At 66.4% G+C, this 433,425-nt stretch carries 463 protein-coding genes, 8 tRNA genes and 7 pseudogenes (2 of these 478 running past the window's edge); 286 read left to right on the top strand and 192 right to left on the bottom strand.

The genetic code is table 11. From position 1 onward, the window contains the following. The 5 genes in view from ACZ5KW_RS10125 to ACZ5KW_RS10105 are tightly spaced (at most 1 nt apart) and all read left to right on the top strand, a layout consistent with a single transcriptional unit that may run on beyond the window. Nucleotides 1-197, top strand: the 3' portion of a protein-coding gene (locus ACZ5KW_RS10125; RefSeq protein ID WP_343777742.1) for a hypothetical protein. 115 nt of this gene lie to the left of the window's left edge; 197 of the gene's 312 nt are visible here — the last part of the coding sequence; the start codon falls outside the window, past its left edge; the stop codon is at nt 195-197. Then, nucleotides 197-358 (top strand): hypothetical protein, encoded by a 162-nt coding sequence (locus ACZ5KW_RS10120; RefSeq protein ID WP_343777741.1) that lies wholly within the window; start codon nt 197-199, stop codon nt 356-358. The genes ACZ5KW_RS10125 and ACZ5KW_RS10120 overlap by 1 nt, the downstream gene beginning before the upstream one ends. After that, nucleotides 355-879 carry a hypothetical protein gene (locus tag ACZ5KW_RS10115; RefSeq protein ID WP_343777739.1) on the top strand — a complete coding sequence of 175 codons (525 nt, stop codon included), beginning with the start codon at nt 355-357 and terminating at the stop codon, nt 877-879. The genes ACZ5KW_RS10120 and ACZ5KW_RS10115 overlap by 4 nt, the downstream gene beginning before the upstream one ends. Further along, nucleotides 876-2,480 (top strand): phage terminase large subunit family protein, encoded by a 1,605-nt coding sequence (locus tag ACZ5KW_RS10110; RefSeq protein ID WP_343777737.1) that lies wholly within the window; start codon nt 876-878, stop codon nt 2,478-2,480. Before ACZ5KW_RS10115 ends, ACZ5KW_RS10110 begins: the two co-directional genes overlap by 4 nt. A gap of 1 nt (nt 2,481) precedes the next feature. After that, nucleotides 2,482-4,362 carry a phage portal protein gene (locus tag ACZ5KW_RS10105; protein WP_343777736.1) on the top strand — a complete coding sequence of 627 codons (1,881 nt, stop codon included), beginning with the start codon at nt 2,482-2,484 and terminating at the stop codon, nt 4,360-4,362. Between the two features lie 38 nt (nt 4,363-4,400). On the opposite strand, the gene ACZ5KW_RS10100 is transcribed toward ACZ5KW_RS10105, so the two are convergent. After that, nucleotides 4,401-4,592, bottom strand: coding sequence for a hypothetical protein (locus ACZ5KW_RS10100; protein ID WP_343777734.1), 192 nt, complete (start codon nt 4,590-4,592; stop codon nt 4,401-4,403). Between the two features lie 251 nt (nt 4,593-4,843). On the opposite strand from ACZ5KW_RS10100, the gene ACZ5KW_RS10095 reads away from it, so the two are divergent. The 4 genes from ACZ5KW_RS10095 to ACZ5KW_RS10080 are packed head-to-tail and all read left to right on the top strand — an operon-like array spanning nt 4,844 to nt 8,219. After that, nucleotides 4,844-6,109, top strand: coding sequence for an XkdF-like putative serine protease domain-containing protein (locus ACZ5KW_RS10095; protein ID WP_343777732.1), 1,266 nt, complete (start codon nt 4,844-4,846; stop codon nt 6,107-6,109). Further along, nucleotides 6,109-7,077, top strand: coding sequence for a phage major capsid family protein (locus ACZ5KW_RS10090; RefSeq protein ID WP_343777730.1), 969 nt, complete (start codon nt 6,109-6,111; stop codon nt 7,075-7,077). Before ACZ5KW_RS10095 ends, ACZ5KW_RS10090 begins: the two co-directional genes overlap by 1 nt. A 5-nt stretch (nt 7,078-7,082) precedes the next feature. Beyond that, nucleotides 7,083-7,469 carry a hypothetical protein gene (locus ACZ5KW_RS10085; protein ID WP_343777729.1) on the top strand — a complete coding sequence of 129 codons (387 nt, stop codon included), beginning with the start codon at nt 7,083-7,085 and terminating at the stop codon, nt 7,467-7,469. Nucleotides 7,470-7,472: 3 nt separating this feature from the next. Then, nucleotides 7,473-8,219 carry a hypothetical protein gene (locus ACZ5KW_RS10080; protein ID WP_343777727.1) on the top strand — a complete coding sequence of 249 codons (747 nt, stop codon included), beginning with the start codon at nt 7,473-7,475 and terminating at the stop codon, nt 8,217-8,219. A 9-nt stretch (nt 8,220-8,228) separates the two neighbouring features. Here ACZ5KW_RS10080 and ACZ5KW_RS10075 read toward each other — a convergent pair whose 3' ends face one another. Continuing rightward, entirely contained in the window at nt 8,229-8,399 is a 171-nt protein-coding gene (locus ACZ5KW_RS10075) for a hypothetical protein (RefSeq protein ID WP_343777726.1), read from the bottom strand. Nucleotides 8,400-8,454: 55 nt separating this feature from the next. Here ACZ5KW_RS10075 and ACZ5KW_RS10070 point away from each other — a divergent pair, with 55 nt between their 5' ends. The 10 genes from ACZ5KW_RS10070 (at nt 8,455) to ACZ5KW_RS10025 (ending at nt 19,132) form a co-directional block, all read left to right on the top strand. After that, on the top strand, nt 8,455-8,718 hold the full coding sequence (locus ACZ5KW_RS10070) for a hypothetical protein (RefSeq protein WP_343777724.1): 264 nt from the start codon (nt 8,455-8,457) through the stop codon (nt 8,716-8,718). Then, the gene (locus ACZ5KW_RS10065) at nt 8,718-9,179 is read left to right on the top strand and encodes a hypothetical protein (RefSeq protein WP_343777722.1); all 462 of its coding nucleotides are present in this window, start codon (nt 8,718-8,720) and stop codon (nt 9,177-9,179) included. The genes ACZ5KW_RS10070 and ACZ5KW_RS10065 overlap by 1 nt, the downstream gene beginning before the upstream one ends. Further along, entirely contained in the window at nt 9,176-9,697 is a 522-nt protein-coding gene (locus ACZ5KW_RS10060; RefSeq protein ID WP_343777721.1) for a hypothetical protein, read from the top strand. Before ACZ5KW_RS10065 ends, ACZ5KW_RS10060 begins: the two co-directional genes overlap by 4 nt. A 49-nt stretch (nt 9,698-9,746) precedes the next feature. After that, nucleotides 9,747-10,706 carry a phage tail tube protein gene (locus tag ACZ5KW_RS10055; RefSeq protein WP_343777719.1) on the top strand — a complete coding sequence of 320 codons (960 nt, stop codon included), beginning with the start codon at nt 9,747-9,749 and terminating at the stop codon, nt 10,704-10,706. Next, the gene (locus ACZ5KW_RS10050) at nt 10,706-11,251 is read left to right on the top strand and encodes a hypothetical protein (protein ID WP_343777717.1); all 546 of its coding nucleotides are present in this window, start codon (nt 10,706-10,708) and stop codon (nt 11,249-11,251) included. Before ACZ5KW_RS10055 ends, ACZ5KW_RS10050 begins: the two co-directional genes overlap by 1 nt. A 111-nt stretch (nt 11,252-11,362) precedes the next feature. Then, nucleotides 11,363-12,556, top strand: a complete 1,194-nt coding sequence (locus ACZ5KW_RS10045) for an MSCRAMM family adhesin (protein ID WP_343777716.1) — start codon at nt 11,363-11,365, stop codon at nt 12,554-12,556. Between the two features lie 241 nt (nt 12,557-12,797). Then, nucleotides 12,798-13,463: a hypothetical protein gene (locus ACZ5KW_RS10040; RefSeq protein WP_343777714.1), complete on the top strand. Its 666-nt coding sequence runs from the start codon at nt 12,798-12,800 to the stop codon at nt 13,461-13,463. Further along, a complete protein-coding gene (locus ACZ5KW_RS10035) occupies nt 13,460-14,644 on the top strand; it encodes a hypothetical protein (RefSeq protein WP_343777712.1) in 1,185 nt (394 codons plus the stop codon). The genes ACZ5KW_RS10040 and ACZ5KW_RS10035 overlap by 4 nt, the downstream gene beginning before the upstream one ends. After that, nucleotides 14,645-16,360 (top strand): fibronectin type III domain-containing protein, encoded by a 1,716-nt coding sequence (locus tag ACZ5KW_RS10030; protein WP_343777711.1) that lies wholly within the window; start codon nt 14,645-14,647, stop codon nt 16,358-16,360. Continuing rightward, a complete protein-coding gene (locus ACZ5KW_RS10025; RefSeq protein WP_343777709.1) occupies nt 16,361-19,132 on the top strand; it encodes a fibronectin type III domain-containing protein in 2,772 nt (923 codons plus the stop codon). On the opposite strand, the gene ACZ5KW_RS10020 is transcribed toward ACZ5KW_RS10025, so the two are convergent. Next, nucleotides 19,129-19,425: a hypothetical protein gene (locus ACZ5KW_RS10020; protein ID WP_343777706.1), complete on the bottom strand. Its 297-nt coding sequence runs from the start codon at nt 19,423-19,425 to the stop codon at nt 19,129-19,131. The genes ACZ5KW_RS10025 and ACZ5KW_RS10020 overlap by 4 nt on opposite strands. A gap of 267 nt (nt 19,426-19,692) precedes the next feature. Between ACZ5KW_RS10020 and ACZ5KW_RS10015 the strand changes: the two genes are divergently transcribed. Then, nucleotides 19,693-20,370 (top strand): hypothetical protein, encoded by a 678-nt coding sequence (locus ACZ5KW_RS10015; protein ID WP_343777704.1) that lies wholly within the window; start codon nt 19,693-19,695, stop codon nt 20,368-20,370. A 446-nt stretch (nt 20,371-20,816) separates the two neighbouring features. Here ACZ5KW_RS10015 and ACZ5KW_RS10010 read toward each other — a convergent pair whose 3' ends face one another. The 4 genes from ACZ5KW_RS10010 to ACZ5KW_RS09995 form a co-directional block, all read right to left on the bottom strand. Continuing rightward, nucleotides 20,817-20,972, bottom strand: coding sequence for a hypothetical protein (locus tag ACZ5KW_RS10010; protein ID WP_343777703.1), 156 nt, complete (start codon nt 20,970-20,972; stop codon nt 20,817-20,819). A gap of 12 nt (nt 20,973-20,984) precedes the next feature. Next, nucleotides 20,985-21,332 carry a hypothetical protein gene (locus ACZ5KW_RS10005; RefSeq protein WP_343777702.1) on the bottom strand — a complete coding sequence of 116 codons (348 nt, stop codon included), beginning with the start codon at nt 21,330-21,332 and terminating at the stop codon, nt 20,985-20,987. A 688-nt stretch (nt 21,333-22,020) separates the two neighbouring features. Beyond that, on the bottom strand, nt 22,021-22,281 hold the full coding sequence (locus ACZ5KW_RS10000) for a hypothetical protein (RefSeq protein WP_343777701.1): 261 nt from the start codon (nt 22,279-22,281) through the stop codon (nt 22,021-22,023). Continuing rightward, a complete protein-coding gene (locus ACZ5KW_RS09995; RefSeq protein WP_343777700.1) occupies nt 22,274-22,663 on the bottom strand; it encodes a helix-turn-helix transcriptional regulator in 390 nt (129 codons plus the stop codon). Before ACZ5KW_RS09995 ends, ACZ5KW_RS10000 begins: the two co-directional genes overlap by 8 nt. Before the next feature lie 280 nt (nt 22,664-22,943). Between ACZ5KW_RS09995 and ACZ5KW_RS09990 the strand changes: the two genes are divergently transcribed. The 15 genes from ACZ5KW_RS09990 to ACZ5KW_RS09920 all read left to right on the top strand — a co-directional run bounded on the left by ACZ5KW_RS09990 (nt 22,944) and on the right by ACZ5KW_RS09920 (nt 30,260). Continuing rightward, on the top strand, nt 22,944-23,243 hold the full coding sequence (locus tag ACZ5KW_RS09990) for a hypothetical protein (RefSeq protein ID WP_343777698.1): 300 nt from the start codon (nt 22,944-22,946) through the stop codon (nt 23,241-23,243). Then, a complete protein-coding gene (locus ACZ5KW_RS09985) occupies nt 23,243-23,719 on the top strand; it encodes a hypothetical protein (protein WP_343777697.1) in 477 nt (158 codons plus the stop codon). Before ACZ5KW_RS09990 ends, ACZ5KW_RS09985 begins: the two co-directional genes overlap by 1 nt. Further along, nucleotides 23,719-23,901, top strand: coding sequence for a hypothetical protein (locus ACZ5KW_RS09980; protein ID WP_343777696.1), 183 nt, complete (start codon nt 23,719-23,721; stop codon nt 23,899-23,901). Before ACZ5KW_RS09985 ends, ACZ5KW_RS09980 begins: the two co-directional genes overlap by 1 nt. Beyond that, complete coding sequence (locus tag ACZ5KW_RS09975) at nt 23,894-24,286, top strand: hypothetical protein (RefSeq protein ID WP_343777695.1); 393 nt, start codon at nt 23,894-23,896, stop codon at nt 24,284-24,286. The genes ACZ5KW_RS09980 and ACZ5KW_RS09975 overlap by 8 nt, the downstream gene beginning before the upstream one ends. Further along, nucleotides 24,279-24,653 carry a hypothetical protein gene (locus ACZ5KW_RS09970; protein ID WP_343777693.1) on the top strand — a complete coding sequence of 125 codons (375 nt, stop codon included), beginning with the start codon at nt 24,279-24,281 and terminating at the stop codon, nt 24,651-24,653. Before ACZ5KW_RS09975 ends, ACZ5KW_RS09970 begins: the two co-directional genes overlap by 8 nt. Beyond that, nucleotides 24,650-25,036, top strand: coding sequence for a hypothetical protein (locus ACZ5KW_RS09965; RefSeq protein WP_343777691.1), 387 nt, complete (start codon nt 24,650-24,652; stop codon nt 25,034-25,036). The genes ACZ5KW_RS09970 and ACZ5KW_RS09965 overlap by 4 nt, the downstream gene beginning before the upstream one ends. Continuing rightward, nucleotides 25,029-25,334 (top strand): SNF2/RAD54 family helicase, encoded by a 306-nt coding sequence (locus ACZ5KW_RS09960; RefSeq protein ID WP_343777690.1) that lies wholly within the window; start codon nt 25,029-25,031, stop codon nt 25,332-25,334. Before ACZ5KW_RS09965 ends, ACZ5KW_RS09960 begins: the two co-directional genes overlap by 8 nt. After that, nucleotides 25,324-25,548 (top strand): hypothetical protein, encoded by a 225-nt coding sequence (locus tag ACZ5KW_RS09955; protein WP_343777686.1) that lies wholly within the window; start codon nt 25,324-25,326, stop codon nt 25,546-25,548. The genes ACZ5KW_RS09960 and ACZ5KW_RS09955 overlap by 11 nt, the downstream gene beginning before the upstream one ends. A gap of 186 nt (nt 25,549-25,734) precedes the next feature. Next, complete coding sequence (locus tag ACZ5KW_RS09950; RefSeq protein ID WP_343777684.1) at nt 25,735-25,980, top strand: hypothetical protein; 246 nt, start codon at nt 25,735-25,737, stop codon at nt 25,978-25,980. Nucleotides 25,981-26,034: 54 nt separating this feature from the next. Next, nucleotides 26,035-26,808, top strand: a complete 774-nt coding sequence (locus ACZ5KW_RS09945) for a DUF7847 domain-containing protein (RefSeq protein ID WP_343777682.1) — start codon at nt 26,035-26,037, stop codon at nt 26,806-26,808. Nucleotides 26,809-26,915: 107 nt separating this feature from the next. Next, nucleotides 26,916-27,980, top strand: a complete 1,065-nt coding sequence (locus ACZ5KW_RS09940; protein WP_343777680.1) for a Cdc6/Cdc18 family protein — start codon at nt 26,916-26,918, stop codon at nt 27,978-27,980. 85 nt (nt 27,981-28,065) lie between these two features. Continuing rightward, nucleotides 28,066-29,097 carry a DUF8098 family protein gene (locus tag ACZ5KW_RS09935; RefSeq protein ID WP_343777678.1) on the top strand — a complete coding sequence of 344 codons (1,032 nt, stop codon included), beginning with the start codon at nt 28,066-28,068 and terminating at the stop codon, nt 29,095-29,097. Nucleotides 29,098-29,099: 2 nt separating this feature from the next. Then, entirely contained in the window at nt 29,100-29,729 is a 630-nt protein-coding gene (locus ACZ5KW_RS09930) for a DUF8169 family protein (protein WP_343777676.1), read from the top strand. A gap of 73 nt (nt 29,730-29,802) precedes the next feature. Next, on the top strand, nt 29,803-30,057 hold the full coding sequence (locus ACZ5KW_RS09925) for a hypothetical protein (protein WP_343777674.1): 255 nt from the start codon (nt 29,803-29,805) through the stop codon (nt 30,055-30,057). Beyond that, on the top strand, nt 30,057-30,260 hold the full coding sequence (locus tag ACZ5KW_RS09920) for a hypothetical protein (RefSeq protein ID WP_343777673.1): 204 nt from the start codon (nt 30,057-30,059) through the stop codon (nt 30,258-30,260). Before ACZ5KW_RS09925 ends, ACZ5KW_RS09920 begins: the two co-directional genes overlap by 1 nt. A 2-nt stretch (nt 30,261-30,262) precedes the next feature. On the opposite strand, the gene ACZ5KW_RS09915 is transcribed toward ACZ5KW_RS09920, so the two are convergent. Next, on the bottom strand, nt 30,263-30,499 hold the full coding sequence (locus ACZ5KW_RS09915; protein WP_343777899.1) for an ArsR family transcriptional regulator: 237 nt from the start codon (nt 30,497-30,499) through the stop codon (nt 30,263-30,265). 261 nt (nt 30,500-30,760) lie between these two features. Here ACZ5KW_RS09915 and ACZ5KW_RS09910 point away from each other — a divergent pair, with 261 nt between their 5' ends. The 10 genes from ACZ5KW_RS09910 to ACZ5KW_RS09865 all read left to right on the top strand — a co-directional run bounded on the left by ACZ5KW_RS09910 (nt 30,761) and on the right by ACZ5KW_RS09865 (nt 34,531). Further along, nucleotides 30,761-31,129, top strand: coding sequence for a PadR family transcriptional regulator (locus ACZ5KW_RS09910; RefSeq protein ID WP_343777672.1), 369 nt, complete (start codon nt 30,761-30,763; stop codon nt 31,127-31,129). Continuing rightward, nucleotides 31,129-31,866, top strand: coding sequence for a hypothetical protein (locus ACZ5KW_RS09905; RefSeq protein WP_343777671.1), 738 nt, complete (start codon nt 31,129-31,131; stop codon nt 31,864-31,866). Before ACZ5KW_RS09910 ends, ACZ5KW_RS09905 begins: the two co-directional genes overlap by 1 nt. Next, nucleotides 31,856-32,068 carry a hypothetical protein gene (locus tag ACZ5KW_RS09900; RefSeq protein ID WP_343777670.1) on the top strand — a complete coding sequence of 71 codons (213 nt, stop codon included), beginning with the start codon at nt 31,856-31,858 and terminating at the stop codon, nt 32,066-32,068. Before ACZ5KW_RS09905 ends, ACZ5KW_RS09900 begins: the two co-directional genes overlap by 11 nt. Before the next feature lie 2 nt (nt 32,069-32,070). Next, nucleotides 32,071-32,784 (top strand): helix-hairpin-helix domain-containing protein, encoded by a 714-nt coding sequence (locus ACZ5KW_RS09895; protein WP_343777668.1) that lies wholly within the window; start codon nt 32,071-32,073, stop codon nt 32,782-32,784. Then, on the top strand, nt 32,781-32,918 hold the full coding sequence (locus ACZ5KW_RS09890; protein WP_343777666.1) for a hypothetical protein: 138 nt from the start codon (nt 32,781-32,783) through the stop codon (nt 32,916-32,918). The genes ACZ5KW_RS09895 and ACZ5KW_RS09890 overlap by 4 nt, the downstream gene beginning before the upstream one ends. Further along, entirely contained in the window at nt 32,908-33,039 is a 132-nt protein-coding gene (locus tag ACZ5KW_RS09885; protein WP_343777664.1) for a hypothetical protein, read from the top strand. The genes ACZ5KW_RS09890 and ACZ5KW_RS09885 overlap by 11 nt, the downstream gene beginning before the upstream one ends. Further along, complete coding sequence (locus ACZ5KW_RS09880) at nt 33,039-33,185, top strand: hypothetical protein (RefSeq protein ID WP_343777662.1); 147 nt, start codon at nt 33,039-33,041, stop codon at nt 33,183-33,185. Before ACZ5KW_RS09885 ends, ACZ5KW_RS09880 begins: the two co-directional genes overlap by 1 nt. Then, the gene (locus ACZ5KW_RS09875) at nt 33,182-33,934 is read left to right on the top strand and encodes a hypothetical protein (protein ID WP_343777660.1); all 753 of its coding nucleotides are present in this window, start codon (nt 33,182-33,184) and stop codon (nt 33,932-33,934) included. The genes ACZ5KW_RS09880 and ACZ5KW_RS09875 overlap by 4 nt, the downstream gene beginning before the upstream one ends. Before the next feature lie 85 nt (nt 33,935-34,019). Then, the gene (locus ACZ5KW_RS09870; RefSeq protein WP_343777659.1) at nt 34,020-34,361 is read left to right on the top strand and encodes a hypothetical protein; all 342 of its coding nucleotides are present in this window, start codon (nt 34,020-34,022) and stop codon (nt 34,359-34,361) included. Beyond that, nucleotides 34,358-34,531, top strand: a complete 174-nt coding sequence (locus tag ACZ5KW_RS09865; RefSeq protein ID WP_343777658.1) for a hypothetical protein — start codon at nt 34,358-34,360, stop codon at nt 34,529-34,531. The genes ACZ5KW_RS09870 and ACZ5KW_RS09865 overlap by 4 nt, the downstream gene beginning before the upstream one ends. 1 nt (nt 34,532) lies before the next feature. Here ACZ5KW_RS09865 and ACZ5KW_RS09860 read toward each other — a convergent pair whose 3' ends face one another. Next, the gene (locus ACZ5KW_RS09860; RefSeq protein ID WP_343777657.1) at nt 34,533-35,753 is read right to left on the bottom strand and encodes a tyrosine-type recombinase/integrase; all 1,221 of its coding nucleotides are present in this window, start codon (nt 35,751-35,753) and stop codon (nt 34,533-34,535) included. A 158-nt stretch (nt 35,754-35,911) separates the two neighbouring features. Between ACZ5KW_RS09860 and ACZ5KW_RS09855 the strand changes: the two genes are divergently transcribed. Continuing rightward, nucleotides 35,912-36,220, top strand: coding sequence for a MazG-like family protein (locus ACZ5KW_RS09855; RefSeq protein WP_343777656.1), 309 nt, complete (start codon nt 35,912-35,914; stop codon nt 36,218-36,220). Between the two features lie 63 nt (nt 36,221-36,283). After that, the gene (locus ACZ5KW_RS09850) at nt 36,284-36,487 is read left to right on the top strand and encodes a hypothetical protein (RefSeq protein ID WP_343777655.1); all 204 of its coding nucleotides are present in this window, start codon (nt 36,284-36,286) and stop codon (nt 36,485-36,487) included. Nucleotides 36,488-36,515: 28 nt separating this feature from the next. On the opposite strand, the gene ACZ5KW_RS09845 is transcribed toward ACZ5KW_RS09850, so the two are convergent. Next, the gene (locus tag ACZ5KW_RS09845) at nt 36,516-36,938 is read right to left on the bottom strand and encodes a universal stress protein (protein WP_343777654.1); all 423 of its coding nucleotides are present in this window, start codon (nt 36,936-36,938) and stop codon (nt 36,516-36,518) included. A gap of 71 nt (nt 36,939-37,009) precedes the next feature. Next, a complete protein-coding gene (locus tag ACZ5KW_RS09840; RefSeq protein ID WP_343777651.1) occupies nt 37,010-37,534 on the bottom strand; it encodes a CinA family protein in 525 nt (174 codons plus the stop codon). Between the two features lie 59 nt (nt 37,535-37,593). Between ACZ5KW_RS09840 and ACZ5KW_RS09835 the strand changes: the two genes are divergently transcribed. Further along, nucleotides 37,594-38,166 carry a transcriptional regulator FilR1 domain-containing protein gene (locus ACZ5KW_RS09835; RefSeq protein ID WP_343777650.1) on the top strand — a complete coding sequence of 191 codons (573 nt, stop codon included), beginning with the start codon at nt 37,594-37,596 and terminating at the stop codon, nt 38,164-38,166. 84 nt (nt 38,167-38,250) lie between these two features. Further along, on the top strand, nt 38,251-38,511 hold the full coding sequence (locus ACZ5KW_RS09830) for a hypothetical protein (RefSeq protein WP_343777648.1): 261 nt from the start codon (nt 38,251-38,253) through the stop codon (nt 38,509-38,511). 52 nt (nt 38,512-38,563) lie between these two features. Here ACZ5KW_RS09830 and ACZ5KW_RS09825 read toward each other — a convergent pair whose 3' ends face one another. The 4 genes from ACZ5KW_RS09825 to ACZ5KW_RS09810 all read right to left on the bottom strand — a co-directional run bounded on the left by ACZ5KW_RS09825 (nt 38,564) and on the right by ACZ5KW_RS09810 (nt 42,239). Then, nucleotides 38,564-39,205, bottom strand: a complete 642-nt coding sequence (locus tag ACZ5KW_RS09825; protein WP_343777646.1) for a thymidine kinase — start codon at nt 39,203-39,205, stop codon at nt 38,564-38,566. 56 nt (nt 39,206-39,261) lie between these two features. Beyond that, nucleotides 39,262-39,717, bottom strand: coding sequence for a hypothetical protein (locus tag ACZ5KW_RS09820; protein ID WP_343777644.1), 456 nt, complete (start codon nt 39,715-39,717; stop codon nt 39,262-39,264). Between the two features lie 104 nt (nt 39,718-39,821). Next, nucleotides 39,822-40,886, bottom strand: a complete 1,065-nt coding sequence (locus ACZ5KW_RS09815) for an amidohydrolase family protein (RefSeq protein ID WP_343777642.1) — start codon at nt 40,884-40,886, stop codon at nt 39,822-39,824. A gap of 72 nt (nt 40,887-40,958) precedes the next feature. Beyond that, nucleotides 40,959-42,239, bottom strand: coding sequence for an HD domain-containing protein (locus ACZ5KW_RS09810; RefSeq protein WP_343777640.1), 1,281 nt, complete (start codon nt 42,237-42,239; stop codon nt 40,959-40,961). 117 nt (nt 42,240-42,356) lie between these two features. On the opposite strand from ACZ5KW_RS09810, the gene ACZ5KW_RS09805 reads away from it, so the two are divergent. Continuing rightward, nucleotides 42,357-42,761, top strand: coding sequence for a universal stress protein (locus ACZ5KW_RS09805; RefSeq protein ID WP_343777638.1), 405 nt, complete (start codon nt 42,357-42,359; stop codon nt 42,759-42,761). Nucleotides 42,762-42,801: 40 nt separating this feature from the next. Here ACZ5KW_RS09805 and ACZ5KW_RS09800 read toward each other — a convergent pair whose 3' ends face one another. The 3 genes from ACZ5KW_RS09800 to ACZ5KW_RS09790 all read right to left on the bottom strand — a co-directional run bounded on the left by ACZ5KW_RS09800 (nt 42,802) and on the right by ACZ5KW_RS09790 (nt 46,108). Beyond that, the gene (locus ACZ5KW_RS09800; RefSeq protein WP_343777636.1) at nt 42,802-44,001 is read right to left on the bottom strand and encodes an HD domain-containing protein; all 1,200 of its coding nucleotides are present in this window, start codon (nt 43,999-44,001) and stop codon (nt 42,802-42,804) included. Nucleotides 44,002-44,113: 112 nt separating this feature from the next. After that, nucleotides 44,114-44,665 carry a helix-turn-helix domain-containing protein gene (locus ACZ5KW_RS09795; protein ID WP_343777634.1) on the bottom strand — a complete coding sequence of 184 codons (552 nt, stop codon included), beginning with the start codon at nt 44,663-44,665 and terminating at the stop codon, nt 44,114-44,116. An 81-nt stretch (nt 44,666-44,746) separates the two neighbouring features. After that, nucleotides 44,747-46,108: a phosphoribosylamine--glycine ligase gene (locus ACZ5KW_RS09790; protein ID WP_343777632.1), complete on the bottom strand. Its 1,362-nt coding sequence runs from the start codon at nt 46,106-46,108 to the stop codon at nt 44,747-44,749. 145 nt (nt 46,109-46,253) lie between these two features. Here ACZ5KW_RS09790 and ACZ5KW_RS09785 point away from each other — a divergent pair, with 145 nt between their 5' ends. Beyond that, nucleotides 46,254-47,060 carry an alpha/beta fold hydrolase gene (locus ACZ5KW_RS09785; protein ID WP_343777630.1) on the top strand — a complete coding sequence of 269 codons (807 nt, stop codon included), beginning with the start codon at nt 46,254-46,256 and terminating at the stop codon, nt 47,058-47,060. A 1-nt stretch (nt 47,061) separates the two neighbouring features. Then, on the top strand, nt 47,062-48,666 hold the full coding sequence (locus ACZ5KW_RS09780) for an AMP-binding protein (RefSeq protein WP_343777628.1): 1,605 nt from the start codon (nt 47,062-47,064) through the stop codon (nt 48,664-48,666). Nucleotides 48,667-48,768: 102 nt separating this feature from the next. Here ACZ5KW_RS09780 and ACZ5KW_RS09775 read toward each other — a convergent pair whose 3' ends face one another. Next, the gene (locus ACZ5KW_RS09775; RefSeq protein WP_371153062.1) at nt 48,769-49,407 is read right to left on the bottom strand and encodes an IS6 family transposase; all 639 of its coding nucleotides are present in this window, start codon (nt 49,405-49,407) and stop codon (nt 48,769-48,771) included. Between the two features lie 92 nt (nt 49,408-49,499). On the opposite strand from ACZ5KW_RS09775, the gene ACZ5KW_RS09770 reads away from it, so the two are divergent. The 7 genes from ACZ5KW_RS09770 to ACZ5KW_RS09740 all read left to right on the top strand — a co-directional run bounded on the left by ACZ5KW_RS09770 (nt 49,500) and on the right by ACZ5KW_RS09740 (nt 57,066). Further along, nucleotides 49,500-50,201 carry a helix-turn-helix domain-containing protein gene (locus tag ACZ5KW_RS09770; RefSeq protein ID WP_343777394.1) on the top strand — a complete coding sequence of 234 codons (702 nt, stop codon included), beginning with the start codon at nt 49,500-49,502 and terminating at the stop codon, nt 50,199-50,201. Nucleotides 50,202-50,337: 136 nt separating this feature from the next. Next, the gene (locus ACZ5KW_RS09765) at nt 50,338-51,774 is read left to right on the top strand and encodes an ABC transporter substrate-binding protein (protein WP_343777395.1); all 1,437 of its coding nucleotides are present in this window, start codon (nt 50,338-50,340) and stop codon (nt 51,772-51,774) included. Then, nucleotides 51,774-52,676: an ABC transporter ATP-binding protein gene (locus ACZ5KW_RS09760; protein ID WP_343777396.1), complete on the top strand. Its 903-nt coding sequence runs from the start codon at nt 51,774-51,776 to the stop codon at nt 52,674-52,676. The genes ACZ5KW_RS09765 and ACZ5KW_RS09760 overlap by 1 nt, the downstream gene beginning before the upstream one ends. Continuing rightward, nucleotides 52,673-53,371, top strand: a complete 699-nt coding sequence (locus tag ACZ5KW_RS09755) for an ABC transporter ATP-binding protein (protein WP_343777398.1) — start codon at nt 52,673-52,675, stop codon at nt 53,369-53,371. The genes ACZ5KW_RS09760 and ACZ5KW_RS09755 overlap by 4 nt, the downstream gene beginning before the upstream one ends. Further along, nucleotides 53,368-54,420, top strand: a complete 1,053-nt coding sequence (locus ACZ5KW_RS09750; protein WP_343777400.1) for a branched-chain amino acid ABC transporter permease — start codon at nt 53,368-53,370, stop codon at nt 54,418-54,420. The genes ACZ5KW_RS09755 and ACZ5KW_RS09750 overlap by 4 nt, the downstream gene beginning before the upstream one ends. Then, a complete protein-coding gene (locus tag ACZ5KW_RS09745) occupies nt 54,410-55,777 on the top strand; it encodes a branched-chain amino acid ABC transporter permease (protein WP_343777402.1) in 1,368 nt (455 codons plus the stop codon). The genes ACZ5KW_RS09750 and ACZ5KW_RS09745 overlap by 11 nt, the downstream gene beginning before the upstream one ends. 188 nt (nt 55,778-55,965) lie before the next feature. Further along, nucleotides 55,966-57,066, top strand: a complete 1,101-nt coding sequence (locus ACZ5KW_RS09740) for a 3-oxoacyl-[acyl-carrier-protein] synthase III C-terminal domain-containing protein (RefSeq protein ID WP_343777404.1) — start codon at nt 55,966-55,968, stop codon at nt 57,064-57,066. 28 nt (nt 57,067-57,094) lie between these two features. Here the strand turns inward: ACZ5KW_RS09740 and ACZ5KW_RS09735 are convergent, their stop codons facing one another. From ACZ5KW_RS09735 to ACZ5KW_RS09720, 4 genes are all read right to left on the bottom strand, one after another. Beyond that, on the bottom strand, nt 57,095-57,502 hold the full coding sequence (locus tag ACZ5KW_RS09735) for a MaoC family dehydratase (protein WP_343777406.1): 408 nt from the start codon (nt 57,500-57,502) through the stop codon (nt 57,095-57,097). A gap of 90 nt (nt 57,503-57,592) precedes the next feature. Next, nucleotides 57,593-58,825, bottom strand: coding sequence for an FAD-dependent oxidoreductase (locus tag ACZ5KW_RS09730; RefSeq protein ID WP_343777408.1), 1,233 nt, complete (start codon nt 58,823-58,825; stop codon nt 57,593-57,595). A gap of 174 nt (nt 58,826-58,999) precedes the next feature. After that, nucleotides 59,000-59,233, bottom strand: coding sequence for a YgaP family membrane protein (locus tag ACZ5KW_RS09725; protein ID WP_343777410.1), 234 nt, complete (start codon nt 59,231-59,233; stop codon nt 59,000-59,002). A 121-nt stretch (nt 59,234-59,354) separates the two neighbouring features. Then, complete coding sequence (locus ACZ5KW_RS09720) at nt 59,355-60,983, bottom strand: deoxyribodipyrimidine photo-lyase/cryptochrome family protein (protein ID WP_343777616.1); 1,629 nt, start codon at nt 60,981-60,983, stop codon at nt 59,355-59,357. A 123-nt stretch (nt 60,984-61,106) separates the two neighbouring features. Here ACZ5KW_RS09720 and ACZ5KW_RS09715 point away from each other — a divergent pair, with 123 nt between their 5' ends. Beyond that, on the top strand, nt 61,107-63,026 hold the full coding sequence (locus tag ACZ5KW_RS09715; protein ID WP_343777414.1) for a S9 family peptidase: 1,920 nt from the start codon (nt 61,107-61,109) through the stop codon (nt 63,024-63,026). A gap of 211 nt (nt 63,027-63,237) precedes the next feature. After that, nucleotides 63,238-64,443, top strand: coding sequence for an inorganic phosphate transporter (locus tag ACZ5KW_RS09710; RefSeq protein WP_343777617.1), 1,206 nt, complete (start codon nt 63,238-63,240; stop codon nt 64,441-64,443). 9 nt (nt 64,444-64,452) lie between these two features. Here ACZ5KW_RS09710 and ACZ5KW_RS09705 read toward each other — a convergent pair whose 3' ends face one another. The 7 genes from ACZ5KW_RS09705 to ACZ5KW_RS09675 all read right to left on the bottom strand — a co-directional run bounded on the left by ACZ5KW_RS09705 (nt 64,453) and on the right by ACZ5KW_RS09675 (nt 71,443). Further along, nucleotides 64,453-64,884, bottom strand: coding sequence for a universal stress protein (locus ACZ5KW_RS09705; protein ID WP_343777416.1), 432 nt, complete (start codon nt 64,882-64,884; stop codon nt 64,453-64,455). Nucleotides 64,885-64,960: 76 nt separating this feature from the next. Further along, nucleotides 64,961-65,833 carry a sulfurtransferase gene (locus tag ACZ5KW_RS09700; RefSeq protein ID WP_343777418.1) on the bottom strand — a complete coding sequence of 291 codons (873 nt, stop codon included), beginning with the start codon at nt 65,831-65,833 and terminating at the stop codon, nt 64,961-64,963. 139 nt (nt 65,834-65,972) lie between these two features. After that, entirely contained in the window at nt 65,973-66,398 is a 426-nt protein-coding gene (locus ACZ5KW_RS09695; protein WP_343777420.1) for a universal stress protein, read from the bottom strand. A gap of 133 nt (nt 66,399-66,531) precedes the next feature. Then, entirely contained in the window at nt 66,532-67,512 is a 981-nt protein-coding gene (locus tag ACZ5KW_RS09690) for a Gfo/Idh/MocA family protein (protein ID WP_343777423.1), read from the bottom strand. 94 nt (nt 67,513-67,606) lie between these two features. Beyond that, nucleotides 67,607-68,146: a GNAT family N-acetyltransferase gene (locus ACZ5KW_RS09685; protein ID WP_343777425.1), complete on the bottom strand. Its 540-nt coding sequence runs from the start codon at nt 68,144-68,146 to the stop codon at nt 67,607-67,609. Then, complete coding sequence (locus tag ACZ5KW_RS09680; RefSeq protein ID WP_343777427.1) at nt 68,143-69,459, bottom strand: ornithine cyclodeaminase family domain; 1,317 nt, start codon at nt 69,457-69,459, stop codon at nt 68,143-68,145. The genes ACZ5KW_RS09685 and ACZ5KW_RS09680 overlap by 4 nt, the downstream gene beginning before the upstream one ends. Nucleotides 69,460-69,541: 82 nt before the next feature. Continuing rightward, nucleotides 69,542-71,443: a site-2 protease family protein gene (locus ACZ5KW_RS09675; protein WP_343777429.1), complete on the bottom strand. Its 1,902-nt coding sequence runs from the start codon at nt 71,441-71,443 to the stop codon at nt 69,542-69,544. A gap of 116 nt (nt 71,444-71,559) precedes the next feature. Here ACZ5KW_RS09675 and ACZ5KW_RS09670 point away from each other — a divergent pair, with 116 nt between their 5' ends. Both ACZ5KW_RS09670 and ACZ5KW_RS09665 read left to right on the top strand, forming a co-directional pair. Continuing rightward, nucleotides 71,560-72,117: a DoxX family protein gene (locus ACZ5KW_RS09670; protein WP_371153051.1), complete on the top strand. Its 558-nt coding sequence runs from the start codon at nt 71,560-71,562 to the stop codon at nt 72,115-72,117. Between the two features lie 128 nt (nt 72,118-72,245). Beyond that, nucleotides 72,246-72,485, top strand: coding sequence for a hypothetical protein (locus ACZ5KW_RS09665; protein WP_343777431.1), 240 nt, complete (start codon nt 72,246-72,248; stop codon nt 72,483-72,485). 71 nt (nt 72,486-72,556) lie between these two features. Here ACZ5KW_RS09665 and ACZ5KW_RS09660 read toward each other — a convergent pair whose 3' ends face one another. The 3 genes from ACZ5KW_RS09660 to ACZ5KW_RS09650 form a co-directional block, all read right to left on the bottom strand. Next, nucleotides 72,557-74,221: a methyl-accepting chemotaxis protein gene (locus tag ACZ5KW_RS09660; protein WP_343777621.1), complete on the bottom strand. Its 1,665-nt coding sequence runs from the start codon at nt 74,219-74,221 to the stop codon at nt 72,557-72,559. A gap of 160 nt (nt 74,222-74,381) precedes the next feature. Then, complete coding sequence (locus tag ACZ5KW_RS09655; RefSeq protein WP_343777432.1) at nt 74,382-75,365, bottom strand: 5,10-methylenetetrahydromethanopterin reductase; 984 nt, start codon at nt 75,363-75,365, stop codon at nt 74,382-74,384. A 2-nt stretch (nt 75,366-75,367) separates the two neighbouring features. After that, complete coding sequence (locus tag ACZ5KW_RS09650; protein ID WP_343777434.1) at nt 75,368-76,123, bottom strand: coenzyme F420-0:L-glutamate ligase; 756 nt, start codon at nt 76,121-76,123, stop codon at nt 75,368-75,370. Nucleotides 76,124-76,562: 439 nt separating this feature from the next. Here ACZ5KW_RS09650 and ACZ5KW_RS09645 point away from each other — a divergent pair, with 439 nt between their 5' ends. The 3 genes from ACZ5KW_RS09645 to ACZ5KW_RS09635 all read left to right on the top strand — a co-directional run bounded on the left by ACZ5KW_RS09645 (nt 76,563) and on the right by ACZ5KW_RS09635 (nt 78,886). Beyond that, nucleotides 76,563-77,066, top strand: coding sequence for a DUF367 family protein (locus tag ACZ5KW_RS09645; protein WP_343777436.1), 504 nt, complete (start codon nt 76,563-76,565; stop codon nt 77,064-77,066). Between the two features lie 145 nt (nt 77,067-77,211). Further along, on the top strand, nt 77,212-77,685 hold the full coding sequence (locus ACZ5KW_RS09640; protein WP_343777437.1) for a redoxin domain-containing protein: 474 nt from the start codon (nt 77,212-77,214) through the stop codon (nt 77,683-77,685). A 553-nt stretch (nt 77,686-78,238) separates the two neighbouring features. Beyond that, complete coding sequence (locus ACZ5KW_RS09635; RefSeq protein ID WP_343777438.1) at nt 78,239-78,886, top strand: DUF389 domain-containing protein; 648 nt, start codon at nt 78,239-78,241, stop codon at nt 78,884-78,886. Nucleotides 78,887-79,348: 462 nt separating this feature from the next. Here the strand turns inward: ACZ5KW_RS09635 and ACZ5KW_RS09630 are convergent, their stop codons facing one another. From ACZ5KW_RS09630 to ACZ5KW_RS09620, 3 genes are all read right to left on the bottom strand, one after another. Further along, nucleotides 79,349-79,528, bottom strand: a complete 180-nt coding sequence (locus ACZ5KW_RS09630; RefSeq protein ID WP_464388566.1) for a hypothetical protein — start codon at nt 79,526-79,528, stop codon at nt 79,349-79,351. A gap of 298 nt (nt 79,529-79,826) precedes the next feature. After that, nucleotides 79,827-80,096 carry a HalOD1 output domain-containing protein gene (locus ACZ5KW_RS09625; RefSeq protein ID WP_209486728.1) on the bottom strand — a complete coding sequence of 90 codons (270 nt, stop codon included), beginning with the start codon at nt 80,094-80,096 and terminating at the stop codon, nt 79,827-79,829. A gap of 529 nt (nt 80,097-80,625) precedes the next feature. Next, nucleotides 80,626-80,988, bottom strand: a complete 363-nt coding sequence (locus ACZ5KW_RS09620; RefSeq protein WP_343777441.1) for a DUF5518 domain-containing protein — start codon at nt 80,986-80,988, stop codon at nt 80,626-80,628. Nucleotides 80,989-81,126: 138 nt separating this feature from the next. On the opposite strand from ACZ5KW_RS09620, the gene ACZ5KW_RS09615 reads away from it, so the two are divergent. From ACZ5KW_RS09615 to ACZ5KW_RS09600, 4 genes are all read left to right on the top strand, one after another. Further along, nucleotides 81,127-83,496 (top strand): heavy metal translocating P-type ATPase, encoded by a 2,370-nt coding sequence (locus ACZ5KW_RS09615; protein WP_343777442.1) that lies wholly within the window; start codon nt 81,127-81,129, stop codon nt 83,494-83,496. Between the two features lie 62 nt (nt 83,497-83,558). Beyond that, nucleotides 83,559-84,551, top strand: a complete 993-nt coding sequence (locus ACZ5KW_RS09610; RefSeq protein ID WP_343777444.1) for a hypothetical protein — start codon at nt 83,559-83,561, stop codon at nt 84,549-84,551. Nucleotides 84,552-84,620: 69 nt separating this feature from the next. Beyond that, complete coding sequence (locus tag ACZ5KW_RS09605; protein WP_343777445.1) at nt 84,621-84,920, top strand: hypothetical protein; 300 nt, start codon at nt 84,621-84,623, stop codon at nt 84,918-84,920. Between the two features lie 151 nt (nt 84,921-85,071). Next, nucleotides 85,072-85,248: a hypothetical protein gene (locus ACZ5KW_RS09600; RefSeq protein ID WP_343777447.1), complete on the top strand. Its 177-nt coding sequence runs from the start codon at nt 85,072-85,074 to the stop codon at nt 85,246-85,248. Nucleotides 85,249-85,359: 111 nt separating this feature from the next. Here ACZ5KW_RS09600 and ACZ5KW_RS09595 read toward each other — a convergent pair whose 3' ends face one another. Next, on the bottom strand, nt 85,360-86,427 hold the full coding sequence (locus tag ACZ5KW_RS09595) for a type II glyceraldehyde-3-phosphate dehydrogenase (RefSeq protein WP_343777448.1): 1,068 nt from the start codon (nt 86,425-86,427) through the stop codon (nt 85,360-85,362). Nucleotides 86,428-86,611: 184 nt separating this feature from the next. Between ACZ5KW_RS09595 and ACZ5KW_RS09590 the strand changes: the two genes are divergently transcribed. Further along, the gene (locus tag ACZ5KW_RS09590) at nt 86,612-87,562 is read left to right on the top strand and encodes an aminopeptidase (protein WP_343777450.1); all 951 of its coding nucleotides are present in this window, start codon (nt 86,612-86,614) and stop codon (nt 87,560-87,562) included. A gap of 26 nt (nt 87,563-87,588) precedes the next feature. Here the strand turns inward: ACZ5KW_RS09590 and ACZ5KW_RS09585 are convergent, their stop codons facing one another. Together ACZ5KW_RS09585 and ACZ5KW_RS09580 are read right to left on the bottom strand one after the other, a co-directional pair. Then, nucleotides 87,589-88,290 (bottom strand): HU family DNA-binding protein, encoded by a 702-nt coding sequence (locus ACZ5KW_RS09585; protein ID WP_371153050.1) that lies wholly within the window; start codon nt 88,288-88,290, stop codon nt 87,589-87,591. Between the two features lie 137 nt (nt 88,291-88,427). Continuing rightward, nucleotides 88,428-89,315, bottom strand: coding sequence for an HVO_0234 family beta-propeller protein (locus ACZ5KW_RS09580; RefSeq protein WP_343777451.1), 888 nt, complete (start codon nt 89,313-89,315; stop codon nt 88,428-88,430). Nucleotides 89,316-89,399: 84 nt separating this feature from the next. Between ACZ5KW_RS09580 and ACZ5KW_RS09575 the strand changes: the two genes are divergently transcribed. The 3 genes from ACZ5KW_RS09575 (at nt 89,400) to ACZ5KW_RS09565 (ending at nt 92,042) form a co-directional block, all read left to right on the top strand. Continuing rightward, nucleotides 89,400-90,383, top strand: coding sequence for a nucleoside recognition protein (locus ACZ5KW_RS09575; protein WP_343777453.1), 984 nt, complete (start codon nt 89,400-89,402; stop codon nt 90,381-90,383). Nucleotides 90,384-90,497: 114 nt separating this feature from the next. Continuing rightward, nucleotides 90,498-90,662 carry a DUF7838 family putative zinc beta-ribbon protein gene (locus ACZ5KW_RS09570; protein WP_343777455.1) on the top strand — a complete coding sequence of 55 codons (165 nt, stop codon included), beginning with the start codon at nt 90,498-90,500 and terminating at the stop codon, nt 90,660-90,662. Nucleotides 90,663-90,779: 117 nt separating this feature from the next. Then, a complete protein-coding gene (locus tag ACZ5KW_RS09565) occupies nt 90,780-92,042 on the top strand; it encodes a CaiB/BaiF CoA transferase family protein (RefSeq protein WP_343777457.1) in 1,263 nt (420 codons plus the stop codon). Between the two features lie 135 nt (nt 92,043-92,177). Here the strand turns inward: ACZ5KW_RS09565 and aceA are convergent, their stop codons facing one another. From aceA to ACZ5KW_RS09550, 3 genes are read right to left on the bottom strand one after another with little or no spacing between them, the layout of a single operon-like run. Continuing rightward, nucleotides 92,178-93,215 (bottom strand): isocitrate lyase, encoded by a 1,038-nt coding sequence (gene aceA, locus ACZ5KW_RS09560; RefSeq protein WP_343777459.1) that lies wholly within the window; start codon nt 93,213-93,215, stop codon nt 92,178-92,180. Between the two features lie 4 nt (nt 93,216-93,219). Next, entirely contained in the window at nt 93,220-93,462 is a 243-nt protein-coding gene (locus ACZ5KW_RS09555) for a hypothetical protein (protein WP_343777461.1), read from the bottom strand. Further along, complete coding sequence (locus ACZ5KW_RS09550; protein ID WP_343777463.1) at nt 93,459-93,836, bottom strand: hypothetical protein; 378 nt, start codon at nt 93,834-93,836, stop codon at nt 93,459-93,461. The genes ACZ5KW_RS09555 and ACZ5KW_RS09550 overlap by 4 nt, the downstream gene beginning before the upstream one ends. A 275-nt stretch (nt 93,837-94,111) precedes the next feature. On the opposite strand from ACZ5KW_RS09550, the gene thiL reads away from it, so the two are divergent. Then, on the top strand, nt 94,112-95,026 hold the full coding sequence (gene thiL, locus ACZ5KW_RS09545; protein WP_343777465.1) for a thiamine-phosphate kinase: 915 nt from the start codon (nt 94,112-94,114) through the stop codon (nt 95,024-95,026). Nucleotides 95,027-95,488: 462 nt separating this feature from the next. On the opposite strand, the gene ACZ5KW_RS09540 is transcribed toward thiL, so the two are convergent. Both ACZ5KW_RS09540 and gpmI read right to left on the bottom strand, forming a co-directional pair. After that, nucleotides 95,489-96,631: a thiolase family protein gene (locus ACZ5KW_RS09540; RefSeq protein ID WP_343777466.1), complete on the bottom strand. Its 1,143-nt coding sequence runs from the start codon at nt 96,629-96,631 to the stop codon at nt 95,489-95,491. Nucleotides 96,632-96,694: 63 nt separating this feature from the next. Continuing rightward, a complete protein-coding gene (gene gpmI, locus ACZ5KW_RS09535) occupies nt 96,695-98,218 on the bottom strand; it encodes a 2,3-bisphosphoglycerate-independent phosphoglycerate mutase (protein ID WP_343777467.1) in 1,524 nt (507 codons plus the stop codon). 127 nt (nt 98,219-98,345) lie between these two features. On the opposite strand from gpmI, the gene ACZ5KW_RS09530 reads away from it, so the two are divergent. The 5 genes from ACZ5KW_RS09530 to ACZ5KW_RS09510 all read left to right on the top strand — a co-directional run bounded on the left by ACZ5KW_RS09530 (nt 98,346) and on the right by ACZ5KW_RS09510 (nt 102,460). Beyond that, complete coding sequence (locus tag ACZ5KW_RS09530; RefSeq protein WP_343777468.1) at nt 98,346-99,005, top strand: ArsR/SmtB family transcription factor; 660 nt, start codon at nt 98,346-98,348, stop codon at nt 99,003-99,005. A 98-nt stretch (nt 99,006-99,103) separates the two neighbouring features. Further along, the gene (locus tag ACZ5KW_RS09525) at nt 99,104-100,024 is read left to right on the top strand and encodes a DMT family transporter (RefSeq protein ID WP_343777469.1); all 921 of its coding nucleotides are present in this window, start codon (nt 99,104-99,106) and stop codon (nt 100,022-100,024) included. A 73-nt stretch (nt 100,025-100,097) separates the two neighbouring features. Next, on the top strand, nt 100,098-101,027 hold the full coding sequence (locus ACZ5KW_RS09520) for an alpha/beta hydrolase (protein ID WP_343777471.1): 930 nt from the start codon (nt 100,098-100,100) through the stop codon (nt 101,025-101,027). 125 nt (nt 101,028-101,152) lie between these two features. After that, on the top strand, nt 101,153-101,746 hold the full coding sequence (locus ACZ5KW_RS09515; protein ID WP_343777472.1) for a GNAT family N-acetyltransferase: 594 nt from the start codon (nt 101,153-101,155) through the stop codon (nt 101,744-101,746). Between the two features lie 111 nt (nt 101,747-101,857). Continuing rightward, a complete protein-coding gene (locus ACZ5KW_RS09510) occupies nt 101,858-102,460 on the top strand; it encodes a DUF7978 family protein (RefSeq protein WP_343777474.1) in 603 nt (200 codons plus the stop codon). A 31-nt stretch (nt 102,461-102,491) separates the two neighbouring features. Here ACZ5KW_RS09510 and ACZ5KW_RS09505 read toward each other — a convergent pair whose 3' ends face one another. Both ACZ5KW_RS09505 and ACZ5KW_RS09500 read right to left on the bottom strand, forming a co-directional pair. After that, complete coding sequence (locus ACZ5KW_RS09505; RefSeq protein ID WP_343777476.1) at nt 102,492-102,944, bottom strand: RNA-binding domain-containing protein; 453 nt, start codon at nt 102,942-102,944, stop codon at nt 102,492-102,494. Next, complete coding sequence (locus ACZ5KW_RS09500; RefSeq protein WP_343777477.1) at nt 102,941-103,564, bottom strand: AAA family ATPase; 624 nt, start codon at nt 103,562-103,564, stop codon at nt 102,941-102,943. The genes ACZ5KW_RS09505 and ACZ5KW_RS09500 overlap by 4 nt, the downstream gene beginning before the upstream one ends. 100 nt (nt 103,565-103,664) lie before the next feature. Between ACZ5KW_RS09500 and ACZ5KW_RS09495 the strand changes: the two genes are divergently transcribed. Next, nucleotides 103,665-103,739: transfer RNA gene (locus ACZ5KW_RS09495), tRNA-Arg, on the top strand. Nucleotides 103,740-104,463: 724 nt separating this feature from the next. Here ACZ5KW_RS09495 and moaA read toward each other — a convergent pair. The 7 genes from moaA to ACZ5KW_RS09460 form a co-directional block, all read right to left on the bottom strand. After that, a complete protein-coding gene (gene moaA / locus ACZ5KW_RS09490; protein ID WP_343777479.1) occupies nt 104,464-105,468 on the bottom strand; it encodes a GTP 3',8-cyclase MoaA in 1,005 nt (334 codons plus the stop codon). Nucleotides 105,469-105,620: 152 nt separating this feature from the next. Continuing rightward, nucleotides 105,621-106,388, bottom strand: a complete 768-nt coding sequence (locus tag ACZ5KW_RS09485) for an MBL fold metallo-hydrolase (RefSeq protein WP_343777480.1) — start codon at nt 106,386-106,388, stop codon at nt 105,621-105,623. A gap of 66 nt (nt 106,389-106,454) precedes the next feature. Further along, on the bottom strand, nt 106,455-106,880 hold the full coding sequence (locus tag ACZ5KW_RS09480; protein ID WP_343777481.1) for a universal stress protein: 426 nt from the start codon (nt 106,878-106,880) through the stop codon (nt 106,455-106,457). Nucleotides 106,881-106,965: 85 nt separating this feature from the next. Beyond that, the gene (locus tag ACZ5KW_RS09475; protein WP_343777483.1) at nt 106,966-107,523 is read right to left on the bottom strand and encodes a hypothetical protein; all 558 of its coding nucleotides are present in this window, start codon (nt 107,521-107,523) and stop codon (nt 106,966-106,968) included. A 131-nt stretch (nt 107,524-107,654) separates the two neighbouring features. Further along, nucleotides 107,655-108,533 carry a bisanhydrobacterioruberin hydratase gene (gene cruF / locus ACZ5KW_RS09470; protein WP_343777485.1) on the bottom strand — a complete coding sequence of 293 codons (879 nt, stop codon included), beginning with the start codon at nt 108,531-108,533 and terminating at the stop codon, nt 107,655-107,657. Continuing rightward, complete coding sequence (locus ACZ5KW_RS09465; RefSeq protein WP_343777487.1) at nt 108,530-109,444, bottom strand: prenyltransferase; 915 nt, start codon at nt 109,442-109,444, stop codon at nt 108,530-108,532. Before ACZ5KW_RS09465 ends, cruF begins: the two co-directional genes overlap by 4 nt. Further along, nucleotides 109,441-110,943, bottom strand: coding sequence for a phytoene desaturase family protein (locus tag ACZ5KW_RS09460; protein WP_343777488.1), 1,503 nt, complete (start codon nt 110,941-110,943; stop codon nt 109,441-109,443). The genes ACZ5KW_RS09465 and ACZ5KW_RS09460 overlap by 4 nt, the downstream gene beginning before the upstream one ends. A 157-nt stretch (nt 110,944-111,100) precedes the next feature. On the opposite strand from ACZ5KW_RS09460, the gene ACZ5KW_RS09455 reads away from it, so the two are divergent. After that, entirely contained in the window at nt 111,101-111,892 is a 792-nt protein-coding gene (locus ACZ5KW_RS09455; RefSeq protein ID WP_343777489.1) for an SDR family oxidoreductase, read from the top strand. Between the two features lie 36 nt (nt 111,893-111,928). Here the strand turns inward: ACZ5KW_RS09455 and thiM are convergent, their stop codons facing one another. Beyond that, nucleotides 111,929-112,792, bottom strand: a complete 864-nt coding sequence (thiM, locus tag ACZ5KW_RS09450) for a hydroxyethylthiazole kinase (protein WP_343777490.1) — start codon at nt 112,790-112,792, stop codon at nt 111,929-111,931. Then, nucleotides 112,785-113,420 (bottom strand): thiamine phosphate synthase, encoded by a 636-nt coding sequence (gene thiE / locus ACZ5KW_RS09445; RefSeq protein WP_343777491.1) that lies wholly within the window; start codon nt 113,418-113,420, stop codon nt 112,785-112,787. Before thiE ends, thiM begins: the two co-directional genes overlap by 8 nt. 102 nt (nt 113,421-113,522) lie before the next feature. Between thiE and ACZ5KW_RS09440 the strand changes: the two genes are divergently transcribed. Further along, a complete protein-coding gene (locus tag ACZ5KW_RS09440; RefSeq protein ID WP_343777493.1) occupies nt 113,523-114,974 on the top strand; it encodes an MATE family efflux transporter in 1,452 nt (483 codons plus the stop codon). 81 nt (nt 114,975-115,055) lie between these two features. On the opposite strand, the gene ACZ5KW_RS09435 is transcribed toward ACZ5KW_RS09440, so the two are convergent. Further along, complete coding sequence (locus ACZ5KW_RS09435) at nt 115,056-115,916, bottom strand: mechanosensitive ion channel family protein (protein ID WP_343777495.1); 861 nt, start codon at nt 115,914-115,916, stop codon at nt 115,056-115,058. Nucleotides 115,917-116,014: 98 nt separating this feature from the next. After that, nucleotides 116,015-117,178 carry a 7,8-didemethyl-8-hydroxy-5-deazariboflavin synthase subunit CofG gene (cofG, locus tag ACZ5KW_RS09430; protein ID WP_343777496.1) on the bottom strand — a complete coding sequence of 388 codons (1,164 nt, stop codon included), beginning with the start codon at nt 117,176-117,178 and terminating at the stop codon, nt 116,015-116,017. Between the two features lie 194 nt (nt 117,179-117,372). Between cofG and ACZ5KW_RS09425 the strand changes: the two genes are divergently transcribed. Then, the gene (locus ACZ5KW_RS09425) at nt 117,373-117,768 is read left to right on the top strand and encodes a hypothetical protein (RefSeq protein ID WP_343777497.1); all 396 of its coding nucleotides are present in this window, start codon (nt 117,373-117,375) and stop codon (nt 117,766-117,768) included. Between the two features lie 44 nt (nt 117,769-117,812). Here ACZ5KW_RS09425 and cofC read toward each other — a convergent pair whose 3' ends face one another. From cofC to ACZ5KW_RS09400, 5 genes are all read right to left on the bottom strand, one after another. Then, nucleotides 117,813-118,460, bottom strand: coding sequence for a 2-phospho-L-lactate guanylyltransferase (gene cofC, locus ACZ5KW_RS09420; RefSeq protein ID WP_343777498.1), 648 nt, complete (start codon nt 118,458-118,460; stop codon nt 117,813-117,815). A 15-nt stretch (nt 118,461-118,475) separates the two neighbouring features. Further along, nucleotides 118,476-119,654, bottom strand: a complete 1,179-nt coding sequence (locus ACZ5KW_RS09415) for a tubulin/FtsZ family protein (protein ID WP_172863972.1) — start codon at nt 119,652-119,654, stop codon at nt 118,476-118,478. Between the two features lie 109 nt (nt 119,655-119,763). Further along, entirely contained in the window at nt 119,764-120,660 is an 897-nt protein-coding gene (locus ACZ5KW_RS09410; protein ID WP_343777500.1) for a complex I NDUFA9 subunit family protein, read from the bottom strand. A gap of 97 nt (nt 120,661-120,757) precedes the next feature. Next, nucleotides 120,758-121,621: a universal stress protein gene (locus ACZ5KW_RS09405; RefSeq protein ID WP_343777502.1), complete on the bottom strand. Its 864-nt coding sequence runs from the start codon at nt 121,619-121,621 to the stop codon at nt 120,758-120,760. Nucleotides 121,622-121,674: 53 nt separating this feature from the next. Further along, the gene (locus ACZ5KW_RS09400) at nt 121,675-123,051 is read right to left on the bottom strand and encodes a hemolysin family protein (protein ID WP_343777503.1); all 1,377 of its coding nucleotides are present in this window, start codon (nt 123,049-123,051) and stop codon (nt 121,675-121,677) included. Between the two features lie 180 nt (nt 123,052-123,231). On the opposite strand from ACZ5KW_RS09400, the gene tmk reads away from it, so the two are divergent. Beyond that, nucleotides 123,232-123,825, top strand: coding sequence for a dTMP kinase (gene tmk / locus ACZ5KW_RS09395; protein ID WP_343777505.1), 594 nt, complete (start codon nt 123,232-123,234; stop codon nt 123,823-123,825). 36 nt (nt 123,826-123,861) lie between these two features. On the opposite strand, the gene ACZ5KW_RS09390 is transcribed toward tmk, so the two are convergent. After that, nucleotides 123,862-124,185, bottom strand: a complete 324-nt coding sequence (locus ACZ5KW_RS09390) for a hypothetical protein (protein ID WP_343777507.1) — start codon at nt 124,183-124,185, stop codon at nt 123,862-123,864. Nucleotides 124,186-124,265: 80 nt separating this feature from the next. Next, nucleotides 124,266-124,844, bottom strand: a complete 579-nt coding sequence (locus ACZ5KW_RS09385; protein WP_343777509.1) for a DUF5813 family protein — start codon at nt 124,842-124,844, stop codon at nt 124,266-124,268. Between the two features lie 114 nt (nt 124,845-124,958). On the opposite strand from ACZ5KW_RS09385, the gene ACZ5KW_RS09380 reads away from it, so the two are divergent. The 3 genes from ACZ5KW_RS09380 (at nt 124,959) to pyrF (ending at nt 128,264) form a co-directional block, all read left to right on the top strand. Further along, nucleotides 124,959-126,275 carry a carboxylate--amine ligase gene (locus tag ACZ5KW_RS09380; RefSeq protein WP_343777510.1) on the top strand — a complete coding sequence of 439 codons (1,317 nt, stop codon included), beginning with the start codon at nt 124,959-124,961 and terminating at the stop codon, nt 126,273-126,275. Nucleotides 126,276-126,473: 198 nt separating this feature from the next. Then, nucleotides 126,474-127,361, top strand: a complete 888-nt coding sequence (locus tag ACZ5KW_RS09375) for an ABC transporter substrate-binding protein (RefSeq protein ID WP_343777511.1) — start codon at nt 126,474-126,476, stop codon at nt 127,359-127,361. Between the two features lie 72 nt (nt 127,362-127,433). Continuing rightward, entirely contained in the window at nt 127,434-128,264 is an 831-nt protein-coding gene (gene pyrF / locus ACZ5KW_RS09370; protein WP_343777512.1) for an orotidine-5'-phosphate decarboxylase, read from the top strand. Between the two features lie 34 nt (nt 128,265-128,298). On the opposite strand, the gene ACZ5KW_RS09365 is transcribed toward pyrF, so the two are convergent. Beyond that, nucleotides 128,299-128,439, bottom strand: a complete 141-nt coding sequence (locus ACZ5KW_RS09365; protein ID WP_343777513.1) for a hypothetical protein — start codon at nt 128,437-128,439, stop codon at nt 128,299-128,301. 50 nt (nt 128,440-128,489) lie between these two features. Here ACZ5KW_RS09365 and trmY point away from each other — a divergent pair, with 50 nt between their 5' ends. The 6 genes from trmY (at nt 128,490) to ACZ5KW_RS09335 (ending at nt 133,952) form a co-directional block, all read left to right on the top strand. Beyond that, nucleotides 128,490-129,104: a tRNA (pseudouridine(54)-N(1))-methyltransferase TrmY gene (gene trmY / locus ACZ5KW_RS09360; protein ID WP_343777514.1), complete on the top strand. Its 615-nt coding sequence runs from the start codon at nt 128,490-128,492 to the stop codon at nt 129,102-129,104. An 11-nt stretch (nt 129,105-129,115) separates the two neighbouring features. After that, on the top strand, nt 129,116-129,565 hold the full coding sequence (locus ACZ5KW_RS09355; RefSeq protein ID WP_343777515.1) for a CHY zinc finger protein: 450 nt from the start codon (nt 129,116-129,118) through the stop codon (nt 129,563-129,565). A gap of 105 nt (nt 129,566-129,670) precedes the next feature. Further along, nucleotides 129,671-129,743, top strand: a tRNA-Pro gene (locus ACZ5KW_RS09350). A gap of 329 nt (nt 129,744-130,072) precedes the next feature. Beyond that, entirely contained in the window at nt 130,073-131,977 is a 1,905-nt protein-coding gene (locus tag ACZ5KW_RS09345; RefSeq protein ID WP_343777516.1) for an ABC transporter ATP-binding protein, read from the top strand. A gap of 358 nt (nt 131,978-132,335) precedes the next feature. Further along, nucleotides 132,336-133,115, top strand: coding sequence for a DUF429 domain-containing protein (locus tag ACZ5KW_RS09340; RefSeq protein WP_343777518.1), 780 nt, complete (start codon nt 132,336-132,338; stop codon nt 133,113-133,115). 135 nt (nt 133,116-133,250) lie between these two features. Beyond that, nucleotides 133,251-133,952 carry a TVP38/TMEM64 family protein gene (locus ACZ5KW_RS09335; protein ID WP_343777520.1) on the top strand — a complete coding sequence of 234 codons (702 nt, stop codon included), beginning with the start codon at nt 133,251-133,253 and terminating at the stop codon, nt 133,950-133,952. A gap of 198 nt (nt 133,953-134,150) precedes the next feature. Here ACZ5KW_RS09335 and ACZ5KW_RS09330 read toward each other — a convergent pair whose 3' ends face one another. Then, the gene (locus ACZ5KW_RS09330) at nt 134,151-134,711 is read right to left on the bottom strand and encodes a DUF2703 domain-containing protein (RefSeq protein ID WP_343777523.1); all 561 of its coding nucleotides are present in this window, start codon (nt 134,709-134,711) and stop codon (nt 134,151-134,153) included. A 139-nt stretch (nt 134,712-134,850) separates the two neighbouring features. Between ACZ5KW_RS09330 and ACZ5KW_RS09325 the strand changes: the two genes are divergently transcribed. Next, nucleotides 134,851-135,264 (top strand): winged helix-turn-helix transcriptional regulator, encoded by a 414-nt coding sequence (locus tag ACZ5KW_RS09325; RefSeq protein ID WP_343777524.1) that lies wholly within the window; start codon nt 134,851-134,853, stop codon nt 135,262-135,264. Nucleotides 135,265-135,289: 25 nt separating this feature from the next. Here ACZ5KW_RS09325 and ACZ5KW_RS09320 read toward each other — a convergent pair whose 3' ends face one another. Both ACZ5KW_RS09320 and ACZ5KW_RS09315 read right to left on the bottom strand, forming a co-directional pair. Then, entirely contained in the window at nt 135,290-135,712 is a 423-nt protein-coding gene (locus ACZ5KW_RS09320) for a GtrA family protein (RefSeq protein ID WP_343777526.1), read from the bottom strand. Continuing rightward, nucleotides 135,712-137,301, bottom strand: a complete 1,590-nt coding sequence (locus tag ACZ5KW_RS09315; RefSeq protein ID WP_343777527.1) for a sulfatase — start codon at nt 137,299-137,301, stop codon at nt 135,712-135,714. Before ACZ5KW_RS09315 ends, ACZ5KW_RS09320 begins: the two co-directional genes overlap by 1 nt. A gap of 159 nt (nt 137,302-137,460) precedes the next feature. On the opposite strand from ACZ5KW_RS09315, the gene ACZ5KW_RS09310 reads away from it, so the two are divergent. Both ACZ5KW_RS09310 and ACZ5KW_RS09305 read left to right on the top strand, forming a co-directional pair. Beyond that, entirely contained in the window at nt 137,461-138,414 is a 954-nt protein-coding gene (locus ACZ5KW_RS09310; protein ID WP_343777529.1) for an alpha/beta fold hydrolase, read from the top strand. Nucleotides 138,415-138,519: 105 nt separating this feature from the next. After that, nucleotides 138,520-138,795 (top strand): DUF7553 family protein, encoded by a 276-nt coding sequence (locus ACZ5KW_RS09305; RefSeq protein ID WP_343777531.1) that lies wholly within the window; start codon nt 138,520-138,522, stop codon nt 138,793-138,795. Nucleotides 138,796-138,843: 48 nt separating this feature from the next. On the opposite strand, the gene ACZ5KW_RS09300 is transcribed toward ACZ5KW_RS09305, so the two are convergent. Then, nucleotides 138,844-139,383 (bottom strand): hypothetical protein, encoded by a 540-nt coding sequence (locus ACZ5KW_RS09300; RefSeq protein ID WP_343777532.1) that lies wholly within the window; start codon nt 139,381-139,383, stop codon nt 138,844-138,846. A gap of 44 nt (nt 139,384-139,427) precedes the next feature. Here ACZ5KW_RS09300 and ACZ5KW_RS09295 point away from each other — a divergent pair, with 44 nt between their 5' ends. The 7 genes from ACZ5KW_RS09295 (at nt 139,428) to ACZ5KW_RS09265 (ending at nt 146,463) form a co-directional block, all read left to right on the top strand. Further along, nucleotides 139,428-139,856: a hypothetical protein gene (locus ACZ5KW_RS09295; protein WP_343777534.1), complete on the top strand. Its 429-nt coding sequence runs from the start codon at nt 139,428-139,430 to the stop codon at nt 139,854-139,856. A gap of 130 nt (nt 139,857-139,986) precedes the next feature. Further along, nucleotides 139,987-140,061: transfer RNA gene (locus tag ACZ5KW_RS09290), tRNA-Val, on the top strand. Between the two features lie 417 nt (nt 140,062-140,478). Further along, nucleotides 140,479-141,168 (top strand): P-loop NTPase family protein, encoded by a 690-nt coding sequence (locus ACZ5KW_RS09285; protein WP_343777536.1) that lies wholly within the window; start codon nt 140,479-140,481, stop codon nt 141,166-141,168. Continuing rightward, entirely contained in the window at nt 141,168-141,449 is a 282-nt protein-coding gene (locus ACZ5KW_RS09280; RefSeq protein ID WP_343777537.1) for a DUF8156 family protein, read from the top strand. Before ACZ5KW_RS09285 ends, ACZ5KW_RS09280 begins: the two co-directional genes overlap by 1 nt. Then, entirely contained in the window at nt 141,433-143,640 is a 2,208-nt protein-coding gene (locus ACZ5KW_RS09275) for a type B DNA-directed DNA polymerase (RefSeq protein ID WP_343777538.1), read from the top strand. Before ACZ5KW_RS09280 ends, ACZ5KW_RS09275 begins: the two co-directional genes overlap by 17 nt. Nucleotides 143,641-145,417: 1,777 nt before the next feature. Next, complete coding sequence (locus tag ACZ5KW_RS09270) at nt 145,418-145,747, top strand: hypothetical protein (protein ID WP_343777539.1); 330 nt, start codon at nt 145,418-145,420, stop codon at nt 145,745-145,747. 80 nt (nt 145,748-145,827) lie between these two features. Further along, nucleotides 145,828-146,463 carry an SOUL family heme-binding protein gene (locus tag ACZ5KW_RS09265; protein WP_343777541.1) on the top strand — a complete coding sequence of 212 codons (636 nt, stop codon included), beginning with the start codon at nt 145,828-145,830 and terminating at the stop codon, nt 146,461-146,463. Between the two features lie 73 nt (nt 146,464-146,536). Here ACZ5KW_RS09265 and ACZ5KW_RS09260 read toward each other — a convergent pair whose 3' ends face one another. Continuing rightward, nucleotides 146,537-146,899, bottom strand: coding sequence for a DUF6141 family protein (locus ACZ5KW_RS09260; protein ID WP_343777543.1), 363 nt, complete (start codon nt 146,897-146,899; stop codon nt 146,537-146,539). A gap of 263 nt (nt 146,900-147,162) precedes the next feature. On the opposite strand from ACZ5KW_RS09260, the gene ACZ5KW_RS09255 reads away from it, so the two are divergent. After that, nucleotides 147,163-147,555, top strand: a complete 393-nt coding sequence (locus tag ACZ5KW_RS09255; protein WP_343777545.1) for a hypothetical protein — start codon at nt 147,163-147,165, stop codon at nt 147,553-147,555. Continuing rightward, nucleotides 147,552-148,439, top strand: coding sequence for an SDR family NAD(P)-dependent oxidoreductase (locus ACZ5KW_RS09250; protein ID WP_343777547.1), 888 nt, complete (start codon nt 147,552-147,554; stop codon nt 148,437-148,439). Before ACZ5KW_RS09255 ends, ACZ5KW_RS09250 begins: the two co-directional genes overlap by 4 nt. Nucleotides 148,440-148,546: 107 nt before the next feature. Here ACZ5KW_RS09250 and ACZ5KW_RS09245 read toward each other — a convergent pair whose 3' ends face one another. Next, nucleotides 148,547-148,735 carry a ribbon-helix-helix domain-containing protein gene (locus ACZ5KW_RS09245; protein WP_094557920.1) on the bottom strand — a complete coding sequence of 63 codons (189 nt, stop codon included), beginning with the start codon at nt 148,733-148,735 and terminating at the stop codon, nt 148,547-148,549. A 242-nt stretch (nt 148,736-148,977) separates the two neighbouring features. Between ACZ5KW_RS09245 and ACZ5KW_RS09240 the strand changes: the two genes are divergently transcribed. Continuing rightward, entirely contained in the window at nt 148,978-149,304 is a 327-nt protein-coding gene (locus ACZ5KW_RS09240; protein WP_343777548.1) for a hypothetical protein, read from the top strand. A gap of 370 nt (nt 149,305-149,674) precedes the next feature. Here the strand turns inward: ACZ5KW_RS09240 and ACZ5KW_RS09235 are convergent, their stop codons facing one another. After that, on the bottom strand, nt 149,675-150,133 hold the full coding sequence (locus ACZ5KW_RS09235) for a hypothetical protein (protein ID WP_343777550.1): 459 nt from the start codon (nt 150,131-150,133) through the stop codon (nt 149,675-149,677). Nucleotides 150,134-150,136: 3 nt separating this feature from the next. After that, nucleotides 150,137-150,676: a DUF7342 family protein gene (locus ACZ5KW_RS09230; RefSeq protein WP_343777551.1), complete on the bottom strand. Its 540-nt coding sequence runs from the start codon at nt 150,674-150,676 to the stop codon at nt 150,137-150,139. 151 nt (nt 150,677-150,827) lie between these two features. Here ACZ5KW_RS09230 and ACZ5KW_RS09225 point away from each other — a divergent pair, with 151 nt between their 5' ends. The 9 genes from ACZ5KW_RS09225 (at nt 150,828) to ACZ5KW_RS09185 (ending at nt 158,218) form a co-directional block, all read left to right on the top strand. Then, nucleotides 150,828-151,112, top strand: a complete 285-nt coding sequence (locus tag ACZ5KW_RS09225) for a hypothetical protein (RefSeq protein ID WP_343777552.1) — start codon at nt 150,828-150,830, stop codon at nt 151,110-151,112. Nucleotides 151,113-151,646: 534 nt separating this feature from the next. Next, entirely contained in the window at nt 151,647-151,799 is a 153-nt protein-coding gene (locus ACZ5KW_RS09220) for a DUF7837 family putative zinc-binding protein (protein ID WP_343777553.1), read from the top strand. 55 nt (nt 151,800-151,854) lie between these two features. Then, entirely contained in the window at nt 151,855-152,268 is a 414-nt protein-coding gene (locus tag ACZ5KW_RS09215) for a TRAM domain-containing protein (RefSeq protein WP_343777554.1), read from the top strand. A gap of 465 nt (nt 152,269-152,733) precedes the next feature. Then, the gene (locus ACZ5KW_RS09210; RefSeq protein WP_343777555.1) at nt 152,734-153,465 is read left to right on the top strand and encodes a hypothetical protein; all 732 of its coding nucleotides are present in this window, start codon (nt 152,734-152,736) and stop codon (nt 153,463-153,465) included. A 438-nt stretch (nt 153,466-153,903) separates the two neighbouring features. Then, the gene (locus ACZ5KW_RS09205) at nt 153,904-154,899 is read left to right on the top strand and encodes a M48 family metalloprotease (RefSeq protein ID WP_343777556.1); all 996 of its coding nucleotides are present in this window, start codon (nt 153,904-153,906) and stop codon (nt 154,897-154,899) included. A 393-nt stretch (nt 154,900-155,292) separates the two neighbouring features. Continuing rightward, nucleotides 155,293-155,580: an amphi-Trp domain-containing protein gene (locus tag ACZ5KW_RS09200; RefSeq protein WP_343777557.1), complete on the top strand. Its 288-nt coding sequence runs from the start codon at nt 155,293-155,295 to the stop codon at nt 155,578-155,580. A 368-nt stretch (nt 155,581-155,948) separates the two neighbouring features. After that, a complete protein-coding gene (locus ACZ5KW_RS09195; RefSeq protein WP_343777558.1) occupies nt 155,949-156,650 on the top strand; it encodes a hypothetical protein in 702 nt (233 codons plus the stop codon). Next, the gene (locus ACZ5KW_RS09190; protein ID WP_343777559.1) at nt 156,647-157,300 is read left to right on the top strand and encodes a DUF2238 domain-containing protein; all 654 of its coding nucleotides are present in this window, start codon (nt 156,647-156,649) and stop codon (nt 157,298-157,300) included. The genes ACZ5KW_RS09195 and ACZ5KW_RS09190 overlap by 4 nt, the downstream gene beginning before the upstream one ends. Nucleotides 157,301-157,648: 348 nt before the next feature. After that, the gene (locus ACZ5KW_RS09185) at nt 157,649-158,218 is read left to right on the top strand and encodes a hypothetical protein (protein ID WP_343777560.1); all 570 of its coding nucleotides are present in this window, start codon (nt 157,649-157,651) and stop codon (nt 158,216-158,218) included. A 377-nt stretch (nt 158,219-158,595) separates the two neighbouring features. On the opposite strand, the gene ACZ5KW_RS09180 is transcribed toward ACZ5KW_RS09185, so the two are convergent. Together ACZ5KW_RS09180 and ACZ5KW_RS09175 are read right to left on the bottom strand one after the other, a co-directional pair. Next, entirely contained in the window at nt 158,596-159,081 is a 486-nt protein-coding gene (locus tag ACZ5KW_RS09180; protein WP_464388565.1) for a hypothetical protein, read from the bottom strand. 285 nt (nt 159,082-159,366) lie between these two features. Then, a pseudogene (locus ACZ5KW_RS09175) lies at nt 159,367-159,498 on the bottom strand (7-cyano-7-deazaguanine synthase); the annotation flags it as partial. A gap of 101 nt (nt 159,499-159,599) precedes the next feature. Between ACZ5KW_RS09175 and ACZ5KW_RS09170 the strand changes: the two are divergent. Together ACZ5KW_RS09170 and ACZ5KW_RS09165 are read left to right on the top strand one after the other, a co-directional pair. After that, entirely contained in the window at nt 159,600-160,169 is a 570-nt protein-coding gene (locus ACZ5KW_RS09170; protein WP_343777563.1) for a DUF7342 family protein, read from the top strand. After that, a complete protein-coding gene (locus tag ACZ5KW_RS09165) occupies nt 160,162-160,599 on the top strand; it encodes a toxin-antitoxin system TumE family protein (protein ID WP_343777565.1) in 438 nt (145 codons plus the stop codon). Before ACZ5KW_RS09170 ends, ACZ5KW_RS09165 begins: the two co-directional genes overlap by 8 nt. 14 nt (nt 160,600-160,613) lie before the next feature. On the opposite strand, the gene queC is transcribed toward ACZ5KW_RS09165, so the two are convergent. The 4 genes and pseudogenes from queC to ACZ5KW_RS09145 all read right to left on the bottom strand — a co-directional run bounded on the left by queC (nt 160,614) and on the right by ACZ5KW_RS09145 (nt 164,510). Further along, entirely contained in the window at nt 160,614-161,303 is a 690-nt protein-coding gene (gene queC, locus ACZ5KW_RS09160) for a 7-cyano-7-deazaguanine synthase QueC (RefSeq protein ID WP_343777566.1), read from the bottom strand. A 94-nt stretch (nt 161,304-161,397) separates the two neighbouring features. Then, a complete protein-coding gene (locus ACZ5KW_RS09155) occupies nt 161,398-162,174 on the bottom strand; it encodes a 7-carboxy-7-deazaguanine synthase QueE (RefSeq protein WP_343777568.1) in 777 nt (258 codons plus the stop codon). Then, nucleotides 162,174-162,422 (bottom strand): annotated as a pseudogene (locus tag ACZ5KW_RS09150) (6-carboxytetrahydropterin synthase); the annotation flags it as partial. The pseudogene ACZ5KW_RS09150 and the gene ACZ5KW_RS09155, both read right to left, overlap by 1 nt. 201 nt (nt 162,423-162,623) lie before the next feature. Beyond that, a complete protein-coding gene (locus ACZ5KW_RS09145) occupies nt 162,624-164,510 on the bottom strand; it encodes a hypothetical protein (protein ID WP_343777570.1) in 1,887 nt (628 codons plus the stop codon). A gap of 497 nt (nt 164,511-165,007) precedes the next feature. Between ACZ5KW_RS09145 and ACZ5KW_RS09140 the strand changes: the two genes are divergently transcribed. After that, entirely contained in the window at nt 165,008-165,490 is a 483-nt protein-coding gene (locus tag ACZ5KW_RS09140) for a hypothetical protein (RefSeq protein WP_343777572.1), read from the top strand. Nucleotides 165,491-166,019: 529 nt separating this feature from the next. After that, nucleotides 166,020-166,433, top strand: coding sequence for a hypothetical protein (locus ACZ5KW_RS09135; protein ID WP_343777574.1), 414 nt, complete (start codon nt 166,020-166,022; stop codon nt 166,431-166,433). An 85-nt stretch (nt 166,434-166,518) separates the two neighbouring features. Here ACZ5KW_RS09135 and ACZ5KW_RS09130 read toward each other — a convergent pair whose 3' ends face one another. The 6 genes and pseudogenes from ACZ5KW_RS09130 to ACZ5KW_RS09105 all read right to left on the bottom strand — a co-directional run bounded on the left by ACZ5KW_RS09130 (nt 166,519) and on the right by ACZ5KW_RS09105 (nt 170,802). After that, nucleotides 166,519-166,674 carry a hypothetical protein gene (locus ACZ5KW_RS09130; protein ID WP_343777575.1) on the bottom strand — a complete coding sequence of 52 codons (156 nt, stop codon included), beginning with the start codon at nt 166,672-166,674 and terminating at the stop codon, nt 166,519-166,521. A 161-nt stretch (nt 166,675-166,835) separates the two neighbouring features. Further along, on the bottom strand, nt 166,836-167,999 hold the full coding sequence (locus tag ACZ5KW_RS09125) for a CRISPR-associated protein Cas4 (protein ID WP_343777577.1): 1,164 nt from the start codon (nt 167,997-167,999) through the stop codon (nt 166,836-166,838). A 71-nt stretch (nt 168,000-168,070) separates the two neighbouring features. Next, complete coding sequence (locus ACZ5KW_RS09120) at nt 168,071-169,075, bottom strand: Cdc6/Cdc18 family protein (protein ID WP_343777578.1); 1,005 nt, start codon at nt 169,073-169,075, stop codon at nt 168,071-168,073. Between the two features lie 145 nt (nt 169,076-169,220). After that, complete coding sequence (locus tag ACZ5KW_RS09115) at nt 169,221-169,394, bottom strand: hypothetical protein (RefSeq protein WP_343777580.1); 174 nt, start codon at nt 169,392-169,394, stop codon at nt 169,221-169,223. A gap of 348 nt (nt 169,395-169,742) precedes the next feature. Beyond that, nucleotides 169,743-169,967, bottom strand: a pseudogene (locus tag ACZ5KW_RS09110) (6-pyruvoyl trahydropterin synthase family protein); the annotation flags it as partial. A gap of 232 nt (nt 169,968-170,199) precedes the next feature. Next, nucleotides 170,200-170,802, bottom strand: a complete 603-nt coding sequence (locus ACZ5KW_RS09105; protein ID WP_343777582.1) for a metalloprotease family protein — start codon at nt 170,800-170,802, stop codon at nt 170,200-170,202. 242 nt (nt 170,803-171,044) lie between these two features. Here ACZ5KW_RS09105 and ACZ5KW_RS09100 point away from each other — a divergent pair, with 242 nt between their 5' ends. Beyond that, on the top strand, nt 171,045-172,283 hold the full coding sequence (locus tag ACZ5KW_RS09100) for a hypothetical protein (protein WP_343777584.1): 1,239 nt from the start codon (nt 171,045-171,047) through the stop codon (nt 172,281-172,283). A 3-nt stretch (nt 172,284-172,286) separates the two neighbouring features. Here the strand turns inward: ACZ5KW_RS09100 and ACZ5KW_RS09095 are convergent, their stop codons facing one another. Then, complete coding sequence (locus tag ACZ5KW_RS09095) at nt 172,287-173,156, bottom strand: DNA adenine methylase (RefSeq protein WP_343777585.1); 870 nt, start codon at nt 173,154-173,156, stop codon at nt 172,287-172,289. A gap of 188 nt (nt 173,157-173,344) precedes the next feature. Here ACZ5KW_RS09095 and ACZ5KW_RS09090 point away from each other — a divergent pair, with 188 nt between their 5' ends. Together ACZ5KW_RS09090 and ACZ5KW_RS09085 are read left to right on the top strand one after the other, a co-directional pair. After that, nucleotides 173,345-176,515, top strand: a complete 3,171-nt coding sequence (locus tag ACZ5KW_RS09090) for an AAA family ATPase (protein WP_343777586.1) — start codon at nt 173,345-173,347, stop codon at nt 176,513-176,515. Then, nucleotides 176,512-177,870, top strand: a complete 1,359-nt coding sequence (locus ACZ5KW_RS09085) for a hypothetical protein (protein ID WP_343777587.1) — start codon at nt 176,512-176,514, stop codon at nt 177,868-177,870. Before ACZ5KW_RS09090 ends, ACZ5KW_RS09085 begins: the two co-directional genes overlap by 4 nt. 49 nt (nt 177,871-177,919) lie before the next feature. Here ACZ5KW_RS09085 and ACZ5KW_RS09080 read toward each other — a convergent pair whose 3' ends face one another. Further along, the gene (locus ACZ5KW_RS09080; protein ID WP_343777588.1) at nt 177,920-178,957 is read right to left on the bottom strand and encodes a DUF7961 domain-containing protein; all 1,038 of its coding nucleotides are present in this window, start codon (nt 178,955-178,957) and stop codon (nt 177,920-177,922) included. Nucleotides 178,958-179,639: 682 nt separating this feature from the next. Continuing rightward, the gene (locus ACZ5KW_RS09075; RefSeq protein WP_343777589.1) at nt 179,640-179,870 is read right to left on the bottom strand and encodes a helix-turn-helix domain-containing protein; all 231 of its coding nucleotides are present in this window, start codon (nt 179,868-179,870) and stop codon (nt 179,640-179,642) included. A gap of 177 nt (nt 179,871-180,047) precedes the next feature. Here ACZ5KW_RS09075 and ACZ5KW_RS09070 point away from each other — a divergent pair, with 177 nt between their 5' ends. The 7 genes from ACZ5KW_RS09070 to ACZ5KW_RS09040 all read left to right on the top strand — a co-directional run bounded on the left by ACZ5KW_RS09070 (nt 180,048) and on the right by ACZ5KW_RS09040 (nt 186,634). Next, on the top strand, nt 180,048-180,644 hold the full coding sequence (locus ACZ5KW_RS09070; RefSeq protein ID WP_343777590.1) for a hypothetical protein: 597 nt from the start codon (nt 180,048-180,050) through the stop codon (nt 180,642-180,644). Continuing rightward, nucleotides 180,644-181,561, top strand: coding sequence for a hypothetical protein (locus tag ACZ5KW_RS09065; protein ID WP_343777592.1), 918 nt, complete (start codon nt 180,644-180,646; stop codon nt 181,559-181,561). Before ACZ5KW_RS09070 ends, ACZ5KW_RS09065 begins: the two co-directional genes overlap by 1 nt. Beyond that, the gene (locus tag ACZ5KW_RS09060) at nt 181,561-182,379 is read left to right on the top strand and encodes a DUF8168 family protein (RefSeq protein ID WP_343777594.1); all 819 of its coding nucleotides are present in this window, start codon (nt 181,561-181,563) and stop codon (nt 182,377-182,379) included. The genes ACZ5KW_RS09065 and ACZ5KW_RS09060 overlap by 1 nt, the downstream gene beginning before the upstream one ends. 442 nt (nt 182,380-182,821) lie before the next feature. After that, entirely contained in the window at nt 182,822-183,766 is a 945-nt protein-coding gene (locus tag ACZ5KW_RS09055; protein WP_343777596.1) for a hypothetical protein, read from the top strand. Continuing rightward, nucleotides 183,766-184,425 carry a hypothetical protein gene (locus ACZ5KW_RS09050; RefSeq protein WP_343777598.1) on the top strand — a complete coding sequence of 220 codons (660 nt, stop codon included), beginning with the start codon at nt 183,766-183,768 and terminating at the stop codon, nt 184,423-184,425. Before ACZ5KW_RS09055 ends, ACZ5KW_RS09050 begins: the two co-directional genes overlap by 1 nt. Before the next feature lie 126 nt (nt 184,426-184,551). Continuing rightward, complete coding sequence (locus ACZ5KW_RS09045; RefSeq protein ID WP_343777600.1) at nt 184,552-185,646, top strand: HNH endonuclease; 1,095 nt, start codon at nt 184,552-184,554, stop codon at nt 185,644-185,646. Between the two features lie 268 nt (nt 185,647-185,914). Beyond that, on the top strand, nt 185,915-186,634 hold the full coding sequence (locus ACZ5KW_RS09040; RefSeq protein ID WP_343777602.1) for a GNAT family N-acetyltransferase: 720 nt from the start codon (nt 185,915-185,917) through the stop codon (nt 186,632-186,634). Nucleotides 186,635-186,919: 285 nt separating this feature from the next. Here the strand turns inward: ACZ5KW_RS09040 and ACZ5KW_RS09035 are convergent, their stop codons facing one another. Beyond that, nucleotides 186,920-187,303, bottom strand: coding sequence for a DUF7718 family protein (locus ACZ5KW_RS09035; RefSeq protein ID WP_343777604.1), 384 nt, complete (start codon nt 187,301-187,303; stop codon nt 186,920-186,922). A gap of 209 nt (nt 187,304-187,512) precedes the next feature. Between ACZ5KW_RS09035 and ACZ5KW_RS09030 the strand changes: the two genes are divergently transcribed. Continuing rightward, nucleotides 187,513-187,938, top strand: coding sequence for an HVO_A0114 family putative DNA-binding protein (locus tag ACZ5KW_RS09030; RefSeq protein ID WP_343777606.1), 426 nt, complete (start codon nt 187,513-187,515; stop codon nt 187,936-187,938). Between the two features lie 57 nt (nt 187,939-187,995). On the opposite strand, the gene ACZ5KW_RS09025 is transcribed toward ACZ5KW_RS09030, so the two are convergent. The 4 genes from ACZ5KW_RS09025 to ACZ5KW_RS09010 form a co-directional block, all read right to left on the bottom strand. Beyond that, complete coding sequence (locus ACZ5KW_RS09025) at nt 187,996-189,903, bottom strand: PKD domain-containing protein (RefSeq protein ID WP_343777608.1); 1,908 nt, start codon at nt 189,901-189,903, stop codon at nt 187,996-187,998. Nucleotides 189,904-190,901: 998 nt separating this feature from the next. After that, complete coding sequence (locus ACZ5KW_RS09020; protein ID WP_343777610.1) at nt 190,902-191,174, bottom strand: hypothetical protein; 273 nt, start codon at nt 191,172-191,174, stop codon at nt 190,902-190,904. Nucleotides 191,175-191,394: 220 nt separating this feature from the next. Further along, nucleotides 191,395-192,192, bottom strand: a complete 798-nt coding sequence (locus ACZ5KW_RS09015; protein WP_343777612.1) for a glycoside hydrolase family 16 protein — start codon at nt 192,190-192,192, stop codon at nt 191,395-191,397. A 132-nt stretch (nt 192,193-192,324) separates the two neighbouring features. Beyond that, nucleotides 192,325-193,533, bottom strand: coding sequence for a glycosyltransferase family 2 protein (locus ACZ5KW_RS09010; protein WP_371153046.1), 1,209 nt, complete (start codon nt 193,531-193,533; stop codon nt 192,325-192,327). Here ACZ5KW_RS09010 and ACZ5KW_RS09005 point away from each other — a divergent pair. The 3 genes from ACZ5KW_RS09005 to ACZ5KW_RS08995 all read left to right on the top strand — a co-directional run bounded on the left by ACZ5KW_RS09005 (nt 193,526) and on the right by ACZ5KW_RS08995 (nt 196,422). Further along, nucleotides 193,526-194,356, top strand: coding sequence for an IS5 family transposase (locus ACZ5KW_RS09005; protein ID WP_464388554.1), 831 nt, complete (start codon nt 193,526-193,528; stop codon nt 194,354-194,356). The genes ACZ5KW_RS09010 and ACZ5KW_RS09005 overlap by 8 nt on opposite strands. Before the next feature lie 440 nt (nt 194,357-194,796). Next, nucleotides 194,797-196,170: an exodeoxyribonuclease VII large subunit gene (xseA, locus tag ACZ5KW_RS09000; RefSeq protein ID WP_343780518.1), complete on the top strand. Its 1,374-nt coding sequence runs from the start codon at nt 194,797-194,799 to the stop codon at nt 196,168-196,170. 33 nt (nt 196,171-196,203) lie between these two features. Then, nucleotides 196,204-196,422, top strand: coding sequence for an exodeoxyribonuclease VII small subunit (locus ACZ5KW_RS08995; protein ID WP_142986973.1), 219 nt, complete (start codon nt 196,204-196,206; stop codon nt 196,420-196,422). Nucleotides 196,423-197,240: 818 nt separating this feature from the next. On the opposite strand, the gene ACZ5KW_RS08990 is transcribed toward ACZ5KW_RS08995, so the two are convergent. Continuing rightward, on the bottom strand, nt 197,241-197,615 hold the full coding sequence (locus ACZ5KW_RS08990) for a hypothetical protein (RefSeq protein WP_343780517.1): 375 nt from the start codon (nt 197,613-197,615) through the stop codon (nt 197,241-197,243). Between the two features lie 135 nt (nt 197,616-197,750). Here ACZ5KW_RS08990 and ACZ5KW_RS08985 point away from each other — a divergent pair, with 135 nt between their 5' ends. Beyond that, nucleotides 197,751-198,110 (top strand): hypothetical protein, encoded by a 360-nt coding sequence (locus ACZ5KW_RS08985; RefSeq protein ID WP_343780516.1) that lies wholly within the window; start codon nt 197,751-197,753, stop codon nt 198,108-198,110. A 233-nt stretch (nt 198,111-198,343) separates the two neighbouring features. On the opposite strand, the gene ACZ5KW_RS08980 is transcribed toward ACZ5KW_RS08985, so the two are convergent. After that, entirely contained in the window at nt 198,344-198,520 is a 177-nt protein-coding gene (locus tag ACZ5KW_RS08980; RefSeq protein WP_343780515.1) for a hypothetical protein, read from the bottom strand. Between the two features lie 397 nt (nt 198,521-198,917). Here ACZ5KW_RS08980 and ACZ5KW_RS08975 point away from each other — a divergent pair, with 397 nt between their 5' ends. From ACZ5KW_RS08975 to ACZ5KW_RS08965, 3 genes are all read left to right on the top strand, one after another. Further along, complete coding sequence (locus ACZ5KW_RS08975; protein ID WP_343780514.1) at nt 198,918-199,763, top strand: hypothetical protein; 846 nt, start codon at nt 198,918-198,920, stop codon at nt 199,761-199,763. 80 nt (nt 199,764-199,843) lie between these two features. Then, nucleotides 199,844-201,262, top strand: coding sequence for a lamin tail domain-containing protein (locus ACZ5KW_RS08970; RefSeq protein ID WP_343780513.1), 1,419 nt, complete (start codon nt 199,844-199,846; stop codon nt 201,260-201,262). Further along, a complete protein-coding gene (locus ACZ5KW_RS08965) occupies nt 201,262-201,558 on the top strand; it encodes a DUF3006 domain-containing protein (protein ID WP_343780512.1) in 297 nt (98 codons plus the stop codon). Before ACZ5KW_RS08970 ends, ACZ5KW_RS08965 begins: the two co-directional genes overlap by 1 nt. 222 nt (nt 201,559-201,780) lie before the next feature. Here ACZ5KW_RS08965 and ACZ5KW_RS08960 read toward each other — a convergent pair whose 3' ends face one another. Beyond that, nucleotides 201,781-202,098 (bottom strand): hypothetical protein, encoded by a 318-nt coding sequence (locus ACZ5KW_RS08960; protein WP_149799343.1) that lies wholly within the window; start codon nt 202,096-202,098, stop codon nt 201,781-201,783. A gap of 210 nt (nt 202,099-202,308) precedes the next feature. Here ACZ5KW_RS08960 and ACZ5KW_RS08955 point away from each other — a divergent pair, with 210 nt between their 5' ends. From ACZ5KW_RS08955 to ACZ5KW_RS08940, 4 genes and pseudogenes are all read left to right on the top strand, one after another. Next, on the top strand, nt 202,309-202,614 hold the full coding sequence (locus ACZ5KW_RS08955; RefSeq protein WP_343780511.1) for a toxin-antitoxin system TumE family protein: 306 nt from the start codon (nt 202,309-202,311) through the stop codon (nt 202,612-202,614). A 23-nt stretch (nt 202,615-202,637) separates the two neighbouring features. After that, nucleotides 202,638-203,042 (top strand): HVO_A0114 family putative DNA-binding protein, encoded by a 405-nt coding sequence (locus tag ACZ5KW_RS08950; RefSeq protein ID WP_343780510.1) that lies wholly within the window; start codon nt 202,638-202,640, stop codon nt 203,040-203,042. Between the two features lie 294 nt (nt 203,043-203,336). Further along, nucleotides 203,337-203,959 (top strand): annotated as a pseudogene (locus tag ACZ5KW_RS08945) (peptide-methionine (S)-S-oxide reductase MsrA). A gap of 220 nt (nt 203,960-204,179) precedes the next feature. After that, a complete protein-coding gene (locus ACZ5KW_RS08940; protein ID WP_343780509.1) occupies nt 204,180-205,322 on the top strand; it encodes an FAD binding domain-containing protein in 1,143 nt (380 codons plus the stop codon). Between the two features lie 166 nt (nt 205,323-205,488). Here ACZ5KW_RS08940 and ACZ5KW_RS08935 read toward each other — a convergent pair whose 3' ends face one another. Next, nucleotides 205,489-205,704 carry a hypothetical protein gene (locus ACZ5KW_RS08935; RefSeq protein WP_343780508.1) on the bottom strand — a complete coding sequence of 72 codons (216 nt, stop codon included), beginning with the start codon at nt 205,702-205,704 and terminating at the stop codon, nt 205,489-205,491. Nucleotides 205,705-205,905: 201 nt separating this feature from the next. Here ACZ5KW_RS08935 and ACZ5KW_RS08930 point away from each other — a divergent pair, with 201 nt between their 5' ends. Further along, nucleotides 205,906-206,814 carry an ADP-ribosylglycohydrolase family protein gene (locus tag ACZ5KW_RS08930; RefSeq protein WP_343780507.1) on the top strand — a complete coding sequence of 303 codons (909 nt, stop codon included), beginning with the start codon at nt 205,906-205,908 and terminating at the stop codon, nt 206,812-206,814. Between the two features lie 322 nt (nt 206,815-207,136). Here ACZ5KW_RS08930 and ACZ5KW_RS08925 read toward each other — a convergent pair whose 3' ends face one another. Then, nucleotides 207,137-208,000, bottom strand: a complete 864-nt coding sequence (locus tag ACZ5KW_RS08925) for a hypothetical protein (protein ID WP_343780506.1) — start codon at nt 207,998-208,000, stop codon at nt 207,137-207,139. A gap of 82 nt (nt 208,001-208,082) precedes the next feature. Between ACZ5KW_RS08925 and ACZ5KW_RS08920 the strand changes: the two genes are divergently transcribed. The 3 genes from ACZ5KW_RS08920 (at nt 208,083) to ACZ5KW_RS08910 (ending at nt 212,862) form a co-directional block, all read left to right on the top strand. Continuing rightward, entirely contained in the window at nt 208,083-209,159 is a 1,077-nt protein-coding gene (locus tag ACZ5KW_RS08920) for a hypothetical protein (protein ID WP_343780505.1), read from the top strand. Further along, entirely contained in the window at nt 209,156-209,704 is a 549-nt protein-coding gene (locus tag ACZ5KW_RS08915) for a hypothetical protein (protein WP_343780504.1), read from the top strand. The genes ACZ5KW_RS08920 and ACZ5KW_RS08915 overlap by 4 nt, the downstream gene beginning before the upstream one ends. Before the next feature lie 1,628 nt (nt 209,705-211,332). Next, on the top strand, nt 211,333-212,862 hold the full coding sequence (locus ACZ5KW_RS08910) for a tyrosine-type recombinase/integrase (RefSeq protein ID WP_343780503.1): 1,530 nt from the start codon (nt 211,333-211,335) through the stop codon (nt 212,860-212,862). 82 nt (nt 212,863-212,944) lie between these two features. Here ACZ5KW_RS08910 and ACZ5KW_RS08905 read toward each other — a convergent pair whose 3' ends face one another. The 3 genes from ACZ5KW_RS08905 to ACZ5KW_RS08895 form a co-directional block, all read right to left on the bottom strand. Next, on the bottom strand, nt 212,945-213,577 hold the full coding sequence (locus ACZ5KW_RS08905; protein WP_343780502.1) for an HhH-GPD family protein: 633 nt from the start codon (nt 213,575-213,577) through the stop codon (nt 212,945-212,947). Between the two features lie 63 nt (nt 213,578-213,640). Next, on the bottom strand, nt 213,641-214,636 hold the full coding sequence (locus ACZ5KW_RS08900; RefSeq protein WP_343780501.1) for a tyrosine-type recombinase/integrase: 996 nt from the start codon (nt 214,634-214,636) through the stop codon (nt 213,641-213,643). 135 nt (nt 214,637-214,771) lie between these two features. Continuing rightward, a complete protein-coding gene (locus ACZ5KW_RS08895; RefSeq protein ID WP_343780500.1) occupies nt 214,772-215,581 on the bottom strand; it encodes a DUF7537 family lipoprotein in 810 nt (269 codons plus the stop codon). Nucleotides 215,582-215,957: 376 nt separating this feature from the next. Between ACZ5KW_RS08895 and ACZ5KW_RS08890 the strand changes: the two genes are divergently transcribed. After that, on the top strand, nt 215,958-216,875 hold the full coding sequence (locus ACZ5KW_RS08890) for an NAD-dependent epimerase/dehydratase family protein (RefSeq protein WP_343780499.1): 918 nt from the start codon (nt 215,958-215,960) through the stop codon (nt 216,873-216,875). A 409-nt stretch (nt 216,876-217,284) separates the two neighbouring features. On the opposite strand, the gene ACZ5KW_RS08885 is transcribed toward ACZ5KW_RS08890, so the two are convergent. Then, nucleotides 217,285-218,022 (bottom strand): hypothetical protein, encoded by a 738-nt coding sequence (locus ACZ5KW_RS08885; RefSeq protein ID WP_343780498.1) that lies wholly within the window; start codon nt 218,020-218,022, stop codon nt 217,285-217,287. A 599-nt stretch (nt 218,023-218,621) separates the two neighbouring features. Here ACZ5KW_RS08885 and ACZ5KW_RS08880 point away from each other — a divergent pair. The 5 genes from ACZ5KW_RS08880 to ACZ5KW_RS08860 all read left to right on the top strand — a co-directional run bounded on the left by ACZ5KW_RS08880 (nt 218,622) and on the right by ACZ5KW_RS08860 (nt 224,510). Further along, the gene (locus tag ACZ5KW_RS08880) at nt 218,622-219,644 is read left to right on the top strand and encodes an NAD-dependent epimerase/dehydratase family protein (protein ID WP_343780497.1); all 1,023 of its coding nucleotides are present in this window, start codon (nt 218,622-218,624) and stop codon (nt 219,642-219,644) included. Beyond that, complete coding sequence (locus tag ACZ5KW_RS08875) at nt 219,641-220,660, top strand: NAD-dependent epimerase/dehydratase family protein (RefSeq protein ID WP_343780496.1); 1,020 nt, start codon at nt 219,641-219,643, stop codon at nt 220,658-220,660. Before ACZ5KW_RS08880 ends, ACZ5KW_RS08875 begins: the two co-directional genes overlap by 4 nt. Then, entirely contained in the window at nt 220,661-221,920 is a 1,260-nt protein-coding gene (locus ACZ5KW_RS08870) for a glycosyltransferase family 4 protein (RefSeq protein WP_343780495.1), read from the top strand. It begins immediately after the preceding gene. Nucleotides 221,921-221,940: 20 nt separating this feature from the next. Then, complete coding sequence (locus ACZ5KW_RS08865) at nt 221,941-223,266, top strand: sulfatase (RefSeq protein WP_464388587.1); 1,326 nt, start codon at nt 221,941-221,943, stop codon at nt 223,264-223,266. 248 nt (nt 223,267-223,514) lie between these two features. Beyond that, nucleotides 223,515-224,510 carry a DUF1616 domain-containing protein gene (locus ACZ5KW_RS08860; RefSeq protein WP_343780493.1) on the top strand — a complete coding sequence of 332 codons (996 nt, stop codon included), beginning with the start codon at nt 223,515-223,517 and terminating at the stop codon, nt 224,508-224,510. Between the two features lie 50 nt (nt 224,511-224,560). Here ACZ5KW_RS08860 and ACZ5KW_RS08855 read toward each other — a convergent pair whose 3' ends face one another. From ACZ5KW_RS08855 to ACZ5KW_RS08840, 4 genes are all read right to left on the bottom strand, one after another. Then, nucleotides 224,561-225,523 (bottom strand): alkaline phosphatase family protein, encoded by a 963-nt coding sequence (locus ACZ5KW_RS08855; RefSeq protein ID WP_343780492.1) that lies wholly within the window; start codon nt 225,521-225,523, stop codon nt 224,561-224,563. A 159-nt stretch (nt 225,524-225,682) separates the two neighbouring features. Then, on the bottom strand, nt 225,683-226,825 hold the full coding sequence (locus ACZ5KW_RS08850; RefSeq protein WP_343780490.1) for a hypothetical protein: 1,143 nt from the start codon (nt 226,823-226,825) through the stop codon (nt 225,683-225,685). Between the two features lie 338 nt (nt 226,826-227,163). Further along, nucleotides 227,164-229,140 carry a hypothetical protein gene (locus tag ACZ5KW_RS08845; RefSeq protein ID WP_343780489.1) on the bottom strand — a complete coding sequence of 659 codons (1,977 nt, stop codon included), beginning with the start codon at nt 229,138-229,140 and terminating at the stop codon, nt 227,164-227,166. Nucleotides 229,141-229,342: 202 nt separating this feature from the next. Then, nucleotides 229,343-229,939 (bottom strand): acyltransferase, encoded by a 597-nt coding sequence (locus tag ACZ5KW_RS08840; protein ID WP_343780488.1) that lies wholly within the window; start codon nt 229,937-229,939, stop codon nt 229,343-229,345. 140 nt (nt 229,940-230,079) lie between these two features. Here ACZ5KW_RS08840 and ACZ5KW_RS08835 point away from each other — a divergent pair, with 140 nt between their 5' ends. The 3 genes from ACZ5KW_RS08835 (at nt 230,080) to ACZ5KW_RS08825 (ending at nt 234,316) form a co-directional block, all read left to right on the top strand. Then, the gene (locus ACZ5KW_RS08835; RefSeq protein ID WP_343780487.1) at nt 230,080-231,363 is read left to right on the top strand and encodes a glycosyl hydrolase; all 1,284 of its coding nucleotides are present in this window, start codon (nt 230,080-230,082) and stop codon (nt 231,361-231,363) included. Between the two features lie 114 nt (nt 231,364-231,477). After that, nucleotides 231,478-232,938: an oligosaccharide flippase family protein gene (locus tag ACZ5KW_RS08830; protein WP_343780486.1), complete on the top strand. Its 1,461-nt coding sequence runs from the start codon at nt 231,478-231,480 to the stop codon at nt 232,936-232,938. 241 nt (nt 232,939-233,179) lie between these two features. Then, entirely contained in the window at nt 233,180-234,316 is a 1,137-nt protein-coding gene (locus ACZ5KW_RS08825) for a glycosyltransferase family 4 protein (RefSeq protein ID WP_343780485.1), read from the top strand. 39 nt (nt 234,317-234,355) lie between these two features. Here the strand turns inward: ACZ5KW_RS08825 and ACZ5KW_RS08820 are convergent, their stop codons facing one another. Both ACZ5KW_RS08820 and ACZ5KW_RS08815 read right to left on the bottom strand, forming a co-directional pair. After that, nucleotides 234,356-235,327 (bottom strand): glycosyltransferase family 2 protein, encoded by a 972-nt coding sequence (locus tag ACZ5KW_RS08820; RefSeq protein WP_343780484.1) that lies wholly within the window; start codon nt 235,325-235,327, stop codon nt 234,356-234,358. Between the two features lie 84 nt (nt 235,328-235,411). Next, entirely contained in the window at nt 235,412-235,618 is a 207-nt protein-coding gene (locus ACZ5KW_RS08815; RefSeq protein WP_464388586.1) for a hypothetical protein, read from the bottom strand. Nucleotides 235,619-235,931: 313 nt separating this feature from the next. On the opposite strand from ACZ5KW_RS08815, the gene ACZ5KW_RS08810 reads away from it, so the two are divergent. The 5 genes from ACZ5KW_RS08810 (at nt 235,932) to ACZ5KW_RS08790 (ending at nt 242,226) form a co-directional block, all read left to right on the top strand. Continuing rightward, on the top strand, nt 235,932-237,008 hold the full coding sequence (locus ACZ5KW_RS08810; RefSeq protein WP_343780483.1) for a glucose-1-phosphate thymidylyltransferase: 1,077 nt from the start codon (nt 235,932-235,934) through the stop codon (nt 237,006-237,008). Between the two features lie 656 nt (nt 237,009-237,664). Next, nucleotides 237,665-238,930: a glycosyltransferase family 2 protein gene (locus tag ACZ5KW_RS08805; protein WP_343780481.1), complete on the top strand. Its 1,266-nt coding sequence runs from the start codon at nt 237,665-237,667 to the stop codon at nt 238,928-238,930. 22 nt (nt 238,931-238,952) lie between these two features. Further along, complete coding sequence (locus ACZ5KW_RS08800) at nt 238,953-239,552, top strand: metal-dependent hydrolase (protein WP_343780479.1); 600 nt, start codon at nt 238,953-238,955, stop codon at nt 239,550-239,552. A gap of 192 nt (nt 239,553-239,744) precedes the next feature. Continuing rightward, the gene (locus ACZ5KW_RS08795; RefSeq protein ID WP_343780478.1) at nt 239,745-240,998 is read left to right on the top strand and encodes a protoporphyrinogen/coproporphyrinogen oxidase; all 1,254 of its coding nucleotides are present in this window, start codon (nt 239,745-239,747) and stop codon (nt 240,996-240,998) included. Nucleotides 240,999-241,197: 199 nt separating this feature from the next. Further along, nucleotides 241,198-242,226, top strand: a complete 1,029-nt coding sequence (locus ACZ5KW_RS08790) for an NAD-dependent epimerase/dehydratase family protein (RefSeq protein WP_343780477.1) — start codon at nt 241,198-241,200, stop codon at nt 242,224-242,226. A gap of 255 nt (nt 242,227-242,481) precedes the next feature. On the opposite strand, the gene ACZ5KW_RS08785 is transcribed toward ACZ5KW_RS08790, so the two are convergent. Continuing rightward, nucleotides 242,482-242,937 (bottom strand): NUDIX domain-containing protein, encoded by a 456-nt coding sequence (locus ACZ5KW_RS08785; protein WP_343780476.1) that lies wholly within the window; start codon nt 242,935-242,937, stop codon nt 242,482-242,484. Between the two features lie 145 nt (nt 242,938-243,082). Then, nucleotides 243,083-243,634 (bottom strand): metal-dependent hydrolase, encoded by a 552-nt coding sequence (locus ACZ5KW_RS08780; RefSeq protein ID WP_343780475.1) that lies wholly within the window; start codon nt 243,632-243,634, stop codon nt 243,083-243,085. Nucleotides 243,635-243,938: 304 nt separating this feature from the next. Here ACZ5KW_RS08780 and ACZ5KW_RS08775 point away from each other — a divergent pair, with 304 nt between their 5' ends. Both ACZ5KW_RS08775 and ACZ5KW_RS08770 read left to right on the top strand, forming a co-directional pair. After that, entirely contained in the window at nt 243,939-244,658 is a 720-nt protein-coding gene (locus ACZ5KW_RS08775; RefSeq protein WP_343780474.1) for an SDR family NAD(P)-dependent oxidoreductase, read from the top strand. A 125-nt stretch (nt 244,659-244,783) separates the two neighbouring features. Next, nucleotides 244,784-244,954, top strand: coding sequence for a hypothetical protein (locus ACZ5KW_RS08770; RefSeq protein ID WP_343780473.1), 171 nt, complete (start codon nt 244,784-244,786; stop codon nt 244,952-244,954). 31 nt (nt 244,955-244,985) lie between these two features. Here the strand turns inward: ACZ5KW_RS08770 and ACZ5KW_RS08765 are convergent, their stop codons facing one another. Then, nucleotides 244,986-245,483, bottom strand: coding sequence for a cupin domain-containing protein (locus tag ACZ5KW_RS08765; protein ID WP_343780472.1), 498 nt, complete (start codon nt 245,481-245,483; stop codon nt 244,986-244,988). A gap of 82 nt (nt 245,484-245,565) precedes the next feature. Continuing rightward, complete coding sequence (locus ACZ5KW_RS08760; protein ID WP_343780470.1) at nt 245,566-245,922, bottom strand: DsrE family protein; 357 nt, start codon at nt 245,920-245,922, stop codon at nt 245,566-245,568. Between the two features lie 144 nt (nt 245,923-246,066). Here ACZ5KW_RS08760 and ACZ5KW_RS08755 point away from each other — a divergent pair, with 144 nt between their 5' ends. Next, a complete protein-coding gene (locus ACZ5KW_RS08755) occupies nt 246,067-246,852 on the top strand; it encodes a TSUP family transporter (RefSeq protein ID WP_343780469.1) in 786 nt (261 codons plus the stop codon). Nucleotides 246,853-246,885: 33 nt separating this feature from the next. Here ACZ5KW_RS08755 and ACZ5KW_RS08750 read toward each other — a convergent pair whose 3' ends face one another. Next, nucleotides 246,886-247,617, bottom strand: a complete 732-nt coding sequence (locus tag ACZ5KW_RS08750; RefSeq protein ID WP_343780468.1) for a DUF547 domain-containing protein — start codon at nt 247,615-247,617, stop codon at nt 246,886-246,888. A gap of 100 nt (nt 247,618-247,717) precedes the next feature. On the opposite strand from ACZ5KW_RS08750, the gene ACZ5KW_RS08745 reads away from it, so the two are divergent. The 4 genes from ACZ5KW_RS08745 (at nt 247,718) to ACZ5KW_RS08730 (ending at nt 251,459) form a co-directional block, all read left to right on the top strand. Further along, complete coding sequence (locus tag ACZ5KW_RS08745) at nt 247,718-248,236, top strand: peroxiredoxin family protein (RefSeq protein ID WP_343780467.1); 519 nt, start codon at nt 247,718-247,720, stop codon at nt 248,234-248,236. 3 nt (nt 248,237-248,239) lie between these two features. Continuing rightward, nucleotides 248,240-249,202, top strand: coding sequence for a prenyltransferase (locus ACZ5KW_RS08740; RefSeq protein WP_343780466.1), 963 nt, complete (start codon nt 248,240-248,242; stop codon nt 249,200-249,202). Between the two features lie 236 nt (nt 249,203-249,438). After that, nucleotides 249,439-250,422 (top strand): S49 family peptidase, encoded by a 984-nt coding sequence (locus tag ACZ5KW_RS08735; RefSeq protein ID WP_343780464.1) that lies wholly within the window; start codon nt 249,439-249,441, stop codon nt 250,420-250,422. Then, a complete protein-coding gene (locus ACZ5KW_RS08730; RefSeq protein ID WP_343780463.1) occupies nt 250,419-251,459 on the top strand; it encodes a hypothetical protein in 1,041 nt (346 codons plus the stop codon). Before ACZ5KW_RS08735 ends, ACZ5KW_RS08730 begins: the two co-directional genes overlap by 4 nt. Nucleotides 251,460-251,529: 70 nt before the next feature. On the opposite strand, the gene ACZ5KW_RS08725 is transcribed toward ACZ5KW_RS08730, so the two are convergent. After that, nucleotides 251,530-252,273, bottom strand: a complete 744-nt coding sequence (locus ACZ5KW_RS08725) for a competence/damage-inducible protein A (RefSeq protein WP_343780462.1) — start codon at nt 252,271-252,273, stop codon at nt 251,530-251,532. 899 nt (nt 252,274-253,172) lie between these two features. On the opposite strand from ACZ5KW_RS08725, the gene ACZ5KW_RS08720 reads away from it, so the two are divergent. Both ACZ5KW_RS08720 and ACZ5KW_RS08715 read left to right on the top strand, forming a co-directional pair. After that, nucleotides 253,173-255,647 carry a penicillin acylase family protein gene (locus tag ACZ5KW_RS08720; RefSeq protein WP_343780461.1) on the top strand — a complete coding sequence of 825 codons (2,475 nt, stop codon included), beginning with the start codon at nt 253,173-253,175 and terminating at the stop codon, nt 255,645-255,647. After that, nucleotides 255,644-255,982 (top strand): hypothetical protein, encoded by a 339-nt coding sequence (locus ACZ5KW_RS08715; protein WP_343780460.1) that lies wholly within the window; start codon nt 255,644-255,646, stop codon nt 255,980-255,982. Before ACZ5KW_RS08720 ends, ACZ5KW_RS08715 begins: the two co-directional genes overlap by 4 nt. Nucleotides 255,983-256,003: 21 nt before the next feature. On the opposite strand, the gene ACZ5KW_RS08710 is transcribed toward ACZ5KW_RS08715, so the two are convergent. Next, a complete protein-coding gene (locus ACZ5KW_RS08710; RefSeq protein WP_343780459.1) occupies nt 256,004-256,369 on the bottom strand; it encodes a cupin domain-containing protein in 366 nt (121 codons plus the stop codon). Between the two features lie 142 nt (nt 256,370-256,511). Between ACZ5KW_RS08710 and ACZ5KW_RS08705 the strand changes: the two genes are divergently transcribed. From ACZ5KW_RS08705 to ACZ5KW_RS08680, 6 genes are all read left to right on the top strand, one after another. Further along, nucleotides 256,512-257,453: a DUF7260 family protein gene (locus tag ACZ5KW_RS08705; protein WP_343780458.1), complete on the top strand. Its 942-nt coding sequence runs from the start codon at nt 256,512-256,514 to the stop codon at nt 257,451-257,453. An 87-nt stretch (nt 257,454-257,540) separates the two neighbouring features. Next, nucleotides 257,541-258,617 carry a ring-cleaving dioxygenase gene (locus ACZ5KW_RS08700; RefSeq protein WP_343780457.1) on the top strand — a complete coding sequence of 359 codons (1,077 nt, stop codon included), beginning with the start codon at nt 257,541-257,543 and terminating at the stop codon, nt 258,615-258,617. A gap of 40 nt (nt 258,618-258,657) precedes the next feature. Then, nucleotides 258,658-259,518: a TatD family hydrolase gene (locus ACZ5KW_RS08695; protein ID WP_343780456.1), complete on the top strand. Its 861-nt coding sequence runs from the start codon at nt 258,658-258,660 to the stop codon at nt 259,516-259,518. Then, nucleotides 259,515-260,636 carry an SDR family oxidoreductase gene (locus ACZ5KW_RS08690; protein WP_343780455.1) on the top strand — a complete coding sequence of 374 codons (1,122 nt, stop codon included), beginning with the start codon at nt 259,515-259,517 and terminating at the stop codon, nt 260,634-260,636. Before ACZ5KW_RS08695 ends, ACZ5KW_RS08690 begins: the two co-directional genes overlap by 4 nt. A gap of 122 nt (nt 260,637-260,758) precedes the next feature. After that, nucleotides 260,759-261,340 (top strand): DUF2150 family protein, encoded by a 582-nt coding sequence (locus tag ACZ5KW_RS08685; RefSeq protein WP_343780454.1) that lies wholly within the window; start codon nt 260,759-260,761, stop codon nt 261,338-261,340. Nucleotides 261,341-261,413: 73 nt separating this feature from the next. Continuing rightward, nucleotides 261,414-261,896 carry a DUF456 domain-containing protein gene (locus ACZ5KW_RS08680; protein ID WP_343780453.1) on the top strand — a complete coding sequence of 161 codons (483 nt, stop codon included), beginning with the start codon at nt 261,414-261,416 and terminating at the stop codon, nt 261,894-261,896. Nucleotides 261,897-261,930: 34 nt separating this feature from the next. Here ACZ5KW_RS08680 and ACZ5KW_RS08675 read toward each other — a convergent pair whose 3' ends face one another. The 4 genes from ACZ5KW_RS08675 to ACZ5KW_RS08660 form a co-directional block, all read right to left on the bottom strand. After that, nucleotides 261,931-262,740 carry a DUF63 family protein gene (locus ACZ5KW_RS08675; RefSeq protein WP_343780452.1) on the bottom strand — a complete coding sequence of 270 codons (810 nt, stop codon included), beginning with the start codon at nt 262,738-262,740 and terminating at the stop codon, nt 261,931-261,933. Then, on the bottom strand, nt 262,740-263,189 hold the full coding sequence (locus ACZ5KW_RS08670; protein ID WP_343780450.1) for a universal stress protein: 450 nt from the start codon (nt 263,187-263,189) through the stop codon (nt 262,740-262,742). Before ACZ5KW_RS08670 ends, ACZ5KW_RS08675 begins: the two co-directional genes overlap by 1 nt. 109 nt (nt 263,190-263,298) lie before the next feature. Next, nucleotides 263,299-264,219: a DNA adenine methylase gene (locus ACZ5KW_RS08665; protein WP_343780449.1), complete on the bottom strand. Its 921-nt coding sequence runs from the start codon at nt 264,217-264,219 to the stop codon at nt 263,299-263,301. A gap of 150 nt (nt 264,220-264,369) precedes the next feature. Then, a complete protein-coding gene (locus ACZ5KW_RS08660) occupies nt 264,370-264,663 on the bottom strand; it encodes a DUF7344 domain-containing protein (protein ID WP_343780448.1) in 294 nt (97 codons plus the stop codon). Nucleotides 264,664-264,962: 299 nt separating this feature from the next. On the opposite strand from ACZ5KW_RS08660, the gene ACZ5KW_RS08655 reads away from it, so the two are divergent. Further along, the gene (locus tag ACZ5KW_RS08655; protein WP_343780446.1) at nt 264,963-265,250 is read left to right on the top strand and encodes a hypothetical protein; all 288 of its coding nucleotides are present in this window, start codon (nt 264,963-264,965) and stop codon (nt 265,248-265,250) included. A 90-nt stretch (nt 265,251-265,340) separates the two neighbouring features. On the opposite strand, the gene ACZ5KW_RS08650 is transcribed toward ACZ5KW_RS08655, so the two are convergent. Next, nucleotides 265,341-266,402 (bottom strand): NAD(P)/FAD-dependent oxidoreductase, encoded by a 1,062-nt coding sequence (locus tag ACZ5KW_RS08650; protein WP_343780444.1) that lies wholly within the window; start codon nt 266,400-266,402, stop codon nt 265,341-265,343. A 230-nt stretch (nt 266,403-266,632) separates the two neighbouring features. On the opposite strand from ACZ5KW_RS08650, the gene ACZ5KW_RS08645 reads away from it, so the two are divergent. Continuing rightward, nucleotides 266,633-268,075, top strand: coding sequence for an OFA family MFS transporter (locus ACZ5KW_RS08645; RefSeq protein WP_343780442.1), 1,443 nt, complete (start codon nt 266,633-266,635; stop codon nt 268,073-268,075). Between the two features lie 38 nt (nt 268,076-268,113). Here ACZ5KW_RS08645 and ACZ5KW_RS08640 read toward each other — a convergent pair whose 3' ends face one another. Then, nucleotides 268,114-268,518, bottom strand: a complete 405-nt coding sequence (locus ACZ5KW_RS08640) for a hypothetical protein (RefSeq protein WP_343780440.1) — start codon at nt 268,516-268,518, stop codon at nt 268,114-268,116. Further along, complete coding sequence (locus ACZ5KW_RS08635; protein WP_343780438.1) at nt 268,515-269,123, bottom strand: class I SAM-dependent methyltransferase; 609 nt, start codon at nt 269,121-269,123, stop codon at nt 268,515-268,517. The genes ACZ5KW_RS08640 and ACZ5KW_RS08635 overlap by 4 nt, the downstream gene beginning before the upstream one ends. Before the next feature lie 94 nt (nt 269,124-269,217). Here ACZ5KW_RS08635 and ACZ5KW_RS08630 point away from each other — a divergent pair, with 94 nt between their 5' ends. Together ACZ5KW_RS08630 and ACZ5KW_RS08625 are read left to right on the top strand one after the other, a co-directional pair. Continuing rightward, on the top strand, nt 269,218-270,015 hold the full coding sequence (locus tag ACZ5KW_RS08630) for a pirin family protein (protein ID WP_343780436.1): 798 nt from the start codon (nt 269,218-269,220) through the stop codon (nt 270,013-270,015). Between the two features lie 104 nt (nt 270,016-270,119). Further along, a complete protein-coding gene (locus tag ACZ5KW_RS08625; RefSeq protein WP_343780434.1) occupies nt 270,120-270,650 on the top strand; it encodes a DUF7979 domain-containing protein in 531 nt (176 codons plus the stop codon). On the opposite strand, the gene ACZ5KW_RS08620 is transcribed toward ACZ5KW_RS08625, so the two are convergent. Next, nucleotides 270,637-271,683 carry a succinylglutamate desuccinylase/aspartoacylase family protein gene (locus tag ACZ5KW_RS08620; protein WP_343780432.1) on the bottom strand — a complete coding sequence of 349 codons (1,047 nt, stop codon included), beginning with the start codon at nt 271,681-271,683 and terminating at the stop codon, nt 270,637-270,639. The two genes, ACZ5KW_RS08625 and ACZ5KW_RS08620, sit on opposite strands and share 14 nt — an antisense overlap. A gap of 105 nt (nt 271,684-271,788) precedes the next feature. On the opposite strand from ACZ5KW_RS08620, the gene ACZ5KW_RS08615 reads away from it, so the two are divergent. From ACZ5KW_RS08615 to ACZ5KW_RS08605, 3 genes are all read left to right on the top strand, one after another. Further along, a complete protein-coding gene (locus tag ACZ5KW_RS08615) occupies nt 271,789-273,141 on the top strand; it encodes a putative ATP-dependent zinc protease (protein WP_343780430.1) in 1,353 nt (450 codons plus the stop codon). 78 nt (nt 273,142-273,219) lie between these two features. Beyond that, a complete protein-coding gene (locus tag ACZ5KW_RS08610; RefSeq protein ID WP_343780429.1) occupies nt 273,220-273,666 on the top strand; it encodes a ribbon-helix-helix domain-containing protein in 447 nt (148 codons plus the stop codon). 76 nt (nt 273,667-273,742) lie between these two features. Beyond that, a complete protein-coding gene (locus tag ACZ5KW_RS08605; protein ID WP_343780427.1) occupies nt 273,743-274,126 on the top strand; it encodes a hypothetical protein in 384 nt (127 codons plus the stop codon). A gap of 14 nt (nt 274,127-274,140) precedes the next feature. On the opposite strand, the gene ACZ5KW_RS08600 is transcribed toward ACZ5KW_RS08605, so the two are convergent. After that, nucleotides 274,141-274,737 carry a DNA-3-methyladenine glycosylase family protein gene (locus ACZ5KW_RS08600; protein WP_343780425.1) on the bottom strand — a complete coding sequence of 199 codons (597 nt, stop codon included), beginning with the start codon at nt 274,735-274,737 and terminating at the stop codon, nt 274,141-274,143. 131 nt (nt 274,738-274,868) lie between these two features. On the opposite strand from ACZ5KW_RS08600, the gene ACZ5KW_RS08595 reads away from it, so the two are divergent. Beyond that, nucleotides 274,869-276,845 carry a 3-hydroxyacyl-CoA dehydrogenase/enoyl-CoA hydratase family protein gene (locus ACZ5KW_RS08595; protein ID WP_343780424.1) on the top strand — a complete coding sequence of 659 codons (1,977 nt, stop codon included), beginning with the start codon at nt 274,869-274,871 and terminating at the stop codon, nt 276,843-276,845. Between the two features lie 29 nt (nt 276,846-276,874). Here the strand turns inward: ACZ5KW_RS08595 and ACZ5KW_RS08590 are convergent, their stop codons facing one another. From ACZ5KW_RS08590 to ACZ5KW_RS08580, 3 genes are all read right to left on the bottom strand, one after another. Further along, nucleotides 276,875-277,087, bottom strand: coding sequence for a hypothetical protein (locus ACZ5KW_RS08590; RefSeq protein WP_343780423.1), 213 nt, complete (start codon nt 277,085-277,087; stop codon nt 276,875-276,877). A gap of 57 nt (nt 277,088-277,144) precedes the next feature. After that, nucleotides 277,145-278,191, bottom strand: coding sequence for an aspartate-semialdehyde dehydrogenase (gene asd / locus ACZ5KW_RS08585; RefSeq protein WP_343780421.1), 1,047 nt, complete (start codon nt 278,189-278,191; stop codon nt 277,145-277,147). Between the two features lie 356 nt (nt 278,192-278,547). After that, a complete protein-coding gene (locus ACZ5KW_RS08580; protein ID WP_343780420.1) occupies nt 278,548-279,201 on the bottom strand; it encodes a hypothetical protein in 654 nt (217 codons plus the stop codon). Nucleotides 279,202-279,332: 131 nt separating this feature from the next. On the opposite strand from ACZ5KW_RS08580, the gene ACZ5KW_RS08575 reads away from it, so the two are divergent. Beyond that, complete coding sequence (locus tag ACZ5KW_RS08575) at nt 279,333-280,067, top strand: MBL fold metallo-hydrolase (protein WP_343780419.1); 735 nt, start codon at nt 279,333-279,335, stop codon at nt 280,065-280,067. 63 nt (nt 280,068-280,130) lie between these two features. Then, nucleotides 280,131-280,841, top strand: coding sequence for a GIY-YIG domain-containing protein (locus ACZ5KW_RS08570; protein ID WP_343780418.1), 711 nt, complete (start codon nt 280,131-280,133; stop codon nt 280,839-280,841). A 131-nt stretch (nt 280,842-280,972) separates the two neighbouring features. Here ACZ5KW_RS08570 and ACZ5KW_RS08565 read toward each other — a convergent pair. Continuing rightward, a tRNA-His gene (locus ACZ5KW_RS08565) sits at nt 280,973-281,045 on the bottom strand. A 165-nt stretch (nt 281,046-281,210) separates the two neighbouring features. On the opposite strand from ACZ5KW_RS08565, the gene ACZ5KW_RS08560 reads away from it, so the two are divergent. The 5 genes from ACZ5KW_RS08560 (at nt 281,211) to ACZ5KW_RS08540 (ending at nt 285,360) form a co-directional block, all read left to right on the top strand. After that, nucleotides 281,211-281,666, top strand: a complete 456-nt coding sequence (locus tag ACZ5KW_RS08560; RefSeq protein ID WP_343780417.1) for a DUF5814 domain-containing protein — start codon at nt 281,211-281,213, stop codon at nt 281,664-281,666. 135 nt (nt 281,667-281,801) lie between these two features. Beyond that, nucleotides 281,802-282,641, top strand: a complete 840-nt coding sequence (locus ACZ5KW_RS08555; RefSeq protein ID WP_371152595.1) for a COX15/CtaA family protein — start codon at nt 281,802-281,804, stop codon at nt 282,639-282,641. A gap of 266 nt (nt 282,642-282,907) precedes the next feature. Further along, nucleotides 282,908-283,732 carry a basic amino acid ABC transporter substrate-binding protein gene (locus ACZ5KW_RS08550; RefSeq protein ID WP_343780415.1) on the top strand — a complete coding sequence of 275 codons (825 nt, stop codon included), beginning with the start codon at nt 282,908-282,910 and terminating at the stop codon, nt 283,730-283,732. 69 nt (nt 283,733-283,801) lie between these two features. Further along, nucleotides 283,802-284,635, top strand: a complete 834-nt coding sequence (locus ACZ5KW_RS08545; protein WP_343780527.1) for an amino acid ABC transporter permease — start codon at nt 283,802-283,804, stop codon at nt 284,633-284,635. Continuing rightward, a complete protein-coding gene (locus ACZ5KW_RS08540; RefSeq protein WP_343780414.1) occupies nt 284,632-285,360 on the top strand; it encodes an amino acid ABC transporter ATP-binding protein in 729 nt (242 codons plus the stop codon). Before ACZ5KW_RS08545 ends, ACZ5KW_RS08540 begins: the two co-directional genes overlap by 4 nt. A gap of 19 nt (nt 285,361-285,379) precedes the next feature. Here the strand turns inward: ACZ5KW_RS08540 and ACZ5KW_RS08535 are convergent, their stop codons facing one another. Beyond that, nucleotides 285,380-286,447: an alcohol dehydrogenase catalytic domain-containing protein gene (locus ACZ5KW_RS08535; RefSeq protein WP_343780413.1), complete on the bottom strand. Its 1,068-nt coding sequence runs from the start codon at nt 286,445-286,447 to the stop codon at nt 285,380-285,382. A gap of 211 nt (nt 286,448-286,658) precedes the next feature. Here ACZ5KW_RS08535 and ACZ5KW_RS08530 point away from each other — a divergent pair, with 211 nt between their 5' ends. After that, nucleotides 286,659-287,789, top strand: a complete 1,131-nt coding sequence (locus ACZ5KW_RS08530) for a sensor histidine kinase (RefSeq protein ID WP_371152599.1) — start codon at nt 286,659-286,661, stop codon at nt 287,787-287,789. 143 nt (nt 287,790-287,932) lie between these two features. On the opposite strand, the gene ACZ5KW_RS08525 is transcribed toward ACZ5KW_RS08530, so the two are convergent. From ACZ5KW_RS08525 to ACZ5KW_RS08495, 7 genes are all read right to left on the bottom strand, one after another. After that, complete coding sequence (locus tag ACZ5KW_RS08525; RefSeq protein ID WP_343780410.1) at nt 287,933-289,417, bottom strand: replication factor C large subunit; 1,485 nt, start codon at nt 289,415-289,417, stop codon at nt 287,933-287,935. Nucleotides 289,418-289,563: 146 nt separating this feature from the next. Beyond that, nucleotides 289,564-289,634: transfer RNA gene (locus ACZ5KW_RS08520), tRNA-Pro, on the bottom strand. Between the two features lie 46 nt (nt 289,635-289,680). After that, nucleotides 289,681-290,901, bottom strand: a complete 1,221-nt coding sequence (locus tag ACZ5KW_RS08515) for a succinylglutamate desuccinylase/aspartoacylase family protein (RefSeq protein WP_343780409.1) — start codon at nt 290,899-290,901, stop codon at nt 289,681-289,683. 22 nt (nt 290,902-290,923) lie between these two features. Continuing rightward, nucleotides 290,924-291,907 carry an RNA-guided pseudouridylation complex pseudouridine synthase subunit Cbf5 gene (locus ACZ5KW_RS08510; protein WP_343780407.1) on the bottom strand — a complete coding sequence of 328 codons (984 nt, stop codon included), beginning with the start codon at nt 291,905-291,907 and terminating at the stop codon, nt 290,924-290,926. A gap of 22 nt (nt 291,908-291,929) precedes the next feature. Beyond that, nucleotides 291,930-292,508, bottom strand: a complete 579-nt coding sequence (cmk, locus tag ACZ5KW_RS08505) for a (d)CMP kinase (RefSeq protein WP_343780406.1) — start codon at nt 292,506-292,508, stop codon at nt 291,930-291,932. 81 nt (nt 292,509-292,589) lie between these two features. After that, nucleotides 292,590-292,940, bottom strand: a complete 351-nt coding sequence (locus ACZ5KW_RS08500) for a hypothetical protein (protein WP_343780405.1) — start codon at nt 292,938-292,940, stop codon at nt 292,590-292,592. After that, nucleotides 292,930-293,970 (bottom strand): zinc-binding dehydrogenase, encoded by a 1,041-nt coding sequence (locus ACZ5KW_RS08495; protein ID WP_343780404.1) that lies wholly within the window; start codon nt 293,968-293,970, stop codon nt 292,930-292,932. The genes ACZ5KW_RS08500 and ACZ5KW_RS08495 overlap by 11 nt, the downstream gene beginning before the upstream one ends. 265 nt (nt 293,971-294,235) lie before the next feature. Between ACZ5KW_RS08495 and ACZ5KW_RS08490 the strand changes: the two genes are divergently transcribed. The 13 genes from ACZ5KW_RS08490 to rpsB all read left to right on the top strand — a co-directional run bounded on the left by ACZ5KW_RS08490 (nt 294,236) and on the right by rpsB (nt 300,467). After that, nucleotides 294,236-294,321: transfer RNA gene (locus ACZ5KW_RS08490), tRNA-Ser, on the top strand. A 56-nt stretch (nt 294,322-294,377) separates the two neighbouring features. Further along, nucleotides 294,378-294,902 (top strand): 30S ribosomal protein S13, encoded by a 525-nt coding sequence (locus ACZ5KW_RS08485; RefSeq protein ID WP_343780403.1) that lies wholly within the window; start codon nt 294,378-294,380, stop codon nt 294,900-294,902. After that, nucleotides 294,899-295,426, top strand: a complete 528-nt coding sequence (locus tag ACZ5KW_RS08480; protein WP_343780402.1) for a 30S ribosomal protein S4 — start codon at nt 294,899-294,901, stop codon at nt 295,424-295,426. The genes ACZ5KW_RS08485 and ACZ5KW_RS08480 overlap by 4 nt, the downstream gene beginning before the upstream one ends. 6 nt (nt 295,427-295,432) lie before the next feature. After that, nucleotides 295,433-295,825: a 30S ribosomal protein S11 gene (locus ACZ5KW_RS08475; protein WP_004595254.1), complete on the top strand. Its 393-nt coding sequence runs from the start codon at nt 295,433-295,435 to the stop codon at nt 295,823-295,825. Nucleotide 295,826: 1 nt separating this feature from the next. Further along, nucleotides 295,827-296,579: a DNA-directed RNA polymerase subunit D gene (locus tag ACZ5KW_RS08470; RefSeq protein ID WP_343780400.1), complete on the top strand. Its 753-nt coding sequence runs from the start codon at nt 295,827-295,829 to the stop codon at nt 296,577-296,579. 149 nt (nt 296,580-296,728) lie between these two features. Then, nucleotides 296,729-296,813 (top strand) — tRNA-Leu (locus ACZ5KW_RS08465). A 39-nt stretch (nt 296,814-296,852) separates the two neighbouring features. Next, a complete protein-coding gene (locus ACZ5KW_RS08460; RefSeq protein WP_343780398.1) occupies nt 296,853-297,206 on the top strand; it encodes a 50S ribosomal protein L18e in 354 nt (117 codons plus the stop codon). Continuing rightward, nucleotides 297,203-297,652, top strand: a complete 450-nt coding sequence (locus ACZ5KW_RS08455; protein WP_343780397.1) for a 50S ribosomal protein L13 — start codon at nt 297,203-297,205, stop codon at nt 297,650-297,652. Before ACZ5KW_RS08460 ends, ACZ5KW_RS08455 begins: the two co-directional genes overlap by 4 nt. Beyond that, nucleotides 297,646-298,044 (top strand): 30S ribosomal protein S9, encoded by a 399-nt coding sequence (locus ACZ5KW_RS08450; RefSeq protein ID WP_343780396.1) that lies wholly within the window; start codon nt 297,646-297,648, stop codon nt 298,042-298,044. Before ACZ5KW_RS08455 ends, ACZ5KW_RS08450 begins: the two co-directional genes overlap by 7 nt. A 12-nt stretch (nt 298,045-298,056) precedes the next feature. After that, a complete protein-coding gene (locus ACZ5KW_RS08445; RefSeq protein ID WP_006628058.1) occupies nt 298,057-298,251 on the top strand; it encodes a DNA-directed RNA polymerase subunit N in 195 nt (64 codons plus the stop codon). 2 nt (nt 298,252-298,253) lie between these two features. Next, complete coding sequence (locus ACZ5KW_RS08440) at nt 298,254-298,433, top strand: DNA-directed RNA polymerase subunit K (RefSeq protein ID WP_343780395.1); 180 nt, start codon at nt 298,254-298,256, stop codon at nt 298,431-298,433. Beyond that, nucleotides 298,433-299,635 (top strand): phosphopyruvate hydratase, encoded by a 1,203-nt coding sequence (gene eno, locus ACZ5KW_RS08435; protein ID WP_343780394.1) that lies wholly within the window; start codon nt 298,433-298,435, stop codon nt 299,633-299,635. Before ACZ5KW_RS08440 ends, eno begins: the two co-directional genes overlap by 1 nt. A 16-nt stretch (nt 299,636-299,651) precedes the next feature. Then, entirely contained in the window at nt 299,652-300,467 is an 816-nt protein-coding gene (rpsB, locus tag ACZ5KW_RS08430) for a 30S ribosomal protein S2 (protein WP_343780392.1), read from the top strand. Between the two features lie 114 nt (nt 300,468-300,581). On the opposite strand, the gene ACZ5KW_RS08425 is transcribed toward rpsB, so the two are convergent. After that, on the bottom strand, nt 300,582-300,932 hold the full coding sequence (locus tag ACZ5KW_RS08425; protein WP_343780391.1) for a DUF4870 domain-containing protein: 351 nt from the start codon (nt 300,930-300,932) through the stop codon (nt 300,582-300,584). Nucleotides 300,933-301,039: 107 nt separating this feature from the next. On the opposite strand from ACZ5KW_RS08425, the gene mvk reads away from it, so the two are divergent. From mvk to ACZ5KW_RS08405, 4 genes are all read left to right on the top strand, one after another. Further along, the gene (gene mvk, locus ACZ5KW_RS08420) at nt 301,040-302,056 is read left to right on the top strand and encodes a mevalonate kinase (protein WP_343780390.1); all 1,017 of its coding nucleotides are present in this window, start codon (nt 301,040-301,042) and stop codon (nt 302,054-302,056) included. Then, nucleotides 302,053-302,847, top strand: a complete 795-nt coding sequence (locus tag ACZ5KW_RS08415; RefSeq protein ID WP_343780389.1) for an isopentenyl phosphate kinase — start codon at nt 302,053-302,055, stop codon at nt 302,845-302,847. Before mvk ends, ACZ5KW_RS08415 begins: the two co-directional genes overlap by 4 nt. 136 nt (nt 302,848-302,983) lie before the next feature. Next, entirely contained in the window at nt 302,984-304,027 is a 1,044-nt protein-coding gene (locus ACZ5KW_RS08410) for an Mrp/NBP35 family ATP-binding protein (RefSeq protein ID WP_343780388.1), read from the top strand. Beyond that, a complete protein-coding gene (locus ACZ5KW_RS08405; RefSeq protein WP_343780386.1) occupies nt 304,024-304,377 on the top strand; it encodes a hypothetical protein in 354 nt (117 codons plus the stop codon). The genes ACZ5KW_RS08410 and ACZ5KW_RS08405 overlap by 4 nt, the downstream gene beginning before the upstream one ends. Before the next feature lie 38 nt (nt 304,378-304,415). On the opposite strand, the gene ACZ5KW_RS08400 is transcribed toward ACZ5KW_RS08405, so the two are convergent. Beyond that, the gene (locus ACZ5KW_RS08400) at nt 304,416-306,308 is read right to left on the bottom strand and encodes an aldehyde ferredoxin oxidoreductase family protein (RefSeq protein ID WP_343780385.1); all 1,893 of its coding nucleotides are present in this window, start codon (nt 306,306-306,308) and stop codon (nt 304,416-304,418) included. Nucleotides 306,309-306,414: 106 nt separating this feature from the next. Here ACZ5KW_RS08400 and yqeC point away from each other — a divergent pair, with 106 nt between their 5' ends. Continuing rightward, nucleotides 306,415-307,146, top strand: coding sequence for a selenium cofactor biosynthesis protein YqeC (gene yqeC / locus ACZ5KW_RS08395; RefSeq protein ID WP_343780383.1), 732 nt, complete (start codon nt 306,415-306,417; stop codon nt 307,144-307,146). A 5-nt stretch (nt 307,147-307,151) separates the two neighbouring features. Here the strand turns inward: yqeC and ACZ5KW_RS08390 are convergent, their stop codons facing one another. After that, nucleotides 307,152-307,745, bottom strand: a complete 594-nt coding sequence (locus ACZ5KW_RS08390; protein ID WP_343780381.1) for a hypothetical protein — start codon at nt 307,743-307,745, stop codon at nt 307,152-307,154. A 90-nt stretch (nt 307,746-307,835) separates the two neighbouring features. Here ACZ5KW_RS08390 and ACZ5KW_RS08385 point away from each other — a divergent pair, with 90 nt between their 5' ends. Beyond that, on the top strand, nt 307,836-309,008 hold the full coding sequence (locus tag ACZ5KW_RS08385; protein WP_343780380.1) for a CobW family GTP-binding protein: 1,173 nt from the start codon (nt 307,836-307,838) through the stop codon (nt 309,006-309,008). 12 nt (nt 309,009-309,020) lie between these two features. Here ACZ5KW_RS08385 and ACZ5KW_RS08380 read toward each other — a convergent pair whose 3' ends face one another. Continuing rightward, the gene (locus ACZ5KW_RS08380; RefSeq protein WP_343780379.1) at nt 309,021-309,173 is read right to left on the bottom strand and encodes a hypothetical protein; all 153 of its coding nucleotides are present in this window, start codon (nt 309,171-309,173) and stop codon (nt 309,021-309,023) included. A gap of 139 nt (nt 309,174-309,312) precedes the next feature. Between ACZ5KW_RS08380 and ACZ5KW_RS08375 the strand changes: the two genes are divergently transcribed. Further along, nucleotides 309,313-309,480, top strand: coding sequence for a hypothetical protein (locus ACZ5KW_RS08375; protein WP_343780378.1), 168 nt, complete (start codon nt 309,313-309,315; stop codon nt 309,478-309,480). A 53-nt stretch (nt 309,481-309,533) separates the two neighbouring features. Here the strand turns inward: ACZ5KW_RS08375 and ACZ5KW_RS08370 are convergent, their stop codons facing one another. Continuing rightward, nucleotides 309,534-310,703, bottom strand: coding sequence for a glutathione-independent formaldehyde dehydrogenase (locus ACZ5KW_RS08370; RefSeq protein WP_343780376.1), 1,170 nt, complete (start codon nt 310,701-310,703; stop codon nt 309,534-309,536). A gap of 207 nt (nt 310,704-310,910) precedes the next feature. Here ACZ5KW_RS08370 and fdhF point away from each other — a divergent pair, with 207 nt between their 5' ends. After that, nucleotides 310,911-313,052 carry a formate dehydrogenase subunit alpha gene (fdhF, locus tag ACZ5KW_RS08365; protein ID WP_343780375.1) on the top strand — a complete coding sequence of 714 codons (2,142 nt, stop codon included), beginning with the start codon at nt 310,911-310,913 and terminating at the stop codon, nt 313,050-313,052. Between the two features lie 14 nt (nt 313,053-313,066). On the opposite strand, the gene ACZ5KW_RS08360 is transcribed toward fdhF, so the two are convergent. Both ACZ5KW_RS08360 and ACZ5KW_RS08355 read right to left on the bottom strand, forming a co-directional pair. Next, the gene (locus tag ACZ5KW_RS08360; protein ID WP_343780373.1) at nt 313,067-313,528 is read right to left on the bottom strand and encodes a hypothetical protein; all 462 of its coding nucleotides are present in this window, start codon (nt 313,526-313,528) and stop codon (nt 313,067-313,069) included. Nucleotides 313,529-313,589: 61 nt separating this feature from the next. Beyond that, a complete protein-coding gene (locus ACZ5KW_RS08355) occupies nt 313,590-316,079 on the bottom strand; it encodes a methyl-accepting chemotaxis protein (protein WP_343780372.1) in 2,490 nt (829 codons plus the stop codon). A gap of 142 nt (nt 316,080-316,221) precedes the next feature. On the opposite strand from ACZ5KW_RS08355, the gene ACZ5KW_RS08350 reads away from it, so the two are divergent. Continuing rightward, entirely contained in the window at nt 316,222-316,539 is a 318-nt protein-coding gene (locus tag ACZ5KW_RS08350; RefSeq protein ID WP_343780370.1) for a DUF5785 family protein, read from the top strand. A 196-nt stretch (nt 316,540-316,735) separates the two neighbouring features. Here the strand turns inward: ACZ5KW_RS08350 and ACZ5KW_RS08345 are convergent, their stop codons facing one another. Continuing rightward, nucleotides 316,736-317,500, bottom strand: a complete 765-nt coding sequence (locus tag ACZ5KW_RS08345) for a hypothetical protein (RefSeq protein WP_343780369.1) — start codon at nt 317,498-317,500, stop codon at nt 316,736-316,738. A 677-nt stretch (nt 317,501-318,177) separates the two neighbouring features. Between ACZ5KW_RS08345 and ACZ5KW_RS08340 the strand changes: the two genes are divergently transcribed. Next, the gene (locus ACZ5KW_RS08340; RefSeq protein ID WP_343780368.1) at nt 318,178-319,248 is read left to right on the top strand and encodes a DUF1611 domain-containing protein; all 1,071 of its coding nucleotides are present in this window, start codon (nt 318,178-318,180) and stop codon (nt 319,246-319,248) included. Continuing rightward, on the top strand, nt 319,245-320,306 hold the full coding sequence (locus ACZ5KW_RS08335) for a dipeptide epimerase (protein ID WP_343780367.1): 1,062 nt from the start codon (nt 319,245-319,247) through the stop codon (nt 320,304-320,306). Before ACZ5KW_RS08340 ends, ACZ5KW_RS08335 begins: the two co-directional genes overlap by 4 nt. A 40-nt stretch (nt 320,307-320,346) precedes the next feature. On the opposite strand, the gene ACZ5KW_RS08330 is transcribed toward ACZ5KW_RS08335, so the two are convergent. Then, nucleotides 320,347-321,234 (bottom strand): PspA/IM30 family protein, encoded by an 888-nt coding sequence (locus ACZ5KW_RS08330; RefSeq protein WP_343780366.1) that lies wholly within the window; start codon nt 321,232-321,234, stop codon nt 320,347-320,349. Nucleotides 321,235-321,345: 111 nt separating this feature from the next. Here ACZ5KW_RS08330 and ACZ5KW_RS08325 point away from each other — a divergent pair, with 111 nt between their 5' ends. Continuing rightward, nucleotides 321,346-322,317, top strand: a complete 972-nt coding sequence (locus tag ACZ5KW_RS08325) for a sugar phosphate isomerase/epimerase family protein (protein WP_343780364.1) — start codon at nt 321,346-321,348, stop codon at nt 322,315-322,317. Nucleotides 322,318-322,561: 244 nt separating this feature from the next. Continuing rightward, complete coding sequence (locus ACZ5KW_RS08320) at nt 322,562-323,695, top strand: Gfo/Idh/MocA family protein (protein WP_343780363.1); 1,134 nt, start codon at nt 322,562-322,564, stop codon at nt 323,693-323,695. Between the two features lie 57 nt (nt 323,696-323,752). Here ACZ5KW_RS08320 and ACZ5KW_RS08315 read toward each other — a convergent pair whose 3' ends face one another. Further along, complete coding sequence (locus ACZ5KW_RS08315) at nt 323,753-324,220, bottom strand: type IV pilin domain-containing protein (protein ID WP_343780362.1); 468 nt, start codon at nt 324,218-324,220, stop codon at nt 323,753-323,755. 148 nt (nt 324,221-324,368) lie between these two features. Here ACZ5KW_RS08315 and ACZ5KW_RS08310 point away from each other — a divergent pair, with 148 nt between their 5' ends. From ACZ5KW_RS08310 to ACZ5KW_RS08300, 3 genes are all read left to right on the top strand, one after another. Further along, entirely contained in the window at nt 324,369-324,980 is a 612-nt protein-coding gene (locus ACZ5KW_RS08310; RefSeq protein WP_343780361.1) for a YIP1 family protein, read from the top strand. 74 nt (nt 324,981-325,054) lie between these two features. After that, a complete protein-coding gene (locus tag ACZ5KW_RS08305; RefSeq protein ID WP_343780360.1) occupies nt 325,055-327,265 on the top strand; it encodes a DHH family phosphoesterase in 2,211 nt (736 codons plus the stop codon). A gap of 152 nt (nt 327,266-327,417) precedes the next feature. Continuing rightward, entirely contained in the window at nt 327,418-327,999 is a 582-nt protein-coding gene (locus ACZ5KW_RS08300) for a DoxX family protein (protein ID WP_343780359.1), read from the top strand. An 81-nt stretch (nt 328,000-328,080) separates the two neighbouring features. Here the strand turns inward: ACZ5KW_RS08300 and fer are convergent, their stop codons facing one another. After that, complete coding sequence (gene fer / locus ACZ5KW_RS08295; protein WP_343780358.1) at nt 328,081-328,740, bottom strand: ferredoxin Fer; 660 nt, start codon at nt 328,738-328,740, stop codon at nt 328,081-328,083. A 139-nt stretch (nt 328,741-328,879) separates the two neighbouring features. Here fer and fen point away from each other — a divergent pair, with 139 nt between their 5' ends. The 4 genes from fen to gcvPB all read left to right on the top strand — a co-directional run bounded on the left by fen (nt 328,880) and on the right by gcvPB (nt 333,422). Beyond that, nucleotides 328,880-329,857 carry a flap endonuclease-1 gene (gene fen / locus ACZ5KW_RS08290; RefSeq protein ID WP_343780357.1) on the top strand — a complete coding sequence of 326 codons (978 nt, stop codon included), beginning with the start codon at nt 328,880-328,882 and terminating at the stop codon, nt 329,855-329,857. A gap of 279 nt (nt 329,858-330,136) precedes the next feature. After that, on the top strand, nt 330,137-330,517 hold the full coding sequence (gcvH, locus tag ACZ5KW_RS08285) for a glycine cleavage system protein GcvH (protein WP_343780356.1): 381 nt from the start codon (nt 330,137-330,139) through the stop codon (nt 330,515-330,517). 145 nt (nt 330,518-330,662) lie between these two features. Then, nucleotides 330,663-331,991: an aminomethyl-transferring glycine dehydrogenase subunit GcvPA gene (gene gcvPA / locus ACZ5KW_RS08280; RefSeq protein ID WP_343780354.1), complete on the top strand. Its 1,329-nt coding sequence runs from the start codon at nt 330,663-330,665 to the stop codon at nt 331,989-331,991. Continuing rightward, nucleotides 331,992-333,422, top strand: coding sequence for an aminomethyl-transferring glycine dehydrogenase subunit GcvPB (gene gcvPB / locus ACZ5KW_RS08275; protein WP_343780353.1), 1,431 nt, complete (start codon nt 331,992-331,994; stop codon nt 333,420-333,422). It begins immediately after the preceding gene. A gap of 93 nt (nt 333,423-333,515) precedes the next feature. Here gcvPB and ACZ5KW_RS08270 read toward each other — a convergent pair whose 3' ends face one another. After that, on the bottom strand, nt 333,516-334,295 hold the full coding sequence (locus ACZ5KW_RS08270) for a helix-turn-helix domain-containing protein (protein WP_343780352.1): 780 nt from the start codon (nt 334,293-334,295) through the stop codon (nt 333,516-333,518). Nucleotides 334,296-334,520: 225 nt separating this feature from the next. Here ACZ5KW_RS08270 and ACZ5KW_RS08265 point away from each other — a divergent pair, with 225 nt between their 5' ends. The 5 genes from ACZ5KW_RS08265 to ACZ5KW_RS08245 all read left to right on the top strand — a co-directional run bounded on the left by ACZ5KW_RS08265 (nt 334,521) and on the right by ACZ5KW_RS08245 (nt 339,083). Next, nucleotides 334,521-335,753 carry a threonine synthase gene (locus ACZ5KW_RS08265; protein WP_343780350.1) on the top strand — a complete coding sequence of 411 codons (1,233 nt, stop codon included), beginning with the start codon at nt 334,521-334,523 and terminating at the stop codon, nt 335,751-335,753. Nucleotides 335,754-335,812: 59 nt separating this feature from the next. Further along, nucleotides 335,813-336,736 (top strand): decarboxylating 6-phosphogluconate dehydrogenase, encoded by a 924-nt coding sequence (locus tag ACZ5KW_RS08260; RefSeq protein WP_343780349.1) that lies wholly within the window; start codon nt 335,813-335,815, stop codon nt 336,734-336,736. 134 nt (nt 336,737-336,870) lie between these two features. Beyond that, nucleotides 336,871-337,659: a helix-turn-helix transcriptional regulator gene (locus tag ACZ5KW_RS08255; protein ID WP_343780348.1), complete on the top strand. Its 789-nt coding sequence runs from the start codon at nt 336,871-336,873 to the stop codon at nt 337,657-337,659. 82 nt (nt 337,660-337,741) lie between these two features. Next, nucleotides 337,742-338,086 carry a DUF5802 family protein gene (locus ACZ5KW_RS08250; RefSeq protein WP_343780526.1) on the top strand — a complete coding sequence of 115 codons (345 nt, stop codon included), beginning with the start codon at nt 337,742-337,744 and terminating at the stop codon, nt 338,084-338,086. Nucleotides 338,087-338,309: 223 nt separating this feature from the next. Then, the gene (locus ACZ5KW_RS08245) at nt 338,310-339,083 is read left to right on the top strand and encodes a TSUP family transporter (protein WP_343780347.1); all 774 of its coding nucleotides are present in this window, start codon (nt 338,310-338,312) and stop codon (nt 339,081-339,083) included. 36 nt (nt 339,084-339,119) lie between these two features. Here the strand turns inward: ACZ5KW_RS08245 and ACZ5KW_RS08240 are convergent, their stop codons facing one another. Beyond that, the gene (locus ACZ5KW_RS08240; RefSeq protein ID WP_086215401.1) at nt 339,120-339,650 is read right to left on the bottom strand and encodes a PH domain-containing protein; all 531 of its coding nucleotides are present in this window, start codon (nt 339,648-339,650) and stop codon (nt 339,120-339,122) included. Further along, nucleotides 339,647-340,300 (bottom strand): PH domain-containing protein, encoded by a 654-nt coding sequence (locus ACZ5KW_RS08235; protein WP_004595300.1) that lies wholly within the window; start codon nt 340,298-340,300, stop codon nt 339,647-339,649. The genes ACZ5KW_RS08240 and ACZ5KW_RS08235 overlap by 4 nt, the downstream gene beginning before the upstream one ends. Nucleotides 340,301-340,505: 205 nt before the next feature. On the opposite strand from ACZ5KW_RS08235, the gene ACZ5KW_RS08230 reads away from it, so the two are divergent. Beyond that, entirely contained in the window at nt 340,506-341,405 is a 900-nt protein-coding gene (locus ACZ5KW_RS08230; RefSeq protein WP_343780345.1) for a Vms1/Ankzf1 family peptidyl-tRNA hydrolase, read from the top strand. A 316-nt stretch (nt 341,406-341,721) separates the two neighbouring features. Then, complete coding sequence (locus tag ACZ5KW_RS08225; protein ID WP_371152392.1) at nt 341,722-343,911, top strand: PGF-CTERM sorting domain-containing protein; 2,190 nt, start codon at nt 341,722-341,724, stop codon at nt 343,909-343,911. An 88-nt stretch (nt 343,912-343,999) separates the two neighbouring features. Here the strand turns inward: ACZ5KW_RS08225 and ACZ5KW_RS08220 are convergent, their stop codons facing one another. The 5 genes from ACZ5KW_RS08220 to ACZ5KW_RS08200 all read right to left on the bottom strand — a co-directional run bounded on the left by ACZ5KW_RS08220 (nt 344,000) and on the right by ACZ5KW_RS08200 (nt 346,091). Continuing rightward, nucleotides 344,000-344,410 (bottom strand): rhodanese-like domain-containing protein, encoded by a 411-nt coding sequence (locus tag ACZ5KW_RS08220; RefSeq protein ID WP_343780344.1) that lies wholly within the window; start codon nt 344,408-344,410, stop codon nt 344,000-344,002. Next, nucleotides 344,410-344,736 (bottom strand): cupin domain-containing protein, encoded by a 327-nt coding sequence (locus ACZ5KW_RS08215; RefSeq protein WP_343780343.1) that lies wholly within the window; start codon nt 344,734-344,736, stop codon nt 344,410-344,412. The genes ACZ5KW_RS08220 and ACZ5KW_RS08215 overlap by 1 nt, the downstream gene beginning before the upstream one ends. Before the next feature lie 44 nt (nt 344,737-344,780). After that, on the bottom strand, nt 344,781-345,314 hold the full coding sequence (locus tag ACZ5KW_RS08210) for a cob(I)yrinic acid a,c-diamide adenosyltransferase (protein ID WP_343780342.1): 534 nt from the start codon (nt 345,312-345,314) through the stop codon (nt 344,781-344,783). After that, nucleotides 345,311-345,550 (bottom strand): glutaredoxin family protein, encoded by a 240-nt coding sequence (locus ACZ5KW_RS08205; protein ID WP_343780341.1) that lies wholly within the window; start codon nt 345,548-345,550, stop codon nt 345,311-345,313. The genes ACZ5KW_RS08210 and ACZ5KW_RS08205 overlap by 4 nt, the downstream gene beginning before the upstream one ends. 142 nt (nt 345,551-345,692) lie before the next feature. Further along, entirely contained in the window at nt 345,693-346,091 is a 399-nt protein-coding gene (locus ACZ5KW_RS08200; protein ID WP_343780340.1) for an acyl-CoA thioesterase, read from the bottom strand. A gap of 110 nt (nt 346,092-346,201) precedes the next feature. On the opposite strand from ACZ5KW_RS08200, the gene ACZ5KW_RS08195 reads away from it, so the two are divergent. Next, complete coding sequence (locus ACZ5KW_RS08195) at nt 346,202-346,693, top strand: Lrp/AsnC family transcriptional regulator (protein ID WP_343780338.1); 492 nt, start codon at nt 346,202-346,204, stop codon at nt 346,691-346,693. Between the two features lie 20 nt (nt 346,694-346,713). Here the strand turns inward: ACZ5KW_RS08195 and ACZ5KW_RS08190 are convergent, their stop codons facing one another. Beyond that, nucleotides 346,714-347,730 carry an amidohydrolase family protein gene (locus tag ACZ5KW_RS08190; RefSeq protein WP_343780336.1) on the bottom strand — a complete coding sequence of 339 codons (1,017 nt, stop codon included), beginning with the start codon at nt 347,728-347,730 and terminating at the stop codon, nt 346,714-346,716. A 297-nt stretch (nt 347,731-348,027) separates the two neighbouring features. Here ACZ5KW_RS08190 and ACZ5KW_RS08185 point away from each other — a divergent pair, with 297 nt between their 5' ends. The 5 genes from ACZ5KW_RS08185 (at nt 348,028) to ACZ5KW_RS08165 (ending at nt 354,256) form a co-directional block, all read left to right on the top strand. Continuing rightward, nucleotides 348,028-349,509, top strand: coding sequence for a proton-conducting transporter transmembrane domain-containing protein (locus ACZ5KW_RS08185; protein ID WP_343780334.1), 1,482 nt, complete (start codon nt 348,028-348,030; stop codon nt 349,507-349,509). After that, the gene (locus tag ACZ5KW_RS08180) at nt 349,499-351,943 is read left to right on the top strand and encodes a DUF2309 domain-containing protein (RefSeq protein ID WP_343780332.1); all 2,445 of its coding nucleotides are present in this window, start codon (nt 349,499-349,501) and stop codon (nt 351,941-351,943) included. The genes ACZ5KW_RS08185 and ACZ5KW_RS08180 overlap by 11 nt, the downstream gene beginning before the upstream one ends. A gap of 147 nt (nt 351,944-352,090) precedes the next feature. Further along, complete coding sequence (locus tag ACZ5KW_RS08175; RefSeq protein WP_343780330.1) at nt 352,091-352,702, top strand: peptide-methionine (S)-S-oxide reductase MsrA; 612 nt, start codon at nt 352,091-352,093, stop codon at nt 352,700-352,702. Between the two features lie 172 nt (nt 352,703-352,874). Next, complete coding sequence (locus tag ACZ5KW_RS08170; RefSeq protein ID WP_343780329.1) at nt 352,875-353,825, top strand: carbohydrate kinase family protein; 951 nt, start codon at nt 352,875-352,877, stop codon at nt 353,823-353,825. A gap of 263 nt (nt 353,826-354,088) precedes the next feature. Continuing rightward, nucleotides 354,089-354,256: a hypothetical protein gene (locus ACZ5KW_RS08165; RefSeq protein ID WP_343780328.1), complete on the top strand. Its 168-nt coding sequence runs from the start codon at nt 354,089-354,091 to the stop codon at nt 354,254-354,256. Between the two features lie 75 nt (nt 354,257-354,331). On the opposite strand, the gene ACZ5KW_RS08160 is transcribed toward ACZ5KW_RS08165, so the two are convergent. From ACZ5KW_RS08160 to ACZ5KW_RS08150, 3 genes are all read right to left on the bottom strand, one after another. Further along, nucleotides 354,332-354,550: a YgaP family membrane protein gene (locus ACZ5KW_RS08160; RefSeq protein ID WP_343780327.1), complete on the bottom strand. Its 219-nt coding sequence runs from the start codon at nt 354,548-354,550 to the stop codon at nt 354,332-354,334. A 71-nt stretch (nt 354,551-354,621) separates the two neighbouring features. Continuing rightward, nucleotides 354,622-356,067 (bottom strand): sensor histidine kinase, encoded by a 1,446-nt coding sequence (locus tag ACZ5KW_RS08155; protein WP_343780326.1) that lies wholly within the window; start codon nt 356,065-356,067, stop codon nt 354,622-354,624. Nucleotides 356,068-356,214: 147 nt separating this feature from the next. Continuing rightward, nucleotides 356,215-357,771: an MATE family efflux transporter gene (locus ACZ5KW_RS08150; protein ID WP_343780324.1), complete on the bottom strand. Its 1,557-nt coding sequence runs from the start codon at nt 357,769-357,771 to the stop codon at nt 356,215-356,217. Between the two features lie 161 nt (nt 357,772-357,932). Here ACZ5KW_RS08150 and ACZ5KW_RS08145 point away from each other — a divergent pair, with 161 nt between their 5' ends. Together ACZ5KW_RS08145 and ACZ5KW_RS08140 are read left to right on the top strand one after the other, a co-directional pair. Next, a complete protein-coding gene (locus tag ACZ5KW_RS08145) occupies nt 357,933-358,190 on the top strand; it encodes a hypothetical protein (RefSeq protein ID WP_343780323.1) in 258 nt (85 codons plus the stop codon). Between the two features lie 196 nt (nt 358,191-358,386). Beyond that, a complete protein-coding gene (locus ACZ5KW_RS08140; protein WP_343780322.1) occupies nt 358,387-360,072 on the top strand; it encodes a histidine kinase N-terminal 7TM domain-containing protein in 1,686 nt (561 codons plus the stop codon). 117 nt (nt 360,073-360,189) lie between these two features. On the opposite strand, the gene phoU is transcribed toward ACZ5KW_RS08140, so the two are convergent. Beyond that, entirely contained in the window at nt 360,190-360,864 is a 675-nt protein-coding gene (phoU, locus tag ACZ5KW_RS08135; RefSeq protein WP_343780321.1) for a phosphate signaling complex protein PhoU, read from the bottom strand. Between the two features lie 167 nt (nt 360,865-361,031). Between phoU and ACZ5KW_RS08130 the strand changes: the two genes are divergently transcribed. The 3 genes from ACZ5KW_RS08130 (at nt 361,032) to ACZ5KW_RS08120 (ending at nt 363,410) form a co-directional block, all read left to right on the top strand. Then, entirely contained in the window at nt 361,032-361,166 is a 135-nt protein-coding gene (locus ACZ5KW_RS08130) for a hypothetical protein (protein ID WP_343780319.1), read from the top strand. Between the two features lie 94 nt (nt 361,167-361,260). Next, nucleotides 361,261-362,046, top strand: a complete 786-nt coding sequence (locus ACZ5KW_RS08125; RefSeq protein ID WP_343780317.1) for a carbonic anhydrase — start codon at nt 361,261-361,263, stop codon at nt 362,044-362,046. A 107-nt stretch (nt 362,047-362,153) separates the two neighbouring features. After that, nucleotides 362,154-363,410 (top strand): outer membrane protein assembly factor BamB family protein, encoded by a 1,257-nt coding sequence (locus ACZ5KW_RS08120; RefSeq protein ID WP_343780316.1) that lies wholly within the window; start codon nt 362,154-362,156, stop codon nt 363,408-363,410. Nucleotides 363,411-363,580: 170 nt separating this feature from the next. On the opposite strand, the gene ndk is transcribed toward ACZ5KW_RS08120, so the two are convergent. Genes ndk through rpl7ae form a run of 4 tightly spaced genes read right to left on the bottom strand, consistent with a single transcriptional unit; the run spans nt 363,581 to nt 364,848 of the window. Continuing rightward, nucleotides 363,581-364,060, bottom strand: coding sequence for a nucleoside-diphosphate kinase (gene ndk / locus ACZ5KW_RS08115; protein ID WP_343780315.1), 480 nt, complete (start codon nt 364,058-364,060; stop codon nt 363,581-363,583). Beyond that, a complete protein-coding gene (locus ACZ5KW_RS08110) occupies nt 364,057-364,251 on the bottom strand; it encodes a 50S ribosomal protein L24e (RefSeq protein ID WP_343780314.1) in 195 nt (64 codons plus the stop codon). Before ACZ5KW_RS08110 ends, ndk begins: the two co-directional genes overlap by 4 nt. Before the next feature lie 3 nt (nt 364,252-364,254). After that, complete coding sequence (locus ACZ5KW_RS08105) at nt 364,255-364,479, bottom strand: 30S ribosomal protein S28e (protein ID WP_343780312.1); 225 nt, start codon at nt 364,477-364,479, stop codon at nt 364,255-364,257. Between the two features lie 6 nt (nt 364,480-364,485). Then, nucleotides 364,486-364,848, bottom strand: coding sequence for a 50S ribosomal protein L7Ae (rpl7ae, locus tag ACZ5KW_RS08100; RefSeq protein ID WP_343780311.1), 363 nt, complete (start codon nt 364,846-364,848; stop codon nt 364,486-364,488). Nucleotides 364,849-365,121: 273 nt separating this feature from the next. Between rpl7ae and ACZ5KW_RS08095 the strand changes: the two genes are divergently transcribed. After that, nucleotides 365,122-366,555, top strand: a complete 1,434-nt coding sequence (locus tag ACZ5KW_RS08095) for a bifunctional metallophosphatase/5'-nucleotidase (protein WP_343780310.1) — start codon at nt 365,122-365,124, stop codon at nt 366,553-366,555. A gap of 29 nt (nt 366,556-366,584) precedes the next feature. Here the strand turns inward: ACZ5KW_RS08095 and ACZ5KW_RS08090 are convergent, their stop codons facing one another. The 4 genes from ACZ5KW_RS08090 to ACZ5KW_RS08075 form a co-directional block, all read right to left on the bottom strand. After that, a complete protein-coding gene (locus ACZ5KW_RS08090; protein ID WP_343780309.1) occupies nt 366,585-367,478 on the bottom strand; it encodes a bifunctional methylenetetrahydrofolate dehydrogenase/methenyltetrahydrofolate cyclohydrolase in 894 nt (297 codons plus the stop codon). Nucleotides 367,479-367,571: 93 nt separating this feature from the next. Then, nucleotides 367,572-368,348: an aldo/keto reductase gene (locus tag ACZ5KW_RS08085; protein WP_343780308.1), complete on the bottom strand. Its 777-nt coding sequence runs from the start codon at nt 368,346-368,348 to the stop codon at nt 367,572-367,574. A 98-nt stretch (nt 368,349-368,446) separates the two neighbouring features. Beyond that, on the bottom strand, nt 368,447-369,130 hold the full coding sequence (locus ACZ5KW_RS08080; RefSeq protein WP_343780307.1) for an HAD family hydrolase: 684 nt from the start codon (nt 369,128-369,130) through the stop codon (nt 368,447-368,449). A gap of 34 nt (nt 369,131-369,164) precedes the next feature. Continuing rightward, nucleotides 369,165-369,305, bottom strand: a complete 141-nt coding sequence (locus tag ACZ5KW_RS08075; protein ID WP_343780306.1) for a hypothetical protein — start codon at nt 369,303-369,305, stop codon at nt 369,165-369,167. Between the two features lie 126 nt (nt 369,306-369,431). On the opposite strand from ACZ5KW_RS08075, the gene ACZ5KW_RS08070 reads away from it, so the two are divergent. Continuing rightward, nucleotides 369,432-370,571 (top strand): CBS domain-containing protein, encoded by a 1,140-nt coding sequence (locus tag ACZ5KW_RS08070; protein WP_343780305.1) that lies wholly within the window; start codon nt 369,432-369,434, stop codon nt 370,569-370,571. Between the two features lie 151 nt (nt 370,572-370,722). Here ACZ5KW_RS08070 and radB read toward each other — a convergent pair whose 3' ends face one another. Both radB and ACZ5KW_RS08060 read right to left on the bottom strand, forming a co-directional pair. Further along, the gene (gene radB, locus ACZ5KW_RS08065; RefSeq protein WP_343780303.1) at nt 370,723-371,430 is read right to left on the bottom strand and encodes a DNA repair and recombination protein RadB; all 708 of its coding nucleotides are present in this window, start codon (nt 371,428-371,430) and stop codon (nt 370,723-370,725) included. A 240-nt stretch (nt 371,431-371,670) separates the two neighbouring features. Beyond that, entirely contained in the window at nt 371,671-371,877 is a 207-nt protein-coding gene (locus ACZ5KW_RS08060; protein WP_004595330.1) for a cold-shock protein, read from the bottom strand. Nucleotides 371,878-372,084: 207 nt separating this feature from the next. Here ACZ5KW_RS08060 and ACZ5KW_RS08055 point away from each other — a divergent pair, with 207 nt between their 5' ends. The 4 genes from ACZ5KW_RS08055 (at nt 372,085) to ACZ5KW_RS08040 (ending at nt 374,812) form a co-directional block, all read left to right on the top strand. Next, nucleotides 372,085-372,780, top strand: a complete 696-nt coding sequence (locus tag ACZ5KW_RS08055; protein WP_343780301.1) for an SCO family protein — start codon at nt 372,085-372,087, stop codon at nt 372,778-372,780. Next, nucleotides 372,777-373,322, top strand: coding sequence for a TlpA family protein disulfide reductase (locus ACZ5KW_RS08050; RefSeq protein WP_343780299.1), 546 nt, complete (start codon nt 372,777-372,779; stop codon nt 373,320-373,322). Before ACZ5KW_RS08055 ends, ACZ5KW_RS08050 begins: the two co-directional genes overlap by 4 nt. A gap of 36 nt (nt 373,323-373,358) precedes the next feature. Continuing rightward, nucleotides 373,359-374,024, top strand: a complete 666-nt coding sequence (locus tag ACZ5KW_RS08045) for a cytochrome c biogenesis protein CcdA (RefSeq protein ID WP_343780298.1) — start codon at nt 373,359-373,361, stop codon at nt 374,022-374,024. Between the two features lie 134 nt (nt 374,025-374,158). Beyond that, complete coding sequence (locus ACZ5KW_RS08040) at nt 374,159-374,812, top strand: AIM24 family protein (protein WP_343780296.1); 654 nt, start codon at nt 374,159-374,161, stop codon at nt 374,810-374,812. 225 nt (nt 374,813-375,037) lie between these two features. Here ACZ5KW_RS08040 and ACZ5KW_RS08035 read toward each other — a convergent pair. Next, nucleotides 375,038-376,393 (bottom strand): annotated as a pseudogene (locus tag ACZ5KW_RS08035) (sodium-dependent transporter). 162 nt (nt 376,394-376,555) lie between these two features. Here ACZ5KW_RS08035 and ACZ5KW_RS08030 point away from each other — a divergent pair. Continuing rightward, a complete protein-coding gene (locus ACZ5KW_RS08030) occupies nt 376,556-377,944 on the top strand; it encodes an NAD(P)/FAD-dependent oxidoreductase (RefSeq protein WP_343780295.1) in 1,389 nt (462 codons plus the stop codon). A gap of 42 nt (nt 377,945-377,986) precedes the next feature. On the opposite strand, the gene ACZ5KW_RS08025 is transcribed toward ACZ5KW_RS08030, so the two are convergent. Continuing rightward, the gene (locus tag ACZ5KW_RS08025) at nt 377,987-379,108 is read right to left on the bottom strand and encodes a M24 family metallopeptidase (protein ID WP_343780294.1); all 1,122 of its coding nucleotides are present in this window, start codon (nt 379,106-379,108) and stop codon (nt 377,987-377,989) included. A 217-nt stretch (nt 379,109-379,325) separates the two neighbouring features. On the opposite strand from ACZ5KW_RS08025, the gene ACZ5KW_RS08020 reads away from it, so the two are divergent. From ACZ5KW_RS08020 to ACZ5KW_RS07965, 12 genes and pseudogenes are all read left to right on the top strand, one after another. Continuing rightward, a tRNA-Val gene (locus ACZ5KW_RS08020) sits at nt 379,326-379,400 on the top strand. Nucleotides 379,401-379,802: 402 nt separating this feature from the next. Then, entirely contained in the window at nt 379,803-381,242 is a 1,440-nt protein-coding gene (locus tag ACZ5KW_RS08015) for a lamin tail domain-containing protein (protein WP_343780293.1), read from the top strand. Further along, nucleotides 381,239-381,529 (top strand): annotated as a pseudogene (locus tag ACZ5KW_RS08010) (DUF3006 family protein); the annotation flags it as partial. The gene ACZ5KW_RS08015 and the pseudogene ACZ5KW_RS08010, both read left to right, overlap by 4 nt. Nucleotides 381,530-381,595: 66 nt before the next feature. Then, nucleotides 381,596-381,874 (top strand): annotated as a pseudogene (locus tag ACZ5KW_RS08005) (helix-turn-helix transcriptional regulator); the annotation flags it as partial. A gap of 64 nt (nt 381,875-381,938) precedes the next feature. Beyond that, on the top strand, nt 381,939-382,613 hold the full coding sequence (locus tag ACZ5KW_RS08000; RefSeq protein WP_343780291.1) for a P-loop nucleotide/nucleoside kinase family protein: 675 nt from the start codon (nt 381,939-381,941) through the stop codon (nt 382,611-382,613). Between the two features lie 87 nt (nt 382,614-382,700). Continuing rightward, nucleotides 382,701-382,985: a translation initiation factor eIF-1A gene (locus tag ACZ5KW_RS07995; RefSeq protein ID WP_137688795.1), complete on the top strand. Its 285-nt coding sequence runs from the start codon at nt 382,701-382,703 to the stop codon at nt 382,983-382,985. 163 nt (nt 382,986-383,148) lie between these two features. Next, a complete protein-coding gene (gene trxA, locus ACZ5KW_RS07990) occupies nt 383,149-383,490 on the top strand; it encodes a thioredoxin (RefSeq protein WP_343780290.1) in 342 nt (113 codons plus the stop codon). Nucleotides 383,491-383,612: 122 nt separating this feature from the next. After that, nucleotides 383,613-384,755: an aminotransferase class V-fold PLP-dependent enzyme gene (locus tag ACZ5KW_RS07985; RefSeq protein ID WP_343780289.1), complete on the top strand. Its 1,143-nt coding sequence runs from the start codon at nt 383,613-383,615 to the stop codon at nt 384,753-384,755. A 94-nt stretch (nt 384,756-384,849) separates the two neighbouring features. Beyond that, nucleotides 384,850-385,407 carry a class I SAM-dependent methyltransferase gene (locus ACZ5KW_RS07980; protein ID WP_343780287.1) on the top strand — a complete coding sequence of 186 codons (558 nt, stop codon included), beginning with the start codon at nt 384,850-384,852 and terminating at the stop codon, nt 385,405-385,407. Nucleotides 385,408-385,674: 267 nt separating this feature from the next. Next, nucleotides 385,675-386,778 (top strand): DoxX family protein, encoded by a 1,104-nt coding sequence (locus tag ACZ5KW_RS07975; protein ID WP_343780286.1) that lies wholly within the window; start codon nt 385,675-385,677, stop codon nt 386,776-386,778. Nucleotides 386,779-386,870: 92 nt separating this feature from the next. Beyond that, on the top strand, nt 386,871-388,157 hold the full coding sequence (locus ACZ5KW_RS07970) for a glucose-6-phosphate isomerase (protein ID WP_343780285.1): 1,287 nt from the start codon (nt 386,871-386,873) through the stop codon (nt 388,155-388,157). A gap of 79 nt (nt 388,158-388,236) precedes the next feature. Continuing rightward, nucleotides 388,237-388,971, top strand: coding sequence for a CPBP family intramembrane glutamic endopeptidase (locus ACZ5KW_RS07965; protein WP_343780284.1), 735 nt, complete (start codon nt 388,237-388,239; stop codon nt 388,969-388,971). 48 nt (nt 388,972-389,019) lie between these two features. Here the strand turns inward: ACZ5KW_RS07965 and ACZ5KW_RS07960 are convergent, their stop codons facing one another. Together ACZ5KW_RS07960 and ACZ5KW_RS07955 are read right to left on the bottom strand one after the other, a co-directional pair. Beyond that, complete coding sequence (locus ACZ5KW_RS07960) at nt 389,020-389,892, bottom strand: mechanosensitive ion channel family protein (RefSeq protein ID WP_343780283.1); 873 nt, start codon at nt 389,890-389,892, stop codon at nt 389,020-389,022. Nucleotides 389,893-389,952: 60 nt separating this feature from the next. Further along, complete coding sequence (locus ACZ5KW_RS07955; RefSeq protein ID WP_343780281.1) at nt 389,953-391,233, bottom strand: DNA double-strand break repair nuclease NurA; 1,281 nt, start codon at nt 391,231-391,233, stop codon at nt 389,953-389,955. Between the two features lie 268 nt (nt 391,234-391,501). Here ACZ5KW_RS07955 and ACZ5KW_RS07950 point away from each other — a divergent pair, with 268 nt between their 5' ends. Next, the gene (locus ACZ5KW_RS07950; RefSeq protein ID WP_371152416.1) at nt 391,502-393,409 is read left to right on the top strand and encodes a methyl-accepting chemotaxis protein; all 1,908 of its coding nucleotides are present in this window, start codon (nt 391,502-391,504) and stop codon (nt 393,407-393,409) included. A gap of 132 nt (nt 393,410-393,541) precedes the next feature. Here ACZ5KW_RS07950 and ACZ5KW_RS07945 read toward each other — a convergent pair whose 3' ends face one another. Further along, the gene (locus ACZ5KW_RS07945; protein WP_343780280.1) at nt 393,542-393,976 is read right to left on the bottom strand and encodes a hypothetical protein; all 435 of its coding nucleotides are present in this window, start codon (nt 393,974-393,976) and stop codon (nt 393,542-393,544) included. Nucleotide 393,977: 1 nt separating this feature from the next. After that, nucleotides 393,978-394,508: a DUF2240 family protein gene (locus ACZ5KW_RS07940; RefSeq protein WP_343780279.1), complete on the bottom strand. Its 531-nt coding sequence runs from the start codon at nt 394,506-394,508 to the stop codon at nt 393,978-393,980. Between the two features lie 120 nt (nt 394,509-394,628). Between ACZ5KW_RS07940 and ACZ5KW_RS07935 the strand changes: the two genes are divergently transcribed. After that, on the top strand, nt 394,629-395,513 hold the full coding sequence (locus tag ACZ5KW_RS07935) for an aldo/keto reductase (RefSeq protein ID WP_343780277.1): 885 nt from the start codon (nt 394,629-394,631) through the stop codon (nt 395,511-395,513). Nucleotides 395,514-395,522: 9 nt separating this feature from the next. After that, nucleotides 395,523-396,266 (top strand): class I SAM-dependent methyltransferase, encoded by a 744-nt coding sequence (locus ACZ5KW_RS07930; protein WP_343780276.1) that lies wholly within the window; start codon nt 395,523-395,525, stop codon nt 396,264-396,266. Nucleotides 396,267-396,285: 19 nt separating this feature from the next. On the opposite strand, the gene arcD is transcribed toward ACZ5KW_RS07930, so the two are convergent. After that, complete coding sequence (gene arcD / locus ACZ5KW_RS07925; RefSeq protein WP_343780275.1) at nt 396,286-397,749, bottom strand: arginine/ornithine antiporter ArcD; 1,464 nt, start codon at nt 397,747-397,749, stop codon at nt 396,286-396,288. Between the two features lie 221 nt (nt 397,750-397,970). On the opposite strand from arcD, the gene ACZ5KW_RS07920 reads away from it, so the two are divergent. Beyond that, entirely contained in the window at nt 397,971-398,954 is a 984-nt protein-coding gene (locus tag ACZ5KW_RS07920; RefSeq protein WP_343780274.1) for an NOG1 family protein, read from the top strand. Between the two features lie 56 nt (nt 398,955-399,010). Here ACZ5KW_RS07920 and ACZ5KW_RS07915 read toward each other — a convergent pair whose 3' ends face one another. From ACZ5KW_RS07915 to ACZ5KW_RS07905, 3 genes are all read right to left on the bottom strand, one after another. Next, nucleotides 399,011-399,754 carry an SIMPL domain-containing protein gene (locus tag ACZ5KW_RS07915; protein WP_343780273.1) on the bottom strand — a complete coding sequence of 248 codons (744 nt, stop codon included), beginning with the start codon at nt 399,752-399,754 and terminating at the stop codon, nt 399,011-399,013. Between the two features lie 59 nt (nt 399,755-399,813). Then, complete coding sequence (locus tag ACZ5KW_RS07910; protein WP_371152601.1) at nt 399,814-401,931, bottom strand: formate/nitrite transporter family protein; 2,118 nt, start codon at nt 401,929-401,931, stop codon at nt 399,814-399,816. A 196-nt stretch (nt 401,932-402,127) separates the two neighbouring features. Continuing rightward, nucleotides 402,128-403,402 carry a TIGR00341 family protein gene (locus ACZ5KW_RS07905; protein WP_343780524.1) on the bottom strand — a complete coding sequence of 425 codons (1,275 nt, stop codon included), beginning with the start codon at nt 403,400-403,402 and terminating at the stop codon, nt 402,128-402,130. A 217-nt stretch (nt 403,403-403,619) separates the two neighbouring features. On the opposite strand from ACZ5KW_RS07905, the gene ACZ5KW_RS07900 reads away from it, so the two are divergent. The 3 genes from ACZ5KW_RS07900 to ACZ5KW_RS07890 all read left to right on the top strand — a co-directional run bounded on the left by ACZ5KW_RS07900 (nt 403,620) and on the right by ACZ5KW_RS07890 (nt 405,348). Continuing rightward, a complete protein-coding gene (locus tag ACZ5KW_RS07900; RefSeq protein WP_343780270.1) occupies nt 403,620-403,868 on the top strand; it encodes a hypothetical protein in 249 nt (82 codons plus the stop codon). Nucleotides 403,869-403,982: 114 nt separating this feature from the next. After that, nucleotides 403,983-404,864: a homoserine kinase gene (locus ACZ5KW_RS07895; RefSeq protein WP_343780268.1), complete on the top strand. Its 882-nt coding sequence runs from the start codon at nt 403,983-403,985 to the stop codon at nt 404,862-404,864. A gap of 67 nt (nt 404,865-404,931) precedes the next feature. Further along, complete coding sequence (locus ACZ5KW_RS07890; RefSeq protein WP_343780266.1) at nt 404,932-405,348, top strand: thiol-disulfide oxidoreductase DCC family protein; 417 nt, start codon at nt 404,932-404,934, stop codon at nt 405,346-405,348. 24 nt (nt 405,349-405,372) lie between these two features. On the opposite strand, the gene ACZ5KW_RS07885 is transcribed toward ACZ5KW_RS07890, so the two are convergent. From ACZ5KW_RS07885 to ACZ5KW_RS07875, 3 genes are all read right to left on the bottom strand, one after another. Further along, nucleotides 405,373-405,912: a dihydrofolate reductase gene (locus ACZ5KW_RS07885; protein ID WP_343780262.1), complete on the bottom strand. Its 540-nt coding sequence runs from the start codon at nt 405,910-405,912 to the stop codon at nt 405,373-405,375. Next, a complete protein-coding gene (thyA, locus tag ACZ5KW_RS07880; protein ID WP_343780260.1) occupies nt 405,912-406,940 on the bottom strand; it encodes a thymidylate synthase in 1,029 nt (342 codons plus the stop codon). The genes ACZ5KW_RS07885 and thyA overlap by 1 nt, the downstream gene beginning before the upstream one ends. Before the next feature lie 105 nt (nt 406,941-407,045). After that, complete coding sequence (locus ACZ5KW_RS07875; RefSeq protein WP_343780523.1) at nt 407,046-407,642, bottom strand: metal-dependent hydrolase; 597 nt, start codon at nt 407,640-407,642, stop codon at nt 407,046-407,048. A gap of 91 nt (nt 407,643-407,733) precedes the next feature. On the opposite strand from ACZ5KW_RS07875, the gene ACZ5KW_RS07870 reads away from it, so the two are divergent. The 5 genes from ACZ5KW_RS07870 to ACZ5KW_RS07850 all read left to right on the top strand — a co-directional run bounded on the left by ACZ5KW_RS07870 (nt 407,734) and on the right by ACZ5KW_RS07850 (nt 413,215). Further along, nucleotides 407,734-408,816 carry a pyridoxal-phosphate-dependent aminotransferase family protein gene (locus ACZ5KW_RS07870; protein ID WP_343780258.1) on the top strand — a complete coding sequence of 361 codons (1,083 nt, stop codon included), beginning with the start codon at nt 407,734-407,736 and terminating at the stop codon, nt 408,814-408,816. A gap of 149 nt (nt 408,817-408,965) precedes the next feature. Next, complete coding sequence (locus ACZ5KW_RS07865) at nt 408,966-409,325, top strand: transcriptional regulator (protein WP_343780256.1); 360 nt, start codon at nt 408,966-408,968, stop codon at nt 409,323-409,325. Nucleotides 409,326-409,520: 195 nt separating this feature from the next. Next, nucleotides 409,521-410,507, top strand: a complete 987-nt coding sequence (locus ACZ5KW_RS07860) for an aldo/keto reductase (RefSeq protein ID WP_343780253.1) — start codon at nt 409,521-409,523, stop codon at nt 410,505-410,507. A gap of 91 nt (nt 410,508-410,598) precedes the next feature. Further along, a complete protein-coding gene (locus ACZ5KW_RS07855; RefSeq protein ID WP_371152424.1) occupies nt 410,599-412,218 on the top strand; it encodes a lipopolysaccharide biosynthesis protein in 1,620 nt (539 codons plus the stop codon). Between the two features lie 55 nt (nt 412,219-412,273). Beyond that, entirely contained in the window at nt 412,274-413,215 is a 942-nt protein-coding gene (locus ACZ5KW_RS07850) for a M14 family metallopeptidase (RefSeq protein ID WP_343780251.1), read from the top strand. 41 nt (nt 413,216-413,256) lie between these two features. Here ACZ5KW_RS07850 and ACZ5KW_RS07845 read toward each other — a convergent pair whose 3' ends face one another. From ACZ5KW_RS07845 to pan2, 3 genes are all read right to left on the bottom strand, one after another. Beyond that, nucleotides 413,257-413,634 carry a DUF5811 family protein gene (locus ACZ5KW_RS07845; protein ID WP_006628157.1) on the bottom strand — a complete coding sequence of 126 codons (378 nt, stop codon included), beginning with the start codon at nt 413,632-413,634 and terminating at the stop codon, nt 413,257-413,259. 70 nt (nt 413,635-413,704) lie between these two features. Next, complete coding sequence (locus tag ACZ5KW_RS07840) at nt 413,705-414,250, bottom strand: pyruvoyl-dependent arginine decarboxylase (RefSeq protein WP_343780249.1); 546 nt, start codon at nt 414,248-414,250, stop codon at nt 413,705-413,707. A gap of 139 nt (nt 414,251-414,389) precedes the next feature. Further along, complete coding sequence (pan2, locus tag ACZ5KW_RS07835; protein ID WP_343780248.1) at nt 414,390-415,613, bottom strand: proteasome-activating nucleotidase Pan2; 1,224 nt, start codon at nt 415,611-415,613, stop codon at nt 414,390-414,392. 296 nt (nt 415,614-415,909) lie between these two features. Here pan2 and ACZ5KW_RS07830 point away from each other — a divergent pair, with 296 nt between their 5' ends. After that, complete coding sequence (locus tag ACZ5KW_RS07830; RefSeq protein WP_343780246.1) at nt 415,910-416,467, top strand: response regulator; 558 nt, start codon at nt 415,910-415,912, stop codon at nt 416,465-416,467. Between the two features lie 24 nt (nt 416,468-416,491). Here ACZ5KW_RS07830 and ACZ5KW_RS07825 read toward each other — a convergent pair whose 3' ends face one another. Further along, nucleotides 416,492-416,776, bottom strand: coding sequence for an amphi-Trp domain-containing protein (locus ACZ5KW_RS07825; RefSeq protein WP_343780244.1), 285 nt, complete (start codon nt 416,774-416,776; stop codon nt 416,492-416,494). 199 nt (nt 416,777-416,975) lie between these two features. Here ACZ5KW_RS07825 and ACZ5KW_RS07820 point away from each other — a divergent pair, with 199 nt between their 5' ends. Next, nucleotides 416,976-417,371, top strand: a complete 396-nt coding sequence (locus tag ACZ5KW_RS07820) for a hypothetical protein (RefSeq protein ID WP_343780242.1) — start codon at nt 416,976-416,978, stop codon at nt 417,369-417,371. Between the two features lie 55 nt (nt 417,372-417,426). Here the strand turns inward: ACZ5KW_RS07820 and ACZ5KW_RS07815 are convergent, their stop codons facing one another. Then, nucleotides 417,427-418,506: an aminopeptidase gene (locus tag ACZ5KW_RS07815; RefSeq protein ID WP_343780240.1), complete on the bottom strand. Its 1,080-nt coding sequence runs from the start codon at nt 418,504-418,506 to the stop codon at nt 417,427-417,429. Between the two features lie 152 nt (nt 418,507-418,658). On the opposite strand from ACZ5KW_RS07815, the gene ACZ5KW_RS07810 reads away from it, so the two are divergent. Further along, nucleotides 418,659-419,645 carry a M48 family metallopeptidase gene (locus ACZ5KW_RS07810; RefSeq protein ID WP_343780238.1) on the top strand — a complete coding sequence of 329 codons (987 nt, stop codon included), beginning with the start codon at nt 418,659-418,661 and terminating at the stop codon, nt 419,643-419,645. Between the two features lie 27 nt (nt 419,646-419,672). Here ACZ5KW_RS07810 and ACZ5KW_RS07805 read toward each other — a convergent pair whose 3' ends face one another. Continuing rightward, nucleotides 419,673-420,980: an acetamidase/formamidase family protein gene (locus ACZ5KW_RS07805; RefSeq protein WP_343780236.1), complete on the bottom strand. Its 1,308-nt coding sequence runs from the start codon at nt 420,978-420,980 to the stop codon at nt 419,673-419,675. 295 nt (nt 420,981-421,275) lie between these two features. On the opposite strand from ACZ5KW_RS07805, the gene nadA reads away from it, so the two are divergent. From nadA to nadC, 3 genes are read left to right on the top strand one after another with little or no spacing between them, the layout of a single operon-like run. Beyond that, nucleotides 421,276-422,406: a quinolinate synthase NadA gene (nadA, locus tag ACZ5KW_RS07800; RefSeq protein WP_343780234.1), complete on the top strand. Its 1,131-nt coding sequence runs from the start codon at nt 421,276-421,278 to the stop codon at nt 422,404-422,406. 1 nt (nt 422,407) lies between these two features. After that, entirely contained in the window at nt 422,408-423,955 is a 1,548-nt protein-coding gene (locus ACZ5KW_RS07795) for an L-aspartate oxidase (protein ID WP_343780233.1), read from the top strand. Continuing rightward, nucleotides 423,955-424,779 (top strand): carboxylating nicotinate-nucleotide diphosphorylase, encoded by an 825-nt coding sequence (nadC, locus tag ACZ5KW_RS07790; protein WP_343780232.1) that lies wholly within the window; start codon nt 423,955-423,957, stop codon nt 424,777-424,779. The genes ACZ5KW_RS07795 and nadC overlap by 1 nt, the downstream gene beginning before the upstream one ends. On the opposite strand, the gene ACZ5KW_RS07785 is transcribed toward nadC, so the two are convergent. Continuing rightward, nucleotides 424,776-425,918, bottom strand: coding sequence for a sensor histidine kinase (locus tag ACZ5KW_RS07785; RefSeq protein WP_343780230.1), 1,143 nt, complete (start codon nt 425,916-425,918; stop codon nt 424,776-424,778). The genes nadC and ACZ5KW_RS07785 overlap by 4 nt on opposite strands. A 309-nt stretch (nt 425,919-426,227) precedes the next feature. Between ACZ5KW_RS07785 and ACZ5KW_RS07780 the strand changes: the two genes are divergently transcribed. The 3 genes from ACZ5KW_RS07780 to ACZ5KW_RS07770 all read left to right on the top strand — a co-directional run bounded on the left by ACZ5KW_RS07780 (nt 426,228) and on the right by ACZ5KW_RS07770 (nt 429,157). Then, nucleotides 426,228-427,190, top strand: a complete 963-nt coding sequence (locus tag ACZ5KW_RS07780; protein WP_343780227.1) for an HFX_2341 family transcriptional regulator — start codon at nt 426,228-426,230, stop codon at nt 427,188-427,190. Nucleotides 427,191-427,286: 96 nt separating this feature from the next. Further along, entirely contained in the window at nt 427,287-428,708 is a 1,422-nt protein-coding gene (gene cofH / locus ACZ5KW_RS07775; RefSeq protein WP_343780225.1) for a 7,8-didemethyl-8-hydroxy-5-deazariboflavin synthase subunit CofH, read from the top strand. Between the two features lie 137 nt (nt 428,709-428,845). Beyond that, complete coding sequence (locus ACZ5KW_RS07770) at nt 428,846-429,157, top strand: DUF2250 domain-containing protein (protein ID WP_343780223.1); 312 nt, start codon at nt 428,846-428,848, stop codon at nt 429,155-429,157. A gap of 35 nt (nt 429,158-429,192) precedes the next feature. Here the strand turns inward: ACZ5KW_RS07770 and hmgA are convergent, their stop codons facing one another. Both hmgA and ACZ5KW_RS07760 read right to left on the bottom strand, forming a co-directional pair. Further along, entirely contained in the window at nt 429,193-430,416 is a 1,224-nt protein-coding gene (gene hmgA / locus ACZ5KW_RS07765) for a hydroxymethylglutaryl-CoA reductase (NADPH) (protein ID WP_343780222.1), read from the bottom strand. Nucleotides 430,417-430,499: 83 nt separating this feature from the next. After that, entirely contained in the window at nt 430,500-430,973 is a 474-nt protein-coding gene (locus ACZ5KW_RS07760; RefSeq protein ID WP_343780219.1) for a GNAT family N-acetyltransferase, read from the bottom strand. A gap of 178 nt (nt 430,974-431,151) precedes the next feature. On the opposite strand from ACZ5KW_RS07760, the gene ACZ5KW_RS07755 reads away from it, so the two are divergent. From ACZ5KW_RS07755 to ACZ5KW_RS07740, 4 genes are all read left to right on the top strand, one after another. Then, the gene (locus ACZ5KW_RS07755; RefSeq protein WP_343780217.1) at nt 431,152-431,973 is read left to right on the top strand and encodes a DUF502 domain-containing protein; all 822 of its coding nucleotides are present in this window, start codon (nt 431,152-431,154) and stop codon (nt 431,971-431,973) included. Beyond that, nucleotides 431,970-432,422, top strand: a complete 453-nt coding sequence (locus tag ACZ5KW_RS07750; RefSeq protein WP_343780215.1) for an archease — start codon at nt 431,970-431,972, stop codon at nt 432,420-432,422. The genes ACZ5KW_RS07755 and ACZ5KW_RS07750 overlap by 4 nt, the downstream gene beginning before the upstream one ends. Nucleotides 432,423-432,487: 65 nt before the next feature. Next, nucleotides 432,488-433,030 carry a hypothetical protein gene (locus ACZ5KW_RS07745; protein WP_343780214.1) on the top strand — a complete coding sequence of 181 codons (543 nt, stop codon included), beginning with the start codon at nt 432,488-432,490 and terminating at the stop codon, nt 433,028-433,030. Nucleotides 433,031-433,108: 78 nt separating this feature from the next. Then, on the top strand, nt 433,109-433,425 hold the 5' portion of the coding sequence (locus ACZ5KW_RS07740) for an RtcB family protein (protein ID WP_343780211.1). Its footprint extends 1,192 nt past the window's final position; only the first 317 of its 1,509 coding nucleotides appear in the window; its start codon is at nt 433,109-433,111; its stop codon lies beyond the right edge, outside the window.

The following is a 433,425-nucleotide window of genomic DNA, read 5'->3' as shown; positions in this document are numbered from 1 at the left end:
TCATCCGGGCGATCGTCGTCAACGTCGGCCTCATCGCCGGCTGGATCTACGCGCTGTACCTCGGCGGCGATCCGACGGTGATCACGCTCTTCGCGCTCTCCGTGGTCGGCGCGTACAACGGGCTCGAGCTCGGCGACTACCTTGCGCTCCTCCAGGCGTACAACGAGATCCAGACCGAGTCCGACACCGAGGACTGATGGCTACCTGCGACCGGTGCGGCGACCCGGTCGAGAACAAAGACAACCGGGGCTGGTTCCGCGACCACTGCTGGGAGTGTATCGAGACTATCGCCGACGAGGAGACGCCCCACCGCGAGACGTGCGACGACCCTGACTGCCTGACCTGTACGACACCATGACCGACGACACCGAGCTGTGCGGCGCCGACACCACCGACGACCAGCCGTGCCAGAACCCTGCTGGCGACGACGGCTCCTGCTGGATCCCCACCCACGGCTCGGATGACGACGACGTCGAGAACCCCCAGGGACGCGACTTCGCCATCGGCGAGGACGACCACGAGGCCATCCTCGAGGCGGCCCGTGAGGGGAAGTCGGAGCGCGGCTGTGCCCGTGCGGCCGGCGTCTCGTCGTGGGCGCAACTCGATCGCTACCTGGAAGCGCACCCGGATTTCCGGAGCAGCTTCGAGCGCGCCCGCGCACGAGGCGAGTCAGAACTCATCGAAGGCGGCCTTCGCGACGAGGACGTCGACTCGTCGATGGCGAAGTTCCTCCTCGCGAGCTCGTTCGACTACAAGAAGACGGAGAAGCGCGAGGTCGAGGCCGACGTCAACCAGACGACGACGCACGAGCTCGGCGAGGCGGACAAGGAGATCGCCCTCGAGGCGATCCGCGAACTCCAGGAGCGTGAGTCGGCATGAGCGCCACCGACGACATCATCGCTGACATCGTCACCGGCGACGACCCGGCGGGCAAGCGCGAGTTCCTGAACCCGTTCGATCCCGAGACGCCGACGACGCTCCTCGACGCCGCGAACGAGATGTGCCGTGGCTACATGCGGGCCGAGCGTGACGACTACCACCTCCTCGGCGAGCACCACGGTGAGTGGCTGCGCCTCCTCGACCAGGAACGGAAACTCGTCCTCAACTGCCACCGGGACGGGCTGAAGACGACGACCGTCCTCTGCTACATCCTCCTCCGCCTGGAGTACGACCCTGGGTTCCGCGTCATCTGGGCGATGAACAACAAAGGGATGACGAAGAAGAAGACGGACCTCGAACTCAACCGGTTCGTCGAGCGGAACCCATGGCTGACGAACCTCCAAGAGGGGCGCCGCCCGACCGACACGATCGACCTGAAGGAGTTCGGCAACGGGTCGACGCTTGTCGCGACGTGGCTCGACGGCGGAATCGACGGCGACCGCGCGCACCTCCTCGTCCTCGACGACCTCATCAAGGCTCGCGGGGACGGCTCTCCTGAAGACGTCCGCGAGTGGATCGAAGGGTCCGCGGCCCCCGGTGTGAAGGACGACGGCCGGACCGTGCTCATCGGGACGCGGAAGCGGCAGAACGACCAGTACCAGCACTACCGCTCGCTGTCGGCCTACTCGGTCGCCGAGTTCCCGGCTGTCCTCGAATACTGGGAGCAGGGCAACGCGACCGACGACGACCTCGACGTCCGCAGGCCGCCCGAGAAGTACTACTCCGAGGTCACTGACCCGTGGAACCCCGACGAGACGATCCACGTGCTGTGGCCCGAGGCCCGTGGCCCGCAGTGGCTCGCCGAGAAGCGTTCGGAGATGGCGGACTTCCGCTTCTGGCGGGAGTACTGCCTCACCTTCATCGGTGGCTCGGGGAACCTCATCCAGTCCGGCGACGTCGATCTGGACGTCGACCAGGGCGGGTGCTCGATCCGTGGGCGCGAGCCGCCGCGGAAGTACCGCGCCGGGGGCGGCGAGGCGATCGTCGTCGGCCACGACCCGGCCCAGAGCCCCACCGGCGACGACGCGGCCTTCGTCGTCCAGCTGCTCCGGCGGTCCGGTGAGCGCGTGCTCCTCGACACGCACGCCGAGCAAGGCATGTCGCCGTCGGCGATCAAGGCACGCCTCCAGGAGTACGACCGCCGGTACGATCCTGCGCTCATCGTCATCGAGGACAACGGGATGCAGCAGTACGTCGTCAACGACGCCATCGAGTTCTCGCCAGAGCTCCGCGCGAAGGTCACCGGGATCTCGACGTCGGGGAAAAAGCACTCGTGGGAGAACGGCATCCCGCGGCTGCGGAACCTCGTCGAGAACGGTGGCATCCAGTTCTACCGCGGGCACGACGCCACCGAAGACTGGATCCAGGCGGCGCTCTCACTCGAGCTCGACGACGGTCGCCTCTCCGGCCACACCCCCGACCTCATCGCGGCGTGGTACATGGCCGAGCAGGGCCTGCGCCGGTTCGAGTACGGGCAGGATGACACCGACGACGTCGACGGCGACGGCGAGGACGACACCAACGGAGTGAGCTACCTCTAGCATGACTGACGACACTACCGACGACGTCGACGACCAAGTCGCCCTGTCTGTCGACACGCTGGGCAACCAGTCGACGATGGACAAGGCTGAGGAGACGACGCAGCTGGACGAGCGGCACATCGCCACCGATGTCGGACGCGGCATCCAGCCGCCGTACAACCCCGAGACGCTGGCGGCGTTCCAAGAGCTCAACGAAACGCACCAGGCGTGTATCCGCAAGAAGGCACGGTACGAGGCGGGCTACGGGTTCGACATCACCCCGCACCCGAGCGCGGATTCGCCCAACGAGGACGGCGAGGCGTACCAGAGCGTTCGCGACTTCTGGTACGGCTCCGACTCGCGGTGGCAAATCGGCCCGGAGGGCACGGCGATGTCGACGCCCGAAGAAGTACTCGAACTCGGACGCCAGGACTACCACGGCATTGGGTGGACGTCGCTGGAGATCCTCGTCGAGGGAGACGGCACGCCGATCGGCCTCGCACACGTCCCGGCGGCGACTGTCCGAGTCCGGAAGACGACGGTTGAGGAGCGTGAGGACGCCGACGACATCATCGAGAGCGGCCACGGCTACGTCCAGATCCGCCAGGGCCGACGTCGGTACTTCGGCGAGGCTGGCGACCGGTATGGCGACGACCCGACGTTCGTCGACAAGGAGACGGGCGAGGTTGCGAGCGACGCTGGCGACCTCCCGAACGGGCCGGCAAACGAGCTCATCTTCATCCCGAATCCCAGCCCACTGAGTCTGTACTACGGCGTCCCGGACTGGGTCGCCGCGATGCAGACGATGGGCGCCGACCAGGCGGCGAAGGAGTGGAACCACGACGTCTTCGACAACCTCGGTATCCCGTACTACGCCATCCAGGTGACGGGCGGGACACTCACCGAGGATTCCAAGGAGGAGCTCCGCGGGCTGATGGACAATCTCAAGGGCAGTCGGTACCGGACAGCCATCCTCGAGGTCGACGAGTTTGAGTTCGAGGAGGACAACCCGCTCCAGGGCGGCGACCCGAAGGACGTCGAGATCGAACTCCAGCCCATCGGCTCGCGGGAGGATCTCGACATGGAGTTCCAGGCATTCCGCGAGCGGAACGAGCACGAGATCGCGAAGGTCCACGAGGTGCCGCCGATCCTCATCAACGTGACGTCGACGTCGAACCGGGCCAACTCCAAGGAGCAGGTCCGAGAATTCGCGACCGACGTCATCGCGCCGGAGCAGGCGAAGTTCGAGTCCCGGCTCTACACCATCCTCCACCAGCAGGCGCTTGGCGTCGACGACTGGACGATCGACTTCGAGCTCCACGGCGCCGACCAGCCGCAGGAGGAGGCACAGATGGCCGAACAGCGCGTCCGGGCGATGCGCCTCGCCGGCGTCGGCACCGTCAACGAGGCCCGGGAGGAGCTCGGGCTGGAGCCGTTCGACGACGAGCGCGGCGAGATGACGCTCTCCGAGTTCGAGGCCCAGTTCGACGCCAGCGGCACCGACGGCGATAAGTCAGAGGCAATGCGAGCGAAGGCGGCGCCGCCAGAGGATAACAAGATCGGGGAGCGGGCGAGCGTCGACATCGATGTCGACAAGGACCCGATCGAGCAGACGACGTTCAACAGTTCGAACCTCGACGAGGGGCTCTACGACTTCGGCGAACGAGAGCTGTTCCTCTCGTTCAAGCGACCGGATGGCCAGAACTCACTGTACGTGTACGTCGACGTCCCGGTGACCGTGTGGAACGACCTCGTTAATGCGCCGTCGGCGGGGTCGTACCACTACGCGAACATCCGGCTGGAGTACGGCTATCTCGAGATCACCAACAACCACGAGCGGCTGCCTGAGGGGCCGACGCCCGACCCAGGTGACGTCCCCGACGACGTCCCCAGCGAGATCTAAATCTCAATCACCCACTCCGAGAAAGGTGTGCGGGCAAATTACTCTGGGTAAACAGCGTGTACCTTATCAGGAGAATAGTATGCGGTTGTCTTTGAATCCGTATCCTCCTCAATGACTTCAGCACTTACCCATCCATTCTCGTGAATCTCGACCTCAGAGTGCGGATGCTTGTTCGGACCCTCATCCCAGTCGTCATCCTCAAACACGATGATCGCTTTGCGGAACTTCATTCCGTTCAATAAACACTCGTGATTTGATAAATAACTACTGACGAACTGCCGATGACCGTTAGCGTGGGAGCGCCCGACTCCCCACGCAAGCGAGGTACGACCGGGAGCGATTCTACGAGAACGACACCATGAGCGACAAGAACACAGAGCGCGGCGAGAAGCGCGGCGTCCTCGGAACCGGTCGTGCCAAGGAGCTCGACAAGACGAAGGACGCCGACGCTGACGCCGCCGACGACGATGAGGGCTGACAGATGCCCTCGGTGAAGCAGGCGGGAGGCACGGCGTTCGAGAAGGACGTCGAGTTCGTCACCAAGGATGACGAGGACGACGAGCAGGTCGCGGCCGGTATCGTGATGGTCCCGGACAAGGCCGACCTCCAGAACGACTTCGTCCGCGAGGACACGCTCCGGTCGTTCGCCGACCAGTTCGGCACCTTCTACGAGGCAGGCCAGGCCGGCGGCGGCGTGATGCACGCAGTCTTCCCGGACTCGTGGATGGACCTCCAGCGCAACGAGGTCCTCGACGAGGCCGAGGAGATCGGCGGCGAGACCGTCGACGCCGGCGCCTGGGTCCAGGAGTGGGCCATCGAAGATGAGGAGCTCTGGGGCCTCATTCAAGACGACATCATCTCGGGCTACTCGATCGGCGCCGTCCAGGTCGACTGGGGCGGCCCGTACGAGCAGGACGACCTCGACGACGTCGAGGTCCCCGAAGAGCTGGGCGATGAGTCCATCTACGAGCTCGTCGACGGCCTCATCCGCGAGGTGTCTGCGGTCGACATCCCCGCGGTCCCCGACGCGCAGATCCTTCAAGCGCAGGCGAAGGCAGCCAGCGCTGCGGAGAAGCGCCTCGACGACTACCTCGGCGACCCCGACGGCTTCATGGAAGAGGCGCTCGCCCGCGGGCACTCCGAGGAAGCCGCCGAGCGCCTGTGGCAACTTCTCAGCCGGGCGGTCGAGGTAGAAGGGTCCAACCAGCCGGGGACGAAGAGCCGGCTGACCGAGGCCGCGAAGACGCTCGTCGACATCCTCACCCTGAGTGGTGGGACGAACGGCCGCCCCGACGCGAAGGCGGTCGGTGGCGACGACGTCGACGACGAACAGGACAACAAGGACGCTGCCGGTGGCGACTCACCGGCCGATGACGACGGCGGCTCGAAGTCCGCCGACGACACTGACACCATGAGTGACGACACCAACGACGACCCGTTCGACGACGCCCCCGAGTGGGCGAAGGAGCTGCGGAACGGACAGCAGGAGAACAGCAAGCGGATCGACGAGGCCCTCGAGGAGAAGGACGTCGACCCCGGTGACGACGACCCCTTTGAGGACGCCCCGGAGTGGGCGAAGCGCCTCAAGGAGAACCAGGACAAGAACGCCGAGCGCATCGACGCGATCTCGAAGCAGACTGGCACCACCGAGAGCCAGCAGCTCGGCGGGACGGAGAAGGGCGGCGACGAGAACGGCGGCAAGAACAGCGGCTTCACCCTCGACCCGCGGAAGGCGGGTGGTAACTGATGAGTTCTACTGACACCAACGGCACGATCGACCGGACCCGGGAGAAGAACGAAAGCGCGGCTGCGAAGTTCGACACGACCGATGTCGCCGGCGGTGTGCTGCCTCGCGACCTTTTTGAACAGTTCTACCAGGCTGTTCAGGACACCGCCACGATGCTCGAGGACGGCCGCACCGAGGACCTCCCGCGCCAGAAGATGGCGATCCCGAAGATCTCGGTCGGCGAGCGACAGCGCCGCGGCGCTGACGAAGGCCAGGGCGACGCCGGCAACGCGACGGTCGACACCTCGCAGGTCCTGATGGACGTCGAGAAGGCAACCATCTCGTACGACCTGACGCGCGAGGCCGTCGACGACACCGTCGACAACGTCGACGAGATCATCCTCGACATGCTGGCGCGACAGTTCGCCATCGACACGCAGGACCTCGCGATCAACGGCGACGAGGCGTCTGCCGACGCCTTCCTGAACCAGAACGACGGCTGGCTGAAGATCCTCCAGAACGACGCCGACGTCAACACCTACGACCACACGGACGGAGCTGGCGACCCCGTCGCGGTGAACACGGCACTGTTCAACCAGTCGATTCTGGCGATGCCGAACAAGTACCTGCGCTCGGGGCGGACCGATCCGCGGTTCTACATGAACCTCGACCAGCTCCAGAACTACCACAACGACCTCGCCGAGCGGAACGACCCGCTGGGCGCGGCCGTCCTGATGGGCGACAGCGACGCCACGCCGTTCGACTACGACGTCGTCGGCGTCGCCAACTGGCCCAAGGACACCGCGGTGTTCACTCACCCGGAGAACTTCATCTACGGCCTCTACGACGACGTCGAGATCCGCGTGCTGACGGACACGGACAAGGTCGCGGAGAACGACCTGTTCGCCCGCTACTTCATGCGAGTTCGTGACGACTTCGCCGTCGAGGCGCCCGAGGCGGCCGTCGTGATCACCGGCATCGCGGAGTGATCTGAATGCCGTACGTTCACTACAACGGTGGTGGCCGCTACCGCACGAGCGGTCACCTCTTCGAGGAAGGTGACGTCGTCGAGGTCGAGGAGGACCTCGCCGACTACCTCTGCGAGAAAGACGAGTTCGCTCGCGTGGAGGGCGACGAGACGATCGACGAGCCCGAGATCGCCAGCGAGGACACCGTCGACACGCTCGACGAATCCGAAGAGTCGGCCGAGAGCGAGGGCTTCGACGTCGACGAGTGGACCCACGAGCATCACTACCAAGAGCGCGCGGAGCAGGTTCGCGCCGGCGAGCACGACGAGCACCTGGACGCGATCGCCGAGGCGGAGTCGGCGACGACCGTCCAAGACGCTGTCGGCGAGCGTCGCGCCGAGCTGGAGGCGTAACTGATGAGCGAGGTCGGCTACTGTACGCTCGAGGATGTCCGCCGAGCCCTGCGGAAGGCCGACCTCCCGGGCGACATCCCACAGGACCAGCGGATCGCCGTCGACGCGATCACGGCGGAGACCGAGCCGCTGGAGAAGTCGCTCAAGCGACACTGGTACGCCGCCGACGGGGCCGACATCCTCACCGAGGCCGACGCTGTCACGATCCCGACGGCGCCGAAGACACGGGACGACGAGTACGACTTCCCGACCGGCGCCGCCCAGCTCGTCGGTGAGCCTGCCACGCCGAAGACGTCGCAGGGCGACTACGCGAAGATCGACCTCGACCGACGCGACGCTGAGTCGATCGCAGCGCTCCACGTCCGGACCGAGGACGGCACCTACGAGGACTGGGTGGCGAGCGACGACTACACCGAAGGGTCGTGGCCGCCGTCGGGGGAGGACTACTACCTGCGTGTCAACAACGGCGGCTGGTCGCGGCTCTACCTCGACACGACGAACTTCCTCAAGGAGGACGATGACGACGAGTACGTCCTCGACGCCTGGGCGAACGCGGTCTACGCGGAGTTCAGCTACGGACACGAGGGCATCCCGAGCAACGTTCGACGAGCGGTCGCGTTGCGCGCCGGCGCCGAGCTCGCCGAGGAAGCCGTCATCGAGATCCCGAGCAACGCGAGCGTGTACAATATCGAGACGAAGGCCGACGCGATGCGAGAGAAGGCCGACGAGCTGCTCGAAGTGTACCGATGAGTGACCGACTCAGAACGTCGGCCGCGACAGCAAGATTGCTATTGCTACCACCGTGGCGGCTGCAACTAAGCCCAGAAACCCGGCGACTTCAGGCCTCGCGGCAACCAGTCTGTCGAGGACGGCGAGTACAGTCACACCCACGAGCACGGCGCCACCGATCTCCTCCAAATCCTCGTTCATACACGAAATACGGGTGCTACTCTGAAAAAGAGTACGCCGAATCATGATTACAATCATGACTAGCAACACTACCGACGACGTCGACGACGGCGCGGTCACCACCGAGACCGACTACCGGTGGCGCTGGCTGTCGACGATCTGGGTGCTCGTCTACGGGCTCGGCTTCCCGGCCTGGGCGCTCACCGTCGGCACCGACGTCGGCGCCGCGCTGCTCAGCGCGCTCATCCTCGCGTGGGGTGGCACGGTCGTGTACGTCATCGGCCCCGAGAACGTCCGGGCGTTCCGCGAGCTCCGGAGCGGCACCAGCGAGGGCGACTGATGAGCTGGGAAGACGCTGCCGCCGAGGCCGCGCTCGACGAGGCCGCTGCGCAGTACCTCGGCAACGACGGGTTCATCTCGGGCGCCATCGAGGCAGCTCACGAGCGCCTTCGCGAGTACGCCCGCGAGTTCGACTACCGCATCGAGTCAGTCATCGACTCGCTCCAGGGCCCGGAGATCATCGAACAGTCCGACCGGCACTTCACGATCCGGTTCGGCTGGGACCACGAGGCGGCACCCTACCTCGAGTGGGGGACGTCCGACCACACGATCGAGGGCGACCCGATCCTCTCGTTCATCTGGGAGGATCGCCACAACCCGCCCGACTGGGTCGCCGAGGAGTACGAGCGTGAGGGTGGCGGCTACCGCGTGTTCCTCCCGGAGGTCGAGGTCGCCGGCGTTCGCGAGACGCGCTTCGCCCGACACGCACTCGACTGGCTACGGCGCGAGGTGGCGTCGTGACGGCGCCCGAGACGCAGTGGGTGTTCGACACCATCGCGTCGATCACGGATGGCACGCCGCTCGCCTGGGGTGCCGTGGCCGACGTCCCCGACGGCGCCGTGCCTATCCGTCGCGTCGACCGCAACGAGTCGGACATCTACGACGGCGCCGGCATCCGGAAGCGGAAGGGCGACCTCAAGAAGTCGAACTACATCAGCGCCGCGCTCGTCGACGACGACGAGTCGCACGGCGGGTTCGGCGACGAGTACAACGCCGAGGCGATCGTCTCGCTGCGCGTCGAGGGGCTGACCTGTCGCGAACACGGACACGTCGACCCGGACGGCGAGGACGGCATCGACTTCACCACCTTCTACCGGTTGGTGCGGGACGCGCTCCAGGCAGCGGACGAGCATCCGGCGGTCGCTGGGCGCGGCTACCACACCGTGTTTCTGGAGAACGGGACGAACCGGAGTCGCGACTACGCCGACTTCTACGACTACCGCGTCGACGTCCGCTTGACGGGCTTCGCAGACAGCTGATCCACCATGACACTCACAACCAACACGACTGACGGAGGCGGAGGTACAGATGACCAGCGGCGGTAACGTCGACGTCGCGTTCGTCCACGAGCCGGTCGGCGACTACGGCGGCTCGCCGTCGGACTCGCAGTACAAGACACCAGGGCGGAACGGGACGATCGACACGCTGGAGTTCGACAACGACGAGACCCGGCAGCGCAACTGGAGCAACGAGACGGAGGAGACGGTTGAGGGCGTCTTCGACGGCGCGTTCTCGCTGTCGTTCGAGGCGGTCGACCCGTGGTTCCTCAACCAGGTGTTCGGTCAGCCACCGACCGCCGGCGGCGAGTCGTCGGAACCCTACAGCTATACGTGGGAGTTCGTTCAGGGCGAGATGCAGTCGGCGCGATGGTACGTCGGCGCCGACCTCGTCAACGGCTTCGCGGAACGTGCGCTCTCGGGTGTCGTCTTCAACCAGATGGAGCTCGACATCTCCATCGGCGACCCTGTGGGCGTCTCCCTGACTGGCTTCTATGCCAGCGAGACACCGAACACGTCGTTCACGCCCGGCACGCAGCCGAAGGTGGACGGGACGCCGCTCATCTTCCACGGCGGGTCGATCAATATCCCGACGTCGACGGAGATCGCCCGGCCGCAGTCGGCGACGCTGTCGGTCTCGAACGGCGCCCGCCCGCAGCGCGAGTGGGTACGCGAGCCTGTCGCCGCTGTGATCGGCAACCCCGAGCCGACGCTGAACCTCAACTCGGTCGTCATGGACAGCGACCTGCTGGAGCTCGGGCTCGGCTCTGCTGACGGCCCGGCGACGACGGTCGACGGAGCGGCCGACGGCGAGCTCGCGTTCGAGTCTCCCGGTGCGAACGCCCTGCGCTTCCCGATGGAGGGGATCACCCACTCCACCTACTCGTGGGAGAGCATCGGAAACGCCGAGGAGGACCTCACCGACGGCAACGACCTCACCATCGACCGGCTGACAGCGGTCGCCGAGGCCGCGGCCGCGGAGGCCAAGTGATGCCCCGCGACGTCATCGAGCTCGACCTGGAAGAGGAGGCCGACCGCCTCGGCGACCGGCTCGACTCCATCGCGGAGGCCGAGGTCGCCGGCGAGATCACGTCGACGGAGGCCAAGCAGCTCGCCGGCGAGGTCGAACAGCAGATGTTCGCCCTTGAGGAGGCGCTCGACGAGTACGGCCCCGACGCGACGTGGTCGATCCGCGCGTTCACGCCCGGGGAGAAGGCGGAACTCACCGGCCTGATCAGTCGTGCGAAGGACCAGGCCGAGCGCGCCGGTCGCGACGTCGACGTCGAGGCGATGCTCGACAACTACTGGGCCGGCGCCGGCCTCGTCGAGGCACCGTTCCTCGACGCCGGTGCCGAACTTCAGGACCGCATCGCAGCCGTCCGGGACACCCCGTCGCCGTACCTCGCGGAGTGGATTTCCAACCGCGTCACCGAGGAGAACACCTTGGGAAACGGGCATCGGAAGAGCTACTCCGAGCGTGTCGCGGCCAAGAAGGGGGACGCGCCGGACGAACCTACCTCGGACGAGCCATCCTGATGTACTGCGGGTTCTCGCCCGCACAGTTCGACGAGTTCAGCTGGGAGGATGTCGAGCTTCTCATGACCGCGTTCCCCTACCTCCAGAACCCGCCCATCGAGGTGACCGACGGTGACTGAGTTCGAGACGCAGAACACCGTCGAGGTCATCATCGACGACCGGTCGCTCACCGAGGCCAAGGCCGACGTCGAGGAGGCGCTGTCGTCGGTCCCGATGGACGTCCAGGCGAGCGTCAGCGGCGGCGGGGGCGGCTCCGGAGGCGGCGGGGCGGCAGACGAGTGGCGCGAGCAGCACTCGCTCTCTCGTGAACGGAACAGGCTCCTCGAGGAGCTGGTCGACGCCCAAGAAGAGGGCAACTTCGACCGGGCTGCTCGCAGCGCTGGCGGCCTGCTCGGTGGCGGGGCGGCCATCCTCGGCGCTGGGGCCCTGCTCGGCGTGGGCGCGCTCTCGAGCGTGCTCTCGAGCTTCTCGTGGCCGGAGCTCCCCAAGCTGGAGCCGCCGGGCTGGCTGCCGCCGCGTGTTCCCGAGCCGGACTGGCACCCGCTCGATGTCGTCGAACCCGACCCAGTGCCGATCGAGCAGCCGGATCCGCTGCCCGTCGAGCAGCCTGATCCGGTGCCGATCGCGGACCCGACGTCGGCGCCGGCGAGCGACCCGCAGCCCGGCGGGACGTCGAGCCCGGACGGCGCGCCGGCGCCTCCTGACGACATCCAGCAGATCCAGGATGGGCCGCCACGGGCAGGCCCGACCACGTCTCCAGGGCTGTCAACCAAGCCCGCAGCTGACGAGGTCAGTAGTTCAATCGGCCTGCCAGAAGCCCTGCTTGGAGGAGCGTCTGCTGCTGCTGGGTTTGCTGGCATCAAGGCTATCCAAAATATTGGTGGCTCGGCAGCCGGTTCAGCGGCTTCCGGAGGCGCGTTCCTCACGCCCGAAAGCGTAGGAGTTACTGATCCAGGTGCGCTGAACCAACGGCGACAGGCAATAAATCAGCGAACGCCGGACTGGGCAAACCTCTCTGAAATTCCGGAAGACAAGTTCTCCGGATCTGTGTTCTCAGCAGAGGGACGTCAGGCCCAGGGGAAAGCTCTCCAAGACGCGGCGAGTCGTATCGAGGAGGCAATCGGTAGTCTCCTCGACGGGAACACCACCGACGACGACAACCCCCAACAGCGAAACGACATCCGCGTCGAGTCCAACGTCACTGTCGACGGGGCGACGCGTCAGGAGATCGAGCGTGCTGCCGAAGAGGCGAAGCGCGAGGCGCTCCGCAAGTTCAACCAAGAGATCAGCGGTCGCGTACGCTGATGGACTCTGACCTTCGAATTTGCGTCACATAGAGTGTCAGGATAAGAATTAATCCCCCCGCAATACCCAGCATCAGGTCTCCGCGAGAGTACGCAGTAACGCCAGCAACGATGGAGCCGAAAAGCCCCATCGTTTCTACGACCCACTCTCGCGGGTGTTTCCCGATCGCCATATCGGCGACGTCGTAGCGCGCTGATAAAGAGGTTCGCCCAGCGGACCGCGTCGATTCCATTCATATCCCATGACCGACCTACCAGTAGCCGACCGTATCGCCTCGATCTCGATCGAGGGCGACCCCGACGGCACCGGACGTCGCACCGCTCGCTTCGAGATGTTCACCGGCGGCGAGGAGGGCCTCAGCGTGAGCCAAGAGCAGCGCACCGAGATCAGGGCGACGCCCGGGTCGGCGCTGCTCGCGCTCGTCGACGGGACGATAGATGAGTTCGTCGACGCGCCGATCAACAAGGACCTCTTCATCAACCTCGGGAGCTCGCAGTTCGCCGTCACCATCGACTTCAACTCCTGGGAGGGCGCGACCGGCCCGAACGATAACCCGCTCCAGTGGGGCGACACGGGCGATCCCAGCAACTTCGAGAAGAGCGACGCCACGGGCGAACACCCGACGCGACAGATCGCGTGCCTCTTCTGGTGGCTGCGGAACACGCGTGTCTCCTCCGTGAGTGGTGAGCTCTTCCCCGGCGCCGGTATCTTCGGTGACGGCCCGGCGACGCTCCGGTTCGGACAGCATCGCGAGGGCGGCGTGTACGACCCGCTCCAGGTCGTTTTCGAGAACCCCGGCGCCGACTTCCCGGGGCAGTCGATGTCCACCTTCTCGGGATCGATCACCTGCGTCGAGGCGATCGACGCCGGCGACCCGATCGACGCCGTCGCGAGGGATACCCGATGACTCGCCGCTACTACCGCAGCGAGATCTCGGAGAGCAGCATCGCGAGCAACCGCCTCGACGCTTCCCGGGCGCGCCTCTCCCGGCAGGGCGTGCTCGGTGGGAGTGGGCGCGTGGAGCGCCTCTCCGGCGAAGCCTCGGACATCCGCCTCGACGTCGACTACCGGGGCAAGTACGCCGAGCGCATGGCCCGAGAGCTCCGAGAGATCCTCTCGTCGAACGACATCGAGGCCGCACCGTTCGCCGCGGTCGAGGAGTCCCAGCCCTCGGACGCGTACTACACGGCGGAGCTCGTCGACGACGAACCGGCGATGCCGCAGGCCGCCGGCGCGATCTCTGTCGGAGCGAACCTCACAAAGAAGGGCACGCAGAAGGAGCAGACGATCACCGTGGAGACGTCGCCGAGCCAGCCCGACCCGGGCCACCCGTTCGGGAACGACACCGACGCGATCGTCGGCATCCCGGCTGACGCCCGGCGCGTCCGCATCGTCGACTCGACGTCCCAGCCGACGCAGCGCGAGCGCCCGACGCCGGTCGCGACGGTCGAAGCGAAGCACGGCGCCGTCGATCAGTACGATGCGACTGCCGAGGCGATCGACGACCCGGTCTACCTCTACGACCTCGACTACCAGCTCCAGGGCGACGTCGACGCCGGCGTGTGGGACACGTACGGGCACGACTCCATTCTCGACGCCGACGACGTCGTCGCGTGGGGGCGCGTGTTCTCGACGAGTCACGACTTCGCCGGCGCCATCGTCATCGAGAACGGCCTGCTCCGCCTCACCATCGACGAGCCGACCACCGCCGACGCCACGGCCGCCCTCGAGACCGAGACGTACGACGCCGGCGCCGACACCTGGACCGCCGTCGACCTGCCCTCCTACGACGCGGACCTCGCGACCGACTGGCAGCCCGCCGACGTCGACCTGATGGACATCGGGCAGGCACGCGTCGCCGCACAGATCGAGTTCGAGGCCGTCGCCGGGACCAACGCCGGCGACGTCTATGCCGTCGACGTCGAGCTGGAGCGCGGCCGCGAGTCGCTGGAGGTGTGGATCCCCGGGAGCGTGAGTGAGGCAATCCCCCCTGATTTGGAGGCACTGCTCGACCCGATCGCGTCGACGAGCGTCGTGGATACTGGCGTCGAGCAGGGGCTTGTTGCGAGGGAGGAGGTGAGACTGTAGATGGCGTCGCAGACGTTCACCGCCGACGGGACGTTCACGGTTCCGTCGAACGTCAACGAAGTCACAATTGAATGCCGGGGGGGTCAGGGGAACGGACCATTTGGTTTCCTTCGCGGAACCGGCGGTGTTGTGAAAGGAACGCTAAACGTCTCTCCGGGAAATACGCTTTACGTTCGTATAAACGACGACGGCGGACTGGGTGCGGGAGGGGGCGGTGACGGCGGCGGTTCAGCAGACGTTCGTTTTGGTGGGACGGGACTTAACGACAGAATAGCAGTCGGCGCCGGTGCGGGGGCACAGGGCGGCGGGGGTCAGGCCGCTTCCGGCGGCGACGGGGGGGCTGATACGGGTCAGGACGGAGGGGCGGCAAACAACGCTTCGGAAACGGCAGGCAGCGGTGGGACGCAAACCTCTGGTGGCGGCGGCGGCTTCAACGCCGAGAGTGGTAGTTTCGGTTCGGGTGGCGACGGGTACATAGAGGGCGGAGGAGGCGGCGGCGGGTGGTACGGCGGTGGCGGCGGGTCCGAAAACTCCGGCGACGGCGGAGGCGGTGGCGGTGGGAGCAACTACGACGACGGGCTGACTACCGTCCAGACGAACCAGCGCGGCGGTTCGACCAGCCAAGAAGTCATAATATCGTACACACAGGCCCCCGAACCGCCAAACAATCTGACGCAGTCTGTCACCGGCGACGACACGATCGACCTGACATGGACCGAAAACACGTCGGCGGGCGACCCCGCAGACTACGACATACAGGTCAGCGAGGACGGCGGCTCGTACACGCAGGTCGCGAACGTAAGTAGTGCGACGATGACATATTCCTACTCCGCGTCGCCGTCGACGAACAGCCACCGCTTCCGCGTCCGGGCGAATAACAGCGCTGGCGCGTCGGACTGGTCCTACACCGACACCGTCTACACAGACCCGCGCTCGTTAACCGTCGACGCCGTCAGGGAGTCCGAGATTGACCTCTCGTGGACCGGCGTGCGAGACGCGGTCGAGTACGAGGTGCTGCGCGCCGAGTCGAGCGGGAGCGTCGTCTCGGACTATGCGCCGGTCGGGACCGCGGCTGGCGTCTCGTACACCGATGCCGGGCTGGAGAACGGCGAGGCGTACTACTACCGCGTTCGGGCGGTCTACTCGGGAACGGACTCGCAGCCGACGAATGAGGACTCCGGTACCACGACACTCCCAGATCCGACGCTGGACGCGATCGACGACACCGTTCTGCGGGAGTTGACTCTCGAGTACACGCTCCCCGACAACTCGACGGATGGTACGATGACCATCGAACGATCGGACGACGGCGGCTCGACGTGGTCGACGATCGCGACGGTGTCCGATCTCGCGTTGACATTGTACACGGACGCCGGGCTGCCCGACGGCGAGCAGTACACCTACCGACTCACTCGTTCCACCGACCACGCGAGCGCGCAGTCCGGCACCGCCACGGCCGTTACGGTCCTGCCCGCACCAACCAACCTCGCGCACCCTGCTGTGGGGGACGCTACTGTCGAGTACGCGTGGAGTGCGACCCACAACAACGGCTCAACGCGCGTTGAGTACCGCGAGGCGGGTGCGTCCGCATGGCAGACGTACGCGACGGTTAGCAATACCACGGAGTCGGAGACCGTCGACGGTCTGCTGAACGGGGAGGCGTACGAGAGCCGCGTCGTCGCGCAGACCACCCACGCCGAGACGGAGGACCAATAGATGCCATCGACGTTCACCACCACGCTACCCGACGAGGACCAGCCCAACCTAGGCAACGGCGTCGAGGACGAGGTCGCCGTCGACCGCGAGAGCGCCACGACGAACAACGGCTCCGTCCGCATCCAGATTCGCGAGACGGGGCAGTCGTCGTGGGACTCAAACGCGACCGGGTTCGGCGAGTTCGTCGGGGCGTTCGACACGCTCACGATGGAGTTCGTCGGGCGCGAGGACGGCGAGGAGTACGAAATCAGAGCACGGACCGAGACCGAACACCGCACGGGTGCGTGGACGTCGACGGTCTCGATAGTGACGATCTTCCCGGGGGCGACTGCGCTCGTCGCGACAGCCGCCGCCGAGACCACGATCGAGCTCTCATGGACTGACAACGCCGACAACGAGTCCGGCCAGGAGGTTATCCGCGAGCGGCGCGGCCCGGACGGCGACTGGTGGCCAGAGCGCGTCATCGACGACGCCGGCGTCGATGCCGAAACCTACGTGGACGACACGGTCCAGCCGGACACGGAATATCGCTACCGGGTCCGGCCGTTTACAGAGCACGCGAGTGCGGAGAGCGAGGCGGACACGGCGTCGACGCCCGACATCGGCCTCTCCCGCGTCCGTGCCCCGACGTCGGGGCCGTACGTCCAGATCGAAACACCGGAGCGAACGGCCCCGCTCACGCCGACGGTCGTCGACTACGACTGGTCGCCCGACGTCAATCAGCGCCCCTTGGTCGAGATCACGGTGCCCGAGTCCGACCGCTGGGAGTCGCTGAAGGGCCAACCGATGTGGGTGTGGATCGACGGGACGCAACTCCCGATCGACACGCTGGAGGGGACACGGACGGTCACCGGTGACGGCGGCTCGCGCACCGTCCTCGAGGGAACGGGGGCGTCGCAACTCGACGAGTACACCGACGACATCCAGTACGACGAGAAGGAGAATCACCTTGCCGGCGAGGAGCTGATCGACGTCCACACCGAGTACGCGAGCAACGTCGACGACCCGGCGACCGACACGCGCTCGGACGTGTTGATGCTCGCGGGGTCCGGGAGCTCGCTCGAGGACGACCTCCTGAACCCCCTCGCGCCCTCCGATCCGATCAAAGTGACGCAGCTCGACGGCATCTCTCGGCACCAGACAGGATGGTTCGTCGAGGCGGAGGACACAGACACGAACGCCACGATCTACCTCGCCGATCAGGAGGGCAACGACGGCGCGTGGTCGGGCAACCAGGCTATCCGGCTCGAAGTCCCCGGCGACGGCTACGAGTTCACGTTCCGGAACGACCACGAGATCCCCACGGGACAGCTCCAGTTCTCGCAGCTGGAGGCCGTGATCAACGGAGGCAACCCGGCGTTCGACATCACGCTTGACGGCGCCACCGTGGAATCGTACCCGTCGGATGCCCTCGCTGCGTCGGCTGATAAGTTCGACCTCGACTGGCGAAACGTGTCCAATCTCAACCCGGACAGCGCGCTCGCGCCGGGACTTCACACGGTGACCATCTCGGTCACCGCCTCGGGGTCGGACTCGGTCTACGTCGACTGCGCCCACGTCGCCGACGACCGCGACTCGTTCCTGTTTGACGACACGCCGCAGGATGAGATCCTCCAGGGGCCGGGCGAGTACCCGGGGACGGTGGACGTTGTCTTCGACGACATCGCGAGCGTCGAGCAGGTCATCGCCGGCACGCTCTCGGTCCAGATGTCGAACACCGAGAGCGGTCAGGCCGTCGCGATCTCGAACGACCAGGGTGACAACTGGATCGAGGCGCAGAACGCTGAGTCCGTCGCTGGTGACTTCGCGTCTGCCACGCAGCAGATCCGCGCTCGCGTGACGCTGTCAGGGTACAGTTCGGACCCGACGACGTCGCCGGCGCAGAACGACGCCGGGCAGTCCGTCGACGAGATCGAACTTCGGGCCGACCTCGAAGACACGCCGGTCCTTTTCGACAAGCAGTATCGGGACCGCCTCGAGAACGTGCTCGCGTCGATCGCCGACGACGGCCGGATGGTGTGGGAGGCGCGGCGTGACCCCAACGCCGACCCGCACGATCCGACCGGCATCATCATCGAGTGGACGCAGATCGGTCAGCGGACGCGGGACTCGGCGGCGCCGGCGACGAGGCTGGAGAAGCGCACCACCATCGAAGACGCCTACGAGCGCGTGGTCGTATTCGGACGGTCGAAGGGGCGAGAGGGCGAGGAGTTCTCGCAGGGAGAGAGCAGCTCGCTCACCGGGCTCGGCGATCCCTGGATCGTGCCGGACTCCGAGCGCATCTACGACTTGGATGACGACACTGTCTACGAGCGCGGCGAGGACTACCGGATGGAGTGGGACGTCGGTGGCATCGCCATCCTCGACGGTGGCGACATGTCGAAGGGAACTACGTACGGCGCCGACTACGAGTTCCGCTACCGCGGCGAGGCGACGACGCCCACGGTCGACCCCTCGGAGGCGCGGACGGTTGAGCGGAAGATCCCCGGGGCGACCTCAGACCGAGAGTGCGACCAGCTGGCGCTCTCCATCCTGAAGGACGTCCAAGAGGCGCAAGTCGAGGCGACGCTCACACTCGTCGAGCCGGCGCCGGACGTGCCGCTCGTCGAGGCGATCTCGCATCCCCGGCTGCCTGAAGGCGCCCAGGAGATCCGTGGAGTCGAGCGGTCGTCGACGTCGGAGCGCGAATACCGGTTGGAGAACCGGCGGACGGCTGGGGAGATCGTCGACGACCTTCGCGACGACTACGAGGCGCTCGCTGATTCTGTCTAATCCTCGTCGTGATCACGGCGATACGAGTATTTTTGATACTGTAATTTCACAACAAAGCCACATACGAAAGCGAAGAGGACAATGCCCGCCTCAAATAGGTACTCTCCCCGAATTAGGTTAACGTGTTCCTCAAGACCTACGACAGTGACTCCGAACGCGACGGTCGTACCTATTAGTATACTGGTGAATGTTATCACAAAATCGGCCAGCGTAATAGCCCAGTATGGGGGGAGCAGGAGAACTTTCTCATCTGTGTTTTTGAGCCAATCAGGCTTGCTAGACGAGTTTGACATTCATTAGTTTACATAGCTCCGTAATTTTAATAAGTTGTCATATATCGCGGTGGGCAGACCAGAAACTGCTACGCGCCCGAAATCACGAGTTCTACTCGTCACCTAAACCTTAGACGCAATCGCGGAAAGAGGCGGGGCTGTCAGAGGAGTGGTGGGAGGTTGTGGGTATGGTCCCGCCTCCAGCAGGGACGTTCTGTCCCTATCGCCGTTCCATCGTTCGATTATTGAATACGTTTTGATCTTCTCGCATTCCGGCAATCAGTGACAATGCTACACCACGTGTTCAACACCCTGAGACGCATCGCTGCCGACCCCATCGCGACTGCCGACCTCTGGGGACCGATCGTCGTTCCGCTCGTCGCGCTCGTACTGCTGCTCGCTGCGCGGCGGTACCTCGGCCGGTGGCCCGACCTCTGGCGCTTCCGACGTCGAGTGTTGCCGATCGTGGACCGGCTCGCCGACGGCGACCTCGACGAGGAGCTCAACGTCGTCGACGACCACGTCGACGTCGACCTGGAGGCCGCGGCCGACGCGCTTCCCGAGAAGACAGGGCTCCAGCTCAACACCCGGACACTCGTCGGGACGATCGACGCGGCGCCGGCCGAGGTTCGTAAGGAGCTCCGGTCGATGGAGCGCGTCTGGCCGGCGACGCTCGCGTCGATCCAGTACGACGTCGTCGACGGTGAGCGCGTGTGGGAAGTCGGCTCCTACGCTTACCGGCCGCAGGGCTTCCTCGGCGTCTGGCATTACCACGTCCGGCTCACGCCGACGGCTGACGGGGGGACGAGGCTGTGGGCACACTACGAGCGGTCGCCCTGGCGACAGCCCGTGCGGCACTACCGCGGCGACGGGTGGGATGCTGACCGCGGTGTGAGGGAGATCGTGTCGCTGTTCGCGAGCGATGAGCGGTTCGACCCAAGAAGCCAAGCGATAGGCACTCTGTAATCTCAACCTGATTCGCAAACGGTTCTTTAGGGCCTCTCGATGCTTCTAACCCCTGTTTTTTGCTGATGGAAAGGTTAATGGGATACAGTATCCTAAATTCAGCCGGAGACCATGACAGACGAAGGTGCGTCTCCATAAGCGGTCAGGCTAACAGCCTGATCAAAAAAGGGAACACTCGTCGAGGTTACTCGACGTAGTTCGTGACGACAACCGTCATCAGAACAGCACCTTCCGCATGGCCCGCCAAGACCAAGACGGTGCAACAGATGACGGTTGTCGCTTTTGTGGCTTCGCTCATGGTTGAGCGGCTTCAGGGTGGTTTCTATAGCGCAGTGAAGCCCTGCGCTCGCAGCCGTAACGGCCACTTGAGACCGCTCTGACACGACCTCTAACCCCGCTTGGCCGCCTTTACATATGAACCTCCGGTTCGGGGTGGACGTGGGACATTACCGCTCCCACCAGTCGCCGATCTCTTGCGCTTCGATGTCGACACTCGAGGAGACGCCACACGAGCAGTGGATGCCGACGGTACCGGGATGGGTTGTGATCGGCCCCTTCGTCTCGCCGCAGCCCGGGCACTCGACGTCGAAGGTCTCGGTCATAGAGCTCTCTAATCACGCCGGGATAACAAATGAGTCCCTTCTTGGTCGGCCTCCATGGCTGTAGTCCATCCACTCCGGCATCGCGAGTGTGTGGCAGTAACTGAGAGCTCTGCGCACTTCCTCATCGTCGACACCGACTTGTTGATACACGACCTCTGCGAGACGCGCATCAACTGATATTGCCTCCCAGTATTCTGTCTTGAAGATTGTCTCAACCGCAGGATCGTCACGCACTATCTCGAGTTCGTGCTGAAGGTTGGCCCAAGGCACGTCGATGGCACTTTCATCATCGACGTGGATGTGGTTGACATCGCGGAGCTGCTGGCGAACTATTTCTGGGGGTTGTGGTACCGGACGCATAACCTCACAAGGAGGTTAGAATAATAAAGTGTTCACCAACCATATGTCCTGTCTCAAGACTGTGTTAAATACAAAAAGACAGAAATGTGATATTCATTGTTTGAATCTCTAATGACTCTACAGACTTCTTCGCGTATAGCCACCACATCATGTGATTATTCTCAATCGGATAGAGAAAAACATTCTATAGCACTGTGTCATAGTGGTGAAGAATTGGGAATCATGGCTGACCGCAGCCTCCGGCACGAGGGTTTATAATAGCAAATCTGGCATCGGCTCACTTGTCGCCGGAATCAACCGGCGAAGTAAGCTATGAACGTCGAAAAAGCGGTAGATCTGTTCGGGACAGCAGTCGTGACTATCATCAGTGTTTGGACATTGCTCCAGATACTGGTGATCTTGTACTGAGCGCAGTGAAATAAGCCGGAGGAGGGGGGGTCAACGCCCCCAGTGGCCTTAGTAGAGAATCGCCGCCACCTGGACTACGACCCAGACGGCAACGATAATTACGATGGCTATTCGAAACGCCTCGATTAGTGTTTCAGCATTCATATCGACCACTCGCCGGCTCTTCAACCGACGACGAGAATAGAGGGGTACTGAAAACGCATATAAACCCCAGCGCCGGGGCCTGGAGCATCCGATTCTCCTTGTCCCAACAACGCGGCTTTCAGAGAGATGCCGCAGGCTACGCGTCGCCCTGCTCGAAGTCGTCGGCGAGCTCACGCGTCTCCTCGACGATCGACTGCTCGACCTCGGCCTCGGGCACCTCGATCGCGGCCTCGATCGTCGGCACGGTCACCTCGGGGACGTCGACGTCGATCGAGTAGGGGATCGCGAGCTGGTGTGGCGCGAGGTCCGCCGGCTCGGTCTTCCGCTGGCGCTGCTCACCCGAACGCCAGTCGAGGATGAGGTACCCCTCGAACGTCTCTGTCTCGGCGTCAGGCATCGTTCCCCTCGTCGATTTCATCGAGCCTCCTCTCAAGCTCCGACTCGATCCGCTGCTTGAGGTCTCGGAGGTTCTCAACATCTCTGTCGGCAGAACCCTGCTCGGCCTTTTTGACCTCCTTCTCAATACCAGAGATCATCTCACGGGCACCCTCGATGTCTCGAGGATCCTCTACCAGCTCGTAGAGCCCCGGTGCGACCTTCTCTACGTGGCCGTGTTCGACGAGCCGCTTCAGCCGCTCGCTCGCGTATGTCCGGGAAACGTCCAGTTCCTCAGCCGCGTACTGTGGGGTCACCCGGCCCCCGCGGAGGACGTCAAGAACGGCGTTATCGGTATCATTGAGATCAGCGGGCGTTAGCACACCTGTGACTGACGTAGCCATATCCCTACAATGTAGCGATAGCAGTAAGTAACTTACGGCAAGACGCACCGTATTATAGACTACAATACGTTAACTATAAGTGGACAGCGAATAGAGTATGAGGTAGGAAGCACGGGAGTGGTCGCCTCAGAAGGTGGCCCGGGGTGTTGGAGCACCCCTGACCGTGCTGTCCACTAACGACAGCATGTCCGCAAACACAACCCAATCCCAAAACGGTAGCGCTCCGGACTTTCACGACCTGGAAGGCCCGCGAGCGATCTCGGAGGCAGCGATCAGCCAGATGAACCAGCCTGACGTCGAGCCCGCCGACGGCGAGGTCCGCTGCTACGCCGTCGCTCGCGTCAACGGCGTCATCGACTACAACGACGACGACCTCGGCTTCGCGACCGGCGCCACGGTCCTGTACATGAGCGCCGACGCACAGGTCGCGTACGAACGCCGGTACTACGTCGACGAGGGCGAGTGGGCCGACATCGACGCGGTCGACACCGCCGCCGTCGACGGCCACCCCGAGCCGACCGTCGCGATGGTCTCGCGCTTCGGCGACGTCCTCCAGCGGCACCAGGAGGTGAGCGCCTGATGTCGCGCCTCAGTCGCACTGCTCGCAAGGAGCTTTCGAAGCACCAGTCGCCCTACGTGTCGGGCTTCGACTCGCTGCTCGGCGACGTTGTCCACGACCACTTCGCCGAAGACGAGCAGCTGAACGCGCTTGCCGCCGCCTGCGCCGACGCCGAGGAGGCGCTAGAGATCCGCGAAGAGAGCCTCGACGAGTCGGACCCAGTCTCGACCGCCATGGAGACGTCGGTCGGCAAGCTCATTTGGGCGATCGAGAAGCGTGCTCGCGAGCGCGTGGCCGAGCTCTGCGAGGAGGTCGCGACCGAGGCCGACGCAGCGTGGCTCGACATCCACGACGAAGAAGAAGTCCGAGCGGCCCACGCCGAGGCTCGGGAGTGGCTCTCGGTGAACACGAACGCGGCCGAGCGCGCCGGCGTGGACTACGGCGACGCACTGCCTGATGTCGACGAGCTGCTCGAGGCCGAGGAGGTGAGCGCGTGATGCGGAAACCGGACTTCAACGGATCGTCGAAGGAGCTCCCGAGTGAATCGGATCACCTCGACGAGTCTGTGTACTGCGTGAACTGTGGGAATATCTTCGTCTGGGCGCCCGATCGCGACTGCCCGACGTGTACGGTCGCGAAGATGCTCGACGAGGCAGAGGGGGTGACCACCGATGCCTGAGGGCGCTGTCGACGCCGACTTCGACGACGCCGAGCCTTCGTACGAGGAGCGCGTCGCCGACGCACTCGCGAACGTCCGGACCGAGCCCGTTTCGGGCGGCGTCGCGATCGACATCGTCACCCGGCAGGCCGTGTTCGTCCGCCAGCAGAAGTACGACGACCTCGAGGCGCACTACGAGGCCGAAGGGTACGACCTCGCGACGTACAAGATGCACGCGTACCTGCCCGGGATCGACGTCGAAAACGCCGTCTACGAGTGCGTGTACGTCGACGGCAACCCGCAGAACGCGCACAAGCCCGGGAAGACCTACGACTTCCCCAGCGCGCGGCTGATGCATCTACCCGTCGAGCAGGCGTGGGGCGACATGGAGGTCGGCGATGTCTAAGGCCGACGCTGTCGACGCCACCACCGGCCCTGGAACGTTCGACCAGCGGGCGGCGAAGGCGCTCACCGAGAGTATGACCGTCCTCGACGAGCGGCTCGAGCAGGACCTCCGCGACGAGGAGTTCCTCGTCGTTACGCCGACCGGGACGTACACCGTCGACGCGATCGCGGAGACGTGCGACTGCCCGGACGCGCTCCACCGGGGCGCCCGCTGTAAGCACCAGCGCCGTGTCGACTACGCCCGCGGCGCCGTGCCGATCCCGGGCTGGGTCGACCGGTCGGCGATCGACGAGCAGCTGGGCCAGCACCTCGCAGCGAGCCCGCGCATCGCCACGGCCGACGGTCGGACGGAGGTGTTGGAGGCGTGACGGAAGACGAGATGGGTCACGCCTCGTCGGTCGCCGAGCAGCTTCGGCAGGCTGAGGAGGACGACGACATCCCCGCGTCGAGCGCCGACCGGAGTTCAATCCGGCTCGCCGTCGACGGTGAGCTGCTGAACATCAACAACCCGATCGACTACCTCGTGATGCTACTTTTGGAGGGCAAGCGGTACGACGGCGCGTGGGACGGCGACCAGGAGGCCGTCGCGAAGTACGCGATCGCCACGTGGTGTCAGGAGATCGGCTGGGCACCGGATCTCACCGGCTACGAGCCCGGAGAGGTGGTCGGCCTTGGCGATGAGATCCCGTACCTCGACGCAGCGTTCTACGACCACGCCGTCGACGACGTCCAGGAGGACGACGATGCCTAACCTCGTCGAGCGCGCAGGTGTCGTCGAGGCCGGCCAGACGTGGCGCTGCGACGAGTCCCGGGCCGACCCTGAGGACGTGCCCGAGCCGCACGACGTCCCACTGTGGGAGCCGCAGCCGCGCTTCACCACCGTGGTCGACCGCGTGGAAGACGACTACGTCGAGCTCACCGTCTCGACCGGGAACTCCCACCCGCGGACGCCGGCGTTCGGCGCCGAGATGGTGTCGACGGTCGAGGCGCTGACGAGCGATCCGCGGTGGTCACTGGTTGAGGATCGGGAGGTGGACGATGTCGAATGAGGGCCTCCCGACGATCGCCTACGAGACCGAATCGGGTGAGCGTCGGCGCGTCCGCTACGAGCGCGTTCCGGGAGAACCGTGGCACGCCGAGCGGCACGTCGACCGGTGGGATGACGAGGAGGGTGAGTGGGCGCCCTGTGGCGGCGAGGCGCTGTCCGAGCTGGTGATCGACGACGAGCATCGTGCCGCGGTGACCGTCACGGAGGGGCCCTGAGATGCGCGGCCTTCGAACTCTCGCGGCGGACATCCTCGAGGAGGCTGCCCGTAGTCGGCGAGCCTCCAGTCGGTCGAGCGCAGCGGTCGGGCGCATTCTCCGACACCTTGGCGCCGCGAAGGTGTTCGAGCGCGCTGCCGGGTGGCTTCGCGTCGACGACCAGGAAGAGAGCGCGGAGGGCTCGCGATGAGCCTGCGCTCGTTCGCTGACCGGGAGACACACTTCCGCATCGTTCCCTCGGGTAGTCCGCCGAGCGTCGACGGGCTCGCGATTACCGAGCCGAAGTTCATCGAGTGTACCGAGTGCGAGGCTCGCGTCCGTATCGACGGTCCCGACGGCCACCAGACGACGATCGACAACCTGCCGCACGACCGCGACTGCCCGCAGCGTGACGTCGTCTCGCAGTACTACCGAGACCAGTTCGTTCGGTAGCTCACGCGCTTATTTCGGTTATTTTATTAGACGACCGTAGGATCGTTCGCAGGTATGGCCCTCCAACTTAGCCATGCGGTTAGCGACGGTATTCGGCGTATCTTCACCCGGACTGGTGGAGTCCTCTTCCTCGGGCTCCTTGCCATCCAGATCGGAACACAAACAATGGTTAATACAGCGATCCTCGGATTTCTTCCTCCTGAGGTAGCAACCGAATTTCGCAGCAACGTCGGGCTCGTACTTCCGATCTCAGGCGAGATCGCACTTGCGGCGCTGGGCGTACTTGTTCTCCTGAGTTCGGCGTATTTCGTCGTCTTGTCACGGACGTTTGCGCAACCGCTCAGCGAGGCCGGGTCGTTCCCCGCTTCGGTGACGAAGCGACTCGGCCGCGCCTCCGTTATCGCACTGGTCGGCGGAGTACTCGTCACAATTATGGTCATGATTGGATCGGTTTTCTTCCTGATCCCAGGGCTGTTCTTGGCCGCCTCGTTCCTGTTTTTCATCTTCGTTGTCGCTGTCGAAGATGAAGGCGTGATCAGCTCCCTGAAGCGAAGTTGGGGGTTAGCTCGTGGCTCTCGACTTCAGCTCGGTGTCCTCGTGTTTGCGTCCGCGCTGTTCGGTGGGGTTATCGGCGCCATCGCGCCCCTGTTAACCCTCGCTGGCCTCTCGGTTGCGGCCGATCTCGTCATTGTCGTCTTCTCGGCAGTGTTTTTCCTCCCCTACTACGCGATCATCGCCGCGGCATACCTCCAGTTGCGTGATGGACAGTCCCGATCAGATAAGCCGACAACTGGCCCTGTTGATGCCTCACAGACACAGAAGCTCTAACTGATAGCACCGCGGCACCAGGTGTATCGACCGGTGGGACACTTTCAGTTCCACCCCGGAAGCGAGGCCCCGCTTTATTACCCCACTCCGCGTCAGCAGTCACCAGTATGATACGTCGTCCGGAAGTCTTCGACGACGAGACCCCGCCACCCGACCTCCGGCATCGCGAGGCGCATGTCCAGGAGCTCATCCGGCTCCTCCACCGAGCGCGCTCCGACCACGATCAGGGCGCGTTGCTGGCGGGTCCGAGTGGTGTCGGGAAGACAGCGCTCGGGCGAACCGTCCTCGAGGAGTTCGCTCGCGAGTTCGGCACGCGCTGGGCGTGGATCCAAGCGCTCGGCACGACCACGGGCGAGCTCTTCCGCATGGCTATCCGCGGCGCCGGCGGGACCGTCGCCGACAACGCGCCGAACGATGAGCTCTCGGATCGACTCCGGGAGACGCTCGGGAGCGATGAGCTCTTCCTCCTGCTCGACGAGGCCGACGACGTCGCCGGGACAGATGCGGTCGGCCAGCTGACCGCCGTCCCCGGTGTCGAGGTCGTGGTGATCTGCCACGAGCCAGACGATTGGCTCGCTCGTGCCGACTCGGGCGTCCGCCAGTACCTCCACGGCGGGCGGATCGAACTCGACCGATTCGGCGTCGACGAACTCGCGGACATCCTTCGCGACCGGGCGCGTGTCGGGCTCGTCGACAACGTGGTCACACGCGCGCAGCTGGAGACGATCGCCGACGACGTCGCCGGCGTCGCTCGCGAGGGCATCCAGACGCTGTGCGCGGCCGCCGAGATCGCGGTCGAACGCGAACACGGACGTATACACGACGCCGATGTCGACGACGCCTACGAGCGCGCTCGGTCGAGCATCCGGGAAGCAAACCTTCACTCACTCCCATTCCACCATCGCGTCCTCTACGAACTGATTCGCGACGCTGGCGAGATTACCGGTCGCGAGCTAAACCAGCGATACGAGGCGGTCGAGGAGCGCGTGTACGCGAACCGAGAGCGGACGCCCATCAGCCGTCGCGACCGACGAAACAAACTCGACAAGCTCCGCGCGTACGACCTTGTCGAGCGGGAGCGGCTTGATCACCGATGGTTGTACTCTGCCGTCGATTCATCCCTCGAATCATGTCATACCATTACTTCAATTCCTCCAGTTAACCAAGCTTAGTGGTCCGGATACAGATCGTAAACAACACTGGTTGATTTGTCTTCCAGAAGTACTTTGATTCTTGGAGCAAGAGATTTGGTAAGTGATGAGTGCGGCTGAGCGTGAGGAGATCGATAAGATTCTGGAAGGCCTCGCGCTAGCCGTAGCTGAGTCTGACTCAATTGAACATGAGAAGGCAACCAACTTCGGCGAGGTGAAAATCCAGAAGTTGGTCTATATGGCCGCTGACGAATTTGATATTCCTATCACCTATAGCTGGTATCTTGCTGGTGCTAAGTGTAAAAGTCCGGACGTGTCTGCGACAAATTACGAAGGGAAATATGAGACAGTCTCTCCGGACACAATCGACAATGCCCAGTTTATCGACAGCCAGCGGTCGTACTCGGCTGAAGCCGATGTGCGGAAATATGCTGGATACTTCAAGAGAGAGTTCAACCTCGCACAGGATGTCCTTTTTGAGAGCCGCACGTCGTTCTTGGGCGATTTCTACGAGGAGTACTCACCCACGAGATTTGCTCAGGTCTACAAGCACAGTCTGTCGTTGAGAACGCTTCTCAGAAAAACCATCTCTCAGCTACAGGAATACGTCGAATCTAGTGGCGGCGGGACTGCTCAGGCAGGCCTATCTGCATTTGGTCAGGAACAGAGAATTAGTGCGCCAGATCACTACGCTGAGGTCCAGAAAATAGTCTCTGAGATTCACCTCTCGATGGGTGCTGACGAGGATCTAAAAGAGACGATTCCGTATTTCCGTCAGTTCACAGATGTTCTTGAGGATATGTATCTCCAACTGTCAAAACTTGATGTTCGTGATCTGACTGAGGAACACCTTTCAGCGTTCAAGGATGCCCAGAATACCCACTACTATGATGCTTGGAAGGTACCTGGTCTCGTTATTTCTCAGGAGACAGCTATGGGCCCAGAGGCTGATGAACTCCGCTTAGAGAGGGCAAGGGAGTTAGAACGTCATCTTAATGAGTACGACGAGGAGATCGCGAATTTCAGGGAGCGTGTCGTTGAGCGCGGGCTACTACCCGATCACACTGGTTTCCCTGACCACGATGGCACACTCGATGACTCTTTAAATCAGCTAGAGCGGGAGTATATCTCTGACTAATAATGTCGCTCAACGGGTCCTCAATTCCACCAGACATATTCTTTGACACATCCGTACTAGTCGATTTTGTCCTTCCTGATGGCGACAGAGGCTCTAGAGACCTAATTATGAACGAGGAGTTACAAGTCATAATTAGCTCCAAGGTTGAGTCAGAATTTAACGAAGTCCCCGAGCGAAAAGCGAAGCTGTATGCTGATGTCGTTGATTACCTCATCTCAGGCGGTGAGCTAGAAGAATTCGACGAAGCCGATCTCAGCTCTAACGATCGAGGTACTTTTGATGATATCCAAGATGCGTTCGAGGATGTTGATCGTACAACGGTACTAAGCAGGTTGCGTGAACGGCAGAGAGAGATCAGCAAACGGAAAGAGTTCATCGAGAATCGTATTGATCAAATAACTCCACGATCCAATAATTTGGAGCTGTTGTTCTCCTTATCATCAGCGATTGGCAATGAGGATGATTGCCAAGTTGTAGCTGATGCCTCAAATTGGTCGGAGAACGGAGGAAGCGGTTATCTGACGACTCTTGACTATAACCACCTCATCAACTATGACGACGAAATTAACTCAGCAATATCAGAACACCAACCAGGGGGAGAACTGATAATCAGACCCCCGTCGGCAGAGTAGCGGGCTAGGCCTCGGACTAATAGCCCCGGAAGTACGGCCCCCTTTTACCGTTCATCCACCCGTCGGCTGAGGTATGCCCTCACAGGCTACCCGCACACGGACGACGGTCGACATCACCGAACTCGGCTTCGACGCTGACGACGTCGACGTCTCGGTCGCGGTCGACGAGCACGACGACGGGACGATCGTCGAGGTCGAACACGACAGCGAGGCGTGGACGCTCACCTTCAACGAGTACGGTGAGCTTCAGAACACACCGAGTCGGTCGCCGCCGCGGTGGCTCGGCCCGGCGATCAAGAAGGCGGCCCCCGGACTGCGGGTGTGCTGATGCCCGTCGAGATCGACCGGTCGGGGCCTGGTCGGTGGCGCTACACCTGTCCGCGCGGTCACATCCGGTGGAAGCATCGAGAGGAGAGCTTCTGGTGTGTCCCCTGCGATCGGACGCCGGAGTACGAGAGCGGTCGCTACTACACGATCATCGACCAGAAGAACCGTATCGAGCTCCCGTTCGAGGAGGTGCGTGTCGCGTGAGGCTACTCGACCGGCTCGAGCTCGGCCGCGTCGAGCTCCTCGTCCAGGTAGGCACGGCCGTCATCGGTGAGACGGTAGAGGCCGCGCGAGATCCGCTCAACAAGTCCGTAGCGGCGGAGGACAGAGAACCGATCACCGGCGTAATCGCTCACGGCGACCCCGAAGTCGTCGACCGCACGCGGAGTAAGGTTGCCCTCATCCCGCATCAACTCCAGGATCTGATCGTCGACCGGCTTCATCCAGTCCGCGCGCTGTCGCACACACGCGGTTCGAGTACTGACCCCCATATCTCTAGCGGTGTGGGTGTTGATACACTCTACTCCGGTTTAACTATTCCCGTAAGTAGAGTATAATCTCCCTATTAGGGAGAAACTATTTGTAATGGGTGGCCTAATCACAGGTTGACCTGGCCTTCGCGGGAGCAAAACCCGCCGGCGCTGGAACGCCGACGGCCGGGTCCCCCAGCGAGCCCCTCTCACGAGGGGATTAACGGAAGACCCATGAGTAGTTCAGACACGGGGCCTATTCAAGATGGCTCCAACGACGCAGGACGTATCGACGCCGACCACGAGACACGCGAGCAGCTGCGCGAGTTCGCAGCCCTGACCGCGTTCCAGCGGGACATCCTCCAGACCTTAGCCAACGAGGAGGACCAGGAGGCGTACGGACTCCGTATCAAGCGCCAACTCGAGGCGCTGTATGGGACGGAGGTTAACCACGGCCGGCTGTACCCGAACCTCGATACGCTCGTCGAGGCGGACCTCGTCGCGAAGAGCGCCCTCGACAAGCGGACGAACAACTACGCACTGACCGACGCGGCGGTGGAGATCCTCAACGAGTGGCAGTCGTGGGGGCAGGGTGAGCGCTGATGCGCGCGACCATCCTCGGGCTCGCCCGCGACGAGATCGCCGACCCGACGATCGAAGGTCACGTCGAGCAGAGTACGTACCCGGCGATCGACGCGACGGCGTACGAACGTCTCGACGGCACCACGGTCTACGCCGGCGATGCCGCCAACAAGATCGACACCGAGCGCGAAGACATCTACGTCACCGAAACTGGGATCGTCACCGAGACGGCCGAAGGTCGCGAGGACGTCTACTGCGAGTGGATCGCCGACCTCACCGAGGGATGGGTCGGCGTCAACCGCTCGGACGGCGACTGGCTGTTCGACACGCTCGGCATCGCGAAAGGGACGATCATCCACCGCGCCGAGATCGACGTCGACGGCTTCGCCGAGTACGTGAGCGACTACCCGAAGGCGAACGCGTGGAACACCACGCAGACGCGGAGCCTCGACGCTGACGACGACGCCGAGGAGTCGACTATCAAGTACCACGACGCTGCCCACCTCGCGGACACGGGCGGGAGCCGGGCGACGACGATGCTCGGCTTCGAGTACTGGTGGGACGGCGAGTACGTCCGCGGCGTCGTCTCCGAGACCGGCTACGTCGCGCTGTTCGACGGCGGCGACATGGCCGGGATGTACGCGGCGTTCATCAACTCGGAGATCCTCCCGTTCGCGAGCCTGCCCGAGGAGTTCCAAGGCACGCTCGGCGACGCTCACGAGACCGAAGACCAAGAGGTGAGCGCCGATGCCGAGTGAGGGCCACGTCCTCCCGAACGGCGCGGAGATCCACTTCACCGACGAGCGCGACCCGCACTCTGCCGACCGGGTCGAGTTCCTGCCCGGCGGCCACGTGAAGGCAGTCTACAAGAGTCAGTATCAGCTCGAAGTGTACCCGCCGCACGTCATCGAGGGCGTGTACACGTTCACGAAGCACCTCGAAGATGAGGACTGGTGGTGACGATGGCGAGTGAGGACCTCAACGCGAGGACCGACGTCGTCACCCTCGCTGACCACGTCGACGGGCTCGGCGAGTCGGTCGCTCGGCGCCTTGACGACAACGGCATCGAGACCGTCGCAGACATCCTCATCACCGAGAGGAAGACGCTCACGGACATCCCGTACGTCTCCGAGACGCGCGTCGACCTGCTCCAGGAGACGGCCGAGCGCGTCGCGGGCGACGACGTCGAGCCGCGCGAGGTCGACTTCAACGCGACCGAGAGTGTGGTGAGCGAGGCCGACGAACACGAGGAGGACCCGCTCGCGAGCGACCCTGTCGCGGATGCCCTCGATGTTGGGCTCGGCGAGAAGGTCGAACTCGTCACCGAGGATGGCAACTCCTGGTCGAAGCCGTGGTGTGTCGTCGACGTCGACGACCCTGTGTCCTGGACGGCGCCGCTGGGCGAAGACTTCGAGACCCGAACGATCACGGTTCGGACGAGCCCGCAGTCGGGCAAGCAGTACGACCTCCTCGTCACCGGTGATGAGGTGTGGATGGCCGGAGAGTACAACGGCCGCCCGTACCGGCGCCTCTGGCGTGTCGCACAGGTGAACCCTGTCGGGCGCATTGCGGAGGCGAGCTACTACCAGCTCGTCGGCCAGCAGCAAGAGCAGGAAACTCGGCCCGAGGGCGACGACACGTGGCGGCAGTACCAGAACCGAGGGGAGACCGCGTGAGCGCCACGCAGTTCCGCGTCGTCGACCACGTCGAGCGCGAGACCGCCGAGCTCCTGGAGCGCAACGGGGACGCGATCCTCGCACACGACGACGGGACGACCTACGTCCTCGAGGAGGTGGACGATGCCGAGTGACGAGGTGCTCGGCTACATCGAAGTGACGCCGGCCATGCTCGTCGTTTACGCGCTGTTGGTCGTCGCACTGGTCACCGTCGCAATCGCCTTCGGTGCGTACCTCGGCGGGGTGGTCCTCTGATGGCCGACGTTGCTGGAGACGACGGAGAAACTGATCGCTCGTGTCAGGGTTGCGGTGACGACATGGACGACGTTGGCGACGGCGATCACGTCTGGTGGCGGTGTCCCGGCTGCGGCTACGAACGGGGTGAGCATCTCGCATCATGAGCCGCGATCAAGTCGGAGACAGAGTCGCACGCACCGACGGCGGCACCACCGCCGATCAGGTCCTCGAAGACAACGGGGTCGGGCAGAAGAACGATTACGAAGGTAAGGCCTACGGCGGTAGCGAGGCCGCTCTCGACGCCATCGAGCAGTACGTCGCCGAGCATGTGGCCGACAAGCGGATCGTCTCGTCGCGCTCCATCGCGAACAGCGCGACCGACGTCCGCATCCAGGAGATCGGCAAGACGCTCGGCGCGCACCTGCGCGGAGACACACCCGACGGGTTCCTCGCAGACCTCGAGGTCTCGAAGTGGCGCGACACCTCGCCCGTGAAGTGGGTGTTCACCCGTGTCGCTGGCGAGGCCGACACGCGTCGGTCGCGACAGCTCCAGAAGCCCAACCTCGTCCGCGAGATCACGCGAGAAACTGACGCCGACGGCACTCGGTACGAGATGGTCAATCGTGACGGCGTCCGGTGGGAGCGAGCCAACACGACGGTTGGCTGGATGCGCGACGTGCTCGCCGCGGTCTGCGAGACTGTCGACTACCAGCCGACGGCCGTCGACGAGCGCGAGGACCTCGACCGGCGCGAGTGGATCGAGCAGCTCACGCGGGGCGGGACGACGGATGTCCTCGAACGCGCGCTTGACATCGACGCGCCGGGCGTCCGTAGAGACTGGAACAAGGAGACGCTCCAGACGATCCACGACGTGATCGTCGCCGGGCGCGACCCGAGCGAGGTGGGGCGATGAGCGAGCCGCACGTGTGGGCTTTCCGATGGCTCACGCTGGGGCTCGCCGGCGCCCTCGCAGTGGTTCTCACGTTCGAGGTGGTGCTGTGAGCTCGAAGTACGCGGCCGACCCGACCGACCACGCCAATCGGATGCTGCGGATCCGCGGGTCCGGGCCGACTGCCAGTGTGATCGGCTCGTGGAACCGCGGGCTTCGCGTCGAGGTGCCGGACGCGGCGCCAGTCCCGCGCCACGACGAGGCGCGGTACGACGCGCAGTCGGCGGTCGTCGTCTTCCGCCGCGAGGACACGCTGACGACGTGCTACGGGCTCGCGCCGGCGCACATCACCAATATCCACGGCGTGGCCATCGCGGCCGCCGTCGACGCACAGTACGGGACCGACTACCGGTCCGGAATCGAGGCGGAGAACCTGGAGGAAGCCCGATGAGCACGACCACAGCAGAAGATGGTACCGACCTGAGCGCGGGCGACGCGCCGATCGAGGTGATCCGAGAGCTTCAGCCGGAACTAGAGCGGCTTGCCGAGACGGAGCTTCCGATCGCACCGCACGCGAAGAACGCACTCGACCGACTCGAGGAGGCTGAGGCCGATGCCTGAGTCACTCGTCGTCGGCCATCAGATGCTTGACCGGTGCCGTGATCCGTCGGTTGACCGTCCGGAGGTCCTCGGCGACCTGCGGGTCGTCAGTCTCGACCCCGGACTCGAACATGGCCTCGTCGACCTCCTCGACGCGCTCGGCGGCCTCGGGCGAGAGCGCCTGGTGACACCAGACGCACCACTCCTTGTCCCGGGGCGTCTCCCGGTCACACCGCGGGCAGGTGAGCGGCGCGTGGTCGTCACCGTCGGGGTCCTCCTCGACGTCGAGTCCATGCATCGACGCGTAGGCGCGCTCGTTCGACTCCTCGCCGAACCGAGCCATGTAGCGCTGGGTCGCCTCGGAGCCGCGCTTCCGGCCCTGTCGGTCCTCGATCCGCGACTGGCTCATGCCCTGGAGGACGAGCCACCGCGTGTTAGACCGACGGAAGTTGGTCGGGGTGACCTCCTTCGAGAGGTCGATCCGCTTCTTCGGCTCCTTGAAGTTGCTCAGGTAGCTGGTGTAGCTCTGGGGCTCGGGCTTCGAAAGGTGCGACCACATCGGGGCGTCAGGGTCGTCACCGGCGGGGTGGTCGTTCAGCCACTTGTTGATGTACGGGACGGAGACGACCAGGTGGACGACGCGTTCGCCCTCCTTGCCGTCGACGTGGACGGCGAGCGAGTGTTCGCCGTCGACGATGTCGCCGATGGTGAGCGACTGGAGCTCGCCGCCGCGGAGCCCCGCCTCGAACTGGAGCATGATACACGCCGCGTCCCGGGTGTTCCGGCAGGCGTCGACCATCGGTTTGACGTCCTCCTCGAACAAGAGGAGGTCGCGCTCGCTCGGCGTCGGGTCGTAGGTGCTCGAGGTACCGGTCGGGATCCACGCGACGCTCTCGGGCGACTCGTCGAGGCGACGGACGCGCTTCGCGAAGACACGGACAGCGCTCCGGTAGTCCCGGTTCGTCTCCTCGTTGTCGTACTGCCGGTTGATCCAGCGGACGACAGTCTCGGCCGCGTCGCGATCGTGGGCGGCCTCGGCGAGCTGGTCGGTCGCCTCGGCCATCCGCGTACAGTGCCGGAGGAGCTTGAGGTGTCGGTAGTCGGAGTACTCGCTCTTCATCAAGTCCAGCTGGTCGGAGAAGGTGAGCAGCGCCTCGGCGTCCTCGTCAGTGACGTCGCGTTCGCGCTCGCGAATCCGCTTTCGGAGCCCTTCGACCGCGTCCCGGGGATCCTGCGTCGACATACACGCTGGTGGAGCGGAGGGATTGTAAACATAATTCCCACATCCCTGCCCTGGCTCTCTGACCCGTCTCGTCTCTTTCCGTCTGGCCGGGGCGTTTACGACGGCGTGAACTCACTGATCCGCCACGCATTTACCGTGCCGTAGAGCAGTCGCCCGCGATGGACGAACAACGAACCGTCGCCGCGTTCGTCGACGACCACGACCTCGACGCCCCGCCGGAGTACCGCCTCCTCGACGTCGTCTCCGAACTCGGCGAAGTGGCGAAAGACGCCGCGGAGTCGACCGGCTACGGCGCGCACCCGGACCGGATCGCCGTCAGCGACGACGAACTCGGAGACGCGCTCTTCGCGCTCTTCGCGCTCGCCGACTCGCTCGACGTCGACGCCGGGGAGGCACTGGACGAGTCGCTCGCGAAGTACGAAGAGCGGATCGAGGCGTCGGGAGCGCCGGACTCGGGCGAGGACTGACCTGCGCGGCGCCGGGCGCCGGTCAGAGATCCGTTTATGTACGTCCCGCGCGGACTCGGGCGCATGGACTCGTCGGACACCGCGCTGCTTGGCGTGGCCGGAATCGTCGGTGCGCTCGCGTTCGCGATAGTGTTCGCCGGCGGCTACCTCTTCGGCCTCGACGGGTCGGTCGCCCGGCCGATCCGACTGCTCGCGGTCGAGCCGCTGACGTGGATCGTCCTCGCCGCGCTGGTCGTCGCCGTCATCGGCAACGCCTACATCGAGTGAGGAACGCGGAGGCCGCGTCGGCCGAGCCTCACCGCACGACCGTGACCGGCACGGGCGAGCGATCGAACACCGTTTTCGCCACGTTCCCGACGAGCAGCCGGTCCGCGAGCGACCCGCTGTGCGTGCCGAGGACGACCGCGTCGAACTCCTCGGCGTGATCGAGGATGCCCCGAGCGGGCCGGCCGACCTCGACGACCGTCTCGACGGTCACGTCGTGCTCGGCGGCGATCTCGCGGGCCCGCTCGAACACGGGTGCGGCCGCCTTACGCATCTCCTCGTCCGAGTCGTCGGACAGCGCGAGCCCGACCGCCGCTCCCATCATCGGCGACGGACCGCCGACGACGTGGATCACGGTCAGGGCCGCGTCGTCTCCGTGCGCGTCGAGCGCGTAGCGCAGCGCTCGCTCCGCGAGGTCGGAGTCGTCCATCGCCACCAGGACGCGGTCGATCATGCCCTCGCTACGCGGAGGCGAGTGATAACACCTCGCACACTTCGAGCGCCGTTCCGCGACCCGGTTCGCGCTCAGTCCGTCGACGCCGCGTCGTCGACGCGCTCGATGGCACGGACGAGGGCGTCAAGCGCGGTCTCGGCCGCACCGCGCTTCACCGCGTCGCGGTCGCCGTCGAGCACGACTCGCTCGGTCCGGACGAATGAGTCCCCGGTGCCCCACGGAGCGGCGTGGGCGACGCCGACGTAGACCAGCCCGACGGGTTTCTCGTCGGTCCCGCCCGTCGGTCCGGCGATACCGGTCGTCGCGACAGCCCAGTCCGTGTCCCCTCGGTCGCGCGCGCCGGCCGCCATCTCGCTGACCACCGGGTCGCTCACGGCGCCGTGCGCGTCGAGCGACTCGCGAGAGACGCCGAGCAGCTCGCGTTTGGCGTCGTAAGTGTACGTCACGAACCCGCGGTCGAAGTAGGCGCTGGCGCCCGGCACGTCGGTCACTCGCGACCCGACCAGCCCGCCAGTGAGCGACTCCGCGGTCGCGAGCGTCTCGTCGCGGTCGCCGAGGAGCCCCGACAGGCGCTCGGCGGGAGGCGTCTCGTCCATACGCCGTCTGCGAGCGGCACGTCCCTGACGTTTACGCCCGGCCCCCTCCAACGGCGACCGTGACCGACGACACGCGGTCGCCCGCGGCGGCCCTCCGATCGCTCGTGGCGAGCGCCGTCGACGCGGACCTCGCTGCCCTCGACGGTCAGACGGAGGTCGTCGAGCGCGCGAACGAGACGGCGAGCGGCGACGCGGTCGCTCCGGTCGACGCGGACCTCACTGAGCGACTGGCCGAGGTCGTCGGCGACGCCGAAGCGGTCGTCGCCGTCGTTCCGCGACTCGACGCCGGTCTCGCCCGACGGCTGAGCGGGGTCGTCGAGGCCGCGGACGGCGACGGAGACGCCCCCAGAGACCTCCGCGTCGTGTTCACCGACGCCGCGAGCGACCGCCTTTCGGGGCCGGCCGGTCCGGTCGTGCGGCGGCTCCTCGTCGAGCGCGGGATCGAGGCGTACCGTCACGACGGGGAGTCGCCCGTGACGGTCGCCCTCGCCGACGACCGGGCGGTCGTCGGGCTAGTCGACGGAGACGGGATCGCCGCGCTGCTGTGGTCCGACGCGCCGGCGGTCCGCGAGTGGGCGGCCGCCACCTGTGGCCGCTACCTCGACGCCGCGGAGCCGGTGGGCGACGACTGAGACCGGTTCCCGGGGTCGAACCGAGCGGCGTCGACGGGGCGGACTCCCCGGTCCGCTTTTGAGGGTCGCCGTCGAAGGGCCGACATGAAAGCGCTACTGCTGTTGGTGGCCGGAATCGGCGGACTGATCGAGGCCGTCGCGCCGCGTCGCGCCGTCGCCCTCTGGACGCGCGCGCTCTACCGAAACGCCGGCGAGGCGGAGCCTCGGGACTGGGTGTACGCGGCCGCGAAGGCGGAAGGGGCGCTCGTCGCGGCGGGCGCGCTCGTCGGGTTGTTCCGACTCGCGACCGCGAGCGACGAGGAGTCGGAAGCCGACGAGGCGGACGCGACGGAGACTCCGGCCTAGCGGGCGTTACGGACGAGAGGCGGAATCGTGAGAAGAGGGAGTCGGCGGGCGGTCAGTCGTTCGCGGGGTCCGGGTCCGGACGCTCGAACGGTCGCTCTTCTTCGGGCCTGTCTCCGGTCAGGAGGACGTGACAGTCCCGACACCGGGCCTCGTAGGACTCCTCGGCGCCGACGAGGATCGTCGGGTCGTCGACGTGCGCGGGCTCGCCCTCGATGAGTCGTTGGTTCCGGGAGGCGGGCTCCCCACAGACCGAGCAGATGGCCTGAAGCTTGTCGACGTACTCGGCGGTCGCCATGAGCTGGGGGAGCGGCTCGAACGGCTCGCCGCGGAAGGTCTGGTCGGTGCCCGAGACGATCACCCGGCTACCGCGGTCCGCGAGCTCGTTACACACCTCGACGAGGGCGTCGGAGAAGAAGTTCGCCTCGTCGACCGCGACGACCTCGGCCGGGTCGTCGTCGAGCACCTCGAAGGGTCCGTCGCCCTCGTTGTCGACCACTGTCGCCTCCCACTGCCGCCCCGTGTGGCTCCCGATCGTCGTCTCGCCGTAGCGGTCGTCGACTGCGGGCGTGTAGACGGCGACGGACTGACCGGCGATCTCCGACCGCCGGAGGCGGCGGAGCAGCTCTTCGGTTTTGCCGGAGAACATCGACCCCGAAATGACCTCGATCCAGCCGGATCGAGTGATGGCGTGCATACTCCATTGGGCCGCAGCCAGCGACTAAACCGTTTCTCTCCAGCCGCGAGCGCGAGCTAGACCCCGGTCGCGACGGCGACGATGACGGCCGCGACGAGGACGTACGTCGCCGCCGAAATCGCCCAGTCGCGCCGGATCGTCCCGAGCCGCTGACGCGGGAGGCCCGAGGCGCGGGGGAGCGGGACGAACGCGAAGAAGCCGACCATCAGCGCGAGCTGTGCGACGCCGGCGACCGCGACGGCCGCGAGGGAACCGAGGCCGAGCAGCGATCCGGTCGCGGCGACCAGTCCGACGAACAGCAGGCCCGAACCGCCGCCGGCGACGTAGTGGACCCACGTCGCCAGCCGCTCCGGGGCGTCGTCGACCGGCGTGTCCGTGAGCACGCCCGCGGCGACCTTCGGGGCCGTCGTCCCCTCGGGGAGCCGAGGCATCACCCGATCCATCGCGAGCGTCGCGACGAGGCCGACGATCGGTCCCAGCGCGACTCCGGCGAGCAGCGAGAGCGTCGTCATCGGTCGGTCGTACGCTCGGAGGCCATTTCATCCCGTCGGCGTGGCGCGAAATCGGGCGGAGAGCGGAGCGAGCGAGGAGTCGCGGCGGAAGGCCGGAGCGCGACTCAGTCGTCGCGGGGGACGACCGACTCGCCGCCGATGACGACCCGCGAGACGTCGGCCTGTCCGGCGCGCCTGACGACGGCGCGGACGAGGTCTCGCGCCCCGCTGAGGTTGTCGGAGTCGCCGTCTAAGACGAGCAGGTCGGCGTCGGCCCCGGGCTCGACCACGCCGCGGTTCGCGCCGGCTATCTCCGCCCCGTTGACCGTCGCCATGCGCAGTATCGCTCGGGCGGGGAGATCGGAGAGCTTCGCCGCGAACTCCATCTCGCGGAACATCGACGGCGAGTCTGTCATCACGTTGTCGGTGCCGAGCGCGACGGTCGTCCGCTCGGAGAGTTCGCGGATCGACGGAACGCCGACGTTCGTCACGAGGTTCGAGCGGGGACAGACGACGACCGGCGTCTCCCGGTCGGCGAGCCGTTCGAGGTGGATCGGTTCGGCGTGGACCATGTGGACGAGGAAGTCGGGGTCGAGGTCCATCGCGGCGTTGATGTCGTCGGCGTCGCGCTCGCCGGCGTGGATGCCGAACAGCTTGCCGGCGTCGCGCGCCTCCGTCCGGACCGCGTCGAAGTCGGCGTCGCGGGCGCCGGACGCACCGTACCCGTCCGCGACGGAGAGCACGTCCGGGTCGTCGCGGCCGAACACGACCGCGTCGATCGCGCGCTCGTCGAACTCCACTCCCTCGCCCGCGAGCGCGTCGCGGAGCGCGGAGACGCCCTCGACGCCGCCCTCGCGGAACTCGAGGAACGTGCCCGTCCCCGTCGACTCCATGTACCGGAGGGTACGGGCCATCGCGGCCACCTTCTCGTCGTGGTCCGCCGCTCGGAGGAGCCGGTGTTTCAGTCCGTCCGGCGGCGCGACGAGGTCGTCGAGCGAGAGCCCCTCGCCCGCCTCCTTGGCGATGGAGTCGCCGATGTGCGTGTGCGCGTTGACGAACGCGGGAAGGATCACGTCGTCGCCGTCGACGGCCGTCTCTTCGATCCGGAGGATCTCGCCGTCCGCGACGACGACCCGGCCCTCGACCGGCTCGAAGTCGGGACCGACCAGAATGGTCCCTTCGAGATGCATGTCTGAGGCTCGCCAGCCGGGGTTAAAATCTCACGGGAACGCGTCGACGACGGCGCTCCGTCCGGGTGGCCGTCAGAACTCGTCGAGGGTCGTCGGCATCGCGCCGCGCACTTCGGTCACGAGACCGTCGGGATCGAGCCCGAGCACGTCCGCCGCGGCTCGGCCGACGCGATCGGTCGCGGGGGCGGGCGCGTACACGCCGAGGCGCCACTGGTTCCGCTGGGCGGTCCGAAGCGCGGAGACGAGCGGGGACTGCCGTTCGAGGCGGCGGATCTGTCCGTTGACGGTGACGCGCGCGGTCGACTCGCGCATCGTCGGCTCGGGCGGCACGTCGAGGATCACGTGGTCGCGCGCGACGCCCGCCTCCTCGGCTATCTCGCGTTCGAGCGCGGTCTCGGCCGCACGGTCCGCGTCGTGGACGCGCTCGGGCACGTCCCCGTACTCGGCCCACACCGCCAGCTTGTACAGGTCGCGCTCGTCGTACCGGCGGGAGAGCTCGGCGGTCTCCCCGCAGTCCCGGAGCGCCGCGAGGAAGTCGTGGTCGTCCATGCGCCGCAGCTCCGACGCCGTCGTCGCGGTCGCGTCGAGGAGGTCGACCGCGCCCCGGCGCAACATCGCCTTCGAGATGCGCGCGACGTGGTGCGTGTAGACGACGGGATTCATCAGCGCGCGGGCGAGCAGCAGGCTCTCAGCGGTCTGGACGTTCCCCTCGTCTAGGACCAGTTGGAGGGCGCGCTCCGACGAGCCGTCGACCTCGACCCCGTCCGCGGCGTCGTCCCCGTTCGAGCCCGGGTCGACGAACGCCAGTTCGCGGACGAACCGCTCCGTGTCGATGGTCCCGTACGGGACGCCGGTGTGGTAGGCGTCGCGCACGAGGTAGTCCATGCGATCCACGTCGAGCTCGCCGGAGATCAGCGGGCCGTAGGTCCCCTCGCCGGCGACGAGCCGCGCGATCCGGTTCGGGTCGAGGTCGTGGTCGCGTAACACCTCGCCGACCGCGCCGGTCGCGAGCAGCTCGTCTACGTCGTCGTGGTACTTCCCGGTCAGTCGGTGCGTGAGCGATTCGAGGTTGTGGCTGAAGGGGCCGTGCCCCACGTCGTGGAGCATCGCGGCCGCCTCGATGCGGTCGGCGCGTTTCCCCTCGATCCCGAGGTGGTCGAGCGCGCGGCTCGCGAGGTGGTAGACGCCGAGGCTGTGCTCGAACCGAGTGTGGTTCGCGGAGGGGTAGACGAGCTGGACCGTACCGAGCTGTTTGACGTGGCGGAGGCGCTGGACGGCGGGGGTGTCGACGAGGTCCGCGGCGACACCGTCGATCTCGATGTGGTCGTGGACGGTGTCCTTGACCGTGATCATGCGTGCGCCTTCGGCGTCACGAGATAAAAGGCTGTGAGTCGAGCGCGCCGAAGCCTCGGTCTCGCGGCCCGCGAACCGGTGCTGCGATTTATACCTCGGCTCCGCGAACCGTCGGGTATGTACGACGTGTTAGTCGGAATCGGACTCGACGACGAGCCGCGGGCGATCGCACAGGCCGAGGCCCTCATCGATCTCCCGGCCGCCGCCGAGCAGGTCAGAGCACACCTCTGTCACGTGTTCCGAGACAATCCGGAAGGCGCGTCGGTCCACCAGCTCGGGACGGTGCGGCGCGCCCGCGAGCTCTTAGAGGACGCGGGCGTCACCTGCGTCCATTACGAGGCCAGCGGCGACCCCGCCGACGAACTGATCGCCGCGGCGGCCGACGTCGACGCCGACGCGATCTGCGTGTCCGGCCGGAAGCGCAGCCCGGCCGGGAAGGCCGTCTTCGGCAGCACGACGCAGGCGCTCGTGTTGAACGCTGACCGGCCGGTGTTGACCGTGCCGGGACCGGACGGAGAGTAACTCGGAGCGGCCGCGAGGGCGACGCGGACGACCCCGGCGATCAGGCGGACGGCCGGCCCAGGGCCCGGAGTCCGAGGACGTCTCGCGCCGCGCTCGCGACGGCGTCGACGTGGGGTTCCGGGCAGTAGACCCCGAGCGTCCAGCGACGGCGCTCCGCTGCTCGGAGGCCGGTGACGAGCTCGGAGGCGTCCTCTAACCGCTGCGGGACGCCGTCGACGACGACGGTCGACCCCGACTCCTTGAGCGTCGGCCGCGAGGGGATGTCGACGATCACCGCGTCGCGGTCGACGCCGACGGCGTCGGCGATCTCGCGTTCGGCCGCGCGCTCCTCCGCGCGCCCCGCGTCGACCGTCCCGGTCGGCACGTCGCCGATACCGGCCCAGACGGCGCGCTTGTAGAGGTCTCGCCGCTCGATGCGCTCGCCGAGCGCCGGGATCCGCTCGCGGAGTTCGACGAGGAGGTCGTGGTCCGCCATCCGACGGAACGCCTCGGCGTCCGTCTCCGTGCGGTCGAGGTAGCGCTCGCAGGCGCGCTCCAGCATGGCGCCCGCGACCCGAGAGACGTGGTGGCGGTAGACGACCGCGTTCATCAGCGAGCGGGCGACGAGCAGGCTCTCGGCGGTCGCGACGTTCCCCTCCTCCAGGACGAGGTCGGCCGCGCCGCTCCCCGCCTCGTCGACGAGCCGGAGCTCGTTCACGAGCCGACCGGTGTCGACGGTGCCGTACGGGACGCCGGTGTGGTGGGCGTCGCGCACGAGGTAGTCCATGCGGTCCACGTCGAGTTCGCCGGAGACGAGCGGGCCGAGCGCCCCCTTCCCGTCGATCAGCGACGCGACGCGCTCGGGATCGAGCCCGTTGCGCTCCAGCACCTGGCACACCTCGCGGTCGGCGTCGGTGAGCAGCCACCCGACGTCGTCGTGGTCGCGCCCGGTGGCGCGCCGGATGATCCCCTCGGTCTGGTGGCCGTAGGGGCCGTGTCCCACGTCGTGGAGCATCGCCGCGGCGCGGACGTGCGCGGCGGTGTCGTCGTCGACTCCGAGCCCGTCTATCGCGCTGCGCGCGAGGTGGTAGACGCCGAGGCTGTGTTCGAACCTGGTGTGGTTCGCGGAGGGGTAGACGAGCCGCACCGTGGACAGCTGTTTGATGTGTCGCAGCCGCTGGAAGGCGGGCGTGTCCACGAGCTCGGCGGCGAGGTCGCCCAGCCGGACGTGGCCGTGGACGCTGTCCTTGATGGCCTTCATTGCCGGACCCTCGTCGCCCGACGGATTGGTCGTTTCGACTCGCCGGACCCGTCGAGCGGACGCTCGGTTCGACGGTCACGCGCTCGCCCCGGCCGCGCGCGCCGGGTCGAAGTCACTCGTCGACGAGGGTGACCCCGAACCGCTCTTCGAGCGCGCGGACGACGGACCCGCCAACGTTGGCGGTCGCGGCCCGGCCGTCCTCGACCGCGTGGAGGTCGTCCTCGTCGACCTCCAACTCGGCCGCCACCTCCTCGACCGTCAGCCCGGCGTCCTGCCGCGCCTCGGTGACGACGTCGCCGTAGCCGGAGACGAGGTAGGGGAGGCGGTCGGCCTCGTAGTTCGTTCCCTCCTCCTCCCAGTGCTTCGAGTCGCCGGTCGCGGAGTCGTACATCTCCGCCTGCTTGCGTGCGAGCTCCTTCTTGCGGCTCTCGGTCGGGCTCGACCCGGAACCGGCGCCACCGGGGCTGCCGCCCGTGTTTCCGCCGCGAGCGTCGCCCCCGCTCGGGGCGTTCCCGGCGTCGTCGTGGGGCCGGCAGTTCGAACACACGAGCAGCTTCGCGCCGGCGACCGTCGCCTTCTGGAGCTGCGCGGTCTCGCGACCGCAGAGCTCGCACGCGTCGCCGTCGTCGCCGCCGCCGCCGCCGCCCGTCGAATACTTCGGCATACTCGGAGTAGTGGTCCGGGCCGTTAAAAAGTCGTGGAGGGCGTGCTCGGTGTCGCAGACGCGATCGCTCCGTCCCGATCGTCAGGGACCGAGGTACCCCCACGCCTGGAGGCGGTCGCCGTCGCCGTCGACCCAGCGCTCGCCGATGTCGTCGCGGTAGTACATGTTCGGCATCACGACGTCGTCGATGCGACCGTACGCCTGCTCGCGCGCCGCCCCCATCGTCTCGCCTTTCCCGGTGACGACGATGGGCATCCCGCTCTCGCCCGCGACGCGCCACTGCCCGTCGACCTGCTTCGTGTCCTCCAGATGAATTCCGTCAGGGGCGACCCCCGACGACGTCACGCGCTCGCCGCTCGCGTGGCTCCCCTCCCGGCTCTCCGTCTGGAAGACGACCGCCGCGTTCCGCGAGTTCTCGTCGTACGTCTTCTCGTCGTCGAACGGGAACGGCGGGAGGACGACTCTGACGGCGATCTGGTAGCCGCCGTGGACCGTCGGGTCGGGGTCGTTCCCGTGGGCGAGGTCGTAGAAGAACTCCGCCGTCGACGACTCGATCGACTCCTCTTGGAGGGCGATGGTCGGGTACCCGAACCGCGGCGTGAACTCCAAGGGATAGATGCCGCTCTCGTTGACGATACAGTTGATGTCGATGCTTCCGACGTAGCCCTCGTCGGCGAGCCAGCCCTCGATCTTTCCGAAGGTCTCTTTGAACAGTTTGTTCTGGCCCGCCCAGAACATCGAGGTCCCCATCTCGCCGGTCGAGGGGCCGATGTTGCCCGGGAATAATTTCTTATGCTCAAAATTAAAGTTGACCCGGTCAATGAACTCGTTCCCGTTGAAGAACCCGCAGATGGCGATTTCGACGCCCGCTACTTTGCGCTGTAGCTGGAAGCCCTTCATCCGGTGACCCCACGCTTTCTTGTACGCCCTCAACACGTCTACGACGTCGCTTCCGTCGTCCTCGTTTCCAACGTACAGTAAGCGCTTGACGTTCTGGACTTCGCCGAGCGGTTTGATGACATACGGGGCGGGGTTCTCCTGGACGTGTTGTATCCCTGCGTCGAAACTGTCGAAGATATGGTGTTCGACAGTGTTCACGCCGTGTTCTTCGAGGACCTCCATCGCGTAGCCGCGGTCCTCTTCGAGGTGATCGGTGTTCGGCGTCCCGCCGACGACGGCTTTCCCTTTCCCACGGAGCTCCTCGGCGAGTTCACCCGTGCCGACGTCGGAACCGACCCAGATATCGTCGAAGATGATGACGTCCGCCCAATCCACTTCTGCGCGCCAGTCGTCCGTCTTGGGGACGAACCCGTCGCCGATCTCCTGGTCGCTCTCGGCCTCGATGTAGTATCTCACCTCGTGGCCTTCGCGGTGAACTTGCCAGGCCAGATCGGTGATAAGTGCGGCGTCGGCGGAGACGAAGAGGAAGTTCGCGGTGTCCATGCCCTGGCCGTCACGAGGGAGGAACTTGAGTGTGCGTGCCGGCCGGGAGATCGGACCCGTCCGGCGGTCCGATACCCCCGCGACCCCCGGCACGGTTGAAAAGTTAACACCCGGGTTGATGGAGGGCGGCGTGGTCTCTCTGTTCATGCCAACTGTGACACGCGACGGCGTGACGATCGATTACGCCGTCGACGGGGACCCGGCGGGGCCGACGGTACTACTGCTCGAAGGGCTCGGGTACGGCCGGTGGATGTGGCGGTGGCTCACCGACGCGCTGGCCGACGACTACGAGGTTCTCAGGCCGGACAACCGCGGCACCGGCGACTCGGACGTGCCGGACGGCCCCTACACCGCGTCCGAGATGGCGGCGGACGCGAGCGCGGTCCTCGACGACCACGGGATCGACGCGGTCCACGTCTGCGGCGCGTCGATGGGCGGGATGATCGCGCAGGAGCTCGCGCTGGCCGACGACCGGGTCGCCTCGCTGACGCTACTGTGTACCTCTCCGGGCGGGGATGACGCGGCGCAGACGCCCCCGGAGGTCCAAGAGCACATCTTCTCCCCTCCGGAAGATGTCGGTCCGCGGGAGCGGATTCGGTACCTGATGGAGCCGGCCGTCTCCGAGGGGTTCTACGAGCGCGAACCGGACCTCGTCGACCGCATCGTCGACTGGCGGCTGGCCGGCGACGCGACGCCGACGGGCCGGGAGGCGCAGGCGGGCGCGGTGGCGGCGTTCGACGCGACCGACCGGCTCGGCGAACTAAGCGTGCCGACGCTCGTCCTCCACGGCACGGCGGACCGCGTTCTCCCGGTCGAGAACGCCGCGCTGCTCGCCGAGCACCTCCCGCATGCGACGGTCGAGCGGATCGAGGACGGGCCGCACCTCTTCTTCATCGAGGAGCGCGAGCGCGTCAACGACCGCGTCCGGACGTTCCTCGGCGAGGTCGCCTGAGATGGCGACCGAGAACGACCCGCGGGCCGACGGCCGCGACGACGGTTCCGACGCCGAATCCGACCGGCGACCGCACCCGCACGGCGACCGCGGCTACGAGTGGGTGGGATCGCTGTCCGCCCGGCGCGCCGAGCTCTCCCCGGATCGCGTCGCCGTCACCGACACCGCGGCGAACGCCGAGTACACCTACGCCGAGTTGGACGAACGCGCCAACCGGACCGCGCGGTTCCTCCGGGACGCCGGAGTGGAGGCCGGCGATCGGGTCGCCGTCGTCTCGCGGAACCGCGTCGAACTGGTCGACCTGTTCTTCGCGACGGGCAAGGTCGGTGCCGTGTTGGCGCCCCTCTCCCATCGACTCGCGGAGCGCGACCTCGCCGCCGTGTTGGGGACCGCCGGTCCCGAGTTGCTCCTCGTCGAGACGCCGTTCGAGGGCGACGTCGTCGACGCGTTGGAGCGGGCCGACGTGGAGCCGGCGGTCCGAGCGATCCCGACGGACGGCGACGACGCGTGGCGGCCGTACACCCAGGACCTCCCCGCGGACGGTTCGCCCGTCGAGACCGCGGACGTCTCGCTAGCCGACCCGCACCTCCTCTTACACACCGGGGGCTCGACGGGGACGCCGAAAGAGACCGTGATCAGCCACGGCGCGATCCGGTGGAACGCGTTCAACACGATCACCGCGTGGGGGCTCCGCGCGGACGACGTGACGCCGATGGTGTTCCCGATGTTCCACACCGGCGGGTGGAACGTCATCACGCTGCCGGTCTTCCAGATTGGCGGTCGCATCCTGTTGAGTCCCGAGGTCGACCCGGAGCGGGTCCTGCGCGACATCGAGCGCGAGTCCGCGACGACGCTCGTCGCGGTCCCCGCGGTGTTGCGGATGATGGCTCGCCACGACGACTGGGACGACACCGACCTCTCCTCGCTCCGGTTCGTGAAGAGCGGCGGCGGCCCCTGCCGCGAGAGCGTCATCGCGGCGTGGCGCGACCGCGGCGTGGAGATATCACAGGGGTACGGACTCACCGAGTGCGGGCCGAACAACTTCGCGATGCCCGACGACTTCCCGCCGGAGAAGACCGGCAGCGTCGGCGTCCCGGCGCTCGCGGTCGACGCGCGCGTCGTCGACGCGGACGGCCCCGTTCCCGACGGGGCGGTCGGCGAACTCGAACTCGCGGGCCCGGCAGCGGCCGACCGCTACTGGAACGAGCCCGAAGAGACGGCGGCGACCTTCGGCGACTGGGTGTCGACCGGCGACCTCGCGCGCGTCGACGAGGACGGCTACTACCACATCGAGGGGCGCAAGAAGAACATGTTCGTCTCCGGCGGCGAGAACGTCTACCCGCCCCGCGTCGAGGACGCGCTCACCGATCACCCCGATATCGAGGAGGCGGTCGTGATCGGCGTCCCGAGCGAGCGGTGGGGGACGGTCGGGAAGGCGATCCTCGTCGGCGACGAGTCGCTCACGCTCGACGAGGTCGAGTCGCACCTCGCCTCGCGCGTCGCCCGCTACGCGGTCCCGAAGCAGCTGGCGTTCGTCGACGAGATGCCCACCTCGGGGCCCTCGAAGATCGACCGCACGGCGCTGAAAACGCGGTTCGGCGAGTAGGCGAGGGCCCGCGAAACCGCCCGACTCCTGACGAACGAAGGCGGGAATCGGTCGCCGCGGTCCGGGGGGATGCCCCCGAGACGCCGTTATTCCACGGTCGCGTTAAGTTTGGCGTGAATTGTGGTAGACGGCGAAGGCTTCGAGCCAGTTTTGAGCTGTCTCTAACGCGACATTGCTGAAACTATTCGCAAACGATGATGTTCGGCGTTCTATTTCCCAAAAGACACGTTCGATGACATTCCGATTTCCATGTTGAATGACTTGAAATCGATAGCCGTCTTCAGCGAGAACTGATCCGAGATAGTCTGCGTCATCGACGAGAAATTCCACGCTATCGAGCTGATAGCGCCGGTGGAGCTCGGTGAGAAACCATCGCGTCGTCTGTTTATTTGCGGTCGGATAGAGACTCACGTGAAGGATCGCGTTCGTCTGCGGATCAACCGCGCCGTACAGCCAGAACTGCTGGCCGTGGAGGCGGATCATCTTTTCGTCAACCGCGAGTTGATCCTCGGAGACGGTCGAGATCGGCTGTAGTTCGGCCTTATGAACCCAGTTATGGATCGCGACGTGACTCCGCTTGATCCCAAACAGTTCAAGATGCTTACTTACCTCTCGCAGTGACATACCGGCCAAGTGACAGCGGATCCCTACTTCAATCGCCCATCGCGGCGTTCGATCTCGCTCCACAAACGACAAGTCTATCCACGCGATACGTTCGCTGAGGCGCTCGGTTTCGGCCATAGACACTCTGAAGTCGAGCGCCTCATCCTCTAACTTAACGCGACGTATTCCACAGGAACAACCATTATATACGCACAGAATAAGGAGGGGGCATGCTCGACGTCACGATGGATATGGAGCAGTTCGACTGCCCGTTCATCGACACCTCCGCCGACCACGACGTCTCCTTCTCGGCCATGCACTGGCAGTTGGACACGGCCGCCGAGCAGTTGGAGACGCGGCTGCTCGTGGAGTCGCCGGACCGGTACGAGCTCGGCGAGGGGCTCTCCGCCCTTCGCGACCACGAGAACATGGCCGAGTACCGCCTGTTCTCCAAGAAGGACGGGACCGCCGTCATCCGCACCGTCATCGAGGAGACGAACGCCATGTCGACGATAACCGACCACGGCGGCTACATCACCGGCCCGTTCCGGATCGCCGACGGCTCCGAGCGCTGGCAGGTCGGGTTCGACGACGAGGAGACGACGGAGGACGCGCTCCACGAACTGGAGAAGGGCAACGAGTTCGTCGTCGAGGACCGGTCGCAGCTCTCGATGGAGGCGCTGTTCGACACGATGCGGAACGCGAACGCGGCGTCGACGATGCTGGACGCGTGCCGCGACCTGACCGACGTGGAGCGCGACACCATCGAGACGGCGGCCGACGCCGGCTACTTCGAGTCCCCCCGGGAGGCGACCCTGTCGACGCTGGCCGACGAGTTCGACGTCTCCACCGCGGCCGTCTCGAAGAACATGCGCCGCGGCGAGAAGAAGCTGCTCCGGAGCGTCGTCGCCGCGCTGGAGCGGCTGGAGTGACGCGGCGAGCGATCTTCCGTCGCCGAGCCGGAATGTGAGGATTCAGCGGCGAACGCCGGCCTGATCCGGAACTTTCGCGTGGCTTGTTAACATCTTAACTCGGCCCTTCATTGTGGTGGTCGTTCTCAGTTCATGTATGCGAGACGACCACACACGGCGATCGTACCTGCGACGAACCAGCGCCGCGGTCGGCGCGGCCGGACTCACCGGGCTCGCCGGCTGTTCCGGCGGCGGAGACGGGGGAGACGGAGAAGACGGCGGAGACGGATCGGACGGCGGAGACGGATCGGACGGCTCCGATGGGTCGGACGGCGGCGACGGCGGCGACCTCTCCGGCGAGACGGTCCGGATCGGGGCGCTCCAACCGACCTCCGGCGACCTCCAGTACTACGGACAGATCAGCCTTCGCGGGTTCTACTCAGGGCTGGCGTACAAACACGACCTCGACCCGATCCAGGGGGCCACGCCGGGGACGTACACGGTCGAACCCGACGGCGGCCCGACCTACGAGATCATCGTCAAGGACACCGGCTTCAGTCCAGACACGGCACAGAGCGTCGCGACCGACCTCGTATTAGAAGAAGATATCGACGTCCTGTTCGGAGGCACTTCCTCCGACAGCGCGCGCCGCCTCATCGACACCGTCGTCGACGAGACGGACGTGCCCTACCTGATCGGCCCCGCGGCCGACGCCGGCATCACGGTGAGCGACGAGTTCTGTCACCCGATGGCGTTCCGCGCGAGCGAACACACCGCGATGGACGCGCGGGCGGGCGGCACGTACGTCGCCGAGAACTTCGACATCGACACGGTCGCGGTGTTCGCGTCCGACAACGCGTTCGGGCAGAGCGTCGCGAGCAACTACACCGAGGTCTTAGAGAGCCAGGGCGTCGACGTCCTCGAACCGCGGTTCGTCCAGGTCGGCTACTCGGAGTTCGACGGGCTCTTCGAACAGGCGATCTCGGACGGCGCGACGGGCGTCGTCGGCGGCTTCACGGCGTCGACGCTGCCCCAGTTCCTCACCTCGGCCATCTCCTACGACGTCCAGGTGTTCGGCGGGTTCGCCGCCCTGCTGACGACGAAGCTCATCGGCGGGACCATCCAGTCTGCGCTGGGCGAGGGCTTCACCGAGCAGGACATCAAGGACGCCGGTCTCGGACCGTTCACCAGCCGCTACCACTGGAACCAGTACGAGAACCCGATCAACGAGGAGTTCCGGCAGATGCACATCGACGCGTACGGCATCGTTCCGGACCTGTTCAGCTCCGGCACCTTCACCGCCGCCTCGGCGCTCTCGCAGGCCGTCTCGGAGTCGAGGTCCACGGAGGGAGGCGACATCGCCGACGCGCTGCGCGGGATGACCGTCACGGACACGCCGAAGGGCGCGGACGGGTACACGTTCCAAGAGCACAACAACCAGGCGGCCTCGCAGATGACGGTCGCGTGGCCGGTGCCGACGAGCGACGAGTACGCCGACACCTGGGACGCGCCGATCATGCCCGGTGAGCCCCTCGAACGGCTCGACGCCGAGGACGTGATGGTCCCCGAAGCGGACGCCAGCTGCTCGCTGTAATGCTGCTGGAGACCGAGGGGCTCACGAAGCGCTTCGGCGGCATCACCGCCGTCGACGGCGTCGACTTCGCGCTTGAGGCCGGCGAGCTCTGCTCGATCATCGGTCCGAACGGCGCGGGGAAGACGACGTTCTTCAACCTGCTCACGGGCGTGTTGGAGCCCTCCGACGGACGCATCCGGTTCGATCCGCCGAGCGGCGGCGGGGGCCCGGACGGCGGAGCGACGGACGGGACCGGCTCGGCGCTCGACATCACCGCGGCCTCGCCGAACGAGACGGCGCTCGCGGGGATCCACCGGTCGTACCAGATCACGAACCTGTTCCCGACGCTGACGGTGCTGGAGAACGTTCGGATCGCCGCCCAGGCCGGCCGCGGCAACGACTCGTGGAAGCTGTGGCGCAACGTCACCGAGTTCGACGACCACTACGCGGAGGCGACCGCGATCCTCGAACGTATCGGCTTGGCGGGGACGGGAGAGACCGTCACGCAGAACCTGAGCCACGGCGAGAAGCGCAGCCTCGAGATCGGCGTCGCGCTCGCCGGGGACCCGGACCTCCTCCTCCTCGACGAGCCGACCGCCGGCGTGTCGAGCGACGGGGTCGACGAGGTCGTCGCCCTGATCGAGGACGTGGCCGAGGACCACTCGGTGATGCTCATCGAACACAACATGGAGGTGGTGATGGACATCTCCGACCGGATCGCCGTGCTTCACCGCGGAGCGCTGATCGCCGACGGACCGCCCGAAGACGTTCGCGGCGACGAGGCCGTCCAGGAGGCGTACCTCGGCGGGTACGGCCGCGAGGGATCGGCCGACGAGCGCGCGTCGGGAGCCGCGGACGCGGACGAGACCGGCGACGCCGCCGCCGACGGGGGACGACGCGTACGTAGGGGTGAAAAGCGGTGACGATGCTCGAACTCGACGGGGTCCACACCTACTACGGCGAGAGCCATATCCTCCAAGGCCTCTCCCTGTCGGTCGACGAGGGCGAGATCGTCGCCCTGGTCGGGCGGAACGGAGTGGGCAAGACGACGACGCTCCGGACCGCGCTCGGACTGACGCCGCCCCGCGAGGGGACGGTCCGGTTCGACGGCGAGGACGTGACGGGGATGGAACCACACGAGATCGCCGCCCGCGGGATGGGCTGGGTGCCCGAGGAGCGGCGCGTGTTCTCACACCTCACCGTAGAGGAGAACCTCCGCATCGCAGCGCACTCGGCGACCGATACCGGCGCCCGGATCGCCGAGGCCTACGACCTGTTCCCGGCGCTCGAACGCTTCAGCGACAAGGACGCGGGCGACCTGAGCGGCGGGCAACAGCAGATGCTCGCCATCGCCCGCGGCATGCTCGGCGACAACGACCTCCTCTTGGTCGACGAGCCGAGCGAGGGGCTCGCGCCGCAGATCGTCGAGGACGTGGTCGAGGCGCTGCGGGCGGCCTCCGCCGAGACGACGATGGTCCTAGTCGAGCAGAACTTCCGACTGGCGATGGATCTGGCCGACCGGTTCTACCTCGTCGACCACGGCGTCGTCGTCGAGGAGGGGGACACCGAGGGCGTCACGAGCGACGACGAGCGCGTCCGGAGGTACCTCACCGCATGATCCTCGAATCGCTCGCCCCCGTCCTCGCGCAGGTCGCACCGCTCGTCGACCCGAGCGTCCCGCTCGCGACCGGCGGCGCGGTCGGCGGGCTCCAGACGGCGGCCCGCGTGCTGGTCGAGGGTATCGGGAAGGCGGCGGTGTACTTCACCATCGCCGTCGGGCTGACGCTCGTCTTCGGACTGATGGGCGTGCTCAACTTCGCGCACGGAGCGATCGCGATGGTCGGCGCGTACCTCGGCGGACTCGTCTTGGTCCTCGTCGTCGGGGCGAACACCGGGTCGCTCGCCACCATCCTCGTGTTCTTCGTCGCGATGGCGCTCGTGTTCGCGATCACCACCGCGGCCGGCAGCGCGATGGAGGTCGGGCTGATCCGACCGATCTACGACCGCACGCCGACCTACCAGATACTGCTGACGTTCGGCGTCTCGCTCATCATCGAGGAGTTCGCTCGGATCGTCTTGACGCTCCGCGGGATCCAGCCGAACCCGCAGTGGCAGGCGCCGATGGGCACCACGCCGGACGTGCTCCTCGGCCGGACGGAGCTGCTCGGGATCGGCGTCAGGCGACTGTACCTCTTCGAGGTCGCGATCGGCGCGGTCGTCGCGGTCGCGGTCTGGGCGTTCCTGACGAAGACGCTGTACGGGCTCTACATCCGCGCCGGCAGCGAGGACACCGAGATGGTCCAGGCGCTCGGCATCGACGTGCGGCAGGCCTTCACCGTCGTGTTCGGCGTCGGGACCGGCCTCGCCGCGGTCGGCGGCGTCCTGCTGATGTGGGACCCGATCTGGGGGCCGAGCGTCCTGTTGAGCATCGACGTGCTGCTGTACGCGTTCGTGGTCGTCATCATCGGGGGGCTCGGGAGCTTCACCGGGACGCTCGTCGCGGCGGGGATCGTCGGGATCGCCGACTCGGTGACGACGTGGCTGTTCACCACCGGGATCGTCACCTTTCCCGGCCTCTCCGAGGTGACCATCTTCCTCCTGCTCGTGGTGATGCTCATCATCCGCCCGCAAGGGCTCTACGGCGTCGAAGAGGTGGGTGGCCATTAGTGACCCCGACTCCGCCGCCGGGGAGAACGCCGACCCCGAGGCGAGCGCCGACCCCGAGGCGAGCGCCGACCCCGAGGCGAGCGCCGGCACGCAAACGAGCGCCGACGCCGGATCCCACCGCGACGCGCCCGGCCTCCGCGAGTACCTCCGGGACCACGTCGTTCACGCGGGCGTCATACTCGGCTTCCTGGTGTACCCGCTGATTTACGAGGCGCTGCTCGCGACCCCGGCCGCGCCGTTCGCCGAGGCGTTCCTCCCGGCGATCACGTTCATGATCGTCGTGTTGTACATGGGGTTGTTCGCGATGAGCTTCGACTTCATCAGCGGCTACACGGGGTACCTCTCCTTCGGTCACGCCGCCTTCTTCGGCACCGGCGCGTACTTCGTCGTGCTCGCCGCGAACGGGCAGGTGCCGGGCGTCCCCGGTGGGACCCCGTTCATGATCACCCTGCTCCTCGGCGCCGTGTTGGCCGGGGTGCTCGCGCTCGTCATCGGGTCGGTGTCCTTCCGGCTCACGGGCGTCTACTTCGCGATGATCACCCTCGGATTCTCGCAGGTGATCTACGAGCTGATCCGGTCGTGGGGGTACGTCTCGACGAACCCGACGGAGGGCGCGACCGTCAGCGGCGACGCGCTCGCGATCGGCGTCCCCTTCGTCGACGCGCTCAGCCTCGAGGTCGGACGGCTCACGGGCGAGAGCGTCGAGAACCTGCTGGGACTCGGAATCGACCTGTCGACGACGGTGGTCTCGTACTACGCGCTCGGGATCGTCGTCGTCGTCTGCTACTTCGCGATGCAGCGGATCATTCACTCGCCGTTCGGCCGCGTGATGATCGCGATCCGCGAGAACGAGGAGCGCGCCCGCGCCGTCGGCTACGCGACCTACCGGTTCAAGCTGGCCGCGTTCGCCATCAGCGGGTTCTTCGGCGCCGTCGCGGGCGGCATCTTCGCCGCCTTCTCGCGGTCGGTCGCCCCGGACGGGACGTTCTACTTCCTCGTCACGGCCGACGCGCTGATCACGACGATCGTCGGCGGGTTCGGCACCCTCGCGGGGCCGGTCTTCGGGACCCTGTTCAATCAGGGGTTAGAGGACGTGCTCTCCACCGAGAGCGGCGGGATAGCGACGCTGCTCCGCGAAGGGCTCCCGGCGAGCGTCCTCGAAGCCGACCTCTTCGGAGTCAGCGTGGAGCTGTTCGTCAACACCGCGGTGGACGGACGCGCCCCGCTGTACCTCGGGATCATCTTCGTGCTGTTCGTGCTGTTCGTCCCGAACGGCATCCTCGGGACGCTGCGCGACCGGCTCGGCGGTACCGTCGGGAAGCGGCTCCCGAAACACCTGCGACGCTACTTCCGGTAGCTCGCAGGGCCGCGGTTCGCGGTCCGAACGCACGCGGGCGGTCCGAACGCACGCGGGCGGTCCGAACGCACGCGGAAGATCTGAACGCACGCAGGCGGTCCGAACGACCCACTACATCTGAACACACGCCACATGACCGAAATCACGCGACGAGACGACTGGAACCGACCGCGACCCCGAGGGCGACGATGACCGTCGGGATCACCGGACTCGGGACGTACGTCCCGGACGAGACGATCACCGGGACCGAGATAGCCGCCGAGAGCGGCATCCCGGAGGAGGTGGTCGTCGAGAAGATGGGCGTCCGCGAGAAGCACGTCTGTCCGCCCGACGGCGACCACGCGACCGACATGTCGGTGAAGGCGGCCGAGGCCGCGCTCGCGGACGCGGACGTCGACCCGACCGACCTCGACCTCGTCTGTTACCACGGCTCGGAGTACAAAGACCACGTCGTGTGGTCGGCGGCGGCGGCGATCACCGACCGCCTCGGGGCGACGAACGCGTACGCCACGGAGAGCTACACGCTGTGTGCGGGCGCACCGATCGCGCTCCGGCAGGCGCGGGCGCAGTTGGAAGCCGAGCCGATAGACGCGGCGCTGCTCGTCGCCGCCAGCCGCGAGGAGGACCTCGTCGACTACGGCAACGAGGACAGCTCCTTCATGTTCAACTTCGGCAGCGGCGCGAGCGCGTTCGTCGTCGAGGCGGCGTCGGAGGACGAGCGGGACGGCACCGACGGCGACAACAGCAACGACCGCGGCGACGACGGCGAGACCGGCGACGGCGACCCCTTCGGCGGTCGCGCGCGGGCTATCGTCGAGTCGAGCGCGGCCGAGACCGACGGGTCGTTCGCCGACGACGTGGTGATGCCCGCCGGCGGGTCGAAGCGACCGCCCAGCGAGGAGACCGTGCGGGAAGGCCTCCACGCCCTCGACGTTCCGGACCCCGACGGGATGAAAAAGCGGCTCGGTCCCGTCTCGCTGCCGGCGTACCTCTCGGTCGCCGACGCGGCGCTCGACCGCTCCGGGTTCGACCGCGGCGACCTCGATTACGTCGCGCTCACGCACATGAAGCGGTCGTTCCACGAGCGCGTCCTCGACGAACTCGGCCTCGACCCCGCGAGCGACGGCTACTACCTCGACGAGTACGGGCACGTCCAGAGCGTCGACCAAGCGCTGGCGCTGTCGCGCGGCGTCGAGACCGACCGCCTCGAACCCGGCGACCTCGTCTGCCTCCTCGCGGCCGGTACCGGGTACACCTGGTCCGCGACCGTCCTCCGCTGGCGGGGATAGCGGCCGCGGCCGAGCGCGGCGCGACCGGCTACGAGGACTCGTGCGGCACCGACAGCACCGTCGCCTCGCCGGAGAGGACGCGTTCGTCGCGCTCCGGGACGGTCGCGGTCGTCTCGACCGCGAGCCGGTCGCCGCCGAGGTCGTCGATGACGCTGACGCTCGCCTCGATCGTCTCGCCGGGGAACACCGGCTTCTCGAAGGAAATCTCCTGCGCGAGGTAGACGATGTCTCCGGAGAGCCCCGCGAGCGCGCCGGAGACGACCGCCGCCGAGAGCATTCCGTGCGCGACGCGACCGCCGAACATCGTCTCGGCGGCGTAGTCGTCGTCGAGGTGGATCGGGTTCCCGTCGCCCGAGAGCTCCGCGAACGCCTCGATCGTCTCCTCGCTCACCGATACCTCGTTGGTCGCCGTCTCGCCGACCGTCGCGACTGGCATACCGATCGGTCTCGCCGTCGGTCCCTCAACCCCGTGGTTCAACCTCGAACCCGCGCCGCCGCTCCGCGAGATCCGGGCGATCCGGTCCGATCAGTCGTCCGCCGGCGCACCCACGACGTCGGAGTCCGTGGGGTTCGCGCCGCCGTAGGCCGCGACGAGCTCGTCCAGTCGCTCGGGGTCGTCGGCGTGAGCGAGCGGTTCGCTCGCGGTCTCGCAGGCGGCGTCGACCCCCAACCGCTCGCAGACGCGGTCGGCGGTCGTCTCGGCCATCTGCCGGTAGGTGGTCAGCTTCCCGCCCACGACGCTGTAGAGCCCGGCCGCGTCGTCGCGCTCGTGGTCGAGCAGCGTGAAGCCGCGCGAGATGCCTCGTCGGTTCGAGCCGGACTCGTCGGGCGCGTAGAGGGGGCGGACGCCCCACCACGTCCGGACGGTCGGCGCGTCCGCGACGTCGGGGAGCATCGCGGCGCACTCCTCGACCGACCGCTCGACCTCCCAGTCGGCGGTCTCGTAGTCGTCGGGGTCGGAGACGGGGACGCTCGTCGTGCCCAACACGACCTCGCCGTCGTGGGGGACGACGATGTCGCCGTCGTCGGGGTCGCGACACCGGTTCAACACCGGCGCCAGCCCGTCGTACTCGACCGAGACCATCACGCCGCGGCTCGGCGCCATCCCGACCGGGACGCCCGCCATGTCGGCGATGGCGTCGGCCCACGCGCCGGTCGCGTTGACGACGACCTCCGGGGACAGCGTCGCGTCCACCGAGCCCCCGACGCGCACGGCGTCGACGGCGCCGTCAGTGACGGTCACGTCCTCGACCGGCGCGTTCGGGTGGACGGTCGCACCGTGTCGCTCCGCGTCGGCGGCGTTGGCGGCCACCAGCCGCGACGGGTAGATGACGCCGTCGGGGACCGAGAACGCCTCCGCGACCTCGTCCGCGAGCCCCGGGACGCGCTCGCGGACGGCGTCCCCGTCCAGCCGTTCCGTCTCGATCCCGATCTCCTCGCAGGCCGCGAGTTTCTCCGCGAAGTAGTCCGGGTCGTCGCCGTCGAGCCGGACGAACAGTCCGCCGGTGTCGCGGACGCAGGCGCCGGCGATCTCCTTGAGCGTGCGGCTCTCCTCGATACACTCGCTCGCGCCCTCCGGGTCGGCCTCGGCGTACCGCGCCCCGCTGTGGAGGAGGCCGTGCGAGCGGCCGGAGGTGCCGCTCCCGAGCCCGCCGCGGTCGACGAGCGTCACGTCGACCCCGCGGATCGCGAGGTCTCTGGCGACGCCCGTCCCGGTCGCTCCGCCGCCGACCACGAGGACCGTCGGGTCGTCGCTCACGCGAGCGTCACCCCGGTCGCGTCGGTGGCGTCGTTCGTCGCGAGTCGCCGTCGGCCGGAACCGATGCTAACCATGTGAACGGTACGCACTGCGATCACTTGAGACTGCCGTCGAGGCGGCCGAGAAAGGTATTTCGGAGCGGGCTACCGCCGAAATTCGTTTCGGTGGCGGCGATCAGACGGAGCGGCCGGCGTCCGCGGGACAGGTGTCGACGCCGAGCAGCGAGTACACGGGGCAGGTGTTCATCGCGGCGGTCGCCAACATGAGGAGCGCGACGACGCCCAACACGGGGGCGGCGAGGGCGGGGAGCGGCGCGGCGCCCGCGAGCGTCGCTATCGAGGCGGCACCGGCCACGGCCCCGACGAGCGTTCTGGCGCGCTTGTCCATCGAACCGACGTTTTGGTTCATACGTCACAATACGCCACACAACCGTATGAACCTTTCTGCGATTTCCTCGGTCCGACCGCGCTCGCGACGGTTTCGAACCGGCGAGTCACCCGAAGTCAACGAGTCACCCGAAGTCAACGAGTCACCCGAAGTCGGCGAGGTCCGTCTGCGTCGCCGTGGCCGCGTCGGCCTCCTCGGGGTCTCGCGCGTCGCCGTGGTCGGCAGCGATGGTGCGAGCGGCCCCCAGCCCTCCCGAGAGCGACGCTCGGCGGGCTATCTCCTCGTCGGCGAGGCGAGCGGCGGCCGCGCCGTGAACGGCGCCGTACCGGTCCCGGAACTCGCTGCGGGCCGCTTCGTAGTCGACGACCGGGTACGGGTACGCCTCGCCGATCCGGACGCCGGTCTCGCGTTGGACCGCCAGCGGCGTCTTCTCGGGCGCGTCGAGATGGGCGGCCGGGAGCGGGTCGAGTTCGGGGACCCACCGCGTGACGAACTCCCCGTCCGGGTCCTGATCGCGGACCTGCTTGCGGGGATCGTACAATCGCAGACCGGGACGACCGACCAGCCCGCACTGCGACTGCCACTGGGTGTAGTTGATCGCGGCGTCGCCGTCGATCAGGTGTTCGAAGAAGTGGTCGGCGCCGATCCGCCACGGCTGCTGGAGGACGTGGAAGTAGACGCTCGCGCAGAGCGCCCGCATCCTGAAGTTGAGCCACCCGGTCTCCCGGAGACAGCGCATGCTCGCGTCGACCATCGGGAATCCGGTCTCGCCGCGCTTCCACGCCGCGACCAGTTCGGGATCGTGGCGGTCGCGGTTGAACCCGCGGTAGACGGGATTGACGGCCTCGTCGAGCCACCCCGGCCAGTCGAGCAGCTTCTGGGTGTAGTGGCGGTTCCAGAACAGCCGCGAGACGAACATCGACTTCCCGCGGCCGTCGGGCGCGCGCTCGTCGACGTGCCGGTGGACCTCCCGGACCGAGAGGCAGCCGAACCGCAGATAGGGGGAAAGGCCGCTCGTCCCCTCCCGGGCGTCGACGGGCGAGGAGATCGATCCCGGGTAGCCGGCGATCCGCTCGGTGAACGCGTCGAGCTTCTCGCGCGCCGGACCGCGGCCACCGGTCGGGACGCGCGTCTTCGTCGAGTCGACGCCGTACGCGCCAGCGACGCGGTCGGGGTCGACCCCGGTCTCCACGCGCTCGACCGCGACGGATCGGGGGTCCCAATCGAACGGCTCGCTCGCGAACCACGACTCGACGCGATCGCTCCACCCGTCTCGGGGGCGGTCGGCGTCCCGGACGAGTCCGTCGCCCGCGACGAAGCGGACGCCGAGCTCCTCGCGAGCCCGGTCGTCGCGACGCCGTCCGTACCGGCCGGTCGCGGTCGCGCCCGCGACCACGTCCCACCCGGCGTCGACGAACCGACCCAGCACGTCGAGCGGATCGCCGTGGGCGTACGTCAGTCCCGCGCCGCCGACGTCGCGGTACTGTCGGTCGAGGTCGCGCAGGCAGTCGTGGAGGAACTCGATCCGGGCGTCACAGGCCGCGCCGCGCTCGTCGTGGAAGCCCGGGTCGAAGACGAAAACGGGCAGCACGCGGTCGGACGCCGCCGCGGCCGCCGCGAGCGCCGGATTGTCGGCGATCCGCAGGTCCGTCCGATGCCAGACGACGGTCCCCGGGCCCGTCTCCGCGGCGCCGTCGGACGGGACGGCGAGCGACCGGACCGCGGCCGCGTCGGGAGCCGTCGAGAGCGAGGCGTCGTCGGCCGGAGCCATCTCGACCGATCGTTCGGCCTCCCGGCGCATGGGCCTGTCGGCCCGCCCCGGCTCGGCACGAACGCGATGGCGACCTCGCGACCGGCAAACGTTGAAGAGGATTCCGACACGCCGTTTATGCGGATGTCAGACTCAGACGAGACCGACGTGCTCCGCGAGCTCGCGAAGCTGCCGACGATCGCGAGCCCCCGCGTGTCCCCGGACGGAGAGACCGTCGCCCTCTACTACGACGTGACCGGCCGCAACGAGCTTCACCTCTGTGACCCGGAGGACGGGTCCTTAGAGCAGCTCAGCGACGGCGACGTTCCCCGGTCGGTCCGCGCCGGCTTCGAGTGGGATCCGAGCGGCGACCGACTCTACTATCACCGCGACGAGGGCGGCGACGAACAGCACGACGTCTGGGCGATGTCGCTCGACGGCGAGAGCGTTCCCGTCGTCGAGATGGAGGGGCAGATCCGGCTCAACGACGTGGGCGAGGACGGTGAGACCCTCCTGCTCGGCTCCAGCCGCGACGGCCAGATGAACCTCTACCGCCACGACCTACCGAGCGGCGAGACGACGAAGGTCACCGACTACGAGCGCGCGGTGGCCGCCGGCGCGCTGTCGCCCGACGGCGACCGGATCGCGTACGCGACCAACGAGACGGACGCCTACGAGAACACCGACGTGTACGTCGCCGACGTCGACGGGTCGAACGCCCGGAACCTCGGGATCGGCGACGTGGGCGCGGAGGCGGTCCCGGTCGACTGGGGTCCGGACGGGGAGCGGCTCCTCGTCGCCGACAACACGACCGACCTCGGTCGGAGCGGCATCGTCGACCTGAGCGGGGACGGTGCCGGGACGGACGACGCCGGGAACGCGGTCGACGTGACCTGGTTCGGCGGCGACGAGTTCGAGGAGTCCCCGAGCCACTTCCTCGAAGGGGGCGACCGGTTCGTCGCGAGCCGGACCCGCGGGGCCGTCACCGTTCCCGTCGTCTACGACGCCGAGACGGGCGACGGCCGCGAACTCGACTTCTCGGCCGGCGTCGCCAACGTGACGGACGGTCGGCTCGCCGACGACCGCCTGCTCGCGTACCGCACCACGTCGAGCCGGCGGCCCGAACTGGTCGCGTACGACCTCGACGCGGACGCCACTGAGACCCTGTTCGACGCGGAGTACGGCCCGTTCGACCCGGACGACTTCGTCGAGCCCGAAACGGTCTCGTTCGCCTCCGACGGCGTGCCCGAGACCCCGGCGCGCGCGGTCGAGCACGACCCCTACGAGGAGTTCGAAATCGAGGGGCTGCTGTTCGACTCCGGCCGACGCCCGTCGCCGCTGATCGTCAACCCGCACGGCGGGCCGCGGCACCACGACAGCCGGCGGTTCAGCTACCGCGTCCAGTTCCTGCTCTCGCGCGGCTACTCCGTGCTTCAGGTGAACTACCGCGGCTCCACGGGGCGCGGCCGCGAGTTCGTCGAGGAGCTGTACGACGACTGGGGCGGCGCCGAGCAGGGCGACGTGGCGACCGGCGTCGAACACGTCCTCGGCGAGTACGACTGGCTCGACGAGGACCGCGTCGCCGTCTACGGCGGTTCCTACGGCGGTTACTCCGCCAACTGGCAGATGGTCCAGTACCCGGACCTGTACGCCGCGGGGATCACGTGGGTCGGCGTCAGCGACCTGTTCGACATGTACGAGAACACGATGCCGCACTTCCGCACGGAGCTCATGGTGAAGAACCTCGGCGAGCCGGACGACAACGAGGCGACCTACCGCGAGCGCAGTCCCGTGACCTACGTCGAGAACGTCGCCGCGCCGCTCCTGATCGTCCACGGCGTGAACGACCCGCGCGTGCCGGTCTCGCAGGCGCGCATCCTCCGCGACGCGCTCGACGACGCCGGCTCCGTCGAGGGCGACGACTACGAGTACGAGGAGCTCGGCGAGGAGGGCCACGGCTCGGGCGACATCGACCAGAAGATCCGGTCGCTCGAACTCATCGACGACTTCCTCGACCGCCGGATCGGCGCGGAGCGGACCGCGGTCGCCTCGCTGGACGACTAGCGGGGCGCGGACGGTTCGCTGCCGTCGGGGCCGACCGCGCGGTTCGGCCCCGGGACCGCATGCTGCCGGTCGAGTCGAGCTGTTTCTCGTACCGCGCGAGGGGGGCCTCCGAGCGACCCGGATGGCGCCCGTCCGACGGGGCTTATTTACCCGGCGCCGTCGTCGGGGGGAGTAACATGGCTCGACTGCTCGTCGAGGGAGGCGCGTGAGCGTGGCCGGCGTCGGCTTCTGGGCCCTCGTCGCGCTGGCGACGCTGACCAGCCTCGCCACGGCGTGGGCGCTCGGGGCGAACAGCAACTCGCCGCCGTTCGCCCCGGCGATCGGCGCCAACGCCATCTCGACGATGCGGGCCGCCTTCCTCATCGGGATCCTCGCCGCCCTCGGCGCGCTCACGCAGGGCGGAGCGATCTCGGAGACGGTCGGCGCGGGCCTGATCGACGGCGTGCAGATAACGTCGCTGGCGGCGACGGCGGGGCTGCTCACCGCGACCGGGTTCATGGCCTTCGGCGTCTCCACCGGCTACCCGGTTCCGGCGGCGTTCGCGACGACGGGCGCGATGGTCGGCGTCGGGCTCTCGCTCGGGGGCGACCCCGCCATCGACACCTACCGCCGTATCGCGCTGTTCTGGGCGCTCGTGCCGCCCGTCTCCGGCGGGCTCGCGTACGTCACCGCCACCCTCCTCCGGCGCGACGACATCCCGGAGACGGTCGGCGTCCCGCTGCTCGCGGCCGTCGTCGGGGGGATCGTGGCCAACGTCCAGCTGGGTGTCATCCCCTCGCCGCCGGACGCGACCCAGAGCTCTCTCGCGGGGTTCATCGCTCGACGGGTCGACGCGCCGACGGTCGTCGGGATCGACCCCGTGACGGCGCTCGTCACGCTGCTCGCGGCCGCGGCGTGGTTCGTCGCCGTTCGGCGGCGGACACAGGCGTCCGCCGAGGGCGGTATCCGGACGTTCCTCCTCGTCCTCGGGAGCGTCGTCGCCTTCTCCAGCGGCGGCAGCCAGGTCGGGCTGGCGACCGGCCCGCTCGAGAACCTATACGGCGTCGAGCTCGGGCTGCCCGGCATCGTGCTGCTCTCGCTCGGCGCCGCCGGCATCCTCGCGGGGGCGTGGATGGGCGCACCGAAGCTGCTCCAGGCGACCTCGCGCGAGTACGCGCAGCTCGGCGCCCGGCGGTCGATCGCCGCGCTGGTCCCCGGGTTCATCATCGCGCAGCTGGCCATCGGACTCGGGATCCCCATCTCGTTTAACAACATCATCATCTCCGGGGTCATCGGGGGCGGGCTCGCCGGCGGCTCCGCGGGCGTCTCTCGGCGCAAGATCGGTGTCACGATCCTCTTTTGGGGGATCACGCTCGTGGCCTCGATCGCGATCGGGTACGGGCTCTACGCGGCCTTCGCCGCGGTGCTCGGCGGGTGAAGAGGGGCCTCAGCGCACGACCGTCACGGTCACGGGCGCCTCGCCGACCACGTTCGTCGCCACGGTGCCGAGCAGCCGTCTCGCGACGCGGCCGCGCTCACCGCCGTGTCCGCCCATGACGACGCGGTCGACATCGTGGGCGTCGACGTACTCTACGATCGTCTCCGCCGGGTCGCCCGTCCGCACCGCCGTCTCGACGCGGCGATCGCTCTCCGCGGCTCGATCGGTCGCTCGGTCGACGATGCGGTCGGCCCGCTCGCGCGCGCTCTCGCGACGGCTCTCGTCGGCGGCGAGGATCCCGCCCTCGCTCATCGGCGCGTCGAGCGGCGTCACTACGTTCAGGACGGTCACTCGACAGTCGAAGAGTTCGAGCGCGTCGTCGAGCGCGTCGGCGGCCAGTGGCGATCCGTCGAGGGGAACGAGGACGTGAGACGCCGCCATACGACGCCTTGCCTCCCCAGATACATATCGCCGGTGATCGGTCGCGCGGTGCGGGGAAGGGCGACCGGGGGGCCGCTTACTCTCCCGTCTCGATCGGCGCGCCGACGAGGTTCCCCCACTCGGTCCACGAGCCGTCGTAGTTACGGACGTCGTCGTAGCCGAGCAGTTCATGCAGGAGGAACCACTCGATCGACGAGCGCTCGCCGACGCGGCAGTAGGTGATCGTCGACTCGTCGCCGTCGACGCCGGCGTCGCTGTACAGCTCGCGGAGCTCGTCCGCGCTCTTGAACGTGCCGTCCTCGTTCAGCGTGGTGCCGATCGGCACGTTGCTCGCGCCGGGAATGTGGCCGCCGCGCTGGGCCGTCTCGTTGAGGCCTTCGGGGGCGATGACCTCGCCGGAGAACTCCTCGGGGGAGCGGACGTCGACCATCGGGATCCCCTCCTCGATCGCCTTGTCGATGTCGTCCTTGTAGGCGCGGACGCTCTCGAAGGGACCGCGAGCGACGTAGTCGCGGGGCGTGAAGTCGGGCTCCTCCGTCGAGAGCGGGTAGTCGTTCTCGACCCAGTACCCCTTCCCGCCGTCGATCACGCGGACGTCGCCGTGACCGTAGTACTTGTAGATCCAGTAGCCGAACAGCGCGAACCAGTTGGGGACGCGACCGCCGCCGTAGACGACGACCGTCGTGTCGGCGTCGATGCCGCCCTCACCGTTCCGGGCCGCGAAGTCCTCCTTCGAGACGATGTCGCGCTCGGTCTCGTCGGTGAACACCGCGTCCCACTCGAAGTTGAGCGCGCCGGGGATGTGACCCTCTTCGTAGGGCGTGTACTCCGACTCGTCGGTGACGGTCGGGTTGTTGATCTCGACGAGCCGCAGGTCCGAGTCGTCGCTCTGGAAGTCGTCCAGGTGGTCTTCGACCCAATCCGCCGTGACGAGTACGTCTCCTGGCATCACTCCGTATAGGGCCCAACGCCGCTTTGAACGTCCGATAATGGCGGTTCTTTCCGGCGCCTGTGACAGCCGGATCGGCGGGGAAAAACACGGAAATCGGTCGTCTCGCGGCCCCTCAGTAGTTTTCTTCGACTGACAGCTACCGGATCACCGTCACGGGCACGTCGGCCTTGTCGACGACGCTCTTCGCGACGCTGCCGACCACCTGCTCTCGCTCCTCGCTCAGTCCGCGGTGGCCGACGTAGATCGCGTCGACCGCCGATTCGGCCGCGTACTCGGTGATCGCGTCGGCCGGGCGGCCGGTGAGGAGCTGCGTCTCCACGTCGACCGACTCGTCGCCGACCGCCTCCTCGGCGATGCTGCGGGCGCTCTCTAAGACGGCCTCGCCGGCCTCGACCGCGGCGTCCTCGCCCGGGAGGACGATGGTGCCGTCGACCAGCTCCGAGTCCGGCGTCAACACGTGGGCGATCTCGAGCGTCTCGTAGAACGCGACCGCCTGTCGCGCCGCGTACCGGACGGCGTCGTCGCTCTCCGTCGATCCGTCGGTCGCAACGAGGTAGCTCATGCGCGGAGATCGGTCCGATGGACACATAATTCCTGTCGGGCGTTCCCGGTTCGCGACTCCGCGACGGCGGTCGGCCGATACGGGGTCTCGGCCTCGCTCTCGTCGCCGTTGCGTCCCCGTCTACGCCTCGCCGCTACCCGCCGTCTCCCGGACGGACGGCGTCGCATTCCGACGCATGGACCGCGTCGAGGACCTCCTGGACGCGCGTCGCCTCCGCGAACGAGACGAGGTCGCCCCCGTCGCCCTCGACGGCCTCCGCGAACTCGGTCAGGAGCGCACTCACGGTGTCGCCGCGCTCGTCGACGAGCGTCGCCTCGCTCTCGCGGCCGCGGTCGCGGGTCAAGCGGTACCACTCCGTGAGCGACAGCGAGCCCCCGTCGCCGACGACCGTGACGACGTTCTCCTCGTCGCCCTCGTGGTCGCAGAGCAGGTCGATCGACCCGCGGACGCCCCCGGCCCGGAAGCTCCCCACCACGTCGTCCTCGTAGGCGTCGGGCCCCGAGTACCCCACGTCGGCGGAGACGGTCTCGACGGGACCGAACAGCTCCTGCACGCCGAACAGGAAGTGCGTCCCCACCTCGCGGAGCGGCCCGCCCTGCTCGCGCGACTCCAGCCACGCCACGTCCTGCCACTCGCGGGGCCACTGCGGGAAGCGGAACCGGAGTTCGACCCGACGCGGGTCGCCGATCGCGCCCGACTCGACCAGTTCCCGCAGGCGGACGAAGCCGGGCGTGTAGCGGAACGGCAGGTTCACCGCCGTGACGCGGTCCGTCTCCGCTTCGAGCGAGGCGAGCGCTCGCCCCGTCTCAGCGTCGGCCGCGATGGGCTTCTCGCAGATCACGTGTCTGTCGGCGGCGAGCGCGTCCGCGACAACCTCGCGGTGCGCGAGCGGCGGGACGCCGACGTAGACGGCGTCGAGCCCGTCGAGATCGACGAGCGTCTGGTGGTCCGTCGTCGTGGTCGTCCGCTCGGTGCCGTGCTCGGTCGCGAGCGCCTCGGCGCGGTCCGCGTCGAGGTCGCAGGCCGCCGCCAGTTCGAACCGGGCGTGGTCGTCGATCGCTGCGGCGAGTCGGTTCCCGATCACGCCGCAGCCGACGATACCGATGTCCATCACGGGCGTCGGGAGCGGTTCGACGCGCTTGTAGCTTCGGAAGCCAGAGCGGTGTCGCCGTCGCGGGTGCGGTCGCGGGCGCCGACTGGACGCCGCTTCAGTCGTCGCCGAGCGGCCGCGCCACCATCTCGCCCCACGACTCGAACCCGTGGCGGTCGTAGAACCCCTTGGCGCGCCCGTTCGCGGGGTCGACGTCGAGGACGATCCGATCGAGCGGGAGGTCCTGATCCCTCGCGAGCGCGACGGCGGCGTCCATCAGGTCGTCGGCGACGCCGGTACCGCGGTAGCCTGGAGCGACGTACAGCTCGTTCAGGACCGCCGCGTCCCAGATCATCGACAGGCGCTCGGGGAGGACGAAGACGTACCCGACGACGGCGCCGCCGTCGTCCCTCCCGCTGTCTGGCCCCTCGGGACTCTCGTCGACGGCGACGGTCACGCAGCGCTCGTCGTCGGCGACGCAGCGGTCGACCCACCCGAGCCACCGCTCGCGGTAGTCGTCGGTCAGTTTGCCCTCGTAGGCGGCCGCCTTCCCGTCGCCGCCGGTGTTCTCGCCGAGGCCGCGCTCGAAGGCCGTCTTCAGCTCGGACAACGCGTCGGCGTCGCGCTCGGGGTCGTACGGGCGGACTTCGGCGCTCATTCGCCCCTCACCCCGCGCCCCTCGTCGTCGCCCTCCAGGACGAACTCCGCGAGCGTCGGGACGAACGTCCCGATGTCGGTGACCATCCCGACCGCCTGCGCCGAGCCCCGGTCGAGCAGCTGGGTGACGGTGGCGGGGTTGATGTCGACGCAGACGGTCTTCGTCGTCGACGGGAGGCAGTTCCCGACCGCGACCGAGTGGAGCAGCGTCGCGAGCATGATCACGATGTCGGCGTCGTGGGCCTGCTCGCGGATCGCGTTCTGGGCCTCGACCGCGTCGGTGATCGTGTCAGGGAGCGGGCCGTCGTCGCGGATCGAGCCCGCGAGGACGGTGTCCACGTCGCGCTCGACGCACTGGTACATCACGCCCTCAGTGACGATTCCCTCCTCGACGGCGGCCTCGATCCCGCCCGCGCGGATGATCTCCGAGATGGTCCAGATGTGGTGTTTGTGTCCCTTCCGCGGGTGTTCGAGCGTCTCCACGTTCATGCCGAGCGACGTGCCGTAGATGGAGCGTTCGAGGTCGTGCGTGGCGAAGCCGTTGCCCGCCGAGAGCGCGTCGACGTAGCCCGCCGCGACCAGGTCGGCGAGCGCGTCCCCCGCCCCGGAGTGGATCACGGCCGGCCCCGCGACGACCATCACGTTCCCGCCGTCCTCTTTCACCGCGCGCAACTCCTCGGCGACCTGCCGGATCGTCGACTCCGACGGTCGCTCGGCGGAGACGCCGCCCTGCATGAACCCGAACGCGCCGCCGCCGCTTCGCGGTCGCTCCGGGGGGTTCACGCGGATTCCGGACTGGTCGGTCGCGATCAGGTCTCCCTCCGTGACCGCGTTGAGCGTCTTCGTGTAGGCGCGGGGGGCGGCCGCGGAGCCCGCGTCGGCCGAGGCCTCCGCTCGGCTCCCCTCGCCGGCGTCCGCTGCCGGCTCGGGTTCGACCACCAGCGCGCAGTCCATCTCGATCCGCTCGACGTCGATCCACTCGCCGTCGTACAGCACCTCGGTCGGGTGGTTCGTGGTGGAGTAGAAGTTCGGCGGGACGACCTTGTCTTCGGGCGCTGCGACGAGTTCCACGTCGGACGGACTCTCCAACACCGCGCCGTTCTGGTGGAGCTCGTGGAGGATGGCCCGCAGGGTCTCGGCGTCGTCCGCGGAGACGGTCAGCCGGCAGTACGACTCCTCGGTCTCGTGTTTCCCCACGTCGAACTGCTCGACGTCGAACGAGCCGCCGAGGTCCATCACCGCGCCGAAGCAGCGCTGCATCGCGCCGCTGTCGATGATGTGGCCCTCGAGTTCGACGGTCCGCGAGTGCGTCATACTGAGGGGTCACGCCCGCCGGGGAAACCCGTTTCCCTCGGATCCGCGCGGCGGGGCGCGTCCGGCGAACTCCGAACGCGGCTCAGATCAGCCCGAGCGCGGAGAGGATCTGGTTCCCGAAGATCATTGCGATCAGTCCGGCCAACATCACGAGCCCGGAGGAAACCGTGATCGTCCGAACCGCGGCGTGCCGGTCGTCGATCGGGACGCGGCTGATCACCGCCTCGGCGACCATCCGGAGGATGCGGCCGCCGTCGAGCGGGAACGCCGGGAGGCAGTTGAAAAGCGCCAGCTGGATGTTGATCCACCCCGTCCAGAAGAGGAGGTTGGCGAGCAGGAACGTCCCGCCGCCGAGCACCGCGAGCGGTCCCTCGACGACGAAGAAGTTGGTCACGTTGCCGGTGAAGCCCGCGAAGTTGAACGGGAGCCCGAACAGGCTGCCGAGCGGGAGGATCAGCGCGACGAAGACGAGCCCGAGGGGCGAGTCGATGACGCCGCCGACCGGGAGGCCGCTCTCGGCCGCCTCGCCGCCCTCGCCGCCGAGCAGTTCGAGGTACGTGCCCGCCGGGTACTGGGTGAGGCCCACGTCGTCGAGCGCGAGTCCGCTCGTTCCGGGGAAGACGCTGACCCCGATGAACCCGCCGTCGCGGGTCGGGTGCGCGTCGAGTTCGACGTCGTACGTCTCGCGCTCGCCGTCCGCGTCGTACACCGTGACGGGGACGGTCTCGTCCGGCTCGCGCTCGCCGAGGACGGCCGAGAGCGCCTCGTTGTCGACGACGCGCTCGCCGTCGACCGAGACGATCGTCAGCGGCTCGCCGAGGGCCGCGCCCTCGGCGTGGAGCGGGCCGCCCTCCTGAACGCCGACGACGTACGCGCCGACGACCACGTCGGGGACGGTGACCGCGGCCTCGCCGCCGGCCGTTTCGACGCCCGAGGCGTTCTCCGCGCCGGGCGCGTCCCGCACCGATTCGAGGACGCTCTCGTTGCCGGTCACCGTCACGGCCGCGCGCTCGTCGTCGCCGACCGCGTCGAAGAACGCCGACTCGGTGGCGACCGGCTCGCCGTTCACGGCCGCGATCGTCACGGGCGACCCCGCGATCGTCACGCCGAGGGGGTTGCCGCCGGCGGACCCGACGACCTGTAGCTCGCGATCGACCGTCACGGTCGAGCGGGCGTCGCCGTCGTCGACCGTGAGCGCGACCGACTCCCCGGCGTCGGCGATCGCCGTCTCGAACGCGTCCGCCGTCTCGACCGGCGTCCCCGCCACCTCGACGACCCGATCGCCCTGCGAGATGTCGGCCGCGGCCGCCGGCGAGGCGGGATTCACTTCGCCGACCGCGTAGCCCGGCGCGGGTGAGATGGCCCCGACGACGGGACCGAACAGGAGCGCGAAGACGACGACCGTGAGCAGGGTGTTCGCGGTGACGCCGGCCGCGAACATCCGGGCGCGGGCGCCGCGAGAGGCCTCCTGCGTCGCCTCCTCGTCGGGCTCGACGAAGGCGCCCACGGGGAGCAAAGCGAAGAAGACGAGCCCCATCGACTCGATGTCGATGTTCTCGACCCGGCAGAGGAGCCCGTGGGCTCCCTCGTGGATCACCATCGCCACCGCGAGCCCGGCGATGATCTCGGGGGCGACCGACAGCGGGAGGAAGTCGTTGACGCCGGGGATGATGAGGAAGTTCTGCGGCTGCTGGATCGCGGAGGGCTGGGCGTTCGTGAACGCCGACAGCGCCGACGAGATGATGAGTACGAACGATCCGACCATCGCCACCAGGGCCCCGCCGAGTCCGAGGTTAGCGACCGCACGCCAGAACCGCTTCGGCGCCGCGAGCCGACCGAGGAAGGCGCGACCGCGGAGGGTCCGGAGGGTCAACACCGGCCCCGATACCTTGACCGCGTCCGGGAGGATCCCCCTGTTCCGCAGCCACATCGCGACTCCGGAGTACGCGAGGATCCCAGTTAGCACCCAGAACAACGTGTTCATTACGTCCCCGTTACGCTCGGCCGTGCCTAAGGGGTTCGGTTCCCGAAACCTCGGAGGGCGTGTCGCGGCCGTGCGCCGGGGAGGACTGATACGTGTCCGGAGCGTCGGTCGAAGCGATGACCGATCGACGGGAGCCGCCCTCCGAGGACGCGTCGACCGCACAGCCGCCGAGCGATCCGTCGGACTCCGACGAGTCCGACAACACAGACGGGGTCACCGGGGCCGGCGAAGTCGACGAGCCCGGCGGCTCCGGGCGGTCGCTCGCGCCGCTCATGGGCGCGACGTACGTCGTCGCCGGGATCGCGCACTTCCTCGCGCCGAAGCGCTTCGCCGCCGCGATCCCGCCGTCGTTCCCGCGGCCGGTCGCGCTCGTGTACCTCTCCGGAATCGCCGAGATACTCCTCGGGATCGGCGTCTCGCTGCGACGGACGCGGCGCCCGTCGGCGTGGGGGATCGCGGCCCTCCTGGTGGCCGTGTTCCCGGCCAACGTCCACCTCGCTCGCGGCGACGTGTTAGACGACCTCGTCTCGGACCGGTTCGCGGGCGTGGCGCGGCTCGCGGCGTGGGTCAGGCTCCCGTTCCAGGGAGTCCTGATCGCCTGGGCCCTGCGGTACACCGGTTCGGGCGAGCGACGGGCAGGAGAACCCGAAGCCGGCGAACGGCCCGCGGACTGACGGCTCACCGCGAACGGCCGATCGAGCCGCAAGGGTCGTCCCAATGTTGACGCTCTCACGGCGGTTCCCGCGGCCGAGGTGCCGACCGCGAACTCAACACCCAAGTATCCCCGGTCCAATCGTGGCGTATGATCGCGCTCATCGACTTCGTCGCTCGGCTCGTCGGCGACATCGGCCGGTTCCTCGACATCTTCCTGAACGACCTCATCCTCGGCGCGGGCGACCCGCTGTCGGCCCTGCTCGTCGTCGTCGGACAGGTGCTGCTCGTCAGCGCCGTCGCCGTGCTGGGCTACGCGGCAGTCGGCGCGCTCTTCAACGAAATCGGCGTTACGCTCCCCTCGCTCGGCGGTCGCGGCCGCTCGGAGTAGCGAAACTGCCCGGCCGTTCGAAGAGGCCTTCGGCCGTTCGACGCACGATCCAACCGTTCGACGAACCGCTCTCAGTCGTCGTCGGCGCCAGTCGCCGACCGCGCGCTGGCACCGGTCGCCGGGGCGGTAGTGCCGTCCGCGCGCTCTCCGCCCTCGTCCGGCACCTCGAACTCGTTCAGCCGCGCCGATAGCTCGTCCGACTGTTCCGAGAGGATGTGAGCCTGCTCCGTCACCTCGGAGACGGTCGCGGTCTGTTCCTCGGCCGCGGCAGCGACGGTCTCCGACTCGGTGGCGGTCTGTCTGCTCACCGACGCGACCTCGTCGACCATGTCGACGACTTCCTGGGTCGTACGCGCCTGATCGTCGGTCGCGTCGCTGATCTCTTGGACGGTCTCGTCGACGGTCGTCACGTCCTCGACGACCCCCTCGAACTCCCGCAGCGTCGACTCGATCGTCTCGACGCCCTCGGCGACCTGCGCCTCCATCGCCTCGGCGTCGGCCGCGGTCTCGGCCGAGGCCGCCTGAACCTCCTCGATGCGGCCGGATATCTCCGCCGCGGACTCGCGCGTCTCCTCGGCCAGCGACTTCACCTCGTCGGCGACGACGGCGAACCCGTCGCCGGAGCCGTCCGCACGCGCGGCCTCGATGGACGCGTTCAGGGCGAGCAGGTTGGTCTCCTCGGCCACCTCGTCGATCACGGCCGCGATCTCGTCGATCTCGCCGACGCGCTCCGCGAGGTCCGTCACCGCGGCCGCCGTCTCCGCGATCCGCGTCTCGAGCGTCTCGAGCTCCGCGATCGCCTCGGCGGCCTCCTCGCGTCCGGACCGGCCGCGTTCGGCCGCGTCGCGGGCGGTCTCGGCCGCGTCGTCGGCGGAGGCCGCGATCTCCTCGACCGTCGCCGAGAGCGTGTTCATCTCGCCGGCGATCGCCTCCAGTTCGTCAGTCTGTTCGGCAGCGCCGTCCGATATCTCCTGAACGGACGCCGCGACCTCTCCGCTCGCGTCGTCGACCTCGTCCATGCTCGCGCGCACGTCGTTCGCGGTGCCGGCCACGTCGGCCGTGAACGCGCCGACATCGGCGAGCGTCTCGCCGAGCGTCTCGACGAGTCGGTTGTAGTTGGCGACGAGTTCGGCGTACCGCTCCTCGTCGGTCGCCAGCGCCTCGTCATCGATCGTCGCCGTCAGGTCGCCGCCTTGCGCGCGCTCGGCGGCGTCGGCGAAGGCGTCGACGAGCGACTCCAGTTCGGTGGTGTAGGCGGCGAGGTTCTCGGCCATCTCGTCGAGCGACTCGCCGAAGGACCCGGGGACGTCCTCGTCGAGCGCCGGGTCGTCGAACTCCTGTGCCGCGAGCGCCTCCGCCTGCGCCGAGACGGTGGAGAGGTAGCCGTGGACCTCGTCGAACGCGCCGACGAGGCTTCCGATCTCGTCTGGCTGGGTCGGGTCGAGCGCGTCCGCGTCGGCGGACGACCGACCGGTTCGATCGATCTCACCCGCCGCGATCGCCTCCGTCTCTCTCTCTAACGCCTGTATCGGGGCGACGAAGTCACGGCGGACGATGAGCAAGGTGTTGTAGATGGCGACGACGGCGCCGAGAAACAGGGCCCCGGAGACGACGTAGGCGGCGGTTCCGGAGACGAGGAACTGGGTGAGGAAGATACCGACGGTGACGAGGAACTGGATCCCGACCGCCGTGACGACTTTCCGCTCGATCGACTCGGTGACGCCGAGTGCGTCCATCGTCCGCCAGAGGAGGGCGTCGTACCGTCCGCGTATCCCCGGACGGCGCTGTCGTGTCGTGGACATGTCCGGGTCTCGACCGGAGCGGGTTATGAAACCCCGGTCGCCGCTATCACGATCGATTCTCGATTCCCGGACCGTGAAAACCCGACCGACGGGATCAGAAGGCGTCGCCGACCGCCTCGGCCGCGAGGTCGACGGCGGCTTCGAGGTCGGGTCCGAGCGGCGAGCCGACGACGAGCCCGTCGGCGTGCTCGGCGACGGCGGCGGCGCGCTCGCGGACGGCCTCTTGGGTGCCGGCCATACAGAAGGCGTCGATCATCGCCGGCGTCACGCGCTCGAAGGCGTCGCTGAACTCGCCCGCCGAGACCGACTCGCCGATCGCTTCGGCCGCGTCGGGATCGATCCCGTGTCGCTTCAGGACGGGCGGCGCCGCGCCCGCGGTGATGAACGCGACCGGCGGCCGGGCGGCCTCGCGGGCGGCCGCCTCGTCGTCGGCGACCGACACCGCCGCGTAGGCGATCAGGTCGAACTCGCCCCGGTGGTCCGGGCGGTCGTCGAGGCCGTCGTCGACCTGTTCGCGGGCCCACTCGAGGTCTTTCGGGTGCGAGCCGTTGTACAGGAGCCCGTCCGCGTGTTTCGCGGCCATCCGGCACATGTGCGGGCCCTCGCCGCCGACGTGGACCGGGATCGAGGCGCCCTGCGGCGGCTCGTAGTTGAGGCCGGCGTCGGTGGCGTCGAAGGCGCCCTCGTGGTCGACGCGCTCGCCGGCCCACAGCCGCTGTGCGGTCTTGAACGCCTCCAGCACGGGCCGGAGCCCGCGCTCGTCGGCGAGGCCGAGGTTCGCCAGCGTCGAGGGGTCGCCCGGGCCGAGCCCGAAGACGGCGCGTCCTTCCGACAGCTCGTCGAGGGTCGCGACCTTCGAGGCGAGCGTCACGGGGTGGGTCTCGTAGGGGTTGGCGACGCCCGGGCCGAGCCGGATCGAGTCGGTCGCGGTCGCGAGCCGGGAGAGGAACGCCCACGGGTCGCGGTTGTTGTAGTGACACGTCGAGTAGACGGTGTCGTAGCCGGCCTCCTCGGCGCGGACGCCGAGGTCGACGAGGCGGTGCAGATCGTGTTCCGGGGTGAGTTCGATTCCGAGCATGGTTACTCCTGAAAGTCCCACTCTCGCAGGGCCTGTCGGACGAAGTCGCCGTCGACCTCGCGGAAGTGGTTGTCCGAGCCCTCGTGGTCGCCGAAGGACCAGTCGCGGACCACGACGACGGGGGTGCCGCCCGCTCCCTCGCCGGCGACGAGGTTGGCGGCCGACGCGAGCTCGTCGATCACGTTCTGGACGGTGACGCCCATCTCGCGGCCGTCGCGGTCGCGCTCGCCGCGCCAGTCGCGGCTGGCGGGCATGCCGGCCCAGCCGATCGCGACGCCGCGCTGGCCGTGCCTGAACGGACGGCCGCAGGTGTCGCTGACGACGACGCGGTCGGCCGCGACTCCCTCGCGGATTCGCTCCGCGCTCTCCGAGGGGCGTTCGGGGAGCAACAGCAGGTCGCCGTCCGGGACGTTCGATCGGTCGATACCGGCGTTGACGCCGATGTGACCGAAGCGAGTCGCCGTGAGGAGGAACGGCGCCTCCATGATCAGCTCCGTCGACTCCTCGATGACGGCCTGCGCGAACCGGGGGTCCTTCTCCTCGTCCGCGATCCCGGCGAGGCGCTCCGCGACCTCGTTCGCACGGGGGCCGGGCGGGAAGTCGTCGAGGTCGAAGACGCGCCCCTCCGCCTTCGAGACGACGGTGCTGGCGACGACGACGACGTCGTCCTCACGGAGGTCGACGCGCTCGTCGATCATGGCCGCCAGATCGTCTCCGTCCCTGATTTCCGGGAGGTCCGGAACGGCGAACAACTCCATACTAATCACTGCGCGGCGACGATGAAAAACCCCGCCGGTACCGGGCCGGTTTGACGCTATCGAGGCGCGCGTCGGGGCTACCTGGACGGCACGACAGCCGCAGGATCCGTCGTCCAACAGTAATAGCAGATAATAAGTGTACACTCACTGGAACAGTTCGCGAATTTCCGTTCATATATTAGGATTTACTCCGAATACGTACTGTTTTAGCCTAGGGTTCATATGCGCTGATGACTGACCGGCACTCGCAATGAGCGAACCACCGACTGAAGACGAATCGGCACCCATCGGAACGCGGACGCGCGTTCCGTCGCGAGACGACGACGACCCGATCGTGACGCAGACTCGCGCCCCGTGACCGGGCGCGCGCGGCGGCTCCGCCCGTTTTTTCGCCGGCTCCGTTCGTACACCTTATAACCGACTCAGCCAATGGCGTACCGTGGACCTCCACGTCCGGTACGAGGGCGACGACGACCCCGACAAGTGTACGGCCCGGAAGCTCGCGCGCTTCGACCTCGCGGAGCTACACCGCTCCGACCGCGCTACGCCGTACGGCGTCGTTCTCAACCCGCACGCGGACCGAGCCCTCTCGCCGGCCGACGCCGACCGCGCCGCGGAGAGCGCCCTGGTCGCGCTCGACTGCTCGTGGGAGTCGGCGGGCGAGAAGATGTTCAGCCTCCCCGGCGAACACCGCGCGCTCCCCTACCTCGTCGCCGCCAACCCCGTAAATTTCGGTCGCCCGATGCGGCTCACGACCGTCGAGGCGTTCGCCGCCGCGCTCGTCATCCTCGGCGAGCGGGACCACGCCGAGCGCGTCCTCTCGAAGTTCACGTGGGGCGAGACGTTCCTCGAACTCAACGCGGAGCCGCTCCGCCGGTACGCCGACTGCGAGGACTCCTCTGAGATCGTCGCGATCCAGCAGGAGTACCTCGACCGAGAGTAGCCCGCGAGCGTCGCGGCGGTCGACCCCGGCGTCGAGCGCGTGCCGCGAGGCGCCGCCGGGCGGGGCTACCGAGCCCGCCGGCAGAAACCGGCACCGAACGTGGTCGCGGCAAGTCTTTTGCCTCGTTCGGCCCTACCGTTTAGTGATGGTTTCCGAAGGCGACACCGCACCCACGTTCACCGCGACAGTCGGCACGAGCGACCACGAGCCGTTCGACCTCGACGAGCAGGTCGGGGACGGCCCGGTCGTGCTCGCGTTCTTCCCCGGCGCGTTCACGCCGCCGTGTACGAACGAGATGATCGCGTTCCAGGAGCGCGCCGCCGCGTTCGACGACGCCGGTGCGACCCTGTTCGGGATCAGCGCCGACTCGCCGTTCTCGCTCGGCGCGTTCCGCGAGGAGCACGGGATCGAGTTCAACCTCGTGAGCGACATGGGCGGCGACGCGATCCGGGCGTACGGCCTCGAAATGGACATCGCCGACCTCGGTCTCCACGGCATCGCGAACCGCGCCGTGTTCGTGGTCGACGACGACGGCGCGGTCGTCTACAGTTGGGTCGCCGACGACCCCACGAACGAGCCCGACTACGAAGCGGTCCTCGACGCGGTCGAAAGCGCTTAAAACGAGAAGCCCCTATTGAAATCCTTAGTATCTGATAGGATCGGCTTGCGAGATACAGAGGGTGGATACAGCAGATCCGTAAGAAGAGGCTACAGCGTTGATGGTATGATTCGTGGCTAATAGTAATAACCCGTGACCCTGTTACTCCATTACATGGCCGAATGTGCTCGATGCGACTGTGATGCGGACGATCTCCAAAGCATCTCGCCAGATGTTATCTCGAAAGAACTGATCGACTCAATCGATCACGGCGAAGAAGACTTTGCCGGGGAGGGTGGTATAAAAGTTTGCGCCGAGTGTATGGCTGAATTGAAAGGAGACTGAAACCGAAGCGGTATCATTACTGATGATTCCAGCACGATCTAGATCACAAGATTCGCGCCCTCCATCTCGGACAAGCGCTCTCGACTATCGTTTCTCTGTCGAAAGCAGCGTGACCGGTACAGAGAGTAGATGGGGGGCATAAGAGTGGAATACTACGGACGGAGTTCGATTAGTAGACACTCTCGCATCGTCGCAATTGTTTCACCCGGCACGCCCGCATTTCTTCGAAATGTCTTCTAGAGTCTCACTTGCCGAAAAGTGCGAGAACAAGTACGAACAGGTCGCCCTTGATACGTCGTATCTTGTTTTGATGTCGATGTCCGGGGTGCTTGCTGGCGTGGCTCTGCTCACCAACTCGATTCCGATACTCATTGGCGCGATGGTCATTGCCCCGGCATTAACGCCGTTGGAACTCGTTTCTGCTGGCATTGCTGCCAACCGGTGGAAACGAGCCGGATTTGGGACTTGGGTCGCGTTCGTCGGTCTGTTGGCTGCGACTGTGGGGGCTATCGTGACGACGTTGGCACTGAACATGACAGGCGTTCTCCCACCTGCGGAGAACCTCATTGAGAAACCACTACTTGAGGAGCGCATTACAGCCGGCTGGTACAGCGTCGTTGCTGCTGCCGCAGCGGGTATCGCAGCGGGTGTAACGACCGACAAAGAACGGCAAGACACGCTCGTCGGCGTCGTCGCTGCCCTCGCACTCGTTCCGGCCGCTGCTGCTGGGGGAATAACATTGCTGTCACGAGCACCTGTTAAGGCCAGTGGCGGCCTGCTCTTACTCGGCCTCAATGCAGGCATGGTTGTCATAACTGGGACGGTGACACTCTGGCTCGGCGCCCGTGGCGATCGGAAATCGGACACAGGCAAATAGGCATGCAACGTATCTCTCGCCTGTTTCACTCGTCCATGCCGAATCGAACGAACTCCTCTTGGAAACTCATCCGCTGTGCTGAGCGATTTCGGTAGCAAGCGGTAGACCATCTCTTGCGAGATACGCGCTCTGTATCTCGCACGTCGTTACTGACAGAAACTGAGGAGATTACAAGCGCGTTGATAGAAACAGGGCGCGAATGGGGGTGTGAACCGAGGCTAATCTTCGGCAAATACCAATCGCTCAGTATAGGGGACTCACATATCGAGTAGCGCACCAACCTGTTCACATCGTGTCAGAAACCGTGTGCGAGCTACAGAGCGTAAAGTCAGCACGGCTCTCATCTTCACTCCCGACTCTCTCGAATGAATCGGCTACTAACTGGGTGTGCGAAATGAGCAGTAGTCTGAGAGTCTGCATTCGAAAAGGATTCATGGTTTTCTCCTGAGATATCGTGTATTCTCAAGTGCTCTCCGTACTCTCAATGTAATTGTTGATAACCATCGGGAGAACTGCTGCGATAAGTACTAAGACACTCGTCGACACAAGTAACGGGGCATCTAACCCATCATCAGCAAATACGGCAAGGATAATTCCTATAACAGCACATATAAACACAATTTTATTTTTGCGGGAAACCATATCAGATTAGATCATTCCCGTTTCACTATATTCTTGCGATATAACTATAATAGCGGTAGAATAGACAAAGAATCAGACACCAACACTGCTCAGGTAAATCCGCTATATTGACCGAATCGCAACCCGTGCTCCAGTCTGCTTCGGCTGACCAATATGCGCCCTGTATTCAGCAGCTCTCAGACGAGCTCTCTGTTCTCTGTCAGAACCGAAGTGCAAGACTCAAAGGATGAGTACAGCACAAAGACCGTCGTTGTTTCGCACCAAACCCGCTGAACCAACTCTTCGCGGAGCGTGTAACTTAGCGGTGTGATTCGATTTTGATGCGGGGGTTTCCATCTCTGTCGGCGATGATCGTCGCGGTCGTCCCGTCGGCCTCGAACTGGATGGTCATATCGAGATTCCGTTCCTGAAAGAGGCCATCGAGGGCGTCCGTGTTGATGTCGTCACTGATGAGCCATTCTTGTTCAAGCACATCCTCATCGTGCGCTTGAGCGACCGCCGTGACGACGGCTGTGCTGAGCTGTTCGGTCTCGTCGGGCTCGTAGTAGAACTCTTGGGTGTTCCTCATGTATACATACTGGAAAGCCGAAGGAAAGCACTTTGTTACCAAGATATGTCCAGATAGGTACTTGTAGTCGCCAATTCATACAGGCCTCTGAGGTCGCTGTATCAGCGATTACGACTCCTGCCGATCAAAATACCATCAGTGCCAGATACGCGCCCTGTACTCAGCACGGCTCCAAGAACATATCACCTGCTAAGGATTTCAACAGAGCCGACGAGAGTAAACGAGCGACTCCTGATCGGATGGCACCAAGTACTGGATTTTTTGATTTCTATAAACTGCTGACCGACACGACCGTCGACCCACCGGCCGCTCGTTACGACGACCCTGACGCTGTGACCGAGACTGCCGATGCCCCGGCCGCCGCTTCGAGTCCCGCCCTAAACGGCACCGCCCCGCACCTCACGCCTCCCCAACCTCGTCGCTGGCGCCCTCCGCGATGCTCCGGGAGCCAGCGACTCCCTCGCACGCGCTCCTCGCGGCCGCCGGGGGCGACCGCTCGGAGGCGCGCGCCGCCCGGAAAATCTCCCGACTATTCGCCAAGTACGCCGCCGATGGCGCCCGCGAGCGCCGAGTCGATAGCGAACAGGAGCGTGAGGAACAGGCCGACGACGAACACGCCCGCGCCGCCGATCAGCCCCCCGAGCGGACCGGCGGCGAGCGAGAGCAGCCCGCCGAACGCGGCGAGCAACAGCGTGACGACGACCCCGCTCACTGACCCCGCGAGCAGTCCGTGCCAGAAGCCGGAGAGCAGTCCGCCCCCGGCGACGTAGCCGGCGACGAACCCGCCGACGAGTCCGGCGGCCGCGTGGCCGAGGCCCGGGGCGGCCGTCGCCAGCACCCCGGCGATGAGCATCACGACGAATCCGTAGCCGACGGCGCGCCAGTCTGTCATGCGCCGCGGTAACTGACCCGCGGATAAATACTCGCGGGATTATTTGTTATTTGTGAATATATTTTTAATAACTGTTCACATAACAGGCCCGTAGAATGGTAGCCGAATTAATAACGGTGCGGTGACTACGGAGAACCAATGAGCGATTCACGAGAGCCGAGCGGTCCGGACGGCGGACCGACCGACGACTCCGGGGGCGCACAGCTCCGGCTGTCGGTGCCTGACATGGACTGCTCCTCGTGCGCGGGGAAAGTCGAGGGCGCGCTCGACCGCGACGGCGTCCTGTCGGTGGACACGCGCCCGACCACGGGCGTCGTGGTCGTCACCTACGACCCGAACCGGACGGACGTCGAGACGCTGACGGCCGCCGTCGAGGGCGCCGGCTACGCGGTCGCGGACGCAGAGTCCGACGGCGTCGCCGACGACCTGTTCACGAGCCCGCGAGCGATCGCGACCGCGGTCGGGGCCGTCTTCCTCGCGGTCGGGCTCGCGCTCGAGTGGCTGCTGCCGGGACTCGACCCGACGTTCGGGACGCTAGGCGGCGCCGGCTTCCTCGGGCCGTGGGCCGTGACCGGCGCGTCGGTCGCGTACCTGCTCGCGATCGCGGCCGCCGGGCCGCCGATCCTCCGGAACGGCTACTACTCGCTGCGGGGCCTGAGCCTCGACATCGACCTGCTGATGAGCGTGGGCGTCGTCGCCGCGCTGCTCGTGGACCTCCCCTTCGAGGCGGCGACGCTCGCGGTGCTGTTCTCGGTCGCGGAGCTGCTCGAACGCTACTCGATCGACCGGGCGCGCACCTCCCTCCGCGAGCTGATGGAGCTGTCCCCCGACGAGGCGGTCGTGATCCGCGACGGGGTCGAGGAGACGGTCCCCGCCGCGAGCGTCGCGACGGGCGAGCGGCTGGCCGTGCGTCCCGGCGAGCGCGTCCCCCTCGACGGAATCGTCCGCGAGGGGTCCGGGGCGGTCGACGAGTCGCCGATCACCGGCGAGTCCGTCCCCGCGGAGAAGGAGCCCGGCGACGAGGTGTACGCGGGGTCCATCAACGAGGCCGGCTACCTCGAAATCGAGTCGACGGCGCCAGCCGAGGAGTCGACCATCGCCCGGGTCGTCGAACTCGTCGAGGCCGCCGGCGGCGAGGAGACGCGCGCCGAGCGCTTCGTCGACCGCTTCGCCGGCGTCTACACCCCGATCGTCGTGGTCGCCGCGATCGCCACCGCGACGCTCGGGCCGGTCCTCGTCGGCGGAGGCGCCGAGACCTGGTTCGTCCGCGGGCTCACGCTCCTCGTGATCGCGTGTCCGTGCGCCTTCGTCATCTCGACGCCCGTCAGCGTCGTCTCGGGCGTGACCGCGGCCGCGCGAAACGGCGTCCTGATCAAGGGCGGCGAACACCTGGAGACGGCGGGCGACGTCGACGCCGTCGCGCTCGACAAGACCGGGACGCTCACGACGGGCGAACTGTCAGTCACCGACGTGGTCCCGCTCGGCGGCCGCGACGCCGACGACGTGCTGGCGTGTGCGACCGCCATCGAGCGCCGGAGCGAACACCCGGTCGGCGAAGCGATCGTGGCGCGCGGAGAGGCGGACGCGGCGACCGACCGGGAGCCGACGGAAGTCTCCGGCTTCGAGGCGCTGACCGGCGAGGGCGTCCGCGCCGACCTCGACGGCGAGACCCACTACGCCGGCAAGCCGTCGCTGTTCGCCGACCTCGGCTTCGACCTGAGCCACGCGCACGTCCGCTCGGACGGCGGTGTCGTTCGGGAGCGGGACGGCGAGTCGAACGGCTCCGTGGAGCCCGAACCCTGCGACCACGGGCAGTACCTCGACTTGGCGAGCGAGACGATTCCCGAGCTTCAGGCGGCGGGGAAGACGGTCGTGCTCGTCGGGACGGAGTCGGAACTGGAGGGCGTCATCGCGGTCGCGGACACGGTCCGGCCGGAGGCGGCGTGGGTCGTCGATCGGCTCCACGACCTCGGGATCGAGCGCGTCGCGATGCTTACCGGCGACAACGAGCGCACCGCCCGGGCGATCGGTGAGTCGGTCGGCGTCGACGAGGTCCGCGCCGAGTTGCTCCCCGAGGAGAAGGTCGAAGCGGTGCGCGAGATCGGGGGCGAGACCGACGGCGGCGTGGCCATGGTCGGCGACGGGATCAACGACGCGCCCGCCCTCGCGGCCGCCGACGTGGGGATCGCGATGGGCGCCGCCGGCACCGACACCGCCATCGAGACGGCGGACGTGGCGCTGATGGCCGACGACCTCACGCGACTGCCGTACGTGATCGACCTCTCCGGCCGCGCGAACGCGACGATCCGGACGAACATCTGGGCGTCGCTCGGCGTGAAGGCCGTCCTCGCGGCGGGCGCGCCGCTCGGCTACGTGAGCGTCGCGATGGCGGTGGTCGTCGGCGACATGGGAATGAGCCTCGGCGTCACCGGCAACGCGCTGCGACTCGGGAGCGTCGAGCCCGCGGAGCCGCCGCAGTCGGAAGCGCCGCCCGGGACCGAGTCGTAGCCGAGTTGCCGACCTCGACGGTGGTCAGCTTTAATCCCGTGTCGAGTGTATCGAAGGTCGAGATGCCCTCCGAAAGCGGTTCCGCGGCCGAGACCACCGATACGGTAGAACGGCCCGACTCGACGGGAACGACCGAGCCGACGGCGGGCGCGCGGACGGCGTCCGAATCGGAGCCGGCCTCCGACCCGATCGAGTGGGGGCCGGTCCGCCACGACCGGCTCGGGTCCGTCGCCCTCGGCGTGAGTCTCGTCGTTGCGGTCGGGCTTCTCGCAGTGGTCGCGGTCGTCGCCGTCGCCGTGGCCGGTGCGGCGCGGACCGCGGTGACCGGTGGCGGCGCGGTCGCCGGCGGAGAACTGTGGGTGCTGGGCGTGCTGCTCCTCGTCGGCGGACCGTTCTCCCTCGTGTACCTCCTCATCGCACGCGACCGATCGGACGGACGGACCCGCGAGAAGCTCCGGTCGGCGCTCGGCGACTACTCGTTCTCGCGGGAATCGATCCGCCTTCCCTGGGTCGTCGCGGGCGCCGCCCCGTTCGGGGCGCTCTGGGTGTGGGGACCCCCGCCGACCGACGTCGGAGTGTTCTATCTGTTCCCGCTGATCTGGTTCCTGCCGATGCTCGCCGGGTCGAGGGGAACGTCGATTCGGCTCGACCCGGCGGAGCGCGTCGTCGAGCGCACGAATCACACGCACGACCGCTCCCAGACCGACGACCTCGGGTCGGTGGTCCGGACGCGGCGGATCGACCTCCCTTGGTTGACCGTGTTCCTGCTCGCCTACCGAGGGAACGCGTGGTACCGGTCGACGCCGTGGCTGTTCGCGCCGTCCGAGAAGGCGGACGCGGTGGAGTCGGCGCTCGACGCGGTGCTGGCGGCGAGCGACGGCCCGGACCGCGCGAGCGTCCCCGAGCGGGTCACCCTCGCGGTGGTTGGGTCGTTCTCGCTCGTGGTCGGCCTCCTCATGGCCGTCGCCGGCGGCGAGGGGGCCGGCGGCGTCGCGCTCGCACTGCTCACGGCGCCGTTCTCGATCCTGTTCCTCGCGCTCGCCGCGCGGCTGTGAACCTGGCGCGACACCGGACGTGCCACCCCCTACCACGCGACTCATATACCCGCGTCCCGAAGGGAGAGTATGGACAGACAGCGCCTGGAACGCGCGCTCGAAGACGAGTTCGGCGGGACCGAGGCGGATCGGCGCGCCGTCTCGCGAGCGGCCCGCGACCTCGTCGACTCCGAGCGACCCTCCGAGGACCGCGGTCACGGCCTCACGGTGGCCGGCGTGGTCGAACACCTGGGTGACGCCCCCGACGGCTCCTCGCTGGTCGAGCGGTGGAACTGGTGGATGGGGGCGCTCGACACCGCCTACGGCGGCTACGACTACTTCACGGTGCGGTTCGTCGAGGACGACGAGGCGACCGGCCTCCACCGATAAGCGACCGTCCGTCGGCGAGAGACGGCGCGCCGTCTCACCTCGGTCCCGTCCTCGAACTCCTGACCTCACGGTAACGAAGCTCTGCCGTCCACTTTCAGTTTCACTCCGCGCATGGCTCGCTTATAGGGGAGTTCAGGCCCGACTCCGTTGTATGAGCGCAGTCACTGCCGACCGACCGCGGTACGCGACGCCGACGCGCGTGGACGTCACCGAGTGCCGAACCGGCCGCCTCCCGGAGCGGATCCGTGCGAACCGCGTCGACGGGAGCGAGGTCCACCTCGAGCGTCGCGGGGGCAAGACGTTCCTCGTGACGCGGCCGGCCGAGTGATCGCGGGTTCGAGTCGATGACGCGATCGGCCCTCGATTTCGCAGGGAACCTCCCGAGCGGCGGCCATCCGGGCGCGAGACTCGCCTGAGCTGAAACTCGCGGTCGCGACCGTCAGTCGTCGGCGGCCAGCTCCGCGGCCTCCGGACCGATGTCGTCGAGTCGGCTGTCGAGGCCCACGCCGAGCGACTCGTTCGTGCGCGCGACGGACTCGGCCGCCTCGACGTCGGTCGTCATCGCGCGGATCGCGTCCACGTTCTCCGGCACGACGTCCGCCTCCTGGTGGACGTTCTGGAACAGGTACAGGTCGCGACCGGTGACGCTTATCGACTCCTCCCAGACGCAGTTCTCCCAGAGGTCGCCGCGCGGGCGTCCCGCGTCGTCGGCGTAGGCCTTCAGCGCGCCGGCACCGTCGATCCCGGCGCCTTCGGGGACGAGGAAGATGCGTCCCTCGTCGGCGAGCAGGTCGCGGACGGCCGCCGGGTCGGGCTCGGTCGCGAGCGTGACGTTGACGCTGTGAGTGTGCATCTCAGTGACCGGGGCCTTCAGCGCCGCGGTGTCGACGGTCACGTCGGGCAGGATCTCGTTCACGTCCGGCCCGTGGTGGGAGGGGACCGCGGCCGGATCGGGGACGATGTCGTTTATCGGGCCGCGGTCCGTCTCGCCCGGGTCGCCGCCCCGACGCACGAGGGTGACGCGGGCCTTCTCGATCCCGTACGCCTCGTCGAGCGGCGCGAACAGCCGCGAGAGCGCGGTCGTGTTACACGAGACGACGCGGACGGTGTCGGCGCCGCGGGCAGCCTCGAACCGACCGCGGGCGTTGAACGAGGCCTCGGCGACCGCGGCGTCCTCGCCACCCTGGAACACGGCCGGCGTGTCGTGGGCCTCGTAGACCGGTGCGTTCCGTTCGCCGACGCCCGACGGCGCGCAGTCGACGACCACGTCGACCGCGTCGAGCAGGTCGCCGAGCGTTCCGGCGAGGTCGATACCGGCGCCCGCGAAGGCGTCGACCCGGTCCGGCACCGCCGCGTACAGGTCGTAGCCCCGCCGGGCCGCGGCCTCGACGCCGTAGTCGGGCGACGCCTTCGTCACGCCGACGAGCTTCATGTCGGGCTGGGCCGCGACCGCGTCCGCGACCCGCTTCCCGATCGTACCGTACCCGTTGACGCCCACGCGTATCATATCCCTCCGTCCCTCAGGGACCACTATAATGTTTTCGCTAAAATTAGTTTGAAATTAACTACCCCACGAGTAACCGATCGGTTAATTCGAGGGCGATCGACACCGGACGTAAATAATTCAATTACGGAATAGAGTAAAAACGCGGATGACAAGGCCTAACGCCCGTCCGTTCGGAGACGGCGACATGACAGCCGACCTCTCCGGCGCCGCGGCGACCGCGATCGAACAGTGCCTGAACGTCGCCCCCGACGAGTCGGTCGTCGTGGTCACCGACGACGCGCGCGAGCCGATCGGCGAGGCGCTCTACGCGGCCGCGACGGCCGTCACCGACGACACGACGGTGCTGCGGTACCCGCCCGCGGACCAACACGGGACGGAGCCGCCGGCCCCCGTCGCGGCGGCGATGGCGGAGGCCGACGTCTTCCTCGCGCCGACGACGAAGAGCCTGAGCCACACGCGGGCCCGCGGCGCCGCCTGTGACGCCGGCGCGCGCGGCGCGACGCTCCCGGGCATCACCGAGGACGTGTTCACCACCGGGCTCGACGCGGACTACGCCGCCATCGACGCCGCCTGCGACGACGTGCTCGCGCAGGTCGGCGACGCCGAGGAGGTCCGCGTCACCGCGCCCGCCGGCACCGACATCACGTTCGGGATCGGCGACCGCGAGTGGCTCGCCGACACCGGGATGGTCCGCGACCCCGGCGACTTCTCGAACCTGCCCGCGGGCGAGGTGTTCGTCGCCCCCGCGACCGCGACCGGGACGTTCGTCGTCGACGGGACGATGATGCCCCACGGGCTGCTCGACGAGGGACAGGAACTGGCCTTCGAGGTCGAGGACGGGACGGTCACGTCGATCTCCGACGACGAGATCCGCGCCGACGTGGAGGCGGCCGCCGAGGAGGTCGGCGACGCGGCCTACAACCTCGCGGAGCTCGGCATCGGCACCAACGTCGGGGTCGACGAACTGGTCGGCTCGGTCCTCTTAGACGAGAAGGCGGGCGGCACCGTTCACATCGCGATCGGCGACAACGCCGGGATCGGCGGCGAGACGGACGCGCCGCTCCACCTCGACGGCATCATCCGGAACCCGACCGTCTACGCCGACGGCGAGCCGATCGACCTGCCGAACGCGTAGGCGGTTCGGACCGAATCGAACTCCCGTTAATTGACCGCTTTGGACAGCTCGGCGCCGGCCTTGAACTTCACGACGTTCTTGGCGGCGATCTGGATCTCCTTGCCGGTCCGGGGGTTGCGGCCCGTGCGCGCGGAGCGCTTCGAGATACTGAACGAGCCGAAGCCGGCGAGAGACAGCCTGTCACCCATCTTCAGCGCCTTCGTCGTCGCGACGGTGAAACCCTCTATCGCCCGCTTCGCGTCGGCCTTCGACAGCCCGCGCTCCCGTCCGTGTTGCGTCTCGCGGGCGAGGCGCTCCGCGTCGATCACGACGTCCGCGTTGCGACACCGGGACCCGGCGCGGGCGCCCCGCTCATCCCCCCTGCCGGGGATCAAGTCGAGTCCCGCAGCGAACTCCGGGCACGCGTCGAAGCCGACCGACGACCCGTCCGCCGAGCCGTTGTCGAGCCCCCGCTTCGCACGCTTCAGGGGCCGGAACGCCCCGAACCCGCTCAGCGCGACGCTGTCGCCGTCCCGCAGCGCCGTCGTCGTCGCGTTGATGAACCCGTCGAGCGCCGCCGTCGCCTCGTCCTTCGGCAGGCCGGCTTCGCTCGCCATCTGCTCGATCAGCTCCGCCTTGTTCATCGCCGCTACCCGCCCCGGGGTCACCGCCAGGGCTAATCCGAACGCCGTCGAGAGGACGGCGCCGTTCCGGAGCACGGTTCGTCGCGAGAGCTCGTTTTTGTTCATCTGTTCACACTCACGATGCTATGTCGCTCCGCGCAATCATAAGTGTATTGTACATACCACTTAGCATATATTTACTTCGGGAGCGTCCCGAGGGCGTGCCGGCATCGGAAGCGCTCGCCGCCGGTTTGGTCGATTCCCTACTCGACGACCGCGAGCGCGACCCCTTCCACGTCTCGGACGCCGACCACCTGGTGGCGCCAGCCGTCGCCGGCGTCGACACAGAGGGTGCCAGCGTCCGTGACCGCGACCGAAAGGCCGGGGCCGTAGCCGAGCGCGACGGCCGTTTCGTCCACGGGCAGGTCCGCGACCGCCCACGTCTCGTCGTCCCACTCGCCGCCAGCGTCGGCGTGAGCGAGCAGGTCGCCGTCGACGACCGCCATCGCGTGGCCGTCGCCGTCGGCCGCGACCGCGTCGGCCCCCCCTTCCCGGACCGACATCCAGCCGTTTCCGAGCCAGTAGAGCCCCGCGCCGGTCGCCGCGAGGGGCATCCCCGCGCCCGCCGCGTCACGCGCGTCGTCTAGCCCGACGTTCTCGACCGCGTCGCCGGTGACGCGGAACACCCCGTCCGCGGCCGCGACGAGCGCGCCGTCGACCGCGCGGGGGTCCGCGACGGTTCCGAGCGGCGTCGTCGAGGCGACCGCAGTCTCCCCTCCCGCGAACTCGACGCGCTCGACCGCGCCGTCCTCCCGGGCGACGAGGAGCGCGTCGTCACGACCGCCCGCGACGCCGACCGCGACCGCCGGATCGTCGTCGACGAGCGCGAAGTCGGGGTCGTCGTCGACCGGGGCGACAGAGAGCCCGTCCGGAGTCGCGGCGACGACGAGGTCCGCCCGTCCGTCGCGCGCGAGGACGGCGACATCGCGGGCCGCGTCGCGGGCGACCATGTCGAACGCGCCGATCTTGTCGGCCGACAGCGACACGCGGACGATCCCGGATCCGGTCGCGACGTAGGCGTCGGTGCGGCCGGCGCTGCCCGCGTACACGCGCTTTTCGTCGATCGAGATGTCGTCCTCGGCGGGTGCCATCGGGAGGGCGTTCACCGCGGCGGGACATAAGCCTCGCGCGAGCGTTCCGACGGCCATTTGAGCGCCGCTCGCGTACGCCGATTCGTGCAATCGGTCGCCGCCGACCTCTCGGTGCTGCTCGCGGACGTTGTCCCACGGCTGGCCCGGATCACGGCGTTCATCGCGGCCGGCGTCTTCGTCGCCAACGTCGCCGTCGCGTTCGGGCTGATCCGCTACGTCGCCGGGATCGCGGGGTGGCTCACGCGACCCGCGAACCTCCCCGATGAGGTCGGCACGGCGATCCTCACGACCGCCGCGTCGACGACGGCCGGGTACGCGACCCTCGCCGAGTTCCGGGAGTCCGGCTTCCTCGACGACCGGGCGACGCTCGTCGCCGTGACGATGAACACGTTCTTCGGGTTCGTCCAGCACGTGTTCACCTACTACGTCCCGGTGTTGATCCCGATTCTCGGGATCCCGGTCGGCGTCGGGTACGTCTCCGCGCGAGCGGGTATCGCGCTGCTCATCACCGTCACCGGCGTGGCGGCCGGCGGACTCCTCCTCTCGGAGGGGAACGTCGACCGGTCCGCCCTCGCCGACGTCGACGCGGCCGGTCCCGAGGACGACGAGCGCGGCGGCCGCGAGCGCGTCCGCGACGCCGCCGGGAAGTCGTGGCGCACCCTGCGCCGGATCGTCCCGCGGCTCGCGGTCGTCTACACCCTCGTGATCTGGCTCGTCACCACGTACGACGTGACGGCGCTGACGGCCGTCGCGGAGCCGATAACCGGCGTGCTTGGGCTGCCCGGGGCCGCGGTCCCGGTCATCGCGGTGTTCACGCTCGACACCACCGCGGGCGCGGCGACGCTCGCCGGGACCGAGGCCGGGATCTTCACGACCCGCACCGCGGTGGCGTCGCTGCTCATCGGGAGCATCCTCTCGTTCGCCGTCTCCACGTTCCGGCGCTCGATCCCGTTCCAGTACGGGATCTGGGGCCCGTCGTTCGGAACGAAGGTGATCGCCGTCAACACGGGGCTGAAACTCGTCTTCATCGCGGCGACGGTCGCGCTGCTTCTCGTGCCGGTGTGGTGACGGGGCCGACGGCGGGACGTTGCGGGCGAGAGGGAGGAACCCGGGAAGCGACAGGTCGCGACTCCCGGCGCTCGGATCAGTAACTTCAACACCGCCCCGGACCGATCGCCGCCCATGTCGCTCGAAAAGGACGTGGACTGCCCCGCGTGCGGCGAGAGCCGTTCGTTCTACCGGACCGCGGCGATGACCCTACACCTCGGCGAGAAGACGAAGTGGCGCTGTCCCGACTGCGGCTACGGCTACGTCGAAATCAACGGTATCGACACCCTCCCGGCCTGACGCGGCCCCGACCCACTTTTTCGCTCCGCGTACCGCCCGCCGCAACACTCAGTAGTCAGGGGGCTGAGGCGGATCGCATGAACCGGAGACAGCGTCCGGACGCGGAGGTGAGACCGCGTGGTCGGTGAGGCGCAACGCCCCGAGAGCGACACCGGTCCGCTCGACGGGCTCACCGTGTTGGATCTCTCTCGCGTCCTCGTCGGGCCGTTCTGTACCATGCAACTCGGCGACCTCGGCGCCGAGGTGATCAAAGTCGAGCGCCCCGGCGACGGCGACCAGACGCGGACGTGGGTCCCGCCGGCGTTCGGGGAGGGCGAGGGCGCCGAGAGCGCCTACTACGTCAGCGTCAACCGCAACAAGCGGTCGATACAACTGGACCTGACGACCGACGAGGGGCGGGCGGTCGCGCGCGACCTCGCCCGCGAGGCCGACGTGCTCGTCGAGAACTTCCGCGTCGGCAAGACGGCCGAGTGGGGGCTCGACTACGGCGACCTCGTCGACGAGAACCCCGGACTCGTCTACTGCGGCATCTCCGGCTACGGCGAGTGGGGGCCGGACCGCGACAAGCCCGCGTACGACATCATGATGCAGGCCAGGGGCGGCTTCATGTCGTTCACCGGCGTCGAGGGCGGGCCGCCGGTCCGGATCGGGGTCGCGCTCGCCGACGTGGGCGCCGGGATGTACGCGACGCAGGCCATCCTCGCGGCGCTGCTCGAACGCGAACTCGGCGACGGCCGCGGCCAGAAGATCGACGTGAGCCTCCTCGACGGGCAGGCGGCCTGGACCAGCTACATGGCGACGAACTACTTCGCCAGCGGCGAGGCCCCGGGCCGGATGGGGAGCAAACACCCGAACATCGCCCCGTATCAGGCGTTCGAGACGACGGACGGCTACGTCGTCGTCGCCTGTTCGTCGGACCGCTTCTGGCCGCCCCTCTGTGAAGCGCTCGACCGCCCCGACCTCCTCGCGGACGAGCGGTTCGAGACGAACGAGGGGCGCGTTCGGAACCGCGAGGTCCTCGACCGCGAGCTGTCCGAGACGTTCGCGGCGATGACGACCGGGGAGGCGACCGCGACCCTGGAGGAACACGACGTGCCGGCGAGCCGCGTCCGCGACGTGAGCGAGGTGTTCGCCGACCCGCAGATCGAGGCGCGGGGCATGGTCGCCGAGGCCGACCACCCGACCGCCGGGACCGTGACGTTCCCCGGGTCGCCGATGCACTTCTCGCGGACCCCGACGACCGTCCGGCGCCACCCGCCGGCGCTCGGCGAGCACACGGAGACGGTCCTGTCGGAGTTCGGCTACGACGAGGACGACGTGGCGGCGCTGCGACGCGTCGGTGCGATCCCGGACGGCGACGACGGGTCGGCCTCGGGGTGAGCGTTCGCGGCCGAGGCGGAGCGACGGTTCGGGGCAGAATCGGGGAAGAGGGCGTGGCCGACGGGCGATCGCGGGCCGAAAACGGAAACAGCGGACGTCAGGGGGCGACGTGATCGCCCGGATTGGGCCGGTCGATCAGTCGTCGTCCTCGGCGGTGATCGGGTCGCTTTCGTCTTCGGTGAAGCCGGCCGACTCCTCCTGCCGTCGGCGGGCCTCGGGGTCGAACTCGGCCTCCGTCTCCTGATACCGCGGGACGAAGGAGAGCTCGTGGTGGCTCTCGGTCTCGTGGCCGATGTAGCGCTCCTCGAGGTCGAACTGCGCCTGCTCGTCGTTCTCGGCGATGTTCGACAGGTCCTCGTAGACGGCGTGCGCGCCCGAGTGGAGCCCGTACAGCGTGATGAAGATGTACTGGTAGCCCAGGTCACCCAGCTCCTCGAAGGTGAGCGGGTCCTCCTCGGCGCCCCACTCGAACGACGAGGAGTAGTTGAAGGCGAGATCCAGGTCCGGGTGGGTCTCGTGGATCGTCTCGGCGTACTCGACCGCGTCCTCGCGGGACGGGTCGGGCATCTCCGGCCAGACGAGGTCGACGCCGGCGTCGGCGTAGATCCGGCCGCGTTCGAGGTGTTCCTCCCAGTCGCCGTTCGCGGAGCCGTAGGCGTCGGTGCGGGCGATGATGACGGTGTCCTCGCTCTGCTTGGCGTCGACCGCCGCCTCGAACCGCGACCGCGCCTGCTCGCGGGAGACGATCTGCTTGCCCGCGATGTGGCCGCACCGCTTCGGGGAGGTCTGGTCCTCGATGTGGACGGCGGCGACGCCGGCCTTCTCGTACTCGCGGACCGCGCGCCGGACGTTGTGAATCCCGCCGTAGCCGGTGTCGCAGTCGGCGATCACGGGCAGGTTCGTCGCCTCGACCATGCGCTTCGCGTTCTCGACCATCTCCGACATGGTGACCATCTCCAGGTCGGGGAAGCCGAACTGGCCGAGGACGGTGGAGTAGCCGCTCATGTAGGCCGCGTCGAGCCCGGCCATCTCGGCGAGGCGGGCGTCGAGCGCGTGGTAGATTCCGGGCGCGAACGTGTACTCCTGCTCGTCGAAGAGCTCGCGGAGCCGGCGGCCGGCCGGATTGTCGATATCTCTCGTGAAGACGTCGTCGTCGAGTTCGTTGGGATTCATCGGATTACTGCGTGGTGGCGTCGTTTGCGGTGCGGTTCGACGCGCCGCGGCGCTCGTCGGTGGAGCGGCTGTCGGCGCGGCGTCCGGTGCCGCGAGTCCTCTCCGACTGACTCGTCGGAGCGAACGTCGTCGGGTCCGGTCGCGGACCGTCGCCGGTCCCGGTCATCGGGACCGCGCGCCGGAACGAGCGCTCGCCGTCGGACGGGTGCGAGCGGGTGCGGGGTCGGCGCGTCGCGTTCGCCGTCATCGCGACCCCCCGTCCGTCCGCGTCCGCGAAGCGGGACGCAGGTCGGGGACGAGCGGAGCGTCGCGCTCGCCGTCGGTCGGCGGGCGCGTCGGCGAGGCGGCCTCGGTCTGGGGCGGCGAGCCGGGAGAGCGAGTGGTCGCCGTCCGGCGGTCGCCGTCAGCGGGGCGGTCGGACTCGTCGGTCGGTCCGGTGCCGTCGGTGCGCGTGCGGGGAGTCGCTATCGGCGGGACGAGCGGCGCGCCGGCCTCCTCGGTGAGCGGGGTGCGGCCGGGGATCGTCCGCGGAGAAGTGGATCGGTCGGTCGTCGGATCCGGATCGGTCGTGCTGTCTGTGCGTCGGGTCGTGTCGTCGGGCGTGTCGTTAGGTGTCGTCATCTGGTCGCGTGGGCGGTTGCGGCGGTCGTATAGTGGTCGCGTCTGTGCGTCGGCCGGCTGCGTGTTTGCGTACGGATACTGCCATTGCGACTGGTACCAGCAGGAGGGGAGTAATAAACATAATGATTGATAATGATAATATTCGTTATGTTGTTTTACTCGATTAAATGTTCCATGCCAACACGCACCACGTATTCAGCATCCGGGGCTCGCGTCGGCCTCGCGTCCGCCCTGGACCGATCGCTTATTGCCTCCGGCTCCCGGAGGGTGTGGCAGTGAACGAGCGCGACGCTCTCCGGGTCCTCGCGGGCGACCTCCCGCACGCGGGCGACGACGCCGCCGTCGTCGACGGGACCGTCATCACGACGGACATGCTCCACGAGCGGACCGACTTCCCGGCCGGCACCACCCGGTACACCGCTGGCTGGCGCGCGGTCGGCGCGTCGCTGTCGGACGTGGCCGCGATGGGCGCCGCCGCGAGCGCCGCGGTCGCCGTCTACGCCGACGACGGGTTCGACCGAGAGGAACTGACGCGGTTCGTCGCGGGCGCGGTCGACGTCTGCGAGGCGGTCGACGCCGAGTACGTCGGCGGCGACCTCGACGAACACGTGGAGTTCACGACCGCGACCACGGCGATCGGTTCGGTCACGGACGCCGGTCCCGTCACGCGAGACGGGGCGGAACCGGGCGAGGCGCTCTGCGTCACCGGCGAGTGGGGCCGGTCAGCGGCGGGGCTCCGGCTGTTCGAGTCGGGCGGCGACGAGGCGGTCGAACGCGCCAACGACCTGTTCCGGTTCACGCCGCGGGTGGCCGACGGCGTCGCGCTCGCCGACGCGGCGACCGCGATGATGGACTCCTCGGACGGGCTCGCCCGGTCCTGTCACCAACTCGCGGAGGCGAGCGGCGTCGGGATCGAACTGGAGCGCGACGCGGTCCCCGTCCACCCGGCTGTCGAGGAAGTGGCTGCGGACGCCGCCGAGCGGTTCGAACTGGCGGCGCACTTCGGCGAGGACTTCGAACTGCTCTGTGCGGTACCGGAACCCGAAGTGGAGAGCGTTCGGGAGGCGTGTCCAGCCGGCCTGACGCGGGTCGGGAGGGTGATCGCGGAGCCGGACGGAGAAGAACCGTCGCGCGTCACGGCCGACGGCGACGCGCTGCCCGACCGCGGGTACACGCACGGCGACGGATAGGCCCGGAACCCGATGGGTGCCGTCACAGCCTCAGCAGTTCGGCTGTACGTAACGAATTTCGCTGGAGTCAACGGAGTGACTGAGACGGCCGAATCCCCAGCCGGGAGGATTCGATGCGCTCGCTGCGCTCCTCGTCGTTCACTACGTTCGCTCCTGCGGTGTCGCCGACGGCTCCGCCGCCGGCTGCCCGTGGCACATCGCGCCACGCTGCTTGCGTCGCGCGTCTTCGTCCTCCCGGCTGCCCCTTCGAGCCCCGCCCGCACAGCACCGCAACCGCACCTCACGCCTCCCCAGCCTCGTCACCGGACTACGTCCGGTTTCAAGCGAGAGCTTCGCTCTCGTCCTGTCGCTGGCGTTCTTCGCTTCGCTCGACCGACACCGACTCCCTCGCGCGTGCTCCTCGCGCCCTACCGGGCGCTCGGAGGCACGCGCCACCGCGGATGAAGAGAGGTGGTTAGTTCGTTACCGCTTGAACTCGATCGCGGCGCCCTGTCCGAAGCCGACACAGAGCGTCGCGAGCCCGCGCTCGGAGTCGCGTTTCTGCATCTCGTGGAGCAGCGTCACCGGGAGCCGCGCGCCCGAGGCGCCGAGCGGGTGGCCGAGCGCGATGGCGCCGCCGTTGACGTTGTACCGGTCCTCGTCGATGCCGAGTTCGCGCCGGGAGTACTCGCACTGGGAGGCGAACGCCTCGTTGAGTTCGACCAGGTCGTAGTCGTCGACGGTCGTCCCGGCGCGATCGAGCAGGCCTCGCGTCGCGGGCACCGGACCGATCCCCATCACGGTCGGGTCGACGCCGGCGACGTTGTTCGTGCCGACCTCCGCGAGCACGTCGAGCCCGTGGTCCTCGGCGAACGCCTTGCTCGTGACGAGCGTGACCGACGCGCCGTCGGAGATCTGCGAGGAGTTCCCGGCCGTGACCGTGCCGTCGCCCGTGAACGCGGGCGGCAGCTCGGCGAGCTTCTCGGCGGTCGTGTCCGGGCGGATCCCCTCGTCCTCCTCGACGAGTCCGTCGTCGGTCTCGACGGGGACGATCTCGTCGTCGAACCGTCCCGACTCGGTCGCCTCGGCGGCGCGCTGGTGGCTGCGGGCCGCGTACTCGTCTTGCGCCTCGCGGCTCACGCCGTACTCCTCGGCCACCTTCTCGGCGGTCATCCCCATCTGCAGCTGGAAGACGTTGTACCGCTCGGAGAGCTCCGGGTGGAGGTGCTGGTAGGAGTCGCCGTCCATCGGGACGCGGCTCATGTTCTCGGCGCCGCCCGCGATGACGCAGTCGCGGTTGCCCGCGGCGACGGCGTCCGACGCGGAGATGACCGCCTGCATCGACGAGGCGCACCAGCGGTTGATCGTGGTCGCGGGGACGGACTCGCCCAGTTCGGAGAGGAGGGCGATGACCCGCGCGACGTTGTTGTCCTGCTCGGCGCGCTGCTGGGCGACGCCCCACATCAGGTCGTCGACGTGGTCGCTCGTCAGCCCCGTCTCCGCGAGCGTGTGGTCGATGAGCGTCGTCGAGAGGTCCTCGGTACGGACGTCCTCGTAGACGCCGCCGTCTTTGCCCTGTGGCGTTCGATGAGCGGCCGCGATCACCGGTGTGGTCTCGTCTGTCATGAACGATCACAGGTCGGTCGGCGTATTAAAACGCCGTGGAACGGGCGGAAATCGATCCGGGGTTTATCGTTTATCGGTCAACAGCGGCTCGCCGGTCATCTCCGCCGGGCACTCGAGGTCCATCAGCTCCAGGAGTGTCGGCGCGATGTCGCACAGCGACCCGTCGTCGCGCACCGCACGCCCGCCGTCGTCGCCCTCGGGCGAGAGGTAGACGAACGGCACCGGGTTGAACGTGTGGGCGGTGTGGGGATCGTCTGCGGTTCCCATGTCGTCGGCGTTGCCGTGGTCGGCGGTGACGACCGCGTGCGCGCCGGCGTCGGCGATCGCGGAGAGGAGTCGGTCGAGCTGTCCGTCGACCGCCTCGACCGCCTCGACCGCCGCGTCGAAGTCGCCCGTGTGCCCCACCATGTCGGGGTTGGCGTAGTTGAGGACCAACAGATCGGGGTCGTCTGACGCGATCGTCTCGACCGCGGCGTCGGTCACTCCGGGCGCCGACATCTCCGGCTGCTGGTCGTAGGTGGGGACGTCCGGGCTCTCGACGATCGTCCGGATCTCGCCGGGGAACTTCACCTCGCGGCCGCCGTTGAGGAAGTAGGTCACGTGGGGGTACTTCTCCGACTCGGCGATCCGGAGTTGGGTGCCGCCGGCGTCGGCGACCACTTCACCGACCGTGTTCGCCGGGGTCTCCGGCGGGAACGCGACCGGGAAGTCGAACGTCTCGTCGTACTCGGTCATCGTGGTCAGCCGCACGTCGGGCTGATCGAGGTCGAACCCCCACTCGGGTCGGGTGTCGGTCAGCATTCGGACCAGCTGCCGGGCGCGGTCCGCGCGGAAGTTGACGAAGATCACGGCGTCGCCGTCCGCGAGCGCGGGCTCGTCGGCGACGAGCGTCGGCTCGACGAACTCGTCGGTCTCGCCGCGAGCGTGGGCCTCCCGTGCGGCCGCGACCGCGCTCTCGGCCTCGTGGGGCGCCTCGCGCGAGACGATCGCGTCGTACGCCTTCCGCGTCCGCTCCCAGTTCTCGTCGCGGTCCATCGCGTGATACCGGCCCGTCACGGTCGCGACGCGTCCCGTCCCGTGCTCGCCTGCCGTCGCGGTCACGTCCGCGAGGAACTCGTCGGCAATCTCCGGCGCCGTGTCGCGCCCGTCGGTGAACGCGTGAGTCGTCGCCGGGACGCCCGCGTCGGCCGCGGCCTCGATCAGCGCCAGCACGTGCTCCACGTCGGAGTGGACCCCGCCGTCCGAGACGAGTCCCATGATGTGAACCCGACCGCCCGTCTCCGCGGCGTGGTCGAAGGCGTCCGCGACCGCGTCGTTGTCCGCGAACGAACCCTCTGCGAGCGCGTCCGTGATCCGGGTGTACGCCTGCTTCACTACCCGGCCGGCGCCGATGTTGAGGTGGCCGACCTCGGAGTTGCCCATCTGTCCCTCCGGGAGCCCCACGCGCCGCCCGTGAACGACGAGGCGGCCGTCCGCCCCCCGTTCCGTCGCCGCGTCGAACGTCGGCGTGTCGGCCGCCTTCACGGCGTCCAGCCGGTCGTGGTCGCCGAGCCCCCAACCGTCGAGGATCACGAGTGCCGTCTCCATACCCCAGCGTGCCGCCCGGGGGGTAACTACCCTTCGGTGACCGCTACTCCCTCGCCGGACCGGGGGCGGCCCGCCGCGCCGTCGCCGGAAGCCAACGTTTTACGCGTCCGACGCTAACCATACGTTAATGGACTCCGCGGTACTGCTCGATCTCCTCGGCAACGAGAACCGGCGGCGCATCCTCCGGCTTCTCTCCACCAAGCCGTGTTACGTCACGGAGATCTCGGAGTACCTCGACGTGAGCCCGAAGGCGGTGATCGACCACCTGCGGAAGCTGGAGGAGGCCGGTCTCGTCGAGTCGACGACCGACGACCAGCGCCGGAAGTACTTCCGGATCGCCCGCAGCCTCCGCTTAGAGGTCAGCGTCTCGCCGTACGGCTTCGGCGCGAAAAGCGCCTACCCGGCGAAGAACAGCCTCGACATGTCGGGCCGATGTCCCCACCTCTCGCTCGAAATGCCGGACGGGTCGGAGGCGAGCGGCGACCTCGCCGAGCTGGTCGGCGAGTACGCGCGCCTTCAGGACCTCGACCGCGAGCTCTCGCTCGCCCAGCGGTGGGTACAGGGCCGCGTCGAGGACGCGCTCTCGGAGATCGACGACCGGCTCGGTGGGCAGGCCGACAGCCGCTTCTTCGCGGCCGTCCTCGCCGCGGTCGTCGAGACCGACGGCACGCCGGGCGCGGTCGCCGAGGAGGTCGGCGCCCGCGAGTCGACCGTCAGCGACGCCCTCCGCCGGCTCTCCGACGTGGGCGTCGTCGCCCGCGACGCGGACGGCTACCGGGTGCGCTGACGCGACTTCTCTACGGCTGCTGCGGGGCTCGCGACGACGAACTCAGCGAGCCCGGCCGCTTCCGGAAGCTTTTGGACTGCCGCAGGGAGAGGGCGGACGTGAGCCGTCTCAGGAACCTCTCGCTGTTTCTCGTCCTCGCCGCCGTGTGGGGCTCCGCGTTCGTCGCGATCAAGGCGGGCCTGGCGTATTTCCCGCCGGTGCTCTTCGCGGCCTTCCGGTACGACGTGGCCGGGATCGTGATGCTGGCGTACGCGGCGTACGCCGTCGACGACCCGATCCCTCGCGGGCGCGCTCAGTGGCTGGAAGTGCTCTCCGGCGCCGTGTTCATCATCGCCGGCTACCACGCGCTGCTGTTCGTCGGCGAGACCGACCCCGCGGTGACGAGCGCCGTCGCGGCGGTGATCGTCAGTCTCTCGCCGCTCCTGACGACCGTGTTCGCCCGCGCTTTCCTGCCCGCGGAGCGACTGACCGCCGTCGGCGTGCTCGGCCTCGCCATCGGACTCGTCGGGGCGGTCGTCCTCGCGAATCCGGACCCCGCGAACCTCACCGGCGACGGCACCGTCGCGAAGCTGCTCGTGTTGGGCGCGGCCGCCTCGTTCGCGCTCGGCTCCGTCCTCTCCCGCGCCTCCGACGCAGACCTCCCCATCGAGACGATGGAGGCGTGGTCGATGCTCCTCGGGGCCGGCCTCACCCATCTGATCGCGATCGGGCTCGGCGAGTCGGTCGCCGACGCGGCCTGGACGACCGAGTCGCTGCTCGCCTTGGGCTACCTCTCCGTGTTCGCCAGCGGGATCGGCTTCCTGATCTACTTCGACCTGCTCGACCGACTCGGGCCGATCGAGATCAACCTCGTCTCGTACGTCGCGCCGGTGTTCGCCGCCGCCGTCGGGTGGATCCTGCTGGACGAGGGTATCACCGGCGCGACGGTCGCCGGCTTCCTGATCATCTGCGTCGGCTTCGGGCTGGTGAAACGCGACGCGATCCGCGAGGAGCTGCGGGGCGCCGGCGTGATCGGGTGAACGGGGCGGTCAGTCCCGTCTCCGACGGCTCTCGCCGCAACCGTCTTGGCGACGGGGAAACGACTCTCGCGGCGTGAGCGCCGACCAGATCGATCCCCAAGCGAAGCGAGCCGCGGCCCGCCAGTCGCGAATTCCCCTTCCTCACGGTCGGTACCGCCTGAAGCTGCTCCGTCTCGTGAGCGGTCCGCTGTCGCGGCTTCAGAACCGAAACCCGCCGAGCGTCGGCGCGACCGAGCCGCTAACGATTCCCGGTCCCGGGGACCTCGACGCGCGTCTGTACACGCCTGCCGGCGATCCGCCGTTCCCGACGGTCGTGTTCTTCCACGGCGGCGGGTTCGTCCTCGGCAGCGTCGAGACCCACGACTGGCTCTGTCGACACCTGACGCGGGAGAGCGGCTGTGCGGTCCTCTCGGTCGAGTACCGGCTCGCGCCCGAACACCCGTTCCCGGCCGCCGTCGAGGACGCGTACGCCGCGGTCGAGTGGGCCGCGGACGCGACGGACGCACTCGGCGGCACCGGTAGGATCGCGGTCGCGGGCGACTCCGCGGGCGGCAACCTCGCCGCGGTCGCCGCGCTGATGGCCGCCGAACGCGACGGCCCCGAGATCGCCCATCAGGCCCTGCTGTACCCCGGTATCGGCGTCGACCCCGAGCAGGAGTCGGTCCGCGAACACGGCGGGACGGTCCTCTCGCGGGCGGACATCGAGTGGTTCTCCGAGGCGTACTACCGGAGCGACATCCACCGGCGGAACCCGTACGCCGACCCGATCAACGCCGGCGACCTCTCCGGCGTCGCGCCCGCGACGGTCGTCACGGCCGGGTTCGACCCGCTTCGCGACGGCGGAAAGGCGTACGCCGAGAAACTCGTCGCCGACGGCGTCTCGACGCGGTACGAGAACTACCCCGGAATGGTCCACGGGTTCATGACGATGCAGGGAGTCGACCGGGCCCGCGAAGCGATCGCCGCGGTCGGCGACGACCTCGCAGACGCGTTCGACGCGTAATCCCGTCCGGCTCGCGCGGGCGGCGGCGAGCGACAGGTCGCGTCCGCTCCCGCCGCCGTACGAGGTGTGTGAACGTCCCGCCCGCCGGCGGTGGTATTTATTTTCGACGCCGCGATGTCGGTCGCGTGTTCCCCGAAACGATCGAGACGGACCGCCTCCGACTGGAAGCGGCTTCCCCCGAGAACGTCGACCTCGACGCGTGCTATCGCATCTGCTCGTCCGACCCCGGGATCGACGAGGTGACGGAGTACGTCACTTGGGACGCCCACGAGACGAAGCGGAAGACGCTCGAGTTCCTCGAACGCGCCAGCGAGCAGTTCGAGGAGGCCGAGGCCGCGACCTACGTGATCCGACCCCGCGAAGGCGAGGACGGGGCCGGCGAGATAGCCGGCTTCGGCGGCTTCGAGGTCGACTGGGACCGGAAGACCGCGAATCTCGGCGTGTGGCTCCGGAGGCGGTTCTGGGGTCGCGGGTACTCGGCCGAGCGCGCCGCCGCGCTCGCCGAGGTGGCGTTCGACGACCTCGACCTGGAGGTCGTCGCCGTGAGCCACCTCCCGGACAACGACCAGTCGCGGCGAGCGATAGAGAAGTACGTCGACCGGCTCGGCGGCCGCCGGGAGGGTCACCTCCGTAACGCGATCGAGTTCGCCGACGGCAGCGTCCACGACGAGGTCCGGTACACGGTCTCGCAGGCGGAGTGGCGAGCGGCGACCGAGTAGGTTCGAACCCGTATTCGGCGCTGGAACGGGCTTTACGGGCGGAATAATCCACTCCGTCGCGGTCGGCGTGACCCAACAGACACTTACCGCGTCCGAAATGAGTCGGGGCGCATGTCTTCGTCGACACCCGGAACGGCTGCGGCGAACGGCACGGATTCGAGCCTCACGACGAACGCGGTCGGCGGTGCGGTCGCGGGTGCCGCCGCGTACGTCCTCGGCTACCTGTTCGTGTACGTCACGCAGAGCGACCAGGTCGAGGAGGGGCTCTCCGGCATCAACTTCTTCGCCGACCTGTTCGGCGGCGACCCCATCTCCGTCTGGCGCGGCGTGGGGTGGCTGTTCTACAACGCCCACTTCGTCGACGTCTCGGTGCCGTCGCTGATCGGCGCCGCTCGCTCGGTGAACTTCGTCTCGCAGGCGGACGGGGGCGCGTACCTGTTCGTCGTCCCGCCGGTGCTGCTCGTCCTCGCCGGCCTCGCGGCCGGCCGCGTCGCGGGCGCGTCCACGCCGGTCGACGGCGCCCGAGCCGGCGCCCTCCTCACGGCCGGATACCTCCCGCTCGCGGTCGTCGGCGGGTTCCTGTTCCGGGTCTCGGTCGGCGACGGCGCGACCGTCGCGCCAGACATGATCACGACCGTTCTGCTCGCGGGAGCCGTCTACCCGGTCGCGTTCGGTGCGATAGGCGGCGCCGTCTCGTCGGTGCTGAGCGACTGAGTCGAGAGAACCGGAGTTCGCAGCGACGGCCTCAGTACGCCTCGTCTTCGGGGTCGAACCGGTCCCCGTACTCGCGGTCGGGATCGACCGGCTGTCCCTCGTCGGTCTCCGGCGCGATGTAGTCGATGAACGACTCGACGTCCGGTTCGCGCACGCGAACCTCGACGTCGATCTCGCCGAGTTCGTCCGGCTCGCCGACCGCGAAGTTGACCACGCCTTCCAGCGCCGCCTGCTTTTTCAGCGAGAAGGTGAACCCCCCGTCGGTGCGGTTCTGTCGGAAGACGCGGCGGGCGGTGTCGAGGATCTCCTGTTCGTGGAGCACGTCGGAGAAGGCGTCGAGGGTGTGCGCCTCGGCGACGAGCATCCCGTCCTCGTGGACGGGCTCGGCGTCCGGGAAGACGTTCTTCACCGCGTCGGCGACGCGGTCGGTCACCTCGGTGTCGCGGACCGGCGCCTCGATCCGCACGTCGACGCTGTAGATCACGCGCCGTCACCTCCGGCGTTTGCCGCCTCGGCGCGGTCGGCGCCGGGCGCGGAGCCGTCGGCCTCGGGCTCCGCGACGCCGAGCACCTCGCGGACGCGCCCGCGGAACGCGGCGAGGCTGTCCGTGTTGTCGATCTCCACGTCGGCCAGTTCGAGGGTCTCGCCGAGTCCGAGGTCTATCTCGCGGGCGTCGCGCTCGCGGAGGGCCGACAGGTCGGAGTCGGAGTCGTCGCGGCCGCGGTCGTCGAGGCGCTCGGCGCGCAGTTCGAACGGCGCCCGGATCGCGACGAGGGTGAAGTCCTCGCCGAACGCCTCGCGGAAGCGTTCGAGTTCGACGGTCGACCGGAGGCCGTCGACCAGCACGGTCTCGCCGCGGTCGCTCTCGGCCGCCGCCTCGCGGATCCGCGGGAGCGTCCGCGCGGCGATGGCGTCGTCGCCCTCCTCCTCGCGGAGCGTGCCGGCCATCCGCCCGTGATTTTGCGCCGGGTCGAGGCCGCGGCGGCGACACTCGGCGCGGATCACGTCGCCCATGACGACGACGGGGATGCCGGCCGCCTCGGCCACGTTCGCCGCTTCCCCCTTCCCGCTGCCGGGGAGGCCGACGGTTCCGATGACGTTCATTACCGGTCGCTACTCCGCTCGCGGACTTAGGTCTGCTGTTGGCCCGCGGGCGGCGCGAACCGCGGGCGTTTTTTAGACCCGGCGAATCAGGTACGGGTGAGGGCACATAGCTCAGCCAGGATAGAGCGTCGGACTTCTAATCCGACGGTCGTGGGTTCGAATCCCACTGTGCTCGTTCTTCTGGGTGTGGTGGCTCTGTTGAAATCCTTGGTAGGTGACATATTCTTGTAGACGTGCCGAATGTGGGGCGCATAGTCAGCACACTCGTTCGGGTAGCCACAGATGGCGCAATCAACCGTTCTGGAGTTCTTACCAAACCGTCGTTCTCTCTTCACTGGTTAGTTTCAAGTCTCCCAGATGCTCAAAACTCGGTTCTGTATGAAATTGTGTCTGATTAAACAGGAACCCGATCAAAAACTGCTTACACACTATGGGTAATACCCAGCAAGAAGACAGAAGAGGAATACTGAATGAGACGCGCAGGACGATCCACAAACACGAGCCGGGAGCAGAAGACTTCCAGGCGTCGTGTGGGCAGACGTACCACCTCGATCACGGACAACTCCAGGTGATTCAGGTCAAGCGGGCCACCGAGGAGTTCGGAGCCGAAAAGTGTGGTAGTTGTTTCGATGACGGCCGCGGGTACTAATTCTTATACGAGAAGTGTCATTAAATCGTTCCGGTCGTCGCCGATCATCATAGCCTGCCCACCGAGCATCTGGCTTCGCTCAGCAGCGTCGAACTTCTCCTCGGAGAGCACCTCTGCGCGAACGTTTCCCGGTGTACGTGAGAATGGTACGATTAGAGTCATCGCTATGCTGAACTCACTCTCTGTATCTCGCACGCCGATCCTGTCTGTTCGTGAGGATATCGACAGAGCAGGTGTGGTCGATCCCCTTTCAGTCCGCCGCGCTTGGCGCCCCAAGGTACTTCTCGTTCAGTTCGTACTCGCCGTCCTCGCCCTCGACCAGGTACTCGCCGTAGTAGGGCACGCGGTTCGCCACCACTTCCTCGAACGTCTCCGCGATCTCCTCGCGGGTCATCTCGCCCATCGAGCGGAGGTCGTCGTTGCGGTTGAGACACCCCTTCAGGTACCCCTCGTGGGTGACGCGGACGCGGCCGCAGTTGGCGCAGAACTCCTCGTTCTCGACGGGGTCGACGATCTCGACCATGCCGCCGGTCTCGTCGTCGCTGTCCTCGCCGACGAAGTACCGCTTCCGGTCGTGCATCTCGCGGTGTTCGACGCGGTCGGCTTTCTCGGCGAGCCAGTCGTGGACGCGCCCGATGTCGACGTTCCACTCGGGTTTGCCGGTCAGCTCCGGCATGTACTGGATGAGCTGGAGCTGAAGGCCGTGGTTGTCCGCGACGTGTTCGACCATCTCCTCGACGTAGCCCGCGGTGTGGGTGAACACGACCATGTTGAGCTTCACGGGATCGAGCCCGGCGTCGACCGCGGCCCTGACGCCCTCGAGGACCTGCTCGTAGGCGCCGGACTTCGTGACCTCCGCGAAGTCGTCCGGGTCGAGCGCGTCCTGCGAGACGTTGACGCGGTCGAGCCCGGCGGCCTTCAGGTCCGCGGCACGCCCGGGGAGGAAGGTGCCGTTCGTCGTCATCGACACCTCCATCGAGTCGGGCGTGCGCTCGATGATCTCTTCGAGGTCCTGGCGGAGCATCGGCTCGCCGCCGGTGAACTTCACGGCGTCGACGCCGTACCCCTCGACGACCTCAAGGAAGCGGACCACGTCGTCGGCGCTCATCTCCGACTCGCTCGGCTCCATCGGCCCGCGCGTGTCGCCTAACCCCTCGTTGTGACAGTAGACGCAGTCGAAGTTACACCGGTCGGTGAGCGAGATTCGCACCCCCGTCACCTCCCGTCCGAAGTCGTCCGCGAGTGGGTCGGCCATGTGGAACAGGAACGACTACGCGCGCTTAAGTAAACGGGTCGATCGTGAAGGAACGTAACAGCGAGCGGTTACGTCACTCCGGCGCCGCGGCGGCCGATCGGTTACGATTGCGACTCGCGGTTGCGGCCCCATTGCGACTGGCGATCGCGACCTCAAAGCGACACGCGGAGCCCGTCGGTCGCGGCCCGCACCTCGCCGTCGAAGCCGGCCTCGCGGACCCGTTCTTCCATCTCCCGCTCGCGACCGCCGGTGTGCGGATAGAGGTGCGATAAGAGGAGCGTCCCGATGTCAGTGCCCGCGAGCGACTCGCCGAGGCTCGTCGGGCGCGGGTGGTTCGACACGTCGACGTCGTCCGGGAACGAGCAGTCGTGGACGAGGCAGTCGGCGCCGTCGGCGAACGACGCCATCCCCGCGAACGCCTCGGTGTCGCCGGACAGCGCGAGCGGCCCCTCGCTCGCCGGGGCGTCCGAACTCGGCGGCGAGAACCGGTAGGCGAAGCCGTCCATCGAGTGGCGCGTCTCGCGGGCGGCAACGTCAAACCCGCCGGCGGTGAACGGGCGCGCGGCCGACACCTCGCGGACCGCGAGGTCGATCCGGCCGTCGAGGTAGTCGTGGACGTCGAGCAGGCCGTCGACGAGCCCCTTCGTCCCCGCGGGCCCGACGACTTCGAGGTGTTCCTCGCCGGCGAGCCAGCGGGCCTTCACCAGCGGCAGGAGCGCGGCCACGTGGTCGAGGTGGTGATGGGTCAACAGGACCGTCGAGACGCCCTCGTACCCGGTCTCGGTGCCGGCGAGTCGCTGGAGGACGCCGCTGCCGCAGTCGACGAGCAGCGACCGGTCGCCGTCGTCGAGGAGGTAGCCGGCCTGAACGCGGTCGGGAACGGGCATGGCGCTGCCCGAACCGAGCACGGTGAGTTCCATGTCGACTCCGCGTGGCCGAAGGCACCTAATTGGACCGACCGCTCGGAGCGGCGGCCCGGACCTGGCTCACTTGATCAGGAACACCGGGACCGACGCGTCGTCGGCGACGCGGTCGGAGACGCTCCCGAGCGACCGGATCCGCTCGCGCGGCGACTTCCCCTCCGGGCTCATGACGATCACGTCGATCCCCGCCTCGTCGGCGTACGCGACGATCTCGGTGTCGGGCGTCCCGTGCGCGACGTGGGTCTCGACGTCGAGGCCGGCCTCGCTCGCCGCGTCGGCGACGACGCCGACGGCCTCGTCGCCCTGTGCTTCGAGGTCGGCGACGACCTCGTCGTGGAGGTCGCCGGAGTTGGCGGTCGCGATCCGACGGTCGACGACGTACAGCGCGTGAACCGTCGCGTCGTGGTCGCTCGCGAGTCGGAGCGCGTGTTCGAGCGCGCGGTCGACCGCCTCGCTCCCGTCCGTGGGGACCAGGATGTCGTCGTACATGTGGGGTCGTTCGCGTGCCCCCGGCTTAACCGTGGGGCCCGGGCGCCGGTCGCTCGGAATCCGCGGTCACGCGACCGGGTGACCGCTACTCCGCGCGCCACCGACCGCCGAGTTCGCCGCGCCGCATGCTGTTCGCCTCGCCGTCGCGGAAGACGCTGACGCGGCCGGTCTCCTCGCTGAGCGTGACCGTCGCGACGACCTCGGGGCGCACGGAGGTCTCGATCGCGCTCATGTGTCGCGACCCCATCCACGGCTCGTAGCTCACGTCGTCGACGAGGTCGGTCTCCTCGTCGCGGGTGCCCAGGTCGCGGAACCGGACCATCTGCGCCTCTATCTCGCCGTCGACCGCGACGACGATCCCGCCGTCCTGCCCGACGCTCACCGACTCGGCGGCGGTCGCGAGCGCGTCCTCGTCGAAGACGGACGGGCAGCTCTCGCGCGCCCAGCGGTTGTCGCCCATCGGGTCCGCGTACGAGCCGTAGTCGCTGTCGCCGATGACCGCGAAGTACAGTCCCGGTCCCTTCACGTGGGGTTCGTCCCACCCGTCGAAGGCGACGCTGACCTGTTCGGCGCAGTAGGTCAGCCTGTCGACGACCTCGCACACGCCTCCGTGGTCGCCGTAGGCTATCGCGAGGTCGCTCATCTGGGTCGATCCTCCCGTCGTCGTCGCGCCGTGGTGTGGCCGCCGTCGGTCATGTCAGGAAAAACGCGAGGGGAGTATATAAGGGCAACCGAGTCGACCGCGGCCGGACAGCGAGCTCTCGGCCGGTCCGCTCACCGCCGCCACTGGGTGAACACCTGCGCGTCGAACCGGTCGGCGCGGAAGAGGCCGACGCCGAACGCGACGGCGACCGCGGCGGGCAGGAGGTTCCCGTACCAGACGTTGATCCCGCCCCAGAGGATCACGAAGCTCACCATGTCGTCGAGCATGAACTCGCAGTCGCGGAGCCGCTCGCGGATCCCCGCCGACGAGAAGGCGCGGTCGAGCGTGACGACCGCGACGATAGCCGACAGCACCCACCCGGCGTAGTTCGAGAGCGGGACGCCGTAGAACGCGCCGCCGCCGAAGTCCCAGAAGCCGAGCGCGACCGCGCCGGGGTCTAACACCACGTCCATCGCGACGACCGCCGGGATCACCGTCGCCAGCCGGACCCACACGCTGTCGGCGCGCGGGCCGAGCAGCAACAGACACAGCAGGTACGCGTTCATCACGAGCGGGATGAAGAAGACGGGGAGCGCGACGGGCACCCCCGCGAGCATCGGTCCGAGGTCGACCGTGTACGCGAACTCCCCGTACGGCCAGCCGGTCGCGACGCCGACGCCCTCGATGAGGTACGTGTACGCCATCAGGACCCCGATCCAGCCGAGCGCGCGGCGGTCGACCGTGGGGAGGACCCCGACGACGAGCGGCGAGCGCATCACGAGGACGCCGAAGAGCACGAACCACGGGTGGAACGCGAACGGCTCCGGCACGACCCCCTCGGCGCTACCGATGAGCGCGACGGCACCCACGAGCGGGAAGAGGACCGCGATGGTGAAGCGGTTCTCTCGCACGATCCGGTCGAGCAGCGCCTCGGCCTCGCGCCGCGTGTCGGGCGCGCGCTCCCGGAGGGCGTCGAAGCGCGACTCGGTCGTCGCGGTCGAGTCGCTCACGGCAGCGCCTCCCAGAGCGGGTACACCCGCCAGAGACCGCCCATCGACAGCAGCGTGCCGACGACGGTGTTCAGCGCCGGGAACCACCAGTACGCGCGGTCGACGGAGACCGACGCCCGCGAGACCCACGCGACGAAGACCGGGTACACGCCGAGCAGTGCGCCGAGCCGGGGGTCGACGAGCGCGAACGCGACGGCGGCGGCGGCCCACACCGCGAAGCAGTAGGCGTAGGTGCGCGCCTCGCCCAGCACCGTCGCGGTCGTGTCGATTCCGGCCGCCCGGTCCGGCTCGATGTCGGGGATGGCGGAGAACGTGTGCATCCCCATCGTCCAGAGCCACGCCCCGGCGAGCGCCGCGACCGGCGGGTGCGACCCCGCAACGGTCGCGTATGCGGCCGCGCCCGGGAGGACGTACAGCCCGTTCGACAGCGAGTCGAGGAACGGTTTCGTCTTGAACCGCGCGGGCGGGGCGCTGTACCCGACCGACAGGAGGAGGAACCCCGCGAGGTACGGCCACGCGACCCTGGGGGTGATCGCGAACGTGGCGACGCCGAGCGCGCCGGCGGCCACGACCGCGGCGACGACGAGGCGACTCCCGCGCCAGCGCGCCTCGCGCTCCTCCTTCTTCGGGTTCAGTTCGTCGATGTCCGCGTCGAACACGTCGTTGACGCCGTAGAGGAAGACGTTGGCGGGGACGAGGAAGTACGCCGCGAGCGCGACCGTGACGGGGGTGAACAGCTCGCTCACGTCGCCGATGCCGTAGGTGACGCCGACCGCGACGGGGCCGGCGAGGTACAGCCAGAAGCGCGGCCGCGACAACACCAGCAGGTACCGGAGGCCCTCGCCGCCCCCGGCCGACCGCTCTCGCTCGTCCGTGGAGGATCGGTGTTGGTCGCTCACGGCCTCGGTCACACGTCGTCGTCGGCCATCGCTTCCGCGGTCAGCTGTCCGCTGATGAGACACATCGGGACGCCGATGCCCGGGGTCGTCGTCGACCCCGTGAAGTAGAGCCCGTCGACCGCGTCCGAGGTGTGGGGCGGGCGCAGCAGCGACGTCTGCGTGAGGGTGTGCGCCAGGCCCAGCGCGCTGCCCGCGTAGCTGTTGTACCGCTCGGCGAAGTCGTCGACCGAGAACGTCTCCTCGACGACGACGCGGCCGCGGAGGTCGGTACCGGTGTTCTCGGCGATGTCGTCGATCACGAGGTCGCGGTACCGGTTGCGGATCTCCGGCGTGTCGGCCAGCCCCGGCGCGATGGGGACCAAGGCGAAGAGGTTGCTGTGCCCCTCCGGCGCGACGGTGTCGTCGGTCTTCGAGGGCACACAGAGGTAGTACGCGGGGTCGTCGGGCCACTCGGGGTCGTCGAATATCTGCTCGAAGTGCTCGTCCCAGTCGGTCGGGAGGACGAGCGTGTGGTGTTCGAGGTCCGGAACGTCGCCCTCGACGCCGAGGTACAGCAGGAACGCGGAGGGAGCGTACGTCCGCGACTCCCAGTACTCCTCGGTGTACTGTCGCTTCCGCTCCGGCAGCAGCGCCTGTTCGGTGTGCGCGTAGTCGGCGTCGGAGACGACGCGGTCGGCGAGGTAGCGGCCGCCGTTCTCGGTGTCGACCGCGAAGGCGCCGTAGCGCCCCTCGATGCCGGTCACCGCCGCGTCGGTGACGAACTCGACGCCGAGGTCCTCGGCGAGTTCGACGATGCCGTCGACGACGGCGCCGATCCCGCCGTCCGGGTAGTAGACGCCCATGTTGTAGTCGACGTGGCTCATCAGGTTGTACAGCGCCGGCGTGTTCGTGGGAGACCCGCCGAGGAACACGAGCGTGTACTGCATCAGCTGCTGGAGCTTCGGGTGGTCGAAGTAGTCCTCGACGTGTCCCTGCATCTTTCCGAGCAGGGAGAGCCCCCACGAGTAGCGCAACACGTCGGTGTCGACGTAGTCGCGCAGCCGCGGGCGGTCCTCGTACACGAAGTGTTCCATCCCGATGTCGTAGGTCCGCTCGGACTCCGCCAGATACGCGTCGAACGCCTCGCCGGCGCCCGGCTCGTACGACTCGAATATCTCCCGGTTCTTGTCGCGGTCCGGGAGCACGTCGACTCTGTCCCCGTCCTTCCAGAACACGCGGTAGTGGGGGTCGAGCCGCTCAAGTTCGTAGAACTCGTCGGGCGATCGGCCGAAGTGACCGAAGAACCGCTCGAAGACGTCGGGCATCAGGTACCACGACGGCCCCATGTCGAATTTGAAGCCGTCGACTTCGAGCCGGCTGGCGCGTCCTCCGAGCTGTTCGTTCTTCTCGAGGAGCGTGACGTCCGCGCCAGCGTCGGCGAGGTAACAGGCCGTCGAGAGTCCGCCGAATCCGCCGCCGATAACGACGACGGACTCGCCGGCAACGTCGTCGATGTCCGGGACCACGTCCATACACGAACCTAGGGGCGGCGGAGGTATAAATCCGGCCGGACGCGCCGCCGAGGCGTCCCCCACACGTTCGGGACGAGCGGCCGCGAGAGTCCCGAGACGATCGTCCGTCGCGTCGAGTGGATACCACTAAGTCGCCGACGCCCGTACCGGCTTCCATATGGATCTGACGGTCGCGATCACCGGAGCAACGAGCGGGATCGGGCGAGCCGTCGCCGAGGCGTTCGTCGACGAAGGAGCGTTTGTCGCCGTCTCCGGGCGCGACGGCGCGGCCGTGGATCGGACCGTCGCGGCGCTGAACGGCGAGGGTGACGAGCCGGCGGACGCGGCCGATCCCGAAGCCGACAGCGACGACGCGACAGACGCCGACGGGGAAGGAGACGGCGCGGACGACGGGGACCCCGGGCGCGGCACCGCGTGGGGCGACCGCGTCGACGTGCGCGACGAGTTCGACCTCGAACGGTTCTTCGAGCGGGTCGCCCGCGAGGCCGGCCCGATCGACGTGGTGTTCGCGAACGCCGGCCTGTTCCACGGCGCGCCGGGCGAGAGCCCGACGACCGAGGTCTCGTACGCCGACTACGACGACACGATGCGGACGAACGCTCGCGGCGTGTTCGCGACGATACGGGAGGCGATCCCTCACCTGGCGGACGACGCCCGCGTCCTCGTCCCGTCCGGCGCGGTCGCCGCCGAGTCCAAGCCCGGCATGGGCGCGTACGCGGTCTCGAAGGCGGCCGCCGAGGCGGTCGCGCGCGGCTTCGCCGCCGACATCGACGCGACGGTCGGCGTGATCGACCCCGGGCTGGTCGCGACCGACCTGACCGGCAAGGAGCGCGCCCGGGACCCGGAGAGCGTCGCGCCGCTTTTCGTCTGGGCCGCCACCGAAGCGCCGGCAGAGGACCTGAACGGCGGCCGGATCGGCCTCCGCGAGTGGAAGACCGCGACGCGCTAGCGCGGAGGGGACGGCGTCCGATCGCGTCGACGGCGATCAGACCTCGGACACGCGGTCGGCGACGTCCGACTCCGGCGGGTCGGTCGCCGTCGACGCCACCGCGTCCATGAACGCGGTCCGGTAGCTCGCCGGGCCGTTCGGCTCGGCCGCGGCCGCGCGCTCGCCGGCCAGCCCGTACGCCGCCGTGGCGATGATTGCCGCCGCGGTCGTCGTCGCGACCGGGGCGTCCGCCCGCCCGGCGAGCGCGGTCACGGTTCCGAGCGTGCTCGCGAGCATACACCCGGAGCCGACGAACGACCCCATCCGCTCGTGACCGACGGCGAGTTCGTAGGGCCCCCGTTCTCCGCCGGCGACGACGTCGGTCGCTCCCGAGGCCACGACGACGGCGCCGGTCTCGGTCGCGAGCGCGTCGGCGGCGCCCGCGACGCCCGATTCCTCGCCCACGGACTCGACGCCCTTGACCGTCGCCTCCTCGCCCGCGAGGCCCCGGACCTCCCCCGCGTTGCCCTTGATCACGTCGAAATCGACCTCGTCGAGGAGTCGACCGACCGAGGCCACGCGGTGCGGCGTCGCGCCGTAGCCGACCGGATCGAGGACGACGGGAACGTCGGCCTCGTTCGCCCGGCGCCCGGCGTCGACCATCGCGTCGACGTCCTGGCGGCTCGCCGTGCCGGTGTTGATCACGACGGCGTCGGCGCCGGCCGCCATGTCGCCGGCCTCGGCCGGGGCGTCCGCCATCACCGGCAGCCCGCCCCAGTGGAGCGTGACGTTCGCCGTCTCGCTCGTCGTCACGTCGTTCGTGAGGTGGTGGACGAGGGGCGCGGCCTCGTCGACCGCGGACAGCGTCCGGCGGAGGAGGTCGCCGTCGAGGGCGGTCCCCGGGTCCCGCGCGTCAGACATCCGCGACCGCCTCCCCGACCTCCGCGGTCGCTTCCGCGGGGTCCTCGGCGGCCGTTATCGCCGAGAGGACCGCCACGCCGGTCGCGCCCGCCTCCACCACGGAGGCCGCGTTGCTCGCGTCGATGCCGCCGATCCCGATCACCGGCACGTCGACCGCGTCGGCGACGGCGGCTATCCGGTCGGTGCCGATCCCGTTCCGATCGTCGGGCACGTCCTTCGAGGTCGTCGCGTACACGGCGCCGACGCCGAGGTAGTCCGCGCCGGCGGCCGCGGCCTCGCGCGCCTCGTCGGCGGTCGACGTCGAGACGCCGACGGTCGCCGACTCGCCGAGGCGGTCGCGCGCGACCTCGACCGGAAGGTCCGACTGGCCGAGGTGGACCCCGTCGGCGTCGACCGCGGCGGCGAGGTCGATCCGGTCGTTGACGATCAGCGGCACGCCCGCCTCGGCGGTCAGTTCGCGGAGGCGGCGGCCGGTCTCGTACCGCTCTCGTGCGGAGGTTCCCTTGTCTCGGAGCTGAACGGCGTCGATGCCGGCGTCGAGCGCGGCCGCGACGACGTCGGGCGTGGTCCGCCCCGCCGACCGGCCCGCCGCCGTGACGAGGTACGTCTGCCACTGGTTGGTATTCATGTGTGGTACACACCGGGGAGTCGGCCCAAAACGGTTGCGCTCCGGGCGCCGCCGCACCGCGGACGGACAGACACAAGCCGACCCGTCCCGTACGCCGGTCCAATGCCATCCCGGCTCCGGAACGGCGCCGCTCGCGTCGCCGAGGCGGTCGCAGGCGCGCTCGACCGAGCCGGCGTCATCGACCGCTCGCGGCTCGACGAAACGATGGGACTGGCGTGGCCCCGGATCGTCACCGGGTTCGCGATCATGTCGAAAAACACCGTGGACCTCGCGGTGATCGGGTACGCGCTCGGCGTCTCCGCGGTCGCCGGGCTCGGGTACGCGTTCGCGTACTGGCAGCTGGCGAAGTTCGTCTCGATCGGGCTCGCCGGCGGCACCGTCTCGCTCGTCTCGCAGAACTACGGCGGCGACGAGCGCGGCCGGGCCGAGCTCGTCGTCAAGCAGTCGCTGATCGTGGCCGCGCTGCTCGCCGTCCCCATCGTCGCGGGCTACGTCCTCGGGGCGGAGCGGCTGATCGGGCTCGTGGGCGCCGACGGCGACGCGCTTGCGGCGGGAACCACCTACCTCGCCGTCACGGCGCCCGCGCTCGCCTTCGAGTTCTTCAACATGATCGCGAGCCGGACGTACGCCGGCGTCGGGGACACCCGCACGCCGATGGTCGCGCGCGCCGGCGGCGCGCTGTTGAACATCGTCCTCACCGGCTGGCTCGTCCTCGGCGCCGGTCTCGGCGTGTTCGGCGCCGCCTTCGGCACCGCGGTCTCCATCGGCGCGGTCGGCGTCGTCCTCGCGTGGGGGATGTCCGGCCGGTCGTACTTCGGTCGCGGCGCCTCGCCGGTCCCGGTCGGGGTCTCCGGCCCGTGGCTCGACGTCGACCTGAGCCGACAGCTCCTCCGGGTGTCGGCCCCGCTCATCGGGCGTCGGGTGGCGGAGGGCGTCGCGGTGTTCCCGCTCCTGTGGATCGCCTCGTCGTTCGGCGAGGCGGTCGTCGCCGCCCTCGAAGTCGGGCGCCGGGTCCGGGCGCTGCTCGGCAGCTTCAGCTGGGGCTTCTCGATCGCCGCGAGCACGCTCGTCGGCCAGCGGCTCGGCGCGGGCGACGAGTCGCTCGCGACCGCGTACGGCCGCGACGTGATCGCGCTGTCGGCCGTCGTCTACCTGCTCGCGTCGGCCGCGGTCGTCGTCGCCGCGCGCCCCGTCGCGGGCGTGTTCGTCGACGGCTCGGCGGCCGTGACCGCGACCGCGGCGTTCGTCGTCGCGGCCGCGGTGTCGGCGGTGCCGCTGGGCGTCGACGGCTCGATCACGGGGTCGCTCCGCGGCGCGGGCGACACCCGCTGGCCGTTCGCCGCGTCGATGGTCGGGCTGTACGTCGTCGCGCTTCCGGTCGCGCTCGTGGGGCTCGTCACGCCGCTCGGCGTCGCCGGCCTCTACGTGGCGCTGGTGGCCGAAAAGCTCGTGCCCGCCGGACTGAACGGCTACCGGTTCCGGTCGAACCGCTGGCAGGCCGTCAGCCGGCAGTACCGGCCCGGCGGCGGCGATGCGGACGAAGAAGTCGGGTGATTGGCGGCGAGCCGCTGAGTCTCGCGAGGCGCCGGGGCGTCACGGCGCCCGGTCGTCGTCAGGCGGTCGGAGCCTCGCGTCCTACTCGTCGTCCGTGACCGATTCGAGGACCTCGACGCTCCCGGTGAGCTGGCGGTGGACGTACGGCATGTCGATGCCGGCGTCGTCGAACGCCTCCTTCACCGCGGTGACGTACTCGGAGCGCACCCGGACGAAGTCGCCGCGGTCGGGGTCGTCGATCCACCAGCGCGACTGGAGTCCGACCGCCGAGTCGCCGAGTTCGGTCAGGCGGACCGACACGCCCGGATCGTCGAGAATCTCGTCGTGCGCCTCGGCCTTCTCGACGATGATGTCGGTCGCCTCCCCGATGTCGTCGTCGTAGCCGATCCCGAAGACGAACTTCTGTCGGAGCGTGTCGTAGGCGACGGGATTTTTCACCGCGTTGTTCGCGAGGTCGCCGTTCGGCACCGTCACGAGTTCGTTGTCGAACGTCCGGACCCGCGAGACGCGGAGGTCGATCTCCTCGACGCGGCCGGAGTTGCCGCTCCACTCGATCCAGTCGCCGACCTCGAACGGCTTGTCCTTGAGGATGAACACGCCGGCGACGAAGTTCCCGAGGAGGTCCTGCGCGGCGAAGCCGACCGCGAGCGCGATGGCGCCGCCGAACACCGCGAACGCCGAGAGGAAGCTGCCGTAGCCGGCCACGGCGAAGCCGATCGCGATCGCCGCCACCCAGACGACGGCGTTGAGCACGTTCGTGCCGAGGCTCAACACCGCCTCGTCGAACCCGCGCGACCTGACGATCCGCTGGAGCCCCGGGATCAGGACGAGCTTTCCGAGCAACAACACGGCGACGAAGCCGCCGACGAACCGGAGCGCGATCGTCGCGATCGCCGCCACGTCGACCGCGTTCGTGATCGCGTCGAGCTGTAAGGGGTACATCGTCCACTCATTACTGGGACTATATAAAGAAGCTACTGGCAGCGCGGTTGTTTACTCCCGGTCGCCCCGGCCGCGCCCGCGACTTCGATCGCGGCGCGTCAGTCGCTCCGAACGGCGAGCGGCCCGTCGCCGCGAGCGACCGCGCGAAGCCGTCGCCCGTGGACGTCGTCCGCGGCGATCCGCTCTCGGACCGGGGCGGGGATCCACGCCTCGCGGCCGGGAGGGTCGGGCGCGGGGTCGACGCCCGCGGGCCGAATATCGTCCGGGAGGTGTCGGGCGTACGTCGGGAGTCGCTCGCGGAGCGGCACGCCGCCGGCGTCGGCGACCGATTCGAGCCCGCGGAGGTCCGGCCACTCGTACGCCGGGTTGATGTAGTCGTCCGTGACCGGCGAGACGCCGCCGAGGTCGTCGATGCCGCAGTCGACGAGGTCGGCGGCCGGCGAGAGGTTCGGCGGCACTTGGACGGAGACCTCCTCGGGCAGCGCCGCCCGCGCCATCGCGACGACCCGGCGCATCGTGTCGAGGTCGGGCTTCGGGAAGTCGGAGCGCTCGTTCGGGACGACGTTCTGGACGATCACCTCCTGGACGTGGCCGTGTCGCTCGTGGAGCTCGCGGATGGCGAGCAGGCTCTCGGCGCGGTCCCGCCAGTCCTCGCCGATGCCGACGAGGATCCCGGTGGTGAACGGGACCCCCTGTCGCCCCGCCGCCCGGATCGTGTTGAGCCGCTGGCCGGGGGTCTTCCGGCGGCCGCCCGAGTGGGCGTCGACGTCGGCGGTCGTCTCCAGCATGACGCCCATCGAGGCGTTCACGTCCCGGAGGTCGGCGAACTGCGCCTCGGTCAGGTCGCCCGGGTTGGAGTGCGGGAGCAGCCCCTCCTCCAAGGCGATCTCGCAGGCGCGGTAGAGGTAGTCGTGGATCGAGTCGAACCCCCACTCGGCGAGCGTCTCGTGGACCGCGGTGTACCGGTCGTCCGGCTCGTCGCCGAAGGTGAAAAGCGCCTCCGTACAGCCCGCGTCGGCGCCGACTCGGCACTCCTCGCGCACCTCCTCGGGCGACAGCAGCGACGCCTCGCCCGGCACGTCGTAGTAGGTACAGTACGTACAGGTGTAGCGACACGCCGTGGTCAGCGGGACGAAGACGTTGCGCGCGAAGGTGAGCCGGTCGGCGGCCTCGACGTCTGCGGGACGGACCGAGAGCAGTCGCTCGACGTCCCGCTCGTCGACCGCGACGTCGACGCCGTACTCGTCAACCCCGGCGAACACGCCACTCACTCGCGGTCGACGTTTAAAAAGGATCGCGGTTGCGGATCCCCCCGGAGATACCGAATTCGGTTACGTCGCGGCCGGCCGGCACGGGTCGGGCAACCGGGCCGGCCTCCGCGCGAGACGGGACGCGTGCGGTTCGGTTCGGAAGCGAGCCGAAAAGCCGATAACCTGTGTCTCTCGAGGATGAAGCCATGCCCTCCCGACGATCCGCTCTCCGGACGGTCGGTGTCGCCGCGGCCGGCGCCTTGGCCGGCTGTTCGCGGCTCCGATCGCGCGGCGCTCGAATCGACCTGACCGTGTTCAACCAGACGGACGCTCCCTACACCGTCTACGTGGCGTTCTATCGCGACGACGGTGCGTCGGAGGCCGCGGCGAGAGCGTTCAGTTCGTCGTTCGACGTCGAACCCGACGGGGAGGCGACGGAAGAGGGAGTCGTCGATGCGGGGCGGTATCTCGTCAGCTATCACGCGTACGAAGAGGACTCGAAACTGACCGACGAGGGCCACGTTCACTTCATCCCGTCGGGGGACGAGACGGAGACCCTGACCTTCGACATCCAAGAAACGGGCGAGTTGACGCAGCGGTGAACGCCGTCGGGACGGACACGCGCCCGGCGCGGTGCGGCGGCGGCTCAGCCTCGAACCGCCGCCACGCGCCCCTCGTCCGCGTCGAGCGCGAAGCCCGCATCGCGCAGCCACTCCGCCGCGCGACCCTCGCCGTGGATCAGCACCTCCGCGAGGTCGGCGGGCTCGTCGACGTCGGTCGCGAGCCGGTGTGAGTCGACCGCGGCGAAGTCCGCGCCGACCTCGGCCGCGATCTCGCGGTGATCGAGGTACGACGCGCCGTGGTAGTCCACCCGGAACGCGGGATACGAGGCGACGAACGCGTTCGTGCCGCCGCCCCGGCCCGGCGCCATCGCGACGTCCGCGTCGCGGCCGGCATCGAATAGGCGGTCGAGCGCCGCCGGCGTCGCGAGCGCGAGGTCCGCCATCACGACGGCGACCGGGTCGGCGGCGGCGTCGCTCGCGCCGTCGGCCTCGAAGTGCCCGCCCAGCGCCGCGTTCACCGCGGTCGTCAGGGGGCGGTCGTCGACCGTGACCGGGGGGTCGACGTCGACGGCGCCCGTCGCCAACACCGTCGGTTCACCGCCGGCGGTCGCGACCGCGTCCAAGACGTCGTCGAGCATCGCCCGCGCGAACGCGGCCCGCTCGTCGGCCGAGAGGACGTCGGAGAGTCGCGACTTCGGGCGGTCGGTCGAAAACGGGACGATGACCTCCATCGCGGACGAGGGAGGTTAGAACAGGGATTCCAGCTCGTCGCTGTCGTCGCTGACGAGCTCGTCGAGGTTCTCGTCGCTCTCCTCGCGGATCTCGTCTAAGTTGTCCTGCGCCTCGATGGCGACCTGCTGGAGCTCCTTGATCCGCGGGACGTTCGTGACGCCCGCGAGCAGGATGACGGTCGCGACGAAGCCGGCGCCGCGGTACGGGTAGTCCCCGCCCCGGACCTCCATCGAGCCGGTCTGCTCTTCGAGCCACTTCCGCCCGCGCTCGATACCCTTCCGGTTGAGGTACTCCGGCGGTCCCGCGAGCACGAGCAGCGCGCGCTCCGCGCCCTCGATCTCACACGGAAGCGTGAGCCGGCCCAGCGCCGCCTTGCGCACGAGGCTGGTGATCCGGTTCGTGGTGTGTGCGCTGTCGAGCTCCTCGTCGTTGCCGTCGTCGCGGAGCCGCGAGAGCAGCCCGCCGGAGGAGCGCTCCTCGACCTCCTCCTCGGCGTAGCCGACCGTGGAGACGCCGCCGCCGGAGAGCGTGTTGATGATCTCGGAGGAGTCGACGACGCTCTCGGCGACCTCCTGGCCCTGCTGGATCTCGCCCGCGCCGAACAGGATGCCGAAGCGGCGGACGATCTCCTCGTTGATCTCCTCGTAGCCGCCCTGGACGGACTCGCCCGTCTTCCGCCAGGCGTCGTTGTCGAACACCATCAGGTTGTCCACCTCGCGGACGAACGTCTGGAACGAGCGGGCCGCGTTGAGGGTGTAGATCCCGCCCTCGTCGCTGCCCGGCAGGATGCCGAGCCCGTAGACGGGCTCGGTGTAGATCCGCTTGAGGTGTTTCGCGAGCACCGGCGCGCCGCCGGAGCCCGTGCCGCCGCCGAGCCCGGCGACGACGAGGAAGGCGTCGACCTCGTGGACCGGGATCGAGTCGATCGCTCCCTGGACCTCGTCGATGTCCTCCTCGGCGATCTCCGCGCCCAGCTCGTTGTCCGCGCCGACCCCGTGCCCCTTCACGCGGGACTGCCCGATGAGGACGCGCTGGTCCTCGGCGATGTGTTCGAGCCCCATGAGGTCGGCCTTCGCTGTGTTGACGGCCGCCGCGGCCCGTACGATCTCGGAGCCCGTCCGTTTGTCGTACTCCAAGAACTTGTCAACGACTTTGCCCCCTGCCTGTCCGAATCCGATCATTGCGAGTTTCATCGTGTGCTCCCTCCGCGTTTGAAATGAAGAGAATGGGATCTCATATATAACCCTTTGGTTGCCATTACCATCAGTGATACTAGAGCAGTTGACACGTTCGGTGCGACGTTCATTCGATCCCGAGGTAGCCCCCGAGCGTCGTCAACCCGGACTGGTCGACGCCGAACGCCCCGACGTCGTTGTCGGCGGTCGTGTTGTCGAACTTCAGCGAGCGGTACTGGTCCGGCCCCATCGGGAAGCCGGGCACCGCACCGAGGACGGAGAGCCCGATCTTGGCGAGCGGCATGGGCAGGGGGACGATGGTGACGCCCTTCTTCTCGGCCTCGTAGACGTAGTCCGTCACCTGCCGGAGCGTGAGCACTTCCGGCCCACCGATCTCGTAGGTCTCGCCGACGTGTCCGTCGTCGGTCACCGCCGCGGCGATCATCGGCACGAGGTCCTCGACGTGGATCGGCTGGAAGCGCGTCTTGCCGCCGCCGGGAAGCGGGTACAGCGGCACGCCCGGGGCGAACATCCCCTTCAGCCGCTTGGTGAAGGAGACGAACTCGCCGCCCTCGCCGAAGACGACCGAGGGACGGAAGATCGTCCAGTCGAGGTCGCTGTCGCGGACGATCGTCTCGGCCTGCCCCTTCGCGCGGATGTAGGCGGTGTCGCCACGCGGGTCCGCGCCGAGCGCGCTCAGCTGGACGAATCGCTCGACGCCGCCCGCCTCGGCCGCGCGGACGAGGTTCTCGGTCCCCCCGCGGTGGATCCGGTCGTGCATGCGATTGCCGCCGTCGGGTTCGAACAGCGGCGAGAGCGCCACCAGGTTCACGACCGCGTCGTGCCCCTCGACCGCCGATTCGACGGAGTCGTAGTCGGTCACGTCCCCGCGGACGCCGGTCACGCCGTCCGGCGTTCCCTCGGGCGAGCGGGCGAGCGCGGTCACCGCGTGGTCATCGGCGGCCAGCGTCCGACAGAGGTACGATCCGATGAAGCCGGTCCCCCCGGCTACCAACACTTTCATGCGTCGCACGTCGCGTGGAAGGCCCGTAAACCTACCGCGATGTCAGACGTCCGGGCGGCGAGTGGGCGAACGGTGCGCGACCGTCCACCGGGTCGCCTCAGTCTTCCGCTCGCGTCGGGACCGCCAACACCGGAACGGGGGCGGTCCGGAGGGTCCGTTCGGCGACGCTTCCCAGCAGGGACCGGCCCACGCCGGTCCGCCCGTGGGTCCCTATCGCCACGAAGTCGACGCCGGGGTCGTCGACGTACGCTCGGATGCCGCGCGCGGCGGAGGAGGCGCCCTCGACGGCGCCGACGGCGTCCACGCCCGCGTCCTCGGCGCGCGCTATCCCGTCCGCGATCGCGTCCTCGGCGTACTTTGAGAGGACGTCGATCTCGATGTGGTCGCCGACACCGATGCCGCCGGTCTCGACGACCGAGAGGACGTGGACCGTCGCGCCCGCCCGCTTCGCGACCGGGAGCGCCCGATCGAGCGCGGCGGTCGCGGCGGGGCTACCGTCTGTCGGGACCAAGATGTCCTCGTACGGGTAGCGGGTCTCCTCGTCGCCCGGACGGAGCGCGAGGACCGGCACGGGCGACTGCCGAACGACGCGCTCGGTGGTGCTCCCGACGAGGTGTTCCATCCCTTGGCGGCCCTTCGTCGACATGGCGACGAGGTCGGCGTCGATCTCGTCGGCGTACGCGACGATCGTCTCGGGGACGCCGCCCTGTCTGACGGCGGTCTCCGTCTCGACGCCGCGGTCCGCGGCGCGGTCGGCTGCGTCCGCCACGATCGAGTCGCCCTCGCGTTCGAGCACGTCCACCACGTCGCCGCCGATCCGGGTCACGCTGTCGCGGGTCGTGTCCGCGACGTGGAGGAGGTGAACCGTCGCGTCGTGGTCGGCGGCGATCGCCAAGATGTGTTCGAAGGCCGCCGCGGCCGCGTCGCTGCCGTCTGTCGGGACGCAGATCCGGTCGAACATACCGACCGGTCACGGTCGGAGGTGAAAAGCGCTCGTGTCGTCTCGGCTGAACGTTACGTCCCGTCGCCGTCCAGCGCCCCCGCGCCGTCGGCCGAGGACTCGCCGTCCGCGTCGGCCCCGTCGTCGAGTCGAGTGACTCGGACCGTCGAGATGCGCGCGCCGTCGACGGCGGTGACCTCGAAGGCGAACGCGTCCGTCTCCGCGGCGTCGCCGACTTCCGGCGAGCGCCCGATCCGGTCGAGGACGAACCCGCCGAGCGTCTCGTAGCCGTCACCGCTGAGGTCGGTTCCGAGCGCGTCGTTGACGTCGGTGAGCGGGACCGAGCCGTCCGCCTCGTGCGTGCGCTCGTCGGTCCGCCGGATCGTGTGGTGTCGGCCGGCGGTGTCGAACTCGTCGCGGAGGTCGCCGACGAGCGCCTCGGCGACGTCCTCGACGGTCGCGATCCCCTCGAAGGCGCCCCACTCGTCGATGACCGCCGCCATCTGCCGGCGCTCGTCGCGGAACTGGACGAGGAGGTCGCTCGCGGTCGTCGTCTCCGGGACCACGAGTATCTCGTGGGCCAGATCGCTCGCGGTGGCGTCGTTTTCGTCCGCCTCCGTCGCGCGCAACACGTCTTTCACGTCCACGAAGCCGACGACACGGTCGGCGTCGTCGCGGTCGACGACGGGGTACCGGGTGTGCCCGGCGTCGAGGACCGTCTCGCGGATCGCGGACAGCGACGCGTCGGCGGACAGCGAGACCACGTCGGGCCGCGGCACCATCAGCTCCCGGGCCGCGGTGTCGTCGAGTTCGAAGACGCCCTCGATCATCGCGACCTCGGACTCGTCGACGTGGCCGGCCTCGCCGGCGCGCGCCAGTACGCGACGGATCTCTCGCTCTTCGAGCGTCTCGTCGCTCTCCGAGGCGGGCGGGACGCCGATGAGCGTCGTGAAGGCGTTCGCGGTGCCGTTGAACACCGCGATGCCGGGCGCGAACAGTAGGTACGCGAGCCGCATCGGCGGCGCGAGCAGCAGCGAGATCCGCTCCGCCTGCGCGATGGCGATGGTCTTCGGCGCGAGCTCGCCGAAGACGACGTGGAGGAACGTGATGAACGAGAAGCCGACCGCGAACGCCACGAGGTGGACGACGCTCTGCGGGAGCAGCGGCCCGAGGACCGGCTCGATCAGCGCCGCCACCGCGGGCTCGCCGATCCACCCGAGACCGAGCGACGCGAGCGTGATCCCGAGCTGGGTCGCAGCGAGGTAGTCGTCGAGGTTGGTCATGACCTCTTGGAGCGTCTCGGCGCCGGCCTTCCCCTCCTCGACCAACCGGTCGACCGAGGTGGCTCGGATCCGGACGAAGGCGAACTCCGAGGCGACGAAGAAGCCGTTCAACACGACCAGCACCAGCGCGGCCGCCACTCGCGTGAGCGAGACGGCGACGCTTACCATCCCTTTCCTCCGGGCGTGCGAACGACAGGCGAATGGACGACCATGCCCGCCGTTCGGGAAGCGGTCACTAAAAAGGCCGTCAACGAGCGCCGGTCGGGGCGAGGAGCGGCCCGGGCGTCAGACCGACCCGGCCTCGCGGCGGTCCGGGCGGTTTATTCGTCGCCGCGGCGGAACGCGACCATGCTGATCACGCTGGAGGGACTCGACGGGAGCGGGAAGACGACGGTCTGGGAGGCGCTCCAGGACGTGTACCCCGACGCGACATTCACCTGCGAGCCCACCGATAGCTGGTACGGAGAGGCCGTCTCGCGTTCGATGGCCGACTCGGAGGCCGACCCGCTCGCGGAGCTGTTCCTGTACACCGCCGACCACGCGAACCACCTCTCGGAGACGGTGCGGCCGGCGCTCGCCGACGGCGGACTGGTGATCTCCGACCGCTACTCCGACTCGCGGTTCGCCTATCAGGGGGCGACGATCGAGCGCTCGGACGCGGACGTTCAGCGACCGCTGGAGTACGTTCGCGGCATCCACTCGGCGTTCTCGCGGCCGCCGGACGCGACCGTCTACCTCGATCTGGACCCGCAGGCCGCCGCCGAACGCGCCGGGCGGACCGACAAGTTCGAGCGCGGCGGCTACCTCACGGCGGTGCGTGACAACTACGAGCGCCTGATCGACGCCGACCCCGGACGGTTCCGTCGCGTCGACGCGACCCGAGCGCCGGAGGACGTGATCGCCCGGGTCGAAGAGGTCGTCGCCGATCTGGTCGACCGCTGAGCGAGGGCGGGTCGGGCGGCCCTTCCGCTCGGGGCCTCACCGGGTGTCCGGCAGTTCGTACTCCTCGGGCGACGGGACGTAGAGGTAGTCGATCGCGACCCCGAGCGCCAGCGGGAGCCCGATCAGCAGGGCGAGAAGGATCGTCGGGCTGCCGACGTTGATGCCGGTCCCGACGCCGAGCGCGCCGGTGAAGACGAGCGTCGAGACGAGAAGCAGCGCGGGCGTCAAGAGGGCGGTGTACAGGATCGACCCCCACGACGTCGAGAGCCGGAGGCGGAAGAAGCGGGTCGCGACGCCGGCGAGGAACGTGTGAAACGCGACCAGGGCGAGGAGGCTGCCGAACCCGAACAGCGCGAGCATGGGCTGGGGTACGGGCCGCCGACACTTCCCCCTATCGCCCTCGGCGTCCGGCGGGAATCGAGGAGGCGGTGCGAACGCGGTCAGACCGCCCCGTCGTTCCCCTGTCGCCGCGCCGACGAAATCAGGCCGGAGACCGGCTCCGTGTACTCGTACCCGGGAATCACGCCCTGGACGTACGTCCCCTCGACGAAGTTGATCAGCGCGCCGGCGTCGTCGACGCCGCGTCGCTCGTTGATGTCGGTGAACGCGTAGGTGACCCTGATCTCGTCGGCGTCGCGGTCGACGACCGGGTCGAACTCGCGCTCGGCTCGCGTCACGCCGCCCACGTCGACCGCGCGGCGCTCGAACGTGTCGGCCCACCCGTCCTCGACCACGTCGGCGACCTGGTCTTCGGTGACCGCCGAGAGCGCGGGCACCCGGACGGTGACCGTGAACCGCGTCCGTCCGTTTTCGGCCGGCTCCACGCCGACCGCGCCGTCGAAGGCGGTCGTCACGGAGACCCACTCGTCGCCCTCGCGCTCGAACGAATCGTGGTCCGCGAACGCCCGACGGACTCGGTCGGGGAGCTCGTCGGTCCGGTCGCCGTCGGTCCTGTCGTCGGTGCCGTCGACGGCGTCGCGCTCGCCGGCTGGTCCGGTGTCGTCGTCGGTTCCGGTCATACCGATCACGAGGCGTCGGGACCTGAAAAACGGCTCGCGTCGCCGTCGTCATCGAAACGGGCACGGCGGGCCGGTACGTGGGGCCCTTTTGTGCGTCGACCGACGAGGCGAGGTATGGCAGACCAGTTCCGCTCGACGGAGGGATTGATCGACGCGATCGCGGACGCGACGTTCGACCGACCGCCCGCGCTCGTCAGCAACGCCCACATCACTGGGCTCGCCGTCGCTCGCGCGCTCGACGCTCACGACGTGCCCGTGATCGCGCTCGACCGGGCCGACGGGAGCGCGGGAGACGGGCCGGGCGACGCGGGCGGTGCCGTCACGCACGACGGGCTCGCGCCGCCGTCGGACGCGGTCGACTTCGCCGGGGCGGTGACGTACCCACTCGACGACCTCGACGGCTTCCGCGAGGACGTGGAAGCGATCGTCGACGCCGCGGGGACCGAGGCGGTCGCGTTCGGCTGTATGGACGAGTGGGCGCTGTCGTACGCGGAGGCCGACCCCGAGGGCGTCCGACTCCCCTTCGCCGGGAGCGACACGCTCGACGACGTGTTGAACAAGTCGGCGCTGTACGCGACCTGCGAGGCGCTCGACGTCCCCTACCCCGAGACGTACCGGCTCGCGGAGACCGCGGCCGCCGGCACGCGGGACGCCGACGCGACGGTCGACGAGGCCGCCGACGAGGTCGGCTTCCCGCTGGTGGTGAAACCCGAGCTCAAGCGCGACTTCGAGGAGGCGTTCGGCACCAACGTGATCGAGGTCGCGGACCGCGAGGAGCTCGCGGACGTCGTCGCGGCCGCGAGCGACGAGGGGATCGCCGTGATGGCTCAGAAGCGCGTCGACATCGCGACGGGACGCGACCACTCGCTGGCCTCCTACGTGCCCCCGTCGGGCACCGACGACGCGCTCGCGGTCGTCGGCAACGCCGCGGTGCGCTACCCGATGAACTTCGGCACCTCCTGTCTCGTCGAGACGGCGGACGAGCCGGCCATCCGGGAGCGCGCGCTCGCCGTCCTCGGCGACGCCGGGTACCACGGGATCAGCGAGGCGGAGTTCGTCTACGACGAGGCCCGCGAGGAGTTCCTGCTGCTCGACGTCAACACCCGGCCGTGGAAGTGGATCGCCATGCCCGTCGCCGCCGGCGCGAACCTCCCGATGGCGGCGTACGCGAGCGTCACCGACGCGAGCTACGACTCCGACGGCGTCGAGCCGACGCGGTGGGTGTACCTCCGCGACTACCTCTCGCTGCTCGCCGGCGACGACCCGTTCTGGGACCAGCTCTCGGCCGCCGACTGGCGTCGGCTCGTCTCCGGGGCGTTCGAGCGCGAGGGCGACCTGACGACCGGGGTGTACCGCCCCTCCGACCCGGGACCGGCGGCGAAGCTGTTCGAGACGGAGTTCGTCGACCGCGAGTACTACTGTTCCTGTTGAAGCGGCCGCGTTTCGGGAGAGGGGCCGTGCCGCGAGCCGCCCTGAGAGGCGGTCACACGATCTGCTCGCGTCCGCTCGTCTCGACCGAAACGCGAGGGCAACGAACGGTTCGGCGTCGGTAGCCGCCGTGACTGCTCGACGAAGTAACCGAAATCAGTCACAGAAAAGAGATTTGTAATCAGAGTCGGTATCGTACGTGTGAACCGCCGGCACTACCTCCGGGCCGTCGGCGTCGGCGGGGCCCTTTCGCTCGCCGGCTGTACCGGTAGCGCCTCGACCGGCGCGGAGCCGGGCGTTTCCGGGGCCACCCTGACGGTCGCGGCGTCGACGACGACCCACGACAGCGGACTCCTCGACGCGCTCACACCCGGGTTTTCTCGGACCTTCGGGGCGTCGATGCGAACGGTCGTGCGGGGGACCGGCGGCGCGCTGCGGACGGCCCGGGACGGGGACTGCGACGCCGTCCTCGTCCACGCTCGACCGCTGGAGGACGCGTTCCTCCGCGACGGGCACGGGGTCAACCGCCGGGCGGTCACGGTCAACGACTTCCTCGTCGTCGGGCCGCCCGACGACCCGGCCGGCGCGGCCGGCGACGATCCCGTCACCGCCTTCGAAGCCGTCGCCGACGCCGAGGCCCCGTTCCTGTCGCGAGGGGACCGGTCCGGGACCCACCTCCGCGAACGCCGGCTCTGGGACGAGGCCGGGATCGACCCCGCCGGCGACTGGTACGGCGAGACGGGCCAAGGGATGGGCAACACGCTCGCGCTGGCCGCCGAGACCGGCGCCTACACGCTCGCCGACCGCGGGACCTTTCTCAACGTCGTCGACGACGGGCTGACGGCCCACGTCGACCGCGGTATCGACGCCCCGGGGCCGTTGCTCCGCAACGAGTACGCCGTCATCCCGGTCAATCCGGCCCGCCACGACGTCGCGTACCCCCTCGCGATGGCGTTCGCGGGCTATCTCACCGGCCCGGCCCAGGAGACGATAGAGGAGTTCCGGATCGCGGGGGAGCGCGCGTTTCGGCCCGTCGGCCGGTCGGCGACGCCCGCCTTCGAGCAGTACGTCCCGAGCGACTGGCGCTGACCGGCGGTCCGTGTCAGTCAACGTCACGGGTGAAACGCAACGGTTAGTGCGCACCTCGACACAGGGGCGTGTATGGGCTTCTTCGAGACGCTCGCGGACCGGATCGACGCGACCGACAGCGTCGTCTCGGTCGGGCTCGACCCCGACCCGAGCCGGCTCCCCGAGACCGTGGCCGACGCCGACCTCCCGCGGTGGGCGTTCAACCGCCGGGTCATCGACGCGACGCACGAACACGCGGCCTGCTACAAGCCGAACGCCGCGTTCTACGAGGACGCCAACGGCTGGCGCGCGCTCCGGGAGACCGTGGCCTACGCCGAGGGGAAGGGCGTCCCCGTCCTGCTCGACGCGAAGCGCGCCGACATCGGCAACACCGCGCGCCGCTACGCCGAGATACTCGACTTGGTCGACGCGATCACGGTGAACCCGTACCTCGGCCGCGACTCGCTCCAGCCGTTCCTCGACCGCGCGGACAAGGGCGTGTTCGCGCTCTGTCGAACCTCGAACCCGGGCGGCGCCGACCTGCAGGACCTCGAACTCGCCTCCGGCGAACCCCTCTACGAGCGCGTCGCCGCGCTCGCCGACGTGTGGAACGCGAACGACAACGTCGGACTCGTCGTCGGCGCGACGGCGCCGGAGGAGTTGGAGACGGTCCGCGATATCGTCCCCGAGATCCCGTTCCTCGTCCCCGGGGTCGGCGCGCAGGGCGGCGACGCCGAGGCCGCGGTCGAACACGGGCTCGCCTCGCGGCCGGACCTCCCGGTCGACGTCGGGCTCGTGAACTCCTCGCGCGGCATCATCTTCGCCGGCGAGGAGTCGAGCCGGCCGGACGACGAGGCGACCTACTTCGGCGCCGCGGGCGACGCGGCGAAGCGACTCAAGAAGCGGCTGAACCGACACCGATAGCCGGGACGCGGGAGACGTTTCGCGGCCTCGCCCGCTAGCGAGGACCGGCGGCACAGCCCGCACAGGCGCGGACGGTCTCGTCCCAGTGGTCGTCGCAGACGGCGCGCCCGCAGCGGTCGCAGGCGTGGCTCGCCATCGCCGCCTCGCAGACCTGGCAGAGTCCGGAGAGGCTCATACCGGCGGGTGGGTCGCACCCCTTATCAGACTCCGGGTCGACCGCCCGGTATGCGCCAGTTCGTCGTCATCGGCCGCGACGTGCCGACCGACCCCGACGCCATCTCGCTGTCGGACATCCCCGGGGCCGGGCGTCTCGACCTGCTCTGTCGGTGCGTGAGCGCCGGCGTCTTCCTCTCGCACGGCATCCGCGAGTCGGTTCGAGTCCACCTCGTGATCGACGACGCGTTCACCGTCACCTTCGACGCCGACACGCTCCGCCATCTCCACCCCGACGAGCGCAACGTCGCCGCGCGGGTCCGCGACGCGCTCGACGCGCAGGACGACGCAATCGGTCACATGCCCGCGGACGTCTCGCCCGGCGTCGAACTCCGCCGCATGGGCCTCGACGCGACCCTCGACAGGCTCGGCGGCGATGGCGGACGCGGCCCCGACGGGACGCTCGTCCAGCTCCACGAGGAGGGCGATCCGCTCGTCGACGCCGAACCGCCGGCCGACCCCGTGTTCGTCCTCTCGGACCACCACGACTTCGCGCCCGACGAGTCGGAATCGGTCGCCGAGCGCGCCGAGCGGCGGCTCCGCGTCGGTCCCGAACTGCTCCACGCGGACCACGCGGTCACCGTGGTCCACAACTGGCTCGACACCGACGGCTACGCCAGCTACTGACTCCGACGCCGATGGCGACGCCACCGAGCGACGACGGGGCGACGACATCCGCCGGCGACGAGCGGCCGCCGAGCGACGACGGGGCGACGACACCGCCATCCGACCGCGAGACGACGACCGCGCCGGACGCGGATTCGCGGTTCGTCGTCCCGCTCCGCGGCGTCCGGGTCGACCCCGAGACGCGGTGCGGCCACTGGGACGACCCGGTCGACGTGATCGCGCTCCGCTTCGGCTGCTGTGAGACGTACTACCCCTGTGACGCCTGTCACGACGCCGCGACGGACCACGAGGCGATCCCGTGGCCCCGCGAGCGCTTCGACGAGCCGGCGGTACTGTGCGGCGCCTGCCGGACGACGCTCACCGCTCGGGAGTACCTCGACGGCGGGAACGCCTGTCCGGCGTGCGGCGCCGCGTTCAATCCCGGCTGTCGGACGCACCGCGACCGATACTTCGAGGTCTGAGGGGTCGGTCACCGCGGTCGACCGGAGGAACACGCGGCCCGGTTCGGGCGCGGCGACGCACCCTTTCGGAAGGATTAAAAGAACGAACGGCCTTCCATCGAGTGCGGGCCGGTGGGGTAGCTTGGTATCCTTCGGCCTTCGGGTGGCCGTAACCACGATTCAAATTCGTGCCGGCCCACTTCTCCCGCATTCGTTTTGGAGCCGACGCGACTACGACACAGCGTCGGCTCCGTCGTCGCGGCTCCGCTCTGCCGCGGGTGACCCGGATCGCACCCCCTCTATGAGATTCCGTCATCGTGTGGTTTTGTCCGTGGACGAACGGGGTGCGTGACTGAGAGCGTACGGTTTCCCGGCGGTCGCTGTTGGCGGCGTCTGGATTCGGAGCGACCGCACCACTGCTGTATGTGCGCCTCGAACCCGGCGCGTGCCGAGCACCTCCGCAGCTGTCGACCGTTCCGACGGCGTCATGTCACCGGATACTTGTACGCGAGAGCGTTACCGAGGACAGTGACAGACGACCAAGGCGGGTTCGAACACGTTCGAGAGAACGTAGACGGCCACCCGATGGTGAGTTTGCTCGGCTACGCCAAACGGTACTGGCCGACCCTCACGCTCGGCGTGCTGGCGGCGTTCCTCACCCGGTTCGCCAGACTGATCCCGCCGATCGTCGTCGCGGCTGCCATCGATCGAGCGATCCGAGGGTCGGCCGACGCGGGACTGTTGACCGACGTGGGTTTGCTGCCGCCGGGTGAGATCACCGGCGAAGCGGCTCGCCTCGCGGTGCTCGAACAGCTCGTGCTCATCGCGGTGCTCGCGTACGCGGTTCGGTCGGTCGCTCGGTTCGTGTCCCGGTATCTGCTTCAAGCGACCGCGCAGAAGGTCCAACGGGATCTGCGGAACGACACGTACGACCACCTCCAGCGGCTCTCGATGGATTTCTTCGCCGATCATCAGACCGGCGGAATGATGTCGATCCTCAACAGCGACATCAATCGGCTCGAGCAGTTCCTCAACACGGAGTTCCGCCAGCTCATCCGCGTGGTCGCAACGGTCGGCGGGATCGCGGTTATCCTCTGGACGTACTCGCCGAAGCTGGCGCTCATTGCGCTCGCACCGGTCCCGATCATCGGACTGGCGAGCGGCCAGTTTCTCACTTGGATTGAGCCTCGGTATAAGTCGATCCGCGAAACCGTCGCTCGGCTGAACACGCGGCTCGAGAACAACCTCGGTGGCGCCGCGGTGATCAAGGCGTTCGACCGGTACGGCTTCGAGCACGGCCGGGTCGCTGAGCAGAGCGAGGCGTACCACGACGAGAAGGTCGCGGCGCTGCGGATCCGACGCGGATTCTTCGCCACCCTGCGGCTGTTGACCGGGGTCGTGTTCGTCCTCGTGCTCTACATCGGTGGGACGGACATCATCACCGGCGTTCCCGGCGAGGCAGGGGCGCTGACTCTCGGCGGGTTCGCGCTGTTTTTCCTCCTGTTGCGGCGACTCTACTCGCCGATGCGGCGGGTCGGGAAGTCGGCGAACAAGTACCAGCTCGCGAAGTCGAGTGCCGAGCGCGTGTTCGGACTGCTCGACCGCGATCCCACGATCACCAGCCCGGACCCGGCGCACGTCCCCACGTCGATCGACGGAGAGGTCACGTTCGAGGACGTGACGTTCGCCTACGGGGACCGCGAACCGGTCCTCCGAGATGTCTCGCTCGACGTTCCGGCGGGCACGACCATCGGGCTCGCCGGAGCGACCGGGGCGGGCAAGTCAACGCTCCTGAAACTCATTCCCCGGTTCCACGACGTTAACGCCGGGGAAGTCCGGGTCGACGGGACGGACGTCCGGGAGTACGATCTCCAGTCGTTACGGGACGCCATCGCCATCGTCGAGCAGAACCCGTACCTGTTCTCGGGGACCGTCGCGGAGAATATCGCGTACGGCGACCGCGAGATACTCGAGGCCGAGTGGTCGGACGGGCCAGACGAGAGCGCCCGCAACCGGGTTGAGCGGGCGGCTGAGGCCGCCGCGGCCGACGAGTTCATCCGAGACCTCCCCGACGGGTACGACACCCAAGTTGGCGAGCGAGGTGTCAAACTCTCGGGCGGCCAGCGGCAGCGCCTCGCCATCGCCCGGGCACTGCTCAACGACCCCGAGATCATCGTGTTTGACGAGGCCACGTCGGACGTTGACACGGAGACCGAGGAACTGATCCAAGAGAGCCTTGAGCGGCTGGTCGAAGAGCGGACCGCGTTCATTATCGCCCACCGGCTTTCGACGATTCAGAACGCCGACGAGATCGTCGTGATGGATCAGGGCCGGATCGTCGAGCAGGGGGTTCACGAGGACCTGGTCGCGGGCGGAGGAACATATGCGAACCTCTGGCAGGGACAGGCTGAGGCGTCGCCTGCCGACGACTGACGCTCGGTCGGGGGCGGCGGCACGCGGGACCGACTCCCCGACGTCCGGTGAATCGAGCGTCTGTCCCGGTCCACCGACGTAGAGTGAGTCCACCGACGTAGAGTGGCTCCACCGACGCGGAGTGAGTCCACCGACGCGGGTGTGAAGGCCATGTCTGGTGGGAGGCCGGGTGAGACGACGTGGCGCCCACGCTTGAGACACCGGCAGGGACCCCCGAAGAGAGACTCGCAGAGGCGCTCAACGAGCTCAACCGTTCGTATGTCGGTGGTCGACCGCGGCGTACGACTCGGTGCTCACCAGTTCGTACCGTTTGCCTTCGCCCAGCAACCACTTCCGACTGGGGACCCTGAACCGATCGATGCCAACCGAGACCGTCGCGGGCGTCGACTGGGCGGGGGGCGCGTGGCTCGCGGTCGTGATCGACGGAGACGGCGAGCCGCGGTGTCGCCTCGAAGCGGACCTCGAAGCCCTCTGGAACGGCGACGACGGCGTCGACCGAGTCCTCGTCGACGTACCGATCGGACTCCCGGACGACGCGGAAACGCTCGCGAAACGCGAGGCGGTCGACTCCGCTGCGCGGTCGGCCGCGGAGCGGCCGAGCAGCGTGTTCCCCGTCCCCTCGCGGGCGGCGTGCGAGCTGGCACGTGACGACGACGGCTACGAGAGCGTGAACGAGCGGAATCGCGCCGACCTCGACAAGGGACTCAGTCGCCAGTCGTACCACATCGCGCCGGCGGTCGGCGCGGTCGACGCGTTCCTCCGCGAGGACGAAACGGCCCGAGAGCGTGTGATGGAGGCGCACCCGGAGGTGTGTTTCCGCGGGCTCGCCGGGCGGCCGCTGGAGCACTCGAAGACGACGGCTCCGGGCGTGGGCGAGCGACTCGACGCGCTCGACGGTCACCTCGACGACCCGAACGAGGCGCTGGGCCACGTCTGCCGGGGGATCGCCGACGAGTCGTCCGAGGTCGTCGCCGAAGCGGATCCCACCGTCGACGACGCCGTCGACGCGCTCGGGCTGGCGACCGTCGCGCGACGCCCGCTCGACGAACTCCGGTTCCTGCCCGGCGGCGAGACCCACCGCGACAGCGAGGGAGTTCCGATGCGAATGGCGTACTGGAGCGACGAGCCGCTCGCATGAGCGGCGACGGTCCGGACTGCTCGCGGGTGCCGGACCGATGTGACGAGCGGGCGTCGCGTCCGCGAGTCTGCGTCGACGAGCGGTCTGTCGCGTCGTGGTAAGGTTCAAGTCCCTCTGTCGCCCGCTATCACACGAATGAGACTCTTCTCCTCGCGGGCGGACCGCCGGCGGGGGATCGCGGCAGCGATCGGCGTCGCGGTCCTCGCTGTCGGGCTCTACGTCCTCGTCAGTCGGTACGCCGGCTTTCTCACTGACGCCACGGCCCTCCGAGCGTGGCTCGACGGGTTCGGGATCTTCGCCCCCCTCGTCTTCATCGCCCTTCAGGCGCTCCAAGTCATCGTCGCCCCGATTCCGGGACAGGTCGTCGCCGTGGTCGCGGGGTACCTCTTCGGCTCGTTCTGGGGCACCGTCTACAGCCTCACCGGCGTCCTCATCGGCAGCGCGATCGCCTTTTCGCTGTCCAAGCGATTCGGCCGTTCGTTCGTCGAGAACGTGCTTCACGAGGACGTCGTCGCTCGGTTCGACGGCTTCGTCGAAACGGTCGGCATTCCCGGGCTGTTCGCGTTCGTCGTCGTTCCCGGACTCCCCGACGACGCGATCTGTTTCCTGAGCGGGCTCACCAAGTGGTCGCTCCCCACCTTCATCGCCGTCATCGCCGTCGGTCGCCTCCCGGCGTACGTGTTGGCCGTCTACGCCGGCGGCGAGATCGCGAGCGGACGGTTCCTCTCGGCGATCGCGCTCCTCGCGCTCATCGTGGTCGCGTCGGCGGTCGGGTACTACAAACAGGACGCGGTCCGCGACCTCGTCGAACGCTTCGAGCCGCGGCTCCCCTTCTGACACCGCCCCTCGGGGCGGCCTCGTTCGAGGTCAATTGCGACCGGTTTCAACAGTCTTCCCGAGTCCGAGCGCACCGCCGACTCGAGAGTGGACCGCAGCGAGGGCGGACTCCCCCGCGCGAAGGCCGGACCCCTCGGTGGGTACCGCCGTACCGACCATCGCCACGGCGGCGTTCGATTTCACCCGCGCATGCGAGAGCTAGCAGTCACAGCCACACGCCGAGTCGTCGTCTGGCGCGGCCTCGAAGAACCCCCGAACGTTCGACGAGAGCCCGTCCGCGCTGCTCTCGCCCGGTCGACCGAACCGCGTCTGGTTCGAGGCGATGGCCCGTACCAGCGCGTCAATGAGCAGGTCGACGGGCGCGGTCGTGTACTCCTCGCCGCGATACCGCCAGAGGCGACAGTCGACGTCACCCACACACCCACAGCGGTCGCCGCACGACTCGCAGGCGTTCTCGACGTAGTCCGGTTGCACGTCTCGGCCGTCGATACGGACGGTCGGCGACACGGCGAGTCGGGTCGCCTCGGCGGCCGCCAGCGTCGAGACGTGGACGTCTCTGAGGGTGATACCGACGTCCAGCGCGTCGAGGATCGGTTCGACACGGTCGAGCGCCGTTTCCAGCGCCGCTTCGGTTCCGATACACCGCTCGCACGTCTGGTCGTCCAGATAGAGGAAATCGACGGTGATCGTCCGCCGCGAGTACGATTTGATCGCCGGCCGGACGACGGCGATCCGGTCGCTGTCAGTGAAGTCGTTCATCGCGGTTCTGCGTACGGCTCGCGGACAGATATATTAGTCAGTAATCAAACACAAAGGGACTTAGCGTACCGAAAGTACCCGGAGAGCGACTGCGTGCGACGGTGAACGTATATCCGTCTACGGGGCCTGAAACAGTGTCATGAGGGAGAACGAGCGATGGCAGGCGAAGTGGCACGGGCTACAGGACGTTCTCGGGCCGAAGTGGTCCGTCCACGTCCTTCGACTCCTCTCCGATGGCCCGTGCGGGTTCAACGAGATCGAGGGCGAACTCGACGGCTTGACCGCACCGATGCTCTCGCAGCGGCTCAAAGAGCTCCGGTGTCACGGATTCGTCGAGCGGACGGTGGCGGAGACGTCACCGCCGACTACCAGCTACTCGCTCACCGATCAGGGGGAACGGGTCGCCGTTCACCTCCGGGAACTGGAGTCGCTGGTCGAACTCCGGGACCGAGCGACCGAGGCGGGTCGAGTCGAGGACTGTCTCGACACGGCCGCTGAGTGCCGAACCGAGGCGCTTGCGGACGGTTGCGTGACGGTCGGTGACGGGTGTTGAATCCGCGCCAGAGCGGTCGTCGAGGTCACCCCCACGTCCACTTGGCGTCGAGGACGAAGCGGTAGAGGCCGCTGATGAGGATGGCGGGGACGTTCGCGATCAGGTACGGGACGCCGGCCCACTCGACGAGGACGGCAAGGACGCCGAGTTGGATCGGAATGGCGGTGCCGCGGACGAGGTTCGTCTTCAACAGGCCGGTCAGGTACTCGGAGAAGCCCGTGTTCTGCCGCGCTCGAAACGTCCAGGCGTTGTTGAGCACGTACGAACAGATGATGGTGATCTCGATGGCTATCGCCGCGCCGACGAGGTAGTTCAGCCCGACGTAGTCGACGAACAGCCACAACAGCGCGAGCTGGAGCCCGGCCGTGAGCGCGCCGACGACGACGAACCGTCGCATCTGGACGGCGATCGGCCCGCTCAGGAGGTCTCGTAACGCCGCTCGGATCATCACTTGTACCCGAGCGCTTCGAGACGGGCTTCGAGGTCCTCGTCGACCTCGTCACCGTCGTCGCCGCGCTCGGCGGCGGCCGCTTCCGCCGCTTCGCCGCGCTCGCGAAGGAGCTCCGCGTGGGCGTCGACCACCGGCGCCAACCGGTCGATGACGGCCTGTGCCCGGTCGTCGGGGTCGAGCGCGAGGTTCTCCTGTTGGGTCGGGTCGGCGGAGCGGTGGTACAGCTCCGCCTCCCCGGCGTCGACGTTCTCGATGTACGTCCAGTCGTCGTCGCGGGCGCTGACGAACAGGTCGCCGTCCGACAGCGACCGCGGGATCGGCTGTTGGGTCACGTCGTCGCCGCGGACGGTGACCGAGACGACCGGGTCGTCCGCCAGTTCGGAATTCTCACCCGGATCGGAGCCGGCTGCCGCTTCGTCTTTCGTCGGCTGGTCGGTGGAATCGTCGGGCGTGTCCGCGGAAGGCTCCGCGTCTCCTCGGAGCGCGGGCACGAGCGATTCGCCGTGCCACTCGTCCGCCGGGTCGACGCCGAGCAGGTCAGCGACCGTGGGCGGGATGGCGTCGAGGCCGACGTGGCCGTCGACGCGCCCGCCGTCGAGCCCGGGCACGTCGGCCACGAGCGGCACGTGGATCAGTTCGTCGTACAGCTTCGGGTAGTGCGCGAGGTGGCCGTGTTCCTGGAACTCCTCGCCGTGGTCGCCCGCGAGCAGCACCGCGGTGTCGTCTGCGACGCCGGCGTCGTCGAGGCTGTCGAGCAGCCGACCGACGCTGGCGTCGACCTGCCGCACCGTCGCCTGATACAGGGTTCTGAGCTCGCGGAGGGTCCGCTCGCCCACTTCGAGGCCGAGGCTCGTCCGGGCGTGCGCGTGGAGCATCTGATGCGTGCCGACGATACCGTCCGACACCTCGCGGATGTACCGCGGCGCCGGAACGTACGGAGTGTGCGTGTCCATGTAGTGGACCCACAGGAAGAACGGCTCGTCGGTGTCGTCGACGAACGCGGTCGCCGCGTCCTCGACGTCGAACATGCGCGAGGCGTCGAGGAACGGGCGGTCGTCGCTGTCCCCGCGGAGCTTCGACCCGAGTCGGCGGACCGGGGAGGACGCGAGCTGGATCCACGCTTCCACGGTCGGATGCGCCGCGAGGTATCGGCTGTAGACGCTGGATCCGACGCTCGTGACGAACGGCTCGAACTCGTCGAACCCGTCCGGATACCCCCAGTGTTCCGTGAGGAAGCCGTTCGCGGCGTTGAAGCCGCCGGTCGCGACGTCCGCCTCGGAGAGCACCTCCGCGAGCGTCTCCGACTCGCCGACGCCGATGTCGCCCGTGCGGGCGAACACCGGCTCCGACGCGAGGATCGACGGGAACGAGAAGGGAGTCCAGTTGCCGTTCGCGAACGCGCGGTCGAACACGGTTCCGTCGGCGGCGAGGGAGTCGATCACCGGCGAGTGGCGATCCGCGTCGTACGGCGAAACGGCGTCGGCCCGAAGCGAGTCCACGGTGACGAGAACGACGTTCGAAACGGCCGCGTCGTGGCTCGACGCGTCCACGTCTGCGGTCGTGTGGGCCGACGAATCGCCTGTCATGGAGTGCGCGGCGACACCCCGGCGGCCGCGCTCGCGGCGAGCGGTCCGCGGGGTATCACGAGTATACCCGAGCGCGGTTTGCCAGCGGCTTGAGGATTTCGATCCCCCGGACGTGCCGTCGAGCGTAGCTATTTGACCGTCCCGGTCGTCGTCTTAGCCATGCGCGACGGCCCCAGTGACCGACCGGCCGCGGCGACGCTGCCGGAGTCGGTCCCCGACGACGAGATCCCGGAGTCGATCCCCGCCGAGTCCCGAGCGGTGGAGACGAACGGCGTGACGCTCCACGTCGTCGAGGCGGGCCCCGAAGACGGGAAACTGCTCGTCCTGCTCCACGGCTTCCCTGAGTTCTGGTACGGCTGGAACGACGCGATCGTCCCCCTCGCGAACGCCGGCTACCGGGTCGTCGTTCCGGACCAGCGCGGCTACAACTGTTCGGAGAAGCCGCCGGCAGTCCGCGACTACCGGATCGGCGAGCTCGCGCGCGACGTGGTCGGCCTGATCGACGCGTACGACCGGGAGACCGCGGCCGTCGCCGGTCACGACTGGGGCGCCGCGGTTGCGTGGTGGCTCGCGCTCCACCACGGGGAGCGCGTCTCTGAGCTGGTCGCCGTCAACGTCCCTCACCCGACCGTCTTCGAGCGCGCGCTCCGCACCTCGTGGGACCAGCGGCTCAAGAGCTGGTACGTGCTCGCGTTCCAATTCCCGAAGCTCCCCGAAGCGGTCGCCAGCGCCGGGAACTGGCGGCTCGCGACGAACGCCTTACGCGACACGAGCGCGCCCGGCACCTTCACCGACGAGGACCTGCGGCGGTATCGCCGGGCGTGGGACCGCGACGGCGCCTTCAAGGCGATGGTGAACTGGTACCGCGCGATCGTCCGGGACCGACCCGAGCCGGAACGCACGGAGGTGACCGTCCCGACGCTCGTGATCTGGGGCGCACAGGACCGGTTCCTCGCGCGCCGGCTGGCACATGAAAGCGTCGAGCACTGCGCCGACGGGCGCCTGCTCACGATCGACGAGGCCACCCACTGGGTCGTCCACGAGCATCCCCACCGCGTCGCCGAGGCGATCGCCGACCACGCCGACCCGCTGCCGCCGGGCGCGCGGGAGTGACCCCGCTGCCGACGGGCCGTTCGGGCGGCGAGAGCGCCGCTCGTCGAATACTGTCCTCACCGCGTCGCCACAAAGGTTATATCTGCCCTCGCCCAAAGGACAGATATGAGTAAGCACTTCGAAGACGCACGGTACTACCTCGGACGAGCGGCGGAACACGCCAAGGCTGGCGTCAAAGAGGAGTTAGCGCCCGTAGAGGCGCGTGTGAAGGAACTCGTCGGCCGCGAGGCGGACGAGGAGCCGGAGCCCTCGCGGCTGGACAAGCTTCAGGCGGACCTGAAGGAGCTCGAAGAGCGCGCCGAGGGCGAGGCCCGCGAGGCGGTGGCGTCCGCCCGCAAGCGCGTCGCCGAATACCGCGGCCGGGACGCGGCAGCCGAGTAGATTCCCGGTTTCGGGCCGGTGACACGACCCCCGACTTTTCGATCGCTATCACCGTAGCGGCGGCTCCGACGCTGTCGCCGAATTGCCGACCGCGTCGGCGCCGAGTCGCTCCGCCGCCGGCACGACCGCGTACTCGATTCCTGCCGTCTCGAACAGCGACCGCACACGTTGGATGCCCTCCTCGGCGTCGACGTCCGTCGCGCGGTAGTGGCGAATCGGGTGCCGGATCCACGAGGGCTCCCAGTGGGCGTACACGTCCGTCGTCGAACGGTCGGGACCGACGTATAACGCGAGGTGAAGCTGGTAATCGCTCGCGAGCGCTCCCTCGGGGTATCGGATCCAACTCGCGACCGTCGTCTCCGGCGGCGTCGCGTACGCTCGATACTTGAGCGAGGAGACGAGGTTGCGGACGAACCCCAGCCGGTGAAGCCGCGCCTCGACGATCGGATACGGCTCGCGGAGCGTGAACGCGTACTGCTCGCGAGGGGTTTTCCGCTCGGCGTAGAGCCCGACGAGCGACAACGGCGCGTGGAGCAGGCTCGCGACGCGCTGACGGAGCCGTTCGAGGAATCGGAGCTCGTGGGTCACGTCGGGGGATGCGGTCGGCCGCCGCATGAATCTTCGGCGTTCCAGTGGTCGAAACCACCGGTTCGCCGGTTAGAGTGACGGACGAAACGCTCGCTGCGTACGGACCGTTCAATCGGAAGCGAGGAAAGACACTTATTCTAACTGACAGACGTGTTCGTATGAGGACGAGTTCAGAGAACTCCGGCAGTCGACTGGGTGACGTGGCTTTCGGCCTCCTGTGTGTCGTGGCGGTCGCCGCGATACTGCTCGGTCAGGTCGTCTCGCTGATCGCGTTCGATGCCACCGGGGTGGACCGGTTCGTACCGGGCGTGGTGATCTATGCGGTGGCTCCCGCCGCCCTAATGACCGCGCTCCCGGCGACCGTGGCCGTTCGCCGATACGGCCGTCAGCGTGCCGCGGTGATTACGGCCGGCGTGTTCACTGCCGCCATCACCGCCTCGTTTCTCACGAGAGGGTTCTTCCTCATCGGGTGACGGCGGGACACGCGTCTCAACCCACCGATTCAGCCTCGTTAGCTTCTGGAGACATTCCGAACGAAGCGGTCACCTGTCGGCGACGGTAAAGTAACTCTTAAGTCCGGAGGTCGGGTACGCCGAAGTGCGCGGGTTGGTGGTCTAGCTAGGTTATGACGGCTCCTTCACACGGAGCAGGCCGGCGGTTCGAATCCGCCCCAACCCATACGTAGTACGCACGGATTGTAACCGTGCGAATTCCTCACCTTCAGCCCTTCTAGCGACTGAATCGTGATTTCGACGGGTGTTTTCGGGGGGTCGGAAACTTCCTAACTCATACGGCTCGCGTTGGCGGGTCGCCTCCGTCCGGGAATCCGCTTATATCATGTCGACGTGTGTATAAATAACTGGGGTCGAATCGTGACGGTCTCGGCGACGGCTGGGACAGGTCGATATTAGCGCGCCGGCCGAACGCGCTCGGGCGAGCGTCAGTGAGTATCTCTGAAGAGTCCGTGCGTAGTCCGCCTGATCTATTCGGCGTCGGTTTGGGGTTGAAAGGGTCACTTCGTGTAGTGACTCCACTTTCAGTTCCACTGTGCGTGTATGGCTCACGCCTTTGAATATCACGAGGCAGGTGTACAGCATGAACGCGTCTCGACGACAGCCGCGCGTTGAGTTGCCAGAGCTTGACTCCGGCCTCACGTTAGTGGACGTAGACGCTGACCTCGGTGTGACGCCGGTACAGTCGCTGCTGCTTGACCACGTGTTCGCTGGGGCCGGAGACGCGTATTGGGTCGATGCGGCAGGTGCCGCACAGACCACTCGATTGCGTGAATTGGCTCCCGATCCGCGGTATCTCGATCGCATACACGTCGCTCGGGGATTCACCGCGCATCAACAGACATCGTTGCTCGACCGGCTCGCTGGCGAGCATGTGACCGACCCCGGTGTCGTGGTTGTGACCGGAGTCGATCGATTGTACCGTGACAGCGATTCCTCGACGAAGCACGCCAAGCAGTTACTCGTCCGGTCGCTCGCAGCGCTCGCACGTGTCGGGCGCGTCCACGAGGTACCGGTGATCGTGACGCGGTCGCGTGACGACGAGTTCACGAAACCAATTGTGAATGCGGCGCGGACCCGTCTTCGCTGCCGGGACACGCAGTTTGGACCGCGGTTCACCGATGCGGCCGGCGACATCGATGCGCTCGTGTACCACCTCGGTGACGGGTGGGTGCAGACGACGCTCGCCTACTGGCAGGAAGTGCTTGCCCACCGAGCCCAGATGTACGACGCACCAATCGTGAGTGAGGAAGCAGTCTCGCGGGTCGTCTGATGGGACGGACCAACCCGACGTACCGTGATACGCTGCGAGCGATCGAAGACCGGTGGATCCCGTATCGTCGGACGCTCCGCCGCCGCGATCAGCCCCGATTCGACCAGTTGTTCGTCTACGCACGTGACCACGCGGACGCCGCCGGAATGCTGAATCACGAGGACCGATTCGCGCCGCTGTTGGTGAGTGTCGCAATCGAACAGGAACGCCGCATCGACGAGCTCGAAGCCCGCGTCGCTGAGCTCGAAGGCCCCACCAGTTCTGATGGTGCTGACGGTTGATTTCCGCTCCTCAGGAGATGTTGTCCGTTGGGCACTCACAAACGACGGCATCACTCGGACAGTCCATGAGGAGTACACGCCGACGTTGTTCGTCGGTGATGCCGTCCGTGACCTATATGGGCGGCGCGGTGGACAGACACCGACGCCACCGGACCGTGACGGGTTGTCTGAGTCGCTGACCGAACTGCGAGCGTTCCTCGCCGGCCAGGACGCAGTTGCCGACGTACGGTGCGAATTCCACCGACAAACCTTCCGGACTGAGCAGCGGCCGCTCCTCCGGATCGACGCCACCAGTATTGATGCCGTACGGCGCATCGCGCGGCGTGTTCAGCAGTTCAACCGCCCAGCCGAGTACACGTGTTACAACGTCGATCTCACGCGTCAGTTCCGGTACTGTCTCGAAACAAAGGCACCGGCCAGCCCAGACCGGTCCATCCGGTCGCTCCGCACGCTCGCCCTCTCGATCCCAGCGCACAAGTCAGGGTTCGAAGCCCTCTCACACCTCATGATCGACGGTGAGTCGGCCGGCCCGACGCCAGAAGCCGCAGTGAACGCAGTCGCTTCAGCCGTCGGTGAGAACGATCCCGACGTTATTGTCGTCTCGACCGCGGAGCTCACTCCGCTCCTGTTCGACGCCGCCGACACGCATAAGGTACGGAATTTCGAACTCGGCCGCGAGCCAGGGTATACGAAACTTACAGGAGAATGCTCGTACACGAGTTACGGGCAGGTCGGACACTCCCCCGCTCGGTACACCCTTCCCGGTCGCGTCGTGATCGACGAGTCGAACACGTTCTTCTACCACGAAGCGGGACTACCTGGGTGTCTCAACCTCGTGGACCGGGTGGGGTTGCCGCTCGAAGAACTCGGCTGGGCGTCGATTGGACGTGTCCTCACCGCCCTACAAGTCTCCGCCGCCCGCGATCGTGATGTCCTCGTCCCGTGGCACGCGTGGCGGCCGGAGCTGTTCAAGTCGGCAGCGACACTCGATGCCGCCGACCGAGGCGGAACCACGTTTGCACCGGCAGTCGGCGTCCACGAGAACGTCCACGAACTCGACTTCGCGTCGCTGTACCCGAACATCATCCGTACGCGGAACATCTCCCCGGAAACAGTTCGGTGTGGCTGCTGTGAGAGCGACGACGTTCCCGGTCTCGGATACTCGATCTGTGATTCCGACGGGTACCTCCCGACAGTGCTTGGCCCGCTCATCGACGCGCGTAGCCGAATCAAAGACCAGATGGAGAAAACGACCGACGACGCTGAACGTGACCAGCTCAAGTCAGCATCGTCAGCGATTAAATGGATTCTCGTCTCCTGTTTCGGGTACCAAGGCTTCTCGAATGCGAAGTTCGGTCGTATCGAATGCCACGAGGCGATCAACGCCTTCGCCCGAGAGATACTGCTCGATGCGAAAACAGCGCTCGAAGACGCCGGATGGCGTGTCCTCCACGGCATCGTTGATTCAATCTGGGTCACTCCGGCCCCGGACCGTGATCAACGCCCCCTTGCGACAGTCGCCGCAGAGATCTCCGCGGACACGGACATCACCCTTGAGCATGAGTCCGTATTCGACTGGGTCGCCTTCTGTCCGATGCGGAACGGTGAGAGTGGCGCGTTAACTCGATACTTCGGGAAGCGACGCCAAGATGAGGAACCGTCGGCTGACGAAATCGGTGACGCGATCAAAATGCGCGGTATCGAAGCTCGGCAGCGAAGCACACCACCGTGGGTCACCACCGTACAGGAAGACGTGCTCCGCGTGTTCGATGCGACACGGTCGCCAGAAGCCGTGTGTGACGTCCTCCACCGGCACCTCACGGCGTTGCGCCGCGGTGACGTGGCAACGGATGACCTCATCGTTGCGAACCGAGTCTCGAAGCGCGCGGATGCCTACACTCAGGAAACACTCACTGTCGCAGCGCTCCGCCGCGCGCAACACCACGAAACCAGCCTCGCACCGGGACAAACCGTCCGGTACGTCGTCGTCAACGACGACGGACGCGGCATTGACCGGGTTTGTCTCCCATTCGAAGACATCGAGTCATACGATGTTGGTTGGTACGAGGACGCTGCTGTCCGCGCCGCTGAGAGTATTGTCTCCTGCGTCGGCTGGGAAAAAGACGATATTACGAACTACCTCGCAGACTCCACTGACACGACGCTTGAGAGTTACCTTGGAGGCGATTAGCTAGTGCCTGCCTTCGAATGAACCATTTCACTCTGTAAGCTCTGTTCTCTCGGGAACGGGGATATACAGGTTATAATCGAAATAATGACTATCTCGATAATGGCTATTCAAAACTGAGCCGAAGAGTTAGCAGTACTCAATAACAGTGTTGAGGCATGCGATCACGAGCCTAGTTCTCTGAACCGATGAGATAGATACTGAGTGGCTGTTTCTTTGTCGATAAACTCCTCAACAGTCATATCAAGAACACACTCAATCACGACCTTCTTTCGCATCGTTCGGTTTTGCCCTACTTCGTGTCCATCACTCGACTGCCGGGAAGAAACACTATGTTCAGTGCCTTGGTCGACAAGGTCTGACATCGAGAATCCCTCATCAACTCCTACTTCAGAGAGTCGAACGATTTCATGTTCTCCGATAGGGAGATAATGAGGGTCGGAGTGGGTTCGAAAGTATTCCTCGGAGCACATTGGAAGCCAGCGCTCACACGAAAGACAATGTCCTCGGTATTTATTTCCGGCACGGGGCTGCTGTTCTATCTCTTTGTCGAGAACCGGGACCACCTGGTTCTCCTGACAGTATTTACATTCTTCCATGGACTGTGCCAGTAGCGAGGAGCGACTCTATGAAGAAGTAGACCAACAACACAAACTGCGGATCACTCCTAATCTAAGCACCCCAGATCTTCCAACGCATACCGTTTGACCTCCCCCTGTATCTCACCCTCAACTAGAGGGTGAAGTAGATATATAAAAATACGCACACTACACTCACTAAGCCCCCCACTGGGGCGCTTGGCCAGTGCTGCCCGTCCCGCAGCAAGCGGACAAAGGTCCCAGGGGGTAAACCCCCTCTCACCTCTATAACAACACACACTTTCGGACGATATCGGGGGGTACAACAACACCGCCAAACCCAATTTATACGCTTAGATTGCTTGGCGGTGTCTCTAATACTCTTAGAAACAGCGCCATGATTTTGGCGTGTTTTCGAGAGATCCCGAAAATAGCCGTTTTACTTTAAGAAAAATGAAAAGCTCCGTTAGAATCGGGGGACTATCGAGAGTTGAGTCGAACGATACAGCCCTAATAATATGTTAGACACTCACATATAATAATGGACATGATCGCTACTTACTTTTGACTTTAAGAAAAGTGAAAAGCTCTGTTAAAATCGCATACCGTGTTCAGATATTGGATTTAAGAAAAATGAAAAGCTCCGTTAGAATCGCACATCGTGTTCGTCTTGTATCTCTCTCCAATAACATATGTAATAATATATTTCACCCACCCTAACAGATGTGTCGTCCTCTTGACTATATCTTCAGATATTGACTTTAAGAAAAGTGAAAAGCTCCATTAGAATCGCATACCGTGTTCAGATATTGACTTTAAGAAAAATGAAAGGGTGAGTTAGAACCGCTATATGATTTCTATTTAAGAAATGTGCAAAGGTTAGTTAGTATTTCGCACTAAAAATTGACATTCCAATTTGGTTTTCAACTAACTATTCTCCTATCTACTGTTGAATTACATCTCACAGAGCAATGCATGTATTCTTACAATTGCTGGTAGCTGCTGATGAGTTTGCCTCGAATGGGACGTGTGTAGAATGACGGTACAAACCATAGATTACCGTCCGGTGCGTTCAGAATGAGGTCCACCTTCCTACCGAACACGTCACCAGCAATGTGGTGAAGTCGTACGACTCAAACTCTCAGAATCCCGACCTGATGCACAAGCTATACACGTCATAATAGTCTACTCAGCGGTATCGTATGACAGCACTTCGGAAGCATCTATCGAGTCTCACGGATCCCGACGCTGATGCGGCTGCGCAGACGCGTGATACGCTTCTTTCCGAGGTCGATATTCCGACGGGATGGGACGTCAGTGAGACAGACGTCGAAATAGCACAAGACGGGACGCAAGACTGGTTCCTGGTGGCGTTCGAACATCAGTCGGATCCGGACACGAGAGCGTCCGTCTTTCTCCTCGAAGGGTCTCACATGCTCCAACTCTACATCGAATCCGCAGATACTGATGAGTGGACTGACCCCACACAGACTCCCGAAGAGATCACAGCAATCCTCCGTCATCACGCATAGAGCTGTTTATTTGTCGGACAGCGAAAGAGCTCAACCTTGTTGGGCAGTTCGTTAATCACGATAGACGACAATAGTGCTGTGTGAGATCAATTACAAAAACGATACTCGTTGGTGGTGGTGTGGTACTTGCCGGCTGGGTTGGATGGGGACTCTACTCGACTAAGAAGGCAGAGTCAGTCCCGTACGAACAGCTACGAAGCATTAACGGCGCAGACATTCGGCGTTATCCGCAGACAGTTCTTGTTGAAACGGCAGCGCCGACGCAACGGATTGCGTTTCAACGCCTCTTCGAGTACATCTCCGGAGCCAACCACGGGGATGAGTCGATCTCGATGACGGCCCCTGTCGAAACCCAATCTGGGGACTCAATTGCGATGACGGCTCCTGTTCGATCAGAGGCAACCGAGACCGACGCTGAGACGATTCGGATGGCGTTCTATCTGCCATCCGAGTACACGCCTGAAACGGCACCGGAACCGACGGACCCAGCTGTTACACTCGTCACTGAACCACAGAAGACGGTCGCTGTGGACCAGTTTTCGTGGTATGCGCCGGAGTGGCGGGTCGAACGGCGGACGGAGAAGCTGCTTGCTACGCTTGAAGATGAAGCTATCGAGCCGGACGGCGATCCCTATCTTCTCCGGTATAATGACCCGTGGACACCACCATTCATGCGACGAAATGAAGTGGCGGTAGAAGTCGTCGAGGGGGAGTGACGGTGGGTGACGTGAGAACGCTCCTCTGAACTGTACATCGAGGCGTGGGAGAAAGAGTGCGCACAGAGATGGATTACTGTGCCACCTCGTCAATGGCCCTGACGAGTTCCTCGGGACGTTGTGATCCAACGAGCACTACCCGCCCGGTTGTTCGTTCGATCCGAATTCCCCGGTCACCACTAACGTTGTATGCGAGCTTCCCGGGAGTCCATCGGATCCCCCAGCCACCGAACTCCTGAAGAGGGCTGTACTGTGTGGATTCGTATCGTTCAACCTCTGACCACGGAATTCGACGGACTGATCGGTGAAGAGGCCACATTTTGAGATAGATCCCGTCGGCTCTCACTTCGGTCTCAAGACGAAGGCTGTAGAGAAGCATAGCGACTGCGCCGACAACGACGAGCCCTCCCCACGAGATGGGCCCGAATGCGATCATGAGCAGAGAGACACCTCCGAGAAGTACCCAGATCCACGGCTGACGAAACCGTTGTACTTCACGAAAATGTGGCTCTCCCTCCATGAGTGAGTTGGTCAAAATCGTCGCTACTCGCTATTAGATTCTCCGGACACCGGATTAGGACCTGTGTGGTAACGGCAACACCAGAAACGAGAGAGACGGTCAATCGAGCACCGCGCCGACGTGAGGAGTCCATTCTGCTGGCACCGACTCTTAAGCTACGTCAGATTGAAGAGCGGCGTATGCTACGGCAGTTCCTCGGTGTACTCGGCGTTCTCACGACGCTCGCCCCGGACCGGATCGTGGACGTATTCGAGACGGTTGCGGTCGAGAACCCTGAGGAAATCACTGTCCATTCGTGGTTTGGTCCCCTGATTCGGGCGGAAGGAGTCGTTATCACACTCGCCGCGCTCCGTGGCGGCCGCCTCTACGCGTGGCTGATGAATGTCACCGGAATCTTTGGTGCCGTCTTGCTTTTCATCCCGCGACTGTACGAGCACATCGCGGGGCCGCTCGTGTACGAAGACCCTGAGTCAGTGAAGTGGAACGAACACCTCACCGACGGTGTCCGCGTGATCGGCGCTGTGTATGTGCTCCTCGCGCTCTTGGACCGTCGGCGTCGAAACAGGACATGACCGACGATCTCTCTGACCGCACGATCCTTCTCACAGGCGGAACGAGCGGATTCGGACGGGTGGCAGCGGTTGACCTCGCAAACCGAGGTGCGACCGTCGTAGTCGTCGGCCGCGACGAGTCGAAGGGGGCAACTCTCGTAGAACGGTCCACAGACTTTGCCGGAACAATCGCGTTCCATCAGGCCGATCTCGCGTCTCAATCCACCGTTCGGTCCCTCGCAGCAACCGTGAAACGCGAGTACGACCGGATCGACGTCCTCGCTCACAACGCCGGACTCTCGGCCGGGTCGCGGCGTGAGAGTCCGGATGGAATCGAACTCACGCTCGCGGTGAACCACTTGGCCCCCTACCTCCTGACATACGAATTGCTCGACCATCTCCGCGACGCACCCGATCCCCGTGTTGTCATTACCGCCTCAGACATCCATCGGCGAGCGACACTCGATTTCGACGACCTCCAACTGACGGACGAGTACGACTCACTCGACGCGTACGCCCGCTCGAAGCTGGCGAACATTGCGTTCACGGTCGAACTTGATGCTCGGCTCCCGGACGACGCCGCAGTCACAGTCAACTGTGTTCATCCGGGGTTCATTCCGTCGACGGACCTGTTCCGCGAGGTGTCGCTCCGAACGCGGGTGCTGGTTCGGATCGCCGGGCTGATTCCGGGTGTCGCCACCTCAAAACAGGCGGCCGCCGAACGCCTCCAAATGCTTCTCGTGGACCCTCGGTATGGTTCTGTAAGTGGCCAATACGTTGGCAGCGATGGTCCCGAAGACCCCGCCCCCGAGGCAACGAACCAAGCGGTTCGACGACGACTCTGGCGAATAAGTGCCGAACTGGTCGGCATTACACTCGACTGGCCGGCGTCGACTATGGACTAGCAACTGGTAGCATGCTCACTCCCTGCCTCTGACGTATCTGTACTTCTCAGAGGAGCCTTGCTCGCGGGACTGCCTAGGCGCACGCAGAGTTGTTCTCTCAGGGACAACTAATGAGATTCAGCTTCATCCGTCTCAGCCCGTCCGTGTCGTCTATCGATCTCATCGAGCATGTCGAGTGTTTTGCGGATCGATGCTCGAACCGCGTCGCTTCGATTGACGAATTTTCCCTCGTCACCGACGTGTTCGTCAAGGTCATCAAGCAGTTCCTGGGGAATCTCGACGCTGACCTTCGGCATACACTCGTATTCGCAGAGGAATATCTTCATAGTGTCGCACAGCACACCAGACTAGCCAACTGATTCCGATACAACCGATCTACTGTGAACGACAGGGTATATTTGAACTGACGGAGTACGAGATCAGCCAATAGATCTGCGTACTCGGTCGATTCTTGTGGTATGGTCTTCAGAGAGAATTCAAGCGAAGAGTGGAACACACATTTTTAATCGCTACTACACACGATACTCAGGTACACCTTATGCCCGAAAGTGAAACTGAGGACCTCGATTACTATCCTTCAGGGTGGAGCGAGGAGATTCACGATAAATACTACATCGAGTGGATTCTCAAGGACGATCAGACAATTTTCGTCCGCCTTGACGGGACGATGGGCGACGGGCAGTATTCCGTAACTCCAATCACCGGAGTGAACGCAGATGGTGAGGAATTCGTCACAAAACCAATGTCCGGGCTGTCACGAACCGACGCGTTCGACGTCGCAGCGACACTCATCTATGCCATGAACGGGGTTGCGGGGCGGCTCAACGGCGAGGACGAATTTACAGGCGATACCGACGAATCCTAACCTCGACAGATCGAATTACTCTCTCCCACGTCGTTTGGACAGACATGTCACGAAAACTCCGGTCGCTCAGCATACGTGATTGGGTCGTGTGACCCGGTATGGCGGAACGCCTCAACTCGGAACGCATACGCATCACCCGTACGTATGCCTACAGCGGCCTCATGAACTTTGAGCAGAAGCGACGATGGTCACCGGTAGGTTTCGACGCTGACACCGGGAATAGTGGCAAAGTGGCTGTCGCCAGCAAGGACAGACTCGTCGCGCTTTGAACTGATCTACTCGCCTTTACGATCTTTTTCCTTGTCGTATCGGTAGCGCTCCAAGGATCTCACGAGTATTGATCGGGACGGTTTCGAGGTGTCACCGGGAGTTATGATTCATCGTTCGCGTATTGGTAGGTGGGACGGACACCCTTGAGAAGTTCCTCGACGATTTCCCAGAGGATCAGAGAGGGAGTTTCGTGTTCGAATGTGATCCCCCATCGGTCCTCAGTTGTGGCGGTTGAGTACTGAAAATGCGCCTGCCCGAGATCGGGATGGTCCTCGTCTTGGTGCCAGCCGGCGTGAAAGCCCGTGTTCGAGTCAGTATAGTTGATGCGGAACCAATCGTCTGGGTCCTGTCGATACCACTTGACAGTCAGTTCCGGCGACTCAGGGCCTGTCGGGGGATCAAGACGAGTCGGATCAAACATCGCTCGCAGCTGCGTGGCCTCGATATCATCCGGAACGAACTCGACCGTCGAAATCTGTGGTACACGATCGAAGACATCCCGTTTTAGCTGAGCATAGAGGTTCGCGTTCGGATCACCACCGGGATGCGGGACAGACATCCGTTAGCTGTTGGCCTCGGCAGGCTCTGTCGTCGGGGCGAGGAAGTCCCATTCGCGGATAGCGAAGCCGACGATCCGGATACGTCGCTGAAGGTGCTCCCACTCACGGGCGATCTCGCGGCGACGGTCTTCCTCGTCAGCGTCAAGAGACTCGTCAGCGAGCGTTCCGCGAAGCTGGTTCGGTGACTTAACGCCGAATTCGTCCTCCCAGTCACGGATCTGCGTCTTCATCTCGGCAAGACGGTCCGTGAGCTCCTCGACAGTATGTCCGCTATCTCGAAGCCGCATCGCCTCCTGCATCGCTTGGCGGCGATAATCAGGGTAGTACGTCGTGTGAGTACCGCTTTCATCACGATGGAGAATACCATCGTCGACGAGGCGTTCAAGCACGCGTTTGGTTGGCTCGTGTGACCAGTCCGCTTCGGAAGCGACCCAGTTGGCCGTCCGCGGCTCCGACAGCTGTCTGGCGGTCATCCGCACACGATCTTCACCCGTCGTTTGGCGTTCCATCAGACCCTTCGGATTCGATTCGTCTCCGGTCATACCACACCGTTCGGACTGTATCTTAATATAGGTTGAGACTATTTGTTCTATATCGAACCAGCTCGTGGGATGCGAGAATTCCACGACGACGACATCCCGACGCTGCCACTGAGTAGGAACTTTGAGGGCGATAAGCGGAGAGTGGAGAGTTATGAGTCCGACCGTCCAAGAACTTCAAAACGCGATTCGAGCGGCGACGGGCCGCTTCGAACGGGAAATCAAGGCGTCGTTCACGAAGGAGGAGCTACAAGCTATTTGTGAGGCACTCGGAGTCGATGGCAACGAGGCGGGGCAATCTTCAACACCGCAGATGCGCCGACTCATCCGGGCGCACATCGGCATCGCAGAGTCGCCCGAGGCGGCCGACGACTCCACCTTCCGGAAGGCCGATCTCCAAGCGATCGCTAACGGAGTCGGGGCATCGTTCGAGTCGTAGTCATCAATCGCCCAATCAAGCTGGCTACTGTAGTTCCCGACTCGACTCCTCGAATGAGGTTGCCTTTTTTGGCCGACTCGCGCCCTGTATCTTGTACCGTTATCAGAACATCTTCCTAAATTGGTAGAAATATCAACGGCCAATTCGCACTCATCAGCGACTAGCAGTTCGGACAATGGTCTGTCTGAAGAATACTGAGGTATCCCAAACGCGGCAGTCTATCCTGAAATCTGAAAGCGCTCTATCTCATCTGATCCACAGTTGGGACACTCATCTGCGCCCGACGCAAGATTCTCACCGCACTGGCGGCACTCCACGACTACCTCTGTCCCGTCACCAGGCAGTAGCCGAGTAAGTACTGTGCGGACACTCATGGGTTCCAACGTTTTGGTGGCTGTGAGTTAATGCTACTGGTGATCTGTGTTCTCCGGAAATTCTGTGCGTTCGACCCGCAAAGCCGCCAAAGGCTTAGGTTCTCTCCCGAGTGAAATTCATTTGGAAGGAATACTGTCACACGCTCCTTCCCCCCTTTCCATGAACGCTGACGAATCCTCCCTCGGTCGGTGCCCGGAATGTGGTGCGGAGATCTCGGAAGCGTGGATTCTTGTTGAGTACGAGAAAAACGACGGCACCGAGGGCGTGTGGACCGAGTGTCCGACGTGTGAGGACGTTGTATCCCCGGAGTAGTCGCAGACAGCAGAATAAAGTGCTCTTCATCGCGTCTACAGTGTACGGTATTCAAATGAAGATTTCAGAGGAACTTCAGTGTCTGTTCTCGGGGAAGGTCGAAGAGCGCGATGGGTCATATGTGGTTGAGGTACCGGAGCAAGAACTCCTCCTTGGTGAGCTACAGGCGGACGAGGCGTACCGTGTGGCTGTTCTGCCGGCACCCGCAAGCAACGAGGCGACCAACACTGACGCTACCCCAGAGCCGGAGCAAGCAACACAAACGCCACCTGTCGAGGAGGGCGAACAACGTACTGTCGAAATCGAAGACATTGGTGACCAAGGCGATGGTATCACCCGTGTTGAGCGCGGGTTCGTCGTTATTGTTCCCGACACGAAACAGACCGAGCGTGTTACTATCGAGATTACCGATGTACGCGAGAATGTCGCCTTCGCAGAAGTTGTCGAGCGCGTCAGTTACTACGAGTAGTCTGAAGCGGCTTTGTTGAAACCCTATTCTTCTGATGAATTCTCGCCTGAAACAGCCGATCGGTGAGAGTTGCTTACACCGCAGTCAGTTGGTCTCGTTTTGTGTAGACAATGAGGGCGATGTAACCACCAAAAACTGTGTGTGCGGCATACAGCGTATTTCTCTCAATCATGCCGGAATACCGTGTGACTGCTAAGACAAAGAATACGCCATATAGGAGACAAGGGAGCGTAATGTATACTGTAATAGCCTTCTTCGGGGTCATGTTGCTTCGTTTTCAACAACAGTATTAAAACCGTCAGATACGGGTGATTTCCACTTCGTCTGTACTGACCACATCCGGTCAGAATATATCATTTCCTGTGTATTTCAGCAGAGTCGCCACAGATGGTCATGTCGTGTTGTATCTGAAGGAGAAGGTTCAACAGGGACAAATAAACAGCTGCCGAAGGAATGTGTAGATAGATGGGAACGAGTAGTCAGACGGGGGGTAGCGAAACAATACCCGGAATGCTCAGAGAGTCCCGCGATTTCGTGTTGGCGTGTATTCTGAACTCTGCACTCATTCTTGGAGTGGTCGTATTTGAGTGGAGTCTTCTTGAAATCGCTGTCATCTATCTCATCGAGATAGCGATCATCAACCTCCTGTTCTTTTCTGTCGCGTTGTTCACGCCACAGTCCGTGGATGATCTCGATGGGGATTCTTGGGATGAAGAACCCACTTCAATTCAGCCGATTGGTCTAATACCGCCGGTATACCGACGGAATATCAACTACGTTTTGCGAAAGGCGGTTATCCCAGCTTTCATTCTTACAGTAATCATGACTCCTTTCCTTTCCGGTTATGATTTGGATTCAGGACTTCCCCTTTTGGATTCAGGACTTCCCCTCTCAGTTAGGTTCACAATTGCTGGCATTGTTTTCTTTCAGCTATCGCGCGTCTGGCGCTATTTTATCGTCAACCGGTCATATCAAGATAAATCGCCGGCAGACGCGATGGCCTTCGCGTTTGCTCCCGTCTTTGAGTTGTTTCTGATGTTGGTCTTTGTGGTTGTTCCCGTCAGCTTTGTGATTATCGGGACGGGTACCGATCTAGATTCACGGGCCGTGTGGTTGCTCTATTTAGTTCCGATGGGGGCGATCAGGGCGTGGATAGGAAGTTTAGACCCTCAGACAGACGATTTTAGTGTCAAATAGGATTAACACATGTATAAATCTCTGAGGATTTCAACAGAGCCACACAAGAGAATAGAATTCGCTCAACAGGCAGACAAGATATGAATGAAGATTTATTTGTTCGTGTAGTCGGCGGTATTGGGACGATAGCGATTCTACTCGTTGCGGTTACAGTAGGTGCTTTGTTGGGGAATAATCCCGATGAGATGTTTGCTTGGTCAATGATCAGTACAGTCACACTCTCAATAGGTGCGGTTATAATCATTTATCGTTTCGAAGACAAAATAGATTCAATGTAATGAGCGATCGAGAGCATGTACTGGGCGATTTGTGTATCACCCGTACTGACCGCGACTGGGACAAAAAAATCACTTTCTGAGGATTTCAACAGAGCCGACTGTTGGGAAGACAATCATAGCAAACCGAACTTACTACTGTGTCTCAAACCATCGGAAACCCATGCCCTCTCGACGGTGGTCGCTTCCCATTCAGATGACCGTTACAATTGTTGGTATGGTGGCTGTCACGATCGCGTTTCTCTGTGGGATTTGGGCTGTCCTCTACGGTGTTCTGTCATTTCTTGACGTCTCTACAGCATCTTCGTTCGCGGGAGGACTCACGGCGTTGATCGTGGTGACGATCGGCTACCTCGAATACAAACAGGTCGACACGATCGAACGGCTCGCTGACGCCGACCGCATCGACGAGGAGGCCGAGCCCGAGCTGTACGAGTTGGTGACCCGCGTCGCAGCACAACTCGACGTCCCCGTTCCGACGATCGCCCTTTCGGATCGACAGACTCCTGAAGCATTGGCTGTCGGATTCCGTCCGGAAAACGTCCATCTCGTCCTCTCCCGCGGGACGCTCGACACGATCGACGGACGTGCCGAACTTGAAGCGGTCGTCGCTCACGAACTCGCGCACGTGAAAAATCGGGATGCGATGGTGATGACGGCCGTGTCACTCCCCGTGATCCTCGCTCGCGGACTCGGGACGCGACTTGCGGACATCGAAAATCCGGGTGGAGCTGCGATCCTCATCGTTCCACTTGGGTTCGTCTCGACGCTCATCTGGGGAACGGGGAAAGCGATGACTGCCCGACTCTCCCGAGCGCGAGAACAAGCCGCAGATCGAGCCGCCGTTGCGGTGACTGGCTCACCTGCGGTGCTTGCGACTGCGCTCACGAAACTCGACCGGAGCATTTCAGATACGCCGAATCGGGACTTACGCGAGGTGTCGGGGATTTCATCGCTCTCGATCCTCTCGCTCGAACCGGAAGAGTTGGAGAAAGTGATGCTCGGTCCGGACGGGAACAGAGAGCCGTCGTACTGGTGGCTTCGAAAACGCCTGTATCGGTTCGAACGCTGGCTGTTCCGGACGCATCCGCCGACAGATGACCGAATCGAACAGCTCGCAGAATACGAGCGACAACAGGACCGACGTTCACCGTCTTAGCGACAGCAGTGACCGTCTGATCCTGGTTTAATGTGGATTTCACAGTCAGCCCACGTCAAGCCGGTTAAACATTATCGCTTTGTTGAAATCCTTGGTCACTGATAATTCGTCGAGGCCGTGCTACATACAGAGCGCGAATTTAGCACTCTAGGATTACTGAATGCAAAATTAGTATTTATGGCTCTGTTGAAATCCTCAGCATCTGATAGTTTTTCACCCCAATCGCTCAGTACAGGGGACTCACAGACCAGAGTCCGTCTATACCTCTCCCACTTCTGTTAGGAACACCTTGCGAGATATAGAGCGCGTATCGCACACAGAATATCTGTCGATTCAATCAGATCGGTTTCGGACGGCTGTCTTTATTGGTGCCGTCTGTGTACTAATTCTTGTATGCCTGAAGAAGTCCTGTTCAAATCAGAGAGCGACCAGAGTCGAGAAGAGATTGCATCGTACCTTCGAAAAGTCGCGGATAATCTCGACAGCGGAGATGGTATCACCCTGAAAGCAGGCTCCGAGTCTGTAACGCTGAATCCCCCTGCCCGACCCACCTTTGAAGTCAAAGCTGAACGCGAAGGCCCGGCTGGCAACATGACTGAACGAAGTGTCGAGTTCGAACTCGAATGGGACGAGAACGGCGGTCAAAAGGGTAGCGGAAGTGGTCAGTTAGAAATCGAGTAGTTAGTCCCGACGCACGCCGAGCAATTGATTCAGGAGGACTTACCTGAAACAAACAAAGCCGGTGTGCTGAACCCGCCTTCTACATTTCGCACACCAGTACTGACAGAGACTAGGCAGATGTTGGGGGGGCCTGCTGCATGTACAGCGCATATTTCGGACAGAATTAGCTCTACCTATACTCAGGAGGGATCGGTCAACACAGATGTCATACCAAACGCATCGGTGCCCTCTATTTTCAGCAGTCGAACGTGTGGTTCTTCATACCATTAACAATCCATAGCTGAAAAATAGAGGTGACGGTCACAAACGCGTCCGTTCGGCGTGCCACAGAGGCAACTCATATAGTGGGGGCCAGACTGCAAATGAGTATGAATACCGACCGATCCGCTACGGACACCGCGGACGGAGACTCTGAGGTCGAGATCGATGGGATCGATCCCTCCGATCCTGAACCCGACGTTCCGGAGGGAAATGCAATTGAGGACCGGCTGGGGCGGCTGTTCCGTAGCGGGCGGACGAACGCGGTGGTCGCGTGGGCGATGGTGACTGTCCTGGTGGGAGTGTTCGTCGAGAGCCTGCTCGAATTCGACATCCTCCCGATGGCTCTCGTCACCGGAATGATCGCCGTCGTGGTCGTGCCGGCGGTCGCGGCGCGGAATCCGCGGGTAATGCCTCCGTGGGAGGTGCTCGGTCTCGCGCTGTTACCGGTGCTGGTGCGTGCCCTCCTCGGGGGAGAACTCGGGACGTTTGCGACGTACCTTGCGATCGCCGCGTTCGCGCTGATCATCACCGTCGAACTCCAAATGTTCACCACGCTGCGCGTGACACACTGGTTCGCGGTCGTGTTCGTCATGATGACGACGCTGGCGACGGCGGCTGTGTGGGCGGTGCTCCGGTGGAACGCCGATCGGCTGCTCGGTACCAACTTCCTGACGACCAACGAGGCGCTGATGATCGAGTGGATCTATGTGACGCTCGCCGGGCTCACCGCCGGGATTCTCTTCGACGCATACTTCCGGCGACGCGGAGCGCGGCTCCGCCGCACGATAGGGTGGGTGGTGCGCCGATGAGCGTTCGGGGTGTCCTCCGCGCTCGCCCGTCGTTGCGGACACAGCGGCGGCTCACGAGGGTGATGCAGGTTCTCTTGGTCGCTATCGTCGGATACGGCGTGGCGTTCGGCCAGCCGAAGGCGATCACCAACGGCGGGCTCGGCTTGTTCGTCACGTTCATTCCGGCGCTGCTTGAGCGCAATTACAATATTCCACTCGACCCGTGGCTCGGCGTGTGGATCACGTCGGCGGTGTTCCTCCACACGCTGGGATCGGCGTGGTTCTACGCGCAGGTCCCGTGGTGGGACCACCTCACGCACGCGCTGTCGGCGTCGCTAATCGCCGGCGCAGGGTACACGACACTGCGAGCGATCGACCTCCACAGCGACCAAGTCCGGATCCCAGCGCGCTTCGCGTTCGTGTTCATCTTCGTGGTCGTGCTCGCGTTCGGCGTCGTCTGGGAGCTGTTCGAGTTCGGTCTCGACATCGTCGCCGACGAGACGGGGATCTCCATGCCGCTCGCCCAGCACGGACTCGATGACACGGTGCTCGACCTGATGTACAACTCCGTCGGGGCGCTGATCGTGGCGACGTTCGGACAGGCACACCTCACCGGAGTCGCAGAGCGGATCCGAGCAGGGCTGTATGGGACGTTAGACAAGGAGTCTTAAAATTCTAACAGAGTCTACACAGGCGGGGCAAGCCGAGTGCCTCAGGGTTTAACGCCGAGGCAGTTCATTCTAACCGCGGTCGAGAAAAGTCTGATTGCGCTCGAAGGGTGGGAGGATTTCTGCCGGTTATCCTCCGACCGAGCGCTTTTGAGCCGGCGCTTAATCAGTGGGTGAGACACGCGCAGTCGGTTTCATGCTGGCAAATTGGGAGTACCGCCAAATCATGGTGAATAGAGAGCACATATATTCGACCAAGATCCGTTTCAGAATGAAAGACTCACTCGACACGTGGTAGTTGTTGCGGGTCACAAGGAAGAGCATAAATCGAGAGGAAGACAGTACGATGTGATGGCTCGTACCGAATCGTCTCGGATTGACCGAGACGCGGATATTGATGATGTACTGACCGAATTGGACGAACTCGAGGATATCGTTGATCGGGATGAGGAGTTACAACAGGTTCGTGAGACGATGCAGACTGCTCGACAGGTCCGTCGCCGAGGAATCATCGGTCGATTCCAATCCCAATTCGGCCCCCGCGATGCTGGCGAAGCGCTGGTGGGAAGTTTCGTGTTCGGGATGCCGATGATAGTTGAAGATGGCGCGCTTGAGATCGGTCGGTTCATCGCTAAACGTCCGCCGGTTCTTCTCCTCACGCTCCTGTTTGGAGGGACCCTTGTTTTCGGGATATTACATGCTGGTGAGTTCGAACAGGTCGTTGAGGACCGACTTTTCGGAGTTGTTCCATTGCGACCGGTGGCTATCATGTGTATCGCAGGTGGGTTGGCTATTGTGTTGATGACTGGTTGGGGCCGAGTTGCATGGAGCGAACCACTAATTGCGGGCGGACAGACGGTGTTGATTGGTGTCGTCATGAGTGTCGGGGCTTCCATCGGTGATATCCTCCCCGAAAACTAGGTGATTCAAGTAACGAGTTGTGGTCTCCATGAACTACCGACTGACAGAGATGGATGAGACTCAGCCCACACCCACTCTATGAGTATGGCCGTGCTGCATAGACCGTCTGTATCTCGCACGGCTATCGCAACTTGGCACTGAGATGGTAACATTCTCGGTAGTCAATACGCAGTTCTCATCGACCGGCTGTTTCAGGTGAGAATATATCTGAAGAATAGGATTTCAACAGAGCCACTGATCATTAACTGGCCGTTATCCGGGCCGTCGAGAAGTTGCTGTCAGTGACGCTCATAACTAGCCGAAATGTTACTAGTCGAGTCACTATGGCGCATCGCTACTTGCGGAGAAATAGTCTGTAATGGCGTCCTACAAGCGTGCTATCCGCGTTCTGTAACAGACAAATATAATGCGTAATTTCCCGTTTTCTCACCAGTCTCCCGGTCCTCAGTCTCCTTCAGGTTAATCTCAACCCGACGACTGTAGTCCTCCATATCGACAACCCAGCGGAATAGCCCTGCGATGGTTTCAATGAATTGGGGATCACCGGTAATTCGAATATTCGAGATATCTGTCGGGTATGTGCTCCCCTCAAAGTCGCTCGGCTTTTCCATCATCGCTCGCTTCATCTCGGCCCCCGACGGTCGATCTCGATTCTTCAGCCAATCCATCGCTTCCGATTTCGGTATACTTCCTGATTTTGTCGTTGGAAGCGACTCTAGTTTCGTTTTTGTGGACTCCCCACCGTCGGCAACACCAAGGTTCTCCTCAGCCTCATCTTCGAACGATTCTGACTTCCCACCCTGTATTTCGTACTCTGCGCCGCAATTTTCACACTGACCACTCCCATTCTGTGGGGTTATCATACTCCCACAGTCGTCACAAAAGTACATAGAACAGGTACATATTCCGAATCTGATAAAGTTGTCTGAGGAATACGAGACCACAAAAACACATGATGGGGAGACTCATGTTCCAACTAATCTCCCAGTTAGTATCAGAAGCGTTTGATGTCGTTGTAACGCTCATCCATGCTCTGAACGGAATTGCGAGATAATTCAACACAAAAAGGAACTTACCGGTGCCGTCAGCGACGAATCCTGAGCGCAGCAGGTCGGGTCAATACATCCTACTTCGTTTGAACAAGCGCATCACGAAAACTCCGGCCGCTCAGCATACGCAATCGGGTCACGTGACCCGGCATTCCGGAACGCCTCTGGGCGGAATACACACGCATCACACGTCCCACACGCCGGCTCCTCATCGCGGTAACAAGACCACGTCATTCGTACGATACACCGAGTTACGGTGAAACAGAATTAATTCAGTATACCACAGATATATATCGCTTCGAACCGACATCTGTACTAACGAGGCGACACGAATGGAGGTTACTGACATCCCTGAGGAAGCGTACGACGGTGCAGAATCGCCGCCGGACCTCACTGAATTTGAGTCACCTGAGACGCTTCTCAAAGACGGACCGATCCGCGAACGGCTCCTTGATGTCATCACCGGGCTTCGAACCCCCACAAAGGTTTCCGAGATCGCTGACCTCGCTGACTGCGGGACTGAGACTGCCCGAGACTATCTCGCATGGTTCAACGAGATGGGCATGGTCCATCGTCACGACGCGCGGCCCGTCCGGTACGAGCGCAACGACGCGTACTTTCAGTGGCGACGCATCGATCGTATCCGCGACGAATACTCCGAGCAGGAAATCGTTGACCTCCTTACAGACACACTTGACGAGATCGAAGCGTACAGAACACAGTTCGACGCAGACGATCCGAACGACGTCTCTCTCGTCGACGCCAGTCAAGACATAGCAACTGAAGACGCGTGGGAGGCGCTCTCTGAGTGGGAGACACTCGAACAGCGAGCAGCGCTCCTCGACGCGGCGCGACGTGACCACCTGGCCTCCGGTAGCACTCCCAGTCACATCGATGCCTGAGCAGCCGGGCGATCCACCCAGTACCGGCCCAATCGATGCTGCAGTTCTCGACCGGATTGCTGCTCACCTCCTCCGAAGCGCCCGATTCGAGAGTGTCCATACACGGCCTTCGTATGCGCCAAACGCTATCGTTGCTGACTACGACCTCGGGTACTTCCCTAGTGGGGTCACGCGCGCGTCGCTTCGGATTCGATGGTTTGAGACCGACGACTTCAGCATCCACTACGCCGAGCAGTATCAGACGAACAATTCGTGGGAGTGTCGATGGGATCGCCACCCCAACGATCACAACACCCGCGAGCATTTTCACCCGCCCCCGGATGCATCAACACCAGGCGACGATGCTGAGTATCCACCCGAGTGGCGAGACGTGCTCGCCTCCGTACTCTCTCGTCTTGACGAACGGATCGAGGCATTCTGGGACGAGTAAAATCGACTCGTGAGTTACGAAAACTCCGGCCGCTCAGCATACGCAATCGGATCGCGTGACCCAGCGTTCCGGAACGCCTCAAGCCGGAACGCACACGCATCACACGTCCCACACGCTGGCTCCTCGTCGCGGTAACACGACCACGTCATCTCGTACGGCACCCCGAGTTCCAAGCCACGCTCGGCGATCTCCGTTTTCGACCACTCGACGAACGGCGCTTTCAGCTCAATCTCTGTCTCCGGTTTTGTCCCGACATCAATGACGTTCTGAAACGCATCGAAAAAGGCCGGCCGACAGTCCGGATACCCGGAGAAGTCCTCGGAGTGCGCGCCGATAAACACGGCCGACGACTCTGTCGCCTCCGCATACGACGTCGCCATCGACAACAGATTCGCGTTCCGGAAGGGGACGTACGACGTCGGAATCTCGTCACTCTCCAAATCCGCGTCAGCCACGTCCATCTCCTCATCCGTCAGACTCGATGCCCCAATCTGCGAGAGATGCCCCGTTTCGATGTGTAGGAAGTCAGCCGCATCAACCTCCTCAGCAAGCGCCTGTGCGCACTCGTACTCTTTGTCTTCGGTGCGCTGCCCGTACGACGTGTGGAGGAAGTACGGCTCGTACCCTTGCTCCATCGCTTCGTAGACCGCAGTCGCACTATCCATCCCGCCGGACACCAGAATGACCGCGCTTTTGTTGCTCATGATTGCTCAGTTGCGTCGAATCGATTGTCGCTCTGTTCACCACACCGCACTCGCGGCACCACACGATCTCGACCAGGCTGTTTCTGGGCGACGCTCATGTCCCCGGCGCGTCGTTCCATAGGTCAACGTGCAGTCGCGGCGTGTACCGGTAGCCGTACTCCATCGCTAACTCGGCGACCTCGCTTCGCGTCCCGTCGAGTTGCTCGCGCGTCATCCCCTCGGGCATCAACAACACGTCATCATCGGCGACGGTCGCCACCGTCGCTTCTCGTACCCGCTCAACCAGGTCCGTGATCTCTGGGAGATCCGACTCGTCGGTCACGACAAACTTGAGTTGGGTCTCGTACGCATCGACCATCTGGGACAACGCATCCATGTCAATCCGGTTCTGTTCGTGTTTCTCTTCCCACTCGCCCTCCCCCTTCGGGTCACGCTCCGGTGTCGGCGTGCTGCTCGTCAGCTTTGGGCTGATACTCGCCAGGTCGATTGGCACGTCCCGGTAGATCGTCCCATTCGTCTCTACCGTCGCGTGATACCCCTCTTCGTCGAGCCGTTCGAGGAGTTCGACGGACTCCTCGTGGATGAGTGGCTCGCCGCCCGTGAGTACGACGTGGTTCGCCTGCTCGTGGGAGCGGACTTCCTCCAAGATCGAGTCGACGTCGCGCCACGCTCCGGTCGGCTCCCACGACGTATGGTACGAATCACAGAACCAACACCGAAGGTTACACCCAGAGGTCCGCACGAAGACAGAGGGCACGCCTGCGAGCGTTCCCTCGCCCTGCAACGAGTAGAACACCTCGTTGATCGGAAGCCCCTCACCAGCCGCCTCAGCGTCCGTTGTGGGCTCCTCGACGTCACTTGCGACCGGCATCAGTAGGTCGCACAGAGCTCGCCGGTTTCGCTCACCGACACCGACACGTCCGAGACGGTGTCTGGGAACGCCTCAAGCATCCGTTGTTCGAGGAGGACGCTCATCACCTCTGCCGTTGGTGGGTGATCGAGGACGACGAGGGCGTCGCCGTCGCCGGCCTGCTCGAACGCGTCAACGAGCGGGTCGCCTTCCTCAACGAGGAACCGGTGGTCCCACGCGTCGATGACGTCCGTGACGTCGCCTTTGTCATAAGTTCGGAAGGTAGATTTCGTACAAACGGATAGCGGCTAAAATTGCTGGTGAAGTCCGATCTCAGATCTCAGTCGGGAGAAAACTCACCGAGTCATCAAGTCACTACACGAATCTGATAAAAACACGGGAAATAACGGGTGTGACCGAAACACGCGTCGCTACCGAAACTCAGGAAAACCCAGGAAAATCACGACTCGTCAGTCAGGCGGGTCAACCCCATCTTCACGGAACATCAAGATCAACGCTGACGCCAGGAAATCAGCCATCGACAGCAGCGGGTCTAATCGGTCATCGAACGTTAACCGGCCGTAATCATCGAACGCTTCAGATGCGAGTCGTTTCAACGAGTGATCCGTCAGCCGCCACAAATTATACAGCAAGCAGCTGAACACGAACGAGAAATACCGCATCCGGTAGTCCTTCGACGCGATCGACGGTAGCAGCGGCAGAAGAACCTTGTATTCAATTTCTATATCCCACCTACTCGAATACCTGTTACACAAACCCATTGCATCTTCCGGCAACACGTCTTCCCGATTCGTCACGAACACCGTGTACTCCACGTCGTCTAGTTCAGTGTACACCCAGTCATCCTTCTCTGCAGGGACGTACATGAAATTCACATCATGACTGTACCCGCCTTCGCCAACCGTATCGTCACTTTCAGCCTTAACGTACCGCGTTTCATTCTCGTCCAAATAGAGTGGTTTACGTTGCACCCGACTGACCAACGTCGAGTCTGATTCTACATCATCCAAATTTTGCTCCAATGCTTCCGAATTCTTCTTTTTCGGCAGAAGGTAATTCACGTCGTAGTACTGGTCAAGCACGTGTGTGACCTCACGGTTCTCGAACGCCCGGTCTGCCATCACGAGGTGAATATCCACGAGCTCAGTCGCCTGCTGCATAAGCCGATCAACCGTTTCAGCCCATGAGACCGACATGCCGTTGTCGAGTTCCCACTTTGAATTATGTCGAACCGGTTCAACAGCCAGGACTATCGGGTCGTTATGCCCGACGATCGTGAGCGTGGCGTACTCGTACCCGACCGGTTTGTCATTCCCGCCTTTGATCATCTCCGGGTAGTCATCCTTCGGAACACGAAGATTACCATTCTTGGTCCTTACTCTCGTGTCACCAGGTTCAACGTCTGCTTCACCCTTGTATGGGCTGACGCTAACGGGCACGCGAACCGTGTCGATTGCAGCAACTACCGGTTCACTGAACTCGTCCGCCTCTCGAATACGTCCAAGCATGTTCTCGACCGCATCCGAGAACTGTGGTTGAATCGTATCCGCGACTTTTCGCCATTCCGGCGTTGGTCGGCGTCTCCCATTGAAATCATCGAACGTGTACTGGTACGAAGCAGGTGTTCCGAGTTTCTTCACCGCACGGACGTGCGTATCGTTGTGGAGCGCTCTCGTGCGGAATTTGTTGAACGTACGGAACGCTGACCGTGTTCCCGCGCGGTCAGAGAGACTCATCAGGATCTGGTGTTCCCACACGGTCCGGTCTTCGTGCACGACGTTATGTGCTCTGCCAGTATCGAACGCGGGGCACACGTCGTTCAGCGCGGCTGAAATAATATCTGGGGCGTGTTCATCGACGTAATGGTGGAGAGGTGTTGACGTTTCCTCGATTTCGTCTGGTGACGGGGTTGGGTCTGGTGATCTCAGGTCTTTCTCGTAGTGACCTTGCTGTAGGGCTGCCTCTCGGATGTCTTTCGCAATGTTGTTGAGGAGTGTTTTGTATTGACTTGAAAATCGTCTTCGGATAGTGTATGAGAGGGTTTGCTGCGTTGGTGCTCGATTAAGTCCAAACTGTTGTTGGAGGTATTCCCAGTTTCTTACACGGGTTGTTACCTCCGTTTGGTCCATCCCGGTAACCCGTTTATACAGGTAGAGACGGACCATTGCTTCGAAGTTGAACGAGTCACTCATCGTGATATCGTACTCGTCTTGGAATTCGCTCATCGGCAAGTCGAGGTTCTTGATCACGCGAGACGTATTTTCGTGGATTTCATACAGCGAAGTCGCTTGAGCGACTACTCGTTCTCGAACGGTATTTTCGGGCTCGTCAGTCATTCAGCACCCCCGTCGAGCCGGTGAATCGTGGACGGGATTTGGAGTGGAAACCGAGGGGTGCTACCCAGGACTCAGTAGTTCCCCACCAGTAATAGCCGGTCAACTCAGTGTCTCCGTGGATTCCTCTCCACGGCGAGGTGAGCTGACATCGAGTAGTGGTGGTGAGGGACACGAGTTACTGGCGGGTGAGCGGTCGTGGGGGTTACCGGGGCCTCGATTCGAGTTTTGTATCCGGTGACTGGCTGATGGGTCCGTTCGGATTCATGGGTTGGATACGCGATGTAGTACAGTACGTACCATATTCGAGAGGGTGTCGTTTCCGAATCTGCACACAGAATAATACGTGATTTGGGGTTAAGAAACCCTATAGGCAGTATAATCAGTGTTTAAGAGATTTTCCAAATGTGCCGATCGCCGTGATCAGGTAGTATGTTTTGTACTTCTAGTACAGTTCGTACCGGAGTTTTATTTTGTAGTCCGACGCACACGTCAATACCGTGGATTTCAGCGATAGCGGGAATGGTGGAGGGCCAGCTCCACCTGACGAATTCAGTGATGAGGGACTCGATCAGATGATAGAGGTGCTCTCATCTGCCGGTGGGGCGTGGCTCATCGCACAATTGCATGACGAGCCGAAGCGTTTCCAAACACTCCGGCAAGACTTTCCAAAAAGCCCGTCCACGATCGATGAACGCCTCGAAGAGGGGAGGCAGGCAGGACTCGTGGACGAGCAACCAAAGTACGTTCAGAAAAAGAAGTACCACCGACTCACTGAGAAAGGAGAAGTAATCGGTGACGAGATTGAACGGACTGACCTATTGCGGATTCAAGAGGAGATCTGGCGTCTTGAGCAAGAACTCGACGAGGAACTTGACGCGTTCCGAGAATCCCTGGTAGAGAAGCAAGACGAACTCAACGAGGCATTCATTGACCGTGTCCGCGTATCTCAATCTAAGGGTAATGACGAATACGACCAATAGATGTCGGATCTCCGGCGGACCTCTGTAGAAATTGGAGACTCTGTCCGAATGCTATCCTTCAGACATATCATCGTCTGAAACAACTGGTCGTTAAAGAGTGCTTACCTATCGACAATACACTACTGAAGTGATCAAAAGCTACTGAACTTGTGTTGCCTACTCATCCTAACGTTCATGAACAGAAGATTTACTATCACTAGTTTGTAAAATGAAGCATGGTTGAATGGTCCAAACCAAATACGTCCCTCATACACCGTGTCACCGGTTGGAGCATAATTGTACTGAGTGTAGTATACTCAATGGTCATCATAGGGCAAGTGCTGATATCTATTGTACCAATTAGTCTGGTTGTTTTAGTGTATGTTTTGTGGGGGTTCCTGTAGGTTCAGATTCGCTAGTAACGTTTTGTGTCTGTTATACTGAAAACCTGTACTGACCACAACCGGATCAGAATCTATCACTTGCTGAGGTTTTAACAGAGCCGAATAATGAACAAACATTTATGGAATTCTAAAGTTGAATAATTGATATGATAGATCAAAAACGTCGTGAAATCCTTGGGGTTGCTGCTGTTGCTCTCACTTCCGGCTGTATTTCAAATGACGAACCGCAGGTGGAAATTCAGGAGATAGAGGTGGTAAATTTGCGGGATGAGAGTGTTGATGTAACAATAGTAGCAGAACGGGATGATGAAATTGTATATGAAGATACATTTGAATTTGACGCAATACAAGGTGGTTCAACCGATGGTGTAAACTTAAAAGAAAGTTGGATGGGTGGTGAGGGAGACCTAGTAGTTACTGTATCTGCTGATTCAATTGACGAACGCAGTCTATCTACAGTAAGTTTGTCACAAGATTACGAGGACACTGAGTGTCTATCTGTATTGTCTACGATCGATACTAACGGCGTGAAAATGTACTATTCCCGAGGGGAATGTTGACGATTCGGCTCTATTAAAATCCTATTCTTCAGGTGTTTCTCGTCTGAAACAACTGGTCGCTGAAGAGTGCGTACTGAGTAATATTTCAGTTTTTAAACCAACCAAACAGCCCGAGTGAAATAGCGAATAATCCCCATAGAACTGTGCGGAAATTGGGTTGTGCCAAAGCGATACCAAGAATACCTACTCCGGCAATAACGGAGAGAATCCCGGTGAGTTTTCGATACTGCTGTAGCGACATAGATGTGAGGAGTCTATTGTATTATTTAGAGCGTTTCGTCATAATTACTTGGCTTGTACTGAGCGGTTCGTGAGTCCACTGTAATGACCGGAACAAGGTTAGAGTGGATCATCTGCTGATGATTTCAACTGAACACTGGCATGGGGTTAGACGGCGCACTGCTACCGTTCACTTGGCTCTCCCAGCTCAGTACCGACAACTTGTTGCTCTGCTCTCGGAACAAAAAGCTCGGATAACTCGCCATTCGAAGCACAGTCTTCACAAAGTGGTGGTGATGAATTCTCACCGGCGTCAACCTGATCATGCGGGAACGTACCCCGGCACGTGCTGCATTCCCAGTCGTACACGCCGTGTTCGGTAGCTAACTCTGGGTACTCATCCGCAAGTGCTGGCGTGAGTTTCGCGTCCGGGTACGCATCGAAGTACTCGACCAGTTGTTGTTTCCGGTACGAAGTCACGGCAGGTAATAGCCCAGTGAACCCTTCATCCTGATATTTCCCGTCATGCTCTCCACAACGCCGTTTGAACGGGCACGTCCCGCACTCCCACTCGAACACCGGCTCTGCTGGTGGTAACTCTCCGTTCTCACGGAACTGGGTTTGCTGCGCCATCCACTCCACGACGCTCTCCCGCCAGAACCGGTCATCGAACGGGACATGGAAAGCCTGCACGTCGAGCATATCCCGACTCCCGTACACCAGCAACCCGTCCTGAATCGACCGGTCATACTCTGAATCCAACGCGTGCATGTACGCGTGTAGCTGCGCCTTATGATGTGGTTTCGGCCCGTCAAGATACTCTAACGACGACGTCGTCTTGATCTCCGTTACGAGTATGGGGTGGCCGTTACTGTCCACGATCGCCGGGTCTGTCACGCCTTTCACCCGGACTTCATCACCGCTCCTGGTCGGTACCTGCGTGTCAATCCACAGCGAATTCCGCACGTACGTCGAATCTGTCGTCACCGTGTCCTGCAGGAACGGCACGATGATCTCCTCTTCGAACTCGTTCCCAATCCAAAACAGGCCTTGCGGCGAGTCACCCTCTTGTGGCGTGTTCTGTCCGTAGTACCGGACTTTCCGATGGCACTGCAGTAACTTACTCGGGGAGTGCTTCTCAGTAGCGGGAATTGGTGACGCGCCGTTGAAATACGGGCGGCCCTCCAAGATGTTCTCCGTGAACAATCGCTCGTCGTACCAGTCGTTGAATGAGTCGTTCGTAACGGCGTCCACGAGGCGTTTTAGCCGGGTGTTCTGTGGGAGGCGGTCAATAGTCGATGACAATCGGATATCGCGTGACGCGTCTGTCTGGCCGTTCTCGCTCATTGCAAGAATAGAGACGCCCTGAAGGACAATAGGGAAGGGCGTGGTGTTTCCGAAACACGGTCTACACCGGATTATGACCGTGTTCGGTACGTGCGAGCTTTCGTGTTCCCGTCAGCCACGATTAGGTTATAATGCTCTAACTTCGCCAGGTAGTTCCGAACGGTTCGCTCGGTTTTGGGGTCGTCAACACGATGTTCATACTGTTCGTACAGTGTTGGTGGTTTGATCTCCTCGCTCTCGCTGATGATCGTGTAGAGCACTCGCTGGTCCGGTTTAAGACGACTAATGGTGTTCCGCTCAATTTCCAATTTCGCTTCCGAAACCACCTCTGAAATCACATCGGAACGAATCTGATTGTCTCCGTTCTTCTTGGCATTACGAGCAGCTTTCCGCAGAATTCCGATAGCTACTCGCGCATCACCGACAGAGTGTTCAGCGATGTGCCCGAGCTCCACGGACTCGATTACATCCGGTTGGAGACCCCATCGCGCCCGGTCACGGAGAATAGCGACCAACTCTTTGTGTCCGTACTGGCCGAAGTGGATACGGTTCGAGTTTTGAAGACGGCTTTGTAGACGAGTTCCGAGAGGGTCAAATAGGTCTTCTTCGCGGTTCGCAATGAGGATCAACGTGAGTTTCGGAATGCGATGAAGGTCGTATAGGAGTTCCTTGTCTTGAAGTTGATCCACTTCATCGAGAATCACGACGTACGGCGGGCCATCGTAGTCACGAAGACGGTCAAGGAGGAGGTCACGCGGTGTAGATTGCCGGTGGATGTCGTACGTCTGGCCGATCCCGTCGAGTAACTGGTACAGAGTTTTGAATCGCGTGTAGTCCTCCCAGCAGTTCACGTACTGCGTGTTCAACTCCACGACGCTCCCACGGAGTTGTTCGACGATGTATTGGGAGATACAGGTTTTCCCAGCTCCGGACGGGCCGTATAGTAACGTTGGCTCTGTCGGCTCTCTGTCTGTGACAGGTTCAAGAATGCTCGACAGATAGTTCACCTCCGCATCTCGATGCTGTACCTCTCTCGGAATGAACTCCTGTTGGAGCACCCGGGCGTCTGTTATCATGATGGTACGTCGACACGGTCTGATGAGAACATAAATGGAAGGGTGCCGTTTCCAAATATTCCAAAAATGGCTGAAACACCGGCTCTGCTGAAATAATATTCTTCAGACAGATTCTCGCCTGAAACAGCTGGTCACTGAAAGGTGCTTACTGTGAAGTAGAGTAGACCTCGGCCCATAGATACACAATCCCAAGTACCGAGAAGAATATACCCAAACCGGTAGGTATCCATTCGCTTTGTACGGCAAAGAGAGACGCCTGAACCAGCCCCATCCCGACCATTGCTATCCCGATAATTGTCCTGAGTAGTCTGCGTTCCATACTTAGTAATCATTCAGAATACTGATAGTTCTTTTGTCTGTACTGACCGATTCGTGAGTTTCCTGTACTGAGCGATCTGGGATTCCTCGTATTGCTCGTTCGGAGGATTGGTCGAGATTGTGAATGAGACAAGCAGTGGTGAGTTCCGGAACTGCTTCCACCATCGATGGGATCGTACTACCACACCGTACTTACGTTTGAGCGTTGCTGGCGTGGGAAGTCGAAAACCGGGTACCCGCGTATATATATTAATTTAGAGAGTTTGGCGGACAGGTTCGGCCTTCTCCCGGTTTATCGGCACACAAGTGTCACTCAATTATCGATTTGTAGGTTTGTACCTTCCGAACTTGTGCCTTTGTCGACGACCCACCCTTCCTCGGTGAGTTCGCCGGTCACTTCGACGGTGATCTCGTAGTTGTGGCCGTGTGGCCGCGAGCACTTCCCGTCGTGATGTAAGATTCGATGGCCCGAGCTAATTCGGATGGGGTTGTCGGCTCCGATGTGGAGTGTTCGTTGGCCTGCTTCTGCCAAATCCACTGCTATAGAGTCATCTTGAGGTATGCTCTGAGACATACTCAAAGAATATTATGAGCAAATATAAGTATTGAGTTTCACCGGCTTTGCTGAAATTCTCATAACATGACGAACTCTGACTCAGCTCCGATCAATATAGCATTCCTACAGATAACGACATTTTTGCGCCCGACAGCCCAGATAACGTCTCAGGGTTACCCCAACAGCTCTTTTATAATCACCTCAACGGAAAAATTCCTTGTGACGGATTATATAAAGCCCTCAATATCGGTCAGTCTGAATTTTGGTACATTGCTGAAAAGTACCCAACAGTCTCCTCTCCAAGGTCAGACATCCAAAATTGCGTCTCTTCTGGTAATCGGAAATGGAAGATGATGTCAGTGGCATCTTTCGCAATAAATCCTGCATTCATTATGAACGCAAGCTCAGCAATATCCCCTAACGTGCCAGAAGCGATAATGAGAATCAGTAGCGCAGGTAACTGAATCATAAAAATCGGTGCAGCAGTCATCAGATTGAGCTCTCGACGGGATATCCACGTCTCCCGCACCACAACATGCCCCTTCAGTCGGTAGTAGATCGGTTCTAAACCCAGTCCTTTCGCAAACAACCGATGTAACTGCTCATGTATCTCGAAGGTTGCCAAAGAGACTGCCAATAGCAAAACAACGAGGTACCCACTCTGACGGGTGCTATATCCGAGAATTATCAATGGATCAGCTGCCACCCGTGCGATGATCCCTGAAGAAACCAACACCACAACGACTGTTGCTCCGACAAGGAAAACGAGACTTATTAAGTTTAACAACCAATTTGGTTGACTAATCTTTACGGGCTGTGTGTATCCGGAAGGCACCGAGTCAGGCCGACGCATGATATAATTCTGTTCTGGTGGACACATTAATGAATGTTCATTGACTAGATTGTTACTCCAAGCCAGATAGAATTGGTTTTGTTATGACGCTCTAATAGAACAGTTCTCAGGTCCGATTCACCAGTAACATCAATCGGTCAAACCGGTTGGTAGAGACACGATGGAGTGCGTATAAGCACATTGTGTGCTGTTGGTATCCCGATCCCCCCAACTATATCAGCTATCCATCAATGGACAGGACAATGGCAGTCACGCTCGCCGAGCCAACGGTGCTTGCTGCCGCGAAGGACACACTGTATCCTGATATCGACACGACCCCCGATCAGTACGCGGTCACGGAAACGCAGTTCACACAATCCACATGGGGTGGATGGACCATTCCTGATGCGCTCCGTGACCGGCTCGCGCCGTACAACACGATCCGACTCGCTGCCGGCGAGCCCGACTTACTCGGCGTCGGCATGCCCGCTACCGATGTGCTAAACGGTGACGCAGCCACGACACCAGTCACGGTGATCGAGGCGAAAGGCCACAACACTGACCCGAGCGGTGCGGACGTCGCTCGCGGCATCACCCAGGCCCACGCACACCTCCCAGAGGTCAACTTGGGGTACGTCGCTGCGCCGGCTCCCAGTGTTACCGACGCGGCGCGCGCACAAGCCCGGAACCTCAACGTCGGTCTTATTGCTGTCGACACCACCGACACGGCACGCGTCGTCGAGCGCGCTCGCGTCACTGGTGCCGGTGAGTTCTCAACCACGATCGACGCGGTGCGACTCCAAGCCACGACGCATCGGCTCACCGACGGCAGCTTCCCGGTGAATCATCCGAAGAATTACCTGGGGTATGCGCTTGCGCTTGCTGCTGATGGAGACACTGACGCCGTCTACGCCGACAACGTCATCAACGCTATTTCGGGTGGCCGGCGCGGCGCGATCCTGTTGAGTCTTGTCGACGATCAGCCCACCGGCGATTCGCTCACACATCTCGGCGCAGAAGTCGTTCGCTTCGCCCGCGATCAGCATGGGAGTGTCACGGCTGCGCTCACAGAGTTCGATACGTGGACTGGTAGCCGAACGCGATTCACCGAACTCGCTCCGAGATGGGCACAGCTCGCACGCTCCGTCGCCATTCAATATGAGCCCACGAGGCTCATCGTCACCGCGCTTGAACGCCTCCACGACAGTGGCGTCCGTGATGTGTCGCTCGCCGACGTCGCGCTCGAAGCCACACGCATCAACCAGCCGCTGGCCGTCGAGGTATTCTTCACCCAGAATCGACGGGACGACGTTCTGACCGCAGACGGTGATATTCACCAGGCCGTGCTCACGGACCCGGCTGTGTACAAGTCCGGCATTCACTTCCAATTCAAGTACCAGCTCTATCATCTTGGGATTCTCACCACTGGTGGGACCGACGACAAAGGAGAGGTGTTGAGCAACGAGTGGCGGTTGGAGCAGGCTGTTGGCCTTCCTAGATAGTCGCTATTCAGTGAAATCTGCGAGTGTCTTTCGCCGCCGGTCTCCGGGTTCTACGTTTGTTATTAGGACTTCAGCAACCTCGCCGCGATTACTTGCATCGCTGTTAATCGCTCGCGTCGCACCTACGTATGTCACTGAAAAGGCGTCGTGCTCCTCGTATAACTCTGTGACAGGGGGTGAATTCGAAATGAGAACGGAGATATTCTGTTCTGTGAGCTCCACAGCAACGTCGCGCAATCGGCGTTGATCGTCTCGATCAAACCCGTCAGCGTGGTATGAATTGAAGTCCGCTGTTTTCGACACGGGTTCGTACGGAGGGTCGAAATACACGAGGTCACCGCTCGATACCTCTTCTAACACGTATTCAAAATCGGTGTTGAACACCGCCGTACCCTGCAAGGTACGTGAAGACTTCCGAATCCGTTGTTCTTGTACCCAGTCCGGATTTGTGTATCGTCCGAATGAGACGTTGAATTCTCCGTCACTGTTCTCCCGATATAACCCGTTGAAACACGTCCGATTCAAATATAACAGCAGACTCGCCTCCCGAACACGGCCCTCACGTGTCAGCGTAGACTCCGAAAGAAAGCTATTGAACTCCGATCGTGCCTCGTAAAAATACTCTTCCGAATGCTCGTGCGTCTTATTCTCCTCAATGAGATCATCCGGATAATCACGGACAACCTCGTAGAATGTGGTCAATCGTTCGTTGAGATCATTAATCGTCCCTGAATCAGGATCAAGATGAAAAAACACTGCGCCGCCGCCAACGAACGGCTCATGATACGCCTCATACGTTGTTGGAAAGAGTCCCGTGATTTCGGAGAGAAGCTGGCGTTTCCCACCCGCCCACTTCAGAATCGGTTCCACCATTCGTAACCACGTTTTAATGGGGTATAGAAAAGCCTGTCTCGTCTCTAGTATTGGCTTGATTTGACTGTTGCAGCAGGAATTGACATGGCGAACTCTGGGAGTTGATCAACTGATTTTACTGGGATGCCTGTCATCGATTGGTACTGTTCAGTAATCAGAGTTACATCACTCCCGTGTACAGTGCGGGTATGGACGACGATCGCCGTATGAGCACGGACCGATTCTATGGCGGTGTCGAGAACCGCATCTCAATCCTCCAAGATTTTCTCGCGTTTGTCGGTGATGAACATCCATCCCGACAGGAACTCTACGACTGGTTCGATCAGAACACCGGTGGCGGCGGTGAGGGGTTCGTAGATCGAAATATGGGGTTCTTCGAATCGTTACACCTCGTACGGTTCGACGGCGAGACGTGTCACTTAGGCGTGTACGGTGAACGATATGATCGAACACATGACCCGTTCGTGGTGCTTCAGGCGCTTCGAAGCGGGATCAAAGGGTTCGATACGATTCTCAGTACACTTGCGGACTCGCCTCGTACTGATGAGGAAATTCAAGATCTGATCGTCGCCGAATTCGATGCTGCTTCCACAGGCACAGCAATCAAACGGCACCGAGAGTGGTTACAAGTCCTCGGATACCTCAACCACGAAGGAGACACGAACTCTCTAACCGATGCCGGGAGAGGAGCCGTTGATACACTGAATTTACTAAGCGATCGTGCTGTAATCCCGCCGGCAACCGGAGACGCAACGACTGACTGGGTCGATGTCCTCAGCCAGCACTCCGACAGGCACGGGATAACTCTCGAAGACAGTAGTCTCGAAGGATTCCATGTACAGATCCCCGGCGATCAGCCAACCCACATCCGTGTTCATCACCCATTCATAGACGATTCGCACACAGCCACACACACTGATCCGGGGTTCTTACAGATCACTGCTGACAAGGAAAATAACGCATTGGAACGTGATGTGGCTGGGTCAATTGTCGGGATCGTCCTCAACACTGACACCCCTGATCTGTACGACCCGGTTCTCGATGACTTCCTCTATTTCACAGAAGATATCCTCAGCGAAGCAGCCTCTACTTCCCAAAGCATCGAAATCGGAGTCGCTGATGATGGGACCTACGACGACCCGTTCACCGGGCGCGCCAACAATTGGCACGATCTTCTAGCGATCCTTACGCACGACGACCAAACCCACACCATCGAGCCAATCACGGATCCGGCACCGTACTACTGGGTGAACCAAGGTGAGGAGGAAATTGACGGCGAGTACCTCAAAGCTCCGACCGACGACCTATTTCAGTATGACCTGCCGAAACTTACTGTCGGAGATATCGTCTTCAGTTACAACAACGGCGAAATCGTCGGGTACCACGAAATCGTCGAACCAGCTCACATCATCACAACTCACGATAGAGATGATGGCACCGGCGAAGAGGAACACTACCGTGTTGAGACCGAATTCACACGGTTCACAGACCCGCTCGCATTTGCTGACGTGTTCAAAACGCTGTGGGAATACCGTCTCGACCAGTACTATCCCGTGAACGCCGGCGGGATCAATCAACAGTACTTCTACAACCTCAGCGAAGCTGCTGGCGAATACCTCTTCCAACAGGGAACGCAGCAGCCACTAGACGATACTGGCGCGACCGACGAAGAAAAAAGCGATATCGACCATCCGGTTCTCACACATCTCGACAAGCACAGCGACACAACAATCTACAAGCTCACCGCGCCACCAGACTACTGGCTGACTGCCGTCGAATACCGCGGCATCCCTGTTGAAGAGACTCATGCCGAGCACTGGCGTGACGCATCACCCGGTGACATAGCCATTTTCCACGCACAACAAACGCCGTCGAACAGTGAACTAGAGAGCCAAGACGGAGTCGTATTCGGCATCGGGATCTTCGGCGAACCGTACCAGAAATCCGAGCAATGGCTACACGACGAATATGAAGCAGATCATGTTATTGAACGTGTTATTGGCCTTGACCGGCTATTCATTACGAGCGACATCAGCGAACTCGACCTTGTAACCGGGACGCTAGCGAAGAGCCAGGCAGAACTCAACGACGAACTCTCTGCGTTAACCCGAAATGGTCTCTCCATCGACCGCGTTCAAGAACTCTGTCGAGAGGCGAGTGACATAGAGTTCCCGACACAGAACACGTTCGTCAGATTCCGAGCTGATGACGGCACGCAAGATCTCGATCGTCCACGCGCCATCATTACTGCGTTAGCACCGGATCTCACGGAACTCTCCCCGATCAACTACGAGAAACCGTTTGCTGGGACGCTCCAAGCTGACGATCTCCTTGACGGGCTGTACTTCCCAGGAGACCTTGGTGAGACGATTATCGAGCAAATCGAAGCCGCGCTCCTCGCCGGCGATCATATAATCCTGACCGGTCCACCGGGCACCGGGAAAACCGAAATCGTAGAACGCGTCGCCACGCACCTCGCCGACGCGTACCCGTACCTGTACTCCGGATCTGAACTCACCACGGCAACAGCCGACTGGTCCACGTTCGACACCGTCGGCGGGTACATGCCAACCGAAACCAGCGGCGACAATGCAGACGCTGATCTGGCATTCACGCCCGGCATTATTCTCAATCGGCTCAAAGATACTCAGACCGGCATTCAATCGAACGAGCCCGTCATCATCGACGAGTTGAATCGCGCCGACATCGACAAAGCCTTCGGCCAATTATTCACGCTGCTCTCCGGGCAATCCGTTCAGCTCCCCTTCACACGAAACAACCGCGAAATCGAACTCCTCACCACCGAGCATCTTGACGGCCTGCCCGCCGCACACCAGTACGTCGTCCCTGACTCATGGCGGATCTTCGCCACCATGAACACGTACGATAAAACCTCGCTGTACGAGATGAGCTACGCGTTCATGCGGCGCTTCGCGTTCATCCGCGTTCCCGCTCCTGAATTCTCCACCGATGACGACGACACCGCACGTAACGAGCTGATGATCGAAATGGATGCGTACATCGACGCTTGGGATGGGCTTGACCCGAGCGACGAGGAGCGCGATGCGATCGGGCTCGTTTGGAAACAGACGAATCAAGCCGTTGACGATCGGTCGATCGGCCCCGCAATCGTCCGCGACATGCTTGCGTACGTCACGAATCGCCACACCAGCGCAGCAGACGATCTCTCTGAACGCGTCACTGAGGCCGTTATCAGTTACATCTTCCCGCAGCTCGAAGGCGTCCCAGAGCGCAAGCAAATTATCACGCACATCGCAGCCGTCGACGCAACCGATACCGATACGCTCAGAACCGCTGCGAGCGACATGCTCCAAGTCACGATCGATACTGAATCATGAACCGCGAGGACCTCATCGACGGGCTCACCCAAGACATCCTGGCGTACGTCATGAACGGCGGGTTCCCTAAACAGGAACTCGCCACCTCGATCAAACCCGAGGCGCTCGATCAACGGTTCGAAGATTACGAGCTCCTCCTCGATCTTCATTTTATCCTCAAACCCGACATCGTCGAGTTCGTCAAGCATCTCTCCCAACGTCTGCGGAACGTCCGCACCGAAACGAAAACCGTTGCCCGCACGCAACGCGGTGGCATTGATGGGCACATCAACTGGGGCTCAACCGTCAAAGCCCGGTACTCAACCAACCCGAACGACCGATCGTTATTCGTCACCGAAAACCGCTCGGAGGACTACGATATACCCGAGAACATCGTCCTCAAACGCCTCCTCTCAATCATCTACACGACGCTGCGTGATGCTGACGAGTATCTGAAAGGCAACTATGATTGGGTCACCGAGCGGTGGCAAGCCAACACCGACCTCATCGACGAAGTACAACGCACCGTCGAACGCAACGTCCACGTCCGCCGCATCCGCGACCCAGAAACGTACGAACCAACTGAACGCATGCTCACCACCGCCGCCAACTCCCGGCAAGAAATCTACCGCGACGCAGCTACACTGCTACGTGCTCGTCAGGAGTTGTTTGACGGTGACCCCGACGCGCTACGCACTCTCCTCAGCCAAACCGCAATCACCCCGGATGATCAAGCTCGGCTCTTCGAACTCTATGTTCTATTCCGATTCATCACCACGCTCGAGGACCTGCAAGACGCACGACCCATCTTTCAAACGATCAAGAGCGGACGCCAAGAAGTCGCTAAGATCGATGGTGAGCAAGAGATCGTGTTGTACCACGACACCTCTGCCGACGACCGCGGACTCTCATTCCGCACTGAAGCCACGCGAGACGACCGAGAGCCCACTCGCGCTGAACGCGTCCAAGAGACCGCACGCGACGTTGCCAGCACGTATTTTGATAAGAACTTCCAAGATCACACGGGCCGCCCTGATGTCATTGTTCTCGAAGTCAAATCCGATGACCCGATCACATACGAGTATCTCATCGCCGAAGTGAAGCACAGTACCCGCGAAGAAACGATTCGAACCGGAATCAGAGAAACACTCGAATACCTCGCCTTCCTCCGTATCAACGAAGACTACGTCTTCGGACGGAACAAGAGCGATGAGATGGATATCTTCGGTAGCGGGTGGAACGGTTTGTTAGTCGTACAGGATCTCGATCAAGAAGCCCTCTCTGTCGATGAACAGGAAGATGAACCAATCACCATTCTACAAGCAGGAGATCTTAACGAGGAGCTGCCAGGAATCCTAGAGAACATGCTAGACTAGTAGACGAGTTCCTGTTTGGACACACAGAGTAAGCTTAAACCGCGAATTTCTACGATGTTACGTCTGCAAAGCTGAGTGCATCGTGAGTGTACGAGTACTGTTTCAAGTCCTCGCACATCGTTGATAGCTCATTCGGTGGAATGTACTCGGGATCATCAGCGTTCCCGTCAATGTGTTTCCTAAAGACGACATCCACATTCCGTTCGACCTCGGCATCCTCGGAAACGGACACAACGATGGCTGTGTCGGGATCGTCGTATTCTGTTTTGAACACGTAATCGCCAAGCACGTACGGATTCTCGGCGTACGCGAGATTCGTGTGCTTGTACGTGTACAATTTAATCTCTTGGTCAGCACAGTACGATGCGAGCTTCGCAGCGTGAATTGTCCGCCAATCACCCGGACCCTCATCAAGCATATTTGGAAACGCAACCCGAACTGCTTCCCCGCTCACCGACTGCCCGTACAAACTCACGTCTTTCTCCGGCGGAAGTACCTCCACTACAACCGCAACTGACGCATCATCATCGTTAGCCTTCACAACACGATCACCCGGCGCATACGGGTTCTGCGGCTTCTGATTCATATGTGCCGTATTAGGTCCGAGTTCGTGCAGCTCGTTCATCGGGCGAGCTGCCAAGTGAGACAATTTTGCTGGTTCTTCGCCTGAATATGTCTCCTGTGACGTAACTTTTGATTGTAGTGTTTCCGTCCGCTCCCATCCGAGCAAGATCAGGCCATCTTCATTATCTCGATGCCACACCATCACAATAATATCGTCCGCATCGTCATTCGCCAACAGCGTCGTCGGACGAAACGCAGACACGTCCCGTGAGGTCTTCACATCAACCGTGTACCCGAACAATTCGAAATCATGCCCGGAGAAACTCTCCGCGTTACACCGCCGAATTGCCTCCTCATTCTCCCACGCCCACAACTCTACCGGCAAGTATTCACGACAGAACTGCTCAAACGCAAGTTCCCCGAGATTACCGATTCGCTTCACATCAACATCATCAGCACCCTGAATGACCGCCTGATGATGCGCACGCTTCTTATCGATCTCATCAGGCGTATAGAGGTACATACATAACCAACCACTATTCTTGATATAATTCTGTGCCTAACGATATCAATTAGAATATTTTGAGAACTGAGCGAGCATGTCTTGATAATATGAGAAGAAATATATTAGTAAATAATCACTATCTACAGACAATCTCCGCTCTGTCTTCGGATTTAACACCTATGAAAGCCTGCTAGCGCAACAAACCACGTCTGCAATACTATATTTTTCGCCAAGATCGACCCGATCGTGTCCATGGAGAGAAATCGCAAGCAGTCACGGTGATAGCTCAGGAATCGTCCGGCAGGCGGTCAAAACGTGAATGCTATAGCTATGGCTGACGGCCGCTGCGACCGGCCGATGAGGGCCGCCGGCTCGGCGGCCCTCAGTAACTCACCTCTTGTGGATCAGATTCCTCCATGCGGTCGAGCATCTGGTAGATCGATACGAGCTGCTGCGCTGATGGGTGGTGTGTGCGTAAATGGAGCAACACCTATTCGGGCTCGCCGCCCGGATGCCGCTAGCATCCGGGCGGCCTCCCATGATGGTGCTTCCTTGGCACGTAGGCCAATCAGAGCCACGCGTTCTGAGACGCTGTTGAATCATCGGCCTTTGACCACCCCAGTACCTATTTACGCACCCTGGGGACTTAGCAGGCTTTCATCCCATCAGAGTAGATAGCTGTGATTAGTTAATATTCGTATTATTCAGAAACTCTCCATACAAGTGAATTCCCGATTTTTTGTTTTTCTACATGACCTTGATCTAGTAATTTCCTGAGGCGATAGTCGACACTTTGGCGGGCAATTCCTAACTCGTCCGCTACTTCTTGAGTACCGGCAGGTTCGTTCAATCGGACAGCTTGGATGATTTCTTCATCCGTATACTCCGGCTCAAATTGGCCACTCTCATCTCTTTCTCTATCGCCACTCATTATCGTCAGATCATGGGTATCAACCTTCAGCGTTCTGGCTCATATTCACATACCAAAGATATTTAACCATATGCTACATAGCAGATGGTAGAGAGTCAGGTCGTAGGCATGATCGATCCGGAAATGCCCGAGTGCTGGTACACTCGGACCGGGCTTCTCACTGGCTGAGAGGTACCCATGACAAGAAAAATCACAGATGGTGAAGACAGTATCGATGATAATCTGATTGAAGACATATCACAAATAAAACAGCTTGCGCTCGGGGAAGGGCCGGCAGAATGTCAAATCTGCGACCGCAAACTCCGGGAAGGCGACGAGCTGACCGCGTATGCCTTCCGGGCGGCTGGCAACCCCATTTTTGAAATTGGATTCGTGATGTGCCGGGCGGACGAGCACGCGCACCCGACAGAGTTCATGCGCGGCGTGCACGAACTCGTCGTGACAGGCCGGATCGGTCTGTGCACCGACGTGGCGACCCAGTCATCCTGGCTGGTACTCCTCGCGCCGGAACCGATCGTGGCGAGCCGACCCAGATCAAGCGACGCACACCCGGTCGGTGAGGAGACGACACGCAAGACTGACCCGCTCCACACGCACCAGGCCACCGAGGCTGACCCGACACCACCGTTCGAAGGCATCCATGAGCGCGGGTCAACGCAACTCGAAGGGACCACCGAGCACACGGCCGACTACTCCCAGAGAGACGGGACACAGCAGGCCGAACACAACGAGCAGGTCCACCAACAGGCGACCAACCAGGGGGGTGACGAGTAATGCCCCCAGCATTCGACACCGAACACCTCGACCACGAGATGTCACTCCCAGACGACATCGAGAATCTCACACTCCCGGACCTGTATGTGGGCCTCGAAATCCCACTGCTCGCACCGGGTGATGGGATCGTCACGGATCGCCATCACGCCTCGGCGGACCGCTACGAGGCGGACGACCCACAAAACCAAATCGGCGGGATGGTGTCACCATTCCCGCTCTCGGGGTGGCTCCGCCACGGCTGTGAACGCGTGCTACAGATCGCCGGCGGCACGGCGTGCCACCCGGGCGCAGCGAACGGGGATTACATGCTTGAGGACGTGTACGAGCGCGACCTCGACGCCGGGTACCACGAGAAAGGCTCGTGCGTCGATGGCGACGCCGGCTGCGTAATCTACGACCTCTTTGGCGGATTCAACGACCGGGCGGGACGGCTGGTGCGCCGGCCGCTCCGGTTCTCGCCAATTCGCCGGCAAGTCGACGTCCTACAGGGCGAAGCGGAAGCGCACTACCGGCAACTGAACACCCAGGTGCGCTCACGCAACAGCGAGGACGACGGGCAACCATTGCGGATGGCGTCCCGAGACGTCGTCGGCAACCTGGTGGGGACGTGGAAACTCTCGTTGCGAGAGCTGAAACCGGAGTACGTCGGGCTACTCGTCGAGGCGGTCGATTACCTTGACGCCCATAGCGACGAGTTCGAACTCCAACTTGGCGGCGCACGCAACTTCGGGGCGGGCATGGTCGATGCGCGCGTCATCAACCCGCTGTACACGGACGCCGAGATCAAGCGAGTGTACAATCGCGCCCAAGACGCCACCTCGGGGATGGCGTGGAAGGATGACCTGTGGCGAGAGTCGGTGCGCCAGCAGTTCGTGGTACCGCTGCAAGAGCGTGTGAACAGCATGGAGGAGCTGTGATGGCCCGCAGTGAAACCGCGAGCGTGGACCTGCGGGTGGCGTACCGCCACGACGTCCACAAATTGCGCGGCCGCCAGCACGGGTCGGGACGTGACGAGCTGTTCGACGTGCCGGTGAACGACTCAGTCCCGTTGCAGGCGGATCGAGATGCGGCGTTGCTGAGCCGACCAGAGGGCGAACCTGAACAGACGGTGGCGAATCACGCGTCGCCGGCGCGGCTGTCGCTGCTCACGGGCTCGGTACTTGAAACGGGGGCGGTCCCCCTACAATATCCCGCGATTACACCGCTGATCGACGGCTCGCCAGAGGAACTCCACGCAGCGTGGCTGACGAGCGAGACTGCAGCACTAGTGAACGAGTCGGTGTATCTCCCGTACTCGTCGCTCAAGTACCACGTGTTGCTGGTGGCCGCGCTGCTTGACGCATATCGGGCGGGCCACACATTTGACGACCTGTTCCTGGTTGTCGAGCCAGCGACGGAGTCGCCACCGCGGAACGCGGATCGAAAAGCGAGACAGCAGGCAGCACTCGACGCGGACTGCGTGGTGCCACACCGAACGGTGTTGTGGACGGAGGCGATGACGATGCGGCTGTCAGCGTCACCAGATGGACCAGCGGCGTGGCCTGGCCCAGCCCCGGCTGAATCGTTTGCTGATGTATGGAACCGAGTGTCTGGGTCGCCCTTGGGCCGTGAAGCGCAGTGGTGGCGTCACGTGGATGCGCAGTTGCGACGAATCAGGTCGTGGTCGACGGCGCTACAGTATATCGAGGATGCTGTCAGGCAGGATACGCGCGGCACCGCGGGGGTGGACGCGTGACCCGCCGACACGATCGTGACTGGCGGACCGCCGACCCCACCCATCCGATATGGTCAGGCGGTGAGCCTGTAGGTCGGACTGCCGGTCCGCCGACGTCGCTAGTGGGTGGGCGTCGACGTCCGCTTGCCCGCCCGGGAGCGCCCGCAACACTGCCGGCTCGACGAACTCCGACGACAGCTGGGGGCGCAGACCATCTCACACTCGGGGGAAGCCAAGCGAACTCACGGCCCAGCGCCCCAGCGGAATGGTCGGGCCGTGAATACGCGGGACGGGCTGCGAGCCAGCATGTCGGACCGGTTCGTGCGTACCGATGGGGGGCGACGCCCCTGTTCGCCCAAGCCGATCGTGGGTGCCTGCTGTGGGCGGGTCGATTTCTCACAGCTACCGACCGTGTGGAACGCAAACATGGCACAATCTCCACTCGAAGCGACGGGGGTGTGGCGTGACGACGATCCAACAGCTGGTTTTCGAATTGTCGACTCCGTATGCGGGGCGACCATATCACGTGTCGGGCAACGCGCTGTTTCAGGCGATCGCGGCGGACGTCGACGACCGGACGCGACGCGAGTTACGGGTGAGTCACGGTATTTTCAGCCCATCAGAGTACGGCTCCTACCCGAGCGAACACTCACAGAACGGGTACGCCGGCAAACTCGGGGGGTCGCTGCCGCCGGTCGAGTCGTACGAGGACCTGTTCCTGTTTCGGGATGCGGCACAGCGATGGCTACAGCCCTCTCGGCCGCGCGACGCCCAGAACACGATGGATCGGCAGTCGCATGGCGGGCGGCTGACGGTCGCGTCGGAGTCGTTTTTCGGCGTGCCTGCGGAGCAGCGGAATTCGAAGCGCCGAGTGAAATGGTACATCCACGCGTATGTCCATAGCGAGCGCGAGGGCGTGCTGCCGCTTGATGAATCCGTGCTCAATGGGATTCAGCTGGGCGGTGCTCGGAACTACGGCTTCGGCGAGGTGTCGCTCACCGACTCGCAGGTTGTCGACCTCAACGCGCTCTCGTTCGATGCGCTGCGGGGTCACGACGCGTATACCATCGAGCTGGTGACGCCCTATGTCCTCCAAAGTGAAGCCCCGGACGCGGACACTCAGTCAGTGCCCTATTGGTGGGACACGTCGGTGGCTGCCGTGCCGGGCGATTCGCCGACGCGAGAGCGCCGGTTGCGTCGCCGGGAGGAACGGCTTGTTGGGGAGACCGCGTATGAACTGGCGACGGTCGATCACGGCCAACTCGTCGGCTACGCCGGAGACGATCCGATACAGACGGCGAAGAACGGCGTGCTACGGGTGGGGACGCATGCGCGGTTCGGCTTCGGTGAACTGCGCGTGAGGCCAGCCAGCCACGATCGTGTGCCGGAGCGAGGTGAGGTGGCGTAATGCTCGACCAGGTGGCCTTTGATATCGAGACGACCGGGTTTGACGTCGACGATGAGGTAACCGTCGTCGGGTTTGCGATGCCGCTGGGGGTTCGGGTGTTCGTCCAAACTGCCGGGCGGACAGCCGGCGACGTCGAGGCCAGCGTGAAAGCGCGGCTGTCGGAGACACTCGTGAACGTCTCGACACACACCGATGAGGCCGCGCTGCTGGCGGCTGTGGCGACGTTCGTCAGAGATCGGATACACGACGCCGAGACACTACTCATCGCGTTCAACGGCGAGGTGTGGAACGGTGGCTTCGATCTGCCGTTCCTGCGGAGTCGGTATGCGGCCCGTGAGATGGCGTGGCCATTCGATGTGGCGTACGCGGACGTGTTGCCGGTGATTTCGGATCGGTTCAACACGACTGTTGACGGCGAGGAACAGCGGGGGTTGGCGGCTGTGTACGAGCTGCTCGGCGACGGGACCTACAGCGGAATCGATCCGTTTGACGACAGTGCGGCGGCGGTGACCGCCTTCGAGGAGGGGCAATTCGACGAACTCGTCTGCCATAACTTGGCGGATATCCTGCGGACACAGGCGCTCGGCCGGGTTGCTGAGCGGTACTGCGGGAAGGCGGAGTTCAACGTGAAATCGCTCTCACCGACACGAGACGCGTGAGTCTGGCTCGGTGAGCGGTTGCGGCGCGTTCCCCAGCAGCGGGGCTGCAGATTGAAGCGATACACCAGGAGGATGAGCGATGCTGGCGGTCACAGTGCGTGCGAAGCCGGACATAGAACGATATACATGAGAGATTCAGAAGACGAGGACACGGCTGACGGAACAGACGACGAACCAACAGCGGACGAGGAGCCAGCCGATGCCGAGACGCCATCGGACCAGTTAGAGACGGCGTCGATGGGCTCGGGCGCGGAGCGGAACGAAACGGTGGATCAGGCGACGCAGAAGAAAGTGCTACAACGCGATCGGTATCGCTGCCGGGCATGTAACGCGAAAGCGCCAGCCGCTGGCGGCCTGGCCGACCTCGAGGTCCACCACGCAGATCGGGATCCGGATGATTTCGACGAACACGACCCAGCGAACCTCCTCACGTTGTGTCGGAGTTGCCACTCGTGGCATCACATGAGATCGACGCCCAGCGATGTACCCATCCGGCTGACGGAGGCCGATGACAAGGAATTGAAGTCCCACGAGTACGAGATTTTGCGGATCCTCTATGACAACGGCCCACTCCGCACAAAGGAGATTGCGGACAAATTAACAGTTGAGATGACCGTCACGGCTGTTCGAGAGCGGTTGTGGCATTTGGGCGGGCTCGATAATGAAGTGACTGAGCGGACAGAGCCGCTCGTGACAAAAGATATCGCCACCCAAGAGTGGGGTTTACTCGATGATATCGTGACGACCGCTCGCGGCCACATCCCTGATGACCCGAAATTGCTCGTCCAACGGACAGAAGACGAGCTCGTACGGCGAGCGCTCGATCGGGGGTGTGATCGCCAGACAGTGATGGAGGTCTTCGATGTCTCGCGGCGCGGCACATTCTACAAGGAGACGCGCTCGAAGATGTACGACTTCCCGCTCGACGCGTTCAGCAGGGGCGGTCGGCCGCGGGTTTCGAAGGACGGGTCGGATGAGGAGGACTCGTCGACGGCGGCGAGAGGGTCAGACGAGGGCGATGCGATACGGAACGCGGCGGCGCGGGCGAGCGAGGTGACTGCCGATGAGGATGACGAGTCTGCCGCCGAGATCGTGTCGGATGCGAGTGAGTCAGTGGGTGAGGGGGGTCAGGAAGAGATAGGTGGAGGGGCTGCTACGGAGAGCGTTCAAATGCTGCTAGAAGAGGCGCTTGAGGCGTTGCGGGACGACGTCGAGGCGTAGCCCGCTTTCAGGCGGCTTTTTTGCGGTGTGGTCGTGGTGACACGGGGGAACTTGTGTGGTATGTTTTGGGTGACATGACTGACAATTGCGAAATTTGACTGATGAACGATCTGATCTGGTACCTGTGCGAGATACAGGGAGCGAACGTGGTACGAATTGAGGGCAATCTACGGGAGAGTGATCGCTCAGTACAGAAGGTGTTCCACCCGCCCTTCTACGGTCTCCATCGAAATAATTACCTCCCAACCCACGGGAGCGATGTCTGTTCATGGGTCTTAGTTCACGTACTCTGTGGACACTCCGCCGCTATTGGGCTGACCGCCTCGGTGTCCCCCCCGAGGCGTTCGAGAAATCAGGAGGAACCGTTGGCAACGCCGAGGAGGGCGGTATCCAACTTTTTTCTCACGGCGACTCCCAGATCGTCGGTGTACCGGGTCCCCTCTTAGACGCAGCCGAAGACCGGAGTGAGACCGAGATACCACTCGATGCTGAGGACGAGGACGCGGTCCACGGATGGCTCACTCGCTTCGACGGTATCGAGCAGGCCATCGGCCCGACGTTCTACGGGTACGCGGATCGAGAAACGTTCACTCCCGTCGAATCGGACGCTCGAGCCCTCACAGCTGCCGATGCCGCCGCCTATCGGTCGTTTCAACGGAGTATTCCGGATAACGAGTGGGAACAAGGCGGAACACAGTTCACTCCCGGCGAGACTGTGGGACTTTTTGTTGATGAAGAGCTGGTAGCGGTCGCCGGCTTCGATGTCTGGGAAGGCGTACTTGCCCATCTGGCAGTCGTGACACGCCCGGACAACCGTGGGCATGGATACGGTCGAAGCGTCGTTTCTCAAGCCACGGAGAAGGCGTTCGCTGACGGACTTCTCCCCCAGTATCAAACCTCAGACGCATGGCCCTGGTCTGTCGCACTTGCTCAGGATCTTGGGTTTCATCGGTTTGCCACGGCTTATCTCGGCGTCTACCGGCGGTAACGCCCTTCACGATCGGCCGATTCGTGCTCTGTATCTTCTGTCGCGCTCACAACATCATCTCGAACCAGTCGGATCCTCGTCGGTCAATGCGCAAGCGTATTCTATCGCCTGATTCAGGAGTCAGATGGAAAAAATAACATAGTTCTCGTATTGACCACGCCCTCTGTATGGACCGCGGTTGGGTCAGAAGATATACTCGGCTGAGGATTTCAAGAGGGCCAACTAGTCATCACAAGCATGAGTGGGAAATCCACCACTCACGCGATCTCGACGGATCCTAACACCTTACGGCAGTCCGTGGTTCTTGTCGTATCGTCGAACCCAATCACGCCACCTGTCTTCTTCGGTCATGTACTTCACTGCGCCCTCTGGGTTGTCGGTCTGAAACCCCTTGTCGTGTTTTCGCTGTTCGTGTTTCTGCGGAAGGTACAGCCGGTCAATGTGGCAGTCACCGTGGCTCGTATCAACACGCGCGATGTCGATGTTGTCACTCCCTTCTTGTGCGATATACAGATTCACCCCAAAATCATCAGGATACAATGCTCCTGAAGGGACCCGTCGGATTGCGAGGGAAACCTCGTATCCCATCTCGGTACCGACTGTCGGGTTCTCGGTCTGTCTGTGCTCCGCTTCGTCAATCAATTTCTTGTCGTTTTCATTTTCAGTCATTCATTCTCAAGGAGATAGAGAGGAGAAACCGCATACACCTCCGATATGCCCTCCTTGTTCTTACATAGAACATCCTCGCATAAAAATATTACGACATGTCTGGTAAATGGACTGTAATCTGTGTAGGTGCCTATTCCCCGCTCAAAACCGGGATCATGGAAACGTTTAACCGTTGATGTGGCATACAACAGTATAGGAAGTGATAGAGCATGAGTAATACATATGCGCCAGCGCCATCGGAACACTCAGATAACGAATCCTCGACTGAGAGGACGTTGCTACGGACGAGTATCGCTCGGCGTCTCACAGGTGAAGATGATGAATTCGGTTCGGTGAAGGTAATTTCGCATGAACTGGCTGATCGCGTCTTCACCCCGAAGCGGCGAGAAATTCTCCAAACCCTCAATCAGAAAGAGGTCTCGTCGCAGCGCGAACTCGCCCGAATATTGGATCGGGATCCCGGGGCCGTACAGCGAGATCTCACCGAGCTCATCAACGCAGATCTCGTAGACGTTGTTGAGGAAGGTCGGTCAAAGAGGCCAGTGCTCGCCCATGATACTATTATTGCCGAGCCACTCGTTGCGCCCTCTGGTATCGGTACGGAGGCAAGCTACACGGTCGAGAACGAACCTTGATCACGGCGAATCTCAGACTATCTGGCCGCCCGCAAAAACGTCTCCGACAGTAACACCTCAGCTTGATTCTGACTTCGTTCCGGACAGACGGTGCTTTAGGAGGTATACAAGTCCCCCGACACCCGCGAGTGCGCCACTAACCCCGAAGCCAGGGACATCATCATTAGTATCTTCTGAGTCATCGCCGTCAGCTCCGTCAGTGTTCGACCCAGTCTCGCCATTTTTATCAGTGGCTGCCGGGTCAGTGTCATCAGTTTCGTCGCTGTTAGACTCAGTCCCTACATCATCATCATTAGTGTCTGCTGGGCCATTGTCGTCAACCCCGTCGCTGTTTGGCTCAGTCTCGTTATCATCACTGTCGTCGGTGTCTTCAATTGTCTCGTATCCCTCGCCAACTCCGACTTGAATGGTTACTTCATCTCTCTCCCCCAAATCAGATGTTGTGGCCAGCGTCACCGTGAACTCACCCTCATTAGCGTATGAGTGCGTAGTCGTTTCCTCAATACCAACGTCTCCGTCACCGAACTCCCACTGATACGAGAGGAATTCTCTACCAGCTACGGTTGAGCTCTCACTTGCATCGAATGTCACCTCATCGCCGACCTCCGGATTCTCCGGAGACAGGTCGATTCTGAGTGTTGTCCCGATCTCGTCACCAAACACGCTCACGTCCTCACCGTCGATGCTCCGCTGATGGAACTCAACGATGTCATGAGCTGCCGGACGGGCTGTGTGGCCTGCATCAGGATAGACACGAAACTGAGCCGATACGCCCGCTTTCTCGTAAGCACTCTGCGATGTTGGGAACCGGTCAACGATCATGTCTTCACCGTACACATCTAGTGCTAACTCCTCTAAGGAATCCTCTGTCCAAGCGTCACCAAACCCAATCGTGTCGTTATTGTCTTCAGCCCCCATGTAGAGAAACTGGTTTGTCTCATCGAGTGTCTCGCGGTCGACTGGTGAGCCGGTCAGAGCTTCCAAATCAGCAGTCCCGACGTGGAACGGTAACTCCCGCCCTTTGAATTTATCAAGTGGCAACAGGGGCATCCCATTCAGACCACCGGCTGTGACCGAAATCACTTCATCGGGGTGTAAGACAGTGAACCGGTCAACGAAGTTACCGGAAGCAGAGAAGCCATTCAGTAGGATACCGTCCGTCCGAACAGCATATTCCGCATCTTCGAGGATCTCATACGCCCGTTCAACCATATTCAACACTTGGAGGTCGATACGCTCGAGCGAACCATCCTCAATACCCATTGTCGTATCATCAAGCGCATGGGTGAGGTGCCTCCAATTAACGGGGTCCGATTCAGGCCGTGGAAAGACCGGAACAATAAGTGGCGCACCCAAACGCTCCGAAATATCGCGGGGCAGACCATCGCTAACCAACCTTTCTCCCGCCGATATGTGTACGTCGATGTCATCCGCTGGCTGCCCGGAGTTCGCAGGTTCGACTAGCACTGGCGCAGGTTTGCCCTCGCCAGATGTGGCATTTGAAGGCGCGTAGAGGAAAAACGGATACTCAAACCCAGCTGTCGAGTCAGCCGCAACCAGCGTCTGGTCAATCCCGTCAACTATCTCAAGATCGTCATTGCCAGATACAATTGCCGTGTCACGAGCAAAGCTTGACCCACCATCCTCGGGGTAGAGACTGACAGAGACTCTTGATTCCTCTGTAATTGGCGGAGCAATTCTTACCTCATAGTCTTCGTAGACACCCGCCTCGATACTAGACGAATAAAGACGGCTGTCAGTCCGCTGATTCCTGATACCGAGGTTTGCGTCTTGTTGAGTCTCAATTTCACCAATAACGAGCGATTGGCCATCAGATAAGGTCTGGTCGTTAATCGTGAGCGAGCCACTCGGTTCAGCTGTTACAGACTCAGGGATAGCACCGACTGTAACACTGCTAGCGATACCGGCTCCGATAGAAGCTCTGAGATACGTTCGTCTATCCATGATAAACTCTGGTTATCGTTGTATTCCATGGAGGCCAAAAGAATCTTTGTATTATGATATGTGGCTTTGTTGAAGATCTCAGTAAGCGCACAGTCCGCCCAGTTGCGGCCAGTACATGCCTTCTGCTCTTCACTGGTGCGGCTTACCTGTCTCTTTCAGATAATTGGATATTGAGGCTCTGTTGAAATCTTATTCTTCAGATATATTCTCACCTGAAATAGCCAGTCGCTGAAGACTGCTTACACCGCGGTCAGTTGGTCTCGTTTTGTGTAGACAATGAAGGCGATGTAACCACCAAATACTGTGTGTGCGGCATACAGCGTATTTCTCTCAATCATGCCGGAATACCGTGTGACTGCTAAGACAAAGAATACCCCATATAGGAGACAAGGGAGCGTAATATATACTGTAATAGCCTTCTTCGGGGTCATGTTGCTTCATTTTCAACAACAGTATTAAAACCGTCAGATACGGGTGATTTCCATTTCGTCTGTACTGAACGATCTATGGTTGATGCTTTCTGGGTTGCGAGACTGAATCAGCTGTAAGATCGCGCTTGCGTACTGAGTAATATTTCAGTTTTTAAACCAACCAAACAACCCGAGTGAAATAGCGAATAATCCCCATAGAACTGTGCGGAAATTGGGTTGTGACAAAGCGATACCAGGAATAACTACTCCGACAATAACGGAGAGAATCCCGGTGAGTTTTCGATACTGCTGTAGCGACATATGATGTGGGGAGTCTATTGTACTATTTAGAGCGTTTCGTCTATTAATTACTTGGCTTGAGCCTTATTTAGAAGCGGTGTAGATCGGGCGAAATAGTCGCTATCTGAAGAACGGAATGGTACAGAGAGGCTCTCAGAGACTGATCTCGCTCAGCCAACGCAGGCACCAAGCTACGTTATCGGGAGCGTCTAAACAAGGCCCTTGGCTTGTATTGACCGCGACCGGGCAGAATATATCACTTACTGGGGATTTCAACAGAGCCGGCACTCAGAAACCGCCCATCCAAGAGAGTATTGTGCCGAGAAAGGACAGACAGGCGGAACCAGCCAACACAAGAAGGGCAATAGCAGGGGCAGTAAACTCCTCTGGGTCGGTTCGGAGTAATTCGTAGCCGGCAGTGGCAAGCATTCCAACTCCACCGATCGCCATGAGAAGTATCGGGATACTACGAGCGCCAGCGATGAGCGACCCTACCGCTGGCCCCCCTATTGAGGCTCCAATTACGACAAATGAGCCAGTGTAGATGTACAAATCTTCCATAGGTGGTGTAACGACACGTGACTAATTGTAGTTTGGATGCGATATCCATCTTGTTACTTTCGCACTCTTCAGCGACCGGCTGTTTTCATCTCATTTTGTGTCTGAAGAATGGGATTTTAACAAAGCCGCTCATCTGTAGATTAGCAACTAGTTGATGTACTGTTCGAGGGTGTAATGGATGGCGGTGAACCAGTTCAATTCGAGTCCTCCGTCCGGCCAATTATCGCTCCCATACCCGAACCCAATCGATAGCGAGGCGTTCCGTCCATCGCTCATTGAGATCTGCTTGGCCGACCCGATTAACGTGGTTTGAGAAAATTAGCCCGAACGGACGGGTCTCAGAAGCAGTCAGTGATTGGACCATCGCTGGTGGCGTTGAACGCGTCACGACATGGTTTCCGTTGAAGTACCATTCGACTCGGTCCTCAAACAGCGCACAACCGTACGTATTGAAACTCTCAGTGAGATCGGTGCCACTATCCATTGAGAACGGGTTATCCGTGTGAGTCTCCCTATCATTTGGCTCTCCCGACTCGCTCCAGTGAACATTCACGTGAAGTTGCTGGCGTTCGGATTCCGGATTCTCTCCCGGTTGGAACAATTCAATAATGTCAATCTCCGGTGGCCAATTCATATTTGCGGGCTGCATCCAAAAAGCAGGCAAGATGCCGGTTCTCCCGGGGAGTTTGAGTCGTGCTTCAACGTACTGCCTTACTGTTGGGTCGATCGGAATACCCTCTGTCGGGTGATGAGGCTCCCCGCCGGTACTTGAATTAATCACACCTTGAGAACAACCACTCGGGCCAGTCCCTTGAGATTCGATTGTCAGCTCACATATCCCGTCGTTGATTGTTACGTTGTCGGCACGCACCGTTGCATCATCATTTGGGATCCACTCTTCAGGGTCAATGAACCCGACTCCCCATCGATCCGTATCAAATGACTCCCACTGTTCGTCGACGACGAGTTGCCACTCCCCATCTAGACCGCCACCAGATTGTGAATCCTGTGAGAGCATCTCGTCAAACCCAGAACTGAGACAGCCAGCGAGACTCACAGCTCCGACGGTAGCGAGTACATCTCTTCGCCGAAACTGATCTGATTCCACCATCTGTAATTTTAACCGATGATAGTTGATCCATGCTACCAATTAATCATCGAACACTACATCCTCAAAACCACCGTCTTCAATAAGTAATTTTTCGCCATCGTGGTTTTTGAGATCGCCTTCCTCAAGCCACGGGTTTTTGGCTTCTATCGTTTCCGGTGAGACCTTCTCAGTATTTGGTGCGACTTTTTCAGTCACAGCAAAAGTCTGTACGGGAGAAACCCACCCCCACAGTGCGCCAACAGTATTTAAAACGACTAACAGAGGCGTCAACGGGATAGCCAACAGTGGAACCCGCTCGCGCCGGATATACACGAACACGCCGACGAGCGTGATCACAAATAAGACGAGAAACATGGCCAATGAGCCGAATTGATAAAATAGCGGTTGTGGGAGAAACTGCGGGAATAAAAACAGCAGCAACGACATGACGGGGATCAGTGGAGACAACGACCACGCAACCATCCGGAAGCCGAGAAAGAGACGGTACTTTTGTGGAAGCAAGTCTGAAGAGTGCTGGGTGCCGGCGAACCATCGTCGCCGCTGTCGAAACATTCCGCGAAGCGATGGCGGGGCCTGATTCCGAAACTTCAGATTGAGAACCCGGAAATCAAGTTCGCCTGTCTGCGCTGCGCGCCAAATGAAATTCGTATCCTCTGTGATCGTCTCTGTATCCCACGTAATCGCATCTTCTAACGATTTTCGAATGGCAATCCCACCGCCCCATGCGTAGAGTGGATATTTGAACCGGCCGAAGGCACGTTGCTCGTACTGGTAGCCGATACGGAATGTTTCCGATAAATACGCGATCCACGAGCCGGTGTACAGCGGCATCTCGGTGATTTGGACAACGTCCGCGTCGGGCAAGCCCCGGAATTGCTGAACGATAGTATCTTCGTCCAAATACAGAATAAACTCATGAGAGCATGGAACGTTTCGACGAGCCCATTCGAGCGCGCGTCCCTTATGTCGGGCCTTACACTCGAATTCATCAGGGACGACGTGTACCGTTGCCCCGCTAATTTGGATCTCTTCTTCGGCAATAACTCGAATATCATCGACCCCATCTGGGACCGAGTTGACTGTTGCTTGAACGACGGCTTCGGCACCAATCGTCAATATCCGCACCTGTACGTCGTCGTGACCGTATACCAACTCATCAGACGAGACTGCTCTGTTGAATCCGCAGAAGGCGACAGGATAGCGTCGCTCTGAAGGTGGAAGCGAAGCGGAAGAGCCGAATGTGTCCAAACTACTCTTCCGCTTCGTTAAACAAGCCGCGTCGCTGGCTCAAAAGCGCTGTGCTGCCAGTCCAACGGCGGTGAGTGATCCGACTGGCCACGGATTTCCCGGCTGGAAGCATGTCACGCTCCACTTTTTGCGGGTTCACATGGATGCGACGTACCGCGAAATTGTGGATTGGGCGAGTGAGATGGATCGCGTTCGTGGTCTGTTACAGCTGGCGCGGACGGCATTTCCCGCACCCTCAACGCTGTACCGGTCGTTTGAGAGGGTGCCAATGTCGATATGGCGTGAGTTCCTTCGTGAGTCCGCGAACATCTGCGATCCGGGCTCGCACGGTGCCATCGATGCCACATTCTTCGACCGCGAAACGGCATCGAGACACTACCAACACCGCTCGGATCGCCACATACGCACGCTTAAAACGACGGCACTCGTCGATACGGACTCGTGTGCCATTCTCGATCTTCACTGCTCGGCACACTGGCCTCACGACACACAAACTGGCCGTCGAGTCGCCCTTCGTAACACCGAGAAAATCGAGAGTCTCGCCGGCGACAAAGGCTATGACGACCAATCTCTCCGGGACGCCCTCCGATCAGAGGGCGTCCGGCCCCTGCTGCGTCACCGGTTGTTCGCTGCGTACGATCACGCGCACAACGCACGGTTGGACAGCGGGCTATACGGCCAGCGCTGGATGGCCGAGACTGCCTTTTCGGCCATCAAGCGTCGATTCGGCCCCGCTGTCCACCCTCGCGCTTGGTACCGCGAGTTCCGCGAGCTCGTGTTGACCGCCGCAGTCTACAACCTCGAACAGGCTCTCAAACAGTGATCCCCACGCCGTCATCGGATTCAACAAAGCAGACGAGACTAACTGGTTGCGAGCGAGAATGAGGACTTCGTATAGCCAAAATAGAACAGACAGTGAGTACAGAACGAACACACTCCAAACAAGAGTCAATGCGACAAGTGTGAACACGAATATGCCAAATGTAACTAATGAGTAAGTATGAATGTGCCGAAGCAAACTCGTTCAGAATTGGACACGATATTGTTATTAGCTCCAATATAGAGCTTCCTCCGATGACCACCTCGTCGCTGATGATGACTACACCCCCTCTATTCAGCAACTGGTACCTAACAACACCTGGGGGTAGCACCAGAGTCGATAGACTCTAACTGTACCATACTAGCGAACTCGCAACTCTACTGCTAGAGAGTTCTGCGGAAGAGAGCCAGACTCAAGCCGTGAGAGATGAAACCGCAGACCAGATGGCCGATACGCACGATCCGCGCCCAGAGGGTCCATCGGTTCCGGAGGGGAATGTATGGTCCGTTGGACAGCTCAACGCGGAGATTGGGTCGGTGTTGGATGCGGCGCAGGATCGGCTTCCGTCATATGTCGTCGGTGAGGTTTCAGACATTAACCGGTATGACTTCGGGACATTCTTCGATTTACGCGATTTAGACGATGACGCCACCATCTCGTGTATCATGTGGGCCCACCAGCGCGAGGCGGTTACCCATGAGTTGGAGGAAGGAACTGAGACGATTGTTCGCGCAACCGTTGATTTCTATCACGATGATGGCCGCACACAGCTTGCGGTGAAGAACTTCTGGCCGGTCGGGGAATCGGATCGATCAGAGGATCTCGCTGCGCTTCGGGCCGAGCTGGCGGAAGATGGATTGCTTGATGAGGCGGCGGCGCAACCGCTCCCGGAGTATCCGCGCCATATCGGGGTTGTGACGTCGCTTGCTGGGTCCGCTCGCCGTGACTTGGAGGAAGCGGTCCGGGCGCGACATCCGGGGGTCCCGATTACAGTCTGTGGCGCAACAGTCCAAGGCGAGGCCGCAGTCGCCTCACTCGTTACTGCGGTGCGACGACTAGAGCAGGACTCGGCAATCGATGTGATTGTGGTGACGCGTGGTGGGGGCGCTGACGCGGATCTGTGGTGTTTCAACGAGGAACCGGTCGTTCGGGCGATCGCTGATTGTGCGACACCGACGGTCGTTGCGGTTGGGCACGAAGATGACGAGACACTTGCGGAGGCAGTGGCAGATCACCGGTCGATGACGCCAACCGACGCTGGTGTGGCGGTCGCCCCGGATCTCGCTTCAGTTCGCCAGCGCGTCGCCGATATTGAACATCGAGTGGATCGTGCCTACACCTCGGTCGTCACCGACCGTGTGGCGACACTCACCCAACGGCTTGACGCCGGGCTCCAAACGCTTGAACAGCGAGCGCAGGCTCGGGAGGCGACACGGCAACGCATCGCTGATATTGAACACCGGATCACGGTCGCGTACGAGGCGCTTGTCACGTCGCGGCTGACTGCGATTGAAACCCAACTGAATGACGCGTACCAGGCCCTCGAACATGCTGTGGAGACGGATGCGGTGACTGTTCGGGCCGCGCAGCGTCGAGTAGGAGGGCTTGAATCGCGGATCGACACGGCGTATCAGACACGCGTTGACCGTGAGCTTGGGGCACTCGAAGCGCGGATTGAGGATGGGTACCGCGAGATCGAAACCGACGCCCGCGTACAAGCCGGGCAGAGTGAGGCTCGACGCCTCCGAGTTGCCGTTATTGTATTGCTTGTCGTGCTGGGGCTGACGCTGCTGGCACTCGCCGTGGGTGTTCTCTGAGGGTTGAAAAGGCTGGGCGGTAATCACACAGGTATGAGCCAGCACGACGACGTCGATATTGGCGGCACAATTGATCGCCTTGAAGAAATCGCTGAAACGCTTGAAGACGGTGAAGTCGGACTCGAGACGGCCAAAGAACTGCGTGAGGAGGCAGATGAGAAGCTTACGGTGCTTCGAGATACGCTTGATGTCGGTGACGGTGACATCATCGAGATTGACGGCGACGAACTAGATGAGGAGACTGCGGAGTGACCTCGTATACGACCTCGCATGAGACAGGACTGAACACTCTTCCCAAGTCTGCGCGGTGACTCTCAAGGGTCGTGTCAGTGATGTCCGCGAGGCACTATTCAATATACATCTATCGTTGAATTAAGGATAGTCCACGAGGGGTCTGATCCCGGGCTATAGGATTCCTACAGCTCTATTGAAATCCTCTTCTTCAGATACATCATTGTCTGAAACGGCTGGTCGCTGAGGAGTGCGTTTTGAACAGACGACAATCTTATGAACGTTCTGTCACACAAATTACTATGGTTCAGTCAATTCACACCCGATTTGTGATTGTGTGGGCGATACTGGTGATGTTCGGATTCATTCTCGGGGCAATATTCGGCCCACTAGATCCGGACACCAATTTCCGGATCGGAGTGGGAGTAATTCTCGGTGGGACAGTTATTGCGTATCTTGTAACATACAGAACGGACGTATTTGCTTCAGACGCTACCGAAACTAAGTAAATCCTCTCAATGAAGCGGATTGCTATCGTTAGCTCACAAACGGCGAGCGATTTCGTATGCGATTGATGTCGGGAGAAGAATGGCGAATATCACAAGCGTGATTTCTTCTATAGTTAGACCAGATTGTGTCAGAGCGGCATAAAAGTAGAGTACACCGGTGGCGATCACGCTAACGATAGCTGCAACGTATCGGGGGTCAGTCCATGAGGACGGGAACTCTGCGTTAGACATCTACCCTTATTATTCTCAGCCATATGGAAATTTTTTTCTTGTGCATTGGCCGAAACAGGGTCAGAATATATCGCTTGCTGAGGATTTTAACAGAACCTACTAGTTCTCATTCCAAGCTGATTGTCGATACCCCTCACGTAGTTCAGTAATCACAACTAGTGCTATCGTAATTCCCACCAGAGCCCAGATGACGGTCAATTCTGTTCCACTGACTCCATCTGAAAATTCACCAGCGAGCACGATCAACACGAGGGTAACAACACCCAACCGAGAGGTTCTAGAAACAGATTGATCGATTTTTAACAGATACAGTTGTGGGAGAATGGCCCCAAACAAGACCAAGAGTAGGAACGCGATGACAAATGCCCACTGACCCGGTAGCCCGATTACCACCTCAATAATGCCGAGAATTATCAAGCCACACAAACCCGCAAACAGGGAAGCAGCGATGACCCTATTTTCAGCTGAAATCATATGGCTAATATTCATTTCGAACACATAAATCTCTCGTGAGGAAATGTTGCTATTGCTGAGCACACTCTTTGTATTGACCGATAAGAGTTCTATAATTCCCTTCGTGTTTTGTGCTCGCGTGATGAAGTGTCTGGTATGAGTGAGCAGGACCTCGATCCGGTCGAACAACTTCGACGGGTCGGGATCGGACTGATACTGGGTGGGCTCGCCTTCGGTGGTCTGTCGTTTGGTATTGATGCGGTTGTGAGTGGTATCGTGCTGCTGGGTGCTGGTATCATCGCCTGGTGGGGTGAATATCGACGGGAGTTGACTGTCGGGATCGGAGTCGGAATCGGGCTGGCTGGGCTGGTTGTCCTCATGGATCTATGGATCGATACCGGCTTCAGCGGACTTCGGCTGGCGGGATTTATCGTCGCACTCGGGGTAGTCGATTACGTGCTTGCGCCTGCCTACGGTAAAATCCAAGATGCCGGTGAACGAGCTAGTGGGAAGTAGGTCAGCATGGACATACTTACCGCATATAATGGTTTACTCATCCGTTTCGGCCTCTACCAACTGATTTTTTGGCCAACGGTGGGCTATTATGTCGCCTGGGACGCTACCAAACGAGAGCAATCGTCCCCACGACTTCGTGGAGTCGTATATGGGTTCTTTGGGATAGTCGGATTACTCGTGTATATGGCACAGAAGACGCGGGCTGATGCCGATTCAACCTGACTTGCGACCACTCACTCTCCGTCACTAATCTGCTTTTTATATACAAGGTATGCCATCGGGCCCATCAGGGCAAACACTGCAGCAGTCACGGTGAGAAACAATTTGTCCGAGTCAATAGCCAAGCTGTAGAACAGTCCGATTCCGACGAGCACGTATAATCCCGCAAGCGTCCAAATTGCCCATCCCATACGTAATAATACCCAGCAGCACGAATAAATGTCTCCCAGATGCTGGCTCGACTGTCCACAAAATAGGTCATTGTTTAGACGTGGTAGTACGAGGTGGTGGCTGCCGCTGCCCTCGGTTACCTGCTTTGAGAGCCATGGATTGGGCTCGCAACGGACGCTGGCGCAGTAACCTCGGGACTCTTTGTCCTGCTGTATCGGCGCGTTCGCCATTCATAGGAATTGGTAAGCGCGTTGTCTGTACTGAACGAGTCGTGAGGCCCCTGTATTGACCGTAACCGAGTTAGAATATGTCATCTGTCAGGGAGTTCAGCAGAGCATTTTGACAGAGTCTAATGTTATATCGCCGCGATCACAGACTTCTTGATATTTTTCTATCTGACCTGGCTACGCCACGACAATGAGTGGAGTCCCACCTGTATCTACACTCAAACAGTCGGTAGAGGCGACGATATTGGCTGGGGTGGGTGGTCTCCTTGTTGCGATCCATCTGGTGTTCCCAGAGTCACTCCGGACAGAGCTTGTGTTCACGTATGGGGAGCCGTCGCTGGTGTCAGCATGGACAGCGGCAGCGGTCCACGACAGTTTGGGGCATCTCGTGTCGAACGTTGCGTGGTACACTGTTGTGGTCGGTTCGATATACGGACTACTCGCCAAGCGAGGACGTCGACGCACGTTTTGGCTCGCTACCGCTGGGTGCGTTGTGGTTGCGCCGCCAGTGACGAAGCTCGTTGATTACTGGGTCCTTCTGCTTCAGTGGGAAGTCGTTGCGGAAATAACGACAGCAAGCGGATTTTCTGGGGTGGTGAGTGCGTTCGGTGGGATGTTGTACGTGGTACTGCTTGGATCAGTGACGGCGTGGTACGGGTATGCGGCTGGCGTGGCCGCGTCAGGGACAGTGACAGTTGCGACACTCTCCGTGCTATCGGTCACATCCGATGTGCTGCCGGAAATCGCAGGAATCGCCCTTGGGGTGACGAGTGTAACTCTGTTCGGAATTGGGGCGCATCACAGCGCTCTGATTCAACGGCTGCGACGTGCCTGGGCGCACGATCGTGATGCGGGGGTGCGTGTGGGTGTCGGGTGGGTTGTCGTGGTGGCCCTGATTGCTGTGTTATTCCAAGTTGAACTCGATGCGAGCCGTCGCTTCGTGAACGTCGTTGCGCACGGCACAGGATTCACGACTGGGATGGTGGTGACGCTTGGAGTCATCTGGGGCAGAAGGGAACTAGGTGACCGAAACTAGAGCTCCACAGACTGTGCGGGTTGATTCGACGATGAGTACGCCACCCGAACGCTCAACACGCTTCCGGCAGACTGGTGTGTATGAGACGCGGGGTGCTGTTGGTTGTCGTCGGGGTAATGGTCGTGCTCGCTGGTTGTGCGGGTGCGGCTCCTGGTGATTCGACACCGGGAGAGTCTACACCAGAGAATAACACAGAATCTGTAGCGACGACAAACGGGACCGTCGAAGTCCACTATATCAATGTCGGGCAATCAGTGAGCACGCTCATTATCGAGCCGGATGGGGAGACGATGCTCGTTGATACCGGACACTACAACGATGACGGCGAGTACGTCATCGACTATCTACAACGCCACGACATCACGCGGATCGACCATCTCGTCACGTCACACAACGATGCTGACCACATTGGTGGGAACGCAGCGATCATCGACTACTACGAGACGGAGGCTGATGGGGTCGGCGCGGTGTACGATCCCGGAATTGCCGCGAGCACACAAACGTACGGCGAGTACCTTGATGCGATCGAGGAGCACGATGTGACGCTGTACGAGACGCGAGAAGGTGACTCGCTTGCGTTCGGTGCGGTCACCGTTGATGTGTTAGGGCCACCGGAGCCGTATCTAGAGAATGAAGCGCGCAATGAGAACAGCATCGTGTTGAAGCTCACATACGGAGAGACAAGCTTCCTGTTGTCTGGTGATGCCGAAGACGACCAGGAAGCATACCTGGTTGAGAGGTACGGTGAGCAGTTACAATCCACGGTGCTGAAAGCCGGACATCACGGCTCTGCGAGCTCATCGAGTGAAGCGTTCCTTGATGCGGTACAGCCGGAAGCAGTCGTGGTGTCAAGCGCGTATGATTCGCAGTACGATCACCCGAACGATGAGGTGCTACAGCGGTTGTCGGATCGGTCGATCTCTACGTATTGGACCGCGACCCACGGTGACATTGTGCTTGTGAGCGACGGGAGCGCAGTCTCCGTTCAAACTCAGGCGGCTGCCCCGACAGACCCCGGTGCGCTTCGTGATGGGGATGCTGTCGAACCAGGGACGACCGGCACAGTGACTGAACGCGACCGGCTTGGCGGAGCTGGGACTGGTGCGATTGATTCGGGCGGGAGTGATGATTCTACAGAAGACGATGATGACGAGACGACGACCGAGAACGCGACGCTCGCAGTCGCAGAAATCAACGCCGATGCAGAAGGCGATGATCGAGAGAACCTCAATGACGAGTACATCGTCTTCGAGAACACGGGAGACGACCCGCTTGATGTCTCCGGATGGACCGTCGCTGATGACGCTGGGCACACCTACACGATCCCTGATGGCGTCACGATCGGCTCAGAAGCAACCCTAACGCTTCGTACTGGGAGCGGGACCAATACGGAAACCGAACTGTACTGGGGGTCGGGCTCTCCAATATGGAACAATAATGGCGATACAGTGATAGTCACAACAGATGATGGTGAGCGTGTCGTGGAGGAGCAATACTAATGTCGCCAGTTGAGCTACCTGACGGCACGTACACGGCTGTTATCGACAATATCGAAGACGGCTACGCGACCGTGTTTTTCGAACGCGATGGCGACGAGGTTGGGAACGCTGTGATCGACGCGGCACAGTTCCCTACAGATGCGCAGCACGCCGACGCAATCCTCACAGTAACGCTTCGTGATGGAGACATTGAGGAAGCAGTGTACGAGCCTGAAGAGACAACAGAACGATCCTCGGCAGCGCAAGATCGGTTCGATCGACTGTCAAAACGACCACCGTCTGATGACGATTCCTGACCAGGGTTGACCGAGTTCCGGTGTTTTCGAGTCACCGAAGTGTGTGGAGATGATAACACGATCTCACCCTATTCGACGCGCTCCACGCGGCATATACAGCGGTTCGTCACGGAATCCAACAATATGAGTGAGCGGCTCTGTTGAAATTTATTCTTCAGATATACAATATGCTGAAACAGCCGGTGGCTAAAGACTGCTAATCGCGCGAGTATTCAGATGGTCTTACCAGCCGTCAACAAGCCGATCATCTTCGTCAACCTGAATCAGAGTCTCATTCGGATCAAGTCCTGATGAGAGATCATTAAGTTGACGCTGGTCTCTTTTTGAGGTATCTTTCCCAGTATCGATTTCAACTACAGGGTCACGCCCAAACGGATTATCAGCGGTCACATCGGGGATCCGGCCGTTTCGTTTCTTTGGGTCCGGGTATTCTGATGTGTGATCGGCTCGAATATCTGAATAGCCGAGATCTCTGAACAAGTCTGCCTGGGACTCTACACGATCATCATGGTCATCGTCGCCGCCGAACAGATCGAACATGTGGGCTAATAGCATATCCCGCAACTAAGAATTGTCGGTGAAACAACTACACAAAACAATCCGTGCGTCCTCTGTATTGACCTGATCGGGGCAAAACAGATCACCTTTTCAGGGCTCAACAGAGCCACCCGGACCTATCTGAGCCGATCCTGTCCTATGTTGTGGGGTCCATAGGCTTATGCGTATGGAGGTGATAACATAGGATGGCGGATGGCGTCCTACACCACCATCGAAGATTGGAAGGATGTCGAAGGCGGCTACGTTGTCAGTGTGACCATCCGGCAGACGGAGGCTGAAAAGTACCCGAGCGCGTGGGACTACGGTCTACACCTCGGGGAAGTCGGTGGCGACACCATCCTCCGCTACGACAACGCTCACGAACGGACGAAAGGTCACGAGCGTCACATCGGGGACGATGTCGAAATCATTCAATTCCCCGGAATGCTGACGCTCTACGACCGCTTCAAGCGTGACGTTGAAGAAATGACTCCCGTTTCGTGGGACTGGTCAGAGTAGGACGCCTCCGGGAGAGACATACCATGCCCACACTCAAAGTCACCGTCGGCGAACGCGACCGCCTCGATCAGCGCACGCGCAGTCGCATCAAGGCCGCTCAGGAGGGTGAGGACCTTGACGACGCCCAGCCGGTATTGAACTTCGGCTCGTACGCTGAACTCAGCCGACTCCTCAGTCCGAAGAACTTGGAGTTGTTAGAGGCAATATCCGAACACGAACCCGAAAGTATCCGCGAAGCTGCCGAACTGGTGGACCGGGACTACAAACAGGTTCACCGAAACCTCTCTGAACTCGACGATATCGGTGTTATCGAGTTCGAAGGTGGCGGAGCAGGTCAGGCGAAGAAACCGAAACTGACCTACGACGGCCTCGAAATTGACATTCCCTTTGCGAAATCTAACGGGGACATCGGCGCGGCAGCGCCCTAACGGCCACCCGCACGCGGGTTGGTCAATCGTCGCTGCTTCCTTCCCGTATCTCACCAGATCGGCCGCGAGCTAACTTAGTACAATTAGGAGATGGGCAAACTCAGTAGGTCGTGTATTCGATGACCCGAACCGTCGACCGCACTCCACAGCAACTCACGACGCCGAGAGTGTCTTTTCGCTGCCGACTGCGCACAAATTCCGACGCTCAGCATATACGGCTGCGAGCCTAACTGGTGGTAGATGCGGTGGGATCCACGACCCGCGCTCCGGCGACTCTCGAGGCTGGTGACTCCAATGACGCTTACACAAACACAGATACGCGAGTACGACCGCCGTGCGATGGATAGTGCGGAGACTGCCACGGCGACGTTCGGGATCGGCTGTTTCTGGGGCCAGATGCCCAGTTCGGTGCGATGGACGGCGTCGTTCGCACCCGGGTCGGCTACGCCGGCGGTACAAAGCACGATCCGACGTATCACGCGTTAGGCGACCACACGGAAGTGGTCCAAGTTGAGTTCGATCCCGACACGGTAGCGTATCGAGACCTTCTGAATCGGGTGTTCGAGTCGCACAACCCACAGCACCAGACCAGAAAAACACAGTATCAGAACATCGTGTTTACTGGGACAGAAGCCCAACGAGCAGTCCTTGATGAGTTTCTCACTACAAAGGGACTCACTGCCGATGGGATCGGAACACGCATCGAACAGCTCTCGCGCTTCTACCCCGCTGAGGACTATCACCAGAAGTACAAGCTCCGGTCCGTCTCCTCGCTCATGGACGCGTTTGAGGCGGCGGGATACGGCGACGAGGAGTTGCGTGAATCACCGATCGCTGCCAAGCTGAACGGGTACGCCGCTGGGCATGATGTTGGCATTGACGAGGAACTTCCGACACCCGACCGCGGGACTGTATAGACACCACTGATTTGGTGACGATGGACAGCGCCGTCGACAGAGGCCAGTCAAGTAGAGAACGCGGGATTTCCGGCGGCAACGACTACGAGGGCGCTGCGTAATCGAGACGCGCTCGCACCGGCGGTACCATGTCCCCGAAGGGAAGCAGCGATCGTTGCGAGAAGCCATACGGTGTTGATGGATCCGTAGGCTTTCACCTGTCACGCAGTAATGGACTAGTGTGTCCAACGACCAGCCCCATCAGCCTGTTTCCGGACTCGATGTACTCATCTCCGGCGGATCGATGGGAGGACTCTTTACCGGTATTGCGCTTGAGCGGTCAGGTCATCAGCCGACGATCTATGAGCGGTCAGCAGGGGCACTGAAAAGCCGTGGCGGCGGTATCGTCGCGCAACAGAATATCCGTCAGTTTCTCAGCAACTACGACATCGTTGACCCGGACGATATCACGACCCGGTCTCATGAGCGCCGGTTTCTCACGGAGAGAGGGGACGTCGAACGCGCCGTGTCCGAAACGATGGTGTTCACGTCGTGGGACGCGCTCTATCGACAGCTCCGCGACGCCTTCCCCGACGAGCGGTACCGGACCGGGACAGAAGTCACGAGCGTGACGCCCGAGACGGCGACCGTCACGACCGATGACGGGACGGAACGGACGACGGACGTGGTCGTCGCCGCCGAGGGTGGTCAGTCGGCGACACGCGCGCAACTACATCCCGACGTGGAACCAGAGTTCGCATCCTACGTCGCGTGGCGTGGCGTCGTCGACGAAGCGTCCCTCCCGGCTGCGTGTGTCGAGGCGTTCGACGAGACATTCACGTTCTACCAGGGGGCCGATCAGCTCATTCTCGCGTATTTCATTCCGGGCTCGGACGGCGAGACTGAGTCGGGCTCGCGTCGGCTCAACTGGGTGTGGTACGATACGCTCGACGGGCGGGACCGGGGTGCGATATTCACGGGCACGAGCGGTGCTCAACAACGGTTCTCCGTCTCACCGGGTCAGCTGCGCGAATCGGTTCGTCACCGACAGCGCGATCGCGCAACGACGCTCCCGCCCGTGTTCGAGACACTCGTCAGCGAGACACCAGACCTCTTCGTACAGGCGATCTATGACCTGACGGTCCCGGAGATGGTTGCAGATCGAGTATGTCTGCTTGGAGATGGTGCATTCGTTGCCCGCCCGCACACGGCAGCCGGGACTGCGAAGGCGGCTGGTGATGCGACCGCGCTCGCCGAGGCCCTTGCGAGTCACGGATCGATCAACGAGGCGCTCGCGGCATGGGACCAAACACGCACTGAGTACGGTACCACACTCGTTGCCCGCGGGAAGCAGATGGGTGACGTTCGGCTGAACTTGGACTGAGCAGCGGTTCGGAGCAGTCGCCTGAACAGGTGTCGCGTGGTACGGCTCTAGCGGACCGGCAGCCGGTAGAAATTGATCTATCGATTTATAAGTTGAATACAATCTCTCAATACCGTACGCCTACCCTATCCGTTTCGACGTGTTTCAACAGCGCCAGAATTGGATCTCACCGGTCTCTAAACTCTACTGTGTAGCCGTTATTGCGAAGTGCTTCAACGAGCGCATCTCCACGTTCGATTGTGAATTCGTGGAACGAATTAGTGGGACTATCTGCCGAATACAGCTCTGAGTCGATATTCTCCGGGATCTCGTTCTGATGGGTGTCTTCTTGGACAACAACGGGCTGGCTGGGCACGTGGGTAGAACTGCTTTCTTCTGTCATTCGGACATCCCGTGTTACAACCATTCGGCTATTTGAATTCCGATTCTAGCTTCTGTTGAGAGAGCTATTTGACGCGATCGCAGACGCCGAAATGGGACTGCTGTAGTCGGAATCTACCAGCCTTCGACTGCGAGACGGGAAGAGAACCGAAGCAGTACCCATCACCCGACACTTTTCGTCGAGGATCATGTAGTGTGACGTATGGATATCGATCGAGCTCGTGGTGTTCTCTGTGGGATCGCCTGTGGAGATGCGCTTGGCCGGCCGGTCGAGTTTGTGTCTGCGTCCGGGATTCGGGCTGAGCACGGGCAGCTCGACGAGATGATTGGGCACGGAACGTGGAACCAGCCCGCTGGGACGATCACGGACGACACCGAGCAAGCGCTGTGTATCGCACGGAGCCTCGCTGAGCAACAAGCGTTCGATCCGGCAGACATTGCCAAACGGTTCGTCGCGTGGTATGACAGTGAGCCGTTCGATATTGGGGTGATGACGAGGCGGTCGTTGAGCCGACTGAAACACGGTGACGAGTGGGACGAAGCAGGCCAGCACGTCTGGGAGAGCAGTCCGGAGGGTCAGAACGCGGGCAACGGGAGTGTGATGCGATGCGCGCCGCTCGCCATTCCGTACGCGACAGACCGGGAACGACTCGTGGAGGTGAGTCGACAGTCCTCACAGATCACGCACGCTGACCCGCGGTGTACGTACGGCTGCGCGGTGCTGAACCTCACGGTGGCTGGTCTCCTCGGCGACGCGGACACGCCCTTACAGGACGCGCTCGACGAGGTCGGTTCAGACGCGCCTAGCGAGGTCGTGACGGCGCTTCAACCGCTCGCCCGTGGCGACTCACTCGACACGTTGGAGACGTCGGGATACGTCGTCCACTCGCTACAGACGGCACTCCACGATGGGCTATTCGCAGAGAGTGCCGAGGAGGCGATCGTGACTGCGGTCAATCGGGGCGGTGATACCGACACAATCGGCGCGATTGCGGGTGCGGTCGCAGGTGCGCGGTTCGGGGCGTCACAGCTTCCGGACCGATGGGTGAATACCATCGATGAGGTGGGCGAACTCGAATCCCTTGCAAGTCAGCTCACGAGTTTGTCGTGAACTTCCTGGCTCCCTCACGGCTGATGGGTCAGCGAAGTACGGCTCAATCACCGTGGCGATAATTGTACGTTAGAATATGATATTTTGAAGTATTATAATCGGCTCTTGATATCGGCGTGCCCACAACTGATCGATCGGGGCCGAGTCGGCAGTCGGTCGCAGTAAAGAAGGTCGCTACAGGTCGAGTACCACTCCAAAAGAGATTGTGAGGCAGTGTTCGAACCGGTAGAAACAACCCACGAAGCAGGAATCGGGTTGGGACTCACACTCAGCATCGAGACGGTTGCTGCGCTTGGTGGAAGACTCAGTTGCCAAGTCACTCTCACATCGACTCGACGAAAGTGAGCAATCCGAGCGCGACCACTAACCCCAGCGCCGCGACGAAGAGGTCGATCACCCACCGAAGGAGCCAGTCGCGTGCTCGACTTCCTTCGGGACGAATCCCGAACCGAACTGAGAGGTGGCGAACGATCACGACCCAAGTGACGAGTATGAACCCGAACAGAAACGGCCACACGTCGATGTCGAGTCGAACCTGTACGATGTAAATCGGGAGTACGCCGATCAGTATCGGCGTCGCCGCGATCCGAGCTACAGCACGGAGCGGTCGACGCTGTAGTGTCGGAGGGTCGCCGGCGACCAGTTCGGGGACCGACACGCCACACGATCGAAAGCTGGCGGCAATCTCGCGGAGTTGTCCACGCGGGATGAGGAACCCCTCTGGCTTCGTGAGAGTGAGCGACCGGTAGCGGACCCGAGCGGCAACGATTGGCCCGAGCGGAATCAACTGTAGGGACTCTACTTCGGTGAGGTCGATCGTCTGTTCGTCAGCACCGGTCGCCGCCGCGAACTGCTCGGTTTCGGGGTCGTCGAACTCGGGTTCGATTACCAGGGTGCGAGTCTCGGGAGTGAGCCGGTAGCGGTTCGTCTTGAGCCCCGCACTCGAAAACCACACCATCAACCACAGACACGCACAGACGATGACGTACCCGACGGCTGCCCGCGAACCGAAGACGGTCGTCGACCCGAAGACTGCGAGCGGGAGCGCGACGAAAAGGCCGACCCAGACCGCAGGATGCATCGTGACGATGAACGCGGCTGTCCGGTGCGGCAGCCGACGAATGCCGTGAAGGGTCGTCTCCCACCGTTGGCTGGGGGCTACTCGTGTGGTGTCCGTGGAGGGCATATCGAATCTCTCACGAGACGTCGACTAAATACCCCGGTGACCCTGGCAAGCAGTTTTATAATTTCGTTGAGTCTGTCGGCTTGTGAGTAGCGACGTTGAGCCGAGTGACTGGGCACGTCTTGATCCCTGGTTTGACGCGTACCTCGGCTCCGGAAGCAGTGCGGGGACGCAGCGGTCTGATCGGGAGAGAGTGCTACAGGAACCGGGACAGGAGTGGGAAGCGATTGATTCAGTGGCCCAAGCCGGATTGAACGCAAAGTCCACGCTGTTCTGTAGTCCACCCCTACAAGTTACGAACCAAGACCAATTGACCGAGTGGTGGACCGAACTCGATACGTGGTGGGATGCCTTCAGTAAAGCGGGCCACCAGAATGCAATCGAGATCGCTGATTTACTTGAACAATCCAACGAGTCGTGGGCAACATCCGCGGCTCCCTTTGAGACGGACCCGTTGGCTGCCGACATAACAGGGACGCGAGCGCTTCGGGGGCCAGTACAACCGAGCGGTGAACTAGACTGGTCGCAGTGGCTCGCGCAGTTACTTGAACCATCTGCGGCGCTCGTCAGAGAATTGTTTGGCGTTCCGAGTGAGAAATCACCGAACGAAGTACTCCGTGAGGCTCGACTCCCGAAACAAGACGGTGGGCGACGCCGGGCAGATATTCTGGTTCGGCATCCCGACTACGGGGTCTCAATCGAAGTGAAACTCGGCGATGAGAACTATCGGAAAACTCCGGAGACGGCGCGGCTCATCGAACGGCATTACGATAACGTAGGATGGAACCACGCCCTCCTGTTACCGAAGCGGCAGCGTGGTCGTCTCAACGCAGTTGTGTCGCCAAGTATCGATGAGCACGCGGACGGGACGCGTGAGATCGTGTGGGACGAATCGGGACCAATTACCATACTATACTGGCAGGACGTCGCTACAGCGGTTCGAGCGGTACTACAGCGAGGCGACATAGTTGATGATCACTGGGCAGCCAACGCGTATCTCTTCTGTGCGGCGGTTGAACAGCACATCTCGGGCTTCCAATCGCAGCCTGTGATCGACCGGATGGTCGACTCATCAGGTGTCGTTGAGACGGTGCGACCGATCGTTGTCTCGGACACACTCGACGAACAATTAACATATCTCCGGTCGAGACTCGACCTATGACCGGCGAGTTTCTGACCGAGGGGTTGCGTTCGGATCGCTACCTCAAGGCACTCCAACTGATTTCGCAGTTCGAAGACGAAATCGAGGCACGCCTCCGCGTGTTCGACCAGGAGATGGTTGATGAACAGCCCGCGCTCTTCGATCCGGAGACGGACATGAGCGTGAAGACCAATCAAAACTCCGGGTCAGCACTTGCGATTCATCGCATCAATCACGAGATGGAAGGACCGAAGGCACCGGCGAATCACAGGCAGCGACTGAACGTACACCTGTATTGGATGTCTCCGACCGACTACGATCGAACCGACGTCGACGGTGCGCTGCGAGCGTTCGGCTACAAGATCAAAGGTGCTGACGAAGCTGTTGACCAAGCGGTTGTTGACCGGACGCGTGAGGGTGACTGGTCGCTTTCAACGGCGGGTAATCCGTTCGACTCGAACACTGTTTTCTACAAGCACGTCGGATCGGTCGACGAACTTGAGGCGGCGCAGGCGGAGCTCGTTGACCACTTCGCAACGTTTGGTGGACGGTACAGCGGGAACTGAAGTTAGGCGGTTTACCGTTGACCATGACTTCGGGCGAAACAAACTCGATTGGGGCAACCAGTCACAAGACCTGACCGCGTGAGCGGAAAACACGAAAACTCATCGTACCGAATAGACCGGACTATCGCTCCTGCTTCTCAGAACGAATTAGAATACATCATAATTACGATAGTATGAGCTACCAAGCCTCCCCACTGAGGCGCATGACCAGTGCTGCCCGTCCCGCAGCAAGCGGACAACAGGCCCAGGGGTAAATCCCCCAAACACCTCTATAACAGTACCCTCTTTCGGACGAGATCGGGGGGTACAACAACAGCGCCAAACATAATCTATGCGTTTAGATTGCTTGGCGCTGTTTCTAAAGCTCTTAGAAACAGCGCCACTGTTTTGGTAGGATTTTCAGACTCCCCGAAAACAAGCGTCTGAGTTTAAGAAAAATGCAAAGGTCCGTTAAAATCGGGGGATAATCGAGAGTTAGTTTGATCCAATACTGGCCGGGTAGGTGCTCGAATACAACTTGGTAAAGTCAGGGGAAATCGCTAGCCAAAGACGTCTTTAAGAAAAATGCAAAGGTTCGTTAAATTCGCACACCGTGTTCCGATTGCGACTTTAAGAGAAATACAAAGGTCCGTTAAAATCGCACACCGTGTTGGATTTCTATCTCAATCCTAAAAGGTATGAAATATAATACTTATCGTGCTAGAATAGACTTCTCGGATTAGTGACTAGATCATCAAAAATTGTCTTTGAGAGAAATGAAAGGCTTCGTTAAAATCGCACACCGTATTCTGATGATGACTTTAAGAAAAATGCAAAGATCCGTTAGAATCAGGGTATCGTCTCTATTTGAGAAAAGTGCAAAAGATCGTTGTATATCTGCCCGCCCAAGTGTATTGTTTATTTGACATAGATTTGAAAAATTGTATATTTCATTTTCTCTTGTCTGAATACTATACGTAGTTTATATGACAAATATATTTTAATAGTGGACCCAGAGGATGGTCATGAGATGTGTTAGTGGCCTATTTTACTCATAGACTAAATTCTAATAAAACCGTCTCTCGGTAGCTCAATTGATTGGGTGTATGCCCAGATCGATCAAAATGGACCCACCAGAGTTTGCTTGAGTCGCCTGCTTGGAACTGTTTACACTCGGGACACGCCCCTACCCTCTGTCTGTGTGTAGTACACCCCTCTCAAATACTCTTCAAAGCTATTTTTAACCATTTACACTCGGGACACCCCCCTCCCAATTTTATTCTACAGAAGATCTCGATCAAATATTCTCCAATATCATATGTCACTATTTACACTCGGGACACGCCCCGATCAACTGTCTGTGTGTAGTACACCCCACCAATACACTCTTCAAAGCCATTTTTAACCATTTACACTCGGGACACCCCCCCCCCCTTCCCCTTAGTACAACTATTGGAGGAGTCATTCAGGGCGGCCGCACCGCGTCTACTCGAAATGTAATCGACCCTGTAAGGGCGAAATACGCGTGATCTCAATCCCGAGGACGATGACAACACATCTGTAGCTGTTTGAGGTGTCAGAAACGTGGTTGTGACCAGTTTATGGCTTACCCTTATACATAGGTAGAAAAAACAAGGTTTGCTTCGATAATGACGGACGAGAAGTTAGATCCGATCGATCCGAGGACAGCGCGGGATGACTACTTGAAAGAACGGCGAGAAGATTCGTCGTTCGATACGCTTAAAACAATTCGGAAGGGGATTAACCTCTTCGTAGAATGGAGCGAACACCAAGCGATTCGCAATATGAACGTGGTTCGCGGTAGGCAACTCAGCAGGTACAAACAATGGTGTAAGGAGACGACCGACAACAACACCGTGAGTCTGAACGGTATTCTCGGAGTTCTCCGGCGGTTTCTCGTTTACTGTGTGCGGATTGAAGCTGTAGCACCCGGTACACCGGACAAAACGCCGATGCCAAACGTCCCGGACGATGAAGACGTAAACTACGAGAAACCGACAGAAGAAGAAGTCAAAGCGGCGCAAGAGTATCTTGAGAACTACGAATACGCGTCTCGTCGCCACGTTGAGTACAAGATTATTGAGGAGCTCGGATGTCGCGTCGGAGCGGTTCGAGCGATCGATATCGGTGATCTTGAACTCGACGGCGAAGAACCGCTAATTCGATTTCGTCATCGTCCGGCGGAGGAGCTAGGAGAGAAAGGAACTCCATTGAAAAACAAAAGCGACGGGGAACGGGATATTAATATTTCGAACAGCCTGGCCGATCTCATCCGTGACTACATGAAGAATCCTCGGAAAGACGTGACCGATCGGTTCGGTCGGAAACCGTTGTTCACAACAGAGAACGGGCGACCGTCGACGGACACAATTCGTCGAGACTTATATAAATTGACCCGGCCGTGTACTTACGCAGATCACTGCCCGCATGACCGAGAGATCGACACTTGTAGTGCATATCTCAATGAGAACGCGAGCGAGTGCCCCTCGAGTCACAGTCCGCATCCCCTTCGCCGGTACTCGATAGAGTCGCAGATTGACCGCGGCGTATCGAAGGAACTGCTTGCCGACCGCGTCGATGTCTCGGTCCCCGTGTTGAACAAACACTACGACACGCGTAGCAAGGAGCGGAAGCGGAAACACCGGCTCAAGGTGTTCGAGAAGCTGTTCCCCGGCTACGGGGATCAGGAGGAGACGCTGAACGTGGACCAGATGCCCGATGTCCTGATCGACGAGGACGGGATGATCGATCCGCAAGCGCTGCTGCGACTCCAATCGGATGGTGCGACTTCAGGTACTGATCCGATCTCCGGCGACGCGACGGACAACGAAGATGTCGGAGCGGCAGGCACCGAAGACGAACCCGACGAGACACCGGAAGCGCCGGAAGAGAAAGACTCGGATCAGCAGAGTCTAGACGATTTCGGAGGCGGTCCGACGGCAGTCTTCGGCCCGGGAACGGCAGCGGTCGCGGGCACCACGGCACTCGGGTCCCAGACCGCCGGTCGACTTCACAAGGAACTCGAAGCGATGTCGTCCGGGGAGAGCGGTGTCACGACTCCGAGCCCGGGCCGCGCCGCGAAAGGTGTCGCCGGGTATGCGCTCTTCGTGACGATGCTCGCGGTGAACTTCGGATTGCTCGGGATAGTTCCCGCCTGAGCGGGTGACGGGTTCCCCTCACGCGGGAGGGGCACGGTAATCGCGGAGCGCAGAAGTCTCGGGCTGTCGTTTCGATTGTGAATTACCCTTCAGAACTCGCACAGGGCTCTCGAACCGGACAGGAGGAACACGCGGGGGAGCCGGCGGTACAGACCTCGGCCGCGAAGTCGAGCATCGCGTGTTGGAAGTCTCCACTCCTGGTCGAAGGAGCCAGCGCGTCGGCGAGGACGGCGATCCGGTCCCGGTCCGCCGTCACGCCGAAGAACCGGGACAGCAGTCGCTTGACGTTCGTGTCGACAGCTGCGATTCCGAGCCCTGTAACGTGTATCAAGACCGACCGAGCCGTGTACTCGCCGACCCCGTGGAGGTTCACCAGCTCCGAGTGCTCGCGCGGCACGTCGCCCGAATTCCACGCGAGGATCTCGGAGGCGCACCGTCGGAGGTACGCGGCGCGTTTCACGAGCCCGAGCGGTGCGACGAGCGCCTCGATTTCCTCGGTCGGGGCGGCCGCGATCGTTCCCGGCGTGGGATACCGAGCTGCGAACGGTCGGTACGCACCCGCGACCGCCTCGGCGGTCGTCCGCTGTAGCAGGACCTCTGCGAGCAGTATCTCGAACGGTGTTCGGTCGGGCTCTCGCCACGGCAGGTCGTGACGACCGTGCCGCTCGTGCCAGGCGAGCAGCGGGTCCACGAATCCGCGCTGCGGGTCGAACATGCGGCAGTCTCGCCGCGTCTTCAATGAAAAATGTCAGCGGTGGTCGCTACGACGGTTCGACCGTCAGATGTCGTCTAAGTACCCGCGCCGCTGTTCCATTTTCACCTCCTCGGACCGCTTGTCGTAGTGCTGGTCGAGGACTTTCCGGCTCACGTTCATCCGGTCGCTGACGACGTCGACGGGCACGTCGCTGGTGAGGAAATGCGTGATGCTCCCTCGACGGATAGCGTGCGGGCTGACCGCCTCGGGGCACTTCGACTCGTCCCCCTCGCAGTCCGGGCAGTCGACGCCACGGTAGCACGGGGCGGTCACGCGGTACGTGAGTCGCCGGATCGTGTTGCCGTGCATCCTGCCGTACGCCGTGGTGAACAGCGGCTCTCGTCCGTGCTCGTCGGTCACGTCTTTGCGATGAGTCCGGATGTAATCCGCGAGCACTTCGGAGACGTCGGGCGTGAGCGCGACGGGGCGCTGACCGCTCTTCCCGTTCTTCAAAGTCGTCCCCTCGTCGGGTCGGTGGATCAGCTGAACGTAGTTCTCGTCGAGGAAGACGTCGTCCACGTCGAGCGAGTGCGCGGACCCGACGCGGATTCCCGTCTGCCAGAGCAGCGCCATCACCGCGTGCTCCTTCGACGCGTACTCGTACTTCGACAGGTACTCCAATATCTCCTGCGCGTCGTCGGCGTCGAGAGTCTCGTCGCGCTGCCGCTCTTCCGGGCGGACCCGCGGGACCATCACCTTGTCGTACAGGTTCTGCGGCACCGCTTCGATCGACCCGGCCCACTTCAGGAGCACGCGGAGCGTGGACATCTGCATGCGGAGCGTGAGTTTACTCAGGTCGCCGTCCTCCTTCCGCCAGAGCCGATAGCGCTGTAGGTCCCGGCCCGTGAGGTCGTTGAGGTTATCGATACCCTTCTCACCGCACCACCGAACGAACGGGTTCAGTCGGTACCGGTGGTTCCGAACGGTCGAATCGGTACAGTCGGTCGCCTTGTGATCCAGGAACAGCTCCTGCGCGGTCCCCGGTTCGATGGGTTCGAGATCGTCTTTGTCCGTGGTCATCGTTGTCACAGACCCCCTTCAGAAGACGCCTCGCCGGCGAAACCGGGAGAGAAGGAACCCCGCGTAGTCCGCGGAGTATCCGCCCCAACCCATACGTTTTCCTGCTGCGCTTGAAGGAGTGACGAGGTCGACCGACTAGGTCTCTACCTGGTCTACCCAGTCGGGCACCTCAACCGTGGTCGAACCGACGCCGGTGAGCGAGAACTCCCACGCGCCGGTTACCGCTTGGTCGTCCGCTCGCCCGGAGAACTGCCACGATTCGTGGCGCGAAAGGCCGTTTTCGTCGACCAAGACGGCGTACTCGAAGTTCGTCACCTCGAAGTCGCCGGGTTCGCCCTGCGCGGAGACCGATCCGGCCCGGATCAGCGCTTCGTCAGTGGCCGACAGCTCGTATCGGTCCACCGTCACGCCGTCGAACGTCTCGGTCCCGGCGGACACCAGATCGTCGTCGGCGCCGTACGCGCGGGCCTGAGAGAGCGCGATGGCGGTGCCAAGCACCTCCGATGATCCCTCCTGAGACGACACGAACGCGTCGTCGCCGGTACCAAAGCGGACGTACGTCACGCCACCGTCAACGAACTGCTCAATGTTTCCGCCGTCCGCCTGCCCGTCGGTTGCGGACGTAGTACGGGTGTACGATCGCTCGGCCTCGAGGTCGGCGTAGAACTCGCGGGTGACCTCGATCTCTGCCCCGCTCGCGTCGACACCGCTGTACGACCACGTGACGGTGAAACTCCCCGCATCGCGGAGCAGGCGCTCGGGGTCGCCCAACTCGAACGCGTCGCTGTCACTCGCTTCGTCGCCGGTCGCACCGTCGTCAGTCCCGGCCGATCCGCCCGCGGAGTCGGCGTCCTCGGCGCTTGGTACGCCACCACCGCCGCCGGCACAGCCCGCGAGGACGACAAGCAACGCCACGACGAAGAGGTGGGTGCGACGCGAATACATGAAAGCGATACGCCAAGCAGCAGGATAAGTATATACGGAAAACGCCGCGAGCGCCGACCTGCACGACCGCCGAATCGGTCGGGTTCTCAGTTGAGCTCGAGGATTTCGACATCGAACGTCAGCGTCTCGCCGGCGAGACGGGGGTTTTGTGTCTTCCCCGCGTATGCTCACCTGTCGTCTCAAGCGGGTTTAGACTCGCCGGAGCCCCCCCACGCGTTACTGTACTGAAATTTGAAACAGAGAGTCTCAACGGAGCCGAGGTGGCCTGTTCTGGAGGCTCGGAGTTGTCGTGTCAAACGGGAACGTCGGTCGCTGTGCCCGTTCTGTCCCCGATATGGTCCGATTACTTTTCTCGGACCTCGGATACTGTGCCGACATGAAGAATCAGCGTGTCTTGGTGACTGGTGGTGCCGGATTTATCGGAGCGAACGCGGCTAACCATCTGGCACGGGACAACGATGTGATCGCTATCGATGACGAGTACCTCGGAACTCCTGAGAACCTCGCGGAGGAAGTCACCTACCGCAATCGGAGTGTTCTCGATGAGGGCCTTCCAACGGACGTCGATGTCGTCTATCACCTCGCCGCGCTGTCCTCGTACGCCATGCACGAAGAGAATCCACAGTTAGGTGCTCGCGTAAACGTCGAGGGGTTCGTTAACGTCACCGAGCAGGCCCGTCGGGACGGATGTGACACCGTCGTCTACGCGTCGACTTCATCGATATACGGCGACCGCACCGAACCATCTCCCGAGTCGATGGATATCGCGGTCAACACCGGATACGAGGCCTCTAAACTCGCGCGAGAGCAGTACGCAGAGTACTTTTCAAGTCACTACGACATGGCGACGGCCGGGATGCGCTTCTTTTCAGTGTATCAGGGGTACGACGGCGCCGAGGGGCACAAAGGCGAGTACGCCAACGTGGTCGCGCAGTTCGCCGACGACATCGCACACGGTCGGCGGCCCGAACTGTACGGCGACGGTACCCAGACGCGAGATTTCACGCACGTCGACGATGTGGTGCGAGCGCTTGAGGCCGCCGGCCAAGAGCGGTTGAGCGGTATTTATAACGTCGGCACCGAGGAGGCGTACAGTTTCAACACGCTCGTCGACATGCTCAATGAGGAGCTCGGCACTGACATCGACCCGACCTACGTCGAGAATCCGATTCCCGAATCCGTCTACGTTCACGACACGTACGCAGATATAACGAAGCTGAGAGGTGTGACCGGCTGGGAGCCACAGACCTCGTTTTCCGAGGGCCTAGCGAAGGTGTGTTCGCCGTATCAGTAGGGCCAACTGACGCGGTTCGGACCCACAGTGTCAGTTACCTGTAAGAGACATCGGGGGCCTCCGCCCTCAAGGGTAATGTGAGAGGCATGCCGATCCGCTTCGCCCGGTAGCGACAGTCGTGGCCCTGACACCACCGCCGTCCGGCAGTGACACCCGGTGGCTCATCGCACGGCGGCCACGGTCCCTCACGGCGCAGTCGCTGAACGTGCGACGAGTCGGACCATGCTAGCTTGGCGAATAGTTCCGGCCTCTCAGTCACCGGCTCGTCCGTTCGCTGAGCCGAAGCCGTGAGCGCCGGTCCGAACACTTCGATGCCCGACCGAAGTCGACACGTGGCACGCCGAAAGTTCGTCTCTCTCGACGCGCTCTCCGACTCCGTTTACCCCACTCGACCGTCCGTCGCAGTCGGTCAGGCCTCGATTCCGCCGTAGCCGTATTCCCCGTACCCCTGTTGACCGTAGTCGTCCTCGACCGACGGCGAGGTCGGCGTTTCGGTTCCGGAATCCGTGTCGGTCGAATCGCTCGCTGACGCAGTTTCGAGTGACAACGTATACGCAGCGTCGCTCGACTGCGTATCCACGACTTGAACGTGGTGGGTCCCGCTGGTCTCGGCCGTCATTTCGAACGTGACCACCTCATCTGTGGTGACGTACCGAAGATTGCTGAAGGTCCCGTCGGGGTCGTAAGCGATGACCGCGGTCACTCCCGTCTGGGAGGTCCGCTGGAAGGTGACGGCAATCTGCTGTCCGCTCGATACGTCGAGAGCGTACCAGTCGCCGTCGCTCGGTTCGAGAGAGCCGTCGACCCTGGTGCCTAGCGGCACGCGCGTCGCGTTCTGCCGGGTGTCGTTCGGCTCGGATTCGGTAATCGACGCCAACGTAGTCTCTGTCTGCCGGAGCGCTGCACCGCCGCCGTAGCTGAACACCGTTACCGGTTTGACGACGGTCCCTCCGGGACGCCCCGCGCACCCGGCGAGCGTGGCCGCCGCCATACCGGCGCCGGCGAGGTACGACCGGCGAGAGAGGCTGGCGCGGCTTGACGGGTCGCTGTCGGCAGTCTCTTCGGCATCAGTTCCCGGTAGGAGTCCCCTAACACTGCTGAACCCTTCGATAATGCGATCATACCGATGATCACTTTCTTCGTCCATGGCGTTTGGGAGTCAGCACAAACGCGTCTTAATCGTTCTTACCAGATCTATCCGTTTAGCCAGCTTTGGTTACCGAGAGTGGGAGCTTAACAGCCAGTTCGCATTCGAATACATTCCACGAACTAGGGTATAGTGTACTCCTACCGCTCGTTTTCGGCGATTTCTGTCCGTCCGCAGATCGCCGGAAAGGTTCGCGACGAGCCGGGACGTCAGTAAGAGAGACGTACCCGGAACCAGACCCGTTCCGCACTCATCTGGCGCCGCAACGCCGGGCCTATCGCGTTCGGTGTGTTAGGAGCGGTCAGACACGGGTCCCGTCTCTCCGAGAGATCCGGGCGGCCGCGGGACTCGTGCGGGCGCCGTCTCGACGGAGCGAATCCAGGACACGGCCGAAGCTCGCTCACGCATCGTCCCGTTAACTCCGGTCGTTCGCGATGATTGGCCCCATGAGTGACACTGCCGGCAGTTCCGCGGCGCGGGACGACAACACGATAGACGGACGGGCCGGCGCTCGCGGGGAATGCCCGGGTTTGCCCCTCGAAGAGTTCGATAATTTCTACATAACAATATGCTGACCGTGGATTTTACCCATTGGAATTATGACAAACGGACTCGCCGACCGCACCGTTCTCGTGACCGGAGGAGCCGGTTTTATCGGGTCTTTCCTGACTGAGAAGCTACTGTCTCTTGGGGCTGAGGTCCGAGTCGCAGACAACTTCTCTCGGGGAGACGCGTCCAATCTGGCCGGTGTCTCGGAGGACATCGAGCTGCTCCCGGTCGACCTGACCACACAGAAGGGGTGTGTCGAGGCCACGGAAGGTGTCGACGACGTGTTCCACCTCGCCGCGAGCGTCGGGGGTATCCACTACATCAAACAAGAGAACGTGGGAGGGCTCACACCGAGCGTCCTGATGAACCAACACATGCTCGAGGCCGCCAGGATAAACGACGTCGATCGCTTCCTCTTCGCTTCGAGCGCGTGTATCTACCGACAGGAACACGACGGGTTGAATCGCTTCTCCGAAGACCAAGGGTTCCCCGCCGACCCACACAGCACGTACGGATGGGCGAAGGTCCTCGGCGAGGTCGCCTGTGAGGCGTATCACGCCGACACGGACCTGCGGACGAGCAGCGTGCGGATTTTCAACTGTTACGGCCCGCGCGAAAGCCTCGATCCCGAGAGTAGTCACGTGATCCCGTCGCTCTGTCGAAAAGTGATCGAGGCGCCCGAGGGCGGGTCCGTCGAGCTGTTCGGAGACGGCTCTCAGCAGCGCGGGTTCATCTTCGTGACCGACCTCGTCGACGGGATGATCGAAGTGGTGACCACGAAGTCGGACGGCGAGGCGATAAACCTCGGGAACTCGAAGGAAGTGATCAGCATACGCGAGCTCGCGGAGCGGATAATCGAGATCAGCGACAAGGATCTCTCGCTGTCGTACGACCGGTCGAAACCCACCGGGACCGACAAGTACGCCTGTGACATGACCGAGATGGAGGCCGCGCTCGACTGGAGCCCCTCGGTGCCGCTCGACTCCGGACTCTCGCAGGTCTACCAGTGGGCTGAGAGGGAGCTCGAAGCGACGCCGAAAGCGAGGGTCTCCGCCGACGGGGGGTCGTCGTGAGCGAATGGCGTGACGAGCGCGTGCTCGTCACGGGGGGCGCGTCGTTCATCGGCAGCCACCTGGTTGAGGACCTCGTGGACCACGGGGCGCGGGTCAGAGTCGCCGACGACTTCTCCAGCGGGACGCGGGACAACCTCGACTCGGTCGCCGAACGGATCGAGATCCTCGACGGGAACCTCAAGGACGTCACCTTCGCTAACCGTGCCACCGAGGGCGTGGACACGGTCTTCCACCTCGCCGCGGACCACGGGGGGCGGGGTTACATTTCGAACTACCCCGCGAACTGCGCCACGAACATGGCGCTGGACAACATCGTGTACGAATCCGCGGCGAAGAACGGCGTCGATCGAATAACCTTCGCCTCCAGCGCGTGCGCGTACCCGACGGACATACAGCAGGAAAAGCAACGTCTCCGGGAGGACATGGTGAGCTTCGACGAACGGGGCGGCGCGTACGCCGACGAGGTCTACGGGTGGGCGAAGCTGATGGGCGAACGCTCGCTACGGGCGTATCACGAACAGTACGGCATCGACGCCAGCATCGTACGCATCTTCACTGCGTACGGGCCGCGGGAGAACGAAACCCACGCGATCATCGCGCTCATCGCGAAGGCGTACGCCGAGCAGACCCCGTTCGAGATCTGGGGCGACGGGGAACAGACTCGGAACTTCACGTACGTCAAAGACATCACGCGCGCGCTCCGTCTCGCGGCAGAGAACGTCACCGACGGGACACCGGTAAACGCGGGAATCAGCCGATACGTATCGATCAACGAGGTGGTCGAGCAGATATTCGAGTGTCTCGGCGAGGACCCGGGACAGATCGAGCACATGACGGACAAGCCCGTCGGCGTTCGCCACCGCGCAGCGGACACCTCTCGAGCGGCGGAGATCCTCGGGTGGGAGCCGGAATATTCCCTCGAAGAGGGTCTCGAAGCGACAGTCGACTGGTACACAGACGCGAAGGACAGAGAGCACGTGAAATCGAACCTCGAGACACTCCTCCACGAGCGATAGATGACACGCGAACCGGAGTACCTGTTGGTCACCGAATACTTCCATCCGGATACGGCGTCCACGGGGCAGTTGATGACGGAGCTGGCGGTCGGACTCAACGACAGAGGCCTCGATATGACTGTGTACACTGGCCAGCCCAACTACCACAGTGGGGACAACGAGAGACAGCCGAAACGATCACTCCACGAGGGCGTTCTGGTCCGTCGAATCGGCGCGCCGCAGTTCCGACAGACGTCGATACTCCGCCGACTGAGTAATTGGGCGCTGTTCACGGTCTGGATGACCGCACTGCTGCTCTTCGAGCGCGTCGAACGCGAACGAAAGGTCGTGTTCGTGACCTGCCCGCCGTTCATGCCCGTCGCGATGTGGTTCGTGTGTACCGTCAGAGGGTGGGAGTACACCTACATTGCGTACGATCTGTACCCGGACGAACCGGCAGAGCTAGGATACTTCCGGAAGGACGGCGTCCTCGATCGGATCTGGGGAGCTCTCGACAGACGAGCGCTGCTGGGAGCCGAGCACGTCGTCGCGCTCGGACCCGTGATGAAAGAGCGGATCAGCGAGAAGGGCGGGCCGTCGTTCGACGCCGACAAGACCCACGTCATCCACAACTGGGCAGACGAGGAGTTCATCACTCCGATGGCGAAATCGGACAACTGGTTCAGCGAAGAACACGGGCTCGAAGATCAGTTCACGGTGCTTTACTCCGGAAACATCGCCGAGTTCCACGACCTCGAGACGCTGGTCAGAGCGGCGGCAGAACTCCGGGATGAGGGCGTTCGGTTCCTCATCATCGGCGAGGGAGACAACAAACAGCGTATCGTGGAGCTCGCCGAAGAGCAGGGCCTGCGGGGAGACGTCGTCCGATTCCTCCCGTACCAGCCGTACGAAGATCTGCCGTACAGCCTGACTTCCGCCGACGTCTCCGTCGTCGCGGTCAAAGAGGGGTTCGAAGGTATCGTCGTCTCCAGCAAGCTCTATACGTCGATGGCGACGGGGCAACCCGTGTTGACCATCGCCAACGCGAACGACGACGAGGCCCGAATCGTCGACCGCTTCGATGCGGGCGTCCACGTCGAACAGGGGTCGGTAGAGGAGCTAGCCGCCGTGATCAAACGCTGGAAGGAGAACCCGGAGCTCGTGGACCGACAGGGTGCCAACGCACGCGAGGCGTTCGAGGAGAATTTCGTAAAAGACGCCTCTATCGACCGGTACCACGAGATGCTCGCCGAGCCGGACGGACAGACGGTGGCAGCATGACTCGCGGGTCGGTGGACAACGTGCTGCTCGTCACGTGTGACTCGCTCCGGTACGACGTTTGGAAGCAGATGCAGGACACGCTCGTCGCGGGGCCGAAGTTGGAACGGGACGGCGTCAGTTTCGATCGGGCGTTCACAACAGGTCCGGGAACCACGCCGTCGTTTCCGGCGATGCTGACCGGAACGCTGCCGCTCTCTTACGGCGGTCTCGGGCCGCTGCGGGCCGACCGACCTCGGGTCGCAGCGCTGCTCGGGAACCGTGGGTTCGCGACCGCCGGCTTCCACAGCAATCCCTTCCTATCGACGCATTTCAACTACGACCGTGGTTTCGACGAGTTCGAAGACTACCAGAACCCGTTGATGGGCGTCGCGACGAAGGTGTTCCCCCGGGGAATCGAGATCAACAACCCGTGGCTCGAACGGGTCGATGACACGGTCAACCTGACGGGGTTCATCAAGACCGCGTATCGGACGGTCGCTAGCAAACCGCGTCCGTACGTCAGTGCGGAGGTTATCACGGACGACGCGATAGCGTGGATGGCCGACGCGGAGGATCCGTTCTTCTGTTGGGCTCACTACATGGACGTCCACCATCCGTGTCATCCCCCCTCCGAGCACCGGGCGGCGTTCGGTGTCGAGCACGTCGACATCGATACCGTCTCCGAACTCTACTCGCGGTTACTGGACGACTCGGCCTCCCTCACCGACGAGGAGATGGCGGACATTCGACGGCTGTACCGGGCTTCGATCACGTACGTCGACGGTCAACTGGAGCGGTTGCTGGAGGCGCTCGAATCGAGTGGCCGCCTTGACGACACGCTCGTCGTGTTCACGTCGGATCACGGCGAACTGTTCGGGGAATACGGGCAGTACGGCAAGCCCGAGCGCATGTACGACGAGCTGATACGTGTCCCGCTTGTGGTGGTCAACGGACCGACCGATCTATCGGCAGCCACCGATGAACTGTTGAGCCTCATAGATCTGCCCCCGCTGTTCCATCGAGCAACTGGACTGGACGTTCCCGCCGAGTATTCGGGTCGGTATCCCGAGCCAGGGGCCAGAGACCACGTCGTGGCGGAACACGAGGTACACGGCGACTCGATCGTCGGCGTCCGGTCCGACACCTGGCTGTACGAGATCGACAACATCCTCGACGAAACGCGCCTTACTGACCTGAAGTCGGGTGAGGAAGTCTCACCGGAGAGCCACGACGACGACGAACTACGACGGGTTCAGCGGGTCGCAAACCAACGGATAACCGACATCGGTGCCGACGGCCGATCGCCCGGTGAACGCCAGTTGAACTCGGACGTGGAGGCACGCCTAGAGGATCTGGGCTATCGGTGAGCGGATCACCCGGCACGTCGATCACCGGTTCCCCGTCGAACGCGTCAGACCGACCTCGTGCGTACTCGGGCTGTGACTGACCGATATCGAACCGAACTGGACGACCGGATGTCGACGGAGATGAGTCGTGACGGAGAACGCCGATCTCGGGTAGGGACCCGCTATACTCGGTCGACAGGCCCGATAGCCCGCTATTCGACTCCGTACCGCGCTTATACTTTTAACCTCGAGGTCGAACTGGCCGCACAATGGGAGAACCCGACGCGGCCGACGAACACAGCCTCGACCCTATCGCAGATCTCCTCGCAATAGCGGCGTTACTCGTCATCGTAGCCGTGTTCGTGTTCGTCGCTCCGTTGAGGGACACGCCGCTTCGGCCCGCTGTCTCGCTCGTGTTCGCCCTCTTTGCTCCCGGTTACGTCTACCTCAGCGCCCTGTTCCCGAAGCGGTTCCGCCCGGGCGAGACATCGGACAACGCGTCCGCTGCGGCGTACTCGGAGGGTGGACTCGGGTTGCTCGAACGACTCGTGTTCTCCTTCGGCGTGAGCGCTGCGATCACGATACTATTGGGACTCGCTCTCGGGTATTGGCTCCCCGGGATCTCTCGTATCAACCTGTATACCGGGCTGGCCGTACTCATCGCGGTTGGGCTCCCGGTGGCGGCGAAACGGCGATCGGGTCTGCCGTCTGATGTCCGAATGCGATCCCCGCACCGGGCCGTAACGACCCGCATCCGGTCGAGACTCGCGAATCAGGGGGCCACGGCGAACGCGGCCACCGTCCTCCTCGCGGTGGCGCTAGTCGCCGCAGCTGCCTCCGTCGGAGTCGGAGGCGGATCGTCTCAGGGCAGTGAAGTCACCGAACTGTATCTCCTGTCGGAAAACGAGAGCGGAGAGTACGTCCCGAGGCAGTACCCGGAGACCGTAACACGAGGAGAAAACGAGTCGTTCGCGCTCGGGATAACCAATCAAGAGGGAGGACGAACAACGTACACGGTCGAGGTACTTCTCCAAGAGTTCGACGGGGGCAACGGGACCGGCCCGCTGATCGCGGAAACTCGGGTCCGGACGTTCTCTGCCGATCTCGACGACGGGGAGCGAGAACGGATACCTCACACCATCGAGCCGACGGTCGGTGCCGGGAGCTATCGGTTGACCTATCTGCTGTACGTCGGAGAACCACCGGCCGATCCCTCGATAGACAGCGCTTATCGAGAGGTCCACCTCTGGATTCGCGTTACGTGACCGAACAGTAAGAGGGCGGGCCGTCCGCGGAGCAGCGCCGTCTGCTCCGCTCAGCGATACCCGAGCAACTCGAGTTGTTCCTCGACGTCCGCTTCAACGGCGTCGTTTCCGCTTGCCGGCTCGAGGACCGGCGTGTACTCGTCGCGGCCTTGCCCGGTCGTTTCGACCCACGGAACCTCCCGGAGCTGCGGGATCGGTATCATCGGGTGCGCGTACACTCCGAACTCACCGAACGCCTCGCCGTGGTCCGAGGTGATAACGATCCGTTCGGCGTCGATGTCCTCAACCAGCGTCCGGACGCTGTCGAGACCGAACTCGAGTTCGTCGAGGTATCGATCCCAGACCGCTTCGCGGGGGGTCCCCTCTCTCAGCGCCTTCCAGGGTGATCGTTCGACGTCGTTCAGCGCGCGGTTCTCGCGGAGCGCCTTGGCGCCGTACGGTTTGTGAGGCGGCAGATAGTGGACGATCATTCGGTCGGGCGAGGCGGACCGCCACACCGAGATGGCACGATCGGTGACGGCGTACGGCATAACCGTTCCGCTGAACGGGTTCCTCGGCCCGTACTGCCACACCTCGTCGAACTCGAGGAAGTCGTCGGGGTCGACCGTGTCCCAGCGAGTTAGCCGCTTCGTAAACTCCGGCCACTCGGGCTGAGACTCGTGGCCGAGTCCCCATCTGCTCGTCGGGTTCGCCGTGACGAGCGCCGTGTCCCGTATCTCATCGAGGTTGGACTGGTCGAACGTGTGCGGAACCCACTCACGGGTCGCGCTACCGCGCGACCACACCGACGTCCCGGACGCGACGAAATCGTACTCTGTGGCCATCTCGTCCATCGCGTCGGCCCTACACGTGTCGAGGATAACGAGCACGTCCCACTCCTCGTCGAAAACGTCGGTCCCGTGTGGAAACCAAGACGAGAGGATCTTCAGGGCCGCGTCCGCCGTCTGTTCGAGTCGGTCAGTCGGCGGTAGCCGGGCGGACAGCGCGCCAGCGAGTTCGTGTAGACCCGACATCTGAGTTCAGTCAGCGCTTCGGCATCGTTCCGTTTGTATATGCGGTGCTTTCCGTGGAACGTGGACCGGAAATGACGACGGAACCGCGGTCGCGCCGCGTCGAACCGCCGCCCGCGTCAGAGCTGTGACGCTCGTCGCCGCTCGCGCACGAAGGAGCGACTACTCCAGATTCCGCAGCCTCTGATCCAGCGACTTGAGGTCCGCCTCGATGTCCGCGAAGTTCTCGTTCATCGGGATGTGCCAGTTCAGCGTCCCCGAGGCCGGTTGGTTGTAGCCTCCGATCGCCTCCGTAGTCCCGTCTGTACTGTCGTCGGACCCATCGTCGGTGCTCCCGTCGTCAGTGGTGCTGTTGATGTCGACCGCCGCCTCGGCGTTGAACGCCTCTCCGGCTTTTGTAAGCGTCGTTTCGTCCTCTGGCCAGATTCGATGGGAACCACCGCCGCCCGACTCCACGTTCCAGTAGGCCTGGAACTCGACGCCGTTATTCCGCATGTAGTCGAACATCCGGTGAATGAACTCGGCGTTGTCGCCGCCGGCCGGGTGGTAGTATTCGTCGTTTCCGACTCCCCACTCGCGGAACCCCAGAGACGCGTTCCGCGACGTCGCGAAGTCGTTCCACATGTCCAGTAACGGTTTGTGCTTCTCCCGCCAGATCTGGTCTCGGAGGTCCTGTAACTCGGTCTGACTGACCGACGAGAGGTCGTCCGGGTACGTCTGTCCAGCGTCGTAGAACGTCGGCATCACGATCGGCGGCTCCTCGTCGCTCGGCCAGTAGTCGGACTGGACGGGCCACGCTTCCGGAGCCACGCCGAGCCGATTCCGGGCCGGCGCATAGCAGAACCGGAAGTCGGCCCCGGTAACGGACTGCATCTCGCGAACACAGCGCGCGTAGCCGTCGCGGTAGTTCTCCGGGTCGTCCCAGGCCGACTTGTTGCCCCAATCGAGGTTGAACTCGTGGTTCGGGGCGATAAGCGAATCTCCCATCCCGATATCCACTAAGTCCTTGGCGAACTGCCGGTACCGGCTGTCGAACTCACCGTTGGCCGGAGGACCGTACGCACCACGGTTTTCGCCCGCGAACTCGTAAGCGATTATCATTCGGCGACTGGTTTCCCCGAACGTTCGCCGGAGCGATTCGCGCTTCTCGCTCGCACCCGCACCGGGTTCCCACGTGATGCCGACCGCATCGTGGAATCCCTCAGTGAACGTGGTCGTGACCAGGTCGATCTCGGCACCATTGAACCACTCGTCTTCGAGCCGTTGTACTCTCGACTCGGAAATCACGTACGCGCCGTGCTCCATTTCACACCACCGTCCGCGTTCGTTTTCCGTCGTTATCACACGTTTCTCCACTCGAACCGACTTGTCTAGTCCAATTCATCCATCTCCCGCTATAAGTTGTTCCTAATTAAAAGTATTTAACCATTAACTGAGTGTTTGCCCAATCTTGAGAGCCAATTGCGTACATTTACTTACCAATTGTCTTCTGACGGCGGGCCAGAGACGAATCGAAAGGCAACATTACCGATGAATAGGCCGCCATTATCGCCAGCACCAGGGAACATATCCCCGGACCGCGGCCGGCGGCCGCTTCCACGTCGCGTGACGCCGCCCGAGACGCGCGACGCGACGGACGGGGACTACTGCGGTTCCCGCACGTCGACGGAAGTGGCGTTTGAGTGGTCGGCGATCATGCCGAGATCACCGGTCGTGTACACCTTGTTTTCGGTCTCGACCATTCGATCGAACCACCCGTCCGAGATCAGGAGCGTGACGAACGACGTCCGTTCGGGGACCAACCGAACGCTGCGGTCGACCCAGCGCTGTCGGTAGAGTATCACGTCCCTGTCCGTCGTGATCCGCCCCTCTTCGACAGCGAACGATTCGGCCGCCAGCCCGTATCGATACCGACTGAGGCCGATCTCCGAGTTCCAATCAGTTCCGACCGTGATCTCGTTCCGGTCAGCGAAGGAGGCGGTCAGGCGGAACCCCTCCATCTCCGCGGCGCTGAACTCCTTCTGTGTCTCGGGTGTCGTCCGGGTTTCCCAGAGGTCGGGGCCCGAGTGTAGGCCGTAGAGATCGTCTGCGGCGGACGCCGGCCCGCTGGTCGCGAGTAACACGACGATCAGGAGCGCAGGTCCCGCCTTCCGGATCGAACCGCTCGAGAGCGGGAGCAGTCGGTGTAGCGTTACGGCCACGACGAAGGCCACGAAGACGCTGACGACCAACTGAGTGCGCGCGAGGCCGTGGATATCGATGGGCGTTCTGATCATGAGTCCCGCACCCGACAGTCCGACGACGAGGAGGGCGGCCGGGGAGCGATACCGGTTCGGCCTCTCGAACAGCAACAGCGCGCCCAGTGAGAACACGCAGACGAGCAAAACGTTGTAGACGGCACCGACGCTGAGGAGACTGCGCAGCGCTTCGCCGACGAGTGGTTCCGGGACCTCCGCGCCAAGCGAGACGATAGGCGCGCCGGCATCGGTGTCGCTCACCTGCCCCTGACCGACGACCATCCGAACGTCGTTAATGAGGTTCTGGATGAACACTCCGGTCAGGAGCCAGTAAGCGATGCTTCCGCCGATCCAAGCCGCGAGCGGGAGCGGGCCGAGGCCGCGCACGTCGTCGAATCCGACCCGGCCGGCGATCGCGGGGATCGCAACGAGACAGAAAACCAGCGGGGCGAAGAGAACGACGGTCAGGTGGTGGGTAAACCAGAGCGCCACGACGATCGGCGACGCGACGAGCAGGTGGTAGCCGGGTCTTACTTCGGGAACACCGCCAAACCGGTACGCGGCCAGAACGACGACGAGGGCCAGTCCGACGGCGAGCGACTGCGGGAAGAAGTAGACGCTGTACCGGTGGATCGGCCCCAGCGCGGAGACACCCAACGCGACGCATATCGGCAGGAGCGGGTCGTCGAACAGCTGTCCGGCGAGCAGATACGCGACCACGACGACAACGAGGTACGTGATAATGCCGGTAGCGACGAGCGAGTCGTACGTCGAAAGCCCGGACAGGAGGCTCACCGACCCGACTAGCGTCTGGAGTCCGGGGAAGAAATGGTAGAGGGTCGTCTCCGGAATGCTCCTCCACGTACCGGTCGTCGCCACGAGCTCCGCGAACCGGACGTGTTTGGGTATATCACCCCGACCGAAGTAGAAGTCAGTCGAGAGGACCTTGGTGATCGGGTCTAACGCGAAGAGCGCGAGGATTTGGGTCAGGAGCCAGTCGGGAGCCGCCCGCTCGCCGATCTGGAGAACGAGTAAGGTGTACCCGACCGGGAGGCCGACCAGAATCGCGCCCGTTCGGACCGTAGACGGGTCTGCGAACGGCAGTACCGAAGCCGCCGCCACGGCGGCTATGGACAGGGCGACGACGCCGAGCACCACCTGACCGTAGTACGGCGCCGATCCGAGGCCGTTCGAGACCAGCGTCGACGGCGTGTGCGTGTAATAGACGAGTGACGCGAACAGTAACCCTAGAAGCACGTAGCCGCTTTTGATACCGGCAACTGGTCCCAGGAACTCGAAGACGGTCGTCGTGACGGCTATGGCGACGGCCAAGAGCGCCGGAAGAAAATACTTCGAGACTTGAGGTCGGATTCCGACGGCCATTCGTGGTCGGCACGTGGGCCGTCCCGTTTATAATTATGCGCCGGTGAACGGGGGCGACGAGCGAACGTGCCAGTCCTGAGGCTCGAATACGCCGCGCGTCCGGTCAAACAGCCCGGGACTCGATCCCCCGTGGTGGGACAACTGACGCCCGATCCGGACGGGTAGGGTGCCATTACCGTCGCTTGCCTCGAGATGTCGTGAACTACAACGACTGCGATCCATCCCGCTCGCCGATCTTCTCCGCGGGCGCGCCGCCGACTACCGTGTGGGCCGGAACCGACTCGGTGACCACGCTGCCGGCCGCGACGACGGATCCCTCACCGAGCGTAACGCCGTCGAGTACGACGCAGTTGGCACCGATCCACACGTCATCACGGACCTCGATACCCGTGCCCACGACGTCCTGTCGAACGATGGGCGTTTCCGGGTCGTCGAACGTGTGGTTCCCGGCGACGACGGTCGTGTGCGGTCCGATCAGGACGTCGGTCCCGATGTCGACCGGCCCGTGCCCCATCAGCGTCCCGAAGACGTTCACGAGGGAATTCTCGCCGATACTGATTCGGCCTCCCGACGGAGCGATAACCGCGTATTTCCGTATTCGACAGTCGCGACCGACGGTTATCGTTCCGCTCGTGTCGAACTTCGTCTCGGGATCGATCTCTGCCGACGGGTGTACGGACACGTTGTGCCGAGCGTCGAGGGTCCGCTTGTACAGCTCGCTCTCGAGGTAGGACCGACACATCGAGAGGAAGGTCACGACCCCCTTGTCGGTGAGGACTTCGAGTGGATTCGCGTTCATGGTTACCTCGGTTCGTCCGCCGCTGACAGTCGCGATTGAGACCTAGTTGAGACGATACGGTATTAGTAATACGGTGGAAAAACGGGGCGCGAGTGAGCGGATAACCTCCGAATACGACGGCTTCGAGGCGACTCGTCCGAGTGGCGGTTCCGTTCGACGGAAACCCGGTCATCGGGGTCCGCTCTTTGACGAGGGATTACCTCGATGTAACGTGTTTACTTACTATATATGAAGCAGACGACACGAACGGTGTGACAAACGACACTCGCCGTCGGGAGGGGTCCACGGCAGCCACGGACAGGGGGCAATCCGCTTCTGCTGAGAACGACCCCGCTTCCGAGAACGACTCGGCAGAGCGGAAGCGACGCTCAGTCCTGAAGCGGACGGCCGCCGGCGCCGTAACCGGAGTCGGCCTGCTATCGGGGTGTTTGGGTCTGAACCCCTCTGAAACGTCGGGGGACCAACCGGCCGACGAGACCGACACCGAGGGGGCCGACGACAGCGGCCCGAAGGTGGGGGTCTACCTCGGTGACGAAGGCGCGTTAGAACCCTGGGAATCGTGGTTCGGCCGATCCGTCGACTACTACTCGTTCAACGTTCCGACGAGCGGATGGGACAAGTACCTCGTTGAAAATATGCCCTTCGAGCGACCCATACGGTCTATCGCGTCCGAGCGGGAGATAGCGGTCACGATGAAACTGTTTCCGCCGAGCGAGACCACGCTGAACGCCGTCGCGGCCGGAGAACACGCCGACCGACACCGAGCGTTCGCTCGGAGCCTGATCGACCACGGAATGGCGGACGCGACGCTTCGTATCGGCCACGAGATGAACGGACGGTGGGCGTTTGACAACGCAGTCAACCGCTCGAACGAGTTCGTACGGGCGTGGAGGGCGGTCGTCCGGGCGATGGACGCCGCCGACGAGGCGGCGTTCGACTACGTGTGGGCACCCCACATCGGCCGCGGACACATGGATCCGACGGACGCGTACCCGGGAGACGAGTGGGTCGACCAGATCGGCCTGACGATATACGACAAGTCCCAGCAGTACTACCCCGCCGAGTGCGGAGACGCCTGCGTTCGGGAGCATCGAGAAGAGAACTGGAACCGCCTCGTGAACCAAGACTTCGGCCTCAGCTACTGGGCCGAGTTCGCGAGAGATCACGAGAAATCGCTCGCGTTCCCGGAGTACGGCGTCGTGGCTCAGAACTGGAACGGCGCCGGCGGCGGAGACAATCCGTTGTTCTTCGAGCGCTTCGCGGACTGGATCGCGTCGAACGACGACCTAGTCGCGTGGCACAACGTCTGGTGCTTTGTCGCCGGCCCCCACTTCGTCGGGCCGAGTCAACTATACGTCTCAGATCAGTGGGAGATCCACTCGGAGGCGTCCGAGACGTTCAAAAATCTCTTCGGCAGTGAATGACCGATCCGAGCGGGTCGGGTCGGTCCGGACGAGCTCGACTCACTCCGAGCGAAGCCGTGAGACCGTCTCGTAGTCGGGGACTACTTACCACGACACTCTCCGTCACGTAATCCGATGGAGAGCACTACGGAGGGGCTGAGCGAGCGGGCCAGACAACTCTCCCGCGACCTGAGCCTCTATTCCGTCGCACACGTCGTTCCTGCGGTACTCTCGCTCGTGGCGCTGATGGTGTTCACTCGGACGTTTCAACCGGAGATGTTCGGCCGGTACTCGCTTTCGCTAGCGGTCGCCGGAATCGTTAGTACGCTTCTGTACGGGTGGCTCGACTACTCGGTGCTGCGGTACGCTCCCCAGTTGGACGAGGGGCTCGTCATTCGGAACACGTTCTCGCTGTACCTCGGGATCTCGTCGGTGCTGTTACTGGCCGCAATCGGCGGCTACCTCGCGTTGCGACACCGACTGGGGCCGTACACCGTGTTCTACTTCGCGTCGCTGGGGCTGGCCCTCGCTCGAGGCGGGCTACAGATACTTCTCGCGTTCTTCCGTTCGGTCCTCAACTCGCGGAAGGTCACCCTGTTCCGGCTCGTGCGGGCCGTCGTCGCGCTCGGACTCTCAGTCGTGCTGGCGATATTCGTTCTCGATCACATCGTCGGGTGGGTCTGGGGAACCACCATCGGTATCGCCGTCACCTGCGTCCTCATCTTCGTTACGTCGAAACAGGTTCGGACGGCTCCGGTGGTCGACAGAGAGATAATCAGCCGTCTCGCTGGATACGGCATTCCGATGATCGGGTTCGTGGTGGGAGACGCGTTCCTCGTTCAGGCGGATCGGGTGCTGCTCGAAGTGTTCGCCGGCAGCGTCGCAGTCGGTATTTACTCGTCGAACTACATGCTCGTAGACCGCGGGCTCAGGCTGGCCTACACCCCGATGATTCAGGCGATGTCGCCCATCATAATCGATTCGTGGGAGGAGGACAACGAGGACGAGATCGCCGAGATGCTCTCCGCGTTTATCAGGTACTTCATCCTGCTGGGGGTCCCCGCGCTGATCGGCGTCGCCGTCCTCAGTCAGACCGTGAGCACACTTCTGATCGGGGACGAGTACACGAGCGGCTACGTCATCATCCCCATCGTCGCCGTCGGTCTGTTCCTCTGGGCGCTCGCGAACCTCGCTCAGGTCGCTATCGAGATCAAGGAGCAAACATCGTTACTCTCGTACGGCGTCCTCGTCGTTATCGCGCTAAACGTCGCCCTCAACATTCCGCTTATCACCGCCTTCGGGTACGTGGGCGCCGCCGTGGCGACGACGCTCAGCTACATGTGTTACTGCGTGTTCACGTTGCTGTTCTCCTCGCGGTACATCGACTGGCAGTTCCCGACGATTCCGTTCCGGAACGCGCTGATCGGCGGTGCCGTCATGGCCTGTCCGACCGCGGTGCTGTACGTGACCGGAACCTACGGCCTCGCGGCGTCGCTGTTCGCGGCCGCCGTCGGCGCGGTACTGTACGTTGCCGTCCTCTACGTGCTCGACGAGGTCGGTGTACGCGACGTCAACAAACTCGGGGAGTTGTTGTGATGACCGAACTCCCGTCTGCGGCTCCTGCCAGACGAGTGACCGGGCCGCCGTCGGCGGAGTACGCGACGAATACTTACAAACCGTGGGCGCTCCCCTCCGATGAACCGACGATAGTACGCCCCGGCCGGTTCGTCCGCTCGGCGCCTCGTCCCGGCGGCCGAACCCGGGACGATCGCGTCCGAGAGACCGTAACGACCCCGCCCGCTACGTCATGAACATCGTTCAACTGAGCCGAACCTCGATGTACCCGCCGAAGAACGGAGCCGAGGTTCGGCTCTGGAAGACCGCACAGAAGCTGAGCACGCTCGGGGACCTGTGGGTCGCCGCTCCCCCCGGGGAGCAACGGCTCGACGGCGACATGGAACCGATCGACGTGACGAGCCCGCTGTTTAACCACCAGCCGGTCTGGGACGAACTCTGGACGGGCCTGTTCGCGGTGTCCGCCCGGCATCCGCTCCGACAGCCCCTCGCGAACGCGATGGTCGAGCCCGTAGAGCGTACGACGGTCTCATTCGACGTCGTCGTGTGCGAGTTCCCGCAGGTCACGGACGCGGCCGCCGAACTCTCGACGTCGCACGACGCCAAGCTCCTGTTGAACAAGCACAACGCCGACTACGAGATACTCGACGGATACCTCCGCGAACGGAGCGTTCCGTCGGTCGTTCGACGTCGCTTGGTCGAGAACTTCCGAGAGTTCGAGGCGAACGCCATCGAGACCGCCGACGTGACCGTGTTCCAATCGGAGGAAGACAGGAAGCGGTTCGACGTCGGGGCAGCGACCGACACATTCGTCATCCCGAACGGCTGTGACTACCGGAGCATAAGCCACGGCGGAGACCCGGAAGCCGCCGCCCGGGAGTGTGGGATACCCGGAGACGGGTTCACGTGCGTCTTCCTCGGGTCGTACGACTACGCGCCGAACCGCCGAGCGGCGAGGCTGATAATCGACGACCTCGCGCCAGCGCTGCCGGACGTCGACTTCCTGCTCCTCGGTCGGAACCCCCCGGCTGCGTCCGGTGACAACGTATACGCCCCCGGATACGTAGCGGACCTCGCCGGGGCGTTACACCTCGCCGACGCCGCTCTCTGTCCGTTAACTACCGGATCCGGGACCAAACTGAAGATGCTCGACTACTTCGCGGCCGAACTCCCGGTCATTTCGACGACCGTCGGGACCCAGGGCTTGTCCGTGGAACCCGGCCGAGAGGCGCTCGTCTGCGACGACGCCGAGGGGTTCGTCGGCGGCATCGAACGGCTCCGGTCCTCGCCGGAGCTCCGACGACGGCTCGGGGAATCGGGGCGCGAGATCGCGGCGGAACACTCCTGGGACTCGCTCATGGCGGAGTACGACGCGGTGATCGAAGCGCTGAGGGACTGAGCCCCCAGTCCGTCGGGAGGGCTGACACGCCCCCGCCTGCTATCCGGAGAGTTCCTCGTAATCCCGGAACTCAACGCCTTTGTAATGGTCATACGCACCGAGCACCGTCGATCGGATCGCCCGTCGGTTCCCGGACACTGCCCACCAGATCGACAGGAGAGATCGGTACGCCAGAAGCGACAGGTACAGCGGGAGCCGGCGAGCCGGCGAGAGGTTCTCCTCGGCGAACTGGAGCTTGTTCCTGGTCTTGTGGTAGATGCTAAACGGCGAACTCGACCCTGTCTCGCCGACGCGGTGGTATATCCGGGATTCGGGTGCGACCAGCACCTTCCACCCTCTCGACCACGCCTTCCAGGCGAGGTCGACGTCGTCCATCCCGAGGAAGTACCGTTCGTTCAACAGCCCGACCTCCTCTAAGAACTCCGGATTCAGGAGTATCAGACAGGCCTGTACGAAATCGACCGGATAGGGCTCGTCGGAGACCGGTTCCCGGTGTAGTTCGCCCTTGGCCGCGAGCCACGGGTGGAAGACGTACCCCGCGTTGTGAATTTCGCCGGAGTCGGGCAAGAGATTCACGCCCCCGACGGCGGCGACCCTGTCGTACCGCTCCATCGCCTCGACCAGCGGCGTCAGGAAGTCCGGCCGTACGAGGGTGTCGTCGTTGAGGAGCAGCACGTAGTCGGCTCCCGTGTCGAGCGCGTGGGAGATGCCGACGTTGTTTCCCCGGGCGAATCCGATGTTCTCGTCGTTGACGACGAACTCGCACCAGCCGTACTCCCGCCGCAATCGATCGACCGAACCGTCCTCGGAGCCGTTGTCGACGACGATGACGCGATGGTTGTCGTAGTCGACCGACCGGAGCGAATCGAGACAGTCGGCGGTTTCCTCGTAGTTCTCCCAGGTCAGAATTATGATAGCGACTGCGGGTCCGGAGGCGGACGAGTCGGCCGCGTCGGTCCGCTCGTCGCCTCGCACAGGCGCCGTGGCTTCGGACTCTGTCGAGTGGCTCATTGGTTCGTCTCCTCTGTCAGTTCTCCGGGCAAGGGCACTTTGGTAGGTGGTACATTCCGTAGCGAGGCGCCCGACACGCGGGTCCTACGAGCGGAGGAACGGCTCGTGGCCGAGGCGAATCGCACCGAACCGGTCGGCTAACCGCTCTTGTGGGATCGTCTCCGGCTCGCCGTCGAACCGGTCGCGGTTCTGCTGTTCGCCGAGCCCCGATTCAGGAATCGGCTCGCTATCGATCCCTCGACGGACTTCGCCGACAGTCTCGATGGTCCGAAGAGACGGTGACGCGTACACGCCGTCGATCGGTGGTCCGTACTCGATGAACCGCCGCCCAACGCGCCACGCGGGCTACCGACCGATTTCGGTCGAATACGGGCCGCGTGAGCGCTCGGCGTTCGCTCCCCAGTTCGGGTCGACACCGTCTGCTTGTTGGCCGTGTCGGACGGCCCAGATGACGTTGAAACGTCTCGTCTGTCCGTTTCTACTGGTTCTTCAGGAGGGCTAGGAGGTGTTTTAGCAGTTCTTGCTACGGCCCGCTTATTTTACAATCAGTCAACTAGACCGTGCCCACCAAAGACACTATATCTCTCGGTGAAATGACGGCTCTATGAAAGCTGTAATCCTCGCCGGCGGGTCGGGAACGAGGCTACGACCGTTCACCAACGCTACGCAGAAGCAGCTGTTGCCCGTTGTGAACAAGCCGGTCTTAGAGTACGTCATAGAAGATCTCAAACAGGCCGGGATTGACGATATCGGAGTCGTTCTCGGCGGTGACTTCCCCGAAAAGGTCCGTGAACGGATGGGTGACGGTTCGGAGTACGGGGTTTCGTTGACGTACATTCATCAAGGTGAGCCCCGGGGGCTGGCAGATGCGGTCCATTGTGCGAAGGAGTTCGTAGATAACAGCCCGTTCGTCGTGTACTTCGGTGATACGATCACAGGAGGCGACGTTACTGCCGAGTTAGTCCGTGAGTTTGAGTCGAGCGAACACGAAGTGGGAATTATTTTGAAGGCGGTGGATGACCCGACGCGATTTGGAATTGTAGATTTGGACGAGGAGGGCGAAATCCGACGGATACTGGAAAAGCCGGACGATCCCCCGACGAATTTAGCGTACATCGGTGTCCAAGCGTACACGCCGACCGTATTCGACATCATAGAGGGTCTCGAACCGTCCGACCGAGGCGAACTCGAGCTCACTCACGCGATTGATGCGTTGATATCGGAGTATGAATCGTACTGGACAGAGACAACTGAGCTATGGATGGACGTCGGGACGGTTGACGATCTCCGCAAAGCGAATCGGTATTTCTCTGAATCGCTGGTTCCGAAGATAGAAGGCGACGTTTCCGATGGGGCCGAGATAACTGGCAGAGTTCGCCTCGGCGAAGGAACTACCGTTGAGGCGGGTGCGGAGATCCGGGGACCCGTTCATATCGGAGAAGACACGTCGATCAGCGGTGATGCTAAGATCGGTCCATACGTCACCGTCGGAAACCGATGTGAGATCGGAAACGCGGATATTCGCTCGACCGTGATCATGGATGCCGTTGAGACGGATTTCGATTGTACGCTTGCGGAAAGCGTAATTGGCCCACGATCGTCTCTATCTGGCACCCAAGACCGGACGACCTCTCTGAATCTTACCATCGGTGCCGACTCGTCGATAACTCTCGGCGAGTGACGCAGTAGGCGGCATTGACTGCGGCACACGTCTTCAATTACGGAGAGAATCACGTGACTGCGGCGGTGTGTCCGGGCCGCCCTTCGAGCGGGACGCGGAGGCGGTACGCACAGCAAGACCTCCGCAGCGGGAATCATGCGACGGCTCACCGTATTGTCTCCCTCTGAGTACTCGAAGGACACGGCGTGGTCGAACGCGAGGCCAGATTCAGATTCTCGGCCCGACACGCGCGTCCTATCAAGGGGAGAGCGGTCAACGGGAGCGGCCACACCCCACCGGCGGGAGCGACCGGACGACGCGTTACGACTCCGCTTTGATCTCGCGGATACGGCTCTCCGGAGGCGGGCGATAATGACCCATCAGCGGTCGTATCTCGTCGGCAAGCGTTCGGTTCGGGATTCGTAGTCAGTCGTAAGGGGACGGTTACCGCCGATTCACGATCGATCGCAAAGCCGGCTGTTGCGATCCCAAATCAGCGCGGTACTCCGAGATCGGTGAGTAAACACCGGATACCGGCCCGCTGAACCGGTAAAAGACGGATAACTATCACCTGCGATCGAATTATCGTCGGGTGACCAATCGGATATGAGCCAAGACAAGCGCGACATCAACCCGACCGACCCGGGCGATCGTCTCCTACTCCGAGAGGAAAACAGATGAGCGATACCATCCCAACCGGTCAAGAAGACCCTGCTCTCGTCACTCCCGAGTCGAGGGATCAGGAGGGGGACCATCCGGACGTCTCGGACCTGCTCTTACAGGCCGACAGCAGTCAGGCCCCGGTACTGAGCGTGGTTATGCCGACGCTCAACGAGGAGAAGGGGGTCTACGTTTGTATTCAAAAAATAAAACAAGCGATCGTCGAACTCGGCGTTCCCACGGAGATCATCATCAGCGACAGCTCGACCGACCGGACGCGCGCGATAGCGCGCCACGAGGGGGCGATCGTCGTCGAGCCGACCGAGATGGGGTACGGCAACGCGTATCGATACGCGTTCGAGCGAGCGCGCGGCGAGTACATCGCCATGGGAGACGCCGACGTGACCTACGACTTCACGTCGCTCCCGAAGCTGCTGGCCCCGGTCAGGGACGGCAGAGCCGATATGGTCCTCGGAAGCCGTCTCAACGGAACGATAGAGAGCGGCTCGATGCCTTTGTTACATAAATACGTCGGGAACCCGTTCCTGACGTGGTTTCTGAACGTGTTCTACGACGCTGGCGTTAGCGACGCCCACAGCGGGTTCCGAGTCTTCACTCGCGACGCGCTCGACCGGCTGGAACTGTCGTCGGGCGGGATGGAGTTCGCCAGCGAGATGCTGATGGAAGCGTCGGTGAAGGGCCTCCGCATAGAGGAGGTCCCCATCGTCTACCACGAGCGGGAAGGCGACGCGACGCTCCACAGTTTCCGTGACGGCTGGCGCCACGTCCGGTTCATGCTCGTCAACACTCCGGGACACATCTTCTCGCTCCCCGGGACGGCCCTCGCCGTGGTCGGGTTGGTATCGTTGGTGCTGTCGGTCAGCGGCGCACAGATCGGCCAGTACTCGCCCGGCGTACTGACGACCGTCGCGGGCGGGTTGGCCCTCATCACCGGCTTCCAGTTCTGGTGTCTCGCGGTGTTCAGCGCAACGGCCGACACCGGCATTCGCGCGCCCTCAGACCGGCTCACTCAGTGGGCGAAAGAGCACGTGCGATTGGAGCACGGAATGAGCGTGGGGGTCGGCGTCAGCGCACTCGGACTGGCGTACCTCGGCTCGGTTCTTCTGACCTGGGCGACGGCCGGGTACACGGCGCTTCCGTCCCTGAAAACTATCGTCATCGCATTCATTTCGGTAGTCCTCGGGATGCAGATCCTGTCCTCGTCGTTCTTCCTGAGTGCGCTCGGGAGCGCGGGGTGGGACCCGCAGAATGGTCCGGGATGAACCTCCCTGAGTTCGTTCCCTGATGCTCCCGCACGCACATCTGGCCGTGGGGTATCTCTTGGCTTCGGGAGTCGTCCGTGCGACTCGGCGTCGATCGATGACGCGCCGGGAGGCGCTGCTTGTGGTCGCGGGCACACTGCTGCCGGATCTCATTGACAAGCCGCTCGCGCTCGTGGTCGGCGGTCCGTTCGCGAGCGGGCGGACGGTCGCCCATTCTCTGCTCTTCGGGATCCCCGTCGTCCTCATCTTCCGTACCGTCCTCCGGCGTCGTCGCGGACCGGCGGTCCCGGTGGTGCTCTTCGCGGTCGGATACGCCTCTCATCCGTTTCTCGACGCGTCGGTCTTCCTCGTTCAAGGGACGCTCGCGAGGGACCTCGTCGAGGTCGGATTCGTTCTCTGGCCGGTCGGGCTCCCGGCGGACGGGATCGTCCGATTTCTCGAACGATTGCCGGCAGCCGATCGAGCCATCGAGGCGAAGCCGCGCTGGACCGCGCGGCACGTGCCGAGCGGAGCACGCCTCAGTCGATGGATCCGCGTAGTCGAACTGGCACTCGCCTCGGCGGCGACGGTACTCTGGCTGGCGGACGACGCCCCGGGAGTCGAAGCGCTCCGGGACCGGTAACCTCGGCATGCGACAGCTCCCCCGTGCTCCACGCGACCGGACTTCGGGACCGCGGCTCGCAGTCGGCTCGGCCGAGACCGTCCGCACACGTTGCGCCGGCCGTGAGATGCGCGCCGGCGAGCGTGAAAACGACACCGACGAGCGGCCGTAAGCTGTATATAATTTAATGAGTCCACGCTGACTCCTCGAGTAATGGTAGACGTCACGATAATTGGTGCCGGTGTCGCGGGGTGCTCTACCGGCTTCCTCCTCGAGAGGGAGGGCTTCGACGTGACCGTCGTCGAGAAGGACGCAGTCGGCGGGCTGTTACGCGAAATCGAGTTCGAAACCGGCTACCACTGCGATTCCGCCCCCCACTTACTGTTTTTCGACGAAGAGGAGGAGGCGGAGGTCGGCGAGCTGTTCTCGGAGTTCACGCAGATCGAGCACAACGACTTCTACGCGGCGACGTACCCGCGGGGCGATCTCGACGACCCGCACCACTACCCCGTGAGCAAGCAGAACATCGACAGGTGGGACGACGCGGACCGGATCCGAGAGGAGCTCGAGCAGGCGCCCGGGAGAACCGACGCCGAGTTCTTCGAGGAGTACATGAAAAACCAAGTCGGAGAGACGCTCTACGAGCGGTACAACCGGAGCTACACCGAGAAACACTGGGGGATCGATCCGAAGCGGATCACGGGCGACTGGTTCGACTTCAAGATCAGCTTCCCCGAGGAAGAACAGGAGTTCTTCGGAGGCGGTGCCTACTACCCGGACGACAAGTACACGGACATTCTCCGGTCGATGATCGCCGATTGCGACCTCGTCTTCGACGGAGTGACCGGATTGGAGACGGACGGCGATCGGATAGTTGCCCTCGAAACCGAGACGGGCGACCGGATCGAGAGCGACCTGTTCGTCAGCACGATCGACCCGAGTATCATCGTCGACACCGACGAGTCCTTGGAGTACCGGAGTATGGTCATCCTCGGTGCCCACGTCGATGCCGACGAGTCTCTGTTCCCCGACCACGTCGACTGGGGCTACTTCCCGAATCACTACGACTTCACCCGGATCACCGACTACGAGTTCGTCCCGCAGGAGACGCCCGCCGGGGAGTCCATCCTCACGGTCGAGTTCCCCTGTTTCATCGGTGACGACGTCTGGTCCAGCGACGAAAGCTGGTACGCCGACTACCTGCTCGAGTTCCTCGACGAACAGGGCATCGACGCCGAACTGCTCGATGCGACGGTCCGCCGAGCGCCGCGTGCGTACCCGCTGCCGGTCACCGAGGAGATCGAGAAGTTCGAGCGGATCAACGGGAAACTGAGCGCGTACGAGAACATGTTCAACCTCGGTCGAGTGAGCACTTACGAGTACATCTGGATAAAGGACATCGTCCAGCAGGCCTACGAGACCCGGGAGAATATTCTCGCGGAGCGCCGAACCGAGGCGGACGACTGACTGCGGCGCCGACCCGGACGTTCGCTTTTGACACCCCCCGAGAGAGCGACGGGAACTCTCGGCTACAGACGCCCGGTTCCCGCGACGCTGGACATTCCGTGCGTATCCCCCTGCGGCGAGAGAGTTAGGGGGGTACTACGGACTGATAGCAAACTCATTCTTAAACCAAATTAGGTGTTTCTGCCCGGTAGCTGATTCGATGACAGTAACCAACGCGGACCCCTCGAAAGACGTGTTCATCACAGGGATCGCCGGGTTCCTCGGTAGCCACCTCGCGGACGCATTCCTCGAGGAAGGACACACTGTCGCCGGCAACGACAACTTCAGTGGCGGGTACGAGTCCAACGTTCCCGACGAAGCGGAATTCCACGAGATCGACTGTAAGGACGTCTGGGAGATGAAGGAGGCGGTAGCGGGAGCCGACGTGGTGTATCATACCGCCGCGTTGGCGTACGAGGGACTGAGCGTCTTCTCGCCGGCGCGAGTCAACCAGAGCATCTACCAGTCGACGTCCGCGACCCTGGCGGCCGCCGCCGACGCCGGTGTCGAGCGGTTCGTCTTCTGCTCCAGTATGTCTCGGTACGGCGAAAACGAGACGCCGTTCACCGAGAACATGGAGCCCCGACCCCAGGACCCGTACGCCGTGAGCAAGGTGGCGGCGGAGGAGATGGTCGAGCTGATGGCCGACGTTCACGGGTTCGAGTACGTCATCGCCGTTCCGCACAATATCATCGGTCCGCGGCAGCGCTACGACGATCCGTTCCGTAACGTCGCCGCCATCTTCATTAACAGAATGCTCCGTGGCAAGCAACCTATCATCTACGGAGACGGCGAGCAGAAACGCTGTTTCACGTTCATACAGGACAACGTGCGTCCGCTCCGGAAGCTCGGTTCCCACGGCGACGTCACCGGCGAGGTCATCAACATCGGTCCGGACGACGAGTTCGTCTCCATCAACGAGTTGGCCGAGACGATCGCCGACATCCTCGACTTCGATTTGGACCCTATCTACAAACCCGACCGACCGCAGGAGGTCAAGTTAGCGAACTGTTCGGCCGACAAGGCCCGAGATTTACTCGACTACGAGACGGAGTACACATTGCGGGAAGGCCTGGAAGAGATGATCGATTGGATAGAAGACCAGGGAGCGAAGGAGTTCGACTACCACATCGAGTGCGAGATCGTCAACGAGCAAACCCCGGAAACGTGGACTAACGAACTGATCTGAGCCGCCTTCGTACGACGCGAGACGACGATACCGTACCGGCACCGAGTCTTTCGCTTGCGGTGACCGGTCAGCTAACTCCCGATCGTATACAGACACGGAACGAGCGACCGTCACCCGTCGCGACCGGTCTCGTCTCGGAACGCACGATATCGGGTTCTGACCGGGTAGGAGTCGACAATCGTGTCGAAACCCGTCCGGAGAACCTCCGCAAACGTTCGCTCGTCGGTTCAGGGTAAGCACACGCCCCGCCCGTGGTCAGAGGAGGTCGTTGTCTTCGAGGTAGAGACGGACGTACTCGTGGAGATCGTCTTCGACCTCCGTGAGAAATCGGTATTGGGAGTGCTGTTCGTCCAACACGATATCGTACTCCGCGCGGGCCGGCTCGACGTGGAACACCGAGTTGACCGTGTGGCGACTCGGCGACCCCCTCGTTGGGCTGTCCGTCCAAAAGTGGGCGTAGGGGCCGTACTGGTCTATGATATGAACCTCGATCCCCAGTTCTTCCTCGGCGATTCGGTGGGCGGCGTCCTCCAGCTTTTCGCCTTTGTACAGCCGGCTTCCCGGCCAGAACCAAATTGACGGCTCGATGTCGCGTTTCGCGACGAGAATGCCTTCCTCGGATTCGAATATCAACTCGACACAGATCTGCGGCATTCGCGAAATGAACTGCGAGAACAGCTCTTCGGGGATGTATTCGTCGTGAACGTCCATCGATACCCGCAGGAGACAGTCAGAGCGGACTTATTTTTATTTATATTTTGAACAGTACCATCGGTTGGAAATATAGCTCGACGGCGGACGGAGCTACGCCGGCGAGGGGGGGGGGGCTGATGAGGTCCCTCGAAACCTGTAGATGTTAGGAACGACGCCGCGTCACGAGAGCCGCGAGCGTCGCCACGCCGGGCCGTCCGTCGTAGAGCCACGCGCCCACCGCAAGCACGGTGAGAACGCTTCCGACCGACGAGAGTTCCGCGAGTCGGAGGTCGAGGAAGAAGCCGAGAACGGTTCGTTCCATCTCGCCGGGATACCGATAGGCGGGAGTGAGCGGCCAGAGCAACGCCCCTAACGGTTCCCAGTCGCGTGCGACGACGGCGGGGGCGACGTCCGCGACGATATGCGTGAGGAGACCGAGTAGGAACGCGCCGGCTTCGGACTGGCGATCGTATCGTCGAGCGAACCGCCACGCGAGGACACCGATCGCTCCGGCAATGAGCAGCGAGTGTCCCAGGCTCCGTCCCGAGGGGAGCAGGCCGAACGACCACGCGAACGGTTTATCGATCAAGTCCGGTAGCTGGGTGCCGACGGCAAGCGAGAGCACGGCGGGGCCCGCCGGTGGTCGCCGATGCCAGTGGCGAGTCGCCGCCGTGTAGCACAGATAACCGACCGCGGCGTGGCCCCACGGGAGCATACGCGCCACTCCCCGGTGTGATGTAATCAACGTATTGATGTCAACGAAGAAAGCGCTGATCGAGCTCTCCTCGGGAGTCCTACGGGATCACGAACACAGTCGGGAGTTGCCTGCCGTGTGTCAAATAGTAGGGCTTCGCCGTTCTCGTGCCCGCGCGGCGGTCCACTGTCCCAGAGCGGGGTCCGGCAGCGCGAGTCCCGACGGGCGGACCCGCCCACTGAGGTCGGCTCGACGCCGCGGTACTCACCGGCGAGCGGCCGCGCCGGAGACCACGGTTTTCACCCGGCGTCCCCTACGACACGGCATGGCACGCACTGCCGTCATCGCCGGGGTCGGTTCCGGGCTCGGAGCGTCGCTCGCGCGGAAGTTCGCCGCGGAGGGGTGTCGGGTCGCCCTGTTCGCCCGTTCGACGGAGTACATCGAAACGCTCGCGGGCGACCTCCCGGACCCCGGTGAAGGGCTCGCGGTCACGACGGACCTGAGCGACGTGGAGGCGATCCGAGACGGCTTCGAGACGGTTCGGGAGGCGTTCGGTCCGATCGACGTGCTCGTCAACCACGCGAGCGCCGCGTCGTGGACCGGCCTCATGGACACGAGCGTCGAGGCCTTCGAGGAGGCGTGGGCCGTCAACGGCCGCGGGGCGTTCGTCTGCTCGCAGGAGGCCGTCGACGACATGCTCGACGCGGGCGGCGGGACGGTGATCTTCACGGGCGCGACCTCGGCGGTCCGAAGCCGCGGCGGCGCGATCGGGTTCACGGCCGCGAAGTTCGCCGCACGCGGGATGGCGATGGACGTCGCCCAGGAGTTCGGTCCGGAGGGGGTCCACGTCGCCCACGTCGTCATCGACGGACAGATCGACTCGCCCGACGCCCGCGAGCGACAGCCCGACCGCGAGGGCGAGACGTTCCTCGATCCGGACGAACTGGCAGAGACCTACTGGCACCTCGTCGAGCGGGACGCCGTCGGCACGCAGCCGTTCGAGGTCCACGTCACGAACGGCCCGAACCCCTCCGAGTTCATCTGAACAGCCCGCTGCGAGGGCCGTCGAACCGTCAGATCCGTCCGCCCCGGCGGAGGTGTGCGTCGCCCGCGCACCGACCGGCCACGGTTTCGTCGTCGGAGCGACAGTGTGAGGAAATAGCTGCCAAGATGACCCGCCCGGACTGCGGCGAGACCGCGGAATCGATCGGCGACCTCGACCGCTCCGGAACGGTCGCGGAGATGGACGGAAACGACGGCGGACGGATCGAGCGCTACGAGAACCTCGACCGCTTCATCTGTTCCGTCTGTCGCAAGCCGCTCGGGGCCTTCCGGTCCTGAGTCGGTTCGCGGACCGCGTCGCAACCGCCGCTCAGGGCACCTCCCCGCCCATCGATCCCCGGACCCAGCGTCCCGTCTCAGCGCCGCACTCGACGCAGTTCGCGACGACGGCGTCCTCGGCGCCGGACGTGGCGGTCAACTCGGCGTCCGTCTCCGCGTCGCACGCCGCGCAGTAGCGCAGTTTCACTTGGTTTCCGTACTCCAGCGGCGCGCCGATAGCGAGCGCACGAACGGGCTCGTCGCCGCGGTTCCACCCGCGCTGGAACTCGCCGCGGTCGAACCGCACGGCCTCGTTCGGCCCCACGTCGACCGGCCCGTCTTCGGTTTCGAACGTCGCGGTCCCCGAGATGACGTAGAACGCCTCCTCTTGGACCTCGTGGCTGTGATACGCGAACGCGAAGCTGTCGCCGGGTTCGAGCTCGTAGTAGTTGAGCGCGACGTCGGTGAGACCGAGCGCGTCGGTGAGCGGTCGCATCACGGCGGCCGGCTGGATCGAGTTCTCGACGTCGTCGACGCTGACGCGTTTCATGCTCGCCCGTTCGCGGTGGGTCGGCTAAAGGGTGCCCCGCGGCTCTCGGGGCGCAGCGAGCGGAGCGGCTGACTGCGGCCGCTCAGAACGTGATGATCTCGTAGTCGTCGTCAACGAGCGACCGGATGCTCGGGTGTCCGTCGTACTCGGCGAGGGTGGCGAGGCCGGCGTCCTCGACGGCCTCTGCGACGCCGAACGCCCCGGAACAGTAGTCGCAGACGGCGGCGTCGTCGCGGACGGCCTGATACAGTTCGTGGTAGTCGCTCTCCTCGTCTTCCAGCTCCGGGATCCACTGCGTCCCCGCGCCGTCGAAGATGAGCTCTAGCTCGTCCCCGTCGTTCTCGGCGAACTCCTTCGCGGCCTCCAGCGCGTTCGCGAGGCGACCGTAGTCGGCGTGCGACTCGTTCCCGGCGAGGATCACGATTGCTGCTTTCGTCATCGTGTCCCCGTGTATCGGACACCGGTACAAAAACCGGCGGCGGCTGTGCGTCCGCGTCGCCGAGTCGCCGGGGAACCGCGGCGGGACGTCGTCCGCGGCGCACAGCCAACGGCGGTTTATCACCGACCGCCCCGTCTCGACGGTATGACGCTCGCGCTCTCGACGGAACTGGCGGCGGCGGTCGTTCTCGTCGTCGCGGTCGCGGGCGCCGTCAACGGGGTCGCGGGGTTCGGCTTCGCCGTCGTCGGAACGATGGCCCTCGCCACGACGCTCGACCCCGCGGTCGCCGTCGCGTTCATGATCGCCCCGATGTTCGCCGTCAACGTCGCGCTCGTCGGGGAACTCACCCGAGAGGAGCTCCGCACCTGCGGGCGGCGGTTCGCGCCGCTGCTCGTCGCCGCGCTCGTCGGCACCGTCGTCGGGATGGCGCTGCTCGACCGCCTCCCCGAGGCGCCGGTGCGCGTGCTCCTCGGGCTCGTCTCGCTCGGCTTCGTTGCGACCGCTCAACGCGTCGTCCCGCTGCCGACCCTCCCGTCGGCGGGCGACCGCGGCCTCGCGGGGTCGCCCCCGGTCATGGCGGCCGTCGGCGCGGTCTCGGGCGTCCTCTTCGGGGCGACGAACGTCGGCGTCCAGCTCGTCGCGTACGTCCGGAGTTTCGACCTGTCGCACGGCTTGTTCGTCGGCGTCGTGGCGCTCGTGTTCGTCGGGATCAACGGGCTCCGCGTCGGTGCCGCCGCAGCGCTCGGCCTCTACCCGGACGCGGGGTTCGCCCTCGCGTCCGCGGCCGCCGCGGTCCCCGCGGTGGCCGGCGTCGCGGTCGGGAAGCGACTCCGCGACCGAGTGAGCGAACGACTCCGCCGCGGGGTCGTCCTCGGACTGTTGACGGTGATCGGCGCCAGACTGGTGCTCGGCGGCGCGGGCGTGCTCTGACGGAGAGCGGGGTCGGTTCGCCCCCTCGGCGTCTCACTCGCGAAACGCATCGAGCGCGAGCGACCAGTCGTACTCGCGGTAGCGTATCCGCGAAACGGCGTCGGGGTCGACGAAGCCGTACTCGTCCAGCAGTCGGCGGATCCCGCTCCCCCCGCCGAAGTCGCCCCGGTACCAGAGGAGGTGTCGCGGCACGTACGCGGTCCCGCCCTCGACGACGGTCTCGCTCCGCAGGTACTCCTCGGCGGCGGCGTCGAGCGCGGCGTCGACCGTCTCGCCGTCGTACGCGAGGACCGCCGGACAGGAGGCGGCGCCGCAGTTGAGCGCGAAGTGGATCCGGCAGTCGCGGTCGGCGAGCCGGTGCCGGCGAACGAACGCGGAGGGGAACGGGTCCGGAACGTAGCCCAGCCCGTACTTCCACTGCGAGCCGCGGAGGATGCCGTGTTCCATCGCGTCGAGGCTCAGCGCCTCGCCGGCGACGGTGACGAGCGGCGCCGAGAAGAACCGCCCCCGGTTCTCGAACCGGTCGGGGTCGGACAACAGCGCGTCGCCGGCCGCGGCGTTGTACGCGTTCAGCCAGAAGGCGAGCCGCTCGTCCGCGTCCAGTGCCTCCAGGTCGTCCGGATCGAGCGCGGCGAGGCGGTCGCGGGCCGCGCCGACGTCGACGCCCGCGTTCGGTCCGACGCGGACCGCCCGGAGGAACTCCCGTGCGACGGCCACGGGAGACGCGTCGGGGGTGTCGGCGCGTCGGGACTCCGGCGGCGTCATGTCACCGTTAGCCGCGCCGAGCCGGTATAGCCGATGCGGTCGGGCGTCGCGCGCGCCAGACCGACCCCGAGGTTATGCCTCGTCGTCGCGTGGATCGCCTATGAGCGACGCCGACGCCGCCGTCGAGCGGGTGCCCGACTTCGAACTGCCCAACGTCGCGGCCGGGCCGGACCCGTTCTCGCTGGCCGCGGCCGCCGCCGACCCGGATACCGACGCCATCGTTCTGCTGTTCCAGCGGGACTACCACTGCGGCAACTGCCGGAAGCAGGTCCAGGTGATCGCCGAGCGCTACGACGAGTTCGCGGCCCTGAACGCCTCGGTCGTCTCCATTCTCCCGGAGCCCGTCGAGCGCGCCCGCGAGTGGCAGTCGTCGTACGACCTTCCGTTCGCGCTGCTCGCCGACCCGGACGCCGACGTGAGCGACGCCTACGACCAGCCCGTGCGATTCGGCGTCCTCGGCTCGCTCCACGACCTCGTCGGGCGGATGCCGGTCGCGATGGTCCTCGACGTGCGCTCCGGAGAGCCGGTCGTCGCGTACACCTACGAGGGCCGGATGCCCGCCGACCGCCCGGAGATAGACGACCTGCTGGCGGAGATCGACTCGCTCCGCGCCGACTGACGGATGAGCGCGCCCGGACCCGGAACCGTCCTCGTCGCGCTGTGGCGGATGTCCCGGCCCGCACAGCTGGCGCTGATCGCCCTCGTGTACGCCCTCGGCGTCGCGATGGCGGTCGGCCGGGGCGCCGCGTTCGACCCGGCGCGCGTCGGCGTCGGACTGGCCGCGCTCCTGCCGGTCGCCGCGAGCGTCCACTACGCGAACGAGTACGCGGACGTCGAGACCGACGCGCTCACCGACAGGACGCCGTTCTCCGGCGGGAGCGGTGCGCTCGGCGAGACCGACATCGACCCCCGGCTCGCGCTCCGCGCCGCGGTCGCGACCGGGGTGATCGGACTCGCGGTTCTGGCCTTCGCCGTGCTGTCGACCGGCGCCCCGGGAGCGTCGGCGCTGCCCGCGCTGCCCGCGCCGTCCACCCTGCCGGCGACCGCCGCGGCGCTGCTCGTCGGTATCCTCGCCGTCGGCTGGCAGTACTCGGTCGGACCGCTCCGGCTCGCGTGGCGCGGGCTCGGGGAGGCCACGAACGCCGCCCTCGGCGGCACCGCGCTCCCGCTGTACGGGTTCGCCGTTGTCACCGGTCGCGTCACGACCGCGGCCGCGCTGGCGACCGTCCCCTTCGCGCTCGTCGTGTTCGTGAACCTGTTGGAGACGCAGTGGCCCGACCGCCGGGCGGACGCCGCGGTCGGGAAGCGGACGCTCGCGACTCGGTGGTCGGCCGGTCGGCTTCGGTGGGCGTACGTCGCCGGGCTCCTGGCCGCGGTCGGGACGGGAGTCACGCTCGCCGGCCGGGTGTTCCCGCTCCCCGTCGCGGTCGGGACGCTCGCGCCGATGGTCGGACTGCTGCCGGGCGCGGCCCGATTCACGGACCGAGAGGAGCCGCTGTTCGCGGTCGTGACGATGGTGGGCGTCGCCGTCGCGTCGACGGCCGGTTGGGCGGTCGTCGCCGGGGTTCCCGGCGGGCTCGCGTAGCCCGCGGCACCCGACGGCCGACCCGCGTCTCGCCGTCGCTTGCGGCACCTGACGCCCGACCCGCATCTCGGCGTCGCTTGCGGCACCGGACGGCCGCTCCGCGTCTCGCCGTCGCTTGCGGGGTCCCGACGCGAGACCACGCGACCGCGGAGCCGGCGACGGCCGTCCGAGACTCGATTTCTCCGCGTTCGTTTCCGGAATTTTTATTTTTCGGTTGCCGCACGTATCACTCGCACATGTCAGACAAACAGCCCTCCACGGCCCTCACGTCACGGCAGCAGCTCGCCGTCGTCGTGTTGGCCGCGGCACTGGTCGGTGCCGTACTCGCGCCGAGCGTGTACGCGGCGACCAACGACCCGGACGATACCGTCGCCGTCGTCGAGATCGAGGGGCCCGTCAACGCGGCCCTCGCCGACGACGTCGAGAGCGAACTCGCAGACATCCGCGCCAACGAGTCGGTCGGCGCGGTGGTCCTCAAACTGGACACGCCGGGCGGCGCCCCCGTCGCCTCCGAGCGGATGTACAAGGCGGTCCAGCGGACGAGCGAGCAGATGACCGTGATCGCGAGCGTTCAGTCGATCAGCGCCTCCGGCGGCTACTACGCCATGGCGCCCGCCGACGAGATCTACGTGCTGCCGACCTCGACGGTCGGGAGCATCGGGCTGAACGCGCCCGCCCCGCGGTCGACCGCGCCGACCGAAGGCCCGAGCGGCCCCGACAAGCGCGGCAGCAACGAGATCCAGCGGTGGGCCGAACAGCAGACCCTCGCGGACACCTTCGTCGACGCCATGATGGCCGAACGCGGCGAGGAGTTCCAGATGCCGCGCGATGAGGTCGCGAAGGCGGACGTCTACCTCGGCACCGAGGCGGTCGAGAACGGCTTCGCCGACGAGATCGGTTCGCTCAACGAGGCGATCCACGCCGCCGCCACCGAGGAGAGCCTCGGCGAGTACGAGGTCGACACCCGCGAGACCGGCCCGGACACCGCCTTCCCGATCCTCTTGCGGACCGACACGCAGGTCGTGGCGGTGTACGCCAACGACCCCGGCTACGGCGAGGTCGAGCCGATGGGGCTCACCTACGTCCACCTGGGAGCCGTGCCGCACGTCGACACCGTCGAGCGGTTCTCGCGGAGCGACCTCGACGTGGGCGGCGGTGACGGAACCGGCACGGACACGACGAACGACACGGCGCGGCTCGCCGGAGGTGTCGGCGCATGAACCGGGCCGTCACGCTGGCGGCCGCGTTCGTCGTGACGCTCGCGGCGGTCACCGGCGGCGCGGCGGTCACGGGCTACGTGACCGCGGACGGCGCCGCGCCGACGCCCGAGATACAGAACGAACACTACGTCGACGGCGACGCGATCGCGAACGACACGCCGGGGCAGGCGACCGTCGAGATGGAGTCCACGGCCCGCTCGCAGACGGTCCTCGTCGACCCCGGCGTCGAGGCTAGCGGTGCGGTGCCCGCGAGCCCGCTGGCGCTGCTCGGATTCGGCGGGCCGAGCGTCGCCGACCGCGACATCCGACCGCTGGCGAACGCCCTCATCGAGAACGGCCACGAGGTCGGCGTCTACGTGCCGGATCCGAACCAACAGCGGCAGCGTGCCGTCCGTCCCGGCGGACAGGCCGGACCGACGCAGCTCGGCGAGCGCCTCGCCGAGGCCGACGCGTTCGTGACGTTCCGGACCGACTACGACCAGGCCGAACTCGCCGAGATCGAGTCGTTCGTCGAGTCGGGCGGCCACGTGATCGTGGCGACCGAGCCCGGCGCGGCGTTCGACCAGCCGGGCGCGGCCGCGCTCGACTCGACGCTCGACGTGACGACCGAGCCCGGCTACGTGTACAACATGGAAGAGAACGACCTGAACTACCAGCGCGTGTACGCGGAGCCGGTCGCCGAGTCCGACGCCGCCCTGACCGAGGGGGTCGACCGCGCCGTGCTCCCGTCGGCGACCCCGGTCGGGACGACCGCCGTCGGCACCGAGGTCCTCCGTCCGATCGAGGGGAGCGAACTGTCGACCACCCGCGCGTCCACCCGGGCGTCGCTGCTCGTCCGGAACGACGACGTGGTGATGATCGGTGACAGCGACTTCCTCTCGCCGCAGAACGCGGGGCGCGCCGACACGGACGTGCTGATCGGCAACCTCGCCGACTTCCTCGTGACGAACGACCGGACGCCGCCGGGGTCCGGCGGCGCGACCGGCCCGACCGCGCCCGGACCGGAGCCGCCGAGCGGTAACGAGACGGCCGGCTAACCCGAGCCCGCCTCGCGGGCGAGTCGCGACGCGCTCGCGGCCCGCTCCGCTCGGTCGAACTCGATTTTTTTCAGTCCCAGTCCCGCGAGACCGGCGTCTCGCTCGCGTCGACGTTCGCCAGCAGCCACGACGCGGCGGCGTCGAGCGCCTCGTCGGCGGTCGCGGTCACCTTCAGCCGGTTGTGGTCGGCCTCGCGGTCGGGGTAACAGCCGACGGCGACGTCGAACCGGTCCATCGCCTCCCGCAGCGCGGGGACGATGTTCGACTCCGGCTCGACGGTGTAGAGGAACCGCGAGCGCCTGTCGCCCGCGAACTCGTCGGCGACCGTCTCGAAGGTGGCCTTCAGTTCGTCCGGGATGCCGGGCATGACGTAGACGTTCTCGACGACGCATCCCGGCGCGAGCCCGGCCTCGGTGACCAGCGGGCGGCCTCCCTCGGGAACCGACGCCTCGGCGGCCACGTCCACGTCGAACTCGCGGTCGGGGACGCGCTCGCGGATCGCGGCCAGCCGGCGCTCGACCGACTCGCGCGTGAGGTCGGTGGGGACCATCTCCCGGTCGAACGCGTCCGCGACCGCCTCCATCGTCACGTCGTCGGGCGTGCTGCCGATCCCGCCGGTGACGATCACGGCGTCGAACGCGGCGGCGTCCTCGCGCACGTGCTCGGCGATGAGCGCACGGTCGTCGGGCAGCGAGAGGATCTTGCCCACCGCGACGCCGCGGTCGCTCAACTCGCCGGCGAGCCAGTTCGCGTTGGTGTTCACCGTGTCCCCCGAGAGCAGTTCGTCCCCGACCGTGATCAGCGCGACCTCCATCGAACGATCCTTCGGCCGGACGACGGATGTACGTTTCCCGAAAACCGACCCAAACGGCTCTGTTGAAATTCTTCGACGTTGATATTTCTCAGCCCACGTGCTGAATATAGAGGGTGTATGTTACAGCCATCGGCGCTCATTTCACCCGTCGAAGACTGAGTCAGCCACGGAGCGAGAGTGGAAATAATCGAGTGAACGGAGTGTGAGGGTGAAACGATATCGAGACCTACGCTGACGAATCGTTTTGTGGCCGTTCGACAGATCGCTGTGAGGGAGATAGCGACGAGAAAAGACGGTCTCGAATCAAGAGATCTTCATCTCCGAACGGAAACGCGAGAACGACTGCGACCGCTCTTTCGCCTGTCTCAAGTCGCTGGGAGCGAGCCACGTCGTCCCACCGTGCGAAGACCCGATAATCACCGACTCGATCGAAGCCGTCAAACTCGACGACTTCGCCCGGTTCCAGTTCGTACGTTTCCCAAAAGACCGGGTCCGATTCGCTCTCGAACAACACGCTGAGGGACTGCTGGCTTTGCGTCTCATTCCGGAAGGTGGTGTATCGGACTTCCGAGGTCCGAAATTCGTCGACAAATTCTGATCCGAGGGTCCAACTAAAGACTCCACCACAGGCACCAACGAGGGCAGAGAGCATCTCCCGACGTTTACTCATTTATATCAATGCTCATGTGAGACGGGTAAATCTCTTCTGCTGGTTCTACAGTTCGGCATCCGATTCAGACGAACTGTAGAGTCACGATCTGTGATGAGTCTCCGCTGTAATTGAGAAGACGTCATCGGTCGACTCGCGCCCCGCATTCAGCACGCCGTTCGTATCTGGTTCGGAGGACTTCAACGAGGCAATCCAAATGATAATGAGGGATCGCGACCCTGGTTCGGAGGTGACACGCGACACCACGCGCCGCGCGGTCCTCGCGAGCGTCCTCGCGGCCGGCAGCGCCGGGTTGGCGGCGAGCGACGCGGCGGACCTCCTCGACTCCTTCGCCCCGCTGTCTGGCGAGACGTGGGACGCCGCCGACCGGTCGCTCCCGGAGAGCGTCGAGAGCCCGCACGGGGCCGCGAGCGTCGCCCGCGACGAGTTCGGGGTGCCGCAGATCGAGGCCGACGCGGAGCCCGCCGCGTACTTCGCCGTGGGGTACTGTCAGGCGTTCGACCGGCTGTTCGCGATGGACCTCCAGCGGCGGGTGATGCGCGGCCGGCTCTCCGAGGTGATCGGCGCGGCGACGCTGTCGAGCGACGAGTTCAACGTCGCGATGGGGTTCGCCGACGCCGCCGAGGCCACCTGGGGAGTCGTCGCCGAGAGCCGCGCCGGCCCCATCGTCGAGGCGTTCGTCGACGGCGTCAACGCGGCGATGGACGACCTCCCGCTCCCGCTGGAGTTCGAGCTGATCGGCTACGAGCCCGAGCCGTGGACCCCGGTCGACTCGATGCTGATGGAGAAACAGATCTCGTGGACGCTCACCGGCGACTTCGGCGAACTCCGCCGCGCGCTGGTCGCCGACCGCTTCGGCGCGGACCGCGCGGCGACGCTGTTCCCGCGCCGGTACGACCACGACGACCCGATCCTCGACGGGACGGAGACGCGGCTCGGTGAGGCGAACACGGAGCGAGCCAGTGTCGACGGGAGCGACGAGACGACGCCGGCCGAGACCGAGTTCGAGTCGAGCGGGCGGACGGGCGGTTCGACCGCCCCCGTCGAGCCGGAACTGACCGACTGGCTCTCGGGCTTCGAGTCGCCGACCGGCGTCGGCTCGAACAGCTGGGTCGTCTCGGGCGAGCACACCGAAAGCGGGACGCCGATCGTCTCGTACGACCCGCACCTCTCGCTCCAAGCGCCCCCGCTGTGGTACGAGCAGTCGGTCGAGACGCCCGAGCGGTCGGTCCGGGGGGCGACGTTCTCGGGCGTCCCGTTCGTCATCGCGGGCGCGAACGACAGCGGCGCGTGGTCGTTCACCAACCTCGGCGCCGACGTGCTCGACTGCTACCGGTACGAGACCGACGACGCGGGCGACCGGTACCGCTACGACGGCGAGTGGCGCCCGTTCGAGGTCGACGAGACGCGGACGATCCCGGTCTCGGACGCCGAGGACCGCGACCTGCGCGTCCGCCGCACCGTCCACGGGCCGCTGATCGAGCGCGAAGAGCAGACCGTCGGCGTCGCGTGGACGGGTCACACCGCGACGCGCACCACGGTCGCCATCGAGGCGTACGGCCGCAGCGAGGGGATCGACGACCTGCTCGAAGCGACTCGGGACTTCGACTTGCCGACCCAGAACCTCGTGTACGCGGACGCGGACGGTCGAACCCTCTACTACGCGACCGGGCGGCTCCCGATCCGGCGGACCGACGGCGAGGTCGTCGACGGCGACCGGGTCTTCGACGGCTCCGCCGGCGAGGGGGAGTGGCGCGGGTTCGAGCCGTTCGGCGAGTCCTCGTGGGAGGGGTTCGTCCCCTTCGAGGAGAAGCCGCACGCGATCGACCCCGGCGTCCTCTCGACCGCCAATCAGCGCCCGATCGACGACCCGATCCACTACGTCGGCGTCTCCTACGCGACCCCGTACCGCGGGGCTCGGATCGCGGACCGACTGGACGCGGCGGTCGGGGAGGACGGCGACGCGACCGGCGCCACCGACCCCGACTTCCACCGCGGCCTCCAGAACGACGTGCGCGACGGGCGCGCGGCGCAGTTCGTGCCGGAACTCGTCGACGCAGTGGACGGGCTGTCCGACCCCGACCCGTCGCTCGTCGGCGCCGCCGACGCGCTCGACGAGTGGGACTACCGGATGGACCGCGACTCCGACGCCGCGCTGATCTTCGCCCGCTACCTGCCGGCGTTCCGCGAGCGCGTCTTCGGTCCCGCGTTCACTGAGGCCGACCTCGGCGAGTCCTACTACCCGAGCGACTGGACGCTCGCGCGGCTCCCCGACGACGACCCGCTGTTCGACGACCGCTCGCGGGGCGACCTCGCGGTCGCCGCCCTCCGCGACGCCCTTGACGAGATCGGCGAGACGGGGTGGGATCTGTACGGCGACTACAACTCTACCCGGGCGATGGACCACCCGCTCGGCGGGGAGGCGCCGTTCCTGAACTACCCCGAGCGACCGGCCGACGGCTCGCCCGCGACGGTGAAGAACTACCGCGTCGAGTCGGCTGTCGGGTCGAGCTGGCGCATGGTGGTTCGTCCGGGGACGGACGCGACGGCGGTCCTGCCGGGCGGGAACTCGGGCGACTACTTCTCGGAGCACTACGACGACCAGCTTCGGCGCTGGCTCGGGAACGACCAGCGACCGATGCCGCTCGGGGGCGGCGGCGACCCGACGGTTCGCTTCGAACCGTCGACGGAGGGGTCGCAGTGAGCGACCTGACCTCGCTCCTCGACCGCGTCAGGACCGAGCCGCGATCACACGCGGTCGCGGTCGTCGGGGCGCTCTTCGCCGGCGTCGCGCTCGCGTCGGTCCACTGGCTCGGTCTCGTCGCGGCCGGCGCGCTCGCGTCGCTCGTAGCGCCGACCGTGCGTCGGGGGGCAGCGTACGCGCTCGGCGCGGGCGCGGTCTGTCTCGCCGCGTTCGCGGCCTCGCTCGGCCCGGCGGCCGCCGCAGTGCCGGGGATGCGGCCGATCGTCTACGTCACGGTCGGCGCGGGGCTGGCGCTGCCGCTGTTCGGGTCGCTCGCCCGGGCCGTCGCCAGGTGACTCGGTCCGGCCGCTCGCGACTCAGTCCAGCCGTTCCAGGTCGGTCACGGTCTCGTCGGTCTCGACGTCGCCCGTGTTCCGCGTCTCGCTCGGCTCGAACAGCAGGATCTCCGCCTCGGGCTCGGCGACCGGGCGATGCTCGGTCCCGCGCGGGACGATCGCGAACTCGCCCTCTTCCAGCACCGTGTCCCCCTCCTCCCGGAACTCGATCCGGAGCCGGCCGGAGTGGACGAGGAACAGCTCGTCGGCCTCCTCGTGGCGGTGCCAGACGAACTCCCCGTCCGCCTTGGCGAGTTTGACCGCCTGCCCGTTGAGTTCGCCCGCGAGCCGCGGGGACCACGTCTCGTCGAACGAGTCGAACGCCTCCGTGAGCGACACCGGGTCCATACTGCCGGTCGACGGCGGAGCGTGAAAACCGCTGTCCACCGGGCGGGGCGATATATACCGCTCGGGAGCGGTCCTGAGCGCTCGTTTCGCCGCGGTACGACTCATATAAGCGTTTACGAGGGGCGTCGGCGTGCCGCAATACATGACAGCGACTCGCACGGGAGAGGCGGACGACCCGGTCCGAGCGGCGCTGGCCGCCCTCCGGGTGGAGCGGCGTCGGACCGTCGACGAGCGACAGGCCTTCGAGACGTTTCGGGACCGCGTGTCGTCTATCCCCGACGAGAGCGGGAGCGTCGACCCGTCGACCGCGGGCCCCGCCAACGGGGGCGGCGGCGCGAGCGGCGGCGTCGACCGCGCGGTCGGCGGCGGGGCCGTCGACGCGTTCGGGGACGCGCTCGGTCGCGGCACCGATGAGATCGGCGACGGCGTGACGGCGGCCGCCGGGTCCGGGCTCGTCGCGGTGCGCGACGCCTACCGGGCCACCGTGATGTCGGTCCCGCACTACGAGGTAGAGTACGACGACACCTACGAGCGCAGCGTCGCGGCGGAGTTCGGTCCCGAGATGGCGTACGCCCTCACGCGAACGACGAACTTCCGCGCGGAGTACAAGCGGTCGCTGCTGACCGCGGCGTCGACCGCGATCGAAGAGCGGGAGTCGTTCCTCGACGCCGTGGAATCGGAGGTCGAGTCGGTCTCGCGCGCCGGCTCCCGGCTCGACCCGGTCCGGTCGGAGGTCGAGGCGATCCGCGACGAACTCGGCGGCGGTGACGAGCGAGACGAAGAACGCGACGGCGACGCCGACCGAAACGGGCACCGAGCGGCGCCGACGTTCGGCGCGCTCGACGCCTGTCGAACTCGAACGGAAGCGCTCAGAGACGACTGCGACCGGATCGCCGCCCGGCGACAGCGAGCGATCGCGGACAGCGAGCGACGGCTCGCGCTCGACGACGGCCTCGACCTGCCGGCGTACTGCTATCAGGACCTCGACGCCACCTACCCGGTCCTCGCGGCCGTCGGGGCGGTCGGCGCCGACCTCGACGCGCTCCGGCGACGAATCGAGCGGTCGATGGGACGAGCGCGCTGACTCGGGAGACCGCTCGTCGACCCCGATCGCGCCCCGGTAACATCCGTGTCCGCGCCGATTCAAGTCGGTCCGGGACGTACGGAGGGTATGAGCGACACGCCAGCCGACGCCGGCGCGACCGACGCGAAAGCCGACTCCGGGAGCGCCCCGGGGGACGGTCCGACTCCCACCCCCGGAATCCACCACGTGACCTGCGTGGCCGGAGACCCGCAGGCGAACCTCGACTTCTGGGTCGAGACGCTCGGCCTCAGACTGGTGAAGCGGTCGATCAACCAGGACGACCCCGGCACGTACCACTTCTTCTACGGCGACGCCGAGGGGACGCCCGGCACCAGCATGACGTTCTTCCCGTGGTCCGACCTCCCGGACGGGACGGTCGGCTCGGGGCAGGTCTCCCGCACCGCGTTCCGCGTCCCGGAGGGCAGCCTCGACTACTGGGAGGAGCGGTTCGACGAGCGCGGCGTCGACTACGACGCCCGCGAGGAGCGGTTCGGCGAGACGGTGCTCCCCGTCCGCGACCCCGACGGACTCCCGATCGAACTGGTCGCGGTCGCGGTCCCCGAGGACGACCCGACGACGGCGTGGACCGCGTTCGTCCCCGAGTCGGCGGCGATCCGGGGGTTCCACTCGGTGACGCTGTGGATCGACGAGCCGGAGCGCACGCAGCGGCTCCTGCGCACGATGGGGCTGACCGAGGCCGACGCCGAACCGGACGCGACGACCGACGGCGACCGCACCCGCTTCGCGGCGACCGGGTCGGTGGGCAAGTACGTCGACGTCGTCGAGACGGACCGGCGGGGGAGCTCGGGGCGCGGCACGGTCCACCACGTCGCGTTCCAGACGCCGACCGACGCGGACCAGTCCGCGATGCGCGAGGCGGTGGCCTCGATGGGCCTGCGGCCGACCGGACAGATCGACCGCCACTGGTTCCGGTCCGTCTACTTCCGCGAGTTCGCCGGCGTCCTCTTCGAACTCGCCACGAGCGACCCCGGGTACGCCAGCGACGAGCCGGCGGACGCGCTCGGCGAGCGGCTGGTGTTGCCCGGGCAGTTCGGCGACCGACGCGAGGCGATCGAGGCCGGGCTCCCCGACGTGACGGTGCCCCGCCCCGAGGCGTCGGAGGAGTCCAGCTCAACCGAGGCGTCGGCCGAGGGCGACGACTGAGGACCGAGCCTTCTAATCGGGCGCGGCCGAAGGAGGGTCCATGACAGAGGACCTGGGCACACCGGTGTTGGACGACCACCTCCACCTCGACCCCCGGCACGGCCGCGGCACGGCGGCCGTCGAAGAGTTCGTCCGGCTCGGCGGCACCCACCTGCTCGTCGTGAACAAACCGTCGTGGCTGCTCGGCGTCGAGCCCGACGAGCCGGCGGACTTCCGGGCCGTCTTCGAGGAGACGCTGGAGACGGTCGCGGCCGCGACCGAGGTGCTTCCCGGACGCGCGTGGCCCGTACTCGGCGTTCATCCGGGGCTGATCAGCCGGCTCGTCGACGAGCGCGGCTTCTCCCCCGAAGAGGCCCGCGACCTCATGCGCGGCGGACTGGAGGTCGCGAGCGAGTACGTCGCCGACGGCGACGCGCTCGCGCTCAAGTCCGGGCGCCCCCACTACGACGTGAGCGACGCCGTGTGGGACGCGTCGAACGCGGTGACGCGGCGCGCGTTCGAACTGGGCGCAGACGCCGACTGCGCGGTCCAACTCCACACCGAGGCGACCGAGGACCTGACCGACCTCGCGGCGGTCGCCGAGGAGGTCGGGCTGGACCCCTCGAAGGTCGTCAAACACTACGCTGCCGGCGAGTTGGCCGGCGTCACGCCGAGCGTGATGAGCGACAAGGAGCGCCTGCGACGCGCCGCCGAGACCGGCGAGCCGTTCCTGATGGAGACCGACTTCGTCGACGACCCCGACCGGCCGGGGATGGTGCTGGGGCCGAAGACCGTCCCGCGACGGGTCCGGTGGCTGCTCGAAGAGGGGTACGACGAGGCGGTCCGCCGGGCGCACGTCGAGACGCCCGCCGCGGTGTACGGGATCGACACCGAGGCGACGCTGGAAGGGACCGGGTCGTGATCGGACGCTCGTCGTCGCGCCCGCCGACGGTCCTGTTCACCGGGTTCCCCGGCTTCCTCGGGTCGGCGCTCCTCCGGGAGGTGCTCGAACGCGGCGACGGTCCGGTGGCCTGCCTGATCCAGCCGCAGTACCGCGATCTGGCCGAGAAGCGCGCCCGCGAGATCGTCTCCGAGGCCGAGCCCGATTCCGGGGACGAAGCGGCCGTCCACCTCTACGAGGGCGATATCACGGAGCCGGACCTCGGACTCGGCTCGGCGCCCGGCGATTCCGACCTGCTGGCGGGCGTCGAGGAGGTGTACCACCTCGCGGCCGTCTACGACCTGAGCGTCGACGCCGACCTCGCGGCGGCGGTGAACGTCCGCGGCACCGAGCACGTCCTTGACGCCGCCGAACGGCTCGGGGTCGACCGGCTCCACTACGTGAGCACCTGTTACGTCAGCGGTCGGTACGACGGGACCTTCACCGCCGACCACCTCCGGGAGGGTCAGTCGTTCAACAACCACTACGAGGCGACGAAGTACCGCGCGGAGGTCGCGGTGCGAGAGCGGATGGCCGACGGGCTCCCGGCGACGATATACCGCCCGGCGATCGCCGTGGGCGACAGCCGGACCGGCGAGACCGACAAGCTCGACGGGCCGTACAACCTCCTCCGGCTGCTCTTGGCTCAGCCCGCGCGGCTCGCGTTCGCGTTCTCGATCCCGGGCGCGGCGGAGACCGAACTGAACGTCGTGCCGCGCGACTACGTCGTCGACGCCGTCGCCGAACTGAGCGGCCGGCCCGACACCGTCGGGGAGACGTACCAGCTCTGTGACCCCGACCCGCCGACCGTCCCGGAGTTCGTCGCGGCGCTTTCCGACGCCGCCGACCGCCGGACGGTGACCGTCCCCACGACGAAGCGGATCGCGAAGGCGGCGGCCCGCCTGCTGTCGGCCGCCTCCGTGGAGGTCGAGGCGGCGACGATCGACTACTTCGACCACCCGACGCGCTACCGCTGCGCGAACGCGACCGCGGCGCTGGCCGAGACCGGGATCGAGGTCCCGGCGTTCGAGTCGTACGTCGACCGGCTCGTGGCGTTCGCCCGCGAGAACCCGGACCTCGGAGACGAGCCGATGACGTGACCTGAGCCCCGTTCGGCGCCGAACACGATGGGCCTCGAACGCGGAGTTCGGGCGGGTGAGACGCGATATCGGGCGGCGATCGATAGGAAAGGCATTTGAGTAGTCCGGGCGACGGATAGCACATGACCGACGACGACGCCGTTGAAACGTTCTATACCGACGAACGCTGGCAGAACTGGCTCGACCGGCTGGCCGAAGAAGACCTCGACCCGGAAAACGAGGACTCCGCGCGGCTCCTCTTGAACCTCCAAGACGACGCGGCGATCGCGGTGGCGAAGGTGCTCGCCGCGTTCGACGAGGAGCGCGTCGACGAGGAGCGCGCGGTCGATGAGATCCGCGACATCCGCGAGATCGTCCTCGCCGACGTCGAGTTCGACGACGAGGACAAGGTCATGCTGATCGACGGCGTCCAGACCTCGCTCGTCCCCGTGTTCTACGCCGCCGAGGAGTACGTCGTCGGGGGCGTCGTCGAGGGTGACGTTGCCGAGTTCGTCCGCGCGGCCGCCGAGGCGGAGGCCGAGGACGACCTCGACGCCGCCCTCGGCTACGTCGTTCAGGCCGGCACCCGCGTCATCGACGGCGAGCCGCTCGACATCGACCTCGTCGAGGACCTCGAGTACGGGCTCGTCTCCGAGTGGGTCAACGGTATCGACTCCCTCCAGTCGGCCATCGAGGACCCGGAAGTCGTCGAGGAAGAGGACTGACGGCGTCGGCGGACCGGTCCCCGCCGGGCCGATCGAGGTGAAGTGTTTTCAGCGCACGTAGCGTGCGGTCCGTATGGTGACCCCCGCGGCCGGACTGGCGATCGCGCTGCTCGTCGTCTGGACGGCCAGCTCGTTCGTCCCGCTCGTGCCGGGCGGCGCCCTCGCGGCGCTGACCGTCGTCGGCTACGCGTACACCACCGGGTTCACGGAGCCGAGCCTCGTCGCGGTGGTCGCGCTCGTCGTCGTCTCGCTGCTCGCTTCCGCCGCGGACGTCGCGTCGGGAATGGTCTCCGGGCGGCTCGGCGGCGCGTCGACCCGGACCGTCGCCGTCGGGACGCTGGTGGGAATCGTGCTCCTGATCCCGCTCGGCCCGATCGGACTCGTCGTCGGACTGGGCGGCACCGTCTTCCTCGCCGCCCTGAACGAGCGCGACGGCGACACGCGCGAGGCCGCTCGGCAGGCGGCCTACGCGGTGGTCGGCGCCCTCGCCAGCGCGTTCGTACAGGCCGTCCTGCTCGCCGGCGTCACGGTCGCGTTCGCGCTGGCGGTCCTGTGAGGCGACCGGGAGCGCGCCGCTCGGGACCCGCTCCTCACGCCGCCACGGAGAACAGGAGGAGGTTGTGCGCCGCCGGACCGAGCCCCATCGCCGCGACGAAGCCGAGGAGGAGGTACCCCTCGGCCGGCGTCTCGCGGACGTACGCCGCGAACAGCCACGTCACGGCGGTCGCGACCGCGAGCTTCACGAGGAGGAACACCCACCCCTCGCCGAGCACCGGTACCGGCGGGATGCCGCCGAGCTCCAGCAGGATCCGGGACACGGGCGTCCGCTCGCCGAAGCCGAGTTGCGTCGTCCCCACCGCGGTCGAGACGCCGTCGAGCGCGTGGCCGAACACCGCGAGCGCGCCGACGCTCCCCGTGACCGCGGTCTCGGGGCGGAGCCGGAGCAGGCCGGCCCACGCGGCGCCGGCGACCGGGACCGTGAGCGCGAGCGCGATCAGCGACCAGCGCGCGCCGACGGGCGAGAGCCCGGTCCCGAACGCGACCGCGACGACGGGAACGAGCAGGACGACGCCGACGCCCGCGACGGTCGCCGCGACCCGGTCCGGGCGGGCGGCGTCGGCGGCGAGCCACGCCGCGCCCGCCAGCGACCCCACCGTGAGGTAGACGGTCGGCGAGCCGGCCAGCGGCGCGAGGCGGGCCGGGAGCGCGTCGACGACGTAGAGGACGTGCGCCGCGGAGCCGAGCGCCATCCACGGGGCGAGCGCGAGCACGCGCCGGGCCGTGACGCGCGGCCGTCGGCGGCGGAGCGCGGCGACGACCCCGCCCGCGGCGAGCAGGACGACGAGAACGTAGGGCGCGGGCGGCAGCGTCGTTCCCGCCGGGAGGAGGCCGCCGACCATCAGACGGACAACACGGGCTGGCTCGCGTACAGGAGGACGTACTCCGCGGCCTTCCCCAGCACCTCGCCGGGGTCGCCGGAGACCGGCTCGCGCGGGACGACGATGAAGTCGGACTCCAGCTCCTCGGCGGTGTCGAGGACGACGCTCCCGGGATGGACCGTCTTCACCGACGTGGAGAACCCGTAGGCGATGGAGTTGCTGTGAGAGACGCCGGCCGCCTCCGCCCGTCGGGCGACCGAGTCGGTGAACGCCTCCGAGTCGTCGGCCACCTCGCTCTCGTCGACGACGCCGTGGTCGATGGCGCGGACGACTTCCTCGTCGAGAACGTACAGCGCGTGGACGCTGGCGCCGTACTCGCTCGCGACGGCGATGGCGTAGTCGACGGCCTCGTGTGACTCCTCGCTGCCGTCGACCGGCACGAGGACGAGGTCGATGTCGAGATCGGTCATACGCGAGCCGTCGGCGGGGGAGGCCAAAAAGCCCGCCCCAACGTCGCGGTCCGACGACCGCGCGGGCCCGCCGTCTCCGCGCCATCGCGGTCCGCGCGGATCCGTCGACTCAGAAATCGGGGAGTTCTCGCTGGCCGTCCGTGCCGCGCTCCGCGGGCGGGACGTTCGTCGCGACGATCTCGTCGACCGCGTCACGGTTCGCGGCGTCGCTGTTGATCGCGCGGGTCGCGTCCTCGCGGTCGACGCGGAAGCCCGCGTCGACGTACGCGTCGTACATCACGCCGCTGTTCGAGAGCACGACCCAGACGCCGGCGTCGTCGAGGTCGCTCGCCGCGTCGAGCAGGCGGCGCTGGTCCTCGCGGTCGAAGCCGGACGCGCTGTACTCGTTGAAGTTCGCCGTCGCGCTCATCGGCTCGTACGGCGGGTCGAAGTAGACCAGGTCGCCCGGGTCGGCTGCGTCGAGGACGTACGCGAAGTCGTCGTTCCGGACCTCGGCGGCGTCGAGCAGGTCGCTGGCGCGTCGGATCCGGTCGCGCTGGACCCAGTCGGGGTCGGCGTACCGGCCGATAGGGACGTTGAACCCGCCGTCCGCGTTCTCGCGGTAGAGCCCGTTGTAGCAGGTCCGGTTGAGGTACAAGAGGAGGGCCGCCTCCTCCAGCGGGTCGAACTCCCCCTCGTACGGCCGGCGGTTGAACCGCGCGCGCTGCTGGTAGTAGTAGGCGTCCACGTCGCGGCCGCGCGCGGTCTCCTCGTCGTACGGCAGGTCGGGGTCGGGGTCGCTCTCGGGGTCGTCGAACGACGCCAGCCGCGCGATCAGCTCGTCGGGCCGGTCGCGGACCTGCTCGTAGAAGTTCACGAGCCGCGGGTTCGCGTCGTTGACCGTCGCGCGAGGCGGTTCCAGGTCGAAGAACACGGCGCCGCCGCCGACGAACGGCTCGTGGTACCGGCTAAAGGAGGCCGGGAACCGGGCGTACAGCTCGTCGAGGAGCTGCCGCTTCCCGCCCGCCCACTTCAGGATCGGCTCGGCCATCGCTGTCGGGTGTCGCCTGCGCCCCGGCATAAACGTCTCGGGCCGCGGCGGCGGTGACGCCTCGCGTCGGCGCCAGAAGGGGCGTGGTGTCGGGAGGGCGTCGGGAGGGCGTCGGGAGGGCGTCCGCGACCGGTCGGGCGACCGACCCGGTCAGTCGTCGGAGGGCTTCGGCATCGGGAGGTCGTCGACGTGGGCCGCCGCCTCCTCGAAGTTCGGACCGGGCTCGATGGTCCCGGCCTCTCGGTCCCACTCGATGTAGCCGGCCTCCTCTAGCGCCGGCAGGTGCGTCTCGCGGAGTTCGGCGGCGATCTCGTCGGCCCGCCCGCGAACGCGAAGATCCGCGACCGTCTCGACGGCCCCGTCGGCGAGGCCGGCGACCGCGCGCCTGCGCTCCGGCGCCGAAACGACGACCGCTGGATCGGTGGTTGGAGTGTCGAGTGTCATCGTCTGTCTGTCCGTATCTACACACATCTCTCGATCGAAATAAAAGTATTGGCGAGTCGTCCGGGCCACGACGAGCGTTCCGAAGGCCGCCGATCGCACCCACCCGAGCCGGACACGAAAGCGGCCGAGAACACCCGAAGTAAAAGAAATATGAGAATCATAGGAACAAGTGACATGGTACTCCTTACACTCCATGAACAACCGTTTCAGATGCTCTCTGTGTATGGTTATTGGTAGCATTCCTCAAAACCTATTTGGAATGTGAAAGGTTTTAGTCAACGGGGCGTGTAGGATGTAGTATGAACCAAGGCTCTCTCACCACGACGGAGCGGCACCGACAGATCAGCTCCGCGTCGCCGCCCGCACCTCGCACTCCGCTCGGGACGCTCGCGTACCTGGCGCTCGTCATCGTCCCGTTCGTCGCGCTCGCGTACCCCGTGGCGACGGTCGCCTTCCTGACCGGCACCGTCGCGCTCGGGGCCCTCTCGCGGTCCGTCCTGCGCACCCTGCGCCGGCGCAGCGGTCGAGTCCGAACGCTGACGCTCCCCGGGCTGGGCACCGTCGAGTACCGCATCACGACGAACTGAACCGATAGCCGCCGGGCGTCCGCCCGGCCGCACCGAACTGATTTTCAAAAGGGGCTCGCGTCGCGTCCGCGACGCCGGCCCGACCGTTTTCTAGACGTTGTACGCGACGCGCTCGCCCGCGTCGAGCCCGTTCGCTATCGCCGCGTGGAGGCGTCCCTCGCCGGCGACCCAGTCGCCGAGCAGGTACAGCCCCGCCTCGCGCGCCGAGTCGACCGGACCGCGGTCGACGCCGCCCTCGGGCTGCGCGTACCGCCACCCCTGATGATCGGTCCACGCCGGGTCGGCGAGCCGTTCGTCGTCGAGTATCTCGGCGGTGTGGGCCGCGAGCGCGGCGACGTTCTCGGCCGGGTCGTCGTCGTAGTGGGCCGTCGACCACGCGCCGCCGGCCTGGACGACGAGCAGCGTCTCGCCGTCGGGCACGTGCCCCGCTTTACACTCCTCCCGGGAGATCCAACCGACCGCGTGCTCCTTGTCGGTGTTGACGAGCGCGTAGTACGGGACGTCGATCGCGAACGGGTAGTGCAACACCGCGGTCCAGACGCTGCCGTACGCGACGTCGCCGACCGCCTCGACGAGCGTCTCGCGGAGCGGGGCGTCCCACTCCGCCGTCCGGAGGAGCTCCGTCGTCTGCGGAGCCGGCGGGTTCAACAGGAGGACGTCGAACGGTCCGTGGGTCTCCCCGTCCGCGTCGTCGAGTTCCCACCGATCGTCGTCGCGGTCGCCCTCGGCCGCTCCGAGCCGCCGGACCGTCTCGACGCGAGTCCGGCGGTAGATCGTCGCGTCGGTCCGGCCGAACAGCCGCTTCGCGATCTGCGTGAGACCGCGCCGGTAGCTCCACTTGTGCTCGTCGGCGTCGCGCCCCGGCGACACCGACCCGTCGGCGTCGAAGGTGTACACCGGCTCCGTCACGTCGACGAGCCCCTCGTCGTCGAGCGTCTCGGTGATCAGTTCGACGACGCGGTCGTCGTCGCTCTTCAGGTAGTTCGCCCCGTAGTCGTACGTGAGATCCCCGTGGCGACGGGTCGCGGCGCGCCCGCACAGCCCGCCGGACTTCTCTAAGACGGTCACGTCCACGTCGGGCACGGTTCTGTCGATGACGAACGCCGCCGCGGCCGCCCCGGCGCCCGCACCGACGATGCCTACGTCAGTCACACCGATCGTTGGGGTCCGACCCACTTAACGAGTCCGCGCGTCGCACTCCGACGAAACGACGCCCGCGGTCGAGTCGGCGGATCGAAGCAAGAACGACCGCAACGACGCGTTTTAATCGACGAGTGCGATGAGTAGAAACGAGACGAGCGAGTCCCGGTCGATCGGGGCTCGCGTGACCCGGAGGGCACACGACATGTCACGGCCAACCAGCACGCGACCGACCGACGACGATGGGTGAGGAGCGATCCGACGACCGGACCGGAAGCGCCGACTCAGGCGGAGGCGCCGACTCAGCCGGAGGCGCCGGCTCAGCCGAGAACGGCGAGCCGGGCGGCGGTCAGGCCGAGTCCGACGCCGAGGAGCCGCGCGACGGCGTCGACTACGCAGGCCGCGCCGCCGACATCCTCGGTTTCTCTCGGTGGTGGCAGATCGCGGCCGCGGCCGGGATGATGGCGGCGGTGAGCCCGTACCAGTACGTGTGGTCGTCGATATCGCCCGCGCTCTCGGAGGGCCTCGACATCGCGCTGCCGGCGCTCGGCGCGGTGTTCTCGTTTTACGTGGTGTTCCAGTCGCTCTCGCAGTTCCCCGCGGGAAAGTGGCGCGACAGGCGAGGGCCGGGCGCGCTCACGTTCCTCGCGGCGCTGCTCGCGGGCGGGGGATACATCGGCCTCGCGTACGCGACGACCCTCTGGCAGCTGTACCTGCTCTACTCGCTGGGCGCGATCGGCGTCGGCATCGTCTACACCGTCGCGGTCAACACCGCGGTCAAGTGGTTCCCCGACCGGACCGGGTTGACGACCGGCGTCGGGACGATGGCGTTCGCCGCCGGAAGCGCGCTGGTCGTCCCGTACGTCCGAGCGAACGCGACGGTGGCGGCGTACGGCGACGTGCTCCGAAACATCGGGATCGGGATCTTGGTCGTGACGCTCGTCGGGTCCTTCCTCCTCCGGGACCCGCCGACGGACTGGCTGGACCGCCACGAGGACGGCGGGAACGGCGACGACGCTGAGAGCGGCGGGGGCGACGACGGCCTCGCGGCCTCGATCCGCGGCCGCGACTACTCCTCGCGCGAGATGCTGTCGACGTGGCAGTTCTGGCTCCTGTACGCGATGTTCGTCGCGATGGCGGGCGCCGACCTCCTCGTCATCGCGAACGTGGTCCGGTTCGCGGAGAACTTCGGCCTCGCGGCGCTCGTCGCGACGCTCTCGGCGACCCTCCTGCCCGTCGCGGCGGGGGTCTCGCGGCTGGTCCTCGGCGAGGCGACCGACCGGTTCGACCGCAAGCGCGTGATGGCCGGCTCGTTCCTGCTCGCCGGGCTCTTCCGAATCGGACTCATCGGCGCGGGCCAGACGGGGAACGGCGCCGTCTTCGTCGCGTTCGTCCTCGGGGCGATGTTCTTCTCCTCGCCGCTTTTCGTCTACTTCCCGTCGCTGCTCACGGACTACTACGGGGCGGCCAACTCCTCCGGCAACTACGCCGTGTTGTACACCGCGAAGGTCGGCGGCGGCGTCTTCGCCGGCACCGTCGCCGGCTACCTCGTCGCGACGCTGGGGTGGACTCCCACCTTCGCGCTCGGGGGCGGCCTCGCGATCGCCGCGGGGCTGGCGGTGTTCCTCCTCCGACCGCCGAGCGGGTCCGGCTTGGAGGCGGCCGAGTCACCCACCGCGGACTGAACGGACCGCCTCGGTCCCGCGCCCTCTCGACGAGGGCCCTACCGCGCGGTCCGGCGGACGGCGAGCGACCAGAGACCGACGAGGACGCCGGCGGCCGCCAGCACGGTGTTGACGCCGCCGGGCGCGAGTCCGAAGGGAGTGAACGCTGGCGCGACGCCGGCGTGACACAGGAATCCGACCGCGGCGGAAAGCGTCACTCGGCGGGGGCGTAACACCCACGAGTCGGCGTCGCGGCCGGCCGGGCCGAGGACGCGGTCGCCGGAGGCGACGAGGACGTGGCCGACCCCGAAGACGAGGCCCATGGCGGCCGACCCGGCGAGATCGACGGCGACGCTCGTCTCGAAGGTCCGGTACCACAGCACGTGCGTGAGCCGTGCGGCCGCGCCGAGCGTCACGGCGAGCGAGAGGTCGAAGGCCGCGACCGCGATCCGGCGGGGAGTCACCGAAGTTTCCCCACCACGGCGTAGAACGGGTCCCCGCCGGGGCGTTCCGCGATCCGGTCGACGGTCGCGAACCTGCCGGCGTCGAGGTAGCGCTCGACCAGGTCGGCGCGTTCGTCCATCGAGGCGGCCCGCCACGCGCGGACGGCCTTCGTCGGGAACATCCGGTTCGAGAAGCTGACGACTACCGTGCCGCCGGGCGCGAGGACTCGGGCGAACTCCGCGAACGTCGGGCCGGGGTACTCGAGGTACTGGACCGACAGCGCACAGCAGACGACGTCGAAGGCGTCGTCCGCGAACGGGAGCGACTGGTCGGCGTTGAGATCGCTGACGACGAACTCGTCGAGCCGGTCGTTTTCGGCCAGCTCCGCCTCGTTGAGCCCGTGGCCGACGACTCGGTCGTACTCGGCGTCCGGGAGGTGCGAGACCCAGCTGCTCATCGCGTCGAGGACGCGGTCGCCGGGCTCGATCGCGGACGCGTACAGCGCTGTCAGCCGCGATAAGAACGCGTCGTCGGCGTGTGTGACGAACCGCGGGGCGTCGTAGAACGTCCCGTCCGGCCGGTCGTCGCGCTTGCGTCGGTCGCGGTCAGAGAGGACGGTCGTCACGGTATCGGTACACGGGGCGCGGGGAGTAAGAGGGCGTCGCCGCTGATTCCCGGCACCGGACGGCTTTTCACCGAACGGATTTTACCAGTTAGTAATGGAAGCGCACTCCGAGACGGACCGCGGCCTCCACCCGGCGCCGCGTTCCGACGTCTTCCGGAATCAGGGCAAGTTCCGAACCCGGTTCAACTTCCCGGGCCGAAACCTCCCGGATCACGACGACCACGGGTACGGTCCGCTCTCGACGGTCGTCGAGTCGTTCATGGACCCCGGCACGCTGATCCGGATGCACCAGCACCGCGACGAGGAGATCGTCTCGTGGGTCCCCGCGGGCGTGATGCGCCACGACGACCGCGAGGGGAACGAGCTCGTCACCGACTCGGAACGCCTCCTCGTGATGAACGCCGGGGCCGGCTTCTGGCACGCCGAGGAGACGCTCGCCGACGACCCGCCGCTGCGGATGCTCCAGATCTTCGTCCGGCCGCACGACCTCGGCTTGGAGCCGGGGATCCAGCACGGACCGCTCCCCGATCCCGAGCCGAACGAGTGGCGGCGCGTGTTCGCGCCCGCCGGCGCCGACCACCCGTTCACCGTGCGCAACGCGGTCGACTGCTTCGACGTGCGCCTCGACGCCGACGCCGCGGCGACGCTGCCGGCGATCGAGGGGAGAGACGCCTACGTGTACGTCTTCGAGGGGTCGGTCGGGGTCGGCGACCGGGAGTCCGACGCCGAGGAGCCGACCGGCGGCGTCGCCCTCGACGAGACCGAGAGCGTCGTCTGGACCGGCGAGGGCCCGCCGCCGACCGTGACCGCCGGCGACGAGGGCGCGACCGTCGTGGCGTTCCTCCTCGACCCCGACGCGCCGATCACGCGACAGGGGACTATCGGTCGATAGCGAGCGGCCGCGGCGATTCGATGGGAGGCGGAAGCGGCCGCGGCGGTTCGACGGGAGGCGGAAGCGGTCGGAACGGTAAACACCCGCGCGGTCGAACCCCGCCCATGCGCACCCCGCTCGCGGTCGTCGGGCTCCTCGCGCTCGGCGTCTGCCTGATGGCGAACCCCCTGTACCTCCCCGTCTCCGTCGGCGCGGCGGACCCGGCGTACACGCACACGGTCCAACCGGTGACCGCGGAGTCGCCGGTCGGTCCGGGGTCGGCGGTGGACCCGAGCGAGATCGACGACGGCGCGGTCGTCGCCCACGCCGACCTCGACCCGGCCGCGCGGGAGGCGTTCGACCGCGCCCGCGAGGCGGCCGACGGCGGCTTCGGCGTCGAAGATCCGGACGAACGCGTCGACTCGCTGTCGTACCCGGCCGAACCGACGCTCGGCGACGGGCTACTGGTCGTCGAGTACGAGGGCGAGCGGTACGAGTTCTGGACGCGCACGGTCGAGCGCGAGCCGGGCCCGGTCGTCTTCCAGCGAGCGCTGCTCCAGCCGGTCGCGTTCCTCGTCGGGTTCCTCGCGGTCGTCGCCGGCGCCGCGCTCGGGCTCCGGGGGCGGCTCGGCGGCGAGGGAGTCAGTCGCCGCTGACGGACGGCGTCGGCTGTCCCACCGGCTTCGGCGCGTCGCCGGTCTCGATCGCCCGCCGGGTCGACTCGTCTATCTCGACGAGGTGACAGAGCGGGTTTCCGGGGTAGACGACCGGGTTCTCCAAGAGCCCGATCAGCAGGCCAGTGAAGGGGGCCTCGACGGCGACCGCGTCCTGCTTGAACGGGTTGGTGATCGTCGCGATCCGCTCGCCCTCGCGGACGAGCGACCCGCTCTCGAAGTGAGTGTCGACGATCCCCCCGGAGTCGGCCCGCAGCCACGTCTTCTCGCCCGTGCCGGCGACGATGGTCCGCCAGCCGGGCCACCGGACCGTGCCGGACGATAAGAGGCCGTACTCGGCGAAGATGGACCGAACCCCGGCGAGCGCGTCGTCGATCAGCGGGCGCTGGAACCGGTGTGCCTCGCCCATCTCGATCGTGATCGTCGGGATGCCGTCGCTCGTCGCCTCGCCGCGGAGCGTGCCCTCGGGCCCGTCGCTGTCGATGATCACGCTCGATCCGAACGCCAGCGCGAGCCGGTGGACGCCAGCGTTGGTCATGTCGGCGCGGACGTGGAGCATGTTCGTCCGCCCGCGCGTGGAGGTGTGGAAGTCGAGGCCGAAGTCGCAGGGCTCGATGAAGTTCGCGTATATCCGGTGGGCCATTCGCTTCGAACTCGTCGACTCCGGTTTGCCGGGGAACGACCGGTTCAGGTCCCGGTCGTAGACGGGAAGGTACCGCTGTTGGGCGAGGAATCCCGGGACGTTGAGAACGGGGAGACAGACTAACGTCCCCGAGAGTTCCGAGAGGTCCCACTCGTGGGCGACCTCTCGGACGACCTCGATCCCGTTGAGTTCGTCGCCGTGAGCGGCGGCGGTGAGGAACGCGGTCGGCCCGTCGCGCTCGCCGTTGACGATGGTGACCGGGATCCGCACCGGGTCTCCGAGGTACGTCTCGCTGATGCCGTAGCGGATGTTCTGTGTCTCGCCGGGCGGCACAGCGCCGCCGTTGTACGTGAACACCCGGTCGTCGCTCATGAGAAACCGGAGCACGGCACCGGGTATATATATGGCGACCCCGACCGGCCGTCACCGGGCGGATCGATCGGTCGACCTTTTAGGAACCCCTGCGCAGGTGTTGGCATGAGTTCGGATCCGGTTCGGGTGGGAGTGCTGTCGCTACACAACAGCAAGGAAACGAAAGCGATCTGTAACGCGGTCGAGGACCTCGGCCACGAGCCCGTGTGGCTCCGCGAGGAGAACGCCGCGGTCAGCGTCGAGGACGGCGACGTGTCCGTCGAACCCGCGGTCGACGTGATCGCGAACCGGCTGCTGCTCTCGAACACCGACCAGCCCGCGGAGCTACTCGGGCTGGCGGCGACCTTCGAGCGCATCCGGCCGATGCTGAACGAGCCGAACGCGGTGTTGGCGTCGATCCACAAGTTCGCGACCGCGGCGACGCTCGCCGACTGGAACATCCGCGTGCCCGACGCGCTGCTCGCGCTCTCGAACGACCGCCTCAACGAAGGCCGCGAGCGCTTCGGTGACGTGGGCGTGTACAAGACCGCCATCGGGACCCACGGCGGCGGGACGTGGAAGGTCGACCTCACCGAGCGCGTGAACCCGAAGGTCGGGAACCGACAGGCGTTCCTCCAGAAGCTCATCGACCGCGACGACGAGAAGCACCGCGACCTGCGGGTGTACGTCGTCGGCGACGAGATAGTCGGGTCGATGTACCGCTACGCGCCCGAGGGCGACTGGCGCACCAACGTCGCGCTCGGCGGCGCCGTCGAGGACGCCACCGACGACATGCCGGACGAGGCCGCCGACACCGCCCTCTACGCCGCCGAAGTGATGGGGCTCGACTACTCCGGCGTCGACCTCGTCGAGGGGTACGACGGCTGGTACGTGTTGGAGGTGAACCCGACTGCCGGGTTCAAGGGGCTGTTCGAGGCCACCGGGACCAGCCCCGCCCCGTACATCGCCAAGCTCGCGATCGAGACGGTCGGCGGCGAGGTCGACGACGACGCCGTCGAGCGCGTGGCCGCGACCCTCGACGACTCGCGGCCCTCCTGTGCGCCGGCCCCGAAGCCGACCTCCACCGAGCAGCCGGACATCGGCTACATCGAGGAGGTCGTCGTCACCGGCACCTCCGGCTCCACGCAGGCGCTCGCGAAGTCGGACACGGGCGCGACCCGGACGAGCATCGACACCCAGCTGGCCGCCGAGATCGGCGCCGGCCCGATCAAGAGCATGACCCGCGTCAAGTCGGGCAGCATGAAGGGCGGGAAGGCGCGCCCCGTCGTCGACCTCGTCATCGGCATCGGCGGGAACCAACACACCGTCACCGCCAGCGTCGAGGACCGCGGCCACATGGAGTACCCGCTGCTCCTCGGCCGCGACATCCTCACCGACTACCGGGTCGACGTCCGGCGGCGCGCCGACACGGACGAGGCGGAGCGCGACGAGGCGGGCGAGATATTAGAGGAGGAGTGACGCCGCGAACGCCGCGGTCGTCGGGCGTCGCGACCGTCTGACGAAGGTATAATACGGCGGGTGTCAATAGCACGGCATATGGTGAAGAGCACGGTTCGGTTTCCCGAGCCGGTCGTCGAGGAGATCGAGACGCTCGTCGAGGAGGGACAGTTCGAGAGCAAGTCCGAGTTCTACCGGTTCTCGGCGGACTACGTGCTCTCGCGGACCCTCGACGAGTACGAGCCGGCGACGATCGATTACGACGCGATCGAGGCCGAGGTAATTCCCGAGGCGGAGCGGGAACTCGGCGGCGACGAGGAGGCCGACGAGCCGCCGTTCTTCGAGTCGGTCGCGTTCCTCCGGAAGCTCGCGCTCAGAGGGAACTTCAGCGACGCCGAGGACTTCATCGACCACCAGTACGTCCCCGGCGACCGCCACGCCGTCCTCCTCGAGGAGATCCTCCAGCTCTACCGCGAGGAGGCGGCGACCGGCGGCCGCGCGTCGCCCGCGGAGGACGAGCCGGAAGCGACGAGCCGGAACCAATAAGCCCGCCGGCGGTGCCGTGAGCGCATGAACGTCGCCACCTCCCCGAGAGCATGAACGTCGCTACCTCCCTGGGCGCATGAACGTCGTCACGCGAGAGCGGACCCGGACCTGTATCCGGTGTCACGAGCGGTTCACCGAGCCCGCCGGAACCGTCACGCGCATCTGCGACGACTGTCCGAGTCGGACGACCGCGCCGAGTGCCAGCACGACCGCCGAGCCGAGCGACGCGTCGTCACCGAGCCGTAGTGCGGCCGGTGAGGGGGGTGGAGGTGACGGGCGAAGTGACGGCGGCGGGCGAAATGAAGGCGGCGGGCGAAGCGGAGGCGGCGGGGGCGGCCTCGACCGGAACCGGGAGCGCGAGTGTCTCCGCTGTGGCGAGGCGTTTCTGGAGGGCCCGGGCGAAATAGCTCGCCTCTGCCCCTCCTGTGACCCGGACAAGGTCCGCCTCCGAGACCGATAACGCGCGCCGGCCGGTCAGGACTCGTACTCGGACCAGACGTACCGCGTCCCGTAGCTCCGGTAGGGCCGCCACGAGTCGGCGATCTCGCGCATCTCCGCGCGCGACAGTTCCTCGCCGCCGTTGTATATCCGCGCTATCCCCTTCCTGACCGCGAGGTCGCCGAGCGGGAGGACGTCCTCGCGGCCGAGCGCGAAGATGAGGTACATCCGCGCGGTCCAGTCGCCGACGCCGTGAATCTCGGTGAGCCGGTCGACGACCGCCTCGTCGCTCACGCCCGCTAACCCCTCCCGGGTCAGGTCGCGCTCGTCGTCGCGGAAGGCCGCGGCGACGTTCCGCAGGTACTCGACTTTCGTGCCGCTGAGTCCGGCCTCGCGCAGGGCCGACTCGTCGGCCGCGAGAACTCGGTCGGGCGTCACGGCGCCGCCGAGCACGTCGAGGAACCGCTCGCGGATGGCGTTCGCCGACGCGGTCGACAGCTGCTGGTTCACGATGGAGGTACAGATGCGGTCGAACTCGTCGTCCGCGGGCGCGACGTCGACCGGGCCGTGTCGGTCGATCAGGTCGGCCATCCGCGGGTCCGCGCGGAGCGTCTCGGCGACGTGGTCGTCCATGGAGCGCCGTAGGGGTCCGGCCCGCGTGAATCTTTCCGAGCGCCGTCCGTCGACCCGTCCGAATAAACTTACGGTGCGTTTGGCGTTTGGAAGATGGAAAGGTTCAATCATGACGGTTCCGACCCTGAGGTATGCAGCTCGAAGACGTCCAGCGCGTGACGGTGCTCGGCGCCGGAAACATGGGTCACGGTATCGCGGAGGTGGCCGCGCTCGCCGGCTACGACGTGTCGCTGCGCGACATCAACGACGAACTCGTCCAGAAGGGGTACGACCAGATCGAGTGGTCGCTCGGCAAGCTCGCCGAGAAGGACCGAATCGGTGACGACGAGGCCGACGCCGCGCTCGACCGCGTCGACGCGTTCGTCGAACTCGAAGACGCCCTCGACGGGGCCGACGTGGTCGTCGAGGTCGTCCCCGAGAAGATGGCCATCAAGAAGGACGTGTACGACGACGTCGTCGAACACGCGCCCGACGAGGCCGTCTTCGTCACTAACACCTCCAGCCTCTCGATCACGGAGCTTTCGGAGGTCACCGACCGCCCCGAGCGCTTCTGCGGGATGCACTTCTTCAACCCGCCGGTGCGGATGGACCTCGTCGAGGTCATCTCCGGGAAACACACCTCCGAGGAGACGCTCGACCTGATCGAGGGCCTCGCGGAGTCGATGGGGAAGACGCCCGTCCGTGTCCGCAAGGACAGTCCCGGCTTCATCGTCAACCGAATCCTCGTCCCGCTGATGAACGAGGCGGCGTGGGTCGTCGAGTCCGGCGACGCCGACATCGAGACGGTCGACTCGACGACCAAGTTCGGCATGGGCCTGCCGATGGGCTCGTTCGAACTCGCCGATCAGGTCGGCATCGACGTGGGGTATCACGTCCTGGAGTACATGCACGAGGTCCTCGGCGACGCCTACCGCCCCTGCCCGATGCTCGCCGAGAAGGTCGAAGAAGAGGACCTCGGCAAGAAGACCGGCAAGGGGTTCTACGACTACGACGGCGGCGACGGCGCCCAGATCCCGACCAACGCGGTCGACGAGGCGGTCAGCCGCCGCCTGCTCGCGGTGATGGCCAACGAGACGGCCGGGCTGATCGGCAACGACGTGGCCGACGCCGACGACATCGACGAGGCCGTCAAGCTCGGCGCCGGCTTCCCGGACGGCCCGGCGAAGCTGGCCGACGCGGAAGGGCTCGACGCCCTCGTCGAGACGCTCGACGAACTCGCCGACGAGACCGGCGAGGCGCGCTACGAGGCGACCGACTACCTGCGCGAGGCCGCCGAGACCGGCGGCTTCCGCGGCGGGGACGCCGAGGGCGGCGACGACACGGCCGACTACGACGTGTTGAACGTGAGCGTCGACGACCGGGTCGGTCGCGTCGAGATCGACCGCCCGCACCGGATGAACACGATAAGCGGCGAGGTGCTCGACGAGCTCTCGACCGCGATCGACCGGCTCGACGCGGACGACGACGTGCGAGCGATCCTGCTGTCCGGCGCGGGCGACCGCGCCTTCTCCGCGGGCGCGGACGTCCAGAGCATGGCCGCGGGCGGTTCGGACCCGATCCACGCGGTCGAGCTCTCCCGACAGGGCCAGCAGACGTTCGGGAAGCTCGAGGAGTCCGACAAACCCGTGATCGCCGCCATCGACGGCTACTGCCTCGGCGGCGGGATGGAGCTCGCGACGGCCGCCGACATGCGGATCGCCTCCGAGCGCTCAGAGCTCGGCCAGCCCGAGCTCGACCTGGGTCTGCTGCCCGGCTGGGGCGGCACGCAGCGGCTCGCCCGGATCGTCGGCGAGGGGCGCGCGAAGGAGATCATCCTGACCGCGGACCGCTACGACGCGGAGACGATGGCCGAGTACGACTTCGTCAACGAGGTCGTCCCGGACGACGAGCTGGAGGAGCGAGCACAGGAGCTGGCCGCACAGCTCGCCGGCGGCCCGCCGATCGCACAGAAGTACACGAAGCGCGCGATCCACGCCGGCCGCACGGACAACGAGGCCGGCCTGGAAGTCGAAGCGATGGGCTTCGGTCACGTGATGAACACCGACGACCTCATGGAGGGGATGACGGCGTTCATGGGCGACGGCGAGCCCGAGTTCGAAGGGAAGTGAGGCGCCGGCGCGGGTGACCGGTCGCCCGACTACAGCGGCGTGTCGGCGGCCGCGGCCACCTGCCTGCCGACGCTGGCGACGAGGTACGCGACGGCGGCGACGAACAGGACGATACCGACGACATCCGAGATGCCGGGGAGCGCGGACTCGACGAACTCGGGGAGCGTCGTCGCCCCCGACAGCGGAACGAGGAGGACGGCGACGCCTCGGCGGAGGGACCGTTTTGCGCTTGGTTCTGCCATGGCGTCGGCGGACGAAACGCGGAGGATGAAGTTAGTGTCGGTCGGCGCGGGCGTCGCTCAGACGTACCCTTCCTCGACGAGCAGTTCGCCGTTGAGCAGGGACGCGCCGGCCGCGCCGCGAATCGTGTTGTGCGCGAGGCAGTTGTACTTCGCGCCGGCGTCGGTCGACTGGACGCCGCCGGCGACGATCCCCATCCCGTCGGCGTACGTGCGGTCGAGGCGGGGCTGCGGGCGCTCCGGCTCGTCCTCGCCGAACACTTTGATCAGCTGGTCGGGCGAACTCGGGAGGTCGCCGGCGCCCTCGAACGAGCGCATCGCCTCGCGGAGCTCCTCCGGGGAGGGGTCGGCGGCGAACTCGGCGAAGACGTTCTCCAGATGGCCGTCGAGCGTGGGGATCCGGTTACAGGAGGCGGCCACGTCGGCGCCGTGAAGCCGGACCTCGGCGCCGTCGAACTCGCCGAGCAGCTTGCGCGACTCCGTCTCCATCTTCGCCTCCTCGCCGCCGATGTGCGGGATGGCGTTGTCGATGATCTCCATCGACGTGACGCCCGAGTAGCCGGCGCCGGAGACCGCCTGGAGCGTCGAGACGCGAACGCTCTCTAAGCCGAACTCGTCGATGGCCGCGAGCGTCGGCACCATCGTGATCGTCGAGCAGTTCGGGTTCTTCACGAGGGCGCCGTCCCAGCCGCGCTCGTCGCGCTGGACCTCGATGAGGTCGAGGTGGTCGGGGTTGATCTCGGGGATCGTGAGCGGCACGTCCGCCGCCATGCGGTCGTTCGAGGAGTTCGACGAGACGACGTACCCCTCTTCGAGGAACGCGGGCTCGACCTCGGCGGCGACCCCCGAGGGGAGCGACGAGAAGAGGAGGTCCACGTCGTCGTCGGCGATGCCCGCGGGGGTCGTCTCCGCGACCTCCATCTCGGCCACGTCCGCCGGGATGGGCGTGTCGACGCGCCACTTGGCCGCCTCGCGGTACGTCTCGCCCGCGCTCTCCGAACTCGCCGTGACCGCGGCGAGGTCGAACGTCGGGTGGTCGTCGAGCAACTGGATGAACCGCTGGCCCACGGCGCCCGTCGCGCCGAGGATGCCGACTCGTACAGACATTGCGCGTGGGTCCGTGACAGGGACGTAAGTGCGTTCGGATACGCGCCGATTCCGCGGAGCAACGGGCTATTTAACACCCACACCGCGTAACGATGGACTGCGCGCCATTAGTCCCCGCCCGAGTACTCCCCGATGGGAGCGATGACAGCGCGGAGAACCCAGGCGCGCGACACCGGTCGCTGACGCGACCCGCCCGTCGCCGCGCAGGCGACCGCCCGCCACGAGGGTTTCCCGGTCGACGCGGCACGCCGCCGGAGATGAGACCGGTCGTTAGTGTCGCGGGCGATATCCCACTACGACGAGCGGCCGCGCTCGCCACCTCCCGTCGCACCGGGGCAGCGCGCGCGACGAGGGCGTCACCGCGTCTCGACGCGCACCGACAGGTCGTCGACGTAGTGCGTCGCGTCCGCCTCCCAGATCACGGCCGTGCCGACGGCGAGGTAGAGCGTGTCGGTCGACAGCTCCGGCGTCGTCCACTCGAAGGCGTACTCGCGCCAGCCGTCGGCGAGCCACAGCGCGTCGCGGAGCCCGCCGTACGGCGTCTCGCCGAGTTCGGTCGTGTTGAGGCCGGGCTGCGGGAACTCCTCCTCCGTCGACGGCGGCTCGGGGCCCAGCCGCATCAGGGCGTGTCGGATCGTGTTGAACGACTCCGACTCGCTCCAGAACTGGCCGCTCACCTCTATCTGGTACGAGCTTCCGGATTCGATCGGGACCGGGTGGACCGCCCACGTCACCCCGTCGTCGTAGTCGCCCTGGTTCCAGACGCGGAGCGACTGCGTTCCGCTAGCCGCCTCCTCGCGAGAGAAGGACACCTCCCAGTCGAAGTCCTCGATGTCGACTTCGGGACCGATCGCGGCGTCGAACTCCCAGTCGCCGATGTCCTCTTCGAACCCCTCCTCGAATGCCGGACCCTCGCTCCCGCCCGCACAGCCCGCGAGCCCGATGACGCCGGCCGCGGCTCCGGCCCGAAGCACGTCCCGTCGTCGCACGGCGGCTGCGCGTTCGTTCATACCGATTGATGCGTCGGGCGAGCGCCGGATAAGTTTGCGGTGCGATGCGGCGAGAAGACGGCGTCCGGCGGCCGGGACGCCCGGATCGCCCCCGTCGCAAGCCACAACCCGCCCCTCGCCGAACGGGAGGTATGTCGACAGACTCCGGCCCGACCGTCACCCTCGTCCGCAACGCGACCGTCCTCGCGACCGTCGGCGAGACGGCCTTCCTCGTCGATCCGCTGTTCGCGGAGCAGGGCGCGCTGCCGCCGATCGACGACACGCCGAACGACCGCGCGAACCCGCTCGTCCCGATGCCGGACGTGGACCTGTCGTACGACGCGGTGATCGTCACGCACCGCCACCCCGACCACTTCGACGACGCGGCGCGGGAGGCGCTCGACGCGGACGTGCCCCTGTTCTGTCAGCCCGCCGAGGCGGACGCGTTCGTCGAGGAGGGGTTCACCGACGTGCGGCCGGTGGGAGACGAGGCGTCGTTCGGCGGGGTCGCCGTTCATCGGACCCCCGGCCGTCACGGTCACGGGGAACTGGCCGAGCAGATGGGGCCGGTTTCCGGGTTCGTCCTCGACGGCGACGAGACGCTGTACATCGCCGGCGACACGGTCTGGTACGAGCCGGTGGCGGAGACGCTGACGGCGTTCGACCCCGACGCCGTCCTCCTCAACGGCGGCGCGGCGCGGTTCAACCGAGGCGAGCCGATCACGATGGGCGTCGACGACGTCGCCGCCGTGCGCGAGGCCACGGACGCCGCGGTCGCCGTGGTCCACATGGAGGCGATCAACCACTGCCTGCTGACGCGCGAGGAGCTCCGCGCGGAGACGGACGACGTGCTGGTGCCGGACGACGGCGAGCGGATCGAGTTCTAGTCGCGGCGCCGTGCGCCCGTGAGAGCCCGGGCGGTTTTGTGTGTCACCCCGGAACGGAGACACATGTCGCGCGCCTCGGACCTCGACCGACTCTACGACCTCCTCGACCGTCTCGAATCGAACGTCGGAGGGAGGCGACGGTTGGAGGAGTGTACCGGGCACATGGACTGGCCCGATCGAGGGGTCTACTTCTTCTTCGCGACGGACGAGACGCGGGACGCGACCGACCAACTCCGACTCACGCGAGTCGGCACGCACGCCGTGTCGGCGGGGTCGGGAACGACGCTGTGGAATCGGCTTCGGACGCATCGCGGGGCGAACCGCGGCAGCTACGAGGGCGGCGGGAATCACCGGGGCTCGGTGTTCCGCAAACACGTCGGCCGGGCGATGATCGAACGGGACGGCCTCGGCGACGAGCATCCGCACTGGGGAACGGGGTCTACCGCGGACCGCGAGCGGCGCCTCGGGGAGTTGGAACACGAGCGTCGCGTGAGCGAGTACGTCCGTGACCTGCCGTTCCTGTGGGTCGACATCGACGACGAGCCCGGACCGGAGAGCGACCGCGCCGCCGTCGAGCGGAACGCGATCGCGCTCGTCAGCAACTACGGAAAAGAGGCCATCGACTGCCGAGGCGACGGTTGGCTGGGGCGGGACAGTCCGCGCCGCGAGATCGGCGAATCGGGGCTATGGAACATCGACCACGTCGACGAGGGGTACGACGCGGCGTTTCTGGACCGACTCGCCGGCGCCGTCAGCGAGACCGCTGGTCTCTAATTCACTGCCAGTTCGAGAAAGGTCCGGGTGCGAGAATCGAACCCCACTCGCAGCCTCGCGGTGCTCGGCTGCTCCCTGCTTCGCTCTCGCCTTCCGGCGTTTCAACTCCTCCCTGCGGTCGTCGTGAAAAGGTCCGGGTGCGAGAATCGAACCCGCGTCTCAGCCTCCACAAGGCTGAAGGATAGTCCACTACCCTAACCCGGACACGCGTCGTCAAGTACCCCGCTTCGATAAATAACGGTTACGACTCCCGGACGGGCGTGGCACGGAGTGGCGACCGGGGTCGGTTCGAGCGTCCGAACCGAGCGCCGCACCGTCTCTCGGTCACCGCGTCGTTTTTCAGGGTCGCGGGCGTAGCGTCGCCAACTCGTGGCCTTTACCGACAAGATCTACGTGAAGAACCACCGGCAGCTCGCCTCCCAGCTGGAGGCGAACATCCCGAAGGGGGCGTTCGCCGGCGCGACCCTCGACCTGCTTTTCACCGGTGACGGCCTCTCGAAGCTCGACGAGACGACCCGCGATCGGGTCCTCGACTTCGCCGAGGACTTCCTCGACTGTAGCTGCGACGCGAACCCGTACTGCGGCTGTCCCGAGGAGAAGTTCATGCGCTACGTCCTCGAACTGCGCGCCGAGGGGCTGGGACCGCAGGCCATCGTCGACGTGATGACCGACGATTACATGGTGTACGCGTACACCGGCGACGTGCTCTCCTTCCTCGACGACTCCGTCCGGAACCTAGAGGCCGTCGAGACGCTCGCCGACGTCGACGGGAACGAGGAGATGTCCGAACGGGCGCGGAAGGCGAAGCGAGAGCTGTCCGGGTAGCGCGTCTCCGCGTTGCGACCTTCCCGAGCGCGGGGAGCGGCCGAACGGTCTAAGTACGCGCACGCCCGAAATTGGACAATGAGTCTTCGGCCCGCGTGGCTAACGTTCAGGCGATACGCGGCGGCGACGACGGGGATGACGCTCGTCCTGTTCTCGCTCGGCGTCTACACGGCGGCGACCGGCTCGGGGCTGGCGTGTCAGGCCCAGTGGCCGCTGTGTTCCGACCAATTGATCCCGGCGCTGACGATCAACCCCGACTTCATCGAGTGGTTCCACCGCGCGTGGGCGATGGTCACCGGCTTCCTGATCGTCGGCGTCGCCGGGTGGACGTGGCTCGGCTCCGGCTTCGACCGCCGGACGAAGCTGGCGGCGACGCTCGCGGTCGCGATCTTGCCCCTCCAGATCACCGTCGGCGCGATCACCGTCACGCTCAGCGGGCTCGTCCCCGGCGGGTACACGGTGTCGACTCACGCCGCCCACCTCTCGGTCGCGCTGACCATCTTCACGCTGCTCGGCCTCGCGACCATCTGGGGCGGCGGCCGGGGAAGCGCGCGACTGCTCCGCGCGGCGGCGGGCATCGCCGTCGTCGGCATCGTCGCCAGCGCGCTCTTCTCGCGGGCGGTGCCGTTCCTCACCTACGCCCCGCCCGCGCAGGCCGCGTTCTACATCACGGGCCTCGCCGGCCACCTCGGGCTCGTCGCGACGGTCGCGTACGCGACGGAGGCGGTCCGGTCGGGATACGCCGGCCTCGACGCGGGCACCGCGGGCACCGTACGCGCGCTCGCGGTCGGATCGATGGGCGCGCTCGTTGGGACCCTCCTCCTCGGGCGCGACCTCGTCCTCTACACCGCCGTCTGGCAGCAGGTCAACCTCGTCGCGCTCGCCGCCGCCGTCGCGCTCGCCGCCGGGTCCGCGTGGACGCTACGCGGGGTCGAGCCCGACGGGCCCTCGTCGGAACCGATCGGCGGGGACTGACTCGGAAGTCACCGGTTCTCTCGGGGTGACTGACCGGGCACCGTCGGTCAATCTGTCGGACCCAACAAGCGAGCGACGACCCCGGACGACGAGAAGAACCGCTCCACGAGACTGACGTGTCGACGTGAGTCTGATGCGTGTGACTCTCGAAAGCAGTGGGATTTCTCCCTCAGCGGGCCGAATGACGTTTCGAGAACGTCACGAACGATCGATGGGCCGTTGCGGCGGCCGAAACGTTGAAACCCTGATCGGCCGACCGAGAGTGTATGGATGGAAATCGAACGGTCGGTCGCCGTCAGTACCTCACGGGACTCGGAGCGGCCGGCACGGTGGCACTGGCCGGGTGTTCCGGCGGCGACGGCGGAGACGGACAGGAGACGATAACGATCGGGTCGGACATCCCGTACCCGCCCTTCGAGTACCGCACGGAGTCGGGGGAGCTCGTCGGGTTCGACGTGGATATCGCCGAGGCGGTGTTCGCCGATCAGCTCGGCTACGACTTCGAGTTCCAAGAAACCGGCTTCGACGGGATCATCGCGTCGCTGAACAACGCGAACTTCCGCGTCATCATGAGCGCCATGACGATCAACGACGAGCGCGCGGAGCGGGTCGACTTCTCGGACCCGTACTTCACGGCGTACCAGACGGTCCTGATCCTCGACAACGGGGAGATCACCGAGCTCGACGACCTCCAGGGCGAGTCCGTCGGGGTCCAGCGCGGGACGACCGGCGAGGCCGCCGCCGAGGACCTCCAGTCCGACTTCGACGGCGACCTCGAGATCCAGAGCTACGACCAGATCACGGGCGCGTTCGACGCCCTGCTGAACAACCAGGTGTCGGCCGTGATCAACGACAACACCGTCAGCGGCGACTTCGCGGCCGAAAACGAGGACGTCGTGTTCCTGGAGGGTGAGGGCGTCGCCGCCGACCGCGAGGACGCACCGCCATACCTCACGCTCACCATCGAAGAGTACGGGATCGCCTTCCGGCAGGACGACGACGAGTTCCGGGAGGAGGTCAACGGGGCGCTCGCAACCCTCCGCGAGGAGGGCACGTACGACGAGATATACAGCGAGTACTTCAGCGCGTAATCGAGCGCACTCGGCACACATATAATGGCGACACAGACAGATACGGAGTCGAACACCGGCGGTGTCATGATGCGTGACGGGACCGTCAGACGCATCGGAGAGATCGCCGCGGCCGGCTTCGTGCTGGCGATCGGCGGACTGCTCGTGTGGATCCTCACGACGCAGGTCAACTACACGCTGCTCTCGTCGCCGTTCATCGCCGAGCGGTTCGTCGAGGCGTTCTTCCTGGTGATCCGGATCGTCGTGATATCGAGCGTGCTGTCGGTGACGGCCGGCATCCTCGTCGGTCTCGCACGGATCTCGACCTCACCCGTCACCGGGCGGATCGCGAAGGGATACGTGGAGTTCTTCCGCGGGACGCCGCTTCTGTTCCAGCTGTTCGTCATCTTCTTCGGCATCCCGCGGCTGTGGGCCACGGGGCAGTTCCCCTTCGAGAACTGGGCAGTCCCGGCCGCGATCATCGGACTGACTCTGAACCACGCCGCGTACGTCGGCGAGGCGGTCCGAGGCGGCATCGACGCCGTGCCGGACGGACAGATGGAAGCCGCGCGCTCGCTGGGAATGTCGCGGGTGATGGCGCTGCGGGAGGTCGTCCTCCCCCAGGCGTGGCGTAACGCGCTCGCGGCCATCGGAAACGACCAGATCATCTTGGTGAAAGACACCTCGCTACTGACCGTCATCGCAGTCCCGGAGATCATGAGCGTGTTCCGGAACATCAACAGCAACCAGCTGGACCCGTGGACGCCGCTCGTGTGGGTGTGCGTGCTCTACCTCGTCATCACGATGTCGATGAGCCAACTGGTCAACGGGCTGGAACGTCGGTCGGACTGGGGTTCGGACAGCCGGATGTTCGGCTGGTTGTCGGACTTCAGGTCCGGCAACGACGGAGGTGAGAAGGCGTGACCGGTCCGCTCGTCGAGTTCGACGACGTCGACAAGTCGTTCGGTGACACGCAGGTGCTGTACGACGTCGACCTCTCCGTCGACGAGGGAGAGGTCGTCGTCGTCATCGGCCCGTCCGGCTCCGGCAAGTCGACGCTGCTCCGGTGTGCGAACAGGTTAGAGGAGATCCAAGGCGGGGACATCCGCCTCGACGGACGGTCCGTGATCGAGACGGACGTGAACGAGATCCGACAGCAGATCGGGATGGTGTTCCAGTCGTTCAACCTCTTCCCGCACAAGACCGCACTGGAGAACGTCGCGCTCGCTCCGGAGAAGGTCAAAGGAGAGGCCGAGTCGAGCGCGAAGGAGTCCGCCTCCGACCTGCTCGACAGAGTCGGACTGGCCGACCAGGCCGAGTCGTATCCGAACGAGCTCTCGGGCGGTCAACAGCAGCGCGTCGCCATCGCCCGCGCGCTCGCGATGGAACCGCGGGTGATGCTGTTCGACGAGGTGACGAGCGCGCTCGACCCCGAACTCGTCGGGGAGGTTCTCGACGTGATCGAGGACCTTGCGAGAGACGGGATGACGATGGTCCTCGTCACCCACGAGATGGGGTTCGCCCGCGAGGTCGGCGACCGGATCGTCCTGATGGCCGACGGCCGGGTCGTCGAGCGGACCGAGACCCGGTCCTTCTTCGAGCAGCCGACGACGGAACGCGGTCAGCAGTTCCTCTCGCGGCTGTTGTAGGGCGGTCCCGTCCCGGCGTTCAGAGGTCGGTGACGACCTCGACGCCGCGCACGGCGTACTCGTTCATCGCCGCGAGCCGGTCGGAAACGTCCGACAGCGACAGCTCCCTGGTGACCAGCGCACCGGGATCCACGTCGGTCGCCTCGATCAGCGCGAACAGGTCGCCGTAGCTCGTCGGCGGCATCCCGCGCGAACCGAGGAAGGAGATCTCCCATCGGGTCATCCAGTCGGTCGGGAGCGACACCTCGCCTCGCTCGGCGTCGGTCGTGAGTCCGACCTGGACGTGCGTCCCCTTCGGTCGGAGCGAGCGGACGGAGTTGCGACAGGTCTCTGCGATCCCCAGCGCGTCGAGCGAGGCGTCGGCGCCGCCGTCGGTGAGGGCGCGGACGCGCTCTGGAACGGTCGCCCCGCCGAGATCGGTGGGATTCACCGTCGCGGCCGCGCCGAACTCTGCCGCGAGCGCGAGCGCGTCGTCGTCGACGTCGACGGCTACCACCCGAGTTCCGAGCGCGTCGGCGATCTGGACCGCGGAGAGACCCACGCCCCCGCAGCCGTGGACGGCCACGGCGTCGCCGCCGGTGACGGTCGCTCGCTCGGCGAGCGCGTGGTACGCGGTCATGTAGCGACACCCGAGCGCCGCGGCCGCGGTGGCGTCGAGCCACGGCGGGCGCTCGACGAGGTTGTAGTCGGCCGCCGGCACTCCTACCCGCTCGGCGAACGCCCCTTGGGCGGCGGGTTCGAACCCGAGCGCCCGCCCGTCCTCGCAGACGTTACCGGCCCCGCGGCGGCAGTGCGGGCAGGTGCCGTCGCCGAGCGAGAACGGGACGACCACGCGGTCGCCCGGGGCGAATCGGTCGACCTCGCGGCCGACGGCGACGACCTCGCCGGCCGGCTCGTGGCCCAGCACTTGGCCGCGCGGGACGCGGTCGTTCGCCCATTCGCCGTGGCCGGCCCACGCGTGCCAGTCGCTGCGACAGACGCCGCAGGCGTCGACGCGGACGACCGCGCCGTCGGGTGCCGGTTCGGGGTCGGGAAGCTCGCGGATCGCGAGCGGCTCCCCGTGGTCTCGGAGGATCGCTGCGCGCATGTACCGACACACCGGCGGGACCCCCAAAGCTCTCCCGGCGTCGACCGACCGTCTCGCGGACCGCGCGAGCCGTGATTGCTGGATTCATCGGCCTTCGGAAGCATTCGCGGCTTTATTACGGATTATCAGAATTTGATATCACCGTCTGACAAGTGATACGCGAGTAAGGTTTATACGGTCACGGTAGACTCGTTGACACGTGTCCCGACCGATGGAAGGACGCCCGGGGATCGCGTACCGGCGCCCCGACGGCGACCCGACTCGGTTGGTGATCGAGGCGGACGAGGAGTCGGGGCTGGACGTTCCGGAGCGACCGGACGGCGGGTGGCTCGACTGCGTGGCCGGCGACGACCGCGACCGGCTTCGGGAGGCGTGCGGCGACGACACTGTCGACGTGGTGTATCGCGTCGCGTCCGACGGAGAGGCGCAGTGGATTCACGAGCGCGGGCGAGTAACCGGGCGGGGCGACGTGGTGGGGTACCTGTTTTCGGCGGACGAGCGCGTCAAGCGACGCCGACGGCTGGAACGGCAGCGCGAGCGCCTCGACGAGTTCGCGAGGGTCGTCTCACACGACCTCCGGAACCCGCTCTCGGTCGTCGTCGGGAACATCGAACTGGCGCGGGAACTCGACGGCGAGGCCGCGCCGGAGCGGTTGGACCGGGCGCTCGACGCCCTCGATCGGATGGACGACCTCATCTCGGACCTCCTGACGCTGGCCCGGGAGGGGAAGACGGTCCAGACCGCCGAACCGACCGACCTGCGGACGGTCGTCGAGAGCGCGTGGCGGACCGTCGGCGACCCGGCCGACGCCGCTCTCACCGTCGAGGGGTCGCTCGGGACGCTCACCTGCGACGGGGACAGACTCCGACAGGCGTTCGAGAACCTCTTCCGGAACGCGATCGAACACGGGTCACCCGAGGGCGTCGACGCGCTGTCGACCGCCGACTCCGGCGACGACGGAGCCGAGCCGAGCGACGCCGTCGCCCCCGGGACGTTCTCCTCGCCGGGTGACGCGTCGGCGGACCCACCCCCGACGGACGGCGGAGACGCGGCCGTCCGGGTCCGCGTCACGCGGACGGACGACGGCTTCCGCGTCGCGGACGACGGTCCGGGGATCGACCCCGACCAGCGGGACGCGGTCTTCGAGCCCGGACACACGACCGCGCCGGACGGCACCGGGTTCGGGCTGGCGATCGTCGACCGGATCGCGACGGCCCACGGCTGGACGGTCTCGGTGACGGAGAGCCGGGAGGGCGGCGCCTGCTTCGAGTTCGTCTGTGACGACTCGTCCGAGACAGCGGAGGCGGCCGAACGCGACACGGACCCGCAGTCGTGCGTCTGAGCGGCGTCGCACGTTGGCGACGGGAGAATATTCGCGTCCGGTGACGTCTCGAACGATACCGGTCGTCGGTACTGCCTCCGACGGGGGAGTCATCGAAAGCTACGAGAAGCGGGTCCGCCCGCGGACGTGTGCCCGAGACCGGCTCACATGAAGTCGTTCAGCCCGGCCTGATCGTCGTCTTCGCCGTCCGTGTCGTCCGCTGGCGCTGTCTCGTCGGTCGCCGTGGCGGTCGGTTCGGAGTCGTCGGGGTCCGAGTCGTCAGCAGTAGCGGCGTCCTCGTCCGCGTCCTCGGCGCGGTCGGCCGGGGCGAGCGCGAAGGCGCCGTCGGCGTGCTCCTCGATCAGTTCCTCGCGGCGGGCCTGTGCGTCCTCGACGATCGACGCGACCTTGTTCGTCGACTCGCCCGAGCCGGTGACGAAGGCGACGCCCGCCTCGTCGAGGTCGTAGGCCGCCGCCATCGCGACCGTCAGCTCGCGCGGCTTACAGTGATGAGTGACGGTCTCGAGGAACGGTAACACCTCGCGCCGAGCGGTCGCGATGCTACAGCCGCTCGCGGCCGCGATCTTGCCGACCACCTCGTCGGCGGTCGCGTCCGACGACGACCAGAACTGCGGGCGGCCGTACCGCGTCCAACCGCCCTTCTCGCCGTCGCGGGCCGCGGCGACGCCGGCGGCCGCGTTGTCGGTCGCGTAGCGCCAGTAGGTGTAGTTCTGCGTGGCGCGGACGCGGCCGAGCCACACGTCGGCGTTCGCGAGGAAGTCGTACGCGCGGACCGCCTCCGCGGGGTCGTACACGTCTAAGACGTTGTTCTCGATCCACCGTGTCAGGTCGTCCGGCGTCTCGTCGACGGCGTACGCCGACTGGAGCGCCTCCTCCGCGGACTCCTCTTTCAACACGGCGTCGAGGAACGGGAAGAGCCCGAGCGCCTTGTCGCGGTCGCCGGTGACCACGTCCTCGATCGCGATCGACTCGCGGCCCTCGGTCGCGGCCTGGAGGTCGTTGATCGCGCCGCGGAGGTCGCCGCGGTTCCGCTCCGCGATGCGTTGGAGCGCGTCCGACTCGAACTCGATCCCCTCCTTCCGACAGACGTCTCGGAGGACGGGGACGATTGAGCGCGCCGAGACGTCGCGGAACTCGATCTCCCGGGTCGCGTTCCGGAGCCCGCGCGACATGTCGTAGTAGTCGTTGGCGATGAGCACGATCGGCTGGCCCGACTCCTTGACGAGCTTCGTGATCGCCGAGGCGCCGCCGCGGTCGTAGTTGCCGTGGATGTTGTCGGCCTCGTCGAGGATGACGAGCTGGCGAGAGGCCGTGTCGCCGCCGGTCGCGCCGCCGCCGGCCGCGCTGCCGCCGAGGGTGGCGTTGCGCGCGGCCCGCCCCGCGAACCGCTCGATGACGTCGGCGGTGCGCTGGTCGGAGGCGTTCAGCTCCACGGTCTCCCAGTCCATGTCGTTCGCGAGCGCGTGGGCCGCGCTCGTCTTCCCGACGCCCGGGCTGCCGTGGAGGACGGCCGCCTCGCGGTGGTCGTCCCACGAGCGGGCCCAGTCCGCGAACGCGTCGCGGGCCTTGTCGTTGCCGCGTACCTCCGAGAGCGTGCTCGGGCGGTACTTCTCCGTCCAGTCGGCCATTATCGACTGAACGGGCGAGCCGCGTTTAGTGGTTGCGGAGCGGTGTCCGGACGGCCGGGAGCGAGGCCGACCGCCGAGACCCAAAAGAAGATTTCGTCGGAGAGAGCGTCCTCTCGCTGGTTGTTAGCGATCAGTTCAAAACTCGATGGGACCGCTGAGAGTCGAACTCAGGTCATACGGACCCCATCCGCATAGGATACCACTACCCCACGGTCCCTGTCTGCGGTCGAAAAAACGACCGACCGGTAATTAAGGACTTCGTTTCAGTCGTCGGCGGCATCGCGGGGGACCACGAGATCGCCGTCGTCTCGCACGGCGAGACTTCCGATCGGATCCCCCTCGTAGACCGCCAACCCCTCCGTCCGACCGAGCACGTAGCCGTCGCGGTCGACCGTCACCTCGCCGCGCTCCGCCCCGGTCGCGGCGACCACGTCGGCCAGCACCTCGCCCTCGTCGAACCGGTCGCCCGCGGCGACGCGGTGGCGGACCAGCCCGGCAACGTCGGTGGTCGGGCCGCGGTACCGCCGCACCGGGAAATCGACCGGCGCGGGATCGAAGTGGTCGGCCGGCTCGCCGACCGCGGCGGGGACCGCGTCGGGAGTCACCAGTCCGAGTTCGACCGCGACGGCGAAGATTCCCGCCACGCCCGCGTCGACGAGACCGTCGTCGACGACGCTGTGCGCGCCGAGTTCGGCGGTGAACGCCGGGACGCCGGCCTCGTTGAGCACGGCGCCGGCGGTCGACCGCTGGAGGTTCTCCTCGACGTACTCCGCGGCCGGGTACTCGCGCAGCGTCGGGAAGCCGAAGGCGTCGACGATCCGACCGAGTTCGGCCGACAGCTCGGCGGCCTCGTCCTCGCTCCGCCGGTCGCCGTACAGCACGCGGTCGCGGATCGCGAACGGCTCGCTGCCGACGCCAGCGGTGTGACAGTCGATCAGCGCGTCGGCCGCGACGCCCTCGACGGGATCGTCGCGGTCCGTCTCGGCGGAGTCGTCGTCGGCCGGCTCGCCCGTGATCGCGGCGTAGAGCCGCGCGTCGACGCGCTCCTGAAGCCGGGGCGGGCGCGCGGACTCGGCGTCCGCGTCCGGGAAGTGGCGGTTCGGGTCCTCGTCCGCGTAGTACGTGTGGCGCGCATTTCGTCGCAGTCCGGCTGGAGAGACCACGGGAACGGCGACCACCGCGCCCGCGAGGTCCGCGAGGGGGTCGCCGTCGAACGCCGCCACCGCGTCCTGAACGACAGCGACGCCGGTGGCCTCGTCCCCGTGAACGCCGCCGGTGAGCCACAGCGTCGGGCCGTCGGCCGCGCCGTTCGCGATCGCGACCGGGAGCCGCTCCGACGCCCCGGTCGGGAGGTCAGCGACGGCGAACCAGCCGCGGTCGCACTCGCCGGGGGCGGCGCTCGCGGTGCCGAGCGCGCGTCGGTCCACCTCGTCGGAATTGGTACTCGCGGCGTCGGAGTCGGCGTCGCAGCCGTCGTCGTCCATACGCGGTACGGCGAGCGAGTGACTATAAAAGGACGCGCTCCAGCGAGACGACCACGCCCGACTCGGCGTCCGGATCGCCGACGACGCGGCCGAGACAGACCGCGACGCCGTCCGGCGTGAAACACGCGACGAGCGGCGGCTCGACGTCGGAGTCGTCGTCATCGGCTCCCCCACCCGCGATCACGCCCGCGTCGTCGACGTCGATCACACCGGGCGCGTACACCGGCGCGCCGGTGGCGACGTTACGCGCGGCAGAGGGCGCGACCGTCACTGCGGGGAGGTGAGTCAACGCGTCCTCCGCGGGTCGGACCACCTCGCGGAGGTAGCCGTCGTCGCCGTCCTCGGCCCACGCGAGCGCGTCCACGAGGTCTTGGAGCGCGTGGAGGTCGCGGTCGTCGAACGGGTCCGTGGCGGTGCGCCGGAGGTGGCCCATGTGCGCGCCGCCGCCGGTCGCGAGGCCGATGTCGTGACACAGCTTTCGGACGTAGGTCCCCGACTCACACCGAATCCGGAGCAGCGCCTTCCGGTCGGCGACTTCCAGCACGTCGAGGTCGTGGATCGTCCGCGTCCGGAGACGGCGGCTCACCGCGCTCTTCCGCGGCGGCTTCTGGTAGATTTCGCTCTCGAACTCGGCGACCACATCGCGGAAGTCGGCCGACGGCGGCTCGTGAAGCTCCAGCACCGCGACGTACTCTTTGGTCCCCTCCAAGAACACCTGCGCCATCCGCGTCGCGTCGCCGGTCAGCGTGGGGAGACAGCCCGTGACCTTCGGATCGAGGGTGCCCGAGTGGGCGACGCCGCCGGTCGGAGGGCCCCCCGGATCGAGCGCTGCGAGCGTCTCGTCGACGGCGTCGCGCACCCACGCCGAGACCTGGTGTGAGGAGGGGCCGGCCGGCTTGTCGAGGTTGACGACGCCGAACCGGAGCAGTTCCGCCGGCGACCGCTCTCCGGGGGGCGCCCTGAGGGGGTCGGTTTCGGGGTCGGTGTCGTCGGAGTGGCCTGTCATGACCGGGCGAGGCGGAGGTGGTTCAGAAGTCGTACGCGACGCCCTCGACGGGGGCTTTCCCCTCGTCGTCGTCGGGCTCGTATGCCTCGACGGTCGCGACGAGGACGTCGAGGAAGCGTTCGGGACCCCAGCGAGCGGTGTTGTACGCGGCGTCATAGATGGACAGGTCCTCGATGTCGATGCCGTAGCACTCGCGGTAGCGCTTGCGTTCGGAGGCCTCGCGGCGCTTCGTCTCCGCTTGCGCGCGGTCGACGGGCTTCGACTCCCGCTCGGCGATCCGCTCCGCGCGGACCGACAGCGGCGCGTCGAACCAGAACCGGAAGTCGGCGTGTTCCGCCGCGAGCCACCCGGCGAGTCGAGATTCGAGGACGACGCCGTCCCGCTCGATGGCGATCTCGCGGAGCCGCCGGTCGAGGTCGCGGTCGATCTGCGGGTTCTCCTCGGCGAACTCGTTGAACTCGACGGGCGTCATGTCGCGTTCGGCCGCCATCTCGCGGAAGAGGTCGCCGCCGGAGACGTGTCCGAGGTCGAGCGCGTCGGCGAGTTGGACGGCGTTGGTGCTCTTCCCGCTTCCCGGCGGGCCGGAGACGGTGATCAACATATCATCACTGCGCGGGTGTCGTTCAAAACGGTTGTCGTTCGACGGCGGGAGGGGCCGGCGGTTCGCCCGGCGCGGCGCACCTCACTCCTCGCGGTCGGCCGTCGCGGCGGTCATCGACCAGACCGCGACGGCGCCCAACAGGAGCGCGGGGACGAGGGGGAGCGCGAGGTACGTCGCGAAGAAAGTGAGACCGAACGCGCCCGCCGCGTACGGGTAGAGGTAGATGGCTCCCGGGATCACCAGCACGCAGGTGAACAGGACGGCGGTCAGCGCCCACCCTTTTCGGCCGAAACCGTCGGCGTCGGGTTCCGACGAGGCGTCGCGGGGGCTATCGGGTCCCGACTCCGCCCCGTCGCTCGCGCCCGCGTCGGGCTCGGTCCCGGGGACGTGGACGTAGCCGCCGTCGGTGGTCTCGTCGGTCTCAGAACTCACTGTCCGGTTTAACCACCACTTTGCCAAAGCCCTCACGGTTTTCGATCATCTCGTGTGCCCGCGCGGCCTCGCTCATCGGGAGGACCTCGCGCACGCGAGGTTCGAAGGTACCGTCCCAGACGAGCTCCAGCACGTCGTCGACCTCGCCGGGCGTCGCCATCGTCGAACCGATCACCGACAGCTGGTTCCAGAAGATACGGTTGAGCCCGGCGCCCGGGTTCGGGCCGGTCGTGGCGCCACAGGTGACGAGCCGGCCCCCCTTCGCCAGCGACTTCAGCGAGTTCGGATAGGTGGCCTCGCCGACGTGGTCGACGACGACGTCGACGCCGCGTTTGCCGGTGCGTTCCGCGATCTCGTCGGCGAAGTCGTTCGCCTCGTAGTCGATGACGTGGTCGGCGCCGCAGTCCTCCGCGTGCGAGAGCTTCTCTTCGGTCGAGGCGGTCGCGAACACCTCGCAGCCCGCGTGGTCGGCGATCTGGACCGCCGCGTGGCCGACGCCGCCGGAGGCGCCGAGGACGAGCACCTTCTCGCTCGCCTCGATCTCTGCGCGCGTGTGGAGCATGCGCCACGCGGTCTGGAAGACGAGCGACGCGGAGCCGGCGACCTCCCAGGCGACGCCGTCCGGAACGGGGACCAGGTTCGCCTCGGGGACCGTCGCCTTCTCGGCGTGGACGCCGCGGACGTGTTCGCCGAGGATGTGGAAGGAGGTACAAAGCGACTCCTCGCCGTTGCGGCAGAACTCGCAGGTCCCACAGGAGACGCCCGCGCTCACGGCGACGCGGTCGCCGGGCTCGAACCGAGTCACGCCCCCGCCCACCGCCTCGACGACGCCCGCAGCGTCGCTACCCGGAATGTGCGGCATCTCCAGGTCGATGCCGGGCATCCCGCGTCGGGTCCAGATGTCGAGGTGGTTGAGCGCGCCGGCCTTGACGTCGACGAGCACCTCGCCACGGTCGGGCTCGGGGTCGGGGAAGTCGCCGTACTCGATCACGTCGCGGTCGCCGTGTTCGCCGAACTGAACGGCTTTCATACCAGAACGCTGCCGCGGGACCCACTAAACAGTACGCCTCACGGAACCGCCTGCTGGATGGGGGATCGGGGAGCTCCGGACGCGGCGGGCGCGGCGTGTGACGACCGGTCGAGATCGGTGACCGAGACGGCTCTTCCGACCGTGTGAGTCGCCCACAGCGGGCCGACCGTTTCGTGATGTTTAAGTACCGAAAGCGGGAGGTAACGAACGCACGTACTGTAGGGGCACCCGGTCCCGAGTCCGAGAGGGCGATGATACAACGCGGGTTGCGGTAGCCAAGCATGGCCCAAGGCGCAGGGTTGCTAACTCTGTGGCGTCACTGCCTCCGGGGTTCAAATCCCCGCCGCAACGCTCGAACGGACGAGTACCGCCGGATTCGCGCCGGTAGGACTCACCACAACCAACACATGAGCACGGAAGAATCACAGGACGACTCACCGGAGGAGGAGGAAGAGGACCTCCAGTACTTCGTTCGGATCGGGGGCGCGGACCTCGACGGGACGAAGACGGTCGAGCGAAGCCTGTCCGAACTCGACGGCATCGGCACGCGCACGGCGCGGCTGGTCGCCGAGAAGGCCGACGTGGATCGAAACGCCACGTTCGGGCTCCTCGATGAAGAGGACATCGACGCGGTGGTCGACATCGCCGAGAACCTCGAAGACCACGTCCCGTCGTGGATGACGAACCGACAGAACGACTTCTTCACCGGAGAGACGACGCACCTCGTCGGCACCGACGTCAACGAGAAGCGCCGTCACGACATCAACCGGATGAAGATCATCGAATCGTACAAGGGCGTTCGCCACAAGCGCGGCCAGAAGGTCCGCGGGCAGCGCACCAAGTCTACGGGTCGCTCGGAGGGGACCATCGGGGTCAACGTCGAGGAGATCCGCGAGGAGATGGCGGAAGACGAAGCGGGTGACGACGAATGAGCACCGGCAAGAACACCAAGGGCTACGAGACGCCGAACCACCCGTACCAGGGCGAGCGCATCGCCGAGGAGTCCGACCTCCTCTCACGGTACGGTCTAAAGAACAAAGAGGAGTTCTGGCGCGCTCAGTCCGAACTGCGCAACATGCGTCGAGAGGCCCGACGGCTGCTCGGCGAGGCGCAGGGTGACGTCGACGCCGCTCAGGACGCCGGCGCGGAGTTCGTCGCACGGCTCCGCCGGATCGGCATCCTCGGCGACAACGACGACATCTCGACGGTCCTGTCGCTCGACGTGACGGACCTGCTGGAGCGCCGGCTCCAGACGATCGTCTACCGGCAGGGATTCGCCTCCTCGACCCAACAGGCCCGCCAGTTCATCGTCCACGGCCACATCACCGTCAACGGCGCTCGCGTCACGCGCCCGTCGGTGAAGGTGGACGTCAGCGACGAGGACGCCATCGACTTCGACGAGAACAGCCCGCTCGCGGACGATCTTCACCCCGAGCGCGCGGAGTCACAGGAGTAACCAACCATGAGTGAATCCGAAGACGGAGGAAAGTGGGGCATCGCCCACGTGTACGCGTCGTTCAACAACACGCTCATCACGGTCACCGACGAGACGGGCGCCGAGACGATCGCCAAGTCGTCCGGCGGCACCGTGGTGAAACAGAACCGCGACGAGGCGTCGCCGTACGCCGCCATGCAGATGGCGGAGGTCGTCGCCGAGCGCGTCAAAGACGCCGGTCTGGAGGGTGTGCACGTTCGCGTGCGCGGCCCCGGCGGCAACCTCAACAAGTCCACCGGTCCCGGTGCGCAAGCGACGATCCGCGCGCTCTCGCGTGCGGGCGTCGAGATCGGCCGGATCGAGGACGTCACGCCGATCCCGCACGACGGGACGAAGGCGCCGAAGAACAAGCGAGTCTGACATGACCGAAGACGAATTCGACGTCCAGTACGTCGAACGGGACGAACGCAACGCGCGGGTGCTGATCCGCGGGCTCACGCCGGCGTTCGCCAACGGCATCCGCCGAGCGATGATCGCCGACGTCCCGACGTTCTCGATAGACACGGTCCAGTTCGTCGAGAACTCCTCGGTCATGTTCGACGAGATGATCGGGCTCCGCCTGGGGCTCGTTCCGCTGACGACCCCGCTCGACGACTTCGAGGTCGGCGACGAGGTCACCCTCGCGCTCGACGTCGAGGGCCCGGCCACGGCGTACTCCGGGGACATCGAGTGTAGCGATCCGCTGGTCGGCGTCGCCGACGAGCAGATCCCGATCATCGAGCTGAAGGAGGGACAGCGCCTCGAGTTCGAGGCGACGGCGGTACTCGACACCGGGAAGGAGCACGCCAAACACCAGGGCGGCGTCTCCGTCGGATACCGTCACCTCCAGCGCGTCTCGGTCGAAGGCGACCGGGGCGAGTTCGACGACGACGAGCCGAACATCCTCCGCGGCGTCATCGAGACCCCTGACGGAGAGATAGAGCTCACGGACGAGTTCGACAACGATCTCTCGGAACGGTTCCCCGGGAAGGAGGTCGCGGTCGAGGACGTGCCGGGCGCGTTCGTCTTCCACATCGAGACGGACGGCTCGTTCGAGGTCGAGGAACTGCTGCTCCGCGCGATCGACTCCATCGAGGAGCGCGCGGACGAACTACAGACGAAAGTCGCAGTATAAGGAAATGACGGCCCTTCGAACCACATCCCTGACCGTCGCCCCCGCCGCGAGCCGCGGCGTCGCCCCCGCAGCCGGGGCGTCCGCGGCCGAGACGCGGGACGGCGGGACCGAAAGTGGTTTGAAGGGAGCCGGAATACGATGGAGTGCACGCAGGGATAGCCAAGTCAGGCCAACGGCGCAGCGTTCAGGGCGCTGTCCTGTAGAGGTCCGCAGGTTCAAATCCTGCTCCCTGCACTCCGTTTTCCACGAACTCTCCGTTCAGGAGGGACAGCTATGAGTAGCAAGACGAACCCGAAACTACAGAACCTCATCGCCGATCTGAAGTCGGTCTCACGCGACTCCGGAGCCAACGTGTGGCAGGACATCGCCGACCGACTGGAGAAGCCACGGCGCACGCACGCTGAGGTCAACCTGGGCCGCATCGAACGGTACGCTCAGGAAGACGAGACGGTCGTCGTCCCCGGCAAGGTGCTGGGCAGCGGTGTGCTCGAAACGAACGTCACCGTCGCCGCCGTCGACTTCTCCGGGACCGCCCGGACGAAGATCGACCAGACCGGCGAAGCGGTGTCGCTAGAACAGTTCATCGAACAGAACCCCGAAGGAAGCAACGTCCGGGTGATCCGATGAGTCTCGCAAAGATAGACGCGGACGTCGTCGTCGACGCCCGCGACTGTATCCTCGGTCGCGTCTCCTCGGAGGTCGCACAGCGCGCCCTCGCCGGGGAGACCGTCGCCGTCGTCAACGCCGAACGAGCCGTCATCACCGGCAACGAGGAGGCGACGATGGAGACGTACCACAAGCGCGCGGAGCTCGGCTCGGACAGCGGGCCCTACTACCCCAAGCGTCCCGACCGGATCTTCAAGCGCGCCATCCGCGGCATGCTGCCGTACAAGTCGGAGGACGGTCGCGAGGCGCTCTCGAGCGTCCGCGTGTACGTCGGGAACCCCTACGAGCGCGACGAGGACGTCGACAGCGTCGTCCTCGACGGCACCTCGCTCGACCGCCTCTCGAACATCAAATTCACCACGCTCGGGTCGATCTCCGAGTCTCTGGGAGCCAACGTCACATGGTAACGAACACCTCAGGCAAGAAGAAGACGGCCGTCGCCCGCGCCACGGTGCGCGAGGGCGAGGGTCGCGTTCGCATCAACTCCCAGCCAGTCGAGCTGGTCGAACCGGAACAGGCGCGGCTCAAGATGCTCGAGCCGTTCCGCATCGCCGGCGAGGACCTCCGCGACGGCGTCGACATCGACATCGACGTTCAGGGCGGCGGGTTCAGCGGTCAAGCCGACGCGACGCGGACGGCCATCGCCCGTGGACTCGTCCAGCACCTCGGCGACGCCGAGCTGCGCGACGCCTACATGAACTTCGACCGCACGCTCCTGGTCAACGACGTGCGCCAGTCCGAACCCAAGAAGTGGGGCGGACCCGGCGCGCGCGCTCGCTACCAGAAGTCCTACCGCTGAGGTGATCCAGTCATGATGATCCCCGTCCGGTGTTTCACGTGCGGTAACGTCGTGGGTGAGCACTGGGAAGAGTTCAAAGAGCGGGCTCGCGAGGGCGACGAAGACCCGGGCGAGGTCCTCGACGACCTCGGGGTCGACCGGCACTGCTGCCGGCGCATGCTGGTGAGCCACCGCGACCTCGTCGACGTCGTTTCGCCGTACCAGTAACCATGTCAGGACAGCGCTACAATCGATACGAGAAGGCACGCATCCTCGGGGCACGCGCGCTGCAGGTGTCCTACGGAGCACCCGTGCTGATCGAGACGGACGAAACGGAGCCGATCCTCGTCGCGGCCGAGGAGTACGACGCGGGCGTGCTTCCGTTCACCGTCCGGAGGGAGTCCAACTGATGACGCGAATCACCAGTATCTCGTTGCGTCGGATCCTCGACTCGCGCGGGAACGCGACGGTCGAAGCCGACGTGCTGACGGAGTCCGGCGGCTTCGGACGCGGCGCGGCGCCCAGCGGGGCCTCGACGGGCGAGTACGAAGCGATCGAACTGCCCGCGAGCGAGTCGATCGCGAAGGCCCGCGAACACGCGGTGCCGCGGCTCGAAGGCGTCTACGCCGGCGACCAGCGCGCGGTCGACAACGCCTTGCGCGCCGCCGACGGGACGGACGACTTCTCCGCCATCGGCGCCAACAGCGCGGTCGCCATCTCGATGGCGGCGGCGAAGGCGGCCGCCGACGTGCTCGGCGCGCCGCTGTACCAGCACCTCGGCGGCGCGTTCCGCGGCGAGAACTTCCCGATCCCGCTCGGCAACGTCGTCGGCGGGGGAGAACACGCCAAGGAGGCGACCCACATTCAGGAGTTCCTCGCGGCGCCGGTGGGCGCTCCGAGCGTCTCGGAGGCCGTCTTCGCGAACGCCGCGGTCCACGCGGCGGTCGCGGACGTGCTCGACGAGCGCGGCGTCCCCGCGGCGAAGGGCGACGAGGGCGCGTGGGCGCCCCCGATCTCGGACGCGGACGCGTTCGAGGTCGTCGACGAGGCGGTCGACCGCGTCGAGGACGAGGTCGGATTCGAGATCCGCTTCGGGCTCGACATGGCGGCCGCCGAGCTGTACGACGACGACCGAGAGGCGTACGTCTACGGCGACGAGACGAAGTCGGCCGACGAGCAGATCGAGTACGTCGCCGGCCTCGTCGACGAGTACGACCTCGCGTACGTCGAGGACCCGCTCGACGAGAACGACTACGAGGCGTTCGCGGAGCTGACCGACCGGGTCGGCGACCGGACGCTGATCTGCGGCGACGACCTGTTCGTCACCAACGTCGAGCGGCTCGAAGACGGGATCGACGCGGGCGCGGCCAACAGCATCCTGATCAAGCCGAACCAGATCGGGACGCTGTCGGACGCGTTCGACGCCGTCGAACTCGCCGCCCGCAACGGGTACGAGACGGTCATCTCGCACCGTTCGGGGGAGACCGAGGACACCACCATCGCACACCTCGCCGTGGCGACCGACGCCGGCTACATCAAGACCGGCACGGTCGGGGGCGAGCGCACCGCCAAGCTGAACGAACTGGTCCGCATCGCGGACGACGCGGTATGACGGACCCACACGACGCATGAGCGAAGACAACGACGCGGTCGAACTCGACGACGACGCGGAGACCGAGGCGGTCGACGCGGCGGTCGAGGAGGAGGCCGACACGACCGAGGAACCGACCGCCGACGCGGCCGCCGAGGGGGCGTCCGCCGACGCCGAAACTGGGACCGCCGACGCCGAGAGCGCGGCCGCGGAAGAGACGACCGAGGAGGAGGACGCCTCCCCCTTCGACGACGACGTCATGCCCGACGACGACGTCGACCTGCTGATCCCCGTCGAGGACTACCTCTCCGCAGGTGTCCACATCGGGACCCAGCAGAAGACGAAGGACATGGAGCGGTTCATCCACCGCGTCCGCGACGACGGCCTGTACGTGCTCGACGTGAGCACGACGGACCAGCGGATCCGCACCGCCGCGGACTTCCTCGAGAACTACAACCCCGAGCAGATCCTCGTCACGTCCTCGCGGCAGTACGGTCGCTTCCCGGCCGAGAAGTTCGCGGACGCCATCGGCGCCCGCGCCCGCACTGGGCGTTTCATCCCGGGCACGCTGACGAACCCCGACTACGCCGGCTACATCGAGCCGGACGTCGTCGTGGTGACCGACCCGATCGGCGACGCGCAGGCCGTCAAGGAGGCCATCACCGTCGGCATCCCGGTCATCGCGATGTGCGACTCCAACAACCAGCTGTCGAACGTCGACCTCGTCATCCCGACGAACAACAAGGGGCGGCGCGCGCTGTCGGTCGTCTACTGGCTCCTCGCCAACGAGACGCTCGACCGCCGCGGCGCCGACACCGTGTTCGCCCTCGAAGACTTCGAGGACGAACTGTAGGCCGTTTCGGCGTCGAGTTCGACTTTTCTACACGGAGAGCGCGTGGGTCCGATAGCGGCGCGTTCGAGAAAGCTGGACCGTCGCGGTCGCGTCGCTGCGGACCGGACTGACCTCTCAGATGATCTCCGGCGTGTACGGGTACGAGTAGACCTCCCCGTCGTTGGCCTTCACCGTCGCGATGAGGACGAGGATGACGTCGACGATGCCGATGATCGGGAACAGCAGGAGGCCGATGAAGGCGAACGACAGGATCCCGGCGACGAACAGCGCAGCGAACACGACGATCTGGAAGTTGATCGCGTTTTTCGCGTTCCGTTCGACGAGTTCGTCGCCGTCGTCCGCGAGTATCAAAAAGAGGAGGGGTCCGAGGAACGACGCGACGAGCGCGGACGCGTGTGCTAACGCCGCGAGCGTCGTGTCTCCCGAGACCGATCCGTCGTCGGCGGTCGTAGCGTGTTCTGACATGGTGGGGCGCTCGCAGTCTCGTCGGATAAGTGTTCGGTGGCAGGCGGTGTCGATGCGGACTGGGTCCAAGCGCAACGCCTGTAAGCGCGGGGGGAGAGGTGACTCGTATGACCGTCTGTGAAGCGCCGGGGAAGGTGTACCTCTTCGGCGAACACGCCGTCGTCTACGGCGAGCCCGCGGTGCCGGCGGCGATCGAGCGACGCGCCACGGTGGCCGCCGAGCCGCGCGACGACGACCACGTGCGCGTCGAGGCCCAGGACCTCTCTCTCGACGGATTCACCGTGGAGTACGCCGGCGGCACGGGCGACCGGCCCGACGTCGACGTGCCGAGGCCGCTCGTCGAGGCCGCGATGGGGTACGTCGACGCCGCCGTCGAACAAGCGCGGGACGCGGCCGACGCCCCCGACGCCGGCTTCGACATCACCGTGGAAAGCGACATCCCGTTGGGCGCGGGGCTGGGGTCGTCCGCGGCCGTGGTCGTCGCCGGCATCGACGCCGCGACGCGGGCGCTCGGCGAGCCGCTCGGCCGCCGGGAGCTGGCAGAGCGCGCCTACCGCGCCGAGTACGAGGTCCAAGACGGGCAGGCCTCCCGCGCCGACACGTTCTGCTCGACGATGGGCGGCGCGGTGCGGGTCGAGGGCGACGACTGCGACCCGATAGACGCGCCGAACCTCCCCTTCGTCGTCGGCTTCGACGGCGGCGCGGGCGACACCGGCGAGCTCGTCGCCGGCGTCCGCGAACTGCGGGCGGAACACGAGTTCGCGGCGGACACCGTCGAGTCCATCGGCGATCTCGTCCGAACCGGGGAGGACCTCCTCGCGGAGGCCGACGCCGACGCGGACCCGGAGCCGGCGCTGCTCGCCGAACTCGGCGAGCTGATGGATTTCAACCACGGCCTGCTCGCGGCGCTCGGGGTCTCCGCCCGCTCGCTCGACGCGATGGTGTGGGCCGCTCGGGACGCGGGCGCACACGGCGCGAAGCTCACCGGCGCCGGCGGCGGCGGCTGCGTGGTCGCCCTCGACGAGAGCGACGCGACGGAGACCGCACTGTCCTTCACGCAGGGCTGTGAGGAGGCGTTCCGCGCCGAGTTGGCGACGGAGGGCGTCCGGGTGGTGGATTCGTGACGGAAGCGACACCGTCGGCCGAGAACGCAGACGACGGACCGCCCGTCGTTCTCAAGCTCGGCGGGAGCCTGATAACCGAGAAGGACCGACCGGAGACGGTCGACGACGCGGCCCTCGACGACGCCTGCGACGCCGTCGCCGACGCGCTCGCGTCCGGGGCCGTCGACCGGCTCGTCGTCGTCCACGGCGGCGGGAGCTTCGGACACCACCACGCGAGCGAACGCGGCGTGTCGACGACGACCGGTACCCGCGACGCCGACGCCGTGGCCGCGATCCACGGCGCGATGAAGCGGTTGAACGCGCGCGTGCTGGAACGCCTCCGCGAGCGCGGCGTGCCCGCGGTACCCGTCCACCCCCTGTCGCTCGCGGCGCGAACCGACGGGGCCGACGGCGGGCTCGACCTCCCGCTCGGGTCGACCGCGACGCTGCTCGACGAGGGGTTCGTGCCGGTCCTCCACGGCGACGGCGTCGCGACGGCCGGCGACGGTGTCACCGTCGTCTCGGGCGACGAACTGGTCGTCGAGCTTGCGACGGGGCTCGGCGCGCGACGCGTGGGCGTCTGCTCGACCGTCCCAGGCGTCCTCGACGACGACGGGAGCGTGGTCCGCGAGATACGCGACTTTGAGGCGGTCGCGGACGTGCTCGGCGCGAGCGACGCCACGGACGTCTCCGGCGGGATGGCCGCGAAGGTACGGGAGTTGCTCGCGCTCGACGCGCCGGCGAGCGTGTTCGGTGCCGACGGGCTGACGCCCTTCCTGCGCGGCGAGGAGGCCGGAACGCGGATCGACTGAGCCCGTCGCGGGGGCGCGGTGGCTCTCCGCATCGGGTGACCGCGAGCGTCGCCGGAACCGCTCGCGTCCGTCTCCGGGCGCCTCGGCACCGCCGCGCTACAGAACCCTTATTCGACCGAGTTCCCTCCGTCCGAGCATGAACGAAGCGGACGTTCGAGAGCGGCTGTCGACGGTGCGGGACCCCGACCTCGGCGACGACATCGTCTCGCTGGGGCTGGTGAACGACGTCGACGTGGACGCCGACGCCGGGACGGTTCACGTGTCGCTCGCGCTCGGCGCGCCCTTCTCGCCGACGGAATCGGGTATCGCCGACGACGTGCGGGAAGCGCTCGCTGACACCGACCTCGACGTGGAGCTGTCGGCGTCGATCCCGGACGACCTCTCGACGGACGAGCAGGTCCTCCCGGGCGTACAGAACGTGATCGCGGTCGCCTCCGGGAAGGGCGGGGTCGGGAAGTCGACCGTCGCGGTGAACCTCGCCGCCGGGCTCTCCGAACTCGGCGCGCGGGTGGGCCTGTTCGACGCGGACGTGTACGGCCCGAACGTGCCGCGGATGGTCTCGGCCGAGGAGCGGCCCGAGACCGACGGCGAGACCATCGTGCCGCCGGAGCGCTTCGGCGTGAAGCTGATGAGCATGGACTTCCTCACCGGCGAGGACGACCCCGTCATCTGGCGCGGACCGATGGTCCACAAGATCATCACCCAGCTCGTCGAGGACGTCGAGTGGGGCCAGTTGGACTACCTCGTGATGGACCTCCCGCCGGGGACGGGCGACACGCAGCTCACGATCCTCCAGACGCTCCCGCTGACGGGCGCGGTGATCGTTACGACGCCGCAGGACGTCGCGCTCGACGACGCGACCAAGGGGCTCCGCATGTTCGGGAAACACGACACGAACGTGCTCGGCATCGCGGAGAACATGGCCGGCTTCCGGTGTCCCGACTGCGGCGGCTTCCACGAGATATTCGGCTCCGGCGGCGGGAAGGCGCTCGCACAGGAACACGACCTCCCCTTCCTCGGCGGCATCCCGCTCGACCCGTCGGTGCGCACCGGCGGCGACGACGGGGAACCCGTGGTCTTGGAGGACGGCGAGACCGCGGACGCGTTCAGGGTGCTCGTCGAGAACGTCGCGAACAACGCCGGCGTCGTCCGCCGCCGCGGGGTGAGCGACGGGCGATGACCGACGCCGAAGCCGACGAAGCCGGGAACGCCGAAGCCGACGAAGCCGGGAACGCCGAGAGCGACGCCCGTGAGGACCCCCTCGCGGCCGCCGGCGTCGACCCGGTGGTGCCGGAGTCCGCGGCCGACGCGGCCGAGGAGGCGATCGCCGCGGACGACGAGGTTCGGGAGTTCCTCAGGGAGGTCGCCGAGGACGTGCGGGGAGACAGCTCGGAGAGCAAGCAGCTCTCGGCGCTCCTCTACCGCGTCTCGGACCTGTACGACGCCGACGAGGAGACGTCGCCGGAGGAGATCTACCTCAACGTGCGGCACATCATGCGGATCAAGTCAGAGGGCGGACTGCGTCGCTGAGGTGCCCCGGAGGCGGGAACGGCCTGGTGTCGTCGCGATCAGTCGTCCGAATCGGCCGCTGTCGCGGGGTCGATCGCGCGCTCGTCCACGGGGGTCGCGCCGTCGACCACGTCCGCGAGGCCGAGCCGATCGAGCGTTTCCGGCGTCGGGAGGCCGCGGTCGCCCCAACCGCGGGCCGCGTAGTACCGGTCCAGCAAGCGGTCGAATGCGTCGGCGTCGACCCCGGGCGTCCCGTCGCTCGCGGCCGAGCGGAGCGGCTCGGGGAGCGCGTCGTCGCCGCGGTCGAACCCCTCACGAGCGTTGAACAGGCGGGTGAGCGTCCAGATCCGCTCGCCGGTCGTCGCGAGCGCGGAGACCGGGTCGTCGGATTCGAGGTCGGCGACCGCCGGGTGGTCGACCGCCGCGAGCCACTCCGCGCCGAGGTCGGTCCAGACCGCCTCACCGACGAAGTCGTCGACGACGAGGCTCCACAGCACGGACCGGGCGTTCTGCTCGCCGACCACGTCTCGCACCTGCTCGACCGGGGATCGGTCCGGGCCGGCGAGCGGTTCGCTGTCCTGCGGTCGCGCGCGACGGTGGCACGCCCCGCGGTCGCTCGTCGCGTACGCGAGCGCGACGCCGATCGCCGCGCGGGGGTCGAAGCCGGGCAGCGCCATCGACTTCACCGTCGGGACGAGCGCCTCGCCGCCGAACCGAGCCACCGCGGCGTCGATCCCGTCGGCGAGCGCGTCCGGCAGTTCAGGGTCCGCGTCGAGGTCCGGCGGTGCCGCTCGGCTCGCGATCGCTTCCAGCAGACGCTCGGCGCCCTCCGCGTCGCCGAACGAGACCGGGCAGTCGACGACCCCCGCCTGGCCGGCGCGGATCGCCCACGCGACCGCGTTGCCCGCGCCGATCACGTCGAGCCCGAGGCGGTCGCAGCATCCGCAGAGGGCGACGACGCGGTCGAAGTCGCCGATTCCGAGTCCGGCGCCGAGCGTGATCGGGGCCGCACCGCGCGGCACCACCTCGCCGTCGGGCGTGTCGATCCGGAATCCGCCGGGGACGGCGGGGTCGGCGTCCTCGGCGTCCCCGGGGCCGTCGCCGTCACGGCCGGCAGCGACCCCCTCGCGCCCGGTCGCACGCGCGAGCGCGGCCTCGACGCCGATGTCGTCGGCATCGTCGAACCCCGTCTCGGTCCACCCCTCCGCCGCGAGGATCCCGACCTCGTTCGCGTAGTCGACCGTCTCGACGGTCGCGCCGGCCGCCTGCCACTCGCCGGTGGCGTCCCGACCGTACGCCGCGGCGTCGCGCTCGCGGAGCGCCGCGAGGTCGTCGGGAACCGCCGTCGGCGGGTCGCGGGCGACGACGGCCTTCAGTCCCTTCGCGCCCATCACGGCACCGGCCCCGCCGCGGCCCGCGTGGTGTGCGCCGCCGTCGCTCGCGATCGTCGCGTACGCCGCCTCGGACTCGCCGGCCGGGCCGACGCAGGCGACCGCGGCGTCCGGGAACCGCTCGGCCGTCTCCGCGGCGTCGTCGCCCCACGCGTCGCTCGGTTCGACCCGTGCGTGGCCTCCCTCGACCTCGATTCGGACCGGCTGGTCGGCGGCGCCGGTCACGAGCAGTCCGAGACAGTCGTCGAGCGACCCCGCGAGCCGGTCGGCGAACGCACCGCCGGCGTACGAGTCGAGGAACCCCCCGGTGAGCGGTGACTTCGTCACCGCGGCGTATCGGGTCTCACCCGGCAGGAACCCCGCGAGCGGGCCGACGAAAAATCCGAGGCAGTTCGCCGGTCCCGTCGGGTCCGTACCCGGAGGGACCTCCTCGTAGAGGAACCGCGCACCGAGGCCCTTCCCGCCGAGGAAGTCGCGTCGCCACCCGAGGGGGACGCGCTCGCGGGCGCTCTCGCCCGTCGAGAGGTCGACGCGAAGGACGCGGCTGCGGGTGCGACTCATCGGTGGTCGCTGCGCGGCGGAGACGTATCAATCTGTTCGCCGGAGGGGTCGCCGCCCCCACCGCGCCGACCGCCAGAGTGAGGCCCGCGGCGGTCGAAGGGTAGGTATGGACCTGACTACCGCGCTCGACGCCCGAGACGCGACCGTCTGCGTCGTGGGCGCCGGCGGCAAGAAGTCGACGCTGTTCGCGCTCGCCGATCGACTCGACCGGGCAGTGGTGACCGCGAGCGTCCGGATACCGATCTTCGACGACCGGGTCGCCACGGTGCGCGTGACGGAGGACCCGGTGGCCGCGCTCGACGAGGCGGGTGACGACGACTGGCCGCTCGGGCTGGTGCCGAAGCGGGAGCGGTCGGACCGCTACCTCGGCTACGACACCGACACCGTCGCGGAGATCGCCGACGCCGCGCCCGGCGCGACGCTCGTGAAGGCCGACGGAGCGCGCCTCCGAGAGTTCAAGGCGCCCGGCGACCACGAGCCGCAGATCCCGCCGAACGCGGACGTGGTCGTCCCGATCGCGAGCGCGCACGTCGTCGGCGAACCGCTCACCGAGGAACTCGTTCACCGGCCGGAAGAGGTCGCCGCGATCACGGGCCGTGAGATCGGTTCGGAGATCCGCCCAGCCGACGTCGCGACCGTCCTCGCGAGCCCGGCCGGCGGGCTGAAGGGAGTCCCCGGCGACGCGACGGCGATCCCGGTCGTGAACAAGGTCGACGACGAGGGGGACGCGACCGCTGCCCGGGCGGTCGCCGGGGAGATCCTCTACCGCGCGAACGTGCCGCGCGTCGTCCTCACGCGCCTGATAGCGGACGACCCGGTGGTCGAAGTCGTCGAGTGAGCCGATCACGCAGATCGGTCGGGTAGCTCCTCGAAGGACCGCCAGAGCGCCCGGTACAGCGTCCACGCGTCGACGCCGGTCCGCTCCATCACGGCCCGACAGGCGTCGTCGAACCGACGGTACTCGTCGGTCGAGGGCGGGTCCGGGTAGTCGCCGTCGAGTTCCTCGGCCGCGGCTAACACCTCCCAAGTCCGGCGGTCGACCGCGACGAACCGCGACGGGGCGAGGAACTGGAGGAAGCCGGAGGCGACCGCGACGTCGACGCCGTCGAGCGCGGTGAGCGCGTCGATAGCAGTGTCGATATCCAACGGCTCGTCACCGTCGACCGCGTCGGCGGCCGTCCCGACGGCGTCGACCACGTCGTCGAACTCGTTGTCCCGGAAGGCGTCCTCGCGCTCGCGCCGCTCCCGGTCCGGGAACTCGCCGAGGTATCGCCGGAAGTACCACCGGACGACCCACTGGGCGTCCCGCCGCCCGTACTCGTCGCCGGCGAACGTCTTCGGCGCCGTCTCGACGTGCTGGCGTTCCACGTCGTACAGCGGTTCGCCGGCGGCGTACTCGCGTGCGCGGTCGCGGACGGCCGACTCGCTCAGATCCATCCGCCGGAGGTAGGTCGGGGCGTCACATGAACGTTCGTCACGATGATCCGGATCGATCGTTTCATACTATCGTGTGTACTGGTACCACGCATGACAGATGGCCGGATCCCGGTCACCGTCCTCAGCGGCTACCTCGGCGCCGGGAAGACGACGCTGGTCAACCACCTGCTCGAAAATCCCGGCGACCGCCGGATCGCCGTCATCTTGAACGACATGGGAGAGGTGAACGTCGACGCCGACCTGATCGCCCGCGAGAACGACGAGGAGGGCGTCATCGACCTCTCGAACGGCTGTATCTGCTGTCGGCTCCGAGACGACCTCCTGAGCGAGGCGGCGGCGCTCGCCGAGTCGCGGGAGTTCGACTACCTCCTCGTGGAGTCGTCGGGCATCTCGGAGCCGGTCCCGATCACGCGGGCGTTCACGGAGGGGACGGACGACAGCGACGTCGATCCCACCGAGCGGTTCCGGCTGGACACGATGGTGACCGTCCTCGACGCGTACGGCTTCTGGAAGGAGTTCGACGCCGGCGAGACGCTTCCGGGCGGCGCGCAGCCGGAGACCGACCGCCCGCTCGCGGACGTGCTCGTCGAGGGGATCGAGTTCTGCGACGTGCTCCTCGTGAACAAGACGGACATGGTCCCCGACGACGTCCTCGACCGGATCGAGTCGGTCGCCGAACGGCTCGGGCCGCGAGCGAAGCGGGTCCGGACGACGTACTCGGCGGTCGACCCCGACGAGGTGCTCGACACCGGTCGATTCGAGTTCGAGACCGCGAAGCGGTCGGCGGGTTGGAAGCGCGCCATCGCCGGCGAGGAGGCGGACGGAGACGGCCGCGACCACGACGCGGACGGCGAGCGCGACCACGACGCGGGCGGCGAACACAACCACGACGCGGAACACGGTCACGACCACTCGGAGGGCGCGGCCGCCGCCCACGGGGTCGGCTCGTTCGTGTATCGATCGGACGACCCGATGGATCCCGGGGCGTTCGCGGACTGGCTCGACGACTGGGACGGGTCGATCGTTCGGGCGAAGGGAGTGGTCCGCGTCGCGGGGACCGACGAGGTAATCGGGGTCAGTCAGGCCGGCCCGTCGACGCAGGCGGGACCGATCGGCGAGTGGGGACCGGACGAGGACCGACGGACGCGGCTCGTGTTCATCGGGGAGGAGCTCGACGAGTCGCGGATCCGCGAGGAGCTGAACGGGCTGACCGCGCCCGACGGGGCGTCGACGGCGGACCCCGGCGCGGTGTTCCCGATCTGAGTCGTTTTCGGGTTAGATCCCGAGATCGCTCCGAAGGTCGTCCCACTCGTCGTGGAACCCGTGGGTCGACTCCGTATCGGTCCCCACCGCCGACTGGTACGTCTCGTCGTATTTCAGCAGCTCCCCCCACCCGTCGTGGAAAGCCCAGTTACAGTACTGACACATAATCTCACCCACGTGCCGCGGTGGCATACCCGTTTCGGCGAGCCGCGAACCGGCGTCCGGCCCGTCGCCGACAGCCTGAACCGTGGCGGACGTGTACATGTCACAGGCATGGGGACCGCCCCGCGCCACGGAACGACTCATGACGACATACAGACGAGGCGGCTACGTCCGCGGGGACGACGACGGCGTGGAGCGGGAGTGTAACCTGTGTGACTGGCACTGCGTGGCCGACACGTATCCGGCGCTCGTGGGCGAGTACCAGGCGCATCTCCGGAGCGATCACCCGAGGGCGTGGCTCCGGGCGTGAGCGCGGGCGGGGAAAAAACGCATTGGGGGAGGCGGCGGTCACGGACCGAACGATCAGGGCTCTAACAGGACCTTCGTGACGCCCTCCTCGCGGGCGTCGAACGCCTCGTACATCTCCGGGGCCTCGTCGATGCCGACCCGGTGGGAGACGACCCAGCTCGGGTCGGCGCGTCCCTCGATTATCATGTCGCGCAGGTACCGGTTGTACGCCTTCACGTTACACTGGCCGGTCCCGCACTTGAGTCCCTTCTCGAAGAACTTCCCGAAGTCGATGCCGAGACGGCCCTGCGCGGCCATCTCGTCGGGCGCGCCGGGGTCCTCGGGCACGTACAGCCCGGGGATACCGAGCTGCCCGGTCGGCCTGACGACGCGGATCAGGTTGTTGATCACGACCGCGGGGTTCTCTTTGGCGGGCTGGTAGGAGTAGTCCTCCGTCTCGGTGTCGACGTCTTCGGGGTCGGTCGCCTGGTAGCCGACCGCGTCGACCCCCTTGTCGACCATCCCGCCGTGCGTCTCGATGATCTGGTCGACCGGGTCGCCCTCGGAGAAGTCGATCGCGTGGGCGTCGCAGTGCTCCTCCGCGAGCTCCAGTCGGCTCGGCACCTGATCGACGACGTAAATCTCTGCCGCGCCCTTGATCTTGGCGCTGTAGGCGGCCATCAACCCGACGGGGCCGGCGCCGAAGATGGCGACGGACTCGCCGGGCTGGAGGTCGGCCAGCTCGGTGCCGTGCCAGCCGGTCGGGAAGATGTCCGCGAGCAGCGAGAACGCGTCCTCGTGTTCGTCTCCCTCGGGTAGCTTCAGCGCGTTGTGGTCGGCGTACGGCACGCGGAGCTTCTCGGCCTGTCCGCCCGGATACGGCCCCATCGCAACGTAGCCGTACGCGCCGCCGGCGAAGCCCGGATTGACGTTGGTACAGAACCCGGTGTACCCCTCCTCGCAGTTCTGACAGAAGCCGCAGGAGACGTTAAACGGCATGACGACGCGGTCCCCCTCTTCGAGCGTCGATACCGCCTCGCCGACCTCGCTCACGATCCCCATGTTCTCGTGACCGAAGACGATCCCCTCCTCGGCCGCGGTCCGACCCTCGTACATGTGGAGGTCGGAGCCGCAGATACAGGACGTGGTGATGTCCACGACCACGTCGTTCGGGTGTTCGATCGCCGGTTCGTCTACGTCTTCGACGGCCACGTCGTACGGGCCTTGATAGACGACTGCTTTCATGTTGGTGCGATTGTGTCGTGTTAATAATCTGTACTAAATGTTTTTCCATTATATTTGTTGGGTGGTATTAGCGTAGTTACGTTTGCTTACCAGAAACACACCACTGAACGACCGCGCAGGGGCCTCTCGCCGCGTAACTCACCGATACACTGATAGATTATGACGATGAATCGTGCGATATGTTCGCAATCGAGGACGGTGAGACCGATGTCCAGTGAGCCGGACGACGCGACGAAGACGATCTGTCCGTACTGCGGCGTGGGATGCGGGATCCGCGTGCTCGAAGGCGAGGAGCCGGGCGACATGCGATTCATGCCGTGGGCCGACGCGCCGGTGAACGAGGGGAGCGTCTGTATCAAGGGGGGCGCGGCGACGCAGGTCGTCGACCACGAGGACCGGCTGACCGAGCCCCTGATCAAAGAAGACGGTGAGTTCCGGGAAGCGACGTGGGACGAGGCGCTCGACCGCGTCGTCGACGAGATGGAAGGGATCCGCGAGCAACACGGCCCGGACGGGATGGGATTCTTCGGCTCCTCGAAGACGTTCAACGAGGAGAACTACCTCATCCAGAAGCTCGCGCGGCGGTACGGCACCAATCAGGTCGACAACTGTACGCGGATGTGTCACGCCTCCACGGTCTGGGCGCTCCGGACCAGCCTCGGGATGGGCGCGATGACGAACAGCATGGCCGACTTGGAGGCGTCCGCCGACGTGCTGTGGATCCAGGGGGCGAACCCCGGCGAGCAGCACCCCATCGCCAACAGCCAGTACTTCCGGCAGGCCGTCTTGGAGGGCGCGACCGTGATACAGGTCGACCCGCACGCGAACAAGACCACCCGGTCGTTCGACATCGACGACACCGACCGGCACGTGCACCTCCAGTTGAATCCCGGCACCGACATCCCCCTCCTGAACGTCGTCCTCAAGACGATTCTGGAGCGTCACGAGGCGGAGCCGGACGCGGGCTGGATCGACGAGGAGTTCGTCGAGGCTCGCACCGAGGGGTTCGATCACCTGAAGGAGACGCTCGCGGACTTCGACAAGGCGGCGGCCGCCGAGGAGTGCGGCGTCCCCCTCGAAGCCATCGAACTCGCCGCCGAGAAGTACGCGATGGCCAACGACGCCGCCATCTTCACCGGGATGGGGATGAGCCAGCACACCTGCGGCGTCGACAACGTCCAAAACGAGATCAACCTCGCGCTGATCACGGGGAACCTCGGCCGCCCCGGCACGGGCGTGAACCCCCTGCGCGGGCAGAACAACGTCCAGGGCACCTGCGACGTGGGCGCGATGCCGAACGTCCTCCCGGGGTACCAGCTCGTCGACGACGACGAGGCGCGCGAGTCCGTCGAGGAGGTGTGGGGGTTCGAAATCCCGTCGGAGCCCGGGCTGACGAACGTCGAGATCTCCCACGCGATCGGCGACACCGTCCACGGGCTCTACGTCATGGGGGAGAACCCGATCATGAGCGAGCCGGACGGGAACGAGACCGAGCGCCGGTTCCGCGAGGAGCTGGACTTCATGATGGTCCAAGACATCTTCATGACCGAGACCGCCGAGCTCGCGGACGTGGTCCTGCCCGCGACGACGTGGGCCGAGCGCGACGGCACCGTCACCAACACGGACCGGCGCGTCCAGCGCATGCGCGGCGCCCACAAGGTTCACGAGAACACGCGACACGACCTCGACATCCTCTGTGAGGTCGGGACGCGGCTGTTCGACGGGGACGAGTTCACATTCGACGGTCCCGAGGACGTGTTCGAGGAGCTGCGCGAGGTGTGTCCGATCATGCACGGGATGACCTACGACGCGCTCGGCGAGACGGGGATCCACTGGCCCTGCTACGAGGAGGGCGACGAGGGCGACCCGTTCCTCTACGAGGACTCCTTCGAGACCGAGGACGGTCTCGGGCGCATCGAGGGCGTCGTCCACCAGGAGCCGAAGGAGGTCCCGGACGAGGAGTACCCGCTCGTGTTGACCACGGCGCGGCTCGAAGAGCACTACAACACCGGGACGATGAGCCGCCGGTCCCCCACGCTCTCGAAGCAGCACCCGGAGAACTTCGTCGACGTCCACCCGAACGACGCCGAGCGGTACGGGATCGAGGACGGCGACGACGTGAAACTCAGATCGCGACGCGGCGAGATCACCGTCCGCGCCGACGTGACCGAGGACATCAAGGAGGGCGTCGTCTGGACCACGCCGCACTTCGCGGCCGCCTCCGCGAACCGCCTCACCAACGACGTGCTCGACGAGCGCGCCAAGATCCCGGAGTACAAGGCCGCGGCCGCGGAGATCGAGGTCGGCATCGAGGCCGCGGGCGACGACGCGGCGTCCGCGGACGACTGAGCGCCGTCGGCTTTTTATACGCTCTCTTCGAGCACCGTCTCGCATTCGTGGCGGACGACGACGCGCTCCGGGACGGTCGCCTCGGTGAACGCGAAGGCGACCTCGTAGGGGTGTAACTCGCCGGCGTCGTTACAGGCACGTACGAACGGCCGTTTCTCGACTGCGATCCCGATCGACAGCCGCTCGGCGGAGAGCCTCACGTCGATCAGCGAGACCAGATAACACTCCTGTACACCACCCGCCGCACTCCCCCTGATCAAGAGCCGAGGCGGATCCCGGTCGAGGGTACGACGGAGTGCTGCCGTGTTGAGGGACCGGGTGTCGGCCGGGTCGAACTCGCCGGTGTGCTCGCGCCGGAACGACACCTCAGCGCCGTCGACGGTCGTCGGGACTTCCCCCCACGGCGGGGACGGACACCCCGCGAGCCCGGCGGTCGAGACGGCGGCCGCGGACGCGAGGAGGGCTCTGCGGCGCATGCCCGGAGCGACGCGAAACGCCGTAATGTGTCTTGTGCCGCCGAGCGCACCCGCTCTGAGATCAGTCGTCGCCGGGTGCCGTCTCGCCGTCGCCGTCGAGGTCGCCGCCCGTCGCGGGGTCGACCGGGTCGGTCGCGCCGAACTCGAAGTCGGCATCGTCCGCCGACGCCGCGCCCGCGTCGTCGCCGCTCGTTCCGTCCGCGTCGGCGGGGTTCGGGTCGTCGGTCTCGTCGGATCCCGCCCCGCGGCCGACTTCGCTGCGGTGCGCGAGGTCGGCCTCCGCGGCCGCCTCCTCGCGAGCTTCGAACTCGTCGGCGAGCGTCCGCAGTTCGTCGGCGCGAGCGGAGAGCGACTCGGCGTTCGCCGAGATCTGGCCGATCGCGGCGGTCTGTTCCTCGGCCGCGGCGGAGACGTTCTGCGCCTCGCTCGCGGTCTCGACGCTCACCTCGGCCACCTCGTCGACCATCGAGACGGCCTCCTGCGTGGACTCCGCCTGCTGGTCGGTCGCGTCGTTGATCGACTGGACCCCGGCGTTGGCGTCCTCGACGTCGGCGACGATCGACTCGAGCGTGTCGACGGCGTCCTCCACGACCGCGCGCCCCGCCTCGACGTCGTCCTCCATCGCGAACAGCCCGTCCGCGACCGACTCGGTGGACGCCTCGACGCCCGCGATCAGCTCCTCGACCTCGGTGGTCGCGTCCGCGGTCTCCTCGGCGAGGTCCTTCACCTCGCGGGCGACGACGGCGAACCCCTCGCCGGCCTCGCCCGCGCGGGCGGCCTCGATGGAGGCGTTCAGGGCGAGGATGTTCGTCTGTTCGGCGATGTCGTCGATGAGCTCCACCACCTCGCCGATGCGTTCGACCTCGTCGCGCAGGTCGCGCATCTCGTCGACGGTGTGGTCGACTTCCTCGTCGATCCGGTCCATGCGGTCGATCGCCTCGCCGGCCTCCTCGCGTCCCGTCTCGCCGGCCGCGGCGGTCGCGGCCGACCGTTCCGCCAGCTCGTCCGTCGAAGAAGCGATCTCCTCGACGGTGGCCGAGAGGTCGTCGAGCTCGGCGGCGGCGGTCGCGAGCGTCTCCTCCTGTCGCTCCGTCCCGACCGATATCTCCTCGACGCTCTCGGCGACGTCGACGCTCGTCGACTCGACCTCCTCGGCCGAGTCGGTCACCTCGGCGCTCCGCTCGCCGACCGTCTCGGCGGCGGCCTGTATCGTCACGACGAGCGCCTCCAGCCGGTCGAGCGTGTCGTTGAGCGACTCGGCGATGGCGGTCATCGCCTCGCTGTCGCTCTCCGGGTCGAGCCGGCGCGTCAGGTCCCCGTCGGCGACCGCGTCGATCGTCGCCTCGTACTCGTCGGCCTTCGTCTCTAAGTGCGCGGAGAGCGACTCCGCCTCCTCGCGGGCGGCGGCGGCCTCCGACGCGGACTCCTCGACCGCCTCGATCTGCTCGCGCATCGTCTCGCGGATTCGGTCGAAAAGCACCGATAGCTGACCGAACTCGTCTGTCCTGCCGGTGTCGACTTCGACGTCGAGGTCGCCCGCCTCGATCGCCTCGGCGTAGCCGGTGAGGTCGTCGACGGAGCCGTTCACGTCCCGGACGACGAACGCGCCCACCGCGATCAGGCCGACCACTGAGATGGCGATCAACAACAGCACGGTCCGCGTGACGTCGCCGACGGTCCCGTACACCTCGCTCTGGGGGGCCGCGACGACGACCGCCCAAGCCTTCTGCTCGATCGGCGCGGTGGCCGTGGCGATCGCCGAGCCGTTCACGACGGTCTGTTCGTCGTCGGTGACGTCGGCCGTACTCGGCTCGGTGACGTCGGATCCCAGGTGAGAGAGCTCCTCGATGAGGAAGTAGTCGTTCAAGATCGCGTCGCCGTTCGCCGCGAGCGTGACCCGGCCGGTGCGAGTGGAGACCACCTGAACGTTGCCGCCGTCGACGGGCGCCGTCAGCAGGGACCCGCGTTCGGAGAGGTCCGTGGTGATGACGATGGCCCGCTCCGGTTTCGTCTCGACCGGCGTCGCGAAGCCGAGCCGGTTCTCGCCGTCGACGCCGTACGGCTCGAAGGACCGGACCTCGCGCGTGGTCTCGAACGCGTCCGGCCCGACGGCCCACGGTCGCTCCGCCTCCGTGAACGTCGTCCCCTCCGCGGCCGGCGAAGTGCTCACGAGGACCTCCTTCGACGTGAGATCGAGGTAGTGGAGGTTGACGACGTACTCCGGGAGCATCTCTTCGTTCGCCCAGAGCACCTCCCGAATTCGGTCGTCGCGTTCCGACTTCGCCCCCGGGGTCGACGCGATCCGGTCCGCGTGCCCGTTCACCTCGTCGAGGAAGGCTTCGATGCCCTCCGCCTCGCGTTCGGCGGAGGTGGTCAGCGTCTCGCGCGCGTCGGACTCGACGCTCGCTTGAACCTGGTCCACGGCGAGCGCGCCCGCGCCGAGCAGCGCGGCCGACACGACGATGACAGCGGCTGCGATTTTGAACGCGTAGCGGCCGCGAAGGCGATCGAAGAGGCGTTGGAAGGCACCGTCTCGGTCGTCAGCAGGCATGAATCGCAGTTCCCACCGTCCCTGATAAACGTCAGTTGCCAGTTATTTTATTTGATAACTCAGTTGCCGGGGCCTCGCCGGAAGCCGACCGGCCGGGGCCCACATCCGAAACCACTATGCCCGATCCGGCGGACCGTTCGGTATGGACTGGCCACACGACCCCGACGGCGAACTGGGGAGCGAGGGCATGCGGCAGTACGGTCACGCCGTGCTCGCGAAGAAGATCGACGAGGAGGAGGACTTCCCGCTCACCGCCGCCGAGTACGTCGAGCAGTACGGGGACCATCCGATCCGGATCGACTTCGAGACCGTCGTCTCGGTCGAGGAGATCTTCGAGAACGTCGAACAGGAGGAGTTCGCCGACTTCGTCGAGTTCCATCAGGAGCTCGGCCGCGTGATGCGCGAGAACGGCTACTGGTTCTACGAGGGCGCCGACCAGTTCGTCGACGGCAGCGCCTGACTACTCGAATACTCGTTCCGGCGTCGTTGGCTCTGTTGAAATCCTCAACTGGTGATATGTTCTCAGCGTTCTACTGAATCAAGAGGATGTAGTCAGCACGGGAACTATGTCATTTTCCCTCTCTGAACCCTGAACCAACGGATAGAACGTGTCTGCTCGTTGAACGCTTCGACAAGAAGTCAAATCTCATCTACGCTCACTCTGGGAACCGGCATTCGATGAGCTTGCCGTTTTTCGGGGATGAATCTGGAGATTCCGTTCTCCGAACTACGTATTCTGTGACATAATACAGAATTTCTTCCCCCCAAAGACCGCCATCGGAGGTCGCAATCCTGAATTCGAGGAGTACGGGCGTCCCCCCGACATCAAAATATGCGTATTCCGGCCCACCTGAGGGGGATTCGATGATTGAGGCATCCGGCGAGAGAGTCGCAATCAATTCAGAGTATTGTTCTATTTTCGAGTCATCGACGGAATCCGTCTCAACTCTATTGACTGCGGCTGACTCAAGCAATCTGTAGAGAAGTCGATCTTCAACCTCCTCAATTGGGATGTAGGTTGGATCATCGGGTAGGTCACTGCTCTCCAACCGGTTGGTAATCTTCGGAATACCATCCGAGTCGACTTCGTATGCGTCCAGGCTCCCCGCTGCCTGAATAATGGAAGCACTCACAACCAGAGTTAGTTGATATCCGTCAGCAGCTCGCTTCGGTTCTTGCTCCACTCTGGCAGAATAACTGGAAGAAGACCATGGGGGCTGTAGATCGTTATTGTTGGATCGATACGCCACTTCGTACGTTTTAGCAAAATCGGCGACGGCTTCAGCGTTCAGATTTTGTGGCCACTGTACATCCAGATTCTGCGACGTGGGGCACTGATCCGGGAGTTCGTCTTCGCTTGGTGGTTGCGAGTCGCCAGACGCAGTACAGCCGGCAAGGCCGACACTGGCGAGACCCGCCAATACGGCACGGCGAGTATGAGATGTCATTAACAGAAAAAATCTCACCGGCTGGTAAGTCTCTTGTGTGAACCTGCTCAAGTGTTCTCAACACTGGGGGCCGTAAGACCCGTACGAGGTGTCCGTGTTCACCTATACTGAGCGACCACTCTCTCGTGGGTCGGCCTCGGTCTGTGTCGCATTCGTGCCCTGTATCTCGCACGCCGATCCTATCAGTTCTGAAGGATTTCAACAGAGCCGCGTCGTTCTTTTCCGAAGCCTCAGATGTTCTGCGATACGTCGTTGCCACCGGGAGGAACACTTCCGAAGCCCCAGCCGCTCGGCCATACGTGGCTGTTTGTAACTCACCGACCGACACGAATCACTCCGAGGCCCCAGCCGCGAGGATTCGATGCGCTCGCTGCGGTTCTCAGTCGCTCACTCCGTTCGCTCCTTGCGGTCCTTGCTTCGCGCGTCTTCGTCCTCGCGACTGCCCCTTCGAGTCCCGCCCCGACCGCTCCGCACAGCCTCACGCCTCCCCAGCCTCGTCGCTGGCCCCTCCGCTTCGCTCCGGCGCCAGCGACTCCCTCGCGCGTGCCGTCTCGCGGCGCTCGCGGGCACGCGCCACCGCATTTGCGGATCGACTTCGGTGACCGACGCAGCCCGACCGGTTTAAGAACGCCCGGAGCGACCGACTCGGCATGGATCACGAACGGATCGCCGTGCTCGCCCACGAGAAGTTCCCCGACCGCGCGAAGACCGCGCTCGGCGTGATGCGGTACGGCGACCAGACGGTCCGCGCCGTCCTGGACCGCGACCGCGCGGGCGACCGCGTCAGCGACCACGCACCGGACCTCGACGACGCGCCGATCGTCGCGTCGTTCGCGGACGCGCACGCGGCCGCCGACGGCGACCTCGACGCCCTCTACATCGGGATCGCCCCGATCGGCGGCGGCTTCGACGAGTCGTGGCGCGGCGACGTCGAGGCCGCGATCGAGGCCGGCTGCGACGTGGTGAGCGGGCTCCACTACTTCCTGAACGACGACGAGGGGCTTGCCGCGCTCGCCGACGAGCACGGGGTCGACCTCGTCGACGTTCGGAAGCCAGACGACGACCTGACGGTCGCGACGGGCGCCTCGGGCGACGTCGACGCCGACGTGCTGCTCACCGTCGGCACCGACTGCTCGGTCGGGAAGATGACGGCCTCGCTGGAGATCGTCGCGGCCGCCCGCGAGCGAGGGATCGACGCCGCGTTCGTCCCCACCGGCCAGACCGGGATCATGATCGCCGGGTGGGGCAACCCCGTCGACCGCGTCGTCTCTGACTTCGCCGCGGGCGCGGTCGAGGACATGCTCGTCGAGGTCGGCGACGACCACGACCTGCTCGTCGTCGAGGGGCAGGGGAGCATCGTCCACCCCGCCTACTCGGCGGTCACCTGCGGCATCCTCCACGGCGCGATGGCCGACGGGCTCGTGCTCTGTCACGCCGCGGGCCGCGAGGCGGTCCACGGCTACGAGTCGTTCGACCTGCCGCCGATCGCGGAGTACGTCGACCTCTACGAGGGGCTCGCGGGGCCGGTTCACGAGGCCGAGGTGGTCGCCGGCGCGGTCAACACGAAGGACGTCGACGACGACGAGGCGGCGGCCGAGGCGGTCGCCGACTTCGGCGACGCGGCGGGCGTCCCCGCGGCCGACCCCGTGCGTCACGGCGCGGGCGACGTCGTCGACGCCGCTCTCGACGCCGGGGTCGGGCGAGGGGGCTCCGTCGAATGAGCCTCGAAACGGAGTTCGAGCGCGTCTCGCTGGCCCTCGAGAACCCGTTCACCATCGCCCGAGGGACCCAGACCCACGCCGAGAACGTGATCGTCCGCGTGACGGACGAGGGCGGAATGACCGGGGTCGGGGGCGCGGCGCCGTCGGCGCACTACGGCGAGACGGCGGACACGGTCGCGGCGGTCATGCCGGACCTCCTCGCCGCGGTCGAGCGCGTCGGCGACCCCCACGCGCTCCACGCGATCGAGTCCGAGTTGCGAGCGGTCGTCGAGGGGAATCCGGCCGCGCGTTGTGCGGTCTCGATCGCCGTTCACGACCTCGCGGCCAAGCGGCTGGGCGTCCCGCTGTACCGGCTGTGGGGGCTCGACGCGGACGACGCGCCGGCGACCTCCTTCACGATCGGGCTCGACGAGACCGACCGCGTGCGCGAGAAAGCCGCGGCGGCGGTCGAGATGGGGTATCCGATTCTCAAGATCAAGCTCGGCACCGACCGCGACCGAGCGCTGATCGACGCGGTCCGCGACGCCGCGCCGGACGCGCGACTGCGCGTCGACGCGAACGAGGCGTGGACGCCGAAGGAGGCGGTCGCGAAGAGCGCGTGGCTCGCCGACCGCGACGTGGCGTTCGTCGAACAGCCGGTCTCGGCCGACGACCCCGAGGGGCTCCGATACGTCTACGAGCGGTCCGAGCTGCCGATCGCCGCCGACGAGTCCTGCGTGACCGCGGCCGACGTGCCCGCTATCGCCGACCGCTGTGACATCGCGAACCTGAAGCTGATGAAGACCGGCGGCCTGCTGGAGGCCCGACGAGTGATCGCGGCCGCGCGGTCACACGGCCTGGCGGTGATGTGCGGCTGTATGATCGAGTCGAACGCCTCCATCGCGGCCGCCGCGCAGCTCGCGCCCCTGTTGGACTACGTCGACGTCGACGGCTCGCTGCTGCTCGACGAGGACCCGTACGAGGGCGTCGAGCTGTCGGGCGGTGACGTTCGCCTCGGCGAGCAGGAGCGCGCGGGGACCGGCGCGCGGTTGGTGCCGGAACGGACCGCCGAAGAGTGAACGCGTAGCGAATCGCGATAAGGCGGGGCCGAAGCGCGATTCAGTTCCGCTTCTCGTCGGCGTCGGCCTCGGACTCCTCCAGTTCCACGTCGAGCTCCTCGTCGAGGTCGCCGTCCGCGTTGTCGTTCACGTCCGCTTCGAGGTCGTCCGCGTCGATCTCCGACTCGATGTCCGCCAGCTCGGCGTCGACCGACTCGTCGCTGACCTCGGCGTCCTCGCTCGGCGCCTCGCCTTTCCCGAGTTCGCCCTTGAGCGTCTCGAGTTCGGCGTCGACCTCGCTGTTCGTCGAGAGGCCCTCCAGCTCGCGGTCGATGCTGTCTTTGTCCGAGAGCGCGTCCTCGAACGCGCCTGAGTCCTCCAGCTCGTCCATCGCCTCGGCGCGCGCTTCCATCTCCTCGGTGCGCTCCTCGGCGCGCTCGATGGAGCGGCTCACGTCCTCCATCTCGTCGCCGACGCCGGTCATCGCCTCGGAGACGCGGGAGGACGCCTCGGCCGCCTCGTAGCGCGCCTTCATCGTCTCCTTTTTCGTGCGGAACTCCTCGATGCGGTTCTGGAGCTTGTTCTTCTTCTCGACGAGCTGCTCTTGGGTGTCGTTTAGCTTCGCGATCTGGCCCTCCAGCTCCTCGATCTGGGTCATCTTAGACTTCTTCTTCTCGAGGGCCTTCCGTGCGAGGTCGTCGCGGTCCTGCTGGACCGCCTCGCGGGCCTGACGGTTGTGCTTCTCGACGTTCTCTTCGAGCTTGCGCTTTTGAATCTCCAGGCGCTTCTTCTGGGTCGTCAGGTCGGCGATGCCCTGCTTTACGTCCTGAAGCTCGTCGCGCATCTGTTCGTACGAGTAGTCGAGCGATTCGGTCGGGTCTTCCGCCCGATTGAGGAGGGCGTTCACCTTCGAGCGGATGACGTAGGAGGCGCGCGAGAGGATTCCCATAGGGAGGCGTACGCGTTCCACCCGTTAAAACCTCATGCGGTTCGCCGTGGCGACCGAGACCGCGGTGACGCATCCTGAATCTTTATTCGCGGGGTCGCTGTACCGGCTGACATGGACATCGGCGTCTTGACCGTTCCGCTCGGCGACGAACCGATCGAGGAGGCGGTGACGTACCTCGACGACATCAGCGTCGACGCCGTCGAACTCGGCGTCGGCGGCTGGCCCGGCGAGGACCACGTCGACCGCGAGACGCTCCTCGACGACGAGGCGGCTCGCGGCGAACTGCGCGGCCTGCTCGACGAGCACGGGCTCCGCGCCTCCGCGCTCGCGACGCACAACAACCCGCTTCACCCGGACGAGGAGCGGGCGGCGACGGCCGATCGCGAACTGCGCGAGGCGATCGAGCTGGCCGACCTGCTGGACGTGGGGACGGTCACCTGCTTCTCCGGGCTCCCGGCGGGCGCGCCCGGCGACTCGACGCCGAACTGGGTGACCGCGCCGTGGCCCACCGAGCACGCGGACGCGCTCGACTACCAGTGGGACGAGGTGGCGGTCCCGTACTGGCGCGACCTGGCCGACCACGCCGACCGCCACGGCGTCGACGTCGCCATCGAGATGCACCCGAACATGCTGGTGTACGAGCCGACGGGCCTGCTCGCGCTCCGAGAGGCGACGAACGACCGGATCGGTGCGAACTTCGACCCCTCGCACCTCTACTGGCAGGGGATCGACGTGACGGAGGCGGTCCGGTTCCTCGGCGAGCGCGACGCGATCCACCACGTCCACGCGAAGGACACGAAGGTCTACGAGGCCGAGAGCCGGGTGAAGGGCGTGCTCGACACGACGAGCTACGCCGACACCGCCGACCGGTCGTGGCTGTTCCGCTCGATCGGCTACGGCCACGGCGAGGAACACTGGAAGGACGTGGTCTCGACGCTCCGGATGGTGGACTACGAGGGCGCGCTCTCCATCGAACACGAGGACGCGCTCACTTCCTCGCGCGAGGGGTTGGAGAAGGCGGTCGACGTGCTCGACCGCGCCGTCTTCGAGACGCGGCCGGGCGACGCGTACTGGGCGGAATGAGCGACCGCCGAGACGCGCCCGGCGGAGAGACGCGGACGACGCGCTCGGCAGAGGAACGCGGACGACGCGCTCGGCAGAGGAACGCGGACGACGCGCTCGGCAGAGGAACGCGGACGACGCGCTCGGCAGAGGAACGCGGACGACGCGCTCGGCAGAGGAACGCGGACGACGCGCTCGGCAGAGGAACGCGGACGACGCGCATCGAGCGGAGCGAGGCGGGCGACCACCGCGGAGTTGATCCACGATGACTACTGAACCACTGAAGGTCGGCGTACTGGGGTATCGATTCATGGGCAAGGCGCACGCGAACGCGCTGGCGCGGCTTCCGATGTTCTTCCCGGAGGCTCCCGCGGTCGAACGCCACACGCTCGTCGGTCGCGACGAGGCGGCCCTCGCGGACGCGGCCGACCGGTTCGGCTTCGCGCACACCGCGACCGACTGGGAGGCGGCGATAGACGAGGTTGACGTCTTCTACAACCTCGGACCGAACCACGTCCACGCGGAGCCGTCGATCGCGGCCCTCGAGTCCGGGGTGCCCGTGCTCTGCGAGAAGCCGCTCGCGCCGACGGTAGAGGAGGCGGCGGCGATGCGCGACGCGGCGGCCGCGACGGGCGTGACCGCCGGCACCGCGTTCAACTACCGGTTCGTCCCCGCGATCCGCCACGCGAAGCGGCTGATCGACGAGGGCGAACTCGGCGAGGTCCGGCAGGTCCGCGGGCGGTACCTCCAGGACTGGCTCGTCGACCCGGAGGCGCCGTGGGCGTGGCGCATGGACGCCGACATGGCGGGCTCGGGCGCGCTCGGCGACCTCGGCGCGCACACGATCGATCTCGTGAACTTCCTCGTCGGCGACGAAGCCGGCGGGATCGAGCGCGTCTCGGGCCAGCTGACGACGTTCGTCGACGAGCGACCGGTGTACGACGACGACGGGAGCGTCGACGAGTACCGCGACGTGACGGTCGACGACGCCTACAGCGCGCAGGTCGCCTACGAGTCGGGCGCGACGGGCAGCTTCGAGGCCAGCCGCGTCGCCGAGGGGCACAAGAACGACCACACGATCGCGGTCCACGGCACCGAGGGCAGCGTGCGGTTCTCCTTGGAACGGCTCAACGAACTTGAGGTGATCCGCGGCGGGAACCGCGGCTACGAGACGGTGCTGGTCACGGACGAGACAGATCCGTACGGCGACCGCTGGTGGCCCCCCGGCCACGTGATCGGATGGGAACACACGTTCGTCCACGAGAGCTACGAGTTCCTTTCGGCGGTCGCCGAGGGGAACTCGTTCGAGCCGTCGTTCGCGGACGGCTACGACGTCCAGACGGTGCTCGCGGCGATCGAGCGGTCGGACGAGCGCGGCGAGTGGGTCGCCGTCGAGTAGTAAGCGGAGACGGAACTCCGCCCCCGCACTCGGTGTCGCGCCCGCCGGGATCCGGCGTCAGACGCCGACGCCGCCGCCCGGCGTCCCGCCGCCGTTCTCCTCGCTCCACTCCTGGATCGCGGAGTCCTCGCCGTCGTAACTGCCGAGGGTCTCGCGCGTGTCGAAGGCGACGGGCTCCCAGACGACCTCGAAGTTCTCGTTCCCGGTGGCGTTGGGGACGGTCACCCGGTCGCCCGGTTGGACGACGCCGTCGCCGGGCCACGCGCCGAACTGGACGTTCCCGTCCGGGTCCTCGCCGCGGACGTACAGCTCCTCCGCCGGGACCGGCTCCGGACCCATCGCGACGACGACGAGTTCGCCGTTCTCCTGTTGCCCCTCGAACTCGGCGTCGGGCGGGGCGACGCCGTCGATGAGCCCGAACACCGCCGCGCCGACGAGCGCGAGCAGCAGCACGACGATCCCGACGAGCAGCCCCGTCCCCGCGAGGGGGGTGAACCCGCGGTCGTCGTTCCGAAACCCAGCCATTCGACCGTCACTCAGACGAGGGCGGTATAAGCGTTTACGCGCCGCGTATCAGCGCTGATAAGCTTGGCAACCGGATCTGACCGGAACCCGCGGACCGAACCGGAAACGGGTTATTCCGCGCGACCGAACGCCAACCGTGACGTCTCCGATGAGCGAGTCGGCGGGCGGACGGCCCCGCGGACTGCGGGGCATCGCTCGCACGTGGGTCGAGACGCTCGTCCGGCCGCGACGGGCGTTCGCGAACGGGATCACGCCCGGCGATCAGGCGCCGGCGCTGACGTTCGCGGTCGCGGTCGCGGCCGCGTTCACCCTCGGACTGATCGCGTCGGACCCCGGAGCGGTCCCCGCCGTCGTCCCCTCCTCGCGGGCGCTTTCCGGATTCGTGGTCTTCCTCGTCGTGGTCGCGTTGGGAGCGCCGGTCGGACTCCACCTGACCGCCGCGGTCGCGACCGTCTCGGTCGTGGTCGCGAGCCTGACGATCGTCGACGGGGGCGTCTCCCTGCGCGAGCGGGGCGGCGTGAGCGAGACCGTACAGGTGGTGGCGTACGCCAGTTCGCCGATGGCGCTGGCGGGGGTGCCGATCCCCGAACTCAGAGTCGCCTGCGGCGCGTACGCCGCGGTGCTGTTGATCGTCGGGTTCCGCGCGGTTCACGGGCTCGGGCCGGTCCGAACGGTCGTCGCCGCCCTCCCGCCGGCCGTGCTCGGCTACGGCGTGGGCTATCGAGTCGTGGCGTCGGTGCGGACGCTCCTCGGCGCCTGACGCGTCGCCCGGTCGCGTCGGCCCCAGCCGGCTTTCGACAACCGTTTTAGGCCCGAGACTCTCGGTGTATTCAAATGGGATCCTGTATCATTTGTGGCACCGACGTCGGGGGCGGTCGCGTCTGCGACTCGCACCAGGAAGACGTCGTGTTCGATTTCCGCGGAAACTCCCCGGACGGTCTGGTTCCGAGCCGGTTCTATCGGGGCGTCGTCGACGGATACGCCGAGTTCGGCGTGTTCATCGATCTCGCGCCGGGCGTGACCGGACTCCTCCACCGTTCCGAGCTCGACCGGCGACTCGACAGCCTCGACTGGGAGCCGGGCGACGAGGTGTTCGTCCAGGTTAAGGGCGTCCGCGACAACGGGAACATCGACCTCGCGTGGTCGATCCGACAGAACGACCGCGAGTTCCGCGGCGTCCTCGTCCAGGAGGGCGACGGCGAACGCCTCCCCGACGAGGGGCCGGACGACGGAGACGAGACCGAACAGTCGAGCGGCGACGCCGAGACGGGAGCGTCGGACGACCGCGGCGAACCCGACGCGGAGTCGGGGTCAAGCGCCGACGATGACGCCGGCGCGGAGTCCGAAGACGTCGACGACGCGAGTCGCGAGGCCGGCGACGAGGCGGAAGACGACGGCGGCTTCGCTGACGACGAGTCCGGAGTCGAGGACGACGAGTCCGAAGACGCCGGGGCCGAAGCGGTCGAACCGGTAGGGGCGTCCGACGACGAGAGCGAGTCGACCGACGACGAGCCGGACACGGAGGCCGACTCCGACGAGGAACCCGAGCGCGTCCCGATAGCGACGCTCGGGGACGTCATCGGCGAGTCGACCCGCATCGACGGCGAGGTCGTCGGCGTCCGTCAGACCGGCGGCCCGACGGTGTTCGAGGTCAGCGACGAGACGGGCGTGGTCGACGTGGCCGCGTTCGTCGAGCCCGGCGTCCGGGCGTACCCCGACGTCGAGGTCGGCGACGCGGTGCGCGTCGACGGCGAGGTCGAGAGCCACCGCGGCGACGTTCAGGTCGAGTCCGAGGCGCTCGTGCTCCTCGACGGCGAGGAGGCCGAGGCGGTCCGCCGCCGTCTCGCCGAGGCGCTCACCGACGAGGCGCGCCCCGAGGGCCTCCAGCCGCTGGCCGGCGACGAGACGGTCGCCGAACTCGCCGACGGGCTCCTCGACGCGGCCGAGGCCGTCCGCCGCGCGGTCCTCGAGTCGCGACCGATCGTCGTCCGCCACCCGGCGACCGCCGACGGCTACGTCGCTGGCGCCGCGGTCGAGCGCGCCGTCCTCCCGCTGATCCGCGACGAGCACGCGAAGAGCGACGCCGAGTACCACTACTTCACCCGCCGCCCGCTCGACGAGCCGGTGTACGGGATGGACGCGGCCACGAACGACGCGACCCGCATGCTTCAGGACCGCGACCGTCACGACGAGAAGCTCCCGCTGTTCCTCCTCGTCGGCGCCGGTTCGACGACCGAGTCCGCCGACGGCATCGACCTCCTGTCGGTGTACGGGGTCGACGCGGTCGTCGTCGACGCCGCGGTCGCCGACCCCGAGACGCGCGACGCGGTCGACACGCTCGTCTCGCCGGAGCTCGAAGACGTCGGCGGCGACGAGACGCTCTCGACCGGCGCGCTCGTCGCGTCGCTCGCCTCGGCGATCAACGACGAGATCCGCGCCGACCTCCGGCATCTGCCCGCGGTGAGCTACTGGGCGGACGCGCCCGAGCGGTACGTCAACCTCGCACGCGACGCGGGCTACGACGCCGAGCGCGTCGCTGAGCTCCGCGAGGCGGTCGCGCTGGAGGCCTACTACCAGTCGTATCAGGACAAACGCGAACTGATCGCCGACCTGCTGTTCTCCGACGGCGGCAACCTCGCCGCCCACGTCTCCGAGCAGTTCCGCGAGAAGCTCGAGACGGAGATCGAGACCGCGGACGCGAACGTCGTGACCGAGGCGGTCGACGGCGTCGAGTTCGCGCTGCTCGACACCGACGGCTACACCCACCGGTACGACTTCCCGCCGACGCCGCTGCTCCTCGATGACCTCCACCGACGGCGCGCCGACGGCGAGCCGTTCGCGACGGTCGGCGTCGGCACCGACGAGCTGTACGTCCGCACGACGGCGGACGTCTCCGTCCGCGACGTGGCCGAGCGCGCGGCCGAGCTCGCGCCGAAGGCGGACGTCGCCACCGCCGGCGTCCGCGAGGGGAAAATCGAGTTCCTCTCCGGCGAGCGCGACGCGGTCGAGGACGCCGTCGTCGCGGCCGTCGCCGAGTCGTTCTGACCGGGGCGGCCGAGCCGTCCGCTCTCGGCGGGGACGCTGCGCCGAATATGCGCCGCGGTTTTTTGTCACTCCGTATTCAGAACTCTCAGGCATCGGACCGGCCGGTAGATTATTGCTGGTGTGTGAAACTTCCTCACGTGAGGTGTTACACCATGGCAACACAACCGTCGGAACGGACGCTTCGCGCGGACCTGCTCGGCCGCAACGTGGACTTCAACTACTCGGAGACATGGCTGGCGTACTCGATGCTCGGACTCCGGGTCGTGATGGCGTGGGTGTTCCTCCAAGCGGGACTGGCGAAGCTGTTCGAGGGCGGCCTCGCCGACCCGCTCGCGTGGAGCTCGGTCGGGTTCCTCCAGAACGCCATCGCCGACGCCAATCCGCTTCAGGGGCTGTTCCTCTTTTTCGCGGACTACGCGGCGATAATCGACCCGATGGTGGTGTTCGGACAGATCCTGATCGGGCTGGCGCTGCTGTTCGGCGTCCTCTTCAGGTTCGCCGCGCTGATGGGGGCGATCATGATGTCGATGTTCTGGACCGCCGCGTGGCAGGGCGGACTCATGGACGGCTTCCCGGTCGCGCACGGCTACTTCGTCGACAGCTCGCTCGTGTACATGCTGATCCTGTTCGGCCTCGGCGCGTGGGGCGCCGGCCGGATCGTCGGGATCGACCGGGCGTTAGAGGAGACGGAGCTGGTCAAGAACGCCCCGGCGCTCCGGTACCTGCTGGGGTGACGGGACCGACGCCGCACGCGGCGGGCCTCCGACGACGGGCGGGCGCCCGATAGGCGCGTTTTTTTGCCGAGCGACTGCCGGTCAGCGACGCGTGAACGGGCCGGGCGGGAGGATGAGGTCGTCGAGCTCCGGTCGCTGTTTCACGTTGAACACCACCGACAGCTCGTCGCTCAGCGGGTAGCCGTTGCAGGAGAGCCGGAACCCCCGTTCGGCCAAGTCCTCGGGCATGATGTGGTCGGTCGGCTGCGAGAGCTTCCCGTCTGCGAGGTACACCGCGCAGTTCGCGCAGGCGCCGCCGCGACACGAGAAGGGCCAGCCGAAGCCGCTCCGCTCGGCCGCCTCCAGCAGGCTCTCGTCGGGGTGGACCAGCAGGCGGCCGTGAGAGTCGGGGTCGAGGTCGGCGTGTGCGGCCTTCCGGAACAGGTCGTCGTCGTCGAGCGACCAGCCGTAGTCGACGACCGCCTCGTAGTCGAGGAACTCGACGCGGGTCGACTTCGGCTCGCGCGCGCCGTCGCCCCCCTCCGTGAGGTCGACGTCCGCGGGGTCGACCGCGTCGTCGTCCCCGTCGCCGTTCCGGTCGCGGTCCGACAGCTCGCGGTAGGCGCGACGCACGAGCTGGAACTCCTCGATCGAACCGCCCTGGTCCGGGTGTGCGCGCTTGACGCGCTCGCGGTAGGCCCGTTCGATCGCCTCGTCGTCGGCGTCCTCGTCGACGTCTAACACCTCGAACGGGGAGACCATCCAACGTCAGCCCGTAGGCGGGTGACGCACATAAACTGCCCAGAAGTCGGCAGGCGCGTGAGCGGCGGGGGAACCCCCGAACCGCCGACCGTCACCCGACCGGTCAGTGTTTAATACCGGCGCGCCCCACCGATCGGTAATGGGAAACGCCGACCTGCGCGACTTGGCGTCGCTCCGGGACGTCCCCTTCGCGGAGATAGAGGGGAGCGTCGTCGCCGTCGACGCGCACAACTGGCTGTACCGCTACCTCACGACGACGGTCAAGTGGACGGCGGACGAGAAGTACACCACGGCCGACGGCGTCGAGGTCGCGAACCTGATAGGCGTCGTCCAGGGGCTCCCGAAGTTCTTCGAACACGACCTGATCCCCGTGATGGTGTTCGACGGCGCGGTCACGGACCTGAAGGCCGACGAGATCGCGGACCGGCGGGAGAAGCGCGAGGCGGCCGAGGAGCGACAGGCGGCGGCCGAGGAGCGCGGCGACGCGGTCGAGGCCGCGCGGCTGGAGGCCCGCACGCAGCGGCTCACCGACACGATCCAGGAGACGACCAGAGAGCTGCTCCGGCTGCTCGACGTGCCGGTCGTCGAGGCGCCGGCCGAGGGGGAAGCGCAGTGCGCGCACATGGCCGCGACCGGGAGCGTCGACCACGCCGGCAGCGAGGACTACGACACCCTCCTGTTCGGCGCGCCGACCACGCTCCGGCAGCTGACGAGCAAGGGCGACCCGGAGCTGATGGACCTGGCGGCGACGCTGGAGGACCTCGGTCTCGACCGACAGGGGCTCGTCGACGTCGCGATGCTCTGTGGCACCGACTTCAACGAGGGCGTCCGCGGCGTGGGCCCGAAGACGGCGGTGACGGCGGTCAGGGAACACGGCGACCTGTGGGGCGTCCTCGACGCGCGCGACGCCGAGATCCCGAACGCCGAGGCGATCCGCGAGCTGTTCATGAACCCCCCGGCCGAGGACGTGACGGTGGACACGGACGTGAACCCGGATGTCGAGGCCGCACGGGAGTACGTCGTCGACGAGTGGGGCGTCGCCGCCGACGAGGTCGAGCGCGGGTTCGAGCGCATCAGGGAGTCGCAGGTCCAGGCCGGACTCGACCGCTGGACCTGAACGCAGAGCGAGCGACCGGAGTGGCAGTCGGGGACGGACGTAGCGGACCTCGGCGTACGGCTGCGACCGAACTCGGCGAGCGGGCGCTCAGCGGACGCGACCGCCGCGAACACACCTTTTATTTCCTCGTCGTCAGAAGGGTGACGTACACGTGTCGCGGACTGTCTCTCGACCGCAGGCGTCGCCCGGAACCGGTCGGCAGACCGGGTTCGACGCCGATTCCGGCGGCGCGGCGCTCCCGCGGGCCGGGCCCCGGACCGACCGCGACTCTCCTCACCAATGAGCTTCGAAGTTCCCGACGACAGACGGTACCTGGAATCGCACGAATGGGCGACGACCGGCGACACGGTTCGGATCGGCGTCTCCGACTTCGCGCAGGACGAACTCGGCGACGTCGTGTTCGTCGAACTCCCCGAGGTCGGCGACGAGGTCGCCGCCGGCGAGGCGTTCGGCGTCGTCGAGTCTATCAAGGCCGTTTCGGACCTGTACGCGCCCGTTTCCGGCGAGGTCGTCGCCGTCAACGAGGAGCTGTTCGACCGACCGGAACTCGTCAACGAGGACCCGTACGGCGACGGGTGGATGCTCGAAGTCGCTCCCGACGAGGACGGCGACGCAGACGGGCTGCTCGACGCCGACGAGTACGACGACCAGATCGCTTGATCCCCCCGGGCGCCGCCGGGAACGGGACTGAAACCCCGGACGAAACACCCACCCGACACACGACCATGACCACGCCACCTTCCGACTCCACCTCACCGTTGGACCGACGAGCCACGAACCATCGCGGACAGGGAGAGACGCACCGATGAGCCGAGCGAACGGCACTCCGTACGCGCCACACACGGCGGAGGAGACCGCCGAGATGCTGGCGGAAATCGGCGTCGACGACGAGGCGGCCCTGTTCGACATCCCGGAGTCGGTCGCCTTCGACGGCGATTTCGGCATCGAACCGCGGACGGAACGCGAGATCCGCGACGAGTGCGCCCGAATCTTGAACCGCAGCGACGACCTCGTGGAGTTCCTCGGCCGCGGACACTACGGCCACTACGTCCCGAGCGTCGTCGACCACCTCGCCGACCGCGCGGAGTTCCTCACGAGCTACACGCAGTACCAGCCGGAGGTGTCACAGGGGTTCCTCCAGGCGCTCTTCGAGTACCAGTCGATGCTGGTCGAGCTGACCGGCCTCGACGTGGCGAACTGCTCGATGTACGACGCCGCGACCGCCCTCGGCGAGGCCGCGACCCTCGCGGACCGCGTTCGGTCCACGTCGGGCGACGTGGTCTTGGTCCCCGAACAGCTCCGCGAGGGGAAACGCGCGGTGCTTTCGAACTACTGCGCGGGCGCGGACATGACCGTCGAGACCTACCCCATGACGGACGGCACCGCCGACGTCGACGCGCTCGCCGAGCGCGCCGGCGACGACGTGGTGATGGTGTACGCGGAGAGTCCGACCGTCCGCGGCTGTATCGAGGAGCGGCTCGCCGCGATCGGTGACGTGGCCGACGAGGCGGACGCGCTGTTCACGCTCGGCTCCGACGTGGTCGCGCTGTCGGTGCTGGAGTCCCCCGAGCGCGTCGGCGCCGACGTGGTCGTCGGCGAGGCCGGCTCGCTCGGGCTTCCGACCGCGTACGGCATGGGACTGGGGCTGTTCGCCTGCCGCGGCGACTTCCTGCGACAGGTCCCCGGGCGGCTCGTCGGGGCGAGCGAGGACGCGAACGGCAGCCGTGCGTACACGCTGACGCTCCAGACCCGCGAACAGCACATCCGCAAGGAACGGGCCACCTCGAACATCTGTACGAACCAGGCGTGGGTCGCGCTCCGGGCGGCCATCCACGCGGCGACGCTCGGGCCCGACGGGCTCGTCGACCTCGCGAACGACTGCGTCCGCGAGGCCGAGGCGCTGGCGGCGCGGATCGGCGAGCTGTCCGGCGCGGCCGCCCCCGTCCACGACCGCCACCACTTCCGGGAGTTCGTCGTGCGGGTCGACCAGCCGGCCGGCGCGGTCGCCGAAGACCTGGAGGCGGAAGGCTTCGCGGTCCACGCGCTCGACGACCACATGATTCAGGTGTGCGTCACCGACCTCACCGCCGGGCGGACGGACGGACTCGTCTCGGCCTTCGCGGAGGTGCTCTGAATGATCCACGACCAAGCGAACTACGAGCGAGAGGGCGAGCAGGTCCGGGAGCCGCTGCTCTCGGAGAAGGGCCAGGAGACGGTCGACGTGCGCGAGGAGTCCCCGCTGCCGGACGACCTGACCCGCGAGGAGCTGACGCTGCCGAACCCCTCCGAGCCGGAGACGGCGCGTCACTACACCCGGCTCTCGCAGATGAACTGGGCGATAGACGCCGGGCCGTACCCGCTCGGGAGCTGTACGATGAAGTACAACCCCAAGTTCACCGAGGACGTCGCGGCCGACCCGAACGCGGCGATCCACCCGGACCGCTCCGAGCGCTCGGCACAGGGAGTCTTGGAGCTCCAGTACCGGCTTCAGGAGGCCCTCGCGGACATCGGCGGGATGGACGCCGTCACGCTTCAGCCCCCGGCGGGCGCCGCCGGTGAGCTGACGGGCATCCTCGTCGCGAAGGCGTACCACGAACACCACGGCAACGACCGCTCGGAGGTCGTGATCCCGGCGTCGGCCCACGGGACGAACTTCGCGACCGCCGCGACCGCCGGCTACGACGTGGTCGAACTCCCCTCCGGCGAGGACGGGCGCGTCGACCTGGAGGCGCTCGAGGCGGCCGTCGGCGACGACACCGCCGCCCTAATGCTCACGAACCCGAACACGGTCGGGCTCTTCGAGCGCGACATCACCGAGATCGCCGACATCGTCCACGACGCCGGCGGGCTGCTCTACTACGACGGCGCGAACCTCAACGCGCTGCTCGGCCGGGGGCGCCCCGGCGACATGGGGTTCGACGTGATGCACTACAACGTCCACAAGACGTTCGCGACGCCCCACGGCGGCGGCGGCCCGGGCGCCGGCCCGGTCGGCGTCGTCGACGAACTGGCCCCGTTCCTCCCGACGCCGAGGGTGCGCGAGGCCGAGGAGGGGTCGGGGTACGAGCGCTTCGAGCCCGACGACACGATCGGGAAGGTCCACGGCTTCGCCGGGAACTGGCTCGTGTTGATCAAGGCGTACGCGTACGTCGCCCGGCTCGGGGACGAGGGGCTGGCGGACGCGGCCGCGAAGGCCGTCCTCAACGCGAACTACCTCGCCGAGCGGATCGACCTCGACGTGCCATTCGGCCCGTTCCACCACGAGTTCGCGGCGACCGCCGGCGACCGCGACGCCGCCGACGTGGCCAAGCGGATGCTGGACTTCGGCGTCCACCCGCCGACGACGAAGTGGCCGGAGATGGTGCCGGAGGCGATGCTGACGGAGCCGACCGAGATCGAAGGGAAGTCGTCGCTCGACGACCTCGCGGAGGCGTTCAACCTCGCGTACGCCGACACCGACGAGGCGCTCGACTCGGCGCCGAACCGGACCGCCGCCGCGCGGATCGATCAGGTCGGCGCCGCGCGGAACCCGCGCCTCTCGTGGCAGGCGCTCGAGGAGGAGTAACCGCGGTTCGGCGCGGGCGAGCGCACGAGGGCCCGAGCGGGCCGAACGGTAGCGGACGCCGAGCGGCCGACTAGATCTTCTCGAACCGGCGCGTCAGGGCTCGGTCGCCGCCGACCGGACCGGCTCCTCGCGGTCGCGGTCGGCGGCCTCGAACTCGCGGCCGTCGAGGGGGGTCGCCCCGGACGCGGCGGCGCCCTCGCCGGCCGGAGCGGCCGCGTCCTCCCGCGCGGCGGCGAACGGTCCCGCGCCGTCGACGAACCGGCGCATCACGCGTCCCTCGGCGCGGTGGAGCGTCTCGCTACAGGTCGACTTCGCGATGTCGTTCGCCTCGGCCAGCTCCGTGAGCGTACACCGGCGGGGGGTGTCGTAGTAGCCGGCGCGGACCGCATCGAAGACGAGTTCGCGCTGCGCCTCGGTGAGTGTCCGGTCCGAGTCGGCGTCCCCGGTCGCGGTGACGCCGACCGTCATTCCGTCGCCCGCGAGCCGTCGTCCGAACGCCTCGATCCGCTCTTTGTCGCCGACGACGGAGACGGCTGCGCGCCCGTCGGCGACCTCGACCGTCGACTCGACGGGGAGGCCGACCGCCCGCGCCGCCGAGAGGTACGCGGGGGCCCGCCCGATCACCCGGAGCGTGCGGACGTCGCCGCGGCGCTCGACCGTCGTGACGCGCTCGACGCGGTCGTGGTCGCGGAGCGCGGCCTCGACGCGATCCCGTTCGGTCCCGGCGACGCGGACGGTCGCGACGGCCTCCCGATCGCCGTCGTCGAGCGCTATCGTCTCTGTGACTCGGAGCGCCGCCGGCGGGACCGCCCGCGAGACGTCGCCGAGCCACGACCCGGCGGGGAGGTCCAGCCGCAGTTCGGTCCGGCTCATCGCCGCCACCCCGACGCTCCCGACGAATCGGTCGCCCCGGCGTTCGGTAGTGTGCGCATCTCCGGTCAGCGTACGCTCCCCACCCCCCTCGTCGTATCGCTTCATACGTTTCGATCGTAAGTACCGGCGCCTCGGATCGCGCGGTCCGCTGTCGGGCGACCACCGGGGACCGGTCGCTCCGCCGCGACCACAGGACGGAAGTTTCCGGCGCGAGAGCGGAACCCCATGCAGACGACAGACGCGTTCATCGGGCTGACCTGCGTCGACTGCGAGGAGACGTTCGACGCGGAGACGGCGACACACCGGTGTCCCGACTGCGGCGGCATCCTCGATCCGGCGTACGACTACGACCGGGTCGACCTGACGCCGGAGGCGCTCGACGCCCGGCCCGACGGGTCGATGTGGCGGTACGCCGAGCTGCTCCCCTTCCCCGCCGAGACCGCGGTGTCGCTGGGCGAGGGCGCGACGCCGCTCGTCGAGTGTCCGGCGCTGGCGGACGCGATGGGCGTCGGCCGCGTCCTCCTGAAAGACGAGGGCGCGAACCCCACGGGGACGTTCAAGGACCGCGGGCAGGCGGCCGCGATGACGGCCGCGCGCGAGCACGGCGCCTCGGAGGTGGCGCTGAACAGCGCCGGCAACGCGGGGCAGGCGGCCGCGGCGTACGCGGCGCGCGCGGACTTGGACGCACACGTGTTCCTCCCGTCGCGGGCGGGGTTCACGCAGAAGGCGATGACGGAGGTTCACGGCGCGGACCTGACCGTGACCGACCCGATAGACGGGAACTCACAGATCGGCGACGCGGGGGCGGCGTACGCGGAGGCGATGGAGGAACACCCCGACTGGTACTCGACGAAGACGTTCGTCACCCCCTACCGCCACGAGGGCAAGAAGACGATGGCGCTGGAGCTGTTGGCGCAACTCGACTGGAACCCGCCGGACGCGGTCGTCTACCCGACCGGCGGCGGCGTCGGGCTCGTGGGGATGCACAAGGCCGCCCGAGAGGCCCGGAAGCTGGGGTGGACCGACGAATTGGTCCCGATGTACGCCGCGCAGGCCGCGGGCTGTGCGCCCGTCGTCGACGCCTACGAGTCGGGCGCGGACGAGCACGTGCCGCTGGACGACGACGCGGTCGACACGGCCTGTAACGGGATCGCGATCCCGGACCCCGGCGCGAGCACGCTCATCCTCGACGCGATCCGCGAGTCCGACGGCGGGGCGGTGGCGACGACGGACCGCGAGATCTTCGACGCCGCCATCGAGGTGGCGCGCGCCGAGGGCCTGGAGACGGGCGCGACCTGCGCCGCCGCCGCCTCCGGCGCGTTCGAGTTGGCGGAGCGGGGCGAGTTCGGCCCCGACGACACCGTCGTCCTGTTGAACACCGGCGCGGGCAACAAGGACGTGGACGCGCTGCGGGCGCACCTCGGGGAGCGCGAGGCCGAGTCGGAGGCTGCGGAGTAGCGGCCGGGACCGGCGGTCGAACCGGAACCACTACGGCGGGCGGTCGCCACCCCTCGCGCATGGAACTCGGGGTCATCGGACTCGGGCGGATGGGACAGATCGTCGCGAACCGGTCGCTGGAGGCGGGCCACGACGTGGTCGCGTTCGACCTCTCCGCGGAGGCGACCGCGGAGGCGGCGGAGCGGGGCGCGGAGCCGGCGGACTCCGTGACGGATCTCTGCGACCGGCTGGACGGGTCGGGTGAGGAGGACGGCGACGGCAAGCGGATCTGGCTGATGGTACCGGCGGGCGACGCCGTCGACGCCACCCTCGCGGACCTCGAACCAAACCTCGACGCCGAGGACGTGGTCGTCGACGGCGGGAACTCCCACTTCGAGGCGTCGACCCGCCGCGCCGAGGAGACCGACGCGGCCTACCTCGACTGCGGCACGTCCGGCGGCCCGGCGAGCGCCGAGGCCGGCTTCTCGCTGATGGTCGGCGGTCCGGCGTGGGCCTACGAGGCGATGGTCCCGGTGTTCGACGCGGTGGCGACCGGGCCGGACGGCCACGACCGAATGGGCGAGTCGGGCGCGGGCCACTACGTGAAGATGGTCCACAACGGCGTCGAGTACGCGCTGATGCAGGCGTACGGCGAGGGGTTCGAACTGCTCGCCGACGGGCGGTACGACCTCGACATGGAGTCGGTCGCGCGCACCTGGAACAACGGCGCCGTGATCCGGTCGTGGCTCCTCGAGCTCTGCGAGGAGGCGTTCCGCGAGGAGGGCTCGGACCTCGGCGACGTGGCCGACCACGTGGCCGGCGGGTCCACGGGGACGTGGACCGTCGAGGAGGCGCTCGAACAGGAGGTGCCCGTTCCGATCATCTACCAGGCGCTCGCCGAGCGGTTCGACTCCCGGAACGAGGGGCGCTTCTCGCGGCGGCTCGCCAATCGGCTGCGGTACGGGTTCGGTCGCCACGAGGTCGCGCGGCGCGACGACGCGTAGCCCGGCCGGCGGCCGTGCCGACGCAGAGCCAGCCCGCCGGGGCGCCGACGGCATCGGTGCGGTCGCACCCGTGTGCGGCGAGACCTCTTCGCTTAGCGACACGTATTACTGACGACAGACACACGTATTCACTCGTGCTCGACCTCGCCTTCGCGCGCCGACAGTACCTCGTCCGGCTCTCAGACGGTCCCGCACAGCTCCGGGACCTCGTCGACGAGTTCGAGCACTCGAGGTCGACGGTCAACCGCGCGATCCGGGCCCTCGAGGAGGGCGGACTCGTCGAGCGCAGGACGGACGGCTACGAGACCACGTACGCCGGCCGCGTCCTCTTGGACACCGTCGACGAGGCGTTCGCGGTCGCGGAGACGGTCGAGGCGTCGGACGGCGTCCTCAACGAACTCCCGTCGTCGCCGCGGAACCACCGGTTCTTCGCGGACGCCGAGGTGGTGACGATAGCCGAGACGTCGCCGGCGGCGGTGCTGTCCCGGCTCCGCCGCGTCGCCGAGGCGGCCGACCGGTTCCGCGGGGCCTCGATCGCCGCCAACGACGAGCAGTTCGTCTCGACGCTGTACCACCGCACCGTCGTCGAGGAGTCGCTGGAGCTGTCGTTCGTCCTGACGGAGCCGGTCGCGGATTACCTGGCCGTAGAGAGCCCCGAGCGAGCGCGCTCCGTCGTCGAGGCCGGGGTCGACGTGCGAATCGTTCCCGACCTCCCGTTCGCGTGGTACCTGAGCACCGTCGACGGTCGGACGACGGCGTACCTCGCGATCCACGGCGACAGGGGCAACTTCCTCGGGTACGCCGCCAACGACGACCCGGACGCCGTGGAGTGGCTCGCCGACCTGTTCGAGGCCCAGCGCGACCGCGGGACATCGCTGGCGGCGTACTACCGGTCGAACGACGGCGACGCGCTCGGACTGTAACGGGCGCCCGGGCCGAATCTCAGCGCGCGTGAGCCGCGGGAAACGCTTATGTACTACTATGGCAGAGATTACCACGCATAGAATGTTCGAGCGATTCTCGAGCGGCTACTACCTGGGGGAACTGTACGTGGAACCCCACGGCGGCGAGCGCGCCGTCATCCGGCGGGCGGACCACGAACACGTCAACGAACAGCTGTACGCGGACGGCGAGGGCGTCGAGCGACTCGACGCCCCGCTCGTCATGAAAGTCGGCGGCGGCCACATCCCGGTCGCCGGCGACGACGACGTCCCGAGCGGGACGCTCGCGATTCCGCAGGAACTCGCCGACGAGACGCTCCCGGACCGAAAGAACGTCCTCCTGGCGGACGCGGACCGCGCCGAGACGCTGCTGCGTTGGGAGGGGTGGGAGCCGTTCGTGAACGCGTAGGACGCCGCCGCGTGTCTGAGGGAGTCGCGAACGGCGAAGGCCGCGGCGGTAGCGCCCGGAGACCGATAGGGGCGGGCCCGCGCGTCGAGTCGAACTGCGCGTGAGACCGACTGGCATAGCGACCGCGTATGCGGGAAATGGTTCGATGTCGGGCCGCGGACGCCGCCGGAGCCGCCCGATCGGGCACTCGTGTTATTATGCCGGTCCGGCTCGTGTCGAACGTATGGCGCTCGCGCTCTCGGCCGAGCTAGTGGCGACCGTCGCGGTCGCGGGCGCCGTCAACGGGGTCGCGGGGTTCGGCTTCGCGGTCGTGGGGACGACGGTGCTCGCGTCGACGCTCGACCCGGCGGCCGCCGTCGCGTTCATGATCGTCCCGATGTTCGCGGTGAACGTCGCCCTCGTCGGAGAGCTCACGCGCGAGGAACTGCGGACCTGCGGGGCCCGGTTCGCACCGCTGCTCGTGGCCGCGCTCGTCGGCACCCTCGCGGGGATGGCGCTGCTCGATCGCCTCCCGGCGGCTCCCCTGCGCGTCCTGCTCGGCGTCGTCTCGCTCGGGTTCGTGGCGACCGCGCAGCGCGCGGTCTCGCTCCCGTCGCTGCCGACTTCGGCCGACCGCGAGCGCGCCGAAGGCCCGCTCGTCATGGGGGTCGTGGGCGTCGTCTCCGGCGTCCTGTTCGGCGCGACGAACGTCGGCGTCCAGCTGGTCGCGTTCGTCCGGAGCTTCGACCTCTCGCACGGGGTGTTCGTCGGCGTCGTGGCGCTGGTGTTCGTCGGGATCAACGGCCTTCGCGTCGGGGCCGCGGGCGCGCTCGGACTCTACCCGGACGCCGCGTTCGCGCTCGCGTCGGCCGCCGCCGCGGTCCCCGCGGTCGCCGGCGTCGCCGTCGGGACTCGCCTCCGAGACCGCGTGAGCGAGCGGCTCCGGCGCGGCCTCGTCCTCGGCCTCCTCACGGTCATCGGGCTCCGGCTGATACTCGGCGGCGCGGGCGTCGCCTGACCGGTGTCGCCGTCGCTCCGCCGGAGTCGCCGCCGGTCAGTCGACTGCGGCCTCGATGTCGCGGACGACGGACAGCACCGCCCGCCACTGCTCGACCGTCCCGGGCGGCTCGCGGTCGACGGTCCCGGTCCGGTCGGTGATCGACCGTCGGACCGCCTGCGGGTCGTCGATCCGGCGGAGCTCGAGGTCCGGCCCGCCGGCGACTTCGATCGTGACCGTGCCGTACCCGAACGCGGAACCGGTCACCGATTGACTGTACGCCGTGTTCTGTACCTGTGCCAGCCCGACGCGGCGGACCTTTCGGCCGAGCACGCCGCGTTTCGACCAGATCGCTCGAGTCGTGACCACGTAGTCGGTCCGTGTGACGCGGAGCAGTTCCCAGCCGGCGATGCCGACGCCCAGCGGGCTCGCCGCGGCGATGCGCGGGTCGACCGCGGCCGCCGCGAGGAGCGCGACGGCGACGGTCGCGACGCCGACGACGCCCCCGCCGAGCGCCGCCGACAGCCGCGGGCGACCCGTCCACACGACGGTCTCGTCGTCGTGCCGAAACCACCAGTCGCCGGTCATCGGTCCTCGCGCGCCGTCTCCGACGCGGTCCGCTCGGCGCCGACGTCCTCGCCGGTCGCGGTCGGCGTCTCGGCGTCGCCGCCGGCACCGTCGTCGGTGACCGCGGAGCGGATCGCGCGAAGTTCGACGAGGATCTCGGCGAGCACGTCGTCGGCGTCGCCGTCGCCGTCGGCGCTGTCCCGCTTTCCGGCGTCGATCTCCCTGGCGATCAGCTCCTGGACCGACGCCGGGTCCGGAATGCTCCGGAACCGTAGCTCGACGCCGGAGCCGCCGGCGGTGCTGACCTCGACCGACCCGTACCCGAGCGACGAACCGATGGCCGACTGCGAGTAGGAGATGTTCTGTACCTTCTCGAACCCGATCTGTTTCACGTCCCGGGAGAGGATGCCCCGCTTGCTGTAGAGCCCCTTGTTCGTGACGACGTAGTTCGTGTTCTTGTACTGGAGGTAGCTCGCGGCGACGATCGGGATCCCGACGAGGACGAGCGACAGGGGAACGCCGACGAGAAGCGCCGGGACGACGCTGTACCTGTGCGGCGTGCTCGCCCAGCGGATCTCCTCGTCGTCCTCGAGCGACAGCCAGTCGAGGTCGAGGTCGGCGGTGACGCCGTTGCCGGTCTTCGGTTCCTCTTGGAGGGACGGAGACGACATATCCCCCGAAGCGTCGGGAGACGCTAAAACGGTGGCGGAGGCGCACCGATCGGATCACGCGCGAAGCGGACGACGTGAACGCGGCGACGAACGGTCGCGCGGGAGACGGCGGCGGACGGTGGCGCGACGCGCGGACGGCCCGGAGAGCGGCGTCCGTCTCCGCCGCAGACGCACCTTTTACGTCGCGGCGGGTCGCGAATTCGGTATGATCGACAGGCTGCTCGGGCGCGCCGAACTGAAGGAGCGCATCGAGGAGTTGGAGGAGGAGAAGCGTCACCTCGAACGCCGCGCCGAGGCCGAGGAGGAGCGGCGGTCCGACGCGGTCGCCGACCGCCAGCGCGCCGAGGAGCGCGTCAACGAGCTCGAACACCGGATCGAGTCGTTAGAGGAGCGGCTCGACCGGGCCGAGGGAACCGAGGCGTCCGTCGAGTTCCGACGCGTGAGCGACCTCCGCGGCCCGCGACTGGCCGACGCGCTCGACCGCTTCCGCGCCGTCGAGAGCGACGACCCCGAGGGACTGCTCACCGCGTTCGTTCCCGACGCCGACTCGGTTCCGGAGACCGTCGCCGACTGGTTCGGCGACCGCACGGCGCTCGTCCGGCGCGCGGCGCCGGCGGTCGTCGTGGCCGACGACACCGGTGCGGCCAGCGCGGCGCTGTCGCCGCCGATAGCGCCCGACCCCTTCGACGAGTGGAGCGACCGGTTCCGGCTGGACGACGCGTGGTTCCGGCCGACCGGGCGGTTCGCGTTCGCGCTGGTTCGGGCGGACACGTTCGCGCTCGGCACCTACGAGGGCGGCGAGCGGGTCGCGTACGAGGGGTTCAGCTCCGACGTGAAAGAGGCCCACTCGAAGGGCGGCTTCTCGCAGGGCCGCTTCGAGCGCCGCCGAGAGGGACAGATCGACGACCATCTCGACGGGGCGAACGAGGCGCTCGCGGGAGTCGAGAACGTCGACCGGACGATAGTCGTCGGCGAGCGCAGCGTGTTGGGGCGGGTTCGCGACCACGCCGACGTCACCGACGTGTCGGACGCCACCGGGAAGCCGAAGGCGGCCCTCGAGGACGCGTTCCGCGACTTCTGGACCGTCAGGGTACACGCGATCTGACGCCGCGTCGGCCAGCCCCGTCGGGACTCGCTCGACCGGGAGACTCACTCGACGCACGACTCACTCGACGCACGACTCGGCCGACGCACGACTCGCCCGAATCCACCCAGAGCCGTCGCTTCGCCGGCGGTAAGCCGCGCATACCTTTGATATCGGATAGCACACTGACGCACGGAGGGAAAGTCACTCGCTCCCTCCTCCCCCCTCTTTTTCGCGGCTCTTCGACGCCTCCGTCGCCCCGGCTCCGCGCCGGTTCCCGGCGGCCCGGACGGAACGCGAGGAACAGCCATATATCGGCGACGGACGTGGTGCGTCCATGACACGGTCGGGTTCGGGCCCATCGGTCCGATCTGTCGTCGCCGCCTCGCTCGTCGCAGTCCTGCTGGTCACCGCGCTGCCGGCCGGCGGCGCCACGGTCGGGGACCTCGACGCGTCGGACGAGGACACCTACCACGGATCGATCGGTCTCGAACCGACCGACGGAGCCGGAAGCGCCGCGGTCGCGGACGGGGACCGAGGAGGCGACGCGAGACAGACCGACGACTCTGACACGATCCGCCTGCGGAACGAACTGTCCGAGACCGACGAGGCCGGAACGGTTGGCGTCACGACTCGGGCGGCGATCCCGGACCGCGTCACGGAGCTCCGCGTGACCCTGTTGAGCGCGAACGACGGCGCGGTCGAGGCCGACGGGTTCGAGCGCGCGGACGACGCGGGCCCCGACGAGTCGGCGTGGGTGTGGGACGGCGAGACGCCGACGCCCTCGCTCACGTACGCGACGGACGTCAACGTCACCGTCGAGGAGTCGGGGCCGCTGGCTACCCGCGGGACCTACCGGTTCGCCGACGCCGGCGAGTGGGCGTTGGTCCGGACGCCGCGGACGAGTGCGAGCTGGTCGTACACCGGACAGTACGACGGGCAGGTCGGCCTGACGCGCGAGAACGTCGTCGACGGCGAAGGAGTCGCCTCGCAGGCGATGGCGTTCCTCGGCCCCTACGAGGAGCGCGTCCGGGAGGCCGACGGCCGGCGCTACCGGCTGATCGTCCCCGAGGCGGCCGACACCGAGGCGACGCCGGAGGAGGTGTTCGGCGCCTTCGACTATGCGTCGGCCGCGCTGCGAGTTGGCGCGCGCGACGAGACGGTGTTCGCCGTCGCCGCTCCCACCGACGGGGTCGAGTGGGGCGTCCGCGGCATTCAGATCGGCGACGCCGACCTGTGGGTCCGGGACGTCGAGCCCGCGGGCACGGCCGACGACGTCTGGACTCACGAGTACGTCCACACGCGGCAGGCGTTCGGTACCGACGCGAGCGGCCGGTGGATCACCGAGGCGAGCGCGACGTACTACGCCGCGCTGTTCGCGCTCGACCGCGGCGCCGCAAACTTCGCGGAGTTCGAGCGGACGTTGGCGCGCGGCGAACGCGATCCCGACGCCTCGGCGGTGCTCGCCGACCCCGGGACGTGGGAGGGGAACCCGGACTACACGAAGGGGGCGCTCGTCGCCGGGGCGATCGACCGGCGGCTCCGGGTCGCGACCGACGGGGGCGCCTCGCTCGCGACGGTCCTCCGCGACCTGAACGCCGCCGGGGAGCCGATCACCAACGAACACGTGCTCGACGCCGTCGAGGCCGCCGCGGCCGAGGGGGCCGACGACGAGACCGCGGCCGCGATCCGGGCGGAGGCCGAGCGCCTGACGACCACCCGGGACGCTCCCGAGACCTGGGGCCGCGACGCTCACGCGGAAGCGTTCGGCGAGACGCCGGCGCAGGTCGGGTACGTGCTCGCCGACGACGGCGTCAGGGCGACGGGCGAGTACCGCGACCGCCCGGTCGACGTGGATCCGGTCGAACTGGTCGCGGGCGAGCGGCTCGCGGTCGCCGTCGACGTCACCAATACCGGCGGCGTCGCCGGCGAGTACGACCTTTCGCTGACCGTCGACGGCGAGGCCGTCGCGACGCGAGTCGGGACCGTCGACGCCGGCGCGGCGACGACGGAGGAGTTCGAGTACGCGTTCTCCGAGCCGGGAACGTACGCGGTCCGAGTCGGCGGCGAGCGCCTGCGGGTCGTCGTCTCGGAGCCCGCGCCGCCGTCGGTCCGTGACGTTTCGATCGACGCCGACCGCGTGACCGCCGGCGAGTCGGTGCGCGTGACCGCGACCGTCGGCAACGACGCCGAACTCCCGGCGGGCGGCGACGTCGAGTTCCGCGTCGACGGCGAGACGGTCGACACGGCGCCCGTCCGACTCGACGCCGGCGCCGAGGCGTCGGTCGAGCGGAGCCTGACGCTCGGTGAGTCGGGGGATTCCGGCGGAATCGGTGCCGGAGACCGAGAGGTGAGCGTGAGCGTCGTCGGCCCCGAAGGCGAGGCGTCGACGACGGTCACGATCGAGGGGGCGGGCCCGATCGGCGGCGCGACCGACGACGCCGTGCCCGGGTTCGGGATCGTCGCGGCCGTAGTCGCGCTGCTGGCGGCTACGGGGCTGTTCGGACGGCGCGGGCGGAGCGATTAGAACGGCGCGGGCGGAGCGATTAGAACGGTGCGGACGGAGCGATTAGAACGGTGCGGGCGGAGCGATTAGAACGGTGCGGACGGAGCGATCAGAACGGCGCCTCGGGCCCCTCGTCGGTCTCGGCTACTCCGCCGGCCTCGTCCTGCGGCTCCGCGTCCGTCGTCTCCAGCTCGCCGACCTCGCGCTCCCAGGCCTCGATCCCGCCGCGGAGGCTGTCGACGCGGGCGTCGGCGGTCCCCTCGTAGCTGCCGATCAGCTGGGCCGCCTGCTGGCTGGCGACGCCGTGCGGACAGACGGTGACGATCCGGTCGGCGCCGTCGAGTTCGGCGATCCGGCTCGTCAGTTCGGGGAACGGGATACACTCGCTGTCGGGGAGGTGGCCCCGGTCGAAGGCGCGCTGGTCGCGGATGTCGACGATGCGGGGCGGCTCGTCGGCGGACCCGTCGCCGCGCTCCGACAGCAGCGACGACAGCTCCTCGGGATCGATTTCGCCGTCCATCAGGGGAGGGGAGCGAGGCTGGCCGTGAGCACGGCTCGCTCGTCGGTGTCGTTTCGCGCGCCGTGGACCGCGCCGCGCTCGTTCGGAACCACCGCGGGGGCCGCGAGCGTTTCCTCCTCGCCGTCGCGAGACACGGTCGCTTCCCCCTCCAGAACGTGGAAGACGTTGGTGGCGTCGGCGTGTTCGTGCGGGTCCACGGCCGCGTCCGGCCCCAGCACGAACGCCTTCACGAGCACGTCGTCGGTGACGAGGAGTTCCGCGGTCTCGACCTCCCCGCGGGCCGGGTCGAGGTCGGCGACCGCCGTCGCGTAGCTGTCGAGCGTCATACCCGTATCTCGCGCGGGACGGTGAAAAGTCGCGCGCTCGGGCGTCAGTACGACGGCGACTCCTCCGGCTCGCCGTCGCGGGCGTTCGCGACGCGACCGGCCGTGAACAGGAGGTCCGAGAGCCGGTTGAGGTACGTGACGACGGCCTCGTTTATCTGCTCCGAGCGCGCGAGGTCGACGACGCGACGCTCCGCGCGTCGAACCACGGCGCGCGCGTGGTGGAGCGCCGCCCCCGCCTCGCCGCCGCCGGGCAGGATGAACGACGTGAGCGGCTCCAACTCCTCGTCGAAGGCGTCGATCCGGTCTTCCAGCTCGTCGACGTGGCCGGCGTCGACCTGCGGGTCGTCCGGGTCGGGATCGGGGTTCGCGAGGTCGGCTTGGACGACGTGAAGGTGGTTCTGGACCGTCTCCAACAGGTCGTCGAGGTCGTCGTGGCCGGTCGGGCGGACCGTTCCGAGCAGCGCGTTCGCCTCGTCGACGGTGCCGTACGCCTCGATCCGGTGGCTCGACTTCGACACCCGGCTCATGTCGCGGAGGTCGGTCTCGCCCTCGTCGCCGCGACCGGTGTAGATGCTCATGCGAGGGTCCTCTCGACGTACTCGACGATGTTCGCGCTCTCCGCCATCGTCACGCCGCGATCCTCGTCGACGAGCACCGGCACGCCGCGCTGGCCGCTGACCCGCTTGACCTCGTTCCGCTCGGAGTGGAGCGCGCCGACCCACTCCATCTCGTAGGCGACGCCCGCGTCGTTTAGCGCCTCGTGGACCGTCTCGCAGAAGGGACACCCGTCGAGGGCGTACAGTCGAACGCTCATACAGATCGATCCGTCCGCGGCGTCAAGAAGGTGTGCGTCCGTCGCGGTCGGGGGCGAGCCGCTCGGTCGGGGGGCGAGTCGCTCGGTCGGGCCGCGAGTCACGCTCGCGTCCGTTCAGCGGTCTGCGCAGCCGCGTGGCTCCTCAGAGCTCGTGGTACGACTCCATCGCGGTCCGGTGTGCCTCCGGGATCGGCATCGGCTCGCCGGTGTCGGGGTCCAGCGAGACGATAGTCGCCTCGGCCTCCGCGGCGACCGCGTCGCCGACGCGGATCTCGTGGGTCATCGTCGCGCTCGACCGGCCGAGATCGGCGAGTTCGACGGTGACGGTCACGTCCCCGTCGGTCAGTTCGATCGGTCGCCGGAAGTCGATCGACAGCGACGCCAGCACGCTCGACGACTTGGAGATGTCCATGTCGAGGACGTCACGGAAGTACCGCGTCCGGGCCTGCTCGACGTACGTCGCGTAGACGGCGTTGTTGACGTGGCCCAACGCGTCGATGTCGCGGAACCGCACGTCGATGTCCACGGTGTAAGGTGCCATGTCCGACCCATTGGCGGGGACCCTATGTAGGCGTCGGGATCGGATCGCCGCCCCGCGCCGACGCCCGACAACGTATAAAAACGGCACGCGCCTATCACGAACGGACAGGTATGGATAACGGAGAAATCGACGACGTCGACAGGGCGATCCTGTACGCGTTACAGGAGGACGCGCGAAACACGTCGTCCGGGGACATCGCGGAGCGGGCGGGCACCTCGGACAGCACCGTCCGCAAGCGCATCCAGCGGCTGGAGTCCGACGGCGTGATCAAAGGGTACAGCGCCAGCGTCGACTACCAGCGGTCCGGCTACCCGCTCCGGATGCTGCTCTACTGTACCGCGTCGATACCCGAACGCGGTGAGATGATCCCCGAGATCCTCGCCGTCGACGGCGTCGTCTCGGTCCAGGAACTGGTCACCGGCGAGGAGAACCTCCTCGTGACCGTCGTGGGCGAGTCGGACAGCGACATCACGCCGGTGGCGCAAGAGCTCCTCGACATGGGGCTCACCGTCTCCGACGAGGTCCTCGTTCGGACCCACGAGACCACGCCGTTCGGTCGGTTCGACGCCGGAGACCGCGACGGCGACGGCGACAGCGATTAGACGAGGAGCGCTGACGGCGACTAGACGAGCACGCGGTCGACGTCTAGCGCCGTCGCCCGCCGGACGACCGCGCGCACCGGGTCGTCGGTGCCCGCGAGGTTGTCCGAGTCGCCGTCGAAGACGACGAGCGCCGCCCGCCGACCGGGCTCGATGACGCCGCAGTCGAGGTCGGCGATCTCGGCCCCGGCGGCGGTGGCCATCCGCAACACCTCCCGCGAGCTCACGTCGAACCGCTTCGCCGCGTAGGCCATCTCGCGGAGCATCGAGGGCGGGTTCAACATGACGTTGTCGCTGCCGAGCGCGACCGTCGTGTGATCGAGCAGCTCCCGCACCGGCGGCGTGCCGACGCCGAGGACCTCGTTCGCGCGGGGACACACCGCGACCGGCACCGACTCCGCCGCGACGCGCTCTAGGTGTTCGTCGGCGGCGTGAACCATGTGAACGAGGAGGTCCGGGTCGAGGTCGAGCGCCGGGTGGATGTCGCTGGCGTCCGGTTCGCCGGCGTGGATCGCGAAGGGGCGACCGCGCTCCTCGCAGGCGGCGCGCTCCGCGGCGAAGTCGTCGTCGTTCGCGCCGGAGGCGCCGTAGCCGTCCGCGACGTCGAGGACGGACGGCTCGTCGCTCCCGAAGATGAACGGGTCGACGCCGACGCCCTCGGCCGCCTCGCGGAGCGCCCGCGCGCCGGCGGTCCCCGACTCCCGGAAGTCGAGCGTCGAGACCGTGCCGGTGCGGCGCATGAACCGGAGCGTGCGCCGCATCGACGAGACGAGTTCCGCGCGGTCCGCGGCCGCCAGCCGCCGGTGTTTCAGGCTGTCGGGCGGGGCCACCGCCTCGTCGAGCGAGAGCCCGACCGCGGCCTCCTTCGCGACCGAGTCCCCGAGGTGGGTGTGCGCGTTGACGAACGCCGGTACCACGATGTCGGTCGACGCCGTGTTCGTCTCCTCGACGGCATCGATCCGACCGCCTTCGACGACGACCCGACCGCGGACCGGCTCGAACGACTCCCCGGCGAGGACGGTCCCCGAGAGTTCTTCCATACCACCACTCCGGACTCGGGAACGATATGATTTCCTGAGTGCCCACACCGAACGGTTTGGGAATTGACCTCCGCTCGCGCCTGAAGACGCGGGACCCGCTCCGCCGCGGAGCTGGACCTCCGAGCGGTTGCCGCCGGAACGCAATAACCATAATGTTCTATAATACACTTCTTTCGAACGATTTGTGAATACAGACAGTTTTAATAGACGTTACGTTCTCAAACACGTCCAGAGACGACCGAAGACGGAAGCGAAGTCGGTTCGCCTCCAGAGACCGGTCGTGTGATGGACTAAACGATGTCAGGACGCACCTCGGAACCGACGGTCGGAACGCCCCGGGCGACGGCTGAATCGCCGTCCGTGCCCGCCGCACTGACGTGGCTCGTCTGGTCGCTGTTCGCCGCGAGCGTCGCCGCGCTCGTCATCCGAGTCCGACTCGGGGGTGCGTGGGAGATCCCCGGCGCGGTCGCCGTCGACGGCCTGACCGTTCTCATGTGGGTGGTCGTCACGTTCTTCAGCGGGGTCGTCCACAGCTACTCTCGCCGGTACATGGCCGGGAGCGCCCACCAGACGCGGTTCTTCGCCACGGTGTTCGCGTTCACCGTCGCCGTGATGTGTCTCGTCGCGGCCGACCACCTCGCGCTGTTCGCGGCGTGCTGGCTGGCGATGGGACTCCTGATGGCGCGGCTCGTCGGCACCGTCGAGGGGTGGGCGCAGGCGCGGGCCGCAGCGAGCGTCGCTCGCAGGTACTTCCTCGCCAGCAGCGCGCTCCTCGCGGTCGCGCTGACGGCGCTGTGGTGGGCGACCGACGCGACGACCGTGTCCGGCGTCGCCGCGGCCGCCGACGACCTCGGCGGGGCCGCACTGGTCGTCGCCGGCGTGGCGCTCGTCCTCGCGGCGATGATCCAGTCCGCCCTCGTCCCGTTCCACGGCTGGCTGCTCTCCTCGATGACCGCGCCGACGCCGGCGTCGGCGCTGATGCACGCCGGGTTCGTCAACGCGGGCGGCATCCTCCTGACGCGGTTCGCTCCGGTGGTGACCGCGGAGACCGCCCTCATGCTCGGGATCGTGGTCGTGGGCGCGGCGAGCGCCCTCCTCGGAAAGCTGCTCAAGACCGTCCGGTCGGACGTGAAAGGGGAACTGGGCTGCTCGACGGTCGGACAGATGGGTTTCATGATCATGCAGGCGGGGCTCGGGTTCTTCGCCGCCGCCGTCACGCACCTCGTCCTCCACGGCTTCTACAAGGCGTACCACTTCCTCAGTTCGGGCGAAGCGATCGAACGCGTCGAACCGGGCGACCGCGAGCGCGAGGGAACGGGCCTCGTCGGCGGGGTCGTCGTCCTCCTGACCGGGCTGGCGGGCGGCGCGGCGTTCGCGGTCCTGACCGGGAAGGGAACGGCCCTCGACAGCGGACTGCTGCTCGCGCTGTTCGTCGTCCTCACGACGCTCCACGCGGCCCGGAGCGCCGTCGGACGGACTGCCCTGTCCGCGACCGGGCGCTACGCGGCGGTCCCGGCCGTCTTCCTCCCGGCGATCACCGTCTACGCGCTCGCGTACGAGGCCGTGTCCGGGCTCCTCGCCGGGCTGCCGGTCGTCTCGGCGCCGACCGAACTGAGCGCGCTCCACGCGCTCGTCGGCGTCGTCTTTCTCGCGGCGTACGTCGCCGTCGAGGCCGGGGCCTACCGGCGGAGCCGGCGGCTCTACGTCGCGCTGTTGAACGCGAGCCAACCCGCTCCAGAGGCCGTGTTGACCGCCACGGAGGAGTACGATGACTACTGAGCGCGCCCTCCGGGAGAGCGTGGAGAACGCGGCAGCGGCCGTCGGGTCGGTCTGGCCCGCCCACTCGTTCGTGACGGCGAACCCGCTCTCCGGGTTCGAGGACCGCCCGTTCACGGAGGCCGTCGCCGAGGCGTCCGACCTCCTCGGCGGCCGCGGGTATCCCCGGACGGAGACCTTCCGGGCCGCCCTCGACGCGGGCCGGATCGACCGCGAGCGTCTCGAATCGGAACTGGCCGAGCGCGGCCACGACGACGACCCGGAGGCCCTGCTGGAGCGCATGGACGCCGCCGAGGTGCCGGAGCGTCCGACCGACGAGACGGAGGGGGTCGACCGCGTGCTGACGAAGTGGCTGTCGGCGTTCCTCGACGAGGGACGGGCGCAGTGGCCGATGCCGAACCGGGAGGACGGGTTCTACGAGGCGTTCCGCTCGGTGGCCGGACACGACGAGCAGATTCCCGACCGGGGGGTCGTCGCCGACCTGCCGGAGTCGGCGCTCGACGCCGTCGAGTCCGTCATGGCGCCGTATGCCGAGGGGCGGTGGGAGTCGGTCTTCGAGGCGCAGTTCGCCGCGCTGCCGGGGTGGACCGGCCTCCTCAAGCGTCGCGCCGCCGACGAGGGCGCGTGGCAGTCCGCGTACCCGATCACGCTCTCGGACTACCTCGCCGTCCGCCTCGCGCTGGCGGACGCCTTCGAGGTCGACCTCGCGGCGTCGGCCGATGCGACCGACCGGAGCGTCGAGCCGGCGGACGAACTCGCCGACGCGTTCCTGACCGCGTGGGAGGCGAGCTACCGGGGCGACCTCGTCGAGCGGGTCGCCGCCGAGAGCGAAGACCGGGAGGGGGGCGCGGTGGGAGGCGAGGGCGTGGCCCCCGACGAGGGCGACGCGGGAGACAGGCCGGACGCGCAACTGGTGTTCTGTATCGACACGCGCTCCGAGGTGATCCGGCGTCACGTCGAGGCGACCGGCGACTACGAGACTCACGGCTACGCCGGCTTCTTCGGCGTGCCGATGGCGTACGAGGGCTACGACTCCGAGGTGACCGTCGACGCCTGTCCCCCGATCCTCGACGCGGAACACCGGATCTCGGAGGTCCCGAACGAGGGAGACACGCGGGCGAAGCGCGACCGCTGGTCCCGGCTCCGGGAGGCCGTCGGCGAGACGGTTGAGACGCTGCGGTCGAACCCCGGGACCGCGTTCAGCTTCGTCGAGAGCGCCGGAGGCGGGTACGGGCTGGCGCTGGCGGCCCGGACGCTCCTTCCCGGCCGCGTCCACGACCTGCTGGACGTCGCCGACGACGCGGTGCCCGACGACCACGAGTTCTGCGATCAGCGCCTCGACCACGAGCCGGCGTCCGACGGCGACCTCCCGGCGGGGCTGACCCGCGAGGAGCGGGTCGAGTACGCCGCCACGGCCTTCGAACTGATGGGCTGGGAGCGGTTCGGGCGGCTCGTCGTGTTCACCGGCCACGCCGGCGAGACGGCGAACAACCCCTACGCGTCGAGCCTGGACTGCGGCGCCTGCGCCGGCAACCCCGGCGGGCCGAGCGCGCGCGTCCTCGCGGCGATCTGTAACGACCGGGAGGTCAAGGCGGCGCTCCGCGAGCGCGGCATCGACGTGCCCGAGGACACGGTCTTCCTCGCGGCCCAACACAACACGACGACGGACGAGGTCGACCTGTACGACAAAGATGTCCCCGAGTCGCACGCGGACGACCTCGATCGGTTGCGCGCCGACCTCGCCGAGGCGCGCGAGGGAGCGGCCACGGAGCGCGCCGCGTCGATGGGCGCCGAGGGCTCCTCGGGCGTGCGCGAGACGGAGCGCCGCGCGGCCGACTGGGCCGAGACGCGCCCCGAGTGGGGACTGGCCGGCAACGCCGGGTTCGTCGTCGGGCCGCGCGGACTGACGAGCGACCTCGACCTCGACGGGCGCGCCTTCCTCCACTCGTACGACTGGGCGACCGACCCCGACGGCGACGCGCTCGAAGCGATCCTCACCGGACCGATGGTCGTCACCCAGTGGATCAACGCCCAGTACTACTTCTCGACGGTCGACAACGCGGCCTACGGGAGCGGGTCCAAGGTGACCCAGAATCCGGTCGGCAACGTCGGCGTCTACCAGGGGAACGGCGGCGACCTCATGAGCGGACTGCCGCTCCAGTCGGTCATGGCCGGGACCGACGAGCCGTACCACCAGCCGCTCCGCCTCTCGACGGTCGTTCACGCGCCGGTCGAGCGTGCGGAGTCGGTCCTGGCCGACCACGGGGCGGTGGCCGAACTGCTCGACAACGACTGGCTCTCGCTGACGGTCGTCGATCCGACGCGGGACCACCGCGCCTTCCGCTACGAGTCGGAGTTAGAGTGGTCGGCCGCGACCGAGTCGGCGCGGGTCGAAGCGCCCGGCGAGGCGAACGCACCGACCGTCGCGGACGACTGACGGAGGTCGGCCAGCGGAGACGGGTCGCCGGGGTCCGTCGCGCCCCCGGACCGCCGACACGCTCTTGCCCGTCGGAGCCCGGACGAGAGACGTATGTGGCGCCGCCTGTCGCGACCGGGACGGCGGCGCTACCGGAGAGTACGACCGATGACACTCACACCACGCGCGATACGCGAGTACGACGAGCGAGCCCCGGAGCCGGAAGAGACCGAGACGGCGACGTTCGGGCTCGGCTGCTTCTGGGGTCCCGACGCGAGCTTCGGCGCGCTCGACGGCGTCGTCCGGACCCGAGCCGGCTACGCCGGGGGCACGAAGACCGACCCGACGTACCAGTCGCTGGGCGACCACACCGAGGTGGTTCAGGTCGCGTTCGACCCCGACGCGATCGGATACGCCGACCTCGTCGAGCGCGTCTTCCGCCAGCACGACCCGCACTCGCAGACCCGGAAGGCCCAGTACCAGAACGTGGTACTCACCGAGACGCGGGCGCAGGGAGCGGCGCTCGCCGAGTTCCTCCGCGAGCGCGGGTTGGAGCCGGACGCGGTCGGCACCCGAATCGAGCAGCTCTCGCGCTTTTACCCGGCGGAGGCGTACCATCAGAAGTACAAGCTCCGGTCGGAGGCGGAGTTCATGGACGCGTTCGACGAGGCGGGATACGACGACGCAGCGTTGCGTGAGTCCCCCGCGGCCGCGAAGCTGAACGGCTACGTGGCCGGGAACGGGAGCGGCATCGCCGACGAGCTGTTGGCCGCCGAGTAGTGCGCGGGAGCGGGAGAGCGGGCAGGTGCGAGAGAGCCGACGGCGAACGCGACGCGCGACGGCCGGACCCCTGCGAGTTTATGGCGTCCACGGAACTACGACCGGACGTGAACGGAGTGCGTCAGTCGACGCGGCAGGCTCGAACTCGACCCGTCGCTCGCGGTGAGCGGCGGTGACCGACGCCGACAGCGGCGTCCTCGTCGTCGGCGACACGACCGTCGACCTGTACCCGGTCGGCGAGGGACCGTTGGCGAGCGGGAGCCGCTTCGAGTGGCACGTCGGCGGGACGGCGACGAACGTCGCGCGGTGGACCGCCGGACTCGGGTGTGACGCCGCGCTCGTGACCGACGTCGGGAGCGACGCCGCCGGGGAAATGGCCGCGAACCACCTCGACGAGAGCCCGGTCGACACGGACCGCGTCGCGCGCGTCGACGCGCCCTCGCCGCTCACGCTCTGCGTGCCGAGCGACGACGGAGACCGGTGGGACGCGTGGGTGCGCGGGAGCTGTTACGGCTTCACGCCGCCGGACGACCCGGCGTCGCTCGTCGGGTCGTTCGACTGGCTCCACCTGGAGGGCGTCACGCTCCCCCCGACGGTGAACCGGTCGGCGGTCCGCCGGCTCGCAGCGGCGGCGAGCGACGGGGGAACGAAGGTCGCCTTCGACCTGAACGGGCGGACGAACCAGTGGGAGAGCGCCGCGGCGTACCGGAGGGCGCTCGGGGAGGTGCTCCCCCACTGCGATCTGGTGTTCGCGGGCACCGACGACCTCGCGGTCGCGGGCGTCGCCCCGACTCCCGACGGGCTCGTCGACCGACTCCCTGCGGACCACTCGGGCGTGGCGTTTCTCACGGACGGCGCGTCGCCGACGGTCGGGCTGCGTCTCCGAGACGGGACGGTCGTCGAGCGCGTCGCAGCGTCGCCGCCGAGTGTCTCGGTCGCGACGACCGCCGGAGCCGGGGACGCCTTCGCCGGCGCCGTCCTCGCGGCGCGGCGGCGCGGCGTCACGGACCTGTGCGAACTCGCCGCGGTCGGTAACGCGGCCGGCGCGGCGGCGGCCGCGACGGTCGCACCGTTCGATCCGGACGCCGCAGCGGTCGTCGCGGAGCGGCTCGACGACCCCTGATCGGTCGCCGATCGGTTCGGGCGACGGCGGGTCCGGACGCCGGGCGCGGCCGGGTTCAGGTGAGGTGGGTCCGGACGCCGGGCGCGGCCGGGTTCAGGTGAGGTGGGTCCGGACGCCGGGCGCGGCCGGGTTCAGGTGAGGTGGGTCCGGACGCCGGGCGCGGCCGGGTTCAGGTGAGGTGGGTCCGGACGCCGGGCGCGGCCGGGTTCGCGCGGGGGCGGATCACCCCATACGTTTTGTCGATATGAGACGAACGGCCGAACATGGCGTTCAAAGACGACCTCGCGAACGGCGTTATCTCGCTCGTGCTCGGCATCGCGATCACGTGGCTGACCGTCTCCGGCGACGACCACGACACGTCGGACCTCCTCGTCGCGGTCGCTATCAGCTCGTTCTTTTCGGGCTACTTCACGAGCTACTTCGCGAAGTGACCGGAAGGCGACCGCGTCGATTCCTGTCGGCGCGTCTCCGCCGTCAGTCGCCCTGACCTCGGTCGCTTCGGCCCGTCAGTCGACCGGGCAGCGGTCGATGCCGAGCGCGCGGTACAGCAGACACCGCCGTGTCGCGCCCTCGACGATCAACACCGCACCGGCGACGCCGAGCCCGACCGCGGAGACGACCGGGACGCTGACGCGGCCGGTCGCGGCGAGCAGTGCCAGCGCCGCGATAGCGACGCCGCCGACGATCCGGGCGAGCGCGTCGAGTCGTCCGACGTTTCGTTTCACGAACGATAGGAGGCGCCACAGCGGCTAAAAGCTTGAGTGGGCCGACGGGCCTCGGCTCCGAGACCGCGTCGCTACGAGACGGACAGCGCCTCGGTGGTCGCGTCCGACCGCTGGTCGACGAACTCGAACCGCGCACCGCCCGCCTCGCCTTCGGTTATCGTCACTTCCCAGCCGTGCGCGTCGGCGACCCGCTTTACGATCGAGAGGCCGAATCCGGTTCCGCCGGCGGCGGTGGTGTAGCCGGGCTCGAAGACCTGCTCGCGGCGTTCCCGGTCGATCCCCGGCCCGTTGTCGGCGACGTAGAATCCGTCGCCGACGCGACCGACCGTCACCGTGACCGGCGAGTCGGCGTGTTCGACCGCGTTCCGCATGAGGTTCTCCAGCAGCTGACGGAGTCGGGACGGGTCGCCGTCGACGACCAGCTCCGCGTCCGGCAGGTCGAGCGAGTCGTCCGCACAGCAGAACGGCTCCCACGCCTCGGCGGCGATGGCGGTCACGTCCGTGGGCTCGGTCTCCGAGACCGTCTGCCCCTCGCGGGCGAGCGTCAGCAGGTCCTCGATCATCTGTTCCATCCGCTCGTGCTCCGTTTCGAGCCGGTCGAACGCGTCCTCGTCCCCCGTCGCCCGAGCGAGGTCAGCCGCCGTCTTCGCGTTCCCGAGCGGCGTCCGGAGGTCGTGTGAGACGATCGACGTGAACTCGTCGAGGCGTTCGTTCTGTCGGAGCAGCTCCTGGCGTCGCCGCTGCTCGGCGGTCGCGTCCCTGAGTATCCCGACCGAGCCGCGGAACTCGTCGTCGAAGGGGAGCGCGGCCATGTGGTCGTAACACGGCACGACGTCGCCGTCGGCGGTGCGGATGTCGACTTTGAACTTCTGTCTGTCCGGGCCGGTCGAGGAGACGATCTGCGAGAGCATGTCGTTCGCCGTCTCGACTCCCTCGTCGGTCTTGATCAGACCCGGCGTGCTGCCGAGTATCTCCTCGCGGTCGTAGCCGGTCAGCTCGACGAACGCCTCGTTGACGTACTCGAACGCGGCGTCCTCGTTGACGACGTAAACCGGGTAGCCGAGCGCCCGCAAGACCGTCGAGTAGCGCTCGGACTCGATTCGACTGCGGTGTTCCGCCGCCGCGTGCTGGACCCGGTTCGCGAGCCGACGGATCTGGTCCGGCCCGCCCTTCTGGAGGTAGCCCGTGACGCCGGCGTTGATCGCCTCCGCGGCGATCTCCTCGCTCCCCTTCCCGGTGTAGAGGACGAACGGGAGGTCGGGGTACCGGTCACGCACCGCTTCGAGCAGTTCGAGCCCGTCGCGCCCCGGCATCTCGAGGTCGCTGACGACGCAGTGGAACGTCTCCGCGTCGAGCCGTTCGAGCGCCTCGTCGGGGTCCGTCGTCGTCGCGACGGTGACCGCGTCCAACTCCTCGTCGAGGAAGGACTGCGTGAGGTCGAGAACCGCCGGATCGTCGTCGACGTGGAGCACCTCGATCGGCGCAGACGAGGCTCGCTGTGGGTTTTCGATCGACATTCAGTATATCAGTTCTAACGGGCTCTACCGACTAAAAACACGGGATCAACGCGATTGGAATCGGCCGAACCGACGGGGTGCGCGAGCAGCGATCAGCATCGGATTCGGCCGGTGTCGTGCGCCCGGGTCGCGCGCGCGGCCGCGACCTCAGTCGTCACCGGTCGTCGTCGATTCGTCGGCCGCGGGGGTCGGTTCGTCGCCGGCGGTAGTCGAGTCGTCGCCGACGGCGGCCGTGCCGCCGGCGTCCTCCCCGTTCCCGGACTCGTCGGTCGCGTCGGCGTCGGCTCCGTCGGTCAGGGCGCTGCCGCGCCAACCGCCGCTCTCGAACCAGCCGGCGGCGACGACCGCCGCGACGACCCCGGAGACGGCGAAGGCGAACCAGATGCCCGTCGGGCTGGGGGAACCGAAGAACCACGCGTCGGTCGGGACGAGCCCCTGCGAGGCGACGTACGCGATCGGGAGCCGGATGAAGCCGAACAGCACGACCGCGATGGCGGCGGCGGTCAGCGTCTTCCCGGCCCCGCGGAACCCGCCGCTGTACGCGCGGAGCACGCCGACGAAGCCGAACGTCGGAGCGATCCACCGGAGGAACGACGCCCCCTCGGCGACGACGGCCGGCGAGTCGTCGAACACGGCGATGATGTCCGGCGCGAACGCGAAGGTGACGACGCCGAGCAGCGACAGGAGGACGAACGACGTCTTCGCGGCGAACCGGTTGGTCGCGACGACGCGGTCCTCGCGGCCGGCGCCGATGTTCTGTCCGGTCATCGCCTCGACGCCGCGGTCGATGGCGATGGCGGGCATGAAGATCATCGAGAAGACGCGGACGCCGACGCCGAAGCCCGCGACGACCGGGGTCGAGAACAGCGTCACGATGACCAACACGGCGTTGATCGATACCGCCCGGCCGGTGTTCTCGATCGACGCCGGGACGCCGATCCGCAGCAGTTTCCGGCTGTACCCGAGGTCGGGCACCATCTGTCTGGGGTGGATCTGGATCCCGTGGGCGCCGCGGAGCATGATCCAGAGTCCGACGACCATCGCCGATCCCCGGGAGAAGACGGTCGCGATCGCCGCCCCCTCGACGCCGAGTTCGGGCAGCGGTCCGACGCCGAAGATCAGCAGGGGATCGAGGGCGACGTTGAGGACGACCGTGCCGAACATCACCAGCATCGGCGTGACGGTGTCGCCGGCGCCGCGCATCAGCGCGATGAAGACGGTGAAACCGAAGAGGAACGGCAGTCCGAGGCTGATGACCTCCATGTACTCGGTCGCCAACCCCAGCACCGCCGGTTCCGCCTCGAAGACGTTCAGCAGGTCGGCGACGAACTGGAAGCCGAGGGCGCCGAGGCCGACGCCGGCCAACAGCGTGAACGCGACCGTCTGCGAGGCCGCGTACTCCGCGCGCTCGGACTGCTCCGCCCCGGTGTGTTGTGCGACCAGGACGCTTCCGGCGACCGTGAGGCCGAGTCCCAGCGAGATGAACAGGTAGACGAGCGGGAAACCGAGGCTGATCGCCGCCAGCGCTTCGGTGCTGTACCGGCCGAGCCAGAACGTGTCCGCGAGGTTGTAGCCGACTTGGAGGAGATTGGTGATGACGATCGGCAGCGACAGGAAAAACAGCGACCACGGGATCGAGCCGTCGGTCAGGTCGAGTTCCGACTGGGACTTGAACAGGCTCCCGACGCGCTCGCGGAGGCTCACCGGTGACCTCCGGCGCGGAGGGCCGCCCGACGCTCGACGGCTCGACAGCGAGACGTGTGGAGAATCAACGACGATCCGTACGGTACTGAGGTAATTAAATCGTGTCCCCGGCGAGAACGACTCCCGTCGGCCGTCGAGCCGAGAGAAAAACGAAAAAGGTAATGAACGACGACGACCCCGTTTCGGACCGACGGAAGCGAGATGACATCATGGCGAAATTAGGACTACTGACGAGCGTTGGAGGGCTCCTCGTCAGCGCCGTCGGTACCCTGCTGCTGTTCCTCCACGCGACCAGCGAGTACCACTCGGCGATCCAAGACATGGGGACGATAGCGGTCGCGTACCTCGGCCTCGTTCTCCTCGGCGTCTCGATGTCGGTCACCGGGGTCGCGCTCCTGTCGAGCGGAAAGGGAGACTGAGGGGGCGGACACGGGTCGAGCAGCGGGGGAGGGAGCTCCGGTACCCCGTCGCTCTCGGTGCGGGGGCGACGGCGGCACGCCGGAGAACGGTGTCCCCGTGCGGGAGTGCGGGTTCGATCACGGAAGGGCGTGGACGCGATCGGACGGCCGTGACCACAAGTTTATCACAGGCTCCATTTAACCGACTGGTACTTCGATGAACGCGAGCGCCATCGGAATCGGGGTCGTCCTCGGTTCGTTCGGTGCCGCCGTCGGCGCGTCGTACCTACTCTGGTATCTACACCTCCAAGAGGGGAGGTCGGGGTCGGACTGGTTCATGGGGAACATGGCGGCCGTCGCGGTGTTCTGTGGCTCGTACGGCGCCTCGTTGCTCGTCAGCAACGAGTCGGTCCGGGTCGCGCTCGGCGTGGTCTCGTTCACGGCCCTCTGTTTCATGGGGCCGTTTTTCCTCGTGTTCGGACTCGATTACACCGGGCGCCGGGACCTCGTCAACGCGCCGCTCCTCGCACTCGTCGGTGCCGTCCCGCTCGTGGCGGGCGTCGCGGCGGTGACGAACCCGGTCCATCACCTGATCTGGACCGACTTTCAGTTCGCGCCGGCGTTCGGTCTCGCGACCGTTTCCTACGCGGTCCAGCCGGTAGGGATCGTCGCGCTCCTGTTCTCCATCGGAACCGGCGGCGTGGGGTCGCTCCTGTTGGTCGGCGCGATATCGAGCTACGGGCCGCTGTATCGGCGCGAAGCCACGGCGGTCGTCCTGAGCACCGTGCCCCCCACCGTCGGCGTGTCGCTGTGGCTGTTCGAGGTGGGGCCGGTCCCGCAGTTACATCTCACGGCGCCCCTGATGCTCGTTCACGTGTCACTCGACGCGTACGCGTTCGTCGGGACGCACATGTTCGAGAGCAACCCGGCCACCCAACGGATGGCGGAACGGACCGGGCTCAACTCGCTGTCCGAGCCGGTGTTCGTCCTCGACACCGAACGCCGGATCGTCCGGGTGAACGACAGCGCTGCGGCGCTGTTCTTCGATGAACCGTCGGCAGCGCTCCCGAGACCGCTCGAAGCCGTCTTCGGTTTCGACTTAGCGGCGCTCCGTGAAGCGGGTGAGGTGTCGGCCGACGAGGCGGGCGGCAAGACGTTCGCGGTGTCCGACACGGTGTTGACCGACCCGGGCGGCGAGACAGTCGGGACCATGCTGGTCTTATACGACGTGACAGAGGAGCGGCAGCGCGAACAGCAGCTCTCGGTGCTCAACAGGGTTCTCAGACACAACCTCCGGAACGAGATGACGCTGATCGGCGGCCACGCGAGGCTGCTCACCTCGGACCTGCGGGATTCGGAACGGTCACAACAGGCGGGAACGATCGCGGCCGCGAGCGACCGGCTGCTCTCGATCGCGGAGAAGGTACGCGAGTTCGAGAAGATCCAAGAGCGGGGCGTCCGGCCTGAGGCCTGCTCGCCCTCCGCGGTCTTGGACTCGATCGACGAAACGTGGGGGGACGCGGACGAGGACCCGTCAGTCGAGCGCACCGTACGGCCTTCGGACCTTCGGATCCGGACCGACTCGCTGCTGCTTTCGACCGCGTTGTCGAACCTGATCGAGAACGCCGTCGTCCACTCGGCGGAGTCGGACCCGACGGTTCGGGTGAGCGTCAGGGAGTCGCCGGAGACGGACGGGCGGTTCGTCTTCGAGGTCCGCGACGACAACGAGCGGATACCGGAACACGAACTCGACACGATTCGAGCGGGCGGCGAGACGCCGCTCCAGCACGGACAGGGAATCGGGCTGTGGCTCGTCTACTGGAGCGTCCAGAAGCTACGGGGGGAGTTGACGTTCAGGTACGAGGACGGCAACGTGGCCGTCGTCACGATTCCGAATCTGTAACCGGAGGTGGGAACCGAGGTCGGGGACGGATTCCGTATAGCTCTCGGGGGTGTAGGTCACGAAGGCGGGGGTCTATCTGTCGGGATCGCTCCGAACGAAAAAACCGCCAGCCGACGGTCAGTACAGCAGTTCGTCGTCGTTCTCGATCATGTACAGCGACCGGGCGGCGATGTTGACCGCGTGGTCGCCCACGCGTTCGAGGTCGCGCACGGTGAGGAGGAGCCGCGAGACGTTTTGCATCGTCGCTTCCACGTCGGCGTCCTCGCGCAGTTCGTCGCGCTCGATCAGGTCGCGGACGACGAGGTCGCTCGCCGCCTCGCAGGCCGCGTCGAGGTCGTCGTCAGCCTCGGCGACGGCGTAACAGTGCTCCGGGCTCGACTCCGCGTACGCGTCCATCGCCTGCTCTAACATGTCCAGCGTGTCGTCGCCGATGCGCTGGACGTCGACGTCGGGGAACACCTCGCGGTCGGCCCGTTTGGCGTACTCCCCGAGGTTCGTCGCGAGGTCCGCGATCCGTTCGAGGTCGGTGATGATCTTGAACGACGCCGCGATGAACCGCAGGTCGCCGGCGACCGGCTGTTGGAGCGCGATGAGGTCCGTACACTGGCCCTCCAGTTCGAGGTACAGGTCGTTGATCTCGGCGTCGCCGGTGATCACCTCCTCACCGAGTTCGCTGTCCTGCTGTTCGAGGGCGTCGAGCCCCATCCTGAGGCGCTCTGCGACGACCTCGCTCATGTAGAGGACGTCGTCGCGGAGGCCTTCCAGTTTCGTCTGGTACTGTTCGCGTGGCATAGTGTTGGCGTAACCGCCACGCCGGACGCACAAAAACACGTCGGCGAGGTCGACGCCCGCCCCCGAAGTGACCGCCCCGGAGGGGACCCGGAAACGACCCGGCCCGAGCGCTCGACGGGCCGCGTCCGAGCGAAGCGTTCAAACCCCGCCGCGACGACGCCTCCGACATGGTAAACATGGAAGACTTCGTTCTCAACGAGAACGAGGAGATGCTCGCGCCCGCGGTCGTGGTCGCGACGGTCGCGCTCCTCGCGGTGTTCGTCTTCGGCGTTCTGGTCTCCGTGGTCGGGCTCGTCGCCTGACGCGGACCGACCGTTCCGGCGGCGACACGCGGCAGGCCGGCAGGCCACGCACGCGCCGGGGTCGTTTTTTATTCCCGCGGGGAGTTGCGCGAGTATGGGTCACGATCTACTCGTCGACCTCCTCGGCCGCAACGACGTTCACGTCGCTGCGCTCCGGCCCGACGCCTTCGACCGTCACCAGGAGGGCCAGCGTCCCGGGGTGGTCTCCGTCTGCTGTTCCGACTCGCGCGTCTCTCAAGAGGGGATGTTCGCCGTCGAGGAGCCGGGGTTCCTCTTCACCTCAGGAGCCATCGGGAACAGCGTGAGCACCGTCGTCGACGGGGAGCGCGTCCTCGACGGGAGCGTGGCGTACCCGCTCCGTCACACCCAGACCGAGGTCCTCGCCGTGGTCGGCCACACCGGGTGCGGAGCGATCGGCGCCGCGCTCACGGCCGCTCGGACCGGTGAGTTCCCGCCCGAACCGGGAGTCCGCGCCGACGTCGAGACGCTGCTCCCCATCGTCGAGGCCGGCTTGACGGACCCGAGCGTCGTCGGTGCGGCCGCCGACGGTGAGCGCGACGGAACGAGCGACGGGGACGCGGGTGACGGAACGGGCGACGGGGACGCGGGTGACGGAACGGGCGACGGAGACGCGGCCGATGACGCTTCGGTTCGGGACCGGCTCGTCGAGTACAACGTCCACGAACAGGTCGCGTTCGCCGTCGAGTGCGAGGAGACGGCGGACGCGACCGTCTACGGGTTCGTCTACGACTTCCACGGCGTGTACGGCGACCGCAACGGCACCGTCTACCTCGTCAACGCCGACGGCGAGCGGGACCCCGCGGCGCTGCGGGACCTCGTCGGCGACGCGCACGCCGAGCACGTGGCGACGCTGCTGTAGTCGGCCGCGGTCAGAACGACGCACTCCGCGAGACCGCGCTCCGAGCCAGTCTGTGGGCGGGGCCACATCCGACAACCGTTTCACGGCGACGCCCGAACGTGGATCAAATGGACCGACGCGTCCTGTTCGCGATGCTGATCCTGTTGGCCGGCGGCGCGACCGGCGTCGGCGTCGCGCTGTTCGCGTTCGTCGGCGTCGACGACGCCACCACGGAGGCGACGGTCGTCTGGGAGTCCGAGCCGGCGGCCGGCGACGACGGGAGCGGGGCCGTGATCGCGACCGTCGACGGTGACCCGCTGCTCCTCCGACCCGCCGTCGAGAACGAGTCGCGGGTCGTCCGCGCGACGGTCGCGGGGACCGACGGCGCGGCGTGGACGACGCCGATTTCGGGACCCGACGCGGAACGCGGCGGCGGCGACGCCGCCGGAGGCGACGACGGGAACGCGTCCGAGGGTCCGGTCGCCGTGAGCGGGCTCACCGCGGGAACCCTCGGCGGGGACCCGGTGGTCGCGCTCACCACGGCGCCCGGCACGCTCGTCGTCCTCGATGCGGACGACGGGACGGTGCGGTTCGCGGTCGACCTCGACGGCCCCGGCGGACTCCGGCCCGCGATCGGTGACCTCACCGGGGACGGGAACGCCGAGGTCGCCTCGCTCGCGACCGACGGGACCGTCCGCGTCGTCGACGGCGGGGGAGAGTCGGTCGTCGAGACCTCGCTCCCGGGAGAAGTCACTCGTCGGCCGCTCGTCGTCGAGCCCGACGCAGAGGCGGGCGAACGCGGCGGTCTCGCGGTGTTGACGAACGCGGGGAACCCCGCCACGATCCACATGCTCGACGAGCGCGGCGAGGCGCGCTGGACGACCACGCCGAGCGTCAATCCGCTGAGCTGGAACGCGGCTGACAGCCGGGACGGCCCCGTGATCGCGCTCGGCGGAGCGAACGGGAACATCCAGACCGTCGAGACGAGCGACGGGTCGGGCCGGTACGAGGTCGGACTTCAGGACCTCCCGGTCGAAATCGGCGACGCGGACCCCGGAAACGTGTACGTCGGCGGATCCGGGAGCGTGTGGGCCGTCGACCTCCTCGACGGCGAGGTCGTCTGGAAACAGCAGTACGGCGCGTCGACTCGGATCAACGCGCCGGGCGTCGGCGACGTCGACGGGGACGGCGAACTCGCCCCCGTGGCGGTCAACCGGGACGGAGAGGTGCTCGCGATGACGCAACGCGGCAGGGTGATCGCTCGGGGCGGCCCCGCCGAGGCCGTCGTCTACGGCGGCCCGCTGTTCGCCGACGTCACGGGCGACGGCGGCGACGAGGTGATCGTGGTCACCGACGAGGGGACCGCCTTCGCGATCGACACCTGAGCCGTCGCGAACGGCCCGTTTATCTCTCGGGTTCGATCGGAAAACGGACACGCGCGGGTGATTTTGCGGGCGAGTTCACCGGAAACGAGGTGTGTCGGCAGACCGAGGGCTCGCCGGGCGTCACGGAGCGTACAGCAACCGACAGTCCGAAAAGACGGGGCGCGGCCGCGTCAGTGGTCTTCGTCCTCGTACACCCACGCCGAGGTGTCGAGGTCGTAGTCGACGAGTTCGTCCTCGTCGAAGAACAGGTCGATCTCGCGCTCGTTGGCGCCCTCGTCCTCGTGGTCCGACGCGTGGATCACGTTGTGGCCGAGGTCTAAGCCGAAGTCGCCGCGGATCGTGCCCGGGGCGGACTCGGCGGGGTCGGTCTCGCCGACCATCGCGCGGACCTGTCGAGTCGCGTCCGCGCCCTCCCACACCATCGCGAAGACGGGGCCGGAGGTGATGAACTCGACGAGGCCGTCGAAGAACGGCTTGTCCTCGTGTTCACCGTAGTGGTCTTTCGCGAGCTCCTCGTCCAGCTGGACGAACTTCCCGGCGACGAGCTTGAGCCCGCGGTCCTCGAAGCGAGAGACGATCTCGCCGATGAGACCGCGCTGGACGCCGTCGGGCTTGACCATCACGAAGGTGCGCTCGTCGTGGTGGCTCACTGGTCGTCTCCTCCGGCTCGGTGGCCCTCTTCGGTCCACTCGAGGTCACGGGCCTCGCGCCCGAGGAAGTAGTTCTTCTCCGCCTTCGAGTCGACGAAGTGGAGGATCTGTCCGTCCTTCTTCACGAACATCGTGCCCGTACCGGGCTCGATCTCCTCCCCGCTGTAGTCACAGGTGCGTGTCTCGACCATTGGTTATCGGCCTCCGATGGAGTCGGCGTCGCGCTGGGTCTCCCGTAGCTGGAGCACGTCGCCCAGACGGACGGGACCCAGGACGTTCCGGGTGATGATCCGGCCCTGGTTCGATCCCTCCTGGATGCGGCACTTGACCTGCATGGCCTCGCCGTGCATCCCGGTTTTGCCGACGACCTCGATGACCTCCGCGACCGTCGAGTCGCCGGTGCCCTCTTCTGCGCTCATGGGTGGTTATCGGAGCTCCGCGACCTTCTCGCCGATGTCCTCGACGTCCTCATCGGCGTCGCCGGCGTCGACGACGGCGGCGGCGGCCGAGCCGACTTCGAGGCCGGCGGCCTGACCGACTTCGTCCTGCGTGTCGACGAACACGACGGGGATACCCTTCTCTTCGGCGAGTTCGGGGAGGTGCATGACGATCTCCTCGGGGGAGACGTCTTCGGCGACGACGACGAGGTCGGCGTTACCGCGCTCGACCGCCTTGGTCGTCTCGTTGGTTCCTTTCTTGACGGTACCGGTGTCTCGGGCGACCTCGAGCGCTTCGAGGGATCGCTCCGCGAGGTCTGCTGGGGTGTCGTAGTCTACGTAAACGGGCATGTGTTGTTCACCTATCCTCCGTGCGGGCTCGCGTGCCCGTCCCGTGGTCGGTCCCTAACGGAACGGCACATCATCAACCCCACAGAGGCTGTGCCCCGTGGTAGTCAGGACATCCATAAAAGCGCTTTCAATGTCTCGTGCGTATGCGAGCGCGGCTCACGGAGCGAATTCCGCCCGCGGAACGGCGACCGCAGCGCGCTCGGGGCGAAACCGTCGAACCGAGCCGGACTCCGCGATTTTTAACCGTGGCTCGCCCCTCCGGTCGCGTATCGAATGGTCCGTCTCGTTCACTACTCCGACATCGAGAACGTCTTCGACGCCCCCGAGCGAGCGGCCCGCCTCGCCGGTCGCATTCGGGCGCTCTCGGGCCCGGACGCGGCGGTCGTCGCCTCGGGCGACACGACGGCGCCGGGCGTCCTCTCGCTGGTCGCGACGGGCAGGCAGGTCCTCGACTTCTACGACGCGACCGACACCCGACTCGACACCTTCGGCAACCACGAGTTCGACTACGGCCCGGACGCGCTCCGCGGTCTCGTCGCCGAGGCTTCGGCGACGTTCGTCTCCGCGAACGTTCGTGACGAGGACGGCGACCCGTTCGGTCGCGACGAGGGGGTCGTCTCGTGGGCGGTCCGCGAGGTGTGCGACGAGACCGTCGGGTTCGTCGGCGTCACCGACCCCGCGACCGACTCGCTGAACCCCATGGCGGCCGACCTCTCGTTCGACGACCCGGTCGTCGCCGCGCGCGACGCGCTCGCCGAGATGCGCGCCGCGGCCGCCGGGAGCGGTGACGGCGCGGACGGGGACCACGGGGGCGAGAGCGGCGGGCTCGACCACGCCGTCGTCCTCTCGCACCTCGGTGCGGGCGACGACGACCTCGCCCGGGAACTCGACGCCGACGCGATCCTCGGCGGCCACGTCCACAGCCGCCGGAACGAGACGGTCGCCGGCACGCGGCTGGTTCGCCCCGGAGTCAACGGCGAGGCGGTCAGCGAGGTCGACCTCGGCGACGACCCGCCGACCGCGACGCTCCACGAGCCCGACGGGGCCGCGCCGGCACCCGGGCTGGCGGACGCGCTCGCCGAGCGGATGGCCGCGGCCGATCTCGACGAGGTCGTCGACACGGTGACCGAGCCCATCGAGCGCTCCGGGGACGTGGTTCACGGCGGCGAGTGTCGGGTCGGCAACTTCGTCGCCGACGCGTTCCGGTGGGTCCACGACGCCGACGTCGGGCTCTCTAACGCCGGTGGGATCCGGCAGGGCGACGCGTTCGACGGCGGCGTGACGAAGGCCGACCTGATCAGTCTGATCCCGTTCGAAGAGCCGGTCGCGCTGGTGTCGGTCAGCGGCGCGGAGCTACACGACGTGTTCCGGGAGATGGCCGCCCCGGACGTCGACTTCGGCGAGGACGACTGGTGGCACGGTCACCTCTCGAACGCCCGGGTGGTCTGGGACGACGACGCCGAGCTGATCTTGGAGGCCACCGTCGGCGGCGAGCCGATCGACCCGGACCGGCGCTACACGGTGGCGGTCTCCGAGTACCTCCTCCACTCCGAACACGAGTATCCGACGCTGGCACAGCGGCACCGGATCGACGAGGCCGACATCCAGTACGAGGTGTTAGCGGAGTACGCCCGCGAACGCGGCATCGACCCCGAGATAGAGGGTCGGATCGAGATCCGGAACCGAGCGGTGGGCGACGACGACTGACTCCGGAACGCGACCTCGTTTCCCCGCCGTCAGTCCAGGTCGACCGCGACGTCGTGCTGGATGCCGGCCGCCCGCACCGTGTTGAAGAGCAGCATCGCGCGCGTCATCGGCCCGACGCCGCCGGGGACGGGCGTGATGGCGCCCGCGACGTCCGCCGCCGACTCGTAGTCGACGTCGCCGACCAGCTCGTACCCCTTCTCCGTGTCCGCGTCGACGCGGTTGATCCCCACGTCGATCACGGTCGCGCCCGGTTTGAGCATCGAGCCGTCGACGAACTCCGGAATACCGGCGGCCACGACGACGATGTCGGCGTCCGCGAGCTTCCCCTCCAAGTCCTCGGTGCGGGAGTGACAGACGGTCGTGGTGGCGTTCCCCGTCGGCGACTTCTGGATCAGCAGGTTCGCCATCGGCTTGCCGACGATGTCGGAACGGCCGACGACGACCGCGTCGGCCCCTTCCGTCTCCACGTCGTACGCGTCGAGCAGCTTCTGAACGCCGTGCGGGGTACAGGGCTTGAATCGCGCGTCGCCGGCGACGAGGCGGCCGACGTTCTCCGGGTGGAACCCGTCGACGTCCTTCTCCGGTGCGATCCGCCGGAGGACCGTTCGCTTATCGACGTGGTCCGGCACGGGCATCTGGACGAGCACCCCGTGGACGTCGTCGCGTTCGTTGAGGTCGTCGACGGTCTCGTACAGCTCCTCGGCCGGCGCGTCGGCGTCGATCTCGACGTGGAAGCTCTCGATGCCGACCTCCTCGCAGTCCCGCTGTTTCATCGAGACGTACGTCTCGCTCGCGGGGTCGTCGCTCATCAGGACCGTGGCGAGCCCCGGTTCGACGCCGGCGTCGGACAGTCGGCTCACCTCCTCGGACACCGCGTCGCGCACGTCCGCCGCGACCGCCTCCCCGTCGATGATCTCCGTCATGCGCGGATGTCGGTGTCGCCGGGGTAAAAATCGTCCGGGATCGTGCTTATCGAGTCGATCCGAATCTGATTTCGATCCATTATTTTGGATCGGCTACTCCGGGAACAGCTCCTCCTCGCGTTCGACCGCGTCGATGGCGGCGACCTCCGCGTCGGTCAGTTCCACGCCGGTCGCCGCGAGGTTCGCGCGGAGGTGCGCCTCGCTCGACGCCTTCGGGATCGCCACCACGGGCTCTTTCGCGGTCGCCCACGCGATAGCGACCGCCTCCGGCGTCGCGTCGTGGGCCTCGGCGGCCTCGACGACCGGATCTACCTCGCGGACGCGACCGCCGGCGAGCGGCGAGTAGGCGACGACCGCGTAGCCGTGTTCGCGGGCGTGTTCGAGCAGTTCCGGGCGGTGGAACAGCGGGTGAAGCTCCGTCTGGTGTGCCGCGATCGGCGCGTCGAGGGCGTCGACCGCGCGGTCGAGGTCGCTCGGCTCGAAGTTCGACACGCCGACGCCGCGGACGAGGCCCTCGTCGACGAGTCGGTCGAGCGCCGGGAGCGTCGCGTCGGGGTCGTACTCCCCGCGAGGGCGGTGGACGTAGAGGAGGTCGAGTCGATCGACACCGAGCCGGTCCGCGCTCTCGCGGGCAGCGGGCGAGACCGCGTCGGCCGCGAGGTCGTCGATCCAGAGTTTGGTCGCCACCGTCACGTCCTCGCGATCGAGGTCTCCTCCAGCGAGGCCGGCGGCGAGTCCCTCCCCGACGACCGCCTCGTTGTCGTAGATCCGAGCGGTGTCGAGGTGGCGGTAGCCGACGTCGAGCGCGGTCGCGACCGTGTCGGGATCGTCGATACCCATCGTCCCGAGGCCGATCGGTGGGAGGTTCACGTCCGGATTTCCTCGCGAGACGGACAAAAAATCCCCGTCACGCGGGCCCGAGGGCGCGAGGGGGCACAGAGACCCCCGACCGCCGCCAGACGGCCCACTCAGATCGGGTCGGGGTCGTCGACCGGAGCCCGCCCGCAGATGCTCACGAGGTCGTGGAGGTCGTCGATCTCGTAGGTCGGGTGGCAGGTGAGCTCCGTCGACCGGCGGTGGGGGCGGCGGACGAACGCGGAGTCGATGCCGGCGTTGTCGGCCGCGCGGACGTCCGACTCGTTGTCGCCGACGAACAGCGCCGTCTCGGCGCCGAGGTCTTCGAGGACCCGTTCGAGGTAGTACGGTGAGGGCTTCTTCCGCGAGAGGCTCGCGACCGAGGGCTCGCGGCCGTACACGGCCTCGAAGTGGCCGGTCAGACCGAAGTGGTCGAGGAGCGCGTCGACGGTCGCCTGCTGGTTCGAGGAGACGATGCCGAGCGAGGCGTCCAGCGCGCGGAGGGCGTCGACGTCCTCGTAGGGGGTCTTCTGTCCCTTCCGGGCGGCGGCGATCTGCGCGGCGGCCGCGGTCTCGTCTCTGACTCGCCAGAACTCGGTCGGGTCCAGCCCGTAGCGCTCGCAGATGTCGGTCAGGGTCGCGGGGTCGACGCCGACCGCCACGTCGTCGACGTGGGCGAGGTCAGGATCCTCGACGCCGAGGCTCACGAACGCGTCCCACGCGGCCTCGCGGAGGGTGTCGAACGGCGTCCGGCCGACCAACACCCCGTCGTTGTCGAGGACGACGGCGTCGTACACGCCTTCCCCTGCGTCGGTAGCGGGCAAAAAGGTTTCACACCCCGAACAGCCGGACGAAGAGCCCCGCGAGCAGCAGGAGCGTTCCGACGATCACGCCGACGAAGGGGATGGGGACCGGCAGCGGGATCACGATCAGCGCGACGCCGACCGCGATCAGCGCGGTCGAGAGCTTCATGACGGTACTTCGGCCGACGTGGTGAAATACCTTCAGGCCGATTCCGACTACCGGACGACCACTGCCGGCGCGGGCGACGACCCCCGCACTTTCAATACCCGGCCCGTCGAACGCTTAAACTGGACCATGAACATCGCTGATATCGCAGTGCCTGAATACGTTGAGGTGGACGTTGACGAGCGACTCGCCAAGGTCCGTTCTATCTTCGAGCGAGAGAACCCCAAGGGGATCATCGTCGCAGACGACGGCGAGTACGCCGGCGTCGTCGGTGAGAAACAGCTCATGCGCTCGCGCATGGAGGACGACACGAAGGTGTCGGCCGTCATGAAACCGGCGCCCTCGGTCGACAGACACGAGGACGTCCGCGAGACCGCTCGGCTCCTCGTCGAGGGTGACGTGAAGATCGCTCCCGTCTACGAGGGCGAGAAGCTCTACGGCATCATCACGGTCGACCAGATTCTGGAGGCCGTCCTCGACAGCCTCGACGCGATCACCGTCGGCCAGATCGCGACCGAGGACGTGATCGGGATCAGCGAGAAGGACAGCGTGGGCCGCGCGATCAACCGCCTCCGCGAGAACGGCGTCTCGCGGCTCCCGGTGCTCAACGAGGACGGCGACCTCGTCGGCGTCGTCACGACGAACGACATCGTGGAGTTCGTCGTCCGCGACCACGAGCGACAGGGCAGCGGCGACCGCGCGGGCGACATCGACCGCATGCTCGATATCCCCGTCTACGACATCATGTCGAGCCCGGTCGTCACCGCGACGGAGGACGAGACGGCGCAGGCGGTCGTCGAGCGCATGTTCGACAACGACGTATCTGGGCTGGTCGTCACGCCCGAGGGGGCGGACACCGTGGCCGGCATGGTGACGAAGACCGACGTGTTGCGCGCGCTGACGTTCACCGAGCAGGACTCGATGGACGTCCAGATCACGAACGTCGACCTGCTGGAGGGGACCTCCCGCGAACACATCGTCGAGTCCATCGAGCAGGTCGCGGACAAGTACGCGGCGATGCACGTCATCCACGCGCACGTCCGGCTTCACGCGCACAAGGAGAAGCTCCGCGGCACGCCACTGATCCAGTGTCAGATCCGCCTCCGAACCAACGAGGGACAGGTCGGCGGGTCGGGCGAGGGGTACGGCGCCGAACACGCCTTCCACGTCGCGCTCGACAAGCTGGAACGGAACGTCTTAGAGATCAAAGGCGTCAACGCCGACGAGGAGTACCGCGGCCAGCTCCTGCGGAAGCTCGGCGAGCTGTGAGCCGATAGCGCGTTCGACGGCTCGGATCCCCGCCGAACGCCGACCGCGACCGTATTTTTGATTCCGTTCCGTCGTTCGAAGACCGCCGGGTAGCGCCGCACGTCGCACACAGTCCGACTTATCTGCCGGCTGAACGACTTCGGCCGACAGGCTACCCATCCGCGCCCTCGGCGAGTCCGTCGGCGACGATCCGGAAGGTCGCGGTGTCGCCGGCGGGCTTCGAGCGGTGTTTCTCCAACGTCACCCGACGGTTCCCGCCGCGGAACCGGTCGACGCGGGCGATCGCACCGGTCCAGTGGTTGAGGGTGTTGCCGCCGAGCGCGCGGTCTCGGTCACCCTCGGGGTCGGTGAACACCTGATTGGTGATGACGACCGCGAGGTCGTGACGGCGGGCTAAAGAGAGGAGGTGCGTCACCTGTTTCGCGACCTTGCGGAGCGACTCGCCGCCCTGGGTGTCGCCGGCGCGTTCCAGCCGGTAGAAGCCCGTCGCGGAGTCTAACACGATCAGTTCGACCTCCTCGGCGAGTTCCTCCGCGTCGCGAACGGCCTCGCGCTGGTCGTCGAAGTCGTACGCCTCCGATATCACCAGCCGTGCGGCGAGTTCTTCGAGCGTGTCGCCGCCGTCGCTCCCGTCGAGTCGCCCCTCGGCCATCTGCTCGAACCGGTCGATGGAGAGCCCCTCCGTGTCGATGTAGAGCGCGCGGTCGCCGGCGGCCGCGACTTCGACCGCGGCGGCGAGCGCGAGGTTCGTCTTGCCCGCGGCCGGCGGTCCGTACACCTGCGTGACGACGCCGCGCTCGAAGCCGCCGCCCAACAGCCCGTCGACCGGGGGACAGCCGGTCGGGATCGGATCGCTCACTGGAGGGTCATGGCCCGCGCTCGTATTTAAACGGTCGATCGCGGCGCGGAGCGGGCGACGCGCGCCGGTCGTCGGCTGAAGCGCCGTCGCTCACCAGTTGGAGCGCAGTCGCTCACCGAGGAAGGCGCCGTCGCTCGTCGAGGGGCGATAAGTGTGAAAGAAACGGAGATGGCGTCGATCACGTCGAGCGACGGCCGAAATCCGGTAGTTCGTGCGGACGCGTCGTCCGCGACTCGGGGGTTAGTTGCGGACGAGGTTCGTCGCGCGGGGTCCCTTGGGGGACGATTCGATGTCGAATTCCACTTCCTGACCCTCCTCGAGGTCCGGGCCGCCGACGTCTTCCATGTGGAAGAACACGTCTTCGTCGTCGTCGAGGTCGCCGTCGTCAGTCGAGATGAAACCGTAGCCGCCAGTGTCGTTGAAGAAATCAACCTTACCGTTTGCCATTGCGACTAAACACACTGCCCGTCCGGGCATAACCCTTGCGAGGGTCACGGTACCACGGGGGTTCCGGACGTTCGTCCACCGGGCTGGGTCGGCGTATAGGTGCCTCACGGCCGCTGGAACCGCTCTCCGGGCGCTCCCGGTCGTGTTCACCGCGTGCCATCAGCCGCGGGGTTCATTTACGCGCGACCACGTAGGTCGGACAACGACATGGAACGCCGTCACTTCCTCCGCTCGCTCGCCGCCGCGGGCGCCGCCGCCGGCGCGACCGCCACGGCCGGCTGCGCCGGCGTCATCGGCGATTCCGGTCCCGAGGGAACGGTCCTCGGCCCGCCGGAGCAGACCCGCGGCGATCCGGTCCACCCGATCCAGGGCGACGAGATGCCCGAGTTCACCGTGCCGGATCCGATCTCGGGCGAGGAGATATCGACGGCGCAGTTCGAGGGCGAGCGCGCGTTCCTGTGGACGTCGTTTTACACCAACTGCCCGGACGGCGTCTGTCCGGCGCTGATCCTCCGGCTCCGGCGCGTTCAGGAGGTCGCGGCCGAGGAGGGGTTCGGTGACGAGGCGGCGTTTCTGCCGCTCACGTTCGACCCCGAGCGCGACACCGAGGGGGTGCTCCGCGAGTACGCGAGCCAGCGCGGAGTCGACCTCGACGCCGGCAACTGGCACTTCCTCCGCCCCGAGAGCTACGAGGCGGGCGTGGAGCTGATGGACGAGAACTTCGGGCTCAAGGTCCAGAAGACGGACGGGGAACAGTACGAGAGCTTGGAGTACGCATTCCCGCACTACGGGCTCATCCTTCTCGTCAACAAGCGGGGTATCGTCGAGCGAGCGTACCCGCGCGGGCCGGCAACCGACGTGGAACGGATCGTCGACGACTTCCGACGGGTGATCACGGCGTGAGGCGCCGGCACCTGTTGGCCGGGCTCGCGAGCGCCGGCATTCTCGGCGGCGCCGGAGCCGTCGCGACGGGTGGGGTACCCGAGGCGCTCGGCGGCGGCGATGCCCCCGAGCCGATAGAGCCGGTGACGATCGACGCTATCGACGCACCGGGTAGTCGCGACGGAGAGGTGACGCTCCCGGCGCCTGACCGACCGACGTTCGTCGACTTCTTCGGGACGTGGTGTCCGCCCTGCGCCGAGCAGATGCCCGCCCTTGCGGAGGCCCACGATCGGATCGGCGACGAAGTGCTGTTCGTCTCGGTGACGACGGAACCCGTCGGCGACGGGGTCAGCGAGGAGACGGTGGTCGACTGGTGGCGCGAGAACGACGGCGACTGGGTCGTCGCGGCCGACGTGACGGCCGAACTCGCGTCGCGGTTCCCGATCGGAAGCTACCCGAGCGCGCGCGCCATCGACGCGTCCGGGCGAGTCCGCTGGGCGACTTCCGGGACCCACACCACCGAGGAGTTCGTCGCGGGCATCGAGCGGGCGCTCGACCGATGACGGGGCGATTCTGACGATGGCCCGACGGAGCGACCGATGACGGACGTCTCGCTCGCGACGAACCTCCCGTTCGCGCTCGGTGCGGGCGTTGCGACGTTCTTCTCCCCGTGCGCGTACCCACTGCTGCCCGGGTACGTCGGGTTCTACGTGAACTCCGTCGAGGCCGACTCCGCGTCCGTCTTCGGCGCGGGAGTGCGGGGCATCGCGGCCGCGGTCGGCGTGCTGGCGACGTTCGCGCTGCTCGCCGGCGCCACCGTCCGAATCGGCTACTCGACGCTCTCGAACATCACCGTCTTCGAAACGCTCGTCGGCGGACTGCTCGTCGTTTTCGGCCTGCTCGTCGTCGCCGGTCGGGCGCCCTCGATATCGGTGCCGCTGCCGGAGCGACGCACCGGGATATTCGGGTTTGGGCTGTTCGGCGCGGGGTACGCGCTCGCCGGTGCCGGCTGCGTGGCCCCGGTGTTCCTCGGCGTCGTCGCCCGCGCGATCGCGCTCCCGCCCGAGACGGCATTGCTCATCCTCGGGGTCTACGGCGGCACCGTCGCCGTCCTGATGGCCGCGACCACCGTCGCGACCGGCGTCGGACTCGTCAGTAACGCCAACCGGGTGATGGCCCACGCCGGGCTGTTGAAACGGATCGCGGGCGCCGTGATGGTCGTCGCCGGACTCGGACAGCTGTACCTCTCGCTGGTCGTGTACTGAGACCGAAACCGCACGGCGAGACCCGACGCCGTCGCGCGGCGGGCCGCGAAACGAACCCTTGCGTCTCCCGTACCTTCTTAACCGATAGCGCGGAATCTCCGCACAGCCGAACCGAAGGGTTCGGTCCCCGTACTATGAACCTAGACCAGTTCACCGCCGAGAACGCACCGACGGACAGCGCGGAACCGTTCCAACGCGAGAACAGCTACACCTTAGACGTCGAGGTCGCCGGCACCGTCATGGCGAAGGCCGGCTCGATGGTGGCGTACACGGGCGACGTCTCGTTCACCGGGAAGGCCTCCGCCGAGGGGGGCATCACCGGCTTCCTCAAGGAGGCCGCCACCGGCGAGGGCACGCCGATCATGGCCGTCGAGGGCGACGGACACGTCTACTTCGCCGACGACGGCAAGAAGGTACAGGTGATCGAACTCGGTGCCGGCGAGTCGATCACGGTCAACGGCGAGGACGTGCTCGCGTTCGAGGAGTCGCTCTCGTACGAGATCAACACGATCGACAGCCTCGCCGGCGCGCTCGCCGGCGGATTCAGCAACGTCTACCTCGAAGGCCCGGGCTACGTCGCGCTCACCACGCACGGCGATCCGATCGTCTTGGAGCCGCCGGTGGCGACCGACCCCGGGGCGACCGTCGCGTGGGGCGGCACCTCGCCGGACGTCGAGGTCAACCGGAGCCTCTCGGACATGATCGGTCAGGAGTCGGGCGAGCGGTACCAGATGCGGTTCGACGGCGACGGGTTCGTCGTGGTCCAGCCGCGCGAGGAACACGCCTGAAATCGGATCGCTCCGGCGGAGGATAACCGACCGACTCGACCCCGAGTGCTCGGACGAGAATCCGACCGAGAACCCCGGCACCGACACCGAAGACGACGCGGAGGCGGGCCCGATCGGTCGGGTCAAGCCGGCGGCCGCGGACGCCGCCGGCCTCGTCGCCGACGTCGTCGTCGAACTCCTGTAAGTCGCGTTCCGGATCGGACCGGGGTAACCCGCGGGCGGTGCCTATCTCGCCGCCAGCCAGTCGGCGAAGTCGCCGGTGAGGAAGCCGACGTAGTCGACGACGCCGAGGTACAGTACGACGACCACGACGATCAGGATCGGGATTCGGACGGCCCAGATCCACGCGGCGTCGAGGCCGCCGACGTCCCCGAGCCCGTTCCGGAGTTCCTCGCGGCCGACGTCCGGAATCACCCAGCCGACGAACAGCGCGAGCAGCAGCGAGCCGAGGACGAGCAGGATCCCGTCCGCGAGCCCGTCGTACAGGCCGAGGAAGATGGAGTCGATCGTGACCGGCACGCCGAGCAGGAACACCGCGGCGCCCAGCGCGGCCGACGCCGGAACGCGGGCGACGCCGATCTCGTCGATCAGGTACGAGACCAGCACCTCGAGGATGCTGATCGCGGAAGAGAGCGCCGCGATCCCGACCATCCCGAAGAAGACGACGCCGAGGATGCGACCGCCGGGAATGCCCGCGAACGCCGTGGTGAGGCTGACGAAGATCGCCCCGGGGCCGCCGGACCCCGGCTCGATCCCGACGGAGAAGAGGGCCGGGAAGACGACGAAGCCGACCAGGACCGCGACGAGCGTGTCGAGCGTCGCGATGATGCCGGCGTCGGCCGCGAGGTTCCGGTCCTCGCCGAGGTAGGAGGCGTAGGTGATCATCACGCCCATCCCGAGCGAGAGGGTGAAGAACGCCTGCCCGGCGGCCGCCGGCAGTATCTCGGTCCAGTTCGCGGCGATCGTTCCGAAGTCGGGCGAGAGGTAGTACGCGTACGCCGCGCTCGCACCCTCGAGCGTGAACCCGTAGGCGGCCAGCCCTAAGAGTAGGACGAGGATGGCGGGGACCATCACCTTCACGCTCAGTTCGATGCCGCGCCTGACGCCGGCGGCGATAATCCCGACGACGAGCAGCATGAAGGCGGCGTGAAACAGGAGCGTGTCGATCCCCGTCGAGACCGTGCCGAACAGCGCCTCCGCCGCCGCCGGGTCGCTGCGCGTGAACCCCTCGGTGATCCCGATGAGCGTGTACCGGAGGAACCAGCCAGCGACCACGCTGTAGTACGAGAGGATGACGAAGCCGGTGACGACGAACAGCCACCCCGCGTACGACCAGACTCACGTGCCCAGTTCGCGCAGCGCGCCGACCGGGTTCCGTTCCGTCCGTCGTCCGATGACGAACTCGACGAGAATCGCCGGGAACCCGATCAGCGCGACGAACGCGAGGTACGTTATCAGAAACGAAGACCCGCCGTACTGGCCGGTGATGAAGGGGAACCGCCAGATGTTCCCGAGCCCGACCGCGCTGCCGACCGCGGCGAGGATGAATCCCGCTCGCGTCGCCCATGTCTCGCGTGCCATTGGTGTCGGAGAGACTCCCCGGTCCGTGTAAAAGCGTGTCTCTCTGCCTCCGTATCAGATACCGAACGATAGTGAACGATCGGTGCCCCTTCGCCGCCAGAGAGACGTGCGAACACCGTCGTGGACCGTGAATTTAATAGCCGGACGGCAACCTCACGAGATATGGAACGCGTAGACGTCGCGATCGTGGGCGGCGGGCCGGCCGGATCGTCCGCTGCGCACGCGGCCGCGACCGACGGAGCGGACGCCCTCGTCATCGAGAAGGGGGTCCCTCGGGCCGACCGCGACGGACTCGGTCCCGACTCGACCGACGCGGCCGGTATCTTGGACTACTGGGTGGACATCATGGGAATCCACCCCGACGAGTTCGACGACGGAGTGATCCAACGCGAGTTGAACCGCGCCGAGTTCCGCGGCCCCGAGTCGGGGGCGACGCTCACGTCGACCGGCATCGACTCCTCGTACGACAAGTTCGGGTACACCTTCCAGCGCGCGCGCTTCGACGACTGGCTCCGCGAGCGCGCCGAGGAGGCCGGCGCCGAGTACCGCGTGGGGACCTCGGTCCGCGGCGTCGACACCGACCTCTCCGTGACGCCCGACGAGGACGACCCGCGCCACGTCCTCGAACTCGCGGACGGCGGCGAGGTCGGCGCCGACTTCGTCGTGCTCGCCGACGGGCCGCAACGCACCGTGACCAACCGGGTCCTCGACGAGTACCTGCCCGCCGACGCGTCCGCCTCCGAACGGTTGGCCTCGCGGACGGCGAACCACATCGCCTATCAGGAGTACCGGCGCGTCCCGGAGGCCGTCTTCGAGGAGGTGAAAGACGCGATCGTCTTCTGGTGGGGCGTGATGCCGGGCGAGACCGCGTACCCGTGGATCTTTCCGAACGCTGACCGCGTCTGTCGGGTCGGGCTCACGATGCCGATCGGCCTCGACATCGGCGAGGTGGACGCGTCGGAGTACGCGCTGCTCGAAGCCGACGACGAGTCGATCCCGCAGGGCGGCGAGTACGTGAAACGGCTCTTGGAGTGGCAGTACGGCGACGAGTACGACATCGAGGAGGACTTCCCGCTGGTCGAGGGGGCCGGCAAGCGGAAGGGGACGGAGACGTACCCCATCTCGTCGACGCGGCCGATCGACTCGCCGGTGAACGCCGGGGTCGCGGTCGCGGGCGGCGCGATGGGGACCACCTCGGCGTTCCACGAGGGAGGCGACCACGTCGCGGTCCGCACGGGCGCCATCGCGGGCGAACTCGCCGCGGAGGGCGACCTGGCCTCGTACAACCGACGCTGGAAGGAGGCGATCGGCGACGAGGCCGTCCGCAACGTGACGATGGCCGACATGGTCGCCGACTACGGTCCGGACGACTGGGACCGAGTCATCGGCGCGGCCGACGCGATGCTCGCCGCCGACGCGAGCGGCGGCCTGCTGTCGCAGCCGTACCGCTCCGGCTGGGAGTCGGCGAAGCTCCTGCTCGGCTACAAGTGGAACAAGCGCCGGGTCAAGAAGGATTACGTCGGCATCGACGAGAGCGAGTACGTGTACTGACGCGCGGTCGTCCGCGTCAACGCGGTCTGTGAGTCGGTTCGGCTACCGGATGACCGGCGCCGCCAACTCGACCGGATCGTCGTCGATCCCCGCGACGGCGACCGGCTCCACCTCGTGGGTCGGCCACCGACCAGTCTTCGTGAGCCGCTCCGTCAGGTCGGACGCGACGAGGTGGGTCTCCTCGCTTTTCGTTCCCTGAACCGTCGGATTCCACGCGTAGCCCATGGGCCGTCGGACCGGTTCGTCGCTCGTGGGCGTCGCGATCCACTCCCGGCCCGCGAACCCGGCCGCACCGCCCTGATGGTGCTGCTCCCACTCGTCCGCGAAGCCGACGGCGTCGTACGCCTCTCGGACCGCCGCGAACACGTCGCCGGCGGTGTCGGGCCCGTCGCGGTCGGAGAGGTCGCCGGCCGCCGCGGCCTCGGTGGCGCGGAGCGCGGTCGCCTCGACGCGCGCCGCGGCTCGGTGTCGCTTCTCGAACCAGTCAGGCGCGTCGAAGGCGACGGTTCGCGTCATCGAGGCGTACAGCCCGGCGCGCTCGGCGGTGACGGAGACGAGCGCGTAGTCGCCGAGGGCCGCGTCGGTCGGCGTGTAGTGGCGGTACGATTCCGCGCGTTCGGCCCCGCCGACGAGGACGACCGGCGTGTCCACGTCGCGGGAGGCGAGCGAGATGTCGATGCCGGCGGCGACCTCGTACTCGGGGTCGTCGGGTTCGAGGTTCCGGCAGACGGTCTCGACGGCGGCGGCGACCTCGCGGCCCAGTTCGCGGTACCGCTCGACGTCGTCGTCGGTGAGCGGCTGCCGGAGTCGGCTCCCGTCGACGCGCTCGAAGCCGGGTACGTCGAAGTCGGCGGCCGCGGGCGAGGCCGACCGCTCGGCGACCGCCGCGGCGAGCGAGTCGGCGTGCCACGGGAACGACTCGACCGCGAACGCGTCCGGGAGCTCCTCGTCGGCGAGCCGGTCCGCCTCGATGTTGTCGGTTATCACGCGCAGTTCGCCGTCGTAGCCCGCCGCGGCGACGCCGATGTCGGCATCGGCGTCGACGACGTTGTCGCCGCCGGTGAGCCACGCGAACCCGTTGGGGCGCGCGAACCAGACCGCTTCGAGCCCGCGGTCCGCCAGGTACGCGTCGAGCCTGTCGGTACGGGCGGCAAGGTCGACCATACCGACGAATTCACGCCGAATCAGTAAAACCGGTCGGAACCGCGACGGTGCGCGGACGTTGGTTCGACGGCGGTCGACGGGCCGAAGTCCTCACACTCTCGGAATCGTCGCCGCGCCGTCGTCCGATCGAGGCCCGCGACGGCGCCGGTGGGCGGTCCGAAACGAAAGGTTCAATTACGTTCCACGGAAACGACGAAATGCGTCAGTAAGCCCCTGCGGGTTGGTAGTCTAGTCCGGTTATGACACCTCCTTGACATGGAGGAGGCCGGCGGTTCAAATCCGCCCCAACCCATTTTCATCGACACCGAAACCGTGAGCGACAGCGAGCGCTCCGTGTCGACAGAACGGTGTCGCGGGTTCGAACCCAGTGGAGGAGCGGAGCGGAGTCCTCGCGGTTCAAATCCGCCCCGAGCCACCTTTGAGATTTCGCGACTTCGGTAGCATCGCTCACGGGATATCGGTCTGTTAACGGCGCGTGCTGGGTGGCCACTGAGGCGGCGCCGCGGGACCGGTTCTGAGTAGCATCGCGGCTCAGACACCTGCGCTGCGTGTCAGGCACAGCACTCGATAATCGATTGCGGCTCGACTCCTTGCCGTCTGGCGCTTTCCCGATCCCGCGAGGCGGTTCCGGGTCCTCTGATGCGGATAGTTAACAGATACGTACCTCTTTGCCTGTGTAGAATATTAACGAGACATGAAACGAACGGGCGGTGCGTTCAAGATCCTCTTGGTAGTGGGGATCGTCTTCCTCGCGGGTTGTGCCGGTACGGTGCCCGCCGAACAGGCACCGGAGGGACCGGACACGGTCGACGAGGGAACCGTTGAGACCGCGAGCGGCACCGTCGAGGTCCATTACATCAACGTCGGGCAGTCAGTCAGTACGCTCGTCGTCGGACCCGAGGGCGAGACGATGCTCGTCGACACCGGTCACTACAACGACGACGGCGAGTACGTGTTGGAGTACCTCCGGCGACACGATGTCACCCGGATCGGCCACCTCGTCACCTCGCACAACGACGCGGACCACATCGGCGGCAACGCGGCGATCATCGAGTACTACGAGACGGAAGCCGAGGGGATCGGCGCCGTCTACGACCCCGGAATCGCCGCGAGTACGCAGACGTACGGCGAGTACCTCGACGCGATCGAGGAGCACGACGTGACGCTGTACGAGACGCGAGAGGGCGACGCGATCTCGTTCGGTGAGGTCGACGTCGACGTGCTCGGGCCGCCCGAACCGTACCTCGAAAACGCGGCGCGCAACGAGAACAGCATCGTGCTCAGGCTCACACACGGCGAGACGAGCTTCCTGCTGTCCGGCGACGCCGAAGACGACCAGGAAGAGTACCTGATCGATACGTACGGCGCCGAGTTGGGGTCGACGGTGCTGAAGGCCGGCCACCACGGTTCGTCGAGCTCGTCGAGCGGGCCGTTCATCGACGCGGTAGCGCCGCAGGCGGTCGTCGTGTCGAGCGCGTACGACTCGCAGTACGGACACCCGACCGAGGAGGTCCTCCAGCGCTTCGCGGACCGGTCGATCCCGACGTACTGGACCGCCACGCACGGGAACGTCGTCCTCGTGAGCGACGGGAACGGCGTCTCCGTACGGACGCAACGCGACGCGCCCACCGACCCGCTGGCGCTCCGCGACGCCGAGCCGATCGAACCGGGCACGAGCGGCGAGGTCGTCGAACGCATGCGACTCGGCAGTGACCCGGTCGACGGCGGTTCCGGAGGCGGGACTGACGACGGCGGCGACGACACCGACGAGGAGAACGAGACGACGTCGGCCGACCCGGCCGCGGCGCTGGAGGTCGCGGCGATCAACGCGGACGCCGAGGGCGACGACGGCGAGAACCTCAACGACGAGTACGTCGTCTTCGAGAACGCGGGCGAGGAACCGATCGACCTGTCCGGGTGGACCGTCGAAGACGAGGCGGCACACGGCTACGCGTTCCCGCAGGGGTTCACGCTCGACGCGGGCGCGACGGTGACGCTCCGGACGGGGAGCGGCACGGACACCGACAGCGAACTGTACTGGGGGTCCGGGTCGCCGATCTGGAACAACGCCGGCGACACGGTGATACTCTCGAACGCCGACGGGGAACACGTCCTCGAGGTGAGCTACGAGTGACCGATATCGAGCTTCCCGACGGCGAGTACACCGCGGTCGTCGACAACGTCGAGGACGGGCTCGCGACCGTGTTCTTCGAGCGCGACGGCGAGGAGGTGGGGAACGCGGTGCTGGACGCCTCGCGGCTCCCGTCGGACGGACGGCACGCGGACGCGATTCTCTCGGTGAGGCTCAGTGGCGGGCGCATCGAGTCTGCCTCGTACAAACCCGAGCAGACTGAGAGCCGAAAAGAGGCGGCACAGAATCGGTTCGATCGGCTCTCGAAGCGGCCGCCGTCTGACGAGGAGAGGAAGACGAGATTTTCGGATGAATCGGCGTTCGGCTACGTCTTCGTCGATGACGGCGACGAGCCGAGCGGACTCGCCGACCTCACCGCGTTCCAACGCGACCTCCTCTGGGCGCTCTCCCGCGAGAACGCCCGCAAGGGCCTCGCGCTGAAGACGGACGTCGCGGACTACTACGGCGAGGAGATCAACCACAGCCGCCTCTACCAGATCCTCGACGCGCTCGTCGAGCGCGACCTCGTCGCCAAGGCGGCGCCCGACAGGCGCACCAACGAGTGCGGCCTCAGCGAGGCGGCCCGCCGCGAGCTCGAAGCGCGCCGCGCATGGGAGGCCGGGGGCGAAGCGTGAGAGTCGCCCGCAGCGACCGTTAGATGCGAAGTTTCTTTTACGTCACCCCGGAGGATACCGGTAGATGAGTGACCGAGGCGGTCGAGCGCCGGACCGGACCGAATCGCCGAGTTCGAACGGTGACGCGGCGGGTTCTCTCGCTCCGACGCGGTCGGACTCGGCCGCCGCGACCGACGACGACGACGAGGCCTCGACCGGGCGCTTGGTCGTCGTCTGCGGCCTGCCGGGCGTCGGGAAGACGACGGTCGCGGAACGGATCGCAGACCACGTCGACGGCCGAATACGGCGCACCGACGTGATACGGAAGGAGCTGTTCGACGACCCCGAGTACACCGACGCGGAGACCGAGGCCGTCTACGCCGAACTGCTCGCCCGCGCTCGCGACGATATCGACGCCGGCGGGGCCGTCGTCCTCGACGCCACGTTCGCGGAGGGTCGATTCCGAACGGCGGCCCGCGAGACGGCGGCCGAGGCCGGGGCCGAGTTCGACCTCGTCGAGGTCGCCTGCGACGAGGCGGTCGTCGAGCGCCGGATCGAGCGTCGGGACGGAATCAGCGACGCGGACTTCGATATCCACCTCCGATTCAAGGAGCTGTTCGACGAGGTCGCGACCGACCACGTGGTCGTCGACAACTCGGAGACGCAGGCGGAGACGTTCGCACAGGTCGACGCGGCGTTCGCCGAGGGCGTGGCGGCCGACCCCGACGACCGGCCGACGACCGTCGCGGACGCGGAGTGAGGCCGCGCTCGGCGTGCGAACGGATCGCGTGACGGGCGGGCGCACACGTCTCAAATCACTTATACGGGCGAACGCACAACGGAAGGTATGAGCGAAGAATCCGGGCGGAAGAACCTCCGAATGCCCAACGACGACGAAGTGTTCGCCGTGGTGACGGAACACCTCGGCGGCAACCACGTTCAGCTGCGCTGTGCCGACGGGAAAGAGCGCCTCGGTCGGATCCCCGGCCGCATGAAGTACCGCACGTGGATCAGCGAGGGCGACGTGGTCCTCGCCGAACCGTGGGACTGGCAAGACGAGAAGGCGAACGTCGAGTGGCGTTACGAGGACGAGGACGCCGACCAGCTGCGCCGCGAAGGCCACATCCAGTAGTCGAGCGCGCGTTCGCGCGCCGCGCGTCCGCTGACCGCCTTTCGAGCCGACTTCTCCGCGGGGACGGGCTGTCCCAGTTAGCCGCGTGGCCGGGTCCGCTCCGCACGTAGTATTGTGCGTTACATTCAAAACTATTATCAGCGCGGGGCGCGTACGACGGAGTATGAGTGCGACAGAACCCGCTCCCGACGCACCGATCCACCTGAGCGACGCGACCGCCTTCGACGAACACGTCGCCGAGCACGACGTCGTCCTCGTCGACTTCTACGCCGACTGGTGCGGGCCGTGCCAGATGATGGAACCCACCGTCGAGGCGGTCGCAAGCGAGACCGACGCGGCGGTGCTGAAGGTCGACGTCGACGAGCATCAGGCGCTGGCGGCCGAGTACGGCGTCCAGAGCATCCCGACCCTGATCGTGTTCGCGGACGGCGAACCGGCCGATCAGATGATCGGCGCACAGACGCAGGACGTCCTCAGCGACGCCGTCACCGCGCGCACAGCCTGAACGGCCGCCGCGGTCGCCGGTCCGCCTCCGTCCGCCGCTAGCCGTCCTCCGACCGATGGCGTTCGCACGCGCTCCGGACCGGCCGGAGCGCCGAAGCCGAGAGAATTAGAGAGACCGACACAATGAGCACCATAGAACGCGACGGCGAGCGTATGACCCCGAGAGAGCTCCGCGCGGACGTCCCGGCCCTCGACGACGCGGCGTACTTCAACTTCGGTGCGCACGGACCGAGCCCGAAGTACGTCGTCGAGGCGGCCGCGTCGTTCATCGAGGAACACGAGTACGGCTCCGCGACGACCGACCCGTACGACCACGCGTTCGGGACCTACGAGGAGGTCCGCGAGCGGATCGCGGCGTTCGTCGGCGCCGACCCCGAGGAGATCGCGCTGACGGAGAGCACGAGCGACGGGATCGGCCGGATAGCCGGTGCGATCGACTGGGAACCGGGCGACGTGGTCGTCCGGACCGACCTCGAACACCCCGCGGGGGTCCTCCCGTGGAAACGCCTCGAACGCGAGGGCGTCGAGGTTCGGGTCGTCGAGACCGAGAACGGCCGGCTCGACCGCGACGCCTACGCAGAGGCGGTGACGGACGCCCGCCTCGTCTGTTTCAGCGCGATCACCTGGACGCACGGCACCCGCTTGCCGGTCGCCGACCTCGTCGAGACCGCGAAGGAGGCGGGAGCGTTCACCCTCGTCGACGCGGTCCAGTCGCCCGGTCAGGGGCCGATGGACGTGACCGACTGGGGCGCCGACGCGGTCGCGGCGGCCGGCCATAAGTGGACGCTCGGCCCGTGGGGCGCCGGGTTCCTCTACGTCGACCGCGACGCCGCGGCCGATCTCGCGCCGCGCGCGGTCGGCTACCGGAGCGTCGAGGACCCGACCGCAGACGAGATATCGTTCAAGCCGGGAGCCGGACGCTTCGAAGTGGGCACGACGACCGCCGCGGCCCACGTCGGACTCGTCGAGGCGCTCGACGCGGTCGAGGCGGTGGGGCTCGACGCCATCGAGTCGCGGATCGAGTCGCTCACGGACCGCCTGAAGGCCGGCGTTCCCGACGACCGGCTCCTCAGTCCGCGCTCGTTCGAGTCGGGACTCGTGACCGTCGACGTCGACGACCCCGAGGCGACGGTCGAACGGCTCGCGGAACGCGACATCGTCGTCCGATCGCTGCCCCATCCGAACGGGATTCGAGCGTCGGTCCACGCCGTCTCGACCGAGGCCGAGGTCGACCGGCTCATCGACGCGCTCGACGCGGAGTGGTGAGGCCGCTCTCGGTCGGCCGATAGCGGTCGAGCGACGGCGCCCCGGCGGCGCCGCCGATCGGACGCGTTTTGGTGCTCGACACCCAAGACCGCGCATGGGTTTTCACACGTTCGACGCCGAGCAGGCCGAGCGGCTGGAGCGTCCCGGCCGGTACCGGTGGGTGTCCGCGGAGGAACTGGTCGGCCCGCTCGTCGAGGCCGACGCGGGGCTCGTCGCCGACCTCGGCAGCGGGACCGGATTCTACACCGACGACGTGGCGGAGCGCGTCGAGACCGTCTACGGCGTCGACGTACAGCCCGAGATGCACGACCACTACCGGGAGAAGGGTGCCCCGGAGAACGTCCGGCTCGTCACGAGCGACGTGGCCGACCTCCCGTTCGCGGACGGCGAACTCGACGGCGCCGTCTCGACGATGACGTATCACGAGTTCGCGAGCGACGCGGCGATGGCAGAACTCGCGCGCGTCGTCCGGTCCGACGGCGTCGTCGTGACGTTCGACTGGGCGGGCGACGGCGACGGCGAACAGGGGCCGCCGGTCGCGGAGCGGTTCACCGCCGACGACGCGGTCGACGCGTTCGAGGCGGCCGGGTTCGACGTCGTCTCGGCGGCCACGCGGACGGAGACGTTCGGCGTCGTCGCCCGGGCGCCCTAGGAGGGCTTCGGTTCACGTCGTCGGACGCGTTCGGAACGCCCCAGTCGCTGTGGGATCGCCGCACGAGCGTGGGCCGCGGCCACTCTCGCCCCGACGGCCAGCGGCGACCGCCTCTCGCCCGTCTCGAACCGAGGGATGCGGCGGCGACGCGAGTCGGCGTCCGAAATCGAACCGACCGCCGCGAGATGTCGAGATCGACCGCGACAGAGTCGCTCCCGAACGAACATGAGGAAACACCGTTAGGTACGTCCGGCGCGTAGACGGGGTATGTCCGTCCGTTCCCGCTCGGCCGCCGCAGCCGTGTTCGCCCTGTTCGCGACGCTCGTCGCGCGACCGGTCGCGGCCCACGTCGACTACGTCACGGAAGACCCCGGCGACCCGCTCGACGCGGTGGCGTTCGTCACGGAGGTGCTGTCGGTGCCGTTCAACGCGGCGCTGTTCCTCGGCTCCGGGCTCCTCGCGGTCACCGGGCTCGCCGTGTACCTCTGGGTGCGACCCACGATCGTCGACATCGTCGTGCTCCGGGAGAAACTCGCCGGCTACGGCGACCTCGTCCCGTGGATGCTCCGGCTCGCGGTCGGTCTCCCCCTCGTCGGGGCGGGCTTTCAGGGATACCTGTTCGCGCCGACGCTCTCGTTCGACACCGGCGCGAGCCCGCTCCTCCGTATTCTCTTCATCGGACTCGGCTTCTTCGTCCTCTTCGGGCTGGCGACGCGGATCGTGTCGACGGTGGGGCTGGCGACGTACGCGTGGGTGTTCGTCGCCGTCGACTCCTCGGTCTTCCTCGCGGTGGAGTACGTTCCGGTGTTCGTCGCGCTGGTGATCCTCGGCGGGGGGCGCCCGAGCGCCGACGACATGCTGTTGGAGGTCGCGAGCACGCCGGGGTCGTACTACGGTCGGATCGACCCGGTCCAGTACCTGAAGTCGTTCCTCGACCGGTCGACGACCCCGCTGCGCCGGTACGTGCCGACGGTGCTCCGGGTCGGGATGGGCGTCTCGTTCGTCTACCTCGGCCTGATCCAGAAGCTCGCGGACCCCGCGAGCGCGCTCCTCGTCGTCGAGAAGTACGACCTCACCTCGGTCGTGCCGGTCGACGCCGGGCTGTGGGTCGTCGGCGCGGGCGTGACCGAGGTCGCGGTGGGACTGGCGCTGATAGCCGGCTTCTTCACGCGCGGCGCGGCCGCGCTCTCCTTCGTGCTGTTCACGACGACGCTGTTCGGGCTCCCGGACGACCCCGTCCTCGCGCACGTCGCGCTGTTCGGGATGGCGTCGGCCGTCTTCACGCTCGGCTCCGGCCCGCTCGCGTTCGACCGCTGGTTCGGTCGGCCCGCGCTCGGCGAGGAGGAGGAACCGATCGCGGCGGCCGACTGATCGGCGTCGCTCGCGCGTCGGTCCGATCGGCCGACCGAGCGTCGCCGCTCCCGGCGGCGGTTATTAAGTCCCTCTCGCGCGGTGTGACACGTATGCGAGTGGACCTCGGCAACGCACTGGAGACGACCCCCGGACTGACGACGGAGACGCTGGACAGACTCGACGACCGCGTCGCGGCCGCACACGAGCGGATCGCGGGCGGGATGGCGGACGACGAGTTCGGCTACGCCGCCCTGACCCTCCCCGAGACCGCGGACCCGGACGCGATCGACGCCGCGGTCGACGGGTTCGACCGCCCCGAGGCGGTGCTGACGGTCGGTATCGGCGGGAGCGCGCTCGGCGCGGCGACGCTGTCGAACGCCCTGTCGAGCGACGTGGACGCCTACGTCCTCGACAACGTCGACCCGGACGACACCCGGGCGCTGCTCGCGGACCTCCCGCTCTCCGAGACCGTGGTCAACGTCGTCTCGAAGTCGGGGACGACGGCGGAGACGCTCGCGAACTTCCTCGTCGTCCGCGAGGCGATGAGCGACGCGGGCGTCGACTGGACGGACCGCACCCTCGTCACCACGGGCGAGGGGGGGAACCTCCGTCAGCTGGCCGACCGACACGACCTGCCGTCGCTCCCGGTGCCGGACGGGGTCCCCGGGCGCTTCTCGGCGCTGTCGACGGTCGGGCTCGCGGTCGCCGCGCTCCAAGGTCACGACGTCGAGGCCGTCCTCGCGGGCGGCCGCGACGGCATGGACGCGCTGGCCGGCTCGCTGTACGAGTCGCCCGCCTACGCCTACGGCGCGGCGACGTACGCGCTCGCGGAGCGCGGCGCGCTCACCAACGCCGTGATGCCGTACGCGGAGTCGCTGGAGACGTTCGCGGAGTGGTTCGCCCAGCTGTGGGCCGAGAGCCTCGGGAAGGACGGACTCGGGCAGACGCCGGCGCGCGCCCTCGGCGCGACCGACCAGCACTCCCAGCTCCAGCTGTACCGCGCCGGTCCGCCGGACAAGCTGGTGACGCTCGTCCGCCCGACCGAGCGCGCCGACGTGTCGATCCCGGAGACCGACCTCGACGGGCTCGCGTACCTCGGCGGCTCGTCGCTCGGCGGGCTGCTCGACGCCGAGTTCGAGGCGACGGAGGCGAGCCTCGCGGCGGCCGGCGTCCCCAACGTGCGCGTCGAGGTCGACCGCGTCGACGAGCGCTCGCTGGGCGAGCTCCTCTACGGGATGGAGGCGGCCTGCGTGCTGTACGGCGAACTCGCGAGCGTCTCGACGTTCACGCAGCCGGCCGTCGAGTGGGGGAAGAAGGCGGCCCGCGGGCTGCTCGGCGGCGGCGACTTCGCGGAGGCCGAGGCGGTCGAACAGAAGCGCGAACTGCGGATCGACTGAGAACAGAAGCGCGAGTCGGAGTCGACGCCGACGGTCCCGTTCCGGTGCGTCTAAATTCTCGGAACCGCTATCGCAGACAATGAGCGACGACCCCCTCGCGAATGCGGTCGGGGAGCGGCTGTTCCGCGTCGCGAGCGCGCTGTTCGCGGTGGTTTTCGCGGTCCTCGTGGCGAACGCGATCACCGTGCCCGGGGTGTCCCTCGCCGCCTCACTCGGACTGGTGTCGGAGGGGACGACCGGCTATCGGCTGTTACAGACGCTGCTCCAGTTCGCCGGATTCACGCTCGCGGTCGTCGGCTACCTCGCGGTGACCGGAGAGTGGGAGATCGCCCGCATCGCCCGGCCGGACGCCCGCGAGGCGGCGATCATCGTCGGCGGGGGGATCGCCCTCTTCGCGTTTCAGTACGGCGCCCTGATCGCGCTCGATCAGGTCGGGCTCTCGACCGGGCAGAACCAGGCGGTCGTCCCCGCGGGCGACCCCGTGGTCTACTACCTCGCGATGGTCGCGGTGTCGCTCGCGGTGGTCGGCCCGGTGGAGGAGCTGCTGTTCCGCGGCGTCGTTCAGGGCGGCGTCCGGCGCGCGTTCGACGCCCTCCCCGCGGTCCTCATCGCGAGCCTCGCGTTCGGGCTGATCCACCTCCCGGCGGTCTCCGGGACGATGGCCGAGCGGTGGGCGTACGTCGGCGTCGTCGTCGTGTTGGGAGCGGTCCTCGGCGCGCTCTACGAGTGGACGGACAACGTGGTGGTGCCGGGGCTGGTCCACGGCATCTACAACGCGATCACCTACCTGCTGCTGCTCTCGGAGGCGCTCTGAGCGGGGCGGACCGCGGAGCCCTGGACCGCCCGTCGCCTCCGGTCTGCGTCAGTCGCGGACCGAACGCTCCGTCACGGCGACCTCGCCCGAGAGCGACTGCGCCGACGGGGGCGCGATCGCGATCCCCGCCTCGTCGAACCGGCGCTTCACCTCCCGGCGGAAGTCCGACCGGACGGTCGCCACGTCCCTGTCTCCGGGGTCGTCGATCCACAGCTCCGCCTGTATCGTGATCGCGTTCTCCCCGAGGTCGAGGACGCGCGCGTCCGGGGTCGGCTCGTCGAGGACCGGCTCCGTGTCGGTCGCGACCGCTCTGAGCTCCATGAGCGCGCGCTCGACGTCCTCGTCGTAGGCGACGTACGCCGTCTCCGTGATCCGATACGTGTCCCGGCCGTAGGGCCGGGTAAGTGCGTTGCTCGTGAGCTCGGTGTTCGGCACCGAGACCGTCTCGTTGTCTGGCGTCCGGACGCGCGTCACGCGGAAGTCGACGGCCTCGACGGTGCCCTGTCCCCCCGGCCACGCGATCCAGTCGCCGACGTTGAAGTCGGGGTCGGCCACGAGGAAGATCCCGCTGATGAGCGACCCGAACACCTGCTGCCCGGCGATGCCGAAGACGAACGTGATCGCCGCGACGACGATCGCCGAGTCGGCGAGCACGCTCCCGTAGCCGGCGGCTATCACGCCCGTCAGCGTCGCGAACCCGATCAGCACGACCCGGACGTACGTCCGCACCGCCGTCTCGATGGTCGGGTTGTTGCGGTTCCGCGCCCGCACGACCCGGATGACGGACGGCACGACGACGACTCGGCCGAGGAGGTAGACGGCCCCGAGCGCGACGAGGAACCAGAACAGCTCGGAGAGCACGCGGTCGTACGCCGATACGAGTTCCGTCACCCATCTCGGCAGCGGCGTCTGCCCGGTCATACGGCCGCGTCGCGCCGCACCGGCAAAAATCCCGGACCGGTCGCGGTTCGAGCCGACCGGTCAGAAGTCGGCCTTCCCCCACCGGAGGTCGTCGTAGGTCGCCTGCTGGTCGCTGCCGAGCCGCTCTTCGAACTTCCGGCGGAGCGCCGCCTTCTCGGTGGCCGAGATCCGGGCCAGTTCGTCCGCCTTCGCCACCGGCTCGGGGGGGCCTCTCGTGGCCGCCACCTCGGCGACGACCTGGCGGGTGAGCCGGTCGCGGGTCGCCGCGTCGCGCGTGAACGCGTACGGCGACTCCAGCTTGTACGTCACGTCGGTCCGGGGGTCGTAGACGACCATGAACGTGGGCTCGTACAGCTCGGGGTCGAGCCCGCGCTCGACGCCCAGCGCGTCGCCGTCGGCCGCCATCGGGGCGTCAGCGCCGCCGCGACTGCGGAACCACGTGGTGAAGGTGAGGTCGTCGTCGAGGCGGGCGCCGCGGTCGTCGGACGCGTCGCTTCCGGCGGACCCGTCGTCTGGGTCGCGACGCTCCAGCAGTCGCGTGAACAGCGCGGTGTCGTCGGGCCACGGCGACTCGACGCCGGCGCGGGCGAGCGCCCGCACCGCGGTGCCGCTCGCGGGGTTCTTGACGAAGCCGGCCAGCGGCACGTCGCGCTCGACGAACCGCTCGACGAGGCGGACGTACTGCTCGATGACGGCGCGGGGCTTGGCCTCGCGGGCGAGCGCGCCGAGTTCGGGGTCGCGGTCGGCCCACGTGAACAGCTCCTTCGGGTAGATGGGCCCGTCGAGGACGAGGAGGTCGTCGACGCGGTCGGCGTGATCGAGCGCGTGGGTCCCCTCGGCGAGGTACAGCGCGAGCGCGTGGACGACCCGCTCCGCGTAGCGGTTCACCCGGGGGACGTGGAACACCCGCTGTCGGGTGTGTCCCTCGTCGCGGCGGGTCCACTCGCTGTCGAAACCGGCGGTCGAGTCGCCTGCGTGGACGGTGGCGACGATGGTCCGGTCGCGGTGGAGGTCCAGATCCGTCGGCGAACTCGCCATCGCCGCGTGCGCGACGTCGACGACGAGCCCGTTCTTGAACGTGGTGGGGTTGATCGTGCCCGAGTCGAGCCCGTGAACGGTCTCGAACGGGCGCTCGGCGAGCGCGACGTTGTCGATGGGGGCTCGGCGGCGCTCGTGGTCGCCGAGCGCCTCGATCACGACCCGGCCCTCGCGTCGCAGTTCGGGGAGCCACTCGCGCCACACGCGCTCGGCGAGGTCGTCGTGGTCCGTCGCGTCCACGTCGTCGCCGATGCCGTACGCGAGCTGCGCGATGTTCTCGACGTGGATCGGATCGAGCGTCACGGCCGTACCCCGGGCCGGACGGATATAAAGGTCGTCGGCCGCGCGGTCGGCGCCGAGACCCGTCCGGCGATCGCGGTTCGCGCCGCTCGCCCCGACCGATCGACGAACCGGTTCGGTTTTTGCCGAGAAAGAAGCAAAATATGCGAATACCGACAGCTATCTAACAAGACCGGGATCGGTTTATTTCCCATTCACGGGCGCTAAACGACGGTATCAGCGGTAATAGTTGGAGTCGTTGTGTTTATATACTGGATGACAATCTCTGGGTATGGCAGAGATTGCGACCGAGACGCACTCGGGAGAACCGGACGGGCTGGCGGAGAAGGTTCGCGAGGTGGTCAAGTACATCCCGAACGGCACCTCGATGCCGAAAGAGATGTGGGCGCCGCGCCACCGGAATATCCTGATCGCCACCGTGGTCCAAGTCCCGTTCCTGATCGGCCTCGGACTCTACGAGGGGACGGAGTCGTTCACCGGCGCACAGATCCCAGCGGCGCCGCTGTGGATGCTCGGCGGGTTCGTCGCCGTCATCCTCGGCACCGCGGGGTTGGCGACCTGGTCGGGGCTCGGCCGCCGCCAGCGGACGGTCCTTACGGCGTTCAGTCTGATGACGGTCTCGATGGCGCTGGTGAAGCTGTCGGGCGGCTACATCGAGGCGCACTTCAGCTTCTTCGTGTTCGTCGGGGTGCTCGCGCTGTACGAGGACTGGCTCCCGTTCGCCGTCGGCGTCGGCTACGTGGCGATCGGCCACGGCGCGTTCAGCCTGATCGACTCGAGTCTCGTCTACAACCACACGGCGGCGATCGAGAACCCCATCGTCTGGGGCGGCATTCACGCGTTCTTCGTCCTCGGGCTCGCCGGGGCGCTGATGGTCAACTGGTACTCGATCGAGAAGTCGCGCGAGGCGGCACAAGAGCAGCTCGAACTGGCGGAGCAGAAGCAGTCCGAGATACAGGACGTCGAGGCGGCGAAGGCGGAGGTCGAGAGCCGGCGCGAGGAGGTCGAGCGCCTGAACAGCCACCTGGAGACGAAGGCCGACGCCTACAGCGCGGCGATGGACCGGGCGGCCGACGGCGACCTGACGGTCCGGCTCGACGCGGACAGCGAGAGCGAGGCGATGGCCCAGATCGGCGCGGCGTTCAACGGGATGATGGACGACATCGACGGCGCGATGCGGGAGGTCCGCTCGTTCGCACAGGAGGTGTCGACCGCGAGCGAGAACACGGTCCGGGGCGTCGAGACCGCCGCCGACCGGAGCGAGACCGTCAGTCAGTCGGTCAGCGAGATCGCCGAGGGCGCCGACGAGCAGCGCGAGATGCTCCGGCAGGTGTCCGACGAGATGAACGACCTCTCGGCGACGATCGAGGAGGTCGCCTCGTCGACGCAGACGGTCGTCGACGTGGCCGAACAGACCGCCGACATCGCTGACGACGGCGAGGAGACCGCCGAGGCCGCGATCGAGCGCGTCGAGGAGTCCCGCGAGGCCCTCGACTCCGCCGCGGGAACCGTCCAACAGCTCGACGAGCGGATGGAGGACATCGGCGAGATCGTCGACCTCATCGGAGACATCGCCGAGCAGACGAACCTGCTCGCGTTAAACGCCAACATCGAGGCCGCCCGCGCCGGCGGGAGCGGCGGCGGAAGCGACGGGTTCGCGGTCGTCGCAGACGAGGTGAAACAGCTCGCGGAGGAGACGCAGGACGCGGCGACGGAGATCGAGGAACTGATCGGTGACACGCAGTCGCAGACCGAGGGCACGGTGCGGGCGGTCCGGAGCGCGGAGGAGAACATCGCCGCGGGCGCCGAGGCCGTCGAGGACGCCGCGGACGCGTTCTCGCAGGTGTCGGACAACGCGAAAGAGACCGACGAGGGCATCCGCGAGATCAGTCGCGCGACCGACGACCAGGCGGCCAGCACGGAGGAGACGGTGTCGATGGCCGAGGAGGTCGCGGACATCAGTCAGTCGACGGCCGACGAGGCCGACGCGGTCGCCGAGGCCGCGGACGAACAGCTCACCGCGATGAGCGAGGCGACCACGGAGGCCGGCTCCCTCGCGGAGCAGGCCGAACGGCTCCAGTCGCTCATCCGCGGGTTCGAGGTCTCGGGCGACGGGCTCGACCCCGAGGGACCGACCGGGCCGAACGTCGCGGTCGGCGACGGCGGACAGCCGGAGTAGGCGTCCGCGACGGCGGACCGAGCGTGCGTCGGTGCCGGCGAACTCCCCCGTCTGCCGGTCCCGACGGACTCTTTTCGACGAGTAGGGACTTCTACTGCCGGCCGGTACGGAGTTCGACCGGCGACGGGCCGGTCAGTCGGCGTCCCGTTCGTTTCGGAGCGCGTCGAGGACCGCCAGCGCCCGCTTCACCTGCGCCCCGTCCTCGACGAACACCAGCGTCCGTGGCGGACGCGACGCCTTCGGGCGGACGCGGAGGTCGCCCGCCGTCGCCGCCGTCGCCGCCGCGTCGGGGGCCGCGATCGCTTCGAGCCGCGCGCGGTCCGGCTGGACGTACACCTCCGCCACCGTCTCGCCGGCGGCGCGTTCGTCGTCAGGACCCTCCTCTCGGGCGTCGCCGGAGACGGCTTCGCGGGCGATTCGGTACGCCAGCGCGCCGTCGGCGGTCGCTTCGACGTCCGGGTCGGCGTCGACAACCGTCAGCCCGCGGAGCCGGCTCTCGTTACCGGCCACCTCGGACGCGAGGAGCTGGGCGATCCGGACGCCGTCGGTGAGGCGGTCGGTGACCACGCTAGGCCGCCTCCGAGCCGTCGGCGTCGCCGGTGTCGTCCGCCGTGTCAGCGTCTGCCGTCTCGGCGTCCGCGGCGTCGCTCGCCGCGCTCGCGAGTTCCTCGCGCACGTCGGCGGCGAGGTGGTCGACGGCGGCCCCTCGCTCGCGGGCGTAGAGGACCGCGGCGGCCTCGATGGTGACCGCCAGCGTGCGCTGGCGCTCGTTGATCGCGGCGACCGCGCGCTGCTTCTCGACGCCGGTGGCGACGAGCGCGTCGAGGGCGCTCTCGAAGGTGGACTGCTCGCGGAGCACCGACTCGTCGGGCGTGAACCCCTCCGGGACGGTCACCTCCGCCGGGTCGAACCGCGGGACCAGATCGCCGTCCTCGGACGCCAGTAACCCCCGACCCACCGCGACGTCGACGAGGCGCTTCGCCTGATCGGGGGAGAACCACTCCCGCTCCAGCGACAGCGCGACGACGAACTCCCCCTGCCCGAGCCGCTCTTGGGCCCGGGTCTTGAACGGGGCGGCGACGGCGACCTCCAGGCTCATGTGCGATTTGGGGGGCGCCGACGGCGGTAAACCTACCGGACCGCGTCCCGCTTCCGGGCGCCCGCCACGTCCGGCTCACGGCCGCCAATTGTTATGTCAGCCCAGCGTGATGGCGCACGTATGGAGACTCGCCCGCTCGGAGACACCGGCCACGACAGCACCGTCATGACCTTCGGCGCGATCGCGCTCAACTGGCTCGAACAGGAGGGCGCGAACCAGCTGGTCGAACACGTCCTCGACTACGGGGTCAATCACTTCGACGTGGCCCCGACGTACGGCGACGCGGAGCTGAAGCTCGGCCCGAAGCTCCGCCAACACCGCGAGGAGATCTTCCTCGGCTGTAAGACCCAAGAGCGGACCTACGAGGGCGCGTGGCGCGAGCTCGACCGGTCGCTGAACCGCCTCGGCGTCGAGAAGATCGATCTGTACCAGGTCCACGGGCTCGAGTACGACGAGGAGTTGAACGAGATCACGGGCGACGACGGGGCGCTCGCGGCGTTCCGCGAGGCCAAAGAGCGGGGGCTGATCGACCACATCGGCCTGACGAGCCACGGCGACCCCGGACTCATCCTCGACGCGCTCGACCGCATCGACGACCTCGAGTCGGTGATGTTCCCCCTGAACCCTGTCGTCGCCGGGAAGGACGACGACGAGTACGACTACGAGGCGGTCCTCGCCCGCGCCGACGAGAAGAACGTCGGGACGCTGGGGATCAAGGCGTTCGCCGGCGGCTCGTGGCCACCGACCGACGAGCTCCCCGAGGCGGACCGACCGTTCGCGAACTGGTACCGGCCGGTCACCGCGCCCGACGAGATCCGCGAGCGGTTCGATTTCGCCGCCGCACAGGGAGTCACCAGCGTCATCAACGCCGGCGATCCGAAGCTCGTCACCATGATCCTCGAGGCCGCGGCCGACTACGACGGGATGGACGAGGCCGCTCAGCGGTCGCTGATCGAACGGGTGCGCCACGACGACAGCCCGGTTCCCGAACAGCTCCACCACTGAGAACGGCGGATGGACGTGCCAGGCACGGTCGCGACCGCGCTCGACGACCGACCGGTGGCCGGGAGACGCTGTCTGGAGGCCGGTGCGGGCGTCGGGAACGCGACCGCCGGACTGCTCGCGAACGGCGCCGCTCGGGTGTACGCCGTGACGAACGACCGGGACCACGCGCGGACGACGCGCAGACGCGTCACCGACAGCGGCGACGGCGACGACCGCGGCAGCGACGCCGAGCGGCTGGCGGTGCTGGAGGCGGACCTCCGGTCGATCCCCCTACCCGACGGTTCCATCGGCCTGATCACCGCGCACGGTCTGTGTAACGTCCTCGATCCCGCGGCGCTGTCGACGGTGGCCGAGGAGCTCTCACGGGTCGCGGCCCCGGGCGCGCACCTCGTCGTCGACGACTACGATCCGCTGCCCGACGGCGCCGCGATCGGCGAGCTGTTCGCCGTCGAAAACGCCGCGTCGGAACTGGCCCGCGGCCGCCCGGCGCTCACCTTCTACCCGGCGGCGTTCCTGCGACGGTTCTTCGCGGGCCACGGCTGGGAGTTCGAGCGGGAGCGGACGCTCTTGGAGCCGGTCCCCTGGACCGAGAGTCACGTCTCGGCGCACGCCGACGAGGCGACCTCCATGGCCGCGGAATGCCCCGGTGAAGCGAGCGATACGCTGTCGGCGACCGCTCGTCGGCTCGCGGCCGAGATCGGGTCGGAGTCGGTCGGGCGGATGTACGGTCTCGCGTTTCGGCGACCGGGCTGATGACCTCGGAGGTAGCGGATCAGTCGTCGTCGGTCGCCACGGACGGCTCGTCGGCGGCGGGCGCCCCGGCCGCGGTCGGCGTCACGTCCAGCGAGTAGCCGGTCGCCGCCATCGCGAACAGCACGATCGGCGAGAAGTACGCGAACAGGTAGTACGGCGCGTACTCCAGCGTCGGCACGCCGGTGGCGGTCGCCATGAACACGGCGCCCGCGTGCCACGGGATCAGCGCGCCGGTCGGCGTGCCGGCGGCCTCGACCGCGCGGGAGAGCTGATCGGTGTCGAGGCCGAACTCGTCGTAGGTGTTCCGGAGCGTGACGCCCGGCAGGACGATGCTCATGTACTGCTGAGCGGTGAGCGCGTTGATGACGATGGCGGAGACGCCGGTCCCGGCGACGAGCGCGCCCGGGCTCTTCACGGCCGAGGTGAACGCGTGGGCGATCACCGCGAGAACGCCCGTTCGCTCCAAGATGCCGCCGAGCGACAGCGCGGCGACGACGACCGTGATCGTCCACGCGGAGCCGGTGAGTCCGCCGGTCGCGAGGAGGTCGTTCACCGTCGCCGAGGCCGACTCCGGCGCGGTGCCGTACATGAACGTCTCCCACGCGGCGACGAAGCCGGCTCCCTGGAGGAGGATCGTCGTGAACGCGCCGGCGAAGACGCCGGCGACGAGGGTCGGGAGCGCGGCGTAGCCGCGCAGCGCCAGCCCGAAGGTGACGACCAGCGGAACGAAGGCGACGACCGTGATCGCGTACGTCTCGGTGAGTCCGCCCTGGATCGCCGCGATCCGGCCCGCCGGGATGCTCCCGCTCGTGCGGAGGCCGACCGCGGCGAAGGCGAGGACCGCGAGGCCGAACGCGATCGCGGTGCCGGTCCGCATCCGGCGGATGTGCGCGTACAGGTCGGTGTTGGTCACGCCGGCGGCGAGGTTCGTCGTGTCGGAGAGCGGCGACTGCTTGTCGCCGGCGTACGCGCCCGAGAGGACTGCTCCGACCGTCATCGGCGCGGGGACGCCGAGACCCGCGCCGATGCCGACGAAGGCGACGCCGAGCGTCCCCACCGTGGTCCACGAGGAGCCGATCGCGAACGCGACGACGGCGGCGAGGACCGCTGCCGCCGGGAGGAACGTCGTCGGCGAGAGCACCTCCAGCCCGTAGTACATCAGGCTCGGGATGGTGCCGGCGCTGACCCACGTCGCGATCAGCCCGTAGATGGTGAAGATGATGAGGATCGCCTGTAGCCCCATCACGAGTCCGTTCGCGATGCCGTCGAACAGGTCGTCCCAGTCGTAGCCGAGCCACAGGCCGAACGCTCCGACGAAGGCGATACTCCAGAGGAGCGGCGGGTGCGGGTCCAAGCCGAGAACGGCCGAGCCGATGCCGAGGAACGCCACGACGGCGAACACTGGGATCAGGGCCGCCGCGAGACTCGGGCGACGGTCCGGGTCGATGTCCTCGTACGCCGTCGGCGTGAACGAGCGTGACATGACCTGCGGTATTTCCTTGGCGCATAAGTATTACTCGAAATATGCGCGTGGTGGATGACGATCGATCATCCGAGTCCGGCCGGCGGTGCTACGAGGTCGGTCACGGTGCGGTCGCCGCGCTCGGACGGTCGGAAGGGAGAACGTACCGGGCGTGTGCCGGCGTGTCGCGGCGGTGGACGAACGGACGCTCTTATACGCGTCGGCGGCGAAGCCGGGGTAACATGATATTTGAGGGCCTCCCGACGACTCCGCGCGCGGAGGAACTCGTCGACAAGGCGTTCTCGCGGGCTGCTCGGGCCGGACGCGCGAAGCGCGGCCACGAGGCGCAGGAGTCGATGCTGCGGACCGCCGGCAACGTGCTCTCGGACAACTTAGAGAACGTCGTCACCTCGTGGCCCGACTTCGGCTTCGACGTGGACCCGTTCTACTACGAGCTCGCCGACGCGCTCGTCGACGTCGACCGCCTCCGACAGGCCCTCTCACAGGTGATGTGGGCCAGCCGCCAGATCGAGGACCTCCGCGACGAGTACACGACGAAGATCCGGAACTCCGACGTCGACACCGCGCGGAAACACCGCAAGCAGGCGTTCGCCCGCATGGCGGACGTGATGGACCAGATCGAAGACGACCTGCGGTACATCGGCGACTCCCGCGACCAACTGAAGGTGCTGCCGGACATCAAGCCGGACGAGCCCGCCATCGTCGTCGCCGGCTACCCGAACGTCGGCAAGTCCTCGTTCGTCAACCGGGTCACCCGCGCGTCGAACCAGATCGCGGAGTACCCGTTCACCACGAAGGGCGTCCAGATCGGCCACTTCGAGCGCGACCACGTCCGCTACCAGATCGTCGACACGCCCGGCCTGCTCGACCGGCCGGAAGACGAGCGCAACGACATCGAACGCCAGGCAGTGAGCGCTCTCGAACACCTCGCGGACGCCGTCGTCTTCGTCCTCGACCCCTCCGGTGACTGCGGCTACCCGCTCGACGTCCAACTGGAGCTCCGCGAGGAGGTCCGCGAGCTGTTCGGCGCGGACGTCCCGCTGCTCACGGTGGCGAACAAACACGACCGCTTCGAGGGAGTCAAAGCGAAGTCCGTCGACGCGACCATGAGCGTCACGGAAGACGAGAACGTCGAGGCCGTCCTCGACATGGCCGTCGACGCGGTCGGCTACGAGCCCGACCTCCCCACCCGCGACGGGAAGTAGTCGGTTCTCGATTCGGGCCGCGGCGCGCAGAGGCCGGGGCTACTGCGGTCGTTCGGTCAGGCCGGCACCGCTTCGTACACCACGTTCACGGAGACGGTCACGCTCACGTCCCCGGTCTCGACGCTCGTCGACGCGCCCGCGTCGCCGGCGGCGGCCGTCTCGACGCCCCTGGCCACGTACGCTCCGCCGCCGGACTGCGCCGTCGAGACCTCGTAGACGCCGGACACTTCGAGCCCGCTCGCGTTGGCGAGCACGGCCGCGTCCTCGTCGGCGTTCGCCATCGCGGTCTCGAGCGCCTCCTCGCGCACCTCCCGTTCCGTCTCCTCGCTCAGTCCGAACTGGATGCGCTGGACCTCGTCCGCGCCCGCGTCGACCGCGACGTCGATGACCTCGCCGACGGCGTCGACGTCGTCGAGTTCGATCGCGTACCGGTGGATCCCCTCGTACCGCGTCCGGTTCGGATCGTCGCGGGTCTCGTAGCTCTCGCGGACGTCGTACTCTTCGGTCCGGATCGCCTCGTCGTCGAGCCCCCAGTCCGCCAGTGCGCTGCGGAGCGCCTCGTCGTCGGCGTCGAGTTCGTCGCGGACCGACTTCGTGTCGGAGCCGGTGGCGGTCACCGCGACGCGGAGCGTGGCGCGGTCCGGCATCGACGTGGCCTCGCCCGCCGCCGTCACTTCGATGCTCCGTTCCAGTTGCGGCTCGTCCGCGGCGTCCGGGGTCGCGGTTCCCGCGAGTCCCGAACAGCCCGCCAGCGCGACGAGCGCGACGATACCGACGAGTGCCGTTAGTCGTCTGTCCATACCCGGGCGATCGATCGGGGACGCCTATAAATCGCCGATAACGCAAAGAGCCGTTTTCGCTATCTGCCGTCGCCGTCGTCGTCGCGGTCCGCGGACGCCTCCTCGTCCGCGTTCTCGTGGTCGACGACGTAGGCGTCGTCGTGATTCGGCCGCTCGTCGGACAGTTCGTCGCCGGCGTCGTCTCTCCCGTTGCCGGGAGCAGGTCCGCCGCCGGTGCCGGGAGCAGGCCCGTCGCCGGTGCCGGGAGCAGGTCCGCCGCCGGTGCCGTCGTCAGCCCCGCCGTTCGCGTCGTCGCCTCGCCGGCCCCCCGAGGACCGCACGTCGGCACCCTCCGACCGTCCCGGCTCGCGCTCGACGCCGCGAGAGAGGTCTGTGGCGCGACGACCGGAGCCGAACAGCCGCTCTCGCAGCGACCGGGAGCTGGGGCGTTCCGTGAGCAGCACCGACGCGTCCACGTCGTTGATGACGTCGAGGTGGAGCGAGTTCGAGACGAGCCGCGAGAGCAGTCCCTTCTCCGTGGCGCCGATGATGACGAGCGTCTTGTCGGCGGCCGCCCGCGCGATGCCGGCCTCTACGTCGCCGCCGTCGTCGACGACGAGCTCGGCGTCGCTGAGACCGTGTTTCTCGGCCCACGCCGCGAGGAACGCCTCGCCCCGGCTTCTGTCCTCCGCCCCGTCGACGACGTGAAGCAGCGACACCTCGGCGCCGGCGGTCTCGGCGAGCACCTTCGCGACCTCCGCGCTCAGCGCCGAGTCCGGACCGCCGGAGGTCGGGATGAGGATCCGCGAGGTGTCGAGCTCGTGTTCGTTGAGGATGAGGAAGTCACAGGGGAGCTGGTTTGTGAGCTCGTCTATCGGGCGTTCCGCGCGGGCGGCGCTCCACAGCTGGTCGTCGCCCCAGCCCATCAACACCGCGTCCGGGCGGGTCCGACGAGCCATGTTGAACACCTCTCCGAACGAGTGGTGGGAGACGACGGTCGAGGTCGACACCTCGACGTCGTGTGCCGCCGCGGTCGACCGCAGGTTCCGCATCCCCTCGGCGGAGACGTCGGCTATCCGGCGCCCCGCGTCCCCGCTCGAGAGCGACATGCGCTCGGGCGTCTGAACGACGTGGACGATGTGGACGACGCCCTCCTCGTGGCTGCTCGCGAGCCGCGCCGCCAACTCGACGATCGGCCCGTCGGTTCGGGGGTTCGTGATCGGCACCATGACCCGGTACCCCTCGCCAGCGAACAGGGCCGCCTCGGTGGCGTCTAAGATCGGGACGTACGACCGCCCGGCGGCGCGGCCGAAGACCCACTCGGGGACGGTCAGCCGGCGGCTCATCCCCTCGAAGCGCGCTTCTTCGAGTCGCTCTTCGCTGGTCTGGAAGTAGTTGACGAGCGTGACCAAGACGATCCCGCCGAGGGTGTTCCCGAGCAGGACGGGGAGGACGAACCCGACGAGCCCGTCGTAGAGCCCGACGGCGCCCGAGTACTGGCCGAGGCTCTCGGCGAAGATCAGGTACAGCACCTCGGTGAACGAGACGACGACGTGGTAGAGGTTCCCCAGCGGGATCGCAAGGAACGCGAGGTAGACGACCGCGAGCCGGGTGAACGAGTCCGTCGAGGCGAAGCCGACCCAGACGACGCCGGCGACGATCAGCCCGGCCATCGCGGCCTTGAAGAAGAGCGGCCAGAAGGGCACGTCGAAGCCAGAACTGGAGATGTACGTCGCGGCCGCGACGGTGTCGCCCGAGAAGACGCCCCCGTACGAGAGGACGAGCGCGCCGATCGCACCGCCGGTGAAGTTGCCCGCGAGGACGATGAGCCAGTGGCGAAGCAGCGTCGGGACGCTCGCGAGCCGTTCGAGCGTGAGCGCCACCGGCGGCAGGGTGTTCTCGGTGTATAGCTGGTAGCCGCCGATGATGATGTAGATGAACCCGAGCGGGTACAGGAGGACGCTCAAGATCGGATGGGAGTCCGTCGCCGCCGTCAGCGACGCGTACAGCATGAACGTGATCGTGATCGCCAGCCCGGCGGCGAGCCCGCTGAAGAACAGCTCGCGGCTCCCCGACGTGACCTCCTCGTCCGCGGCCGCGATGATGCGCTGGAACACCTCGTCGGAGGAGAACCGATCCCGGACGGCCTCGCCGACCGCCGGCGCGCCGCTGCGGGACCGCTCGACGACCTCTCGCATCGAATCGTCGTCGTCGGACTGCGTTGGGTCCGTCACTAGCGAAGGCCACGCCGGCCCGGTAAAAAGCACTTGCTCTTCCCGTCAGGAGCACAAAAACTGACGGAACGACGAACGCATCCGCCGGTTCCGCGCGGAGTTGGACGTTCGTCCGGAAACTCGGAGATCACTCGACCGGAAGGGGTAGCCGAGTCGACGCTCAGGCGCGCTCGACGGTCACCGTGCGGACCTCGACGCGGACCTCGCCGCCGACGACCGTCTCGATCCGGTCGTCGAGGGCGGGCGCGATCCCGTCGACGGCCTCGCCGGGCGGGGCGCCGACCGTCACCACCACCCGGTCGGTTTCGAGCGGCGGGACCGTCCCGCTGCGCTCGACGCTCATCTCGAGCAGTTCGAACTCCGAGTCGAGCGCGGTCAGTTCGTCGGTCGCGGCGGCGCGGATGTCGGCCTCCGTGGTGGAGGCGACGTACGACTCGTAGGTGACGCCGCCGAGGAACACCGAGAGGAGCGCGATGGCGGCCACCAGCACGGCGGCGCGCTTGAGGAACGCGGCGCGCGCTTCGTCCTCGCGGAACCACCGCTGGGGGCGGTACCCCTCGTACCACAGCATGACGAGCGCCGAGAGGTTGATCGAGAGGACGTTCACCGCGACGATCACGCCCGCACCGAGCACGAGCCGAGGGATGCGGAACGCGATCCCGATGCCGACCGCGGCGGCCGGCGGGATGAGCGCCACCGCGATCATCACGCCCACGAGCGTCGCCGAGACGCCGGTGATGAGCGAGACGATACCGGCGACCCCGGCGCCGACCGCGACGACCAAGACGAGGACGTTGGGCGCGAGCCGCTCCGACACCTCGGCGAGTTCGAGCGGGTTCAGCCCGGGCGGGACCAACGCGAGCGAGCGCAACGCGAACGCGAACAGCGTGGCCGCGATGACCGCGACGGCGACGCCGAGGACCTGCATCCGCACGCCGCGCCGGAACAGCGCCTCGTCGTCGACGACGGTCCCGATCGCCGCCGACATCGCGGGCCCGATGAGCGGCGCGATCACCATCGAACCGACGACGGTCGCGGGGGAGTCCAACAGGAGCCCCGCCGTGGCGATCACCGCCGAGATGACCGTCATCAGCACGTACGTCCCGAGCCCCGAGGCGAGGCCGTCCGCCTTCGCCTGAAGCTCCTCGCGGGAGATCCGGTCGCCGCCGCGGTCGGCGTCCTCTTCGTACTCGTCTTCGAGCGCCTCGAAGCGCCGCGAGATGACCGTCTCGGCCGCGACGATGACGGTGTAAGTGCTCTCGTCGATCCCCGCCTCCCGCAGTCGCTCCAAGACCGGCTCGACCGCGGCCGTCGGGAGGGGGAACGTCGCGACCGCGGTGTACTCCCGACCGCTCGTCTCGTCGGTGACGACGTAGTCAACCCCCTCGTCGTCGAGCGCGCGGACGACCGCCGCCCGCTTGCCCGCCGGAATCATGACCTGAACGAGTCGCACGGTCGCCGGTCGCACCGACGACTCTTATATGATCGGCACGAGGCGGGCACCGCGGCGGGGCCGAACGATTCCCGCTTGACGGCTGAGACGCCGGAAGAGACGAGATACGCGGAGCGGACGCCGAGGCCGGGGGTCGGGTTCCCCCCGGCCGCGAGAAACGGAACTTTAATGCGCGATTCGCTCGCACCTTCAGCCAAGAATGCTCCTGCCGCTGGTCATCGACACGTTCCTGCTCGACTACCACCTCGGGCACGTCCTACTGTTGGGGCTCATCGTCTCGGTTCTGGGAGCCGCGCCGCTGAAGTCCCAGAAGATGATCGCGTCGATCCTGGCCGTCTTCGGCGTCATCTTCCTGGTCGCGCCGAACACGACGATGCCGCCGACGTTCATCCTCCTCGGCGTCCCGCTCGTGCTCATCGGGGCGCTGCTGTGGACGATGTCCGACTGACGGCACCGCTCGATTGAGAACCCCGCGGCCCCCCTCCCCGCCGACCGCGATCGACCCCGCCGTCGTCTCTGTGCGATCCCGCTCCTTTTTTTCCCCCCGGCGACACTCCCCGCCATGGTAACGGTACGGGCCCCCGCGACGAGCGCGAACCTCGGGAGCGGCTTCGACGTGTTCGGCGCGGCGCTCTCGCGGCCGGCGGACGTCGTCACCGTCGAGAAGGCGGCCGAGACGACGATCGAAGTCACGGGCGTCGGCGCGCAGTACATCCCCGAGGACCCGGAGAAGAACACGGTCGGCGCCGTCGTCGAGGCGCTCGACGCGCCCGCGCGGATCCACATCGACAAGGGCGTGCGCCCGGCCTCGGGGCTGGGTTCGTCGGCCGCGAGCGCGGCTGGCGCAGCGGTCGCGCTCAACCGCCTGTACGACCGCGGTCTCTCGCGGAAGGAACTGGTCCCGATCGCGGCCGAGGGCGAGGCGGTCGTCTCCGGGGTCGCGCACGCGGACAACGTCGCGCCCTCGATCCTCGGCGGCTTCACCGTGACGACCGCCGAGGGGACGTGGTCGGTCGACGCCGGAATTCCGCTCGTCGTCTGTCTGCCCGACGTGGCCGTCTCGACGCGCGACGCGCGCCGCGTCGTGCCCGAGACCGCCTCCATGGACGCCCTCGTCGAGACGGTCGGCAACGCGGCGACGCTCGCGGTCGGGATGTGCCGGTCGGACCCGGAGCTCGTCGGGCTCGGCATGGACGATCCGGTGGTCACGCCGGAGCGCGCCAGGCTCATCACCGGCTACGACGCGGTCCGCGACGCCGCCTTCGAGACGGGCGCGACCGGCGTCACGGTCAGCGGCGCCGGCCCCGCGGTGATCGCCGCCTGCCGCGAGCGCGACCGGCGCGACGTGGCGGCCGGGATGCTCGACGCCTTCGCCGGGGCCGGGATCGAGGCGCGCGCCTACCAGACGCAGATCGGTCGCGGCTCGACGGTCCTCGAAGAGTGACCGGACACCGTCCCGGACCGACGCGACCGCAATTCTGAACTGCGACGACGGCGTAGGCGGACGAGAGATGGACCGGGAGATTCCGGACGACGCCTCGATCGTGCTCTTCGACGGGGTCTGTAACCTCTGTAGCGGGTTCGTACAGTTCGTCTACCCCCGCGATCCGGAGGGGAAGTACCGGTTCGCCTCCCTCCAGTCCGACGTGGGACAGGCGCTGTTGGCGGAACACGACCTCCCGACCGACGAACTCGAATCGATCGTCCTGATCGAGGACGGCGAGAGCTACGTCAAGTCGGCGGCGGTCATTCAGATCGCGTCGGGGCTCGGCGGCGGCTACCGGCTGCTCTCGCCGTTCCGGTACGTTCCCGCGGCGGTCCGCGACCGAGTGTACGACTTCGTCGCCGATCACCGATACCGGTGGTTCGGCAAGAAGGACCGCTGTATGATGCCGTCCGGCGACGTGGAGTCCCGGTTTTTGGAATGAGAGCGGTCGCGCGGCCGGCCGCCGTCACTCCCCGGCGCGCCGCTCGTACGTGACGAACGCGAGCACTTCCCGTTCCTCGCGATCGGTCTCGGTCCACGCCGCCGCGTCCCAGTCGGGGAACCGGGTGTCGCCGTCGGGACGCTCGGGGATCTCGGTGATGACCATCCGGTCGGCGCGGTCGAGGAACGCCTCGTAGACGGTCGCGCCGCCGACAACGTACACCGCGTCGACGCCGCGGTCGGCCGCGTCCGCCGCCGCGCGCGACAGCGCCTCGTCGAGGTCGCCGGCCACGACCGCGCCGTCGGGCAGGTCGGCGTCGCCGATCGACCGCGTCGTCAACACGACGCTGGTCCGGTCGGGGAGGGGGCCGCCGATCCGGTCGGCGATGTCCTCGTAGGTCGTCCGACCGACGATCACCGGGTGGCCCGTCGTGAGCCGCTTGAAGTGCGCCAGATCCGCCGGGTAGTGCCACGGCATCCCGTCGGCCGCGCCGATCACGCCGTTCTCGGCGACCGCCGCGACGAGGACGAGGTCCGGACCGTCGGACGCGTCGGTGTCCGCCATCACTCCGCGACCGCGAACGAGATGCCGTCCGCGGAGTCGTAGCCGACGACCTCGACGTCGTCGTAGGTCAGCTCGTCGAGCGGTTTGTCCGCGATGTCGATGCGCGGGCGCTCGCGCGGCGTGCGGGAGAGCTGTTCGAGCAGCCCGGGCACGTGGTCGTACCCCTCCTGCCCGTTCGGCTCGTCGGGCGCGGTGCGCTCGACCCAGCTTTTCACGTCGAGGTAGCCGTTCTTGTTCTCGACGTTCGCGAGCCGCTCTTGGACGTATTTGAGGTTGTTCGCGTACCATTTCCCCCGGTCGCCGCGCCCGCAGTAGACGTGCGCGTCGACGACGGTGTGCCCGAACTCGCCGACCTCGAAGCCGCTCCGCTGGGCGAGCGCGTTCGCGAGCAGGGCGTACGCCGCGATGTTGAACGGGACGCCGAGCGCGATGTCGCCCGAGCGCTGCGTGAGGTGGAGGTTGAGCCGTCCGTCCTGGACGTTCACGACGAAGGTGTAGTGACACGGCGGCAGCGTCGAGACGGCGGCGTTCGCCGGGTGCCACGCGTTGACGACCATCCGCCGGGAGTGGGGGTTCTCCTCCAGCGTGTCGAGGACGTACCCGATCTGATCGAAGGTCCGACGCGTCGCGCCGTCTTCGTCTTCCTCGACGGTGACCCAGCGGTCCGCGTCGTCGGGCCACGTCTCGCCCGGGAGGGCGGCCGACGCCTCGGGGACCGGGTAGCGTCGCCAGAACCGGCCGTACGCCGTGTCGAGCTTGCCCTCCTCGTCCGCCCAGGCGTCCCAGATCTTCGTCTCCTCGCGGAGGTTCCGGATGTGTTCCTCGCCGGAGAGGTACCACAGCACCTCGTGGATGAGCGAGTTCCAGCGGTAGCCGTCCATCTTCTTCGTGGTGAGGAGGGGGAAGCCCTCCCCGAGGTCGACGGTGTACTGTCCGCTGAACGTCGCGATGGTGTCCACGCCGGTCCGGTTCGGTTTGTACGTGCCGGTCGAGAGCGCGTCGTCGACGAGGTCGAGGTACTGTTGCATGGTGGGTTGCGCACGCCGGGACCGACCCGGTCGCCGGCGCGGGCTGTTATCGGTTCAAACGAGGCGGGGAAAGTAAGCGCTTGGTTCCCGGCCACGGCGGCGGGGTCACCGGTACCGCTCGGGGAGGTACGGGTCGAGGGCGTCCGGGCACAGCGGGATCAGTACCGCGGCGATCTCCGCCAGTCGTCGCCGGAGGACCGTGTACACGGCCGCGACGACGACCGTGCCGACCACGACCTGCCGGAGGGGAGCCTCGACCAGCAGGAACAGCGGGACCGCCAGTCCGACGGAGAGCGCGAGGTCCTCGACGGCGCCGTCGTACCGCACGCCGCGGCGCGGGGAGACCCACTCCTCGCGGTGGTGGTCGTACACCGCGCGGTCCGAGTTCCCCTCCCACGGCCGGAGCTCTAACCCCCCGCCGAACATGTCGGCGACGCTGTGGAGCGCCGCGCCGAGGAGGAAGAACGCGGCGCCGACGGTGACCGGGGAGGGCGCCAGGAGCGCCGCGAGGCCGGCGGGCACCGCGAGCGCGGAGTAGTAGACCGGGTAATGAAGCGTCTTGCGGTGCCCGACGTACATGTCGAGGTCGGGGACGAGTCCGCCGAGGAAGCCGGCGGCGAACCCGATCGGCGCCAGTTCCGGCGCCACGCGCACCAGCGGGGCCGCGAGCAGCATCCCCGCCAGCACGTGAGTCGGGAGCATCATCGTACCGGAACTCAGGCGACAGAAATATATGAGCGTGTCGGCCGCCGTTTCGCGGACCGTTTATATGCGAACGGCCGAACCGGGGCGTATGCTCATGACGCCGGGGCCGACGGCGGTCCCCGAACCGGTGCGCGACGCGATGTCTCGGGAGCTGATCAACCCCGACGTAGATCCGCGGTTCCGGGAGATATACGACCGTCTCACGGAGGGGCTGGCGGCCGTCTACGGCGCCGGTTCGGCGGACTCTGCGGCGGCCGGCCGCGATGTCGTCGCTCTCGGCGGCGAGGGCATCCTCGGTCTGGAGGCCGCGGTCGCCTCGCTCGTCGAGCCCGGCACCGAGGTGCTGTGTCTGTCGAACGGGCTCTACGGCGAGGGATTCGCCGACTTCGTGGAGTCGTACGGCGGCGACCCGACCCTCGTCGCGGCGGATCACGACGAGCCGCTCCCGCTCGACGCGCTCGACGAGGCGCTGGCGGCCGGCGACGCCGACTACGACCTCGCGACGATGGTCCACTGCGAGACGCCAACGGGGACGCTCAACGACGTCGCGGCCGCGCTCGACCGCCTCGAAGCCGCCGACGGTGAGATCCTCACGGTCGTCGACGCCGTCTCCTCGCTCGGTGGAGTCTCGGTGCCGACCGACCGGATCGACGTCTGTCTCGGCGCCTCCCAGAAGTGTTTCAGCGCCCCGCCGGGCCTCGCGACGGCCGCGGTGAGCGACCGGGCGTGGGCCGCGATGGAGGAGCGGGACCCGCATTCGCTGTACGCGAACTTCCTGCCGTTCCGCGACGTGAGCGACGGCTTCCCGTACACGCACCTGACGACCGAGGTAGTGGCGCTCGACGCGGCGCTCGGGCTGCTTCTCGACGAGGGGCTCGACGCGGTACGCGAGCGACACCGGACGGCCGCGGCGCGGTGTCGCGAGCGCGGCGCGGAGTTGGGGCTGGAGCCGGTTCCGGACCCCGAGCGCAGTTCGCCGACGGTGACCGCCTTCGAGGTCCCCGGGCGGGCCGAGGCGCTCCAGGAGGCGCTACGGAAAGAGCACGGCGTCCTCCTCGCGACGGGGCTCGGCGACGGCGCCGAGGACATCCTCCGCGTCGGCCACATGGGCCACAACGCTCGCGTCGACCGAGTCGAGGAGACGATGGACGCGCTGGCGGACGTGTTATAGATAGCAGGCGGATCGCAGGGGAATACCGCCGAATTCCTAGTCGATGCGGCAATAACCTCTGGTGTGTAATATGTTAACGCGGTTAATCAGAACTGTTGCGCCCGTGAAAATGCGGCGGAATAACGCCCATTGGCCCCGAAACGGGCCTTATGGAACAGCGCGAAGAGCCGCCCGCCGGCATGCTTGATGAGTTAGCCCGCGTCCCGGTGGACGAAGCGCTTGATGCGTTGAATCACAGCCAGCGGCGGGAAGTGCTGATGAAACTACTGACTCGCGACTCACAGGAATCGCTGCCGGTCGTCTTTGCTGATTCGAAGGGTAGTGCCGACGAACTCGACCGGGCCGTCACAGCGGACTACGCCCACCTGTCGAAACTCGCCGAGTACGGGTTTATCAGTTGGAACCGGGACACCCAGGAGGTTACACAGGGATCGAACTTCGGCGACATCGACCCCTTGTTACAACTGTTGGCCGACAACGAGGCCGAACTCCCCGACAGTTGGTTGTAAACGCCGTGCTTCATCCTCGCGACAGCGAGGCGCCCGGCCACCTGCTCGACGAGGGGCTCGACGCGGTCGGGGACCGTCACGAGGCGGCCGCGAGGCGGTGTCGCGAGCGCCGGGCGGAGTTAGGGCTGGGGTTGGTCCCGGAACCATCGCGGGGGCTCCGGAACGCCCTTGCCTCCGCCGCGATCATATCGTCGTATGAACCACCGCGAACTCGGCGACGTTGGGGAGGTCAGCGAGGTCGGCTACGGGGCCTGGCAGATCGGGAGCGACTGGGGCGAGGTCACCGAGGACGAAGCGGTCGCGGCGGTCGAGGCGGCCCGCGACGCGGGAGTCGACTTCTTCGACACCGCCGACGTGTACGGCGACGGCCGGTCGGAGCGGATCGTCGGTGAGACGCTCGCCGACGACATCGAGCGCGGCGACGTGACCGTCGCGACGAAGGCCGGGCGCCGGCTCGACCCGCACGAGGCGGACGGCTACACGGAAGGGAACCTCCGGCGGTTCGTCGACCGCTCGCGGGAGAACCTCGGGATGGACACGCTGGACCTGGTCCAGCTCCACTGCCCCCCGACCGACGTCTACTACCGGCCGGAGACGTTCGACGCGCTCGAAACGCTCGCGGACGAGGGCCGGATCGCGAGCTACGGCGTCAGCGTCGAGCGCGTCGAAGAGGGGCTCAAAGCGATCGAGTACCCCGGCGTCGAGACGGTCCAGATCATCTTCAATCCGTTTCGGCAGCGCCCCGCGGAGCTGTTCCTCGACGAGGCCGCCGCGCGCGGCGTGGGCGTGATCTGCCGGGTGCCGCTCGCGTCCGGCCTGTTGACGGGCGCGCTCTCGCGCGACGACGAGTTCCCGGAGGACGACCACCGGAATTACAACCGCGACGGCGAGGCGTTCGACGTCGGGGAGACGTTCGCCGGCGTCCCGTTCGAAGCGGGACTCGACGCGGTCGACGCGCTCGAGGAACGCCTGCCCGACGACCGCTCCGTGCCGGAGTTCGCGCTCCGCTGGATCCTCGATCACGACGCCGTCTCGACGGTGATCCCGGGGTCGACGACGCCGGCGCACGTCCGGTCGAACGCGGCCGCGAGCGAGGCCGCGCCGCTCGCCGAGGCAGAGCGCGAGGCCGCGGCAGAGGTGTACGACGACCGCGTCCGCGAACACGTCCACCAGCGCTGGTGAGTCGCGGGCGGGCCGAGCGCGAGCCCGAGTCGGCAGCGACGAAACGCGTCGCTTTTTTCGCGGGACCGCGACCGCTTCGACAGAGACGACCGTGGAGGACGACCCCGACGGGGACGCGGACCGTCCCGACGACGAGCACGACGAGCGGTCGGTCGACCGCGAGCGCGGCGAGCGGTCCGGACGTCGCGAGGGTGACGGGATCCCCGAGGCCGAGCGCGACGCCTTAGAGACGATCGCGCACGGCGCGGTGCTCACCTCCGGCGGCGTCGCCGGCCAGCGCGCGCTGCTGACGGCGGCGGAGTTCGCGCTGACCCGCGGGCTCGGACCGACCGCCTACGGCGTCTACGCGCTGGCGTGGCGGATCGCACAGCTCTGTTCGCGGCTCGTGACGTTCGGGAGCGTCCCGGCCATCCAGCGGTACCTCCCCGAGTACGCGGACGACCCGGATCGGCGGCGGACGGTCGCCGGGCTGGCGTACGCGACGACGCTCGGGTTCGGCGTCGCGTTCGCGGTCGGGGTGTGGGTCGCGGCGCCGGCGATCAACGCGCGGACGGTGAGCGAGGCCGCGTTCCCGGGAACAATGCGCGCGTTCGGCGGGCTCGTCGGGCTCCTCGGCGTCGTGATGGTCGCGTCCGCGCTCCTCCGGGCGGTGGGGTCCGCCCGCGGCGAGGTCCTGTTCAACAAGCTGCTCCGACCGGGCGTCCGGCTCGTCGGCGCGCTCGGGGCCCTCGCGCTCGGGTACTCCGTCGTCGGCGTCGCGGGAGTGATCGTCGCCGCGACCGCGGTACTCGCCGTGGCGGCCGTACCGGTCTCCGCGTCCGTCACCGGAGTCCGGCCGTCGCTCCGGGGCGCCCGCGCGGAGGCCCGTCGGTTCTACGACCACGCGGCCCCGGTCGCGATGAGCAGCCTCGGAAAGGTGTTCCAGAACCGCGTCGACGTGCTGCTCGTCGGCGCGCTGCTGACGGCGACCGCGGCCGGCGTGTACAACGTCGTCCTCGTGGTGATCGCGGTCGCGTGGATCCCCCTCCTCTCGTTCAACCAGCTGTTGCCCCCGGTCGCGTCAGACCTGTACGCCGCCGACCGAACGGCGACGCTCAACGCGGTGTACGGCTCCGTGACCAGACAGATCGTCACCGCGGTCACCCCGATCCTCGCCGTGTTAGTGGTGTACGGTCGCGAGATCCTGACGCTCTTCGGCGAGCCGTACGCGGCGGGGTACGTCCCGCTCGTCGTCTACCTCTGTGGCGTCTTCGTCGGGAGCGCGGTCGGCGCGACGGGGTGGCTCCTGATGATGACCGACCACCAGTACGCGCGGATGGCGCTCGACTGGCTGCTCGCGGTCCTCAACGTCGCGCTGACGTACGCGTTCGTCGTCCGGTACGGGCTCGTCGGCGCCGCGCTCGGCACGTCGCTCGCCATCGCGGTCCAGAACGGAATTCAGGTCGTCCTCCTGCGCCGGTTCGAGGGGCTGTGGCCGTTCGACCGGACCTTTCTGACGCCGATCGCGGCGGGCGTCGTCGCCGTCCTCGCGATGTACGCGGTCCGCGCGGTCCTCGCGGGGCCGGCGGTGATCGTCGTCGGGAGCGGCGTCGGGCTCGCGGCGTACGCGGGGTCGCTGTCCGTCCTCGGCGTCGATCCCCGCGACCGCTTCGTCGCGCGTCGGTTGGCGCGACGGTATCGGGCCGCGCTCGCCGCTCGGTTCGGCCGCTGATCGCGGCGAGTACGGATCGCGACGATTTATGGGCGGACCGCGACGTAGAGTGGATATGCAAACGATCGACCGCGAGTCCGCCGGGTCGGCCCGCGTCGCGATCGTCGGCGGGATCCACGGCGACGAACCCGCCGGCGAGCGGATCGTCAGGCGCCTCGCGGACGAACTCGGACGGCTGGACGCACCCGACGACGGCTCCGGCGGACTCGTGCGGCTGATCGTCGCCAACGAGCCGGCGCTGGCGGCCGAGACGCGCTACACCGACGCCGACCTGAACCGGTCGTTCCCGGGCGACGCCGACAGCGGGGAGTACGAGCGGGCGCTGGCGCCGCGGCTCGCGGCCGAGTTGGAGGGGATGGACGCGGTGCTCGCGCTCCACACCTCTCACAGCGCGCCGCCGGCGTTCGCCATCTTCAGCGACCTCACGGAGTCGGTCCGCCGCACCGTCACGGGGCTGCCGGTCGAGCACGTCGTCGACGCGAGCGGACTGCGGTCGACCACGCTCGACTCGACGATTCCGCACACGGTCTCGATCGAGGTCGGACAGCAGGGGAGCGAGGACGCGGTCACTTTCGGCCACGAGGCGTGTCTGGCGTTCCTCCGGGCCCACGGCGCTATCGACGACGAGCCGCCGAGGTTCTCGGAGACGACCGTCGTGGCGGGAGACGAGGAGGTGCCGAAGGGCGGCGGAGAGCCCCGCGTCCACTACGCGAACTTCGAGGAGATCCCGGAAGGCGAGGTGTTCGCCGAGGACGACGTGTACACCCATCGCGTCGAGGAACCGGGAGTGGTCCCGATCCTCGCGAGCGAGCAGGGGTACGAGGAGATATTCGGGATGTACGGTCGCGTCACCGGAGTCGTGAGACCGCCGGACGCGGGCGACTGCCGGGTGTATCCACGCGACGGCTCAGGAGAGGGAGAGAGCGATGCTCCGGCGGGGACCGATAGCAGCAGCGACGAGAGAAACGAGCCGGAGCAGCCGGAAAACTCGGAGTAACGCCGTTCGCGGTCGCGGAACTCAGTTCGCGCTCGGAGGACTCACTTCGCGGTCGGCGTGATGTCGCCGACGGCGTCCATCACTTGGACCGCCGCGCTGGCGGCCAACCCGCGGGCGACTTCGTCGGTGTCGGACTCGGCGATGCCGGCGTCTAAGTCCTCGGGGTCGGGAGTGAAGCCGGCCGAGACGGGGTGCCCCGCGGGCGGGTTGACCGCGACCGTCGCCTGCGGCCCGTTCGCACCGACGGACAGTTCGGAGCCGACGGCGTAGCTGTCGGGGAGATACGATTCCGTGCGCGATACGATTCCGGCGACCGCGCGCCGGAGCTGTCGTTCCTGGTCCGGAGAGAGGTCGACGGCCGCGGGCGAGCCCGCGTCCGTCACACCCGGTGCCCCGGCGTACGGGTTGTTGCCGTTCATTGAGGACACGACACGTACGCGGAGACGAGTCAAAAAGGCGTCGGCGGCGGCGAACGGGGTCGCCCCGCCCTCACAGGATCGGTTCCGACTCGCCGTAGGCGGCGATCACGACCGCGGTCGCGTAGCGCTCCGGCTCCGCGGCGACGGTCTCGACGCGCGTCTCGCGGTCCGGGAGGTCCCAGTCGCGGAGGTCGCCGCCGTCGTCGAGGCCGGCGTGGATCCGCTCGCGGACGCCCTCGGGGTCCTCGCCGGTCACCTCGTAGAACAGCCCCGGTCCCGGCCCCGTCGCCCAGCCGAGTCCGGCGACCGCGTCGGGGCGTCGGCGCGGCGCGCGGGTCGACTCGGCGTCCTCGGCGCCCGAGCGCCCGCCTTCTCGGAAGTCGACCTCGTCGTCGGGGCCGATGGTTCGGCGCGCCTCGACGACGGTGAGTCGGTTCCCCGCCGGGCCGAGTTCGGGCGCCTCCGGGACCGGCTCGACGGTCGCCTGGGCGGGGACGACGGAGGAGACCGCCACGAGGTTGTAGTTGTGGAGGTTCGCGTCCGCGAGCGCGGCGTCGTAGGAGGCCATCGCCGTGTCGGCGACGCCGACGCCGCCCGCGACGTGGATGGTGTTCATTTGCGTGAGGTCGGCGACGAGCGCGGTAAGGAGTTACGAACCGACCGCAGAGCGCGCCGCTCTACACTTGCTGTTGTCCGACGAAACGGGCTCGCGAACGCTGCGAGCGGAACGCTCGGTTCGACGCGGGAACGGGGGGTCAGTACTGGTAGTTGATGACCTGCTCGTCTTCCGTGTCGGCGTCTCGGAGCTTCTCGCGGGCCTGCTCGAAGTCGGCCTGCGTCACTTCCGTACGGCCGTCGCGGATGGCGAACATCCCGGCCTCCGTCGCGAGCGAGGCGATGTCCGCGCCGCTGTACCCGTCCAAGTTCTGGGCGACGGCGCCGAGGTCGACGTCGTCGGCGACGTTCATGTCCCGAGTGTGGATCTCGAGGATGCGCTCGCGGCCCTCCGCCGCGGGCTCTGGCACCTCGATGAGGCGGTCGAAGCGACCGGGGCGGAGGATGGCCTCGTCGAGCATGTCGAAGCGGTTGGTCGCGGCCATGATACGGACCTCGCCGCGGTCGTCGAAGCCGTCCATCTCGGAGAGGAGCTGCATCATCGTCCGTTGGACCTCGGCGTCGCCGGAGGTCTTCGAGTCCGTGCGCTTGGCGGCGACCGCGTCGATCTCGTCGATGAAGATGACGGCGGGCTCGCGCTCGGCGGCGAGTTCGAACAGGTCGCGGACGAGCCGGGCGCCCTCGCCGATGAACTTCCGGACGAGTTCGGAGCCGGCCATCTTGATGAACGTCGCGTCGGACTCGTTGGCGACGGCCTTCGCCAGCATCGTCTTCCCGGTGCCCGGCGGGCCGTGAAGCAGCACGCCGCTCGGCGGCTCGACGCCGACGGCCTCGAACTGCTCGGGGTTTTCGAGGGGATCTTCGACGGCCTCGCGGACCTCGCGGATCTGGTCGTCGATCCCGCCGATGTCGTCGTAGGTGACGGTCGGCGAGGCGGTGACCTCCATCGCCTGCGCCCGGGAGTCGGTCTCGTCGTCCAGCACCTGCTGGACCGCGAAGGAGTCGTTGATCGCGACCCGGTCGCCGGGGCGGAGGTCCTCGTCGAGCCGCGACGCGGCCTGCGTCAGCACCTCCTGGTTGTTGCCGTGCTGTTTGATCACGACGCCGTCGTCGGTGATCTCCTCGACCGACGCGATGTACAGCGAGGAGGTCTTCAGCACCTCGTTTTCGCGTTTCAGCTGCTCGACGTCCTCTTTCAACTCGCCGCGGCGCCCCTCGGCGTCCGCGAGACGGTCTTCCAGTTCCTCGTTCACGTGAACGATCCGCCGGAAGTGCTGGCGGATCGCCTCCAACCGCTCCGCGTCGCTCATCTCGGGGTCGAGCTCCAACCGCGGGCGATCGGGCAGTGAGGGGCTGTGAGACATTTGTTGTGTCCGGTTACGATGCGGGCGTAAATGTGCCTTTGGGTCACGGAGAGCGCGTCGGATCGACCGGGCCGAATCCGCGGATCGCGTCCGTCACCGCGCGCGGCGGTCGCGCCGTGTCGAAGCGCAGATCGGCCGGAAACGCACCTGAGGGCCGACCCTATCAAAAACGATAATGAGAGGTGAGGTTTTTAACCTGAGGCGGAACGAACGGAGCGTATGGACGCACGAACGGCGGGCGGACGCGCCGGTCCGGCACTCGCGAACCGAGCGCCGACGACCGGGAGGGCCCGCCCATGACTGAGGATCCGGAGGCGACCGTTCTCGCGGTCGACGACGAGCCGGACCTCGCGGAGCTGTACCGGGTGTATCTCGACCCGGCGTACGACGTCCGGATCGCGACCGGCGGCGAGGAGGCGATCGACGCGATGGACGACACGGTCGACGTCGTCCTCCTCGACCGGCGGATGCCGGGCATGTCCGGCCACGAGGTGTTAGACGCGATCCGCGGCGAGGGGTACGACGCCCGCGTGGCGATGCTGACCGCGGTCGAGCCCGACGTCGACATCGTCGAGATGCCGTTCGACGACTACAAGACGAAACCCGTGACCAAAGAGGACCTGATCACGCTGGTGGAAGTCCTCCTCCACCGCGCCGCGTTCGACGAGCAGAGCCAGAAGTTCTTCGCGCTCGCCTCGAAGAAGGCGGCGCTGGAGGCGGCCGGGACGACCGGCTCCGAGGAGTACGAGGAGCTCGTCGACCGGATCGAGTCCGTGCGACTGAAGGTCGACGACACGCTCGATCACCTCTCCGCCCGGGACGCGTTCGTCGAGGTCCCCGGCGAAGTACCGTAAGTCGGGCCGACACCGCGCCGGCGACTACTCGATCTGTAACTCGCCGTCCGCACCCGCCGAGTCGGCGTTTTCGTCCCACTCGATCTCGAACTCGACGCTCAGTTCCCCCGACCCCTCGGCGGGGCCCTCGCGCTCGGCTTTCACTTCGAACGTCGGCTCTGCGGGCGGGTCCAGGGTCGTCGATTCTCCCCCCTGCGTCAGCGTGATCGCGTCGCCGGCGTCCAGCGAGTCCGCCACCGCTCGCAGGTACGCGGCGATCGATTCGCGGCTTCGGCGGCTTTCCGACTTGAAGAGCACTTTCTCGGGCATACGTCCACGTACGCGGTCTCGAATGATAAACGCAGCGCGCGACGTGACGAACAGCTCTTCGATCGGGGAAACGCGTTTCCGCACGTCTGACCGGGTTTTCGCGTGTTTCAGCGGACGCTCGCGCTCGTTCGACCGGTGCGTCCGGTCGGTCCGACGCACACCCCGGTCGTTTTGTGGCGGCCCGGCGAACCCACGGACCGTGTTCATCTCCGATCCGCTCCGCACCGTCGTCGCCGTCGCCGTGTACTGGACGGCGATCGCGCTCGGCGGCAGCGCCCTGCTGGCCGATCCGACGAACCCGCTCGTCGCGCTCCCCGTCGTCGGCGGCGGCGTCGTCGTCGCGCACGCGGCCCGGACCGGTCGGCTCGTCGAACTCGGGTACGCGGTGGGAACGATGTGGCTCGCGGTGCTTGCGCTGTCGGTCGCCACCGGCGTCCTCGACGCCGTCGTGGCCCCCGACACGGTGATGGCGCCACTCGTCAACTACCCGGGGATCGCCGCGGTCGGGACCGTCGGGCTGTTCGGCGTCCTCTTGATCGCCTACGTCGGGTTCATCCGGCGGAGCGCGACGGGAGCGGCGACGGCGGCCGACTGAGGCGCCCGGGTCGACCCGAGGCGGGCGCGGCCGCGTTTCGGAGCGGCGGCGGTCGCTAGAAGTCGTCCTCGAAGACGAAGGTCCCGTTTCGCTGGACGACCTCGCCGTCGACCTCGATGACGGAGTCCTCGCTCATGTCGACGATCATGTCGACGTGTTCGGCGGACTCGTTGACGGCGTTCTCCTCGCCGACCGTCTCCGGGTACGCGGAGCCGACGGCCATGTGAACGGTGTCGCCCATCTTCTCGTCGAACAGCATGTTGTAGGTGAACCGGTCGATCTGGCGGTTCATCCCGATGCCGAGTTCGCCGAGCCGGCGGGAGCCCTCGTCGGTGTCGAGGATGCCGGAGAGCAGTTCCTCGTTGCGCTCGGCGGAGTGCGAGACGACTTCGCCGCCCTCGAACCGGAGCCGGACCCCGTCTATCTCGCGGCCGTAGCGGTACAGCGGGAGGTCGAAATGGACCTCGCCGTCGACGCCGTCGCGCGTGGGCGCGGTGAACACCTCGCCGCCGGGGAGGTTGGCCTCGCCGTGGTCGTTGAGCGTGGAGTTGCCCGACACGTCGAGCGTGAGGTCGGTCTCGTTGCCGGACTTGATGCGCACCTCGTCGGCGTCGTCGAGGATCTCGACCATGTTCGACTGGAACTCGCGCTGTTCGTCCCAGTCGAGCGAGACGGCGTCCCAGACGAAGTTCTCGTACGCCTCGGTGCTCATCCCGGCGAGCTGCGCGTGGCTCGCGGTCGGGTACTGCGTGAGACACCACGTCTTCGAGAGGCGGGTCCGCTTGACGTCCTCCATCGCGCGGTTGTACGCCGCGTTCGTGTCGGGTTCGATGTCGGCGTCCTCGGTGGCGTTGGCGCCGCCGCGGGCGATGACGAACACGTCGGCCTCCTCGTAGAGGGCGCGTCGATGGCTCGGTTCGGAGAACTCCTCCGAGGAGCGCTTGAAGGCGCGCTGCGCGCGCTTCGAGTAGTTGAGATACACCGGGTTGGCGCCGCGGTCCCCGCAGACCTCGTGGAGCGCGACCGCGAGGTCCTCGGCCTCCTTCGGCATCTGGATGACCACGTCGTCGCCCGACTCGATGCCGGTGGAGTGGTCGGCGATGATCTCGGCGTGTTCGCGTACGCGTGCGTCCATGTCACCGAATTTCGGCGCGGGGGAATTACCGCTTTTCCTTTCGGCGGGAGCGGGTGGGGGACCCGGAACTGGCAACTGCCTAGACGCGCGTTCTGCCATCCGAGCACCGGCCGGCCGCAACGCTGTTTGCCGCGCGACGCCTACCTCGCAACATGGCTCGGCTCGCGTTCCGCGCGGCCGCGGCGGTCGTCGGCGTCGCCTTACTTGCCGCGTACCTGACCGCGGCGCTGCTGGTCGCCGACGCGCTGGGAGCCGTCTGGGCCGCCCGTCCCGACCTCCCGGTCCTGATCGCGCTGCTAGCGGCGTTCGCCGTCGGATCGGCGTACCTCAGCTATCGCGTCGGCACCGCGCAGATCCTCGCGAACCTGGAGGGCGACCGCGTTCCCCGGGAGGGGGCGCCGGACCTCCACCGGCGGATCGACTCGCTCGCGGCCCGGACGGGCGTCGAGCGGCCGGCCCTCTACGTCACCGACGCCCGCGCGCCGAACGCGTTCGCGGTCGGCGGCCGCGCGGACGGCGGGGCGCTGGTGATCGACCGGTCGCTGTTCCGACTGCTCTCGCCCCGAGAGATCGAGGCGATCTTCGCCCACGAACTGGCGCACTTGGAGGGGAACGACGGGTTCGCGATCGCGATGGCCGACGGGGTCGGGCGCTCGGTGGTCGGGGTCGCCACGGTCGCGGCGCTACCGGCGCTGCTCGCGCTGTCGGGACTCGCCGCCGCCTCGGCGTGGATCCGCGGGCGGCCGGGCGACCGCTCGGGACCGTTCGCGCGGCTCCACCGAGCGCTGTCCGGGGGGCTGTTCGCCGGGTTCGTCCTCGCGACGCTCGTCGCCCGCTCGCGGTCGCGCAGGCGGGAGTTCGCGGCCGACGACCGCGCGGCCGAGGTGACCGGTGACCCGATGGCGCTCGCGCGGGCGCTCCGCCGGATCGAGCGCGCGACCGAGCCGACGTGGCCGTTCGCGCCGTTCTCCACGCAGAAGCGGACCGAAGACCCCGCCGAGCGCTGGCTGTCGACGCACCCCTCGACCGACGAGCGCGTCGAACGGCTGCGCCGACTGGCGGAGTCGCAGGGGCCGACGAGACGGATTCCGCCCGGGCCGTCGCGGGCGACCGCCGGCAGGGGCCGATCGCTCCGCTGACCGACCGCCGTCCGGCCGTGGCGCCGTCTACAGGCCGTACTGTTCGCGCGTCACGTCGTCGAGGCCGGAGTCGGCGAGGGCGTCAGTCGGGACGAGCATGTCGAGTTGGACGACGCCGGGGAGTCGGCCGATCTGGACGCCGCCCGTGAACGTACACCGGCCGCGCACCTCGCCCTCGCTCATGTCGAGCAGCGTGCCGGCGCGGTCGAAGGCGTTCTGCGTGGCGTCGTTGACGGTCGCGCCGGAACCGATCACCTGGAGCGGCGCGGCGTCGGTGTCGACGTCGACGCCGTGTTCGTCCCCGAGCGCCGACCCGGCCGCGGCCTCCTCGTCGCTGTAGGGCGCGCTGATGAACGGCAGGTCTTCCTCGTTCGGGAGGAGGACGGGCCCGTCGAGGTCGACGTCCTCGATCACCTCCACGTCCATCGTCACCGTCCCGCTCACGTCGGTGGTGTGCAAGGAGAGCTCGCCGTCGCCCTGGTTCGCGTGGAGGTCGCCGACGTAGACGCCGCCGCCGTCGACGACGACCGGGCAGATCAGCGTCGCGCCCGCGCGGACCTCGGGCACGTCCATGTGGCCGTCGGTGCGTAGCTCCAAGTCCGCCTCCGTCTCGACGCCGTAGTCGTGGTCGGCGCCGATGAGGTTCTGTCCGAAGTCGCCCGCGTTGTGCGAGTCCGGCATAGTGACCGGCGGGGTGGTGCCGATGTTGCCGATGAACGGCCGGAGACGGCCGAGCGTGCCGGGCATCCCGTCCGGCTCGTACAGGAGTATCGGGTGTTGGCGGGCGTTTTCGGGGATGTCCATCACGCGTTCGGCGTCGGTCGCGAGCTCGTGAGCGCCCTCCTTGTCGAGCGTGACCCCGACCGCGTTCTCGTGGTCGAACGCGACGGTGTAGCCGTACTCGAAGCCGAACGAGGAGGCGTTCGCGCCGCACTCCGCACAGCGGATCGCGTCCTCGCCGGTGCCCTCGACGACGGAGTCGGGCCACGTCGTCCCGCACTCGGGGCACCGGTGGTCGACGAACGGGTCGTCGCCGAACGCCTCGTCGCGCTCGGCCATCGACCCGGTGCTCGTCGCCATGCTCGTCACCTCCACGTCGCGGATGTGGATCGCGACGGCGTCGCCGACCTCGGCCCCCTCGACGCGGATCGGTCGCGTCACCTCGTGGCCGCCGCGGAACGAGGGGGTCACCATCGGTCCCCAACAGCCCGGCGGGGTGTACGTCGTCACCGTGCCGCCGTCCGCGACCGTGCCCGCCCACTCCTGATCGGGCCCGACGAGCCCGAGCGTGTACTGGTCGACGTGGAGTTCCTGTTGGACTTCCTGCTGTGACATACCGTATGTTGGTACGAGATGACACGGCATAATCGTGGGGGAAACCGGCACTCGTCGGACGAATCGCTGGGGAACCGCTCGCTCGACGAATCACGGAGAACCGCTCGCTCGGCGAGTCGGGACGACGCTCGCACGGTGAGCCGAGGACGAGACCTCCGAATCGGACCGGGTGAACCGTTCGGAAAGAGCAGTTCTGATCGGGGTTAGAGAATTTGAAGTCAATCGGATCGACTTATTGAAGACAAAATTTTTTCACTATACAGTTCTGTGAACAGGTACCCGACGGAGACCCAGAATGCCGGCAATGGAAACCGCTGAGTTCGATACCGAACTCAGTCTCTTCAAATACGACAATCTCGAACAGCTTCCGCCCGAATACCGCGGCCTCGACGAGGCCGAGCGAACGCGGCGGATCGAAGACGCGCTGGACGCGCTCGGCGACGACGTGGTCATCCTCGGCCACAACTACCAGCGACGGGAGATAGTCGAGCACGCCGACTTCGTCGGCGACTCCTACCAACTGAGCAAGGAGGCCGCCGCGGCCGACGCGGAGTACGTCGTCTTCGGCGGCGTCACGTTCATGGCCGAGTCCGCCGACATCATCACCGACGACGACCAGACGGTCGTCCTCCCCAGCATGGAGGCGTCGTGCCCGATGGCGGGGATGGCGGAGGCGCTCCAGGTCGACGCGGCCTGGGCGGAGCTCACGGCCGCGACCGACGCGGACGTCGTGCCGGTCACCTACATGAACAGCTACGCCGACCTCAAGGCGTTCTGCGCCGAGCACGGCGGGCTGGTGTGCACCTCCTCGAACGCGCACCGCGCCTTCGAGTACGCCCTCGACGAGGGCGACAAGGTGCTGTTCCTCCCCGACAAGCACCTCGGGGAGAACACCGCCCACCGGCTCGGACTCGAAGGCGAGACCGCCGAGTGGGATCCGTGGGACGCCGCGTCGGCCGACGCGGCGGCGGTCGTCGACAACGACGTGATCCTCTGGGACGGCTACTGCCAGGTCCACGAGCGGTTCGACCCGTCGCACGTCGAGCAGGTCCGGGCGGACCACGAGGACGCGCGCGTGGTCGTCCACCCCGAGTGTCGCCGCGAGGTCGTCGAGGCGGCCGACGTGGTCGGCTCCACGGCGACGATCCGGGACACCGTCGCCGAGGCCGACCCCGGCGAGACGTGGGCGATCGGGACCGAGGTTCACCTGACCCGCCACCTCCAGCGGTGGCACCCGGAGGTGAACGTCGTCCCGCTGTGCGGCGAGGCGTGTATGGACTGCAACGCGATGCGCCAGATCGATCCGAACTACCTCGCGTGGGTGCTCGAGGAGTTGGCCGCCGGGCGCGAGCGCAACGTCGTCGAGGTCGCGCCCGAGGAGAAGGACCTCGCGCGCGTCGCGCTCGACCGCATGCTGGAGGTGTGAGATGACGGGCCACGAGACCGCGGACGTGCTCGTCGTCGGCTCGGGGATCGCCGGACTGACGGCCGCGCTCGCCGCGGCCCGCGCGGGCCGCGAAGTGGTCGTGGCGACGAAGGCCACGCGCCCCGCGGACGCCGCGTCGTGGTGGGCGCAAGGCGGGATCGCCGTCGCGCGCGACCGGCCGGAGCGGTTCAAGCGGGACGTGCTGGCGGCGTCGGACGGGACGGCCGACCCGGACGCGGTCGACGTGCTCGTCGAGAACGCCGACGACGCCGTCCGGGACGTGCTCGTCGACACGCTCGGCGTCGAGTTCGACCGCGAGGCGGGCGCCGACGCGTTCGACTACGGCTGCGAGGCCGCCCACAGCGAGGACCGGATCCTCCACGTGGGCGCGGCGACGGGCGAACACGTCCACGTCCCCCTGTTGAACCACCTCGACGGGCGCGACGGCGTCGAGGTCGTCGACGACGCGGCCGCGCTGGAGCTCGTCACGCGCGAGGGACGCGTCCACGGCGCCGTCGTGGCGTCGGACGACGGCCGCGTCCCGGTGTACGCGGGCGCGACCGTGCTCGCGACCGGCGGGATAGGGGACCTGTTCCCGCGCTCGACGAACCCACGCGGTGCCACCGGCGACGGGGTCGCGATGGCCGCGCTGGCGGGCGCCGACGTGACCGACATGGAGTTCGTCCAGTTCCACCCGACGGCGTACGACGCGGGCCCGGACGAGGAGGGGTTCCTCGTCAGCGAGGCGGTCCGTGGCGAGGGCGGAATCCTCCGCAACGGCGACGGCGAGCGGTTCATGCCGGAGTACCACGACGACGCCGAACTCGCGCCGCGCGACGTGGTCTCGCGGGCCGTGGCCGCCGAGCGCGACGCCACGGGCGAGGTCCGCCTCGACGTGGGAGCGCTCGACTTCTCGGGCGCGTTCCCCGGGCTCGCCGAGAAGTGCGACGACCGGGGCGTCGACCCGACCGACGGGATCCCCGTCGCGCCCGCTGAGCACTTCCTCTGCGGCGGCGTCGCCGTCGACGACCGCGGCCGGACGAGCCTCGACCGACTCTACGCGGTCGGCGAGTGCGCGCGGACCGGCGTCCACGGCGCGAACCGCCTCGCCTCCACGAGCCTCCTCGAAGGGCTCGTCTGGGGGCTCCGGGCGGGCGCCGACGCGGCCGAGGCGGCAGGTTCCGACGGGACGCCGGCGGAGCCCGGGCGCGTCGCGCCCCCGGACCTGCTGGACCGCGACCCCGACCTCCCGTCAGCGTTCGCTCGCGAGAAGTTCCGGCGGCTCCGCCGAGTGATGGGAGCGCACGTCGGGATCGAGCGCGACCCCGCCGATCTCCGGCGGGCGCTCGGCGTCCTGCGGCGGCTCAAGGGCGAGGTCGACTCCTACGTCCGGACGCGGACCTCGCGCTCGCTGTACGAGCTCCGCAACGCGACCGTGACGGCGCTGTTGGTGACGCGACAGGCGCTGGCGAACGACGAGAGCGTCGGGACGCACTACGTCGCGGACGACGCCGAGCCCGCCGAGCACGGGCCGGCGGCCGACGACTGATGCTCGCCGACGCCGACGTGGAGCGCTGGCTCCGCGAGGACGTGGGGCACCACGACGTGACGAACGACGTGCCGGGCGAGACGAGCGGCCGGCTCGTGGCGAAAGAGCCCGGCGTCGCGGCCGGCGTCGACGCCGCGAGCGCCGTGTTCGACTACCTCGACGCGACCGTGACCGAGCGCGTCGCGGACGGGACCGCGATCGAGCCCGGCGACGCGCTGCTGCGGGTCGCGGGACCGGCGCGAGCGGTCCTCCGCGGCGAGCGCGTCGCCGTGAACGTCGCGGCCCACGCCTCGGGGGTGGCGACGCGGACCGCCGCCGCGGTCGCGTCCGCCCGCGAGGTCGACCCGGACGTCCGGGTCGCGGCGACGCGGAAGACGACGCCCGGGCTCCGCGGGGTCGAGAAGCGCGCGGTCGCGGCCGCCGGCGGCGACACCCATCGGCTCGACCTCTCGCACATGGTCATGGTCAAGGACAACCACGTCGCGGAGCTGGGGCTGACCGAGGCGATCGATCGCTTCCGGGAGCGCGCCTCCTTCGCGACGAACGTCGAGGTCGAGGTCGAGGGTCCGGACGCCGCCGCGCGCGCCGCCGCGGCCGGCGCCGACGTCGTCCTGCTCGACAACATGGCGCCCGCGGAGACGGCGACGGCGGCCGAGCGCGTGGCCGGCGCCGACGGCGACGCGCTGACCGAGGCCTCGGGCGGGATCACGGTCGAGACCGTCCCGGACTACGCCGCGACCGGCGTCGACGTGATCTCGATGGGCGGGCTCACGCACTCCGCGCCGGCGCTCGACCTGTCGTTCCGGACGGGAGGCGACGGTTAGCGCGCCGGTGTCGGAGCGGCCGTCGAGCCCGAGTCCGGCCCGGGTTGCTCGGACCGCACCACGGGGAACTCCATCGCGACCCTCGTCCCGCCCGACTCGCGGTTCGTGATCGAAAGCGAAGCGCCGGCGCCCGCCGTGGCCCAGTAGATCACCTGTAAGCCGAGCCCTTGACCGTGCGTCAGTTGCGATTCGGTCTCGTTCCCCAGTGACTCGACTTCGATCAACGGGACGCCCGCACCCTCGTCTTCGACGATCAAACGGACGTAGCCGTCGCGGTTCTCGGTTCGGACGGTGACCGCTGTGTCGCTCTCGGTGTGCGTCAAGCCGTTGTCGACGGCCTCTTCGAGCGCCCAGTGGGCGAACGGGTGGGAGGCGACTATCGCGTCGTCGTCCAACGACAGCGTGAGGCGCTCGGCGTCGGAGAGCCCGCTCGCCGACAGCGCTCGGTCGGTGAGCGAGCGGATGGACGTTTCGACGGTCTCGTCAGACGTTTCCCAGATGCGGCGGAGCCGATGGACGTTCGTCGAGATAGCTTCGAGTCGGGACGCGTGTACGCGTAAGGTGTCGGTGTACTCGTTGGCGGGGCCGTGTTCGCCCGTCGCTTCGATGAGGTCCGTGTACCCGAGGATGATGTTGGCCTCCGTCCGAATGTTGTGCCGCGCGACGCGGTAGAGGATCTCCATGCGCCGCGACCCCTGCTGTAATCGTGCCTTTCGTCGGCTCGCGACCCGCTTTTCGCGTTGTAGGTTCGCGTACCCGTCACCGATCGGAATGCCGACGGCCAGTCCGGCCAGCCCGCCCATAGCGACGGTGAAGCTCCAGTCCAGTGCCGCTCCCACCCCGAGCGCGTGCGCCGCCGAGATGAGGGCCGCGATGCCGAATCCGTACGCACCGAACGCCGCGCCGACGCGCACGGCCGTTCGGAACTGGGCGTCGGTCCCGCTCCGGCGGTTCGTAGCCCCGACGGTTCCGAAGACGAGCGCGACGAGAACGGTGATGATACCCGCCTTGAGACCGGAGGAGCCGGGCTCGCTGATCGGTCGGAACACGTGTCCCACTCCGAAGAACGCGAGCAGGGCCGTGACAACACAGAGGCCGCCGCCGTGTGCGTATCGCGTGTCGAGTCGTTCGATACGCACGGGCCATAGTGTCGATATAGACATCATATTGGGGTGTGATCTAAGTTAATGTATTCAAGCGAGTGTCAGTATTAACTGTTGCTAAATTTACTACATATGTCGCCAGCGCGCGTTCCGACGCGAACTCGTCGTTTTCGGCTCGGGCCGAACGCGGCCGTCGCCCTCGATCGGCCGGACGACGGGCGAAGTCCGACTCGGGCCGCGTCGAGACCGATCAGTGGTGATCGCGGACCGACGGAACCGCCGGCCGCCGGCTCGGACTCCGGAGCGATCTGGTGGTTTTTATAAATCCACACCCACGGTCCGGGTATGCAGACCCACATCGTCCCGGTCGGGTTCGACTACGACCGGATGATCGCTCCCCTCATCCGGGACCAGTTCGACGTGGACCGGGTGATTCTCTTAGAGGGGACGGTCGGCAGCGAGGCCAACGTCGAGTACTCGCGCAACATCGCGCGCAAGCTGGAACAGGACTTCCAGAACCTGCTCGGCGCGGAGACCGTCCGCGAGCAGTTGGACGACGTGTACGACTACGACGCCGCCTTCGAGCGCGCCTTCGACCTGATCAACGCCGAGCTGGACCGCGAGGAGGCGCCGACCGAAGACGGCGACGCCCCCGACGAGCGCGAGGTGTGGGTGAACCTCTGTTCGATGCCGCGGCCGGTCTCGTTCGCGTTCGCGACGGCGGCCCACTCGATCATGGTCGAGCGGCAGGCGGACCGCGACCGCATCCACACCTACTACACGGCCCCCGAGAAGTACCTGGAGACCGAGCTCGCCGAGGAGCTGCGCGCGACGCGGGACCTCCTCGGGGACCTCGACGCCGCCGACGACGAGGCGCTCGCGGACGCGGGCGTCGACCCCGACCGCGTCGCCGACCGGCTGGCGAGCACCACCGACCTGCTCGCCGAGTTCGACGAGCGCGGGACCACCATCGGCGCCAAGCGCATCGGCGACAGCCACGTCATCGAACTGCCGGTCGCCTCCTTCCAGAACGTCAAGCCGTTCGAGGAGCTGGTCCTCTTCACGCTCGGCGAACACGGGGAGTTCGAGTCCGTCTCGGAGCTGGCCAAGACGCTGGCGGCCGAACTGAACGAGGAGTACACCGACTCGTTTCGCTCGAAGGTCATCTACAACGTGGACCGGCTCGGCCCCGGCGGGAAGGGGTACATCGAGCGCGAGGAACACGGGAAGTCGTACCGCACGAGCCTCTCGCGGATCGGCGCGCTGTGGGTCCGCGCGCACGCCGGCGAGGAGCGCGACATCGCTTGAACGGGTCGGACGCTCTCCGGAGACACCCGTCGACCGACGCGGGGCGGGGTGTCACGACCCGCCCGTTTATACCGGTGGAACCGGGAGCGTTAAGCGATGAGTTCGGGCGGCGACTCCGGCGCGAGCGGACCGACGAGCGACGCGAACGAGTTCGGCTTCGCGGATCCCGCGACCGACCAGTCGTTCGAGAACGCGCTGGCGAAGGCCCGCGACGGGCAACGGCTCACCGTCGCCGACGCGACGGAACTGCTCGCGACCGGCACCGAGGCGGACGGGATCGATCCGGTCCGCAAGGAGGCGGTGTTGGAGGCGGCCGACCGACGGCGGCGCGACGAGGTCGGCGACGAGGTGACCTTCGTCGCCAACCTGAACAACAACGTCACGACCGCGTGTAACACGGGGTGTCTGTTCTGTAACTTCAAGGACTCCGCGCACGCGTTCGAGGCCGACAGCGACGCCGACCACGCCGGGTTCACCAAGACGCCGGCGGAGTCGCGCGCGGTCGTCGAAGACGCCCTCGACATGGGCGTCTACGAGGTGTGTTCCGTCTCGGGGCTCCACCCGGCGTTCGCGCTGAACGAGGAGCACCACGAGGTGCTCGCCGCGCACGACGACCCCGAGAGCGAGGTGAACTACAAGCCGCCGGCGGTCTACGACACCGACCCCGGAACCTACGTCGAACAGCTGGACGCGATGTCCGTCGGCGGCGTCCACCTCCACTCGATGACCCCGGAGGAGGCGTACCACGCCTCCCGGGGCACCGACTGGGGGTACGAGGCGGTGTACCGGGAGCTAGCGGCCGCGGGGCTCGACTCCGCGCCCGGCACGGCCGCCGAGATCCTCGTCGACGAGGTCCGCGACGTGATCTGTCCGGGGAAGATCCGCACCGGCGACTGGGTGGCGGCGATGGAGGGCGCGGCGGCGGCCGGCCTCGACGTGACCTCGACGATGATGTACGGCCACGTCGAGACGGTCGCACACCGCGCACGGCACCTGAAGGTGATCCGCGACCTTCAGGACCGGACGGGCGCGATCACGGAGTTCGTTCCGCTCTCGTTCATCCATCAGAACACCCCCCTCTACCGGCGCGGCGTCGTCGACTCCGGGCCCTCACACGCCGAGGACGAACTCGTGATCGCGGTCGCGCGACTGTTCTTGGACAACGTCGACCACGTCCAGGCCTCGTGGGTGAAGTCGGGCGACGCCCACGGCCTCAAGCTGCTCAACTGCGGCGCGGACGACTTCATGGGAACCATCCTCTCGGAGGAGATCACGAGCCGCGCGGGCGGCCAGTACGGCGAGTACCGCTCGTTCGACGGCTACGTCGAGATGATCACGGCGATCGGCCGGACGCCGGTGGAGCGCTCGACGGACTACCGGACCCGGCGCCGGATCGACCCCGACGACGGGCCGCACGGGCCGCGGCTCGGCCCGCGCGCCGACGGCTCACCGATGCTCCCCGAGCGCTCGACCGAGAGCGACGCCGCCGGAGCGTCCTCCACCAGCGCCGACGACTGAACCGGCCGAGAGGCTCCGTCGGACACGGAATCGGAGAGCCGGTCGGGGCCGAACCGGTTCGGCCGAGCGGCGGCGACTCCCAACGAATGAGAACCGCCGGTACCCCCTTTATCGTGGTACTCGTCCGCATGTGTGAGATGGCCGCACCCGACGCACAGTCGACCGACCGTCCCGCGCGCAGCGAGAGCGGCGACGAGGGGCTCGACCCGGACCGACCGACGCTGACGCGTTCCGACGAGCGCGTACTCTCGTACCTCGCCGACGTGGGCGCCGACTACCAGGCGTTCATCGCGGGCAACACGGGGCTGTACGACGACCACGTCGAGTCCCGACTGACCGCGCTGGCGGACGCGGGGCTCGTCGAACGCGTCTCCAGCGAGGCCGTGTACCGCGTCACCGACGCGGGGCGGGGGGCGCTCCGCGACGACTGCCCGCGCTGGTCGGACTAGCGGACGCGACCGCAAAATCGACGGCCGTCCCGGCCTCAGCGACCGAGTTCAGCGTGCGCCGACGAGAGGTGTCGCGACCCGAGCGCCGCGAGCAGGTTGAGTTCGCCCGCCAGCGCGCAGACCGCGATGGACTCCGCGAGCGCGTCGGCGTTGGCTCCGGCCGGGTCGCCGCCGCCGGCGACGCCGAGGATCTCCAGGCTCGCCCGCTGCGTCGCCAGCTTCGTTCCGCCGCCGACGGTCCCCACTTCGAGGCTCGCCAGCGAGACGGAGACGTAGAGGTCGCCGTCGTCCGTCGTCTCGGCGGTCGTGATCGCGTTCGCCCCCTCGACGACCTGCGCCTCGTCTTGCCCGGTGGCGAGGAACATCGCGGCGACCGCGTTGGCGACGTGCGCGTTGAACCCGAGCGCGCCCGCCTTCGCGGAGCCGACGAGGTTCTTTCGCGTGTTGATCTCGGCTATCGCCTCCGGGGTCGTGTGGAGGCGCTCCTCGACGACCGCGCGGGGGATGGTCGCGTCCGCGACGACCGAGCGCCCGCGCCCCTCGACGGCGTTGATCGCGGCGGGCTTCTTGTCCGAACAGAGGTTCCCCGAGAGCGCGACGAGCGAGGCGTCCGTCTCCGCCTCGATCACGTCGCAGGCCTCGCGGGTCGCGATGGTGGCCATGTTCATTCCCATCGCGTCCTTCGTGTCGTACCGGAACCGGCAGAAGACGTTGTTGCCGACGACGTACGGCGTCACGTCCAGCAGTTCGCCGTGGCTCGTCGTCGCCTCCGCCGCCTCGGCGAGCGCGGGCTCGTTGTCGCGGACCCACGCGACGAGCGCCTCGGCCTCGGCGACGCCGGCGACCCGGAAGACCGGCGCGCGGGTCATCCCGCTCTTCGTCACGCGGGCGGTCGCGCCGCCGGCGCCCTCGATGGCCGAGCAGCCGCGGTTGATCGACGCGACGAGCGCGCCCTCGGTGGTCGCCAGGGGGAGGTAGCGCTCCCCCGAACGCGCGCCGCCGTCGATCGTCACCGGACCGGCGACGCCCACGGGCACTTGGACGCCGCCGAGGGTGTTCTCGATGTTCGAGCCGTGGACCGCCTCGGCGTCGAAGGTGTACTCGCCGAGCGCGTCGAGGTCGGCGTCGGTCGCCTCCGCGACGAGCAGCCGGCGCGCGGCGGTCGCGACGTCGGCGTCGGCGTGGTCTTCCAGCTCGTGGAAGCGGAGGTCGCCGTCGCGGACGCGGGTCGCGAGGTCCGCGGGAGTCGGTTGCGACATGCCGCGTGTTCGTCGCGGGCGGCGCTAATTACTATCGGTTCGGGCGGCGGCGAGCGGGGCAGCGCCGAGCGGGGCGGCGGGCGCTATCGGCCGACGAACCCGGAGAGCCGCTCCCGGAGCGACTCCCCGCCGAGTTTGAGGTAGTAGGCGTCGCCGCCGTCCTCGTAGTAGCCGTCGATCCGGCGGATGACCTCGAAGCCGAGGTGCTCGTAGAAGCCGAGCGCCTGACGGTTGGTCGTCCGGGCGTGGCAGGTGACCGACCGGTGTTGCTCGGCCACGTCGGCGATGAGCCGCTCGGCGTGGCCGCGGCCGCGGTGGTCCGGGTGAACGGCGAGAAACAGGATGTACCCGTCCCGGCGGACGGAGGCGAAGGCGACGAGCCGGTCGTTCTCGGCGAGCAGGTGCGCGGTCGACCGGCGGTACGCGTCGACGAAGAAGCCGCGTCGCTGTCGGAGGACGCCCTCTGCGGACCGAATCTGCTCTTTGAGCTCCCACGCGGCGGTCGCGTAGTCGGACTCGCCGGGCGGGTCGGTCCGCTTTTCGACGTTGACGCTCACTGCGATGACCTAACACGCCAGCGGAATATAACTCCACCGCCAGCACGCAGCGTTGCGGGCGGCTACGCCGCCAGCGGGAACCGTTGCGGTCCCGAGACCCGCTCTCGCGGGATCGGTGTCGGTCGGGGTCCGACCGCCGACGGAAGCGTTTTGATGCGGTCGGTCGTGGACGATACCAATGACCGACGAGTCGTCGGGAGCCGAGTTGCTCCGACGGGCGTTCCTCACGGGCGTCGCCGTCATCGTTCCCGCCGTGATCACGCTGGCGGTCCTCGCCGTCGCGTTCAACGCGCTGTACAACTACCTCGACGCCTTCTCGTCCGCGGTCGTCGCCGTCACTCCCGGGTCCGGACTTCCGGTCGTCGGCGCGATCCCCCGCGAACTCGCGATCGAGATCGCGACCCCGGTCGTGTTCGTAGGTGCCATCCTCCTCTTGGGCGCGGGCGTCGAGTCGTCGCGCTACGGCGAGCGCGCCGTCGCCTACGTCGACGAGACGGTCGAGCGGGTGCCGGGCGTCGGCTCGGTGTACCAGGGGTTCCGGCAGATGAGCGACGCGATGCTGGAGTCGGAGGGCGGCAACTTCCGCGAGGTGGTCCTCGTCGAGTTCCCGACCGAAGAGACGTACACCCTCGCGTTCGTGACGAGCGAGACCCCGGACGTGATCGCGGACCACGCGGACGCCGGGGGAGACGGCATGCGGACGCTGTTCATGCCGATGGCGCCGAACCCGGTGATGGGCGGCCACGTGGTGTTCGTCCCGGAGCGCCGGATCGTCGACGTCGAACTGACCGTCGACGAGGGGATCCGCGCGCTGGTCACGAGCGGCGTCGCCTTAGAAGAGGTCGCGGCCGACGTCGACGACCTCGACCCGGAGGACCTCCGTGCCGGCACGCCGGAGCGCCCCGTCGACGCGCGGTTCCCGGCGGACGAGCGCCCGGAGACCGCCGAGGAGCCCCGCGACGGCGGACGCGACCGCGGCCGCGGAGCGGGGGACCGATGAGCTACGAGCTCCGCGATCACACCGCCGACGTCGCCGTGGAGGCGACCGCGGACACGCTCGCGGGGGTGTTCGCGGCGGTCGCCGACGGGCTCACCGCCGCGAGCACGGAGTCGGTCCCGGCCGACGGCGAGCGCTTCGAACTCGCGGTGGCCGCCGAGAGCCGCGAGGCGCTCCTGTTCGACTACCTCGACCGGCTGATCTACGAGCGCGATGTCCGGCTCGTCCTCCCGGCTGACCACCGATGTACCGTCGTCGAGCCGGGCGAGGCGAGCGAGGGAGACCGCGCCGACGCGGAGACCGACTCGGACGAGTGGCGACTCACGGCCACCGCGCGCGGCGTCCCGCTCGGTGCGGTGGTCGCTCGCGAGATCAAGGCGGTCACGTACTCCGAGATGACCCTCGAACGCCGGGGCGACGAGTGGTACGCGTACGTCGTCTTCGACGTGTGAAGCAGGGGTCTTCGCTCGTGCTACCCATGATAAACCATTATGTTTGTCGAGTGCGTTGGTAAAGTATGTCACAGTCAGATCGGAGCGACGGGAGCGACGCCGACGCGACCGGTCGGCGTTGGGGAGCGTGCGCGGCGGCGGGGCTGATCGCGGGCGCGGTGATGGGTGTCGTGTTACACGGCGCGTTGGGACTCATGCCGACGATCGGCGCGCTGATCGGCGTCGAGACGGTCCTCGCCGGATGGCTCGTCCACCTGTTCAACAGCACGCTGTTCGGCGGCCTGTTCGTCGCCGTCTTCGACCGGCCCTTCTTCGCGGACCTGCGCGAGGACGTCGGCGGCTGCGTCTCGCTCGGGGTCATCCACTCCGCCCTGCTCGGCGTGATCACCGGCGGGCTGCTGTTGCCGGCCGCGATCGCGATCGCGGGGGCGACCTCGCTTCCGGTGCCGACGCTGCCGGTACCGGGACTAACGGCTGGCTTCGAGTTCGGCGTCGTCATCGCGGTCGCACACCTCACGTACGGCGTGGTGTTGGGCCGAGCGTTCGCCGCGTTCACCCTCGTCGAGGGCGCGGTCGGCTGGCTCCCGATCGACCCCGCGAACCGGTGATCGGCGCCGCAGTCGGGGGAATGCCCCGCTCGACCGGTTGACGCAACGCCCTTGCCTCCCCGCGTCGAAGGGCGTCGCATGACCACGCGCGAGTTCGGCGGGATCGAGTTAGAACGGGTGCGCGAACACGTCTGGGAGCTTCCCCGCGAGGGCGACATGAACGTCCCCGCGCGGGTGCTCGCCAGCGAGGCGCTGCTCGCGGAGATCGGCGAGGACGACACCCTCGAACAGCTCCGCAACGCGACGCACCTCCCCGGGATCGCCGCGCCCGCGCTCTGTATGCCCGACGGCCACCAGGGGTACGGCTTCCCCGTCGGCGGCGTCGGTGCCATCGACGCCGAAGACGGGTGTATTTCGCCCGGAGCGGTCGGCTACGACATCAACTGCGGCGTCCG

It is taken from the genome of Halorubrum ejinorense (assembly GCF_055389685.1).
This window is presented reverse-complemented; position numbering and strand designations above follow the sequence as displayed.

What these genes read in the sequence shown, in the direction of transcription:
- ACZ5KW_RS10120 (WP_343777741.1), top strand. Translation starts at nt 197, where the DNA reads ATGGCTACCTGCGACCGGTGCGGCGACCCGGTCGAGAACAAAGACAAC.
- ACZ5KW_RS10115 (WP_343777739.1), top strand. Translation starts at nt 355, where the DNA reads ATGACCGACGACACCGAGCTGTGCGGCGCCGACACCACCGACGACCAG.
- ACZ5KW_RS10110 (WP_343777737.1), top strand. Translation starts at nt 876, where the DNA reads ATGAGCGCCACCGACGACATCATCGCTGACATCGTCACCGGCGACGAC.
- ACZ5KW_RS10105 (WP_343777736.1), top strand. Translation starts at nt 2,482, where the DNA reads ATGACTGACGACACTACCGACGACGTCGACGACCAAGTCGCCCTGTCT.
- ACZ5KW_RS10100 (WP_343777734.1), bottom strand. Translation starts at nt 4,592, where the DNA reads ATGAAGTTCCGCAAAGCGATCATCGTGTTTGAGGATGACGACTGGGAT.
- ACZ5KW_RS10095 (WP_343777732.1), top strand. Translation starts at nt 4,844, where the DNA reads ATGCCCTCGGTGAAGCAGGCGGGAGGCACGGCGTTCGAGAAGGACGTC.
- ACZ5KW_RS10090 (WP_343777730.1), top strand. Translation starts at nt 6,109, where the DNA reads ATGAGTTCTACTGACACCAACGGCACGATCGACCGGACCCGGGAGAAG.
- ACZ5KW_RS10085 (WP_343777729.1), top strand. Translation starts at nt 7,083, where the DNA reads ATGCCGTACGTTCACTACAACGGTGGTGGCCGCTACCGCACGAGCGGT.
- ACZ5KW_RS10080 (WP_343777727.1), top strand. Translation starts at nt 7,473, where the DNA reads ATGAGCGAGGTCGGCTACTGTACGCTCGAGGATGTCCGCCGAGCCCTG.
- ACZ5KW_RS10075 (WP_343777726.1), bottom strand. Translation starts at nt 8,399, where the DNA reads ATGAACGAGGATTTGGAGGAGATCGGTGGCGCCGTGCTCGTGGGTGTG.
- ACZ5KW_RS10070 (WP_343777724.1), top strand. Translation starts at nt 8,455, where the DNA reads ATGACTAGCAACACTACCGACGACGTCGACGACGGCGCGGTCACCACC.
- ACZ5KW_RS10065 (WP_343777722.1), top strand. Translation starts at nt 8,718, where the DNA reads ATGAGCTGGGAAGACGCTGCCGCCGAGGCCGCGCTCGACGAGGCCGCT.
- ACZ5KW_RS10055 (WP_343777719.1), top strand. Translation starts at nt 9,747, where the DNA reads ATGACCAGCGGCGGTAACGTCGACGTCGCGTTCGTCCACGAGCCGGTC.
- ACZ5KW_RS10050 (WP_343777717.1), top strand. Translation starts at nt 10,706, where the DNA reads ATGCCCCGCGACGTCATCGAGCTCGACCTGGAAGAGGAGGCCGACCGC.
- ACZ5KW_RS10040 (WP_343777714.1), top strand. Translation starts at nt 12,798, where the DNA reads ATGACCGACCTACCAGTAGCCGACCGTATCGCCTCGATCTCGATCGAG.
- ACZ5KW_RS10035 (WP_343777712.1), top strand. Translation starts at nt 13,460, where the DNA reads ATGACTCGCCGCTACTACCGCAGCGAGATCTCGGAGAGCAGCATCGCG.
- ACZ5KW_RS10030 (WP_343777711.1), top strand. Translation starts at nt 14,645, where the DNA reads ATGGCGTCGCAGACGTTCACCGCCGACGGGACGTTCACGGTTCCGTCG.
- ACZ5KW_RS10025 (WP_343777709.1), top strand. Translation starts at nt 16,361, where the DNA reads ATGCCATCGACGTTCACCACCACGCTACCCGACGAGGACCAGCCCAAC.
- ACZ5KW_RS10020 (WP_343777706.1), bottom strand. Translation starts at nt 19,425, where the DNA reads ATGTCAAACTCGTCTAGCAAGCCTGATTGGCTCAAAAACACAGATGAG.
- ACZ5KW_RS10015 (WP_343777704.1), top strand. Translation starts at nt 19,693, where the DNA reads ATGCTACACCACGTGTTCAACACCCTGAGACGCATCGCTGCCGACCCC.
- ACZ5KW_RS10010 (WP_343777703.1), bottom strand. Translation starts at nt 20,972, where the DNA reads ATGACCGAGACCTTCGACGTCGAGTGCCCGGGCTGCGGCGAGACGAAG.
- ACZ5KW_RS10005 (WP_343777702.1), bottom strand. Translation starts at nt 21,332, where the DNA reads ATGCGTCCGGTACCACAACCCCCAGAAATAGTTCGCCAGCAGCTCCGC.
- ACZ5KW_RS10000 (WP_343777701.1), bottom strand. Translation starts at nt 22,281, where the DNA reads ATGCCTGACGCCGAGACAGAGACGTTCGAGGGGTACCTCATCCTCGAC.
- ACZ5KW_RS09995 (WP_343777700.1), bottom strand. Translation starts at nt 22,663, where the DNA reads ATGGCTACGTCAGTCACAGGTGTGCTAACGCCCGCTGATCTCAATGAT.
- ACZ5KW_RS09990 (WP_343777698.1), top strand. Translation starts at nt 22,944, where the DNA reads ATGAACCAGCCTGACGTCGAGCCCGCCGACGGCGAGGTCCGCTGCTAC.
- ACZ5KW_RS09985 (WP_343777697.1), top strand. Translation starts at nt 23,243, where the DNA reads ATGTCGCGCCTCAGTCGCACTGCTCGCAAGGAGCTTTCGAAGCACCAG.
- ACZ5KW_RS09980 (WP_343777696.1), top strand. Translation starts at nt 23,719, where the DNA reads ATGCGGAAACCGGACTTCAACGGATCGTCGAAGGAGCTCCCGAGTGAA.
- ACZ5KW_RS09975 (WP_343777695.1), top strand. Translation starts at nt 23,894, where the DNA reads ATGCCTGAGGGCGCTGTCGACGCCGACTTCGACGACGCCGAGCCTTCG.
- ACZ5KW_RS09970 (WP_343777693.1), top strand. Translation starts at nt 24,279, where the DNA reads ATGTCTAAGGCCGACGCTGTCGACGCCACCACCGGCCCTGGAACGTTC.
- ACZ5KW_RS09960 (WP_343777690.1), top strand. Translation starts at nt 25,029, where the DNA reads ATGCCTAACCTCGTCGAGCGCGCAGGTGTCGTCGAGGCCGGCCAGACG.
- ACZ5KW_RS09955 (WP_343777686.1), top strand. Translation starts at nt 25,324, where the DNA reads ATGTCGAATGAGGGCCTCCCGACGATCGCCTACGAGACCGAATCGGGT.
- ACZ5KW_RS09950 (WP_343777684.1), top strand. Translation starts at nt 25,735, where the DNA reads ATGAGCCTGCGCTCGTTCGCTGACCGGGAGACACACTTCCGCATCGTT.
- ACZ5KW_RS09945 (WP_343777682.1), top strand. Translation starts at nt 26,035, where the DNA reads ATGGCCCTCCAACTTAGCCATGCGGTTAGCGACGGTATTCGGCGTATC.
- ACZ5KW_RS09940 (WP_343777680.1), top strand. Translation starts at nt 26,916, where the DNA reads ATGATACGTCGTCCGGAAGTCTTCGACGACGAGACCCCGCCACCCGAC.
- ACZ5KW_RS09935 (WP_343777678.1), top strand. Translation starts at nt 28,066, where the DNA reads ATGAGTGCGGCTGAGCGTGAGGAGATCGATAAGATTCTGGAAGGCCTC.
- ACZ5KW_RS09930 (WP_343777676.1), top strand. Translation starts at nt 29,100, where the DNA reads ATGTCGCTCAACGGGTCCTCAATTCCACCAGACATATTCTTTGACACA.
- ACZ5KW_RS09925 (WP_343777674.1), top strand. Translation starts at nt 29,803, where the DNA reads ATGCCCTCACAGGCTACCCGCACACGGACGACGGTCGACATCACCGAA.
- ACZ5KW_RS09920 (WP_343777673.1), top strand. Translation starts at nt 30,057, where the DNA reads ATGCCCGTCGAGATCGACCGGTCGGGGCCTGGTCGGTGGCGCTACACC.
- ACZ5KW_RS09915 (WP_343777899.1), bottom strand. Translation starts at nt 30,499, where the DNA reads ATGAAGCCGGTCGACGATCAGATCCTGGAGTTGATGCGGGATGAGGGC.
- ACZ5KW_RS09910 (WP_343777672.1), top strand. Translation starts at nt 30,761, where the DNA reads ATGAGTAGTTCAGACACGGGGCCTATTCAAGATGGCTCCAACGACGCA.
- ACZ5KW_RS09905 (WP_343777671.1), top strand. Translation starts at nt 31,129, where the DNA reads ATGCGCGCGACCATCCTCGGGCTCGCCCGCGACGAGATCGCCGACCCG.
- ACZ5KW_RS09900 (WP_343777670.1), top strand. Translation starts at nt 31,856, where the DNA reads ATGCCGAGTGAGGGCCACGTCCTCCCGAACGGCGCGGAGATCCACTTC.
- ACZ5KW_RS09895 (WP_343777668.1), top strand. Translation starts at nt 32,071, where the DNA reads ATGGCGAGTGAGGACCTCAACGCGAGGACCGACGTCGTCACCCTCGCT.
- ACZ5KW_RS09885 (WP_343777664.1), top strand. Translation starts at nt 32,908, where the DNA reads ATGCCGAGTGACGAGGTGCTCGGCTACATCGAAGTGACGCCGGCCATG.
- ACZ5KW_RS09880 (WP_343777662.1), top strand. Translation starts at nt 33,039, where the DNA reads ATGGCCGACGTTGCTGGAGACGACGGAGAAACTGATCGCTCGTGTCAG.
- ACZ5KW_RS09875 (WP_343777660.1), top strand. Translation starts at nt 33,182, where the DNA reads ATGAGCCGCGATCAAGTCGGAGACAGAGTCGCACGCACCGACGGCGGC.
- ACZ5KW_RS09865 (WP_343777658.1), top strand. Translation starts at nt 34,358, where the DNA reads ATGAGCACGACCACAGCAGAAGATGGTACCGACCTGAGCGCGGGCGAC.
- ACZ5KW_RS09860 (WP_343777657.1), bottom strand. Translation starts at nt 35,753, where the DNA reads ATGTCGACGCAGGATCCCCGGGACGCGGTCGAAGGGCTCCGAAAGCGG.
- ACZ5KW_RS09855 (WP_343777656.1), top strand. Translation starts at nt 35,912, where the DNA reads ATGGACGAACAACGAACCGTCGCCGCGTTCGTCGACGACCACGACCTC.
- ACZ5KW_RS09850 (WP_343777655.1), top strand. Translation starts at nt 36,284, where the DNA reads ATGGACTCGTCGGACACCGCGCTGCTTGGCGTGGCCGGAATCGTCGGT.
- ACZ5KW_RS09845 (WP_343777654.1), bottom strand. Translation starts at nt 36,938, where the DNA reads ATGATCGACCGCGTCCTGGTGGCGATGGACGACTCCGACCTCGCGGAG.
- ACZ5KW_RS09840 (WP_343777651.1), bottom strand. Translation starts at nt 37,534, where the DNA reads ATGGACGAGACGCCTCCCGCCGAGCGCCTGTCGGGGCTCCTCGGCGAC.
- ACZ5KW_RS09830 (WP_343777648.1), top strand. Translation starts at nt 38,251, where the DNA reads ATGAAAGCGCTACTGCTGTTGGTGGCCGGAATCGGCGGACTGATCGAG.
- ACZ5KW_RS09825 (WP_343777646.1), bottom strand. Translation starts at nt 39,205, where the DNA reads ATGCACGCCATCACTCGATCCGGCTGGATCGAGGTCATTTCGGGGTCG.
- ACZ5KW_RS09820 (WP_343777644.1), bottom strand. Translation starts at nt 39,717, where the DNA reads ATGACGACGCTCTCGCTGCTCGCCGGAGTCGCGCTGGGACCGATCGTC.
- ACZ5KW_RS09815 (WP_343777642.1), bottom strand. Translation starts at nt 40,886, where the DNA reads ATGCATCTCGAAGGGACCATTCTGGTCGGTCCCGACTTCGAGCCGGTC.
- ACZ5KW_RS09810 (WP_343777640.1), bottom strand. Translation starts at nt 42,239, where the DNA reads ATGATCACGGTCAAGGACACCGTCCACGACCACATCGAGATCGACGGT.
- ACZ5KW_RS09805 (WP_343777638.1), top strand. Translation starts at nt 42,357, where the DNA reads ATGTACGACGTGTTAGTCGGAATCGGACTCGACGACGAGCCGCGGGCG.
- ACZ5KW_RS09800 (WP_343777636.1), bottom strand. Translation starts at nt 44,001, where the DNA reads ATGAAGGCCATCAAGGACAGCGTCCACGGCCACGTCCGGCTGGGCGAC.
- ACZ5KW_RS09795 (WP_343777634.1), bottom strand. Translation starts at nt 44,665, where the DNA reads ATGCCGAAGTATTCGACGGGCGGCGGCGGCGGCGGCGACGACGGCGAC.
- ACZ5KW_RS09790 (WP_343777632.1), bottom strand. Translation starts at nt 46,108, where the DNA reads ATGGACACCGCGAACTTCCTCTTCGTCTCCGCCGACGCCGCACTTATC.
- ACZ5KW_RS09785 (WP_343777630.1), top strand. Translation starts at nt 46,254, where the DNA reads ATGCCAACTGTGACACGCGACGGCGTGACGATCGATTACGCCGTCGAC.
- ACZ5KW_RS09780 (WP_343777628.1), top strand. Translation starts at nt 47,062, where the DNA reads ATGGCGACCGAGAACGACCCGCGGGCCGACGGCCGCGACGACGGTTCC.
- ACZ5KW_RS09775 (WP_371153062.1), bottom strand. Translation starts at nt 49,407, where the DNA reads ATGGCCGAAACCGAGCGCCTCAGCGAACGTATCGCGTGGATAGACTTG.
- ACZ5KW_RS09770 (WP_343777394.1), top strand. Translation starts at nt 49,500, where the DNA reads ATGCTCGACGTCACGATGGATATGGAGCAGTTCGACTGCCCGTTCATC.
- ACZ5KW_RS09765 (WP_343777395.1), top strand. Translation starts at nt 50,338, where the DNA reads ATGCGAGACGACCACACACGGCGATCGTACCTGCGACGAACCAGCGCC.
- ACZ5KW_RS09760 (WP_343777396.1), top strand. Translation starts at nt 51,774, where the DNA reads ATGCTGCTGGAGACCGAGGGGCTCACGAAGCGCTTCGGCGGCATCACC.
- ACZ5KW_RS09750 (WP_343777400.1), top strand. Translation starts at nt 53,368, where the DNA reads ATGATCCTCGAATCGCTCGCCCCCGTCCTCGCGCAGGTCGCACCGCTC.
- ACZ5KW_RS09740 (WP_343777404.1), top strand. Translation starts at nt 55,966, where the DNA reads ATGACCGTCGGGATCACCGGACTCGGGACGTACGTCCCGGACGAGACG.
- ACZ5KW_RS09735 (WP_343777406.1), bottom strand. Translation starts at nt 57,502, where the DNA reads ATGCCAGTCGCGACGGTCGGCGAGACGGCGACCAACGAGGTATCGGTG.
- ACZ5KW_RS09725 (WP_343777410.1), bottom strand. Translation starts at nt 59,233, where the DNA reads ATGAACCAAAACGTCGGTTCGATGGACAAGCGCGCCAGAACGCTCGTC.
- ACZ5KW_RS09720 (WP_343777616.1), bottom strand. Translation starts at nt 60,983, where the DNA reads ATGGCTCCGGCCGACGACGCCTCGCTCTCGACGGCTCCCGACGCGGCC.
- ACZ5KW_RS09715 (WP_343777414.1), top strand. Translation starts at nt 61,107, where the DNA reads ATGTCAGACTCAGACGAGACCGACGTGCTCCGCGAGCTCGCGAAGCTG.
- ACZ5KW_RS09705 (WP_343777416.1), bottom strand. Translation starts at nt 64,884, where the DNA reads ATGGCGGCGTCTCACGTCCTCGTTCCCCTCGACGGATCGCCACTGGCC.
- ACZ5KW_RS09700 (WP_343777418.1), bottom strand. Translation starts at nt 65,833, where the DNA reads ATGCCAGGAGACGTACTCGTCACGGCGGATTGGGTCGAAGACCACCTG.
- ACZ5KW_RS09695 (WP_343777420.1), bottom strand. Translation starts at nt 66,398, where the DNA reads ATGAGCTACCTCGTTGCGACCGACGGATCGACGGAGAGCGACGACGCC.
- ACZ5KW_RS09685 (WP_343777425.1), bottom strand. Translation starts at nt 68,146, where the DNA reads ATGAGCGCCGAAGTCCGCCCGTACGACCCCGAGCGCGACGCCGACGCG.
- ACZ5KW_RS09680 (WP_343777427.1), bottom strand. Translation starts at nt 69,459, where the DNA reads ATGACGCACTCGCGGACCGTCGAACTCGAGGGCCACATCATCGACAGC.
- ACZ5KW_RS09675 (WP_343777429.1), bottom strand. Translation starts at nt 71,443, where the DNA reads ATGAACACGTTGTTCTGGGTGCTAACTGGGATCCTCGCGTACTCCGGA.
- ACZ5KW_RS09670 (WP_371153051.1), top strand. Translation starts at nt 71,560, where the DNA reads ATGACCGATCGACGGGAGCCGCCCTCCGAGGACGCGTCGACCGCACAG.
- ACZ5KW_RS09665 (WP_343777431.1), top strand. Translation starts at nt 72,246, where the DNA reads ATGATCGCGCTCATCGACTTCGTCGCTCGGCTCGTCGGCGACATCGGC.
- ACZ5KW_RS09660 (WP_343777621.1), bottom strand. Translation starts at nt 74,221, where the DNA reads ATGGACGCACTCGGCGTCACCGAGTCGATCGAGCGGAAAGTCGTCACG.
- ACZ5KW_RS09655 (WP_343777432.1), bottom strand. Translation starts at nt 75,365, where the DNA reads ATGCTCGGAATCGAACTCACCCCGGAACACGATCTGCACCGCCTCGTC.
- ACZ5KW_RS09650 (WP_343777434.1), bottom strand. Translation starts at nt 76,123, where the DNA reads ATGGAGTTGTTCGCCGTTCCGGACCTCCCGGAAATCAGGGACGGAGAC.
- ACZ5KW_RS09640 (WP_343777437.1), top strand. Translation starts at nt 77,212, where the DNA reads ATGGTTTCCGAAGGCGACACCGCACCCACGTTCACCGCGACAGTCGGC.
- ACZ5KW_RS09635 (WP_343777438.1), top strand. Translation starts at nt 78,239, where the DNA reads ATGTCTTCTAGAGTCTCACTTGCCGAAAAGTGCGAGAACAAGTACGAA.
- ACZ5KW_RS09630 (WP_464388566.1), bottom strand. Translation starts at nt 79,528, where the DNA reads ATGGTTTCCCGCAAAAATAAAATTGTGTTTATATGTGCTGTTATAGGA.
- ACZ5KW_RS09625 (WP_209486728.1), bottom strand. Translation starts at nt 80,096, where the DNA reads ATGAGGAACACCCAAGAGTTCTACTACGAGCCCGACGAGACCGAACAG.
- ACZ5KW_RS09620 (WP_343777441.1), bottom strand. Translation starts at nt 80,988, where the DNA reads ATGACAGACTGGCGCGCCGTCGGCTACGGATTCGTCGTGATGCTCATC.
- ACZ5KW_RS09615 (WP_343777442.1), top strand. Translation starts at nt 81,127, where the DNA reads ATGAGCGATTCACGAGAGCCGAGCGGTCCGGACGGCGGACCGACCGAC.
- ACZ5KW_RS09610 (WP_343777444.1), top strand. Translation starts at nt 83,559, where the DNA reads ATGCCCTCCGAAAGCGGTTCCGCGGCCGAGACCACCGATACGGTAGAA.
- ACZ5KW_RS09605 (WP_343777445.1), top strand. Translation starts at nt 84,621, where the DNA reads ATGGACAGACAGCGCCTGGAACGCGCGCTCGAAGACGAGTTCGGCGGG.
- ACZ5KW_RS09600 (WP_343777447.1), top strand. Translation starts at nt 85,072, where the DNA reads ATGAGCGCAGTCACTGCCGACCGACCGCGGTACGCGACGCCGACGCGC.
- ACZ5KW_RS09595 (WP_343777448.1), bottom strand. Translation starts at nt 86,427, where the DNA reads ATGATACGCGTGGGCGTCAACGGGTACGGTACGATCGGGAAGCGGGTC.
- ACZ5KW_RS09590 (WP_343777450.1), top strand. Translation starts at nt 86,612, where the DNA reads ATGACAGCCGACCTCTCCGGCGCCGCGGCGACCGCGATCGAACAGTGC.
- ACZ5KW_RS09585 (WP_371153050.1), bottom strand. Translation starts at nt 88,290, where the DNA reads ATGAACAAAAACGAGCTCTCGCGACGAACCGTGCTCCGGAACGGCGCC.
- ACZ5KW_RS09580 (WP_343777451.1), bottom strand. Translation starts at nt 89,315, where the DNA reads ATGGCACCCGCCGAGGACGACATCTCGATCGACGAAAAGCGCGTGTAC.
- ACZ5KW_RS09570 (WP_343777455.1), top strand. Translation starts at nt 90,498, where the DNA reads ATGTCGCTCGAAAAGGACGTGGACTGCCCCGCGTGCGGCGAGAGCCGT.
- aceA (WP_343777459.1), bottom strand. Translation starts at nt 93,215, where the DNA reads ATGAATCCCAACGAACTCGACGACGACGTCTTCACGAGAGATATCGAC.
- ACZ5KW_RS09555 (WP_343777461.1), bottom strand. Translation starts at nt 93,462, where the DNA reads ATGACGGCGAACGCGACGCGCCGACCCCGCACCCGCTCGCACCCGTCC.
- ACZ5KW_RS09550 (WP_343777463.1), bottom strand. Translation starts at nt 93,836, where the DNA reads ATGACGACACCTAACGACACGCCCGACGACACGACCCGACGCACAGAC.
- ACZ5KW_RS09540 (WP_343777466.1), bottom strand. Translation starts at nt 96,631, where the DNA reads ATGACAGACGAGACCACACCGGTGATCGCGGCCGCTCATCGAACGCCA.
- gpmI (WP_343777467.1), bottom strand. Translation starts at nt 98,218, where the DNA reads ATGGAGACGGCACTCGTGATCCTCGACGGTTGGGGGCTCGGCGACCAC.
- ACZ5KW_RS09530 (WP_343777468.1), top strand. Translation starts at nt 98,346, where the DNA reads ATGGACTCCGCGGTACTGCTCGATCTCCTCGGCAACGAGAACCGGCGG.
- ACZ5KW_RS09510 (WP_343777474.1), top strand. Translation starts at nt 101,858, where the DNA reads ATGTCTTCGTCGACACCCGGAACGGCTGCGGCGAACGGCACGGATTCG.
- ACZ5KW_RS09500 (WP_343777477.1), bottom strand. Translation starts at nt 103,564, where the DNA reads ATGAACGTCATCGGAACCGTCGGCCTCCCCGGCAGCGGGAAGGGGGAA.
- moaA (WP_343777479.1), bottom strand. Translation starts at nt 105,468, where the DNA reads ATGGCCGACCCACTCGCGGACGACTTCGGACGGGAGGTGACGGGGGTG.
- ACZ5KW_RS09485 (WP_343777480.1), bottom strand. Translation starts at nt 106,388, where the DNA reads ATGGAACTCACCGTGCTCGGTTCGGGCAGCGCCATGCCCGTTCCCGAC.
- ACZ5KW_RS09480 (WP_343777481.1), bottom strand. Translation starts at nt 106,880, where the DNA reads ATGTACGACGACATCCTGGTCCCCACGGACGGGAGCGAGGCGGTCGAC.
- ACZ5KW_RS09475 (WP_343777483.1), bottom strand. Translation starts at nt 107,523, where the DNA reads ATGAGCGACCTCGCGATAGCCTACGGCGACCACGGAGGCGTGTGCGAG.
- ACZ5KW_RS09460 (WP_343777488.1), bottom strand. Translation starts at nt 110,943, where the DNA reads ATGGACGTGGTCCCGGACATCGACGACGTTGCCGGCGAGTCCGTCGTC.
- ACZ5KW_RS09455 (WP_343777489.1), top strand. Translation starts at nt 111,101, where the DNA reads ATGGATCTGACGGTCGCGATCACCGGAGCAACGAGCGGGATCGGGCGA.
- thiM (WP_343777490.1), bottom strand. Translation starts at nt 112,792, where the DNA reads ATGTCTGACGCGCGGGACCCGGGGACCGCCCTCGACGGCGACCTCCTC.
- thiE (WP_343777491.1), bottom strand. Translation starts at nt 113,420, where the DNA reads ATGAATACCAACCAGTGGCAGACGTACCTCGTCACGGCGGCGGGCCGG.
- ACZ5KW_RS09440 (WP_343777493.1), top strand. Translation starts at nt 113,523, where the DNA reads ATGCCATCCCGGCTCCGGAACGGCGCCGCTCGCGTCGCCGAGGCGGTC.
- ACZ5KW_RS09435 (WP_343777495.1), bottom strand. Translation starts at nt 115,916, where the DNA reads ATGTACCCCTTACAGCTCGACGCGATCACGAACGCGGTCGACGTGGCG.
- ACZ5KW_RS09425 (WP_343777497.1), top strand. Translation starts at nt 117,373, where the DNA reads ATGCCCTCCCGACGATCCGCTCTCCGGACGGTCGGTGTCGCCGCGGCC.
- cofC (WP_343777498.1), bottom strand. Translation starts at nt 118,460, where the DNA reads ATGGAGGTCATCGTCCCGTTTTCGACCGACCGCCCGAAGTCGCGACTC.
- ACZ5KW_RS09415 (WP_172863972.1), bottom strand. Translation starts at nt 119,654, where the DNA reads ATGAAACTCGCAATGATCGGATTCGGACAGGCAGGGGGCAAAGTCGTT.
- ACZ5KW_RS09410 (WP_343777500.1), bottom strand. Translation starts at nt 120,660, where the DNA reads ATGAAAGTGTTGGTAGCCGGGGGGACCGGCTTCATCGGATCGTACCTC.
- ACZ5KW_RS09405 (WP_343777502.1), bottom strand. Translation starts at nt 121,621, where the DNA reads ATGTTCGACCGGATCTGCGTCCCGACAGACGGCAGCGACGCGGCCGCG.
- ACZ5KW_RS09400 (WP_343777503.1), bottom strand. Translation starts at nt 123,051, where the DNA reads ATGGTAAGCGTCGCCGTCTCGCTCACGCGAGTGGCGGCCGCGCTGGTG.
- tmk (WP_343777505.1), top strand. Translation starts at nt 123,232, where the DNA reads ATGCTGATCACGCTGGAGGGACTCGACGGGAGCGGGAAGACGACGGTC.
- ACZ5KW_RS09390 (WP_343777507.1), bottom strand. Translation starts at nt 124,185, where the DNA reads ATGCTCGCGCTGTTCGGGTTCGGCAGCCTCCTCGCCCTGGTCGCGTTT.
- ACZ5KW_RS09385 (WP_343777509.1), bottom strand. Translation starts at nt 124,844, where the DNA reads ATGACCGGAACCGACGACGACACCGGACCAGCCGGCGAGCGCGACGCC.
- ACZ5KW_RS09380 (WP_343777510.1), top strand. Translation starts at nt 124,959, where the DNA reads ATGGCAGACCAGTTCCGCTCGACGGAGGGATTGATCGACGCGATCGCG.
- pyrF (WP_343777512.1), top strand. Translation starts at nt 127,434, where the DNA reads ATGGGCTTCTTCGAGACGCTCGCGGACCGGATCGACGCGACCGACAGC.
- ACZ5KW_RS09365 (WP_343777513.1), bottom strand. Translation starts at nt 128,439, where the DNA reads ATGAGCCTCTCCGGACTCTGCCAGGTCTGCGAGGCGGCGATGGCGAGC.
- trmY (WP_343777514.1), top strand. Translation starts at nt 128,490, where the DNA reads ATGCGCCAGTTCGTCGTCATCGGCCGCGACGTGCCGACCGACCCCGAC.
- ACZ5KW_RS09355 (WP_343777515.1), top strand. Translation starts at nt 129,116, where the DNA reads ATGGCGACGCCACCGAGCGACGACGGGGCGACGACATCCGCCGGCGAC.
- ACZ5KW_RS09340 (WP_343777518.1), top strand. Translation starts at nt 132,336, where the DNA reads ATGCCAACCGAGACCGTCGCGGGCGTCGACTGGGCGGGGGGCGCGTGG.
- ACZ5KW_RS09335 (WP_343777520.1), top strand. Translation starts at nt 133,251, where the DNA reads ATGAGACTCTTCTCCTCGCGGGCGGACCGCCGGCGGGGGATCGCGGCA.
- ACZ5KW_RS09330 (WP_343777523.1), bottom strand. Translation starts at nt 134,711, where the DNA reads ATGAACGACTTCACTGACAGCGACCGGATCGCCGTCGTCCGGCCGGCG.
- ACZ5KW_RS09325 (WP_343777524.1), top strand. Translation starts at nt 134,851, where the DNA reads ATGAGGGAGAACGAGCGATGGCAGGCGAAGTGGCACGGGCTACAGGAC.
- ACZ5KW_RS09320 (WP_343777526.1), bottom strand. Translation starts at nt 135,712, where the DNA reads ATGATCCGAGCGGCGTTACGAGACCTCCTGAGCGGGCCGATCGCCGTC.
- ACZ5KW_RS09315 (WP_343777527.1), bottom strand. Translation starts at nt 137,301, where the DNA reads ATGACAGGCGATTCGTCGGCCCACACGACCGCAGACGTGGACGCGTCG.
- ACZ5KW_RS09310 (WP_343777529.1), top strand. Translation starts at nt 137,461, where the DNA reads ATGCGCGACGGCCCCAGTGACCGACCGGCCGCGGCGACGCTGCCGGAG.
- ACZ5KW_RS09305 (WP_343777531.1), top strand. Translation starts at nt 138,520, where the DNA reads ATGAGTAAGCACTTCGAAGACGCACGGTACTACCTCGGACGAGCGGCG.
- ACZ5KW_RS09285 (WP_343777536.1), top strand. Translation starts at nt 140,479, where the DNA reads ATGAACGCGTCTCGACGACAGCCGCGCGTTGAGTTGCCAGAGCTTGAC.
- ACZ5KW_RS09280 (WP_343777537.1), top strand. Translation starts at nt 141,168, where the DNA reads ATGGGACGGACCAACCCGACGTACCGTGATACGCTGCGAGCGATCGAA.
- ACZ5KW_RS09275 (WP_343777538.1), top strand. Translation starts at nt 141,433, where the DNA reads ATGGTGCTGACGGTTGATTTCCGCTCCTCAGGAGATGTTGTCCGTTGG.
- ACZ5KW_RS09270 (WP_343777539.1), top strand. Translation starts at nt 145,418, where the DNA reads ATGACAGCACTTCGGAAGCATCTATCGAGTCTCACGGATCCCGACGCT.
- ACZ5KW_RS09260 (WP_343777543.1), bottom strand. Translation starts at nt 146,899, where the DNA reads ATGATCGCATTCGGGCCCATCTCGTGGGGAGGGCTCGTCGTTGTCGGC.
- ACZ5KW_RS09255 (WP_343777545.1), top strand. Translation starts at nt 147,163, where the DNA reads ATGCTACGGCAGTTCCTCGGTGTACTCGGCGTTCTCACGACGCTCGCC.
- ACZ5KW_RS09250 (WP_343777547.1), top strand. Translation starts at nt 147,552, where the DNA reads ATGACCGACGATCTCTCTGACCGCACGATCCTTCTCACAGGCGGAACG.
- ACZ5KW_RS09245 (WP_094557920.1), bottom strand. Translation starts at nt 148,735, where the DNA reads ATGCCGAAGGTCAGCGTCGAGATTCCCCAGGAACTGCTTGATGACCTT.
- ACZ5KW_RS09240 (WP_343777548.1), top strand. Translation starts at nt 148,978, where the DNA reads ATGCCCGAAAGTGAAACTGAGGACCTCGATTACTATCCTTCAGGGTGG.
- ACZ5KW_RS09235 (WP_343777550.1), bottom strand. Translation starts at nt 150,133, where the DNA reads ATGTCTGTCCCGCATCCCGGTGGTGATCCGAACGCGAACCTCTATGCT.
- ACZ5KW_RS09230 (WP_343777551.1), bottom strand. Translation starts at nt 150,676, where the DNA reads ATGACCGGAGACGAATCGAATCCGAAGGGTCTGATGGAACGCCAAACG.
- ACZ5KW_RS09225 (WP_343777552.1), top strand. Translation starts at nt 150,828, where the DNA reads ATGAGTCCGACCGTCCAAGAACTTCAAAACGCGATTCGAGCGGCGACG.
- ACZ5KW_RS09220 (WP_343777553.1), top strand. Translation starts at nt 151,647, where the DNA reads ATGAACGCTGACGAATCCTCCCTCGGTCGGTGCCCGGAATGTGGTGCG.
- ACZ5KW_RS09215 (WP_343777554.1), top strand. Translation starts at nt 151,855, where the DNA reads ATGAAGATTTCAGAGGAACTTCAGTGTCTGTTCTCGGGGAAGGTCGAA.
- ACZ5KW_RS09210 (WP_343777555.1), top strand. Translation starts at nt 152,734, where the DNA reads ATGGGAACGAGTAGTCAGACGGGGGGTAGCGAAACAATACCCGGAATG.
- ACZ5KW_RS09205 (WP_343777556.1), top strand. Translation starts at nt 153,904, where the DNA reads ATGCCCTCTCGACGGTGGTCGCTTCCCATTCAGATGACCGTTACAATT.
- ACZ5KW_RS09200 (WP_343777557.1), top strand. Translation starts at nt 155,293, where the DNA reads ATGCCTGAAGAAGTCCTGTTCAAATCAGAGAGCGACCAGAGTCGAGAA.
- ACZ5KW_RS09195 (WP_343777558.1), top strand. Translation starts at nt 155,949, where the DNA reads ATGAATACCGACCGATCCGCTACGGACACCGCGGACGGAGACTCTGAG.
- ACZ5KW_RS09190 (WP_343777559.1), top strand. Translation starts at nt 156,647, where the DNA reads ATGAGCGTTCGGGGTGTCCTCCGCGCTCGCCCGTCGTTGCGGACACAG.
- ACZ5KW_RS09185 (WP_343777560.1), top strand. Translation starts at nt 157,649, where the DNA reads ATGGCTCGTACCGAATCGTCTCGGATTGACCGAGACGCGGATATTGAT.
- ACZ5KW_RS09180 (WP_464388565.1), bottom strand. Translation starts at nt 159,081, where the DNA reads ATGATAACCCCACAGAATGGGAGTGGTCAGTGTGAAAATTGCGGCGCA.
- ACZ5KW_RS09170 (WP_343777563.1), top strand. Translation starts at nt 159,600, where the DNA reads ATGGAGGTTACTGACATCCCTGAGGAAGCGTACGACGGTGCAGAATCG.
- ACZ5KW_RS09165 (WP_343777565.1), top strand. Translation starts at nt 160,162, where the DNA reads ATGCCTGAGCAGCCGGGCGATCCACCCAGTACCGGCCCAATCGATGCT.
- queC (WP_343777566.1), bottom strand. Translation starts at nt 161,303, where the DNA reads ATGAGCAACAAAAGCGCGGTCATTCTGGTGTCCGGCGGGATGGATAGT.
- ACZ5KW_RS09155 (WP_343777568.1), bottom strand. Translation starts at nt 162,174, where the DNA reads ATGCCGGTCGCAAGTGACGTCGAGGAGCCCACAACGGACGCTGAGGCG.
- ACZ5KW_RS09145 (WP_343777570.1), bottom strand. Translation starts at nt 164,510, where the DNA reads ATGACTGACGAGCCCGAAAATACCGTTCGAGAACGAGTAGTCGCTCAA.
- ACZ5KW_RS09135 (WP_343777574.1), top strand. Translation starts at nt 166,020, where the DNA reads ATGATAGATCAAAAACGTCGTGAAATCCTTGGGGTTGCTGCTGTTGCT.
- ACZ5KW_RS09130 (WP_343777575.1), bottom strand. Translation starts at nt 166,674, where the DNA reads ATGTCGCTACAGCAGTATCGAAAACTCACCGGGATTCTCTCCGTTATT.
- ACZ5KW_RS09125 (WP_343777577.1), bottom strand. Translation starts at nt 167,999, where the DNA reads ATGAGCGAGAACGGCCAGACAGACGCGTCACGCGATATCCGATTGTCA.
- ACZ5KW_RS09120 (WP_343777578.1), bottom strand. Translation starts at nt 169,075, where the DNA reads ATGATAACAGACGCCCGGGTGCTCCAACAGGAGTTCATTCCGAGAGAG.
- ACZ5KW_RS09115 (WP_343777580.1), bottom strand. Translation starts at nt 169,394, where the DNA reads ATGGAACGCAGACTACTCAGGACAATTATCGGGATAGCAATGGTCGGG.
- ACZ5KW_RS09105 (WP_343777582.1), bottom strand. Translation starts at nt 170,802, where the DNA reads ATGCGTCGGCCTGACTCGGTGCCTTCCGGATACACACAGCCCGTAAAG.
- ACZ5KW_RS09100 (WP_343777584.1), top strand. Translation starts at nt 171,045, where the DNA reads ATGGCAGTCACGCTCGCCGAGCCAACGGTGCTTGCTGCCGCGAAGGAC.
- ACZ5KW_RS09095 (WP_343777585.1), bottom strand. Translation starts at nt 173,156, where the DNA reads ATGGTGGAACCGATTCTGAAGTGGGCGGGTGGGAAACGCCAGCTTCTC.
- ACZ5KW_RS09090 (WP_343777586.1), top strand. Translation starts at nt 173,345, where the DNA reads ATGGACGACGATCGCCGTATGAGCACGGACCGATTCTATGGCGGTGTC.
- ACZ5KW_RS09085 (WP_343777587.1), top strand. Translation starts at nt 176,512, where the DNA reads ATGAACCGCGAGGACCTCATCGACGGGCTCACCCAAGACATCCTGGCG.
- ACZ5KW_RS09080 (WP_343777588.1), bottom strand. Translation starts at nt 178,957, where the DNA reads ATGTACCTCTATACGCCTGATGAGATCGATAAGAAGCGTGCGCATCAT.
- ACZ5KW_RS09075 (WP_343777589.1), bottom strand. Translation starts at nt 179,870, where the DNA reads ATGAGTGGCGATAGAGAAAGAGATGAGAGTGGCCAATTTGAGCCGGAG.
- ACZ5KW_RS09070 (WP_343777590.1), top strand. Translation starts at nt 180,048, where the DNA reads ATGACAAGAAAAATCACAGATGGTGAAGACAGTATCGATGATAATCTG.
- ACZ5KW_RS09065 (WP_343777592.1), top strand. Translation starts at nt 180,644, where the DNA reads ATGCCCCCAGCATTCGACACCGAACACCTCGACCACGAGATGTCACTC.
- ACZ5KW_RS09060 (WP_343777594.1), top strand. Translation starts at nt 181,561, where the DNA reads ATGGCCCGCAGTGAAACCGCGAGCGTGGACCTGCGGGTGGCGTACCGC.
- ACZ5KW_RS09050 (WP_343777598.1), top strand. Translation starts at nt 183,766, where the DNA reads ATGCTCGACCAGGTGGCCTTTGATATCGAGACGACCGGGTTTGACGTC.
- ACZ5KW_RS09045 (WP_343777600.1), top strand. Translation starts at nt 184,552, where the DNA reads ATGAGAGATTCAGAAGACGAGGACACGGCTGACGGAACAGACGACGAA.
- ACZ5KW_RS09040 (WP_343777602.1), top strand. Translation starts at nt 185,915, where the DNA reads ATGGGTCTTAGTTCACGTACTCTGTGGACACTCCGCCGCTATTGGGCT.
- ACZ5KW_RS09035 (WP_343777604.1), bottom strand. Translation starts at nt 187,303, where the DNA reads ATGACTGAAAATGAAAACGACAAGAAATTGATTGACGAAGCGGAGCAC.
- ACZ5KW_RS09030 (WP_343777606.1), top strand. Translation starts at nt 187,513, where the DNA reads ATGAGTAATACATATGCGCCAGCGCCATCGGAACACTCAGATAACGAA.
- ACZ5KW_RS09025 (WP_343777608.1), bottom strand. Translation starts at nt 189,903, where the DNA reads ATGGATAGACGAACGTATCTCAGAGCTTCTATCGGAGCCGGTATCGCT.
- ACZ5KW_RS09020 (WP_343777610.1), bottom strand. Translation starts at nt 191,174, where the DNA reads ATGGAAGATTTGTACATCTACACTGGCTCATTTGTCGTAATTGGAGCC.
- ACZ5KW_RS09015 (WP_343777612.1), bottom strand. Translation starts at nt 192,192, where the DNA reads ATGCTCTCACAGGATTCACAATCTGGTGGCGGTCTAGATGGGGAGTGG.
- xseA (WP_343780518.1), top strand. Translation starts at nt 194,797, where the DNA reads ATGGCCGATACGCACGATCCGCGCCCAGAGGGTCCATCGGTTCCGGAG.
- ACZ5KW_RS08995 (WP_142986973.1), top strand. Translation starts at nt 196,204, where the DNA reads ATGAGCCAGCACGACGACGTCGATATTGGCGGCACAATTGATCGCCTT.
- ACZ5KW_RS08990 (WP_343780517.1), bottom strand. Translation starts at nt 197,615, where the DNA reads ATGATTTCAGCTGAAAATAGGGTCATCGCTGCTTCCCTGTTTGCGGGT.
- ACZ5KW_RS08985 (WP_343780516.1), top strand. Translation starts at nt 197,751, where the DNA reads ATGAGTGAGCAGGACCTCGATCCGGTCGAACAACTTCGACGGGTCGGG.
- ACZ5KW_RS08980 (WP_343780515.1), bottom strand. Translation starts at nt 198,520, where the DNA reads ATGGGATGGGCAATTTGGACGCTTGCGGGATTATACGTGCTCGTCGGA.
- ACZ5KW_RS08975 (WP_343780514.1), top strand. Translation starts at nt 198,918, where the DNA reads ATGAGTGGAGTCCCACCTGTATCTACACTCAAACAGTCGGTAGAGGCG.
- ACZ5KW_RS08970 (WP_343780513.1), top strand. Translation starts at nt 199,844, where the DNA reads ATGAGACGCGGGGTGCTGTTGGTTGTCGTCGGGGTAATGGTCGTGCTC.
- ACZ5KW_RS08965 (WP_343780512.1), top strand. Translation starts at nt 201,262, where the DNA reads ATGTCGCCAGTTGAGCTACCTGACGGCACGTACACGGCTGTTATCGAC.
- ACZ5KW_RS08960 (WP_149799343.1), bottom strand. Translation starts at nt 202,098, where the DNA reads ATGTTCGATCTGTTCGGCGGCGACGATGACCATGATGATCGTGTAGAG.
- ACZ5KW_RS08955 (WP_343780511.1), top strand. Translation starts at nt 202,309, where the DNA reads ATGGCGTCCTACACCACCATCGAAGATTGGAAGGATGTCGAAGGCGGC.
- ACZ5KW_RS08950 (WP_343780510.1), top strand. Translation starts at nt 202,638, where the DNA reads ATGCCCACACTCAAAGTCACCGTCGGCGAACGCGACCGCCTCGATCAG.
- ACZ5KW_RS08935 (WP_343780508.1), bottom strand. Translation starts at nt 205,704, where the DNA reads ATGACAGAAGAAAGCAGTTCTACCCACGTGCCCAGCCAGCCCGTTGTT.
- ACZ5KW_RS08930 (WP_343780507.1), top strand. Translation starts at nt 205,906, where the DNA reads ATGGATATCGATCGAGCTCGTGGTGTTCTCTGTGGGATCGCCTGTGGA.
- ACZ5KW_RS08925 (WP_343780506.1), bottom strand. Translation starts at nt 208,000, where the DNA reads ATGCCCTCCACGGACACCACACGAGTAGCCCCCAGCCAACGGTGGGAG.
- ACZ5KW_RS08915 (WP_343780504.1), top strand. Translation starts at nt 209,156, where the DNA reads ATGACCGGCGAGTTTCTGACCGAGGGGTTGCGTTCGGATCGCTACCTC.
- ACZ5KW_RS08910 (WP_343780503.1), top strand. Translation starts at nt 211,333, where the DNA reads ATGACGGACGAGAAGTTAGATCCGATCGATCCGAGGACAGCGCGGGAT.
- ACZ5KW_RS08905 (WP_343780502.1), bottom strand. Translation starts at nt 213,577, where the DNA reads ATGTTCGACCCGCAGCGCGGATTCGTGGACCCGCTGCTCGCCTGGCAC.
- ACZ5KW_RS08900 (WP_343780501.1), bottom strand. Translation starts at nt 214,636, where the DNA reads ATGACCACGGACAAAGACGATCTCGAACCCATCGAACCGGGGACCGCG.
- ACZ5KW_RS08895 (WP_343780500.1), bottom strand. Translation starts at nt 215,581, where the DNA reads ATGTATTCGCGTCGCACCCACCTCTTCGTCGTGGCGTTGCTTGTCGTC.
- ACZ5KW_RS08890 (WP_343780499.1), top strand. Translation starts at nt 215,958, where the DNA reads ATGAAGAATCAGCGTGTCTTGGTGACTGGTGGTGCCGGATTTATCGGA.
- ACZ5KW_RS08885 (WP_343780498.1), bottom strand. Translation starts at nt 218,022, where the DNA reads ATGGACGAAGAAAGTGATCATCGGTATGATCGCATTATCGAAGGGTTC.
- ACZ5KW_RS08880 (WP_343780497.1), top strand. Translation starts at nt 218,622, where the DNA reads ATGACAAACGGACTCGCCGACCGCACCGTTCTCGTGACCGGAGGAGCC.
- ACZ5KW_RS08870 (WP_343780495.1), top strand. Translation starts at nt 220,661, where the DNA reads ATGACACGCGAACCGGAGTACCTGTTGGTCACCGAATACTTCCATCCG.
- ACZ5KW_RS08860 (WP_343780493.1), top strand. Translation starts at nt 223,515, where the DNA reads ATGGGAGAACCCGACGCGGCCGACGAACACAGCCTCGACCCTATCGCA.
- ACZ5KW_RS08855 (WP_343780492.1), bottom strand. Translation starts at nt 225,523, where the DNA reads ATGTCGGGTCTACACGAACTCGCTGGCGCGCTGTCCGCCCGGCTACCG.
- ACZ5KW_RS08850 (WP_343780490.1), bottom strand. Translation starts at nt 226,825, where the DNA reads ATGGAGCACGGCGCGTACGTGATTTCCGAGTCGAGAGTACAACGGCTC.
- ACZ5KW_RS08845 (WP_343780489.1), bottom strand. Translation starts at nt 229,140, where the DNA reads ATGGCCGTCGGAATCCGACCTCAAGTCTCGAAGTATTTTCTTCCGGCG.
- ACZ5KW_RS08840 (WP_343780488.1), bottom strand. Translation starts at nt 229,939, where the DNA reads ATGAACGCGAATCCACTCGAAGTCCTCACCGACAAGGGGGTCGTGACC.
- ACZ5KW_RS08830 (WP_343780486.1), top strand. Translation starts at nt 231,478, where the DNA reads ATGGAGAGCACTACGGAGGGGCTGAGCGAGCGGGCCAGACAACTCTCC.
- ACZ5KW_RS08825 (WP_343780485.1), top strand. Translation starts at nt 233,180, where the DNA reads ATGTACCCGCCGAAGAACGGAGCCGAGGTTCGGCTCTGGAAGACCGCA.
- ACZ5KW_RS08820 (WP_343780484.1), bottom strand. Translation starts at nt 235,327, where the DNA reads ATGAGCCACTCGACAGAGTCCGAAGCCACGGCGCCTGTGCGAGGCGAC.
- ACZ5KW_RS08810 (WP_343780483.1), top strand. Translation starts at nt 235,932, where the DNA reads ATGAAAGCTGTAATCCTCGCCGGCGGGTCGGGAACGAGGCTACGACCG.
- ACZ5KW_RS08805 (WP_343780481.1), top strand. Translation starts at nt 237,665, where the DNA reads ATGAGCGATACCATCCCAACCGGTCAAGAAGACCCTGCTCTCGTCACT.
- ACZ5KW_RS08800 (WP_343780479.1), top strand. Translation starts at nt 238,953, where the DNA reads ATGCTCCCGCACGCACATCTGGCCGTGGGGTATCTCTTGGCTTCGGGA.
- ACZ5KW_RS08795 (WP_343780478.1), top strand. Translation starts at nt 239,745, where the DNA reads ATGGTAGACGTCACGATAATTGGTGCCGGTGTCGCGGGGTGCTCTACC.
- ACZ5KW_RS08790 (WP_343780477.1), top strand. Translation starts at nt 241,198, where the DNA reads ATGACAGTAACCAACGCGGACCCCTCGAAAGACGTGTTCATCACAGGG.
- ACZ5KW_RS08785 (WP_343780476.1), bottom strand. Translation starts at nt 242,937, where the DNA reads ATGGACGTTCACGACGAATACATCCCCGAAGAGCTGTTCTCGCAGTTC.
- ACZ5KW_RS08780 (WP_343780475.1), bottom strand. Translation starts at nt 243,634, where the DNA reads ATGCTCCCGTGGGGCCACGCCGCGGTCGGTTATCTGTGCTACACGGCG.
- ACZ5KW_RS08775 (WP_343780474.1), top strand. Translation starts at nt 243,939, where the DNA reads ATGGCACGCACTGCCGTCATCGCCGGGGTCGGTTCCGGGCTCGGAGCG.
- ACZ5KW_RS08770 (WP_343780473.1), top strand. Translation starts at nt 244,784, where the DNA reads ATGACCCGCCCGGACTGCGGCGAGACCGCGGAATCGATCGGCGACCTC.
- ACZ5KW_RS08765 (WP_343780472.1), bottom strand. Translation starts at nt 245,483, where the DNA reads ATGAAACGCGTCAGCGTCGACGACGTCGAGAACTCGATCCAGCCGGCC.
- ACZ5KW_RS08760 (WP_343780470.1), bottom strand. Translation starts at nt 245,922, where the DNA reads ATGACGAAAGCAGCAATCGTGATCCTCGCCGGGAACGAGTCGCACGCC.
- ACZ5KW_RS08755 (WP_343780469.1), top strand. Translation starts at nt 246,067, where the DNA reads ATGACGCTCGCGCTCTCGACGGAACTGGCGGCGGCGGTCGTTCTCGTC.
- ACZ5KW_RS08750 (WP_343780468.1), bottom strand. Translation starts at nt 247,617, where the DNA reads ATGACGCCGCCGGAGTCCCGACGCGCCGACACCCCCGACGCGTCTCCC.
- ACZ5KW_RS08745 (WP_343780467.1), top strand. Translation starts at nt 247,718, where the DNA reads ATGAGCGACGCCGACGCCGCCGTCGAGCGGGTGCCCGACTTCGAACTG.
- ACZ5KW_RS08740 (WP_343780466.1), top strand. Translation starts at nt 248,240, where the DNA reads ATGAGCGCGCCCGGACCCGGAACCGTCCTCGTCGCGCTGTGGCGGATG.
- ACZ5KW_RS08735 (WP_343780464.1), top strand. Translation starts at nt 249,439, where the DNA reads ATGTCAGACAAACAGCCCTCCACGGCCCTCACGTCACGGCAGCAGCTC.
- ACZ5KW_RS08730 (WP_343780463.1), top strand. Translation starts at nt 250,419, where the DNA reads ATGAACCGGGCCGTCACGCTGGCGGCCGCGTTCGTCGTGACGCTCGCG.
- ACZ5KW_RS08725 (WP_343780462.1), bottom strand. Translation starts at nt 252,273, where the DNA reads ATGGAGGTCGCGCTGATCACGGTCGGGGACGAACTGCTCTCGGGGGAC.
- ACZ5KW_RS08710 (WP_343780459.1), bottom strand. Translation starts at nt 256,369, where the DNA reads ATGGACCCGGTGTCGCTCACGGAGGCGTTCGACTCGTTCGACGAGACG.
- ACZ5KW_RS08705 (WP_343780458.1), top strand. Translation starts at nt 256,512, where the DNA reads ATGACAGCGACTCGCACGGGAGAGGCGGACGACCCGGTCCGAGCGGCG.
- ACZ5KW_RS08700 (WP_343780457.1), top strand. Translation starts at nt 257,541, where the DNA reads ATGAGCGACACGCCAGCCGACGCCGGCGCGACCGACGCGAAAGCCGAC.
- ACZ5KW_RS08695 (WP_343780456.1), top strand. Translation starts at nt 258,658, where the DNA reads ATGACAGAGGACCTGGGCACACCGGTGTTGGACGACCACCTCCACCTC.
- ACZ5KW_RS08685 (WP_343780454.1), top strand. Translation starts at nt 260,759, where the DNA reads ATGACCGACGACGACGCCGTTGAAACGTTCTATACCGACGAACGCTGG.
- ACZ5KW_RS08680 (WP_343780453.1), top strand. Translation starts at nt 261,414, where the DNA reads ATGGTGACCCCCGCGGCCGGACTGGCGATCGCGCTGCTCGTCGTCTGG.
- ACZ5KW_RS08675 (WP_343780452.1), bottom strand. Translation starts at nt 262,740, where the DNA reads ATGGTCGGCGGCCTCCTCCCGGCGGGAACGACGCTGCCGCCCGCGCCC.
- ACZ5KW_RS08670 (WP_343780450.1), bottom strand. Translation starts at nt 263,189, where the DNA reads ATGACCGATCTCGACATCGACCTCGTCCTCGTGCCGGTCGACGGCAGC.
- ACZ5KW_RS08665 (WP_343780449.1), bottom strand. Translation starts at nt 264,219, where the DNA reads ATGGCCGAGCCGATCCTGAAGTGGGCGGGCGGGAAGCGGCAGCTCCTC.
- ACZ5KW_RS08660 (WP_343780448.1), bottom strand. Translation starts at nt 264,663, where the DNA reads ATGACACTCGACACTCCAACCACCGATCCAGCGGTCGTCGTTTCGGCG.
- ACZ5KW_RS08655 (WP_343780446.1), top strand. Translation starts at nt 264,963, where the DNA reads ATGAACCAAGGCTCTCTCACCACGACGGAGCGGCACCGACAGATCAGC.
- ACZ5KW_RS08645 (WP_343780442.1), top strand. Translation starts at nt 266,633, where the DNA reads ATGGGTGAGGAGCGATCCGACGACCGGACCGGAAGCGCCGACTCAGGC.
- ACZ5KW_RS08630 (WP_343780436.1), top strand. Translation starts at nt 269,218, where the DNA reads ATGGAAGCGCACTCCGAGACGGACCGCGGCCTCCACCCGGCGCCGCGT.
- ACZ5KW_RS08625 (WP_343780434.1), top strand. Translation starts at nt 270,120, where the DNA reads ATGCGCACCCCGCTCGCGGTCGTCGGGCTCCTCGCGCTCGGCGTCTGC.
- ACZ5KW_RS08620 (WP_343780432.1), bottom strand. Translation starts at nt 271,683, where the DNA reads ATGAGCGACGACCGGGTGTTCACGTACAACGGCGGCGCTGTGCCGCCC.
- ACZ5KW_RS08615 (WP_343780430.1), top strand. Translation starts at nt 271,789, where the DNA reads ATGAGTTCGGATCCGGTTCGGGTGGGAGTGCTGTCGCTACACAACAGC.
- ACZ5KW_RS08610 (WP_343780429.1), top strand. Translation starts at nt 273,220, where the DNA reads ATGGTGAAGAGCACGGTTCGGTTTCCCGAGCCGGTCGTCGAGGAGATC.
- ACZ5KW_RS08605 (WP_343780427.1), top strand. Translation starts at nt 273,743, where the DNA reads ATGAACGTCGTCACGCGAGAGCGGACCCGGACCTGTATCCGGTGTCAC.
- ACZ5KW_RS08600 (WP_343780425.1), bottom strand. Translation starts at nt 274,737, where the DNA reads ATGGACGACCACGTCGCCGAGACGCTCCGCGCGGACCCGCGGATGGCC.
- ACZ5KW_RS08595 (WP_343780424.1), top strand. Translation starts at nt 274,869, where the DNA reads ATGCAGCTCGAAGACGTCCAGCGCGTGACGGTGCTCGGCGCCGGAAAC.
- ACZ5KW_RS08590 (WP_343780423.1), bottom strand. Translation starts at nt 277,087, where the DNA reads ATGGCAGAACCAAGCGCAAAACGGTCCCTCCGCCGAGGCGTCGCCGTC.
- asd (WP_343780421.1), bottom strand. Translation starts at nt 278,191, where the DNA reads ATGTCTGTACGAGTCGGCATCCTCGGCGCGACGGGCGCCGTGGGCCAG.
- ACZ5KW_RS08580 (WP_343780420.1), bottom strand. Translation starts at nt 279,201, where the DNA reads ATGAACGAACGCGCAGCCGCCGTGCGACGACGGGACGTGCTTCGGGCC.
- ACZ5KW_RS08575 (WP_343780419.1), top strand. Translation starts at nt 279,333, where the DNA reads ATGTCGACAGACTCCGGCCCGACCGTCACCCTCGTCCGCAACGCGACC.
- ACZ5KW_RS08570 (WP_343780418.1), top strand. Translation starts at nt 280,131, where the DNA reads ATGTCGCGCGCCTCGGACCTCGACCGACTCTACGACCTCCTCGACCGT.
- ACZ5KW_RS08555 (WP_371152595.1), top strand. Translation starts at nt 281,802, where the DNA reads ATGACGCTCGTCCTGTTCTCGCTCGGCGTCTACACGGCGGCGACCGGC.
- ACZ5KW_RS08550 (WP_343780415.1), top strand. Translation starts at nt 282,908, where the DNA reads ATGGATGGAAATCGAACGGTCGGTCGCCGTCAGTACCTCACGGGACTC.
- ACZ5KW_RS08545 (WP_343780527.1), top strand. Translation starts at nt 283,802, where the DNA reads ATGCGTGACGGGACCGTCAGACGCATCGGAGAGATCGCCGCGGCCGGC.
- ACZ5KW_RS08535 (WP_343780413.1), bottom strand. Translation starts at nt 286,447, where the DNA reads ATGCGCGCAGCGATCCTCCGAGACCACGGGGAGCCGCTCGCGATCCGC.
- ACZ5KW_RS08530 (WP_371152599.1), top strand. Translation starts at nt 286,659, where the DNA reads ATGGAAGGACGCCCGGGGATCGCGTACCGGCGCCCCGACGGCGACCCG.
- ACZ5KW_RS08525 (WP_343780410.1), bottom strand. Translation starts at nt 289,417, where the DNA reads ATGGCCGACTGGACGGAGAAGTACCGCCCGAGCACGCTCTCGGAGGTA.
- ACZ5KW_RS08515 (WP_343780409.1), bottom strand. Translation starts at nt 290,901, where the DNA reads ATGGACGACGACGGCTGCGACGCCGACTCCGACGCCGCGAGTACCAAT.
- ACZ5KW_RS08510 (WP_343780407.1), bottom strand. Translation starts at nt 291,907, where the DNA reads ATGACAGGCCACTCCGACGACACCGACCCCGAAACCGACCCCCTCAGG.
- cmk (WP_343780406.1), bottom strand. Translation starts at nt 292,508, where the DNA reads ATGTTGATCACCGTCTCCGGCCCGCCGGGAAGCGGGAAGAGCACCAAC.
- ACZ5KW_RS08495 (WP_343780404.1), bottom strand. Translation starts at nt 293,970, where the DNA reads ATGAAAGCCGTTCAGTTCGGCGAACACGGCGACCGCGACGTGATCGAG.
- ACZ5KW_RS08485 (WP_343780403.1), top strand. Translation starts at nt 294,378, where the DNA reads ATGAGCACGGAAGAATCACAGGACGACTCACCGGAGGAGGAGGAAGAG.
- ACZ5KW_RS08480 (WP_343780402.1), top strand. Translation starts at nt 294,899, where the DNA reads ATGAGCACCGGCAAGAACACCAAGGGCTACGAGACGCCGAACCACCCG.
- ACZ5KW_RS08475 (WP_004595254.1), top strand. Translation starts at nt 295,433, where the DNA reads ATGAGTGAATCCGAAGACGGAGGAAAGTGGGGCATCGCCCACGTGTAC.
- ACZ5KW_RS08470 (WP_343780400.1), top strand. Translation starts at nt 295,827, where the DNA reads ATGACCGAAGACGAATTCGACGTCCAGTACGTCGAACGGGACGAACGC.
- ACZ5KW_RS08460 (WP_343780398.1), top strand. Translation starts at nt 296,853, where the DNA reads ATGAGTAGCAAGACGAACCCGAAACTACAGAACCTCATCGCCGATCTG.
- ACZ5KW_RS08455 (WP_343780397.1), top strand. Translation starts at nt 297,203, where the DNA reads ATGAGTCTCGCAAAGATAGACGCGGACGTCGTCGTCGACGCCCGCGAC.
- ACZ5KW_RS08450 (WP_343780396.1), top strand. Translation starts at nt 297,646, where the DNA reads ATGGTAACGAACACCTCAGGCAAGAAGAAGACGGCCGTCGCCCGCGCC.
- ACZ5KW_RS08445 (WP_006628058.1), top strand. Translation starts at nt 298,057, where the DNA reads ATGATGATCCCCGTCCGGTGTTTCACGTGCGGTAACGTCGTGGGTGAG.
- ACZ5KW_RS08440 (WP_343780395.1), top strand. Translation starts at nt 298,254, where the DNA reads ATGTCAGGACAGCGCTACAATCGATACGAGAAGGCACGCATCCTCGGG.
- eno (WP_343780394.1), top strand. Translation starts at nt 298,433, where the DNA reads ATGACGCGAATCACCAGTATCTCGTTGCGTCGGATCCTCGACTCGCGC.
- rpsB (WP_343780392.1), top strand. Translation starts at nt 299,652, where the DNA reads ATGAGCGAAGACAACGACGCGGTCGAACTCGACGACGACGCGGAGACC.
- ACZ5KW_RS08425 (WP_343780391.1), bottom strand. Translation starts at nt 300,932, where the DNA reads ATGTCAGAACACGCTACGACCGCCGACGACGGATCGGTCTCGGGAGAC.
- mvk (WP_343780390.1), top strand. Translation starts at nt 301,040, where the DNA reads ATGACCGTCTGTGAAGCGCCGGGGAAGGTGTACCTCTTCGGCGAACAC.
- ACZ5KW_RS08410 (WP_343780388.1), top strand. Translation starts at nt 302,984, where the DNA reads ATGAACGAAGCGGACGTTCGAGAGCGGCTGTCGACGGTGCGGGACCCC.
- ACZ5KW_RS08405 (WP_343780386.1), top strand. Translation starts at nt 304,024, where the DNA reads ATGACCGACGCCGAAGCCGACGAAGCCGGGAACGCCGAAGCCGACGAA.
- ACZ5KW_RS08400 (WP_343780385.1), bottom strand. Translation starts at nt 306,308, where the DNA reads ATGAGTCGCACCCGCAGCCGCGTCCTTCGCGTCGACCTCTCGACGGGC.
- yqeC (WP_343780383.1), top strand. Translation starts at nt 306,415, where the DNA reads ATGGACCTGACTACCGCGCTCGACGCCCGAGACGCGACCGTCTGCGTC.
- ACZ5KW_RS08390 (WP_343780381.1), bottom strand. Translation starts at nt 307,745, where the DNA reads ATGGATCTGAGCGAGTCGGCCGTCCGCGACCGCGCACGCGAGTACGCC.
- ACZ5KW_RS08385 (WP_343780380.1), top strand. Translation starts at nt 307,836, where the DNA reads ATGACAGATGGCCGGATCCCGGTCACCGTCCTCAGCGGCTACCTCGGC.
- ACZ5KW_RS08380 (WP_343780379.1), bottom strand. Translation starts at nt 309,173, where the DNA reads ATGTGTCAGTACTGTAACTGGGCTTTCCACGACGGGTGGGGGGAGCTG.
- ACZ5KW_RS08375 (WP_343780378.1), top strand. Translation starts at nt 309,313, where the DNA reads ATGACGACATACAGACGAGGCGGCTACGTCCGCGGGGACGACGACGGC.
- ACZ5KW_RS08370 (WP_343780376.1), bottom strand. Translation starts at nt 310,703, where the DNA reads ATGAAAGCAGTCGTCTATCAAGGCCCGTACGACGTGGCCGTCGAAGAC.
- fdhF (WP_343780375.1), top strand. Translation starts at nt 310,911, where the DNA reads ATGTCCAGTGAGCCGGACGACGCGACGAAGACGATCTGTCCGTACTGC.
- ACZ5KW_RS08360 (WP_343780373.1), bottom strand. Translation starts at nt 313,528, where the DNA reads ATGCGCCGCAGAGCCCTCCTCGCGTCCGCGGCCGCCGTCTCGACCGCC.
- ACZ5KW_RS08355 (WP_343780372.1), bottom strand. Translation starts at nt 316,079, where the DNA reads ATGCCTGCTGACGACCGAGACGGTGCCTTCCAACGCCTCTTCGATCGC.
- ACZ5KW_RS08350 (WP_343780370.1), top strand. Translation starts at nt 316,222, where the DNA reads ATGGACTGGCCACACGACCCCGACGGCGAACTGGGGAGCGAGGGCATG.
- ACZ5KW_RS08340 (WP_343780368.1), top strand. Translation starts at nt 318,178, where the DNA reads ATGGATCACGAACGGATCGCCGTGCTCGCCCACGAGAAGTTCCCCGAC.
- ACZ5KW_RS08335 (WP_343780367.1), top strand. Translation starts at nt 319,245, where the DNA reads ATGAGCCTCGAAACGGAGTTCGAGCGCGTCTCGCTGGCCCTCGAGAAC.
- ACZ5KW_RS08330 (WP_343780366.1), bottom strand. Translation starts at nt 321,234, where the DNA reads ATGGGAATCCTCTCGCGCGCCTCCTACGTCATCCGCTCGAAGGTGAAC.
- ACZ5KW_RS08325 (WP_343780364.1), top strand. Translation starts at nt 321,346, where the DNA reads ATGGACATCGGCGTCTTGACCGTTCCGCTCGGCGACGAACCGATCGAG.
- ACZ5KW_RS08320 (WP_343780363.1), top strand. Translation starts at nt 322,562, where the DNA reads ATGACTACTGAACCACTGAAGGTCGGCGTACTGGGGTATCGATTCATG.
- ACZ5KW_RS08315 (WP_343780362.1), bottom strand. Translation starts at nt 324,220, where the DNA reads ATGGCTGGGTTTCGGAACGACGACCGCGGGTTCACCCCCCTCGCGGGG.
- ACZ5KW_RS08310 (WP_343780361.1), top strand. Translation starts at nt 324,369, where the DNA reads ATGAGCGAGTCGGCGGGCGGACGGCCCCGCGGACTGCGGGGCATCGCT.
- ACZ5KW_RS08305 (WP_343780360.1), top strand. Translation starts at nt 325,055, where the DNA reads ATGGGATCCTGTATCATTTGTGGCACCGACGTCGGGGGCGGTCGCGTC.
- ACZ5KW_RS08300 (WP_343780359.1), top strand. Translation starts at nt 327,418, where the DNA reads ATGGCAACACAACCGTCGGAACGGACGCTTCGCGCGGACCTGCTCGGC.
- fer (WP_343780358.1), bottom strand. Translation starts at nt 328,740, where the DNA reads ATGGTCTCCCCGTTCGAGGTGTTAGACGTCGACGAGGACGCCGACGAC.
- fen (WP_343780357.1), top strand. Translation starts at nt 328,880, where the DNA reads ATGGGAAACGCCGACCTGCGCGACTTGGCGTCGCTCCGGGACGTCCCC.
- gcvH (WP_343780356.1), top strand. Translation starts at nt 330,137, where the DNA reads ATGAGCTTCGAAGTTCCCGACGACAGACGGTACCTGGAATCGCACGAA.
- gcvPA (WP_343780354.1), top strand. Translation starts at nt 330,663, where the DNA reads ATGAGCCGAGCGAACGGCACTCCGTACGCGCCACACACGGCGGAGGAG.
- gcvPB (WP_343780353.1), top strand. Translation starts at nt 331,992, where the DNA reads ATGATCCACGACCAAGCGAACTACGAGCGAGAGGGCGAGCAGGTCCGG.
- ACZ5KW_RS08270 (WP_343780352.1), bottom strand. Translation starts at nt 334,295, where the DNA reads ATGAGCCGGACCGAACTGCGGCTGGACCTCCCCGCCGGGTCGTGGCTC.
- ACZ5KW_RS08265 (WP_343780350.1), top strand. Translation starts at nt 334,521, where the DNA reads ATGCAGACGACAGACGCGTTCATCGGGCTGACCTGCGTCGACTGCGAG.
- ACZ5KW_RS08260 (WP_343780349.1), top strand. Translation starts at nt 335,813, where the DNA reads ATGGAACTCGGGGTCATCGGACTCGGGCGGATGGGACAGATCGTCGCG.
- ACZ5KW_RS08250 (WP_343780526.1), top strand. Translation starts at nt 337,742, where the DNA reads ATGTTCGAGCGATTCTCGAGCGGCTACTACCTGGGGGAACTGTACGTG.
- ACZ5KW_RS08245 (WP_343780347.1), top strand. Translation starts at nt 338,310, where the DNA reads ATGGCGCTCGCGCTCTCGGCCGAGCTAGTGGCGACCGTCGCGGTCGCG.
- ACZ5KW_RS08240 (WP_086215401.1), bottom strand. Translation starts at nt 339,650, where the DNA reads ATGACCGGCGACTGGTGGTTTCGGCACGACGACGAGACCGTCGTGTGG.
- ACZ5KW_RS08235 (WP_004595300.1), bottom strand. Translation starts at nt 340,300, where the DNA reads ATGTCGTCTCCGTCCCTCCAAGAGGAACCGAAGACCGGCAACGGCGTC.
- ACZ5KW_RS08230 (WP_343780345.1), top strand. Translation starts at nt 340,506, where the DNA reads ATGATCGACAGGCTGCTCGGGCGCGCCGAACTGAAGGAGCGCATCGAG.
- ACZ5KW_RS08225 (WP_371152392.1), top strand. Translation starts at nt 341,722, where the DNA reads ATGACACGGTCGGGTTCGGGCCCATCGGTCCGATCTGTCGTCGCCGCC.
- ACZ5KW_RS08220 (WP_343780344.1), bottom strand. Translation starts at nt 344,410, where the DNA reads ATGGACGGCGAAATCGATCCCGAGGAGCTGTCGTCGCTGCTGTCGGAG.
- ACZ5KW_RS08215 (WP_343780343.1), bottom strand. Translation starts at nt 344,736, where the DNA reads ATGACGCTCGACAGCTACGCGACGGCGGTCGCCGACCTCGACCCGGCC.
- ACZ5KW_RS08210 (WP_343780342.1), bottom strand. Translation starts at nt 345,314, where the DNA reads ATGAGCATCTACACCGGTCGCGGCGACGAGGGCGAGACCGACCTCCGC.
- ACZ5KW_RS08205 (WP_343780341.1), bottom strand. Translation starts at nt 345,550, where the DNA reads ATGAGCGTTCGACTGTACGCCCTCGACGGGTGTCCCTTCTGCGAGACG.
- ACZ5KW_RS08200 (WP_343780340.1), bottom strand. Translation starts at nt 346,091, where the DNA reads ATGGCACCTTACACCGTGGACATCGACGTGCGGTTCCGCGACATCGAC.
- ACZ5KW_RS08195 (WP_343780338.1), top strand. Translation starts at nt 346,202, where the DNA reads ATGGATAACGGAGAAATCGACGACGTCGACAGGGCGATCCTGTACGCG.
- ACZ5KW_RS08190 (WP_343780336.1), bottom strand. Translation starts at nt 347,730, where the DNA reads ATGGAAGAACTCTCGGGGACCGTCCTCGCCGGGGAGTCGTTCGAGCCG.
- ACZ5KW_RS08185 (WP_343780334.1), top strand. Translation starts at nt 348,028, where the DNA reads ATGTCAGGACGCACCTCGGAACCGACGGTCGGAACGCCCCGGGCGACG.
- ACZ5KW_RS08180 (WP_343780332.1), top strand. Translation starts at nt 349,499, where the DNA reads ATGACTACTGAGCGCGCCCTCCGGGAGAGCGTGGAGAACGCGGCAGCG.
- ACZ5KW_RS08175 (WP_343780330.1), top strand. Translation starts at nt 352,091, where the DNA reads ATGACACTCACACCACGCGCGATACGCGAGTACGACGAGCGAGCCCCG.
- ACZ5KW_RS08165 (WP_343780328.1), top strand. Translation starts at nt 354,089, where the DNA reads ATGGCGTTCAAAGACGACCTCGCGAACGGCGTTATCTCGCTCGTGCTC.
- ACZ5KW_RS08155 (WP_343780326.1), bottom strand. Translation starts at nt 356,067, where the DNA reads ATGTCGATCGAAAACCCACAGCGAGCCTCGTCTGCGCCGATCGAGGTG.
- ACZ5KW_RS08145 (WP_343780323.1), top strand. Translation starts at nt 357,933, where the DNA reads ATGAACGACGACGACCCCGTTTCGGACCGACGGAAGCGAGATGACATC.
- ACZ5KW_RS08140 (WP_343780322.1), top strand. Translation starts at nt 358,387, where the DNA reads ATGAACGCGAGCGCCATCGGAATCGGGGTCGTCCTCGGTTCGTTCGGT.
- phoU (WP_343780321.1), bottom strand. Translation starts at nt 360,864, where the DNA reads ATGCCACGCGAACAGTACCAGACGAAACTGGAAGGCCTCCGCGACGAC.
- ACZ5KW_RS08130 (WP_343780319.1), top strand. Translation starts at nt 361,032, where the DNA reads ATGGTAAACATGGAAGACTTCGTTCTCAACGAGAACGAGGAGATGCTC.
- ACZ5KW_RS08125 (WP_343780317.1), top strand. Translation starts at nt 361,261, where the DNA reads ATGGGTCACGATCTACTCGTCGACCTCCTCGGCCGCAACGACGTTCAC.
- ACZ5KW_RS08120 (WP_343780316.1), top strand. Translation starts at nt 362,154, where the DNA reads ATGGACCGACGCGTCCTGTTCGCGATGCTGATCCTGTTGGCCGGCGGC.
- ACZ5KW_RS08110 (WP_343780314.1), bottom strand. Translation starts at nt 364,251, where the DNA reads ATGGTCGAGACACGCACCTGTGACTACAGCGGGGAGGAGATCGAGCCC.
- ACZ5KW_RS08105 (WP_343780312.1), bottom strand. Translation starts at nt 364,479, where the DNA reads ATGAGCGCAGAAGAGGGCACCGGCGACTCGACGGTCGCGGAGGTCATC.
- rpl7ae (WP_343780311.1), bottom strand. Translation starts at nt 364,848, where the DNA reads ATGCCCGTTTACGTAGACTACGACACCCCAGCAGACCTCGCGGAGCGA.
- ACZ5KW_RS08095 (WP_343780310.1), top strand. Translation starts at nt 365,122, where the DNA reads ATGGTCCGTCTCGTTCACTACTCCGACATCGAGAACGTCTTCGACGCC.
- ACZ5KW_RS08090 (WP_343780309.1), bottom strand. Translation starts at nt 367,478, where the DNA reads ATGACGGAGATCATCGACGGGGAGGCGGTCGCGGCGGACGTGCGCGAC.
- ACZ5KW_RS08075 (WP_343780306.1), bottom strand. Translation starts at nt 369,305, where the DNA reads ATGAAGCTCTCGACCGCGCTGATCGCGGTCGGCGTCGCGCTGATCGTG.
- ACZ5KW_RS08070 (WP_343780305.1), top strand. Translation starts at nt 369,432, where the DNA reads ATGAACATCGCTGATATCGCAGTGCCTGAATACGTTGAGGTGGACGTT.
- ACZ5KW_RS08060 (WP_004595330.1), bottom strand. Translation starts at nt 371,877, where the DNA reads ATGGCAAACGGTAAGGTTGATTTCTTCAACGACACTGGCGGCTACGGT.
- ACZ5KW_RS08055 (WP_343780301.1), top strand. Translation starts at nt 372,085, where the DNA reads ATGGAACGCCGTCACTTCCTCCGCTCGCTCGCCGCCGCGGGCGCCGCC.
- ACZ5KW_RS08045 (WP_343780298.1), top strand. Translation starts at nt 373,359, where the DNA reads ATGACGGACGTCTCGCTCGCGACGAACCTCCCGTTCGCGCTCGGTGCG.
- ACZ5KW_RS08040 (WP_343780296.1), top strand. Translation starts at nt 374,159, where the DNA reads ATGAACCTAGACCAGTTCACCGCCGAGAACGCACCGACGGACAGCGCG.
- ACZ5KW_RS08030 (WP_343780295.1), top strand. Translation starts at nt 376,556, where the DNA reads ATGGAACGCGTAGACGTCGCGATCGTGGGCGGCGGGCCGGCCGGATCG.
- ACZ5KW_RS08025 (WP_343780294.1), bottom strand. Translation starts at nt 379,108, where the DNA reads ATGGTCGACCTTGCCGCCCGTACCGACAGGCTCGACGCGTACCTGGCG.
- ACZ5KW_RS08015 (WP_343780293.1), top strand. Translation starts at nt 379,803, where the DNA reads ATGAAACGAACGGGCGGTGCGTTCAAGATCCTCTTGGTAGTGGGGATC.
- ACZ5KW_RS08000 (WP_343780291.1), top strand. Translation starts at nt 381,939, where the DNA reads ATGAGTGACCGAGGCGGTCGAGCGCCGGACCGGACCGAATCGCCGAGT.
- ACZ5KW_RS07995 (WP_137688795.1), top strand. Translation starts at nt 382,701, where the DNA reads ATGAGCGAAGAATCCGGGCGGAAGAACCTCCGAATGCCCAACGACGAC.
- trxA (WP_343780290.1), top strand. Translation starts at nt 383,149, where the DNA reads ATGAGTGCGACAGAACCCGCTCCCGACGCACCGATCCACCTGAGCGAC.
- ACZ5KW_RS07985 (WP_343780289.1), top strand. Translation starts at nt 383,613, where the DNA reads ATGAGCACCATAGAACGCGACGGCGAGCGTATGACCCCGAGAGAGCTC.
- ACZ5KW_RS07980 (WP_343780287.1), top strand. Translation starts at nt 384,850, where the DNA reads ATGGGTTTTCACACGTTCGACGCCGAGCAGGCCGAGCGGCTGGAGCGT.
- ACZ5KW_RS07975 (WP_343780286.1), top strand. Translation starts at nt 385,675, where the DNA reads ATGTCCGTCCGTTCCCGCTCGGCCGCCGCAGCCGTGTTCGCCCTGTTC.
- ACZ5KW_RS07970 (WP_343780285.1), top strand. Translation starts at nt 386,871, where the DNA reads ATGCGAGTGGACCTCGGCAACGCACTGGAGACGACCCCCGGACTGACG.
- ACZ5KW_RS07965 (WP_343780284.1), top strand. Translation starts at nt 388,237, where the DNA reads ATGAGCGACGACCCCCTCGCGAATGCGGTCGGGGAGCGGCTGTTCCGC.
- ACZ5KW_RS07960 (WP_343780283.1), bottom strand. Translation starts at nt 389,892, where the DNA reads ATGACCGGGCAGACGCCGCTGCCGAGATGGGTGACGGAACTCGTATCG.
- ACZ5KW_RS07950 (WP_371152416.1), top strand. Translation starts at nt 391,502, where the DNA reads ATGGCAGAGATTGCGACCGAGACGCACTCGGGAGAACCGGACGGGCTG.
- ACZ5KW_RS07940 (WP_343780279.1), bottom strand. Translation starts at nt 394,508, where the DNA reads ATGAGCCTGGAGGTCGCCGTCGCCGCCCCGTTCAAGACCCGGGCCCAA.
- ACZ5KW_RS07935 (WP_343780277.1), top strand. Translation starts at nt 394,629, where the DNA reads ATGGAGACTCGCCCGCTCGGAGACACCGGCCACGACAGCACCGTCATG.
- ACZ5KW_RS07930 (WP_343780276.1), top strand. Translation starts at nt 395,523, where the DNA reads ATGGACGTGCCAGGCACGGTCGCGACCGCGCTCGACGACCGACCGGTG.
- arcD (WP_343780275.1), bottom strand. Translation starts at nt 397,749, where the DNA reads ATGTCACGCTCGTTCACGCCGACGGCGTACGAGGACATCGACCCGGAC.
- ACZ5KW_RS07920 (WP_343780274.1), top strand. Translation starts at nt 397,971, where the DNA reads ATGATATTTGAGGGCCTCCCGACGACTCCGCGCGCGGAGGAACTCGTC.
- ACZ5KW_RS07915 (WP_343780273.1), bottom strand. Translation starts at nt 399,754, where the DNA reads ATGGACAGACGACTAACGGCACTCGTCGGTATCGTCGCGCTCGTCGCG.
- ACZ5KW_RS07910 (WP_371152601.1), bottom strand. Translation starts at nt 401,931, where the DNA reads ATGCGAGAGGTCGTCGAGCGGTCCCGCAGCGGCGCGCCGGCGGTCGGC.
- ACZ5KW_RS07905 (WP_343780524.1), bottom strand. Translation starts at nt 403,402, where the DNA reads ATGATTCCGGCGGGCAAGCGGGCGGCGGTCGTCCGCGCGCTCGACGAC.
- ACZ5KW_RS07900 (WP_343780270.1), top strand. Translation starts at nt 403,620, where the DNA reads ATGCTCCTGCCGCTGGTCATCGACACGTTCCTGCTCGACTACCACCTC.
- ACZ5KW_RS07895 (WP_343780268.1), top strand. Translation starts at nt 403,983, where the DNA reads ATGGTAACGGTACGGGCCCCCGCGACGAGCGCGAACCTCGGGAGCGGC.
- ACZ5KW_RS07890 (WP_343780266.1), top strand. Translation starts at nt 404,932, where the DNA reads ATGGACCGGGAGATTCCGGACGACGCCTCGATCGTGCTCTTCGACGGG.
- ACZ5KW_RS07885 (WP_343780262.1), bottom strand. Translation starts at nt 405,912, where the DNA reads ATGGCGGACACCGACGCGTCCGACGGTCCGGACCTCGTCCTCGTCGCG.
- thyA (WP_343780260.1), bottom strand. Translation starts at nt 406,940, where the DNA reads ATGCAACAGTACCTCGACCTCGTCGACGACGCGCTCTCGACCGGCACG.
- ACZ5KW_RS07875 (WP_343780523.1), bottom strand. Translation starts at nt 407,642, where the DNA reads ATGCTCCCGACTCACGTGCTGGCGGGGATGCTGCTCGCGGCCCCGCTG.
- ACZ5KW_RS07870 (WP_343780258.1), top strand. Translation starts at nt 407,734, where the DNA reads ATGCTCATGACGCCGGGGCCGACGGCGGTCCCCGAACCGGTGCGCGAC.
- ACZ5KW_RS07865 (WP_343780256.1), top strand. Translation starts at nt 408,966, where the DNA reads ATGGAACAGCGCGAAGAGCCGCCCGCCGGCATGCTTGATGAGTTAGCC.
- ACZ5KW_RS07860 (WP_343780253.1), top strand. Translation starts at nt 409,521, where the DNA reads ATGAACCACCGCGAACTCGGCGACGTTGGGGAGGTCAGCGAGGTCGGC.
- ACZ5KW_RS07850 (WP_343780251.1), top strand. Translation starts at nt 412,274, where the DNA reads ATGCAAACGATCGACCGCGAGTCCGCCGGGTCGGCCCGCGTCGCGATC.
- ACZ5KW_RS07845 (WP_006628157.1), bottom strand. Translation starts at nt 413,634, where the DNA reads ATGAACGGCAACAACCCGTACGCCGGGGCACCGGGTGTGACGGACGCG.
- ACZ5KW_RS07840 (WP_343780249.1), bottom strand. Translation starts at nt 414,250, where the DNA reads ATGAACACCATCCACGTCGCGGGCGGCGTCGGCGTCGCCGACACGGCG.
- pan2 (WP_343780248.1), bottom strand. Translation starts at nt 415,613, where the DNA reads ATGTCTCACAGCCCCTCACTGCCCGATCGCCCGCGGTTGGAGCTCGAC.
- ACZ5KW_RS07830 (WP_343780246.1), top strand. Translation starts at nt 415,910, where the DNA reads ATGACTGAGGATCCGGAGGCGACCGTTCTCGCGGTCGACGACGAGCCG.
- ACZ5KW_RS07825 (WP_343780244.1), bottom strand. Translation starts at nt 416,776, where the DNA reads ATGCCCGAGAAAGTGCTCTTCAAGTCGGAAAGCCGCCGAAGCCGCGAA.
- ACZ5KW_RS07815 (WP_343780240.1), bottom strand. Translation starts at nt 418,506, where the DNA reads ATGGACGCACGCGTACGCGAACACGCCGAGATCATCGCCGACCACTCC.
- ACZ5KW_RS07810 (WP_343780238.1), top strand. Translation starts at nt 418,659, where the DNA reads ATGGCTCGGCTCGCGTTCCGCGCGGCCGCGGCGGTCGTCGGCGTCGCC.
- ACZ5KW_RS07805 (WP_343780236.1), bottom strand. Translation starts at nt 420,980, where the DNA reads ATGTCACAGCAGGAAGTCCAACAGGAACTCCACGTCGACCAGTACACG.
- nadA (WP_343780234.1), top strand. Translation starts at nt 421,276, where the DNA reads ATGCCGGCAATGGAAACCGCTGAGTTCGATACCGAACTCAGTCTCTTC.
- ACZ5KW_RS07795 (WP_343780233.1), top strand. Translation starts at nt 422,408, where the DNA reads ATGACGGGCCACGAGACCGCGGACGTGCTCGTCGTCGGCTCGGGGATC.
- nadC (WP_343780232.1), top strand. Translation starts at nt 423,955, where the DNA reads ATGCTCGCCGACGCCGACGTGGAGCGCTGGCTCCGCGAGGACGTGGGG.
- ACZ5KW_RS07780 (WP_343780227.1), top strand. Translation starts at nt 426,228, where the DNA reads ATGCAGACCCACATCGTCCCGGTCGGGTTCGACTACGACCGGATGATC.
- cofH (WP_343780225.1), top strand. Translation starts at nt 427,287, where the DNA reads ATGAGTTCGGGCGGCGACTCCGGCGCGAGCGGACCGACGAGCGACGCG.
- ACZ5KW_RS07770 (WP_343780223.1), top strand. Translation starts at nt 428,846, where the DNA reads ATGGCCGCACCCGACGCACAGTCGACCGACCGTCCCGCGCGCAGCGAG.
- hmgA (WP_343780222.1), bottom strand. Translation starts at nt 430,416, where the DNA reads ATGTCGCAACCGACTCCCGCGGACCTCGCGACCCGCGTCCGCGACGGC.
- ACZ5KW_RS07755 (WP_343780217.1), top strand. Translation starts at nt 431,152, where the DNA reads ATGACCGACGAGTCGTCGGGAGCCGAGTTGCTCCGACGGGCGTTCCTC.
- ACZ5KW_RS07750 (WP_343780215.1), top strand. Translation starts at nt 431,970, where the DNA reads ATGAGCTACGAGCTCCGCGATCACACCGCCGACGTCGCCGTGGAGGCG.
- ACZ5KW_RS07745 (WP_343780214.1), top strand. Translation starts at nt 432,488, where the DNA reads ATGTCACAGTCAGATCGGAGCGACGGGAGCGACGCCGACGCGACCGGT.